Annotated in this window: 414 protein-coding genes, 1 tRNA gene, 2 rRNA genes, 4 pseudogenes and 3 riboswitches (1 of these 424 only partly in view); of the genes and pseudogenes, 252 read left to right on the top strand and 169 right to left on the bottom strand. The window is 72.5% G+C overall.

Translation table 11 applies throughout. The features are described from left to right. Positions 1-80: 80 nt before the first annotated feature. Genes pelF through JAO84_RS09490 form a run of 4 tightly spaced genes read left to right on the top strand, consistent with a single transcriptional unit; the run spans position 81 to position 4,570 of the window. Positions 81-1,598 carry a GT4 family glycosyltransferase PelF gene (gene pelF / locus JAO84_RS09505; protein ID WP_370412167.1) on the top strand — a complete coding sequence of 506 codons (1,518 nt, stop codon included), beginning with the start codon at positions 81-83 and terminating at the stop codon, positions 1,596-1,598. Continuing rightward, complete coding sequence (locus tag JAO84_RS09500) at positions 1,595-3,133, top strand: hypothetical protein (protein WP_370412165.1); 1,539 nt, start codon at positions 1,595-1,597, stop codon at positions 3,131-3,133. Before pelF ends, JAO84_RS09500 begins: the two co-directional genes overlap by 4 nt. Before the next feature lie 10 nt (positions 3,134-3,143). Beyond that, positions 3,144-3,773 carry a spherulation-specific family 4 protein gene (locus JAO84_RS09495; protein WP_370412163.1) on the top strand — a complete coding sequence of 210 codons (630 nt, stop codon included), beginning with the start codon at positions 3,144-3,146 and terminating at the stop codon, positions 3,771-3,773. Further along, a complete protein-coding gene (locus JAO84_RS09490; protein ID WP_370412161.1) occupies positions 3,770-4,570 on the top strand; it encodes an endo alpha-1,4 polygalactosaminidase in 801 nt (266 codons plus the stop codon). Before JAO84_RS09495 ends, JAO84_RS09490 begins: the two co-directional genes overlap by 4 nt. Here JAO84_RS09490 and JAO84_RS09485 read toward each other — a convergent pair. Next, positions 4,567-5,457 (bottom strand): hypothetical protein, encoded by an 891-nt coding sequence (locus JAO84_RS09485; protein WP_370412159.1) that lies wholly within the window; start codon positions 5,455-5,457, stop codon positions 4,567-4,569. The genes JAO84_RS09490 and JAO84_RS09485 overlap by 4 nt on opposite strands. Here JAO84_RS09485 and JAO84_RS09480 point away from each other — a divergent pair. Beyond that, complete coding sequence (locus JAO84_RS09480) at positions 5,429-5,809, top strand: hypothetical protein (RefSeq protein ID WP_370412157.1); 381 nt, start codon at positions 5,429-5,431, stop codon at positions 5,807-5,809. The genes JAO84_RS09485 and JAO84_RS09480 overlap by 29 nt on opposite strands. A gap of 11 nt (positions 5,810-5,820) precedes the next feature. Here the strand turns inward: JAO84_RS09480 and JAO84_RS09475 are convergent, their stop codons facing one another. Further along, positions 5,821-6,585, bottom strand: coding sequence for an adenosylcobinamide-GDP ribazoletransferase (locus JAO84_RS09475; RefSeq protein WP_370412155.1), 765 nt, complete (start codon positions 6,583-6,585; stop codon positions 5,821-5,823). Positions 6,586-6,663: 78 nt separating this feature from the next. On the opposite strand from JAO84_RS09475, the gene JAO84_RS09470 reads away from it, so the two are divergent. Then, positions 6,664-7,434, top strand: coding sequence for a hypothetical protein (locus JAO84_RS09470; RefSeq protein ID WP_370412153.1), 771 nt, complete (start codon positions 6,664-6,666; stop codon positions 7,432-7,434). On the opposite strand, the gene JAO84_RS09465 is transcribed toward JAO84_RS09470, so the two are convergent. From JAO84_RS09465 to JAO84_RS09450, 4 genes are all read right to left on the bottom strand, one after another. Further along, on the bottom strand, positions 7,371-8,099 hold the full coding sequence (locus JAO84_RS09465) for a hypothetical protein (RefSeq protein WP_370412151.1): 729 nt from the start codon (positions 8,097-8,099) through the stop codon (positions 7,371-7,373). The two genes, JAO84_RS09470 and JAO84_RS09465, sit on opposite strands and share 64 nt — an antisense overlap. Further along, positions 8,096-9,856 (bottom strand): phosphatidylglycerol lysyltransferase domain-containing protein, encoded by a 1,761-nt coding sequence (locus JAO84_RS09460; RefSeq protein ID WP_370412149.1) that lies wholly within the window; start codon positions 9,854-9,856, stop codon positions 8,096-8,098. The genes JAO84_RS09465 and JAO84_RS09460 overlap by 4 nt, the downstream gene beginning before the upstream one ends. A gap of 112 nt (positions 9,857-9,968) precedes the next feature. Next, positions 9,969-11,045 (bottom strand): nicotinate-nucleotide--dimethylbenzimidazole phosphoribosyltransferase, encoded by a 1,077-nt coding sequence (locus tag JAO84_RS09455; RefSeq protein ID WP_370416698.1) that lies wholly within the window; start codon positions 11,043-11,045, stop codon positions 9,969-9,971. Positions 11,046-11,216: 171 nt separating this feature from the next. Beyond that, positions 11,217-12,419, bottom strand: coding sequence for a bifunctional adenosylcobinamide kinase/adenosylcobinamide-phosphate guanylyltransferase (locus JAO84_RS09450; protein ID WP_370412147.1), 1,203 nt, complete (start codon positions 12,417-12,419; stop codon positions 11,217-11,219). A gap of 92 nt (positions 12,420-12,511) precedes the next feature. On the opposite strand from JAO84_RS09450, the gene JAO84_RS09445 reads away from it, so the two are divergent. Continuing rightward, positions 12,512-12,718 carry a hypothetical protein gene (locus JAO84_RS09445; RefSeq protein ID WP_265861758.1) on the top strand — a complete coding sequence of 69 codons (207 nt, stop codon included), beginning with the start codon at positions 12,512-12,514 and terminating at the stop codon, positions 12,716-12,718. A gap of 196 nt (positions 12,719-12,914) precedes the next feature. Here JAO84_RS09445 and JAO84_RS09440 read toward each other — a convergent pair whose 3' ends face one another. From JAO84_RS09440 to JAO84_RS09430, 3 genes are all read right to left on the bottom strand, one after another. Then, complete coding sequence (locus JAO84_RS09440) at positions 12,915-13,985, bottom strand: S1C family serine protease (RefSeq protein WP_370412145.1); 1,071 nt, start codon at positions 13,983-13,985, stop codon at positions 12,915-12,917. 71 nt (positions 13,986-14,056) lie between these two features. Next, positions 14,057-14,833 carry a class I SAM-dependent methyltransferase gene (locus JAO84_RS09435; protein WP_370416697.1) on the bottom strand — a complete coding sequence of 259 codons (777 nt, stop codon included), beginning with the start codon at positions 14,831-14,833 and terminating at the stop codon, positions 14,057-14,059. Positions 14,834-14,895: 62 nt separating this feature from the next. Beyond that, a complete protein-coding gene (locus tag JAO84_RS09430) occupies positions 14,896-15,498 on the bottom strand; it encodes a DUF3043 domain-containing protein (protein ID WP_370412143.1) in 603 nt (200 codons plus the stop codon). Positions 15,499-15,774: 276 nt separating this feature from the next. On the opposite strand from JAO84_RS09430, the gene JAO84_RS09425 reads away from it, so the two are divergent. The 5 genes from JAO84_RS09425 to JAO84_RS09405 all read left to right on the top strand — a co-directional run bounded on the left by JAO84_RS09425 (position 15,775) and on the right by JAO84_RS09405 (position 22,256). Beyond that, on the top strand, positions 15,775-16,578 hold the full coding sequence (locus JAO84_RS09425) for a PspA/IM30 family protein (RefSeq protein ID WP_370412141.1): 804 nt from the start codon (positions 15,775-15,777) through the stop codon (positions 16,576-16,578). Between the two features lie 41 nt (positions 16,579-16,619). After that, a complete protein-coding gene (locus tag JAO84_RS09420) occupies positions 16,620-16,898 on the top strand; it encodes a hypothetical protein (protein ID WP_370412139.1) in 279 nt (92 codons plus the stop codon). Positions 16,899-16,995: 97 nt separating this feature from the next. Next, positions 16,996-18,237, top strand: a complete 1,242-nt coding sequence (locus JAO84_RS09415; protein ID WP_370412137.1) for a sensor histidine kinase — start codon at positions 16,996-16,998, stop codon at positions 18,235-18,237. Continuing rightward, entirely contained in the window at positions 18,234-18,923 is a 690-nt protein-coding gene (locus JAO84_RS09410) for a response regulator (RefSeq protein WP_370412135.1), read from the top strand. The genes JAO84_RS09415 and JAO84_RS09410 overlap by 4 nt, the downstream gene beginning before the upstream one ends. Positions 18,924-19,130: 207 nt before the next feature. Further along, entirely contained in the window at positions 19,131-22,256 is a 3,126-nt protein-coding gene (locus JAO84_RS09405; RefSeq protein WP_370412133.1) for an efflux RND transporter permease subunit, read from the top strand. Between the two features lie 69 nt (positions 22,257-22,325). Here the strand turns inward: JAO84_RS09405 and nadA are convergent, their stop codons facing one another. After that, a complete protein-coding gene (gene nadA / locus JAO84_RS09400; RefSeq protein ID WP_265861746.1) occupies positions 22,326-23,504 on the bottom strand; it encodes a quinolinate synthase NadA in 1,179 nt (392 codons plus the stop codon). Positions 23,505-23,757: 253 nt separating this feature from the next. Here nadA and JAO84_RS09395 point away from each other — a divergent pair, with 253 nt between their 5' ends. Further along, positions 23,758-24,114 carry an iron-sulfur cluster assembly accessory protein gene (locus JAO84_RS09395; RefSeq protein ID WP_019885637.1) on the top strand — a complete coding sequence of 119 codons (357 nt, stop codon included), beginning with the start codon at positions 23,758-23,760 and terminating at the stop codon, positions 24,112-24,114. A gap of 80 nt (positions 24,115-24,194) precedes the next feature. Here the strand turns inward: JAO84_RS09395 and JAO84_RS09390 are convergent, their stop codons facing one another. Further along, positions 24,195-25,727: a hypothetical protein gene (locus JAO84_RS09390; protein ID WP_370412130.1), complete on the bottom strand. Its 1,533-nt coding sequence runs from the start codon at positions 25,725-25,727 to the stop codon at positions 24,195-24,197. An 85-nt stretch (positions 25,728-25,812) separates the two neighbouring features. Continuing rightward, the gene (locus tag JAO84_RS09385; protein ID WP_265861744.1) at positions 25,813-26,019 is read right to left on the bottom strand and encodes a hypothetical protein; all 207 of its coding nucleotides are present in this window, start codon (positions 26,017-26,019) and stop codon (positions 25,813-25,815) included. 133 nt (positions 26,020-26,152) lie between these two features. Between JAO84_RS09385 and JAO84_RS09380 the strand changes: the two genes are divergently transcribed. Then, positions 26,153-27,127 (top strand): carbohydrate kinase family protein, encoded by a 975-nt coding sequence (locus tag JAO84_RS09380; protein WP_370412128.1) that lies wholly within the window; start codon positions 26,153-26,155, stop codon positions 27,125-27,127. Positions 27,128-27,196: 69 nt separating this feature from the next. Here the strand turns inward: JAO84_RS09380 and JAO84_RS09375 are convergent, their stop codons facing one another. Next, positions 27,197-28,585: a cysteine desulfurase/sulfurtransferase TusA family protein gene (locus tag JAO84_RS09375; protein WP_370412126.1), complete on the bottom strand. Its 1,389-nt coding sequence runs from the start codon at positions 28,583-28,585 to the stop codon at positions 27,197-27,199. Between the two features lie 327 nt (positions 28,586-28,912). On the opposite strand from JAO84_RS09375, the gene coxB reads away from it, so the two are divergent. From coxB to JAO84_RS09355, 4 genes are all read left to right on the top strand, one after another. Further along, positions 28,913-29,908 (top strand): cytochrome c oxidase subunit II, encoded by a 996-nt coding sequence (coxB, locus tag JAO84_RS09370; protein ID WP_370412124.1) that lies wholly within the window; start codon positions 28,913-28,915, stop codon positions 29,906-29,908. Next, positions 29,905-31,641, top strand: a complete 1,737-nt coding sequence (ctaD, locus tag JAO84_RS09365) for a cytochrome c oxidase subunit I (protein WP_370412122.1) — start codon at positions 29,905-29,907, stop codon at positions 31,639-31,641. The genes coxB and ctaD overlap by 4 nt, the downstream gene beginning before the upstream one ends. Next, positions 31,638-32,036, top strand: coding sequence for a cytochrome c oxidase subunit 4 (locus JAO84_RS09360; protein WP_370412120.1), 399 nt, complete (start codon positions 31,638-31,640; stop codon positions 32,034-32,036). The genes ctaD and JAO84_RS09360 overlap by 4 nt, the downstream gene beginning before the upstream one ends. Positions 32,037-32,147: 111 nt before the next feature. After that, the gene (locus JAO84_RS09355; protein ID WP_370412118.1) at positions 32,148-33,404 is read left to right on the top strand and encodes an Ig-like domain-containing protein; all 1,257 of its coding nucleotides are present in this window, start codon (positions 32,148-32,150) and stop codon (positions 33,402-33,404) included. Between the two features lie 12 nt (positions 33,405-33,416). Here JAO84_RS09355 and JAO84_RS09350 read toward each other — a convergent pair whose 3' ends face one another. Next, the gene (locus JAO84_RS09350; protein ID WP_370412116.1) at positions 33,417-33,818 is read right to left on the bottom strand and encodes a hypothetical protein; all 402 of its coding nucleotides are present in this window, start codon (positions 33,816-33,818) and stop codon (positions 33,417-33,419) included. A 188-nt stretch (positions 33,819-34,006) separates the two neighbouring features. On the opposite strand from JAO84_RS09350, the gene JAO84_RS09345 reads away from it, so the two are divergent. The 6 genes from JAO84_RS09345 to JAO84_RS09320 all read left to right on the top strand — a co-directional run bounded on the left by JAO84_RS09345 (position 34,007) and on the right by JAO84_RS09320 (position 41,191). Further along, complete coding sequence (locus JAO84_RS09345) at positions 34,007-34,627, top strand: heme-copper oxidase subunit III (protein ID WP_370412114.1); 621 nt, start codon at positions 34,007-34,009, stop codon at positions 34,625-34,627. Between the two features lie 74 nt (positions 34,628-34,701). Continuing rightward, positions 34,702-35,511, top strand: coding sequence for a c-type cytochrome (locus tag JAO84_RS09340; RefSeq protein ID WP_265861734.1), 810 nt, complete (start codon positions 34,702-34,704; stop codon positions 35,509-35,511). Continuing rightward, positions 35,508-36,560, top strand: coding sequence for a Rieske 2Fe-2S domain-containing protein (locus JAO84_RS09335; protein ID WP_370412111.1), 1,053 nt, complete (start codon positions 35,508-35,510; stop codon positions 36,558-36,560). Before JAO84_RS09340 ends, JAO84_RS09335 begins: the two co-directional genes overlap by 4 nt. Continuing rightward, a complete protein-coding gene (locus JAO84_RS09330; RefSeq protein ID WP_370412109.1) occupies positions 36,557-38,179 on the top strand; it encodes a cytochrome bc complex cytochrome b subunit in 1,623 nt (540 codons plus the stop codon). The genes JAO84_RS09335 and JAO84_RS09330 overlap by 4 nt, the downstream gene beginning before the upstream one ends. 141 nt (positions 38,180-38,320) lie before the next feature. After that, positions 38,321-39,385 (top strand): anthranilate phosphoribosyltransferase, encoded by a 1,065-nt coding sequence (gene trpD, locus JAO84_RS09325; protein WP_370412107.1) that lies wholly within the window; start codon positions 38,321-38,323, stop codon positions 39,383-39,385. 98 nt (positions 39,386-39,483) lie between these two features. Continuing rightward, positions 39,484-39,600, top strand: a riboswitch (SAM riboswitch). A gap of 184 nt (positions 39,601-39,784) precedes the next feature. Continuing rightward, entirely contained in the window at positions 39,785-41,191 is a 1,407-nt protein-coding gene (locus JAO84_RS09320; protein ID WP_370412105.1) for an aminotransferase class V-fold PLP-dependent enzyme, read from the top strand. Positions 41,192-41,271: 80 nt separating this feature from the next. On the opposite strand, the gene JAO84_RS09315 is transcribed toward JAO84_RS09320, so the two are convergent. After that, positions 41,272-41,553 carry an Lrp/AsnC family transcriptional regulator gene (locus tag JAO84_RS09315; RefSeq protein ID WP_128976777.1) on the bottom strand — a complete coding sequence of 94 codons (282 nt, stop codon included), beginning with the start codon at positions 41,551-41,553 and terminating at the stop codon, positions 41,272-41,274. Next, the gene (locus JAO84_RS09310) at positions 41,550-42,284 is read right to left on the bottom strand and encodes a rhomboid family intramembrane serine protease (RefSeq protein ID WP_370412102.1); all 735 of its coding nucleotides are present in this window, start codon (positions 42,282-42,284) and stop codon (positions 41,550-41,552) included. Before JAO84_RS09310 ends, JAO84_RS09315 begins: the two co-directional genes overlap by 4 nt. Before the next feature lie 188 nt (positions 42,285-42,472). On the opposite strand from JAO84_RS09310, the gene JAO84_RS09305 reads away from it, so the two are divergent. The 5 genes from JAO84_RS09305 to JAO84_RS09285 all read left to right on the top strand — a co-directional run bounded on the left by JAO84_RS09305 (position 42,473) and on the right by JAO84_RS09285 (position 47,896). Further along, positions 42,473-42,715 (top strand): hypothetical protein, encoded by a 243-nt coding sequence (locus JAO84_RS09305; RefSeq protein ID WP_128976779.1) that lies wholly within the window; start codon positions 42,473-42,475, stop codon positions 42,713-42,715. 44 nt (positions 42,716-42,759) lie between these two features. Continuing rightward, positions 42,760-44,124 carry an NYN domain-containing protein gene (locus tag JAO84_RS09300; RefSeq protein WP_370412100.1) on the top strand — a complete coding sequence of 455 codons (1,365 nt, stop codon included), beginning with the start codon at positions 42,760-42,762 and terminating at the stop codon, positions 44,122-44,124. Between the two features lie 256 nt (positions 44,125-44,380). Beyond that, positions 44,381-45,409, top strand: coding sequence for an NlpC/P60 family protein (locus tag JAO84_RS09295; protein ID WP_265861724.1), 1,029 nt, complete (start codon positions 44,381-44,383; stop codon positions 45,407-45,409). Positions 45,410-45,612: 203 nt separating this feature from the next. Then, a complete protein-coding gene (locus JAO84_RS09290; RefSeq protein WP_370412098.1) occupies positions 45,613-46,635 on the top strand; it encodes an NlpC/P60 family protein in 1,023 nt (340 codons plus the stop codon). 43 nt (positions 46,636-46,678) lie between these two features. Then, complete coding sequence (locus JAO84_RS09285) at positions 46,679-47,896, top strand: hypothetical protein (RefSeq protein WP_370412096.1); 1,218 nt, start codon at positions 46,679-46,681, stop codon at positions 47,894-47,896. Here JAO84_RS09285 and JAO84_RS09280 read toward each other — a convergent pair. Next, positions 47,893-48,444, bottom strand: coding sequence for a PadR family transcriptional regulator (locus tag JAO84_RS09280; protein WP_370412094.1), 552 nt, complete (start codon positions 48,442-48,444; stop codon positions 47,893-47,895). The two genes, JAO84_RS09285 and JAO84_RS09280, sit on opposite strands and share 4 nt — an antisense overlap. Positions 48,445-48,541: 97 nt before the next feature. On the opposite strand from JAO84_RS09280, the gene JAO84_RS09275 reads away from it, so the two are divergent. Further along, on the top strand, positions 48,542-49,912 hold the full coding sequence (locus JAO84_RS09275) for an MATE family efflux transporter (RefSeq protein ID WP_370412092.1): 1,371 nt from the start codon (positions 48,542-48,544) through the stop codon (positions 49,910-49,912). Here the strand turns inward: JAO84_RS09275 and JAO84_RS09270 are convergent. Further along, positions 49,870-51,183, bottom strand: coding sequence for a glycosyltransferase 87 family protein (locus JAO84_RS09270; protein WP_370412090.1), 1,314 nt, complete (start codon positions 51,181-51,183; stop codon positions 49,870-49,872). The genes JAO84_RS09275 and JAO84_RS09270 overlap by 43 nt on opposite strands. An 88-nt stretch (positions 51,184-51,271) precedes the next feature. On the opposite strand from JAO84_RS09270, the gene JAO84_RS09265 reads away from it, so the two are divergent. Then, complete coding sequence (locus JAO84_RS09265) at positions 51,272-52,414, top strand: glycosyltransferase family 4 protein (protein ID WP_370412088.1); 1,143 nt, start codon at positions 51,272-51,274, stop codon at positions 52,412-52,414. Positions 52,415-52,425: 11 nt separating this feature from the next. Here JAO84_RS09265 and JAO84_RS09260 read toward each other — a convergent pair whose 3' ends face one another. Further along, positions 52,426-52,947 (bottom strand): hypothetical protein, encoded by a 522-nt coding sequence (locus JAO84_RS09260; RefSeq protein WP_370412086.1) that lies wholly within the window; start codon positions 52,945-52,947, stop codon positions 52,426-52,428. A 125-nt stretch (positions 52,948-53,072) separates the two neighbouring features. Then, positions 53,073-54,869, bottom strand: a complete 1,797-nt coding sequence (locus JAO84_RS09255) for a long-chain fatty acid--CoA ligase (protein ID WP_370412084.1) — start codon at positions 54,867-54,869, stop codon at positions 53,073-53,075. Between the two features lie 258 nt (positions 54,870-55,127). On the opposite strand from JAO84_RS09255, the gene JAO84_RS09250 reads away from it, so the two are divergent. The 6 genes from JAO84_RS09250 (at position 55,128) to JAO84_RS09225 (ending at position 59,998) form a co-directional block, all read left to right on the top strand. Beyond that, the gene (locus JAO84_RS09250; protein WP_370412082.1) at positions 55,128-55,895 is read left to right on the top strand and encodes a metallophosphoesterase; all 768 of its coding nucleotides are present in this window, start codon (positions 55,128-55,130) and stop codon (positions 55,893-55,895) included. 69 nt (positions 55,896-55,964) lie between these two features. Further along, positions 55,965-56,408: an SRPBCC family protein gene (locus tag JAO84_RS09245; protein WP_370412080.1), complete on the top strand. Its 444-nt coding sequence runs from the start codon at positions 55,965-55,967 to the stop codon at positions 56,406-56,408. Between the two features lie 57 nt (positions 56,409-56,465). Next, entirely contained in the window at positions 56,466-57,599 is a 1,134-nt protein-coding gene (locus JAO84_RS09240; protein ID WP_370412078.1) for an ArsA family ATPase, read from the top strand. 62 nt (positions 57,600-57,661) lie between these two features. Further along, the gene (locus JAO84_RS09235; RefSeq protein WP_370412076.1) at positions 57,662-58,174 is read left to right on the top strand and encodes a DUF5304 domain-containing protein; all 513 of its coding nucleotides are present in this window, start codon (positions 57,662-57,664) and stop codon (positions 58,172-58,174) included. Between the two features lie 66 nt (positions 58,175-58,240). Then, positions 58,241-59,182, top strand: a complete 942-nt coding sequence (locus tag JAO84_RS09230) for an ROK family glucokinase (protein ID WP_370412074.1) — start codon at positions 58,241-58,243, stop codon at positions 59,180-59,182. Positions 59,183-59,254: 72 nt separating this feature from the next. Next, positions 59,255-59,998 carry an endonuclease/exonuclease/phosphatase family protein gene (locus JAO84_RS09225; protein ID WP_370412072.1) on the top strand — a complete coding sequence of 248 codons (744 nt, stop codon included), beginning with the start codon at positions 59,255-59,257 and terminating at the stop codon, positions 59,996-59,998. Positions 59,999-60,228: 230 nt separating this feature from the next. Here JAO84_RS09225 and JAO84_RS09220 read toward each other — a convergent pair whose 3' ends face one another. Next, positions 60,229-61,005, bottom strand: a complete 777-nt coding sequence (locus JAO84_RS09220; protein WP_370412070.1) for a hypothetical protein — start codon at positions 61,003-61,005, stop codon at positions 60,229-60,231. Beyond that, positions 60,905-61,696, bottom strand: a complete 792-nt coding sequence (locus JAO84_RS09215) for an alpha/beta hydrolase (RefSeq protein ID WP_370412068.1) — start codon at positions 61,694-61,696, stop codon at positions 60,905-60,907. The genes JAO84_RS09220 and JAO84_RS09215 overlap by 101 nt, the downstream gene beginning before the upstream one ends. Positions 61,697-61,893: 197 nt before the next feature. Here JAO84_RS09215 and JAO84_RS09210 point away from each other — a divergent pair, with 197 nt between their 5' ends. The 5 genes from JAO84_RS09210 (at position 61,894) to JAO84_RS09190 (ending at position 66,756) form a co-directional block, all read left to right on the top strand. Then, positions 61,894-62,625, top strand: coding sequence for a lysophospholipid acyltransferase family protein (locus tag JAO84_RS09210; protein WP_370412066.1), 732 nt, complete (start codon positions 61,894-61,896; stop codon positions 62,623-62,625). 35 nt (positions 62,626-62,660) lie between these two features. Continuing rightward, complete coding sequence (gene macS, locus JAO84_RS09205; RefSeq protein ID WP_370412064.1) at positions 62,661-63,890, top strand: MacS family sensor histidine kinase; 1,230 nt, start codon at positions 62,661-62,663, stop codon at positions 63,888-63,890. 38 nt (positions 63,891-63,928) lie between these two features. Continuing rightward, the gene (locus JAO84_RS09200; protein WP_265861909.1) at positions 63,929-64,576 is read left to right on the top strand and encodes a response regulator transcription factor; all 648 of its coding nucleotides are present in this window, start codon (positions 63,929-63,931) and stop codon (positions 64,574-64,576) included. 113 nt (positions 64,577-64,689) lie between these two features. Continuing rightward, the gene (locus JAO84_RS09195; RefSeq protein ID WP_370412062.1) at positions 64,690-65,679 is read left to right on the top strand and encodes an ATP-dependent 6-phosphofructokinase; all 990 of its coding nucleotides are present in this window, start codon (positions 64,690-64,692) and stop codon (positions 65,677-65,679) included. Between the two features lie 78 nt (positions 65,680-65,757). After that, on the top strand, positions 65,758-66,756 hold the full coding sequence (locus JAO84_RS09190) for a 2-hydroxyacid dehydrogenase (protein ID WP_370412060.1): 999 nt from the start codon (positions 65,758-65,760) through the stop codon (positions 66,754-66,756). 5 nt (positions 66,757-66,761) lie between these two features. On the opposite strand, the gene JAO84_RS09185 is transcribed toward JAO84_RS09190, so the two are convergent. The 3 genes from JAO84_RS09185 to JAO84_RS09175 form a co-directional block, all read right to left on the bottom strand. Further along, complete coding sequence (locus JAO84_RS09185; protein ID WP_370412058.1) at positions 66,762-68,645, bottom strand: anthranilate synthase family protein; 1,884 nt, start codon at positions 68,643-68,645, stop codon at positions 66,762-66,764. 103 nt (positions 68,646-68,748) lie between these two features. Then, positions 68,749-68,805, bottom strand: coding sequence for a trp operon leader peptide (locus tag JAO84_RS09180; protein ID WP_101392327.1), 57 nt, complete (start codon positions 68,803-68,805; stop codon positions 68,749-68,751). Positions 68,806-68,888: 83 nt separating this feature from the next. Continuing rightward, positions 68,889-70,913 carry an N-acetylmuramoyl-L-alanine amidase gene (locus JAO84_RS09175; protein ID WP_370412056.1) on the bottom strand — a complete coding sequence of 675 codons (2,025 nt, stop codon included), beginning with the start codon at positions 70,911-70,913 and terminating at the stop codon, positions 68,889-68,891. Positions 70,914-71,094: 181 nt separating this feature from the next. Here JAO84_RS09175 and JAO84_RS09170 point away from each other — a divergent pair, with 181 nt between their 5' ends. After that, positions 71,095-72,441: a class II 3-deoxy-7-phosphoheptulonate synthase gene (locus JAO84_RS09170; protein ID WP_265861691.1), complete on the top strand. Its 1,347-nt coding sequence runs from the start codon at positions 71,095-71,097 to the stop codon at positions 72,439-72,441. A 132-nt stretch (positions 72,442-72,573) separates the two neighbouring features. Then, entirely contained in the window at positions 72,574-72,888 is a 315-nt protein-coding gene (locus JAO84_RS09165; RefSeq protein ID WP_370412054.1) for a bacterioferritin-associated ferredoxin, read from the top strand. Between the two features lie 20 nt (positions 72,889-72,908). Here the strand turns inward: JAO84_RS09165 and bfr are convergent, their stop codons facing one another. Continuing rightward, the gene (bfr, locus tag JAO84_RS09160; RefSeq protein WP_370412052.1) at positions 72,909-73,385 is read right to left on the bottom strand and encodes a bacterioferritin; all 477 of its coding nucleotides are present in this window, start codon (positions 73,383-73,385) and stop codon (positions 72,909-72,911) included. Positions 73,386-73,572: 187 nt separating this feature from the next. Between bfr and JAO84_RS09155 the strand changes: the two genes are divergently transcribed. Next, entirely contained in the window at positions 73,573-74,214 is a 642-nt protein-coding gene (locus JAO84_RS09155; RefSeq protein ID WP_370412050.1) for a sulfite oxidase-like oxidoreductase, read from the top strand. A gap of 17 nt (positions 74,215-74,231) precedes the next feature. Here the strand turns inward: JAO84_RS09155 and JAO84_RS09150 are convergent, their stop codons facing one another. The 6 genes from JAO84_RS09150 to thiO form a co-directional block, all read right to left on the bottom strand. Beyond that, entirely contained in the window at positions 74,232-74,759 is a 528-nt protein-coding gene (locus tag JAO84_RS09150) for a DUF4396 domain-containing protein (RefSeq protein WP_370412048.1), read from the bottom strand. Between the two features lie 82 nt (positions 74,760-74,841). Then, a complete protein-coding gene (locus tag JAO84_RS09145; RefSeq protein WP_370412046.1) occupies positions 74,842-75,729 on the bottom strand; it encodes a deoxyribonuclease IV in 888 nt (295 codons plus the stop codon). A 6-nt stretch (positions 75,730-75,735) separates the two neighbouring features. Then, on the bottom strand, positions 75,736-77,682 hold the full coding sequence (gene pknB / locus JAO84_RS09140; RefSeq protein WP_370412044.1) for a Stk1 family PASTA domain-containing Ser/Thr kinase: 1,947 nt from the start codon (positions 77,680-77,682) through the stop codon (positions 75,736-75,738). An 83-nt stretch (positions 77,683-77,765) separates the two neighbouring features. After that, complete coding sequence (locus JAO84_RS09135; RefSeq protein WP_370412042.1) at positions 77,766-78,560, bottom strand: thiazole synthase; 795 nt, start codon at positions 78,558-78,560, stop codon at positions 77,766-77,768. A gap of 5 nt (positions 78,561-78,565) precedes the next feature. Further along, positions 78,566-78,766 (bottom strand): sulfur carrier protein ThiS, encoded by a 201-nt coding sequence (gene thiS, locus JAO84_RS09130; protein ID WP_370412040.1) that lies wholly within the window; start codon positions 78,764-78,766, stop codon positions 78,566-78,568. Continuing rightward, positions 78,763-79,953, bottom strand: a complete 1,191-nt coding sequence (thiO, locus tag JAO84_RS09125; protein WP_370412038.1) for a glycine oxidase ThiO — start codon at positions 79,951-79,953, stop codon at positions 78,763-78,765. The genes thiS and thiO overlap by 4 nt, the downstream gene beginning before the upstream one ends. Further along, positions 79,951-80,063, bottom strand: a riboswitch (TPP riboswitch). It overlaps the preceding gene by 3 nt. 105 nt (positions 80,064-80,168) lie before the next feature. Here thiO and JAO84_RS09120 point away from each other — a divergent pair. From JAO84_RS09120 to JAO84_RS09100, 5 genes are all read left to right on the top strand, one after another. Continuing rightward, on the top strand, positions 80,169-81,407 hold the full coding sequence (locus JAO84_RS09120) for an NAD(P)/FAD-dependent oxidoreductase (RefSeq protein WP_370412036.1): 1,239 nt from the start codon (positions 80,169-80,171) through the stop codon (positions 81,405-81,407). A gap of 43 nt (positions 81,408-81,450) precedes the next feature. Next, positions 81,451-81,825 (top strand): Rv2175c family DNA-binding protein, encoded by a 375-nt coding sequence (locus JAO84_RS09115; protein WP_370412034.1) that lies wholly within the window; start codon positions 81,451-81,453, stop codon positions 81,823-81,825. 100 nt (positions 81,826-81,925) lie between these two features. Next, a complete protein-coding gene (thiE, locus tag JAO84_RS09110) occupies positions 81,926-82,579 on the top strand; it encodes a thiamine phosphate synthase (RefSeq protein ID WP_370412032.1) in 654 nt (217 codons plus the stop codon). 122 nt (positions 82,580-82,701) lie between these two features. Beyond that, positions 82,702-83,619, top strand: a complete 918-nt coding sequence (gene metF / locus JAO84_RS09105) for a methylenetetrahydrofolate reductase [NAD(P)H] (protein WP_265861675.1) — start codon at positions 82,702-82,704, stop codon at positions 83,617-83,619. A 51-nt stretch (positions 83,620-83,670) separates the two neighbouring features. Beyond that, positions 83,671-84,492, top strand: a complete 822-nt coding sequence (locus JAO84_RS09100) for a hypothetical protein (protein WP_370412030.1) — start codon at positions 83,671-83,673, stop codon at positions 84,490-84,492. Between the two features lie 22 nt (positions 84,493-84,514). Here JAO84_RS09100 and JAO84_RS09095 read toward each other — a convergent pair whose 3' ends face one another. The 5 genes from JAO84_RS09095 to JAO84_RS09075 all read right to left on the bottom strand — a co-directional run bounded on the left by JAO84_RS09095 (position 84,515) and on the right by JAO84_RS09075 (position 90,395). Continuing rightward, on the bottom strand, positions 84,515-85,918 hold the full coding sequence (locus JAO84_RS09095; RefSeq protein ID WP_370412028.1) for a phytoene desaturase family protein: 1,404 nt from the start codon (positions 85,916-85,918) through the stop codon (positions 84,515-84,517). A gap of 31 nt (positions 85,919-85,949) precedes the next feature. Then, positions 85,950-86,570, bottom strand: a complete 621-nt coding sequence (locus JAO84_RS09090) for a DUF4126 domain-containing protein (RefSeq protein ID WP_370412026.1) — start codon at positions 86,568-86,570, stop codon at positions 85,950-85,952. A 297-nt stretch (positions 86,571-86,867) separates the two neighbouring features. Further along, entirely contained in the window at positions 86,868-87,476 is a 609-nt protein-coding gene (locus tag JAO84_RS09085) for a TetR/AcrR family transcriptional regulator (RefSeq protein WP_370412024.1), read from the bottom strand. 11 nt (positions 87,477-87,487) lie between these two features. Then, positions 87,488-89,575, bottom strand: a complete 2,088-nt coding sequence (locus tag JAO84_RS09080) for a YhgE/Pip family protein (RefSeq protein WP_370412022.1) — start codon at positions 89,573-89,575, stop codon at positions 87,488-87,490. Beyond that, complete coding sequence (locus JAO84_RS09075; RefSeq protein ID WP_370416696.1) at positions 89,562-90,395, bottom strand: ATP-binding cassette domain-containing protein; 834 nt, start codon at positions 90,393-90,395, stop codon at positions 89,562-89,564. Before JAO84_RS09075 ends, JAO84_RS09080 begins: the two co-directional genes overlap by 14 nt. Positions 90,396-90,548: 153 nt before the next feature. On the opposite strand from JAO84_RS09075, the gene JAO84_RS09070 reads away from it, so the two are divergent. The 3 genes from JAO84_RS09070 (at position 90,549) to JAO84_RS09060 (ending at position 92,647) form a co-directional block, all read left to right on the top strand. Then, positions 90,549-91,079 (top strand): SAV_6107 family HEPN domain-containing protein, encoded by a 531-nt coding sequence (locus JAO84_RS09070; RefSeq protein ID WP_265861668.1) that lies wholly within the window; start codon positions 90,549-90,551, stop codon positions 91,077-91,079. Between the two features lie 67 nt (positions 91,080-91,146). Next, complete coding sequence (locus JAO84_RS09065) at positions 91,147-91,935, top strand: methyltransferase (protein ID WP_370412019.1); 789 nt, start codon at positions 91,147-91,149, stop codon at positions 91,933-91,935. Positions 91,936-92,248: 313 nt separating this feature from the next. Beyond that, positions 92,249-92,647, top strand: a complete 399-nt coding sequence (locus JAO84_RS09060; protein WP_265861666.1) for a DUF3040 domain-containing protein — start codon at positions 92,249-92,251, stop codon at positions 92,645-92,647. A 90-nt stretch (positions 92,648-92,737) separates the two neighbouring features. Here JAO84_RS09060 and JAO84_RS09055 read toward each other — a convergent pair whose 3' ends face one another. The 4 genes from JAO84_RS09055 to JAO84_RS09040 form a co-directional block, all read right to left on the bottom strand. Then, positions 92,738-95,125, bottom strand: a complete 2,388-nt coding sequence (locus tag JAO84_RS09055; protein ID WP_370412017.1) for a DUF3488 and DUF4129 domain-containing transglutaminase family protein — start codon at positions 95,123-95,125, stop codon at positions 92,738-92,740. Beyond that, the gene (locus JAO84_RS09050; protein WP_370412015.1) at positions 95,122-96,483 is read right to left on the bottom strand and encodes a DUF58 domain-containing protein; all 1,362 of its coding nucleotides are present in this window, start codon (positions 96,481-96,483) and stop codon (positions 95,122-95,124) included. Before JAO84_RS09050 ends, JAO84_RS09055 begins: the two co-directional genes overlap by 4 nt. Further along, complete coding sequence (locus JAO84_RS09045; RefSeq protein ID WP_370412013.1) at positions 96,483-97,508, bottom strand: AAA family ATPase; 1,026 nt, start codon at positions 97,506-97,508, stop codon at positions 96,483-96,485. Before JAO84_RS09045 ends, JAO84_RS09050 begins: the two co-directional genes overlap by 1 nt. 202 nt (positions 97,509-97,710) lie before the next feature. Beyond that, entirely contained in the window at positions 97,711-98,250 is a 540-nt protein-coding gene (locus tag JAO84_RS09040; RefSeq protein ID WP_370412011.1) for a beta-class carbonic anhydrase, read from the bottom strand. Positions 98,251-98,576: 326 nt separating this feature from the next. Between JAO84_RS09040 and rsmH the strand changes: the two genes are divergently transcribed. From rsmH to JAO84_RS08960, 16 genes are all read left to right on the top strand, one after another. Further along, the gene (gene rsmH, locus JAO84_RS09035) at positions 98,577-99,536 is read left to right on the top strand and encodes a 16S rRNA (cytosine(1402)-N(4))-methyltransferase RsmH (RefSeq protein WP_370412009.1); all 960 of its coding nucleotides are present in this window, start codon (positions 98,577-98,579) and stop codon (positions 99,534-99,536) included. 47 nt (positions 99,537-99,583) lie between these two features. Then, complete coding sequence (locus JAO84_RS09030; protein ID WP_370416695.1) at positions 99,584-100,087, top strand: septum formation initiator family protein; 504 nt, start codon at positions 99,584-99,586, stop codon at positions 100,085-100,087. 3 nt (positions 100,088-100,090) lie between these two features. Further along, positions 100,091-102,067: a peptidoglycan D,D-transpeptidase FtsI family protein gene (locus tag JAO84_RS09025; protein ID WP_370412007.1), complete on the top strand. Its 1,977-nt coding sequence runs from the start codon at positions 100,091-100,093 to the stop codon at positions 102,065-102,067. 94 nt (positions 102,068-102,161) lie between these two features. Continuing rightward, positions 102,162-103,844 carry a UDP-N-acetylmuramoyl-L-alanyl-D-glutamate--2,6-diaminopimelate ligase gene (locus tag JAO84_RS09020; protein WP_370412005.1) on the top strand — a complete coding sequence of 561 codons (1,683 nt, stop codon included), beginning with the start codon at positions 102,162-102,164 and terminating at the stop codon, positions 103,842-103,844. A gap of 4 nt (positions 103,845-103,848) precedes the next feature. Next, positions 103,849-105,279, top strand: a complete 1,431-nt coding sequence (gene murF, locus JAO84_RS09015) for a UDP-N-acetylmuramoyl-tripeptide--D-alanyl-D-alanine ligase (RefSeq protein WP_370412003.1) — start codon at positions 103,849-103,851, stop codon at positions 105,277-105,279. Then, entirely contained in the window at positions 105,276-106,346 is a 1,071-nt protein-coding gene (mraY, locus tag JAO84_RS09010) for a phospho-N-acetylmuramoyl-pentapeptide-transferase (protein ID WP_370412001.1), read from the top strand. The genes murF and mraY overlap by 4 nt, the downstream gene beginning before the upstream one ends. Then, on the top strand, positions 106,328-107,767 hold the full coding sequence (gene murD, locus JAO84_RS09005; protein ID WP_370412000.1) for a UDP-N-acetylmuramoyl-L-alanine--D-glutamate ligase: 1,440 nt from the start codon (positions 106,328-106,330) through the stop codon (positions 107,765-107,767). The genes mraY and murD overlap by 19 nt, the downstream gene beginning before the upstream one ends. Before the next feature lie 55 nt (positions 107,768-107,822). Continuing rightward, the gene (ftsW, locus tag JAO84_RS09000; protein WP_265861648.1) at positions 107,823-109,163 is read left to right on the top strand and encodes a putative lipid II flippase FtsW; all 1,341 of its coding nucleotides are present in this window, start codon (positions 107,823-107,825) and stop codon (positions 109,161-109,163) included. Positions 109,164-109,169: 6 nt separating this feature from the next. Next, positions 109,170-110,264, top strand: a complete 1,095-nt coding sequence (murG, locus tag JAO84_RS08995) for an undecaprenyldiphospho-muramoylpentapeptide beta-N-acetylglucosaminyltransferase (protein WP_370411998.1) — start codon at positions 109,170-109,172, stop codon at positions 110,262-110,264. 23 nt (positions 110,265-110,287) lie between these two features. After that, positions 110,288-111,058, top strand: a complete 771-nt coding sequence (locus tag JAO84_RS08990) for a cell division protein FtsQ/DivIB (RefSeq protein ID WP_370411996.1) — start codon at positions 110,288-110,290, stop codon at positions 111,056-111,058. A 280-nt stretch (positions 111,059-111,338) separates the two neighbouring features. After that, a complete protein-coding gene (ftsZ, locus tag JAO84_RS08985; protein WP_370411994.1) occupies positions 111,339-112,553 on the top strand; it encodes a cell division protein FtsZ in 1,215 nt (404 codons plus the stop codon). Positions 112,554-112,557: 4 nt separating this feature from the next. After that, positions 112,558-113,295, top strand: a complete 738-nt coding sequence (pgeF, locus tag JAO84_RS08980; protein WP_370411992.1) for a peptidoglycan editing factor PgeF — start codon at positions 112,558-112,560, stop codon at positions 113,293-113,295. Between the two features lie 26 nt (positions 113,296-113,321). Further along, positions 113,322-114,041: a YggS family pyridoxal phosphate-dependent enzyme gene (locus JAO84_RS08975; RefSeq protein WP_265861905.1), complete on the top strand. Its 720-nt coding sequence runs from the start codon at positions 113,322-113,324 to the stop codon at positions 114,039-114,041. 137 nt (positions 114,042-114,178) lie between these two features. Further along, entirely contained in the window at positions 114,179-114,799 is a 621-nt protein-coding gene (locus JAO84_RS08970; protein WP_265861641.1) for a cell division protein SepF, read from the top strand. An 81-nt stretch (positions 114,800-114,880) separates the two neighbouring features. Next, positions 114,881-115,171 (top strand): YggT family protein, encoded by a 291-nt coding sequence (locus tag JAO84_RS08965; RefSeq protein WP_132915584.1) that lies wholly within the window; start codon positions 114,881-114,883, stop codon positions 115,169-115,171. A 67-nt stretch (positions 115,172-115,238) separates the two neighbouring features. After that, positions 115,239-116,303 (top strand): DivIVA domain-containing protein, encoded by a 1,065-nt coding sequence (locus JAO84_RS08960; RefSeq protein WP_265861639.1) that lies wholly within the window; start codon positions 115,239-115,241, stop codon positions 116,301-116,303. Positions 116,304-116,473: 170 nt separating this feature from the next. On the opposite strand, the gene ileS is transcribed toward JAO84_RS08960, so the two are convergent. Next, complete coding sequence (gene ileS, locus JAO84_RS08955) at positions 116,474-119,614, bottom strand: isoleucine--tRNA ligase (RefSeq protein ID WP_370411989.1); 3,141 nt, start codon at positions 119,612-119,614, stop codon at positions 116,474-116,476. A gap of 573 nt (positions 119,615-120,187) precedes the next feature. Here ileS and JAO84_RS08950 point away from each other — a divergent pair. The 7 genes and pseudogenes from JAO84_RS08950 to JAO84_RS08920 all read left to right on the top strand — a co-directional run. Further along, positions 120,188-120,532 (top strand): annotated as a pseudogene (locus JAO84_RS08950) (histone H1-like repetitive region-containing protein); the annotation flags it as partial. 9 nt (positions 120,533-120,541) lie between these two features. Further along, entirely contained in the window at positions 120,542-121,012 is a 471-nt protein-coding gene (locus JAO84_RS08945; protein ID WP_370416694.1) for a TraR/DksA family transcriptional regulator, read from the top strand. A 62-nt stretch (positions 121,013-121,074) separates the two neighbouring features. Further along, a complete protein-coding gene (gene lspA, locus JAO84_RS08940) occupies positions 121,075-121,665 on the top strand; it encodes a signal peptidase II (protein ID WP_370411987.1) in 591 nt (196 codons plus the stop codon). A 17-nt stretch (positions 121,666-121,682) separates the two neighbouring features. Next, entirely contained in the window at positions 121,683-122,624 is a 942-nt protein-coding gene (locus JAO84_RS08935; RefSeq protein ID WP_265861632.1) for an RluA family pseudouridine synthase, read from the top strand. After that, complete coding sequence (locus tag JAO84_RS08930; protein ID WP_370411985.1) at positions 122,621-123,100, top strand: GNAT family N-acetyltransferase; 480 nt, start codon at positions 122,621-122,623, stop codon at positions 123,098-123,100. The genes JAO84_RS08935 and JAO84_RS08930 overlap by 4 nt, the downstream gene beginning before the upstream one ends. 73 nt (positions 123,101-123,173) lie before the next feature. Next, positions 123,174-124,760 (top strand): Na+/H+ antiporter, encoded by a 1,587-nt coding sequence (locus JAO84_RS08925; protein WP_265861630.1) that lies wholly within the window; start codon positions 123,174-123,176, stop codon positions 124,758-124,760. Positions 124,761-124,827: 67 nt separating this feature from the next. Continuing rightward, positions 124,828-125,397 (top strand): dienelactone hydrolase family protein, encoded by a 570-nt coding sequence (locus JAO84_RS08920; protein WP_265861629.1) that lies wholly within the window; start codon positions 124,828-124,830, stop codon positions 125,395-125,397. A gap of 78 nt (positions 125,398-125,475) precedes the next feature. Here the strand turns inward: JAO84_RS08920 and JAO84_RS08915 are convergent, their stop codons facing one another. The 5 genes from JAO84_RS08915 to JAO84_RS08895 all read right to left on the bottom strand — a co-directional run bounded on the left by JAO84_RS08915 (position 125,476) and on the right by JAO84_RS08895 (position 131,474). Then, on the bottom strand, positions 125,476-126,444 hold the full coding sequence (locus tag JAO84_RS08915; protein ID WP_370411983.1) for a zinc metalloprotease: 969 nt from the start codon (positions 126,442-126,444) through the stop codon (positions 125,476-125,478). A 315-nt stretch (positions 126,445-126,759) separates the two neighbouring features. Next, complete coding sequence (locus JAO84_RS08910) at positions 126,760-128,409, bottom strand: alkaline phosphatase (protein WP_370411981.1); 1,650 nt, start codon at positions 128,407-128,409, stop codon at positions 126,760-126,762. 119 nt (positions 128,410-128,528) lie between these two features. Continuing rightward, a complete protein-coding gene (locus JAO84_RS08905; RefSeq protein ID WP_370411979.1) occupies positions 128,529-129,344 on the bottom strand; it encodes a thioredoxin domain-containing protein in 816 nt (271 codons plus the stop codon). Positions 129,345-129,398: 54 nt separating this feature from the next. After that, entirely contained in the window at positions 129,399-130,085 is a 687-nt protein-coding gene (locus JAO84_RS08900) for a hypothetical protein (RefSeq protein WP_370411977.1), read from the bottom strand. Between the two features lie 63 nt (positions 130,086-130,148). Further along, a complete protein-coding gene (locus JAO84_RS08895; protein WP_370411975.1) occupies positions 130,149-131,474 on the bottom strand; it encodes a DUF2252 domain-containing protein in 1,326 nt (441 codons plus the stop codon). A gap of 195 nt (positions 131,475-131,669) precedes the next feature. Between JAO84_RS08895 and dnaE the strand changes: the two genes are divergently transcribed. Further along, positions 131,670-135,209, top strand: coding sequence for a DNA polymerase III subunit alpha (gene dnaE / locus JAO84_RS08890; protein WP_370411973.1), 3,540 nt, complete (start codon positions 131,670-131,672; stop codon positions 135,207-135,209). Between the two features lie 115 nt (positions 135,210-135,324). On the opposite strand, the gene JAO84_RS08885 is transcribed toward dnaE, so the two are convergent. Then, positions 135,325-135,501, bottom strand: coding sequence for a hypothetical protein (locus JAO84_RS08885; RefSeq protein ID WP_265861619.1), 177 nt, complete (start codon positions 135,499-135,501; stop codon positions 135,325-135,327). Positions 135,502-135,740: 239 nt separating this feature from the next. Here JAO84_RS08885 and JAO84_RS08880 point away from each other — a divergent pair, with 239 nt between their 5' ends. From JAO84_RS08880 to JAO84_RS08865, 4 genes are all read left to right on the top strand, one after another. After that, positions 135,741-137,033 carry an NYN domain-containing protein gene (locus JAO84_RS08880; protein WP_370411971.1) on the top strand — a complete coding sequence of 431 codons (1,293 nt, stop codon included), beginning with the start codon at positions 135,741-135,743 and terminating at the stop codon, positions 137,031-137,033. A 20-nt stretch (positions 137,034-137,053) separates the two neighbouring features. Further along, a complete protein-coding gene (locus JAO84_RS08875; protein WP_265861904.1) occupies positions 137,054-138,025 on the top strand; it encodes an ABC transporter ATP-binding protein in 972 nt (323 codons plus the stop codon). Between the two features lie 121 nt (positions 138,026-138,146). After that, positions 138,147-138,962: an ABC transporter permease gene (locus JAO84_RS08870; RefSeq protein WP_370416693.1), complete on the top strand. Its 816-nt coding sequence runs from the start codon at positions 138,147-138,149 to the stop codon at positions 138,960-138,962. A 57-nt stretch (positions 138,963-139,019) separates the two neighbouring features. Beyond that, positions 139,020-139,655, top strand: coding sequence for a DUF2567 domain-containing protein (locus tag JAO84_RS08865; protein ID WP_370411969.1), 636 nt, complete (start codon positions 139,020-139,022; stop codon positions 139,653-139,655). A 69-nt stretch (positions 139,656-139,724) separates the two neighbouring features. Here JAO84_RS08865 and ybaK read toward each other — a convergent pair whose 3' ends face one another. The 4 genes from ybaK to JAO84_RS08845 all read right to left on the bottom strand — a co-directional run bounded on the left by ybaK (position 139,725) and on the right by JAO84_RS08845 (position 143,883). Then, positions 139,725-140,222: a Cys-tRNA(Pro) deacylase gene (gene ybaK / locus JAO84_RS08860; RefSeq protein ID WP_370411967.1), complete on the bottom strand. Its 498-nt coding sequence runs from the start codon at positions 140,220-140,222 to the stop codon at positions 139,725-139,727. 22 nt (positions 140,223-140,244) lie between these two features. After that, positions 140,245-140,982: an LON peptidase substrate-binding domain-containing protein gene (locus tag JAO84_RS08855; RefSeq protein ID WP_265861613.1), complete on the bottom strand. Its 738-nt coding sequence runs from the start codon at positions 140,980-140,982 to the stop codon at positions 140,245-140,247. A 5-nt stretch (positions 140,983-140,987) separates the two neighbouring features. Further along, entirely contained in the window at positions 140,988-142,064 is a 1,077-nt protein-coding gene (locus JAO84_RS08850) for a hypothetical protein (RefSeq protein WP_370411965.1), read from the bottom strand. Positions 142,065-142,281: 217 nt separating this feature from the next. Further along, positions 142,282-143,883: an oxidoreductase gene (locus JAO84_RS08845; RefSeq protein WP_370411963.1), complete on the bottom strand. Its 1,602-nt coding sequence runs from the start codon at positions 143,881-143,883 to the stop codon at positions 142,282-142,284. A gap of 193 nt (positions 143,884-144,076) precedes the next feature. Between JAO84_RS08845 and hisD the strand changes: the two genes are divergently transcribed. From hisD to JAO84_RS08795, 10 genes are read left to right on the top strand one after another with little or no spacing between them, the layout of a single operon-like run. After that, a complete protein-coding gene (hisD, locus tag JAO84_RS08840; protein ID WP_370411961.1) occupies positions 144,077-145,420 on the top strand; it encodes a histidinol dehydrogenase in 1,344 nt (447 codons plus the stop codon). Further along, positions 145,417-146,559: a histidinol-phosphate transaminase gene (locus JAO84_RS08835; protein WP_370411959.1), complete on the top strand. Its 1,143-nt coding sequence runs from the start codon at positions 145,417-145,419 to the stop codon at positions 146,557-146,559. The genes hisD and JAO84_RS08835 overlap by 4 nt, the downstream gene beginning before the upstream one ends. Further along, positions 146,556-147,149: an imidazoleglycerol-phosphate dehydratase HisB gene (gene hisB, locus JAO84_RS08830; protein ID WP_030492957.1), complete on the top strand. Its 594-nt coding sequence runs from the start codon at positions 146,556-146,558 to the stop codon at positions 147,147-147,149. Before JAO84_RS08835 ends, hisB begins: the two co-directional genes overlap by 4 nt. 2 nt (positions 147,150-147,151) lie before the next feature. After that, positions 147,152-147,316 (top strand): hypothetical protein, encoded by a 165-nt coding sequence (locus JAO84_RS08825; protein ID WP_370411956.1) that lies wholly within the window; start codon positions 147,152-147,154, stop codon positions 147,314-147,316. Further along, positions 147,313-147,987, top strand: coding sequence for an imidazole glycerol phosphate synthase subunit HisH (gene hisH / locus JAO84_RS08820; RefSeq protein ID WP_370411954.1), 675 nt, complete (start codon positions 147,313-147,315; stop codon positions 147,985-147,987). The genes JAO84_RS08825 and hisH overlap by 4 nt, the downstream gene beginning before the upstream one ends. Before the next feature lie 2 nt (positions 147,988-147,989). Next, positions 147,990-148,727, top strand: a complete 738-nt coding sequence (gene priA, locus JAO84_RS08815) for a bifunctional 1-(5-phosphoribosyl)-5-((5-phosphoribosylamino)methylideneamino)imidazole-4-carboxamide isomerase/phosphoribosylanthranilate isomerase PriA (RefSeq protein ID WP_370411952.1) — start codon at positions 147,990-147,992, stop codon at positions 148,725-148,727. After that, complete coding sequence (locus JAO84_RS08810; protein ID WP_265861603.1) at positions 148,724-149,122, top strand: RidA family protein; 399 nt, start codon at positions 148,724-148,726, stop codon at positions 149,120-149,122. Before priA ends, JAO84_RS08810 begins: the two co-directional genes overlap by 4 nt. After that, complete coding sequence (gene hisF, locus JAO84_RS08805) at positions 149,119-149,874, top strand: imidazole glycerol phosphate synthase subunit HisF (RefSeq protein WP_265861602.1); 756 nt, start codon at positions 149,119-149,121, stop codon at positions 149,872-149,874. The genes JAO84_RS08810 and hisF overlap by 4 nt, the downstream gene beginning before the upstream one ends. Before the next feature lie 21 nt (positions 149,875-149,895). After that, positions 149,896-150,480: a helix-turn-helix domain-containing protein gene (locus tag JAO84_RS08800; protein ID WP_370411950.1), complete on the top strand. Its 585-nt coding sequence runs from the start codon at positions 149,896-149,898 to the stop codon at positions 150,478-150,480. A gap of 5 nt (positions 150,481-150,485) precedes the next feature. Beyond that, positions 150,486-151,727, top strand: a complete 1,242-nt coding sequence (locus JAO84_RS08795; protein ID WP_370411948.1) for an MFS transporter — start codon at positions 150,486-150,488, stop codon at positions 151,725-151,727. A gap of 12 nt (positions 151,728-151,739) precedes the next feature. Here the strand turns inward: JAO84_RS08795 and JAO84_RS08790 are convergent, their stop codons facing one another. Further along, positions 151,740-152,375, bottom strand: coding sequence for a TIGR03085 family metal-binding protein (locus JAO84_RS08790; protein WP_265861599.1), 636 nt, complete (start codon positions 152,373-152,375; stop codon positions 151,740-151,742). A gap of 142 nt (positions 152,376-152,517) precedes the next feature. Here JAO84_RS08790 and hisI point away from each other — a divergent pair, with 142 nt between their 5' ends. From hisI to lgt, 11 genes are all read left to right on the top strand, one after another. Continuing rightward, a complete protein-coding gene (gene hisI, locus JAO84_RS08785; RefSeq protein WP_370411945.1) occupies positions 152,518-152,886 on the top strand; it encodes a phosphoribosyl-AMP cyclohydrolase in 369 nt (122 codons plus the stop codon). Between the two features lie 11 nt (positions 152,887-152,897). Continuing rightward, positions 152,898-154,388 (top strand): anthranilate synthase component I, encoded by a 1,491-nt coding sequence (locus JAO84_RS08780; protein ID WP_265861596.1) that lies wholly within the window; start codon positions 152,898-152,900, stop codon positions 154,386-154,388. Between the two features lie 128 nt (positions 154,389-154,516). Next, on the top strand, positions 154,517-155,173 hold the full coding sequence (locus JAO84_RS08775; RefSeq protein WP_370411942.1) for a TIGR02234 family membrane protein: 657 nt from the start codon (positions 154,517-154,519) through the stop codon (positions 155,171-155,173). Positions 155,174-155,297: 124 nt separating this feature from the next. After that, positions 155,298-155,552 (top strand): HGxxPAAW family protein, encoded by a 255-nt coding sequence (locus JAO84_RS08770; protein ID WP_370411940.1) that lies wholly within the window; start codon positions 155,298-155,300, stop codon positions 155,550-155,552. Positions 155,553-155,701: 149 nt separating this feature from the next. Next, positions 155,702-156,193, top strand: a complete 492-nt coding sequence (locus tag JAO84_RS08765) for a DUF2752 domain-containing protein (RefSeq protein WP_370411938.1) — start codon at positions 155,702-155,704, stop codon at positions 156,191-156,193. Positions 156,194-156,337: 144 nt separating this feature from the next. Continuing rightward, the gene (gene trpC, locus JAO84_RS08760) at positions 156,338-157,147 is read left to right on the top strand and encodes an indole-3-glycerol phosphate synthase TrpC (protein ID WP_265861589.1); all 810 of its coding nucleotides are present in this window, start codon (positions 156,338-156,340) and stop codon (positions 157,145-157,147) included. 6 nt (positions 157,148-157,153) lie between these two features. After that, entirely contained in the window at positions 157,154-157,396 is a 243-nt protein-coding gene (gene trpM / locus JAO84_RS08755) for a tryptophan biosynthesis modulator TrpM (RefSeq protein ID WP_370411936.1), read from the top strand. 731 nt (positions 157,397-158,127) lie between these two features. Further along, positions 158,128-159,411: a tryptophan synthase subunit beta gene (gene trpB / locus JAO84_RS08750; RefSeq protein WP_370411934.1), complete on the top strand. Its 1,284-nt coding sequence runs from the start codon at positions 158,128-158,130 to the stop codon at positions 159,409-159,411. After that, on the top strand, positions 159,408-160,226 hold the full coding sequence (gene trpA / locus JAO84_RS08745; protein WP_370411932.1) for a tryptophan synthase subunit alpha: 819 nt from the start codon (positions 159,408-159,410) through the stop codon (positions 160,224-160,226). The genes trpB and trpA overlap by 4 nt, the downstream gene beginning before the upstream one ends. A 64-nt stretch (positions 160,227-160,290) precedes the next feature. Next, entirely contained in the window at positions 160,291-161,121 is an 831-nt protein-coding gene (locus JAO84_RS08740; RefSeq protein WP_370411930.1) for a DsbA family protein, read from the top strand. 69 nt (positions 161,122-161,190) lie between these two features. Next, positions 161,191-162,189, top strand: a complete 999-nt coding sequence (gene lgt, locus JAO84_RS08735; protein ID WP_370411928.1) for a prolipoprotein diacylglyceryl transferase — start codon at positions 161,191-161,193, stop codon at positions 162,187-162,189. Positions 162,190-162,286: 97 nt separating this feature from the next. Here lgt and JAO84_RS08730 read toward each other — a convergent pair whose 3' ends face one another. The 7 genes from JAO84_RS08730 to JAO84_RS08700 form a co-directional block, all read right to left on the bottom strand. Further along, positions 162,287-163,132 (bottom strand): CoA ester lyase, encoded by an 846-nt coding sequence (locus JAO84_RS08730; protein WP_370411926.1) that lies wholly within the window; start codon positions 163,130-163,132, stop codon positions 162,287-162,289. Beyond that, positions 163,129-164,352 carry a CaiB/BaiF CoA transferase family protein gene (locus tag JAO84_RS08725; RefSeq protein WP_370411924.1) on the bottom strand — a complete coding sequence of 408 codons (1,224 nt, stop codon included), beginning with the start codon at positions 164,350-164,352 and terminating at the stop codon, positions 163,129-163,131. The genes JAO84_RS08730 and JAO84_RS08725 overlap by 4 nt, the downstream gene beginning before the upstream one ends. Further along, positions 164,349-165,242 carry a ribokinase gene (rbsK, locus tag JAO84_RS08720; RefSeq protein ID WP_370411922.1) on the bottom strand — a complete coding sequence of 298 codons (894 nt, stop codon included), beginning with the start codon at positions 165,240-165,242 and terminating at the stop codon, positions 164,349-164,351. Before rbsK ends, JAO84_RS08725 begins: the two co-directional genes overlap by 4 nt. Beyond that, the gene (locus tag JAO84_RS08715) at positions 165,239-166,786 is read right to left on the bottom strand and encodes an ADP-ribosylglycohydrolase family protein (RefSeq protein WP_370411920.1); all 1,548 of its coding nucleotides are present in this window, start codon (positions 166,784-166,786) and stop codon (positions 165,239-165,241) included. Before JAO84_RS08715 ends, rbsK begins: the two co-directional genes overlap by 4 nt. Further along, positions 166,783-167,946, bottom strand: a complete 1,164-nt coding sequence (locus tag JAO84_RS08710; RefSeq protein WP_370411918.1) for an ADP-ribosylglycohydrolase family protein — start codon at positions 167,944-167,946, stop codon at positions 166,783-166,785. Before JAO84_RS08710 ends, JAO84_RS08715 begins: the two co-directional genes overlap by 4 nt. Continuing rightward, on the bottom strand, positions 167,915-169,366 hold the full coding sequence (locus tag JAO84_RS08705; protein WP_370411916.1) for an ADP-ribosylglycohydrolase family protein: 1,452 nt from the start codon (positions 169,364-169,366) through the stop codon (positions 167,915-167,917). Before JAO84_RS08705 ends, JAO84_RS08710 begins: the two co-directional genes overlap by 32 nt. Positions 169,367-169,953: 587 nt before the next feature. Further along, the gene (locus tag JAO84_RS08700) at positions 169,954-170,958 is read right to left on the bottom strand and encodes an ADP-ribosylglycohydrolase family protein (RefSeq protein ID WP_370411914.1); all 1,005 of its coding nucleotides are present in this window, start codon (positions 170,956-170,958) and stop codon (positions 169,954-169,956) included. Positions 170,959-171,207: 249 nt separating this feature from the next. On the opposite strand from JAO84_RS08700, the gene JAO84_RS08695 reads away from it, so the two are divergent. From JAO84_RS08695 to JAO84_RS08685, 3 genes are all read left to right on the top strand, one after another. Then, positions 171,208-171,936 (top strand): VIT1/CCC1 transporter family protein, encoded by a 729-nt coding sequence (locus JAO84_RS08695; protein ID WP_370411912.1) that lies wholly within the window; start codon positions 171,208-171,210, stop codon positions 171,934-171,936. Positions 171,937-172,481: 545 nt separating this feature from the next. Beyond that, positions 172,482-177,062 (top strand): glutamate synthase large subunit, encoded by a 4,581-nt coding sequence (gene gltB, locus JAO84_RS08690; RefSeq protein ID WP_370411910.1) that lies wholly within the window; start codon positions 172,482-172,484, stop codon positions 177,060-177,062. Beyond that, the gene (locus tag JAO84_RS08685) at positions 177,055-178,515 is read left to right on the top strand and encodes a glutamate synthase subunit beta (protein ID WP_370411908.1); all 1,461 of its coding nucleotides are present in this window, start codon (positions 177,055-177,057) and stop codon (positions 178,513-178,515) included. Before gltB ends, JAO84_RS08685 begins: the two co-directional genes overlap by 8 nt. Before the next feature lie 128 nt (positions 178,516-178,643). On the opposite strand, the gene JAO84_RS08680 is transcribed toward JAO84_RS08685, so the two are convergent. From JAO84_RS08680 to JAO84_RS08670, 3 genes are read right to left on the bottom strand one after another with little or no spacing between them, the layout of a single operon-like run. After that, the gene (locus JAO84_RS08680) at positions 178,644-179,528 is read right to left on the bottom strand and encodes an alpha/beta hydrolase (protein ID WP_370411906.1); all 885 of its coding nucleotides are present in this window, start codon (positions 179,526-179,528) and stop codon (positions 178,644-178,646) included. Beyond that, a complete protein-coding gene (locus JAO84_RS08675) occupies positions 179,525-180,259 on the bottom strand; it encodes a glucose 1-dehydrogenase (protein ID WP_265866235.1) in 735 nt (244 codons plus the stop codon). Before JAO84_RS08675 ends, JAO84_RS08680 begins: the two co-directional genes overlap by 4 nt. Continuing rightward, on the bottom strand, positions 180,256-181,383 hold the full coding sequence (locus JAO84_RS08670; RefSeq protein ID WP_370411904.1) for an LLM class flavin-dependent oxidoreductase: 1,128 nt from the start codon (positions 181,381-181,383) through the stop codon (positions 180,256-180,258). The genes JAO84_RS08675 and JAO84_RS08670 overlap by 4 nt, the downstream gene beginning before the upstream one ends. Before the next feature lie 86 nt (positions 181,384-181,469). Between JAO84_RS08670 and JAO84_RS08665 the strand changes: the two genes are divergently transcribed. The 4 genes and pseudogenes from JAO84_RS08665 (at position 181,470) to JAO84_RS08650 (ending at position 183,808) form a co-directional block, all read left to right on the top strand. Further along, complete coding sequence (locus tag JAO84_RS08665) at positions 181,470-182,045, top strand: PadR family transcriptional regulator (protein WP_370411902.1); 576 nt, start codon at positions 181,470-181,472, stop codon at positions 182,043-182,045. A 2-nt stretch (positions 182,046-182,047) separates the two neighbouring features. Beyond that, complete coding sequence (locus JAO84_RS08660) at positions 182,048-182,767, top strand: VWA domain-containing protein (RefSeq protein WP_370411900.1); 720 nt, start codon at positions 182,048-182,050, stop codon at positions 182,765-182,767. 74 nt (positions 182,768-182,841) lie between these two features. After that, positions 182,842-183,213: pseudogene (locus JAO84_RS08655) on the top strand (VOC family protein); the annotation flags it as partial. Between the two features lie 67 nt (positions 183,214-183,280). Beyond that, the gene (locus JAO84_RS08650; RefSeq protein WP_370411898.1) at positions 183,281-183,808 is read left to right on the top strand and encodes a pyridoxamine 5'-phosphate oxidase family protein; all 528 of its coding nucleotides are present in this window, start codon (positions 183,281-183,283) and stop codon (positions 183,806-183,808) included. On the opposite strand, the gene JAO84_RS08645 is transcribed toward JAO84_RS08650, so the two are convergent. Together JAO84_RS08645 and JAO84_RS08640 are read right to left on the bottom strand one after the other, a co-directional pair. Continuing rightward, positions 183,805-184,791, bottom strand: coding sequence for an acyl-CoA dehydrogenase family protein (locus JAO84_RS08645; protein WP_370411896.1), 987 nt, complete (start codon positions 184,789-184,791; stop codon positions 183,805-183,807). The two genes, JAO84_RS08650 and JAO84_RS08645, sit on opposite strands and share 4 nt — an antisense overlap. Next, positions 184,791-185,945 carry an acyl-CoA dehydrogenase family protein gene (locus JAO84_RS08640; protein ID WP_370411894.1) on the bottom strand — a complete coding sequence of 385 codons (1,155 nt, stop codon included), beginning with the start codon at positions 185,943-185,945 and terminating at the stop codon, positions 184,791-184,793. The genes JAO84_RS08645 and JAO84_RS08640 overlap by 1 nt, the downstream gene beginning before the upstream one ends. A gap of 56 nt (positions 185,946-186,001) precedes the next feature. Here JAO84_RS08640 and JAO84_RS08635 point away from each other — a divergent pair, with 56 nt between their 5' ends. From JAO84_RS08635 to JAO84_RS08620, 4 genes are read left to right on the top strand one after another with little or no spacing between them, the layout of a single operon-like run. Next, on the top strand, positions 186,002-187,195 hold the full coding sequence (locus JAO84_RS08635) for an acyl-CoA dehydrogenase family protein (protein WP_370416692.1): 1,194 nt from the start codon (positions 186,002-186,004) through the stop codon (positions 187,193-187,195). Next, the gene (locus JAO84_RS08630) at positions 187,192-187,986 is read left to right on the top strand and encodes an SDR family oxidoreductase (protein ID WP_370411892.1); all 795 of its coding nucleotides are present in this window, start codon (positions 187,192-187,194) and stop codon (positions 187,984-187,986) included. The genes JAO84_RS08635 and JAO84_RS08630 overlap by 4 nt, the downstream gene beginning before the upstream one ends. A 15-nt stretch (positions 187,987-188,001) precedes the next feature. Next, complete coding sequence (locus JAO84_RS08625) at positions 188,002-188,631, top strand: TetR/AcrR family transcriptional regulator (protein WP_370411890.1); 630 nt, start codon at positions 188,002-188,004, stop codon at positions 188,629-188,631. 28 nt (positions 188,632-188,659) lie between these two features. Continuing rightward, positions 188,660-189,817: an acetyl-CoA C-acetyltransferase gene (locus JAO84_RS08620; protein WP_370411888.1), complete on the top strand. Its 1,158-nt coding sequence runs from the start codon at positions 188,660-188,662 to the stop codon at positions 189,815-189,817. A gap of 44 nt (positions 189,818-189,861) precedes the next feature. Here JAO84_RS08620 and JAO84_RS08615 read toward each other — a convergent pair whose 3' ends face one another. Genes JAO84_RS08615 through JAO84_RS08595 form a run of 5 tightly spaced genes read right to left on the bottom strand, consistent with a single transcriptional unit; the run spans position 189,862 to position 194,185 of the window. Beyond that, on the bottom strand, positions 189,862-190,788 hold the full coding sequence (locus tag JAO84_RS08615; RefSeq protein WP_370411886.1) for a tyrosine-protein phosphatase: 927 nt from the start codon (positions 190,786-190,788) through the stop codon (positions 189,862-189,864). A 10-nt stretch (positions 190,789-190,798) separates the two neighbouring features. Continuing rightward, positions 190,799-191,845, bottom strand: coding sequence for an NAD(P)H-dependent flavin oxidoreductase (locus tag JAO84_RS08610; RefSeq protein ID WP_370416691.1), 1,047 nt, complete (start codon positions 191,843-191,845; stop codon positions 190,799-190,801). A gap of 20 nt (positions 191,846-191,865) precedes the next feature. Continuing rightward, positions 191,866-192,591, bottom strand: a complete 726-nt coding sequence (locus JAO84_RS08605; RefSeq protein WP_370411884.1) for a CoA-transferase subunit beta — start codon at positions 192,589-192,591, stop codon at positions 191,866-191,868. Continuing rightward, on the bottom strand, positions 192,588-193,436 hold the full coding sequence (locus tag JAO84_RS08600; RefSeq protein WP_370411882.1) for a CoA transferase subunit A: 849 nt from the start codon (positions 193,434-193,436) through the stop codon (positions 192,588-192,590). The genes JAO84_RS08605 and JAO84_RS08600 overlap by 4 nt, the downstream gene beginning before the upstream one ends. Continuing rightward, positions 193,433-194,185 (bottom strand): enoyl-CoA hydratase family protein, encoded by a 753-nt coding sequence (locus tag JAO84_RS08595; RefSeq protein WP_370411880.1) that lies wholly within the window; start codon positions 194,183-194,185, stop codon positions 193,433-193,435. The genes JAO84_RS08600 and JAO84_RS08595 overlap by 4 nt, the downstream gene beginning before the upstream one ends. Before the next feature lie 64 nt (positions 194,186-194,249). On the opposite strand from JAO84_RS08595, the gene JAO84_RS08590 reads away from it, so the two are divergent. Both JAO84_RS08590 and JAO84_RS08585 read left to right on the top strand, forming a co-directional pair. Further along, entirely contained in the window at positions 194,250-195,014 is a 765-nt protein-coding gene (locus tag JAO84_RS08590; protein ID WP_370411878.1) for an SDR family oxidoreductase, read from the top strand. 1 nt (position 195,015) lies between these two features. Further along, positions 195,016-195,891, top strand: coding sequence for an SDR family oxidoreductase (locus tag JAO84_RS08585; protein ID WP_370411876.1), 876 nt, complete (start codon positions 195,016-195,018; stop codon positions 195,889-195,891). A gap of 258 nt (positions 195,892-196,149) precedes the next feature. On the opposite strand, the gene JAO84_RS08580 is transcribed toward JAO84_RS08585, so the two are convergent. After that, on the bottom strand, positions 196,150-197,907 hold the full coding sequence (locus JAO84_RS08580) for an ankyrin repeat domain-containing protein (RefSeq protein WP_370411874.1): 1,758 nt from the start codon (positions 197,905-197,907) through the stop codon (positions 196,150-196,152). A gap of 71 nt (positions 197,908-197,978) precedes the next feature. Further along, positions 197,979-198,812, bottom strand: coding sequence for a hypothetical protein (locus JAO84_RS08575; protein ID WP_370411872.1), 834 nt, complete (start codon positions 198,810-198,812; stop codon positions 197,979-197,981). 187 nt (positions 198,813-198,999) lie between these two features. Here JAO84_RS08575 and JAO84_RS08570 point away from each other — a divergent pair, with 187 nt between their 5' ends. Beyond that, on the top strand, positions 199,000-199,788 hold the full coding sequence (locus tag JAO84_RS08570) for a trypsin-like serine protease (protein ID WP_370411870.1): 789 nt from the start codon (positions 199,000-199,002) through the stop codon (positions 199,786-199,788). Between the two features lie 59 nt (positions 199,789-199,847). Here JAO84_RS08570 and JAO84_RS08565 read toward each other — a convergent pair whose 3' ends face one another. Further along, positions 199,848-201,602 (bottom strand): beta-galactosidase family protein, encoded by a 1,755-nt coding sequence (locus tag JAO84_RS08565; RefSeq protein WP_370411868.1) that lies wholly within the window; start codon positions 201,600-201,602, stop codon positions 199,848-199,850. A 155-nt stretch (positions 201,603-201,757) separates the two neighbouring features. On the opposite strand from JAO84_RS08565, the gene JAO84_RS08560 reads away from it, so the two are divergent. From JAO84_RS08560 to pepN, 4 genes are all read left to right on the top strand, one after another. Further along, on the top strand, positions 201,758-202,645 hold the full coding sequence (locus tag JAO84_RS08560) for a helix-turn-helix domain-containing protein (RefSeq protein ID WP_370411866.1): 888 nt from the start codon (positions 201,758-201,760) through the stop codon (positions 202,643-202,645). An 11-nt stretch (positions 202,646-202,656) separates the two neighbouring features. Then, positions 202,657-202,962, top strand: a complete 306-nt coding sequence (locus JAO84_RS08555) for a chorismate mutase (RefSeq protein WP_265866214.1) — start codon at positions 202,657-202,659, stop codon at positions 202,960-202,962. Positions 202,963-203,012: 50 nt separating this feature from the next. Then, on the top strand, positions 203,013-204,011 hold the full coding sequence (locus tag JAO84_RS08550; protein WP_370411864.1) for an asparaginase: 999 nt from the start codon (positions 203,013-203,015) through the stop codon (positions 204,009-204,011). A gap of 110 nt (positions 204,012-204,121) precedes the next feature. Further along, entirely contained in the window at positions 204,122-206,605 is a 2,484-nt protein-coding gene (gene pepN, locus JAO84_RS08545) for an aminopeptidase N (protein WP_370411862.1), read from the top strand. A 190-nt stretch (positions 206,606-206,795) separates the two neighbouring features. On the opposite strand, the gene JAO84_RS08540 is transcribed toward pepN, so the two are convergent. Further along, positions 206,796-207,686 carry a LysR substrate-binding domain-containing protein gene (locus JAO84_RS08540; protein WP_370411860.1) on the bottom strand — a complete coding sequence of 297 codons (891 nt, stop codon included), beginning with the start codon at positions 207,684-207,686 and terminating at the stop codon, positions 206,796-206,798. 107 nt (positions 207,687-207,793) lie between these two features. On the opposite strand from JAO84_RS08540, the gene JAO84_RS08535 reads away from it, so the two are divergent. The 4 genes from JAO84_RS08535 (at position 207,794) to JAO84_RS08520 (ending at position 212,735) form a co-directional block, all read left to right on the top strand. Next, entirely contained in the window at positions 207,794-208,192 is a 399-nt protein-coding gene (locus tag JAO84_RS08535) for a hypothetical protein (protein ID WP_370411858.1), read from the top strand. Between the two features lie 37 nt (positions 208,193-208,229). Further along, positions 208,230-209,831, top strand: coding sequence for a multicopper oxidase family protein (locus JAO84_RS08530; RefSeq protein WP_370411856.1), 1,602 nt, complete (start codon positions 208,230-208,232; stop codon positions 209,829-209,831). 118 nt (positions 209,832-209,949) lie between these two features. Next, positions 209,950-211,326 carry an aspartate aminotransferase family protein gene (locus JAO84_RS08525; protein ID WP_370411854.1) on the top strand — a complete coding sequence of 459 codons (1,377 nt, stop codon included), beginning with the start codon at positions 209,950-209,952 and terminating at the stop codon, positions 211,324-211,326. Then, a complete protein-coding gene (locus tag JAO84_RS08520) occupies positions 211,323-212,735 on the top strand; it encodes a lysine N(6)-hydroxylase/L-ornithine N(5)-oxygenase family protein (protein WP_370411852.1) in 1,413 nt (470 codons plus the stop codon). Before JAO84_RS08525 ends, JAO84_RS08520 begins: the two co-directional genes overlap by 4 nt. 14 nt (positions 212,736-212,749) lie before the next feature. On the opposite strand, the gene JAO84_RS08515 is transcribed toward JAO84_RS08520, so the two are convergent. Then, on the bottom strand, positions 212,750-214,549 hold the full coding sequence (locus JAO84_RS08515) for a bifunctional UDP-sugar hydrolase/5'-nucleotidase (RefSeq protein ID WP_370411850.1): 1,800 nt from the start codon (positions 214,547-214,549) through the stop codon (positions 212,750-212,752). 116 nt (positions 214,550-214,665) lie between these two features. Here JAO84_RS08515 and JAO84_RS08510 point away from each other — a divergent pair, with 116 nt between their 5' ends. Together JAO84_RS08510 and pyk are read left to right on the top strand one after the other, a co-directional pair. Further along, positions 214,666-215,349 carry an SIMPL domain-containing protein gene (locus JAO84_RS08510; RefSeq protein ID WP_370411848.1) on the top strand — a complete coding sequence of 228 codons (684 nt, stop codon included), beginning with the start codon at positions 214,666-214,668 and terminating at the stop codon, positions 215,347-215,349. A 136-nt stretch (positions 215,350-215,485) separates the two neighbouring features. Beyond that, complete coding sequence (gene pyk / locus JAO84_RS08505; RefSeq protein WP_370411846.1) at positions 215,486-216,916, top strand: pyruvate kinase; 1,431 nt, start codon at positions 215,486-215,488, stop codon at positions 216,914-216,916. Between the two features lie 48 nt (positions 216,917-216,964). On the opposite strand, the gene JAO84_RS08500 is transcribed toward pyk, so the two are convergent. Further along, positions 216,965-217,037, bottom strand: a tRNA-Leu gene (locus JAO84_RS08500). Between the two features lie 124 nt (positions 217,038-217,161). On the opposite strand from JAO84_RS08500, the gene JAO84_RS08495 reads away from it, so the two are divergent. After that, positions 217,162-217,830, top strand: coding sequence for an ANTAR domain-containing response regulator (locus JAO84_RS08495; protein WP_265866199.1), 669 nt, complete (start codon positions 217,162-217,164; stop codon positions 217,828-217,830). 74 nt (positions 217,831-217,904) lie between these two features. Here the strand turns inward: JAO84_RS08495 and JAO84_RS08490 are convergent, their stop codons facing one another. The 9 genes from JAO84_RS08490 to JAO84_RS08450 form a co-directional block, all read right to left on the bottom strand. Continuing rightward, positions 217,905-218,621: an ABC transporter ATP-binding protein gene (locus tag JAO84_RS08490; protein ID WP_265866197.1), complete on the bottom strand. Its 717-nt coding sequence runs from the start codon at positions 218,619-218,621 to the stop codon at positions 217,905-217,907. Further along, positions 218,618-219,634: an ABC transporter ATP-binding protein gene (locus JAO84_RS08485; protein ID WP_370411843.1), complete on the bottom strand. Its 1,017-nt coding sequence runs from the start codon at positions 219,632-219,634 to the stop codon at positions 218,618-218,620. Before JAO84_RS08485 ends, JAO84_RS08490 begins: the two co-directional genes overlap by 4 nt. Before the next feature lie 5 nt (positions 219,635-219,639). After that, positions 219,640-221,400: a branched-chain amino acid ABC transporter permease gene (locus JAO84_RS08480; RefSeq protein WP_370416690.1), complete on the bottom strand. Its 1,761-nt coding sequence runs from the start codon at positions 221,398-221,400 to the stop codon at positions 219,640-219,642. A 5-nt stretch (positions 221,401-221,405) separates the two neighbouring features. Further along, positions 221,406-222,338, bottom strand: coding sequence for a branched-chain amino acid ABC transporter permease (locus tag JAO84_RS08475; protein ID WP_370411841.1), 933 nt, complete (start codon positions 222,336-222,338; stop codon positions 221,406-221,408). A gap of 140 nt (positions 222,339-222,478) precedes the next feature. Next, entirely contained in the window at positions 222,479-223,714 is a 1,236-nt protein-coding gene (locus JAO84_RS08470; RefSeq protein WP_370411839.1) for a branched-chain amino acid ABC transporter substrate-binding protein, read from the bottom strand. A gap of 470 nt (positions 223,715-224,184) precedes the next feature. Continuing rightward, positions 224,185-224,625, bottom strand: a complete 441-nt coding sequence (locus JAO84_RS08465; RefSeq protein ID WP_370411837.1) for a hypothetical protein — start codon at positions 224,623-224,625, stop codon at positions 224,185-224,187. Further along, complete coding sequence (locus tag JAO84_RS08460; protein WP_370411835.1) at positions 224,622-225,506, bottom strand: trypsin-like serine protease; 885 nt, start codon at positions 225,504-225,506, stop codon at positions 224,622-224,624. Before JAO84_RS08460 ends, JAO84_RS08465 begins: the two co-directional genes overlap by 4 nt. Positions 225,507-225,727: 221 nt before the next feature. Beyond that, positions 225,728-226,237, bottom strand: a complete 510-nt coding sequence (locus JAO84_RS08455; protein ID WP_370411833.1) for a PaaI family thioesterase — start codon at positions 226,235-226,237, stop codon at positions 225,728-225,730. A 57-nt stretch (positions 226,238-226,294) separates the two neighbouring features. Beyond that, entirely contained in the window at positions 226,295-228,577 is a 2,283-nt protein-coding gene (locus tag JAO84_RS08450; RefSeq protein ID WP_370411831.1) for an FdhF/YdeP family oxidoreductase, read from the bottom strand. A gap of 154 nt (positions 228,578-228,731) precedes the next feature. On the opposite strand from JAO84_RS08450, the gene polA reads away from it, so the two are divergent. Further along, the gene (gene polA / locus JAO84_RS08445; RefSeq protein ID WP_370411829.1) at positions 228,732-231,452 is read left to right on the top strand and encodes a DNA polymerase I; all 2,721 of its coding nucleotides are present in this window, start codon (positions 228,732-228,734) and stop codon (positions 231,450-231,452) included. Positions 231,453-231,510: 58 nt separating this feature from the next. Here polA and JAO84_RS08440 read toward each other — a convergent pair whose 3' ends face one another. Further along, the gene (locus JAO84_RS08440; RefSeq protein WP_370411827.1) at positions 231,511-232,383 is read right to left on the bottom strand and encodes a DUF4184 family protein; all 873 of its coding nucleotides are present in this window, start codon (positions 232,381-232,383) and stop codon (positions 231,511-231,513) included. Positions 232,384-232,574: 191 nt separating this feature from the next. On the opposite strand from JAO84_RS08440, the gene JAO84_RS08435 reads away from it, so the two are divergent. The 3 genes from JAO84_RS08435 to JAO84_RS08425 all read left to right on the top strand — a co-directional run bounded on the left by JAO84_RS08435 (position 232,575) and on the right by JAO84_RS08425 (position 235,662). Continuing rightward, on the top strand, positions 232,575-234,326 hold the full coding sequence (locus JAO84_RS08435; protein ID WP_370411825.1) for a lytic transglycosylase: 1,752 nt from the start codon (positions 232,575-232,577) through the stop codon (positions 234,324-234,326). A 164-nt stretch (positions 234,327-234,490) separates the two neighbouring features. Beyond that, positions 234,491-234,631 carry an SPW_0924 family protein gene (locus tag JAO84_RS08430; RefSeq protein WP_265866181.1) on the top strand — a complete coding sequence of 47 codons (141 nt, stop codon included), beginning with the start codon at positions 234,491-234,493 and terminating at the stop codon, positions 234,629-234,631. 11 nt (positions 234,632-234,642) lie between these two features. Further along, the gene (locus JAO84_RS08425; RefSeq protein WP_370411823.1) at positions 234,643-235,662 is read left to right on the top strand and encodes a DUF3068 domain-containing protein; all 1,020 of its coding nucleotides are present in this window, start codon (positions 234,643-234,645) and stop codon (positions 235,660-235,662) included. Here the strand turns inward: JAO84_RS08425 and hrpB are convergent. Both hrpB and JAO84_RS08415 read right to left on the bottom strand, forming a co-directional pair. Then, entirely contained in the window at positions 235,646-238,204 is a 2,559-nt protein-coding gene (gene hrpB, locus JAO84_RS08420) for an ATP-dependent helicase HrpB (RefSeq protein ID WP_370411821.1), read from the bottom strand. The two genes, JAO84_RS08425 and hrpB, sit on opposite strands and share 17 nt — an antisense overlap. 115 nt (positions 238,205-238,319) lie before the next feature. Further along, entirely contained in the window at positions 238,320-239,162 is an 843-nt protein-coding gene (locus JAO84_RS08415) for a class I SAM-dependent methyltransferase (protein ID WP_370411819.1), read from the bottom strand. A 359-nt stretch (positions 239,163-239,521) separates the two neighbouring features. Here JAO84_RS08415 and rpsA point away from each other — a divergent pair, with 359 nt between their 5' ends. The 4 genes from rpsA (at position 239,522) to JAO84_RS08395 (ending at position 243,293) form a co-directional block, all read left to right on the top strand. Next, entirely contained in the window at positions 239,522-241,024 is a 1,503-nt protein-coding gene (gene rpsA, locus JAO84_RS08410) for a 30S ribosomal protein S1 (RefSeq protein WP_019885395.1), read from the top strand. Positions 241,025-241,197: 173 nt separating this feature from the next. Continuing rightward, a complete protein-coding gene (locus JAO84_RS08405; protein WP_370411816.1) occupies positions 241,198-242,136 on the top strand; it encodes a PAC2 family protein in 939 nt (312 codons plus the stop codon). 31 nt (positions 242,137-242,167) lie between these two features. Next, a complete protein-coding gene (coaE, locus tag JAO84_RS08400; protein WP_370411814.1) occupies positions 242,168-242,773 on the top strand; it encodes a dephospho-CoA kinase in 606 nt (201 codons plus the stop codon). 148 nt (positions 242,774-242,921) lie between these two features. After that, complete coding sequence (locus JAO84_RS08395) at positions 242,922-243,293, top strand: tetratricopeptide repeat protein (protein WP_265866174.1); 372 nt, start codon at positions 242,922-242,924, stop codon at positions 243,291-243,293. A 28-nt stretch (positions 243,294-243,321) separates the two neighbouring features. On the opposite strand, the gene JAO84_RS08390 is transcribed toward JAO84_RS08395, so the two are convergent. Next, positions 243,322-243,597, bottom strand: a complete 276-nt coding sequence (locus tag JAO84_RS08390) for a DUF6343 family protein (protein ID WP_370411812.1) — start codon at positions 243,595-243,597, stop codon at positions 243,322-243,324. Between the two features lie 89 nt (positions 243,598-243,686). Between JAO84_RS08390 and JAO84_RS08385 the strand changes: the two genes are divergently transcribed. Further along, complete coding sequence (locus tag JAO84_RS08385; protein ID WP_370411810.1) at positions 243,687-244,418, top strand: class I SAM-dependent methyltransferase; 732 nt, start codon at positions 243,687-243,689, stop codon at positions 244,416-244,418. Here JAO84_RS08385 and JAO84_RS08380 read toward each other — a convergent pair. After that, entirely contained in the window at positions 244,408-244,743 is a 336-nt protein-coding gene (locus tag JAO84_RS08380; RefSeq protein ID WP_265866171.1) for a hypothetical protein, read from the bottom strand. The genes JAO84_RS08385 and JAO84_RS08380 overlap by 11 nt on opposite strands. 210 nt (positions 244,744-244,953) lie before the next feature. Between JAO84_RS08380 and JAO84_RS08375 the strand changes: the two genes are divergently transcribed. From JAO84_RS08375 to JAO84_RS08360, 4 genes are read left to right on the top strand one after another with little or no spacing between them, the layout of a single operon-like run. After that, the gene (locus tag JAO84_RS08375; protein ID WP_370411807.1) at positions 244,954-247,899 is read left to right on the top strand and encodes a DEAD/DEAH box helicase; all 2,946 of its coding nucleotides are present in this window, start codon (positions 244,954-244,956) and stop codon (positions 247,897-247,899) included. Continuing rightward, positions 247,896-249,260: an SWIM zinc finger family protein gene (locus JAO84_RS08370; RefSeq protein ID WP_370411805.1), complete on the top strand. Its 1,365-nt coding sequence runs from the start codon at positions 247,896-247,898 to the stop codon at positions 249,258-249,260. Before JAO84_RS08375 ends, JAO84_RS08370 begins: the two co-directional genes overlap by 4 nt. A gap of 43 nt (positions 249,261-249,303) precedes the next feature. After that, a complete protein-coding gene (locus tag JAO84_RS08365; protein ID WP_370411803.1) occupies positions 249,304-249,798 on the top strand; it encodes a hypothetical protein in 495 nt (164 codons plus the stop codon). Between the two features lie 26 nt (positions 249,799-249,824). Next, positions 249,825-251,981, top strand: coding sequence for an NB-ARC domain-containing protein (locus tag JAO84_RS08360; RefSeq protein WP_370411801.1), 2,157 nt, complete (start codon positions 249,825-249,827; stop codon positions 251,979-251,981). On the opposite strand, the gene JAO84_RS08355 is transcribed toward JAO84_RS08360, so the two are convergent. Next, on the bottom strand, positions 251,978-253,801 hold the full coding sequence (locus JAO84_RS08355) for a hypothetical protein (protein WP_370411800.1): 1,824 nt from the start codon (positions 253,799-253,801) through the stop codon (positions 251,978-251,980). The two genes, JAO84_RS08360 and JAO84_RS08355, sit on opposite strands and share 4 nt — an antisense overlap. Positions 253,802-253,987: 186 nt before the next feature. Here JAO84_RS08355 and JAO84_RS08350 point away from each other — a divergent pair, with 186 nt between their 5' ends. Next, positions 253,988-254,773, top strand: a complete 786-nt coding sequence (locus tag JAO84_RS08350) for a chaplin (RefSeq protein WP_370411798.1) — start codon at positions 253,988-253,990, stop codon at positions 254,771-254,773. 295 nt (positions 254,774-255,068) lie between these two features. Here JAO84_RS08350 and JAO84_RS08345 read toward each other — a convergent pair whose 3' ends face one another. From JAO84_RS08345 to JAO84_RS08335, 3 genes are all read right to left on the bottom strand, one after another. Then, positions 255,069-255,728 carry a DUF2293 domain-containing protein gene (locus tag JAO84_RS08345; RefSeq protein WP_370411796.1) on the bottom strand — a complete coding sequence of 220 codons (660 nt, stop codon included), beginning with the start codon at positions 255,726-255,728 and terminating at the stop codon, positions 255,069-255,071. A 61-nt stretch (positions 255,729-255,789) separates the two neighbouring features. After that, positions 255,790-256,248: a hypothetical protein gene (locus JAO84_RS08340; RefSeq protein ID WP_370411794.1), complete on the bottom strand. Its 459-nt coding sequence runs from the start codon at positions 256,246-256,248 to the stop codon at positions 255,790-255,792. Between the two features lie 126 nt (positions 256,249-256,374). Next, positions 256,375-257,586: a pyridoxal phosphate-dependent aminotransferase gene (locus JAO84_RS08335; RefSeq protein ID WP_370411792.1), complete on the bottom strand. Its 1,212-nt coding sequence runs from the start codon at positions 257,584-257,586 to the stop codon at positions 256,375-256,377. Positions 257,587-257,670: 84 nt separating this feature from the next. On the opposite strand from JAO84_RS08335, the gene JAO84_RS08330 reads away from it, so the two are divergent. Beyond that, positions 257,671-258,327 carry a winged helix-turn-helix transcriptional regulator gene (locus tag JAO84_RS08330; RefSeq protein WP_370411790.1) on the top strand — a complete coding sequence of 219 codons (657 nt, stop codon included), beginning with the start codon at positions 257,671-257,673 and terminating at the stop codon, positions 258,325-258,327. Position 258,328: 1 nt separating this feature from the next. Here the strand turns inward: JAO84_RS08330 and JAO84_RS08325 are convergent, their stop codons facing one another. Beyond that, on the bottom strand, positions 258,329-258,700 hold the full coding sequence (locus JAO84_RS08325) for a MerR family transcriptional regulator (protein ID WP_370411788.1): 372 nt from the start codon (positions 258,698-258,700) through the stop codon (positions 258,329-258,331). A 68-nt stretch (positions 258,701-258,768) separates the two neighbouring features. Then, positions 258,769-259,551, bottom strand: coding sequence for an SDR family NAD(P)-dependent oxidoreductase (locus JAO84_RS08320; protein WP_370411786.1), 783 nt, complete (start codon positions 259,549-259,551; stop codon positions 258,769-258,771). A gap of 90 nt (positions 259,552-259,641) precedes the next feature. On the opposite strand from JAO84_RS08320, the gene JAO84_RS08315 reads away from it, so the two are divergent. Continuing rightward, entirely contained in the window at positions 259,642-260,286 is a 645-nt protein-coding gene (locus tag JAO84_RS08315; protein ID WP_370411784.1) for a uridine kinase, read from the top strand. Here JAO84_RS08315 and JAO84_RS08310 read toward each other — a convergent pair. From JAO84_RS08310 to JAO84_RS08290, 5 genes are all read right to left on the bottom strand, one after another. Continuing rightward, positions 260,225-260,770, bottom strand: coding sequence for a hypothetical protein (locus tag JAO84_RS08310; RefSeq protein ID WP_370411782.1), 546 nt, complete (start codon positions 260,768-260,770; stop codon positions 260,225-260,227). The two genes, JAO84_RS08315 and JAO84_RS08310, sit on opposite strands and share 62 nt — an antisense overlap. Further along, positions 260,767-261,690 (bottom strand): carbohydrate kinase family protein, encoded by a 924-nt coding sequence (locus JAO84_RS08305; RefSeq protein ID WP_370411780.1) that lies wholly within the window; start codon positions 261,688-261,690, stop codon positions 260,767-260,769. Before JAO84_RS08305 ends, JAO84_RS08310 begins: the two co-directional genes overlap by 4 nt. Further along, the gene (locus JAO84_RS08300; RefSeq protein WP_370411778.1) at positions 261,687-262,598 is read right to left on the bottom strand and encodes a pseudouridine-5'-phosphate glycosidase; all 912 of its coding nucleotides are present in this window, start codon (positions 262,596-262,598) and stop codon (positions 261,687-261,689) included. Before JAO84_RS08300 ends, JAO84_RS08305 begins: the two co-directional genes overlap by 4 nt. Before the next feature lie 99 nt (positions 262,599-262,697). Then, entirely contained in the window at positions 262,698-263,903 is a 1,206-nt protein-coding gene (locus JAO84_RS08295) for a hypothetical protein (RefSeq protein WP_370411776.1), read from the bottom strand. Then, entirely contained in the window at positions 263,887-264,783 is an 897-nt protein-coding gene (locus JAO84_RS08290; RefSeq protein ID WP_370411775.1) for a hypothetical protein, read from the bottom strand. Before JAO84_RS08290 ends, JAO84_RS08295 begins: the two co-directional genes overlap by 17 nt. 471 nt (positions 264,784-265,254) lie before the next feature. Between JAO84_RS08290 and JAO84_RS08285 the strand changes: the two genes are divergently transcribed. The 4 genes from JAO84_RS08285 (at position 265,255) to JAO84_RS08270 (ending at position 269,587) form a co-directional block, all read left to right on the top strand. Beyond that, positions 265,255-265,611, top strand: coding sequence for a cupin domain-containing protein (locus tag JAO84_RS08285; protein WP_370411773.1), 357 nt, complete (start codon positions 265,255-265,257; stop codon positions 265,609-265,611). 326 nt (positions 265,612-265,937) lie between these two features. Then, positions 265,938-267,329, top strand: coding sequence for a discoidin domain-containing protein (locus JAO84_RS08280; protein ID WP_370411771.1), 1,392 nt, complete (start codon positions 265,938-265,940; stop codon positions 267,327-267,329). A gap of 12 nt (positions 267,330-267,341) precedes the next feature. After that, positions 267,342-268,619, top strand: coding sequence for an MFS transporter (locus tag JAO84_RS08275; protein ID WP_370411769.1), 1,278 nt, complete (start codon positions 267,342-267,344; stop codon positions 268,617-268,619). After that, complete coding sequence (locus tag JAO84_RS08270) at positions 268,616-269,587, top strand: hypothetical protein (RefSeq protein WP_370411767.1); 972 nt, start codon at positions 268,616-268,618, stop codon at positions 269,585-269,587. Before JAO84_RS08275 ends, JAO84_RS08270 begins: the two co-directional genes overlap by 4 nt. A gap of 126 nt (positions 269,588-269,713) precedes the next feature. On the opposite strand, the gene JAO84_RS08265 is transcribed toward JAO84_RS08270, so the two are convergent. Both JAO84_RS08265 and JAO84_RS08260 read right to left on the bottom strand, forming a co-directional pair. Further along, positions 269,714-271,009 carry an MFS transporter gene (locus JAO84_RS08265; protein WP_370411765.1) on the bottom strand — a complete coding sequence of 432 codons (1,296 nt, stop codon included), beginning with the start codon at positions 271,007-271,009 and terminating at the stop codon, positions 269,714-269,716. Between the two features lie 281 nt (positions 271,010-271,290). After that, on the bottom strand, positions 271,291-271,860 hold the full coding sequence (locus JAO84_RS08260) for a methylated-DNA--[protein]-cysteine S-methyltransferase (protein WP_370411763.1): 570 nt from the start codon (positions 271,858-271,860) through the stop codon (positions 271,291-271,293). Between the two features lie 161 nt (positions 271,861-272,021). Here JAO84_RS08260 and JAO84_RS08255 point away from each other — a divergent pair, with 161 nt between their 5' ends. The 5 genes from JAO84_RS08255 (at position 272,022) to JAO84_RS08235 (ending at position 279,104) form a co-directional block, all read left to right on the top strand. Further along, positions 272,022-272,930: an MHYT domain-containing protein gene (locus JAO84_RS08255; protein ID WP_370411761.1), complete on the top strand. Its 909-nt coding sequence runs from the start codon at positions 272,022-272,024 to the stop codon at positions 272,928-272,930. A gap of 60 nt (positions 272,931-272,990) precedes the next feature. After that, entirely contained in the window at positions 272,991-275,144 is a 2,154-nt protein-coding gene (gene uvrB / locus JAO84_RS08250) for an excinuclease ABC subunit UvrB (RefSeq protein WP_370411759.1), read from the top strand. Between the two features lie 142 nt (positions 275,145-275,286). Further along, a complete protein-coding gene (locus JAO84_RS08245) occupies positions 275,287-275,865 on the top strand; it encodes a TerD family protein (RefSeq protein ID WP_265866145.1) in 579 nt (192 codons plus the stop codon). A 43-nt stretch (positions 275,866-275,908) separates the two neighbouring features. Further along, complete coding sequence (locus JAO84_RS08240) at positions 275,909-277,876, top strand: TerD family protein (RefSeq protein WP_370411756.1); 1,968 nt, start codon at positions 275,909-275,911, stop codon at positions 277,874-277,876. A 226-nt stretch (positions 277,877-278,102) separates the two neighbouring features. Continuing rightward, positions 278,103-279,104, top strand: coding sequence for a TerC/Alx family metal homeostasis membrane protein (locus JAO84_RS08235; protein ID WP_370411754.1), 1,002 nt, complete (start codon positions 278,103-278,105; stop codon positions 279,102-279,104). Positions 279,105-279,115: 11 nt separating this feature from the next. Here the strand turns inward: JAO84_RS08235 and JAO84_RS08230 are convergent, their stop codons facing one another. From JAO84_RS08230 to JAO84_RS08215, 4 genes are all read right to left on the bottom strand, one after another. Continuing rightward, positions 279,116-280,204 carry a hypothetical protein gene (locus JAO84_RS08230; RefSeq protein WP_370411752.1) on the bottom strand — a complete coding sequence of 363 codons (1,089 nt, stop codon included), beginning with the start codon at positions 280,202-280,204 and terminating at the stop codon, positions 279,116-279,118. Between the two features lie 88 nt (positions 280,205-280,292). After that, the gene (locus JAO84_RS08225) at positions 280,293-281,591 is read right to left on the bottom strand and encodes an MFS transporter (RefSeq protein ID WP_370416689.1); all 1,299 of its coding nucleotides are present in this window, start codon (positions 281,589-281,591) and stop codon (positions 280,293-280,295) included. Between the two features lie 142 nt (positions 281,592-281,733). Then, a complete protein-coding gene (locus tag JAO84_RS08220; protein ID WP_370411750.1) occupies positions 281,734-282,390 on the bottom strand; it encodes an MBL fold metallo-hydrolase in 657 nt (218 codons plus the stop codon). A 44-nt stretch (positions 282,391-282,434) separates the two neighbouring features. Beyond that, positions 282,435-283,136: a maleylpyruvate isomerase family mycothiol-dependent enzyme gene (locus JAO84_RS08215; RefSeq protein WP_370411748.1), complete on the bottom strand. Its 702-nt coding sequence runs from the start codon at positions 283,134-283,136 to the stop codon at positions 282,435-282,437. Between the two features lie 222 nt (positions 283,137-283,358). On the opposite strand from JAO84_RS08215, the gene uvrA reads away from it, so the two are divergent. Beyond that, positions 283,359-286,382 carry an excinuclease ABC subunit UvrA gene (gene uvrA, locus JAO84_RS08210; protein ID WP_370411746.1) on the top strand — a complete coding sequence of 1,008 codons (3,024 nt, stop codon included), beginning with the start codon at positions 283,359-283,361 and terminating at the stop codon, positions 286,380-286,382. A gap of 63 nt (positions 286,383-286,445) precedes the next feature. On the opposite strand, the gene JAO84_RS08205 is transcribed toward uvrA, so the two are convergent. Beyond that, positions 286,446-287,339, bottom strand: coding sequence for a carbohydrate kinase (locus tag JAO84_RS08205; RefSeq protein ID WP_370411744.1), 894 nt, complete (start codon positions 287,337-287,339; stop codon positions 286,446-286,448). Between the two features lie 185 nt (positions 287,340-287,524). On the opposite strand from JAO84_RS08205, the gene JAO84_RS08200 reads away from it, so the two are divergent. Further along, complete coding sequence (locus JAO84_RS08200) at positions 287,525-287,950, top strand: Rieske (2Fe-2S) protein (protein WP_370411742.1); 426 nt, start codon at positions 287,525-287,527, stop codon at positions 287,948-287,950. Between the two features lie 17 nt (positions 287,951-287,967). On the opposite strand, the gene JAO84_RS08195 is transcribed toward JAO84_RS08200, so the two are convergent. After that, positions 287,968-288,897: a hypothetical protein gene (locus JAO84_RS08195; RefSeq protein ID WP_370411740.1), complete on the bottom strand. Its 930-nt coding sequence runs from the start codon at positions 288,895-288,897 to the stop codon at positions 287,968-287,970. A gap of 239 nt (positions 288,898-289,136) precedes the next feature. Between JAO84_RS08195 and JAO84_RS08190 the strand changes: the two genes are divergently transcribed. From JAO84_RS08190 to JAO84_RS08135, 12 genes are all read left to right on the top strand, one after another. Further along, on the top strand, positions 289,137-289,769 hold the full coding sequence (locus tag JAO84_RS08190; RefSeq protein WP_370411739.1) for a papain-like cysteine protease family protein: 633 nt from the start codon (positions 289,137-289,139) through the stop codon (positions 289,767-289,769). A 5-nt stretch (positions 289,770-289,774) separates the two neighbouring features. Next, complete coding sequence (locus tag JAO84_RS08185) at positions 289,775-290,581, top strand: hypothetical protein (protein WP_370416688.1); 807 nt, start codon at positions 289,775-289,777, stop codon at positions 290,579-290,581. 108 nt (positions 290,582-290,689) lie between these two features. Beyond that, positions 290,690-292,684 carry an excinuclease ABC subunit UvrC gene (gene uvrC, locus JAO84_RS08180; RefSeq protein ID WP_370411737.1) on the top strand — a complete coding sequence of 665 codons (1,995 nt, stop codon included), beginning with the start codon at positions 290,690-290,692 and terminating at the stop codon, positions 292,682-292,684. A gap of 101 nt (positions 292,685-292,785) precedes the next feature. Then, positions 292,786-293,694 (top strand): RNase adapter RapZ, encoded by a 909-nt coding sequence (gene rapZ / locus JAO84_RS08175; RefSeq protein ID WP_370416687.1) that lies wholly within the window; start codon positions 292,786-292,788, stop codon positions 293,692-293,694. Beyond that, positions 293,691-294,725 (top strand): uridine diphosphate-N-acetylglucosamine-binding protein YvcK, encoded by a 1,035-nt coding sequence (yvcK, locus tag JAO84_RS08170; protein ID WP_370411735.1) that lies wholly within the window; start codon positions 293,691-293,693, stop codon positions 294,723-294,725. Before rapZ ends, yvcK begins: the two co-directional genes overlap by 4 nt. After that, positions 294,716-295,705, top strand: coding sequence for a DNA-binding protein WhiA (gene whiA / locus JAO84_RS08165; protein ID WP_030205188.1), 990 nt, complete (start codon positions 294,716-294,718; stop codon positions 295,703-295,705). The genes yvcK and whiA overlap by 10 nt, the downstream gene beginning before the upstream one ends. Positions 295,706-295,880: 175 nt before the next feature. Next, entirely contained in the window at positions 295,881-298,838 is a 2,958-nt protein-coding gene (locus JAO84_RS08160) for a M14 family zinc carboxypeptidase (protein WP_370411732.1), read from the top strand. A gap of 247 nt (positions 298,839-299,085) precedes the next feature. Beyond that, positions 299,086-300,093 carry a type I glyceraldehyde-3-phosphate dehydrogenase gene (gene gap / locus JAO84_RS08155; protein ID WP_265866127.1) on the top strand — a complete coding sequence of 336 codons (1,008 nt, stop codon included), beginning with the start codon at positions 299,086-299,088 and terminating at the stop codon, positions 300,091-300,093. A 120-nt stretch (positions 300,094-300,213) separates the two neighbouring features. After that, the gene (pgk, locus tag JAO84_RS08150; RefSeq protein WP_370411730.1) at positions 300,214-301,425 is read left to right on the top strand and encodes a phosphoglycerate kinase; all 1,212 of its coding nucleotides are present in this window, start codon (positions 300,214-300,216) and stop codon (positions 301,423-301,425) included. Between the two features lie 7 nt (positions 301,426-301,432). After that, entirely contained in the window at positions 301,433-302,209 is a 777-nt protein-coding gene (gene tpiA, locus JAO84_RS08145; RefSeq protein ID WP_265866125.1) for a triose-phosphate isomerase, read from the top strand. 106 nt (positions 302,210-302,315) lie between these two features. Next, positions 302,316-302,546: a preprotein translocase subunit SecG gene (gene secG, locus JAO84_RS08140; RefSeq protein ID WP_265866124.1), complete on the top strand. Its 231-nt coding sequence runs from the start codon at positions 302,316-302,318 to the stop codon at positions 302,544-302,546. A 77-nt stretch (positions 302,547-302,623) separates the two neighbouring features. Then, positions 302,624-302,959: an RNA polymerase-binding protein RbpA gene (locus tag JAO84_RS08135; protein ID WP_003957010.1), complete on the top strand. Its 336-nt coding sequence runs from the start codon at positions 302,624-302,626 to the stop codon at positions 302,957-302,959. A gap of 71 nt (positions 302,960-303,030) precedes the next feature. On the opposite strand, the gene JAO84_RS08130 is transcribed toward JAO84_RS08135, so the two are convergent. Beyond that, on the bottom strand, positions 303,031-303,867 hold the full coding sequence (locus tag JAO84_RS08130; RefSeq protein ID WP_370411727.1) for a MurR/RpiR family transcriptional regulator: 837 nt from the start codon (positions 303,865-303,867) through the stop codon (positions 303,031-303,033). Between the two features lie 105 nt (positions 303,868-303,972). Here JAO84_RS08130 and JAO84_RS08125 point away from each other — a divergent pair, with 105 nt between their 5' ends. From JAO84_RS08125 to JAO84_RS08105, 5 genes are all read left to right on the top strand, one after another. Then, the gene (locus tag JAO84_RS08125) at positions 303,973-304,935 is read left to right on the top strand and encodes an N-acetylglucosamine kinase (protein ID WP_370411725.1); all 963 of its coding nucleotides are present in this window, start codon (positions 303,973-303,975) and stop codon (positions 304,933-304,935) included. 72 nt (positions 304,936-305,007) lie between these two features. Next, the gene (locus tag JAO84_RS08120; RefSeq protein ID WP_370411723.1) at positions 305,008-305,778 is read left to right on the top strand and encodes a sugar isomerase domain-containing protein; all 771 of its coding nucleotides are present in this window, start codon (positions 305,008-305,010) and stop codon (positions 305,776-305,778) included. An 81-nt stretch (positions 305,779-305,859) separates the two neighbouring features. Then, complete coding sequence (gene pgi / locus JAO84_RS08115) at positions 305,860-307,515, top strand: glucose-6-phosphate isomerase (protein ID WP_370416686.1); 1,656 nt, start codon at positions 305,860-305,862, stop codon at positions 307,513-307,515. Positions 307,516-307,519: 4 nt separating this feature from the next. Beyond that, the gene (locus JAO84_RS08110) at positions 307,520-308,032 is read left to right on the top strand and encodes a PH domain-containing protein (RefSeq protein WP_370411721.1); all 513 of its coding nucleotides are present in this window, start codon (positions 307,520-307,522) and stop codon (positions 308,030-308,032) included. After that, positions 308,029-309,561, top strand: a complete 1,533-nt coding sequence (locus JAO84_RS08105) for a PH domain-containing protein (RefSeq protein ID WP_370411718.1) — start codon at positions 308,029-308,031, stop codon at positions 309,559-309,561. The genes JAO84_RS08110 and JAO84_RS08105 overlap by 4 nt, the downstream gene beginning before the upstream one ends. Before the next feature lie 22 nt (positions 309,562-309,583). Here JAO84_RS08105 and pgl read toward each other — a convergent pair whose 3' ends face one another. The 5 genes from pgl to tkt are packed head-to-tail and all read right to left on the bottom strand — an operon-like array spanning position 309,584 to position 316,213. Further along, entirely contained in the window at positions 309,584-310,366 is a 783-nt protein-coding gene (pgl, locus tag JAO84_RS08100) for a 6-phosphogluconolactonase (protein WP_370411716.1), read from the bottom strand. Then, positions 310,363-311,436, bottom strand: a complete 1,074-nt coding sequence (gene opcA, locus JAO84_RS08095) for a glucose-6-phosphate dehydrogenase assembly protein OpcA (RefSeq protein ID WP_370411714.1) — start codon at positions 311,434-311,436, stop codon at positions 310,363-310,365. Before opcA ends, pgl begins: the two co-directional genes overlap by 4 nt. Continuing rightward, on the bottom strand, positions 311,433-312,965 hold the full coding sequence (gene zwf, locus JAO84_RS08090) for a glucose-6-phosphate dehydrogenase (protein ID WP_370411712.1): 1,533 nt from the start codon (positions 312,963-312,965) through the stop codon (positions 311,433-311,435). The genes opcA and zwf overlap by 4 nt, the downstream gene beginning before the upstream one ends. Before the next feature lie 5 nt (positions 312,966-312,970). Beyond that, positions 312,971-314,089 carry a transaldolase gene (tal, locus tag JAO84_RS08085; RefSeq protein WP_370411710.1) on the bottom strand — a complete coding sequence of 373 codons (1,119 nt, stop codon included), beginning with the start codon at positions 314,087-314,089 and terminating at the stop codon, positions 312,971-312,973. Between the two features lie 36 nt (positions 314,090-314,125). After that, complete coding sequence (gene tkt / locus JAO84_RS08080; RefSeq protein ID WP_370411708.1) at positions 314,126-316,213, bottom strand: transketolase; 2,088 nt, start codon at positions 316,211-316,213, stop codon at positions 314,126-314,128. 350 nt (positions 316,214-316,563) lie between these two features. On the opposite strand from tkt, the gene JAO84_RS08075 reads away from it, so the two are divergent. From JAO84_RS08075 to JAO84_RS08065, 3 genes are all read left to right on the top strand, one after another. After that, positions 316,564-317,511, top strand: a complete 948-nt coding sequence (locus JAO84_RS08075; RefSeq protein WP_265866100.1) for a heme o synthase — start codon at positions 316,564-316,566, stop codon at positions 317,509-317,511. Positions 317,512-317,614: 103 nt separating this feature from the next. Next, positions 317,615-317,950, top strand: a complete 336-nt coding sequence (locus JAO84_RS08070; protein ID WP_370411706.1) for a hypothetical protein — start codon at positions 317,615-317,617, stop codon at positions 317,948-317,950. An 86-nt stretch (positions 317,951-318,036) separates the two neighbouring features. Beyond that, positions 318,037-319,119 carry an amidohydrolase family protein gene (locus JAO84_RS08065; protein ID WP_370411704.1) on the top strand — a complete coding sequence of 361 codons (1,083 nt, stop codon included), beginning with the start codon at positions 318,037-318,039 and terminating at the stop codon, positions 319,117-319,119. Positions 319,120-319,128: 9 nt separating this feature from the next. On the opposite strand, the gene JAO84_RS08060 is transcribed toward JAO84_RS08065, so the two are convergent. The 3 genes from JAO84_RS08060 to JAO84_RS08050 all read right to left on the bottom strand — a co-directional run bounded on the left by JAO84_RS08060 (position 319,129) and on the right by JAO84_RS08050 (position 321,975). Further along, a complete protein-coding gene (locus tag JAO84_RS08060; RefSeq protein WP_370411703.1) occupies positions 319,129-320,097 on the bottom strand; it encodes a heme A synthase in 969 nt (322 codons plus the stop codon). 157 nt (positions 320,098-320,254) lie between these two features. Then, positions 320,255-321,043 (bottom strand): ABC transporter permease, encoded by a 789-nt coding sequence (locus JAO84_RS08055; RefSeq protein WP_370411701.1) that lies wholly within the window; start codon positions 321,041-321,043, stop codon positions 320,255-320,257. Next, a complete protein-coding gene (locus JAO84_RS08050) occupies positions 321,040-321,975 on the bottom strand; it encodes an ABC transporter ATP-binding protein (protein ID WP_370411699.1) in 936 nt (311 codons plus the stop codon). The genes JAO84_RS08055 and JAO84_RS08050 overlap by 4 nt, the downstream gene beginning before the upstream one ends. 57 nt (positions 321,976-322,032) lie before the next feature. Between JAO84_RS08050 and JAO84_RS08045 the strand changes: the two genes are divergently transcribed. From JAO84_RS08045 to JAO84_RS08005, 9 genes are all read left to right on the top strand, one after another. Continuing rightward, positions 322,033-322,809 carry a DUF72 domain-containing protein gene (locus JAO84_RS08045; protein ID WP_370416685.1) on the top strand — a complete coding sequence of 259 codons (777 nt, stop codon included), beginning with the start codon at positions 322,033-322,035 and terminating at the stop codon, positions 322,807-322,809. Positions 322,810-322,912: 103 nt separating this feature from the next. Then, on the top strand, positions 322,913-323,653 hold the full coding sequence (locus JAO84_RS08040; RefSeq protein ID WP_370411697.1) for a helix-turn-helix transcriptional regulator: 741 nt from the start codon (positions 322,913-322,915) through the stop codon (positions 323,651-323,653). Further along, positions 323,650-325,065 carry a Fe-S cluster assembly protein SufB gene (gene sufB, locus JAO84_RS08035; protein WP_265866090.1) on the top strand — a complete coding sequence of 472 codons (1,416 nt, stop codon included), beginning with the start codon at positions 323,650-323,652 and terminating at the stop codon, positions 325,063-325,065. The genes JAO84_RS08040 and sufB overlap by 4 nt, the downstream gene beginning before the upstream one ends. 70 nt (positions 325,066-325,135) lie before the next feature. Next, entirely contained in the window at positions 325,136-326,314 is a 1,179-nt protein-coding gene (sufD, locus tag JAO84_RS08030) for a Fe-S cluster assembly protein SufD (RefSeq protein ID WP_370411695.1), read from the top strand. Continuing rightward, a complete protein-coding gene (locus JAO84_RS08025) occupies positions 326,314-326,631 on the top strand; it encodes a non-heme iron oxygenase ferredoxin subunit (protein ID WP_370411693.1) in 318 nt (105 codons plus the stop codon). Before sufD ends, JAO84_RS08025 begins: the two co-directional genes overlap by 1 nt. Before the next feature lie 7 nt (positions 326,632-326,638). After that, positions 326,639-327,403, top strand: coding sequence for a Fe-S cluster assembly ATPase SufC (gene sufC, locus JAO84_RS08020; protein ID WP_370411691.1), 765 nt, complete (start codon positions 326,639-326,641; stop codon positions 327,401-327,403). Then, complete coding sequence (locus JAO84_RS08015) at positions 327,400-328,668, top strand: cysteine desulfurase (RefSeq protein ID WP_265866086.1); 1,269 nt, start codon at positions 327,400-327,402, stop codon at positions 328,666-328,668. The genes sufC and JAO84_RS08015 overlap by 4 nt, the downstream gene beginning before the upstream one ends. A gap of 9 nt (positions 328,669-328,677) precedes the next feature. Further along, positions 328,678-329,142: a Fe-S cluster assembly sulfur transfer protein SufU gene (gene sufU, locus JAO84_RS08010; protein ID WP_265866085.1), complete on the top strand. Its 465-nt coding sequence runs from the start codon at positions 328,678-328,680 to the stop codon at positions 329,140-329,142. Next, entirely contained in the window at positions 329,139-329,495 is a 357-nt protein-coding gene (locus JAO84_RS08005; protein ID WP_265866084.1) for a metal-sulfur cluster assembly factor, read from the top strand. The genes sufU and JAO84_RS08005 overlap by 4 nt, the downstream gene beginning before the upstream one ends. Before the next feature lie 94 nt (positions 329,496-329,589). On the opposite strand, the gene JAO84_RS08000 is transcribed toward JAO84_RS08005, so the two are convergent. After that, a complete protein-coding gene (locus JAO84_RS08000; RefSeq protein WP_370411688.1) occupies positions 329,590-330,657 on the bottom strand; it encodes an oxidoreductase in 1,068 nt (355 codons plus the stop codon). A 71-nt stretch (positions 330,658-330,728) separates the two neighbouring features. Here JAO84_RS08000 and JAO84_RS07995 point away from each other — a divergent pair, with 71 nt between their 5' ends. The 3 genes from JAO84_RS07995 to dapD all read left to right on the top strand — a co-directional run bounded on the left by JAO84_RS07995 (position 330,729) and on the right by dapD (position 332,687). Beyond that, on the top strand, positions 330,729-331,049 hold the full coding sequence (locus JAO84_RS07995) for a multidrug efflux SMR transporter (RefSeq protein WP_265866082.1): 321 nt from the start codon (positions 330,729-330,731) through the stop codon (positions 331,047-331,049). Continuing rightward, on the top strand, positions 331,049-331,594 hold the full coding sequence (locus tag JAO84_RS07990) for a TetR/AcrR family transcriptional regulator (RefSeq protein ID WP_370411686.1): 546 nt from the start codon (positions 331,049-331,051) through the stop codon (positions 331,592-331,594). Before JAO84_RS07995 ends, JAO84_RS07990 begins: the two co-directional genes overlap by 1 nt. Positions 331,595-331,703: 109 nt before the next feature. Beyond that, positions 331,704-332,687: a 2,3,4,5-tetrahydropyridine-2,6-dicarboxylate N-succinyltransferase gene (dapD, locus tag JAO84_RS07985; protein WP_370411684.1), complete on the top strand. Its 984-nt coding sequence runs from the start codon at positions 331,704-331,706 to the stop codon at positions 332,685-332,687. A gap of 63 nt (positions 332,688-332,750) precedes the next feature. Here dapD and JAO84_RS07980 read toward each other — a convergent pair whose 3' ends face one another. Next, complete coding sequence (locus JAO84_RS07980; RefSeq protein ID WP_370416684.1) at positions 332,751-333,197, bottom strand: N-acetyltransferase family protein; 447 nt, start codon at positions 333,195-333,197, stop codon at positions 332,751-332,753. 37 nt (positions 333,198-333,234) lie between these two features. Then, complete coding sequence (locus JAO84_RS07975) at positions 333,235-335,076, bottom strand: endonuclease/exonuclease/phosphatase family protein (protein ID WP_370411682.1); 1,842 nt, start codon at positions 335,074-335,076, stop codon at positions 333,235-333,237. A gap of 235 nt (positions 335,077-335,311) precedes the next feature. On the opposite strand from JAO84_RS07975, the gene JAO84_RS07970 reads away from it, so the two are divergent. Next, positions 335,312-336,793, top strand: coding sequence for a hypothetical protein (locus tag JAO84_RS07970; protein WP_370411680.1), 1,482 nt, complete (start codon positions 335,312-335,314; stop codon positions 336,791-336,793). A gap of 324 nt (positions 336,794-337,117) precedes the next feature. Here the strand turns inward: JAO84_RS07970 and JAO84_RS07965 are convergent, their stop codons facing one another. Then, positions 337,118-337,888, bottom strand: a complete 771-nt coding sequence (locus JAO84_RS07965) for an SDR family NAD(P)-dependent oxidoreductase (protein ID WP_370411678.1) — start codon at positions 337,886-337,888, stop codon at positions 337,118-337,120. Between the two features lie 88 nt (positions 337,889-337,976). Between JAO84_RS07965 and JAO84_RS07960 the strand changes: the two genes are divergently transcribed. Genes JAO84_RS07960 through JAO84_RS07950 form a run of 3 tightly spaced genes read left to right on the top strand, consistent with a single transcriptional unit; the run spans position 337,977 to position 341,247 of the window. Continuing rightward, positions 337,977-339,413: an alkaline phosphatase PhoX gene (locus JAO84_RS07960; protein ID WP_370411676.1), complete on the top strand. Its 1,437-nt coding sequence runs from the start codon at positions 337,977-337,979 to the stop codon at positions 339,411-339,413. Positions 339,414-339,469: 56 nt separating this feature from the next. Further along, positions 339,470-340,201, top strand: a complete 732-nt coding sequence (locus tag JAO84_RS07955; RefSeq protein ID WP_370411674.1) for a GntR family transcriptional regulator — start codon at positions 339,470-339,472, stop codon at positions 340,199-340,201. Between the two features lie 26 nt (positions 340,202-340,227). After that, positions 340,228-341,247, top strand: a complete 1,020-nt coding sequence (locus tag JAO84_RS07950; protein ID WP_370411672.1) for a 1-aminocyclopropane-1-carboxylate deaminase — start codon at positions 340,228-340,230, stop codon at positions 341,245-341,247. A 29-nt stretch (positions 341,248-341,276) separates the two neighbouring features. Here the strand turns inward: JAO84_RS07950 and JAO84_RS07945 are convergent, their stop codons facing one another. Together JAO84_RS07945 and JAO84_RS07940 are read right to left on the bottom strand one after the other, a co-directional pair. Next, complete coding sequence (locus JAO84_RS07945; protein WP_370411670.1) at positions 341,277-342,488, bottom strand: TerD family protein; 1,212 nt, start codon at positions 342,486-342,488, stop codon at positions 341,277-341,279. 36 nt (positions 342,489-342,524) lie between these two features. After that, complete coding sequence (locus JAO84_RS07940; RefSeq protein ID WP_370411668.1) at positions 342,525-342,764, bottom strand: hypothetical protein; 240 nt, start codon at positions 342,762-342,764, stop codon at positions 342,525-342,527. Between the two features lie 54 nt (positions 342,765-342,818). Here JAO84_RS07940 and JAO84_RS07935 point away from each other — a divergent pair, with 54 nt between their 5' ends. Next, positions 342,819-343,784, top strand: coding sequence for an AraC family transcriptional regulator (locus JAO84_RS07935; RefSeq protein ID WP_370411666.1), 966 nt, complete (start codon positions 342,819-342,821; stop codon positions 343,782-343,784). 243 nt (positions 343,785-344,027) lie between these two features. Here JAO84_RS07935 and JAO84_RS07930 read toward each other — a convergent pair whose 3' ends face one another. Then, entirely contained in the window at positions 344,028-344,876 is an 849-nt protein-coding gene (locus JAO84_RS07930) for an NAD-dependent epimerase/dehydratase family protein (protein ID WP_370411664.1), read from the bottom strand. Positions 344,877-345,033: 157 nt separating this feature from the next. Here JAO84_RS07930 and JAO84_RS07925 point away from each other — a divergent pair, with 157 nt between their 5' ends. Next, a complete protein-coding gene (locus JAO84_RS07925; protein ID WP_370411662.1) occupies positions 345,034-345,966 on the top strand; it encodes a 5-dehydro-4-deoxyglucarate dehydratase in 933 nt (310 codons plus the stop codon). Continuing rightward, positions 345,963-347,096 (top strand): hypothetical protein, encoded by a 1,134-nt coding sequence (locus JAO84_RS07920; protein WP_370411660.1) that lies wholly within the window; start codon positions 345,963-345,965, stop codon positions 347,094-347,096. Before JAO84_RS07925 ends, JAO84_RS07920 begins: the two co-directional genes overlap by 4 nt. Here the strand turns inward: JAO84_RS07920 and JAO84_RS07915 are convergent. Next, positions 347,030-348,007: a DUF2867 domain-containing protein gene (locus JAO84_RS07915; protein ID WP_370411658.1), complete on the bottom strand. Its 978-nt coding sequence runs from the start codon at positions 348,005-348,007 to the stop codon at positions 347,030-347,032. The two genes, JAO84_RS07920 and JAO84_RS07915, sit on opposite strands and share 67 nt — an antisense overlap. A gap of 55 nt (positions 348,008-348,062) precedes the next feature. Between JAO84_RS07915 and JAO84_RS07910 the strand changes: the two genes are divergently transcribed. Then, on the top strand, positions 348,063-348,650 hold the full coding sequence (locus JAO84_RS07910; protein WP_370411656.1) for a TetR/AcrR family transcriptional regulator: 588 nt from the start codon (positions 348,063-348,065) through the stop codon (positions 348,648-348,650). On the opposite strand, the gene JAO84_RS07905 is transcribed toward JAO84_RS07910, so the two are convergent. The 5 genes from JAO84_RS07905 to JAO84_RS07885 form a co-directional block, all read right to left on the bottom strand. Then, on the bottom strand, positions 348,640-349,074 hold the full coding sequence (locus JAO84_RS07905; RefSeq protein WP_370411654.1) for a hypothetical protein: 435 nt from the start codon (positions 349,072-349,074) through the stop codon (positions 348,640-348,642). The genes JAO84_RS07910 and JAO84_RS07905 overlap by 11 nt on opposite strands. 80 nt (positions 349,075-349,154) lie before the next feature. Beyond that, positions 349,155-350,606, bottom strand: coding sequence for a peptidoglycan D,D-transpeptidase FtsI family protein (locus tag JAO84_RS07900; RefSeq protein ID WP_370411652.1), 1,452 nt, complete (start codon positions 350,604-350,606; stop codon positions 349,155-349,157). A gap of 91 nt (positions 350,607-350,697) precedes the next feature. Next, entirely contained in the window at positions 350,698-351,363 is a 666-nt protein-coding gene (locus tag JAO84_RS07895) for a response regulator (protein ID WP_370411650.1), read from the bottom strand. Continuing rightward, on the bottom strand, positions 351,360-352,628 hold the full coding sequence (locus JAO84_RS07890) for a sensor histidine kinase (protein WP_370411648.1): 1,269 nt from the start codon (positions 352,626-352,628) through the stop codon (positions 351,360-351,362). The genes JAO84_RS07895 and JAO84_RS07890 overlap by 4 nt, the downstream gene beginning before the upstream one ends. Further along, complete coding sequence (locus tag JAO84_RS07885; protein ID WP_370411646.1) at positions 352,625-353,617, bottom strand: hypothetical protein; 993 nt, start codon at positions 353,615-353,617, stop codon at positions 352,625-352,627. Before JAO84_RS07885 ends, JAO84_RS07890 begins: the two co-directional genes overlap by 4 nt. A gap of 106 nt (positions 353,618-353,723) precedes the next feature. Between JAO84_RS07885 and JAO84_RS07880 the strand changes: the two genes are divergently transcribed. Continuing rightward, positions 353,724-354,320 carry a hypothetical protein gene (locus JAO84_RS07880; RefSeq protein ID WP_370411644.1) on the top strand — a complete coding sequence of 199 codons (597 nt, stop codon included), beginning with the start codon at positions 353,724-353,726 and terminating at the stop codon, positions 354,318-354,320. Between the two features lie 18 nt (positions 354,321-354,338). On the opposite strand, the gene JAO84_RS07875 is transcribed toward JAO84_RS07880, so the two are convergent. Beyond that, entirely contained in the window at positions 354,339-355,109 is a 771-nt protein-coding gene (locus JAO84_RS07875; protein WP_265866058.1) for an IclR family transcriptional regulator, read from the bottom strand. A gap of 123 nt (positions 355,110-355,232) precedes the next feature. Here JAO84_RS07875 and JAO84_RS07870 point away from each other — a divergent pair, with 123 nt between their 5' ends. Next, a complete protein-coding gene (locus tag JAO84_RS07870; protein WP_370411642.1) occupies positions 355,233-356,780 on the top strand; it encodes an aldehyde dehydrogenase (NADP(+)) in 1,548 nt (515 codons plus the stop codon). A gap of 76 nt (positions 356,781-356,856) precedes the next feature. Here the strand turns inward: JAO84_RS07870 and JAO84_RS07865 are convergent, their stop codons facing one another. After that, entirely contained in the window at positions 356,857-358,233 is a 1,377-nt protein-coding gene (locus tag JAO84_RS07865; RefSeq protein ID WP_370411640.1) for an MFS transporter, read from the bottom strand. A 70-nt stretch (positions 358,234-358,303) separates the two neighbouring features. Between JAO84_RS07865 and JAO84_RS07860 the strand changes: the two genes are divergently transcribed. From JAO84_RS07860 to JAO84_RS07850, 3 genes are all read left to right on the top strand, one after another. Beyond that, positions 358,304-359,335 carry a GlxA family transcriptional regulator gene (locus tag JAO84_RS07860; RefSeq protein WP_370411638.1) on the top strand — a complete coding sequence of 344 codons (1,032 nt, stop codon included), beginning with the start codon at positions 358,304-358,306 and terminating at the stop codon, positions 359,333-359,335. A gap of 90 nt (positions 359,336-359,425) precedes the next feature. Next, on the top strand, positions 359,426-360,130 hold the full coding sequence (locus tag JAO84_RS07855; protein ID WP_370411636.1) for a DsbA family oxidoreductase: 705 nt from the start codon (positions 359,426-359,428) through the stop codon (positions 360,128-360,130). Positions 360,131-360,258: 128 nt separating this feature from the next. Beyond that, positions 360,259-361,347 (top strand): aminotransferase class V-fold PLP-dependent enzyme, encoded by a 1,089-nt coding sequence (locus tag JAO84_RS07850; RefSeq protein WP_370411634.1) that lies wholly within the window; start codon positions 360,259-360,261, stop codon positions 361,345-361,347. A 27-nt stretch (positions 361,348-361,374) separates the two neighbouring features. On the opposite strand, the gene JAO84_RS07845 is transcribed toward JAO84_RS07850, so the two are convergent. Further along, entirely contained in the window at positions 361,375-361,881 is a 507-nt protein-coding gene (locus tag JAO84_RS07845; RefSeq protein ID WP_265866054.1) for a MarR family winged helix-turn-helix transcriptional regulator, read from the bottom strand. A gap of 156 nt (positions 361,882-362,037) precedes the next feature. Here JAO84_RS07845 and JAO84_RS07840 point away from each other — a divergent pair, with 156 nt between their 5' ends. Next, a complete protein-coding gene (locus JAO84_RS07840) occupies positions 362,038-363,105 on the top strand; it encodes an alkene reductase (RefSeq protein ID WP_370411632.1) in 1,068 nt (355 codons plus the stop codon). 18 nt (positions 363,106-363,123) lie between these two features. On the opposite strand, the pseudogene JAO84_RS07835 reads toward JAO84_RS07840, so the two are convergent. Continuing rightward, positions 363,124-363,618: pseudogene (locus JAO84_RS07835) on the bottom strand (alanine--glyoxylate aminotransferase family protein); the annotation flags it as partial. A 56-nt stretch (positions 363,619-363,674) separates the two neighbouring features. On the opposite strand from JAO84_RS07835, the gene JAO84_RS07830 reads away from it, so the two are divergent. The 8 genes from JAO84_RS07830 to JAO84_RS07795 all read left to right on the top strand — a co-directional run bounded on the left by JAO84_RS07830 (position 363,675) and on the right by JAO84_RS07795 (position 371,991). Then, positions 363,675-365,261, top strand: a complete 1,587-nt coding sequence (locus tag JAO84_RS07830) for a recombinase family protein (RefSeq protein WP_370411630.1) — start codon at positions 363,675-363,677, stop codon at positions 365,259-365,261. Positions 365,262-366,166: 905 nt separating this feature from the next. Next, positions 366,167-366,583 carry a hypothetical protein gene (locus tag JAO84_RS07825; RefSeq protein ID WP_370411628.1) on the top strand — a complete coding sequence of 139 codons (417 nt, stop codon included), beginning with the start codon at positions 366,167-366,169 and terminating at the stop codon, positions 366,581-366,583. A gap of 114 nt (positions 366,584-366,697) precedes the next feature. After that, positions 366,698-367,195, top strand: a complete 498-nt coding sequence (locus JAO84_RS07820) for a hypothetical protein (protein WP_370411626.1) — start codon at positions 366,698-366,700, stop codon at positions 367,193-367,195. A gap of 871 nt (positions 367,196-368,066) precedes the next feature. Further along, positions 368,067-368,564, top strand: coding sequence for a phage terminase small subunit P27 family (locus tag JAO84_RS07815; protein WP_370411624.1), 498 nt, complete (start codon positions 368,067-368,069; stop codon positions 368,562-368,564). Between the two features lie 29 nt (positions 368,565-368,593). Then, entirely contained in the window at positions 368,594-369,520 is a 927-nt protein-coding gene (locus JAO84_RS07810) for a major capsid protein (RefSeq protein WP_370411622.1), read from the top strand. Between the two features lie 141 nt (positions 369,521-369,661). Next, a complete protein-coding gene (locus tag JAO84_RS07805; RefSeq protein ID WP_370411620.1) occupies positions 369,662-370,906 on the top strand; it encodes a helix-turn-helix domain-containing protein in 1,245 nt (414 codons plus the stop codon). A 122-nt stretch (positions 370,907-371,028) separates the two neighbouring features. Next, positions 371,029-371,418 carry a hypothetical protein gene (locus tag JAO84_RS07800; RefSeq protein WP_370411618.1) on the top strand — a complete coding sequence of 130 codons (390 nt, stop codon included), beginning with the start codon at positions 371,029-371,031 and terminating at the stop codon, positions 371,416-371,418. Positions 371,419-371,778: 360 nt separating this feature from the next. Then, positions 371,779-371,991 (top strand): DUF397 domain-containing protein, encoded by a 213-nt coding sequence (locus JAO84_RS07795; RefSeq protein ID WP_370411616.1) that lies wholly within the window; start codon positions 371,779-371,781, stop codon positions 371,989-371,991. Positions 371,992-372,282: 291 nt separating this feature from the next. On the opposite strand, the pseudogene JAO84_RS07790 reads toward JAO84_RS07795, so the two are convergent. Then, a pseudogene (locus JAO84_RS07790) lies at positions 372,283-372,897 on the bottom strand (aminotransferase class V-fold PLP-dependent enzyme); the annotation flags it as partial. Between the two features lie 149 nt (positions 372,898-373,046). Here JAO84_RS07790 and JAO84_RS07785 point away from each other — a divergent pair. After that, positions 373,047-374,138: an amidohydrolase family protein gene (locus JAO84_RS07785; protein WP_370411614.1), complete on the top strand. Its 1,092-nt coding sequence runs from the start codon at positions 373,047-373,049 to the stop codon at positions 374,136-374,138. Between the two features lie 31 nt (positions 374,139-374,169). Here the strand turns inward: JAO84_RS07785 and JAO84_RS07780 are convergent, their stop codons facing one another. Both JAO84_RS07780 and JAO84_RS07775 read right to left on the bottom strand, forming a co-directional pair. Next, the gene (locus JAO84_RS07780) at positions 374,170-374,736 is read right to left on the bottom strand and encodes a GNAT family N-acetyltransferase (protein WP_370411612.1); all 567 of its coding nucleotides are present in this window, start codon (positions 374,734-374,736) and stop codon (positions 374,170-374,172) included. Further along, the gene (locus JAO84_RS07775; RefSeq protein ID WP_370411609.1) at positions 374,723-377,317 is read right to left on the bottom strand and encodes a penicillin acylase family protein; all 2,595 of its coding nucleotides are present in this window, start codon (positions 377,315-377,317) and stop codon (positions 374,723-374,725) included. The genes JAO84_RS07780 and JAO84_RS07775 overlap by 14 nt, the downstream gene beginning before the upstream one ends. Positions 377,318-377,729: 412 nt before the next feature. On the opposite strand from JAO84_RS07775, the gene JAO84_RS07770 reads away from it, so the two are divergent. Continuing rightward, the gene (locus JAO84_RS07770; RefSeq protein WP_370411607.1) at positions 377,730-378,731 is read left to right on the top strand and encodes an SCO1860 family LAETG-anchored protein; all 1,002 of its coding nucleotides are present in this window, start codon (positions 377,730-377,732) and stop codon (positions 378,729-378,731) included. Positions 378,732-378,800: 69 nt separating this feature from the next. Here JAO84_RS07770 and cobC read toward each other — a convergent pair whose 3' ends face one another. Then, a complete protein-coding gene (gene cobC, locus JAO84_RS07765; RefSeq protein ID WP_370411605.1) occupies positions 378,801-380,468 on the bottom strand; it encodes an Rv2231c family pyridoxal phosphate-dependent protein CobC in 1,668 nt (555 codons plus the stop codon). A gap of 6 nt (positions 380,469-380,474) precedes the next feature. On the opposite strand from cobC, the gene JAO84_RS07760 reads away from it, so the two are divergent. Next, positions 380,475-381,230, top strand: coding sequence for a ZIP family metal transporter (locus JAO84_RS07760; RefSeq protein WP_370411603.1), 756 nt, complete (start codon positions 380,475-380,477; stop codon positions 381,228-381,230). A gap of 2 nt (positions 381,231-381,232) precedes the next feature. Here JAO84_RS07760 and JAO84_RS07755 read toward each other — a convergent pair whose 3' ends face one another. The 7 genes from JAO84_RS07755 to JAO84_RS07725 all read right to left on the bottom strand — a co-directional run bounded on the left by JAO84_RS07755 (position 381,233) and on the right by JAO84_RS07725 (position 389,742). Beyond that, positions 381,233-382,606 (bottom strand): cobyrinate a,c-diamide synthase, encoded by a 1,374-nt coding sequence (locus tag JAO84_RS07755; RefSeq protein ID WP_370411601.1) that lies wholly within the window; start codon positions 382,604-382,606, stop codon positions 381,233-381,235. Then, complete coding sequence (gene cobO, locus JAO84_RS07750; RefSeq protein ID WP_265866045.1) at positions 382,600-383,208, bottom strand: cob(I)yrinic acid a,c-diamide adenosyltransferase; 609 nt, start codon at positions 383,206-383,208, stop codon at positions 382,600-382,602. The genes JAO84_RS07755 and cobO overlap by 7 nt, the downstream gene beginning before the upstream one ends. Beyond that, the gene (locus tag JAO84_RS07745; RefSeq protein ID WP_370411599.1) at positions 383,209-385,257 is read right to left on the bottom strand and encodes a putative cobaltochelatase; all 2,049 of its coding nucleotides are present in this window, start codon (positions 385,255-385,257) and stop codon (positions 383,209-383,211) included. It lies immediately after the preceding gene. Between the two features lie 172 nt (positions 385,258-385,429). Further along, positions 385,430-386,938: a cobyric acid synthase gene (locus JAO84_RS07740; RefSeq protein ID WP_370411597.1), complete on the bottom strand. Its 1,509-nt coding sequence runs from the start codon at positions 386,936-386,938 to the stop codon at positions 385,430-385,432. After that, complete coding sequence (locus tag JAO84_RS07735; RefSeq protein ID WP_370411595.1) at positions 386,935-387,909, bottom strand: cobalamin biosynthesis protein; 975 nt, start codon at positions 387,907-387,909, stop codon at positions 386,935-386,937. The genes JAO84_RS07740 and JAO84_RS07735 overlap by 4 nt, the downstream gene beginning before the upstream one ends. Before the next feature lie 33 nt (positions 387,910-387,942). Next, positions 387,943-388,078: riboswitch (cobalamin riboswitch) on the bottom strand. Positions 388,079-388,213: 135 nt separating this feature from the next. Further along, entirely contained in the window at positions 388,214-388,435 is a 222-nt protein-coding gene (locus JAO84_RS07730) for a hypothetical protein (protein ID WP_370411593.1), read from the bottom strand. A 20-nt stretch (positions 388,436-388,455) separates the two neighbouring features. Further along, positions 388,456-389,742: an anion permease gene (locus JAO84_RS07725; protein ID WP_370411591.1), complete on the bottom strand. Its 1,287-nt coding sequence runs from the start codon at positions 389,740-389,742 to the stop codon at positions 388,456-388,458. Positions 389,743-390,113: 371 nt separating this feature from the next. Between JAO84_RS07725 and JAO84_RS07720 the strand changes: the two genes are divergently transcribed. The 3 genes from JAO84_RS07720 (at position 390,114) to JAO84_RS07710 (ending at position 396,957) form a co-directional block, all read left to right on the top strand. Beyond that, positions 390,114-391,241 (top strand): alpha/beta hydrolase, encoded by a 1,128-nt coding sequence (locus tag JAO84_RS07720; protein WP_370411589.1) that lies wholly within the window; start codon positions 390,114-390,116, stop codon positions 391,239-391,241. 151 nt (positions 391,242-391,392) lie between these two features. Then, entirely contained in the window at positions 391,393-392,772 is a 1,380-nt protein-coding gene (locus tag JAO84_RS07715) for a hypothetical protein (RefSeq protein WP_370411587.1), read from the top strand. A gap of 177 nt (positions 392,773-392,949) precedes the next feature. Continuing rightward, entirely contained in the window at positions 392,950-396,957 is a 4,008-nt protein-coding gene (locus JAO84_RS07710; RefSeq protein WP_370411585.1) for a hypothetical protein, read from the top strand. Here the strand turns inward: JAO84_RS07710 and JAO84_RS07705 are convergent, their stop codons facing one another. Continuing rightward, on the bottom strand, positions 396,958-397,362 hold the full coding sequence (locus JAO84_RS07705; RefSeq protein ID WP_370411583.1) for a VOC family protein: 405 nt from the start codon (positions 397,360-397,362) through the stop codon (positions 396,958-396,960). A 51-nt stretch (positions 397,363-397,413) separates the two neighbouring features. Beyond that, the gene (locus tag JAO84_RS07700) at positions 397,414-398,304 is read right to left on the bottom strand and encodes a neutral zinc metallopeptidase (RefSeq protein ID WP_370411581.1); all 891 of its coding nucleotides are present in this window, start codon (positions 398,302-398,304) and stop codon (positions 397,414-397,416) included. Positions 398,305-398,515: 211 nt separating this feature from the next. On the opposite strand from JAO84_RS07700, the gene JAO84_RS07695 reads away from it, so the two are divergent. The 3 genes from JAO84_RS07695 (at position 398,516) to JAO84_RS07685 (ending at position 401,608) form a co-directional block, all read left to right on the top strand. Beyond that, positions 398,516-400,114 carry an ABC-F family ATP-binding cassette domain-containing protein gene (locus JAO84_RS07695; RefSeq protein ID WP_265866035.1) on the top strand — a complete coding sequence of 533 codons (1,599 nt, stop codon included), beginning with the start codon at positions 398,516-398,518 and terminating at the stop codon, positions 400,112-400,114. A gap of 321 nt (positions 400,115-400,435) precedes the next feature. Beyond that, positions 400,436-400,657, top strand: a complete 222-nt coding sequence (locus tag JAO84_RS07690) for a helix-turn-helix domain-containing protein (RefSeq protein WP_006123601.1) — start codon at positions 400,436-400,438, stop codon at positions 400,655-400,657. 141 nt (positions 400,658-400,798) lie between these two features. After that, positions 400,799-401,608 carry an enoyl-CoA hydratase/isomerase family protein gene (locus JAO84_RS07685; RefSeq protein ID WP_370411570.1) on the top strand — a complete coding sequence of 270 codons (810 nt, stop codon included), beginning with the start codon at positions 400,799-400,801 and terminating at the stop codon, positions 401,606-401,608. A gap of 53 nt (positions 401,609-401,661) precedes the next feature. On the opposite strand, the gene JAO84_RS07680 is transcribed toward JAO84_RS07685, so the two are convergent. Next, entirely contained in the window at positions 401,662-402,300 is a 639-nt protein-coding gene (locus JAO84_RS07680) for a hypothetical protein (RefSeq protein WP_370411568.1), read from the bottom strand. Positions 402,301-402,392: 92 nt separating this feature from the next. On the opposite strand from JAO84_RS07680, the gene JAO84_RS07675 reads away from it, so the two are divergent. From JAO84_RS07675 to amaP, 5 genes are read left to right on the top strand one after another with little or no spacing between them, the layout of a single operon-like run. Beyond that, on the top strand, positions 402,393-402,848 hold the full coding sequence (locus JAO84_RS07675; protein ID WP_370411566.1) for an Asp23/Gls24 family envelope stress response protein: 456 nt from the start codon (positions 402,393-402,395) through the stop codon (positions 402,846-402,848). A gap of 30 nt (positions 402,849-402,878) precedes the next feature. After that, positions 402,879-403,070: a hypothetical protein gene (locus JAO84_RS07670; RefSeq protein ID WP_265866021.1), complete on the top strand. Its 192-nt coding sequence runs from the start codon at positions 402,879-402,881 to the stop codon at positions 403,068-403,070. Positions 403,071-403,075: 5 nt separating this feature from the next. After that, positions 403,076-403,450: a hypothetical protein gene (locus tag JAO84_RS07665; RefSeq protein WP_370411564.1), complete on the top strand. Its 375-nt coding sequence runs from the start codon at positions 403,076-403,078 to the stop codon at positions 403,448-403,450. Beyond that, entirely contained in the window at positions 403,447-404,094 is a 648-nt protein-coding gene (locus JAO84_RS07660; protein ID WP_370411562.1) for a DUF6286 domain-containing protein, read from the top strand. Before JAO84_RS07665 ends, JAO84_RS07660 begins: the two co-directional genes overlap by 4 nt. Positions 404,095-404,098: 4 nt before the next feature. Further along, a complete protein-coding gene (gene amaP, locus JAO84_RS07655; RefSeq protein ID WP_370411560.1) occupies positions 404,099-404,686 on the top strand; it encodes an alkaline shock response membrane anchor protein AmaP in 588 nt (195 codons plus the stop codon). A 22-nt stretch (positions 404,687-404,708) separates the two neighbouring features. Here the strand turns inward: amaP and JAO84_RS07650 are convergent, their stop codons facing one another. The 6 genes from JAO84_RS07650 to JAO84_RS07625 form a co-directional block, all read right to left on the bottom strand. Then, positions 404,709-405,464 carry an SDR family oxidoreductase gene (locus tag JAO84_RS07650; RefSeq protein WP_370411558.1) on the bottom strand — a complete coding sequence of 252 codons (756 nt, stop codon included), beginning with the start codon at positions 405,462-405,464 and terminating at the stop codon, positions 404,709-404,711. 46 nt (positions 405,465-405,510) lie between these two features. Beyond that, a complete protein-coding gene (locus tag JAO84_RS07645; protein WP_370411556.1) occupies positions 405,511-407,289 on the bottom strand; it encodes a glycoside hydrolase family 15 protein in 1,779 nt (592 codons plus the stop codon). An 83-nt stretch (positions 407,290-407,372) separates the two neighbouring features. After that, positions 407,373-408,185: an SURF1 family protein gene (locus JAO84_RS07640; protein ID WP_370411554.1), complete on the bottom strand. Its 813-nt coding sequence runs from the start codon at positions 408,183-408,185 to the stop codon at positions 407,373-407,375. A gap of 80 nt (positions 408,186-408,265) precedes the next feature. Further along, positions 408,266-408,499 (bottom strand): hypothetical protein, encoded by a 234-nt coding sequence (locus JAO84_RS07635; RefSeq protein WP_265866015.1) that lies wholly within the window; start codon positions 408,497-408,499, stop codon positions 408,266-408,268. Between the two features lie 81 nt (positions 408,500-408,580). Continuing rightward, the gene (locus tag JAO84_RS07630; RefSeq protein WP_370411552.1) at positions 408,581-409,564 is read right to left on the bottom strand and encodes a DEDDh family exonuclease; all 984 of its coding nucleotides are present in this window, start codon (positions 409,562-409,564) and stop codon (positions 408,581-408,583) included. A gap of 143 nt (positions 409,565-409,707) precedes the next feature. Beyond that, positions 409,708-410,343 carry a TetR/AcrR family transcriptional regulator gene (locus JAO84_RS07625; RefSeq protein WP_370411550.1) on the bottom strand — a complete coding sequence of 212 codons (636 nt, stop codon included), beginning with the start codon at positions 410,341-410,343 and terminating at the stop codon, positions 409,708-409,710. A 112-nt stretch (positions 410,344-410,455) separates the two neighbouring features. Here JAO84_RS07625 and JAO84_RS07620 point away from each other — a divergent pair, with 112 nt between their 5' ends. The 8 genes from JAO84_RS07620 (at position 410,456) to JAO84_RS07585 (ending at position 418,146) form a co-directional block, all read left to right on the top strand. Then, on the top strand, positions 410,456-411,256 hold the full coding sequence (locus JAO84_RS07620) for an acetoacetate decarboxylase family protein (protein ID WP_370411548.1): 801 nt from the start codon (positions 410,456-410,458) through the stop codon (positions 411,254-411,256). Further along, on the top strand, positions 411,256-412,140 hold the full coding sequence (locus JAO84_RS07615; protein WP_370411546.1) for an SDR family NAD(P)-dependent oxidoreductase: 885 nt from the start codon (positions 411,256-411,258) through the stop codon (positions 412,138-412,140). Before JAO84_RS07620 ends, JAO84_RS07615 begins: the two co-directional genes overlap by 1 nt. 17 nt (positions 412,141-412,157) lie before the next feature. Then, a complete protein-coding gene (locus JAO84_RS07610) occupies positions 412,158-413,453 on the top strand; it encodes an amidohydrolase family protein (RefSeq protein ID WP_370411544.1) in 1,296 nt (431 codons plus the stop codon). Beyond that, positions 413,450-414,691 carry an amidohydrolase family protein gene (locus JAO84_RS07605; protein WP_370411542.1) on the top strand — a complete coding sequence of 414 codons (1,242 nt, stop codon included), beginning with the start codon at positions 413,450-413,452 and terminating at the stop codon, positions 414,689-414,691. The genes JAO84_RS07610 and JAO84_RS07605 overlap by 4 nt, the downstream gene beginning before the upstream one ends. A 39-nt stretch (positions 414,692-414,730) precedes the next feature. Next, complete coding sequence (locus tag JAO84_RS07600) at positions 414,731-415,441, top strand: VIT family protein (protein ID WP_265866252.1); 711 nt, start codon at positions 414,731-414,733, stop codon at positions 415,439-415,441. Positions 415,442-415,573: 132 nt separating this feature from the next. Further along, on the top strand, positions 415,574-416,458 hold the full coding sequence (locus JAO84_RS07595) for a sterol desaturase family protein (protein ID WP_370411540.1): 885 nt from the start codon (positions 415,574-415,576) through the stop codon (positions 416,456-416,458). Beyond that, entirely contained in the window at positions 416,455-417,087 is a 633-nt protein-coding gene (locus JAO84_RS07590) for a lysoplasmalogenase (protein ID WP_370411538.1), read from the top strand. Before JAO84_RS07595 ends, JAO84_RS07590 begins: the two co-directional genes overlap by 4 nt. 15 nt (positions 417,088-417,102) lie before the next feature. Next, positions 417,103-418,146: a zinc-dependent alcohol dehydrogenase family protein gene (locus JAO84_RS07585; protein WP_370411536.1), complete on the top strand. Its 1,044-nt coding sequence runs from the start codon at positions 417,103-417,105 to the stop codon at positions 418,144-418,146. A 1-nt stretch (position 418,147) separates the two neighbouring features. Here the strand turns inward: JAO84_RS07585 and JAO84_RS07580 are convergent, their stop codons facing one another. Next, positions 418,148-419,452, bottom strand: a complete 1,305-nt coding sequence (locus tag JAO84_RS07580) for a CoA transferase (RefSeq protein WP_370411534.1) — start codon at positions 419,450-419,452, stop codon at positions 418,148-418,150. 64 nt (positions 419,453-419,516) lie between these two features. Next, entirely contained in the window at positions 419,517-421,055 is a 1,539-nt protein-coding gene (locus tag JAO84_RS07575) for a S8 family serine peptidase (RefSeq protein ID WP_370411532.1), read from the bottom strand. 265 nt (positions 421,056-421,320) lie between these two features. Between JAO84_RS07575 and JAO84_RS07570 the strand changes: the two genes are divergently transcribed. The 3 genes from JAO84_RS07570 to moaA all read left to right on the top strand — a co-directional run bounded on the left by JAO84_RS07570 (position 421,321) and on the right by moaA (position 424,523). After that, positions 421,321-421,704 carry a DUF485 domain-containing protein gene (locus JAO84_RS07570; RefSeq protein ID WP_265866003.1) on the top strand — a complete coding sequence of 128 codons (384 nt, stop codon included), beginning with the start codon at positions 421,321-421,323 and terminating at the stop codon, positions 421,702-421,704. Then, the gene (locus JAO84_RS07565; RefSeq protein ID WP_370411530.1) at positions 421,701-423,368 is read left to right on the top strand and encodes a cation acetate symporter; all 1,668 of its coding nucleotides are present in this window, start codon (positions 421,701-421,703) and stop codon (positions 423,366-423,368) included. Before JAO84_RS07570 ends, JAO84_RS07565 begins: the two co-directional genes overlap by 4 nt. Positions 423,369-423,533: 165 nt before the next feature. After that, positions 423,534-424,523, top strand: coding sequence for a GTP 3',8-cyclase MoaA (gene moaA, locus JAO84_RS07560; protein WP_370411528.1), 990 nt, complete (start codon positions 423,534-423,536; stop codon positions 424,521-424,523). Positions 424,524-424,527: 4 nt separating this feature from the next. Here the strand turns inward: moaA and JAO84_RS07555 are convergent, their stop codons facing one another. Both JAO84_RS07555 and JAO84_RS07550 read right to left on the bottom strand, forming a co-directional pair. Beyond that, positions 424,528-424,761, bottom strand: coding sequence for a hypothetical protein (locus JAO84_RS07555; protein ID WP_370411526.1), 234 nt, complete (start codon positions 424,759-424,761; stop codon positions 424,528-424,530). Between the two features lie 169 nt (positions 424,762-424,930). Next, positions 424,931-425,287, bottom strand: coding sequence for a DUF3099 domain-containing protein (locus tag JAO84_RS07550; protein WP_370416683.1), 357 nt, complete (start codon positions 425,285-425,287; stop codon positions 424,931-424,933). A 183-nt stretch (positions 425,288-425,470) separates the two neighbouring features. Here JAO84_RS07550 and JAO84_RS07545 point away from each other — a divergent pair, with 183 nt between their 5' ends. Beyond that, positions 425,471-425,746, top strand: a complete 276-nt coding sequence (locus JAO84_RS07545) for a GlsB/YeaQ/YmgE family stress response membrane protein (protein ID WP_265865999.1) — start codon at positions 425,471-425,473, stop codon at positions 425,744-425,746. 103 nt (positions 425,747-425,849) lie between these two features. Here JAO84_RS07545 and tyrS read toward each other — a convergent pair whose 3' ends face one another. The 3 genes from tyrS to JAO84_RS07530 all read right to left on the bottom strand — a co-directional run bounded on the left by tyrS (position 425,850) and on the right by JAO84_RS07530 (position 430,126). Then, the gene (gene tyrS, locus JAO84_RS07540; RefSeq protein WP_370416682.1) at positions 425,850-427,115 is read right to left on the bottom strand and encodes a tyrosine--tRNA ligase; all 1,266 of its coding nucleotides are present in this window, start codon (positions 427,113-427,115) and stop codon (positions 425,850-425,852) included. A gap of 90 nt (positions 427,116-427,205) precedes the next feature. Continuing rightward, positions 427,206-428,597, bottom strand: a complete 1,392-nt coding sequence (locus JAO84_RS07535; RefSeq protein ID WP_370411524.1) for a metallopeptidase TldD-related protein — start codon at positions 428,595-428,597, stop codon at positions 427,206-427,208. Continuing rightward, positions 428,594-430,126 carry a TldD/PmbA family protein gene (locus JAO84_RS07530; protein ID WP_370411522.1) on the bottom strand — a complete coding sequence of 511 codons (1,533 nt, stop codon included), beginning with the start codon at positions 430,124-430,126 and terminating at the stop codon, positions 428,594-428,596. The genes JAO84_RS07535 and JAO84_RS07530 overlap by 4 nt, the downstream gene beginning before the upstream one ends. A gap of 186 nt (positions 430,127-430,312) precedes the next feature. Here JAO84_RS07530 and fabG point away from each other — a divergent pair, with 186 nt between their 5' ends. From fabG to JAO84_RS07515, 3 genes are all read left to right on the top strand, one after another. After that, the gene (gene fabG / locus JAO84_RS07525) at positions 430,313-431,029 is read left to right on the top strand and encodes a 3-oxoacyl-[acyl-carrier-protein] reductase (protein ID WP_265865995.1); all 717 of its coding nucleotides are present in this window, start codon (positions 430,313-430,315) and stop codon (positions 431,027-431,029) included. Between the two features lie 5 nt (positions 431,030-431,034). Beyond that, positions 431,035-431,811 carry an enoyl-ACP reductase FabI gene (fabI, locus tag JAO84_RS07520; RefSeq protein WP_265865993.1) on the top strand — a complete coding sequence of 259 codons (777 nt, stop codon included), beginning with the start codon at positions 431,035-431,037 and terminating at the stop codon, positions 431,809-431,811. A 181-nt stretch (positions 431,812-431,992) separates the two neighbouring features. Continuing rightward, a complete protein-coding gene (locus JAO84_RS07515; RefSeq protein WP_370411520.1) occupies positions 431,993-432,391 on the top strand; it encodes a hypothetical protein in 399 nt (132 codons plus the stop codon). Here the strand turns inward: JAO84_RS07515 and JAO84_RS07510 are convergent. Next, complete coding sequence (locus JAO84_RS07510) at positions 432,360-433,049, bottom strand: FadR/GntR family transcriptional regulator (protein ID WP_370411518.1); 690 nt, start codon at positions 433,047-433,049, stop codon at positions 432,360-432,362. The genes JAO84_RS07515 and JAO84_RS07510 overlap by 32 nt on opposite strands. A 94-nt stretch (positions 433,050-433,143) precedes the next feature. On the opposite strand from JAO84_RS07510, the gene JAO84_RS07505 reads away from it, so the two are divergent. From JAO84_RS07505 to JAO84_RS07490, 4 genes are all read left to right on the top strand, one after another. After that, positions 433,144-434,490 carry a CynX/NimT family MFS transporter gene (locus tag JAO84_RS07505; RefSeq protein ID WP_370411516.1) on the top strand — a complete coding sequence of 449 codons (1,347 nt, stop codon included), beginning with the start codon at positions 433,144-433,146 and terminating at the stop codon, positions 434,488-434,490. A gap of 17 nt (positions 434,491-434,507) precedes the next feature. Next, entirely contained in the window at positions 434,508-434,624 is a 117-nt protein-coding gene (locus JAO84_RS07500) for an SGM_5486 family transporter-associated protein (RefSeq protein ID WP_265865989.1), read from the top strand. A 147-nt stretch (positions 434,625-434,771) separates the two neighbouring features. Next, positions 434,772-434,975, top strand: coding sequence for a hypothetical protein (locus JAO84_RS07495; protein WP_265865988.1), 204 nt, complete (start codon positions 434,772-434,774; stop codon positions 434,973-434,975). Positions 434,976-435,010: 35 nt separating this feature from the next. Then, positions 435,011-435,532, top strand: a complete 522-nt coding sequence (locus tag JAO84_RS07490; protein WP_265865987.1) for a histidine phosphatase family protein — start codon at positions 435,011-435,013, stop codon at positions 435,530-435,532. A gap of 77 nt (positions 435,533-435,609) precedes the next feature. Here the strand turns inward: JAO84_RS07490 and serB are convergent, their stop codons facing one another. Beyond that, positions 435,610-436,872, bottom strand: a complete 1,263-nt coding sequence (serB, locus tag JAO84_RS07485; protein ID WP_370411513.1) for a phosphoserine phosphatase SerB — start codon at positions 436,870-436,872, stop codon at positions 435,610-435,612. Positions 436,873-437,128: 256 nt separating this feature from the next. Here serB and JAO84_RS07480 point away from each other — a divergent pair, with 256 nt between their 5' ends. Continuing rightward, positions 437,129-439,687 carry an FHA domain-containing protein gene (locus tag JAO84_RS07480; RefSeq protein WP_370411511.1) on the top strand — a complete coding sequence of 853 codons (2,559 nt, stop codon included), beginning with the start codon at positions 437,129-437,131 and terminating at the stop codon, positions 439,685-439,687. A 93-nt stretch (positions 439,688-439,780) separates the two neighbouring features. On the opposite strand, the gene JAO84_RS07475 is transcribed toward JAO84_RS07480, so the two are convergent. Next, a complete protein-coding gene (locus JAO84_RS07475) occupies positions 439,781-440,530 on the bottom strand; it encodes a transglycosylase SLT domain-containing protein (protein WP_370411509.1) in 750 nt (249 codons plus the stop codon). Positions 440,531-441,121: 591 nt separating this feature from the next. Here JAO84_RS07475 and JAO84_RS07470 point away from each other — a divergent pair. The 3 genes from JAO84_RS07470 (at position 441,122) to JAO84_RS07460 (ending at position 443,313) form a co-directional block, all read left to right on the top strand. Continuing rightward, on the top strand, positions 441,122-442,270 hold the full coding sequence (locus JAO84_RS07470) for a GAF domain-containing sensor histidine kinase (protein WP_265865983.1): 1,149 nt from the start codon (positions 441,122-441,124) through the stop codon (positions 442,268-442,270). After that, positions 442,263-442,919: a response regulator gene (locus JAO84_RS07465; RefSeq protein WP_370411507.1), complete on the top strand. Its 657-nt coding sequence runs from the start codon at positions 442,263-442,265 to the stop codon at positions 442,917-442,919. The genes JAO84_RS07470 and JAO84_RS07465 overlap by 8 nt, the downstream gene beginning before the upstream one ends. A gap of 154 nt (positions 442,920-443,073) precedes the next feature. Next, on the top strand, positions 443,074-443,313 hold the full coding sequence (locus JAO84_RS07460) for a chaplin (protein ID WP_265866250.1): 240 nt from the start codon (positions 443,074-443,076) through the stop codon (positions 443,311-443,313). Positions 443,314-443,681: 368 nt separating this feature from the next. Here the strand turns inward: JAO84_RS07460 and JAO84_RS07455 are convergent, their stop codons facing one another. Further along, positions 443,682-444,470, bottom strand: a complete 789-nt coding sequence (locus JAO84_RS07455) for a hypothetical protein (RefSeq protein WP_370411505.1) — start codon at positions 444,468-444,470, stop codon at positions 443,682-443,684. A gap of 164 nt (positions 444,471-444,634) precedes the next feature. Between JAO84_RS07455 and JAO84_RS07450 the strand changes: the two genes are divergently transcribed. The 4 genes from JAO84_RS07450 to JAO84_RS07435 all read left to right on the top strand — a co-directional run bounded on the left by JAO84_RS07450 (position 444,635) and on the right by JAO84_RS07435 (position 447,898). After that, positions 444,635-445,432, top strand: a complete 798-nt coding sequence (locus JAO84_RS07450; RefSeq protein WP_265865980.1) for an ABC transporter ATP-binding protein — start codon at positions 444,635-444,637, stop codon at positions 445,430-445,432. Positions 445,433-445,523: 91 nt separating this feature from the next. Next, positions 445,524-445,952 (top strand): NfeD family protein, encoded by a 429-nt coding sequence (locus JAO84_RS07445; RefSeq protein WP_265865979.1) that lies wholly within the window; start codon positions 445,524-445,526, stop codon positions 445,950-445,952. Between the two features lie 108 nt (positions 445,953-446,060). Continuing rightward, complete coding sequence (locus JAO84_RS07440; RefSeq protein WP_265865978.1) at positions 446,061-447,011, top strand: SPFH domain-containing protein; 951 nt, start codon at positions 446,061-446,063, stop codon at positions 447,009-447,011. 113 nt (positions 447,012-447,124) lie between these two features. Continuing rightward, on the top strand, positions 447,125-447,898 hold the full coding sequence (locus JAO84_RS07435) for a sulfite exporter TauE/SafE family protein (RefSeq protein WP_370411503.1): 774 nt from the start codon (positions 447,125-447,127) through the stop codon (positions 447,896-447,898). A 67-nt stretch (positions 447,899-447,965) separates the two neighbouring features. Here JAO84_RS07435 and JAO84_RS07430 read toward each other — a convergent pair whose 3' ends face one another. The 3 genes from JAO84_RS07430 to JAO84_RS07420 all read right to left on the bottom strand — a co-directional run bounded on the left by JAO84_RS07430 (position 447,966) and on the right by JAO84_RS07420 (position 450,032). Then, positions 447,966-448,475, bottom strand: coding sequence for an HNH endonuclease (locus tag JAO84_RS07430; protein ID WP_370411501.1), 510 nt, complete (start codon positions 448,473-448,475; stop codon positions 447,966-447,968). 160 nt (positions 448,476-448,635) lie between these two features. Then, positions 448,636-449,169, bottom strand: a complete 534-nt coding sequence (locus JAO84_RS07425) for a YbhB/YbcL family Raf kinase inhibitor-like protein (protein ID WP_370411499.1) — start codon at positions 449,167-449,169, stop codon at positions 448,636-448,638. 80 nt (positions 449,170-449,249) lie between these two features. Further along, positions 449,250-450,032: a sporulation protein gene (locus JAO84_RS07420; RefSeq protein ID WP_370411497.1), complete on the bottom strand. Its 783-nt coding sequence runs from the start codon at positions 450,030-450,032 to the stop codon at positions 449,250-449,252. 80 nt (positions 450,033-450,112) lie between these two features. Between JAO84_RS07420 and JAO84_RS07415 the strand changes: the two genes are divergently transcribed. The 3 genes from JAO84_RS07415 to JAO84_RS07405 form a co-directional block, all read left to right on the top strand. Next, positions 450,113-450,763, top strand: a complete 651-nt coding sequence (locus JAO84_RS07415; RefSeq protein ID WP_370411495.1) for a DNA-3-methyladenine glycosylase — start codon at positions 450,113-450,115, stop codon at positions 450,761-450,763. A 521-nt stretch (positions 450,764-451,284) separates the two neighbouring features. Then, positions 451,285-452,810 (top strand): 16S ribosomal RNA (locus JAO84_RS07410). Positions 452,811-453,095: 285 nt separating this feature from the next. Next, a 23S ribosomal RNA gene (locus tag JAO84_RS07405) occupies positions 453,096-455,597 on the top strand; it runs 619 nt beyond the window's last position. The 16S and 23S rRNA genes sit together here, the layout of an rRNA operon.

Here is a 455,597-nt window from a genome sequence, read left to right as displayed (position 1 = left end):
CACGTGACCACTCGACCGTCTGACCGCCCGACCCACCTGACCAGCCGTCCGAGAACCGCGCGCTCCGGGGGGAACCGCACATGCCGAGCAGTGGCCGCCACGTCACCATGCTCACCGAAGGCACCTACCCACATGTCCACGGCGGCGTCAGCACCTGGTGCGACCAGTTGATCCGGGGCATGCCCGAGGTCGACTTCCACGTCCTCGCGCTCACCGGCAGCGGCCGGGAGCCCGTCACCTGGGAACTGCCGCCGAACCTCACCGCCCACACCGCCTTCCCGCTCTGGGGCCCCGCCCCGGAGCGGGCCAGGGCCGCCCCGCGCGGCCGGGCCCGGGGCCGCTTCCTCGACACCTGCGAACGGTTCCTGCTCGCGATCCTCGACCCCGCCGCCGGCCACGACTTCGGCGAGGCGCTGTACGAACTCGCCGCCCTCGCCCGGGCCGGCGGCCTCACCGCCGCCCTGCGCACCGAGCGGGTGCTCCGCTCCCTGATGTGGATCTGGTCCATGCCGCACCTGCCGACGGCCGCGGCCCGGCCCACCGTCCACGACGCCCTCACCGCCGTCGACCTGCTCGAACACGCCCTGCGCCCGCTCGCCGCCCGGATATCCGGCGACCGGGTCGCGCACGCCGTGTCCAGCGGGCTCGCCACGCTGCCGGCGCTCGCCGCGCAGCACTTCGAAGGGGTGCCCTTCCTGCTCACCGAACACGGCATCTATCTGCGCGAGCGCTACCTCGGCTACCGCACCGAGGCCCAGCGCTTCCCCGTCAAGGCCCTGCTCCTCGGCTTCTACCGGGAGCTCAACACCCTCGGCTACCGCAAGGCCGACCTCATCACCCCCTGCAACCAGTACAACCGGCGCTGGGAGGAACGCGGCGGCGCCTCCGCCGACCGCATCCGCACCGTCTACAACGGCGTCGACCCCGCCGCCTTCCCCTGGGCCGGACCCGAGCCCGAGACCCCCACCCTCAGCTGGGTCGGCCGGGTCGACCCCATCAAGGACCTGGAGACCCTGCTCCGGGCCTACGCGATCTGCCGCGCCGAACTCCCCGAACTGCGGCTGCGGTTGTTCGGCCCGGTCCCGGCCGGCAACGAGGACTACCGCACCCGCCTGGAGAAGCTCGCCGCCGAACTCGGCGTCACCGACGGCGTCGTCTTCGAGGGCCGTACGACGGACGTGGCCGGCGCCTACGCGGCGGGCAACGTCGTGATGCTCTCCTCCATCAGCGAGGGCTTCCCCTTCTCCCTCATCGAGGCCATGTCCTGCGGCCGGGCCACCGTATCCACCGACGTCGGCGGCGTCCGCGAGGCCGTCGGCGACACCGGCCTCGTCGTCCCGCCCCGCGAGCCCGCGGTGATGGCGGCCGCGGTCTCCGAGCTCCTGAGGGACCACGAGCGGCGCGCCGACCTGGCCCGCCGGGCCCGCCAGCGCGTCGTCGACCGCTTCACCCTCCACCGCTCCGTCGACGGCTTCCGCCGCATCTACCTCGAACTCGCCGGCCGCCCCGCCACCGCCCCGAAGGACCCCCTGGACTGGACCGTCCGCCTCACCGACCCTTGGCGCGCCGAACTCCTCCGCGGAGGTGCCCTCGCATGAGCGGCTCGCTCTGGCTGAAACCGGGCGCGACGAGAGACTCCCTTCCCCAGATTCCGCGCCAGCGGGACACGGAGGCGGGGGCGGACCCGGCGCCCCCGGGCCTGCCCGCGCGGAACCCGTACGGCTCGGGGCCGCGCCCCGAGGCGGCGGCGCTCGCGCCTTCCGGGACCGCGCCCGCGGTCGCCGCACTCGTGTGCCCCGTCCCGCCGCCCGCAGGGCACCTCGCGCCCGATCCGCTCGACGAACTCGCCGACCGGCTCGACGCGCTCGCCGCCACCGCCGTCCACCCGGACGAGATCGCCGCGATCCTGGAGTCGGACGGCATGACGGACGACCACATCAGGCTGGTGTACGGGCGCGCCGACTCGTTCGCGCTCGCCGAGGACCTCTACGCCCGCACCGAGCGCCGTCACCCCGCGCCGGAGCCGACGGCCGCCGGACCCTGGCACACCGGGCTCGCCGCGTGCCTGCTGCGCGGGGTGGTGTTCGCGCTGCCGGGGCTCGCGTACGTGCTCGGGGCGCCGCTGCTGGCCGGACCCGGGCGGTACGGGCTGCCGCCCGGGACCGTGCCGTTGTTCGCGGGGGCCGTCACCGGGTGGGTGTGGAACCAGGCGCTCGCCCACCGCGCGTACACCTGGCTCGGGCTCGGCGACCGGGCCGCCGCCGTCCGGGCGCTGGTCACCGGCGCTCCGGCCGGCGCGCTCGCCGGGGCGGCCGTCGCGGTGGCCGCCGCAGGACCGGGGGAGCGGCCCGCCGCGGTCTTCGGCGCAGGGCAGGCGCTCTACCTGGCCGCCGCGACGGTGCTGCTCGTCCTCGGCCGCGAGCGCGCCCTGCTCGTCGCCCTCTCGCCCCTCGCCGGCGCGGTGCCCGCCTTCCGCTACGACCTGCCGGAGCCGCTCCGGGTGGCCCTGCTGCTGCTCTCGCTCGCCGCCACCACCGGGTTCGCCGCGCTGGTGCTGCGCCCGCACCGCCCCGGCGGGCTCGCCCGGGGCCGGGGCGGGCCGCCGCTCGCGCGCTCACTCCCGTACGGCCTGTTCGGCCTCGGCAGCGGACTGCTCGTGCTGTACGCGGGAGCCGACGCGGTCATCGCGCTCACCCTCTCCATGGGCCCGGCCGAATGGCTGCTGCACCGCTTCCGCGCCGCCGGGCTGGCCCGGTTGCGGCTGCTGACCACGGCCGACGAGTTCCGGCGCGCCGTCACCGGCGCGCTCGCCGGCTGCCTCGGCGGCTATCTCGCCGTGCTGCTCGTCCTCACCGTCGCCGCCGCGCTGCTGTGGCCCGGCGCCGCCGCCGTCTCCGCGCCCCGGATCGCCTCGCTGCTCCTGGTCGGCGCGGTGCTGTGGCTGGGGCTGCTGCTCCAGGCCTACGGCGCGGTGGCGAGCGCATCCGTGGTGTGCCTGCTCGCGGCCGCCGCGCAGGGCCTCGCGCAGGCCTTCGCGCCGGCCGCAGGCCCGCTCGCGGCGGGTGCCGCGGCCGCCGCGCTGTGCGTGCTCACCCGTGTTCTGCTGGTACGACCGACCGCCCACCGCGTCTAGGGGCCGGACTGTGAATCCCTCCCTCGATCCTTTCCTCCTGGTGCCGTTCTACGAGCACCCCGCCGACCGGCCCGAGGACTGGGCCGCCCTCCTCGCGGCCGCGCCCTCCCTCTACGGCGTCGTCCTCAACCCGGCCAGCGGCGCGGGCCGCGTGCCCGACCCCGCCTTCGCCGGCGTCGCCGGGCGGCTGCGGGCCGCCGGAGTCCGGGTGCTCGGCTACGCGGACACCGACTACGGGCGCCGCCCGCACCCCGAGGTGGTCGCCGATCTGGTGCGGCACCGCGACTGGTACGGAGCCGACGGGGCCTTCCTCGACCAGGTGCCGACCGCGCCGGACGCGCTGCCGCACTACCGGCGCCTCGCCGTGTCCGCCCGGGCGGCCGGGGCGCACACCCTGGTGCTCAACCACGGCGCCCACCCCGCCCCCGGGTACGAGGCGTTGGCCGACCTCCTGGTCACCTTCGAGGGGCCGTGGGACGCCTACCGGAACCTGGACCTGCCGGTCGCCGACCACTACTGCCACCTGGTCTACGCGGCCCCTCCCGACGCCCGCCCCGCCACCCCGGTGCACTGCGCGGTGCCCGGCACCGGCGCCCACCCGTGGGGAACCCTCCCGCACACACTGGAGCCGGTCCTATGAGACGTCTACTGGTGCTGTTCGTCCCGCTGCTGCTGCTCGCCGCGGCCTGCACCACACCCGCCCCCGACCGGCCGGACCGGCCCGATCCGAAGGAGGCGGAGCTCTGGCGGCCGGCGCCCGGCCTCGCCTGGCAGTGGCAGCTCAGCGGCCGCCTCGACCCGACGGTCGACGTCCCCGTCTACGACATCGACGGCTTCGACCACCCCGCCTCGGCCGTCGCCGACCTGCACCGCCGGGGCCGCAAGGTGATCTGCTACCTCTCCACCGGCGCCTGGGAGGAGTTCCGCCCGGACGCCGCGCAGTTCCCCAAGGAGCTGCTCGGCAGGAGCAACGGCTGGCCCGGCGAGCGCTGGCTCGACATCCGCCGCACCGACCTGCTCGCCCCGCTGATGGCGGCCCGGCTCGACATGTGCCGCGCCAAGGGCTTCGACGCGGTTGAGCCCGACAACATGGACGGCTACACCAACCGCACCGGCTTCCCCCTCACCGCCGCCGACCAGCTGACGTACAACCGCCTGATCGCCCGCCTCGCCCGTGAACGAGGCCTGTCCGTGGGCCTGAAGAACGACCTGGACCAGATCCCGCAGCTGCTCCCCGACTTCGACTTCGCGGTCGACGAGCAGTGCGCCGAGTACGAGGAGTGCGAGCTGCTCGTGCCCTTCGTGCAGGCCGGCAAGGCGGTCTTCCACGTCGAGTACGGGCTGCCGCTCACGGAGTTCTGCCCGCGGTCGAAGGAGCTCGGCCTCAGCTCGATGCTGAAGAAGGAGGACCTGGGGGCGTGGCGCAGGCCCTGCTAGGCGGCGCCCCTGGCGGTGACGACGTAGCAGGAGATGCCGTCCACGCCCCACATGCGCCAGAAGCCTCCGTCTTCGGCCGCCTCCGAGACCCAGTCGTCCGAGGCCCGGACGTAGGCACGGTCACAGGCCCGGTTCGCCTCCTTCTCGGCGGCGGGCTCACCCGGGTAGGCGCCCCCGCTGTACGAGGCGTGGGAGAAGAGGCGGCCGTCGTGCGGCTTGGCGCAGGGGACCTCGGCGACCAGGGTGATGTCGCGCTGACCGGTGCTGAAGTCGATACAGCGCCCGGGCTTGACCTTGTGGATCGACCGCACCGACTTCGCCGCCTCCACGACCGGGCCCTCCGGCCGGGTCGCGGGCTTCGCCCCGCCGTACCCGTCGAGGCTCAGTTCCACCGTCAGGGCCGTGGCGTCCGGGAAGACGCTGCCCTTCTTGCCGAGCATGCCGGAGAGGTCGGCGCTGACCCGGCTCAGCCGGCCCTGGGCGTCCAGGGAGACGGTCAGCGGCACCGTCTTGGTCCGTGCGATGCCCGGGGTGTACCTCTCGGAGGTCAGCTGCTCGGAGACCTCGACCGGGAGCATGTTCGAGACCGGGTCGAGCGGTGCGGTGGCCCGGTAGTTGAGTCCCTGGCGGCCGGTGGCCTCGGCGCCGCCGAGCACCTCCAGGAGCGTGCCGCCGACCGGCGCCTCGGTGCCGCGCAGCCGGTCGAGGGTGCGCAGGCTCCGGTCGTAGTCACCGGCGCCGTAGTGCAGCCAGTAGTCGGCGGAGGCGGCCCGGTAGGTGATGTTCTGGCCGTCGACCAGGACGCGGCCCCAGGAGTCGGCGTTGCTCCTGCCGGGAACGCGGCCGAGGATCGTGTCCTTGGCGTCGTCCGAGTACCCCTTGGGCACCGTCCAGCGGACGGTCGCGTCGCCGACGTTCTTCGCGAAGTCCAGCCGCCTCGACGCTCTGGACCGCCTTCCCCTTCTTCGTCGTCAGCGTCAGGCGCTGGGTGAAGCCCACGGTGCCGGCCTTCTGCGACTGACGCAGGGCCAGGAAGACCTGCCGGTCGAGCTTCTGGTCGAACACGGGGTGCTTCGTCGGCGCGGCCTTCGGCTCGGCGTCGTCCGCGCCACCGGAGCACGCGGTCAGGAGGAGGGCGGCGGCGCTGAGCACCGCGCCCGTGCGGGCAAGGCGTCTGATCATGCCCACATGACCGCGCGCGCCCCCGGAAGGTTGCCCTCCGCGCAGGTCACGGCTTGATCACCCCCTGATCACCCCAGTGTCAGTGCTACCAGCGCCACCGTCAGCGCCGTCTCCTCCACCGCCCCGAACACATCCCCCGTCACCCCGCCGAACCGCCGCACGCACCGCCGCAGCAGCAGCTCCGCCACCCCGAGCGCGGCGAGGACCGCAAGCACCTGGCGTACCGCGTCCCACGCGGAGAACAGTGCGCCGCTCGCCGCCGCGAGGGCGAGGACCGCCAGCGCCGTCAGGGCGGCGGCGCGTACGGGGACGGTCGCGGCCACGATCGCGCCCAGGCCTTCGGGGCGGGCGGCGGGCACGCCCTCGCGGGAGGCGCCGGTGATGGCGAGGCGGGCGACGGTCGCGGCGAGGGCGGCGGCCACCGTGCCGTGCGCCCAGCCCTCGCCGTACAGCTCGTACAACGCGGCGACCTGGGCGAGCAGGGCCAGGACCAGGGCGATGACGCCGAACGGGCCGATGTCCGACTGCTTCATGATGCGCAGCGCGTCCTCGGCCGGCTTGGCGCTGCCGAGGCCGTCGGCGGTGTCGGCGAGGCCGTCGAGGTGGAGGCCGCGGGTCAGCAGGGCGGGGACCGCGACGGTGAGGACGGCGGCGAGCAGCGGGCCGGCGCCGAGCAGCAGGAACACCCCGCCGACCGCGGCCGCGAACAGGCCGACGACCAGGCCCGCGAGCGGGGCGCAGAGCATCCCGGCGCGGGCCGCGTCGCGGTCCCAGCGGGTGATGCGGGCGGGGAGCACGGTGAGGGTGCCGAAGGCGAAACGCAGGCCGTCCATCCGCGGAAGGGTAGTGCCCCGGGCGAAGGGTTAAATGGGCGAGAACGGAAGAAAGCTGATCAATCGGCAGAGGGTGGCATGGGTCACTGGTTCTCCCGCAACATCGTGGAACCCGGGAAGCTCCCGCTGTTCCTCGCCCTGAGCTCGTTCGTCCTCACCTTCCTGGTCACCCGGACCATCACCCGCCTGATCCGGGCCGGCAAGGGCCCCTTCCGTAACGTGTCCTCGGCGAGCGGGCTGCACATCCACCACGTGGTGCCGGGCGTCGTGCTCGCGATCGTCGGCGGCTTCGGCGCGGTGGCCAGCGGCCGCCAGGGCGTCGGGGCGGGCGTGTTCGCCGTGGTCTTCGGGGTCGGCGCGGGCCTGGTCCTCGACGAGTTCGCGCTGATCCTGCATCTCGACGACGTGTACTGGTCGGAGGCCGGCCGGCAGAGCGTCGAGGTCGTGGTGCTCACCGCCGCGCTGGTGCTGCTCGCGCTCGCGGGCTTCTCCCCGCTCGGCGTGAACGACATGACGTCGGAGGAGCGGCAGGACCGGGTGACCTTCATCCTGACCCTCGCGATCAACTTCCTCTTCGTCCTGGTCACCCTGGTGAAGGGGAAGTTCCGGATGGCCGTGATCGGCACCCTGATCCCGTTCGTCGCCATCGTCGGCGCCGTCCGCCTCGCCCGCCCCGGCTCCTGGTGGTCCCGCCGGCTCTATCCGCGCCGCCACCGGGCCAGGGCCCGCTCCCGGATCCGCACCTACCGGCACGACAAGCGCTGGGTGAAGGTCCGCCGCCGGCTTCAGGACCTGATCGGCGGCTTCCAGGAACGGGTGCCCGGCCGCGGCTCCACGCCCTCGCGCTGACCCCGCTTCCGGCGCTTCCGGCGCCACTCCTGGACGCCGATCACCAGGAGCACGGCCGCGATGGCCGCCAGGTGCTCCTTGCCCGCCAGGTTGTTCTTGATCAGCACCTCGACCACCATGGCGACGACCACCAGGGTCCCGGTCCAGCGGGCCCCGTAGCGCCAGCACACGTACACCGCGAGCCCCACCACCGCGGCCGAAGGGCCGGTGTCCACCACCTGCGCGTCGGTGGCGGGCAGCCCCAGCGGGCTGTCCGGGCCGAGCGCGATGCCGACCCGGGCGTAGAGGGTGCCGGCGAGCGTCGCCACGTACGCCAGGAGCAGGGTCCGCGCCTTCCCCAGGCAGATCTCCGCGATCCCGAAGACAAGCAGGATCTGCGCGAGCGCGCCCCACACCGGCAGGTCGAGGGCCGGCACGAACAGCGACAGCGGGGTCCGAAGGAGGGCGAGCACCAGCGGGTCCTCGGCCCGCACCGAGCCGATGTCCTGGACCGGCTGATAGCCCCAGTCCTGGTTCTGCACGATCTGGAAGACCGAGGTGAGACAGACGGCGGCCAGCGTCATCGGGATCGCCCGCCACTTACGCGTGACCAGCGCCGTCCGTACGGTGCCGAACAGCGGGCCCCACTCGCGGCGCGCGAACGCCCGGACCGGCGCAGGGATCAACGTCTGCCTTCCAGGTGCTTGCGGTGCAGCCACTTCGGCAGGCCCGGGGCCTCCAGGAAGCCCTCGGCGCGGCCGGCGGCGAGGCCGATCCGCAGCAGGTCGGCGCTCTTCTCGAAGAGCATGAATCGGGGCTCCCAGATCGGTCGGTACTTGGCGTTGGCGCGGTACAGCGACTCGATCTGCCACCAGCGGGAGAAGAAGCTGAGCAGCGAACGCCACATCCGCAGCACGGGTCCCGCCCCGAGCTTCGAGCCGCGTTCGAAGACGGACCGGAACATCGCGAAGTTCAGCGAGACCTGAGTGATCCCGATCTCCTTCGCGCGCTGCAGCAGTTCGATGACCATGAACTCCATCAGGCCGTTCTCGGAGTCCCGGTCACGGCGCATCAGGTCGAGCGAGAGCCCCTTCGGACCCCACGGCACGAAGGAGAGCAGCGCCCGCAGCTCGCCCTTCTCGTCGGTGCACTCCAGCATCACGCAGCGCCCGTCCCGCGGGTCGCCGAGCCGCCCCAGCGCCATCGAGAAGCCCCGCTCGGTCTCCCCGTCGCGCCAGTCGTCCGCCTTGGCGAGCAGGACGGCCATCTCGTCGGCCGGGATGTCCTCGTGGCGCCGGATCCGGACCTCGTACCCGGCCCGCTTGACCCGGTTGAAGGCCTGCCGCACGGTCCGCATGGCCCGCCCGTCGAGCGTGAACTCGTCGGTCTCCACGATCGCCTCGTCGCCCAGCTCCAGGGCGTCCAGGCCGTGCCGGGCGTAGATCGTGCCGGCCTCCTCGCTGGCGCCCATCACGGCCGGGATCCAGCCGTGCTCGCGGGCCTCGGCCAGCCAGGGCTCGATCGCGCCCGGCCAGGCCTCCGGGTCGCCGATCGGATCGCCGGAGGCCAGCGACACCCCGCCGACCACCCGGTAGGCGATCGCCGCCTTCTCGCTCGGCGACCAGATCACGCTCTTCTCGCGGCGCAGCGCGAAGTAGCCGAGGGAGTCCCGGTCGCCCTGCTTGTCGAGCAGCATCCGCAGCCGGTCCTCGTCCTCCTCGGTGAGCGGATCGACCGCCCGCCGGGCGCGGAACGCGGCGAACAGCACCGCGAAGAGCAGCAGCGTGGACATCACGTTGATCACCACGTCCACCCAGCCCGGGGTGGCGATGCCGGCGAACCGCGAGTCGTCGGCGGCCAGCGTGACCAGGCGCATCACGCCGTACCGCCAGCGCTCCAGGAAGGTGGAGTGCCCGGTGGACTCGTTGGTGACCGTGACCAGACCGGCGGCGAGCAGCGAGGTGACGAGCAGGCCGCCGATCGCCACGGCGGTGGCGAGCAGCGGGTTGGAGCGGTCGCCCTTCGCGTAGAACTCCTTGCGGCCGAGCAGCAGCGCCGTGAAGAAGGCCGCCGTCAGCACAAGCGACACCCAGTTCTGGGCGTGCTGCCGGATCTCCGGGAAGATCATCACCAGCGCGAAGAGCAGCAGGAAGAGACCGCTCAGCACGAAGTTCAGGATCCACGCGGCCCGCTTGCGGCGGCGCATGGTGATCGCCAGGAACAGGGTGAACACGCCGGACGCGAAACCGGCCGTGAGCATGTACGGGGTGAAGTAGTTGTCCTCGTTGTGCCGGCGCAGGTCATTGCCGAACGACACCCAGACGGCGCTCAGGAAATTGATGAACGTGACGACCCTCAGGTACCAGACGGCGAACGCGGCGCTGCGCCGCGAACGCGCCGAACCGTGGGGCGCTCCCTCGCTGGACAAACGGACCTCTCCCATGAAAAGCGATCATATGGGGCGCCGCTTCTCCCGGCCGGGCGCAGCGGGCGACCGGCCGCGCGTGGCGGCCCGGACGCACCCCCGAACGCGCCCGGTGCCGTGACCCGCCGGCTCAGCCGACCTCGTCCGCCACCGGAGCGGCCGCCCCGGGAGCAACGGCCTCCGGCAGCTCCGCCGCCAGCGCGGCAGCGGCCCGGACGAGGGGCAGCGCGAGCAGGGCCCCGGTTCCCTCGCCCACAGTGACGCCGTGGTCGAGCAGCGGGTTGAGCGCCATCCGGTCCAGCGCCTTCGCCTGCGCCGGCTCCCCGCTCACCTGACCCGCCAGCCACCAGTCCGGCGCCCGGAACGCCGCCCGCTGCGCCACCAGCGCGCAGGCCGCGCCCACCACACCGTCCAGGATCACCGGCAGCCGGCGCGCCGACGCCTGCAGCAGGAAACCCGTCATCGCCGTCAGATCCGCGCCGCCCACCGTCGCGAGCAGCTCCAGCTGGTCCCCGAGGACCGGCCGCGCCCGGCGCAGCGCGTCCCGGATCGCCGCGCACTTGCGCATCCACGCCAGATCGTCGATCCCGGCACCGCCGCGCCCGGTCACCACGGACGCGTCGGTCCCGCACAGCGCGGCGATCAGCGTCGACGCGGGGGTCGTACCGCCCACGCTCAGATCCCCGAGCACCACCAGATCGGTGCCCGAGTCGGCCTCCTCGTCCGCCACCGCGATGCCGAGGGCCAGCGCCGCCCGCGCCTCCTCGGCCGTCAGCGCGTCCTCGACGTCGATCCGGCCCGCCCCGCGCCGCACCCGGTGCCGGGTCACCTCGGCCGGCAGCAGCTCCGGGTCGCAGTCGAGCCCCGCGTCCACCACCCGCACCGGCACCTCCTGGGCCCGCGCGAGCACCGCCACCGGGCTCACCCCGTCGAGCACCGCGCGCACCAGCTCGTACGCCGTGCCCGCGGCCCGCCCCGACACGTCCAGGGACGCCACCCCGTGGTCGCCCGCGAACAGCACCACCTTCGGCTGCTCCACCGGCCGCACCGGCACCGCGCCCTGCGCCGCCGACAACCACTCGCCCAGCTCGTCGAGCCGCCCGAGCGCCCCCGGCCGGACGGCCAGACGCGCCCGGCGCTCCTCGGCCTCGTGCCGGATCCCCCCGTCGGGGCGCTCGATCAGATCGGAGAAGTCGTCGAGGTTCAAGGTCGGTTCCACCTAGGACGTCCATGCGTTCGTGGGTCTGTCACGCGGTCGATCGCACCCTACCCGCGCGCCCCGCCCGGTGACCCGTGGACTACCCGCGCGGTACGGGCGCCGGTCCGGCGCCGGTGGGCTGTCCGCGCAGTGACGAGTGCGCACCCGGTGACCCGTGGACTACCCGCGCAGTACGAGCGCCTGGCCGGCGGCCACGAGCAGCACCTGCTCGCACTCGTCGCCGAAGGCCGCGTTCAGCCGCCCCAGCTCGTCGCGGAACCGGCGGCCCGAGGCCGTCGCAGGGACCACGCCCGAGCCCACCTCGTTGGTCACCGCCACCACCGTCCGCGAGGTCTCCCGGACCGCCGCCACCAGCTCCGCGACCCGCGCCGCCAGCGCCTCCCGGCCGCCGTCCGCCCACCGCTCGTCGTCCCAGGCGCCGACCGCGTCCATGGCGTCCGTCAGCCACAGCGACAGACAGTCGATCAGCAGCGGCGGACCCTCCTCCCCGAGCAGCGGTACGAGGTCGGTGGTCTCCGCGGTACGCCAGGAGCCCGGCCGCCGCTCCCGGTGCAGGCTCACCCGGTGGGCCCACTCCGGGTCGCCCTCGCGGGTTCCGCCGGTCGCCACGTACAGCACCTCCGGGAAGGTCTCCAGACGCCGCTCCGCCTCCACCGACTTGCCCGACCTGGCCCCGCCCGTCACCAGCGTGCGGCGCGGCACGTCCGGCACCGCGTGGTACTCGCCCACGTACAGCGTCGTCCCGTCCGGCACCGCCCGTGCGCCCGCCGCCGCGAGCCGCCGGTCCAGCTCGGCGCCGGCCGGGGCGTCGTGGTCCAGGTGCGCCGCGATCACGTCCGTGGCCGGTCCCACCGCGCCCGTCGCCCGCAGCCGGGCCAGCGCGTCCGGGCGTCCGGTCACATCCGCCACGACCAGGTCGTACGGCCTGCGGTGGTCGTCCACCAGCCCGGCCGGGGAGCCGCCCGGCGGCAGATACAGCAACCGCTCGCCGTCCGCCGACGTCACCTCGTACCCGGTGCCCGGCGCGTCCATCGCCACCGCCCGCACCCGGTGCCCGCTGATCAGCGTCAGCTCCCGCCCGTCCGGCACCCGGCCCGCCGTCGGCAGCCCCGCCGGCACCTCCACGGCCGGCCCGTCGTGCGGATGCGTCAGCAGCACCTGCCGCACCCCCACCAGCGAGTGCCCCGAGCGGGCGGCGGCCAGCGCGGCGCCAGGCGTCAGGTCGAGCAGCAGCGCCCCGTCCACGAGCAGCGAGGTCGCGGCCCGCGCCCGCTCGCCGCGGGACACCGCGCACACGGCGCACGGGCAGTCGGGGCGGGGCAGTCCGAGGGGGGCGCCGGTGCCGAGCAGAGTCAGTTCCACGCCTAGATCCTCCCGCGTCACCGCGAGGGGTGCGCGCCCGGCTACGCTGCGGGCAGGAAACCGATCAACCGGAAGATCAACCGGAGGCGGACATGGCATGGACGTGGCGGTTCGAGAAGTCCGACGGCACCGAGGTCACTCCGGTGGTGACCCCCGAGGAGTTCACCACCCAGGGCGACGCCGAGTCCTGGATCGGTGAACACTGGCGCGACCTCCTCGACGGCGGCGCGGACCAGGTGACCCTGTCGGAGGACGGCGCGAAGATCTACGGCCCGATGCCGCTGGACGCGGAGGGCTAGAGCGCCCGGCGGCGGACGGGAGCGGGGGGCGTGCAGGGGGTCGGGTCCGGGACGTGAAGCGTGATTTGTGGCGCGGGGCGCAGGGCGTTCACGGCTCGTCGGAGCCGGCCGCGCCGTAAATCATGCAGTCCCGGACCCGGCCACCGGAACGGCCCCCGCGCACCCACCCACCGGCCGGCATCACGGGCGCGCCGCGCTAGATCTCGCCCAGCGTGACCTGGACCTCGCCCTCCTGCGTGCCCCGGGTGAAGGCGACCGTCACCTTGTCGCCCGGCTTGCGGTCCGCCAAGGACTCCGCGAGGGAGGTGATCGTGGTGATCGGGTCGTCGGCGACGCGGGTGATCACGTCGCCCGCCCGGATCCCCGCCTTCGCGGCCGCGCCGTTCGGCGGGGCCTCGACGACCGCGACGCCGGCCGGCTCGTTGTTCTCGTCGACGATCGTGCGGCCCGTGATGTTGAGCGCGGCCCGCCCCGAGTCCGTCACCTTGCCGGTCGCGATGATCTGGTCGGCCACCGTCTTCACCATCGACGCGGGGATCGCGAAGCCGATGCCCGGCGCCGAACCGCCGCCCAGCTCCGGGTTGGTCGCCGCGAGCGTGGGGATGCCGATGACCTCGCTGTCCAGGTTCACCAGGGCGCCCCCGCTGTTGCCCGGGTTGATCGCGGCGGAGGTCTGCACCAGGTTGCCGATCGTCGCGCCGGTCCCGCCGCCCTCGCGGCCCTCGCTGACCGTCCGGCCGGTCGCCGACACGATGCCCTGGGTGACGCTGCCGGACAGGCCGAGCGGCGAGCCCATGGCGAGGACGATCTGCCCCATGTCGACCTTGCTCGAATCACCGAGCTTCGCGGGCTTCAGCCCCTGCGGCACGGTGTCCAGCTTGATCACCGCGAGGTCCTGCTCGGGATACGCCGCCACCAGCTTCGCCGTCACCGGCTGCCCGCCGGTCGCCGCCGAGACCCGGAAGGCCCGCTCCTGGCCGACCACATGCGCATTGGTGACGATGTGGCCCTTGCCGTCGTAGACGACCCCGGACCCCAGGCTCTGCGAGGCGTCGATCTGCACCACCGACGGCAGCACGTCCTTGATCACGGCCCGGTAGTCGTCCTGGAGCTGGTTGGAGACGAGCGGAGCCGCCGCGGCCTGGGTGGAGGGTCCCGCCGTCGACCGCTCGGCCCGTGGCGCGGAACCGGCCGAGCAGCCGCCGACCAGGCCGGTGAGCGTGACGGCACAGGCCCCGGCGGCGAGGGGAAGCAGGAGACGTCTCATGACCGCAGTCTCCGGGCCGCCGGGGCCGTACGCCTCGGTGAAGACACCCGATCAGGGGGCGGGAAACCGGATCAGCCCCGCACACCGCACAGGTGCAGCAGTCCCGCGATCCGCCGGTACGGCTCGGTGCGCCCGGCCCGGTCCTCGGCGGCGAGCAGGCGGTCCAGCTCGTCGGCGGCCGGCAGGCCCGTCTCCGCGGGGATGCCGTCGGTGAAGACCCGCACGCCGTACCAGGCGTGCAGCGGCGCCGCGATCCCGGCCAGCGTCGTGACGAGGGCGTCGAGCCGGTCGGCCCGGCCCTTCACCCCGTTGCGGTCGGTGTAGACGTCCGACTCGAACCCGGTGAGCGCGCCCGCCCAGTCCCCGGCGAGGCCCGGCCGCATGGCCAGCGCCCCCGCGTTCCGTACCACCAGGGACAGCAGGCCCCCGGGGGCCAGCATCCGGGCCAGACCCGCGAGCAGCGCGTCGGGCTCGTCGGCGTACATCAGCACGCCGTGACAGAGGACGACGTCGAAGCTGCCGGGCAGGAAGTGCACCCCGGTCTCGCGGCCGTCGCCGTGGATCAGCCGGACCCGCTCGCGGATGCCGGCCGGTTCGGTCGCGAGCGAGTCGCGGGCGGCCTGGAGCAGCTCGGGGTCGGCCTCCAGGCCGGTCACCGTGTGCCCGGCCCGGGCGAGCCGCAGGGCCTGGGTGCCCTGACCCATCCCCGCGTCGAGGATGCGCAGCCGCTGCCCCACGGGGTAGCGGGCGGCTATCTGCTCGTCGAGCTGGCGCGCGATGAGCTCCTGGCGGACGGTCTCGCGCAGCCCGCCGGGCTCGGCGGGCCAGGTGCTCACGACCGGCAGCACCTCACCCGCGGCACCACTCACAGGGCCACCCGCGACACCACCCGCGGCCGGAAGGTCCGCGCTCAGGGCCGCTCTCCGCGCTTGACCTGCGGCTTGGGCAGCCGCAGCCGGCGCATCTGGAGCGTGCGCATCAGGCCGTACGCGATCGCGCCGCGCTTCGACTCGTTCGGGAATCGCTCGTTCAGCTGCTTCTTCAGACGCAGCCAGATGCCGATCGAGTCGATCACGATCATCACGATCACACCGGCCCACAGCAGCAGCGAGATGTTCTGCAGCTGGCGGTTGGTGTTGCCGAAGAGCGACAGGACCAGGATGACCACGGCCATCGGCAGGAAGAACTCGGCGACCGCGAAGCGCGAGTCGACGAAGTCGCGGACGAAGCGCCGCACCGGCCCCTTGTCGCGGGCGGGCAGATAGCGCTCGTCACCGCTGTTCAGCGCCTCGCGCTGGCGGGTCAGGTCCGCGCGGCGGGCCTCGCGCTGACGCTTGGCGGCCTCCTTGCGGTCCATTGGCGCCGACTGCGCGCGGCGGCGCTGCGACTGCGCATCGCTCCGCTTCGGGGTCGGGCGGCCCTTGGGGGCCTCGGGGTCGCGGGGCTGCTTGGAGAGGTCCGCCGTCACCTTGTCGGTGGGGGCCTTCTCATCCTTCGAACGGCTACGGAACACAAGGCCAAGGGTACGTGGTGCGGGGTGTGGGACCCAGCGTGGGCGGGAACGATCCGCTAACGGCCCGCGTCTTCGCTGCCGAGACCCCGTGCCCGGGGCGGGGGAGGGACCCGGAGTGTCTCTCTACTCCCTGGGCCGGAGGCCCGGTGATCTCCACTCGTCCTTGGGGAGGAGCACATCGGGCCCCGAACAGTGCGGTAATGGAGTGAGGAACCGTACTGTGGTTCTTGTTGGAGTGCTGGAGCCGAGTCCGTCAGAAGGGGGCGCGCGAAGCCCATGAGCGGTGTGATGAAGCGTATGGGGATGATCTTCCGCGCGAAGGCAAACAAGGCCCTCGACCGGGCCGAGGATCCGCGCGAGACCCTCGATTACTCCTACCAGAAGCAGCTGGAGCTGCTGCAGAAGGTGCGCCGCGGCGTCGCCGACGTGGCGACCTCCCGCAAGCGCCTCGAACTGCAGCTGAACCAGCTGCAGGGCCAGTCGTCCAAGCTGGAGGACCAGGGCCGCAAGGCGCTCGCGCTCGGCCGTGAGGACCTGGCGCGCGAGGCGCTGTCCCGCCGCGCCGCGCTGCAGCAGCAGGTCAGCGACCTGGAGGTGCAGCACCAGACCCTGCAGGGCGAGGAGGAGAAGCTCACCCTCGCGGCGCAGCGGCTGCAGGCCAAGGTCGACGCCTTCCGCACCAAGAAGGAGACGATCAAGGCCACGTACACGGCCGCCCAGGCGCAGACCCGGATCGCCGAGTCCTTCTCCGGCATCTCGGAGGAGATGAGCGACGTCGGCCTGGCCATCCAGCGGGCCGAGGACAAGACCGCCCAGCTGCAGGCGCGGGCCGGCGCGATCGACGAGCTACTCGCCTCGGGCGCGCTCGACGACCAGTCGGGCCTGGCCAAGGACGACATCCAGGCCGAGCTGGACCGCCTCTCGGGCGGTACGGACGTGGAGCTGGAGCTCCAGCGGATGAAGGCCGAGCTGGCCGGCCCGTCGGCGCAGCAGCAGGCCATCGAGGGCGGCAACGGCTCCGCGCAGAACCAGAACCAGGGCCAGAACCAGCAGCAGTCCCAGCCCCGCTTCGAGAAGTAACCCCTTCGAGAGGTAACCCTTCGGCAGGAGGACGGCACGTCATGATCGTACGGATCATGGGGGAGGGCCAGCTCAAGCTGGCCGACAGTCACTTCATCGAGCTGAACAAGCTCGACGACGAGCTGCTCGAAGAGATGGAATCGGGGGACGAGTCCGGTTTCCGCCGCACGCTCCACGCCCTGCTCGACAAGGTCAGGGAGCTCGGGGACCCACTCCCCGACGACGCTCTCGAACCCTCCGAGCTGATCCTGCCGGCCCCTGACGCGACCCTCGACGAGGTCCGCCAGATGCTCTCCGACGACGGCCTGATCCCCGGCTGATGCCGGGCTGATCCCCGGCCGGCGCACCCCGCCCGTGCCCCGTCCCCCGCACAGGGACGGGGCACCGGCGCGTCCGGACCCCGTACCGTCTTCTGCTGTGACGACCAACGGCACCCTGACCCACGGCACCCCGCTCACGCGGACCCGGGACCGGCTGCGCGCCCATCCCCTCGCCTTCGACGCGGGGCTGGCGCTCGTCGTGCTCGCGGCCATGGTCTGCAGCTCCTTCACCGACCCGCACGGCAGCCCGGCCGGGCCCACCTTCGGCGACCGGACGCCCACCGCGACCGGCGTCGTGCTGATGCTGCTCAGCGCCGCCGTCCTGGTGTTCCGGCGCCGCCGGCCCATCCCGGTGCTCGCCGCCACCACCGCCTTCGCGCTGGTCGAGTTGATCGCCGACCAGCGCCCGGCGCCCGTCACCATGAGCGCCGTCATCTCGCTCTTCACCGTCGCCGCGCACACCGACCGGCCCACCACCTGGCGGCTCGGCCTCGTCACCATGGCCGTGCTGACCTTCGCCGCCATGGTCTTCGGACCCACCCCCTGGTACGCGCAGGAGAACCTGGGCGTCTTCGCCTGGACCGGGATGGCCGCGGCCGCCGGGGACGCGGTGCGCAGCCGGCGGGCCTTCGTGGACGCCATACGGGAGCGGGCCGAGCGCGCGGAACGCAGCCGCGAGGAGGAGGCGCGGCGGCGGGTCGCCGAGGAGCGGCTGCGGATCGCCCGCGATCTGCACGATGTCGTCGCCCACCACATCGCCCTGGTGAACGTGCAGGCCGGGGTCGCCGCGCACGTCATGGACAAGCGCCCCGACCAGGCCAAGGAGGCCCTGGCGCACGTCCGTACCGCCTCCCGCTCCGCGCTCGACGAGCTGCGCGCCACCGTCGGGCTGCTCCGTCAGTCGGGCGACCCGGAGGCACCGACCGAACCGGTGTCGGGCCTCGCCGTCCTGGACGACCTGCTCGCCACCTTCCGCAACGCGGGCCTGCCGGTCGAGCTGGCCCGCACCGACCGGGCCGCCGCCCTGCCGGCCGCCGTCGACCTCGCCGCGTACCGGATCATCCAGGAGGCGCTGACCAATGTGCGCAAGCACGCCGGGTCCGAGGCGCGGGCCGAGGTGAGCGTGCTCCGGGTCGGCCGCACCGTGGAGATCACCGTCCTCGACGACGGGCCCGCGGTCGTCCCGGCGCCCGAGCCGGGCGGCGGCCACGGCCTGGTCGGCATGCGCGAACGGGTCACCGCGCTCGGCGGCACCCTCACCGCGGCACCCCGCTACGGGGGCGGCTTCCGGGTGCAGGCGATACTGCCGGTGCCGGCCGACTGCGAGGGGGACGCGTGACCATCCGGGTACTGCTTGCCGACGACCAGGCGCTGCTGCGCAGCGCGTTCCGGGTCCTGGTCGACTCCGAGCCCGACATGGAGGTGGTCGCCGAGGCCGCCGACGGGGCCGAGGCGGTGGACCGGGCCCGCGGCACCAGGCCGGACGTGGTCCTGATGGACATCCGGATGCCCGGCACCGACGGGCTCGCCGCCACCCGCATGATCACCGCCGATCCCGAGCTCGCGGACGTCCGGATCGTCATGCTGACCACCTTCGAGGTCGACGAGTACGTGGTGCAGTCGCTGCGCGCCGGCGCCTCCGGCTTCCTCGGCAAGGGCGCCGAACCGGAGGAGCTGCTCGGCGCCATCCGGATCGCGCACGCCGGCGAGGCGCTGCTCTCCCCGGCCGCCACCAAGGGCCTGATCGCCTCCTTCCTCGCGCAGGGCGGCGGCGCCGACCCGGACGGCGCGGACGCCCCCGCGTACTCCGAGCGCCTGTCCGCGCTCACCGCCCGCGAGCGCGAGGTGCTCGTCCTGGTGGGCGGCGGCCACTCCAACGACGAGATCGCCGAGCGGCTCGACGTCAGCCCGCTCACCGTCAAGACCCATGTGAACCGGACCATGGCCAAGCTGGGCGCCCGGGACCGGGCGCAGCTGGTGGTCACCGCCTACGAGTCGGGGCTTGTCCGTCCAAGGGTGGAGTGACACCGCGGCGGGGCGTACTCCAGACGCGGTATGCGCGGGATAAGGAATTGGGACCGGGGGCCGAGGAATCGGCCCCTTCTCATGGCGGAGGGTATAGCCGGGCACCCCTCGCGGGCGCCCGGTGCCTGCCGAACACGGCGCCTGCCGAACACGGTGCTTGCCGAGCACGGCGCAGACCTGCCGAGTACGCCACAGAAACGAGTCCCCATGTCCTGGCTGTCCAGATTCAGCCTCGCGCAACGGGCCCTGATCGGGCTGATGTCCCTCGTCGCGCTCCTCTTCGGAGCGATCGCGATCCCGCAGTTGAAGCAGCAGTTGCTGCCCTCGATCGAGTTCCCGATGGTCTCGGTCATCGCCCCGTACCAGGGCGCCTCGCCCGACGTGGTGGAGAAGCAGGTCGTCGAACCGCTGGAGAACGCCCTGAAGGCGGTCGACGGCGTCAAGGGCGTCACGTCCACCGCCTCCGAGGGCAGCGCCGTCATCATGGCGAGCTTCGACTACGGGGACGAGGGCACCAAGCAGCTCGTCGCCGACGTCCAGCAGGCCGTGAACCGGGCCCGCACCCAGCTGCCGGACTCGGTCGACCCGCAGGTCGTGGCCGGCTCCACCGACGACATCCCGACCGTCGTCCTCGCGGTCTCCTCGGACAAGGACCCGCAGGCCCTCGCCGACCAGCTGGAGCGGACCCTCGTCCCCGTCCTCAAGGACATCGACGGCGTCGGCCAGGTCACCATCGACGGCGTCCAGGAGCTCCAGGTCTCCGTCACCCCGGACGAGAAGAAGCTCGCCGCGGCCGGACTGACCACCATGAAGCTCGCGGAGGCGATCAAGAACGGCGGCGGCACCATGCCCGCCGGCGCCTTCACCGAGGACGGCATGACCCGCACCGTCCAGGTCGGCGGCGGCTACTCCTCGCTCAAGGAGATCCAGGACCTGCGGATCAAGCCCGTGAAGGGCAAGGCGGTCCGCCTCGGCGACGTCGCCACCGTCCAGCAGGACGAGGCCCGCCGGGTCTCCGTGACCCGCACCGACGGCAAGCCCAGCCTCGCGGTCGTGGTCACCATGGACAAGGACGGCAGCGCCGTCACCATCTCCGACGCCGTCGAGGACAAGCTGCCTAAGCTCCGTCAGGACCTGGGCGCGGGCGCGCAGCTGACCGTGGTCTCCGACCAGGGCCCGGCCGTCGCCAAGTCCATCTCCGGCCTCACCACGGAGGGCGCGCTCGGCCTGGTCATGGCCGTCCTCGTCATCCTGGTCTTCCTGGCCTCGCTGCGCTCCACCCTGGTCACCGCGGTCTCCATCCCGCTCTCCGTGGTCCTCGCCCTGATCGTGCTGTGGACCCGCGACCTCTCGCTCAACATGCTGACCCTGGGCGCCCTCACCATCGCCATCGGCCGGGTCGTCGACGACTCGATCGTGGTCCTGGAGAACATCAAGCGGCACCTCGGCTACGGCGAGGAGCGGCAGACCGCGATCGTCACCGCGGTCAAGGAGGTGGCCGGCGCGGTCACCTCGTCGACCCTCACCACCGTCGCCGTCTTCCTGCCGATCGGCCTGGTCGGCGGCATCGTCGGCGAGCTGTTCGGCTCCTTCTCGCTGACCGTCACGGCCGCGCTGCTCGCCTCGCTGCTCGTCTCGCTGACCGTGGTCCCGGTCCTGTCGTTCTGGTTCCTGCGCGCCCCCAAGGGCACCTCCGAGGACCCGGACGAGGCCCGCCGGCAGGCCGAGGAGAAGGAGGCCCGCAGCAAGCTGCAGCGCGCCTACGTCCCGGTGCTGCGCTTCGCCACCCGGCGCCGGATCACCAGCGTCGTCATCGCCCTGGTGGTCCTCGTGGTCACCTTCGGCATGGGCGGTCTGCTGAAGACCAACTTCTTCGACCAGGGCGAGCAGAAGCTCCTCAGCATCAAGCAGGAGCTGCCGCCGGGCACCAGCCTGGCCGCCTCCGACGAGGCCGCGAAGAAGGTCGAGAAGGTCCTCGCCGACACCGAGGGCATCAAGGACTACCAGGTCACCGTCGGCTCCTCCGGCTTCATGGCGGCCTTCGGCGGCGGCACCGGCACCAACCAGGCCTCCTACCAGGTGACCCTGGAGGACTCCGCCTCGTACGAGAAGACCCGCGACGCGGTCGACAGCGCCCTCGCCAAGCTCGACGGCATCGGCGACACCACCATCGCGGCCGGCGACGCCTTCAGCAACCAGGACCTCAAGGTGGTCGTCAAGGCCGCCGACGCCGACGTCCTGAAGAAGGCCGCCGACGCGGTCAAGAAGGGCGTCGAGGGGCTGAAGGACGTCACCGACGTCCAGAGCGACCTGTCCCAGTCGATCCCGCGGGTCTCCGTCCGCGCCAACGACAAGGCCGCCGACGCCGGCTTCGACGACACCACCCTCGGTCTGATCGTCGGCCAGGCGGTGCACGGCATGCCAGCCGGCACGGCCGTCCTCGACGACACCGAGCGGGACATCGTCCTCACCTCGGCGAAGCCGGCCACCACCCTGGCCGAGCTCAAGGCGCTGCCGATCGGCCCGGTCAAGCTGGGTGACATCGCCACCGTCGAGCTGGTGCCCGGCCCGGTCTCCAAGACCCGGATCGACGGCGCCCGGGCGGCCACCATCACCGCCACCCCGACCGGCGACAACACCGGCGCGGTCAGCGCGGCGCTGCAGACCAAGCTCAAGGAGATCGACCTCCCGGCGGGCGCGACCGCGACCATCGGCGGCGTCTCCGAGGACCAGTCCGACGCGTTCGTCAACCTGGGCCTGGCCATGCTCGCGGCCGTGGCGATCGTGTTCATGCTGCTCGTGGCGACCTTCCGGTCGCTGATCCAGCCGCTGATCCTGCTGGTCTCCATCCCGTTCGCGGCCACCGGCGCGATCGGCCTGCTGGTCGCCACCGGCACGCCCATGGGCGTCCCGGCCATGATCGGCATGCTGATGCTGATCGGCATCGTGGTCACCAACGCGATCGTCCTGATCGACCTGATCAACCAGTACCGGGCCCAGGGCCTGGGCGTCGTCGAAGCGGTGATCGAGGGCGGCCGGCACCGGCTGCGCCCGATCCTCATGACCGCCCTGGCGACGATCTTCGCCCTGCTCCCGATGGCGCTCGGCGTCACCGGCGAGGGCGGCTTCATCGCCCAGCCGCTCGCCGTGGTGGTGATCGGCGGTCTGATCACCTCGACGCTGCTGACCCTGCTGCTCGTCCCGACCCTCTACGCGATGGTGGAGCTCCGCAAGGAGCGCCGCGCCGCGAAGAAGGCGGCCAAGCGCGCGGCGAAGACCCCCGGGGGCGACGCCCCGGTCCCGCCGCAGCCGAAGGAGCCGGCGGGCGTCTGACCCGTACACCTGCACATGCAGAAGGGGCGCCCCGCATCGCGCGGGGCGCCCCTTCCGTACGAGGAATCGTTACGGCAGCGCCAGCATCCGCTCAAGCGCGAGCTTCGCGAACGCCTCCGTCTCCTTGTCGACCTCGATCCGGTTGACCAGGTTGCCCTCGGCGAGGGACTCCAGGGCCCACACCAGGTGGGGCAGGTCGATGCGGTTCATGGTCGAGCAGAAGCAGACCGTGCGGTCGAGGAAGACGACCTCCTTGCCCTCCGGGGCGAAGCGGTCGGCGAGGCGCTTGACCAGGTTGAGCTCGGTGCCGATCGCCCACTTCGAGCCGGCCGGGGCCGCCTCCAGGGTCTTGATGATGTACTCCGTCGAGCCCACGTAGTCCGCCGCGGCCACGACCTCGTGCTTGCACTCGGGGTGCACGAGCACGTTGACGCCCGGGATGCGCTCGCGCACATCGGCGACCGAGTCCAGCGAGAAGCGGCCGTGCACCGAGCAGTGGCCCCGCCACAGGATCATCTTCGCGTCGCGCAGCTGCTCGGCGGTCAGGCCGCCGTTCGGCTTGTGCGGGTTGTAGATCACGCAGTCGTCCAAGGACATGCCCATGTCGCGGACGGCGGTGTTGCGGCCCAGGTGCTGGTCCGGCAGGAACAGCACCTTCTCGCCCTGCTCGAAGGCCCACTCCAGGGCCTTCTTCGCGTTGGACGAGGTGCAGATGGTGCCGCCGTGCTTGCCGGTGAAGGCCTTGATGTCGGCGGAGGAGTTCATGTACGAGACGGGCACGACCCGCTCGGCGACGCCGGCCTCGGTCAGCACGTCCCAGCACTCGGCGACCTGCTCCGCGGTGGCCATGTCGGCCATCGAACAGCCGGCGGCGAGGTCAGGCAGGACGACCTTCTGGTCGTCGCCGGTCAGGATGTCCGCCGACTCGGCCATGAAGTGCACACCGCAGAAGACGATGTACTCGGCCTCCGGCTTGGCGGCGGCGTCACGGGCGAGCTTGAAGGAGTCGCCGGTGACGTCGGCGAACTGGATGACCTCGTCGCGCTGGTAGTGGTGCCCGAGGACGAAGACCTTGTCCCCGAGCTTCTCCTTGGCGGCGCGGGCGCGCTCCACCAGGTCCGGGTCGGAGGGCGACGGGAGGTCGCCGGGGCACTCCACGCCGCGCTCGCTCTTCGGGTCGGCCTCGCGGCCGAGCAGGAGGAGGGCGAGCGGCGTCGGCTGGACGTCCAAGGGCTGGGCGGTGGTCACGTCACGCACCCTTTCTACTTCTACGGTGAGCCTCGAAAAGCCTTTTCGTCTAAATGACGCTATCTATCATAACCGGTTCACGTCACTTTGACGATGTCCATAGTGTCGATGTGACGAATTCGCCGTCCCCTTCTCTGGACGCGGTGTGCGAGCATGAAGGGGAAAGAGACGCCTCGGGCCCGGAATGAATCCGCGGCCTCGCCGGTTGCAACCGTCGGCAAGCAGTCTCCGTACCAACCCGGGAGAGAAGCAGATGTCCGTATCGGACGAGAAGACCACTGTCAGCGACGGCATCCTCCTGTCCGACGCCGCCGCGGCCAAGGTCAAGGCCCTGCTCGACCAGGAAGGCCGTGACGACCTGGCGCTGCGCGTCGCCGTTCAGCCCGGTGGCTGCTCCGGCCTGCGGTACCAGCTGTTCTTCGACGAGCGCTCGCTCGACGGCGACGTCGTCAAGGACTTCGGCGGCGTCAAGGTCGTCACCGACCGCATGAGCGCGCCCTACCTGGGCGGCGCCTCGATCGACTTCGTCGACACCATCGAGAAGCAGGGCTTCACGATCGACAACCCGAACGCGACGGGTTCCTGCGCCTGCGGCGACAGCTTCAGCTAAGCCACACCGCACGCGAAGAGGGTGGCACCCGGACCCCGGGTGCCACCCTCTTCGCGCGTTCCGCCGTCGTCACGGGCGGCCTACGGCCGCGGCACCGCCTCGTTGCTCGCCCCGTCCACCACCGGGCGGTCGCCCAGCGGCGCCTGGAGCGTCACCGTACGGGTGATCTCGACGGCCACCATGATGCAGGCCCGCCCCGGCTCCTTGGCCCGCTCCGCGATCCGCACCACGACCTGCCGCGGGCTCTCCTCGGCCGTCACCGTGTAGTCGCTGCACACCCCGCCCCAGAAGGTCACCGACAGCTTCCGGCCGCCGGGGTCCACCGTGAACGAGGTGATCTGCCGGACCGGCGCCGTGCCCTGGTCCGGCGGCGTCGTGGGCGCGGGGGAGGGCTTGGCCGGCGGGGCCAGGTAGCGGGCGTCCACTGCCGTCCGCGCCACCGTGTACGGCTTCGCGTCCGCCTTCGCCCGCGCCTCGAACAGCCAGGCCGGTACGAGCACCTGCTCGCCGTCCACGTACTGCGCGGCCAGACCGAACCGCGCCCCGGTCACCTCCACCACGGTCGGGGGCGCCGTGTCGACCGTGGTCTGGCAGGGCGCGTCCGGCGCGACGCCCGGCTTCCCGCCCGGCAGCCCCGGCTTTCCGCCCGGCTGCCCGTCCGTGCTCGCCGGCGGGTCCGTGGCGCAGCCGCCGATGCCGACCGGGCCGGTGCTCTTCGAGGCCTCGTTCAGCTCGGCGAGCGCCTTCTCCGCGCCGACCACCGGATACGTGTCGCCCTTCGCCGGCTCCTTGAGCCGTCCGCTGCCGGCCACGACCGAGCCGTCCGGGCCGATGTGGAGGCCGGTCGACCAGCCGTAGGTGGGCAGCCCGCCCACCACCGGGTCGGCGTTCACCACCCGCTCCGAGCCGTTCATCACCTGGCTCGCGTCCACCTTGGCGTCGTCCTGGCCGATCGCCTTCAGGACCGGGGCCGCGGCCGCCCGGGCCGCCGCCTCGCTCACCGGAGAACCGCCGCCCGTCGGAGGCTTGGCCTCGCCCGGCGGCGGACACGCCTTGCCCTTGAGGCAGGAGTCGCCGACCGGCCCGCCGTCGTACCGGCTCAGCGTCCAGCTGCCCGGTGCCTTCGCGGACACGTCGAGACGCAGCCCCGTGGTGTCCTTCTCCGGGTCGAGCCGCCACACCTCGCCGATCAGCCGCGGCTCGCCCCGCAGGCCGAGCGCCGCGGCCAGCCGGGTCACCTCCGCCGAGGTGACCCGGCCCTCGGGCCGGTGGACCGCGGCCGAGGAGGGCCCGTGGGGGAGGGGGCCCTTGGCTTCGTAGACGGTGCCGTCCGGACCGCCGCCCGGGTCGGGCTCGCCCGGGGCGATCCCGGGGCCGCCGGTGTCCGCACCGCCCAGCTTCAGCGGCGGGGGAGCGGCGGCCGCGTCCTTCGCGGCGCCCGCGCCCGCCGTACCGCTGCCGTCGCCCGACGCGGTCGCGGCGTAGTACACGCCCCCGCCGCCCACGAGAAGCACTCCCGCCGCCACCGAGGCGACGAGAAGCGGACCGCGCCTCCCCGGCCGGTTCTCCGTCTCCGTACTGCTGCTCACCGCGCGCTCCTCCAGATGTGGCATCCCTGCGGAAGACACCTCTGGGACGGGGGCGGCGCCCGGACGGTTCCGCGCGCTCCAGAGCCGGCCCCGTTCGGGCTGCGCCCGGCTACGCCCCGTACTCCGCGGTGGCCGCGATCAGCCGGGCGGAATCCTCCGGGACCCGGACGCCGTGGATCAGTGCGGGGGAGACCGGCGCGGCCGACGAGGTGGCCGGCGTCACCCAGTGCGGGGCCATCCGCGCGCCGTCACCGCACAGCTCCGCGAGGCTGAACTCGGACTCCTGGCGCTCACGAGGAGCGGGGTACGTGGTCATGGCGGCACCGTACGCACGGTCCGGCTTCGGGGAAAAGCCCTACTCTGGGGTAGTTTCCCCTGTTCGGCTTCCACCCTCCGCACCGGGTAGCGTGAACCGTCATCGCCGTCCCTTTCCACAGGAGCGTTCAGCCGTGCGTATCGCAGTCACCGGCTCCATCGCCACCGACCACCTCATGACCTTCCCGGGCCGGTTCGCCGACCAGCTCGTGGCGGACCAGCTCCACACGGTCTCGTTGTCGTTCCTCGTCGACAACCTCGACGTCCGCCGGGGTGGCGTCGCGGCGAACATCTCCTTCGGCATGGGCCAGCTCGGCGGCCGGCCGGTGCTCGTCGGCGCCGCCGGCTTCGACTTCGACGAGTACCGCGCCTGGCTCGACCGGCACGGCGTCGACACCGGCTCGGTCCGCATCTCCGAGGTCCTGCACACCGCCCGCTTCGTGTGCACCACGGACTCGGACCACAACCAGATCGGCTCCTTCTACACCGGCGCCATGAGCGAGGCCCGGCTGATCGAGCTCAAGGCCGTCGCCGACCGCGTGGGCGGCCTCGACCTGGTCCTCATCGGCGCCGACGACCCCGAGGCGATGCTGCGCCACACCGAGGAGTGCCGGACCCGCGCGATCCCCTTCGCCGCCGACTTCTCGCAGCAGATCGCGCGCATGGACGGCGAGGAGATCCGCACCCTCCTGGACGGGGCGACCTACCTCTTCTCCAACGAGTACGAGAAGGGCCTCATCGAGTCGAAGACCGGCTGGACCGAGGAGGAGATCCTCGGCCGCGTCGGGCACCGCGTCACCACCCTCGGCTCGCGCGGCGTGCGCATCGAGCGGGTCGGCGAGGACCCGATCGAGGTCGGCTGCCCGGAGGAGGAGGCCAAGGTCGACCCGACCGGTGTCGGCGACGCCTTCCGCGCCGGCTTCCTGACCGGTCTGTCCTGGGGCGTCGGCCTGGAGCGCGCCGCCCAGGTCGGCTGCATGCTCGCCACCCTGGTGATCGAGACCCTGGGCACCCAGGAGTACACCCTGCGCCGCGCCAACTTCATGGACCGCTTCACCAAGGCCTACGGCGACGAGGCCGCCGCCGAGGTCCAGGCGCACCTGGCCTGACACCCGGCCTGATCGGTACGGACAGCACACCGGAGCCCCGGGGCCGCGCGCCCCGGGGCTCCGGCGTCGTCAGGACACCCGCCGCACCACGTACGCCGTGCCGCCCTTCGGCGAGGGCTCCTCGCCCACGTACTCCTGACCCCGCATCTCGCACCAGGCCGGGATGTCCAGGCGCGCCGCCCCGTCGTCCGAGAGGACCGTGACCGTGCCGCCCACCGGGACGTCGCCGATGACCTTGGCCAGCTCGATCACCGGGATCGGGCAGCGCCGTCCGAGGGCGTCGACAAGGAGGGTGTCCGCCGTCTCCACGGGCGCGGCGAACATCGACGCCGGGGCGCCGAGCCGCTCGCGCACCCCGGCCACCACCCCGGGCAGCACCGCGAGGAAGCGGTCCACGTCCTCCTCCGTCGTCCCGGCCGGCAGCGACACCCGGACGTTCCCCTCGCTCAGCACCCCCATCGCGCGCAGCACATGGCTGGGCGTCAGGGTCGAACTCGTGCACGACGAACCGGACGAAACGGAGAAACCCTCCCGGTCGAGACCCGAGAGCAGGGTCTCCCCGTCGACATAGAGACAGGAGAAGGTGACGAGATGGGGGAGCCGGCGCACCGGGTCGCCCACCACCTCCACGTCCGGCACCAGCTCCGGCACCCGTGCCCGGATCCGGTCCACGAGCGCCCGCAGCCGCGCCGACTCGGCCGCCGCCTCCGCCCGTACCGCCCGCAGCGAGGCCGCCGCCGCCACGATCCCCGGCAGGTTCTCGAAGCCCGGCGCCCGCCCCGACTCCCGCTCGTCCGACGGACCTTGCGGGGCGAACCGGACACCCTTGCGCACCGCGAGCAGCCCCACCCCCGACGGCCCGCCCCACTTGTGCGCGCTCGCCGCGAGCAGCGACCAGCCCGCCGGCACCGGTCCCCAGCCGAGCGACTGCGCCGCGTCCACGAGCAGCGGCACCCCGGCCGCCGTACAGGCCGCGGCCACCTCGGCCACCGGCTGCTCGGTGCCCACCTCGTGATTGGCGGACTGCAGACAGGCCAGTGCGGTACGGGAGTCGAGCGCGGCCGCGAAGACCGCCGGGTCCACCGCCCCGGAGCGGTCCACCGGCACCTCGGTCACCGTGCCGCCCGCCGCCGCGTGCGTCTCGCCGGCGTGCAGGACGGAGGAGTGTTCGACCGCCGACACCACGAGCCGGTCCCCGACACGCCGACGCCCGGCGAGCGCGCCGGAGATCCCCGCGTGAACCGCGCGCGTCCCCGAAGGAGTGAACACGAGCTCGTCGGGCCGACAGCCCACCGCCTCCGCCGCGGCCTCCCGGGCGGCGTCGAGCAGCAGCCGGGCCCGCCGCCCCTCCCGGTACAGCCGGGCCGGGTCGGCCCAGCCCTCGTCAAGGGAGGCGAGCAGCGCCTGACGGGCCACGGGGTGCAGCGGAGCAGCGGAAGCGGCGTCGAAGTACGGCATCCGCCCACGCTATCCCCGCCGCCCCGGCGCGGGCCTGTCCCGACCCTGATCCGCCGGACAGACCCGACCGCGACGCCCCGTCAGAAGCCCGGCCCGCACCGCCGGTCGGCCCTGCCCGGCACCCGCCCGGAAGCCGGGACTCCACCCCTTCGGGGACTCGGACGGCGCGTTGGGCACCCTCCCCGCGCGACCCCAAATAGCGTCCAGTAGGGTTTGGTCCGCATAAACATCCAAACCCCTGCCCGCGGCCGGGGCGGCGACCGACCAGCGAGACGGACGGCCGTGGCAGCCGACCTACGCGGGCCGAGACTCTCGGGAAGGCGCTACGTGAGTCCCAACGGCTCCGACCTCCCCCGCAGCCGAGGCGCGGGCGGTACCCCCACGTCTCGGCGCCCGATGCGGCGGAAGCTGCCGCAGGTGCTGACTGCGGGCCTGATCCTGGCGACAGCCACCGGTTGCTCGTACAACTGGGAAGACTTCCCCCGCCTTGGCATGCCCACCCCCGTCACGGAAGAGGCTCCGCGGATCCTCTCCCTGTGGCAGGGCTCCTGGGCCGCCGCCCTCCTCACCGGCATCCTGGTGTGGGGCCTCATCCTGTGGGCCACCATCTTCCACCGGCGCAGCCGTACCAAGGTCGAGGTACCTCCGCAGACCCGGTACAACATGCCGATCGAGGCGCTGTACACGGTCACCCCGCTCATCATCGTCTCGGTGCTCTTCTACTTCACCGCGCGCGACGAGTCGAAGCTCCTCGAGCTCACCCCGAAGCCGGCGCACACGGTCAACGTGGTCGGCTACCAGTGGAGCTGGGGCTTCAACTACATCGAGAACGTGCCGGGCGTGACCGGTGACGCCAAGAAGGCCCCGAACCTCGCGGCGATCCCGGACAAGTACAAGGACCAGTTCCCGGCGAACGCGGGCGGCGTCTACGACGCCGGCATCCCCGGCACCCGGAACCCGCAGACCGGCAACCCGGGCCCGACCCTGTGGCTGCCGAAGGGCGAGAAGGTCCGCTTCGTCCTGACCTCGCGTGACGTCATCCACTCCTTCTGGGTGGTCCCGTTCCTCATGAAGCAGGACGTCATCCCGGGTCACACCAACGCCTTCGAGGTCACCCCGACGCAGGAAGGCACCTTCCTCGGCAAGTGCGCCGAGCTCTGTGGTGTCGACCACTCCCGGATGCTCTTCAACGTCAAGGTGGTCTCTCCGGAGCGCTACCAGCAGCACCTGAAGGAGCTGGCGGAGAAGGGGCAGACCGGCTACATCCCGTCCGGCATTGAGCAGACGGACCCGGCTCGGAATGCGGAGAAGAACCAACTGTGAGCATCCTCAACGAACCCCAGGGTGCGGCCGCGGCTGAGGACTCGTACGAGAACGAGCTCCCGGTACGCCGCAAGCAGCCCGGCAACGTCGTGGTGAAGTGGCTGACCACCACCGACCACAAGACCATCGGCACGATGTACCTGGTCACCTCGTTCGTGTTCTTCATCATCGGCGGCCTCATGGCGCTCTTCATGCGCGCCGAGCTGGCCCGTCCGGGTACGCAGATCATGTCGAACGAGCAGTTCAACCAGGCGTTCACGATGCACGGCACGATCATGCTGCTGATGTTCGCGACGCCGCTGTTCGCCGGCTTCGCGAACTGGATCATGCCGCTGCAGATCGGCGCGCCCGACGTGGCGTTCCCGCGGCTGAACATGTTCGCCTACTGGCTCTACCTGTTCGGCTCGATCATCGCCGTGGCCGGCTTCCTCACCCCGCAGGGTGCCGCCGACTTCGGCTGGTTCGCCTACTCCCCGCTGTCGGACGCGGTCCGCTCGCCGGGTGTCGGCGCCGACATGTGGATCATGGGTCTGGCCTTCTCCGGCTTCGGCACGATCCTCGGCTCGGTCAACTTCATCACCACGATCATCTGCATGCGCGCTCCGGGCATGACGATGTTCCGCATGCCGATCTTCACCTGGAACGTGCTGCTGACCGGTGTCCTGGTCCTGCTGGCCTTCCCGGTCCTGGCGGCCGCGCTGTTCGCCCTGGAGGCGGACCGCAAGTTCGGTGCCCATGTCTTCGACGCGGCCAACGGCGGCGCCCTGCTGTGGCAACACCTCTTCTGGTTCTTCGGACACCCAGAGGTGTACATCATCGCCTTGCCCTTCTTCGGCATCATCTCCGAGGTCATCCCGGTCTTCAGCCGCAAGCCGATGTTCGGTTACATCGGTCTGGTGGCCGCGACCATCGCGATCGCCGGTCTGTCCGTGACCGTGTGGGCCCACCACATGTACGTCACCGGCGGTGTGCTCCTGCCGTTCTTCTCCTTCATGACGTTCCTCATCGCCGTACCGACCGGTGTGAAGTTCTTCAACTGGATCGGAACGATGTGGAAGGGCTCGCTGTCCTTCGAGACCCCGATGCTGTGGGCCGTCGGCTTCCTGATCACCTTCACCTTCGGTGGTCTGACCGGCGTCATCCTGGCCTCGCCCCCGATGGACTTCCACGTCTCCGACTCGTACTTCGTCGTGGCGCACTTCCACTACGTCATCTTCGGCACCGTGGTCTTCGCGATGTTCTCCGGCTTCCACTTCTGGTGGCCGAAGTTCACCGGCAAGATGCTGGACGAGCGCCTCGGCAAGATGACCTTCTGGACGCTGTTCGTGGGCTTCCACGGCACGTTCCTGGTGCAGCACTGGCTCGGTGCCGAGGGCATGCCGCGTCGTTACGCGGACTACCTCGAGGCCGACGGCTTCACCACGCTGAACACGATCTCGACGATCAGCTCCTTCCTGCTCGGCCTGTCGATGCTTCCGTTCATGTACAACGTGTGGAAGACCGCCAAGTACGGCAAGAAGATCGAGGTCGACGACCCGTGGGGCTACGGCCGTTCGCTCGAGTGGGCGACGTCCTGCCCGCCGCCGCGGCACAACTTCCTCACCCTGCCGCGGATCCGTTCCGAATCCCCGGCGTTCGACCTGCACCACCCTGAGATCGCGGCTCTCGACCAGCTCGAGAACAAGCCTCACGAGGTGGCGGCCCTCAGCGGCGGCAAGGAGGCCGGCAAGTGAAGATCCAGGGCAAGATGTTCATCTGGCTGAGCGTCTTCGTCCTCGCCATGGCGATCGTCTATGGCGTGTGGTCGAAGGAGCCGGTCGGCACGACGGCGCTGTTCCTGGCGTTCGGTCTCTGCATCATGATCGGCTACTACCTGGCCTTCACGGCCCGGCGGGTCGACGCCATGGCGCAGGACAACAAGGAGGCCGACGTCGCGGACGAGGCCGGCGAGGTGGGCTTCTTCGCCCCCCACAGCTGGCAGCCGCTCTCGCTGGCCGTCGGCGGTGCGCTCGCCTTCCTCGCCATCGCGATGGGCTGGTGGATCCTGTACTTCTCGGCGCCGCTCATCCTGGTCGGCATCTGGGGCTGGGTCTTCGAGTTCTACCGTGGTGAGAACCAGAACCAGTAGCACCCCGTAACACCCCGAGGGGCCCGGTCACTTCGTTCCGACGAAGCGGCCGGGCCCCTCTTTTGGCACGCTCGGCGCGCCGCGCGCGAGGATTGTTCTTAGCGTGAGGTCATGAACGACACGCCGCGCATTCGGACTGTTCTGAGCTGCACCCTTCTGGCCCTCACCGTCACGGCGGGCGTCACGGCGTGCGCGGGCGGCGGGGACCATCCGCTGTCGGCGAGGCCCTACGACGCGGCCGACGAGATCGCCTTCAACGCGCCCGGCGACGGGAAGAAGGCCGACCCCGAGAAGCCCCTGGAGATCACCGTCAAGGACGACGACGGGCGGATCACCGACGTCACCGCCACCGACGCGTCCGGGCACCACCTGGCGGGCGAGCTCACCGCCGACGGCCAGAAGTGGCGCTCCACGGCCGCTCTGGCGGCCGGCGCCCGCTACACCGTCCAGGTGGCCACCGAGGACGAGGACGGCGCCCCGGGAGCCCGTACGTTCACGTTCGAGACGGCACCGGCCAAACGGGCCCTCACCGTCGCGTTCGGCCCCGAGGCGGGCACGTACGGCGTCGGGCAGCCCATCACCGCCGAGCTGAGCCTCCCGGTGAAGGACAAGGCGGCCCGCGCGGTGGTCGAACGGGCCCTCAAGGTCCGCTCCACCCCGGCCGTGGAGGGCGCCTGGTACTGGGTGGACGACAAGAAGCTGCACTTCCGTCCGAAGGAGTACTGGCCCACCGGCGCGACCGTCTCGGTCAGCGGCAACCTGGACGGCCTCAAGGTCGGCGACAAGCTCTACGGCGGCGCCTCCAAGCCGCTCAAGCTGACCATCGGCGACCGGATCGAGGCCGTCGCGGACGCCGGTTCCCACTACATGACGGTGCGGCGCAACGGAGAAGTGATCAACACCATTCCGGTGACCACCGGAAAACCGGGCTTCTCCACCCGAAACGGGATCAAAGTGGTGCTCGGCAAGGAGTACTACGTCCGGATGCGGGGCACCAGCATCGGCATCGCGGAGGGCAGCTCTGACTCGTACGACCTGCCCGTCTACTACGCCACCCGGGTCACCTGGAGCGGCGAGTACGTGCACGCCGCCCCCTGGTCGGTGGGCTCCCAGGGCGTCGCCAACGTCAGCCACGGCTGTGTCGGCATGTCGACCGGCAACGCGGCCTGGTTCTACGAGAACGTGCGCCCGGGCGACATCGTCCGCGTCGTCAACAGCGAGGGCGAGATGATGGACACCTTCGGCAACGGCTTCGGCGACTGGAACCTGCCGTGGCAGAAGTGGCGGGCCGGCAGCGCCCTGGTGACCGACGCCGCCAACCCCACGGCCACCGAGGACGCCAAGGCCCGCCTGCGGCCGTCCCTCTAGCCCGTACGGGTGCTACGCGTCGATCGAGAGCCGTGCGCGCAGCAGGCCCGCCAGGGACGCCGCGAACTCGACCGGTTCCACCGGAAGGGTGACCGCGGCGTCCGCGCGGCTCCAGGTGGCCAGCCAGGCGTCCTGGGGGCGGCCGATGAGCAGCAGCACCGGCGGGCAGCGGAAGATCTCGTCCTTGATCTGCCGGCACACGCCCATGCCGCCGGCCGGGACGGCCTCGCCGTCGAGCACGCACACGTCGATGCCGCCCGCGTCCAGGGCGTCGAGCACCGCCGGCAACGTCGCGCACTCCACGAACTCGACCGGGGGAACGTCGGCGGCGGGCCGGCGCCCGGCCGCGAGGCGGACCTGGGCGCGGGTGTTCGCGTCGTCGCTGTAGACCAGGACCGTGGCGCTCGACTGCATCGTTCCTCCGTGAAGGTGGTCGGTCGTTGGCGCGGATGCTACTCCGGTCCACACCCCGTCAACACCCGTTCAACACCTGTTCGAAGGGTGTCGGAGGGGCCTTCCGATGGGCCGTTCGGGCAGGACACGGGCCCCGGACACTCCGAACGGCACCCCCCGGAGTGAGGGCGGGATAAGCGACCGACATAATGTCGGTCGTGGCGACAGTAACGACAGTAGAAACCGGGCACGCGCACCCGTCGGTCAATCGACCGAACCTCACCAGCGTCGGAACCATCATCTGGTTGAGCTCCGAGCTGATGTTCTTCGCGGCCCTCTTCGCGATGTACTTCACCCTGCGATCCGTGATGGGCGCGGAGTTCTGGACGGAAAAGGCCGACGCCTTGAACCTTCCGTTCTCCGCGACGAACACCACGATCCTGGTGCTCTCCTCGCTCACCTGCCAGCTCGGCGTCTTCGCCGCGGAGCGGGGCGACGTGAAGAAGCTCCGGACGTGGTTCATCATCACCTTCGTGATGGGCGCGATCTTCATCGGCGGCCAGGTCTTCGAGTACACCGAGCTGGTGAAGGTGGACGGCCTCTCGCTGTCCTCCGACCCCTACGGCACGGTGTTCTACCTGACCACCGGCTTCCACGGCCTGCACGTGACAGGCGGTCTCATCGCCTTCCTGCTGGTCCTCGGCCGGACGTACGCCGCCAAGAGGTTCACTCACGAGCAGGCAACCGCCGCCATCGTCGTGTCCTACTACTGGCACTTCGTCGATGTCGTCTGGATCGGCCTCTTCGCCACGATCTACTTGATCAAGTAATCGGGCTCCGCCTCCGGGCGGACGCACACATCCAGCAAGCATCGACGCAGAAGATCCTGACACCGGGGTAATCCGTGAAAAAGCTCTCCGCACGACGACGCCATCCGCTGGCGGCGGTCGTCGTCCTACTCCTCGCGCTGGCGGCAACTGGGGGGCTGTACGCCGCGTTCGCACCCGCGGGCACGGCGAAGGCCGATGAAACCGCCCAGTCCCTGGCCATCGAGGAGGGCAAGAAGCTCTACTCCGTCGGCTGCGCCAGCTGCCACGGAACCGGCGGTCAGGGCACCTCTGACGGCCCGTCCCTGGTCGGCGTGGGCTCGGCGGCGGTGGACTTCCAGGTCGGCACCGGCCGTATGCCGGCTCAGCAGCCGGGCGCCCAGGTCCCGAAGAAGAAGGTCATCTACTCGCAGGCTGAGATCGATCAGCTCGCGGCGTACGTCGCCTCCCTCGGTGCCGGTCCGGTCACGCCGAAGGAAGGCCAGTACAGCCCCGAGGGCGCTGACATCGCCAAGGGTGGCGAACTGTTCCGCTCCAACTGTGCCCAGTGCCACAACTTCACCGGCGAGGGCGGCGCGCTGACCTACGGCAAGTACGCGCCGAACCTCGAGGGCGTGGACCCGAAGCACCTCTACGAGGCCATGCAGACCGGCCCGCAGAACATGCCCTCCTTCCCCGACACGACGATGCCGGAGAAGCAGAAGAAGGACATCATCGCCTACGTCCAGGCCGTGAACAGCGACAAGGCCGACAACCCGGGCGGTCTCAAGCTCGGTGGCCTCGGCCCCGTCAGCGAGGGCCTGTTCGCGTGGGTCTTCGGACTGGGCGCACTGATCGCAGTTGCCATCTGGGTCGCGGCCCACACCGCTAAGGCCAAGAAGTCATGAGTACCCAAGAGAATCCAGAAGAGATCCTGCCGACCGAGCAGGCCACCGCGCACGGCGCGGTGAAGGTCGCCGAAGACCCGTTCGCCGACCCGGGCCTCCCGCCCCACAAGCCGCGCATCCAGGACATCGACGAGCGGGCCGCCAAGCGGTCCGAGCGCGCGATCGCCTTCATGTTCACGCTGTCGATGCTGGCCACGATCGGCTTCATCGCCTCGTACGTGATCTTCCCGGTCGACAAGATCGTGTACATCTGGCCCTTCGGCCGGGTGTCCGCGCTCAACTTCGCCCTGGGTCTGACCCTCGGTGCGGCGCTGTTCTTCATCGGCGCCGGCGCGGTCCACTGGGCCCGCACCCTGATGTCCGACGTCGAGGTGGCCGACGACCGCCACCCGATGCAGGCCACGCCCGAGGTCAAGGCGAAGGTCATGGCGGACTTCGCGGCCGGTGCCGCCGAGTCCGGCTTCGGCCGCCGCAAGCTGATCCGCAACACGCTCTTCGGCGCGCTGGCCCTGGTGCCGCTCTCCGGCGTCGTGCTGCTGCGTGACATGGGCCCGCTGCCCGAGAAGAAGCTCCGCTCCACCCTGTGGGCCAAGGGCAAGCTCCTCATCAACATGAACACCAACGAGCCGCTGCGTCCCGAGGACGTCGCCGTCGGTTCGCTGACGTTCGCGAAGCCCGAGGGCCTCGAGGAGCACGACCACGACTTCCAGACCGAGATCGCCAAGGCCGCCCTGATGATCGTCCGGATCCAGCCGGAGGACATCAAGGACAAGCGCGAGCTCGAGTGGTCGCACGACGGCATCGTCGCCTTCTCGAAGATCTGCACCCACGTCGGTTGCCCGATCTCCCTGTACGAGCAGCAGACGCACCACGTGCTGTGCCCGTGCCACCAGTCCACCTTCGACCTGTCCGACGGCGCCCGCGTCATCTTCGGCCCGGCCGGCCACGCCCTCCCGCAGCTGCGGATCGGCGTGAACGACAAGGGCTTCCTCGAAGCGCACAGCGACTTCGAAGAGCCCGTCGGTCCTGCCTTCTGGGAGCGCGGATGAGCACTGTGACGAATACGAAGAAGGCGCCCGCCGGAGAGCGGATCGCCGACTGGGCCGACGGCCGCCTGGGGATCTACACGCTGGCCAAGGCCAACATGCGGAAGATCTTCCCGGACCACTGGTCCTTCATGCTGGGCGAGGTCTGCCTCTACAGCTTCCTCATCATCATCCTGACGGGCGTCTATCTGACGATGTTCTTCCACCCGTCGATGAACGAGGTGGAGTACGCCGGCAGCTACGTCCCGCTCCAGGGACAGCTGATGTCCGAGGCGTTCAACTCGACCATGCACATCTCGTTCGAGGTGCGCGGTGGTCTGCTCATCCGGCAGATCCACCACTGGGCGGCGCTGATCTTCCTCGCCGGCATGTTCGTGCACATGATGCGCGTGTTCTTCACCGGCGCGTTCCGCAAGCCGCGTGAGATCAACTGGCTGTTCGGCTTCCTGCTGTTCTTCCTGGGCATGTTCACCGGCTTCACCGGTTACTCGCTCCCGGACGACCTGCTCTCCGGCACCGGTGTGCGCTTCATGCAGGGCGCGATCCTGTCCGTGCCGATCGTCGGCACGTACCTGTCGATGTTCCTGTTCGGCGGCGAGTTCCCCGGCGGCGACTTCGTCGCCCGGTTCTACTCGGCGCACGTGCTGCTGCTCCCGGGCATCATGCTCGGCCTGGTGGTCGCGCACCTCATCCTGGTGTTCGTCCACAAGCACACGCACTTCGAGGGCCCCGGCCGGACGAACAAGAACGTCGTCGGCATGCCGCTGCTGCCCGTGTACATGGCGAAGGCCGGAGGCTTCTTCTTCCTGGTCTTCGGTGTCATCGCGGTCATCGCGGCGATCGCCTCGATCAACCCGATCTGGGCCATCGGCCCGTACCGCCCGGACCAGGTGTCCACCGGCGCCCAGCCCGACTGGTACATGGGCTTCGCCGAGGGTCTGATCCGTGTCATGCCGGGCTGGGAGATCAACCTGTGGGGCCACACGCTGGTCCTCGGCGTGATGATCCCGCTGGCGATCTTCCCGGCGGTGCTCGCCGCGATCGCGGTCTACCCGTTCATCGAGTCCTGGATCACCGGCGACAAGCGCGAGCACCACATCGCGCAGCGCCCGCGCAACGCTCCGACGCGCACCGCCTTCGGTGTCGCCTGGATCACCGCGTACATGGTCATGCTCGTCGGTGGTGGAAACGACCTCTGGGCGACCCACTTCCACCTGTCGCTCAACTCGATCACCTGGTTCGTGCGGATCTTCTTCTTCGTCGGCCCGGTCATCGCGTTCGTCGCCACCAAGCGGATCTGCCTCGGCCTCCAGCGCCGGGACAAGGACAAGGTGCTGCACGGTCGAGAGTCCGGCATCATCAAGCGCCTGCCGCACGGTGAGTTCGTCGAGGTCCACACCCCGCTCAGCCAGGGCGAGCGCTACAAGCTCACCGCGCACGAGCAGTACGAGCCGGCCGAGCTGCCGGCGACCGTCGACGAGAACGGTGTGGAGCGGAAGATCGGCCGCATGGAGAAGCTCCGGGTCAAGCTCAACCGGGGTTACTACGGCGGTGACAACCAGGTCGCCAAGCCCACCTCGGAGGAGTTCCAGGAGATCGAGAGCGGCCACGGCCACCACTGATCAACTGACCTCCTGACCGACCAGGTCGCCACGGCGAGAGCCCCGTCCATTCGATGGACGGGGCTCTTTGCCGTCCCCGCGGGTGGATAGGGTGGGATCACACCGATCCCGTACGAAGCCACGAACACCTCAGGAGCTGTCATGAGCGCTGTGAACCCCGCTGGAGGCAATAATGCGGCGGGTCGCTCCTGGCCCGCCCTCCTGAACGGACTGCTCGACGGCCGGGACCTGTCCGCCGACGACACCGCCTGGGCGATGGACCTGATCATGCGCGGCGAGGCCACCGACGCGCAGATCGCCGGGTTCATGGTGGCGCTGCGCGCCAAGGGCGAGACCGTCGCCGAGATCTCCGGTCTGGTCCGCACGATGTACGAGCACGCCAACGTCATCGAGGTGCCGGGACCGGCCGTCGACATCGTCGGCACCGGCGGCGACGGGGCCAAGACGGTGAACATCTCCACGATGTCCGCCATCGTCGTGGCCGGCACCGGCGTGAAGGTCGTCAAGCACGGCAACCGCGCCGCGTCCTCCGCCTCCGGCTCCTCCGACGTCCTGGAGAAGCTCGGCATCAACCTCAACCTCACCCCGCAGCGGGTCGCCGAGGTCGCCGACGAGGCCGGCATCACCATCTGCTTCGCGGTGAAGTTCCACCCCTCGCTGCGGCACGTCGCCGCCGCCCGCGGACAGCTCGGCATCCGCACCACCTTCAATGTGCTCGGCCCGCTGACCAACCCGGCGAAGGTACGGGCCCAGGCCGTCGGCGTCGCCGACCCGCGGATGGCCCCGATCGTGGCCGGGGTGCTCGCCGAGCGCGGCAACTCCGCCCTGGTCTTCCGCGGCGACGACGGCCTCGACGAGCTGACCACCACCGGCACCTCCCGGGTGTGGGTGGTCAAGGACGGCACCGTGCGCGAGGAGCGCTTCGACCCGCGCGAGGTCGGCATCACCCCGGTGCCGCTCGACGCCCTGCGCGGCGGCGACCCCTCGTACAACGCCGATGTGGCCCGGCGACTCCTTGCCGGCGAGACCGGTCCGGTACGGGACGCGGTGCTGCTCAACTCGGCGGCGGCGCTCGTCGCCCTGGAGCCGGGCGAGGGCACCCTCGCGGAGCAGCTGCGGGCCGGTATCGACCGGGCGGCCGAGTCCGTCGACTCGGGTGCCGCGCGCCGGACCCTGGAGCGCTGGGTCACCGCCAGCAACGCCTGACGGTGTCCTGAAGGCACCTGAACATCGGATGGCGACCCCGTCCCGGATGCCGGGACGGGGTTGCGGTGTCGTGATCGTCTGACATAGGTTCTGGAACAGGTCATGAGTGACAGCTGCAAGGCCCCGGCCGGCTGTCCGGCAACCCTCCGTCCGTGGCGGGGTGCCCCGGGTGAAGACCAGGCCGTACGAGCAGAAGCCTGCGGCAAGCGCGGACCCCTGCGCCACACCCTGGGGTCCTTGGTCCTCTAGGGAGCGTTGTCTCGTGAGCAAGCGAATGCGTTAGGGCCCCTCGGCCCCTCTTTCCCCTTCACCACCCGTGTGCGGCACCCCTCTGTGCGCTGCTGCCCCGCGGGCCCTTTCACGCCTTTTCGCGCCCCTTTTATGCCGGGAGATACCGCCATGTCCGCACGCCCGAACGCCGCCGTCACCGCCACCGTCGAGACCGCCGCTGCCGCCGAGTCCGCCGACCCGTGCTGCGCCGCCCCGCTGCCGGTCCTCGGCCGCGACGTCACCGTCCCGCTCGTCACCGGCGGCGAGGTCACCTACGCGGCGCTCGACTACGCCGCCAGCGCCCCGGCCCTGCAGCGCGTCTGGGACGACGTGGCCGCCTACGCCCCGTACTACGGCAGCGTGCACCGCGGCGCCGGCTACCTCTCCCAGCTCTCCACCGACCTCTTCGAGAACAGCCGCGCCACCGTCGCCGAGTTCCTCGACTGCCGCCCCGGCGACCAGGTCGTCTTCACCCGCTCCACCACCGACTCGCTCAACCTGCTCGCCGCCGTCATCCCCGCCGACTGCCAGGTCTTCGTCTTCGAGACCGAGCACCACGCCTCGCTGCTGCCCTGGCGCGACGCCCGGGTCACCTACCTCAACGCGCCGCGCACCGTGGAGCAGGCCGTCGCCACCCTGGAGCGGGCCCTCGCCGACCGCGACCCCTACGGCCCGGCCCTGGTCTGCGTGACCGGCGCCTCCAATGTCACCGGCGAGCTGTGGCCGGTGCGCGAACTCGCCGCCGCCGCGCACGCGCACGGCGCCCGGATCGTCCTCGACGCCGCCCAGCTCGCCCCCCACCACCCGGTCTCCGTACGGGAGTTGGACGTCGACTGGGTCGCCTTCTCCGGGCACAAGCTGTACGCCCCGTTCGGCTCCGGCGTCCTCGCCGGCCGCGCCGACTGGCTGCAGGACGCCGAGCCCTACCTCGCGGGCGGCGGCGCCTCCCGCACGGTGGCCCGCCGGGCCGACGGCGGTGTGGACGTGGAGTGGCACACCACCGCCGCCCGGCACGAGGCCGGCTCACCCAACGTCATCGGCGTCTACTCCATCGCCTCCGCCTGCAAGGCGCTCACCGAGGCCGGCTTCGACTCCCTCGTCGCCCGCGAGAAGCACCTCATCGACACCGTCCGCGCGGGCCTCGCCGAGGTCCCCGAGGTGCGGGTGCTCTCCCTCTTCGGCGACGACGCGCCCCGGGTCGGCGTCATCTCCTTCGTCGTCGAGGGCTGGAACAGCTCCCACTTCGCCGCCGCGCTCTCCGCCGAGTACGGCATCGGCGTCCGCGACGGCCTCTTCTGCGCCCACCCGCTGGTGCGCACCCTGCTCGGCTCCGACCCGCAGGACCCGGGCGAGTGCGGCGCCCCCGAGGCGGCGCCCGGCGAGCGCTCGCTCAACGCGATCCGGGTCAGCTTCGGCGCCGGCACCCCCGACGAGCACGTCGAGCGCTTCGTCGGCGCGGTCAAGGAGCTGGTGCGCGACGGCGCCCGCTGGAACTACCGCACCGAGGACGGCCGCTGCGTGCCCGACCGCGGCTGATCACCGCTGACCGTCCACTCGAACGGGTGAAGCCGGCCTCCCGCGGGGGAGAGGCCGGCTTCACCGCTGTGCGGAGCTGTCTACGACTCCAGGCCGATGGCGAAGGCCGCGTCCAGCTCGTGCTGGGAGTAGGCGCGGAAGGCGACATGCGTGTCGGTGGCCTCGACGCCCGGGATCTTCGAGATCTGACCGGGGATGATGTCGGCCAGGTCGTCGTGGCGGCCCACCCGGACCATGGCGATCAGGTCGTAGGTGCCGGTGACGGAGAAGACCTCGCTCACGGAGTCGATCGCGGCGATCGCCTCGGCGATCTCGGGGATGCGGTCCACGCTGGTCTTGATGAGCACGATCGCGGTGATCACGGCTGGCTTTCTCCCTCGATGGCCGCGGCTGGTGGCTTCACTGTATCCCCACCCCTGTACCGCGCCCACGCGTAGAGGAAGCCCAGCGCGAAGCCGATCACATGCGCCAGGTACGCGACCCCGGGCCCCGCCCCCGCCGAGCGGGCCGCCAGCCACTGCAGCACGAACCAGAAGATCAGCACGATCCAGGCCGGGAAGCGCAGCGGCAGGAAGAAGAGGAAGGGGAACAGGCTCGTCACCCGCGAGCGCGGGAAGAGATAGAGGAAGGCGCCGAGCACCCCCGAGATCGCCCCCGACGCCCCGACCAGGGTCTGCGCGCTGTCGGCGTGCGCCACCGCGTAGCCGGTCAGCGCGAGCGCACCCACCCCCAGATAGAACAGGCCGTACGCGGCCGGGCCCATCCGCTCCTCGGCCATCGCCCCGAACACGTACAGGAACAGCATGTTCCCCAGCAGATGCAGCCAGCTGCCGTGCACGAAGAGCGCGGTCAGCGGGGTGAACAGGGCGTGCGGCTCGCCCCGGGTCAGATCGGCCGGGATCACTCCCCAGCGCTGGAAGTACGCGCTCTGCGCCGCGAGCAGCGTGTCGCCCGCGCCGTACCCCGGATTGAGCCCCGACACCGGGCTCACGGCGAACAGCAGCACGCAGCAGGCGATGATGCCGTACGTCACCGTCGGCCCGTTCCGCGCGCCGCGCCAGGCGTCGAGGGCCGCGCCCCGCCAGTCGATCATGGACAGATCATGGCGTACCGGGGCCCACCTGGACAGAGTGCCTCGCCGTGACACGGGGTACCCGGGAGGCCGTAGGGTGAGGGCCTGCCTTGTGGCTGACATTCCCGCTGTTCGACGGCGCACCGCGGGCCCGTGACCCCTCGCACAGAGCCTCACACTGAGCCTCGTACGGAAAGAGGACGGCAACGATGACGACGGTTCCCCTGCCGACCGCCGAGACCCGCTGGCGCTGCACGCTCTGCGGCAATCTGACCCGCTTCGACGTGACCCGCTCGTCCAAGGTCGTCGAGTACGTCCATCTGGACCTCGCCGGAGAGCCGAAGGTCGAGGAGCGCGAGGTGGTCAGTGAGACCATCGAGTCGGTCCGCTGCCGCTGGTGCAACGCGGTGGACCAGATCGAGTTGGTGGACAGGCCGGGCGCCGCTTCCTGAGGAGCGGCCCGGCGAGGGCGAGACGAGGGAGTGGGTGACGGATCGTGGAGCAGCCCGCGCACGGTGACCGGCCGGCGGGCTCGGCGGACGGCGCGGCCGAGGCGCTCGACCGGCCGCTGCCCGAGGCCGTACGCCGCAAGGTCGTCGCGCTCGTCGCCGACGCCTTCGGCGGGCTGACCGTCGCCGAGCTGCCCGCCCCGCTGCGCCAGTACGCCCGCTTCACCGCCTCCCGGCGCGCCAAGTTCGCCGGGAACGCGATGGCCGCCGCCCTGGAGAGCGACCCGCTGTTCCGGCAGCGGATCGGCGAGCGCTTCAAGGAGGCGCAGCCCGAGCTGGCCGGGGCCGTGGAGTCGGGCGCCCCGCCCGGCGCCGCCGACCCGGTCGACGTGGCCGCGGTCGCCTATGTGCTGCGCCCGGCCGGCTGGGGCAAGCTGGTCGCCGCCGCCGGCGAGGAGGCCGAGCGGGTCGACGCCGAGCGCGCCGACGAGGCCGGCCGGCGCGAGCTGGAGCGGCTGCGCGAGGAGGTCACGGTCGCCAGGGAGCGCGCCAGGGCCGAGACCGAGCAGCTGCGCCGCGACCTGGAGGCCGCCCGCAAGGACGGCGAATCGCTTCACCGGAAGCTGCGCAGCGCGCAGAGCGACGTCAAGCGCGGCGAGGCCGCGCTGCGCCGGGTGCAGGCCGAGATGGACACCGCGCGTGCCGAGGCCGCCGCCCAGGTGTCCGCCGCCGAGAGCGAGAGCCGGCGGCTCAAGGCCCGGCTCGGCGAGGTCGAGGCCGCCCTGGAGGCGAGCCGCCGGGCCGCCCGCGAGGGGCGCTCGGTGGAGGACATGCGGCTGCGGCTGCTCCTGGACACCGTGCTTGACGCCGCCCAGGGGCTGCGCCGCGAACTCGCCCTGCCGCCGGTGTCGATGCACCCGGCGGACACCGTGGACGCGGTGGAGCCCGGCCGGATGTCGCCGAAGGACATCGCGGCCCGCGCCCTTTCCGAGACCGACCCGGCGCTCCTGGACCAGCTGCTCGAACTGCCGCAGGCGCACCTGGTGGTGGACGGCTACAACGTCACCAAGACCGGCTATCCGACGATGCCGTTGGAGAAGCAGCGGCTGCGGCTGCTCGGCGGGCTCTCCGCGCTCGCGGCCCGTTCGGGCGCCGAGGTCACCTGTGTCTTCGACGGGGCCGAGCTGGCGGCGCCGGTGCTGCTCGCGCCGCCGCGCGGGGTGCGGGTGCTGTTCTCCAAGCCCGGTGTCACGGCGGACGAGTTGATCCGTCAGCTGGTGCGCGCGGAGCCGCCGGGCCGTCCGGTGGTCGTGGTGTCCACCGACCGCGAGGTGGCCGACGGGGTCGCCAAGTCCGGTGCGCGGCCGGTCGCGTCCGCCTTGTTGCTGAAGCGGCTTTCGCGTCTGTCGTGACCTCTCGTCGCACAGATCCGGCATGTCCCATTTGTGTTCCACGCAGGGTCAAGTGACTGTTGCTGCCCGTGTGATGTCGGTAAATAACTTGTCGCGGCGGCGAGATTTTGGCCGTTGGGATTTGAACTGATCACAAGATGGTCACTAGGGTCGGGGCTCGAACCTTCGCACGGTTGATCATCCATCCGGGGTGTCAGCGATGGTCCCGCCTGCCGCCGAACGGCCGGGCGGCTCGAGGAAGAAGGAGATCGCCCCCGTGGCGTCCCACCGTCGTCCCAAGCAGCCGAGCCGCACCCGTGTGACCGTGCTCACCGCGACCGCCGCCGCGGCCGTCGCCCTCTCCGCCCAGGCCGGAGCCCAGGCGGCTCCCAAGCCGAAGATCGACGAGGTCAAGACCAAGGTCGACCAGCTCAACCACGAGGCCGAGGAGGCCACGGAGCAGGCCAACCTCGCCGACGAGCGCCGCGGGAAGCTGCAGAAGGAGATCAGCGCCCTCCAGGACAAGGTGGCCCGCGGCCAGCAGGAGCTCAACACCCTGCGCGGGCAGATAGGTTCGGTCGCCACCGCGCAGTACCGCTCCGGCGGCATCGACCCGGCGCTCCAGCTCTTCCTCTCCTCCGACCCGGACACCTACCTCGACAAGGCGTCCGCGATCGACCAGCTCGGCGCCAAGCAGGCCGATGTGCTGCAGTCGATCCAGGCCAAGCAGCGCACCCTCGCCCAGCAGCGCGCCGAGGCGACGACGAAGCTCGCCGACCTCGAGGACGTCCGCAAGACCCTCGGCGAGAAGAAGAAGAAGTCCCAGGAGAAGCTGGCCGAGGCCCGCAAGCTCCTCAACACCCTGACCGCCGCCGAGCGCGCCAAGATCCAGCAGGACGAGCAGCGCGCCAGCCGCGCCGCCGGCGACCGCGTCAACCTCGGCAACGAGGTGCCGGCCTCGCAGCGCGGTGCCGCCGCGCTCAACGCCGCCGCCACCCAGCTCGGCAAGCCGTACGTCTCTGGTGCCGAGGGCCCCAACTCGTACGACTGCTCCGGCCTCACCCAGTGGGCCTACCGCCAGGCCGGCGTCACCCTCACCCGCACCACGTACACCCAGCAGAACGACGGCGTGAAGATCGGCCGCAGCCAGCTCAAGCCGGGCGACCTGGTCTTCTTCAACAGCCTTTCGCACGTGGGTCTGTACGCGGGCAACAACACCATCCTGCACGCCCCGAAGCCGGGCGCCGTGGTCCGCTACGAGTCGATGGACTACATGGGCACCTTCCAGTTCGGTGTCCGCGTCTGACCCTGTCGCGACGCGGCGCGACGCGACATACCCGCCCTCCGAACGGGTGGTTTGTCGGATCCTGGACTGACGTGACGCCCCGCCGGTGACCTTGCGGTCTCCGGCGGGGCGTCACTTTGCGTACCCGGCACCTTCGTTGGACGCGGATCGATCTGCGGCTACTGTCGGCCCGCCAGTCCGACCAGCCGAACGGAGCGCGATCCGTGGCGTCCCACCGACGACCCGCCAGGGTCACCGTCCTCACCGCAGCCGCGGCCACCGCGGCCACGGCACTCGGCGCCGTCCCCGCGCACGCCGACCCGGGCGGCGCCACCCCCGACACCGCCCGGGCCACCCGCGCCACCGTCGACCGGCTCTTCGAGGAGGCCGAGCGGGCCACCGAGGGGTACAACCGGGCCGACGAGCGGGCCGACGGGCTGCGCAGGACGGTCTCCCAGGCCCAGGACGGCCTGGCCCGCGCCCAGGACCGGATCAACCGGATGCGCGGCGCGCTCGGTTCGGTGGCCGGCGCGCAGTACCGCTCCGGCGGCATCGACCCCGCCCTCGCGCTGCTGCTCTCCTCCGACCCGGACAGTTACCTGGAGCGGGCCTCCGCCCTCGACCGGGTCACCGCCCGGCAGAGCGCCGCCCTCGGCGAACTCCGGCGCGAACTGCGCCGGCTCGGCCAGCAGCGCACCGAGGCGAGCCGGGCGCTCACCGAACTCGACCGCAGCCGCCGCGAGGTGGCCCGCCACAAGCGCACCGTCGAGCACAAGCTCGCCGAGGCCCGCCGGGTGCTCGCCTCCCTCACCGCCGACGAGCGGGCGGGCTTCGAGCGGGCCTCCCGCTCCGGCCGCGACGCCTTCGACGAGGAGCTGCCGCCGCTCGCCGACCTCGGCCCCTCGCGGGCCGCCGCCGCGGTGCTCGCTGCGCGCAGCGCCATCGGCCGCCCCTACGTGTGGGGCGCGACCGGCCCGACCGCCTTCGACTGCTCGGGCCTGATGGTCTGGTCGTACCGCAAGGCCGGCATCGCCCTGCCCCGCACCTCCCAGGCCCAGCGCAACGCCGGCCGCCGCATCCCGCTCTCCCAGGCGCAGCCCGGCGACCTCGTCACGTACCGCAGCGACGCCAGCCATGTCGCCATCTACGCCGGCAACGGCCAGGTCATCCACGCGCCGTATCCGGGCGCCCGGGTCCGCTACGACCCGGTGAACATGATGTCGAACGTGACGGTCACCCGGGTCTGAGCGGTTTCCGGCCGGTTTTCGGCGCGCCCCGTACGATCGAGGGATGGCAGGTCAGGGCGGGCGCGGGCGGTGCGGGGCGGTGGCGGGACTGCTCGCCGGGCTGCTCGTCCTCTGCGGGTGCGCCGATCCCGGGGCGGGGGCGCCGGGGCGGGCCGAGGTGCAGGGGCTGCTCGACCGGCACGCCGCCGCGCTGCTCGGCCGGGACGAGGCCGGCTATCTCGCGGACCTGGACCCCGCCCTCGTACCCGCCGCGCGCACCGAGTTCGAACGGCTCGCGGGGATCCCGCTCGGCGGCCTCGCCTACCGGGTCACCGACGTCGACCCGGCCGGCACCGGGCGGGCCACCGCCAGGGCCGAGTTCGGCTACCGCATCAAGGGGTACGACTCCGGGCCCGCCACCACCGAACGCGTCCTCGACCTCGCCGAGAAGGACGGACGCTGGTACGTCACCGGTGACCGCCCCGCCGACGGCGCCCCGCAGCAGCTGTGGCAGCAGGGCGAGGTCGCGACCGTGACCGGGCACCGCAGCCTGGTCCTCGGCGTCGGCCAGAGCCGCGAGCGGCTGCGCGAGATCGCCGACGCCGCCGACCGCGCGGTGCCCGCCGTCGGGGACGCCTGGCCCTCGCCGTGGGCCGGGCGCGTCGTGGTCCTGGTCCCGGCCTCGGTGGACGCGATGGGCCGGCTGCTCGGCGCGCCCGCCGCCTCGTACCGGGGGATCGCCGCCGTCACCACCGGCCAGATCGGCGGCGGCCCGAAGGCGCCGGCGGACCGAGTGATCGTCAACCCGGAGGCGTACGGCGTGCTCGGCGACTTCGGGCGCGGCTTCGTGCTCACCCACGAGACCACCCATGTCGCCACCCGCGCCCACACCACCGCGGCCACCCCGGTCTGGCTCTCCGAGGGCTTCGCCGACTGGGTCGCCTACCGCGGCACCGGCCGCACCCCCGCCCAGGCCGCCCCCGAACTCGCCCGCGCGGTACGCGCCGGAGACACCCCGGCCGCGCTGCCGGACGACAAGGAGTTCGCCTTCGGCGGCGACGGCGAGGCCATGGCCCGCGCCTACGAGAGCGGCTGGCTCGCCTGCGCGATGATCGCCGACCGCTGGGGCGAGCCGAAGCTGACCGACTTCTACCGGGCCGTCGGCGCCCACCCGCAGCGCGAGGGCGCGGTGGAGAAGGCCCTGAAGGACGTCCTGGCCACCACGCCGGAGCAGTTCACCGCGGACTGGCGGGCGTATCTGGCGGACCGGCTGCTCGGCTAGGCCGTGCCCGAGGCGCCCGCTGCCTTGAGGTCCAGCTCCGCCAAGGTCTCGGCGAGCCAGGCCTTCTCCTCCGTGCCGGTGGCCCGGGCGATGCGGAGCATGCCGCGGCGGAAGGGGTCCGGCTCCTGTTCCGCGCGGACCGGGGTGCCCTCGTCGTAGAAGAAGCTGGCCGGGGCGAGGAGGAAGGCCTGGCGGCGGCGCAGGACGGCGGCCTGGTCGGCCGGGTCGGGGAGCAGGCCCAGGAAGGCGAGGAGGGTGAACCAGCGCTGGCCGTCGGTGATCTCGACGTCCTTCGGTGAGCGCAGCCGGGAGAGCAGCTCGGCGCGGCCGGCCGCGGTCAGCGAGAGGGTGCGGCGCGGGGCGGCGGCCGAGCCCGGCTCCGTGCGGCTGTCGACGAGGCCGTTCTTCACCAGGCGGGTGATCGCCGGGTAGAGCGCGCCGTCGCTGACCGGCCGGACGTGGCCGCTCAGGCCCTGGATGCGTTCCTTGAGCTCGTAGCCGTGCAGCGGCCGCTCGTACAGGAAGCCCAGGATCGTCAGCTCCAGCACCGGCGGACTCCTTCGCGCTTGTCGGGTACCCGGCGCCATGCTATCTCTTTTCGAGATACCTCGATCCGAGGTATCTCGAAAAGAGGGGGATCTGTTCATGGCCACTGCGAAGGAATCCGCGAGGGAACACCGCCGCACGCTCGTCCGGCTCGCCGGGCCCGTCTACCTCGAACTCCTCGCCGGAGTCGCCGCCGGGATCATCAACATGGTCTGGGTCGCCCGGCTCGGCGGGGACGCCGTCGCCGCCGTCGCCGTGGCCACCAACGTCGAGAACCTGCTCCTCGGCGTCGTCCTCATGGCCGCCTCCGGCACCACCGTGCTCGTCGCCCGCGCCAGGGGTGCCGACGACCCCGCCGCCCTGCGCTCCGCCGTCCGCGGCGGCGCGGCCCTCGGTGCCCTGCTCGTCCCGCCCGTCGCCCTCGGCGGCTACCTGCTGCGCGACCCGATCGCCGCGCTGCTGCTCGGCGGCTCCGGCCACCCCGCGCACGGCCTCGCGACCGCCTACTTCGCGATCTCGCTCCCGGGCACCGCCGTCTTCTTCGCCACCACGGTCCTGGACGGCGTCCTCAAGGGCACCGGCGACACCCGCACCCCCATGCGGCTCGCCTTCCTCGCCAACGGGCTGATCCTGGTCCTCGACCCGTTCCTGGTCCACGCGTACGGGGTGCGGGGCGCCGCCGTCTCCACCGTCATCGGCCGTACGGTCGCCCTCGCCGCCGGACTGCTCGCGCTGCGCCGCAACGCGCATCTGAGGGCCGCCCGCGCGGCCCGTCCGGCCATGGGCACCGCCACGGCCGTGCGCCGCACCGCCGCCCTCGGCCTGCCGATGTCCGTCGACTTCGTCGTCCGGATGGGCGGCGCGCTCGCCCTCGTCTCCGTCGTCGCCCGCCTCGGCGTCACCCAGATCGCCGCCTACGGCATCGCCACCAAGGCCATGTACGTCGCCACCATGGCCTTCTACGCCGTCAAGCAGGCCGCCTCCATCCACACCGCGCACCTGCTCGGCGGCGGCAGCGACGAGCGCGGGGCCGTCGGCCGGCAGGCCCTCGTCCTCGGCGGGCTGACCGGGGCGGGCGCGGCCGTCCTGCTGCTGCTCGCCGCGGGCCCGGTGATGCGCGGCTTCGGCGCCGAGCCCGCCGTCGCGGCGGCCGGCGCGCTGTTCCTGCGCGGCATCGGCCCGTATCTGCTGCTCATGGCCGGGTTCATCGCCCTCGCCGGGGTCTTCGAGGGCAGCGGCGACTCACCGAAGCTGGCCAGGATCACCGTCGCCGGCGTGCTGCTCCAGCTCCCGCTGGCGTACGCGCTCTCGGCCGCCCTCGGCCTCGCCGGGATCTGCCTGGCCATGGCCCTCGCGATGGCGGCCCAGTGCGCCGCTCTCGGTCTGCTGCGCCGCCGGGCCGCCCGGGCCGCGGCCCGGGCTCGGGCTCAGGAGGAGACCGAGACCCGGTCCCTCTCCCTGTCGCCCTGAGCGCCCGCCTGCGCCGGCAGCCGGACCGGGGCCGCGGCCGCCTCCAGGCGCGGCTCCGTGACCGTCTGCCGCCACAGGATCCGGCAGGCCGAGACCGTGGCCGCGACCAGCAGGGCGTTGCGGATCAGGAGCAGCCCGACGCCCAGCGGATCGCTGTCGCCGACGTGCGAGAACCACACCGGGAACTCGAACTGCGTCACCGCCGTCGCCCACAGCACCAGATGGGCCGGCCTGCGCATCCGGGTCGACCGGTAGGCCAGACAGACCGCCGCCAGGCCCACCAGCCAGATCATGTACTGGGGGCTGATCACCCGGCTCGTCGTGGTGAACAGCAGCAGCGCCACGAAGGCCGCGTCCGCCGTCGTGGAGGTGGTGCGCCGGCGGGCCCTGAACCACCACACGAGCAGCCAGCCGAAGGACGCCACCGTCAGCAGCATCGCCAGGGTGGACACCGTCTTCACACCCGGGCCGAGGAACTCGATCGAGCCGTAGTTCATCCGCGCCTCGCCCGGCCAGCCGAAGTGCCGGGCCACATGGAAGGGCAGCGCGCCCAGCGACTCGATCTCCGTGCCCCGGTCCCGCTGGAAGCCCAGGAAGGCCAGCGCGCCCGGCGCCGCGAGCCCGCAGGCGAGCAGCACCCCGGCCCCGGTGCCCGCCGCCGAGGCGACCGAGCGGAACGCCGCCCGGCCGCGCGCGGCGCCCGCGAGCAGGAGTATCGGCCACACCTTCAGCGTCGCGCCGAACCCGGCGAGCGCGCCGAGCACCGCCGGGCTGCGCACGGCCGCGAGCAGCCCGGCCACCGCGACCGCGGTCACCATCAGGTCGTAACGCGAGTACGCGGTCGGGCCGAGCAGCGGCACCCCGGCCAGCCACAGCCACGCGCCCCGCGTCGACCGGCCGGGCCGCCGCCCCGCGTACGTGAGCAGCCCGAAGACCAGCGCGTCGCAGCACAGCGCGAGCACGAAGAAGGCGGCGGAGTAGCCGAGGAAGGGCAGCAGGGCGGGGGAGAGGATCGCGAGCGCGGCGGCCGGCGGGTACTGCCAGGTGACGTCGTCCAGCGGGTACGTGCCGGTGCGCAGCACCTCGTACCAGCCCTGGTAGATCTCCTCGACGTCGCTCGTGACGTCGGGACCGGGGATCACCACGACCTTGAAGACGGTCAGCAGGATCAGCACCCGGGTGAAGGCCCACAGTCCGAGCGCCTGGGTGAGCCGTCCGGCGCGGGCGCCCGCGAGGCCGTCGCGTATCACCGTGCCCACTGCGCCCGTCATACCTGTCCTGTTCCTGTCCTGTCGGTCCGCCGCGGGCGGAGGGTGGTGGTGCCGGGCTCGGTGGGCGATCGCGGTACTGTCGGCCACGATGCACAAGACCCTGATCGTAACGAACGACTTTCCGCCCCGTCCGGGCGGAATCCAGGCCTTCCTGCACAACATGGCGCTGCGGCTGGATCCCGACCGGCTCGTGGTCTACGCCTCCACGTGGAAGCGCAGCCGCGAAGGGATCGAGGCGACCGCCGCGTTCGACGCGGAACAGCCTTTCACGGTCGTCCGCGATCGCACCACCATGCTGCTGCCGACTCCTCGGGTGACCGCGCGGGCGACGGCCCTGCTGAAGGAACACGGCTGCGAGTCCGTGTGGTTCGGCGCCGCCGCCCCGCTCGGCCTGATGGGCCCGGCGCTGCGGCGGGCGGGCGCGAAGCGGCTGGTCGCCACGACACACGGGCACGAGGCCGGCTGGGCGCAGCTGCCCGCGGCCCGGCAGCTGTTGCGGCGGATCGGCGAGGGCACGGACACGCTCACCTACCTCGGCGAGTACACCCGCTCGCGGATCGCCTCGGCGCTCACGCCGGCCGCCGCGGCGCGGATGACGCAGCTGCCGCCGGGCGTCGACGAGAAGACCTTCCACCCCGACTCGGGCGGCGCCGAGGTCCGCGAACGGCTCGGTCTGAGCGACCGCCCGGTCGTCGTGTGCGTCTCGCGCCTCGTCCCGCGCAAGGGCCAGGACACCCTGATCCTCGCGATGCCGGAGATCCTGCGCCGGGTGCCGGACGCGGTCCTGCTGATCGTCGGCGGCGGTCCGTACGAGCAGGAGCTGCGGAAACTCGCCGCCCGTACCGGTGTCTCCGCCTCCGTGCGCTTCACCGGGGCCGTCCCGTGGTCGGAGCTCCCCTCCCACTACGGCGCGGGCGACGTCTTCGCCATGCCCTGCCGCACCCGCCGCGGCGGCCTCGACGTCGAGGGCCTCGGCATCGTCTACCTGGAGGCCTCCGCGACCGGCCTCCCGGTCGTCGCCGGCGACTCGGGCGGCGCCCCCGACGCCGTCCTCGACGGCGAGACCGGCTGGGTGGTCCGCGGCGGCGTCCCCGAGGAGACCGCCGACCGCGTCGCCACCCTGCTCCTCGACCCGGAGCTGCGCGCCCGCATGGGCGAGCGCGGCCGGCGGTGGGTCGAGGAGAAGTGGCGCTGGGACCTGCTGGCGGAGCGGCTCAAGGAGCTGCTGTAGCCCGTCCCCCCCTAGGCCGGCAGGTAGTCCGTCAGGGCGCAGCCGTCGACGAGGAGTTTCTCGTTGCGGTAGCCGTCCGGGACCTTGAAGTCCTTGTCGCAGGTGAAGAGCAGGACGTCGGACTTCAGCAGGGCGCGGGCGGTCGCTTCGTCGGCCGCCGCCAGGGCGAAGTTCTGGCCGAGCAGGACCTGGACGCCCTTGCCGCTCGCCGCCGCGGCCTTGTTGGCCTCCTGGAACTTCTCCATGTCGGAGACGGACAGCAGGGTGACGGTGTCCTTGCTGTCGTTGCCGCACACCGCGCGCTCCCTGACCGCCCAGGCCGGGTCCGCGGCCTGTTCGGAGAGCGGGCCGTCGGCGGTGCGGCGCAGGTCGCTGCACATGGTGTGGGCGGCGACCAGTTTCTCGATGGCCGCCAAGTCGCCGGCCGCGGGCAGCCCGGCGTCCTCGCCCCAGCTGTCACCGGCACATCCGGTGACGGCGACGAGGGACGCGAGGGCCGCGCCCAGGACGGCGGCGGTGCGCTTGAGCCGCATGGCTTCCCTTTCACTTCGGTGTGTACGGAATTGGGCGTTCCGCCCCTGACGCGCGCGAACGCCCCCGGCCGACCCGTGAACCGGGCCCGCCAGGGGCGTTCCGAACGACCGTCAGGCGCGAACCGTCAGGCGCTGTAGATCGCCTCGATCTCGTCGGCGAAGTCCTTCGCCACGACATTGCGCTTCAGCTTCAGCGACGGGGTGATGTGCCCCGCCTCCTCCGTGAACTGCGCGGACAGGATACGGAACTTCCGCACCGACTCCGCCTTCGAGACCGCCGCGTTGCCGTCGTCGATCGCGCGCTGGATCTCCGCGTTCAGCTCCGGGTCCTCGCGCAGCGAGGCCGCGGTCGAGCCGGCCGGCTTGCCGTGCTCGGCCGCCCAGCGGCCCAGGAACTCCTCGTCGACCGTCACGAGCGCGCCCACGAACGGGCGTCCGTCGCCGACCACCATGCACTCCGCGACCAGCGCGTGCGCCCGGATCCGGTCCTCGATGACCGCCGGGGCGACGTTCTTGCCGCCCGCCGTCACCAGGATCTCCTTCTTCCGGCCGGTGATCGCGAGGTAGCCGTCCTCGTCGAGCGTGCCGATGTCACCGGTGTGGAACCAGCCGTCCGCCAGCGCCTCGGCGGTCGCCGCCTCGTTGTTCCAGTAGCCGGAGAAGATGTGCTCGCCGTGCAGCAGCACCTCGCCGTCGTCGGCGATCCGCACCACCGAGCCCGGCAGCGGCTGGCCGACCGTGCCGATCTTCTGCCGGTCCCACGGGTTGAACGCGGTCGCCGCGCAGGACTCCGTCAGGCCGTAGCCCTCCAGGACCGAGAAGCCGATGCCGCGGAAGAAGTGCCCGAGCCGCTCGCCCAGCGGCGCGCCGCCGGAGATCGCGTACTCGCCGCGCCCGCCGAGGACGGCGCGCAGCTTCCCGTACACCAGCTTGTCGAAGATCTTGTGCTTCAGCCTCAGACCGAAGGACGGGCCCTGCGGGGTGCCGAGCGCCCGGCTGTAGGCGATCGCCGTGTGCGCGGCCTTGTCGAAGATCTTGCCCTTGCCGTCGGCCTGCGCCTTGGCCCGGGCCGAGTTGTAGACCTTCTCGAAGACCCGCGGGACGCCGAGGACCATCGTGGGCTGGAAGGAGGCCAGCTCGTCGGTGAGGGTCTTGATGTCGGGCAGACAGCCCAGCTTGATCGGCGCCATCACACAGCCGACCTCGATCAGCCGGCCGAAGACGTGCGCGGCCGGCAGGAACAGCAGCGCCGAGGACTCGCCCGTACGGAAGAGCGGCTTCAGCCGCTCGACCACGTTGCCGCACTCGGCGAAGAACGCCCGGTGGGTCAGCACGCAGCCCTTGGGGCGGCCGGTGGTGCCCGAGGTGTAGACGATCGTCGCCGGATCGTCCGCGTTCGCCGACGACATCCGCTGGTCGAGCAGCTCGTCCGAGACGTCCGCGCCGTCCGCGGTCAGCCGCGCCACCGCGTCGTCCTCGATCTGCAGCACGGTCTTCAGGGCCGGCAGGCCCGCCCGCACCGACTCCACCGAGGCCTGGTGCGCCGCGCTCTCCACCAGCGCCAGGGAGGCGCCCGAGTCGCCGAGGATCCACTGGATCTGCTCGGGCGAGCTGGTCTCGTACACCGGCACGGTGATCGCGCCCGCGCTCCAGATCGCGAAGTCGAGCAGCACCCACTCGTAGCGGGTGCGGGACAGTAGGGCCACCCGGTCGCCCGGTTCGACGCCGGCCGCGATCAGACCCTTCGCCGCCCCCTGTACCTCGGCGAGGAACTGCTTGGCGGTGACGTCCGTCCAGACGCCCCCGACCTTGCGCGCCATCACGGCGACGTCTGGGTGCTGGGAGGCGTTGCGGCGGATGAGATCCGTCAGGTTGCCGTCCGTGGGGACCTCGTACAGGGCCGGAAGGCTGAACTCGCGCAAGACTGCTGCTCCTCATCGGGCTCCGGCGCCACGGCTCTGTGTGATGCACCGGTGCGGTCCATGATCGGGCAGGTGCTCGGTGGGGGGCGAGCACGACTGTGGACTGCCCGGACGTTACCCATCAGTACACAGTTCCCGATAGGGGGTCCGGGGCAGATGTTCCATGCGTCACACGAGCACGGCCGTTCTGGGCGCACAGTAGTCGACCGCTTTCCCGACTCCCAAGTAACCGCAGGTCCGACGCCCTAGGGTGAGTCCATGAGGATCAATGTGGTGAGCGACGTGCACGGCAACACGGGAGCCCTCGCCAGAGCGGGGGAGGGTGCCGACGCCCTGATATGCCTCGGGGACCTGGTCCTCTTCCTCGACTACGCCGACCACTCCCGGGGCATCTTCCCCGACCTCTTCGGCGTCGAGAACGCCGACCGGCTCGTCGAGCTGCGCACCGCCCGCCGCTTCGACGAGGCCCGTGACCTGGGCCGCCGGCTCTGGGGCGAGCTCGGCATCGACCGCGCCACCGCGATCGAGTCCGCCGTCCGCCGCCAGTACGCCGAGATGTTCGCCGCCCTGCCCGCGCCCACCTACGCCACCTACGGCAACGTCGACATCCCCGGCCTCTGGTCCGAGTACGCCGGCCCCGGCACCACCGTCCTCGACGGCGACCGGGTCGAGCTCGGCGGCCTCGTCTTCGGCTTCGTCGGCGGCGGGCTGCGCACGCCCATGCGCACGCCGTACGAGATCTCCGACGAGGAGTACGCGGCCAAGGTCGAGGCGCTCGGCGAGGTCGACGTGCTCTGCTCGCACATCCCGCCGGACCTGCCCGAGCTCACGTACGACACCGTGGCCCGCCGCTTCGAGCGCGGCAGCCGCGCCCTCCTCGACGCGATCCGCCGCACCCGCCCCCGCTACGCCCTCTTCGGCCACGTCCACCAGCCGCTGGTCCGCCGCATGCGGGTCGGCGCGACCGAGTGCGTGAACGTCGGCCACTTCGCGGCGACCGGACGCCCGTGGACCCTGGAGTGGTGACGGCCCCGTGATGACGGCGCGATAGCCTTCGGGCAGATACGGATCGCGTCCATACGAGGAGCCCCCGCGATGGCGGAACACACCAGCTCGAGCATCACCATCGAGGCGGCCCCGGCCGAGGTCATGAGCGTCATCGCCGACTTCGCCCGCTACCCCGAGTGGACGGGCGAGGTGAAGGAGGCCGAGGTCCTGTCGACGGACCCGGCCGGCCGCGCGGAGAAGGTCCGCCTGCTCCTCGACGCGGGCGCGATCAAGGACGACCACACCCTCGCGTACACCTGGACCGGCGACAACGAGGTCTCCTGGACCCTCGTCAAGTCCCAGATGCTCCGCTCCCTCGACGGCTCCTACCGCCTGGCCCCGACGGCCGGCGGCGCCTCCACCGAGGTCACCTACCAGCTGACCGTCGACGTCAAGATCCCCATGCTCGGCATGATCAAGCGCAAGGCGGAGAAGGTCATCATCGACCGCGCCCTGGCGGGCCTGAAGAAGCGGGTCGAGTCCGGGAAGTAGCGGGCACCGCCCCGGCCCGCGACGAAGCGCGGAGCGCACCGCCGGTACCGTCGGCGCATGCGGATCATTCTTGTGACCGGTACCGGCGGCGCCGGGCGGACTTCCGTCGCGGTGGGGACCGCGCTCGCCGAGGCGCGGGCCGGGCGGCGGGTGCTGCTGGTGTCGGGGGAGGCGGGGGGCCCGGGCGACCTGGGGCCCGGCGGGCCGGAGGTGCTCGTGCCCGACCCCGCCACCGACTTCCGCCGCGAGTTCCTCGCCTTCCAGGCCCGCTCCACCACCGCCCTCGACCTCCTCGGCGCCACGCCCTTCGAGGACGCGGAGCTCACCGAGCTGCCCGGCAGCGGCCAGGTCGCGATGCTGCGGGCGATCCGGGACGCGGCCGCCGGGGACTGGGACCTCGTCCTGGTCGAGCTGCCGCCGGTCCGCGAGGCGCTCGCGCTGCTCGCCCTGCCCGTCCAGCTGCGCCGCTATCTGCGCCGGCTGCTGCCGCCCGAGCGCCAGGCCGCCCGGGCGCTGCGCCCGATGCTCGCCCAGCTCGCCGGCGTACCGCTGCCCGCGCAGTGGCTGTACGAGACCACCGCCCGCTGGGAGGCCGAGCTCGCCGCCGTCCAGGACGTCGTCGACTCCCCGGACACCGCCGTACGCCTTGTCGTCGAACCCGGCCCCGCCGCCGAGGACGCCCTGCGCACCGCCCGGCTCGGCCTCGCCCTCCAGGGCCTCGCCCTCGACGGCGTCGTCGCCAACCGGGTGCTGCCCGCCGACTCGCCCGACCCCTGGTTCGCCGCCCTCGCCGCCGAGCAGCACCGGCACCTCGCCGCGCTCCGCGAGGCCCGCCCGGAGCTGCACGAGCTGCCGCACCTCGGGCGCGACCCGCGCGGCGCCGAGGACCTGGCCCTGCTCGCGGTGCCGGTCGGCGAACCGGCCGCCCCCGCCGAGTGGACCGTCGAGGACCGCCGCGCGGCGGACGGCATCCTGGTCTGGCACGTCCCGCTGCCCGGCGCCGTCAAGGGCGCGCTCTCGCTCGTCCGCCGCGGGGACGAACTCCTCCTCGCCGTCGGCCCGTTCCGCCGCGCCGTACCGATGCCGCCGGTGCTGCGCCGCTGCACCGTCACCGGCGCCGGACTCGTCGACGGCGACTTGCGGATCCGGTTCGCCCCGGACCCCGGACTGTGGCCGAGGACCGCTCCCTGACCCGTACCGGGGCGTCTCCGGGGCGTGTACCGTCGACCGTAGAAGCCCCTAAGGAGTACGCCATGAGCGATTCGGACGCCTGGGCCCGGGCCTGCGCCGAAGACCTGGAGGCCGAGAAGGCCCGCCGCCGCGCCACCCGCGGGGAGGAGCCCGGCAGCCCGGCCGAGGAGTTCCGCAAGCTCTTCGATGCCGTCGCCGACAAGCTCTCCGGCCTCGGCGGCCCGCTCGCCGGTCCCGCCGCGGGGCAGGCGGCCGCGACCGTCAAGGAGGTCGTCAACCAGGCGAAGGCGCTCGTCGAGCCCGTCATCGAGCGCAACCCGCAGGTCTTCGACCACCTCGCCGCCGCCGGCAACGAACTGCTCGCCGCCTACCGCTCCGCCGTCCAGGGCCAGGAGGCCCGCTGGACCCGCGGCGACACCCAGCAGGCCACCGGGCAGGCCACCGGCGCGGCACCGGCCGCCGAACCGAAGGGTGAGCCGAAGGCCGAACCGAAGGCCGACGACAAGCGGGACGGCAAGCCCGGCGACGGGCCCGACGAGGCCCCCGGCGGCGGCCAGCACATCGACCTGGACTGATCAGGAGGGGCGCCCTCCTCGGGTACGGTGGGCCTTAGCGGGGCTCGACCGAAAACTGAGGGACACATGGGACTCACCATCGGCGTCGACATCGGCGGCACGAAGATCGCGGCCGGCGTGGTCGACGAGGAGGGCAACATCCTCGACACCCACACCGTGCCCACCCCGCCGACCCCCGAGGGCATCGTCGACGCCATCTGCGCAGCGGTCTCCGAGGCCGGCAAGGGGTACCAGATCGAGGCCGTCGGCATCGGAGCCGCGGGCTACGTCGACGACAAGCGCGCCACCGTCCTCTTCGCGCCGAACATCGACTGGCGGCACGAGCCGCTGAAGGACAAGGTCGAGCAGCGGGTCGGCCTCCCCGTCGTGGTCGAGAACGACGCCAACGCGGCCGCCTGGGGCGAGTACCGCTTCGGCGCCGGCCAGGGCCACGAGGACGTCATCTGCATCACGCTCGGCACCGGCCTCGGCGGCGGCATCATCATCGGCAACAAGCTGCGCCGCGGGCGCTTCGGCGTGGCCGCCGAGTTCGGCCACATCCGGGTCGTCCCGGACGGTCTGCTGTGCGGCTGCGGCAGCCAGGGCTGCTGGGAGCAGTACGCCTCCGGGCGCGCCCTCGTCCGCTACGCCAAGCAGCGCGCCGCCGCCACCCCCGAGAACGCCGCGGTGCTCCTCGCGCTCGGCGACGGCACCCCGGACGGCATCCAGGGCAAGCACGTCAGCGAGGCCGCCCGCGCGGGCGACAAGGTCGCGATCGACTCCTTCCGCGAGCTCGCCCGCTGGGCCGGCGCCGGCCTCGCGGACCTGGCCTCGCTGTTCGACCCCTCGGCCTTCATCGTCGGCGGCGGTGTCTCCGACGAGGGCGAGCTGGTCCTCGACCCGATCCGCAAGTCCTTCCGGCGCTGGCTGATCGGCGGCCAGTGGCGGCCGCACGCGCAGGTGCTCGCGGCGCAGCTCGGCAACAAGGCCGGTCTGGTCGGCGCGGCGGACCTGGCCCGCCAGGGCTGAGCGTCCACTCGTTCGTGCGCGTGCCCGCCGTGCCCTCTGGGGCGCGGCGGGCGCGGCGTTTATGTTGACCGCATGGCGATCAGTGAGCTGCCCAACTCCCGTACCGAGCCCGATGGTTCGGCCGTCGTCCGGATCCTCTCCTACAACGTGCGCTCGCTGCGGGACGACGAGGACGCGCTCGCCCGGGTGATCCGGGCCTGCGCCCCCGACCTCGTGTGCGTCCAGGAGGCGCCGCGCTTCTTCCGCTGGCGCAAGCACGCGGCCCGGCTGGCCGCGAAGAGCGACCTGGTCGTGCTCGGCGGCGGCGCCACCGCCGCCGGTCCGCTGCTGCTGTGCTCGCTGCGGGCCACCGTGGAGCACACCGAGGACGTGCTGCTCCCGCTCACCCCCGGCCTGCACCGCCGAGGCCTCGCCACCGCCGTGGTCCGGCTCGGCGGTGCCCGGCTCGGCGTGATCAGCTGTCACCTCAGCCTGTCCGAGCGGGAGCGGTACGCGCAGGCGGGCCTGGTCCTCGACCGGGTGGCCGGGCTCGGCACGCCGTACGCGATCGTCGCCGGCGACCTCAACGAGCGCCCCGGCGGCCCGGCCTGGACCCGGCTGACCAAGGAGCTCCAGGAAGGCCACGCGACCGCCCCCTGGGGCACCACCCCCACCTTCCCGGCCTCCGCCCCCGACCGCCGCATCGACGCGATCCTCGCCACCCCGGGCGTCGAGTTCCTCGCCTGCGGCGTCCCGACGGGCCTGGACCGCGCCGACCTCCACACGGCGACGGACCACCTGCCGGTGCTGGCGGTGGTCCGTGTGCCGGCGGCCTGAGCCATGACGCCCGGCGGTCGGAGGCCGCCGCAGCCGCCCGAAGCCCGTGAGGCGCCCCGGGCGCCGAGCGGTGCGAGGGGGGCGTTGAGAGGCTCAGCCCACCTGCCGGTGCTGGCGGTGGCCCGTGTGCCGGCGGCCTGAGCCACGACGCTCGGCGGTCGGAGGCCGCCGCAGCCGCCCGAAGCCCGTGAGGCGCCCCGGCGCCGAGCGGTGCGAGGGCGGCAAGAAAATCAGACCACCGCGCCCCGGCCCGGGTCGTCGAAGCCGTCGTCGTCCTCGTCGTCGCCCTTCATCCGGGCCACCAGCGTCACGAAGCCGCCCAGGAAGCCGCCCACGCACAGCGTGGTGAGCCACCAGGTCATGTCCCACTGGAGGAGGACGGCGAGCAGCATCAGGACCGGGCCGCCGACCACCGCGAGCCAGGCGAACTTGGTGGTGGTGTCGGCCTCCGGGAGCGGCGGGGGCTCCGGCGGGATGAAGTGGCCCTCGTCGGCGCCGGACGCGCCGTCGCCGTCCGCCGGCTCGTCGGGGTCGGCCAGCGAGTAGTCGCGCGGGCCGCCGCCGAGGCGCACACCGGGGGCGAAGACGATCGACGAGCCGAGGGCCGGCGCGTCACCCGGCTCCTCCGGCCCCGCCTTCTCGTCCTCCGGCGGCTGCGGCCTGCGGAACTTGTCCGGCTTCTCCGCCGGAGCCGTCGCCGTCCCGGCCGGCGCCGCGGGCTCCTCGTCCTCCGGCAGGTCCGGCAGCGCCAGGTCCTCCACCGGACGGACCTGGCGCGAACCGGGGGTCCCCCCGGCGAAGCCAGGGGGCGGGTCCGCCGGCTCCTCCCCGTACCCCGCGACGATCGCGGCCCACGCCGCCTCCTCGTCGATGGGCTGCGGCTCCCGCTCGTTGCCGTCCTGCTGCTCAGCCACCGCTTGCGACTCCCCTCTCCCCGATCTCCCCGCGCAGCTCCGGGGCGAGCCGGGTGACGAACGCCCAGCTCTCCTCGAAGATCCGCTCCGCATCGTGGTCCAACGTCGCCACGTGGTAGCTCTGTTCCAGCACGATCTCCTTCACGTCCGTGGACGAGATCCGGCTGAGGATCCGGGCCGAGTCGGCCGGCGGCACGACATGGTCCTGCGGGCTGTGCAGCAGCACCACCGGCTGCGTGACCTGCGGCAGCTCGCCGTCGACCGCCTGGAAGAAGCGCCGCAGCGAGTGCGCCGCGTGCAGCGGCACCCGGTCGTACCCCACCTCGGCCACGCCGGCCTTGGCGATGTCGCTGGCGATGCCCTTGGTGGAGGGCACGAAGTGCCGGGCGACCGGCAGCGCGTACGCCGCGAGCCCGTGCACCTTGTTGCCCGGGTTGACGAGCACGATGCCGCTGATCGCGTCGCCGTGCCGCGCCGCGAGCCGCAGCGTGAGCGCGCCGCCCATCGAAAGGCCCATGACGAAGACCCGCTCGCAGCGCGCGGTCAGCTCGCGCAGCTCGCGGTCCACCTCCGCGTACCAGTCGTGCCAGGTGGTGAGCTGCATGTCCTGCCAGCGGGTGCCGTGCCCGGGCAGCAGCGGCAGCGCCACCGTCAGTCCGCGCCCGGCCAGGTACTCGGCCCAGGGGCGCAGCGACTGCGGGGACCCGGTGAATCCGTGACAGAGGAGGACGCCGACCTCTCCGCCCTCGTGGCGGTAGGGCTCGGCTCCAGGAAGGACCGGCACGGGGTCTCCTGTTCGGGGTTCGACGACGAAAAGGGGAAGGCTTTCACCGTACGCGACCGGACCGACACCGACCAGGTCCGTCGGCAGAAGGTCCGTCCGCACGAAGGGGGCCACGAGGAGCGCGGGATCAGGAGGAGAACGGGATAAGGTCGCCTTGACGGGCACACGGAAGGCATGGCGAGTTGATCTACGGCGCAATGAAGTTCTCCCTCGGGGGGTCCCTGAAGCTCGCCTTCAGGCCCTGGGTCGAGGGCATCGAGAACATTCCCGCCGAGGGGCCGGCGATCCTCGCGAGCAACCACCTGTCGTTCTCCGACTCCTTCTTCCTGCCCGCCGTGCTCGACCGCAAGGTGACCTTCATCGCCAAGGCCGAGTACTTCACCACCCCGGGCGTCAAGGGCCGGCTGACGGCCGCCTTCTTCAAGGGCGTCGGACAGCTCCCGGTCGACCGCTCCGGCGCCCGCGGCGCCGGCGAGGCCGCGATCAAGGCCGGCATCGAGGTCATCGAGGGTGGCGGCCTGTTCGGCATCTACCCCGAGGGCACCCGCTCGCCCGACGGGCGGCTCTACCGCGGCAAGCCCGGCGGTCTCGCCCGGGTCGCCCTTGCCACCGGCGCGCCGGTCATCCCGGTCGCCATGATCGACACCGAGAAGATCCAGCCGCCCGGCAAGGTGCTGCCCAAGCTGATGCGCCCGGGCATCCGGATCGGCAAGCCGCTCGACTTCAGCCGCTACCGCGGCATGGAGGGCGACCGCTTCATCCTGCGCTCGGTGACCGACGAGGTCATGTACGAGATCATGAAGCTCTCCGGCCAGGAGTACGTGGACATCTACGCGACCGCCGCCAAGCGGCAGATCGCGGAGGCCGAGAAGGCCGCCAAGGAGGCCGTCAAGGCCGAGATCGCGGCACGGGAAGAGTCCGGCGCCTGACCCTGCGAGGGGGGCGCCCGGGGGTGGTGGGGGAGATGGCCAGGCGCGAACGGGTCGTGCGGATGTCGGTCGAGCAGCCGCTGTGGCGCGCGCTCACCGGCTACCGCGTGCTCACCATGGTGTACGCGGTGCTGCTCGGCGGCTTCGGCCGGGACCGCTTCGAGCGGCCCTGGGTCGCCGTCGCCTTCCTCGCCGTGATGTGCGTATGGACCCTGGCCACCCTGCCGCAGGTGTCCGGCGCGATCCGCTGCACCAAGCGCTTCCTGGCCGTCGACCTCGCCCTCGCGCTCACCGGCATCCTGCTCACCCCGGTCGCCGACGTGCAGGCGCAGACCGTGGACGGGCCCACCCTGCCGTCCATCTGGGCGGCCGGCGTGGCCCTCGCGTACGCCATCAAGGGCGGCTGGCGCTGGGCGGCCTTCGCCTCCTCGCTGATAGCCGCCGCCAACCTGGTCGCGCGCGGCGAACCCAGCCTCGACACCCTGCACAACGTGCTCCTGGTGTGGGTGGCCTCGGTCGCCGTCGGCTACATCGTCGAGGTCGCCCGCGCCTCCGAGCGCACCCTCGCCCGGGCCCTGGAGATCGAGGCCGCCACCCGCGAACGCGAGCGGCTCGCCCGCGACATCCACGACAGCGTGCTCCAGGTCCTCGCCATGGTGCAGCGCCGCGGCACCGCCCTCGGCGGCGAGGCGGCCGAGCTGGGCCGGATGGCCGGCGAGCAGGAGGTCGCGCTGCGCACCCTGGTGGCCGGCGGCCTCACCCGCCGCTCGCACCTCTCCGAGGACGAGTCGGAGGGCGCCGTCGTCCGGCTCGTGGAGGAGCCGGAGGACCTGGCGGACGACGTGGACGTCGATCTGCGCACCCTGCTCGCCCCGCGGGCCGGCGCCAAGGTCACCCTCTCCGACCCCGGCACCCCCGTCCCGCTGCCCGCCCCGGCCGCCCGCGAGCTGGCCGCCGCCGTCGGCGCCGCCCTCGACAACGTACGGGTGCACGCGGGCGACGGGGCCCGGGCCTGGATCCTGGTCGAGGACTGGGGCGACGAGGTCATCGTGACCGTACGGGACGACGGCCCCGGCATCCCCGAGGGCCGGCTCGTCCAGGCCGAGGGCGAGGGCCGGATGGGCGTCGCCCTGTCCATCCGGGGCAGACTGCGGGATCTCGGCGGCACCGCCGAACTGATCTCCGTGCCCGGACAGGGCACCGAAGTGGAACTGAAGGTCCCGCGCGCACCGCGCGAGCGACGGGGGAAGGCAGGAGCGAAGTGAGCGAGCAGCAGGTGGACGGGCAGCGGCCGGTCAGGGTGATGGTCGTCGACGACCACCCGATGTGGCGGGACGCGGTCGCCCGCGACCTCGCCGAGGCCGGCCTCGACGTGGTGGCCACCGCCGGGGACGGCGAGCAGGCGGTACGCCGGGCCGCCGCGGTCGACCCGGACGTGCTGGTCCTCGACCTGAACCTGCCCCTCAAGCCGGGCGTCCAGGTCTGCAAGGAGCTGGTCGGCGCCAACCCGCGGCTTCGGGTCCTGGTCCTCTCGGCGAGCGGCGAGCACGCCGACGTCCTGGAGGCCGTGAAGTCCGGCGCCACCGGCTATCTGCTGAAGTCGGCCAGCACCGAGGAGTTGATCGACGCGGTGCGCCGCACCGCCGTCGGCGACCCGGTCTTCACCCCGGGCCTGGCCGGTCTGGTCCTCGGCGAGTACCGCCGGCTCGCCTCCGAGCCCGCCCCCGCGCCCGGCGCCGACGAGCCCAAGGCCCCGCAGCTCACCGAGCGGGAGACCGAGGTGCTGCGGCTGGTCGCCAAGGGCCTCAGCTACAAGCAGATCGCCGAGCGCCTGGTCATCTCGCACCGCACGGTGCAGAACCACGTCCAGAACACCCTCGGCAAGCTCCAGCTGCACAACCGGGTCGAGCTGGTCCGTTACGCCATCGAGCGCGGCCTCGACGACGCCTGACCGGCGGATCGCCGGACCGGGCCGGGCGATTCACCCGCGTCGCCGTGCCGGTGTGACCCGGGTCACCACTAGCGTGAGCCGCACCCCCCACGTACGGCGAAGGAGTGCGGCCCATGCGCGTCGGTGTGCTGACCGGCGGAGGCGACTGCCCCGGCCTCAACGCGGTGATCCGCGCGGTCGTCCGCAAGGGCGAGCAGGAGTACGGCTGGCGCTTCACCGGCTTCCGGGACGGCTGGCGCGGAGTCGTCGAGGGCGACACCGAACCCCTGGACGTACGGGCCGTGCGCGGCATCCTGCCGCGCGGCGGCACCGTCCTCGGCTCGTCGCGCACCGACCCCTTCGCCGCCCCCGACGGGGTGCGCCGGATCCGCGAGAACCTGGCCAAGCACCGGATCGACGCCCTGGTCGCGATCGGCGGCCGGGGCACCCTCGGGCACGCCGCCCGGCTGCACGCCGAACACGGACTGCCGGTCGTCGGCGTCCCGAAGACCATCGACAACGACCTCTCGGCCACCGACTGGACCTTCGGCTTCGACACCGCCGTCGGCATCGCCACCGAGGCAATCGACCGCCTCCACACCACCGCCGACTCGCACCGCCGGGTCCTCGTCGTCGAGGTCATGGGCCGGCACACCGGTTGGATCGCGCTGCACGCCGGGCTCGCCGGCGGCGCCAACGTGATCCTCGTGCCCGAGCAGCGCTTCGACCTCGACCAGGTGCTCGCCTGGGTCGCGGCCCGGTTCCGCGCCACCTACGCCCCGATCCTGGTCGTCGCCGAGGGCGCCCGGCCGCGCTCAGGGGGCCCGGAGCAGGGCTCCGTGGGGGAGTGGCTGGCCGCCGAGATCGAGCGGCGCACCGGCAAGGAGGCCCGCACCACCGTGCTCGGGCATGTGCAGCGCGGCGGCAGCCCGAGCGCCTTCGACCGCTGGCTGGCCACCCGTTTCGGACTCCACGCCGTCGACGCCGTACGGGACGGGGCGTACGGGACGATGGTCGCCCTGCGCGGTACGGAGGTGGTGCGGGTGCCGCTGGCCGCCGCGACCGCGCGCATGAAGACGGTGGACCCGGCGCTGTACGCCGAGGCGGGGGTGTTCTTCGGCTGAGCGGCCGGGCGGGCGAGCGTATATTCGCCCTTATTCGCCCTTGATTCGGACGAAACCGGTACATCCCTGGAGGGGCCCGTGGAGATCCTGGCATTCGGCGTGCAGGCGGACGAGAAGCCGCTGATCGAGAAGGCCTTCGCAGGACACCACGAGGTCCGCTGCCTGGACGTCTTCCTCACCGAGGACACCGCGCCCATCGCCGCCGGCTACGAGATCGTCTCCACCAGCGTCAACGCCGTCCTCGACCACCGGGTGCTGCAGACCCTCGCGGCCGGCGGCACCCAGCTGATCGCCCAGCGCTCCACCGGCTTCAACAACATCGACCTCGACGTGGCCGAACGGCTCGGCCTCACCGTCGCCCGCGTCTCGTACTACTCGCCCTACTCCGTCGCCGAGTTCGCCTGGACCCTCGCGACGGCCGTCAACCGGCGCATCGTCCGGGCCTCCAACCGCACCCGCGACTTCGACTTCCGGCTCGACGGGCTGATGGGCCGCGACCTGCGCGGCCGCACCGTCGGCGTCCTCGGCACCGGCAAGATCGGCGAGGCCTTCACCCGGATCGCCCACGGCTTCGGCATGAGGCTGCTCGGCTGGGACATCGCCGAGAACCCGGCCTGCGCCGAACTCGGCATGACGTACACCGACAAGGAACGCCTCTTCGCCGAGGCCGACCTGATCAGCCTGCACGTGCCGCTGCTGCCGGACACCCACCACATCGTGGATGCCGCCGCGCTGCGCTCGATGAAGGACGACGCGATCCTGGTGAACTCCAGCCGCGGCGGCCTGATCGACACCGAGGCCCTGGTCGGCGAACTGCGCGCCGGCCGCTTCGCCGGGGTGGGCCTCGACGTGTACGAGGCGGAGGCCGGGCTCTTCTTCCTCGACAAGTCCCTGGCGGGCATCGAGGACGACACCCTGGCCCGCCTGGTGACCTTTCCGAACGTGGTGGTCACCTCGCACCAGGCGTACTACACGGTCGACGCGGTGGGCCAGATCATCGACACCACGGTCCAGAACGTTCTCGACCACCTCGCCGGGAGGCGCAGCGAGAACGTCCTGGTCCCGCGGATCCCGTAGCACCGTCAGACGAGCACCCCGGCGAGCAGCGAGGCCGTCACCGCCGCCCCGTCCATGGTCAGGACCGACTCCGGGTGGAACTGCACCCCCGCGAACCCCGGGCCGCGCAGCGCGTGCACCTCGTCCGACGCGGCGTCCCGGCTCACCTCGATCCGGTGGAGGGCCAGTTCGGTCGCCGTCCGGTCGTCGCAGCGCGCCGTGAAGCTGTTGTAGAAGCCGACCGTCTGCTCCTGCCCGAACAGGTCGATCCGCACCTGCGCGCCCTGGAACGGGGTCCGCTTCCGCACGATCTCCAGGCCCAGTTCGGCGGCGATCAGCTCGTGCCCCAGGCACACTCCGAGCAGACCGTGCCGGTGCTCCCGCAGCAGCTCCGCCGTGAGCCCGCGCAGGAAGCGCATCTTCGGGTCGGCCGCGTCCTGCGGGTCGCCGGGGCCCGGGCCCAGGACGACCGGGCCCTCGTGGGCGAGGGCGAGCTCGCGCAGGCCCGGCTCGTCGTAGCGGAGCACCGAGACCTCCAGGCCCGAGGAGCGCAGCAGATGCGCGAGCATCGCGGTGAAGGTGTCCTCGGCGTCGATGACGAGCGCGTGGCCCGACAGCTCCGCCGACCGGACCTGCATCTTCAGCCAGAACGGCGCCAGGTCGGCCCGCCGCGCGTCGAGCGCCGCCCGCACCCGCGGGTCCTCGGCGAGCCGGGCCGGCGCCGTGTCCTCCGCCCGCGGCCGCCCCTCCCGTACCCCCAACGCCGCCAGCACGCCCGCCGCCTTGGCGTGGGTCTCGGCGACCTCGCCCGCCGGGTCGGAGTGGCGCACCAACGTGGCGCCGACCGGGACCCGCAGGGTGCCGTCCGCGTCGATGTCGGCGGTACGGATGAGGATGGGGGAGTCCAGGGTCTGCGCGCCGTTCTCGTCGGTGCCGAGCAGCGCGAGCGCGCCCGCGTAGTAGCCGCGCCCGCCGACCTCGTGGCGCTCGATCACCCGGCAGGCGTTCTGCAGCGGGGACCCGGTGACGGTCGCCGCGAACATCGTCTCGCGCAGCACCTCGCGCACATCGAGCGAGGACCGGCCGCGCAGCTCGTACTCGGTGTGGGCGAGGTGCGCCATCTCCTTCAGGCGCGGTCCGATCACCACCCCGCCCCGGTCGCCGACCGTGCACATCATCTTGAGCTCCTCGTCGACCACCATCGACAGCTCCTCGGTCTCCTTGCGGTCGGCCAGGAACGCGAGCAGGTCCTCGGGGGTCGGCGCGGTGCCCGCCGGGTAGCGGTAGGTGCCGCTGATCGGGTTCATCACGACCGTGCCGCCGGACATCCGGACGTGCACCTCGGGGCTGGCCCCGACCAGGGTGCGCTCCCCTGTGTGCACGACGAAGGTCCAGTACGCGCCCCGCTCGCCCGCGAGCAGCCGCCGGAACAGGGCGAGCGCGTCGGCCCGTCCGAAGCCGGGGATCGCGCCGGTGAAGGTGCGGCGGATGACGAAGTTGGCGCCCTCGCCGGACCCGATCTCCTCGTCGATGACCCGGCGCACGATCCGTCCGTACTCCTCGTCGGAGACGTCGAAGCCGCCGCCCTCGACCTTCACGTCATGGGCCGGGAGCCGGTCGAGGGCCTCGGTGAGCGGCAGCTCGTACGCCTCGTCGGCGACGAGCACGGAGAGCGGGGTGCCGTCGTCGCGCACGTCGAAGCCGCGCTCGCGGATCTGCCGGAAGGGCACGAGCGCGAGTGCCGGCCGCTCGCCCACCGGCAGCTCGGCGAGCCGCTCGGCCTCGTGCACCCGTCCGATCAGCACCTCGACGGTGTCGTGGTCGCGGCCCGGGGTGCGCCGGCGCAGCAGCGCGAAGGGCGGGCAGGAGTCGTCGAGGAGACGGGAGAGGACCGTGGGATCGGTGTCCATGAGCGGGTGGTTCCTTCCGTGGGAGTCGGAGAGGAACGGCCTCGCGGGTACGAGAAAGGCCGCCCCTCGGGCGGCCTTCGCGTCGGTCTGGATGTACGCGCAGTCAGTGGGCCGCCGGATGAGCGGTCCACCACCAGTTCTGGTTCGAGTGCGCGAACATGCGAGCACTGTAGCCCAGCCCGGCCCCCGGAGGGGCCGGTTGTCCGGGTGTCGGACGATCGGGTCGGTGTCGGACGGTAGGTGTCAGACGACCGTGACCTGGTCGGCCTTCACCCACGCCAGCCGGTGGCCGTAGCGGATCGGGATGTACGTGTCGGTGCCGACGACGTTCTGCTGCGCGGAGCCGAAGAAGTCGTCGCCCCGCACCGCCGGGCCGGCCTTCGCGTACGCCTGGCCCGCGGGCAGCGCGTACCTGGTCAGATGGTCGGGGCTGTCCGTCGGGGCCTCCAGACCGGCGGCCTGGTAGGCGGCGGTCTCGGGGTAGGCGCGCCCGTACAGCCGCACGGTGACGCCGGCCTTCGCCCTGACCACCGTGGGGGAGCCGGGCACCGGCGCGGTGTACCGGCCGCCGGGGTTCTGGAACCAGGCCTTCTTCCCGCCGTACCAGATCGCCGTCCAGTCGGTACGGGACTCGGCGACCACATAGGTGCCGCCCGCGCGGACCTTGTTCGCCCAGTTCGAGCCCTCGGACCACAGCGAGCTGAAGTACGGGTCGGTCAGGGTCGGCGAGGCCGTCGACGGCTCGGTGTAGAGGTAGCCGAAGTTGGCCGGGCGCGGGGTGGCTGCGGTGCCGCCGTTGTACGTGAGCCTGGGCTGGTTGGCCGTGGTGAACGGCGGCACCACCCGGACCACCTGCCCGGCCCGGAGCGCCCCGCCGGCGCCGGGGTCGCCGGTCGGCGCGCCCATCAGGGCCATGAAGTGGTTCCAGTCCCAGTACGGGCCCGGGTCCCAGTGGGTCCTGCCCGCATAGCCGTCGAGCTGCATCGGCACCTCGTCGTGGCCGATGACGTGCTCGCGGTCGAGCGGCACGCCGTACGTTCCGGCGAGGTACTTCACCAGGGCGGCCGTCGACTCGTACTGCGGCTCGGTGTACCAGCTGCTCTCGCCGATCGCGTAGCCCTCGTGCTCCACGCCGATCGAGTGCATGTTGAGCGTCCAGTTCCCGGCGTGCCAGGCGAGGTCCTTGTTCTCGACCAGCTGGGTGACCAGACCGTCCGAGGCGCGCACCAGATAGTGGGCGCTGGCCTTGACCGCCGGGTCGGTGAGCGCGGCGAGCGAGCCGTCGTAGCCGCCCTCGGTGTCGTGGATGACGATCTGCCGGATGTCGACGCCCTGGCCGGGGCGGGCGGCGGGCGTGTAGTTGCGGGTGCCGTCGGCGGCGGTCCGTGAAGGGACGAAGGTGCAGTTCAACGACGCCGGGCAGGCGGGCGTCGGGACGGTCCTCGTGCTCGCGAAGGCGGCCGCGAGCGGCAGCCGCGCCGGCTTCCGCGGCCGTACGGACGGGTCGGCCGGCAGCACGACCTGCTCGCCGTCCGCGGTGAGCTCCCGCTCGCCGGTGCGGATCGACTCGTAGACCCGGCGGGCGAACAGCTCGGCGCCCTCGGGGTCGGTGGCCTGGCTGTAGCGCGCGACCGCCGGGTACCAGGCGCCGGGGGCGTCCGGCAGCTCTTCGCCGTCGGCGGCCTCGCGCTGGTAGGCGGCGAGCAGCGCCGCACCGGCCCGGATGCTTGCTGCCGGGTCGTGCTTCAGCTCCTCGGTGGACGCGCCGGTCAGCCCGGCGGCCCTGTCGAGGGTGTGCAGCCGCGGGTCGGTGGTGTCGACCGGCTCCTTCGGCAGCACCTTCAGCACCCGGGAGGCCACGAAGGTCCGCTCGATCTCCGGCCGCCCGCTCTCGTTGAGATGCGCGAGCCGCTCCCGGTCGTCGGGCCGCTCGACGTCACCCGGCTCGACCTTGGTAAGACCCATGACGTTGTAGGCGCCGGTGGTGCTGGGCTCGCCGCCGTGGGACTCCCAGCGGGTCTGCCGGTACGCGACCGCCATGAGCACGCTGCGCGGTACGCCGTACGCGCGCGCCGCGTCGTCGAACGCGGCCTGCAGCGAGCGGGCCTGCGGCGAGGGGGCGCCGCCGCTCTTGCCGTCCGGGCCGCCGCCGAGGACGCCGGGGGCGGCGACCGCCAGGGTGCCGAGCGTGGCGCCCGCGACGACACCCGCGAGTGCGCCGTAGAGCAGTCGTCTCTTCCTGCGGTCGTTGCGGTGTCGGTGGATCACACCCAGCCCTCGGTTTCGGTTGTCCGGTTCGGGCGTCGGAAGGCCCGGAACGTCACAGCGGTGTTCAACGCGCGGACCTGCGGAAGGTGTCGGTCGCGGGGCCGCGCGGCACGCCCGTGTCTCAGTCATTGGTCAGCGGGACGAGACGGGGCGAAGACCCCGTACTGTGGTCCATGTGACCGTGAACGCTGATACCCACGCCGTCGCCCAGGCGACCTGGCGAGACCTGCCCGCGGCGCAGCAGCCCGAGTACCCCGATGCCGAGGCTCTGCGCGATGTGATCGCGGACCTCGAGTCGTATCCTCCGCTCGTCTTCGCCGGCGAGTGCGACCAGCTGCGCGCCCGGATGGGAGCCGTCGCCCGTGGCGAGGCGTTCCTGCTCCAGGGCGGCGACTGCGCCGAGGCCTTCGACGCCGTGTCCGCCGACCACATCCGGGCCAAGCTCAAGACCCTGCTCCAGATGAGCGCCGTCCTCACCTACGCGGCCTCCGTGCCCGTCGTGAAGGTCGGCCGCATCGCCGGGCAGTACTCCAAGCCCCGCTCGAAGGGGACCGAGACCCGCGACGGCGTGACCCTGCCGACCTACCGCGGCGACTCCGTCAACGGCTTCGACTTCAACGAGAAGGCCCGCGTCCCGGACCCCGAGCGCCTGAAGCGGATGTACCACGCCTCCGCCTCGACGCTGAACCTGGTCCGCGCCTTCACCACCGGCGGCTACGCCGACCTGCGCCAGGTGCACGCCTGGAACCAGGACTTCGTGAAGTCGTCCCCGTCCGGCCAGCGTTACGAGCAGCTGGCGCGCGAGATCGACAACGCGCTGAACTTCATGAAGGCCTGCGGCACCGACCCGGCCGAGTTCAAGGCGGTCGAGTTCTACTCCTCGCACGAGGCGCTGCTGCTCGACTACGAGGGCGCGCTGACCCGCACCGACTCGCGCACCGGCAAGCTGTACGACACCTCCGGCCACATGGTCTGGATCGGTGAGCGCACCCGCCAGCTGGACCACGCGCACATCGAGTTCGCCTCGCGGATCGCCAACCCGATCGGCATCAAGCTGGGCCCGACGACCACTCCGGAGGAGGCGCTCACCTACATCGAGCGCCTGGACCCGGACCGCGAGCCGGGCCGGCTGACCTTCATCGTCCGGATGGGCGCCGACAAGGTCCGGGACAAGCTCCCCGAGCTGGTCGAGAAGGTCACCGCCTCGGGCGCGACGGTCGCCTGGGTGACCGACCCGATGCATGGCAACACCTTCGAGGCGGCCTCCGGCCACAAGACGCGCCGTTTCGACGACGTGCTCGACGAGGTCAAGGGCTTCTTCGAGGTCCACAAGGAGCTGGGCACCCACCCGGGCGGCATCCACGTCGAGCTCACCGGTGACGACGTCACCGAGTGCGTGGGCGGCGGCGACGAGATCTTCGTCGACGACCTGCACCAGCGCTACGAGACGGCCTGCGACCCGCGGCTCAACCGCAGCCAGTCGCTGGACCTGGCCTTCCTCGTGGCCGAGATGTACCGCGATCAGTAAGTAGCTTCCTACGACAGTGGGGCGCGGATCCTTGTGATCCGCGCCCCATCGTCGTAGGAAGCCCTTTTGCGCCACCCGCCCGCCGGGTAAGGTTAGGTTAGCCTTATCGATCACCGGCGGGAGGTGAACCGCGTGTACGTCTGCTCATGCTTCGCAGTCACGGAGAAGCAGGTCAAGGAGCACGCGGAGAGCGGCGCCTGCACGCCCCGCCAGATCGCCTCGGCCTGCAAGGCGGGCACCGACTGCGGTTCGTGTGTACGACGCATTCAGGCCATTCTCGGGCGCGGCAGCTGCCCCCGCCGGGAGCTCCTGGACCAGGGCATGCCGGCCCTGACGGCGGAGGTCACGGAGCTCGCCGAGACCACCGGGACCGCCGGGATGACGGAGGTCGCCGCCGGGATCACCGAGGTCGCCGCCGAGGCGCCCCGGCTGTCGGAAGCCGCCTAGCTCCGTCCGGGCCCGTCCCGCTAGCTCGGCTGCTCGATCAGCGTCGAGCAGTACAGCGCCTCGCCCAGCTGCTCGATCAGCTCCAGCTGCGTGTCCAGGTAGTCGATGTGGTGCTCCTCGTCCGCCAGGATCTCCTCGAAGAGGTTGGCCGAGGTGACGTCGCCCTTGGACCGCATCACCTCGATCCCGCGCCGCAGCCGGTCGATCGCCTCCACCTCGACCTGGCGGTCGGCCTCGAACATCTCCTTGACGGTCTGGCCCACCCGTACGTGGAACAGGCGCTGGTAGTTGGGCAGGCCGTCGAGCATCAGGATGCGCTCGGTCAGCTTGTCCGCGTGCTTCATCTCGTCGATGGACTCTTCGCGGGTGTACTTGGCGAGCTTGGTCCAGCCCTTGTTGTCCTGGATGCGGTAGTGCAGCCAGTACTGGTTGATCGCGGTCAGCTCGCCGGTCAGCTGCTCGTTGAGGAACTCGAGGACCTCGGGGTCGCCCTGCATCGCTTCAGGATCCTTCCAACGCATTCGGTGCCGCCACTGGGCAGGATGGCCGCATCCTTCCAGCGCGCCCGGGTGCAGTCCAGTAAGTGCAGGCTTACCGACAGTTGTCCGCAAGGTCCGAATGTCCCCGTGATGTCGGCGCATGGCTGGTCATGACCACCCCTCGCGGTCTGTCACCATGGATGACATGGGTCAGCCGGAGGGCGGAGCACGCCGGGAATCAGGAGTGGCGGTGCCGTCGGAGCTTCCGCCGGGGCAGCGGCTCCAGCGCGGCTGGCCGGTGACCCACTACGGACCCGTGCCGCGCTTCAAGCCGGAGCGCTGGGAGTTCCGGGTGTTCGGGGCGACCGCCGACGGCGACAAGCGCTGCTGGAACCACGAGGAGTTCTCGGCGCTGCCCTTCGCCACCGTCGTGGCCGATCTGCACTGCGTGACCAAGTTCAGCATGCTGGGCGCCGAGTGGGGCGGGGTGCTCGCCCAGACGCTGCTGGAGCTCGCCCCGCCCGCGCCGAACGTCACGCATGTGATGGTCTGGGCGGAGTACGGCTACAGCGCCAACATGCGGCTCGCCGACTTCGCCTCGGACCGCACGATCTTCGCCACCCACAAGGACGGTGAACTGCTCACCGCCGAGCACGGCTTCCCGCTGCGGCTCGTGGTGCCCCACCTCTACGCGTGGAAGGGCCCCAAGTGGGTCCGGGGCGTGGAGTACATGGCCGCCGACCGGCGTGGCTTCTGGGAGGAGCGCGGGTACCACAACATCGGTGACCCGTGGACGGAGCAGCGCTACTCGTACCAGGAGGAGCCGGGCGACGGCCCTGAGCTCTAGTTCTTCCCTGTCGGTCCTCAGTGGTACTGGTGGACGACGGCGTGGCCCTTGCCGCGGCCGATCATCCACTTGTTGACCGGGGTCGTGAGGACGAAGGCGACCCCGAGCGAGATCGCCAGGACGATCCAGAAGAGCGCGTCGGACAGGTGCGCGTCCATGGCGCCCGGCCAGAGCGCGATGACGCCGTTGTCGATGATCTCCATGACCGCGATGGACAGCGTGTCGGCGGCGAGCGCGACCTTGAACGCGGTCTTGAAGTCGACGCCGGCCTTCAGGATGCCGCGCAGGGTGAGCGCGTAGCCGAAGAAGAACGCCAGGGCGATCGCCAGGACCATCGTCGGTACGTTGCCCCAGCCGAGGGCGGTGCCGATGATCATGCCGAGCACCTCGCCGATGGCGCAGCCGGTGAGGCAGTGGAAGGTCGCCTGGGCGGCCGTCGACCAGGTCACCGGGCCGTGACCGTGGTGCTCGTGGTGGCCCTCGTGGTGCTGGTGGGTTTCGTGACCCTCGTGGTGCTCGTGGTGGGCGTGCGCTTCGTGCTGCATGGGTGCCCCCAAGCTCGGGTAGCGGTTCCTCCGTACTCAGGGAACCGTATACCCCCCTAGGGTATTCCTCAATGGAGTTTTCTCAGCGCAGCTTCTTCAGCAGCTCCACATCCGCCTTGTGCCCCGGCGTCCCGCCCGGCGTCTCGATGACCAGCGGAACCCCCGCCGTGGCCGGATGCCGCAGCAGGGCGCGGAAGCCCTCCTGCCCGATGTGGCCCGCGCCGATGTTCGCGTGCCGGTCCTTGTGCGCGCCGACGACGTCCTTGGAGTCGTTGGCGTGGATCAGTTTCAGCCGTCCCTCGCCGACCGTCTCCACCAGCTGGTCGAGGGTCTGGGCGGCCCCGTGCGGGCCGGCCAGGTCGTGCCCCGCGGCGAAGACATGGCAGGTGTCCAGGCACACACCCAGCTTGGGGTGCCGGTCGAGCGCCTCGAAGTACGGGCCGAAGTCCCAGGTCCGCGAGCACAGCGAGAAGCCCTGCCCGGCCGTCGACTCCAGGAGCAGGTCCGGGTCGTCCGGGTGGGTCAGCTCGTCGAGCAGCGGCAGCATCCGCTCCCGCACCTGCGCGAGCGCCTCGGCGCGCGGCCGGCCCCCGGTCGCCGAGCCGGTGTGTACCACCACGCCGCGGGCGCCGATCGCCCGGGCCCGGCGCAGCGAGTGCCGCAGCGAGTCCACCGACTTCTCCACGGTGGCCTCGGTGTGCGAGCCGAAGTTGATCAGGTACGGGGCGTGCACCCAGGCCGACAGGCCCTCCTCGGCGCACCCCGCGCGGAACAGCTCGTCCTGCTCCGGGTTGCCGACCGGAGTGGCCCAGCCGCGCGGGTTCGCCACGAAGACCTGCACGGTCTCGGCGCCGAGCTCCCGCGCGTAACCGAGCCCCACCTTCGCGAGGCCGCCGGCCACGGGCACATGGCCGCCGACGGGATTGCGGCCGCGGCCGCGAGGCAGGTCGCCTGGTCCGGCTTCGGTCATGACGGTCTACAGCCCCTTGAGCGTGATGGTGACGGTGGAGCCCTCGGCCGCCGTGCCGCCGCCCTCGACCGACTGGCGCACCACGGTGTCGCCGAGGAAGGGGAAGTCCTTCTCGACCTTCACCTCGAAGCCCGCGTCCTCCAGCTCCGCCCTGGCCTCGTCCACCTTCGAGCCGACGACGTCCGGGACCTCGACCATCCGCGGGCCCTTGGAGACGGTCAGGGTGATCGTGTCGCCCTTCGCGGCCCGGCTGCCCTCGGCGAGGGACTGCGCGGCGACCGAGCCGGCGCTCTCCGGGGAGTTCACCTGCTCCGGGGCGACGACCACCTTCAGGCCGGCCTCCTGGAGCTCCGCGGTGGCGTCCGCGACCGCTTCGCCGCGCACGTCCGGCACGTCGATCGGGCGGCCCTTGCTGACCTCGAGGGCGATCGCCGAGTCGGGGCTGCGCTCGGTGCCCGGCTCCGGGTCGGAGCCGATCACCGCGCCCTGCGCGACGTCGTCGCTGAAGGAGTACGTGATGACGCCCGGCGCCAGCCCCTCCTCGGCCAGCACCTTCCTGGCGTCGGCGAGCGGGGTGCCCTTCAGGTTCGGGACCTTCACCACGCGCGGGCCGCGGGAGAGGGTGAGGGTCACCGCGCCGTTGCCGCGGATCCGCTCGCCGGGGCCCGGGTCGACGGCCATGACCGTGCCGCGCTCGTACACGTCGCTGAAGTCACGCTTCGTCGTGCCCACGTCGAGCCCCGCGTCCGCGAGGCGCTTCGTGGCCTGCTCCTCGGTCTGGCCGAGGACCGCCGGGACCCGGGTGAACTGGCCCGAGTTGATGTACCAGACGCCGGTCCCGATGCCGAGGGCGAGCAGGACGGCGGCGACGATCAGGAGCGGGCCGCGCGGCCGGCGGCGGGCCGGACGGCCCGTCCCGCCGACCCGGCCGGGTGTGGCCGTCGGCTCGGGCGTCGGCAGCAGACTGGTGTGCTCGACCGGCATCTGCTCCGCCGGCATGTGCTCCACCGGCAGCGGCCGGATCCGCGGGATCACGCTGGTGCGGTCCTCCGCCCCGTCGGCCTCGGCGGCCGGCCGGGCCTGCGGCGGCACCGCGTCGAGCTGCTCCTCGGTGAGCCCGGCGCGCGCCTCACGGACCTGCGCGAGCAGCGCGACCGCGTCGTACGGACGGACGTCGGGGTTGCGGGCGGTGGCGCTCGCCACCAGCTCGTCCAGCTCGACCGCGAGGCCGGGCACGGCGCCGGAGGGCGCGGGCACATCGGTGTTGAGGTGCTGGTAGAGCACCTGCGCCGGGGTGTCCCCGGAGTGCGGCTTGGCGCCGGTCAGCATCTCGTACAGGACGACCCCGCACGCGTACACGTCGGCGCGGGTGTCGGCGGTGCCGTGCTCGATCTGCTCCGGGGCCAGATAGGACACGGTGCCGAGGACGGCGCCGGTGCTGTCGGTGGCCGAGCCCACGGCGCGGACCAGGCCGAAGTCGGCGACCTTCACCCGGCCGTCGTCCCCTATCAGGACGTTCTCCGGCTTCATGTCGCGGTGCACGAACCCGGCCCGGTGCGCGGCGCCGAGCGCGGCGAGCACCGGTTCGAGCACGTCCAGGGCGGCGCGCGGCCGCAGCGCCCCGCGCTCGCGCAGCACGTCGCGCAGGGTGCAGCCGGCCACGTACTCCATCGCGAGATAGACGTACGCGCCGTCCGCGCCCTGGTCGAAGACCGCGACGACATTGGGGTGGGCGAGCCGCGCCACCGACTTGGCCTCGCGCATGAAGCGCTCCACGAAGGCGGCGTCGGTGGCGAGGTCGGGGTGCATCACCTTGAGCGCGAGCTCCCGGTCGAGCCGGGTGTCGACGGCCCGGTAGACCGTGGCCATCCCGCCGACGGCGATGCGCGCGTCGACGCGGTAGCGGCCGTCGAGCAGCCGCCCGACGAGGGGGTCCTGAAGGGTCGTGTCCACGGCCACGAGTCTACGAGCCGCGACCTGGTCCCCTTTCCGTACGGCCCCGACTGCAGCGCACCTGTGACGTCGGACGTCCGACGTCAGAAGGCCGGGCGCTCCGGATCGAGCCGGGCGCGGCCGTCCTGCGGCGAGGAGGCCTCCGCGAAGTGGCGGCGCGGGATGCGGCCCGCCCGGTGCGCCAGCCGGCCCGCCTCCACGGCGCTCTTCATGGCGGCGGCCATCAGGACCGGCTCCTGGGCCCGGGTGACCGCCGAGGCCAGCATCACCGCCGAGCAGCCCAGCTCCATCGCGAGCGCCGCGTCCGAGGCGGTGCCGGCGCCCGCGTCCAGGATCACCGGTACCCCGGCCCGCTCGGTGATCAGCTGGAAGTTGTGCGGGTTGCGGATGCCGAGCCCGGAGCCGATGGGCGAGCCCAGCGGCATGATCGCGGCGCAGCCCACGTCCTCCAGCTTGCGGGCCAGGACCGGGTCGTCGTTGGTGTACGGCAGGACGGTGAAGCCGTCGTCGACCAGGGTCTCCGCCGCGTCGAGCAGCTCCACGGCGTCCGGCAGCAGGGTCCGCTCGTCGGCGATGACCTCCAGCTTGATCCAGTCCGTGCCGAGCGCCTCGCGGGCGAGCCGCGCGGTGAGCACGGCCTCGCCGGCCGTGAAGCAGCCGGCCGTGTTGGGCAGCACCCGGATGCCCAGCTTGTCCAGGACGGAGAGCACCGAGCCCTGCACCTGCGGGTCAAGGCGGCGCATGGCCACGGTGGTCAGCTCGGTGCCGCTGGCGACCAGGGAGCGTTCGAGCACGTCGAGGCTGGGCGCCCCGCCGGTGCCCATGATCAGACGGGAGGTGAAGGCGGTGCCGCCGAGGGTGAAGACGTCGTCGGACATCGCGCTCAGCCCCCCTGGACCGCGGTCAGGACCTCGATCCGGTCGCCGTCGGCGAGCGGCGTCGCGGCCCACTGGCTGCGCGGGACCACGGTCTCGTTGACGGCGGCGGCCACCCCGGAGTGCGCGGTGGTGAGGGTGGCGACGAGGGCGTCGAGCGCCAGACCGGGGGAGAGCTCTCGCGGCTCTCCGTTCACGGACACGTTCATGCGTGCTCCAGGTGTACGGGGGAGAAGCGGCGGGCGGTGAAGGCGCGGGCCTCGTCCGGCAGCGCGCCGGTGGTCAGGGCCTCGGCCATCACGTCGCCGGTGACGGGGGTGAGCAGCACCCCGTTGCGGTAGTGGCCGGTGGCCAGCTGGAGCCCGGGCAGGGCGCTGGGGCCGAGCAGCGGCGCGTTGTCGGGGGAGCCGGGGCGAAGGCCGGCGCGGGTCTCGGTGAGCGGCAGCTCGGTGATGCCGGGCACCAGCTCGTGCGCGTCGCGCAGCAGCTCGTACACCCCGCCGGCGGTGACGGTGGTGTCCCAGCCGAGCTCCTCGCTGGTGGCGCCGACCACCAGCTCGCCGTTGGCGCGCGGCACCAGATAGACGTGGCTGCCGCGGACCATGGCGCGGACGGTGCGGGACAGGAACGGCGCGTACGCGGGCGGCACCCGCAGCCGCAGGACCTGGCCCTTCACGGGCCGCACGGGCGGCAGGACGTCCGCCGGTACGCCGTCGAGCCGGCCGCTCAGGCTGCCGGCGGCGAGCACCACCTGGTCGGCGGCGACCTCGGTGCCGTCCGCGAGGACCGCGCCGGCGGCCCGGTCCCGTACCACCGTCAGGCGCTCCGCGCGGGTCCGGTGGAGGACCACCCCGGCCCGCTCGCAGGCCACGACCAGCGCGTCGGCGAGCCGGCGCGGGTCGACCTGGTGGTCGCCGTCCACCCGGAGCCCGCCGCGCACGCCCGGGGCGAGCATGGGCTCAAGGCGCCGGCAGTCGCGGCCGCTGAGCCACTCGGAGGCGAGCCCGCAGCGGGTCTGCAGGGTGTGCAGCTCGCGCAGATGGGCCCGGTCGTCGGCGTCGAGCGCGACCGCGAGGGTGCCGCAGGCGCGGTAGCCCACGTCGTGCCCGGTGGCCTCGGCGAGCTCGGCGACGAACGCGGGATAGCGGCGGGCGGAGGCGAGGTTGAGCCCGAGCAGGGTCTCCTCGCCGTAGTGGAGCTCGGTGACGGCGGCGAGCATCCCCGCCGCCACCCGGGCGGCCCCGCCGCCCGGATCGGGGTCGGCCACGGCGACCCGCAGCCCGCGCTGCGCGGCCCGCCAGGCGGTGACCAGGCCGATGATGCCGCCCCCGATGACGAGGACGTCGGCCGTGCTGTGTGCATTGCCGGTAATGCCTGTACTGCTCGTACGCGACATGGGCGTCCAGCCCCTCCCTTCGCCGGCATGACCCGGATCAGGTTCGTACGGTCGGAGGCCGGCCAGCCTCCCTCTCAGCCCGGTCCGTCCGGGCTCCCGCGAGTGCTTTACGGCCGCCAGACTAGCCCGTGCCCGCGTCCGGTCCACAGGGCCCCGCCCCGGGCCCGTCCCGGGGGTCATTTCCTGACGGACCGTCAGATGCGTATGGTGGTCGGGTGAGCGAGCAGAAGCAGCAACCGCAGTCGAACGGGCGGCGCGTCGTGATCGTGGGCGCCGGAATGGCGGGCGTCCAGACCGCCGTCGCCCTGCGCGAACAGGGCTTCACCGGCCCCGTCGTCCTCATCGGCGCCGAACCCCACCAGCCCTACGACCGGCCCCCGCTGTCCAAGGCCGTCCTGCTCGGCAAGGCCGAGGGCTCCGCCTTCGACATCGACTTCACCGCCCTCGGTATCGACCTCCGGCTCGGCGTCGAGGTCACCGGACTGCGCCCCGCCGACCACGAGGTCGACACCGAGACCGGCCCCGTGCCGTACGACGTCCTCGTCGTCGCCACCGGCGCGTACCCGCTCACCCTGCCCGGCTCCGAGGGCGTCCCCGGCGTCCATCTGCTGCGCACCCTCGACGACGCCGTCCGCCTCGGCCCCGTCCTGGAACGCCGCCACGCCGTCGTGGTCGTCGGCGCCGGCTGGATCGGCGCCGAGTTCGCCACCGCCGCCCGCGAGGCCGGCTGCGACGTCACCGTGGTCGAGGCCGCCGACCGCCCCCTCGCCGGCGCCCTGCCCGCCGAGGTCACCGCCCCCATGGGCGCCTGGTACACCGCCAGCGGCGCCGACCTCCGGCTGCACGCGCGCGTGCGACGGGTCGAGGAGGGCAGGGTCGTCCTCGACGGACCCGACGGCACCACCGCCGAGCTGCCCGCCGACGCCGTCGTCGTCGGCATCGGCGCCCGCCCCGCCACCGACTGGCTGGCCGGCTCCGGCGCCGCCCTCGACCCCAGCGGCGCGCTCACCGCCGACGACCGGCTGCGCACCTCCCTGCCCGACGTGTACGCGGTCGGCGACTGCGCCTCCTTCCCCTCCGCCCGCTACGGCGAGCGGCTCCTCGTGCACCACTGGGACAACGCCCTCCAGGGCCCCCGCACCGTCGCCGCCGACATCCTCGGCGGCGCGCCCGAGCCCTACGACCCGGTCCCGTACTTCTGGTCCGAGCAGTTCGGCCGCTTCGTCCAGTACGCCGGGCACCACGGCGCCGCCGACACCCTGCTGTGGCGCGGCGACCCCGCCGACGCGACCTGGTCGGTGCTGTGGCTGCGCGGGGAGACGCCGGTCGCCCTGCTCGCCGTCGGCCGGCCCCGCGACCTCGCCCAGGGCCGCCGGCTGATCGAGCGGCGCACTCCGGTCGACCCGGCGCGGGCCGCCGACCCCTCCGTCCCCCTGAAGGCGGCAGTCCGGTAGGGCCCGACTACCGACTGTCAGTCCGGGATGGCAGGCTTGTCCTGTGACCGAGATTGACGCAAAGACCGATGCTCTCGTCCCCGGCTGGCTCTTCCTCCCCGACATCGCGGAGATGCTCGACGTCGAGGTGACGCGCGTGCGGCAGCTGGTGAAGGAAGGCCAGCTCATCGCCGTGCGCCGCGAAGTGCGCCCCGGCGAGAAGATCCTCCAGGTGCCGGCCGCCTTCATCCAGGGCGACAAGGTCGTCAAGGGCCTGGTCGGCACGCTGACGCTGCTGCGGGACGACGGCTTCACCGACGAAGAGATGCTGGAGTGGCTCTTCACCCCGGACCCGTCCCTGCCCGGCACCCCGGCGCAGGCCCTCAACGAGAATCGCGGCACGGAGGTGAAGCGCCGCGCCCAGGCGCTCGCCGTCTGATCGCCGTCTGATCCGTTCGACACCACCAGCGGTGCCGGGCCGGCCGTCCCCCGAGCGGACGGCCGGCCCGGCACCGGCACCACCCGACGGGGGGAACCCAATGTCCACGCCTCGCGCGCAGCTCGCCGACGCCCGCCTCTACCTGTGCACGGACGCCCGGAAGCGCCAGGGCGACCTGCCCGCCTTCCTCGACGCCGTGCTCTCCTCCGGCGTCGACATCGTGCAGCTCCGCGACAAGGGCATGGAGGCCGGCGAGGAGCTCGAGCACCTCGCCGTGTTCGCCGAGGCCTGCCGCCGGCACGGCAAGCTCCTCGCCGTCAACGACCGGGCCGACGTCGCCCACGCGATCGCTTCCGATGTGCTGCATCTCGGCCAGGGCGACCTGCCCGTGCCCGCCGCCCGCGCGATCCTCGGCGAGCAGGTCCTGATCGGCCGCTCCTGCCACGCCGAGGACGAGGTCGACGCGGCCGCCGCCGAGCCGGGCGTGGACTACTTCTGCACCGGCCCCTGCTGGCCCACCCCCACCAAGCCGGGGCGGTACGCGCCGGGCCTCGGCCTGGTCCGGCACGCCGCCGACCTCGCCCAGGACCGGCCCTGGTTCGCCATCGGCGGCATCGACGAGACCAATCTGGACGAGGTCCTGGACGCCGGCGCCCGCCGGATCGTCGTGGTCCGCGCGATCACCGAGGCCGCCGACCCGGCCGCCGCCGCGGCCGCCCTCGCCAAGCGGGTCCGCGAGCGCCTCGACCGGTGACTTCCCGGGTGGGCCGGACTTCCGGAACATTCCCGGAAACCTGCCCGGAAACCTGTCCGGAATCGTGTCCACAACGCGGACGCGGCTTCACCACACTTCTGGACTCCGTCTAACCTGCCCGTATGGCCCTTGGTACCGCTTCCGTCCGCTCGGACCGCGCACGCACGGTCCGCGACATCCTCGCGTCCGGCGACACGACGTACTCGTTCGAGTTCTTCGCGCCCCGGACCGAGAAGAGCGAGCAGAGCCTCTGGAACGCCATGCGCCGGATCGAGGCGGTCGCCCCCAGCTTCGTGTCCGTGACCTACGGCGCCGGCGGCACCACCCGCGGCGGCACCGTCAAGGCCACCCAGAAGATCGCCTCCGACACCACCCTCACCCCGGTCGCCCACCTCACCGCCGTCGACCACTCGATCGCCGAACTGCGCAACATCCTCGGCCAGTACGCCGACGCCGGCATCAGGAACATGCTCGCCGTGCGCGGCGACCCGCCGGGCGACCCGCTCGGCGAGTGGGTGGCCCACCCCCAGGGCGTGCGCTACGCCGCCGACCTCGTCCGGCTGATCAAGGAGTCGGGCGACTTCTGCGTGGGTGTCGCCGCCTTCCCCGAGATGCACCCGCGTTCCGAGGACTGGGACACCGACGTCCGCCACTTCGTCGACAAGTGCCGGGCCGGCGCCGACTACGCGATCACCCAGATGTTCTTCGACCCGGAGGCCTATCTGCGGCTGCGCGACAGCGTGCAGAAGGCCGGCTGCGAGACCCCGATCATCCCCGAGGTCATGCCCGTGGTCAGCGTGAAGACGCTGGAACGGCTGCCCACCCTGAGCAACGCCGCCTTCCCGGCAGATGTGAAAGAGCGGATCCTCGCCGTCAAGGACGATCCGGCCGCTGTACGCTCCTTGGGCATCGAGTTCGCGACGGAGTTCTGCGCGCGGCTGCTGTCCGAGGGTGTCCCCGGGCTGCACTTCATCACGCTGAACAACTCCAGGGCTACGCTCGAGATCTACGAGAATCTCGGACTGCACCAGCAGTCGTGACCGGCCACAGCCGCCCCGACCCGCGGCGGAGGCCGTAGGAGAGGGGCGGGCATGGGGTGGACGGTCCTCTACATCGCGTTCGGCGTGGTCGCGCTGTGGCTGCTCGGTGAGGTGCTGCTGCAGTACAAGGCGCGACTGCGCTGGCGGCTGCTCGCCTTCGCCGGCTTCCTCGGCGTGGTCGTCGGCGTCCTGGTCCCCTCGACGGTCGTGATCGTCGTCGGCGCGGTCGTCTTCGCCGTCGGCCAGACCTACGTGACCCTCTCCTTCCGGCGCGGCTTCTCCACCGGCTGGGCCATCGGCGGCAGCCCCGGCGCGAGCCGCCGCCGCAGGTCCGGCAAGAGCGCCGACGAGAAGGCGGGCCCGACCCTGGAGGTCACCGACCTCAGCTACGACGAGGGGTACGAGGACGGCCACGGAGACGGCGGCCACGGAGACGGCGGCCACGGGGACGGCTACGGGGACGGTTACGACGCCGACCCGGCCACCTCCGTGTACGAGCCCCAGCCGATGCCCGAGGACACCGGCCAGTACGCCGTCTACGGCACCTCCTACGAGCAGCAGCAGCCGTACGCCGACCCGTACGCCACCGGCTACGACCAGCAGCAGCCCGCCTACGACTACGGCGGCCAGCAGCAGTACGCCGCCTACTCCGACCCGTACATCGGCCAGCAGTACGGCGACGCCGGGCAGCAGTACGACGCCGGCGCCTACCAGCAGCAGCCGTACGCCGACCCGTACGCGCCCTCGTACACCTACGACACCCCGCCCGGCGGCGTCTGGGTCCCGCAGCAGCGGGACACCGAGCAGGGCCAGCAGTACCAGGAGCAGCAGGGCTACTACGGCAACAACGGGGACTACCAGCAGTACCGCTGAGCCCGGCGCGGCGGGCAGCCGCTCACTGCGAGCCGCGGAAGCCCGCGCCCTCCACGATCAGACCGGCCACCAGGGCCCCGGACATTCCGGCGTGGGCGAGCCCGCCGCCGGGGTGGGACCAGCCGCCCACATACGAGAGACCGGGGGTGGCCGAGGCGTTCGGGGCCGGGAGCAACCGGCCCCGCGCCCCGGCGAGCGCCGGCCCCGGTACCTCGGCGGCGCCGGTCTCCCGCACGGTGTCCTCGGGGGTGCGGAGCTCGTGCCAGAGCAGCCGCTCCCGCAGCTCGGGCACGACCCGCGCGGTGGCCGCGAGCAGCTCTTCGACGAGCTTCGTCCGGTCGGTCTCCGCGTTGGTCCAGACCGTCCGCGTCACCGTCACCGACTCGTGGGCGTCGTCCGGCCGCAGCGCCGGGTCCTCGGGGCGCAGCACCGTCACGCTGTCCCCGGGGCCGGTGTGCACGACCGTGCGGTGCACGGCGTCCATCTCCCGGGCGCCGCGCAGGGCCAGACAGAGCGTCACCCGGCCGGTGGCGACCTCCTGGGGGCGTGGCCCCTCCGGCGGGAACGGCTCTCGCGGGGGCGCGCCCGACACGACGTGATCGGCGTCCACGGTCTCCCCGCCCGTCAGCCGGACACCGCACGCCCGCCCGTCCTTCTCCAGGACCTCCACGACGTGCGCGCCGAAGACGAACTCCACCCGCCGCTGCCGGCACCGCTCGTACACCGCGTCCGCGAGCGCCCGCATGCCGCCGGCCACGTACCAACTGCCGAAGGTCTGCTCCATGTACGGCAGCACGGCCGCGGCGGCGGGCGCGGTCGCCGGGTCGAAGCCGTAGCTCCACGCGTACGAGTCGAGCAGCGCCGCGAGCCGCGGGTCGCGCAGCTCACGGGCGCCGATCTGGGCGAGCGTGGTCGTGGGGCGGCGCAGCAGGCCCGCCTTGAGGGCCGGGTAGGGGTCGCGGTCGAGGAGGCGGGGATCGGTCGGCTGCGGCTCCTCCAGGAGCGGCCGGCGGGTGCGGTCCCAGGCCTCGCGGGCCCGCACCAGGAAGTCCCCCCAGCGCTCGCCGGCGCCCGCGCCGAGCGCCGTGTCCAGGGCGGCGACGGTGCCGGCCCGGGAGGCGTTCGGCAGGTCCACCCGGGTGCCGTCGGCGAAGACGTGCCGGCTCGCCGGGTCGACCTGGGTGAGCGTGACGCACTCCTCCAGGGGCTGCTTGCCGGTCTTCACGAACAGATCGCGGTACACGGCGGGCAGGTGAAGCAGACCGGGTCCGGTGTCGAAGCCGAAGCCGTCCTTCGCGAACCGGCGGACCCCGCCGCCGTACGTCTCGCCGCTCTCGTACACCGTCACCCGGTGCCCCGCGACGGCCAGCCGGGCGGCCGCCGCCATGGCGCCCAGACCCGCGCCGATCACCACAATCCTTGCCATGTCAGGGACCCTATCGGCCCCCGCCGGCGGCTCAGCCGGAAGGTGGCCGGGCCCCGGCCGCCGCCGCCAGCCGCTTCTCCTCGCGGCGCTGCGCCCTGCGCCGCCAGAAGCGGCGGATCCGCCGTGCGAGGAAGACCAGTATCAGCAGCCCGAGCACGAGCAGCGTCGCCGCGATCACCGACGCCGCGACCGGGTGGAAGATGGCGAAGGTGACGATCGCGGCGACGCCCAGGTCCTCCGCCGTGGACACCACGATGTTGGAGGCGGGCTCGGGCGAGGTGTTGATCGCCATCCGGGTGCCGGCCTTCACGAAGTGGCTCAGCAGCGCCGTCGTACCGCCGACCGCGCCCGCCGCCAGCTCCGGCAGCGAACCGGACTGGCCGGCGAGCAGCGCGGCCACCACCGCCCCGCTGATCGGCCGGATCACCGTGTGGACGGAGTCCCACACGGAGTCGACGTACGGGATCTTGTCCGCCACCGCCTCGCACAGGAAGAGCACGCCGGCGGCGATCAGGACGTCGGGCCGTTGCAGCGCCTCGGGCACCTCGTCGGTGAGCCCGGTGGCGCCGAAGACGCCGAGCAGCAGGACCACCGCGTACGCGTTGATCCCGCTCGCCCAGCCGCTCGTGAAGACCAGGGGGAGTACGGACACGCCCGCGATCGTAACCAGCTCTGAGTACCCGTACCTAGACGTCGAGATGAGTAGGGATGCGGATGGGCCGTGACCTGCGCGGAAGGGAGAGTGGAGCGCACGGAAGGGGCGCGGCTCCGGAACCGCCGGCACGGGGCGGCGGAACGGGGTCGCGCGCCTGCCGCGACAGGGGAACGGGGACTCCCGGGGAGACCCGGGAGACACGGGGGAACGGAAAGACGCGCCGGTCCGGCGAGGCTCGGGGGGATCGAGCCTCGCCGGACCGGCGCTTTTCCGCGTTCTGCCTTCGGTGTTCCGTCAGCAGCCGCTGACGCGGCCGTGCAGCAGCCGCGAGAGCGCGGAGTGCACGTCGTCCAGGGACCGCTCGCTCTGGAAGGCCTGCCAGTCGAGCGCGGCCACCAGGACCATCCCGACCAGCGCCGAGGCCGTCAGCGGCACATCGATCCCACCGTCGATCTCACCGGCCGCCACGCCGTCGCGCAGCACGTTCTCGACCACCGCGACGGCCTCCTGACGCACCACCAGGAGGGTGGAGTTCCAGGCCCGTCCGGTGCGCCACAGCTCGGCCACGTACAGCTGGGTGAAGGCCGGGTAGCGGTCGATGAAGACCAGACCCGCCCGGATCATCGCGTCCAGCGCCTCGATCCGGTTGCCGCCCCGCTCGGCGGTCTCCTCGGCCGCCGCCCGCAGCGAGCCGGCGAGGAGCGAGACGCCGTGCCGCAGCAGCTCCTCGAAGAGCTCGGTCTTGCTCTTGAAGTTGTAGTAGACCGTGCCCTTGGCGACCCCGGCCCGCTCGGCGATCTCGTCGACCGTCGTCGCCGAGAAGCCCTGCTCGGCGATGAGGGTGACGGCCGCCTCGTAGAGCTTGGCGCGGGTCGCCTGCCGTCTGGTGCTGCTGCTGTCCATGGGCTCGATTCTCACAGAGACAGTTCGGGGTGGAGGCGGTCCAGGGTCCACACCTGCTTCTTGCGGGCGGAGACGGCGGTCAGGGCGAGCGCGCCGGCCGTGAAGGCGGTCAGGACGGCGACGGCCTGCCAGACCGGGCCGATGCCGCCGCCGGTGATGAGCCGGCGCAGCGCCTCGACGACGTACGTCATCGGCAGGTACGGGTGGATCGCGTTGAAGAAGCCCGGGCTGGTCTGCACGGGGTAGGTGCCGCCCGCCGAGGTCAGCTGGAGCATCAGGACGGCGAGCACCAGGATCCGGCCGGCCGCGCCGAAGCGGGCGTTGAGCCACTGGATGATGGCGGCGAAGCAGCAGGTCACCAGGGCGAGGAAGCCCACGGTGCCGGCGGCCCTGGCCATCTGCAGACCCAGGCCCCAGTGCAGGACGGACATCAGCGCGGCCACCTGGAGGACGCCGATGGCGGCGACCGGGAGCCAGCCCGCGAGCGCGATCCGCCAGGCGGAGGCGCCGGCGGCGAGCGCGCGCCGGTTGAGCGGCTGGATGATCATGTACGCGACCATCGCGCCGACCCAGAGGGAGAGCGGGATGAAGTACGGGGCGAAGCCGGTGCCGTAGTTGGGCGCCTTGTGCATCGACTGGGCGGCCAGCTTGACCGGGTCGGCCATCACCTCGGTGCGGCGGTCGCGGTCCTGCTTGTCGTAGTCGGGGATCTGCTTCACGCCGTCGCTGAGCCCGGTGGCCAGCTCGCCCGAGCCGTCGGCCAGCTTGAACAGGCCGCCGTCCAGCTCGCCGGCGCCCTTCTTGAGCTTGCCGACGCCGGTGTCCAGGCTGGTGGAGCCGGACCGGGCCTGGGTCAGACCGGTGTGCATCCGCTTGGCGCCCGCGGCGACCTGGTGGGCGCCCTTGTTGAGCTCGTTGATCTTCCTGATGGCGTCGTCGACCTCGTTGTCGAGGTGCGGCGAGCGCCGGGCCAGCTCGTCGGCGTCCTTCTTCAGCTTGGTCAGCCGGGCGTCGAGGGTCTTGATGTCGCCCTTGCTGTCCTTGGTCAGCTCGTGCAGGTCGTCGGCGATCTTCGCGACGTCGTCGGCGGAGACCGAGGCCTTCTTCAGGAGTTCGCAGGCCTTGGGGTCGTGCAGCGGGTTGGTGACACAGCTCTTCTGGTAGTACGCGGAGAGCTCGTCGTCGGCCGTATGGGCGGCGGCGCGGGCGGCCGGGGCCCGGCGCACCAGCACGTCCAGGTTGTGCTGGACGGCGGAGGCCGAGTCGGAGACCAGGCGGGCGGTGTCGCGGATCGACTTGCCGTTGTTCGCGAGGTACGGGCGGACCTTGGCGGCCTCGCCGTTGACCCGGTCGGCGAGCTGCTGGGTGCCGTCGGCGACCTTGCGGGAACCGGTCTCCAGGTCCTTGGCGCCCTTGTCCAGCCTGGTGATGCCGGAGGCCAGGTCGCCGCTGCCCTTCTTGGCGGTCTTCAGGCCGTCGGCCAGGTTCTTGGAACCGGCCTTCGCCTTGTCGACGCCGTCCTTGAGGTCGCCGGCGCCCTTGGCCGCCTCCTCGGTGGCGTCGTGGAGGTCGGAGAAGGAGATGAAGATCTTGTCGAGGAAGGTCCGGGAGGAGTTGGTGGAGGCGGCGGTGCGCACCTCGGAGAAGACCGTGCGGGAGATCTGGCCGACGATGTAGTTGTTGGCGTCGTTGGTCCGCACCCGCAGCGCACCGGTCTCGGGGGAGTCGCCGGAGCTGGACGCGATCCGCTCGCTGAAGTCGGACGGCATGGTGAGCGACAGGTAGTACGTCCCGTCCTCGACGCCCTTGCGGGCCTCGTCGTCGCTGACCTCGTGCCACTCGAAGACGGCGCTCTCGCGCAGCTTCTCGGTGATGTCGGCGCCCGCGGTGATCTTCTCGCCGCCGGCGGTGGCGCCCTTGTCCTCGTTGACCAGGGCGACGGGGATCTTGTCGAGCCTGCTGTACGGGTCCCAGAACGACCACAGGTACAGTGCGCCGTACAGCAGCGGCAGCAGCAGGATCGCGACCATCGCGGCCCGCGGGAGCTTCCCCCTGCCGAACCGCTTCAGTTCGAGCGCGGCGAGCTTATGCGAGCGCATCGGCGTCTCCCTTCTCGGACTTGGACTCGGACTCGGACTTGGTGGCGGTGTCTGCGGGCTCGGGCTCGGGCTCGGTCTTGGGCTCAGGCTCGGCCTCGGGCTCGGGCGCGGCGGGCCTCGTCGCGGCCGGGGCCGTGGAGACCTTCAGGGCGTCCTCGGGGGCCTCGCTGCACACGGCGAGGACGGTGGTGCCGGCGGCGGCGACGGAGCGCAGCAGGGCCCAGGCCTCGGCGCGGTCGGCGTCGGACAGCTTGAGGTCGGCGTCGTCCAGGGCGAGCACCCGGGGCTTGCCGATGAGGGCGAGCGCGACGGACAGGCGCAGCGCCTCCAGGCGCTCCAGGTCCCGCACCGAGGTCCGCTCGCCCTTGGGCAGGGCCTCGACGTCGAGTCCGGCGGCGGCCAGGGCCTCGTCGATCCGGTCCCGGGCGGCGGCGCGGCCCTCGGCCGGCGGGCGCAGCAGGGCCTTGAGGCTGCCGTCGAAGCGGCGCTGGAGCAGCGCGCGCTCGCGCAGGTGCTCGACGACGGTGAAGGCCGGGTCGAGCTCGCTGACGCCGGGGACGGGGCCGAGCGCGCTGATCCGGCGCACGGCCGCCATCTTGCGGGGCAGCCGCAGTCCGGCCACCTCGGCATGGCCCTCGTGGGTCTTCATCCGGCCGGTGAGCGCGAGCAGCAGGCAGGTGCGGCCGGAGCCGGAGGGTCCCTCGACGGCGACCAGGCTGCCGGGGGCCGCCTCGAAGCCGATTCCCCGGAACGCCCAGCCCCGCGGGCCCTTGAGTCCGAATCCGTCCGCGACGACGGCGGCGCCGTGGTTCGCTTCCACCATCCCCCCTCTTTTGAACTGACCAGTCAGTGCAAAAAGTTACCGCCGAGTTGGCGAACTGGCAAAAGCCCAGGTCAGCGGCGATGTCAGTGGTGCCGTGCACGATGAACACATACGGCCACAGCGCCGTCACCCGACGACAGGAGGCTCGTCATGGCCGGCCACAACGCCGCCGCCGCATCCCGGCGCCAGACCGCGCGCCGCTCCGCCCCCGCCCAGCTCGGACCCGCGTCCGACATCCACCCGGTCCTGCGCCGCACCTCGGCACCGCCCGCCGCCCTCGACCTGCTCGCCAAGGCCAGGGCCGGACTCGACGAGGCCGCCGCGCTCGACATGCCCCACGAGCGGTACGCCACCGCCCACCTCGCCGCCCTGCGCACGGCCGCCGCCGTGCTCGCCGCCCGCGGCCGACCCGAGCGCGACCCCCGCAAGCGGGCGCGCATCCGCAGCACCTGGGACGTGCTGCCCGAGATAGCCCCCGAGCTCACCGAGTGGAGCGCGCTGTTCGCCGCCGGGGCCGAGCGCCGGGCCCGCGCCGAGGCCGGCATCACCGCGGCCGCCACCCGCCGCGACGCCGACGACCTGATCAGGGACGCCGCCGTGTTCCTGCGCCTGGTCGAGCGGCTGCTCGTGCTCCAGCCCGTGCTGCCGCGCCAGCCGGGGGCGGAGGAGGCCGCCGGATGATCCGCGCAGACCGTCCCAGGCCATAGGGTGGGGGACGTTCGTCCCCGTCACCGAGGAGTCAGCAACCGTGTCGGACCCTTCCCCCGTCTCCGGTCGAGAGGCGACTTCGCGCCCGTCGCGCGCCTCCCTGCGCACCGCCGTCGTCTGGGACGTCCTCAAAGACGCCCTGGAGCGCCGGGTCAAGGCCACCGGGAAGGACAGCCTCGATGTGCTCGACACGGGCGGCGGCTCCGGCAACTTCGCGGTGCCGGCGGCCCGGCTCGGCCACCGGGTCACCGTCGTCGACCCCAGCCCCAACGCGCTCTTCGCCCTGGAGCGGCGCGCCGCCGAGGCCGGCGTCGCCGACCGGGTGAGCGGGGTGCAGGGCGACATCCGCGGTCTCTTCGACGTGGTGGGGCGCGAGGGCTTCGACATCGTGCTCTGCCACGGCGTCCTGGAGTACGTGGACGACCCCGCCGAGGGCGTCCGCAACGCCACCGCCGCGCTCCGCCCCGGCGGCAGCCTCAGCCTGCTCGCCGCCGGGCTCGGCGGCGCCGTCCTGGCCCGCGCCCTCGCCGGCCACTTCACCGAGGCCCGGCACGCGCTCGGCGACCCGGACGGGCGCTGGGGCGAGGGCGACCCGGTGCCGCGGCGGTTCACCGCCGAGCAGCTCACCGGGCTCGCCGCCGACGCCGGTCTGGAGGTCGGCGCCGTGCACGGCGTGCGGGTCTTCGCCGACCTGGTGCCCGGCGTCCTGGTCGACACCGAGCCGGGCGCGGCCGAGGCTCTGCTCCGCCTGGAGGCGGCGGCCGCGGAGCTGTCCTCCTTCCACGCCATCGCGACCCAGCTGCACGTTCTCGGCGAGAAGCGCGGCTGACCGGCCGGTCCACCCGCACGGCCGCGCCCCGGGGGCCGCACCCCGGGGCGCCGCCGTACGCGCTGAGCAGCGGCGCAGTCGCGGATGGAGTACGCCACAGGCCGCCCTCACCGGGACTTGTCCCCGTATGATCGAGGGACACCATCCGGCATGACGGACAGGGGGCTGGGGAATCAACGCCTCAGCATCCGATCCGCATGGCGGCCCGGTTGGCGATTTGGCATTGAGGGCGGGTTTCACGGGGGCGATTCCCTGCCTATCCTGAAAGGGCCGCAAACCGGTCGCCCCCGCGACCGACGACGAGGAGGACTCCGTGCCGCTCTCGGAGCACGAGCAGCGAATGCTCGAGCAGATGGAGCGAGCGCTGTACGCCGAAGATCCCAAGTTCGCGACAGCGCTCGAGGGAAGCGGGCTGCGTACGTACACCCGGCGACGGGTCTACCAGGCGGTCGCTGGCTTCCTGGTGGGTATCGCGCTCCTCATGGCCGGAATGGTCGCTCAGCAGATCTGGATCAGCGTGGTGGGGTTCCTCGTCATGCTGGGCTGCGCGGTCCTGGCGGTCACCGGATGGCGCAAGGCGCCCAAGCCGGGCGAACACGGCCGAGCCGCCGCGGGCGGTGGCCGGCAGGCACGACAGCGCCGCTCGATGATGACCCGCATCGAAGAGCGGTGGCAGCGCCGCCGCGACGAACAGCAGGGCGGCCACCACTAGCGCCCGAGCCTTCCACACCCCGAGCCTTTCGTGGGCCCGCACCGAACCAGTGCGGGCCCACGGGCGTGTCCGGACCCCGGGCCGGGCCTCCTACGAGGGCTTCCGGCGCAGGGAGCGGGTGAGGGCCGCGGCGCGGGTGGACCAGGCCGTACGGAGGGCTTCCGTGCGGGCCTGGGCGGCCCAGCGCAGGCGGGCGGCCGAGCGCGGGGCGAGGCGGGCGCGGAGACGGGCCGGGCGGGAGACCGAGGCGTCGAGGCCGTGGCGGATCAGCTCGGCCTGCTCCGTCAGGCCCGTGGCCGGGCGGGGACGCGGCGCGTACAGCGCCTCCTCCACCGCGCGGGCCACCCGGTGCACGGCGTCCGCCGCGTTCGTGGACAGCTCGCCCTCCCGGACAAGGCGCGCCGCCGTGCGCCGGGGCGTACGGGACTCGTCCGGGGTGATCCCGTAGTCCCAGGCGGTGTCGTTGATCTCCTGCCACACCGCGAGGACCCGGGCCACCGGGTCGGGCGCCGGACCGAGCCTGCGGGCCCGCAGCCGGCTGCGCCACAGCCACGGCAGCAGCGGCAGCCCGAGGACCACGACCACCACCAGGGCCACCAGCGCGATCTGCCGCCAGTCGAAACCGCCGCCGTCGCCGTCCGTGGCACCGGCCGCGGCCTGGTCCTGGCCGCAGCCACCGAGCTTCTGCTCCTGCGGGGTGCAGCTCACCGAGGCGCTCGGCACCGCCGAGGGCTGCGCCGACACACCGGTCGAGGGCTGCGCCGACGGGGTCGCACCGCCGCCCGCGGCGGTCGCCCGGGTGTAGTCCGGCACCGTGCCGCGCGAGGGCGTCGGCTCGAAGCGGACCCAGCCCGCCCCCTCGAAGTACAGCTCGGGCCACGCGTGGGCGTCCCGGATGCCGACCGACACGGAGCCGTCGGGCTGCGGGGTGCCGGGCATGAAGCCGACCGCGACCCGGGCCGGGATGCCGAGCGAGCGGGCCATCGCCGCCATCGAGAAGGAGAAGTGGATGCAGAAGCCCCGCTTGTCCTTCAGGAAGCGGGAGACCGCCCCGACACCCGTACCGGAGTCGACCGACACGTCGTAGCGGAAGCCGCCGTCCTCGGCGAACCAGTCCTGCAGCCGCACCGCCTGCTCGTAGGCGTTGTGCGTGCCCCGGGTGACCTCCAGGGCCGTCGACTTCACATCGGCCGGCAGCGAGGCCGGCACCCGGGTGTACTCCCGGACCAGCTTCTCCGGGGCGTCCGGGGCCGCCGCCAGCTGCTCGCCGGTCGGCCGCACGTCCAGGCTGGTCACCGAGTAGCGGGAGCCGCGCGTGGTCTGCCCGTTGTCGCCGACCAGCATCCGGCCGGCCGGCTCGTACCGCCAGCTGCCGCTGATGGAGACCTTCGACGCCGGATACGGCATCGGCAGCCACTTCTGCTCGTACTCGCCGGAGGCCACGAAGTTGGTGTTCACCTCCGAGACGCGCACGTCCTGGGCCAGGCCGTCCGGCCACGGCAGCTGCTCGGGCACGTCCTCGATCGGGCGGACCGAGGACTTCCACGAGGTGCCGTCGAACTGGTCCAGCGCGACGAGCCGCAGGTAGAGGCTGTTCTTGTCGGTGGCGTTGGTGCGGTAGCGCAGGACCTCCCGGTCCTCCGGCTGGCGCAGGTCGTTCTGCAGCGACACCAGCGGGTTCACCGCTGAGATCGTGCCGCCCTTGCCGCCCCGGCCCTCGCCGTCGCCGCCGCCGAACACACCGCCGCCCAGACCGGGCAGCGCGAACGGCACCAGGAGCGCCACGCCCAGGGTGACCGCGCCGATCCGCACCCCGGTGCGGGCCGGCGCGGACGCGGACCCGCCCTCGGCGACCGGGGAACCGCTCCGGCCCGCGCGCTGCGCCCCGCCGAACACCCGGCCCCAGGCCGACAGCCGGTCCCGGCCCTCGGCGAGCAGCAGCACCAGATAGCCGGCCGCCGCGAGCAGGAAGGCCAGCAGTCCCGCGCCGCCGCCGGAAAGCCCGGCGGCCACCGAGTACAGCGCGAGCAGCGGCAGTCCGGCCGGTGCCGCGTTGCGGAAGGTCACCGCGAGGGTGTCCACAAGGAGTCCGATCACGGCCACGCCGGTGACCAGGAGCAGCCGGATGCCGGGGGTGTTCGGCGCGGGCGGCGCATAGGTGCCCACATCGTTCACCCCGGCCTCGAAGAGGCTTCCGAAGGAGGTGAGCGCCTCCGGGCCCGGCAGCACGCCGAGGATCGCCTGGTCGCGGACGAAGACCACCGTCAGGACGAGCAGGGTCAGCACCGCCTGGGCGGCGATGGTCAGCGGCCGGGCCAGCGGCACCCGCCGGGTGACCGCGCCGACCGCGCTCTGCAGGGCGAGCACGAGCGCCGCAGTGAAGATCCAGGTGGCCGGTTTGACCAGCGGCATCAGCGCGAGGGATGCCGCCAGCGTCGCGGCGTAGGCCGCGAGCGTCAGCCGCGTGCGCCCGCTCATGACCAACCTCCGTAGGTGTCGGCGCCGGGGGCCTGCGCGGCCGCGCCGCCCGCGTGCTGCCACAGATCGGCGAGGCGTGCGCCCGGCTGCACGGCGAAGGCCTGCCAGCCGGCCTCCCGCAGCCGGCGCAGCCGGTCCTCGACCGCGCCCGTGACGGCGCCGCCGGTCAGCCAGGTCCCGGAGTCGAGCACGAAGGCGACCGCCGCCCCGCCGCGGTGCCGCATCCGGGCCACCAGCGCCGCCTGCTCCTCGTCGAGGTCGCCGACGAACGCGACGAGGAGTCCCTCGTGCCCGCCGCGCAGCACGTCGTAGGCCCGGGAGAGCCCGGCGCCCTCGGAGTGGTCCACGACCGCGAGGGTGTCCAGCATCAGTCCGGCGGCCTCGCCCGACTCCTGGCCCGCGCCGGCGAAGCCCTCCGCGCCCTCGCCGGGCACGGTGCTTCCGGTGTCGGTGAGCAGCCGGACCGCGTAGCCCCGCTCCAGCATGTGGGTGAGCACCGAGGCGGCGCCGGAGACGGCCCATTCGAAGGCCGAGTCGGGGCCGCCGCCCTCGTAGGCCAGGTCCCGGGTGTCGAGCAGCACCGTGCAACGGGCCCGCTGCGGCTGCTCCTCGCGGCGCACCATCAGCTCCCCGTACCGCGCGCTGGAGCGCCAGTGGACCCGGCGCAGGTCGTCGCCGTGCCGATAGGCACGCGGAATGATGTCGTCGTCCCCGGCGAGCGCGAGGGCCCGCTGCTGCCCCTCCCCGTATCCGGCGGACTCGCCGCCCAGCCTGACCGGCGGGAGGGCCTCGGTGCGGGGGATGACGGTGAGCGTGTCGTGGGCGCTGAAGGAGCGGGTCAGCTCGCACATCCCGAAGGGGTCGGTGAGCCGCAGCTGCAGCGGGCCGAGCGGGAAGCGCCCGCGCAGGTCGGAGCGGACCCGGTAGGACACCTCGCGGCGGCCGCCGGCCTCGACCCGGTCGAGCACGAAGCGGGGCCGCGGCCCCAGCATGTAGGGCACGTGGTCCTGGAGCATCAGCAGGCCGGTGGGCAGCCGGGACACGTTGTCCATGCGGAGGTGGACCCGGGCCTCGGTGCCGGTCTCGACCCGCCGCGGGGCGAGCCGGCGGCTCGCCGCGACCCGGTGGCGGGTGCGGTGCAGCACGAGGACGCAGACCAGCGGCAGCACGGCGAGCAGCAGCCCGACGCGCAGCAGGTCGGCCTGGCCCAATACATAGGCGCAGCCGGCGGCGGCGACCCCGGCGGCGAGGAAGGACCGGCCGCGGGTGGTGAGCCCGGCCAGGGCGGCCCGCAGGCTGCCCCGGTCGCCGTCCTGCCACTGCCCCGGGGCCTGTCCCTGCGGAGCGGCGGCGCTCATCACGGCCGCCGGACGCCGGGCTGCTGGCCGTAGTACGGACCGGAGGGCTGCGCGGGCGGTGCGGCGGCCGGCACCGGGGTGCGCTGCAGGATGTCCTGCACGACCTGCTCCGCGGTGCGGCGGCCCAGCTGGGCCTGCGCGGTGGGCAGCAGCCGGTGGGCGAGCACCGGGGCGGCGAGCGCCTGGACGTCGTCGGGCAGCACGTACTCCCGGCCGCTGAGCGCGGCGGAGGCCTTCGCGGCCCGCAGCAGGTGCAGCGTGGCGCGCGGGGAGGCGCCGAGCCGCAGCTCGGGGTGGGTGCGGGTGGCGGCGACCAGGTCCACCGCGTACCGCTTGACGGCCTCCGCGACGTGCACCGCGCGGACCGCCTCGATCAGCTTGAGCACCTCATGGGCGTGGGCCACCGGCTGGAGGTCGTCCAGCGGGGACACCGAGCCGTGCACGCCGAGCATCTTCAGCTCGGCCTCCGCGTTCGGATAGCCGATGGAGACCCGGGCCATGAAGCGGTCGCGCTGGGCCTCGGGCAGCGGGTAGGTGCCCTCCATCTCGACCGGGTTCTGTGTGGCGACCACCATGAACGGGCTGGGCAGCTCGTAGGTCTGGCCGTCGACCGTGACCTGGCGCTCCTCCATGGACTCCAGGAGCGCGGACTGGGTCTTGGGGGAGGCCCGGTTGATCTCGTCGCCGATCACGATCTGCGCGAAGATCGCACCCGGCTTGAACTCGAACTCGCGCCGCTGCTGGTCGAAGATCGACACGCCCGTGATGTCCGAGGGCAGCAGGTCGGGCGTGAACTGGATCCGGCGGACCGAGCAGTCGATGGACCGCGCCAGCGTCTTCGCCAGCATGGTCTTGCCCACGCCGGGGACGTCCTCGATGAGGAGATGTCCCTCGGCGAGGAGCACGGTCAGCGCAAGACGCACGACCTCGGGCTTGCCCTCGATCACACTCTCCACCGACCCGCGGACCCGCTCCGCGGTCGTGGTCAGATCTGTGAGGCTCGCTCGGTCGTCATAGGTCGTCACCCGGCCCTCCTCGGCCCTTTCGCAGCACCGACACCTGCCCCCGGCACGAGGGCCGGGGGGTGTCACCCGTGCATTCTTGTTGGCGTGACCGGGTCGTGTCACTTGCCCGCGGCAGGCCTGTGGATAACTCGGGGCGAATTGCCGGGGTTTGTAGGCTTGCGCCGTGCGGGACGCAGCTGAAATCCCTGGAAAACGCGAAGGGTCAGGCCGGGTCGATCTCGCGCAGCAGACCCGTCGTCACGTCGAAGACGAAGCCCCGCACGTCGTCGGCGTGCGGCAGGAACGGGGAGGTGCGGACCCGCTGCATCGACTGCCGGACGTCCTGGTCGACGTCCCGGAAGGCCTCCACGGCCCAGGCCGGACGCTGTCCGACCTCGTCCTCCAGCTCGTGCCGGAAGTCCTCGGTGAGGGACTCCAGACCGCAGTTGGTGTGGTGCACCAGCATCACGCTGCGGGTGCCGAGCGCCCGCTGGCTGATCGTGAGGGAACGGATCACGTCGTCGGTGACCACGCCGCCCGCGTTGCGGATGGTGTGGCAGTCGCCGAGCTCCAGGCCCAGCGCGGCGTGCAGGTCGAGACGGGCGTCCATGCAGGCGACCACGGCGACGCGCCGCACGGGGCGCGCGTCCATTCCGGGGTCGGTGAAGTCGGCGGCGTAACGCTCGTTGGCCTCGACGAGGCGGTCGATGACCGGGCTCTCGGTGCCTATCGGGTCGGCTGAGGGGTGCGCAGAGGTCGACATGTCTCCGACGGTAATGGGCACCGCTCGCGTGAGCCTGCTGTGAGAGCGGACAAAGAGCGCCAATGAACCTTGTTGTGAGCGACTCCACAGGGCGCCGCAACCGGGGCCGACCGGGTGAACCGTACGAATCGTCCGGCCGCCCCGCCGGCGGCGCGCGACGCGCCAGCCGGTTGGTTGACCGGCGGGTCGGGTGGACTAGAGTGACGCGAAGTTCACGGAGACATCGAGCGATTTCCGCCGATTCTCCCCATGTGTGCGGCGGTACCCGCGGCTCGGCCCCATCCGCTCGCCGGCGGTGCCTGTCCCGCCGGATCTGAGAGGGTGCATTGAGCAACGACCGACACGTCCCGGTGATGCTCCAGCGGTGCCTGGACATGTTGGCCCCCGCCCTGCAGCAGCCCGATGCCGTGGTCGTCGACTGCACCCTGGGCCTCGGCGGACACAGTGAGGCCCTGCTCAAGCGCTTCCCCGAGGCCCGGCTCGTCGCCCTCGACCGCGACAAGGAGGCCCTGCGCCTCTCCGGCGAGCGGCTCGCCCCCTACGGAGACCGCGCCACCCTGGTGCACGCCGTGTACGACGAGCTGCCCGAGGTCCTCGACCGGCTCGGCATCGACAAGGTCGCCGGCGTCCTCTTCGACCTGGGCGTCTCCTCCATGCAGCTCGACGAGGCCGACCGCGGCTTCGCCTACGCGCAGGACGCCCCGCTCGACATGCGCATGGACCAGACGACCGGCATCAGCGCCGCCGAGGTCCTCAACACCTACCCGCCCGGCGAACTGGTCCGCATCCTGCGCGCCTACGGCGAGGAGAAGCAGGCCAAGCGGATCGTCTCCGCGATCGTGCGCGAGCGCGAGAAGGAGCCCTTCACCAACAGCGCCCGGCTCGTCGAGCTGATCCGCGACTCCCTCCCGCAGGCCGCCAAGCGCACCGGCGGCAACCCCGCCAAGCGCACCTTCCAGGCCCTGCGCATCGAGGTCAACGGCGAGCTGTCGGTCCTGGAGCGGGCGATCCCGGCGGCCGTGAAGGCCCTCGCCGTCGGCGGCCGGATCGCCGTCCTCTCGTACCACTCCCTGGAGGACCGGCTGGTCAAGCAGGTCTTCGCGGAGGGCGCCGCGACCACCGCGCCGCCCGGCCTGCCCGTCGTGCCCGAGCAGTACCAGCCCCGCCTGAAGCTCCTCACCCGCGGCGCCGAGCTCCCCACCGAGGAGGAGATCGCCGAGAACCGCCGCGCGGCCCCCGCGCGTCTGAGGGGTGCGGAGCGGATCAGGGAGGACGTGCAGCCGTGAGCCGGAAGGGGCCGCTCAAAGGACGGGCCGCCCGGCTCGGCCGGCTCATGCCGTCCGGGCCGAGCACCGCGGCCCGTACCCCCTTCGTCCTGCTCGTCGTCCTGCTGCTCGGCGGCGGCCTGATCACCCTGCTGCTGCTCAACTCCGCCCTCAACCAGGGCTCCTTCAAGCTCAGCGAGCTGAAGAAGAAGACCACCGAGCTCACCGACGAGGAGCAGGCGCTCCAGCACGACGTGGACGACAGCGCCGCCCCCGACGCCCTGGAGCGCCGGGCCCGCGAGCTCGGCATGGTGCCCGGCGGCACCCCCGCCTTCCTCGACCCCGACGGCAAGGTCCGCGGCGTGCCCACCGTGGCGGTCTCCCCGAAGCCCTCGCCCAAGCCCACCCCGCCGGCCGCGAGCACCCCGCCGCCCGCCGCCCCGCCGGCCACCGGGGCCCCCGCGAACCGGGCCCCCGCCTCGGCACAGGCGCAGCCGACCGGCACCGCAAGCCCGACGGCGGCACCACCGGCCGCCCCGCCCGCGACCGCCCCCACGACCTCCGGCAGGTGACCCGTGCCCTCCAAGGAGCCCCCGCGCCGCCGCGTCCCCGGCCCCGCCCGGCCCGCACGCCCCCGTCCCGCCGCCTCCGGCCGGCCCGCCCAGCGGCCCGCCCCGCGGTCCGCGCCGCCCCGGCGCCCGGCGCCCCGCCCGGCCCCGAAGGCCCGCACCATCCGGCTCGGCAGCCCCAAACCCCGGCTCCGCCTGGTCTCGCTCGGCCTGACCCTGGTGCTGCTCGTCTTCGTGGTGCGGCTGCTGCAGGTCCAGGCCGTCGACGCCAGCGCGTACGCCGCCAAGGCCGAGAAGCACCGCTACCAGGAGTACACGCTCTCCGCCGACCGCGGTGAGATCACCGACCGCAACGGGGTCGCGCTGGCCGCCAGCGTCGACGCGTACGACGTCACCGCCGACCCCAAGCTGTTCACGCCCGAGGAGTCCAAGCTCAAGGACGCCCCGGAACAGGCCGCCGCGCTGCTCGCCCCGCTCCTCGGCAAGGAACCCGCCGAGCTCGCCAAGAAGCTGCGCACCCCCAAGTCCCGCTACACGATGCTCGCCCGCAAGCAGACCCCGCAGGTCTGGAACCAGATCAAGGACCTCAAGAAGGTCTACGAGCAGAAGGCCAAGCCCGCCAACGGCGGCAACGGCGTCAACCTGCTCGGCGGCATCCTCGGCGAGCCCAGCACCAAGCGCGTCTACCCGAACGGCGAACTCGCCGCCGGGATACTGGGCTACGTCAACGCCGAGGGCCGCGGCGCCGGCGGCATGGAGTCCATGCTCGACAAGGAACTCGCCGGCAAGGACGGCAAGATCCGCTACGCCCAGTCCGGCGGCCGCCGGGTGCCCACCGCCGGCTCCCAGGGCACCCCCGCCGTCCCCGGCTCCGACATCGAGCTCACCATCGACCGGGACATCCAGTGGGCCGCCCAGCAGGCCATCACCGAGCAGGTGAAGAAGTCCAAGGCGGACCGCGGCTACGTCGTCGTCCAGGACGTGCGCACCGGCGAGGTGCTCGCCATGGCCAACGCCCCCGGCTTCGACCCCAACGACCTCTCCCAGGCCAACGCCACCGCCATGGGCAACGCCGCCCTCCAGGACGCCTACGAGCCCGGCTCGACCGCCAAGGTGATGTCCATGGCCGCCGTACTGGAGGAGGGCGCCGCCGCCCCCGACACCCGGGTCACCGTGCCCAACCGGCTGCACCGCGGCGACCGCCTCTTCAAGGACGACATCGACCACCCGACCTGGTACCTGACGCTCAACGGCGTCCTCGCCAAGTCCAGCAACATCGGCACCATCCTGGCCACCGGCCAGCTCGGCAAGACCCAGCCCGAGGCCAACAAGGTGCTGTACGACTACCTGCGCAAGTTCGGCGTCGGCAGCCCCACCGGCCTCCACTACCCGGGCGAGACCCCCGGCATCCTCGCCAAGCCCCAGGACTGGTCGACCTCCCAGCAGTACACGATCCCCTTCGGCCAGGGCCTCTCCGTCAGCGCCATGCAGGCCGCCTCGGTCTACTCGACCATCGCCAACGGCGGCGTCCGCGTCGAACCGAGCCTGGTCCGCGGCACCAAGGGCCCCGACGGGCGCTTCACCGCCGCGCCCGAGCCCGGGGAGAACCGGGTGGTCAGCGAGAAGACCGCCAAGACCCTCGCCCAGATGCTGGAGTCCGTCGTCGACGACGAGGAGGGCACCGGCAACAAGGCCGCCATCCCCGGCTACCGCGTCGCCGGCAAGACCGGCACCGCGAACCGGGTCGACCCCGAACTCGGCCGCTACAAGGGCTACACCGCCTCCTTCGCCGGCTTCGCCCCGGCCGACCAGCCCCGCATCACCGTCTACTGCGCCATCCAGAACCCCACCAAGGGCAGCTACTTCGGCGGCCAGATCTGCGGACCCATCTACAAGAAGGTCATGGAGTTCGCCCTCAAGACCCTGCACGTCCCGCCGACCGGCAGCGGCCCCGCCCGGCTGCCGGTGACCTTCACGCCATAAGCCGAACCGGGCCGGCCGGTACTCGCATCCGTACACCCGTGCCCGCGCCCGTACCCGTACGACCGTGACACCGTGTGACACTCCGGGAGCTCCAGTGACAACGATCACCCCCCGTTCCGGGAACCGGAAATCGAACTCCGGCGACGCCGTGGCCCGATTTAGCCCTGCGGAGGGTGCGCCCGGTACGCTCACCGCCGTGCCACACGCTGATCAGTCCCGAACCGCCCCGCCCCGCCCCGAGCGGCTCCGCCCGACACCCCTGGGCGAGCTCGCCGACCGGCTCGGCACCGAGCTCTCCGCCGCCGGCCGCGGCGTCGAGGTCTCGGGCATCACCCACGACTCGCGGGCGGTCCGCCCCGGCGACGTGTACGCGGCGCTGCCCGGCGCCCGCGCGCACGGCGCCGACTTCGTCGCCCAGGCCGCCGGCCTCGGCGCCGCCGCCGTCCTGACCGACCCGGCCGGCGCCGACCGCGCCGCCGCGACCGGCCTGCCGGTCCTCGCGGTCGACAACCCGCGCGGCCGGATGGGCGAGCTCGCCGCCGAGATCTACGGGCGCCCCGGCGAGGGCCTGCTGCAGATCGGCATCACCGGCACCTCCGGCAAGACCACCACCGCCTACCTCGTCGAGGGCGGACTGCGCGGTGCCGGCAGACACACCGGCCTGGTCGGCACCGTCGAGATGCGGATCGGCGACGAGCGCATCAAGTCCGAGCGCACCACCCCCGAAGCCACCGACCTCCAGGCCCTGTTCGCGGTCATGCGCGAACGCGGCGTCGAGGCGGTCGCCATGGAGGTCTCCAGCCACGCCCTGGTGCTCGGCCGGGTCGACGGCTGCGTCTTCGACGTCGCCGTCTTCAACAACCTGAGCCCGGAGCACATGGAGTTCCACTCCGACATGGAGGACTACTTCCAGGCCAAGGCCCGGCTGTTCACGCCGGAGCGCAGCCGGCGCGGCGTGGTCAACCTCGACGACGCCTACGGCCGCCGGCTCGCGAAGGAGGCGACCGTCCCGGTCGTCACCTTCTCCGCCACCGGCGACCCGGACGCCGACTGGCGCGCCGAGGACGTGATCAGCGGCGCCGCCGACTCCGCCTTCACGGTGGTCGGCCCGGACGGTACGCGGATCTCCGCCACCGCCCCGCTGCCCGGCCCGTTCAACGTGGCCAACACCCTCGCCGCGATCGTCACCCTCGCCGCCGCCGGGATCGACCCGAAGACCGCCGCCGACGGCGTCGCCGCCGTCCCCGGCGTGCCCGGGCGCCTGGAGAAGGTCGACGCGGGCCAGCCGTACCTCGCGGTCGTCGACTACGCGCACAAGACCGACGCCGTCGAATCGGTCCTGCGCTCGCTGCGCGAGGTGACCCGCGGGAAGCTGCACGTCGTCATCGGCTGCGGCGGCGACCGCGACACCACCAAGCGCGGCCCGATGGGCGCCGCCGCGGCCCGGCTCGCCGACACCGCGGTGCTCACCTCCGACAACCCGCGCTCCGAGGACCCGCTCGCGATCCTCACCGCCATGCTGGCCGGCGCCGCCGAGGTGCCGGCGGCCGAGCGCGGCACCGTCCTCGTGGACGCCGACCGCGCCGCCGCCATCGCCGCGGCCGTGGCCCGCGCCGAACCCGGCGACACCGTCCTGGTCGCGGGCAAGGGCCACGAGCAGGGCCAGGAGGCCGGCGGCGTGGTCCGCCCCTTCGACGACCGCCTGGTCCTGCGCGAGGCGATCGTCAGCCGGCAGGACCAGCAGGACGCACACCGTCACCAGAACAGTCAGGGATGAAGCAGTGATCGCCCTCTCCCTCGCCGAGGTCGCCGAAATCGTCGGCGGGCAGGCGCACGACATACCGGATCCGGCCACCCGGATCACCGGGCCCGTCGTCATCGACTCCCGTGAGGTGAAGCCAGGCAGCCTCTTCGCCGCCTTCGCCGGTGAGCACGTCGACGGCCACGACTACGCGACCCGGGCCGTGGAGGCCGGCGCCGTGGCCGTCCTGGCCGCGCGCCCGGTCGGCGTGCCCGCCATCGTCGTCGACGACGTCCAGACGGCGCTCGGGGCCCTCGCCCGCGCGGTCGTCGGTCGCCTCGGCACCGATGTCGTCGCCCTCACCGGCTCGGCCGGCAAGACCTCCACCAAGGACCTGATCGCCCAGGTCCTGCAGCGGCACGCGCCGACCGTGTGGACGCCCGGCTCCCTCAACAACGAGATCGGCCTGCCGCTCACCGCGCTCACCGCCGGACCCGAGACCCGCCATCTCGTCCTGGAGATGGGAGCGCGCGGAATCGGCCACATCCGCTACCTCACCGGTCTCACCCCGCCGCGCATCGGACTCGTCATCAACGTCGGCACCGCCCACATCGGCGAGTTCGGCGGCCGCGAGCAGATCGCCGAGGCCAAGGGCGAGCTCGTCGAGTCCCTGCCGGCCGCCGAGGACGGCGGCGTCGCCGTCCTCAACGCCGACGACCCCCTCGTCCGCGCGATGGCCTCCCGCACCAAGGCCAAGGTGACGTTGTTCGGAGAGGCGGACGAAGCGGCCGTACGGGCCGAGAACGTCCGCCTCACGGAAAGCGGACAGCCTTCTTTCAGGCTTCACACACCCACCGGGTGCAGCGACGTGACCTTGCGCCTGTACGGTGAGCACCACGTGTCGAACGCGCTCGCCGCGGCCGCCGTCGCCCATGAGCTGGGCATGCCCGTCGAGGAGATCGCCACCGCGCTCTCCGAGGCAGGCACCCTGTCGCGCTGGCGCATGGAGGTCACCGAGCGTCCGGACGGCGTGACGATCGTCAACGACGCCTACAACGCGAACCCCGAGTCAATGCGAGCCGCCCTGCGCGCGCTCGCGGCCATGGGCAGGTCTGCACAGGCCAAGGGGTGTCGTACGTGGGCGGTGCTCGGCAAGATGGCCGAGCTCGGAGACGAGTCGCTCGCCGAGCACGACGCGGTCGGACGGCTCGCCGTCCGGCTCAACGTCAGCAAGCTCGTCGCGGTCGGGGACAGGGAAGCGTCCTGGCTGCAACTGGGCGCCTATAACGAGGGTTCGTGGGGTGAGGAGTCGGTGCACGTGTCCGACGCGCAGGCGGCGGTCGACCTGTTGCGCAGTGAGCTGCGCCCGGGGGACATCGTCCTGGTGAAGGCTTCCAGGTCGGTGGGTCTGGAGCGGGTCGCCCTGGCACTGCTCGAGAACAGCGCCGAGGGTGAGGTCGCCGGCCGATGAGGCAGATCCTCTTCGCGGGGGCGATCGGGCTCTTCCTGACCCTGATCGGCACCCCGCTGTTCATCAAGCTGCTGGCCCGCAAGGGATACGGGCAGTTCATCCGGGACGACGGCCCGCGCACCCACGGCGCCAAGAAGGGCACGCCCACCATGGGCGGCATCTCCTTCATCCTGGCCACGCTCGTCGCGTACGCGCTCACCAAGGTCATCACCGGCGAGGACCCGACGTACTCGGGCGTCCTGGTGCTGTTCCTGATGGCCGGAATGGGTCTGGTCGGCTTCCTCGACGACTACATCAAGATCGTCAAGCAGCGTTCGCTGGGTCTGCGGGCCAAGGCGAAGATGGCCGGCCAGCTGATCGTCGGCATCACCTTCGCCGTGCTCTCGCTGCAGTTCGCGGATCTGCGCGGCAACACCCCGGCCTCCGAGAAGCTCTCCTTCATCACGGACTTCGGCTGGTCCATCGGCCCGGTGCTGTTCGTGGTCTGGGCGCTCTTCATGATCCTGGCCATGTCCAACGGCGTGAACCTGACGGACGGTCTGGACGGTCTGGCCACCGGCGCGTCGGTGATGGTCTTCGGCGCGTACACCTTCATCGGGCTCTGGCAGTTCCAGGAGTCGTGCGCTAACGCCATGACCCTGACCAACCCCAACGCCTGCTTCGAGGTGCGCGACCCGCTCGACCTCGCGGTCGTCGCCTCCGCCCTGATGGGCGCCTGCTTCGGCTTCCTGTGGTGGAACACCGCGCCGGCCAAGATCTTCATGGGCGACACCGGCTCGCTGGCCCTCGGCGGCGCGCTCGTCGGCCTCGCCATCTGCTCGCGCACCGAGCTGCTGCTCGCGCTGCTCGGCGGTCTGTTCGTGCTGATCACGATGTCCGTGGTCATCCAGGTCGGCGCCTTCAAGATGACCGGCAAGCGGGTCTTCCGGATGGCGCCCCTTCATCACCACTTCGAGATGAAGGGCTGGTCCGAAGTACTCGTGGTGGTCCGGTTCTGGATCATTCAGGGCATGTGCGTCATCGTGGGCCTGGGGATCTTCTACGCGGGATGGGCAGCCGAAAAGTGAGCGATCAGCCGGACTGGCAGGGCAAGCACGTCACCGTCGCCGGGCTCGGCGTCAGCGGGATCCCCGCCGCCCGGGCCCTGCACGGCCTCGGCGCGGTCGTGACCGTCGTCAACGACGGCGACGACGAGCGCTCCCGGGCGCAGGCGGCCGAGCTGGAGGCGGCGGGCATCACCGTCCGCCTCGGCGACGGGGCCACCCTGCCGGCCGGCACCGAACTGATCGTCACCGCGCCGGGCTGGCAGCCCGACAAGCCGCTCTTCGCGGCCGCCGCCGAGGCGGGCGTCGAGGTCTGGGGCGACGTCGAGCTGGCCTGGCGCCTGCGGGGCCCGGAAGCGGCCCCCTGGCTCGCGGTCACCGGCACCAACGGCAAGACCACGACCGTGCGGATGCTCGCCTCCATCCTGGAGGCGGCCGGCCTGAAGACCGCCGCCGTCGGCAACATCGGCGTCTCGCTGCTCGACGCCGTCCTCGGCGAGGAGAAGTACGACGTCCTCGCCGTCGAGCTCTCCAGCTACCAGCTGCACTGGGCGCCCTCGCTGCGCGCCCACTCGGCCGCCGTGCTCAACCTGGCGCCCGACCACCTCGACTGGCACGGCTCCATGGAGGCGTACGCCGCCGACAAGGGCCGCATCTACGAGGGCAACCGGGTCGCCTGCGTCTACAACGTGGCCGACCCGGTCACCGAGGACCTGGTCCGCGAGGCCGACGTCGAGGAGGGCTGCCGGGCCATCGGCTTCACCCTCGGCACCCCCGGCCCCTCCCAGCTCGGCGTCGTCGAGGGCATCCTCGTCGACCGGGCCTTCGTCGAGAACCGGCAGAAGAACGCCCAGGAGCTCGCCGAGGTCGCTGACGTCCAGCCGCCGGCCCCGCACAACATCGCCAACGCGCTCGCCGCCGCCGCCCTCGCCCGCGCCTTCGGCGTCGAGCCGAAGGCCGTACGGGACGGGCTGCGCGCCTTCCGGCCCGACCCGCACCGGATCGAACTGGTCGAGGAGATCCAGGGCGTCGTCTACGTCGACGACTCCAAGGCCACCAACACCCACGCCGCCGAGGCGTCGTTGGCGGCCTACGACCCGATCGTCTGGATCGCCGGCGGCCTCGCCAAGGGCGCCTCCTTCGACGAGCTCGTGAGCAGGTCGGCGAAGCGGCTGCGCGGTGTCGTCCTGATCGGCCGGGACCGCGCGCTGATCCGCGAAGCCCTGACGCGACACGCCCCCGAGGTCCCGGTGGTGGACCTCGACCGGACCGACACTGGGGCGATGTCCGCGGCGGTCCAGGAGGCGGCGGCGCTCGCCGAGCCGGGGGACACGGTCCTCCTGGCCCCGGCCTGTGCGTCGATGGACATGTTCGCCAACTACAACAAGCGGGGCGAGGCCTTCGCGGACGCCGTCCGCGCCCTCGCCGCCACCGGCGACGCCTGACCTGACCAGCAAGGGGGTCCGGCCCGGCCGGACACGACTGGAGGGGACAGGGAGCATGCCGAGCAGAACCGCCGGGCCGCGCCGGCCGCCCGCCGCACGCGGCGCCGGCCGCGCCCCCGCGGCACCGAGGAAACCCCGCGCGGGCGGTCTGCGCGGGCTCCACGAGCGGGCCCGCCGGGCCTGGGACCGGCCGCTCACGGCGTACTACGTGATCGTCGGCGCCGGACTGCTCATCACCGCGCTCGGCCTGGTGATGGTCTACTCCGCGTCGATGATCACGGCGCTCCGCTACGACCTGGTGCCCTCCTACTTCTTCCGCAAGCAGTTCTTCGCGGCCCTGCTCGGCGCGGGCCTGCTGTTCCTGGCCTCCCGGATGCCGGTGAAGCTGCACCGGGCGCTCGCCTACCCGATCCTGGTCGGCGCCATCTTCCTGATGGTGCTCGTGCAGGTGCCCGGGATAGGAGTCGCGGTCGGCGGCAACCAGAACTGGATCTCGCTGGGCGGGCCCTTCATGCTCCAGCCCAGCGAGTTCGGCAAGCTGGCGCTGATCCTGTGGGGCGCCGACCTGCTGGCCCGCAAACAGGACATGAAACTGCTCACGCAGTGGAAGCACATGCTGGTGCCGCTGGTCCCCGGGGCCTTCCTGCTGCTCGGGCTGATCATGCTCGGCGGTGACATGGGCACGGCGATCATCCTCACTGCGATCCTGTTCGGCCTGCTGTGGACCGCGGGCGCCCCCACCCGGCTCTTCGTCGGCGTGCTCGCCGTCGCCGCCGTCATCGGCGGGGTGCTCATCAAGACCAGCCCGCACCGCCTGGAGCGCTTCGGCTGCCTCGGTGCCAGCGACCCGGGCGGCGCGGGGGACCCGTGCTGGCAGGCGGCGCACGGCATCTATGCTCTCGCCTCGGGCGGATGGTTCGGTTCCGGACTCGGTGCGAGTGTGGAAAAATGGGGCCAACTCCCCGAAGCGCACACCGACTTCATCTTCGCCGTCACCGGGGAGGAACTGGGTCTCGCGGGGACGCTGTCGGTGCTCGCCCTGTTCGCGGCTCTAGGCTATGCGGGTATCCGCGTGGCCGGAGGCACGGAGGACCCCTTCGTCAGGTATGCCGCGGGAGGCGTGACCACCTGGATCACGGCGCAGGCCGTGATCAACATCGGTGCGGTGCTCGGTCTGCTGCCGATCGCCGGAGTCCCGCTCCCGCTGTTCTCCTACGGGGGTTCGGCCCTGCTGCCGACCATGTTCGCCGTCGGGCTCCTGATCGCCTTCGCACGACAGGAACCCGCCGCGAGAGCGGCCCTGGCCCTGCGCCGCCCCGGCTGGGGCAAGCGGGCCGGGGGGAGATGGAAGTCGATGCGACGGCGCGTCAAGAAGCGTCCGTCCGGAGAGCGGTGAATTTCGGTGCATGTCGTACTCGCCGGCGGAGGTACCGCCGGTCACATCGAGCCCGCGCTCGCCCTCGCGGACGCCCTGCGCAGGCAGGACCCCTCCGTGGGGATCACGGCGCTGGGCACGGAGAAGGGCCTGGAGACCCGGCTGGTCCCCGAGCGGGGCTACGAGCTGGCGCTCATCCCGGCCGTGCCGCTGCCCCGCAAGCCCACCCCTGAGCTGATCACCGTCCCCGGACGGCTGCGCGGCACCATCAAGGCCGCCGAGCAGGTCCTGGAGCGCACCAAGGCGGACTGCGTGGTCGGCTTCGGCGGTTACGTGGCCCTGCCCGGCTACCTCGCCGCCAAGCGGCTCGGCGTGCCGATCGTGGTCCACGAGGCCAACGCCCGGCCCGGCCTGGCCAACAAGATCGGCTCGCGCTACGCGGCCGGGGTCGCCGTCGCCACCCCGGACTCCAAGCTCCGCAACGCCCGTTACATCGGCATCCCGCTGCGGCACACCATCGCGACCCTCGACCGCGCCCGCGTGCGCCCCGAGGCGCGCGCCGCGTTCGGCCTGGACCCGAACCTGCCGACCCTGCTGGTCTCCGGCGGCTCGCAGGGCGCGCGCCGGCTCAACGAGGTGGTCCAGCAGATCGCCCCGGTGCTCCAGCGCTCCGGCATCCAGATCCTCCACGCGGTCGGCCCGAAGAACGAACTGCCGCGTGTCGACAACATGCCCGGAATGCCGCCGTACGTGCCGGTACCGTACGTGGACCGGATGGATCTCGCGTACGCCGCCGCCGACATGATGCTCTGCCGCGCGGGCGCGATGACCGTCGCCGAGCTCTCCGCCGTCGGACTGCCGGCCGCCTACGTCCCGCTGCCCATCGGCAACGGCGAACAGCGGCTCAACGCCCAGCCGGTGGTCAAGGCCGGCGGTGGACTCCTCGTCGACGACGCGGAACTGTCGCCGCAGTGGGTGCAGGCCAACGTCCTGCCCGTACTGGCCGATCCGCACCGTCTGTACGAGATGTCCCGCGCCGCCGCCGAGTTCGGCCGCCGGGACGCCGACGAGCTGCTCGTCGGCATGGTGTACGAGGCGATCGCCGCCCGCCGTCAGGGCTGAGCGGCACCCCCAGGAGGAGCGCGGTGGCAGCGAAGAGCAGGTCCGAGGGCTCCGCGCCGCGGCCGTCCCGGCCGGGTGTCCGGAGGTTCCGGGTGCCCGGTCCGCGGGTGCTGCTCATCGCCCTCGGCGCCGTCCTCCTGGTCGCCGGCGGCGTCTGGGCGCTCTACGGCTCCAGCTGGTTCCGGGTCGAGAAGGTGAGCACCTCCGGTACGGCGGTGCTCACCCCGGAGCAGGTCGAGCGGGTCGCGGCGGTTCCGGTCGGCGCGCCGCTCGTCTCCGTCGACACCGACGCCATCGCGGCCCGGCTGCGCGCCGAACTGCCCCGGATCGACTCCGTGGACGTGGTCCGGTCCTGGCCGCACGGAATCGGTCTGAAAGTGACGGAACGTCGCCCCGTACTCCTGCTCGAAAACGGCGGAAAGTTCGACGAAGTGGACGCCGGGGCGGTCCGGTTCGCCACCGTGACCACCCCGCCCCGCGGCGTACCCCGGCTCGTCATCGACGCCGCCGCCTCCCCGAGCCTGCGCCGCTTCGACACCGAGCGGCTGCTGACCGCCGCGGTAGGCGTGACGGGCGAACTCCCGGAGAAAATCGCCCAGGACGTCCGTGTCGTCCGGATCACGTCGTTCGACTCCATCACTCTGGAACTCGGCAAGGGCCGCAGCGTCTTCTGGGGCAGCGGTGAGGACGGGCCCGTGAAGGCCCGTGTTCTCACCGCTCTCATGAAAGCGACTCCCAAAGCGGGGCACTTCGATGTAAGTGCCCCCACCGCACCCGCCTCGTCGGGAAGTTGACGCTCATCACCGCTGGCCAGCACCCTGGTTGGCCAGCGCTACGGGTGATCACATAGGGTGAAAAGAAAAACGGGAGGTTCGGCGTGTTCGTTGAACGTGCGCCACTTGTCGACTTAGTGTCCTGTTCGGAAGAGTCCAGCGAACAGAGACACTGGTAACCCTAAACTTCAACGTTAGGGTTTGGGTCGGCGTCATGGACCGTCCCAATCGGCATCCGTCGTCGCGACGCGTCAACCACCGCGAAGCGGCGACACGTAACTCGAGGCGAGAGGCCTTCGACGTGGCAGCACCGCAGAACTACCTCGCAGTCATCAAGGTCATCGGTGTCGGCGGCGGTGGTGTCAATGCCATCAACCGAATGATCGAGGTCGGTCTCAAGGGCGTCGAGTTCATCGCCATCAACACCGACGCGCAGGCGCTGTTGATGAGCGACGCCGACGTCAAGCTCGACGTCGGCCGTGAACTGACCCGCGGCCTGGGGGCCGGGGCCAACCCGGCCGTCGGCCGCAAGGCGGCAGAGGACCACCGCGAGGAGATCGAGGAGGTCCTCAAGGGGGCCGACATGGTCTTCGTCACCGCCGGCGAGGGCGGCGGCACCGGCACCGGCGGCGCGCCCGTCGTCGCCAACATCGCGCGCTCGCTCGGCGCCCTCACGATCGGCGTGGTCACCCGCCCGTTCACCTTCGAGGGCCGCCGTCGCGCCAACCAGGCGGAGGACGGCATCGCCGAGCTCCGCGAAGAGGTCGACACCCTCATCGTCATCCCCAACGACCGGCTGCTCTCGATCTCGGACCGCCAGGTCTCCGTGCTCGACGCCTTCAAGTCGGCCGACCAGGTGCTCCTCAGCGGTGTCCAGGGCATCACCGACCTCATCACCACCCCGGGTCTGATCAACCTCGACTTCGCCGACGTCAAGTCGGTCATGTCCGAGGCCGGTTCCGCCCTCATGGGCATCGGCTCCGCCCGCGGCGACGACCGCGCCGTGGCCGCCGCTGAGATGGCGATCTCCTCGCCGCTCCTGGAGGCGTCCATCGACGGCGCCCGCGGCGTGCTGCTGTCCATCTCCGGCGGCAGCGATCTCGGTCTCTTCGAGATCAACGAGGCCGCCCAGCTGGTGAGCGAGGCCGCCCACCCCGAGGCGAACATCATCTTCGGCGCCGTCATCGACGACGCCCTCGGCGACGAGGTCCGGGTCACCGTGATCGCGGCCGGCTTCGACGGCGGTCAGCCGCCGGCCCGCCGCGACAACATCATCGGCTCGGCCTCCGCCAAGCGCGAGGAGCCGGCCCCGGCCCCCCGCATCACCGAGACCGCCCGCCCGCTCGGCGGCCTGGGCACGGTGACCCCGCGCGAGGAGCCGGCCGCCCCGGTCGAGCCCGCGCCGGCCGTCGGCGAGAGCTCGCTGCCGCCCGTCGCGCCGCCGGTGGTTCCCCCGGCCCGCCCGTACGCGGACACCCAGGCCGAAGAGCTGGATGTCCCGGACTTCCTGAAGTGACACGTTGATAGGGCAGCGTTTCGAGACGAGCGGCGCGCACTTCGCCTTCACCGACCGGTGGGGCGGGGTGAGCGCCGTTCCGTACGAGGAGCTCAACCTCGGCGGCGCCGTGGGCGACGAGCCCGCGGCGGTCCTGGCCAACCGGACCCTGACGGCGAAGGAGCTCGGGCTCGACCCGGCGCGGGTGGTCTGGATGAACCAGGTGCACGGCGCCGGGGTGGCCGTGGTCGACGGACCGTGGGACCGGGCGTCGCAGGGGGAGATCCCCTCGGTCGACGCTGTGGTCACCGCCACCCGCGGGCTCGCCCTCGCGGTGCTGACCGCGGACTGCGTCCCGGTCCTGCTCGCCGACCCGGTCGCCGGGGTCGCGGCCGCCGCCCACGCGGGCCGGCCCGGCATGGTGGCGGGCGTCGTGCCCGCCGCCGTCGCGGCGATGACCGAGCTCGGCGCCGACCCGGCCCGGATCACCGCCCGCACCGGACCCTCGGTCTGCGGCCGCTGTTACGAGGTGCCCGAGGCGATGCGCGCCGAGGTGGCCGCGGTCGAACCGGCCGCCTACGCCGAGACCTCCTGGGGGACTCCGGCCGTCGACGTGGCCGCCGGCGTGCACGCCCAGCTCGCCCGGCTCGGAGTCGCGGACGTCTCGGACGCCGGGGTCTGCACCCTGGAGTCCGGTGACCACTACTCGTACCGCCGCGACCGCACCACGGGGCGACTCGCGGGATATGTCTGGTTGAGCTGAGAAGAGACATGACCGACCTGACCGACCTGGCCGACCGCAAGGCCGAACTCGCCGCCAACCTCGCCCGGGTGGAGGAGCGCATCGCCGCCGCGTGCGCCGCCGCCGGACGGGCGCGGGACGAGGTGACCCTGATCGTGGTCACCAAGACCTACCCCGCGAGCGACGTTCGGCTCCTGCACGAACTCGGGGTGCGGCACGTGGCGGAGAACCGCGACCAGGACGCCGCCCCCAAGGCCGCGGCCTGCGCGGACCTGGACCTCAGCTGGCACTTCGTGGGCCAGCTGCAGACCAACAAGGTCCGTTCCGTGGTGGGTTATGCCGATGTGGTGCAGTCCGTCGACCGGTTGAAGCTCGTTTCCTCTCTCTCCGCGGCCGCGGAGAAGGCGGAACGTGAACTCGGCTGTCTGATCCAGGTCGCCCTCGACGCCGAGGCCGGCGAGCGGGGCGACCGCGGCGGGATCGCCCCGGACGGGATCGAGGAGTTGGCCGCCGCGGTGGACGCCGCTCCCGGACTGCGGCTCGACGGACTGATGACGGTCGCGCCGCTGGCAGGCCCGTTCGCGGGCCGGCAACGCGCGGCGTTCGACCGGCTGATGGATTTGTCGACTGTCCTGCGCGCGACCCGTCCAACTGCGAACATGGTGTCAGCAGGGATGAGTGCGGACCTCGAAGAGGCCGTGGCGGCCGGGGCGACACACGTACGCATCGGTACGGCGGTACTCGGAGTCCGCCCGAAGCTCGGGTAACGTCGCGAAGCAAGTCGGACCACAGCAGAAAATATGGTCATTCCGCCGAGCAGGCGGGGGGACCCGTGGATCGCGGGCACTTGGTGACACTGCGACATTCGGTTAGGCGATCCACCACTGAGCGGAGGATGCAGAGAATGGCCGGCGCGATGCGCAAGATGGCGGTCTACCTCGGCCTCGTGGAGGACGATGGCTACGACGGCCGGGGATTCGATCCCGACGACGACTTCGAACCCGAGCTGGAGCCGGAGCCCGAGCGCGACCGGCGCCACCAGCCCCCTCGGCAGATCGAGCGGGAGGAGCCGGTGCGGGTCGTGCAGCCGCCCGCTCCGCGCGAGCCCGTCGCTCAGTCTGTACCGGTACACGCGGAAAGCGGACGTCCTGCCCGAATTGCCCCCGTGGCATCCATCACACCCGAACGTCCGAGCCTGGAGAAGAACGCACCGGTGATCATGCCCAAGGTCGTGTCCGAGCGGGAGCCCTACCGCATCACCACGCTGCACCCGCGGACCTACAACGAGGCCCGTACCATCGGGGAACACTTCCGTGAAGGCACCCCGGTGATCATGAATCTCACGGAGATGGACGACACCGACGCGAAGCGACTTGTCGACTTTGCCGCCGGACTCGTGTTCGGGCTCCATGGCAGCATTGAGCGAGTGACGCAGAAGGTGTTCCTGTTGTCGCCTGCTAACGTCGATGTCACGGCGGAGGACAAGGCCCGCATCGCAGAGGGCGGATTCTTCAACCAGAGCTGAGAACACGAGACCGAGAACGGCCGGCCGCGGGAGCGGCCGGACAAGTGAGAGCACGAGAACCAGGGGAGAGGGAACCGCGGGATGGGCGTCGCACTGCAGGTGGTCTACATCGCGCTGATGTGCTTCCTCGTCCTTCTGATCTTCCGGCTGGTCATGGACTACGTCTTCCAGTTCGCCCGGTCATGGCAACCCGGCAAGGCGATGGTGGTGGTCCTCGAGGCCACCTACACTGTGACCGATCCACCGCTCAAGCTTCTGCGGCGGCTCATCCCGCCGCTGCGCCTCGGGGGCGTGGCACTCGACCTGTCCTTCTTCGTTCTGATGATCATCGTCTACATCCTGATCTCCGTCGTCAGCGGCTTCGCGAGGTGATGGTGGAGGGAACTGTGGACGATACGGTCTTGCCGACTGCCGACGACTACGTAGAGGTGAAGAAGAGATGCCGCTGACCCCCGAGGACGTGCGGAACAAGCAGTTCACGACCGTCCGCCTTCGAGAAGGCTATGACGAGGACGAGGTCGATGCCTTCCTCGACGAGGTCGAAGCCGAACTGACCCGACTGCTCCGCGAGAACGAGGACCTGCGCGCCAAGCTGGCCGCCGCGACCCGTGCCGCCGCGCAGAACCAGCAGCAGGGCATGCGCAAGCCCCCGGAGCCGCAGGATCGTCCCGTCGGTCCCGGCGCTCCCGTGCCCGCCGCCATATCCGGACCGCCGGCGCAGCAGCAGGGCCCCATGCAGGGCCCGCCGCAGCTGCCCTCCGGTGCCCCCGCGCTGCCCGCCGGCCCGATGCAGGGCGGCCCCATGCAGGGCGGCCCCATGGGCCCCGGCCCGATGCAGGGCGGCCCGATGGGTCCCGGTCCGATGCAGGGCGGCCCCATGGGTCACCCGCAGCAGCAGCAGATGGCGCCCGCGCCGCAGGGCCCCGGCGGCGACAGCGCCGCGCGCGTCCTGTCGCTCGCGCAGCAGACCGCCGACCAGGCGATCGCGGAGGCCCGTTCCGAGGCCAACAAGATCGTCGGCGAGGCGCGCTCGCGCGCCGAGGGCCTGGAGCGGGACGCCCGCGCCAAGGCCGACGCCCTGGAGCGGGACGCGCAGGAGAAGCACCGCGTCGCGATGGGCTCCCTGGAGTCCGCCCGCGCCACCCTCGAGCGCAAGGTCGAGGACCTGCGGGGCTTCGAGCGTGAGTACCGGACCCGCCTGAAGTCGTACCTCGAGTCCCAGCTGCGTCAGCTGGAGACCCAGGCCGACGACTCGCTGGCCCCGCCGCGCACCCCGGCCGCCGCGTCCCTGCCGCCGTCCCCGTCGATGGCTCCGGCCGGCGCCGGTGCCCCGTCCTACGGTGGCAACGGCCCGATGGGCGGCGCCCCGTCGTACGGCGGTCAGCAGCAGATGACCCCGGCGATGACCCAGCCGATGGCCCCGGTCCGTCCGCAGGCCCCGCAGCCGATGCAGCAGGCCCCGGCGCCGATGCGCGGCTTCCTCATCGACGAGGACGACAACTGAGGCCGGCGGATCAACGCGTGTTGAACGCGTAGCCGTCGTCGGCAGTCCTGAAGGGCCGGCTCCCGTTTCCGGGGGCCGGCCCTTCGGCGTTCCCCGCGGTCGTACGAAGGCGAGTCCGGTACGACGAAGGGCCCGGCCCCCGTGCGGGAGCCGGGCCCTTCAGCGCGGTGCTACGCCTTGCGGAGGCGGAAGGCGAGGGCCAGGCCCTCGTCCTCGAAGGCGGCGCCGAAGGAGTCGTCGGCCTCGCCCTGGGCGTAGTCCGTGGACAGCACCTCGTCGGCGATCAGGGCCGCGTGGGCCGTCAGGGCCTCCACCGTCTCCGCCGAGGCGGAGGTCCAGCGCAGCGCGATCCGGTCGGCGACGTCGAGGCCGCTGTTCTTGCGGGCCTCCTGGATCAGGCGGATCGCGTCGCGGGCGAGGCCCGCCTTCCGCAGCTCCGGGGTGATCTCCAGGTCGAGGGCGACCGTGGCGCCGGAGTCGGAGGCGACGGACCAGCCCTCGCGGGGGGTCTCGGTGATGACGACCTCCTCGGGGGTGAGGGTGATCGTCTCGCCGTTCACCTCCAGGCTCGCCTCGCCGTCGCGCAGCGCCAGGGAGAGCGCCGCCGCGTCGGCCGCGGCGACCGCCTTGGCGACGTCCTGGACGCCCTTGCCGAAACGCCTGCCGAGGGCGCGGAAGTTCGCCTTCGCCGTCGTGTCGACCAGCGAGCCGCCCACCTCGGACAGGGACGCCAGCGAGGAGACGTTGAGCTCCTCGGTGATCTGCGCCTGCAGCTCCTCGGACAGCGCGGCGAAGCCGGTCGCCGCGACCAGTGCGCGGGACAGCGGCTGACGGGTCTTCACACCCGACTCGGCGCGCGTCGCGCGGCCCAGCTCGACCAGGCGGCGGACGAGCAGCATCTGCTCCGACAGCGTCGGGTCGACGAGCGCCGCGTCCGGCTCCGGCCAGGTCGCCAGGTGGACCGACTCCGGGGCGCCGGGGGTGACCGGGACCACCAGGTCCTGCCAGACCCGCTCGGTGATGAACGGGGTCAGCGGGGCCATCAGGCGGGTCACCGTCTCCACGACCTCGTGGAGCGTGCGCAGCGCCGCCTTGTCGCCCTGCCAGAACCGGCGCCGCGAGCGGCGCACGTACCAGTTCGACAGGTCGTCGACGAACGCCGAGAGCAGCTTGCCGGTGCGCTGGGTGTCGTACGCCTCCATCGCCTCGGTCGCCTCGGCCACCAGCGTGTTCAGCTCGCCGAGCAGCCAGCGGTCGAGGACCGGGCGGTCGGCCGGCGCCGGGTCGGCGGCGGACGGCGCCCAGCCGGAGGTCCGGGCGTACAGCGCCTGGAAGGCGACCGTGTTCCAGTAGGTCAGGAGGGTCTTGCGGACGACCTCCTGGATGGTGCCGTGACCGACCCGGCGGGCCGCCCACGGCGAGCCGCCGGCCGCCATGAACCAGCGCACCGCGTCGGCGCCGTGCTGGTCCATCAGCGGGATCGGCTGCAGGATGTTGCCCAGGTGCTTGGACATCTTGCGGCCGTCCTCGGCGAGGATGTGGCCCAGGCAGACCACGTTCTCGTAACTGGACTTGTCGAAGACCAGGGTGCCGACGGCCATCAGCGTGTAGAACCAGCCGCGGGTCTGGTCGATCGCCTCGGAGATGAACTGCGCCGGGTAGCGGCTCTCGAACAGCTCCTTGTTCTGGTACGGGTAGCCGTACTGCGCGAACGGCATCGAACCCGAGTCGTACCAGGCGTCGATGACCTCGGGCACGCGCGTCGCGGTCTTCCCGCAGCCCTCCGCCGTGCAGCCGAAGGTGACGTCGTCGATGTACGGGCGGTGCGGGTCCAGGCCCGACTGGTCGGCGCCGGTCAGCTCGCTCAGCTCGGCGCGCGAGCCGACGCAGGTGAGGTGGTCGTCCTCGCAGCGCCAGATCGGCAGCGGGGTGCCCCAGTAGCGGTTGCGAGAGAGCGCCCAGTCGATGTTGTTGTTCAGCCAGTCGCCGAAGCGGCCGTGCTTGACGGAGTCCGGGAACCAGTTGGTGTTCTCGTTCTCCTCGAGGAGCCGGTCCTTGACCGCGGTGGTGCGGATGTACCAGGACGGCTGCGCGTAGTAGAGCAGGGCCGTGTGGCAGCGCCAGCAGTGCGGGTAGCTGTGCTCGTACGCGATGTGCTTGAAGAGCAGGCCGCGCGCGTCCAGGTCGGCGGTCAGCGCCTCGTCGGCCTTCTTGAAGAAGACGCCGCCGACCAGCGGCAGCTCCTCCTCGAAGGTGCCGTCCTGGCGGACCGGGTTGACCATCGGCAGGCCGTAGGCCTTGCAGACCTTGAGGTCGTCCTCACCGAAGGCGGGGGACTGGTGGACCAGACCCGTACCGTCCTCGGTCGTCACGTACTCGGCGTTGACCACGTAGTGCGCGGGCTCGGGGAACTCGACCAGCTCGAACGGGCGGTCGTAGGTCCAGCGCTCCATGTCCTTGCCGGTGAAGGACTCGCCGGTGGTCACCCAGCCCTCGCCGAGCGCCTTGTCGAGCAGCGGCTCGGCGACGACAAGACGCTCGTCGCCGTCCGTGGCGACCACATAGGTCACCTCGGGGTGGGCGGCGACGGCCGTGTTGGACACCAGGGTCCACGGGGTGGTCGTCCACACCAGGAGCGCCGCCTTGCCGGCCAGCGGGCCGGAGGTCAGCGGGAAGCGCACGTACACCGACGGGTCGACGACCGTCTCGTAGCCCTGCGCGAGCTCGTGGTCCGACAGGCCGGTGCCGCAGCGCGGGCACCAGGGGGCGACCCGGTGGTCCTGGACCAGCAGGCCCTTGTCGAAGATCTGCTTGAGCGACCACCAGACCGACTCGATGTACGAGGGGTCCATGGTGCGGTAGGCGTCGTCGAGGTCCACCCAGTAGCCCATGCGGGTGGTCAGCTCGGCGAAGGCGTCGGTGTGGCGGGTCACGGACTCGCGGCACTTGGCGTTGAACTCGGCGATGCCGTACGCCTCGATGTCCTTCTTGCCGGAGAAGCCGAGCTCCTTCTCGACGGCGAGCTCGACCGGGAGGCCGTGGCAGTCCCAGCCGGCCTTGCGGGCCACGTGGTAGCCGCGCATGGTGCGGAACCGGGGGAAGACGTCCTTGAAGACGCGGGCCTCGATGTGGTGGGCGCCGGGCATGCCGTTGGCCGTCGGCGGGCCCTCGTAGAACACCCACTCCGGGCGTCCCTCGGACTGCTCAAGCGTCTTGGCGAAGACCTTGTTGTCGCGCCAGAAGTCGAGCACGGCGTGCTCGAGCGCGGACAGGTCTACCTGGGCGGGTACCTGGCGGTACTGCGAAGACATCGATCTTCCTCCGGCGGATGTGCCTCGTTCCGTCCGGAGGGACGAGAGCACTGCTCCCGCGGTACCACCCTCCTTGGCCCCGGGCGCGGACGCCCTGAGCCCCCTCATTGGGGTCGCGACGCCGGGTCTAGTCGCCGCGCGGTCCTCACGGTCCCGCGGCTTTCTTCCGGCAGCTCCGGGGTGATGCTTCACATCGGGCTCGCCCCCGGGCTCGCACCGTCCCCGGGTCGCTCATGGCTGCTTACGACGCTACTCGTCCCCATCCAAGCCTTTCGCTCCGCCCAGTGTACGGGGCGCGGGCCGGGTCGGCCGACCGGTTTTCCCCCGATTCCCGGTGACGTCCCGGTGACCCGAATGGCCATACGGCCCGGCGCGGACTTCCGCTGCGGCCAAGTGGGGGAGGGGCGGCGCGGATAACCCGCCGGAGAGCTGGGCACAACCGAGGCAGGTTCGCCCCGCGGGCCGCCGGGGCGGGCGGAATGGGCGGCGTGCCCCGTTGCCGCGGACCTTGGGCCGATTTATCGTCCCAGCACGATTCGCGAGCAAGATCACAAAATGTGAAGGGGCCGCGACATGGTGGCGAAGAAGACCGCCGCGGAGAAGACGACGGCCACGAAGACCACGGCCGCGAAGGCGCCGGCCGCGAAGAGGACGACTGCGAAGAAGACGACTGCGAAGAAAGCGGCCACGGACAAGGCGGCCACGGAGAAGGCGGGCACGACGAAGACCGCCGAGAGGAAGCCGGCCGCCAAGAAGACGGCCCCGAAGAAGCCGGCCGCCAAGAAGACCGTCGAGAAGACCGTCGAGAAGAAGGCGGCTGCCGGGACGGCGCCCGCGAAGAAGGCGCCCGCCAGGAAGACGTCCGCCAAGAAGGCGCCGGCCGGGAAGACGGCCGCCCCGACCAACCGGAAGACAGGAGCCAGCACGGTGGCAGCGAAGAAGACCGCGGGCGGCGTCACGACGGCCGGCGAGGCCGGGGCCGCGGTGCCCCAGGCCCGGGCCGGCGAGCTCGCCGTACGCCCCGGTGAGGAGCCGTGGACGCCCGAGGAGGTCGCCGAGGCCCGCAGCGAGCTGCAGGCCGAGGTGCTGCGGCTGCGCAGCGAGCTGGTCCACTCCGAGGAGGAGCTGACCGGTCTGATGCGCGACTCCGGCGACGGCGCGGGCGACGACCAGGCCGACACCGGCACCAAGAACATCACGCGGGAGCACGAGCTCGCCCTGGCGGCGAACGCCCGCGAGATGCTGGAGCAGTCCGAGCACGCCCTGGAGCGGCTTGACGCGGGCACCTACGGCCTCTGCGAGGTCTGCGGCAAGCCCATCGGCAAGGCCAGGATGCAGGCCTTCCCGCGCGCCACCCTCTGTGTGGAGGACAAGCAGAAGCAGGAGCGGCGGGGCTGACGGCGCCGGAGGTGCGTGCCGTACTCTCGGTGCACATCAGGCACCTAGGTTGAGGGACTCACGTGGCAGAGGCGGAGAGCGTCATCGGTACGCCGGATTCACCGGATTCACCGGATGCAGCAGGGGCCGACGAGACGGCCGCTCCGGAGGAGCGGCCGCAGCCGAAGGGGAAGCGCAGGATCGTCGCGCTGTTCGCGGTGGCCGTGCTCGCCTACCTCCTCGACCTCGGCAGCAAGATGCTCGTGGTGGCGAAGCTCGAGGGGCACGAGCCGATCGAGGTGATCGGAGACCTGCTGCGCTTCGAGGCCATCCGCAACCCCGGTGCCGCCTTCGGCATGGGCGAGGCCTTCACGATCATCTTCACCGTGATCGCGGCCGTGGTCATCGCGGTGATCATCCGGCTCGCGCGCAAGCTCTACAGCCTGCCCTGGGCGATCGCGCTCGGTCTGCTGCTCGGCGGCGCGCTCGGCAATCTGACCGACCGGATCTTCCGCTCGCCGGGCGTCTTCGAGGGCGCGGTCGTCGACTTCATCGCCCCCAAGGGCTTCGCCGTCTTCAACCTCGCCGACTCGGCGATCGTGTGCGGCGGCATCCTGATCGTGCTGCTCTCGTTCCGGGGCCTGGACCCCGACGGCACCGTCCACAAGGACTGACAAGGCATACTCGACGGGTGAGCACGAGTCCCGAGATCCGCACGCTGCCCGTTCCCGACGGCCTGGAGGGCGAGCGCGTCGACGCCGCCATCGCCCGTATGTTCGGGTTCTCCCGTACGAAGGCGGCCGAGCTGGCCGCCGCAGGCAAGGTCCAGGTCGACGGCTCCGTCGTCGGCAAGTCCGAGCGGGTCAGCGGTGGCGCGTGGCTCGAGGTCGAGATGCCCGGCGCGCCCGCGCCGGTGCGGATCGTCGCCGAGCCCGTCGAGGGCATGGAGATCGTCCACGACGACGACGACATCGTCGTGATCATGAAGCCGATCGGTGTCGCCGCGCACCCCAGCCCCGGCTGGACCGGCACCACCGTGATCGGCGGCCTGGCCGCCGCCGGCTACCGGATCTCCACCTCCGGCGCCGCCGAGCGCCAGGGCATCGTGCACCGGCTCGACGTCGGCACCTCCGGCCTGATGGTGGTGGCGAAGTCGGAGTACGCGTACACCTCGCTGAAGCGCCAGTTCAAGGAGCGCGTGGTCGACAAGCGCTACCACGCCCTGGTGCAGGGCCACCCGGACCCGCTGAGCGGCACCATCGACGCGCCGATCGGCCGGCACCCGAACCACGACTACAAGTGGGCCGTGACCGCCGAGGGCAAGCCGTCGGTGACGCATTACGACCTCATCGAGGCGTACCGGGCGGCCTCGCTGCTCGACATCAAGCTGGAGACCGGCCGCACCCACCAGATCCGGGTGCACATGTCGGCCCACCGCCACCCCTGCGTCGGCGACCTCACCTACGGCGCCGACCCGACCATGGCCAAGCGCCTCGGCCTGACCAGGCAGTGGCTGCACGCCGTCCGGCTCGGCTTCGAGCACCCCGGCGACGGCAAGTGGGTCGAGTTCGCCAGCGACTACCCGGCCGACCTGCAGACCGCCCTCGACCGCATCGAGGCGGAGAGCCGGTGAGCGCCGGCGGAGGGTCCGCCTACACGGTCCGGGAGGCCGTGGCCGAGGGCGACCGCGAGGCGTGCTTCGCGGTGCGCCGCGAGGTCTTCGTCGTGGAGCAGGGCGTTCTGCAGGAGGTCGAGTACGACACGTACGACGCGACCGCCGTGCACGTCCTCGCGGTCCGCGAGGACGGTGTGCCGCTCGGCACCGGGCGGCTGCTCTTCGGGGCCGACGCGACCGGCAGGACCGGCGCCGACGCCACCGTGGGCTCGCTCGGGCGGCTCGCCGTGAACAAGGCGGCGCGCGGCCTCGGGGTCGGTGCGGCGCTGGTGCGGGCCATCGAGGACGCGGCCCGCGAGCGCGGACTCGCCGCCGTCGACCTGCACGCCCAGACCCACGCCCTCGGCTTCTACGAGCGGCTCGGCTACGAGGCGTACGGCCCCGAGTTCCCGGACGCGGACATGCCGCACCGGGCCATGCGGCGCGCGCTGTAAGGCCTGAGGGGCAATCCCCGGTCTTCGGGCGGGCAATCCCGGGCGAAACGGGCGTACGTGACAGGGTAGGGCCGTGGATCAACTGGCCCTGCTCTTCCTGCTGCTCCTCGGCGCCGTCCTGACCGTGCCCCTCGGGGACCGGCTCGGGCTGCCGGCGCCGGTCCTGATGACCCTCGTCGGGATCGTGCTCGCGTTCCTGCCCTTCGTGCCGAACGTCGACGTCCCGCCCGAGTTCATCCTGCCGCTGGTGCTGCCGCCGCTGCTCTACGCCTCGGCGCAGCGCACCTCCTGGCGCCAGTTCGCGGCCAACCGGCGGCCGATCTTCCTGCTCGCGGTGGCGCTGGTCTTCGTCACCACGGCCGCCGTCGGCGCCGTGGCGGACGCCCTGGTGCCGGGCATCCCGCTGGCCGCGGCCCTGGCCCTCGGCGCGCTGGTGGCGCCGCCCGACCCGGTCGCGGCGACCGCCGTGGCGGGCTCCCTCGGGCTGCCGCGCCGGCTGGTGTCGATCCTGGAGGGCGAGGGGCTTTTCAACGACGTCACCGCGATCGTGCTCTACCACGTGGCGATCACGGCGGTGGTCACCGGCCACTTCTCCTGGCCCGAGGCGCTGGGCGAGCTGTTCCTGTCCGCGGTCGTCGCCGTCGTCATCGGTCTCGCCCTCGGCTGGGCCGCCAACAAGCTGATGGGCTTCCTCGCCGACGCCACCCTGCAGACCGGCCTCACCCTGCTCGTCCCCTTCGTCGCGTACGTGATCGCCGAGGAACTGCACGGCTCCGGCGTGCTCGCGGTCCTGGTCACCGCGCTCTATCTGGCCGAGTACGCGCTCGACGCCGACGACGTGATGGGGCGGCTCGCCGGGCAGACCTTCTGGGAGATCGTCGAGACCCTGGTCACCGGCATCGCCTTCGGTCTGATCGGCCTGGAACTGGTCCATGTCTTCGGGGTCGCCGAGGGACGCGGCGGCCAGATGCTCGGCTGGGGGCTCGCGGTGGTCGGCGTGGTGGTCGTGGTGCGGCTGCTCTGGCTGCTGCCCGCCGCCTGGGTGGCGAAGAAGCTGCACGACCGGCGGGAGTACGCCGAGGAGATCCCGATGAACTGGCGGGAGTCCGTCATCATGTGGTGGGCCGGGATGCGCGGGGTGGCCTCGGTCGCGCTGGCGCTCGCCATCCCGCTCCGTACGAACGCCGGCGCGCCCTTCCCCGGCCGCGACGAGCTGGTCTTCATTGCCTTCTGCGTGATCCTGGCGACCCTGGTGGTGCAGGGCCTCACCCTGCCGTGGCTGGTGAAGCGGCTCGGCGTGAAGGCCGACACGGACGCGGAGCGGGCCTTCGAGCGGGACCTGGCGATCCGGGCGGCGAAGGCCGCCAAGCAGCGTCTGAAGGAGATCACGGAGCTGGAGGAGCTGCCGGAGGAGGTGGCCGAGCGGCTGCAGCGCGGCGCCTTCGACATCGGGGCGCGGATCAGCCCGGACATGGTGGACGAGGAGCGGCGGGCCGCGTTCACCCAGCGCGTGGAGCGGCTGAAGTCGGTGCACCGGATCCAGAAGGAGCTGATGTCGGCGGCCCGGCACGCGGTGCTCTCGGCGCGCAGTGAGCCCGGGGCGGATCCGGAGGTGGTGGACCGGGTGCTGCGCGACCTCGACGTGCGCAGTCTGCGCTGAGCCGCGGGGCGGGCGGGCGTCGGGCGGGTGCCCTGGGTCTCGGGCGCCGGATGGGAAGATGGAGCCCATGGACATCATGCTCTTCCACTCGGTCCACGGGCTCACCCCGTCCGTGACGGCCGCGGCCGAGCGGCTGCGGGCCGCCGGCCATCAGGTCTGGACGCCCGACCTCTTCGACGGACGGACCGTGGAGACCACCGAGGAGGGCGTGGCGCTGCGGGACGAGATCGGCAAGGACGAGCTCCTGAAGCGGGCCGTGCTCGCCGCCGCCCCGTACTCGGAGCGCGGCCTGGTCTACATGGGCCTGGACTTCGGCGCCTCGGTGGCGCAGACCCTGGCGCTCGGCGACGAGAAGGCGCGCGGGCTGCTGCTCCTGCACGGCACGTCGGACATCGCCGAGTCGGCCGCGGTGGACGAGCTGCCGGTGCAGCTGCACGTGGCCGAGCCCGACCCGTACGAGACGGACGACTGGCTGTCGGCCTGGTATCTGCGGATGCAGCGGGCGGGCGCGGACGTGGAGGTCTACCGCTACCGGGGCGCCGGGCACCTGTACACCGACCCGGAGCTGCCGGACCACGACGCGGAGGCGGCGGAACGGACCTGGGCGGTGGCCCTGGACTTCCTCGACAGTCTTTAGAGGCCTTGCGCGCGCGTACGGGTGTGGCCCCCGGGAACTCGGTTCCCGGGGGCCACACCCGCATGTTCGGACGGACCGTCAGGCGCGGTACGCGGTCCAGGCGTCGTTCATCCGGGTCACCTGGCCCGAGGTGAACTGGTACATGCAGGAGTCGTACGTGTAGTCCATGAAGTTGTGGATCGGGTCCACACCCGTCTTGGAGGCGCAGGAGTCACGGCCGGTCGGGCACTCGTAGGCCGGGCTCTTCTCGGCCGGGGTGTCGGAGACGTAGTCGCCGTTGCCGTTACAGCCGCCCTGGAAGGTGTGGTACAGGCCCATCCAGTGGCCGACCTCGTGGGTCGCGGTGTCGCCCTCGTCGTAGTTGGTCGCCGAGCCGCCCGGCAGGGAGGCGTCGAGGATGACGACACCGTCCATGGAGGGGCTGGAGTTGTAGGAGGACGGGAAGGTCGCCCAGCCGAGCAGGCCGCCGCCGAGGTTGGCGGTGTAGATGTTCAGCGCGCCCGCGCCGCCCTTGCGGAGGGTCTGCTTCATCTGCTTCTCGGCGGTGGAGCCGGAGGTCAGGTTGTACCAGGTGGCGTTGTCCGTGTAGTCGGTGGCGGCAAGGGTGAACTGGAAGCCCGTGTTCACGTTGCCGGTGCCCTGGCCCGCGTAGGCGGCGTTGAGGACGGCCAGCTGGTTGTTGATGTCCGTGGCGCTGAGCTTGCCCGTCGTGCCGCTGTGGATCACGTGGAAGTAGACGGGGATCGAGACCGCGGTGGCGCCGAGGGTCGCGGAGGGGCTGAGCCGGCTGTCGGTCCAGCCGGCGGCGACCTTCTTCTTCAGGTCGGCGTCCATGGCCTTGGCCTGTTCGGCGGTGACCTCGTTCGGCTCGGCCTTGGTGGCCCCGCCCTTCACCTTGCGGGCGGCGGAGACGCCGGCGTCGTCGGCGCACTTCTCGGCCGAGGCCAGGGTGGCGCCGGAGGCGGACGGAAGGGCCGCGGTGGCGGACAGGGGGGCCAGGGCCAGGGTTCCGGCCATCACGGCCGTGCCGAGAATGCGACGGGACATACGCGGCGATATACGAGCAAGAGCGCGCACGGGGGACTCCTCGTGGGGGTCGTGGAGAGGCACTTCCTCGCCACGCCGGGGAGATTACGCGTCCATGTCAGACGTCGTTGAGGAGTGATCAAGCCCAATCATTCGAGGGGCAAATCGGGTCAACGAGAAGAAAAACTTGCGCCGATTCCGGGGTTTGAGACGCCGACGTAACAGAAGAAACGACGAAGGCGGGCAGTGTGTCCGGATTCGAAGCTCCGAACTCACCACCCGCCGTAGCCGTGTGATCTCCCGTTAACAAACGGGATCATGGCTGAAAATCGTCGGTCAGAGCACCGGCTGGTACACCCGCTCGACACGCTGCGTTCCGTTCAGCGTGCGATACGAACGCGCCCAGGACGCCGTCGCGTCCCGGTCCGCCCGGTTCGACACCGTGTAGTAGTCCATCTGCGAGCGCGCGGCGGTCACGTCGAGGACGCCGTACCCGTGGTGGTCCATGTCCACCCACTTCACATGGCGGTTGGCCGCCTTCACCGCCGTCTGGGCCACCAGCGACAGGGTGCCCGGCGCCACGTGCAGCAGGTCGTCCAGGTTGTCCGAGGTCACCGAGGTCACCACGAACTCGGTCGCCGCCGAGGCCGACAGCGGGTACGTCGCCGCCTTCACCGGCACGTCGTTCGCCCAGGCCATGTGGATGTCGCCGGTCAGGAAGACCGTGTTCCGGATGCCCCGGTCCGTCAGGTGCTTCAGCAGCTCCTTGCGGTCGTCCGTGTAGCCGTCCCACTGGTCGACGTTGACCGCAAGGCCCTCCTGGGGCAGCCCGAGCAGCTCCGCCAGCGGGGCGAGCAGCTCGGCCGGGAGCGCGCCGAAGGCCACCGGCGAGATCATCACCGAGGTGCCCACCAGCTGCCAGGCCGCGTCCGAGGCCGAGAGCCCCGACTTCAGCCAGTCAAGCTGCGCCCGCCCGGTGATCGAACGCTCCGGGTCGTCCACCGCGCCGCTGCCCACGCCCGCCTGCTGCGAGCGGAACGAGCGCAGGTCGAGCAGATGCAGATCGGCCAGCCTGCCGAAGCGCAGCCGCCGGTAGACCGTGCCCTCCGTGGAGGCGCGCACCGGCATCCACTCGAAGTAGGCCCGCTTGGCCGCCGCGACCCGGTCCGCCCACACGCCCTCGGTGCCCGGCGTGTGGTTCTCGGCCCCGCCCGACCAGGCGTCGTTGGCGAACTCGTGGTCGTCCCAGATCGCCACGACCGGGTGTGCCGCGTGCAGCGCCTGCAGGTCGGAGTCCGTCTTGTAGGTGGCGTGCCGCAGCCGGTAGTCGGCGAGCGTCGTGATCTCGTGTGCCGGCTGGTGCTGCCGGACCCCGTACTTCGCCTCGGGGTAGGCGCCGGTGGCGTACTCGTAGATGTAGTCGCCGAGATGGAGGACCGCGTCCAGGTCGGTACGGGCGGCCAGATGCCGGTACGCCGAGAACCAGCCCGCCTCCCAGTTGGCACAGGAGACCACGCCGAAGCGCACCCCGGGGCCGCTCGCGTCGGCGGCGGGCGCGGTCCGGGTGCGGCCGGCGGGGGAGACGGTGCCGTCCACGGTGAACCGGTACCAGTACGGGGTGGCCGGCCGCAGCCCCCGTACGTCCACCTTCACCGTGTGGTCGGCGCCCGCGGAGGCGACGGTGCTGCCGCTCGCGACCGTACGGGCGAAGCCGCGGTCCTCGGCCAGCTCCCAGCCGACCGTCACATCGGGGCCCCGGCCGGAACCGGGCAGGGCGTCGGGGGTGGGGGTGACGCGCGTCCAGAGCAGGACGCCGTCGGGCAGCGGGTCGCCGGAGGCGACACCGTGCAGGAAGACGGGTGCCCCGGCGGCCGCGAGCGCGGGAGAGGCGGCGGCCGCCAGCGCCGGCGCGGCGACGGCGGTCACGGCGGCGGCCTTCACCACGGAACGGCGGGTGGGGGCGGATATGTGGTTACGACTGGTCACGGCCCGTCAGATTACCGACTGGTAGGACGAACGGGCAGGCCTCTGCACAATGTTCGCCGGCTCTTCTCCCGCCGTTCCGCCGGGCCCGCGCCCCGCCCCCGCCGCCGCTCCCGCGGGGGTCAGCCCTTCAGGACCTTGCCCAGAGCCGCGTTGAACTGCTCCACCGTCAGCGGCGGGTTCTCGCTGCCCTCGGCGGTCAGCGTCTTGCCGTCCATCTTCAGGGTCGGGGTGCCGCGCACCCCGCTGTCGTCGAAGGTCTTCGACATCTTCATCGCCCAGGCGTCGAAGGTGCCGCCCTCGACGTTCTTCTTGAACTCGGCGTTGCCCTTCAGGGCCGGGACCGAGTCCGCCACCTTCAGCAGGTAGGAGTCCTTGGCGAACTTGTCGTCGCGCTCGTCCGGGTGGAACTCGGTGGAGTACAGCGCCGCCTTGTACTTCAGGAAGGCCTCCGGGCTCACGTCCAGGGCCGCGCCGAGCGCGGAGAGGGCGTTCTTGGAGCCCTCGCCCTGGTCGGAGTTGTCGATGAAGGTCGCGCCCACGTACTTCAGCTTGTACTTGCCGTCGGCGACGTCCTTCTCGACCGTGGAGCCCACGCCCTGCTCGAAGGTCGCGCACACCGGGCAGCGCGAGTCCTCGTAGATCTCCAGGGTCTGCTTGGCCTCGGGCTTGCCGACGATCACGGTGGTGCCGTCCGTGCCCTCGGTGTTCTTCGGCGCCGAGATGCTCTTGGCGTCCGCCGCGGCCTCCCAGGCGGACGGCTTGCCGGCCTGGACGACGGCGAAGCCGATGCCGCCGGCGACGGCGAGGATGCCGAGCGCCGAGGCCGCGACGATCACCTGGCGGCGGGCCTTCTCCTTCTTGGCCTGCTTCTCGCGCTCGATCCGCAGCCGCTCGCGGGCCGCTGCCTTGTTGGACTGGCTGTTGCGCTTGCTCATGCCGATGTACTCCGTGACTGGGGAGGAGGAAAAAAGGGGGGATGCGCGTGGTGCTCAGACGAGCGCGAGCACGGGCGGTCCCCGCCGTCCCACGGAGTGCGCGAACAGCCGGGTGCGGGACCGGCGCGGCCGGTCCTCGGGGCGCCCGGCGCGCCGCGGCGGAACCACGGCGGCGCGGAAGAAGGCGGCCGCCACGAGCAGCGGCCGGAAGGCGAGGGCCACGGCCGCCCGCAGCAGCCGGGCGAGCGCCCGCTCGCCGCCGCGCAGCCAGCAGGCCGCGGCGAGCCCGACCACCACATGGGCGGCGAGCAGCAGCCAGGGCACGGCCGGGTCGGGGGAGTTCAGGAGGGCCGCGGCGGTGCCGCTGCCGGGGGCGGCCACACCGGGCAGCGGAGTGCCCACGGCGCCGCCGCACAGCGCGTCCACGTCGAAGCCGATGGCCCGCAGCGACCCGGCGACCGGGCCGCCGGCGGGGCCGTAACAGGCGACCTGGCCGCTGGTGAAGAGGGTGTCGGCGGCCAGCTCCAGCGGGACCAGGAGTGCCGCGATGGGGCCGAAGCCGCGCTCGCGGCCGGCGAGCGCGAAGGCCACGCCGAACACGGCGACGGCGACCGGGGCGACCGTGCCGAGCGGCAGCGGCACCCCGGACAGCAGGACGTGCGAGGCCACGGACAGCGCCACGACCAGAGTCGTGAAGAACGCCGCCCTCAGGGCACGCAACTGGATTCCTGCCATGTTCATCGCCATCGAAGTGTGCCATGGAGGGACATAAGGCGTCCCTAAGCACAGGCTGTGAGGCGCCCGCTACAGACCGGGGATCCGGCCGTTGCGGAACAGGTCCACGAAGATCTGGTGGTCGGCACGCGCGCGTGCGCCGTACGCGTGCGCGAAGTCGACCAGGAGCTCCGCGAAGCCCTCCTCGTCGCCGGCGATGGCCGCGTCGATGGCCCGCTCGGTGGAGAACGGCACCAGGGAGTGCCCGCTGGAGTCGTCCGCCGCCGCGTGCATGGTCGCGGTCGCCCGGCCCAGGTCGGCGACGGTCGCCGCGATGTCCTGCGGGTCGTCGATGTCCGACCAGTCCAGGTCCACCGCGTACGGCGAGACCTCGGCGACCAGCTGGCCGGTGCCGTCCAGCTCGGTCCAGCCCAGCCACGGGTCGGCGTGCGCCTGCAGCGCCCGCTGCGAGATCACGGTGCGGTGGCCCTCGTGGTGGAAGTAGCCCCGTACCGCCGCGTCCGTCACGTGCCGGGAGACCGCCGGGGTCTGCGCCTGCTTCATGTAGATCACGACGTCGTTCTCCAGGGCGTCGCTGTTGCCCTCCAGGAGGATGTTGTACGAGGGCAGGCCGGCCGAGCCGATGCCGATCCCGCGGCGGCCGACGACGTCCTTCACGCGGTACGAGTCGGGGCGGGCCAGGCTCGACTCCGGCAGCGTCTCCAGATAGCCGTCGAAGGCGGCGAGCACCTTGTAGCGGGTGGCCGCGTCCAGCTCGATCGCACCGCCGCCGGCCGCGAAGCGGCGCTCGTACTCGCGGATCTCGGTCATCGAGTCGAGCAGCCCGAAGCGGGTCAGCGAGCGGGCCTCGCGCAGCGCGCCGAGCAGGGCGCCGTCGGCGGTCTCCAGGGTGAAGCCGGGCACCTCGTCGCTCTTGGCGCCGGTCGCCAGGTCGTGGATCCGCTCCCGGTAGCCCGCCGCGAAGACCCGCACCAGGTGGGTGATCTGGTCGTCGGACAGCGCCTTCGCGTACCCGATCAGGGCCAGGGAGGCGGCGAGCCGCTTGAGGTCCCAGGTGAACGGGCCGACATAGGCCTCGTCGAAGTCGTTGACGTTGAAGATCAGCCGCCCGTTGGCGTCCATGTAGGTGCCGAAGTTCTCCGCGTGCAGGTCGCCGTGGATCCACACCCGGCCGGTGCGCTCGTCCAGGTACGGCCCGCCGTGCGCCTCCCGCTCCAGATCCTTGTAGAACAGGCAGGCGGTGCCCCGGTAGAAGGCGAAGGCGGATCCGGCCATCTTCCGGAACTTGACCTTGAAGGCGGCGGGGTCGGCGGCGAGGAGCTCGCCGAAGGCGGTGTCGAAGACGGCGAGGATCTGCTCACCGCGCTCGGCGGCGGTGGGCTGGGGGACCGACATCGAAGGTGCCTCCTGGCTGAAAACTGTGCATGACAAATGGGACGGGTGTTCCCTGTCTCCCAACGCGCGACCGTACCCCCGAGTGCCCGGCCGCTGTCAGTCGGGCGACGTAGACTTCGTCGCTGTCCCCCCGGATGTTCATCGGGGGGTCTGGGGGTCGCTCCCCAGAAAATCGCAGCATCGGAGGCATCCCCCGTGACCAAGCCGCCCTTCACGCACCTCCACGTCCACACCCAGTACTCCCTGCTGGACGGTGCCGCGCGGCTGAAGGACATGTTCAACGCGTGCAACGAGATGGGCATGACCCATATCGCCATGTCCGACCACGGAAACCTCCACGGCGCGTACGACTTCTTCCACAGTGCCAAGAAGGCGGGCGTGACGCCGATCATCGGCATCGAGGCGTACGTGGCGCCCGAGTCCCGCCGCAACAAGCGGAAGATCCAGTGGGGCCAGCCGCACCAGAAGCGGGACGACGTCTCCGGTTCCGGCGGTTACACCCACAAGACCATCTGGGCGGCCAACGCGACGGGCCTGCACAACCTCTTCAAGCTGTCCTCCGACGCGTACGCCGAGGGCTGGCTCCAGAAGTGGCCCCGGATGGACAAGGAGACCATCTCCCAGTGGTCGGAGGGCCTGATCGCCTCCACCGGCTGCCCCTCCGGCGAGCTGCAGACCCGGCTGCGCCTCGGCCAGTTCGACGAGGCCCTGAAGTCCGCCTCCGAGTACCAGGACATCTTCGGCAAGGACCGCTACTTCCTGGAGCTGATGGACCACGGCATCGAGATCGAGCGCCGGGTCCGCGACGGACTCCTGGAGATCGGCAAGAAGCTCGGCATCCCGCCGCTGGTCACCAACGACTCGCACTACACCTACGCGCACGAGGCCACCGCCCACGACGCCCTGCTGTGCATCCAGACCGGCAAGAACCTCTCGGACCCGGACCGCTTCAAGTTCGACGGCACCGGCTACTACCTGAAGTCCACGGACGAGATGTACGCCGTCGACTCCTCCGACGCCTGGCAGGAGGGCTGCCGCAACACCCTCCTCGTCGCGGAGCAGGTCAACACCGACGGCATGTTCGAGGCCAAGAACCTCATGCCGAAGTTCGACATCCCCGAGGGCTACACCGAGGTCACCTGGTTCCGCGCGGAGACCATGCGGGGCATGGAGCGGCGCTTCCCCGGCGGCATCCCCGAGGACCGCATGAAGCAGGTCGAGTACGAGATGGACACCATCATCTCGATGGGCTTCCCGGGCTACTTCCTCGTCGTCGCCGACTTCATCATGTGGGCCAAGAGCCAGGGCATCGCCGTGGGCCCCGGCCGAGGCTCCGCGGCCGGCTCGATCGTCGCGTACGCCATGGGCATCACCGACCTCGACCCCATCCCGCACGGTCTGATCTTCGAGCGCTTCCTCAACCCCGAGCGCATCTCGATGCCCGATGTCGACATCGACTTCGACGAGCGCAGGCGCGTCGAGGTGATCCGGTACGTGACCGAGAAGTACGGCGCCGACAAGGTCGCCATGATCGGCACCTACGGCAAGATCAAGGCCAAGAACGCGATCAAGGACTCCGCCCGCGTCCTCGGCTACCCCTACGCGATGGGCGACCGGCTCACCAAGGCCATGCCCGCCGACGTCCTCGGCAAGGGCATCGACCTCGACGGCATCACCAACCCCAGCCACCCGCGCTACAGCGAGGCCGGCGAGATCCGGGGGATGTACGAGAACGAGCCGGACGTCAAGAAGGTCATCGACACCGCCAAGGGCGTCGAGGGCCTGGTCCGGCAGATGGGCGTGCACGCCGCCGGCGTCATCATGTCCAGCGAGCCGATCGTCGACCACGCCCCGATCTGGGTGCGGCACACCGACGGCGTCACCATCACGCAGTGGGACTACCCGCAGTGCGAGTCGCTCGGCCTGCTGAAGATGGACTTCCTCGGCCTGCGCAACCTGACCATCATGGACGACGCCGTCAAGATGGTGAAGGCCAACAAGGGCATCGACCTCGACCTGCTCGCCCTGCCGCTGGACGACCCGAAGACCTTCGAGCTGCTCCAGCGCGGTGACACCCTCGGCGTCTTCCAGTTCGACGGCGGCCCCATGCGGTCCCTGCTGCGCCTGATGAAGCCCGACAACTTCGAAGACATCTCCGCCGTGTCCGCGCTCTACCGCCCGGGCCCGATGGGCATGAACTCGCACACGAACTACGCGCTGCGCAAGAACGGGCAGCAGGAGATCACCCCGATCCACAAGGAGCTGGAGGAGCCCCTCCAGGAGGTCCTGGCGGTCACCTACGGCCTGATCGTCTACCAGGAGCAGGTGCAGAAGGCCGCGCAGATCATCGCCGGCTACTCGCTCGGCGAGGCCGACATCCTCCGCCGCGTCATGGGCAAGAAGAAGCCCGACGAGCTGGCGAAGAACTTCACCATCTTCCAGGCCGGCGCCCAGAAGAACGGCTACAGCGACGAGGCCATCCAGGCCCTCTGGGACGTCCTGGTCCCCTTCGCCGGCTACGCCTTCAACAAGGCGCACTCCGCCGCGTACGGCCTGGTCTCCTACTGGACCGCCTACCTCAAGGCGAACTACCCCGCCGAGTACATGGCGGGCCTGCTCACCTCGGTCAAGGACGACAAGGACAAGTCCGCCGTCTATCTGAACGAGTGCCGCCGCATGGGCATCAAGGTGCTCCCGCCGAACGTCAACGAGTCCGAGGCGAACTTCGCCGCCCAGGGCGACGACGTGATCCTCTTCGGCCTCACCGCCGTCCGCAACGTCGGCTCCAACGTCGTCGAGTCGATCATCAAGACCCGCAAGAGCAAGGGGAAGTACAGCTCCTTCCCCGACTTCCTCGACAAGGTCGAGGCAGTGGTCTGCAACAAGCGCACCATCGAGTCGCTGATCAAGGCCGGCGCCTTCGACACCATGGGCCACACCCGCAAGGGCCTGGTCGCGCAGCACGAACCCATGATCGACACCGTGGTGGCGGTCAAGCGCAAGGAGGCCGAGGGTCAGTTCGACCTCTTCGGCGGCATGGGCGAGGAGGACAGCAGCGAGCCCGGCTTCGGCCTGGACGTCGAGTTCTCCGACGTCGAGTGGGAGAAGGCCTATCTGCTCGCGCAGGAGCGCGAGATGCTCGGCCTCTACGTCTCCGACCACCCGCTCTTCGGTCTGGAGCACGTGCTGTCCGACAAGACCGACGCGGGCATCTCGCAGCTCACCGGCGGCGAGCACGCGGACGGCGCGGTCGTCACCATCGGCGGCATCATCTCCGGCCTCCAGCGGAAGATGACCAAGCAGGGCAACGCATGGGCCATCGCCACCGTCGAGGACCTGGCCGGGTCCATCGAGTGCATGTTCTTCCCGGCCACCTACCAGCTGGTCTCCACCCAGCTCGTCGAGGACGCGGTCGTCTTCGTCAAGGGCCGGCTCGACAAGCGCGAGGACGTGCCGCGCCTGGTCGCCATGGAGCTGATGGTCCCCGACCTGTCGAACGCGGGCAGCAACGCCCCGGTGATCCTCACCATCCCGACGGTCAAGGTGACCCCGCCGATGATCAGCCGGCTCGGCGAGATCCTCGGGCACCACAAGGGCAACACCGAGGTGCGGATCAAGCTCCAGGGCCCCCGCTCGACCACCGTGCTCCGGCTCGACCGGCACCGGGTCCAGCCCGACCCGGCGCTCTTCGGCGACCTGAAGGTGCTGCTCGGCCCGTCCTGCCTGGCCGGCTGACCTTCCTCGTACGCCACTCGCGTACGCCACCCGTAAGCGCTCGCACACGCCAAGGGGCGCGCCCGTCGTCACGGGCGCGCCCCTTCGCCGTACTGCCTACGGCTCGTCAGTGGCCTCAGTTGTGGCCGAAACGCTTCTGCCGGCCCTTGCGGGCCATGTCACCGGGGGTGACCTGGCTCATCCGCTGCTCCGTCTGCGCCTCCATCGACGAGCGCTCGGCCTGCTGCTGGCCGCGCTCTGCCTGGGAGCCGCGCTGCTGCTGACTGCGATCCTGCTTGCGATTCTTGGCCATGGTGATGATGCCTCCTCAAGGGGGTCTGGGGGCCAGGGCCGCTGTCAGCCTCACACGGGGGAGGAAAGCCCGCATTTTGGATCATTACCGACAGTGAGTGACGGTCGGGAGCGGTCTGGAGTGATATCCGCCACGCCGATGATCCAGTTCCGGACGTCAAGTCCACCCTGGTCGGGCAGACTCGAAGAAACCCGGAGCGCTTCCGATCCCGAGGTTTCCGGCAGGTTCGGCGAAAGAGGGTGGAACACGTGGACCGATGCGTCGTCCTGGTCGACGCCGGCTATCTGCTGGGCGCCGCCGCCAGCCTCCTCGCCGGCGAACCGGCCCGCTCCCGGATCACCGTCGACCACGCCGCGCTCATCCAGCAGCTGCGCGACCGCGCCGAGGCCGAGACCCAGCTGCCGCTGCTGCGGATCTACTGGTTCGACGGCGCGCCCGACCGGGTGCCCCAGCCCGAACACCGCAGGCTGCGCGTGATGCCCCGGGTCACCGTCCGGCTCGGCGCCCTGACCCGCAGCGACGGCCGCTGGGCCCAGAAGGGCGTCGACGCGGCCATGCACACCGAGCTCACCGAGCTCTCCCGCAACCGCGCCTGCTCCGACATCGTGCTCGTCACCGGCGACGGCGACCTGCTGCCCGGCCTCATGTCCGCCAAGGAACACGGCGTCGCCGTCCACCTCTGGGCCGTCCAGGCCGCCGACGGCGACTACAACCAGTCCGAGGACCTGGTCGCCGAGGCCGACGAACGGCGCGTCCTCGACCGCGCCTGGATCACCCGCGCCGTCCGCGCCAAGGACCTCAGCGGACTCTGCGCCCCGCCGCCCGCGCCGCGCCCCGAGATCGCCGCGATCCTCGCCGCGCCGCTGCCCGAGTCCGGCCTCGCCGCCTCCGCCGAACGGGCCGCCGCGGCCGCGCACCACGCCGCCGCCGCACCCGTCGCGCCCGCCGACGCCCCGGACCGCGGGCCGGCGCCCGGCGACGGCCAACCCGTCAACGGCGGCGTCCCGCAGCCCGCCGCCCGCGCCGTCCCCACCCCCAAGGACCTCGCCGCGCTCCGCGGCCCCAGCCTGCCGCCCCCGCCGCCGGCCTCCGCCACCCTGCGCTGGTCCTCCGACCGCGGCTGGATCGACCGCCCGGCCGCCCCCCTCGGCGAGCCCGCCGAGACCGCCTCCCTGCCCACCCTCGCCCAGCTCACCAGCGCCGAGCAGCGCTGGGCCGACCGCGAGGAGGACATCACCACCGTCGGCGGCGACCCCTACGAGGTCGGCCAGGTGTTCGCCCGCCGCTGGCTCGACCGGCTCCCCGAGTCCGGTCACGTCCCCAAGCTCGCCACCATGTACCCGCGCATCCCGCACCGCATCGACGGCGAACTCCTCCGCTACGCCGCCCGCTTCGGTCTGCTCGCCCACAAGGACGACCAGATCGACGAGCACGACCGCTATGCGATCCGGGCGGGATTCTGGCGCGAGATCGACGTCCACGCCGCCGCGCAACACGCCCCCGCGCCCGAGGAGAGCCGGGGGACCCCGTAGGCTCATCCCTCGTGAGTACGGTGTGCGTGGTGCGGGACCTGGTCAAGACGTACCCCGCCACACGCGGCAGACGCGGAGCGCCCGCGACCCCCGAGGTACGGGCCACCGACGGGATCAGCCTCGATGTGCGCGGCGGCGAGATCTTCGGTCTGCTCGGCCCCAACGGCGCCGGCAAGTCCACCCTGGTCCGCCAGCTCACCGGCCTCATGCGCCCCGACTCCGGCACCGTACGGATGCTCGGCCACGACCTGGTCCGCCACCCCGAACGGGCCGCCCGGCTGCTCGCCTACCTCGGCCAGGAGTCCACCGCCCTCGACGAGCTGACCGTCGCCCTCGCCGCCGAGACCACCGGCCGGCTCCGCGGCCTCGGCGCCGCCGGGGCCCGCGCCGAGCGGGACGCCGTCCTCGCCGAACTCGGCCTCGACGAGATCGCCGGCCGCCCCCTGAAGAAGCTGTCCGGCGGACAGCGCCGGCTCGCCTGCGTCGCCGCCGCCCTCGTCGGCGAGCGGCCCGTGCTCGTCCTCGACGAGCCCACCACCGGCATGGACCCGGTCGCCCGCCGCGCCGTCTGGGCCGCCGTCGACCGGCGGCGCGCCGAGCGCGGCACCACCGTGCTGCTCGTCACCCACAACGTCATCGAGGCCGAGACCGTCCTCGACCGGGTCGCCGTGATCGACCGCGGCCGGGTCATCGCCTGCGACACCCCCGCCGGGCTCAAGGAACGCGTCGCCGGCGAGGTCCGGGTCGACCTGGTCTGGCGCGAGCGCGCGCCCCTCGACGTCCCCGAGGTCGCCGCCCTGCGCACCTCGGCGCAGGAGTCCGGGCGCCGCTGGGTGCTCCGGCTCGCCCCGGACGAGGCCCGCGCGGCGGTCGCCGCCGTCACCGGCGGCGCGGCCTTCGCGGCCCTGGACGACTTCACCCTGGCGACGCCGAGCCTGGAGGACGTGTACCTGGCGCTCGGCGGCGAGACGCGGGGACTGGTGAAGGCGTGAGTCACCGAAGCGCGAGCCACCGAAGCGCGAGTCACCGGGACGCGAGTCACCTGTCGGACGCCAGGAGCGGGACACGCAACGTCAGGAGCTGGACGAGTTGAGCACCCTGCCCGCCGAGGCCCTGACGGCCACGGCCCCGTCCCCGTCCGCGGCCGCCCCGGCGCACGACGAGGAGCCCGCCGCGGCCCCGCTCGCGCCGCGCGCCCGGCTGCTGCCCGCGCTCGCCGCGGTCTACAGGGCGCAGCTCAGCCGGGCCCGGGTGGCCCGGATCCCGCTGCTTTTCGTGGCGACCTTCCAGTCGGTCGGGATCATGGTCCTGATGCGCGGAGTGGTGGACGGCGGCTCGGAGGCCCGGGCCGTGGTGGCCGGCTCCGCCGTGCTCGTCGTGGCCTTCGTGGCGCTCAACCTGCTCGCCCAGTACTTCGGACAGCTCCGGGCCGGCGGCGGGCTCGACCACTACGCCACGCTGCCCGTGCCGCCCGCCGCCGTCGTGCTCGGCGCGGCCGGCGCGTACGCCTCCTTCACCGTGCCCGGCACCGTGGTCACCGCGGTGACCGGCTCGGTGCTGTTCGGGCTTCCGCTCGGCCACCTGTGGATCCTGGCGGCGGTGGTGCCGCTCTCCGGGGCCGCGCTGTCCGGGCTCGGCGCCGCCCTCGGCCTGCTCGCGCCCCGGCAGGAGCTCGCCACCCTGCTCGGGCAGCTCGGCATGTCGGCCGCGCTGCTGCTCGGCGTGCTGCCCGCCGACCGGCTGCCCGGCCCGATCGGCTGGGCCCGCGACCTGCTCCCCTCCACGTACGGCGTGGAGGCCCTGGCCCGTACCTTCGACCCCCACCCGGACTGGACCGCGGTCGCCCTGGACCTCGCGGTGTGCGGCGCGGTCGGCGTCGTCTCCCTCGCGGTGGCGACCTGGGCCTACCGCCGGGCCGCCGTGCGTTGATCTTCCGTGGACCGGTCCGCTGAGGCGGCGCACAGGGACACCTGGCACGATGGCGGGGTGACCGCACCTCTGACTCCGCCGCACCAGCCGCCGCCGCACGACCACCACCGGCCCGAGCCGCTGCCGGCGCTGCCCGCGCCCGACGGCGCCCCCGGCACGGCCACCGAGCTGCGGCAGTCCGCCGTGGTGGCCGGCGTGTCCGTGGTGGCCGGAGCCGTGCTCGGGCTGCTGTGGCTGTGGCTCGCGCCCCGGATCACGCTGTTCTCCGACGGCAAGGCGGTCTTCCTCAAGGACAGCGAGGGGGAGGCGGCGATCGGCACGGACGGAACGTTTGTCCTGATCGCCCTGGGCTTCGGCGCGCTCGCCGCGCTGCTCGTCTTCCTGATCCACCGGCACGGCGGGGTCGCCCTCGTCCTCGGTCTCGCCTTCGGCGGCGTGCTCGGCTCGCTGCTCGGCTGGGGCGTCGGCGTCTGGCTCGGGCCCGAGCGCGATGTGGTCGCACACGCCAAGGCGGTCGGCCCGGACGTCCCCTTCGACGCGCCGCTCGAACTCAACATGTGGGCCGCGGCGATGCTGGCCTGGCCGATCGCCGCGATGATCGTCCACCTCGCGCTGACCGCCCTGTTCGGCCCGCGCGACCCGGAGCCGGAGGACGGCCCGTGGCCGCCGGCCCCGAAGACCACCGCCTCGTAGGTACGCGCAGGTGTGCGAGAAGGGCCCGATCCGCGCGGATCGGGCCCTTTCGTGTTCCTGCGGTACGGCTCAGCCGCGGCCGATCGGGGCGAGCACCGCCGCGGTCAGCGCGGCCAGGTCCCGCGGGGACAGCTCGACCTCCAGACCGCGCCGCCCGGCCGAGATGCAGATCGTCTCGTGCGCCGAGGCCGAGTCGTCCAGGACCGTGCGCAGCCGCTTGCGCTGGCCGAGCGGCGAGATGCCGCCCCGGACGTAGCCGGTGGTGCGCTCGGCCGCCGCCGGGTCCGCCATCGCCGCGCGCTTGCCGCCGACGGCTGCCGCGAGGGCCTTCAGGTCGAGCTGCCCGGCGACCGGTACCACCGCGACCGTCAGCTCCCCGTCCACGTCCGCGACCAGCGTCTTGAACACCCGGTCGGGGGAGACGCCGAGGGCCTCCGCGGCCTCCTCGCCGTAGCTGGCCGCGGCCGGGTCGTGGTCGTAGGCGTGCAGCGTGTACGCCGTGCCGGCCGCCGCGAGCGCCACTGTCGCCGGGGTCCCGCCGCTGTTCTTCTTCTGCTTCTTCGCCACGGAGGGCTCTCCTCGCGAGAATCTAATTGGGGCTGGTCGGCGCGCGGGTCAGCTCCACCGCGGGCAGCGAGGGCAGATGGCGCAGCACCGCCGTCTCGGCGCGCAGCAGCGCCAGTTCCTCGCGCAGCCGGGTCGCGGTGTCCGGCGCCTGGAGCAGCCGCTGCTTGGCCGGGATGTCGAGCACGGCCGCCGCGGCGACCAGGTACGACACGACCGACGGGTCGTCGGGCAGCTCACTGGTGGTCAGCGAGCGCTCCCGGGCCCCGGCGAGCCGCTTCTGGTAGCTGCGGAAGGCACGGAGGACGCCCTCGGCGAGCGCGTCCGCCTCCTCGCCCCGCTCCTCCGGGATCTCCTCGGTCTCGGCGGTCAGGAAGGGACCGCTCGCGTCGACCGAGAGCAGCTTCACCCGGGTGGTGCCGGTGCACATCACCTCGAAGCCGCCGTCCGCGCGCTCCCGGATCGACGCCGCGTCGGCCACACAGCCGACCCGGTGGAAGGCCTGGATGGGGTCCGGGCCGAAACCGGCGGCGGGACCCTTCTCCGGGAGCGCCGTCTGGTCCGGCAGACCGGGCGCGGTCGGCGCGACCTCACGGCCGTCGCGGATCGCCACGACGGCGAAGCGCCGCGGTTCGGACTCGTCCGTGGTGAGCAGCTCGCGCATCAGGGCGCGGTAGCGCTCCTCGAAGACGTTCAGCGGCAGCACGAGACCCGGGAACAGCACCGTGTTCAGCGGGAAGAGGGGCAGGCGGGCGGTGGTCACAGCGGTCAAGCGTAATGGCCGCCGGGACCGCTCCGGCCGCCCCGGTCCGCATCGCCCGGCCCGGCCCCGTACGGCTCCGGCGGAGCGGCCCGCAGCGGGGTGCGCCGGGCCACCTCGCGGACGGTGCGGGAGCGTGCCTCCAGGAAGCCGCGCAGCGGGTCCTCGGCCACCAGCGACCAGGGGAAGGTGCTGGCGTGCGGCCCGATCCGGCCGAACTCGGCCAGCGCCTCGGTCCAGCGGCGGCGTTCCGCCAGGACGTGCACGAGCAGATTGCGCACCTCGCCCGGCCACAGGTCGCCCGCCGGGTACTCGGCGGACAGCGCGAGGGCCCGGTCGGCCGCCGCGTCGATCCGGTCGCCGTGCACCAGGTGCCCGGGGCCGGGCCCGGCGATCAGCTGCGCGAAGGCCGCCCGCACCGGCAGTGCCTGCACCAGCGAGCCGGGCAGCGCGTCCTCGGCGGCCTGCTCGGCGAAGTCGAAGCACTCGCGGTGCGAGCCGTACCACTGCGCCGACAGGTACTTCAGCGCGGCGACATGGCTGCCGTAGTGGTGCGGGGCGCGACGCACCGCCTGCTCCCACAGCGACTCGAAGACGGTGTGGGAGGCGTGCGTGCCGCGGGCGTGGTCCAGGGCGAGCCGCCACGGCACGGGGTCGTTCGGCGCGGCCTCTGCCGCCGCCTCGATCAGCGGGCCGAGCTCGCGCAGCCGTTCGGCCCTGGCCGGCGACTCCCAGGCCCGGCGGACCGCCAGCTGGGCCTTCACGAGCAGGGCGTCGGGGTCGTGCGGCGCGACCGCGAGCCAGTGCTCCAGCCAGCCGTCCCTGCGGTACGCGAAGGTGCTCAGCCGGGTCGTGTAGCGGTCCCGGTCCTCCCACTCGGCGGCGTCGCGGGTGGTGGCGAGCAGTTTGGCGGCCGGTTCCGGGTCGTCGAGGGCGGCGGCCACGAGGGCCGGCGCCAGGCGTCCGTCCGGCGGGTCGAGCAGCACGTCGTCGTCCGGCGGGAGCGCGGCTTGGAGCCGCGGGGTGTGCCGGACCAGACGGGAGGTGCCGATCAGGGCGCGGAGCAGTGACATCGTGCGAAACATTGAAAACCGCAGGTGAGAGACGCGCCAGTAGCGGACTGTGAAGCTTTGGTAGCGGCGGGAAGGTTGTATGGGCCTGGGTCAAGACAGCGTAAAGAAAGGGGTGGAAGGGTGCTCGCGCGACCCCTCCCGCAACCCCTCCCGCGACCTCTTTCCGGCGCCGCCCGACCGGCTGCCCCGGCCCCGCGCCGCGCCGCCTCAGCCCCGCCTCAGCCCCGCCTCAGCCCCGGCGCAACAGCCGGGAGGCCCCCGCCGCGACCGTCGTCGCAAGCACCCAGCCGAGCAGGATCAGCGCGGTCGACGCCCACTGCCAGAAGCCCGCCAGGCGCCAGTACCCCACCTGACCCAGGTCGATCACCGGAAGCAGCAGATCCAGGGCGTACAGCGAGGCGTTCCAGTGCGGCGCCTCGCCCGGCTTCAGCGGTACGGGCTCGTGCCGCGAGAACACGAAAGCGCCCGCCGCCCACAGCACCGCCATCCACAGCGCCGCCCGCCCCGGCCGGTATCCGTAGGCCACGGTCAGGTCCTGCACCCAGCCCCACAGCTTCCCGGCCACCGGCAGCGTCTCCCGGCGCCGCCGCTGCTTGGCGAGCAGCACCTCGCGCGCGTCCGCGTCCTCCCCGCTGTTGCGCAGCACGGTCGCCAGGCGCTCGTACGGCTCCGGCGCGTACTCCGGGGTGGCCGCCGCGACCCACTCCAGGCGCCGGGCCAGCGGGAAGTGCCCGTACGGCACCAGGTTCTCGTAGACGAAACCGCCCATCGCGAGGCCGCCCGGGCCCGGCCAGCTGCTGGACAGATCGATCAGCGTCACCACCTTCGCCCCGTTGAGCACCACCCGGCCCTCCTCGGGCCGCTCCCCGTTGAACCGCAGCTCCGGGGTGACGATCCGGCGCAGCGACAGCTCCTCGCGGCGCGAGCCGTCGAGCACGAAGCGGGCGTAGTGCAGATCGAGCGAGTCGCCGAAGCGCCCGTCGTCGAGCCGCACCCCGCCGTGGCACTCGAGCGGTTTGCGCCGGGCGCCCTGAGCCGGCGTCACCCCGTAGGGCGGGGTCGCCGTCGCGTTCCCCGAGGATTCGTAGACCCACGCCGCGTTCAGATAGAGCGTGCGCTCCACCGTCAGCTGCGGCGCGTTCAGCGCGCGGCGCTGCTGCGCCCCGCGCAGCACACTGCCCCGCAGGCTCAGCGACACGCCGACCTTCGCGCCGCGCAGACTCACCTCCCCGTGCGTCTCGATCAGCTCGGCCTGGAGGTCCTGGGCCACCACCATGCCGTCCGCCGTGATCGCCCGGCCGCGCCGGTCCGGCCACACCCGGATCTGGTTGATCAGCAGATCCGTGCCGATCTGGGCGTCCGTCAGCCGGATGCCCCGCTCCACCCGGCAGCGCGGCAGATGCAGATCGCCCGCCGTGTGCAGCCGCGCCGCCTCCAGACGGGGTATCGCGCACTCCACCATCCGCAGCGTCCCGACGTGCGCCTCCGGCAGCACCACCTCGCCGTCGAACCGGCAGCCGGTCAGCTCCACGTACGGCCCTATCGTGCCGCCGGCCAGATTGAGCACCCCGGTGATCCGCGCCCCGCGCAGCTTCAGCGCCGCGACCCGCCCGGACACCGCCGGCGGCCCGTCGAGCAGCAGCAACTGCACGATCTCCGCCCGCACACTGCGCTGCGCGCCCCACACCGTCCGCGCCGCGAACGGATCGTCCCGCCCGGCGACCCCCTCCCTCAGATCGCACATCGCGCCCACCCGGAACGCCCTCCACATGACCCGCTCGGGCCGGGTCAGGCCCTCCGGCATCCCGTCGTCCTCGCGCGGCTCGGTCACTGCCGCCCCCTCGCTTCCCACGATTCCGCTTTCCCGGATTCGTACAGCCGTTCTTCCCGCTGAGTGACGGACTGAACGCTAACGGTCAGGAGTGGCGACAAGACGCCAGTGGTGCGTATCAGACGGCAGAGGGGTTCGTATCAGCCAGTGATACGGAAGACCGGCCCTGTGGGCCGTCTGAGAGAATTGACCCGTGATCTCTCGAATCGATCTGCGCGGTGAGACCCTCCCCGAGGGTTCCGCCCTGCGCGACCTGCTGCCCCGTGCCGAGTTCGACGTGGAAGCCGCCCTGGAGAAGGTGCGGCCGATCTGCGAGGACGTCCGGCATCATGGCGCCGCAGCGGTGATCGACTATGGGGAGAAATTCGACGGCGTCCGCGTCCCGAGCCTCCGCGTGCCCGCCGAGGCCATCGCCCGCGCCCTCGACGAGCTCGACCCGGCCGTCCGCGCGGCCCTGGAGGAGTCCATCCGGCGCGCCCGCATGGTCCACCGCGAGCAGCGCCGCACCACCCACACCACCCAGGTCGTGCCCGGCGGCACGGTGACCGAGAAGTGGATCCCGGTCGAACGCGTCGGTCTGTACGTGCCGGGCGGCCGCTCCGTCTACCCGTCCTCCGTCGTGATGAACGTCGTCCCGGCCCAGGAGGCCGGCGTCGAAGGCGTCGCCGTCTCCTCGCCGCCGCAGAAGGAGCACGGCGGCCTGCCGCACCCGACGATCCTCGCCGCCTGCGCCCTGCTCGGCGTCGACGAGGTCTACGCGGCGGGCGGCGCCCAGGCGATCGCCATGTTCGCGTACGGCACGGAGGGCACCGCCGACGAGCCCGGCTGCGCCCCCGTCAACCTGGTCACCGGCCCCGGCAACATCTACGTGGCCGCCGCCAAGCGCCTCCTCAAGGGGCGCATCGGCATCGACGCCGAGGCCGGCCCCACCGAGATCGCGATCCTCGCGGACTCCACGGCCGACCCGGTGCACGTCGCCGCCGACCTGATCAGCCAGGCCGAGCACGACCCGATGGCCGCCTCCGTCCTCGTCACCGACTCCGCTGAGCTCGCCGAGGCCACCGAGGCCGAGCTGAAGACCCAGGTCGCCGCCTCCAAGCACGTCGACGACCGGATCGTGCCCGCCCTGGCCGGCCGGCAGTCCGCGATCGTCCTGGTCAGCGGCTTGGAGGACGGCCTCAAGGTCGTCGACGCGTACGGCGCCGAGCACCTGGAGATCCAGACCGCCGACGCCTCCGCCGTCGCCGACCGGGTCCGCAACGCGGGCGCGATCTTCGTCGGCCCCTGGGCGCCGGTCTCCCTCGGCGACTACTGCGCCGGCTCCAACCATGTGCTGCCCACCGGCGGCTGCGCCTGCCACTCCTCCGGCCTGTCCGTGCAGTCCTTCCTCCGCGGCGTCCACATCGTGGACTACAGCCGCGACGCCCTCGCCGAGGTCGCCCACCACGTGGTGACCCTCGCCGAGGCGGAGGACCTGCCCGCGCACGGCGCCGCGATCAAGGCCCGGTTCGGTTGGAAGGTGCCCGAGAGCAAGTGACCGAAAAGAACCACACCATCGGGATCGACGATCTTCCGATCCGCGACGAGCTGAAGGGCAAGTCGCCCTACGGCGCGCCCCAGCTCGACGTGCCCGTCCAGCTGAACACCAACGAGAACCCCTACCCGCTGCCCGAGCCCCTGGTGGCCCGGATCGCGGAGCGGGTCGCCGAGGCCGCCCGCGGCCTCAACCGCTACCCCGACCGCGACGCCGTCGAGCTGCGCACCGAGCTGGCCCGCTACCTCACCCGTACCGGCGGCCACGAGGTCGCCCTCGCCAACGTGTGGGCCGCCAACGGCTCCAACGAGGTGCTTCAGCAGCTGCTCCAGACCTTCGGCGGCCCCGGCCGTACCGCGATCGGCTTCGAGCCCTCGTACTCGATGCACGCCCTGATCGCCCGCGGCACCGGCACCGGCTGGATCTCCGGCCCGCGCGACGAGGACTTCCGCGTAGACGTGGCGGCGGCCGTCAGCGCCATCGCCGAGAACGCGCCGGACGTCGTCTTCGTCACCTCGCCCAACAACCCCACCGGCACGGCGGTCGAGGCCGAGACCGTCCTCGCCCTCCACGACGCGGCCCAGGCCGCCAGGCCCGGCGCTGGCGCCCTGGTGGTCGTGGACGAGGCGTACGTGGAGTTCAGCCACCGGGCCTCGCTGCTGCCCCTCATCGAGGGCCGCCCGAACCTGGTGATCTCCCGGACCATGTCCAAGGCCTTCGGCGCCGCCGGACTGCGCCTGGGCTATCTCGCCGCCCACCCCGCCGTGGTCGACGCCGTCCAGCTGGTGAGACTGCCGTACCACCTCTCGGCCGTCACCCAGGCCACCGCCCTCGCGGCCCTGGAGCACACCGACACCCTCCTCGGGTACGTCGAACAGCTCAAGACCGAGCGCGACCGCCTGGTCGCCGAGCTGCGCGCCATCGGCTACGAGGTCACCGAGTCCGACGCCAACTTCGTCCAGTTCGGGCACTTCGACGGAGCCGCCGGCTCCCACGAGGCCTGGCAGAAGATCCTCGACCGGGGCGTCCTGGTCCGGGACAACGGCGTACCGGGCTGGCTGCGGGTCACCGCCGGCACCCCCGAAGAGAACGACGCGTTCCTCGACGCGGTTCGTGAGTTGAAGAAGGAGCAGGACGCATGAGCCGCGTAGGCCGCGTTGAGCGCACCACCAAGGAGACCTCCGTCGTCGTCGAGATCGACCTCGACGGAACCGGAAAGGTCGATGTGTCGACCGGGGTCGGCTTCTACGACCACATGCTCGACCAGCTCGGCCGGCACGGTCTGTTCGACCTGACCGTGAAGACCGACGGCGACCTCCACATCGACTCGCACCACACCATCGAGGACACCGCCCTCGCCCTCGGCGCCGCCTTCAAGCAGGCCCTCGGCGACAAGGTCGGCATCTACCGCTTCGGCAACTGCACCGTCCCGCTCGACGAGTCGCTCGCCCAGGTCACCGTCGACCTCTCCGGCCGCCCCTACCTGGTGCACACCGAGCCGGAGAACATGGCGCCGATGATCGGCTCCTACGACACCACGATGACCCGGCACATCCTGGAGTCCTTCGTCGCCCAGGCCCAGATCGCGCTGCACGTGCACGTGCCGTACGGGCGCAACGCGCACCACATCGTCGAGTGCCAGTTCAAGGCCCTCGCCCGCGCCCTGCGCTACGCCTCCGAGCGCGACCCGCGCGCCGCCGGCATTCTCCCGTCGACGAAGGGCGCCCTGTAACCGTGAACGGCCTCTCCACCGTCCTCATCGTCGTCGGGCTCTTCCTGCTCGGCGGCATCTACTCCTTCGTCAAGCAGCAGATGCCCAAGGGCCTGATCGTGCTGCTCTCCATCGGTGCCGTCATGTGCCTCTCGGCCGGCGTCCTGCGGCTGGACGTGTGGTCATGAGCGTGAACAGCCCCGAGACCCCCAAGGCCGCCAGGGCCGCCAAGAAGGTCGTCGTCTTCGACTACGGCTTCGGCAACGTGCGCTCCGCCGAGCGCGCGCTCGCCCGGGTCGGAGCCGACGTCGAGATCACCCGCGACTACGACAGGGCGATGAACGCCGACGGACTCCTCGTCCCCGGCGTCGGCGCCTTCTCCGCCTGCATGCAGGGCCTCAAGGAGGCCCGCGGCGACTGGATCGTCGGCCGCCGGCTCGCCGGCGGACGCCCCGTCATGGGCATCTGTGTCGGCATGCAGATCCTCTTCGCCCGCGGCATCGAGCACGGCGTCGAGACCGAGGGCCTCGACGAGTGGCCCGGCACGGTCGAGCCGCTGAACGCCCCCGTCGTGCCCCACATGGGCTGGAACACCGTGGACGCGCCCGCCGGCACCGAGCTGTTCGCCGGCCTGGACGCCGACGCCCGGTTCTACTTCGTGCACTCCTACGCGGTGCGCGACTGGACCCTGGAGGTCGGCAACCCCAACATGCGCGCCCCCAAGGTCACCTGGGCCACCCACGGCGAGCCGTTCGTCGCCGCCGTCGAGAACGGGGCACTGTGGGCCACCCAGTTCCACCCCGAGAAGTCCGGCGACGCCGGCGCCCAGCTCCTCACCAACTGGATCGGAACCCTGTGACCGTGTCGTCCGCAAGCGTGCTCGAACTCCTCCCCGCCGTCGACGTCCGCGACGGCCAGGCGGTCCGCCTCGTCCACGGCGAGTCCGGCACCGAGACCTCCTACGGCTCCCCGCTGGAGGCCGCCCTCGCCTGGCAGCGCTCCGGCGCCGAGTGGCTCCACCTGGTCGACCTGGACGCCGCCTTCGGCACCGGCGACAACCGGGACCTGGTCCGCCAGGTGACCGAGGCCATGGACATCAAGGTCGAGCTCTCCGGCGGCATCCGCGACGACGCCTCGCTCGCCGCCGCCCTCGCCACCGGCTGCACCCGGGTCAACCTCGGCACCGCGGCCCTGGAGACCCCCGAGTGGGTCGCCAAGGTCATCGCCGAGCACGGCGACAAGATCGCCGTCGGCCTCGACGTGCGCGGCACCACCCTCAAGGGCCGCGGCTGGACCCGCGACGGCGGCGACCTCTACGAGACGCTCGCCCGTCTCGACGCCGAGGGCTGCGCCCGCTACGTCGTCACCGACATCGCCAAGGACGGCACTCTGCAGGGCCCCAACCTGGAGCTCCTGAAGAACGTCTGCGCCGCCACCGACAAGCCCGTCGTCGCCTCCGGCGGCGTCTCCTCCCTGGACGACCTGCGGGCCCTGGCCGGCCTCGTCCCGCTGGGCGTCGAGGGCGCGATCGTCGGCAAGGCGCTGTACGCCAAGGCGTTCACCCTCGAAGAGGCCCTGGAGGCGGTGGCCGCCGTATGAGCGACGCGGTGAGGAAGGTCGTGACCGGCGCTCCCTGGGAGGAGCAGTTCGGTTACTCGCGCGCGGTCGAGCTGCCCAACGGCACCGTCCTGGTGGCCGGCTGCACCTCGGTCGTCGACGGCGCCATCGCCGACGGCGGCCCGTACGAGCAGACCGTCAACTCCTTCAACGTGGCCTTCGCGGCCCTGAAGCAGCTGGGCCTGGGCGCCGAGCACGTGGTGCGCACCCGGATGTACATCACCCACGCCCGGGACGTGGAGGAGGTCGGCCGCGCCCACAAGGAGCTGTTCGACACCGTCCGCCCCGCCGCGTCGATGATCATCGTCTCCGGCTTCGTCGACCCGCGCCTGGTCGTCGAGGTCGAGGTCGAGGCCTACAGGAGTGATGCGGCATGAGCCTCGCCGTACGTGTGATCCCCTGCCTGGACGTGGACAACGGCCGGGTCGTCAAGGGCGTCAACTTCCAGAACCTGCGGGATGCGGGCGACCCCGTCGAGATGGCCAAGCTGTACGACGCCGAGGGCGCCGACGAGCTGACCTTCCTCGACATCACCGCCTCCTCCGGCAACCGCGAGACCACCTACGACGTGGTGCGCCGCACCGCCGAGCAGGTTTTCATCCCGCTCACCGTGGGCGGCGGCGTGCGCTCGGCGGAGGACGTCGACAAGCTGCTGCGCGCCGGGGCCGACAAGGTGGGCGTCAACACCGCCGCCATCGCCCGCCCCGAGCTGATCCAGGAGATCGCCGAGCGCTTCGGCCGCCAGGTCCTCGTCCTGTCGGTCGACGCCCGCCGTACCCCCACCGGCTCCTTCGAGGTGACGACGCACGGCGGCCGCAAGGGCACCGGCATCGACGCCGTCGAGTGGGCGCACCGGGCCGCCGAGCTCGGCGCGGGGGAGATCCTGCTCAACTCGATGGACGCCGACGGCACCAAGGACGGCTACGACACCGAGATGATCGCGGCCGTGCGCAAGCACGTCACGGTCCCGGTGATCGCCTCCGGCGGCGCCGGCAAGCTGTCCCACTTCCCGCCGGCGATCGACGCGGGCGCGGACGCGGTGCTGGCCGCGTCGGTGTTCCACTTCGGTGACCTGCGGATCTCGGAGGTCAAGCAGACGCTGAGGGAAGCGGGCCACGAGGTTCGCTGACCAAGGGCGGGCCCCGGCCCGTTGTACGGCGGTGGGGGTGGGACCCGGGACGGGCCCCACCCCCACCGCCGTGCGTTCCTGGCCCGTCAGGGCCGAGGGGGAGGGGGAGTGGTGGCCCGCACCGCCACCGCGTCCCAGCTCGCCGAGCAGGTCGACGAGGCCGTCTCGCTCGTCAGCTACCACCTGCGCAAGCTCGCCGACGGCGGCCTCATCGAGGAGGCCGAGAACCAGTCCTCCGACGGGCGCGAGCGCTGGTGGCAGCCCAGTTCGTACGGCTTCAGCATCCACGAGGAGGACCTGAAGGACGCGCCCGAACTCGCCGCCGCCAGCGCTGCCTTCGGCCGTACCGTTACCGAGCAGCGCAGCGAGATGTACGCCCGGTACCTCGGCGAGAAGGACACCTGGTCCGCGGAGTGGCGCTCCGCCTCGATCGCCTCCGAGTGGCTGCCCCGGCTCACCGCCGCCGAACTCGCCGCGCTGGGAAAGGAACTGGACGCCGTCCTGCGGAAGTACGACCAGGCCGCCCGCGCCGCCGAGGCCGCCGGTGACACCGAGGGCCGCGAGAACGTCGCCGTCCACCTCCACGGCTTCCCCTACCGGGGCTGAGCCCGATGACGACCGCCACCCTCGTCGCCCCCTCGCGCCCCGCCCACCGCAACCCCCAGGTGCTGCGCTGGCTCGGCGCGTACACCGCCTCCACGCTCGGCGACAGCGTCTACTACCTGGCCCTCTCCTGGGCCGCCGTCAGCAGCGGCACCCCCGCCCAGGCCGGGCTCGTCATGACGGTCTCCGCCGTCCCCCGCGCCCTGCTCATGCTCGTCGGGGGAGTGGTCGCCGACCGGCTCGGCCCGCGCCGGGTCGTCATCGCGTCCGACGCCGTCCGCTGCCTGTCCACCCTGCTCCTCGCCGCGAGCCTCTTCGTCGCCGCGCCCGGCCTGTGGGCGCTCGCCGCGATCGCCCTCGTCTTCGGCACCGTCGACGCGCTTTTCCTGCCCGCCGTGGGCGCCCTGCCGCCCCGGATCGCCGAGCGCGACCAGCTCGCCCGGGTCCAGGGGATGCGCGGCATCGGCTACCGTGCGGGCGCCGTGCTCGGCGCCCCGCTCGGCGGCCTGGCCGTCGCCCTCGGCGGCTCCGCGACCGCCTTCACCGTCGCCGGCGTGCTCTTCGCGCTCTCGCTGCCGCTGCTGTGCACCCTGAAGCTGCGGTCCCTCCCCGAAGAGGGGAGCGGCGAGGGCGGCGGCACCGCCCTGCGCGACCTCGCCGACGGGCTCCGCTACCTGCGCGGCCACCGCGTCCTCGGGCCCATGATGATCGTCGTACTCCTCAGCGACCTCGGCTTCGTCGGCCCGCTCAACGTCGGCCTCGCGCTCCTCGCCGAACAGCGCGGCTGGGGCGCCTCCGGCATCGGCTGGGTGCTCTTCGGCTTCGGTACGGGCGCGGGCGCCGCCTCGCTGCTCCTGACCGTGTGGGGGCGCGTCCCGCGCGCCGGCGCCGTCAGCGGCTTCACCATGGTGCTCGGCGCGGTCGCGATCGGCGCCCTCGCCTCCGTACCCCTGCTGCCCGTGGCCGTCGGCGTCGCCCTCGCCATCGGCCTGCTCGCCGGACTCTCCGGGGCGCTGTGCAACGCCCTCGTCCAGACCGAGTGCGACCCCGCGTACCTCGGCCGGGTCTCCGCCGTGTCCAGCCTCTGCTCGCTCGGTCTCGCCCCGCTGAGCTTCCCGCTTACCGGCGCCGCGATCGGCCTCTGGGGCCCCGGCCCGGTCTTCGCCGTCAGCGCGGCCGTCTGCGCCCTGAGCGGTGCGTACGCCCTGCTGGTGCCCGCCCTGCGCCGCGCCGAACTGCCCAGGTCCTAGCTCCCCGGAGAGCTAGATCCCCAGCTGCTTCGTCTCGTGCAGCCGCTCCACCGCCGCCTGCTCGCCGTCCAGCTCCACCTTCGCCGCGTCCTGCCGCCCGAACAGGTACATGGTCAGCTCGCCCGGCTCCCCGGACACCGTCACCACCGGGGTGCCGCGGTGCGCCACCACCGTCTGCCCGTTCGGGCGGCGGAGCACCAGACCCACCGGCGCCTTCCGGCCGAGCAGCCGGGCCGACTTCTCCAGGCGCGACCACAGCGCGTCCGCGAACACCGGGTCGAGCTCGCGCGGCGACCAGTCCGGCTGCGCCCGGCGCACGTCCTCGGCGTGCACGTAGAACTCCACGACGTTCGCGCCCTCGTCCACCTGCTTGATCGTGAACGGCGACATCCGCGGCGGACCCGTACGGATGAGCTGGATCAGCTCCTCGTACGGCTTCTCGGCGAACTCCGCCTGCACCCGCTCCAGCCGGTCCTTGAGCAGCGGTACGAGCGTGCCCGCCGCGGCGTCCGGCCGGCGCTCGCGCACCACCACGTGCGCCGCCAGGTCCCGGGTCCGCCAGCCCTCGCAGAGCGTCGCGGCGTCGGGGCCGGCCGCCTCCAACAGGTCGGCGAGCAGAAGACGTTCACGCTTGGCATGGGTCGACATGGGCGCCAGCGTACGGCCGCGGCCACGGCTCCGCCCAATGGATGCCCGCCGACCGGCCCACCACCCGACCACCGACCGGACCCGTCGTTCCGCCCAGTGGACGTATCCCGGTCATCACCCCCGGTCACGGCACAATGGCGGCATGACCAGCACGCCCCGGACCCCCAGCGACCTCGACCCCGCCATCGCCGCCCGCCTCAAGCGCAGCGCCGACGGGCTCGTGCCCGCCATCGCCCAGCAGCACGACACCGGCGAGGTGCTGATGCTCGGCTGGATGGACGACGAGGCGCTGCACCGTACCCTCACCACCGGCCGCGCCACCTACTGGTCCCGCAGCCGCCAGGAGTACTGGGTCAAGGGCGATACCTCCGGGCACGTCCAGCACGTCAAGGGCGTCGCCCTCGACTGCGACGCCGACACCATCCTCGTGAAGGTCGACCAGGTCGGCGCCGCCTGCCACACCGGCACCCGCACCTGCTTCGACACCGACGTGCTCCTCGCGGCCGAGTAGGGTCTGGCGCCATGGATCTCGAGACCTTCCGCAAGCTGGCGGCCGACCGCCGCGTCATCCCCGTCAGCCGCCGGCTCCTCGCGGACGGGGACACTCCGGTCGGGCTCTACCGCAAGCTCGCCGCCGAACGCCCCGGCACCTTCCTCCTCGAATCCGCCGAGAACGGCCGGTCCTGGTCCCGCTACTCCTTCATCGGCGTCCGCAGCGACGCCACCCTGACGGTGAAGGACGGGCAGGCGCACTGGCTCGGCACCCCGCCGGTCGGCGTCCCCGTCGACGGCGACCCGCTCGCCGCCCTGCGCGCCACCGTCGAGACCCTCCACACGCCCCGCGATCTGGCGAGCGGCATGCCACCGTTCACCGGCGGCATGGTCGGCTACCTCGGTTACGACATCGTGCGCCGCCTGGAGCGGATCGGCGAGCACGGCCGCGACGACCTCAAGCTGCCCGAGCTCACCATGCTGCTCACCAGCGACCTCGCCGTCCTCGACCACTGGGACGGCAGCGTGCTCCTGATCGCCAACGCGATCAACCACAACGACCTGGAGACCGGCGTCGACGAGGCGTACGCGGGGGCCGTCGCCCGGCTCGACGCGATGGAGGCCGACCTGGCCCGCCCCGTCGCGTCCACCCCGGCCGCGCTGCCGGAGTCCGCGCTTCCCGAGTACACGGCCCTGTGGGGCGGCCCCGCCTACCAGGACGCCGTCGAGGACATCAAGGAGCGCATCCGGGCCGGCGAGGCCTTCCAGGTCGTCCCCTCGCAGCGCTTCGAGACCCCCTGCACCGCCTCCGCGCTCGACGTCTACCGGGTGCTTCGGGCCACCAACCCGTCCCCGTACATGTACCTCTTCCGCTTCGAGAACGGCTTCGACGTCGTCGGCTCCTCGCCCGAGGCCCTGGTCAAGGTCGAGGACGGGCGCGCGATGGTCCACCCCATCGCCGGCACCCGGCACCGCGGCGCCACCCCGCAGGAGGACCACGACCTCGCCGAGGAGCTGCTCGCCGACCCCAAGGAGCGCGCCGAGCACCTGATGCTCGTCGACCTCGGGCGCAACGACCTCGGCCGGGTCTGCCGGCCGGGCTCCGTCGAGGTCGTCGACTTCATGTCGGTCGAGCGCTACTCGCACGTCATGCACATCGTCTCCACCGTCACCGGCGAGGTCGCCGAGGGGAAGACGGCCTTCGACGTCCTCACCGCATGCTTCCCGGCCGGCACCCTCTCCGGGGCGCCCAAGCCGCGCGCCATGCAGATCATCGAGGAGCTGGAGCCGTCCCGGCGCGGCCTGTACGGCGGCTGCGTCGGCTACCTCGACTTCGCCGGCGACTCCGACACCGCCATCGCCATCCGCACCGCGCTGCTGCGGGACGGCACGGCGTACGTGCAGGCCGGAGCCGGTGTCGTCGCCGACTCCGACCCGGCCGCCGAGGACAACGAGTGCCGCAACAAGGCGGCCGCCGTCCTGCGCGCGGTCCACACGGCCAACCGGATGACGGCGGGCTGACGGCCCGTGACCTTCTTCCGGCGTCCTTCCGGCGTCCTTCCGGTGACCTTCCGGGGGCTTCCTCCGGTGATCGCCAGGTGGGCAGGTTCACACGACCGGATGAACGAACGGCGGGCCGGTAGGGGATAGTGGGGTATGTGAGTGCTGTACCCGTACCCCAGCCCCGAGCCGCCCGAACGGGCGGCGCCGCCTCCTCCGGCGCCCGCCGCAGCCTGGCCGCGGCCCTGCTGCTCGGCGCCCTCGGAGCCACCGTCGTACTGCTCTCCGCCGGCCAGATCTGGGCCGAGGGCACCGCGGCCGTCGGCGGCGGAACCGTCCCCGTCGAGGCCGACGGCGGCACCGTCACCGGCGTCCCGACCGCGCTCGCGATCGTCGGCCTCGCCGCCCTCGTCGCCGTCTTCGCGGTCCGCCGCACCGGCCGCACCATGGTCGCCGCGCTGCTCGCCCTGAGCGGCGCCGGCGCGGCCCTCGCCGCCGTCCTCGGCGCCTCCGACAGCGCCGCCCTGGACGCCGAGGCCGCCCGGATCACCGGCAACACCGCCGCCGCGGTCGGCGGCCTCAGCCACACGGTCTGGCCGTACGTCACCGCCGCCGGCGCCGTCCTCATCCTGGCCGCCGGGCTCTTCGCGCTGCGCTTCGGCAAGGCCTGGCCCGCCATGGGCGGCCGCTACGAGCGCTCCGGCGCGCCCCGCGCCGCCCGCCGCCCGGCCACCGTCGACCCGGACCGCCCCGAGGACCTCTGGAAGGCCCTCGACCGCGGCGAGGACCCGACCCACGGCGCCTGATCCGGCGCCGATCCGGCACGCCGGGCGCGACGCGTGATCGTTCGGGCACCCCGATTCATCGTCGCGCGCCCATGTGCGGAAGAATGAGGCGTCACCACCGAGCAACATCGACGAGGAGCAACTCATGGCGGGCAGCGCCCACGGACACACCCCGGCCGCCTGGACCGGTGTCATCATCTCCTTCATCGGCTTCTGCATCGCCGGAGTCTTCATGGTGGCCGCCAACGTGGCCGGTTTCTGGGCCGGTATCGGTGTCATCCTCCTCGGCGGCGTCGTCGGCGGCGCGATGAAGATCGCCGGCATGGGCATGCCGAAGGAGTCGGCGGACGTCGTGGCCGCCCGCGAGGCCGCCACCCGGACCGCCCTCGGCAAGGCCTGACCGGCCGCCGCACCCCGGTTCACCCCGAAGGCGCAGTCCCGCGACGCGGTGCTGCGCCTTCGCGCCGTACGGGTGAGAATCACCGGGTGGATCCGAACCCGAGCCCGGCCCCGATTCCGGCACCGATTCCGGCCTCGACGGCGGCAGCCGTGAGCGAGCCGTACTCCGACGCCTCCGGCCATGCGTACGGGCCCTGGGGGCCGTACGGCGCGTACGGGCCGCCCGTACCGCCTCCGCCGCCCCGGCCGCTCGCCCGGCGTCTCCTTGCCCCGCTGGGCGCCCTCGCCGGGGTCGCCGCGGCCTTCGCGTACGTCGGGAGCGTCGACCCCAACGAACCCGGGCACTACCCCGTCTGCCCCCTGCTCCGCTTCGCCGGCCTCTACTGCCCCGGCTGCGGCGGACTGCGCAGCGCCCACGCCTTCATCCACGGCGACCTCGGCACCGCCCTCGGCGCCAACGCGCTCGCCGTCGTCGGCTACGGGATCTTCGCCGTGGTGATGGTCCTGTGGCTGGTTCGCGCCGTCCGCGGCCTCCCCATGCGGCTCGCGATCTCCCCGGCCTGGTGGTGGGGGATCGGAGCCGTGCTCACCCTGTTCACGGTGGTCCGGAACCTGCCGTTCGGGGCCGCGCTCGCGCCCTGAGGACCTGGTCGGAACCCCTGCGAAGTCCCAGCAGATGGGACGCGTCGTCAACCGATGCGGGTCAGCGGCCCACCTGCGGATACCATCGACGTGGCTGAACGTTGTTCATCGAAGTTCATCGAGTCCCGGAAGGGGGCCTCTCGCGTGAGTGTGCTCGACGAGATCATCGACGGCGTCCGCGCCGACCTCGCAGAGCGGCAGGCGCGGGTCTCCCTCGACGAGCTCAAGGAGCGCGCCGCCAAGGCGCCGCAGGCCAAGGACGGCGTCGCCGCACTGCGCGGTGACGGCGTCAAGGTGATCTGCGAGGTCAAGCGCTCCAGCCCGTCCAAGGGCGCGCTCGCCGCCATCGCCGACCCGGCCGGCCTCGCCGCCGACTACGAGGCGGGCGGCGCCGCCGTCATCTCCGTCCTCACCGAACAGCGCCGCTTCGGCGGCTCGCTGGCCGACCTGGAGGCCGTGCGCGCCCGCGTCGACATCCCGGTCCTGCGCAAGGACTTCATCGTCACCGCGTACCAGCTCTGGGAGGCCCGGGCCTACGGCGCGGACCTCGCGCTGCTCATCGTCGCCGCCCTCGAGCAGGAGGCCCTGGTCTCCCTCATCGAGCGCGCCGAGTCCATCGGCCTCACGCCGCTGGTCGAGGTCCACGACGAGGAGGAGGTCGAGCGGGCCGTCGACGCCGGCGCCCGCATCATCGGCGTCAACGCGCGCAACCTCAAGACCCTCAAGGTCGACCGGTCCACCTTCGAGCGCGTCGCGCCCGAGATCCCGGCCGGCATCGTCAAGGTCGCCGAGTCCGGCGTCCGCGGCCCGCACGACCTGATCGCGTACGCCAACGCCGGCGCCGACGCGGTCCTGGTCGGCGAGTCCCTGGTCACCGGCCGCGACCCGAAGTCCGCCGTCGCCGACCTGGTCGCCGCCGGCGCCCACCCGGCGCTGCGCCACGGGCGGGGCTGACCCGGCATGACCGTCCGCTTCCGCCACGACACGCCGCACGTCCCGGGCCGCATCGCCCGGGGCGCCGTCGACGTGCACGCGGACGGAAGCGACCGCCGCCACGCCCCGCTCGCCCGCGGCTGCCGCCCCCGCGGCTGCCGCGCCCCCGCCCGCCGCGTCCACGGCCGCCGGGTCCGCTACGTCATCGGCGACGAGCCGGGCCAGGTCAACGGCATGCGATGGCGCCCGCGCCCAGCGCGCGTCTCCTGACGCCGTCGTAGCCCCTTTGCCGCGGGCTGCGCCCGCGCCGCTGTCCCGCGCCCGCCGCGGGCTTCGCTCGCCCGAGCGATGCCCCCGCGTACGGGCTGTGCCGTGCCGTTCCCGTCATGGGCCTGCGCCCGCGAGGTCGGTGCCTCGCCGTTCCCGGCGTGGTCATCCGCCCCCGCTGGGACGGGCGCGCCCACCCCGTGTGGGTGAGGCGGGCCTCCGCCGCGCTGCTGGGCGGGTACCCACCCGCACTGGCGGGTGTGGGCCTTCGCCGTTCCCCGTTGTGGGTGTCCGTCCCGCTGGGCGGGTTCCCAGCGGCACGGGTGTGGCGGGCCTCCGCCATCCCGTTGTGGGCATTCGTCCCGCAGGGCGGGTCCCACCCGCACGGGCGGCGCCTCGCCGCTTCCCGTTGTGGGCATTCGTCCCGCTGGGGCGGGACGGGTGGGCACACGGGACGGCGCCCATGCGGGCGCGTTCCGCACCTGCGCCTGGACCCGCACCACGAGTGCGGTGCCCTGCGGGTGACCGTTCAGGCGCGGAAGCCTAGGCCCGGCAAGGGGCGCCGTCCGTTGTGCCCACCCTCCCCCTAGGGCTTCGCCCTGGGGGGACCCCCAGCCCCTGCGGAACGTATGCCCACAACGGGTGCGGCGAGGCACACCGCGACACGACACGCGCATACCGTGACCACCAACCACACGTGATCCCGGGGCACCCGCCCCGCGAGGAGCAACCGCATGTCCAGCGAGTTCTTCATTCCCGACCCGGAGGGTCAGGTCCCGTCCCCCGAGGGCTACTTCGGTGCCTACGGCGGCAAGTTCATCCCCGAGGCCCTCGTCGCCGCCGTCGACGAGGTCGCCGTCGAGTACGAGAAGGCCAAGCACGACCCCGAGTTCGCCCGCGAGCTCAACGAGCTGATGGTCCACTACACGGGCCGCCCCAGCTCCCTCACGGAGGTCCCGCGGTTCGCCGAGCACGCCGGCGGCGCCCGCGTGTTCCTGAAGCGCGAGGACCTCAACCACACCGGCTCGCACAAGATCAACAACGTGCTGGGCCAGGCGCTGCTCACCAAGCGCATGGGCAAGACCCGCGTCATCGCGGAGACCGGCGCCGGCCAGCACGGCGTCGCCACCGCCACCGCGTGCGCGCTGTTCGGGCTCGACTGCACCATCTACATGGGCGAGGTCGACACCCAGCGCCAGGCCCTCAACGTGGCCCGGATGCGCATGCTCGGCGCCGAGGTCGTGGCCGTGAAGTCCGGCAGCCGCACCCTCAAGGACGCCATCAACGAGGCGTTCCGCGACTGGGTCGCCAACGTCGACCGCACCCACTACCTCTTCGGCACGGTCGCCGGCCCGCACCCCTTCCCCGCCATGGTCCGCGACTTCCACCGGGTCATCGGCGTCGAGGCCCGCCGCCAGATCCTGGAGCGCGCCGGACGCCTCCCCGACGCGGCCGTCGCCTGCGTCGGCGGCGGCTCGAACGCCATCGGCCTCTTCCACGCGTTCATCCCCGACGCCTCCGTCCGCCTCGTCGGCTGCGAGCCGGCCGGCCACGGCGTCGAGACCGGCGAGCACGCCGCGACCCTCACCGCCGGCGAGCCCGGCATCCTCCACGGGTCCAGGAGTTACGTCCTCCAGGACGAGGAGGGCCAGATCACCGAGCCGTACTCGATCTCGGCCGGCCTCGACTACCCCGGCATCGGCCCCGAGCACGCCTTCCTCAAGGACAGCGGCCGCGGCGAGTACCGGGCCGTCACCGACGACGCCGCCATGCAGGCACTGCGTCTGCTGTCCCGTACGGAGGGCATCATTCCGGCCATCGAGTCGGCGCACGCCCTCGCCGGCGCCCTGGAGGTCGGCAAGGAGCTCGGACCCGAGGGGCTGATCGTCGTCAACCTCTCCGGCCGCGGCGACAAGGACATGGATACCGCCGCTCGCTATTTCGGGCTGTACGACACCGACGCCGAGGTGGCCGCGAACGCCGCCGACACCGCCGAGATCGAGGGGGACGCGAAGTGACCGGCAACATCCAGCTCCTGAGCGACACCCTCGCCAAGGCGAAGGCCGAGAACCGGGCCGCGCTCATCGCGTACCTCCCGGCCGGCTTCCCGACCGTCGACGGCGGCATCGCCGCCATCAAGGCGGCCTTCGACGGCGGCGCCGACGTCGTCGAGGTCGGCCTGCCGCACAGCGACCCGGTGCTCGACGGCCCGGTCATCCAGACCGCCGACGACATCGCACTGCGCGGCGGCCTGAAGATCGCCGACGTGATGCGCACGGTCAAGGAGACCTACGAGGCCACCGGCAAGCCGGTCCTCGTGATGACCTACTGGAACCCGATCGACCGCTACGGCGTCGAGCGCTTCACCGCGGAGCTCGCCGCCGCCGGCGGCGCGGGCTGCATCCTGCCCGACCTGCCGGTCCAGGAGTCCGCCCTCTGGAGGGAGCACGCCGGCAAGCACGGTCTCGCCACCGTCTTCGTCGTCGCCCCCAGCAGCAAGGACGAGCGCCTCGCCACCATCACCGCGGCCGGCTCCGGCTTCGTCTACGCCGCCTCGCTCATGGGCGTCACCGGCACCCGCGAGTCGGTCGGCGAGCAGGCCGCCGAGCTGGTCCGCCGTACCCGGGCCACGTCCGACCTGCCGGTCTGCGTCGGCCTCGGCGTCTCCAACGCCAAGCAGGCCGAGGAGGTCGCCGGCTTCGCCGACGGCGTCATCGTCGGCTCCGCCTTCGTCAAGCGGATCCTCGACGCGGACGGCGACGAGGCCGCCGCGCTCGGCGCCGTAAGGGAACTGGCGGCCGAACTCGCCCAGGGCGTGCGCCGCACCTCGTAACCCATACGGGTGGATTTGCGACCGGGGAGGCGCGCCCGCGCCTCCCCGGTTCGTTCTCGTGGGCGTGAGCGAGAAGAACCGTGACGGTAATCGGAGCGCGCGGGAGCGCCTTCAGCAGCAGCGCGAGCGCGAAAAGGCCCGGGAGAAGCAGCGGCGCGTCCTCATCGTGTCGGCGGCGGTGGTCGGCGTCCTCGGCCTGGCCGCGGTCGTCGGCGTGATCGCCGCCAACAGCGGGGGCGAGGACAGCTCCGACAAGGCCGGCCCGGTCGTCGACCCGGCCGGGGCGATCGCCGGCGACCGGCCCGCCATCCCGACGGGCCGGCCGGACGCCCCCTCCACCCTGCAGATCTGGGAGGACTTTCGCTGCCCCGCCTGCCAGCAGTTCGAGGGCGCCTTCCGGGACACGATCCACGCGCTGGAGGCGGCGGGCGCGCTCAAGGCCGAGTACCACCTCGCCACCCTCATCGACGGCAACCTCGGCGGCAGCGGCTCGCTGCGCGCCGCGAACGCGGCGGCCTGCGCCCAGGACGCCGGGAAGTTCACGGCGTACCACGACGTGCTGTACACCAACCAGCCGCCGGAGACCGACGACGCCTACGCGAAGAACGACAAGCTGATCGAGCTCGCCGGGAAGGTCCCCGGGCTCGACACGCCCGCCTTCCGCAGCTGCGTCGAGGACGGCACGCACGACGGCTGGGTGAAGAAGTCGAACGACGCCTTCAAGAAGAGCGAATTCAACGGCACCCCGTCCGTGCTGCTCAACGGAGAATCGATCTTCCCGCAGAAGGGCAGCGAGCAGATCTCCCCGGACAACCTCAAGAAGTGGGTCGCCGAGGCCAACAAGGGCAAGAAGCCGGGCACCGCGTCCCCCGCCGCCGGCTCACCCACCCGCTGACGGCGTTACGGAGAAGTTGCCGGGCTGGCTGCCGCACGGCCCGCCCGGCAGGGTAGCGTCGGACCTGCCATGGACCTTGCCTACATTCCCAGCCCGTCGACCGGCGTGATCCACCTCGGACCGATCCCGCTGCGCGGCTATGCCTTCTGCATCATCATCGGTGTCTTCGTCGCCGTCTGGCTCGGCAACAAGCGCTGGATCGCCCGGGGCGGCACCGCCGGTACGGTGGCCGACATCGCCGTCTGGGCGGTGCCCTTCGGCCTCGTCGGCGGCCGCCTCTATCACGTGATCACCGACTACCAGCTGTACTTCAGCGAGGGTGAGAACTGGGTCGACGCCTTCAAGATCTGGGAGGGCGGCCTCGGCATCTGGGGCGCCATCGCGCTCGGTGCCGTCGGCGCCTGGATCGGCTGCCGCCGCCGCGGCATCCCGCTCCCGGCGTACGCGGACGCCATCGCGCCCGGCATCGCCCTCGCCCAGGCCGTCGGCCGCTGGGGCAACTGGTTCAACCAGGAGCTCTACGGCAAGCCGACCGACCTGCCCTGGGCGCTGAAGATCACCGCCGGCCCCAACCGCGAGGCCGGCCTCTACCACCCGACCTTCCTCTACGAGTCGCTGTGGTGCATCGGCGTCGCGCTCCTGGTCATCTGGGCCGACCGCCGCTTCAAGCTGGGCCACGGCCGGGCCTTCGCGCTGTACGTCGCCGCCTACTGCGCCGGCCGCGGCTGGATCGAGTACATGCGCGTCGACGAGGCGCACCACATCCTCGGCCTGCGGCTGAACGTGTGGACCGCGATCCTCGTCTTCCTGCTCGCCGTCCTCTACATCGTGATCTCGGCGAAGGTGCGCCCGGGCCGCGAGGAGATCGTGGAGCAGAAGAAGGACGACACGGCGGAGAAGCCCGCCGCGGACGGCGACGCCGAGGAGAAGGCCGTCGAGGACGCCGAGGCCAAGGATGCCGAGCCCTCGGACAAGGCCGAGACCGAGACCGAGGTCGACGTCGAGGCCGACGTCGAGGAGAAGCACAAGGACGGCGCCGGGAACGGGGCAGGGACCGGCGGGCGCTGACCCGCACGGCACAGGCCGCTCGCGGCACAGGACATGGCGGAGGGCCGCCGGGACCGAAGGGTTCCGGCGGCCCTCCGCCGTTGTGCACGCCGGGTCGTCAGGCCCTGCGGGCGGCGAGGGTCAGGACACGGCGGGCCCGGGCGACCACGGCCGCGTCGACGAACCGGCCGTCCGGCAGCGCGAGGGCGCCCTCCTGGGCCTCGGCCGCCTTGACCACCTCCTCGGCCGCGGCGATCTCGTCGGGGGCGGGGAGGTAGGCCCGCTCGATCACCGGGAGCTGGCGGGGGTGGATCGCGGTGCGCCCCAGGAAGCCGAGCGCGCGGCCCCGGGCGCAGCTCGCGGCGAGGGCGTCGAGGTCGCGGACGTCGGGGTGGACGGACTGGACCGGCGGCGGCAGGGCGGCGGCGCGGGCGGCGACCACGACCCGGCTGCGCGGCCAGTCGAGCCCGCGGTCCTCCCGTACGCCCAGGTCGGCGGCGAGATCGGCCTCGCCGAGTGCGATGCCGTGGACCGAGGGGTGGGCGGCGGCGATGGCGTGGGCGTGCTCGACGGCGAGCGCGTTCTCCAGGAGCGGGTAGAGCGGGAGGCCCGCGGCGATCTCGGCGATCCGGGCGATGTCAGTGGGGTGTGTCACCTTGGGAACACGGAGAGCGACGAGTCCGGGGAGGGAGACCAGGGATGGAATGTCGCGGGGTGCGTGCACGCGGACATGGACCGGTACGGGCTGGGGGTCGGCGAGCAGTTCGCGGGTGGCCGCGAGGGCGTAGGCCCGGCGGTCCGGGGCCACCGCGTCCTCCAGGTCGACGATGACGACGTCGGCGCCGGAGGCCAGGGCCTTGCCGACCACGTCGGGGCGGTCGCCGGGGGCGTAGAGCCAGGTGAGGGGGACGGGCCGGGTGACGGGTCGGGTGACAGGGCGGGTGACGGGCCGGGTGGGGGTCATACGGCTCCTTCGGCGCGCAGGGTGGCGATCTCGCCTGGGGTGAGACCGAGCTCGGAGAGGAGGGTGTGGGTGTCGGCGCCGTGCGGGCGGCCGGTCCAGCGGATCGCGCCGGGGGTGTCGGAGAGCCGGAAGAGCACGTTCTGCATCCGGATCGGGCCGAGCTCGGGGTCCGGGACCTCGGTGACGGTGCCGAGGGCCTGGAACTGGGGGTCGTCGAGGACGTCGCGGACGTCGTAGACGGGGGCGATGGCGGCCTCCGCCTTCTCGAAGGCGGCCATGGCCTCGTCGCGGGTGTGGCGCGAGATCCAGGAGCCGACCGCCTCGTCGAGGACGTCCGCGTGCGCGGCCCGTCCGGTGCCGGTGGCGAACCAGGGTTCGTCGATCAGCTCCGGCCGGCCGACCAGGCGCAGCACGCGTTCGGCGATCGACTGGGCGGAGGTGGAGACGGCGACCCAGGAACCGTCGGAGGTCTTGTAGGTGTTGCGCGGGGCGTTGTTGCGGGAGCGGTTGCCGGTGCGCGGCTGGACGTAGCCGAGCTGGTCGTACCAGAGGGGGTGGGGTCCGATGACGGAGAGCATCGGTTCGATGATGGCCATGTCGACGACCTGGCCGTGGCCGGTGGTGTGCCTGGCGGTGAGCGCGGTCATCACGGCGTACGCGGTGGCGAGGGCGGCGATCGAGTCGGCGAGGCCGAAGGGCGGCAGGGTCGGCGGTCCGTCCGGCTCGCCGGTGATGGCGGCGAAGCCGCTCATGGCCTCGGCGAGGGTGCCGAAGCCGGGCCGGTGGGCGTACGGGCCGAACTGGCCGAAGCCGGTGACCCGGGCGAGCACCAGGCGCGGGTTGACCGTGGACAGTTCCTCCCAGCCGAGGCCCCAGCGTTCCAGGGTGCCGGGGCGGAAGTTCTCCACGATCACGTCGGCCTCGGCGGCGAGCCGCAGCAGGGTGTCGCGGCCGCCGGGCGTGGACAGGTCGAGGGTCATGGTCCGCTTGTTGCGGCCGAGGACCTTCCACCACAGGCCGACGCCGTCCTTGGCGGGGCCGTGGCCGCGGGACGGGTCGGGCTTGCGGGGGTGCTCGATCTTGATCACGTCGGCCCCGAAGTCGCCGAGCATCATCGCGGCGAGCGGGCCCGCGAAGAGGGTGGCGAGGTCGAGGACGCGCAGTCCGTGCAGCGGCGGCTGCGGGGCGGTGCCGGCGGCGGGGCTCATGGCGGCGGTCATGCGAGGGCCGCCTCGATCGCGGCGCGGTACGGCATCGAGGTGGACGCGCCCTCGTGCTGCACCGAGAGCGCGGCGGCCGCCGACGCCCAGGCGAGGGCCTCCGGCATGGGGCGGCCCTCGGTGAGGGCCACGGCCAGGACCCCGGCGAAGGTGTCGCCGGCGGCGGTGGTGTCCACGGCCCGGACGCGGGGCGCGGGCACGGTCCGTGGTTCGGCGCCGCGTACGGCGTGCAGGCAGCCGGCCGCGCCGAGGGTGACGACCACCTCGGGCACCTGCTGCAGGAGCGCCTTGGCGGCGGCGGCCGGGTCGGTCTCGCCGGTGAGGGCGGTTGCCTCGTGCTCGTTCGGCACCAACAGGTCGGTGGCGGCGAGGAGTTCCGGCGGCAGGGGCTGGACGGGGGAGGGGGTGAGGATGGTGCGGACGCCGCGCTCGCGGGCGGCCCGCGCGCCCTCGACGACCACGGAGAGGGGGAGTTCGAGCTGGAGGAGCAGGGCGTCGGCGGTGCCGATCAGGGCCTCGTCGCCGTGGTCGAGGGAGGTGACGGTGCCGTTGGCGCCGGGGACGACGACGATCGCGTTGCCGCCCTCGTCGTCGACGACGATATGGGCGGTGCCGGAGGCGCCCTCGACGGTGCGGAGCAGATCGGTGTCGACGCCGCTGTGCTCGAGCGCGGCCCGCATCCGTACGCCGAAGTCGTCGGCGCCGACCGCGCCGATCATCGACACCTCGGCGCCGGCCCGGGCGGCGGCGACGGCCTGGTTGGCGCCCTTGCCGCCTGGCACGGTGCGGAACTCGCGGCCGGTGACGGTCTCGCCGCGGGCGGGCGCCTTGGCCACGTAGGCCACGAGGTCCATGTTCGTGCTGCCGAGCACGACGATGCTGCTGGTCATGGGCGTACTGCCTCCGAGTGCGTCAGTGCGGCCAGGGCGTCGAAGCCGATGCCGTCGAAGGACGGCACCGAGGTCGAGAGCCGGTTCTTGAGAGGGGAGGTCCAGGATTCGGGCAGCCGGTCCGGGTGCCCGGCGAGCAGTCCGGCGACCGAGCCGGCGGTGGCTCCGTTGGAGTCGGTGTCCCAGCCGCCGGACACGGCCGCGCCGATGGAGCGGGTGAAGTCGCCGTCGGCGTGGGTGAGCGCGGCGGCGAGCAGGGCGGCGTTGGGCACGGCATGGACCCAGTGATACCCGCCGAGTTCGGCGTGGAGCCGGTCCACCACGGTGTCGAAGTCCGGGTGCGTACGGGCGGCCCCGATGCCGAACCGTACGGCGCGGGCCAGCCGTGACCCGGGCGGCACGACGGCGAGCCCGGCGGCGAGGCAGGCGTGCACGTCGGCGGTCCCGCTCGCGGCGGCGGCGATCGTCGCGGCGACGAACATCGCGCCGTACACGCCGTTGCCGGTGTGGCTGAGCACGGCGTCCCGGTGGGCCTGGCGGGCGGCGCCGGCCGGGTCGCCGGGGTGGGTCCAGCCGTGCACGTCGGCGCGGATCTGCGCGCCGATCCACTCGCGGAAGGGGTTGCGGCGGGAGGCGGTGTGCGGGGGTTCGACACCGTCGAGGAGGTTGCGGTAGGCGATCCGCTCGGCGGTGAAGGTGCGTCCGGCGGGCAGTTCGTCCAGCCAGAGCCGGGCGACGTCGGCGGTGCCGAAGCCGCGGCCGTGGCGACGGAGGAGGAGCAGATTGAGGAGGGGGTAGTTGAGGTCGTCGTCCTCGGGCATCCCGTCGATGTTCTCGGCGAGCGAGGTGGTGGCGGAGCGGCGGTTCCACGGGTGCGCGGCGAGGAGCTCCGCGGGGACGCCGCGGGCCGTGAACCAGTCGCTGAGCGGCCAGTTGCCGGTGGCGCGGGCGAGGGCGCGGATGGCGGGGAGGGGCAGCTTCTCCACGGGCTTGCCGAGGAGACAGCCGGCGGCGCGGCCGAGCCAGGCGGCGTGCAGCCGGTTGTACAGGGCGTCGACTTCCCCCACCCCGCCCTCCCCCAGAGCTTCGCCCGGGTGGTGCCCCCACCCCGAAACTCTGACGAGACCGGGGGCTCCGCCCCCGTCCCCCTGGTCCCGCGGCGCCTCGCGCGTCGCGCTCGGCGGCCAGTTGGGGCAGGCGGCGATGATCGCGGTGAGGGGGGTGGGTTCCAGGGGGGTGAGGGGGGAGGGGAGTTCGGACAGGGCGTCGAGGAGGGTCTCGGCCAGGGGGCGGAGGTCCGGGCGGGGGGTGGGGGAGGCGCCGGCGGATGGGGGTGCGGGTGGGCCGCCGGCGGCGGACCAGCGGGCGGCGAGGGCGCGGGCGTCGCGGCCGTCCTCCGCCGCTTGGCGCAGTTCGTGACCCACCAGGTCCTCGGGCTGCACCCAGGTGAGGCGGACGGGGGTCGTGAGGGGCCGGGCGGCGCGGTGGTCCTCCGGGGCCTCCTCGGGGGCATGGCCCTGGGCGCCGGCCGGAGGGCTCGTCATCGGGCCGCGCCCGTCAGGGTCGCGTACGCCGACTCGTGGGACCGGCGGCGGGCCCTGTCGCGGGCGAAGACCTCGTGGGTCACGGCGGTCAGGGCGGCGGCCGGGGCGTGCAGGTCGAGGCGGCTGGCCTCGGCGATCTGTTTGGCCCACTCGGCGGGGACGGCGGACTCGCCGTGCAGGGCGCCGGCGAGCGCGCCGGCCATGGTGGCGATGGAGTCGCAGTCGCGGCCGTAGTTGACGGCGCCGAGGACCGTACGGCGGTAGTCGCCGTCGCCGACGAGGAGCATGCCGAGGGCGACGGGCAGTTCCTCGATGGCGTGGGTCCGGGAGGGGCGGCGGGCGTCCAGGGAGGGGGCGCGGTAGTCGGGGCCGACGGAGTCGAAGGGGGCGACGGCCCGGCGCAGCGGGGCGAGCGCGGTCTCGAAGTCCTGGTGCGCGTCGCCGACTTCGGCGATCGCCTCGATCGCCGCGCGGGTGCCGTCCTTGGCGAGGGCGAGCGCCGTGTCGACGACCGAGCGCGGGGTCGCCCCGGGCGTGCAGGCCGCGGCGACGGCGGCGGCGAAGACGCCGGCGGCCTCGCGTCCGTACGAGGACTGGTGGGCGCCCGCGATGTCGACGGCCTCGGCGTACGCGGCGGCCGGGTGCGCGGCGTTGACCAGGCCGACCGGGGCCATGTACATCGCGGCGCCGCAGTTGACGATGTTTCCGGTGCCGGCCTCGCGCGGGTCGGCGTGCCCGTAGTGGAGCCGGGCGACGATCCACTTCTCGGCCAGGAAGACCCGCTGGAGGGGCAGCGCCTCCGCCTCCAGTTCCGGGATCCAGACCGGGCGGCCGATGAGTTCGGGGACCAGGTGCTCGGCGACCGCGTACGCGTCGAGGTGGTCGCGGACCTTCTCGTACACCCTGATCAGGGCGTGGGTCATCAGGGTGTCGTCGGTGACGTGCCCGTCGCCCTTGTGGTACGGCGCGATGGGGCGGGCGGTGCGCCAGTCCGCGCCGTTCCAGGGGCCGACGATGCCGGTGACGCGGCCGCCGTGGCGTTCCACGATCTGCTCGGGGGTGTAGCCCTCGACGGGGCCGCCGAGGGCGTCGCCCACGGCGGCCCCGAGGAGGCTGCCGGTGATGCGGTCATCCAGCGTGGGGTGAGTTTGAGGGGTCATGCCGGAATTGTCCACCCGGGGTGGTCGGTTCCGTGGCTGCGAGGAGACCGGCGAGTTCGACCAGGTCGGTGCCCGCGAGGCGGGGGAGGGCGCAGCCCGCGAGGGTGCGGCAGGCGGCCCGCCAGGTCGCCGGCACCGAACCGCCGCCGCCCAGCGCGCCGGTGAGCGCGCCCGCGAGCGCCGGGGCGGAGTCGGCGACCCGGGACAGACAGACGGCGGCCGGCACGGCGGCGGTCATGTCGCCGCGCGCGGCGAGCGCGAGGGCGAGGGCGACCGGGACGGTCTCGGCCGCGGCGATGCCGTAGCTGTAGACGTGGTCGACGATCTGGTGCTCCAGGAGCGGGACCAGCTCGAAGGCGGTGGTGGCGGTGCGGGCCAGCTGGACGGCGTGGCGGGCGTTGCGGCCGATCTCCGTCGCGGGCGGCAGCTGGGCGAGCGCCGCCTCCACCGCGTCCTCGGCCGACGCGCCGCCGAGCGCCGCCGCGACCGCCGCGGCCATGGCCCGGGCGCCGTGCACGCCGTCGCCGTCCTGCGTGTAGCGCGCGTCGAACTCGGCGAGCGCGGCAGCCGCCTGGGGGTCCCCGGGATGGACGAGGGCGAGCACGGCGGCGCGGACGCAGGCGGCGTCGTCGAAGTAGTGCGGGTTGTCGTGGCCGGTCGCGGGCGGCCGCAGCCCGGTCGCCAGGTTCCCGAGCCCGGCCCGCACCGAGATCCGCGCCCGCAGCGGGAGCACGGCGGACTCGACCTCGGGCGCGCGGGCGGCCGCGGCGGCGACCTGGCTCGCGAGCGCGTTCCACGCCTGGTCGACGGCGGCCCGCAGCCGCCGCTCGGGCGCGAGCGTCCGGAACAGCGGCCCCGCCGCCGCGAGCAGCGCCTCAGCCGTGAACACCGCCCACTCGGCGTCGTCCGAGGGACCGAGGCGGAGGGGCTCGGGCGGCTGGTTCAGCGCGATCGGTACGGGCAGCGTCGTCGTCGCGTTCTCCTCGGCGAACGTGTCAAGCTCCCGGGTGAGCCGCCGCGTCCACTCCGGCATCCGCGCCGCCCGATGCCGCGCCGCCGGCCACCCGGCCGCGTCCCCGGCCGCCATCCCGAGCAACACCCCCTCGATCCCTTCCCGCCGCCCCTCCCGCCGCCCCCGCCTGCGCACCCCGAGCACCGGCGCCCGGCGCCCGGTGAGCCTGGCCCTGTTGGCGGTGGCGGCTTCGCCGGTTCGGCGGGCGGCGCGACCCTGCGGCCCGGCTTCGCCAGGCTTCGCGCCTGCCGCCGCCGGGGCGGTCGGCGCGCCGAGGTGTGCCTGCGCACCCTGCCCACCGGCTCCGCCGTGGGCCCAGCCCCCGTTGGTGGCGGCTTCGCCGGCCACCTGGTTCCGCCTCCCAGGTTCACCGACAGCGTCGCCCACAGGGCTGAACCCGCGGGCCATCGGTCCGGCTCCCCTGTTTTGCGGCCCGGCTTCGCCGACCGCTCCGTTCCAGCCCCTGGCTTCGCCGGGGTTCGCGCCTCCCCGGGGCAAGTCGGTCGGAGGGCTGAGGCTTGCCTGCGCACCCTGCCCACCGGCTCCGCCGTGGGCCCAGCTCCCGTTGGTGGCGGCTTCGCCGCCGCCCTCGCTCCAGCCGCAGGCTCGGCCGGGGCGCCCGGTGTCCGGGGCTTGCCGCCCGGCGTCGCCCGCGGGGCGGAGCCCGCGGGCCACCGGTCCGGCCGCCCGGTCCCACCGCCCGGCTTCGCCGGGGCGCCCGGCACGCGCCTCCCGCTCCGCGGCTTCGCCGACGGTGCCGACCCCGGGGCCGGAAGCCCGCGCGTCGGAACGCCGGCCGCGCACCTGCCCGTCCGTTCGCCCGTCGGGCCGGCCGTCCGCCTGCCCGTCCGGCCGGGCGCCCGGTTCCTCCGGCGCCCCGCCGTCCCGCTCGGGGCCCGGGCGGGCGGACCCCTCCGCGCCGTCCTCCGAACTCGTCGAAGACCATTCCTCGCCGCCTCGGTTCGGCGTCGCAGTGGTCGTCAGGTCTGCGCTCATCAGGACTCTCCCTCCGGGGTGAGCAGGTCGGCGATGTCGAGGACGTGGTAGCCGCGCATGGAGGGGAGGCAGGAGCCGGCGACCGGGGGGATGGCGGAGGCCCACTCGGGCGGGATCACGGTGGCGCCGCCCAGGGCGCCGGCGAGGGCGCCGGCGACGGCGGCGGTGGTGTCGGCGTCGCGGCCCATGTTGACGGCGGTGAGGACCGAGGTGCGGAAGTCGCCGCGGGCCGCGGCGAAGGCGCCGAAGGCGAGGGCGACGGCCTCGGGGGCGAGGTCGGTCCAGGGGTAGCCGCCGATGACGACGGCGGAGCGGACCGCGCGCTCCCGGGTCAGCGGGTCCGGCTCGACGCGCTGGGCCGCCACCACCGCCCGGCGCATCGAGCGGGCGGTCCAGGAGTCCATCGGGACCACGGAGAGGGCGGCCGCGATGACGGAGGTGACGCTCGCACCGTCCATCGCCGCCGCGACGCCCGCCGCCACCGCCTGGCCGCCGTAGATGCCCTCGCCCTCGTGGCTGACGCTGCCGTCGATGGAGACGAGCCGCGCCGCCTCCGCCGGGCGGCCCGCCGCGAACACCCCGAAGGGCGCCGCCCGCATCGCGAGACCGTCGCTCCAGGCGTGCCGGTGCTGGGCCGAGATGGGCGCGGCGAGGCCCCGGCGCAGGTTCTCCAGGGTGCCGCGCTCCGAGAAGCCAGCGCCCCGGAACGGGCCCTCGTCGAGGTCGGCGATCCAGTGGTGCCAGGCCCGTTCGACATGGGCCACGGTCAGGGCGGAGCCGTGCCGGGCGAGCAACAGGCCCGAGAAGATGGCGTACTCGGTGTCGTCGGTGCCGGCCGGGCGGTCCGCCACGAAGCCCTCGATCCGGCCCCAGCGACGGCGGATCTCCGAGGGCCGCAGGTTCTCCGCGGGCGCGCCGAGCGCGTCGCCCACCGCGAGGCCGAGCAACGCCCCCCGCGCCCGTTCCCGCACCTCGCCCGCCGTGACCGTCGCCTCGCCCGTCATGCCGTACCCCTTCCGTGCTCTCCCCCATCTCTGCCACGCGGGGGCCCACACCCTTCACGGAAACGTTTCTGTCACCCGGGTGACGGTGTGTCAGTTCCCTCCGACCCCCGTCCGACCCCCGCGCGAACGGCAAGGTCAGCCTTAGTAAGTACGGCCTGCCTTGCTGGCGAGCCCCTTACATCGGGCGTATTTTCGAGGATGTCGAAGGGGGCGGGGCTGCCGAACCCGCAGCGAACACAGGGGAGAAGCATGTCCATCATCGAAGCCGTCGCGCCGCTCCACGAAGCCCACCGCGACAACCACACCCACCGTGACGTCAACGGCGGCTGGCTGCGCCCCGCGGTCTTCGGCGCGATGGACGGACTCGTCTCCAACCTGGCGCTCATGACCGGTGTCGCCGGCGGCGCGGTCTCCTCGCAGACCGTCGTCATCACCGGTCTCGCCGGACTCGCCGCCGGCGCCTTCTCGATGGCCGCCGGCGAATACACCTCGGTCGCCTCCCAGCGCGAGCTGGTCCAGGCCGAACTGGACGTCGAGCGGCTTCAGTTGCGCAAGCACCCGGTCGACGAGATGGAGGAGCTGGCCGCGCTCTACGTCTCCCGCGGCGTCGAGCCCGCGCTCGCCCGCGAGGTCGCGATGCAGCTGTCCCGGGACCCGGAGCAGGCGCTGGAGATCCACGCCCGCGAGGAGCTGGGCATCGACCCCGACGACCTGCCGTCGCCGATGGTCGCCGCGGTGTCGTCCTTCGGCTCCTTCGCGCTCGGCGCCCTGCTGCCCGTCCTGCCGTATCTGCTCGGCGCGACCGCGCTCTGGCCGGCCGTGCTGCTCGCGCTCCTCGGGCTCTTCGCCTGCGGCGCCCTGGTCGCCCGGGTGACCGCCCGCAGCTGGTGGTTCAGCGGACTGCGCCAGCTCGTCCTCGGCGGTGCCGCCGCGGCCGTGACGTACGGGCTCGGCATGCTCTTCGGGGCCGCGCTCTAGCCGTACGGGCTGCCTGCTCGTACGGGCTGCGCTCCAGCCGTACGAAAGGGCCGTGCGCCCCGCCCACGCCCCGGGCCCCCGTCCGCGCCGCGCCCCCAGGCCCCCGCACCCGCGGGGGCCTTCCGCTTGCCCGTAAGGCCAACCGGCGCATGCTGTCTCTGTGACGTATCTCCCTGGGCGGATCCGCCGTTCCGGTGAGACACTATGCACAGCGCCACATATCTAGCCGGTTACCGGGCGGTTTCGAAGTTCCGTTCGGCGGGCATGAGGCACAAGCGCCGCGGGCAATGACGCCCGCTCTGTGACGGTCCACCCGCACCCAAGGGCCCGGGTCCGTCCCCCACGGGAAACGCCTTCGTCGCACCGCGATTCCCGTACCCCACAGCTGAACCACCCGCCACCGCCCGTATCGGCGGTGTCCGCATGCTGGAATGAGCTATCCACTTTCCGAGAAGCCAGCCATCATGTAACCTGCACGAAATTTCGCGGAGGGCCAACGTCGTCCCTCGGCTGCTGCATATGCCACGACGACGACGGGAGAGCCGATGCGTTCCGACGCCTGGTCGCCCATGGACGGTCGCCCCGCCCCGCAGGGGATGTACGACCCCCGTAACGAACACGACGCCTGTGGTGTCGGGTTCGTGGCCACCCTCACCGGTGTTGCCAGCCACGAGCTGGTCGAGCAGGCGCTGACCGTACTGCGCAACCTCGAGCACCGCGGCGCCACCGGCTCCGAGCCCGACTCCGGTGACGGCGCCGGCATCCTGCTCCAGGTCCCGGACGCCTTCCTCCGCGAGGTCGCCGGATTCGAGCTTCCCGAGGCCGGCGCGTACGCCGTCGGCATCGCCTTCCTCCCCGCCGACGGCTCCGCACAGGCCGTCTCGCGGATCGAGACGATCGCGTCCGAGGAGGGTCTGAACGTCCTCGGCTGGCGCGAGGTCCCCGTCGCCCCCGACCTGCTCGGCGCCTCCGCCCGCTCGACCATGCCGGTCTTCCGCCAGCTGTTCGTCGCGGACACCGCCGGCCAGGCCAACGGCATCGCGCTCGACCGCAAGGCCTTCGTCCTGCGCAAGCGCGCCGAGCGCGAGGCCGGGACCTACTTCCCGTCGCTCTCCGCCCGCACCATCGTCTACAAGGGCATGCTGACCACCGGCCAGCTGGAGCCCTTCTTCCCGGACCTGTCGGACCGCCGCTGCGCCACCGCCGTGGCCCTGGTCCACTCCCGGTTCTCCACCAACACCTTCCCGAGCTGGCCGCTCGCCCACCCGTACCGCTTCGTCGCGCACAACGGCGAGATCAACACGGTCAAGGGCAACCGCAACTGGATGACCGCCCGCGAGGCCCAGCTCGTCGGCGACGTCTTCGGCCAGGGCCAGGACGGCCGCGGCATCGAGCGGATCTTCCCGGTCTGCACCCCGGACGCCTCCGACTCCGCCTCCTTCGACGAGGTCCTGGAGCTGCTCCACCTCGGCGGCCGTTCGCTGCCGCACGCGGTCCTGATGATGGTCCCCGAGGCGTGGGAGAACCACGACTCCATGGACCCGGCCCGCCGCGCCTTCTACCAGTACCACTCCACGATGATGGAGCCCTGGGACGGCCCCGCCTGCGTCACCTTCACCGACGGCACCCAGGTCGGCGCGGTCCTCGACCGCAACGGTCTGCGCCCCGGCCGCTACTGGGTCACCGACGAGGGTCTCGTCGTGCTCTCCTCCGAGGTCGGCGTCCTCGACATCGACCCCGCCAAGGTCGTCCGCAAGGGCCGCCTCCAGCCCGGCAAGATGTTCCTCGTCGACACCGCCGAGCACCGCATCATCGAGGACGACGAGATCAAGGCCGCCCTCGCCGCCGAGCAGCCCTACGCGGAGTGGCTGGAGACCGGCGAGATCGAGCTCTCCGACCTCCCCGAGCGCGAGCACATCGTGCACACCCACGCCTCGGTCACCCGCCGCCAGCAGACCTTCGGCTACACCGAGGAAGAGCTCCGCGTCATCCTCGCCCCGATGGCCCGCACCGGCGCCGAGCCGATCGGCTCCATGGGCACGGACTCGCCGATCGCGGCCCTGTCCGAGCGCCCGCGGCTGCTCTTCGACTACTTCACCCAGCTGTTCGCGCAGGTCACCAACCCGCCGCTGGACGCCATCCGCGAGGAGCTCGTGACGAGCCTCCGCTCCTCGCTCGGCCCGGGCAGCAACCTGCTCGACCCGACCGCCGCGTCGTGCCGAAGCGTCACCCTGCCCTTCCCGGTGATCGACAACGACGAGCTGGCCAAGCTCATCCACATCAACGCCGACGGCGACATGCCCGGCATGAAGGCCGTGACCCTCTCCGGTCTCTACCGGGTCTCCGGCGGCGGCGACGCGCTCGCCGCCCGGATCGACGAGATCTGCGCCGAGGCCGACGCGGCGATCGAGGACGGCGCCCGGCTGATCGTCCTGTCCGACCGGCACTCCGACGCCGAGCACGCGCCGATCCCGTCGCTGCTGCTCACCGCCGCCGTGCACCACCACCTCATCCGCACCAAGCAGCGCACCAAGGTGGGCCTGCTCGTCGAGGCCGGTGACGTCCGCGAGGTCCACCACGTCGCCCTGCTCATCGGCTACGGCGCCGCCGCGGTCAACCCGTACCTGGCCATGGAGTCCGTCGAGGACCTGGTCCGGGCCGGCACCTTCATCACGGACACCGAGGCCGAGCAGGCCATCCGTAACCTGATCTACGCCCTCGGCAAGGGCGTCCTCAAGGTCATGTCCAAGATGGGCATCTCCACCGTCGCCTCCTACCGCGGCGCCCAGGTCTTCGAGGCCGTCGGCCTCGACACCGCCTTCGTCGAGAAGTACTTCAACGGCACCGCCACCAAGATCGGCGGCGCCGGCCTCGACGTCGTCGCCAAGGAGGTCGCCGCCCGCCACGCCAAGGCGTACCCGGCCACCGGCATCCCCTCGGCGCACCGCGCCCTGGAGATCGGCGGCGAGTACCAGTGGCGCCGCGAGGGCGAGCCGCACCTCTTCGACCCGGAGACCGTCTTCCGCCTGCAGCACGCCACGCGCTCCAAGCGGTACGACATCTTCAAGAAGTACACCGACCGGGTGAACGAGCAGTCCGAGCGCCTGATGACGCTCCGCGGCCTGTTCGGCTTCGCCGACGGCGGCCGGGCGCCGATCTCGATCGACGAGGTCGAGCCGGTCTCCGAGATCGTCAAGCGCTTCTCCACCGGCGCCATGTCCTACGGCTCCATCTCGCGCGAGGCCCACGAGACCCTCGCCATCGCCATGAACCAGCTGGGCGGCAAGTCCAACACCGGTGAGGGTGGCGAGGACCCGGACCGCCTGTACGACCCGGCGCGCCGCTCCGCGATCAAGCAGGTCGCCTCCGGCCGCTTCGGCGTGACGAGCGAGTACCTGGTCAACGCGGACGACATCCAGATCAAGATGGCCCAGGGCGCCAAGCCCGGCGAGGGCGGCCAGCTGCCCGGCCACAAGGTCTACCCGTGGGTCGCCAAGACGCGTCACTCGACGCCCGGCGTCGGGCTGATCTCCCCGCCGCCGCACCACGACATCTACTCCATCGAGGACCTGGCTCAGCTGATCCACGACCTCAAGAACGCCAACCCGGTCGCCCGCATCCACGTGAAGCTGGTCTCCGAGGTCGGCGTCGGCACGGTCGCGGCCGGTGTCTCCAAGGCCCACGCGGACGTCGTGCTCATCTCCGGCCACGACGGCGGTACGGGTGCCTCCCCGCTGACCTCGCTGAAGCACGCGGGCGGCCCCTGGGAGCTCGGCCTCGCCGAGACCCAGCAGACCCTGCTGCTCAACGGCCTGCGCGACCGCATCGTCGTGCAGACCGACGGCCAGCTGAAGACCGGCCGCGACGTCGTCATCGCCGCGCTGCTCGGCGCCGAGGAGTTCGGTTTCGCGACCGCGCCGCTCGTCGTCTCCGGCTGCGTCATGATGCGCGTCTGCCACCTCGACACCTGCCCGGTCGGCATCGCCACCCAGAACCCGGTGCTGCGCGACCGCTTCTCCGGCAAGGCCGAGTACGTCGTCAACTTCTTCGAGTTCATCGCGCAGGAGGTCCGCGAGCTCCTCGCCGAGCTGGGCTTCCGCTCGATCGAGGAGGCCGTCGGCCACGCCGAGCTGCTCGACACCAGCCGCGCCGTCTCCCACTGGAAGGCGCAGGGCCTGGACCTGGAGCCGCTCTTCCACGTGCCGGCGCTGACCGACGGCGCGGTCCGCCACGCCCTGATCGAGCAGGACCACGGCCTGGAGAAGGCCCTCGACAACGAGCTGATCGAGCTCGCCGCCGAGGCCCTGAACGCCGCCTCCGCCGAGGCCGCCCAGCCGGTCCGCGCCCAGGTCGCCATCCGGAACATCAACCGGACCGTCGGCACCATGCTCGGCCACCACGTGACCAAGCGCTTCGGCGGTGCCGGTCTGCCGGCCGACACCATCGACATCACCTTCACCGGCTCCGCGGGCCAGTCCTTCGGCGCCTTCCTGCCGGCCGGTGTCACGCTCCGCCTGGAGGGCGACGCCAACGACTACGTCGGCAAGGGCCTCTCCGGCGGCCGCGTGATCGTCCGCCCGGACCGCGGCGCCGACCACCTGGCCGAGTACTCGACCATCGCGGGCAACACCATCGGCTACGGCGCCACCGGCGGCGAGCTGTTCCTGCGCGGCCGCACCGGCGAGCGCTTCTGCGTCCGCAACTCCGGCGCGCTGGTCGTCTCCGAGGGCGTGGGCGACCACGGCTGCGAGTACATGACCGGCGGCCAGGCGGTCGTCCTCGGCGAGACCGGCCGCAACTTCGCGGCGGGCATGTCCGGCGGCGTCGCCTATGTGATCGACCTGAACCGGGACAACGTCAACTCCGGCAACCTCGGCGCCGTCGAGGCCCTGTCCGACACGGACCGGGAGTGGCTGCACGAGGTCGTGCGCCGCCACCAGGAGGAGACCGGCTCCACGGTCGCCGAGAAGCTGCTCGCCGACTGGGACGCCGCCGCGGCCCGCTTCAGCAAGATCATCCCCACCACGTACAAGGCAGTGCTCGCCGCCAAGGACGCCGCTGAGCTCGCCGGCCTCTCCGAGGCCGAGACCACCGAGAAGATGATGGAGGCGGCGACCCATGGCTGACCCGAAGGGCTTTCTCACCACCGGCCGCGAGGTCGCCAGGACCCGGCCCGTCGCCGAGCGCGTCAAGGACTGGAACGAGGTCTACGTCCCCGGCTCCCTGCTGCCGATCATCAGCAAGCAGGCCGGCCGCTGCATGGACTGCGGCATCCCGTTCTGCCACAACGGCTGCCCGCTCGGGAACCTGATCCCCGAGTGGAACGACTACGCCTACCGCGAGGACTGGTCGGCGGCGTCGGAGCGGCTGCACGCCACCAACAACTTCCCGGAGTTCACCGGCCGCCTGTGCCCGGCTCCGTGCGAGTCGGCGTGCGTGCTCGGCATCAACCAGCCGGCCGTCACCATCAAGAACGTCGAAGTCTCGATCATCGACAAGGCGTGGGACGCGAACGACGTGAAGCCGCAGGCGCCCGAGCGCCTCTCCGGCAAGACCGTCGCCGTGATCGGCTCGGGCCCGGCGGGTCTCGCCGCCGCCCAGCAGCTGACCCGGGCCGGCCACACCGTGGTGGTGTACGAGCGGGCCGACCGCATCGGCGGTCTGCTGCGCTACGGCATCCCCGAGTTCAAGATGGAGAAGCGGCACATCAACCGCCGCATCGAGCAGATGCGCGCGGAGGGCACCAAGTTCCGCACCGGCGTCGAGGTGGGCCGCGACATCACCGCGACCGACCTGCGTAAGCGCTTCGACGCGGTCGTCGTCGCGGCCGGCGCCACCACCGCCCGCGACCTGCCCGTCCCGGGCCGGGAGCTCAAGGGCGTGTACCAGGCGATGGAGTACCTGCCGCTCGCCAACAAGGTGCAGGAGGGCGACTTCGTCGCCCCGCCGATCACCGCCGAGGGCAAGCACGTGGTCGTCATCGGCGGCGGCGACACCGGCGCGGACTGCGTCGGCACGGCGCACCGCCAGGGCGCGGCCTCGGTCACCCAGCTGGAGATCATGCCCAAGCCGGGCGAGGAGCGGAACGCCGGCCAGCCCTGGCCGACCTTCCCCATGCTCTACAAGGTCACCTCGGCCCACGAGGAGGGCGGCGAGCGGGTCTACTCCGTCTCCACCACCCACTTCGAGGGCGACGAGGACGGCAACGTCCAGTTCCTGCACCTCGTCGAGGTCGAGTTCGTCGACGGCAAGCTGACCCAGAAGCCGGGCACGGAGCGCAGGATCCCCGCCCAGCTGGTCACGCTCGCGATGGGCTTCACCGGCACCGACGTCGAGAACGGCCTGGTCGCGCAGTTTGGTCTGGACCTCGACGAGCGGGGTAACATCGCCCGTGACGCGGACTTCGCCACCAATGTCGATGGCGTCTTCGTCGCCGGTGACGCCGGCCGCGGTCAGTCCCTGATCGTGTGGGCCATCGCGGAGGGCCGCTCGGCCGCCCGCGGCGTCGACCGCCACCTGACGGGTGCCAGCTCCCTGCCGGCCCCGATCCGCCCGACGGACCGTTCCCTGATGGTCTGATCCGCCGGATCACCCCTCTGACGTCCCGTACAACGACGTACGGAACTGAGCGCGGCGCCCCCCGAATGTCCCCGACCGGACGACTGGGTAGGGCGCCGCGGCGCGTTCGAATCCACGCGGACGCGTTCCTACGGGCAGACGAGGGACCTGAGCCAGGCCGCCGCTGCGTCCAGAGCCCGGTCCGCCTCCGGGAGCACTCCCAGGCCGCCCAGGAAGCCGTGGAACATGCCCGTGTGGAGCTGGACGTGGGTCGGGACGCCGGATGACGAGAGACGGCGGGCGTAGGCGAGGCCCTCGTCGCGGAGGGGGTCGCAGTCGGCGAGGACGATCAGGGTCGGCGGGAGGCCGGAGACGTCGGTCGCCAGGCCGGGGGAGGCGGCGCCGGGGTCTCCGTCGGGGCCCAGATACTGCTGCCAGTACCAGCGCATATGGGCGGTGGTGTGGAAGAAGCCCTCCGCGTAGGTGGCCGCCGACCCGCCGTCCAGCCGGTGGTCCAGGACCGGGTAGAGCAGCAGCTGACCGGCGAGCGCGGGGCCGCCGCGGTCACGGGCGCGCGGGGCGCAGGCCGCTGCGAGGTTGCCGCCGCTGGAGTCGCCGGCCAGGACGAGGGGGCGGCCGGGGTGCCGGGCGGCGGCCCATTCCAGGGCCGCGTACACGTCGTCCTCGGCGGCCGGGAAGCGGTGCTCGGGGGCGCGGCGGTAGTCGACGGAGACGACCGTCGCGCCGCTGCGGGCGGCGAGGGCGCGGCACAGCCGGTCGTGGGTGTCCAGGTCGCACAGCACCCAGCCGCCGCCGTGCGCGAAGACGACGACCAGGTCGGCCTCGCCCTCGTACACGCGGACGGGGACGTCCTTCGCGTACGTGTCGACGGCGCCGGCGCCCGGCGGGAGCTCGCCCAGGTGGGCCCGCGCCGCCGCCCGCAGTGCCGCCGCGCCGTCCTCGGGGCGCGGGAAGCCCGCCGACATCGCGTCGCACAGGGCGCGGGCGGCCGGGGTCAAGGGGTCCGGCGTCATGCGGTGAGCCCTCCGTCCACGGTGAACTCGGCGCCCGTCACGTACGAGGCCGCGTCCGACAACAAGAACGCGACCAGCTCCCCGACCTCGCGCGGCCGGCCCATCCGCCCGAGCGGCACGTGCGACCAGTCGCGGTCGGCGACCGCCGCCGTCATCGGGGTGTCGACGGCGCCGGGATGGACCGTGTTGACCCGGATGCCGTACGGGGCGAGATCACGCGCCGCCGAGCGGCTGAGGCCGCGCAGCCCGAACTTGCCCGCGCCGTACGCCGCGTGGCCCGGGACGCCGACCAGGCCGGCCGTCGACGACACGTTCACGATCGAGCCGCCGCCCGCCTCGCGCAGCGCCGGAAGCACCGCCCGCATGCCGAGGAACGGGCCCAGCAGATCGACCCGCAGGAGCAGCTCGAAGTTGTCGTACGTCTCGTCCTCCAGCGGCGCGGTGCGCCACAGAGCCGCGTTGTTGACCAGGCCGTCGAGCCGGCCGTACGAGCCGAGCGCCGTGGCCGCGACCGCCGCCCAGTCCTCCGCCGACGTCACGTCGTGCCGTACGAACACGCCCCGGTCCGGCCCGAGTTCGGCCGCGACCGCCCGGCCCTCCTCCTCCCGTACGTCGGTGAGGACCACCCGCGCGCCGGCCTCCGCGAGCAGCCGGGCCTCGGCGGCGCCCTGGCCCCGGGCCGCGCCGGTGACGATCACGGCTCTGTCCCGCAGACCCTTGGGCCCGGTCACGCGGCCGTCTCCAGCGCGCGGAAGTGCGGGATGACCTTCTCGCCCCACTGGCGGACGGTCTCCAGACAGACCTCCTGCGGCACCGTGCCCATCTGGATCAGGCACATCACCTCGTCGACACCGATCCGCCGCAGCCGCTCGACATGGGCGATGGCCGTGTCGGCGTCCCCGTAGGCGTGGTCGGTGTTGTACGTGCCGGTGTCGACCGGCCGGGCCGGGATGTGCGCCTCGTGGAGCCGGGCCACCAACTCGTCCCTCTCGCGGGCGAGGGCGGCGGTGTGGTCCTCGTCCTCGGCGTGGCCGGTGGGCGCGGGGCCGCCGCCGTACCAGTGGGCGATGGACTCGGCGAAGAAGCGCTGGCCACGGGTGCCGAGCCGCAGGGCGCGCGCCGCGTCGTCGAGCACGATCGTCGGGCAGAGCGCCGAGAAGTAGTCGTTGACCTCGGTGGAGACGAACTTCGAGCCGTCCCGTACGGCGACGGCCTCGTCGTACACCGTGCGCATCGCGCGCACGTCGTCGGCGCCCGCGAAGCCCATCACCAGGGCACCGATGCCGAGTTCGGCGGCCAGCCTGAGGGTCTCGTGCTTGGAGCAGGCCATGAAGAGCGGCGGATGGGGGTGCTGCACGGGGCGGGGGAGGACCGCGCCGGGGCCGATGTCGAGCGAGCCGTGCCACTCGAACTCCGGCTTCCGCCAGGCGGCGGCGAAGATCCGCAGCGCCTCCTCCACCTGCGGCTGGGTGTGCTCGGGCCGGACCCCGAACATCCGCATCTCCTGCCGGGTCGCGCCGCGCCCGGCGCCGACGTCGACCCGCCCGCCGGACAGCACGTCCAGCATGGCGGCGCGCTCGGCGACCCGGACCGGGTGCTGGTAGCCGAAGGGCATGGTGACCACGCCGTGACCGATGCGGATCCGCTCGGTCCGGGCGGCCACCCAGGTCAGGAAGATCTCGGACGCGCTCATGTGGGCGTACTGGGTGAGGGAGTGGTGCTCCACCGCCCAGATCCGGTCGAAGCCCATCTCCTCGGCGAGGACGGCCTGTTCGACGCAGTCGTGGATGAGCTGGTGTTCGCGGTCGGGGGTCGGGTCGACGAGCTGTGCTTCGAAGATCATGGAGAACTTCACGGGAGCTCCTCCCCAGGCGGTTATGCCTAATTGAAATACTTCTAGCAGGCATAGGGAGAGGAAGGAAGGGCCGTAGACTGCCGTCCGTGGTGGACCAAGAGACCGTGCCAGGGCTTCCCGCGACCGGCTGGGCAGTGCTCGGACTGCTGTCCCACGGACGGGAGTTGTCCGGCTACGACGTCAAGAAGTGGGCCGACCGCTCGCTCGGGCTGTTCTACTGGAGCCCCTCCTTCAGCCAGGTCTACAGCGAGCTCAAACGCCTGGAGAGCAGCGGCTACGCCACCTCGCGGCTCGTCGCCCCCGAGACCGGCAGCCGCGACAAGCGCGTCTACCGCATCACCGGCGAGGGCCTCGCCGCCGTCCGCACCTGGGCCCGTACCGCCCCGCTCGACCCGCCGGTCCTCAAGCACGGGCCGATGCTGCGGCTCTGGCTCGGGCACCTCCTCGAACCCGAGCGGATGCGGGAGATCCTGGCCGCGCACCGGGAGTACGCCGAGGGCATGCGACGGCGGGCCGAGGCGGACGTGGCCGACGCGGGGGCGGACGAGGCGTGGGCGTACCCCCGGCTCACCCTGGCGTGGGCCGAGCGCTACTACGCGGCCGAACGCGACCTGGCCGACGCCATGCTCGCGGACATCGAGAAGCTGGAGGGGGACAAGTAGGCATGGCAATGAGTCTGCGCAAGGTCGAGGAGAGCGCTCCCGCGCTGGTCAGCCTCTACAAGAAGGCGGGGGACTCGCTCCGGCGGCACGGTATGGAGGGGCAGCGGGCCGCCGTCTACCTGGTCGTCGACTACTCCGGCTCCATGAAGCCGTATTACGCCGACGGCACCGTGCAGGCCCTCGCCGACCGGGTGCTCGGGCTCTCCGCGCAGCTCGACGACGACGGACGGGTGCCGGTGGTCTTCTTCTCCACCGACATCGACGCCGAGACCGAGATCGAGCTCGCCGACCACGAGGGGCGGATCGACCGGATCGTCGCCGGTCTCGGGCACATGGGAAAGACCAGCTACCACCTGGCCATGGACGCGGTCATCGACCACTACCTCGACAGCGGCACGGACGCGCCCGCGCTCGTCGTCTTCCAGACCGACGGCGGGCCGATCAACCGGCCCGCCGCCGAGCGGTACGTCTGCAAGGCGGCCCGGCTGCCGCTGTTCTGGCAGTTCGTCGGCTTCGGCGATCCCGGCAGCCGGCAGTTCGACTTCCTCCGCAAGCTCGACGAGCTCGCGGTGCCGGCGAAGCGGGCCGTCGACAACGCCGGCTTCTTCCACGCCGGGAAGGACCCGCGCAAGGTCCCGGACGCCGAGCTGTACGACCGGCTCGTCGCCGAGTTCCCCGGCTGGCTCGCCGCCGCCCGCGCCCAGGGCATCGTCCGGTCCTGAGGTGCTGGGAAGCCCGGTTGTACGAACCGGTAAACCGGTGGTCGGCCGGTTCCGGGCCGGGCGATAGTGACCGCATGAGTTCTCTTGTGCGCCACGTCACGATCGACTGTTCCGACGCCTACGCCCTGGGGTCCTTCTGGGCCCGGGTCCTCGACGCCAAGCTCTCCGACGAGGACAACCCCGGCGACCCCGAGGCCCTCCTGGAGACGCCGGGTGCCGCCCTGCTCTTCATCCGGGTACCCGAGAAGAAGTCCGTGAAGAACCGGATCCACCTGGACCTCCAGCCGCAGGACCGGACCCGCGACGAGGAGGTCGAGCGGGTGGTCGAGCTCGGCGCGAGCGTCGTCGACGACCAGCGGCGCCCGGACGGCACCGGCTGGGTCGTCATGGCCGACCCCGAGGGCAACGAATTCTGCGTCGAACGCAGCAAGTCCGAGCGCGCGGCGCAGTAGAGAAACGGTATCCGGAGTAATCCGGACGGAAGATGTCGGGATTCCGGTGTCTCCTGGAGGAATGGGAGACACCGGAACCAGCACCGCCCCGACCACCTGGGCGGCCTTCGAGGCCGCCGAGCCCGAGCTCGCCACCATCGTCCGCGAGCGCTTCGGCCAGTACACCCATCACGCCCTCGCCACCCTCCGCAAGGACGGCTCGCCGCGGCTCAGCGGCATCGAGGCCGACTTCCGGGCCGGTGAGCTGTACCTCGGCATGATGCCGAACTCGCGCAAGGCCCTCGACCTGCGCCGCGACCCCCGCTTCGCGCTGCTCGCCAACCCCGGGGAGGGGACGAGCATGGGCGGCGGCGACGTCCGGCTCTCCGGACGGGCGGTCGAGATCAGCGACCCGGCGAAGCTGGACTGGTACGCGACCGAGGTCGGCATGCCGATGCCGTTCCATGTCTTCCGGGTCGAGCTCACGGAGGTCGTCCGGACGTACGTCGACGGCGAGGAGATCGTCCTGCGCACCTGGTCCCCGGGGCACGGCGTGCGGACGCTCCGGCGCGGCAACGACGAGAGCCCGCCCCGCGAGGACCCGCGCTAGCGGCGCGTCGCCAGCACCTGGGAACGGCACCACGACGGCGTGCCCCAGGCGTCCCGCAGCGGCCGGGCCTTGCGCAGCCAGAGGGAGAGGTCGAGCTCCTCCGTGTAGCCGATGGCGCCGTGGACCTGGAGGGCGGTGGCGGCGGCCGTACGGGCGGCCTCGCCGGCCGTGACCTTCGCCGCCGCGAGATCACCGCTCGCGAAGGTGAGCGCCGCTCCGAAGAGCAGCGGCCGGGCGAACTCCAGGGCGAGCAGGGTGTCCGCGAGCCGGTGCTTGACCGCCTGGAAGGAGCCGATCGGGGCGCCGAACTGGGTGCGCTGCTTCGCGTACGCCACGGTGCGGTCCAGGAGCCCCCGGCCCACGCCCAGCGCCTGCGCGGCCGTCGCGAGCAGCGCCCACTCGCGGGCCTGGCGGGCCGCGGCGGTGACGGCGGGACCGGCCGCGAGGAGTTCGCCGCCCGCCACCGGCCGGGCGAGCCGGCGCACCGGGTCGGCCGAGATCCGCAGCTCCTCGTGACCGGGCGCGAGCCGCAGCTCCGCGCCCCGTACGACGAACACCAGGTCGGCGGCGTCCGGGTCGAGCGCGTACGGCGACACCTCGTCCACCGCCAGGGTCGCCACCGTCGTGCCCTCCGCGATCCCCGGCAGGAAGCGCTTGGCCGGGCCGGTCTCGCCCCGCCCGGCGAGCGCGGCGAGCAGCGCGCCCGCCGCGACCGTCTCCACCAGCGGCCCGGGCACGGCATGCCGGCCCACCTCCACGAAGGCGTGGGCGAGTTCCACCGGCAGCGGTCCCATCCCCTCGTACGCCTCGGGCACGGCGAGCGCGAACACCCCCGCCCCGCCGAGCCGCCCCCACAGGGCGCGCCCGGGCCCGGGATCGCCCGCGGCCCACGCCCGGAGCACCGCCGGAGTGCCGGCGGCGGTCAGCATCGCGTCGAGCGAAGCGGCGAAGTCGCGCTGTTCGTCGGTCGGCAGAAAGCGCATCAGCGACGGCCCTTCGGGAGGCCGAGCAGCCGCTCGGCGATGATGTCGCGCTGGATCTCGTTGGTGCCCGCGTAGATCGGCCCGGCGAGCGAGAAGACATGCCCCTCGGCCCACTCGGTGTCCGCCAGCTCCCCGTCCGCGCCCAGCAGATCGAGCGCGGTCTCGTGCAGGGCGAGGTCGTACGTCGACCAGAACACCTTGTTGAGGCTCGACTCGGCCCCGATCTCCCCGCCCGCCGCGAAACGGGACGCCCCGGCGGCCGTGAACAGCTGATAGGCCCGCGCCCCGATCACCGCGTCCGCGACCCGGTCGCGCAGCGCGGTGTCCGCCGGGTCCGCCGTCTCCCGCCACAGCCGTACGAGCCGGTCGGCCGCGGCCAGGAAGCGGCCGGGGGAGCGGAGGGTGAGGCCGCGCTCGTTGCCGGTGGTGGACATGGCGATCCGCCAGCCCTGCCCGGGCTCGCCGATGACGTCCTCGTCCGGCACGAACACCTCGTCCAGGAACAGCTCGGCGAAGGCCGGCCTGCCGTCGAGCCGCCCGATCGGCCGCACGGTCACGCCCGGCGCGCGGAGGTCGAACATCAGATAGGTGAGGCCCCGGTGCGGCCGGCCCTCGGCCGCCGGCGCCGGGTCGGTGCGGAAGATCCCGAAGGCCCGGTCGGCGAACGCGGCCCGCGAGGACCAGGTCTTCTGCCCGGAGAGCAGCCAGCCGCCGTCCGTCCGCACCGCCCGCGAGGTCAGCGACGCCAGGTCGGAGCCGGCCTCTGGCTCGGACCAGGCCTGCGCCCAGATCGTCCCGCCCCTCGCCATGGACGGCAGGACCCGGGCCCGCTGCTCCTCGGTGGCGTGCTCGAAGAGGGTGGGGGCGAGCAGGCTGATGCCGTTCTGCGAGACCCGGCCGGGCGCGCCCGCCGCGTAGTACTCCTCCTCGAAGGCCAGCCAGCGGAAGATGTCGGCGTCGCGGCCGCCGTACCGCTCCGGCCAGGAGACCACCGACCAGCGGCCGGCGGCGAGTTCGGCCTCCCAGGCGCGGTGGGCCGCGAAGCCCTCCGCGGTCTCCAGGGACGGCAGCGGCCTGGCCGGGACGTGGGCGCGCAGCCAGGCGCGGGCCTCCGCCCGGAAGGCGTCGTCCCCGGGTGAGCTGGTCAGGTCCATCGGCATCCTTCCCTAACAAGTGTTTGGTAGGTTAGCGTGCCTCCATGAGCAGCGCCATGAGTAGCGCCATGAGCAGCGTCGAGGAGTTCCGCACCGCGATACGCGACTGGCTCCGGTCTCAACTCACCGGCGAATTCGCCGCGTTGAAGGGACTCGGCGGACCGGGTCGGGAGCACGAGGCGTTCGCCGAACGGCTCGCCTGGGAACGGCACATGGCCGCCCACGGCTGGACCTGCGTCGGCTGGCCGAAGGAGTACGGCGGGCGCGGCGCGAGCATCGAGGAGCAGCTCGCCTTCCACGAGGAGTACGCCCTCGCCGACGCCCCCGCCCGGGTCAACCACATCGGCGAACAGCTCCTCGGCCCCGCCCTCATCGACCACGGCACCGAGGAGCAGAAGGCCCGCTTCCTGCCCCCGATCCGGGCCGTCGAGGAGCTGTGGTGCCAGGGCTACAGCGAGCCCGACGCCGGCTCCGACCTCGCCGCCGTCCGCACCCGCGCGGTCCGCGACGGCGACGAGTGGGTCGTGCACGGCCAGAAGATCTGGACCTCGCTCGCCCACGAGTCCCAGTGGTGCTTCGTCCTCGCCCGGACGGAGCCGCGCGCCGAGCCACGCACCGAACCCCGCGCGGAGTCCCGTACCCCCGGCTCCCGCCCGCACGCCGGGCTCTCCTACCTCCTCGTCCCGCTCGACCAGCCCGGCGTCGACATCCGGCCGATCGTGCAGCTCACCGGCACCAGCGAGTTCAACGAGGTCTTCTTCGACGGCGCCCGCACAGCGGCCACGCACGTGGTCGGCGCGCCCGGCGACGGCTGGCGGATCGCCATGGCCACCCTCGGCTACGAGCGCGGCGTCTCCACCCTCGGCCAGCAGGTCGGCTTCCGCCGCGAACTCGAAGCCCTGATAGTCCTCGCCCGCGCCAACGGCGCCGCCGCCGACCCGCTGATCCGCGACCGGCTCGTCCGCGCCTGGACCGGACTGCGCACCCTGCGCGCCCACGCCCGCACCGGCACCGAACCCTCCCTGGCCAAGCTCTCCTGGTCCCACTGGCACCGGGACCTCGGCGAGCTCGCCATGGACGTGCGCGGCGCCGCCGCCACCCTCGCCGCCGGCGAACCGTACGAACTCGACGCCTGGCAGCGCCTGTTCCTGTTCTCCCGCGCCGACACCATCTACGCCGGGTCGAGCGAGATCCAGCGGAACATCATCGCCGAGCGGGTGCTCGGCCTCCCGAAGGAGCCGCGCGCATGAGCCCTCGCACACCTCCGCCGCCCTATGTCGAGGGCCACGGCCTGCTCGCCGGCCGCACCGCCGTCGTCACCGCCGCCGCCGGCGCCGGCATCGGCGGCGCCACCGCCCGCCGCCTCCTGGAGGAGGGCGCCCGCGTACTGATCAGCGACGCCCACGCCCGCCGCCTCAAGGAGACCGAGACCGCCCTCGCCGCCGAGTTCGGCGCCGACCAGGTCGCCGCCCAGACCTGTGACGTCACCGACGAGACCCAGGTCCAGGCGCTGTACGACACCGCGATACGGCTCCACGGCGGCCTCGACGTCCTGGTCAACAACGCCGGCCTCGGCGGCACCGCCCCGCTCGTCGACATGACCGACGAGCAGTGGAACCGGGTCCTCGACGTCACCCTCACCGGCACCATGCGCTGCACCCGCGCCGCCCTCCGTCACTTCCGGGAGACCGGCCGGGCAGGCGTCATCGTCAACAACGCCTCCGTCGTCGGCTGGCGCGCCCAGGCCGGCCAGGCCCACTACGCCGCAGCCAAGGCCGGCGTCATGGCCCTCACCCGCTGCGCCGCCGTCGAGGCCGCCGCGTACGGCGTCCGCGTCAACGCCGTCGCCCCCTCCCTCGCCATGCACCCCCACCTGGTCAAGGTCACCTCGGCCGAGCTGCTCGACGAGCTGACCGCCCGCGAGGCCTTCGGGCGGTACGCCGAGCCCTGGGAGGTCGCCAACGTCATCGTCTTCCTGGCCGGCGACTACTCCTCGTACATGACCGGCGAGACGGTCTCGGTCAGCAGCCGGCACCCGTAGGACAACAATGGACGTGTGCCAACGACCAAGCCTTCCCCGAAGAAGAAGACCCAGGTGACCGCCTCGCCCGAGCGGCGCCGCGAGCTGCTCGACACCGCCGCCGAGGTCTTCGCCGCCCAGGGCTACAACGCCACCACCGTCCGCAAGATCGCCGACGAGGCGGGCATGCTCGCCGGCAGCCTCTACTACCACTTCGATTCCAAGGAATCGATGCTCGACGAGATCCTCTCCACCTTCCTGAACGAGCTCTGGGACGGCTACGACACCGTGCTCGCCGCCGGGCACGGCCCCAGGGAGACCATCGAGGCCCTGGTCACCGAGTCCTTCCGGGAGATCGACCGGCACCGCGCCGCCGTCGCCATCTACCAGAAGGAGGCCCGACACCTCTCCGACCAGCCCCGCTTCCGCTACCTCGCCGACTCCCAGGTCAAGTTCGAGAAGGCCTGGCTCGGCACCCTGGAGCGCGGCGTCGGGTCCGGCGTCTTCCGCGCCGACCTCGACATCCGGCTCACCTACCGCTTCGTGCGCGACACCGTGTGGGTCGCCGCGAGCTGGTACCGCCCGGGCGGGCAGCACAGCCCGGACGAGATCGCCCGCCAGTACCTGTCGATGGTGCTCGACGGAATCGCCGTACGCACCCCCTAGACATACGGACACACCAGGAGGAACAGCCATGGCCGAGGCCTACATCGTCGACGCGGTCCGCACCCCGGTGGGCCGCCGCAAGGGCGGACTCGGCGCCGTCCATCCGGCGGACCTCGGCGCCCACGTCCTGAAGGCGCTCGTCGCGCGCACCGGCATCGACCCGGCCGCCGTCGAGGACGTGGTCTTCGGCTGCCTCGACACCGTCGGCCCGCAGGCCGGCGACATCGCCCGCACCTGCTGGCTCGCCGCCGGGCTCCCCGAGGAGGTCCCCGGCGTCACCATCGACCGCCAGTGCGGCTCCTCGCAGCAGGCCGTCCACTTCGCCGCCCAGGGTGTGCTCTCCGGCACCCAGGACCTGGTCGTCGCCGGTGGCACCCAGAACATGACGATGATCCCGATCGCCTTTGCCTCCCGGCAGGCCGCCGAACCCCTCGGCCTCACCGAGGGCCCGTACGCCGGCTCCGAGGGCTGGCGGGCCCGCTACGGCGACGCGCCGGTCAACCAGTTCCACGGCGCCGAGCTCATCGCCGCCAAGTGGGGCATCGCCCGCCGCGACCAGGAGGAGTTCGCCCTCCGCTCGCACCGGCGGGCGCTGCGCGCCATCGACGAGGGCCGCTTCGAGCGGGAGACCGTGCCGTACGGGGCCGTGACCGTCGACGAGGGCCCGCGCCGCGACACCAGCCTGGAGAAGATGGCCGGACTGAAGCCGGTCGTCGAGGGCGGCACCATCACCGCCGCCTGCTCCTCCCAGGTCTCGGACGGCGCGGCCGCGATGCTGCTCGCGAGCGAGCGCGCGGTGCGCGAGCACGGACTCACGCCGCGGGCCCGGATCCACCACCTGTCGGTGCGCGGCGAGGACCCGATCCGGATGCTGTCCGCGCCGATACCGGCCACCGCGTACGCCCTGAAGAAGACCGGCATGACCATCGACGACATCGACCTCGTCGAGATCAACGAGGCCTTCGCCCCGGTCGTCCTCGCCTGGCTCAAGGAGACCGGCGCCGACCCGGAGCGGGTCAACGTCAACGGCGGCGCCATCGCCCTCGGCCACCCGCTCGGCGCCACCGGCGTGAAGCTGATGACGACCCTGCTGCACGAACTGGAGCGCACGGGCGGGCGCTACGGACTGCTGACGATGTGCGAGGGCGGCGGGCAGGCGAACGTGACGATCATCGAGCGACTGTAGTACGTACGTGAGCGCGGCCCGCACGGACCGCGCTCACGCTGTCGTCAGCCGACCAGGCGTTCCCGCAGCCCCACCAGGGTGCGCAGGTCCAGGCCCAGGCCCTCCGTCACGTACCGGAACAGGGTGCCGTAGCCGGCCTGGACCTCGGCGAGGGCCGCGTCCAGGTACTCCTGGCGGACCTCCTGGAGCGGGATGATCAGGTCGGGGTTCTGCATGAGGCCGCCCTGCTTCAGGCCCTCCCGGACCCGGGCGTCGTAGGCCGCGCGGAAGGTGTTGGAGGCCAGATAGTCCTCGGTGGCCGCCCGCTCCGGCACGCCGACGAGCATGAGCAGCAGCCAACTCGCCCAGCCCGTACGGTCCTTGCCCGAGGTGCAGTGGTAGAGCTGGGGCGCGGCGCCCGGGGCGGCGAGCTCGCGCAGGGTCGCCCCGAACCGCGCGCGGTTGTCGGCGTCGGTGACGAAGGTGCGGTACACCTCCGTCATGAAGGCCGCGGCCCGGCCGCCGCCGAGCATCTCCTCCTGCCGGACCGGGTCGCGCGAGCCGATCGCGGCGAGCAGCCGCCCGTACAGACCGTTGTCGGTGACGGACCGGGAGACGGCGGTGACCCCGGCCGGCAGCCGGTCGGCCCCGTCGTACTGCACCTCCAGCGGGATCCGGAAGTCGACCACCCGGCCGAGCCCGAGCCCGCCGAGGGTCGCCACGTCGGCGTCGGTCAGCTTGCCGAGGTGGTCGCCGCGGTAGACGAGCCCGTACCGGACCCGCTCGCCGTCGTAGGTGCCGTAACCGCCCAGGTCACGGACGTTGACCGCGCCCTGGAGCGGGATCTGGCGGATGGTGCTTGTTGCGATACGGGGCCGTGGTCGGGGCCGGGGCGAGGCCAGGACGGGTGGGGCGGCGACCGCGAGGAGAGCGGTGGCGCCGGCGGTGCTCAGCAGTGCGCGTCTCGACAGTGCGCGTCTCGGCAGAGACATGGCTGACTCCCTACGTGGATGGAAGGGTACGGAGCACGTGCGCGGCCTCGGACATGATCCGGGCGACGAGTTCCGCGCAGCTCGGCAGGTCCTCGATCACCCCCGCGACCTGTCCGGAGGCCATGACGCCGAGGTCGGTGCGGCCCTCGACCATGGAGGCCTTCAGGAGCATCGGGGTGTTCGCGGCGAGCAGGACCTGGCTCCAGGACAGGTCCTTGCCGTGGCGCATCGCGAGCCCGTCCCGGACCATCGCCGCCCAGGACAGGCCGCTGAGCCGCCGGAACCCGGCGGCCCGGCGCACCGCCTGCGCCAACCCCCTTACCCGGCCCGCCCGTTCGAGCTCCGCCACCATCTCGGTGCGCAGCATCCGGTGCGGCAGCCCGTCGACGGCGGTCGTGACGGTGACGTCCTTGACGGTCGCCGCCAGGTACTTCGCCTTGACCGCGTCCGGCACGGTCGAGTCGGAGGTGAGCAGGAAACGGGTGCCCATCGCGACGCCCGCCGCGCCGTAGGCGAGCGCGGCGACCAGGCCCCGCCCGTCGTGGAAGCCGCCCGCCGCGATCACCGGGATGTCGACGGCGTCCACCACCTGCGGAAGCAGCACGCTGGTCGCCACCTCGCCGGTGTGTCCGCCGCCCTCGCCGCCCTGCACGACCACCGCGTCCGCGCCCCACGCGGCGACCTTCTCGGCGTGCCGGCGCGCCCCGACGGAGGGGATGACGACCACCCCGGCGTCCTTGAGCTCGGCGATCAGCTCGCGGGAGGGCGCGAGGGCGAACGAGGCGACCTTCACGCCCTCCTCCACGACGATCCGCACCCGTTCGCGCGCGTCGCCGGCGTCCGCCCGCAGGTTCACCCCGAAGGGGCGGTCGGTCCGGGACTTCACCTCCCGTACGGCGGACCGGAGTTCGGGCACGGTCATGGTCGCGGAGGCGAGGATGCCGAGCGCGCCCGCGTCGGCGGTGGCGGAGACGAGCCGGGGCCCGGCGACCCAGCCCATGCCGGTCTGCACGATCGGGTGCTCGACGCCGACGAGCTCGGTGAGCGCGGTCTTGATGCGGGGTGCGGGTGCGTCCATCAGGACCTGACCTCGCGGTTCCGCGACCCCTGCGGGTCGATGACCTCGCGGATCAGGCGCAGCTCGTCGGAGGTGGGCTCCCGGGTGGCCGGCACCTCGGCGTCGACGGCGAGCTCGAAGCCGGTGGCGGCCAGGACCTCGTCCACGCTCACCCCCGGGTGCACGGAGGCGAGCCGCATCCGGTGGTCGGGGGTCGCGAAGTCGAGCACCGCGAGGTCGGTCACGACGCGGGGGAGGCGGTGGTAGGGGCCGACGGCGTGGTCGTAACCGACTCCGCTGATCATGTCGACGCGCTCGACGAAGACCCGTGGCGAGTGCCGAGGGATCCAGTAACTCACCGGATTGTTCAGGGTGTTGACGGGTGCGCCGCGCACCCCGAGCAGCTGCCGGGCGGGCCGGTCCCAGTCGCCGATGCAGGAGATGTTCTGGTTGCCGTAGCGGTCGATCTGACTGGCGCCCATCATCACGTGCCGCTTTCCGCCGGTGACCATCGTGAGGTGGCGGCGGTACGGCAGCCAGCCCTCGGGTCGCCCGTCGAGGCCGATCAGCATCGCCTCGCCGTCGGTGAGCAGCAGGTCGGGGGAGAAGGTGCGCTTGGCGAGCCGGGCGCCGAGGGCGGGGATCAGGCCCATGGGGCTGGCGAGCACCTCGCCGTTGTCGCGCCAGGCCTCGGCGCAGGCGATCACGCAGTACTCGGCCCGGGTGATCGTGCCCGTGGGCGTCATCGCGTCTCCTCCTCGCGCCAGGCGCGGACGGCGGCCTGGTAGTCGTCCTCGCTCTTGCCGCTCAGGAAGCGTTCGGCGAACTCGGGCCAGGGGGTGGTCGCGTAGAGCTTCTGGAAGGGCTCGTCGCGGTCGTGGTCGGGGACGCAGGAGGTGAAGTGCGCCCCGTTCGGGGTCTCGACGACGCCGGTGACGCTGTGCCGGCCGACCAGCAGGGTCTGGGGGAGGACGTCCGCGCCGAATCCTTCGACGATCCGCTCGCAGGAGACGTACGCGGTGTCGGCGGCCTCGCAGAACAGGTCGTCGAAGTACGGGTCGGGGCCCAGGTACTGCCCGTTGCCGAGCCGGTCGGCGCGGTTGAGGTGGACCAGGGCCGCGTCCATCCGCAGCGCGGGCACGGCGACGAACTCCTCGCCGTCCGCGTACGGCGAGGTCACCGTGCGCAGCTCCGGGTTGACCCGCATGACGTCGGAGCCGAGACCGGCCCGGACGGGCAGGAACGGCAGCCGGTTGGCGGCGGCGTGCAGGCCCCACATGAACATCGCCTCGTCGAGCTCGGTGAGCGCGAACGCGCCGCGCTCGCGGGCGGCCCGGAAGTGCGGTTCGAGGGGGATGGAGTCGAGGGTCGCGAAGGGCGCGACGAGCCGGCGGATCCGGCCGGCGGCGGCGAGCAGGCCGACGTCGGGGCCGCCGTACGAGATGACGGTGAGATCGCCGATCTCGGACCGGAGCAGCGCTCTGACAAGGGCCATCGGCTTGCGCCGCGAGCCCCAGCCGCCGATCCCGATCGTCATCCCGGAGCGCAGCCGCCCGACGACCTCGTCCACGGTCATGGTCTTGTCGGTCACCGGTCCTCACCGCCCCTTCCGAAGCCGTCGCGGACCCGGTCGGCGACCCCGCTCAGGGCGGCCTCGAAGGTGAAGCCCTGCTCGAAGCGGTAGCTGCGGCGCACGTCGACCGGGTCGATGCCGTTGATGGCGGCCTTCGCGAGGCGGATGAGGGTCCCGTCCTTCGCCGCGATCTCGCCCGCCAACTCCAGGGCGGCGGACAGAAGTTCCTCGCGCGGGACCACCTTCCACACCGAGCCGTGGGCGTGCAGCTCGGCGGCCGTGGCGGTGCGCGAGGTGTAGTAGAGGGCGCGCATCAGATGCGGGGGCACGAGCCGGGCGAGGTGGGTGGCGGCGCCGAGCGCGCCCCGGTCGAGCTCCGGGAGCCCGAAGCTCGCGTCCTCGGCGGCGACGATCGCGTCCGCGTTGCCGACCAGGCCGATGCCGCCGCCGAGGCAGAAGCCGCCGACCGCCGCCACCACCGGCACCTCGCAGTCGTAGACCGCGGCGAAGGCCTCCGCGCAGCCCCGGTTGACGGCGATGAGCGAGCCGTGGCCGGGGTCGCGCTGGAGCTCCTTGATGTCGACGCCCGCGTTGAAGCCGCGGCCCTCGGCGGCGAGCACGACGCAGCGGATCTCCGGGTCGCGCCCGGCGGCGCGGACGGCGTCGGCCAGCTCGTACCAGCCTTGCACGGGAAGGGCGTTGACGGGTGGGAAGTCGACGGTGATCAGTGCGACGCCCTTGTCCGGGCGTGAGGTGGAGACACCCATGAACGGATCAGCTACCTTTCCACCAAACGTTTGTTAGGTGACGCTGGGAGGAAGGTAGCAGCCGATGGAGCTGGACGGGAGGGTCGCCGTCGTCACCGGCGGAACCCGCGGGGTCGGCGCGGGCATCGCCCGGGCCTTCCTGCGGGCCGGCGCCGAGGTCGTCGTCTGCGCCCGCAGACCACCGGACGCGCCGGTCGTCGAGGCGGGCCGCGCGGCCGTGTTCGAGGCGGTCGACCTGCGCAGACCTGCCGAGGTCGGTGACTTCCTCGCTCGGGTCGGCGAGCGGTACGGGCGGATCGACACCCTCGTGAACAACGCGGGCGGCACGCCGTACCGCCTCCTGGGCGAAGGGCGTGGCGAACAGCACGCGCGGGTCGTCGAGTTGAACCTCACCGTGCCGCTGCTTGTGTCCCTCGCCGCGTACGAGCGGCTGCGCGCCGCCCGCGGCTCGATCGTCATGATCGGCAGCGTCAGCGGCACCCGGCCCTCGCCGGGCACCGCCGCGTACGGCGCCGCCAAGGCCGGCCTGGAGAACCTGGCCCGGTCCATGGCCGTCGAATGGGCCCCCGAGGTGCGGGTCAACACCCTCGTCCTCGGCATGGTCCGCACCGAACTGTCCCACCTGCACTACGGCGACGCCGACGGCATCGCGGCCGTCGGCCGCACCGTGCCGCTCGGCCGGCTCGCCGAACCGTCCGACATCGGCGAGGCCGCGGTCTTCCTCGCCTCCGAGCGGGCGGCGTACGTGTCGGGAGCCTCGCTGCTCGTGCACGGCGGCGGGGAACGCCCCGCCTTCCTGGACGCCGCAACCGTCAACAAGGAGGACTGACATGGGTCTGTGCGACGCACGCGTGGTCATCGTGACGGGCGCCGGCCGTGGCCTCGGCCGCGCCCACGCGCTCGCCTTCGCGGCCGAGGGCGCCAGGGTCGTCGTCAACGACCTCGGCGTCGGCCTCGACGGCCGGCCCGACGCGGACAGCCCGGCGGCGCTGGTCGTCGAGGAGATCCGCGCGGCGGGCGGCGAGGCCGTCGCGCACGGCGGCGACATCGCCACCGAGGAGGGCGCCGGCTCGCTCGTGCGCACCGCGCTCGACACGTACGGGCGGCTCGACACCCTCGTCAACAACGCCGGGTTCCTGCGCGACCGGATGCTCGTCAACCTCGGCGAGGACGACTTCGACGCGGTGCTGCGGGTGCACGTGAAGGGCCACTTCCTGCCGCTGCGGCACGCGGCGGCGTACTGGCGCGCCGAGTCCAAGGCGGGGCGCGCCGTGGCGGCCCGGGTCGTCAACACCACCTCCGGCGCGGGCCTCCTCGGCAGCGTCGGCCAGGGCAACTACGCCGCCGCCAAGGCCGGCATCGTCGGCCTCACCCTCGTCGCCGCGGCCGAGATGGGCCGCTACGGCGTCCAGGTCAACGCCATCGCACCCGCCGCCCGGACCCGGATGACCGAGCACACCTTCGGCGACCTCCAGGCCCTCCCCGAGGACGTCTCCCCGCTCGTCGTCTGGCTCGGCTCCGCCGCCTCCGCCGGGGTCACCGGCCGGGTCTTCGAGTCCGAGGCCGGCCGCCTCACCGTCATGGAGGGCTGGCGCCCCGGCCCCACCACCGACAAGGGCACCCGCTGGACCCCGGCGGAGGCGGGCGAGGCGGCCCTGAAGCTCCTGTCGGCGGCGGAACCGCCCCAGCCGGTGTACGGCGCGTAGCGCGGCGGCGCCGGGGGCTCGGGCTCGCCTGGACCGGGTCCGGAGCCTGGCCCCCGGCATCGCCCCCGGCTCCGGGGGAGGCGGTCCTCAGCCGCGCTGACCCTGGCCCGCAGGGCCTGGGCGCCTGCCTGGACCGCGTCCGGAGCCCAGCCCGCCCGGCTCCCCCCCCCGCGTTCCGCCCGGCGGGAGATGGGCTCCGGGGCGGCCCGCAGGGCCCGGGTGCGCCTGGGACCGCGTCCGGAGGTGCCCGGGCGGCCCCTAACGGCACCTCGGCGTCGTCCACTCCAGGCGCCTCCGGACCCGTGGGTCCGTCACGTGCGGCAGGGCCGCGAGGGCCGTCTCGCGGGCCGGGCCCTCCGGGTCGGAGTCGGCGAGGAGGCTGGCCAGCGGGTCGACGGCGCGCGGGTCCTGGCGGAGGGCCAGGCCGCGGGCGGCCTCGGCGATGGTCTCCGGGTCCGGGTCGGCGAGGCGGGCGGCGAGGGCCTCGCGGGTCGCGGGGGTGTCGTCCGGGAGTTCGGCCAGGGCGAGGGTGGCCCAGTCGCGGACCCGGGGGTCGGGGTCACGGCTCAGAGCGGTGATCCGTTCGAGCGCCGCCGCGTCGCCGGGCGGGACGATGCCGGCGAGGGCGGCCGCGACCTCGCGCCGTACCTCGGCGTCGGGGTGCGCGGCGAGCGCGAGGAGTTCGGGCACGGCGGCGCCGTCACCGCACCGCCCGAGCGCCACGGCCACCGAGACCGCGGGCTCCCGGTCCCCGGCGGCCATCACCTCCGCCGTCTCCGCCGCAAGCCCGCGCAGCACCGGCACGGCGCCCGCCTCGTACCCCGGAAGCGCCGCCAGGACCCGCGCGCCCAGCGCGCGGCGCAGCGGGTCCGGGCTCGCGCACCACGCCGTCGCGGTGACGAAGACGGTCTCGGGGGCCGCGGCCCCGGACCCGGCGGACTGGGACCCCGACCCGGGCTCGGACCCGGACCTGTGCCCGGATGCGCCCCCGGTCCCGGCCCAGGCGGACCCGGACCCCGGCCCGGATCCCGGCCCGGACCCGGCCCAGGCGGACCCGGACCCCGGCCCGGACTCGGACTCGGACCCGGACCTGGCCTGGGACCTGTGCCCGGACCCGGGCTCGGACCTGTGCCCGGATGCGCCGCCGGCCCCGGACCCGGCACCGGACCCGCCCGCCCCCGCGGCCAGCGCCTCCACCGCCGTCGTCCAGTCGTCCCGGCCGGGGTCGCCGCAGCGCAGCGCGCGCTCGGCCAGGACCTCCGGTGGGGCCGGTTCGCCCAGGGCGCCCTCCAGGAGGGTGGCGATCGCCGCGTGGCCGGTCTGGCGTTCGTCGCCGCGGCTCGGCGCGCCGTCCTCCCGCAGCAGCTCGACGACGACGGTGATCCCGCCGTCCTCCGGCACCCGCCGCACCACCGCCTCGTACGTGTCGGCGGCGCCGCCGCTCTCCACCAGGCCGCGCCGCAGGACCGCCGCCATGTCGACGCCGATCCACCGCCGGGCCTCGTCCAGGGCCTCGTCGAGGGCCTCCCGCCGGTGCCCCGCGCCGTGTTCGAGCAGGGCCCGGACAAGGGAGGGCGAGCCGCGCCGGGCGGCGGCGGTCAGCGGGGCGAGTCCGTCGGGCCCGGGCCGGTCCGGGTCGGCGCCGGCCGCGAGCAGGACGCGGGCCGTCCCGGTGTGCCCGAGCCGTACCGCCCAGGCGAGCGCGGTGAAGCCGTACCCCTCCTCCTGGTCCGGCTCCGCGCCCGCCGCGAGCAGCGCCCGAACGACCTCGGTGTGCCCGCCGCAGGCCGCCCCGCACAGCGGCAGGTCCCCGTCGTCCGCGCCGCTCGCCCGCCCCGGGTCGGCCCCGGCGGCGAGCAGCAGCCGCACCGCGCCCGGCTGGTTCTCGACGGCCGCCCGGTACAGCGGGGTCTCCCCGTCGGCGTCCCGCCCCTCGGGGTCGGCGCCCCCGCGCAGCGCCACGACCACCGCGTCGTCCCCGGCCTCACTCCACAGCGTGTCGAACAACGTGCTCATGCGCCCGACCCTCACCCGGAACACCCGAACGGCGCAAATGGATACGACTTACCGCCCGGCTACAGCCACGGCTACGGCGCGCAGTCGAGGACCGTCCCGCACACCCCGCACCGTGCCTTCACCCGCCGCGTCCCCGCCACCCGCAGCCGCTGCCCGCACACCGGGCACGGGAACACGCCGTCCCCGCCATGGGCCCGGGCCCGCCGCCGCGCCGCCCAGCCCGCACCCGCCAGCGGCGGGCGGCGCCAGTCCCGCGCGGCCTCCGCCCGGCCCCGTATCCACGCCTCGTACGCCACCGCGCTGGTGAACCACGGCGAGGGGTCCTCGCCGAAGACCTCGGCCCGCTTGGCGAGCACATAGCCGAACTCCTCCGGCGTCAGATAGCCGAGCTTCTGGCTGGACATCCCGTCCTGCCGGAACGCGTCGAGGAGCAGCCAGCCCGCGCCGAGGTAGGTGGCCACGACGTCCGTCAGGATCTCGTTCTCGGCGACCGTGGGCCGCTCCAGACCGAGCCGGTGCAGCAGCACATGGGTGATCTCGTGGGCGAGCGCGGCGCCGATGTCCCGCTGGTGCGCGGGGCGCGCGAAGCGCTCGTTGAGCTCGACGAAGTATTCCGGGCCCGCGCCCAGCTCCACGCTCGCCGCGTGCTCCATCGCCCGGAAGCTCACCACCATCCGCGCCTCGGGCAGCCCCAGATGCCGCACCAGGGCGCGGGCCACCCGCTGGGCGCCCAGATGGAGCCCGTCGGTGGGGTCGAGCAGCACGTCGGAGGCCGGGATGCTCAGCTCGTAACGCCGCACGCCGTCGGGGGAGAGCCGCCGGTAGAGCGCCGTGATGGCGGAGCGAACCGTGTCGAGGTGCGGGAACCCGTGCACGACGGGGGAGGATTCGTCGCTGTGCGGCATCCAGGATCACCCCCTGCGTCCAGGGTACGGGCGGCGCGCCGCGCCGCCCCACGTGTTGCCCGGCCCGCTCGCCCGGCTGGCCGAAAAGGCCTTCTTGTGACGCCTGTTGGCCGCTGTCCATAATCCGGACCAGGTCTTGACGGGCTCATGCCATCAAGATCAACCCCCCACGAGAGAAGGCAGTCGCATGCAGAAGAAGAACAGACTGGTGCGCGCTTTGCAGAAGCTCGCCGCCACCGGCGCCGTCGCCCTCGCCGCCGTCAGCCTCCAGCCCACCAGCACCGCCTCCGCCGCGCCCGCCCCGGTCGTCGGCGGCACCCGCGCCGCCCAGGGCGAGTTCCCCTGGATGGTCAGGCTCTCCATGGGCTGCGGCGGCTCCCTGATCAGCCCTCAGATCGTCCTCACCGCCGCGCACTGCGTCTCCGGCTCCGGCAACAACACCAGCATCACCGCCACCGCCGGAGTCGTGGACCTCCAGTCCAGGGACGCCATCAAGGTCCGCTCGACCAAGGTCCTCCAGGCCCCCGGCTACAACGGCCAGGGCAAGGACTGGGCCCTCATCAAGCTCGCCTCGCCCATCAACGGCATCGCGAACCTGAAGATCGCCGACACCACCGCCTACAACAGCGGCACCTTCACCGTGGCCGGCTGGGGCGCCACCCGCGAGGGCGGCGCGCAGCAGCGCTACCTGCGCAAGGCGACCGTCCCCTTCGTCTCCGACGCCGACTGCCAGTCCGCGTACGGCAGCTCCCTCGTCCCCGGTGAGGAGATCTGCGCCGGCTACAACGAGGGCGGCGTCGACACCTGCCAGGGCGACTCCGGCGGCCCGATGTTCCGCAAGGACAACAACAACGCCTGGGTCCAGGTCGGCATCGTGAGCTGGGGCGAGGGCTGCGCCCGACCCGGCTACCCCGGCGTCTACACCGAGGTGTCCACCTTCGCCTCCGCCATCAAGTCGGCGGCCGCGACTCTGTAGCAACACTTCTTGTATGTGTACGGGTGCCCGGGGCCGACCGGCTCCGGGCACCCCCCCGTTCAGGCGAGCTCGATCGCGTCCCCCGAGCCGCCCTCCAGCTCCAGGACCCACACCTCGTTCGCGCCCTCGCGGAGCACCGGGCCCGGCACGAACAGGGCGTCCTGCGGGCCCGCGTTCCAGAAGCGGCCCAGGCAGAAGCCGTTCACCCAGACGAAGCCGCGGGTCCAGCCGGGGAGGCGGAGGTACGCGTCACCGGGGGACGGGACGGTCACCTCGGCCGTGTAGAGGCCGGGCCCCGACCCCTCCGGCACCTCCCCGAACGGGACCTTCGCCACCGCCGCCGCCTCGAAGGAGGCGAGCCGCAGCCCCCGCGCCCGCACCCCGTGCAGGAACTGCCGCTCGTGCCGCACCCCGCCCGTGATCCCCTTCGGCTCGGCGAGCCGCGGCCCGTAGTTGACCCGGCCCAGGGACTCCACCCACAGATCGACCACGGCGGGCCCCGCCACCGGCTCCGGCAGCTCCGCGTCCTCGCTGTCCAGGACCCCGGCCGGCACCCCGTCCACGTACACCGTCGCCCGGTCCCGCAGCCCCGTCACGCCCAGCGGGTACGGCTGCCGCGGCCCGGGCACATGCACCCGGTAGCGCACCAGGCCCCGGTCCACCCCCAGCTCCTCGAAGGCCGGCGGCACCGGGCGCTCCGTCTCCTCGTCGCCGAGCACCTCCAGGACCTCCGCCAGGGGCGCCCACGCGCCCACCGCGCCCGCCGCCGGCGCCCCGATCCGTACCGGCGGCTCCGGCACCTCCGGCAGCGGACCGTCCGCGTACTCCGCGAGCACCTCCCTGAAGCGCCAGAACTTCTCCGTCGGCAGCCCCGCCTCGTCGACCGGCGCGTCGTAGTCGTACGAGGTGACCGTCGGCCGCAGCGCGCCGCCGTGCAGCGCCCCCGAGCGGTTCGCCCCGGCCCAGCCGGCGAAGCTCGTACCGCCGTGCGCCATGTAGACGTTGACCGAGGCCCCGCACTCCAGGATCTCCCGCAGCACCGCCGCCGCGTCCACCGCGTCCCGGCCCACATGATCCGTGCCCCAGTGGTCGAACCAGCCGCACCAGAACTCCATGCACATCAGCGGGCCCTGCGCCTGATGCCGGCGCAGCGTCGCGAACGCCTCCCGCGCCCCCGAGCCGAAGTTCGCCGTCGCGAGCACCCCCGGCACCGAACCGCCGGTCAGCATGTGGTCCTCCGGGCCGTCCGAGGTGAACAGCGGCACCTCCACCCCGCAGTCGAGGAGCAGGTCGGCCACCCACCGCAGATACCCGGCGTCCGTGCCGTAACTGCCGTACTCGTTCTCCACCTGCACCATGAGGACCGGACCGCCCCGTCCGATCTGCCGCTCCACCACCTGGGGGAGCAGCCGCCGGAACCAGCGCTCCACCGGCGCCAGGTACTCCGGGTCGGCCGTGCGCACCCGCCGCCCCAGCGGGCCGGTCAGCCAGTGCGGCAGCCCGCCGTTCTCCCACTCGGCGCAGATGTACGGGCCGGGGCGCACGATCGCCCAAAGCCCGGCCCGCCCCACCGCGTCCAGGAAGCGGCCCAGCGCCGCCACGTCCCCGTACCGGCCGGGCTCCGGCTCGTACAGATTCCACGGCACATACGTCTCGACGCAGTTGAGGCCCATCGCGCGCAGCATCCCGAGCCGGTGGTCCCACTGCTCCTCGTGCACCCGGAAGTAGTGCAGCGCGCCCGAGAGCAGCCGCACGGGCCGCCCGTCGAGCAGGAAGTCCTCGTCCCCCACGACGAACCGGCGGAACTCGTTCATGTGCCTCGCGTCCGTGCGCCCTGCGTTCCTGCGCCTCGCGTCCATGTGCCTTGCGTTCATGTGGCTCACCCTCGCCCTCTGGCGGCGGACCGGTCCATGGACAAAGATCGTCGCAGTTTGGACGTTCGAACCGGCGTCACGGAGGCGGTCGCGCGATGTACCACACCTGGATGCGCTACTTCACGCCCAGCCCCGTCCACCACCGGCTCGGCCTGGTCTGCCTCGGCGTCGGGCTCCAGCACGGCGCTCTGCCCACCGTCGGCCCGCGCACCCTCGACCACCACGTCGCCGTCGTCGTCGGCTCCGGCAGCGGCTGGTACCGCGGCCCCGACGGCCGCCGCACCACCGTCACCGCGCCCGCCCTGATCTGGCTCACCCCCGGCGTACCGCACCACTACTCCGCCGACCCCGGCACCGGCTGGGACGAGTCCTTCGTCGACTTCACCGGACCCGCCACCGCCACCTACACCGAACTCGGCTACATCGAACCCGAGCGGCCCGTCGTCCCGCTCGCCGACGCCGCCCCCGCCCGCGCCGCCATCGGCCGCATCGCCCGCGCCGCCCGCCCCGGCAACCCGCTCCTCGAAGTCGAGACCGCCGCCGCCGTCCACGAACTCCTGGTCGCGCTGCGCCGCGCCCGCGCCGACACCAACGCCGACGGCGCCCCCGTCCTCGCCGCCCTCGCCCGCGACGCCTTCACCCGGCTCTCCGTCGCCGAACACGCCGCCCGGCACGGCATGACCCCCGCCGAGCTGCGTACCGCCGTCCGCCGCGCCGCCGGCTGCAGCCCCAAGGACTATCTGCTCACCGTCCGCCTCGGCCGCGCCAAGGAGCTCCTCGCCGCCACCGACCTGCCGGTCGCCGCCGTCGCCCGCCGGGTCGGCTACGACGACCCCGCCTACTTCTCCCGCCTCTTCACCCGCCGCGTCGGCACCGCCCCCGTCCGCTTCCGCGAGCAGCAGGGACGCACGGTGCCGGGCGGCTGGAGCCGTACCGTTCCGGATCCCGAACACCCGCCCACCATCCTCACCGGATCCGGATAGGGTCCCAGGTCATGAGCGAGATCGACGAGTCCGTACGGACCGAGCTGACCCGGCTGCGCGAGAGCATCGACAACATCGACGCGGCGGTGGTCCACATGCTCGCCGAGCGCTTCAAGTGCACCCAGCAGGTGGGCGTCCTCAAGGCCGAGCACAACCTGCCGCCCGCCGACCCGGCCCGCGAGGCCCGGCAGATCGCCCGGCTGCGGGAACTCGCCGAGAGCGCCAGACTGGACCCGGCGTTCGCGGAGAAGCTCCTCAACTTCATCATCGCGGAGGTCATCCGCCACCACGAGACGATCGCGGACGAGGCACGCTGACGAACGCCGATCGCGGACGAACACGCTGAGGAAGGAACGGGGAACCCGGAATGGCACGCGTCACCGTATTCACCCTGGGCGGCACCATCTCCGCACGGGGCGGTGACGCGGCCCGGATGACCGGCACCGAGGTGCTCGCCGGGCTCGGCGTCACACCGGAGGGCGTCGACGTCGAGCTGCGCGACTTCCGCCGGGTCCCCAGCTCCTCCCTCTCCTTCGAGGACCTCGCCGCCCTCGCCGACGAGATCGCCGCGGCCGTCGCCGCCGGCTCCGGCGCGGTCGTCGTCCAGGGCACCGACACCCTGGAGGAGACCGCCTTCCTGCTCGACCTGCTCTGCACCACCACCGAACAGCCGATCGCCGTCACCGGCGCCATGCGCCGCCCCGACCTGCCCGGCGCCGACGGCCCCGCCAACCTGGCCGCCGCCCTCGCCGTCGCCGCCGACCCCGGCTGCCGCGGGCTCGGCGTGCTCGTGGTCCTCGCCGACGAGATCCACGCCGCCCGCTTCGCGCACAAGGCCCACACCACCTCGATCGCCACCTTCGCCTCGCCCGGCGCCGGCCCCCTCGGCCAGGTCGTCGAGGGCGAGCCGCGGATCCTGCTCCGCCCCGCCGTGCCCGCCCGGGCCTGCCCGCTGCGCCTCGACCCCGCCGTACGGGTGGCCCTGCTCACCCTCACCCTCGGCGACCGCGGCGAACTCCTGGACGGACTCGCGGACCGGTACGACGGACTCGTCGTCGCCGCCTTCGGCGCCGGACACGTCCCCGGCGCGCTCGTCGAACCCCTCGCCGCGCTCGCCGAGCGCATCCCGGTCGTCCTCGCCTCCCGTACCGGCGCCGGCGCCACCCTCTCCCGCACCTACCGCGGCCCCGGCTCCGAGTACGAGCTGCTGCACCACGGCCTCATCCCGGCCGGACCGCTCACCCCGGTCAAGGCCCGGCTGCTCCTGCACACCCTGCTCTCCAGCGGCGCCAAGGGCCCGGCCGGCTACGACCGGCCCCGGATCTCCGCCGCCTTCGCGCACCTGGACGGCGCGGGCCTGGCCTGAGCGCCCGCCCGAGGTGTTCCCGGTCCCGCCCGGGACTCCCCGTACGAACTCCTGAGCTCTCGGTGAACGCCCCTCCCCGGGGCGGGAGGGCATCGGGCAGCATGGCCCCCATGTCCGTACTGACGCGCGACGAAGCGCAGACCCGTGCCCAGCTCCTCGACGTCCACCACTACGCCGTGGACCTCGACCTCACCACCGGCGACGAGACCTTCGGGTCCACCACCCACATCAGGTTCACCGCCCGCGCCGCCGGGGACACCTTCGTCGAGCTCAAGCCGGACGCCCTGCACACCGCCGCCCTCGACGGCACCCCGCTCGACGTCAAGGCCCTCGACGGCAACCGGCTCCCGCTCACCCTCACCGAGGGCGAGCACACCCTGAGCATCACCGCCACCATGCGCTACTCGCACACCGGCGAGGGCATGCACCGCTTCACCGACCCCACCGACGGCGAGGCGTACGTCTACACCCAGCTGTTCATGGAGGACGTCCAGCGCGTCTTCGCCGCCTTCGACCAGCCGGACCTCAAGTCCGTCTTCGACGTCTCCGTCACCGCCCCCGAGGGCTGGACCGTGCTGTCCAACGGCATCACCGAGCAGCAGACCGACGGCCGCTGGACGGCCGCCACCACCCCGCTGATCTCCACCTACCTGGTCTGCGTCGCCGCCGGCCCCTGGCACTCGGTGCGCACCGAGCACGCCGGCCTGCCGTTCGGCATCCACTGCCGCCGCTCGCTCGCGCCCCACCTGGACGCCGACGCCGACGAGATCCTCGACATCACCAAGGCCTGCTTCGACCGCTACCACGAGAAGTTCGCCGAGCCGTACCCCTTCGACTCGTACGACCAGGCCTTCGTGCCCGAGTTCAACGCGGGCGCCATGGAGAACCCCGGACTCGTCACCTTCCGCGACGAGTTCGTCTTCCGCTCCGCCGTCACCGACACCGAGCGGATGCACCGCGCCATGGTCATCGCCCACGAGATGGCCCACATGTGGTTCGGCGACCTCGTCACCCTGCGCTGGTGGGACGACATCTGGCTGAACGAGTCCTTCGCCGAGTACATGGGCTTCCAGACCGTCAACGAGGCCTGCTCCGAGCTCTTCGCCGACACCTGGATCGACTTCGGCGTCACCCGCAAGGCCTGGGGTTACGAGGCCGACCAGCGGCCCTCCACCCACCCCGTCGCCCCGGCCGCGGACGCCGTCCCCGACACCGCCTCCGCGCTGCTCAACTTCGACGGCATCTCCTACGCCAAGGGCGCCTCCGCGCTGCGCCAGCTCGTCGCGTGGATGGGCGAGGACGACTTCCTCGCCGGTATCAACATCCACTTCAAGCGGCACCGCTTCGGCAACGCCACCCTCGCCGACTTCGTCGACAACCTCGCCGCCGCCACCGACCGCGACGTGCACGGCTGGGCCGAGCAGTGGCTGCGCACCACCGGCGTCGACACCCTCACCCCGCGCCTGGCGGGCGAGGGCAGCACGTGGCGGCTCACCGTCGACCGCGCCGGCGGCCGCCCGCACCGCCTTTCCGTCGGCATCCACGACCGCGACGCCGCCGGCGACCTCGTCCTGCGCGAGCGGGTCTGGGCCGACGTGCCGCAGGAGGCCCCGCTCGCCCTCGACGGCCCGCGCCCGGCGCTCGTCGTCCTCAACGACGGCGACCTCACCTACACCAAGATGCGCTTCGACGAGGCGTCGGCGGAGAGCGTGCTGCGCGGCCTCTCCCGCATCCCCGACCCGCTGACCCGAGCGGTGGTCTGGAACGCGCTGCGGGACATGGTCCGCGACGGCGAGCTCAGCGGCGCCGAGTACCTGGCGGTGGCCCTCGCCCACCTCCCCGAGGAGACCGAACTCGCCGTCGTGCAGGGCGTGCTCGGCTTCGCCCGTATGCAGATCGCCGACCGTTACGTCTCCGAGGCCGACCGACCGGCCGCCCTCGCCACGCTCACCGAGATCACCCGCGCGCTGCTGCGCCGCACCGAGGACGGCGAGGCGCCCGGACTGCGCCTCACCGCCGTCCGCGCCTGCATCGACAGCGCCACCACCCCGGACAAGATCGCCTCCTGGCTGGAGGAGGGCACCGTCCACGGCGGCCCCGAGCTCGACCCGGAGCTGCGCTGGCGGATCCTGGCCCGGCTCGCCGTCCTCGGCGCGACCGACGAGGCCGCGATCGCCGCCGAGCTGGAGCGCGACCCCAGCGCCACCGGCCAGGAGGGCGCGGCCCGCTGCCGGGCGGCGCTGCCGACGGCGGAGGCGAAGGCGGCCGCCTGGTCGGCCATGTTCGACTCCGACGAGCTGTCCAACTACCTGTTCACGGCGACCGCCGACGGCTTCTGGAAGCCCGAGCAGGCCGAACTGACCCGGGACTACGTGGCCCGCTTCTACCCCGCCGCGATCGCCATGGCCGAACGCCGCGGCCCCGCCCTCGCGGAGGCCGCCGGCCGCCGCGCCTTCCCGGCCTTCGCGATCGACGCCGACTCCCTCGCCCTCGGCGAGCGCCACCTCGCCGACGACACGATGATCCCGGCCCTGCGCCGCCAGCTGGTCGACCAGCTCGACGACCTCCGCCGGGCCCTGCGGGCGCGCGGCTAGGGCGTGTGCCGAAAGTCCCGTCTGCCGGGAGGCGCCCTGCACGCGCGCTCGCTGCGTTGTCAGTCGTCGGCGCAGCACGCTGCGCTCTCCTCCCTCCGCCTTGCGATCGCACGCACCGGACACCTCCCGGCCCGCCCTGCGGGCGGACGACGCTACTTTCGACACACGCCCTAGCCCTCCGGGCCCGGTCCTAGACCGGGCCCGCCGACCAGTCCCACCCCGTCAGCGCCGCGTGCATCAGGCGCGCGGCGCCGCCGGGGTGGGCGTTCGCGGGGCGCAGCAGGGTCAGGGTGCGGCGGCAGGCGGAGCCGTCGACGGCGATCCAGGCGACCGGGGCGCGGGTGGCGCTGCGGCGGGCCATGTCCGGGATGAGGCCGATGCCGAGGCCCGCGGCGACCAGGATCGCGGTGGCGCTCGGCTCGTCGCCCTCGCACACGATGCGCGGCGCCGCCAGGCCCTCCGCCGCGAACAGCCGGTCGAGCAGCCGGCGCTGCCAGTGCCCGGTGCGGGTGGTGACGAAGGGCTGCTCGGCGAGTTCGGCGACGCTCACCGACTCCCGGTCCGCGAGCGGATGCCCGAGCGGGGTGACCACCCAGACCGGCTCGTCGAGCAGCCCGACCGCCTCAAGGCCCTCGGCCGGCACCGGCTGCGAGGCCACGCACAGATCGACCTCCTGCGCCCGCAGCGCGCGCCCCATCTGCTCGGCCGGCATCTGGTGCAGGGCGACCTCGACCGCCGGGTGGGCCCGCTTGAAGGCGGCGAGCGGACCGGTGAGCGTCAGGAAGGTCTCCGACGCGATCCGTACGGTGCCGACGCCGTGCTCCGCGATGTCCGCGACGGCCCGCCGCCCGGCCTCCAGCTCGCCGAGCGTGCGCTCGACATGCCGCAGGAAGGCCCGGCCCGCGTCGTTCAGGCGCAGCCGCCCCGCCCGGTCGAAGAGCGGGGCGCCGAGCTCGCCCTCAAGCCGGGCGATGGTGCGGCTCAACGAGGGCTGGGCCACGTGGAGTTCCTCGGCGGCCCGGCTGAGGTGCTCGAGCCGGGCCACGACCTGGAACTGCCGGAGCGCGTGCAGATCCATCATGTCTCCCCGGGCATGACGCCATAGCAATATCGATCTTGGACACCCTAACCGTCCCGCACATAGCGTTGAAGGCGTTCAGAAACCGGAGCGGGGGAGGGGGACGCGGCATGCGCACGCGACCCGTCGAATGGGTGTTGCGGGCCGTCGTCACGGTCCACATCGTGGCGGTCTTCGCACAACCGGTCTTCGCCGGCGTGTACTTGAGCGGGGACTTCGACGGCCTGGGGATGCACGCGACCGGCGCGGACGTCGTCACCTCGCTCTGTCTGCTCCAGCTGATCGTCGCGATCGTGGTCTGGGTCCGGCTGCGCCGAGCCTGGCCCTGCCTGGCGACCCTGGCGCTTGCGGTCGCGGAGACCGTGCAGTACTTCGCGGGGGCGGCGGGCGCGCTGTGGCTGCACATTCCGCTCGGGGTGTTCACGATCGCGGCCGCGGCCGTGCTGTTCGTGGCGATCTGGGCGCGCCCGGTGGGCCGGCCCCTGGAGGAGGCGGCTACCGGTGCGTGAATCATCACCGTACGGGCGCGGGCTGAGCAGGCGTCAGGTGCTTGCCATCGGGGGCGCGCTCGGCGCGACGGCGGTCACCGGCCTGGGCGCCGCGGCCGCGCTGTCCCGCCACCCGGCGGCGACCGGCGCCGAACTGCGCAGCGCCGTACCGCTGCCGCCGCCGTTCCGGGTCCCGCTGCCGCTGCCCGCCGTCCTCGCGCCGGTCAGCCGCGCGGGCGGGACGGACCGCTACGCGATCACCCAGCGCGAGGTCACTGCGGAGATCCTGCCGGGCGTACGGACGCCGCTGTGGACGTACGGCGGGACCTTCCCGGGCCCGACGATCGAGTCGCGGCGCGGCCGCCCGGTCACCGTGACCCACCGCAACGAACTGCCCGTGCCGACCGTCGTGCACCTGCACGGCGGGCGCACGCCGGCGGCGTCGGACGGCTATCCGACGGACCTGGTGACGCCGGCGGGCTGGACGCAGCACGCGGGCCACGGTATGTCCGGGCACGGCATGTCCGGGCACGGCATGTCCGGGCACGGCATGAGCATGCATGATCCGCGCGCGGTGACGAGCGAACTGACCCGGGACTACACCTTCCCGCTGGACCAGCGCCCGGCGCTGCTCTGGTACCACGACCACCGCATGGACTTCACCGCCCCCGCGATCTGGCGGGGCCTGGCCGGCCTCCACATCGTCCGCGACGCCGCCGAGGAGGCCCTCGGCCTGCCCGCGGGGCCGCGCGAACTGCCCCTGATGATCGCGGACCGCGCTTTCGCGGAGGACGGCAGCCTGGCCTACCCCTCCCTCGACCCGACGCTGCGCGAGCGGCCGGGCGTGCGGGAGCCGTACGTCGCGGGCGTGCTCGGCGACGTCATCCTGGTCAACGGCGCGCCGTGGCCGGTGCACGAGGTCGACGCGGCGCGGTACCGGCTGCGGCTGCTCAACGCTTCGAACGCGCGGCACTACGAGCTGGCGTTCGTCGACGAGGGCGATGGCCGACTCTGGGAGTTCCACCAGATCGGCTCCGACCAGGGTCTGCTCGCCGCGCCTGTCACGCACCACACCCTGCCGATGGCCCCGGCGGAACGCTACGACGTCGTCGTGGACTTCTCCCGCTTCCCGGTCGGCAGCCGCGTCCGCCTGGTCAACCGGCTCGGCTCCGGGCGCACCCGGGACGTCATGGCCTTCCACGTCGTCCGTAAGGCGTCCGACGACAGCCGGGTCCCGCGGGTCCTCTCCACCGACCTGCCCGCGTGGCGCCGCGAGGACGCGGTCCGCGTCCGCGACTTCTCCTTCCGCGCGGGCCGCATGGGCGAGGACGACACCCACGGCTGGCTGATCGGCGGCCTCCCCTTCGCCCCCTCCCGCACCGACGTCACCGTCCGCCACGGCGACACCGAACTCTGGCGCCTCGTCGCGGACGTCCACCACCCCGTCCACCTCCACCTCACCGGCTTCCGCATCCTCTCCCGCGGCGGCCACCCCCCGCTCCCGCACGACGCGGGCCTCAAGGACACGATCTCCCTCCGCCCCGGCGAATCCGCCGAACTCCTCACCCGCTTCGACGCCTACCGCGGCCGCTACCTCTTCCACTGCCACAACGCGGAACACGAGGACATGGGCATGATGGCCAACCTGGAGGTCGTCTAGCCCCGCCCCCGCCCCCGCCCCCTGCACCCTCCCCACCCCGCAACCCCCCGTCCCTCGTTCGGGTCACAGCGCCCGACTCTCCGGACAATCCCCGACAACCCCCGGCACTCTGTCGTCCATGCGTGCCGCACCCCTCGCCGGTGGCCCCCAGGGGGCCGATGCTCTGCGTCCACTGATCGATGTCGTGCTGCGGGCGCTGCGGGACGGCACTGTCGAGCGGGGCGGGCCGCTGCCGCGGGGCGGGCCCGAGAAGGCGGGGCGGGAGCTGCGGGAGGCGGTAGGGGTGGTGCTGCCGGAACAGGGTGCCGGGGCCGAGGAGGCGCTGCGGACCGTCGTGCGGGCGGTGGCCGCCGGGGCGGCGGATCCCGCCGAGCCGTTGTGCGCGGCGCATCTGCACACGCCGCCGCTCGCGATCGCCGCGGCCGCCGATCTCGCCGCCTCCGCGCTGAATCCGTCCATGGACTCGTGGGACCAGGCGCCCGCCGCGTCCGAGCTGGAGGCCCTCGTGACGGCCGCGCTCGCGGCCGAGGTGTTCCCGGGCGAGGCCCACCCCGACGCGCTCGTCACGACCGGCGGCACCGAGTCCAACCAGCTCGCCCTCCTCCTGGCCAGGGAGCGGCACGGCGCCGTCCGGACACTCGTCGGGGCCAACGCGCACCACTCCTTCCACCGCGCCGCCTGGCTGCTCGGGCTGCCCGAGCCCGTCGTCGTACCCGCGCCGAACGGCACGATCGACCCCGTCGCACTGGACGAGGCCCTCCGCGCCACCCCCGGCCCGCTCCTCGTCGCCGCCACCGCCGGCACCACCGACGCCGGACTGATCGACCCGCTCCCCGAGCTCGCCGACCTGTGCGCGGCGCACGGAAGCGCCGACCTCCACGTCGACGCCGCCTACGGCGGCCCCGCACTCTTCAGCGCCGCCCACCGCCCGCTGCTCGCCGGGCTCGACCGGGCCCGCACGGTCACCGTCGACCTGCACAAGCTGGGCTGGCAGCCCGCCGCCGCCGGGCTGCTCGCCGTACGGGACGCCGCCGACCTCGCCGTACTCACGCACACCGCGGACTATCTGAACGCCGACGACGACACCGACGCCGGCCTGCCCGACCTCCTCGGGCGCTCGCTGCGCACCACCCGCCGCCCGGACGTCCTGAAGACCGCCGTGACCCTGCGCGCCCTCGGCCGCGACGGCCTCGGCGGGCTCGTCGACGCGTGCATGGAGCTCGCCGCGCACCTCGCCGACCTGGTGGAGAAGGCCCCGGGCCTGGAGCTGTACGCCCGGCCCACCCTCACCACCGTCCTGTTCCGGCCGTACGACGCGCCCGACGAGGCCGTGGCCGAGATCCGCCGCACCCTCCTCACCGAGGGCCGCGCCGTCCTCGGGCGTGCCGCCGCCGACGGGCGGCTCTGGCTCAAGGCCACCCTGCTCAACCCCCACGCCACCCCCGGCGACCTGCGAAACATCCTCACCCTCGTGGAAGGCGGCTCCGACCGATGACCGGCAGCACCCCCCAGCAGGCCCTCGACCGCCCGTACGACCTGGTCGGCGTCGGCATCGGACCGTTCAACCTCTCTCTCGCCGCCCTCGCCGACGGCGTGCCCGGCGGGCTCGCCACCGCCTTCTACGAGCAACGGCCCGGCTTCCACTGGCACCCCGGACTGCTCATCGAGGGCGCCACGCTCCAAGTGCCGTTCCTGGCCGACCTGGTGACCCTCGCCGACCCGGCCAGCCCGTGGACCTTCCTCAACTACCTGAAGAGCCGCGACCGGCTCTTCCCCTTCTACTTCGCCGAGACCTTCCACATCCAGCGCGCCGAGTACGACGCCTACTGCCGCTGGGCCGCCGGCCTGGTGCCCGGACTGCACTTCGGCCACCAGGTCGACTCGGTCCGCTGGAACCCCGAACGGTGCCTGTTCGAGGTCGACTTCACCCAGCTCGACGCCGACGGCGAGGCCGAGGCGCTGGGCCGCTCGTACACCCGCAACGTCGTCCTCGGCGTCGGCACCGAGCCGTACGTCCCCGAGCCGCTGCGCCCGCTCGCCGACGCGCCCGGCGTGCCGGTGATCCACTCCGCGGACTACCTCGCCCACCGTGACGCGCTCCTCTCGGCGGCACACGTCACCGTCATCGGCTCCGGTCAGTCCGGCGCGGAGATCTTCCTCGACCTGCTGCGGGCCCGGCCCGCCGGGGCGGAGAAGCTGCACTGGCTGGCCCGCACCGAGGCCTTCGCGCCGATGGAGTACTCCAAGCTGGGCCTGGAGCACTTCACGCCCGACTACACCCGCTACTTCCACGCGCTGCCCGAGCAGACCAGAGGCGAACTCCTGCCCCGCCAGTGGCAGTTGCACAAGGGCATCGACACCGACACGATCAGCGCGATCCACGGCGAGCTGTACCGCCGCACCCTGCACGGCGGCTGGCCGGACGCGGTGCTCACGCCCGGCGTGCGGGTCCGCACCGCGGGCCGGGTCGCCACCACCAAGGTGGAGCTGCACCTGGAACACGTACAGCAGGGCAGCCGCTCCCGCCTGATCACCGACGCCGTGGTGCTGGCCACCGGCTATCAGGAGCGCCCGGTGGAGCGGATGCTCGCCGGCCTCGACCCGTATCTGCGGCACGACGCCGCCGGCCGGCCCCGGATCGACACCGAGTACCGGCTGGTCCTCGACGAGTCCGTCACCGGCTCGGTCTACGTCCAGAACGCCGAGCGGCACACCCACGGCGTCGGCGCCCCCGACCTGGGCCTGGCCGCCTGGCGCAGCGCGGTCATCCTCAACTCGGTGACCGGCAAGGAGCCGTACCCGCTGCCGCACCGCACCGCGTTCACCAGCTTCGGCCTGGACGCGCGAGAGGCGCCGGGCATTCCGGCCCAGGACCGGAAGCTGACGCCTCTCGTACAGCAGTAGCAGCCAGGAGGTGACTAGAAGACCGGGACGCCGTCCCGCGTCAGCTTCCAGTCCACCGACGCGAACTGCGCCGGGTCGATCGTCCCCTTCGCCTGCACCCACTGGATGATCGTGTTGCGGATCTCGTCCGAGTTGGCCCACAGCTGCTCGGCCTTGGCGACGTGCGGGAAGGCGCCGCCGCCGTTGGCGCGGTAGTTGTTCACCGCGAGGACGAACTTCGCCGCCGGGTCGAGCGGCTTGCCCTCGAAGGACAGGCCGGTGATCCGCTGGCCGACCGGCTTGGCGATGTCGATGTCGTACGTCAGACCCGACACGGCGTCGTAGTTGTAGTCCGGGATGTTCTCCGCGTTGGTGAGCTTCGCGGTGTCGACGGGCGCGCCCGCCGGGGTCTGGACGTAGTACTTCGCCGAGTACTCCAGGTAGTCCTTGAGCTGGGCGCCCGTCATGAGCCGGGCCTCCAGGGTGTTCTCGAAGGGGTAGAGCCCGGCGGCGTCCTTGATGGTGATCTGGCCGGCCGGGAACCGCGCGGTCCGGGAGAAGCAGGAGGCCTGGGAGAGGACCGGCAGGGCGGCGTAGGCGCCGCCCGCGAGGGCCGCCTTCACGGTGTCCGCCTGGACGATGTTGATCAGGTCGATGATCGGCTCGTCCTGCCACGGCGCGTTCTCCGTGGTCATGACGGCGGTGGAGGTGCCGATGGCCTGGTTGACGTAGGCCACGACCTTCTTGTGCTCGTCGGCGAGCATCCCGGTGATCGCCGGGTCCTCCTCGACGGTGTTGGAGTTGAGGACCTGCGCGCCCACCTTCTCGACGGTCCAGCGGCCCTTCTCCCACACCAGGTCGAAGTCGAAGAGGGTGAGGCGCTGGCCCCACTTGAGCGGCTCGGAGAGGACGACCTGCTTGCCGGTCTCCTTGTTGGCGACCCGGTACTCGGGGATCTCGGTGTGCGCGTGGCCGACCAGGATCGCGTCGATGCCGGGCACCTGCTCGGCGACCAGCGAGGCCGCGTTCTCGATGTACGGGAGCTGGTCGCCCCACGAGGACGTGCCGCTGGAGCCGGAGTGGGCGGAGACGATCACCACGTCGGCGCCCATGGAGCGCAGCTTCGGCACCCACTTCGCGGCCTGCTCCTCCAGACCCGGGAAGACCATCTTGCCGGTGACGTTGGCCTTGTCCCAGATCGCGATGCCGGGGTTGGTGAGGCCGAGCACGGCCACCTTCACGTCCCGGCCGTGCGGGGTGCGCAGACAGTGCATGCTGTACGGCGCGAAGGCCGGGCGCAGCGTCTTCGCGTCGAGCGCGTTGGCGCCGAGCAGCGGGAAGTCGCACTGGTCCTGGAACTTGCGGAGGACCGGGATGCCGTAGTTGAACTCGTGGTTGCCGAGCGCGGCGGCGTCGTAGCCGATCGTGTTCATGGCCTGGGCCATCGGGTGGACCGGGCCGCCGGCCTTCGTGATCGGGTCGACCTTGGCGTAGTAGTAGGACAGCTGGGTGCCCTGGATGGTGTCACCCGCGTCGATGAGCAGGGTGTTGCGGCGGCCCTTGGCCTTGCGCACCTGGTTCACCAGGGTGGAGATCTTGGCGAGGCCGACGTCGTTGTGCGCCTTGTCGTCGAACTCCTTGTCGGTGAAGTAGTCCCAGTTGAAGACGTTCCCGTGCAGGTCGGTGGTGCCCATCACGGTGAAGGAGTACCGCTTGGCCGGCCGGGGGCGGCCGCCCCCGTGGGCCTCGGCCGGGGCGGCGGCCCCGGCGGTGAGGGCGATTCCGGCTCCGACGGCGGCGGAGCTCTCCAAGAAGGCCCGGCGGTTCAGCGGCATGTGTGTTCTCCCCATTGATCCAGCGCCCCCCAAGGGCGCACAACGCGCGTAGATTCTGGCTCAGACGGCACCGTCGCAACAGACCTTTCGGGTTACGGAGTGGGAAAGTGTTCGGTATGACACAGCACCACCACCCGACTCCCGAGGCGCCGCAGGTGACCGTCCGTGGCGAGGGCCGCCTGGAGGTGGAGCCGGAGCTCGCCCGGATCGAGGTGTCGGTACGTTCCGGGGGCACCGACCGGGCCTCGGTGCTCGCCGCCCTGACGGACCGCAACGCCCAGGCGCTCGCCCTGCTGAAGTCGTACGGCGAGGCCGTCACCGCCCTGGAGACCGGCGCCTTGGCCGTCACCCCCGAACCGTCCCGGCACGGCCGCGGCGAGAAGGTGCGCGGCTACCGCGGCTGGGTGCGGCTCTCGGCCGAGCTCTCCGACTTCACCGCGCTCGGCGAGCTGACCACCCGCCTCGCCGACCTGGAGTGGACCCGGGTCGACGGCCCCTGGTGGGCGCTGCGCCCGGACTCCCCGGCGTACGCGGAGGCGCGCACCCAGGCCGTACGGGAGGCGGTGCGCCGCGGTCGGGAGTACGCGGAGGCGCTCGGCGGCTCGCTCGTGGCGCTGCTCGAACTCTCCGACACCGGCCTGGCCGGCGCCGTGCCGCCGGGGCGGCCGCTGGGCGCGCCGCGGATGGCCTTCGCGGCCGAGTCGGTGGATGAACCGGCGCCGCTGGACCTGGAGCCGCAGCGACAGACGGTGGTGGCGGAGGTCGCCGCGCGCTTTGTGATGAGCCCGCCGGCCCTCTGAAAAACGGCCGGAATTCCGCTCATCGGAGCAGCCCCGCGCACAAATTCAAGACTTGTCAACAACCTTTCACGGAAAGGTTGTTGGGTCGTCATGCGGAGCCGCTTCGCTACCCGCTGGTAAGGCCTACCCTCGCCTTATGCGCCGAGCAAAAATCGTTTGTACCCTTGGGCCCGCCACCGAAACATACGACCAGATCAAGGCGTTGATCGAGGCCGGAATGGACGTGGCCCGCCTCAACCTCAGCCACGGCGGCCACGCCGAGCACGAGGAGCGCTACCGGCACGTCCGCAAGGCCGCGGGCGAGGCCGGCCGTAGCGTCGGCGTCCTCGCCGACCTTCAAGGCCCGAAGATCCGCCTCGGCCGATTCCGCGAGGGTCCCGTACTCCTTGAACGCGGCGACGAGTTCACCATCACCGTCGAGCCCATGGAGGGCGACCAGCACGGCTGCGGCACCACCTACGCAGGGCTCGCCGAGGACGTCACCGCCGGTGAACGCATCCTCGTCGACGACGGCCGGGTCACCCTGGAGGTCACCTCCGTCGACGGCCCCCGGGTGCGCACCCGGGTCGTCGAGGGCGGCATGGTCTCCGACAACAAGGGCCTCAACCTGCCGGGCGTCGCCGTCTCCGTGCCCGCCCTGTCCGAGAAGGACGTCGAGGACCTGCGCTGGGCCCTGCGCACCGGGGCCGACGTCATCGCCCTCTCCTTCGTCCGCAGCGGCCGGGACGTCGAGGACGTGCACCGGATCATGGACGAGGAGGGCCGCCGGGTCCCCGTCATCGCCAAGATCGAGAAGCCGCAGGCCGTCGAGAACATCGACGGCATCGTCGCCGCCTTCGACGGCATCATGGTCGCCCGCGGCGACCTGGGCGTCGAAATGCCCCTGGAGCAGGTGCCGATCGTGCAGAAGCGGGCGATCAAGCTCGCCAAGCGCAACGCCAAGCCGGTCATCGTGGCCACCCAGATGCTCGACTCGATGATCGAGAACTCCCGCCCCACCCGCGCCGAGGCCTCCGACGTCGCCAACGCCGTCATCGACGGCACCGACGCCGTGATGCTCTCCGGCGAGACCAGCGTCGGCAAGTACCCGATCGAGACCGTGCGCACCATGAGCCGGATCGTCGAGGCCGCCGAGGAGGACATCCTCGCCAAGGGGCTGCCGCCGCTGACCGAGCGCAGCAAGCCGCGCACCCAGGGCGGCGCGGTGGCCCGGGCCGCCGCCGAGATCGGCGACTTCCTCGGGGCGCGGTTCCTGGTCGCCTTCACCCAGTCCGGCGACACCGTCAAGCGCCTGTCGCGCTACCGCTCGCCGATCCCGCTGCTCGCCTTCACCCCCGACCCGGCGACCCGCGCCCAGCTCAACCTGACCTGGGGCGTCGAGACCTTCCTCGGCCCGCACGTCGAGTCGACCGACGCGATGGTGGCCCAGGTCGACGAGGAGCTGCTGCGGATCGGGCGCTGTCAGAAGGGCGACATCGTGGTCATCACGGCCGGCTCGCCGCCCGGCGTCCCCGGCTCGACCAACCTGGTCCGGGTGCACCACATCGGAGACCCGGTCGCGAACTGACCGGCCGACCTGATCGGCGAACGGGTGACCTTGGAAATCTCGTTAATGTACCCCGGGTGGGATTCGAACCCACGCTGGATGGTGTTTGAGACCATTGCCTCTACCGCTGGGCTACCGGGGCATCCTTCGAAACGAAGGGAGGCGGTCACCCGCCGTGCCCCTACCTTACAGGAGGTGGGTAGGCTCATGGGGAGCTGTATCCGCCTCGCTTCCACAGGGAACGAGGCCTTGAACGAGGAGCCCGCGTGACCGCCCCCGAGTCGCCCCAGCCCGCCGCCGACGACGACGCCGCGCCGGCGTCGCACGTCCCGCCGCTGACGACCCGCGTCGTCATCGCCGAGGACGAGGCCCTCATCCGTCTCGACCTCAAAGAGATGCTGGAGGAGGAGGGCTACACCGTCGTCGGCGAGGCCGGCGACGGCGCCCGCGCCGTCGAACTGGCCCGCGAGCACCGCCCCGACCTGGTCATCCTCGATGTGAAGATGCCGGTCCTCGACGGCATCTCGGCGGCCGAGAAGATCGCCGGCGAGTCCATCGCCCCGGTCCTCATGCTCACCGCCTTCTCGCAGCGCGAGCTCGTCGAGCGGGCCCGGGACGCCGGCGCCATGGCGTACCTGGTGAAGCCGTTCAGCAAGAGCGACGTGGTCCCGGCCATCGAGATGGCCGTCTCCCGCTTCGCCGAGCTGCGCGCCCTGGAGAAGGAGGTCGCCGACCTCTCCCAGCGCCTGGAGACCCGCAAGCTGGTCGACCGCGCCAAGTCGATCCTGCAGACCCAGTACGGGCTGACCGAGCCCGCCGCGTTCCGCTGGATCCAGAAGACCTCCATGGACCGCCGCATGTCGATGCAGCAGGTCGCCGAGGCGGTCATCGAGGACGCCGAGGAGAAGAAGGCCGCGAAGGCCAAGGAGCAGTAGGCGGTGCCGTAACGCCGTACGAAAGAAGGCCCGCCCCACATCGTCGTGGGGCGGGCCTTCTGTCTGGGGCGGTGCTACTCCTCGCCGAGGTACGTCTTGCGCACGTCGTCGTTCACGAGCAGCTCCTGGCCGGTGCCGGACAGCTTGATGGTGCCGACCTCGAGCACGTACGCCTGGTCCGCGAGCGAGAGCGCGGCCTGCGCGTTCTGCTCGATGAGCAGGATCGTCATGCCCTCGGACTTCAGCGTCGCGATGGTCTCCATGATCTTCTGCATCATGATCGGGGAGAGACCCATCGAGGGCTCGTCCAGCATCAGCAGCTTGGGCTGGGACATCAGCGCCCTGCCCATCGCCAGCATCTGCTGCTCACCGCCGGAGAGGGTGCCCGCGGCCTGCTTGCGACGCTCGCCCAGGATCGGGAAGAGGTCGTAGGCCTTCTGGATGTCCTTCTCGATGCCGTCCTTGTCCTTGCGGAGGAAGGCACCGAGCTGGAGGTTCTCGGCGATGCTGAGCCGGGGGAAGATGTGCCGGCCCTCGGGGGAGTGGGCCAGGCCCAGCGAGACCACCTTGTGGGCGGGGACGCCGTTGAGCGGCTGCCCGTCGAAGGTGATCTTTCCCGCGGTGGGCTTGAGGAGGCCCGAGAGGGTGCGCAGGGTCGTGGTCTTGCCGGCGCCGTTGGTGCCGATCAGGGCGACGACCTGGCCCTCCTCGACGGAGAAGGAGATGCCCTTGACGGCCTCGATCTTGCCGTAGGCGACCCTGAGGTCCTCGACCTCGAGCAGAGCGGTCACTTGGAGTCTCCTTCGGTGGTGCTGTCCGCGTCGGCGGCCGGAGCCGCGTCCTCGGGGGTGTCGCCCGCGTCCTCGGCCGCGTCGTCGCCCGTGTCCTCGTCCGCGTCTTCAGCGGCCTCGGCCTCGGCTTCGGCCTCGCTCGCCGCCTCGTCGGCCGCGTGGGCCTCGGCCGCCTCGACCTCGGCGAGCTCCGCCGCGCCCGGGGCGTCCTCGTACGGCGTACCGAGGTACGCGGCCACGACCCGCTCGTCGCCCTGGACGACCTCGGCCGTGCCCTCGACGAGCTTCTCGCCCTGGACGAGGACGGCCACCCGGTCGCACAGCTTGAAGATGAACTTCATGTCGTGCTCGATGACCAGGACCGCGATGCCGCGGTCGCGGATCGCGAAGACCAGCTCCTCGGTGGTGCGGGTCTCGGCCTGGTTCATGCCGGCCGTCGGCTCGTCGAGCAGCAGCAGACCCGGGTCGCTGGCGAGCGCGCGGGCGATCTCCAGCTTGCGCTGCTCGCCGTACGGCAGGTTGCGCGCCAGGTGCTCCGCCTTGTTCGCCAGGCCCACGAACTCCAGGAGTTCCATGGCCCGATCGCGGGAGGCGGCCTCCGCCCGCTTGAAGCCGGGACCGCGCAGCAGCGCGGACCACAGGCCCTCCTTGGTCCGGGTGTGGCGTCCGACGAGGACGTTCTCCAGGACCGTCATGTTGGAGAAGAGGCGGATGTTCTGGAAGGTACGGGCGATGCCGGCCTGGGTGACCAGGTGCGGCTTCGGCGGGAGCACCGTCCCCTTGTAGCTGACCTGGCCCTCGGTGGGCACGTACAGACCGGTCAGGCAGTTGAAGAAGGTGGTCTTGCCGGCGCCGTTGGGGCCGATCAGGCCGACGATCTCGCCCTCGCGGACGGTCAGGTTCACGTCGCGGACGGCCGTCAGACCGCCGAAGCGCATGGTCACGCCGCTGGCGTCGAGGACGGTGGCGCCGGTGGCGGTCGCCGTGGTGCCGGTCTCGGTGGTGGTCGTCATGGCGTTCACGCCCCTGCCTTCGCCGCACCGGCGCCGGAGGTCGCGTCCGCGTCCGCTTCCGCGGACTGACGCTGTTCCGGTACGCCGGCCTCGTCGTCGTTCTCGTGGAATTCCAGCTGCGCCCGCTTGTTGGCGATGAGGCCCTCGGGGCGGAAGCGCATCAGCAGGATCAGCGCGATGCCGAAGCCGAGCAGCTGGTAGTCCTGGAGGAAGGACAGCTTGGCCGGGATCAGGAACAGCAGCGCGGAGCCGACGATCGGGCCGGAGATGGTGCCCATGCCGCCCAGGATGACCGCCGCCAGGAGGAAGGCGGAGTTCGGCGGGACGGGGCCGGCGAACACGTAGTTCTCCGGGACCACCGTGGTGTTGACGTGCGCCTGCACCGTGCCCGCGAGGCCGGCCAGGGCCGCGCCGAGGGCGAAGGCGACGAGCTTCACGCGGAAGCCGTTGATGCCCATCGCGGTGGCGGCGGTCTCGTCCTCGCGGATCGCGACCCAGGCGCGGCCGATCCGGCTGTTGCCGGCGCGGGAGAAGACGACCACGACCAGCGCCATGATGAGGATCATGAGCAGGTAGTAGTTGGCGTACGCGCCGAGCGTGATGCCCAGGACCGTGTGCGGCTCGCCGAAGTTGTAGCCGAAGAACTCCAGCTGCGGGATGTTCGGGATGCCGTTCGGGCCGTTGGTGATCTGCGGGCCCGAGGTGCCGTCGAGGTTGCCCATGGCGATGCGGAAGATCTCACCGAAGCCGAGGGTCACGATGGCCAGGTAGTCGCCGCGCAGCCGCAGGGTCGGGGCGCCGATGACGACGCCGAAGACCAGTGAGGCCGCCATGCCGGTGAGCGCCGCGGCCCAGAAGGGGAACTGGACGCCGAAGGCGGAGGAGGTGGCTCCGGAGACCAGGGCCGCGGTGTACGCGCCGACGCCGAGGAAGGCCACGTAACCGAGGTCGAGCAGACCGGCGAGGCCGACGACGATGTTCAGGCCGAGGGCGACGGTCGCGAAGATCAGGATGTTGACCGCGATCAGCGTGTACGTGTCGCCGCTCTGCTGGATGAACGGGAAGGCGATCGCCATGACCAGGCTGGCGGTGATCGTCACCTGCCGGTTGCGCGCGGTGATCTGCGAAAGGCGGGCGGTGATCCCGGACTTGACCAGCGCGGTGACCGAGAAGGCGACCAGGATCAGGTACGCGATGAAGAGCTGCGGCTCCGAGTCGTCGGTGTCGATGCCGAAGGTGACCACGAAGAGGCCCAGGGCGAAGACGGCGACGATGATCAGGACCTCGGCCCAGGACGGCAGCTGCTTGGCCGGGGCGGCCTTGCGGGTGTCGTCGGGCAGCTTGTACGCGGCGATCGCCGGGACGGCGGCGGCGATGACGGCGAAGCCGGCACCGGGCTCCAGGTCCACCAGGGCGCCCAGCTCCACGATGATCGATATCGCGGTGAAGAGGGTGGTGGCGAAGGTGCCGAGGGCCACGATCCACAGCGGCTTGCGGGCGCCGGTCGGGGTGAGCCAGCCGAGGCCCTTGATGCCGAGCGCGGAGAGCGCGTACAGGCCGGTGAGGACGGCTCCGACCAGCGTGAGCAGCTGGAGCGGGGCGGGGTTGCCGTAGATCGTGAGGTTGCCCGGGAACGCGGTGGTCCAGGTCCAGGCGAGGAAGGCGCTGGCGACGGTCGCGACGGAGCCGGCGACGATCGTCCAGAGCAGGGCCGCGGGCGTGGCCGGGGCCTTGGCGACGGGCTGGTCGATGGTGGTGTCGGTCATGGTGCTCACGCCCTGTCCGCGACGCGCTCGCCCAGCAGACCCTGTGGCCTGACGAGGAGCACGAGGATGAGGAGGACGAAGGCCCACACGTTGGACCAGGCACCGCCGCCGAGCTGCTGCATGCCGGGGATGTCCTCGATGTAGGCGATCGAGAGGGACTCGGCGATGCCGAGGACCACGCCGCCGACCATGGCGCCGTAGATGTTGCCGATGCCGCCGAGGACGGCCGCGGTGAAGGCCTTCAGACCGAGGATGAAGCCCATCTCGAAGTTGATCTGGCCCTTGTCGAGGCCGTAGGCGACCGCGGCGACGGCGGCGAACGCGGCACCGATGGCGAAGGCCATGACGATGATGCGGTCGGTGTTGATGCCCATCAGCTTCGCGGTGTCCGGGTCCTGCGCGGTGGCCTGCATGGCGCGGCCGCTGCGGCTCTTCGAGACGAAGAAGCCGAGGGCGAGCATGCACAGCGGGGCGAGGACGAGCACGAAGGCGTCGGCGCGCTGGATCTGGAGGCTCTCGGTGATCTGGAAGGCGTCACCCTTGAACTCGGGGAAGCTGACGGCCTTCTTGGCGTCCGGGTAGAACTGCCAGACGAGCTGCTGGAGTGCGATCGACAGACCGATCGCGGTGATGAGCGGGGCGAGCCGGGGCGCGTTGCGCAGCGGTCGGTAGGCGAACCGCTCGGCGGCGGTGGCGACGGCCACGGAGGCGATCGCGCCACCGAGGATCATGAGCGGGATCGCCACCAGCAGGGTCGTTCCGCTCGGCAGAGCGGTGTAGGTGGTGAGGGCGCCGAAGCCCCCGATCATGAAGATCTCGCCGTGGGCGAAGTTGATGAGCTGGACGATGCCGTAGACCATGGTGTACCCGATGGCGATGAGGCCGTAGAGGGCACCGAGGGCCAGACCGTTGGCCAGCTGTTGCGGCAGTTCGTTCACCGCAGGCCTCCGATGAGCTTGTCGGATAAGACTCCGCGCGAGGGCGCTGTTTGCGCCCTCGCGCGGCGTGGTTCAGGTCGTGCGGGGCTCCCGGAGCGAGGCCGGGACGGTGTCCCGGAGCGAGGCCGGGACGGTGGTGCTTACTGGTTGAAGGTGTCGCTCTTGACGTCGATCCACTTGCCGCCCTCGACCTTGTAGACCGTGAGCTGCTTGTTGGTGGTGTCGCCGTACTCGTCGAAGGAGACCTTGCCGGTCACACCGTCGAAGGAGACCTTGCCCAGGGCCTCGGTGACCTTGGCGCGGGCGTCGGTCGGGACCTTGCCGCCGTTGGCGTCGACGACGGCCTTGACCGCCTGGATGATCGCCCAGCCGGCGTCGTAGGAGTAGCCGCCGTAGGCCGCGTACGGGTCCTTGTAGCCGGCCGCCTTGTAGTCCTCGATGAACTTCTTGGCGGTGTCGAGCTTCTCGACCGGGTAGCCGATCGAGGTGGCCAGGTCGCCCTCGTTGGCCTCGCCGGAGGCGCTGATGAAGGCCGGGTCGTAGATGCCGTCGCCGCCCATGACCGGGACCTTGGCGCCGGTCTTCTTGATCTGGTCGGAGAGCAGGCCGCCCTCGGGGTACTGGCCGCCGAAGTAGACGGAGTCGGCGCCGGAGGACTTGACCTTGTCGGCGGTGGAGGAGAAGTCGGTCTCCTTCACGGTGACGTGGTCGGTGCCGACGACCTGGCCGCCGAGGCGCTTGAACTCGTCGGTGAAGATCGCCGCGAGGCCGGCGCCGTAGGTCTGCTTGTCGTCGACGACGTAGACCTTCTTCTTGCCCGCGTCCTTGAAGAGGTACTGGGCGGCGAACTTGCCCTGGACCACGTCGGTGGCGGCGGTACGGAAGTAGGTCTTGAAGGGACGCTTGAACTCGCCCTTGCCCCAGTTGTCGCCCTGGGAGAGGGACGGGTTGGTGTTGGCCGGGGAGACCTGCGCCAGGTTGGCGGCGGCGAAGACACCCTGCATCTGCTGGGAGACGCCCGAGTTCAGCGGGCCGACGACGCCGACGACGTCCTTGTTGCCGACCAGCTTGGTGGCGTTGGCCTGGCCGGAGGCCGGGACCGCCTGGTCGTCGAGGGCCTCGATCTTGAAGGTGACGCCGGGGACGAGCTTCTGCTTGTTGGCGGTCTGCACCGCCAGGTCCACGGAGTTCTTGATGCCCTGGCCCAGCGCGGAGAGCGAACCGGTGAGCGGCGCGTCGACGCCGATGACCACGGTGGTGCCGCCGCCGGCGCTGTCGCCGCCGCCCTTGTTCTCGTCGCGCGAACCGCAGGCGGTGAGGGTGAGCGCACCCGTGGTGAGAACGCTGGTCAGGATGAGCAAAGAACGGTGTCGCACGAAGGTTTCCTTTCCCTGGCGCGGCCCCCTCGAGCTGAGGCGGTGCCGTGAAGCCGTGAAGCTGGGAGCTGAGAGGTGCCGTTTTCGATGCCGGGCCGTACGGGGGTGAAGCGGGCCGTGCAGAGCAAGCGCCCGGCGGCGCGGTGACTGGCCGTGACTCTAAGCGCAGCCGGGGAAGGACCGGGAGCGCCGACGACATGATGTGACTGTCTTGTTATGCCGACAGGGGGAACCGGTGTGCAGGCCATGGGCAAACTCGGACATAACGGTCGGCAATGTGGTGTTCACATGCTGAGAACGCCCAGAGAACGCCCAGTTCCGCTAAGGCGCTTGAGTGGTTCATGGTCCTGACAAGATCATCCGGCGACTCTCCGGATATCGGACACCCGCTCTGAGCTCAGCGGACGAAGCGGCTGACCGGAGCGCTCCGCTCCGTCGCCGGTGCCATCTCGTGGGAAGATTACGCAGAGTCACGACGGGGATGGCCGGGAACCGCTGGTGGGTACGCGCTGTTCGCTGGGCGGTCGCCAGTTCTCCGAACTGCCCGTCGCGCCCTTCGCCGCCTCGCACCTCCGCCGGGTCTCGCGGTCGGTCAGCGCGAACGCCGCCGCGCGCCCGGTCCGCCGCTCCTCGGCGCGCGCGTCGGCGAGGACCTCGTCGTGGATCTCGTACTGCTCGTTGGACATCCCCTTCTGCTCCCAGTCGAGCCCCGCCCACTTGCTCCCCTTCAGGGCCTCTTTCACCCAGTACGACACCAGACTTGTGCATACGTCCGCCGGCGAACTCGCCGTCGGCTCCGGGTCCGCGGTCCGCTCGGGCGCCCGCCCGCAGCCCGTCGACAGGGCGAGCGCGCAGCCGGCCAGGACCGCGGCGAGCGCGGTCCCGGCCGGGTGTGGGCGGCGACGGGTCACGGCAGTTGGACGAAGGTCCGCAGGAAGTCGCGGGCGCCCGGGGTGTCGAGCCGGTACACCACGTTCGTGGCGTAGCAGGGGGTGTCGCCGGTGATCGTGGTCGCCACGAGCGTCCGCCGGCCGCCGAGCTCGGCGAAGTTCGGTCCGCCCGAATCGCCGTAACAGGCACCGCCGTTGCCCTGTGGCGCGGTCATGCTGAGCCGGATCCACGCGTCGTTCAGGGCGTTGAACGAGACCGGCGCCTTCATGCGGACGCCGCCGCCCGGATGGGTGTGGCCGCCCGGTCCGCGCTCGGCCTCCTGGGTGCCGTATCCGGCGACGACGAAGGGGGTGGCGTTCAGTCCCTGCGGGCCGAGCGCGTCCAGCGCGCCCGCCTTCGGCAGCGCCGCGGGCTTGAAGCTCCAGCGCTCCGCGATCTTCGCCGCGGGCAGTTCGATCACCGAGATGTCATGGGTATCGGCCGCCGGGCCCGGGTACGCCGGGTGACTGTGCGCGACGCCCTCGACGGCCACGGCGCGCGCCACGGCGGCCGGGTCGCCCGGATGCGCGGCGGCGGCCGCGTCCAGGGCGGCCTGCACGTCCTGGTCGAGCGAGACGTGGAAACGCACGTTCTCCGGCCAGTCGGTCGTGCAGTGCGCCGCGGTGAGGAAGGTGTCGGCGTCGATCATGGTCCCGGAGCAGACCCAGTCGACCCGGTCGGGCGTGCCCGGGTCGGCGTCGTCGTCCCAGGTCGCGACGAGGGCGCCGACCTCGGTGCGCTCGGGCGCGGGCGTCGCGTTGTACGAGTTGATCGCCGCGGACGGGATCGCGGTGGCGAGAACGGCGGCGCAGGCCGCGGCGGACACGGCGGTCGCCACGGTCGTGGTGCGTACGGCGGTCAAGACAACCCCTTGGTCGAGGAACGCGGGTGTGAGCGGACCCGTCAGTGAAGCGGCTGTCGCGGGCGAGGGCAAGAGGGCGCGGGAATACGGGAGTTGGGCGCGCGGTCGCCGGCGCGGCGGGGGCCGGAACGCACCGCGGCCCGGTACGGGAGGTTCCGTACCGGGCCGCGAAGGGGGAGAGGGGCGGGGGCGCCGCTCGGGCGCAGGGCTCAGGCCCCGGCTCAGGCGCCGGTGCCGTCCAGCCGGCCGGCCGCCGGGAGGTGCTGCGCGTCCTGGCCGCCGACCTCCTTGAGCATGCAGGTCAGGCGCGCCGTGCAGACCCGCCTGTCCTGCTCGTCCGTGATCACGATCTCGTACGTCGCGGTCGAGCGGCCCCGGTGCACCGGCGTCGCCACACCCGTCACCAGACCGCTGCGCACCCCGCGGTGATGCGTGCAGTTCAGGTCCACGCCCACGGCGATCCGGGACACCCCGCCGTGCAGCATCGAACCGACCGAGCCCAGGGTCTCGGCGAGCACCGCGGAGGCGCCGCCGTGCAGCAGCCCGTACGGCTGGGTGTTGCCCTCCACGGGCATGCGGCCGACCACCCGGTCCGCCGAGGCCTCCAGGATCTGCACGCCCATCCGGTTGCCCAGGTGCCCGGCCGAGAACAGCGCCGGCAGGTCCACGCCCAGCGAGGCGTACTCGTCGATGACCTCCTGCGGGAACTTCACGTGCTGCTGCTCACCCATGGACGGGCTCCGTTCGTCGTCGTGCGGCCGGTCTTTCGCTACTGCCTGAGCAAACGCTTAGGCGGTTGCGGATTCTTCCAGACGCACGATCACGGACTTGCTCGCGGGGGTGTTGCTGACGTCGGCCGTCGACTCCAGCGGCACCAGCACGTTCGTCTCCGGGTAGTACGCCGCGGCGCAGCCCCGGGCCGTCGGATAGTGCACCACCCGGAAGCCGGGCGCCCGCCGCTCGCTGCCGTCCGTCCACTCGCTCACCAGATCCGCGTACGCCCCGTCCGCGAAGCCGAGCGCCGCCGCGTCCTCCGGGTGCACGAGGACCACCCGGCGGCCGCCCGTGATGCCCCGGTAGCGGTCGTCCAGACCGTAGATCGTGGTGTTGTACTGGTCGTGCGAGCGCAGCGTCTGCAGCAGCAGCCGGCCCTCCGGCACCGCCGGGTACTCCACCGGCGCCGCCGTGAAGTTCGCCTTGCCGGTCGCCGTCGGGAAACGGCGCTCGTCGCGCGGCGCGTGCGGCAGCGCGAAGCCGCCCGGGTTCGCCGCGAGCCGCGCGTTGAAGTCCTCGAAGCCCGGGATCACCCGGGCGATCCGGTCGCGGATCGTCGCGTAGTCCGCCTCGAACTCCTCCCACGGCGTCGCCGAGCCCTTGCCGAGCACCGCCCGCGCCATCCGCGCCACGATCGCCGGCTCGGACAGCAGGTGCGGGCTCGCCTGCGGCAGATTGCCGCGCGAGGCGTGCACCAGACCCATCGAGTCCTCGACCGTCACGAACTGCCGGCCGCCCTTCTGCACGTCCTTGTCCGTGCGGCCGAGCGTCGGCAGGATCAGCGCGCGGGTGCCGGTCACCGCGTGCGAACGGTTCAGCTTCGTCGACACGTGCACCGTGAGGCGGGCCTTGCGCATCGCCGCCTCGGTGACCTCGGTGTCCGGGGTCGCCCCGACGAAGTTGCCGCCCATCGCGAAGAACACCTTCGCGTCGCCGTCGCGCAGCGCCTCGATGGCCCGCACCACGTCATAGCCGTGATGGCGCGGCGAGACGATCCCGAACTCCTTGTCCAGGGCGTCCAGGAAGGCCGCGGCCGGCCGCTCGAAGATGCCCATGGTGCGGTCGCCCTGCACATTGGAGTGACCGCGCACCGGGCACACCCCCGCGCCCGGCCGCCCGATGGCGCCCCGCAGCAGCAGGAGGTTCACGACCTCGCGGATCGTCGGCACCGAGTGCTTGTGCTGGGTCAGGCCCATCGCCCAGCAGACGATCGTCCGCTCCGAGGCGAGCACCATCTCCAGGGCCCGCTCGATCTCCGCCCGGGAGAGCCCGGTCGCCGCGAGCGTCTCGTCCCAGTCGGCCTCCTTCGCGGCCGCCGCGAACTCCTCGTACCCATGCGTGTGCGCGGCGACGAACTCCTCGTCCACCGCCCCCGGAGTCTCCAGGACGAGCTTGTTGAGCAGCCGGAACAGCGCCTGGTCGCCGCCGATCCGGATCTGCAGGAAGAGATCGGTGAGCGCGGCGCCGCGGAGCATGCCCTGCGCGGTCTGCGGGTTCTTGAACCGCTCCAGACCGGCCTCCGGCAGCGGATTCACCGAGATGATCTTCGCGCCGGCCGCCTTGGCCTTCTCCAGGGCCGACAGCATCCGCGGATGGTTCGTCCCCGGGTTCTGCCCGGCGACGACGATCAGGTCGGCCCGGTGCAGGTCCTCCAGGGAGACGCTGCCCTTGCCGATGCCGATCGTCTCGCTCAGCGCCGAGCCCGAGGACTCGTGGCACATGTTGGAGCAGTCCGGCAGATTGTTCGTACCGAACTCGCGGGCGAAGAGCTGCAGCAGGAACGCCGCCTCGTTGCTGGTCCGGCCCGAGGTGTAGAAGAGCGCCTCGTCCGGCGAGGACAGCGCCGTCAGCTCCTCCGCGATGATCGCGAACGCCCGCTCCCAGCTCACCGCCTCGTACCGGTCGGCACCCTCCGGCAGATACATGGGGTGCGTGATCCGGCCCTGCTGACCCAGCCAGTAACCACTGCGCTCCGCCAGGTCCGCCACCGGGTGCGCCGCGAAGAACGCGGGCGTCACCCGGCGCAGCGTCGCCTCCTCGGCGACCGCCTTCGCCCCGTTCTCGCAGAACTCCGCCACATGGCGCTTGTCGCCCTCCGGCCAGGCGCAGCCCGGACAGTCGAAGCCGTCCTTCTGGTTGACCTTGAGCAGCGTGCGCGCGGTGCGCCGCACACCCATCTGCGCCTGGGCGATCCGCAGCGTGTGCGCGACGGCGGGCAGCCCCGCGGCCGCGTGCTGCGGCGCCGCGACCTGCGGCGCGTCCTGGACCGGGTCACCGGCGGGCGGCTTGCTGACCATCGCGCTCTCCCTTGAGCGAAACAAAGCTGTCGTACGACCCGATCCTGTCACGCACCCCTGACATCGGACCACGCGTGGTCCGGTCACGAGGGGGCCGAGTCGCGGGGGAGCCGGAGTGGACGGGAATGTCAGTCGCGCGTGGCAGGATCGTCCCGTGGCCGAGACAGCAGCGAAGAAGACCGATATGACCGAAGAGAACCGCCCGCGCCTGCTCCTCATGGACGGGCACTCCCTGGCGTACCGGGCGTTCTTCGCACTGCCCGCGGAGAACTTCACCACCGCGACCGGGCAGCCGACGAACGCGATCTACGGATTCGCGTCCATGCTGGCGAACACGCTCCGCGACGAGGCGCCCACGCACTTCGCCGTCGCGTTCGACGTGTCCCGCAAGACCTGGCGGTCCGACGAGTTCCCCGAGTACAAGGCGAACCGCTCCAAGACCCCCGACGAGTTCAAGGGACAGGTCGAGCTGATCGGCGAGCTGCTCGACGCCATGCACGCGCCGCGCTTCGCCGTCGAGGGCTTCGAGGCGGACGACGTCATCGCCACCCTCGCCACCCAGGCCGAGGCCGAGGGCTTCGAGGTCCTCATCGTCACCGGCGACCGGGACTCCTTCCAGCTCGTCACCGACCACACCACCGTGCTCTACCCCACCAAGGGCGTCTCCGAGCTGACCCGCTTCACCCCGGACAAGGTCCAGGAGAAGTACGGGCTCACGCCCTCGCAGTACCCCGACTTCGCGGCCCTGCGCGGCGACCCGTCCGACAACCTGCCCGGCATCCCCGGCGTCGGCGAGAAGACCGCCGCCAAGTGGATCAACCAGTTCGGCTCCTTCGCCGAACTCGTGGACCGCGCCGAGGAGGTCAAGGGCAAGGCGGGCCAGAACTTCCGTGACCATCTGGAGTCGGTGAAGCTCAACCGGCGCCTCACCGAGATGGTCCGCGACGTCGAGCTGCCGAAGACCGTGACGGACCTCGCCCGCGAGCCGTACGACCGGACGGCCGTCGCCCTCGTCCTCGACACCCTGGAGATCCGCAACCCCTCGCTGCGCGAGCGGCTCCTCGCCGTCGACCCCGGCGCCGCCGAGGAGACCGCCCCCGCGCCCGCCCCCGGCGTCGAGCTCGACTTCACCGTCCTCGGCTCCGGCGAGCTCGCCGGCTGGCTCGCCGAGCACGGCGGACAGCCGCTCGGCATCGCCACCGTCGACAGCTGGGCCCTCGGCACCGGCAGCGTCACCGAGGTGGCCCTCGCCGCGGAAGGAGGCGCCGCCGCCTGGTTCGACCCGACCGAGCTCGACGAGGCCGACGAGAAGGCCTGGTCGGCCTGGATCGCCGACGCCGACCGCCCGAAGATCATGCACAACGCCAAGGGCGCCATGCGGGTCTTCCCCGAGCACGGCTGGAGCGTCGCCGGCGTCACCATGGACACCGCGCTCGCCGCGTACCTGGTGAAGCCCGGCCGCCGCTCCTTCGCCCTGGACGCCCTCTCCGTCGAGTACCTCGGGCGCGAGCTCGCCCCCGCCGCGGCCGCCGACGGCCAGCTCGCCTTCGGCGCCGACGACACCGCCGAGGCCGAGGCCCTGATGAGCCAGGCCCGCGCCGTCCTCGACCTCGGCACCGCCTTCGAGGAGAAGCTCGCCGAGGTCGGCGCCAAGGACCTCCTCCACCAGGTCGAGCTCCCCACCTCCGTGCTCCTCGCCCGCCTGGAGCGGCACGGCATCGCCGCCGACCGGGACCACCTTGAGGCCTTGGAGCAGCAGTTCGCCGGCGCCGTGCAGCAGGCCGTGAAGGAGGCGCACGCCTCGGTCGGCCACGAGTTCAACCTCGGCTCGCCCAAGCAGCTCCAGGAGGTCTTCTTCGGCGAGCTCAACCTGCCGAAGACCAAGAAGACCAAGACCGGCTACACCACGGACGCCGACGCGCTCGCCTGGCTCGCCGGCCAGACCGAGCACGAGCTGCCGGTCATCATGCTCCGCCACCGCGAGCAGGCCCGGCTGCGCTCCACCGTCGAGGGCCTCATCAAGACCGTCGCCGCCGACGGACGCATCCACACCACCTTCAGCCAGACCGTCGCCGCGACCGGCCGTCTCTCCTCCACCGACCCCAACCTGCAGAACGTGCCGGTACGGACCGACGAGGGCCGAGCCATCCGCCACGGCTTCGTCGTCGGCGAGGGCTTCGAGGCCCTGATGACCGCCGACTACAGCCAGATCGAACTGCGCGTCATGGCCCACCTCTCCGAGGACGAGGGCCTGATCGAGGCCTTCACCTCCGGCGAGGACCTGCACACCACCGTCGCCTCCCAGGTCTTCGGCGTCGAGCGGTCGGCCGTCGACGCCGAGATGCGCCGCAAGATCAAGGCCATGTCGTACGGCCTGGCGTACGGGCTCTCCGCCTTCGGCCTCTCCCAGCAGCTGGGCATCGAGCCGGCCGAGGCGCGCGGCCTGATGGACACCTACTTCGAGCGCTTCGGCGGCGTCCGCGACTATCTGCGCCGCGTCGTCGACGAGGCCCGCGCCACCGGCTACACCGAGACCATGCTCGGCCGCCGCCGCTACCTCCCGGACCTCAACAGCGACAACCGCCAGCGCCGCGAGGCCGCCGAACGCATGGCCCTCAACGCCCCGATCCAGGGCACCGCCGCCGACATCGTCAAGGTCGCCATGCTCGACGTCGACCGCGCCCTCACCGAGTCCGGCCTCGCCTCCCGCATGCTCCTCCAGGTCCACGACGAAATCGTCCTCGAACTCGCCCCCGGCGAACGCGCCCAGGTCGAATCCCTCGTCCGCGCCCAAATGTCCAACGCGGTCTCCCTCCGCGCCCCGCTGGACGTCTCGGTGGGCGTCGGCCAGAACTGGGACGAGGCGGCGCACTGACGCGACGTCCCGACCCGAAAGGCCCGGCCCTGCGAGGGTCGGGCCTTTCGGCTGACGGTCAGCGGGGGCCCTGACCGGAACGCTCCGGAGTACGTTCCGCCACGGGGGCAACGGGCGGCAGCCCCGGACCCGCACCCGCACGGACCCGCACCCCCACTCCGTACACCAGCACCCCCACGAACAACCCCGACCCCGCCCCGAAGCACAGCGTCGGGATGATGTCGACCGGCGTCCCGATCCGCCCCCAGTACGCGTAGAAGCGCAGCACCCGCTGCACCGCCCCGGCCACCACGCACCCCCCGATCACCGTCGCCGCGAGCAGCAGCCCGCGCCGGTCGAGGACCGGCACCCGCGCGGGCAGCGGCGCGTCAAGGGGCGTCGCGCGCAGGGCCCGTACGGTGAACCAGCAGAGCAGCACCAGGGCCAGCGCCGAACCCCCGTACTGCGCGTAGAGGTAGACGGGGAAGCCGGCCACGACCTCGCCGAGGACCGGGATCACCCGGGTGCCCCAGCGGTCGAGATGGGTGAACGCGTCCCACACCACGTGCGTGGTCGCGCCGATCATCGCCGACAGCACGAACCACCCGGCCAGCGCCGCCGGATGCCGCTCCCGCCACGGCCGCCCGCGCACGAAGCCGTACACCCGGCCCCGCCACCCCCGCGGCAGCAGCGCCACCAGCGGCTCGCGCACCAGCAGCCACAGCCCCACCATCGCCGCCGTGATGAGCACGTCGACGGTGACGACGCCGAGGAAGGAGTGCGTGACGTTCCCGAACAGCATCGCGCCGGGAATCGCCGAGGCCGCGAAGTACGTCATGTCGGGGGAGAAGGAGCCGGCGACGAGCGCCGACGCCACCAGCGGGCCCCGGCCCGTTCCGCCGCGGCGGATGCCCGGCAGGACCGCTGCGGCATGACTGAGTGTGAACGGCACGGGACTCCCCCTCGATCCGAAGTGCCCCCTCAGTATTCAGGACCGTCCGACGGAGAAAGCTCCGGCGGCCAAGTAGTGACGAAACAGTGAAAGACGGTCAGCACGCGGTGTCCCGGTGACCGGAGTTGGCATAGGGTCGGCGATCGGAGCCGCGCGGGGAGCGCGGAGGGGACACGGGGAGGACCACACGTATGGCAGCGCACTTGGGCCGCCGGCTGCGCAGGGGAGCCACCAGCGGTGCGGTCGTGGCCGCCGCGGTCGCGGCGCTCGCCGCCTCTCAGGCCCCCGGCACGACTCCGCCGCCCACCGACGGCACGAGCGGCGACCTGCCCATCGGTGCCGGTGACGCGACCACGCCCCCGGACGGCTCGGCCTCCGGCAACTCGCCGTACTACACCGAGCTGCCCCCGCTGAACACCCCCAACAAGCCCGGCGCGCCCACCAGCCCGCCGCTGTTCACCGGCCCAGGCGAGGCCGGCATACCCGCGACCGTCTACGCGGCCTACAAGCGGGCCGAGGAGTCGATACGCTCCACCGACCCCGACTGCAACCTGCCCTGGCAGCTGCTCGCCGGCATCGGCAAGGTCGAGTCCGGTCAGGCCGGCGGCGGCAACGTCGACGCCAACGGCACCACCAAGTCCCCGATCCTCGGCCCGGTCCTCAACGGCGTCGGCTTCGCCAACATCTCCGACACCGACGGCGGCCTGTACGACGGCGACACCACGCACGACCGGGCGATCGGCCCGATGCAGTTCATCCCGTCCACCTGGAAGACCTGGGGCCAGGACGCCAACAGCGACGGGAAGAAGGACCCCAGCAACATCTACGACGCGGCCCAGGCCGCCGGCCTCTACCTCTGCGCCAACGGCCGCAACCTCGCCCTCCAGGCCGACCTGGACAAGGCGATCCTGAGCTACAACCACTCCAACGAGTACCTGCGCACGGTGCTCTCCTGGTTCGAGTACTACAAGCGCAACTCCCACCAGGTGCCCGACGGCACCGGCCAGCTCCCCGGCCACCGCAGCGACGACCCGGTCACCACCCCGGCCGGCACCCGTCCGCTCCCGACGACCCCCGCGTCGCCGAAGCCGAGCCCGACGCCGACCACGCCGAAGCCCACTCCCTCCAAGCCGACGCCGTCGAAGCCCACCACTCCGCCGGTCACCGACCCCGCGAGCCGGGTGACCCGGATCTCCCGGGACGGCGCCACCGCCCTCACCGCCCGTGCGGGCAGCGGCTTCGTCACCCGGCCCACGGTGCTCGCCGTCGACGCGGCCGGCAAGCCGGTCCCCGGCGTCCAGGTGCGGTTCCGGATCGTCGGCGACACCGACACCCGGTTCGCCATCGGAGTGCGCGAGGTCACCGTCGTCACCGGCAGCAACGGCAAGGCCGTCGCCCCCACCCTCAAGGCCGGTGAGGCCACCGGCGCCTTCACCGTCAGCGCCGCCGTGGCCGGCCGGACCCTGAACGCGGTCGAGTTCACCGCGACCGTCACCGAGCGCTCCGCCGACACCCTCACCCGCCTCGACGCCAAGGAGCTCGCGGCCGTCACCGGCGGCAGCTTCGCCGACCGGGTCGCGGTCAAGGCCACCGACGACGGCACCGTCGCCGCCGGGGTCGCGCTCACCGCCACCTTCGTCACCTCGGCCGAGGACCCGAAGCCCGCCACCGACGGACCCTTCTTCAAGGACGCCGACGGCAACCCGGTCCGCACCCTCACCGGCCTGCAGACGGCGGCCGACGGCACGTTCACGCTGCCGGAGGTCTTCGCGGGCGACACGGCCGGGACCTTCACCCTGCGGATCACCGCGCCTGGCGGCGGCACGCTCACCGTCACGTTCACGGTGACCGCCCCGGAGCCCGAGCCCACCCCGACTCCCACGCCGACCCCGTCGCCCTCGGAGTCCGGGACCGGCACCCCGTCGCCCACGCCGGGATCCTGACCGCCCGGGCGTTGCCCGCCCGGCCCCTCGTGCCGCCCCCGTGTCCGCCGCGCCGGACCCGGGGGCGCACGCGTTCTGAGTGCAACGTGTTCTCATCTCGCGGTCGCGTTGCTACGGTGCCCCCGCCCTGACGACGTATCAGATCGAGCACCGGGAGGCCGACCTTGCGCGCTCTTGCCGCAGCCGTCATCGGACTCGTGCCCGTCCTCCTGTTCATCCTGCTCGTCTCCTTCACCGATCTGCCGCCGGACGGGCCGACCTCGCCGCTGCCCCTGCTCACCGCCGATCCCGGCCCCAAGAAGTGAGGGGCCGCCCCATGCGCCGCCGAGCGAGCCTCGTCCTGCTCTCGTTCGCCGTCTTCCTCGCCGCCATGGCCCCGACCATGCGCTGGTACGCCTTCCCCCGGCTCGCCAAGATCCCGCCGAACCAGTACCAGGAGACCGTCCTGGAGGCGAAGCCCGCGACCCTCCTGAACTACTCCACCCTCAAGTCCGAGCAGGTCGACAAGATCACGATCGTCCAGACCCTCAAGGGCAATGTGGAGGAGTCGAAGAAGATCGAGCGCGACGCCGGCCGTGACGTCGTGGTCTGGGACTCCCTTTCTTATGTTCTCGGCCCCGACGGCAAGATGGTCTCCAAGATCCCCGAGCGCTACATCTTCGACGCCCACACCCAGGACCCCGTCCACGCCACCGGCGAGACGGTCGACGGCGACCCGGTCCGCCGCGACGGCATCGAGTTCAAGTGGCCCTTCCTCACCGAGAAGCGGGACTACCAGTACTTCGACGCCCAGACCCGCACCTCCGCCCCCATCCACTACCAGGGCACCCGCACCTTCCGCGGCCTGGAGGTCTACTACTTCGAGCAGACCGTCCCCTGGACCGAGGTCCCCATGCCCAAGACCATGCCGGTCCAGGGCATCACCCCCGACGTCCTCGCCAAGACCGGCCTCACCCGCTGGTACACCACCAAGCGCATGTTCTGGATCGACCCCGTCACCGGCGCCCCCGTCAACGGCGAGGAGATCCACCGGGAGGAACTCCGAAACGCCCGCGCCCTCATGGGCCAGGACACCGTCACCGTCTTCGCCGGCCACGTGAAGATGCGCGAGGACTACATCGCCTACGTCGTGGACCTGGTCAAGAGCAACCGCCTGATGGTGCTCCTGCTCGTCTCCTATCTCCCGTGGAGCTTCACCGTCCTCGCCCTCCTCCTGCTCGCCCTCTCCCTCTGGCTGGAAGCCCGCTCCCGCCGCCCCGCGACCGCGACCGGCACCGACCCCGGTCCCGACCCGGGTCCGGACCCCGGGCCCGGGCCCGTCACCGCTCCCGCCTGAGCCGGGCACTGGTGTGCCGGGTCGGCTCCGCCACCGAGGGGTCCTCCGGCCACGGGTGCTTCGGATACCGCCCCCGCAGCTCCGCCCGCACCGCCCGGTAGCCCTCCCGCCAGAACGAGGCCAGGTCCGAGGTCACCGCCGCCGGCCGCCCGGCGGGGGAGAGCAGATGCACCAGCACCGGCACCCCCGCCACCCGGGGCGTCTCGGCGAGACCGAACATCTCCTGCAGCTTCACCGCGAGCACCGGCCGCTCCCCGCCGTACTCCACCCGTATCCGCGAACCGCTCGGCAGCTCGATCCGCTCCGGCGCCAGCTCGTCCAGCCGCCCCGCCTCGCCCGTCGCCCACGGCAGCAGCCGGCGCAGCCCCTCACCCGCGTCGATCCGCCCCAGATCGGCCCGCCGGCGGGCCCGCGACAGCTCCGGCTCCAGCCACTCCGCGGCCCGGCCGAGCAGTGCCTCCTCCGACACCTCGGGCCACGGCTCGCCCACCACCCGGTGCAGGAAGGCCAGCCGGCTCCGCAGCTCCACCGCGTCCCGCGACCACCGCAGCAGCCCCGTGCCCTCCCGGCGCAGCCCGTCGAGCAGCGCCGCCCGCACCAGCGCCGGATCGGCCGCGTCCCGCAGCGGCCGCACCGTCAGCTCCACCGCCCCCAGCCGCTCCACCGACCGGGCCACCACGTCCCCGTCCTCCCAGTGGACCTCCTCGCCCGAGCTCAGCAGATGCCCCGCCGCACGCCGCGCCACCGCCTCGTCCACCACCGCCGCGAGCCGCACCCGGGCCACGGCGCTCTGCACCGTCCGGTCCGCCACCGCGACCGCCAGCCACGGCGCCGACCGCAGCCCCGAACCCTCGGAGAGCCGCGCCCCGGTGCCCGACACCATCAGACAGCCGCCCTGCTCCCGAGCCCGCGCCACCCGCTCCGGAAACGCCAGCGCCGTCAGCAGGCCCGCCACCGCGTCCTCCCCGGCGGCCCCCGGTCCTGCGGCCCGCCCGTCCGCACCGGGCCCGGCCGCCTCGCCGGCCGACCGCTCCAGCCGCCGCACCTCCGCCTTCCAGCGCGCCCCGTACCCGTCGCCGCCCCGGCGGGCCTCGCGCCAGGCCGCCGCCAGATCGTCCCCGTACTCCCGGGGCGGCTCCTCGCTCAGCAGCGCCACCACTTCCGCCGCCCGCCGCGCCCCGACCTCGGGCGCCCCGTCGAGCAGCGCCCGCCCGAGGCGCGGATGCAGACCGAGCCGGGACATCCGCACCCCGCGGTCGGTGGCCCTGCCCTCCCCGTCCACCGCGCCGATCGCCGTCAGGACCTGCCGGGCCGCCGCCATCGCCCCGGCCGGCGGCGCGTCGAGCAGCGCGAGACCGGCCGCCGAGGGATCCCCCCAGCACGCCGCCCGCAGCGCGAAATCGGTCAGATCGGCGACCCTGATCTCGGGGGCGGGGAACCGCGCGAGCCGCGCGTCCTCCGCCGCCGACCAGCAGCGGTACACCGTGCCGAAGGCCTCGCGCCCGGCCCGCCCGGCGCGCTGCGTCGCGACCGCCGCCGACACCGGCACCGTGGCCAGTGAACCCAGGCCCCGCGCATGGTCCGTCCGAGGCTCCCGGGAAAGCCCGGAATCGACCACGATCCGCACGCCCGGCACCGTCAGGCTCGACTCCGCCACCGAGGTCGTCAGGACCACCCGGCGCCGCCCGCCCGGCCCGCCGCCCCGCAGCACCGCGTCCTGCACCGCCGCCGGCGCCCGCCCGTGCAACTGCAGCACCTCGGCGTCCACGCCCGCGAGCAGCCCGGCCGTCCGGGCGATCTCCCCGGTGCCCGGCAGGAAGCAGAGCAGATCGCCCTCGTGCCGCTCCAGCGCCTCCCGCACCGTCGCGGCCACATGCCGCAGCAGCGCCGGGTCCACCCAGGTGCCGTGCGCCGGCCGCACCACGGCCGGCGGTGGTGCGAAGTGGATCGCGGAGCCATGGACCTTGCCCTCCGCCCGCACCACCGGCGCCGGACCGCCGCCGTCGAGGACGGTCAGCAGCTCCGCCCAGGCCGCCGCGTCGCTCGTCGCCGACGCGGCGATCAGCCCCAGCTCCGGCCGCAGCGCCGCCCGCACGTCCACCAGGAACGCGAGCGCCGTGTCCGCGTCCAGATGCCGCTCGTGGCACTCGTCGAGCAGCACCACGTCCACGCCGGCCAGCTCGGGATCGCGCTGCAGCCGCTGGAGCAGCACGCCCGTGGTCACGACCTCGACCCGGGTGTCCGGACCGGCCCGCCGCTCCCCGCGCACGGAGAATCCGACGGACCCGCCGACCTCCTCGCCGAGCAGCCAGGCCATCCGCCGCGCCGCCGCCCGCACCGCCATCCGGCGCGGCTCGGCGACCAGCACCCGCCGCTCCGCCCCGTCCCCTATAAGACCCGCGAGGGCCAGCGGGACCAGCGTGGTCTTGCCGGTCCCCGGCGGGGCGTGCAGCACCGCCGTGCCGCGCTCCTCGAGCGCGGTCAGCAGCTCGGGGACGGCATGGCGGACGGGAAGCAGGTCGAGTGCGTCGTTTCGGATCACGCGGCCAGTCTCGTACGACCCGCCGACCCGGTGCGCGCGACTGTCCACAGGCCCGCCGATTCATATGACTAATCGGCGGGGTGGCTCGCCGGCAGTGGTCCGTGCGGCGCGGCGGCTAGTCCATGCGCTCGCACACGAAGATCGCCGTGCCCGGGATCAGGTTGCCCCGCAGCGGGGACCAGCCGCCCCACTCCTGGTTGTTCCAGGACGGCCACTCCGGCTCGACCAGGTCCACCAGCCGGAAGCCGCCGGCCACCACGTCCCGCACCCGGTCCCCGATCGTCCGGTGGTGCTCGACGTAGACCGCGTTCCCCCGCTCGTCCTGCTCGACGTACGGCGTCCGGTCGAAGTAGGAGGCTGCGATCGACAGGCCTTCCGGACCAGGCTCGTCCGGGAACGCCCAGCGGATCGGGTGCGTCACCGAGAACACCCAGCGCCCGCCCGGCCGCAGCACCCGGCGCACCTCGCGGAACACCCGTACCGGATCGGCCACGAACGGCACCGCGCCGTACGCCGAGACCGCCAGGTCGAAACTGCCGTCGCGGAACGGCAGCACTCCCGCGTCCGCCTCCACCAGCCCGACCCCCGGCACGTCACCGCCGCCGATCCGCAGCGCGTGCTGGAGCTGCCGGTGCGAGAGGTCCAGGGCCACCGGCCTGGCCCCCTGTGCGGCGAGCCAGCGCGAGCACTGCGCCGCGCCCGCGCCGATCTCCAGGACGTCCAGTCCCTTCAGCGCCGAGGCCGGCCCGAGCAGCTCCGCCTCGGCCTCGTCGAGACCCTCCGGCCCCCACACGAACCGGTCGTCCCCGAGGAACGCTCCGTGCTCGCTCTGGTACTCGTCGGCGTTGCGGTCCCACCAGCCGCGGCTGGCCCGGCTGCTCTCCGCTTCCCCGGCGTCACGCCGGGTGGCCTCCGCCTCGTCCTCGGGCCCGTCTTCGTGTCCGTACTCTTGGTTCATCTCGCCCGTCGATGTAGTTTGCGCTCAGAGCCGCGCGCGTAGATGCGGGCGGCCTCCCGCGGCCAGGATGGCCTGGGCCGACATGAGTTGTGCCGGATATGCGGCGATCCGCCCCGGGTGTGCGCTTCGCGCATTGACCCTGTCCGGCCGCCCCCGTATGCTAAAGGTTGCGCTGCGGGCCTGCGCGCCTCAGACGGAGCAGGCCGCGCTCGCACCTGTTGCAGTCCCCTCGGTTTTCGAGGCGCCCCCCGTTCGGCGGGATCGGCGCTTCATTGGCTGTCCGGCTTCTTCAGTGCGATACGGGCTCTCGGCGTAGCAGTACCTACGACTTTCTGTCCGTAACCGGAGCCCTTTCCCACATGACGAGCAGCACCGAGACCACCGCCACCACCCCGCAGGTTGCGGTCAACGACATCGGTAACGAGGAAGCCTTCCTCGCCGCGATCGACGAGACGATCAAGTACTTCAACGACGGCGACATCGTCGACGGCGTCATCGTGAAGGTCGACCGGGACGAGGTCCTGCTCGACATCGGTTACAAGACCGAAGGTGTCATCCCGAGCCGCGAGCTCTCGATCAAGCACGACGTCGACCCCAACGAGGTCGTCAAGGTCGGCGACGAGATCGAGGCCCTGGTTCTCCAGAAGGAGGACAAGGAAGGCCGCCTGATCCTCTCGAAGAAGCGCGCCCAGTACGAGCGTGCCTGGGGCACCATCGAGAAGATCAAGGAAGAGGACGGCATCGTCACCGGTACCGTCATCGAGGTCGTCAAGGGTGGTCTCATCCTCGACATCGGCCTCCGCGGCTTCCTCCCGGCCTCCCTGGTCGAGATGCGTCGCGTCCGCGACCTCCAGCCCTACGTGGGCAAGGAGCTCGAGGCGAAGATCATCGAGCTGGACAAGAACCGCAACAACGTGGTCCTGTCCCGCCGCGCCTGGCTCGAGCAGACCCAGTCCGAGGTCCGCCAGACCTTCCTCACGACCCTCCAGAAGGGTCAGGTCCGCTCCGGCGTCGTGTCCTCCATCGTCAACTTCGGTGCCTTCGTGGACCTGGGTGGCGTCGACGGCCTGGTGCACGTCTCCGAGCTGTCCTGGAAGCACATCGACCACCCGTCCGAGGTTGTCGAGGTCGGCCAGGAGGTCACCGTCGAGGTTCTCGACGTGGACATGGACCGCGAGCGCGTCTCCCTGTCGCTGAAGGCGACCCAGGAGGACCCGTGGCAGCAGTTCGCCCGTACCCACCAGATCGGCCAGGTCGTTCCGGGTAAGGTCACCAAGCTGGTTCCGTTCGGTGCGTTCGTCCGCGTGGACGAGGGCATCGAGGGTCTGGTCCACATCTCCGAGCTGGCCGAGCGCCACGTGGAGATCCCGGAGCAGGTCGTCCAGGTCAACGACGAGATCTTCGTCAAGGTCATCGACATCGACCTCGAGCGCCGTCGCATCAGCCTCTCGCTGAAGCAGGCCAACGAGTCCTTCGGTGCCGACCCGGCCTCGGTCGAGTTCGACCCGACCCTGTACGGCATGGCCGCGTCCTACGACGACCAGGGCAACTACATCTACCCCGAGGGCTTCGACCCCGAGACCAACGACTGGCTCGAGGGCTACGAGACCCAGCGCGAGGCCTGGGAGACCCAGTACGCCGAGGCGCAGCAGCGCTTCGAGCAGCACCAGGCTCAGGTCATCAAGTCCCGCGAGGCCGACGAGGCCGCCGCTGCCGAGGGTGGCGCCGCCGCTCCGGCCGGTGCCCCGGCGGGCGTCTCCGGTGGTTCGTACTCCTCGGAGTCGGACGACAACTCCGGCGCCCTGGCGTCGGACGAGGCCCTGGCTGCGCTCCGCGAGAAGCTGGCCGGCGGCCAGAGCTGAATCGGCTCACCGCTGAGCTCCAGTAGCTAGCGTCGAGGCCCGTCTCCCTCCGGGGAGGCGGGCCTCGTTCGTTTCTCCTCGGCGCGAAAACACCCACCGACCCCGGCGTGATCGCGGGAATGGGCGCGGAGCGGAGGGTGTTGACCCAGGAGAATCGAGGAGGAGCGGAAATCGTGCTTGATCCCCAGGATTTGTACGAATGGGACCAGAAGGGCCTGGCCGTCGTCGACCTGGCCCTGGCCCAGGAGTCGGCCGGACTGGTCATGCTCTACCACTTCGACGGCTACATCGACGCCGGCGAGACCGGCGAGCAGATCGTCACGCGCCTGCTCGACACGCTGCCCCACCAGCCCGTGGCCCGCTTCGACCACGACCGTCTGGTGGACTACCGCGCCCGCCGCCCGCTGCTGACCTTCCGCCGTGACCGCTGGACCTCCTACGAGACCCCGGCGATCGAGGTGCACCTCGTCCAGGACGCCACCGGCGCGCCCTTCCTGCTGCTCTCCGGCCCCGAGCCGGACGTCGAGTGGGAGCGCTTCGCCGCCGCCGTGGGCCAGGTCGTCGAGCGCCTCGGCGTGCGCCTCGCCGTGAACTTCCACGGCATCCCCATGGGCGTCCCGCACACCCGCCCGGTCGGCCTCACCCCGCACGGCAACCGCGTCGACCTCATGCCCGGCCACCGCAGCCCCTTCGACGAGGCCCAGGTGCCCGGCAGCGCCGAGTCCCTCATCGAGTTCCGCCTCGGCGAGGCCGGCTTCGACACCCTCGGCGTCGCCGCCCACGTCCCGCACTACGTGGCCCGCTCCCCGTATCCGGACGCCGCCCTCACCGCCCTGGAGGCGGTCACCGCCGCCACCGGCCTGGTCCTGCCCGGCGTCGCGCACGCCCTGCGCACCGAGGCCCGCCGCACCCAGACCGAGATCGACCGCCAGATCGGCGACGGCGACGAGGAGCTGGTCGCCCTGGTCCAGGGCCTGGAGCACCAGTACGACGCGGTGGTCGGCGCCGAGACCCGCGGCAGCCTGGTCGCCGAGCCCGTCGACCTGCCCTCCGCCGACGAGCTGGGCCGCGAGTTCGAGCGCTTCCTCGCCGAACGGGAGGGCGACGCATAGCGCGCGGACCGCGGGATCTAAGCTGCCGCTCATGCTGAAGGTGGGCCTGACCGGCGGTATCGGCGCCGGCAAGAGCGAAGTGTCCCGGCTGCTCGTCTCGTACGGCGCCGTCCTGATCGACGCCGACCGGATCGCGCGCGAGGTCGTCGAGCCCGGCACCCCCGGGCTCGCCGCCGTCGTCGCCGAGTTCGGCGAGGGCGTCCTCACCCCCGAGGGCACCCTCGACCGGCCCGGCCTCGGCGCCATCGTGTTCAACGACCCCGAGCGGCTCGCCGCCCTCAACGCGATCGTGCACCCGCTCGTCGGCGCCCGCTCCGCCGAACTGGAGGGGCGGGCCGGCCCCGACGACGTCGTGATCCACGACGTGCCGCTGCTCACCGAGAACGGCCTCGCCCCGCTCTACGACCTCGTCGTGGTCGTGGACGCCGCCCCCGAGACCCAGCTCGACCGCCTGGTCCGGCTGCGCGGCATGACCGAGGACGAGGCCCGCGCCCGCATGGCCGCCCAGGCCACCCGCGCCCAGCGCCGGGCCGTCGCCGACCTGCTCATCGACAACGACGGCCCCCTGGAGGCGCTGGAACCTCAGGTGCGCAAGGTCTGGGAGGAGCTCCGGCAGCGCGCCGCGGACACCCGCTGACGGGAATCCGCCACGGCGCCGCAGGTCGCAAGTGCCCCCGGACTGGGTAGGAATGCCCACCAGGGGAGGCCCCGGCGCCACGGCCCCCCGACGGAATACGGTCACCGTGCCCGCTGTTGAACCGCCGGAACGAGGGGAAGGAAACGCCGTGGCCGAGAGCACCCCGGAGACCCACGTCATCGACTACCGGGCCGCCGAGCAGCTGCTCGCCGCCCGGGACCCGAGAGGCGCGGTCAAACTCCTCGACTCGGTGATCGCCGCCCACCCCGAGAACACCGCGGCCCGCCTGCTGCGCGCCCGCGCCTTCTTCGCCGCCGCCCAACTCCGCTCGGCCGAGCTCGAGTTCGGACTGGTCCTGGAGCGGGAACCGGACAACGCGTTCGCCCACTTCGCCCTCGCCCGCACCTTCGAGCGCTCCGGCCGCTCCGCCCAGGCCCTGCGCCACTTCCGGCTCGCCGCCGCGCTCGACCCCAAGCCGGAGTACCTGGAGGCGGCCCGGTTCGGCCCCGCCGAAGCCTGAATCGCCGGTGCACCGGCAGCGACGTGGCTCAGCGGCCGCGGCGGCGGCCGCCGTGATCGGGCTCGTACGGCGGGATGTCACGCCCCGGCTGCCAGTGCGGGCCCTGCCGGATGTGGTGGGCGACGATGACCAGATCGACGGCCGCCACCACGAACAGCACCCCGCATGCCGCCGCCCAGCCGGGCCGTTCGACCAGCGAGAACACCGTCGTACCGAAGCCGGCCCACAGGACACCCCACAGGCTCAGCCAGAACCGCAGCCGCAGCGCACTGCGCGCGGTCGCCGGTTCACTCCCCGTACGCATGACTCACATCTCCCGGGTGAGGTGAACCCCTCGGGCACTTTCCAGGATCCCACCCAAGGACCGACGGGCGTCGAGAGGACGTGACAGGCATGAGCGAACCACGGAACACGGACCGGAAGCGCACCGGACACGGCGGGACCGGCCCCGGGCCGATCACCCCGGACGGCTGCGCCGTCGACCTCTACCGGCGCCTTGCCGTCGGCACCGAACCCGAGGTGATCGGGGCCGCGCTGCCGCCCGGCGCCACCCTCCTCGAGTTGGGCAGCGGCGCGGGCCGGGTGACCGTCCCGCTCGCCGAGCGCGGCTTCACCGTGACCGCCGTGGACGAGTCGGCCGAGATGCTCGCCGTCGTCGGCGAGCGCGCCCCAAACGTCGAGACCGTCCTCAGCCCCATCGAGGAGCTGCGGCTGCCGAGGCGGTTCGACGCCGTCGTGCTCGGCTCGTTCCTCGTCCACACCGCCGACCACCGCACCCGGCAGGGCCTCCTGGAGACCTGCCGGCGGCACGTGAAGGACGACGGGCACGTGCTCGTCCAGCGCGAGGGCCCCGGCTACCACGACGACGTGCCGCGCGAGCGGCACGACCCCGCCGGCTACACCGTGCGGATCGCGGCCACCGACCCCGTCGGCGACGGCGTCGACCGGGTGCTGTGCGAATACGTCTTCCCGGACGCGCGCTGGACCCAGACCTTCCTGTCCCGCCGGCTCAGCCCCGAGGCCTTCGAGGGACACCTCGCGGAGGCCGGACTCGCCGTCGAGCGCTACCTCACCGACGACGGCACCTGGGTGCTCGCCCGGCCCGTCCCGGGCGTCAGTGGATGACGCTGTAGCTGCGCCAGGGCAGCGTGCCCGGCACGATCTCGTCCGCCGTCCGGGTCGCCAGATAGATGGGGTCCTTGCCCTTGCAGTCCAGCGTCCGGTAGAGCTGGATGTCCACCAGCGTCGCGTTCTCCACCCTGGTCGCGCCCGACGGCGCGAGCCGGTGACAGCCGTTCACCGAAGGGCTGGTCACCCTTACCACGACCTCGCGCCCCGTCTCGTAGTTGAGCGTGCCCACCATGGTGCGGCCGAGGCCGGAGCAGCCCGCGAGGGCGAACGTGAGCAGGGCGGCCCCGCTGGCGATGGAGAGACGCCGGTGAAGGGACATGGCGGGATTCCTCGTCTGTCGGGCGTGGGCGGCCGAGGCCTGTTCTCCGTCACCCTGCCGCCTCCCGGGCCGGGTGTCATGTCCGGTTGAGCCGGTCGGGGGAGCCCGTCGCGGACCGTGGCGCGAGGCCGTTGTCAGACCCCACCCGTAAGGTCGGAGGTCCAGTCGGAATCCGTCACGGAAGACGGAGCACGGAGCACAAAACGGGAGGTGAGCAGCACCGTGACCACACTCCTCGCCGCCGGCGCCGCCGTCTTCCTGCCCGCCGCCCTGCCCCGGGACGGCCGCATCGCCCTGTGGGCTCCCGACGGCGGGCCGCTGCCCGGCGAGCGCCCCGGACCCGGACCCGGGCCCGGATCCGGACCCGACGGAGCCCCGGTCCTGCCCGCCTCCGCCGAGCGGGCCGAGCTCACCGTCGTACGGCGGCACGGCACCGGGGTCCGCACCCGGACCGTACCCGCGGTGCTGCTGCCCGTCGCCGACGCCCTGCCCCACCTGGTCGCCGCCCGCCACCACCCGGCCGCGCACCCCGCGACCGCCTGCTGGGGCGCCGCCGCCCTGCACGCCCTGCACCTCGTCGCCCGCGGCCGGCTGCTGCCCGGACTCACCGCCGACGACCACGACGCCTGGCGGGCCGGACCGCTCGATGCCGACGACATCGCCCATCTGCGGGCCATCGCCGCCGCCATGCCCTACGAGGCCCACGCCACGCCCGTCCCCGGCCCCGGGCCGCTCCGGCTGCCCGAGCCCGAGGCCCTGGTCCGCGCCTTCCTCGACGCTGTCGCCGACACCATGCCCCGCACCCCTGCCGCGCCCCACGCCGCCGGCGCCCCGTTCGCCGCCCGCGAGCCCAGTCGGCTGCCCGGCGCGCGGGCCTGGGCCGCCGAGGCCGCCGCCGGCATGGACGCCGGCGTGCGGATCTCGCTCCGCCTCGACCTGTCGCCCTTCGAACTCTTCGACGTCTCCGGCCCGGCGGACGTCGTCGATACCGCCGGTACCACTGAAACCGAGGTGCGGCAGGCCGCCGCCGCGCTCCTCCAGGTGCACAGCCTCGCCGACCCCACCCTCGTCATCGACGCCGGCCCCCTGTGGGCCGGTGAGGGCGACGAGCGCTTCGGGCCGCGGGCCCGTATCGACGCCGTGCTCGCGCTGCGCCGCGCCGCCCGCGTCTGGCCGCCGCTCGGCCGCCTCCTCGAACGGCAGGTGCCCGACGTGATGCCGGTGACCGAGGACGAGCTGTACGAGCTCCTCGGCCCGGCCGCGGCCCGGCTCGCCGACGCCGGGGTCGCCGTCCACTGGCCCCGCGACCTGGCTCGCTCCCTCACCGCCTCCGCCGTCGTCCGTCCCGACCGCGCCGCGCCCGGCTCCGCGACCGACGGCACCGGCTTCCTCGACAGCACCGAGCTGCTGCGGTTCAACTGGCAGCTCGCCCTCGACGGCGACCCGCTCACCGCCCGCGAGATGGACGCCCTCGCCGAGGCCCACCGGCCCGTCGTGCGGCTGCGCGACCAGTGGGTGGTCGTCGACCCCCATCTCGTCCGCAAGGCCCGCAAGCGCGAACTCGGCCTGCTGCAGCCTGTCGACGCGCTCGCCGTCGCCCTCACCGGCACCGCCGAGGTCGACGGCGAGACCGTCCCCGCCGTCCCCGTCGGCGCCCTCGCGGCCCTGCGCGACCGGCTGCACGCCGGCCCCGAGGACGTGCCCCCGCCGCCCGGACTCGACGCCACCCTGCGCGACTACCAGCTGCGCGGCCTCGCCTGGCTCGACCTCATGACCTCGCTCGGCCTCGGCGGCTGCCTCGCCGACGACATGGGCCTCGGCAAGACCGTCACCCTCATCGCCCTGCACCTGCGGCGCGCCCGCACCGCGCCCACCCTCGTGGTCTGCCCCGCCTCGCTCCTCGGCAACTGGCAGCGCGAGATCCAGCGCTTCGCCCCCGGCGTCCCGGTCCGCCGCTTCCACGGCACCGACCGCAGCCTCGACGGAGTCGACGGCGGCTTCGTCCTCACCACCTACGGCACCCTGCGCACCAGCGCCGACCGGCTCGCCGGGCGGGACTGGGGCATGGTCGTCGCCGACGAGGCCCAGCACGTCAAGAACCCGTTCTCCGCCACCGCCAGGGCACTGCGCACCGTGCCCGCCCCCGCTCGGGTCGCGCTCACCGGCACCCCCGTCGAGAACAACCTCTCCGAGCTGTGGGCCCTGCTCGACTGGACCACCCCCGGCCTCCTCGGCCCCCTGAAGGCCTTCCGCTCCCGGCACGCCCGCGCTGTGGAGAACACCGACGAGATCGAGAACGAGGAGGCGGTCGCGCGCCTGGCCCGGCTGGTCCGCCCGTTCCTGCTGCGCCGCCGCAAGTCCGACCCCGGCATCGTTCCCGAGCTGCCGCCCAAGACCGAGTCGGACCACCCGGTGGCCCTCACCCGCGAACAGGCCTCGCTCTACGAGGCGGTGGTGCGCGAGACCATGGCGCAGATCGAGGGCGCCGAGGGCATGGCCCGGCGCGGCCTGATCATGAAGCTGCTGACCTCGCTCAAGCAGATCTGCGACCACCCCGCCCTCTACCTCAAGGAACGCGCCCCCGGCTCCGGCGCGCGCGCCGCGACCGGCCGGCTCCGGCTCGCCGGCCGCTCCGGCAAACTCGCCCTGCTCGACGAGCTCGTCGACACGATCCTCACCGAGGACGGCGCCGTGCTCGTCTTCACCCAGTACGTGTCGATGGCCCGGCTCCTGGAGGACCACCTGGCCGCCCGGGGCATCCCCACCCAGCTGCTGCACGGCGGCACGCCGGTCGCCGAACGCGAGCGGATGGTCGACCGCTTCCAGGCCGGCGAGGTCCCCGTCTTCCTGCTCTCCCTCAAGGCCGCCGGCACCGGCCTCAACCTCACCCGGGCCGGCCATGTCGTGCACTACGACCGCTGGTGGAACCCGGCCGTCGAGGAACAGGCCACCGACCGCGCCTACCGGATCGGCCAGACCCAGCCGGTCCAGGTCCACCGGCTGGTCGCCGAGGGCACCGTCGAGGACAGCATCGCCGAGATGCTCCGCGCCAAGCGGGCCCTCGCCGACGCCGTCCTCGGCAGCGGAGAGGCCGCCCTCACCGAACTCACCGACCGCGAGCTCGCCGACCTGGTGTCCCTGAGGAGGCCCGCATGAGCCCCCACGGCACCCTCCCCGGCGACCGTCCGGACCGCCCCGACCGCCCCGACCGCCCCGACCGCGCCCGGTTCGCCGGCGCCGGAGCCCGCGCCCGTACCCGCTCCGCGGCCGCCCGTACGGCCGGGGCGCCCCGCCACGACGCCCGGCGCCGCACCTTCCCCCCGCTCGCCCCGCGCGAGGCCCCCGACGGGCGGTTCGCCGCCACCTGGTGGGGCAACGCCTGGGTGGACGCCCTGGAGGACACCGCGCTCGACCCGGCCCGGCTCGCCCGCGGCAAGGCCTACGCCCAGCGCGGCCACGTCGACGCCATCACCGTCACGCCCGGCCGCGTCGTCGCCTATGTGCACGGCAGCCGCCCCCGGCCGTACCGCGCGGAGATCCGGCTGCGGACCCTCGGCGACGACGACTGGGAACGCTTCCTCGACAAGGCCGCCGCCCGGCCCGAGCACATCGCCGCCCTCCTCGACAAGGACGTGCCGCACGCCCTGGAGGCCGTCACCGGACTCCTGCCGGCTCCCGGCGACCTCGTCCCCGACTGCACCTGCCCCGACGACGGCTACCCCTGCAAGCACGCCGCCGCCCTCTGCTACCAGGCCGCCCGCCTCCTCGACGAGGACCCCTTCGTCCTCTTCCTCATGCGCGGCCGCGACGAGCAGGAACTGCTCGCCGACCTCACCCGGCGCAACGCCGTCCACGCCGCCGCCGAGAGCGCCCCCGCCCTGCCCACCGTCCTCGCCCGCGCCGTGCTCGCCCCCACCACCGGGCACGCGCCGATGCCGCTGCCCCCGCCGTTCCCCGCACCCGACCGGCCCGGCCGGCCCGCCGTCTTCCCCGCCGACCCCGAGGCACCGGACCCGCTCGCCCTCGACCTCCTCGCCGGAGAGGCCGCCGCCCGCGCCCACACCTTCCTCACCACCGGACACGACCCCGTCGCCGCCCTCAACCCCTGGCAGGACGCGGTCCGGCTGGCCGCCGCCCACCCCGGCTCCGGCCTCACCGCCTCCACCCGCGCCCTCTACCGCGACCTGGCCTACGCCCTCGACCGCACCCCCACCGACCTGGCCCGGGCCGTCGCCGCCTGGCGCCAGGGCGGCGTCGCCGGACTCGCCGCCCTGGAAGAGCCCTGGGACCCGCCCGCCGGCCCCTTCGACCGGGCCCGCCCCGCCCTGCTCGCCGCCGACCTCCCGGCCTTCCGCCCCTGGCGCAACCGGCTGTCCACCGCATCGCTCCAGCTGCGCCTCGGCCGCGACGGCCTCTGGTACGGCTACGAGTCGGACACCGACCGCGAGGACTGGTGGCCGCGCGGCACCCCCGACGCCGACCCGGTCGGCGTGATCACCGACCTCCTGGGGAGGTGACCGATAGGCTGGGAAGGACGCAGCAGGCGGTGAAGGGGGCCCGGTGGAAGCCGAGTTGGTGGCGCTGGCGACGGCGGGGGCGACGGCCCTCGTCCAGCAGATGGTCGGCGACGGCTGGGAGCGGGCCCGTACCCGGGTGGCCGCGTTCTTCGCCGCCCGCTCCGGCGGCGACGAGCAGGCCGTCGGCGCCGAACTCGAGGCCGCCCGCGACGAACTGGTCCGCGCCGCGCAGGGCGGCGACCAGGACGCGGCCGACGAGGCGCGCACCGAGGCCCGCGTCGAATGGCGCGCCCGGATGCGCCGCAGCCTGCTCGCCGACCCCGAGGCGGCGGCCGAACTGCGCCGGATCCTCGCCGAGTTGGCGGGCCCCGAGACCGCCGTGCCGCAGAACGTCACCACCGTGAACAACACCCTCACCGGCGGAAGCCACGGCATCGTCCTCCAGGTCGGCACGGTCAACCGGATGCACACCGTCCACGAGACCGGCGGCCCGGGCGGCACCGGCGCGGGCGCCGCCCCGGACGGCCCTCGCGCATGAGCCCGGACCCCGTACCGTACGGCCCGGTGTCCCCCGGCCCCGTGGTGCGCAACGAGATCGGCGGCACCGCCACCGTCCACGGGCCCGTCGTCCAGGCCGGGCGGATCGACACGCTGACCGTGGCCGCCGCCGTCCCGGCGATCCTCCCCGGCAGCCCCGCACCCCGGTTACTCCCGGCCCCCGCACCCCACTTCACCGACCGACATGACGAACTCGCCCGTCTGACGGCTCTGCTGGACGGGGCCGACGGGACGCTCGAAGAGGACCCCGCGCCCCGGGTGGTCGTCCTCACCGGCACCGGCGGCATCGGGAAGTCCGCCACCGCGCTGCACTTCGCCGCCCGGCTGCGGGACCGTTACGGCGGCGGGCAACTCCACGCCGACCTGCGCGGCGACGCCACCGCCACCGCGGCCACGCCGTCCACCGTCCTGGTGCGCTTCCTGCGCGCCCTCGGCGTCGCCCCGCCCTACCTGCCGGCGGACGAGCAGGAGCAGATCGACTGGTACCGCACCCTCACCGCGGACCGCCGGATGCTCACCGTCCTCGACAACGCCCACTCCGCCGCCCAGGTGCTGCCGCTGCTGCCCACCGGCCCCGGCTCGCTCACCCTGGTCACCAGCCGCCGCCGGCTCGACGGCCTGACCCGCGAGGCCGGCGCCCGGGTGATCCAGCTCCCGCCGCTCGGCCCCGCCGACGCCGCCCTCCTCCTCACCCGGCTGTCCGGCCGCGAGGCGCCGCACCCCGCCGCGGCGGAAGCCGTCGCCCGCCGCTGCGGCGGACTCCCGCTCGCCCTCTGCATGGCCGGCGAACGGCTCGCCGTCCGCACCCACCTCACCTGGCAGCAGCTGGAGCAGGACATGGCCACCGCGGCGGCACCGTCCGACGAGCCCGGGAACGACGGCACCGACTCGCTCACCACCGACCCGGTCACCGCCGCAGCCGACACCTCCTACGACGACCTCACCCCCGGCGCCGCCCGTCTCTACCGGCTCGGCGGGCTGCGCCCCTGGCCCGCGCTCACCGCCCCCGCCGCCGCAGCGCTCACCGAGGTGACCGAACCGGAGGCGGCGGACCTGCTCGACGAACTCGCCGCCATCCACCTCCTGGAGGAGCACGCCGCCGGCCGCTACCGCCACCACGACCTGCTGCGCGTCCACGCCGAACGCCGGGCGCTGCGCGTCGACGGCCACCCCCGCGCCGCCGCGGCCGTCGGCCGGCTGCTGCGCCACCACCTGGCCGCGGCCGCCGCCGCGGACGCCCGCGTCATGCCGGGCCGCTGGCACCTCGGCCCCGCCTACGACCGGCTGCCCCCGGACCCGCGCACCGCCGAACAGGCCACCGACTGGCTCCTCGCCGAGCGCGAGAACCTTGTCGAGGCGGTGCGGACCGCCGACGAGTACGGACTCGACGACCTCACCTGGCAGTTGTGCGAGGCGCTGTGGAGCCTCTTCCTCCGGCACGGCTTCCACCAGGACTGGCTGGCCACCCACCGGCTCGGCGTCCGCGCCGCCGCCCGCTGCCCCGCCGTCCCCGAGGCCGAGGGCCGGATGCACGCCCAGCTCGGCTTCGCCCTCAAGGGCCTCGGCCGCCTCGACGAGGCCGAGCAGGCGTTCACCGCGGCCGCCGAGGCCGACCGCCGCTGCGGCCACCGCCGGGGCGAGGCGACCGCCGTCGAGTCCCTGGGCCTGGTACGCCTGGAGCAGCGCCGGTACGAGGAGGCCGAGGCCTGCTTCCTCGCCGCCGAGACCCTCACCGACGACCCGCGCGCCCGCGCCCTGCTCGCCCACCACCGGGGCCGCGCCCTCTCCGGCCGCGGCGAGCACGCCCGGGCCGCCGCCACCCTGGAGCAGGCCGGGCGGCTCATGACCGAACTGCCCGTCCCCGACACGTACAACCAGGCCCGGGTCCTCACCAGCCTCGGCCAGGCGGCCCTCGCCGCCGGCGACCGGGAGCGCGCCGCCCACGTCCTCGCCGAGGCCGCCGAGCGGATGCGCCAGGAGAAGGCCCCGGTCCAGGACGCGGCCCTCGCGGAACTCCGCGCCCGCGCCGCGGCCACTCCCGACGAACGCCGCGCCTTTCTCACCGAGGCGGCCGGCCTCCACGAACGCCTCGGCTCACCCCGCGCCGCCGCCCTGCGCGCCGAACTCGCCGCGACCGACCCGACCGACGCTTCGGACGCCTAGGCCGGAACGGCCCGTACCGCCACCCGGTGGCACACCCGGCCCGTCGTCACCACGAGGACGCCCGCCTCCGTGAGCGCGGTGAGCGGGCGGCCGGTCGCCTGCCAGCCGAGGACGGCCGAGGCGTACGCGAAGGGGTCGCAGGGGTCCGGGAAGCCGTCCTGGCGGGGGAGGGCGGTGAGGTCGAGCAGGGTGCCGGTGCGGTCCCGGACCAGACAGCGGCCGGGCCCGGTGCGGACGGCGGCGAGGGCTGCGTACGGGTGGGTGGCGAGGAGTTCCGCGGCGCGCGGGCCCGGCGGGGCGCCGGTGAGGCCGCGGTCGGTGACCAGGTCCGCGAGCGCGAGCCGCCCCGCGTCGGGGGTGTCCTCGTCCACGACCGTGTGGGCGCCCTCGGTGCCCTCCGCGTCCTCCGCGTCCTCGGCGTCCGGGCCGGCCGGTTCGGTGGACGGGTCGGCGTAGCGGGTCACGGCCACCTCCGGCGGCCCGCCCGCGAGGACGCGCGTGAGGACCCTGAGCGGAACGGTGAGGTCCGGGGTTCCGAGGGCGTCCTCGCCCGGGATGGTGCCCGGGACCGGCAGCTGGGGGAGTGTGGCGGGCCGGACGGGCTCGGGGGTGCCGAGCAGGGAGTGGAACAAGGTCCGCAGGAGCCCGGCCGAGCCGCCCGGGTCCGAGCTCGCGAGCGCCGCGAACCCGTCGTACCGCCCCGGCACATGGCCGTCGATCACCGCGTCGAGCCGCGTCCGCAGCGGGATCCCGGGCCGCAGCCGCGGCGCGGCCCGGCCGAGCGCGGCGACCGGCGAAGCCGGGTCGAGATCGCGATCCGCGAAGGCGCCGAGCAGCACCGGCAGGCCGAGGGCGGCGGCGTAGTACGTGACCGATCCGTGGTCGCCGATGACGCAGTCGGCCGCCGCGACGGTCTGCCGCCAGGGGCCCAGCGGGTCGATCAGGGTGAGCCCGGAGGCGGCGGCCCGGCGCAGCCAGGCGCGCACCTGGCCGGGGCCGTGCCCGTACCCGATGTTGGGGTGGAGCACGGCGCACAGCCGGTACTCGTCCACCGGCAGCGTCTCCGTCAACTCCCGCAGCAGGGCGGGGAAGGCGTCGGAGCCGAAGAGGGAGGCACGGCCCCAGGTGGAGTTCAGGACGACGAGCCGGCGCCCGTCGCCCGCACCGAGCGCGCGCCGCAGCGCCGGCCGCCGGCGGCGGAGCGCGAGCATCCGGTCGAAGCAGGGATCACCGGCGAGGACGGCGGTCTCCGCGGCCTCGGGGCAGGCCAGGCGCAGCCGGTCGAGCTGCTCGGGGTGGGACAGGACGGTCGCCGTGGCGAGCGGCTTGCCCTCGTGCAGCAGCCAGTCGGGCGCCATCCCGAACACCGGCGCGGCGCCGCCGCCCGCACCCTCGCCCCCGAGCCCGGTGTCCGGTGTCCGGTGTCCGGTGTCCGGTGTCGCCAGCCTCTTATTGTATCCAGTGCCGTGTGAGAGGATGGTCAACTTCCCCTGAAACGCCTGGAGTTCGCCGCCATAGCTCGCGCTGACGGCCAGGTCCACACCGCCCGCCGCGGCCAGCTCCTTCGCCTGTTCCCAGGGCACCACCGGCAGTCCCGCGCCGTCGAGCAGCGCGTCGACCCCGGCCAGGAACGGCGAGGACCCGGTACAGGTCGCGAGAGTCTGCACGTCCGGGGCGTCGTCGAAGAGGGGGAGTACGTCGAGCAGTCGGGTCGCCGAGGTGACGTTGTGGACGACGAAGAGCACCGTGCGCGTGGTCCCGCGCGTTCGCCAGCGCGCCGCGTCGCGTCCCACCGGCACCCGCAGTCGATCCTGCCCCACGGTCAGCTCACCCCCCTTCCGCGCCACCGTAGCCCACCGGCAACGCCGCACGTCGGGGCATGATCGCCCGCCGCACACTCCCTCGTTGGAGTGAAAGACGTCGGGCGCCGGATCCGGCCACCTCACGGATGGCGTTATTTCGGGTACGGGCGAGTGCCCGTGAAGACATCCGGAAGGCAGGAAACCATGAGGCACATTCGCCGAAGTGGTCTGGCCACACTGTTGGTCACCGGCGGCGCGCTCGCGCTGTCGGCGGGCGCCGCCCACGCCGACTCCGCGGCCCAGGGCGCGGCGGTCGGTTCGCCGGGCGTCGGCTCCGGCAACACGGTTCAGCTGCCGGTGCACGTGCCCGTGAACGTCTGCGGGAACACCGTCAACGTCGTCGGACTGCTCAACCCGGCGGCCGGCAACAGCTGTGCCAACACCTCCGGCGGCTCCCGGGCCGACGACTCCGGCGCCCACGCCGGCAGCCCCGCCCACAAGGACCTGCCCGGCACCCCGCGCGCCGGCTCGTCCGACTCCGGCACCCGCGCCGGCGGCGGCTCCTCGCACGGCGGCGCCCAGAACGGCGGCGGCGCGACCGCCGAGGGCCACACCGCGGGCTCCCCGGGCGTCCTGTCCGGCAACGGATTGCAGCTGCCGGTCGACCTCCCGGTCAACGTCAGCGGCAACTCGGTGAACGTGGTCGGCATCGGAAACCCCGCCATCGGCAACACCTCGGTCAACGAGTCGGCGCCGGAGGAGAAGTGCGACGAGCCGGAGACCCCGACCCCGCACCCGCCGACCCCGGTGCGCAACCTGCCGCCGGCCCCGAGCCACGAGCAGGGCCCCGTCCCGCAGTCGACCAAGGTCCAGCTCGCCAGCACCGGTTCGGACTCCCTGGGCTTCGCCGCCCCGGCCAGCGCCGCGCTGCTCCTCGGCGGCGCGCTGCTCTACCGCAGGGCCCGCCGCGCGTCGGCCGACCAGGCCTGACGACGCACGGCCGCGGGTGCCGCGGGTCCGACGGTGCTTCGGTGCGCGATGGCGCCTCGGAGTCCGAACGGTGCCGACCAGGTCTGACTCACGCACAGCCGACTGCGGCCGACCGCAGCCGGCCGGGCCTGACCGACTTGCAGGCCAGGCCTGACCGACGTACCAGCCGTGCCTGACCGACGCACCAGCCGACCGTGGCCGACCACGGCCGGCCAGGTCCGGTGCGCGGCCCGCTCTCAGCGGGCCACTTCGTGGGCCGGAGGGCCGAGTTCAGGGCGCCGCGTCGCCGCGCCCCTCAGCCCGCCCGCCAGGACCGGAGCACCGTCTCGATGGCCGGCGCGATCCGCGCCCGGGCCTGGTGCCGGGGCACCCCGGCCATCAGCAGCGCGTCGTAGTCGGTGTCGACATGACGTACGGCGGCCCGCACCGCGGCCGTGACCGCGCCCGGGTCGAGCGCTCGCCCGGCCGCCGTACGCCCCACCCGGCCGCTGCCCTTCGCCGCGGCGTGCGCGGCGATCCGCTCCGCGCGCTCGCCCGGGCAGCCCGGGAACAGCCGCAGGATCTCCGCCTCCAGGGCCGCCGTGACCTCCGCGTCCCGCGCGGCCCGGCGCGCCGCGTCCCGGGCCCGGCGGCGCGCCCGGGCCTCGGCGTCCGCGAGGCAGGCGGCCTCGGCCCGGACCAGCGCCGCCTCCTCGACGAGCAGGCCCTGGCGCTCGTACCGCGTGCGGCGCCGGTTGTGCCGTACGACCACAGCCCACAGGCCACTGCCCTCGCGGGCCCGTCGGGTGAGGGCGGTGTCCCCGCGGCGCAGGAAGACGAGATGCCCGAGGTCGGCGCAGTCCAGACACACGGGCGCGTTGAACTCGACGATCATGCGCTCCAGGGGGCCCTGGCGGCATTCCGAGCAGCGGCGCCGCCGGAGCGGTTCGACCACGACGGGGGCGACGAGATCCACGCCGGTGTTCTACCCGCGCGTACCCCGGCGCATCCCCCGCGCCCGCCGGTGGGGACCGTGGTCAGCGCACCCCGGGCGCCGCGGCCTCGATGAACCGGGCCAGGGCCTCCTTGGCCTCGTCCGAGCGGAGCGTGCGCTCGGCGTCGTCCGTGGCCTCGTGCATGCAGTGGGTGGTCTCGAAGGCGGCCTCGGCGAGCCGGCGGGTCCGCGGGTCGTCGCACATCAACTGGACCCGGAAGAGCGCCTGTCGGGCGGCCGTGCGCTGCTGGTACGAGGCGTGGCGGGACCTCTCGGCCTCCTCGGAGCCGGGCTCCAGGTGGGCCTTGAACCAGCGGTCGTTCTGGCTCTGCCGGTAGTCGACGACGGCGCCGGCGAAGGCGCTGTAGGTCGCGATCCGTTCCTGCCGCAGCTGCTCGGTCCGGGCGAGCGAGGCCGTGCGCTCGGCGGCCCGGCCCTGGAACCAGTGGGTGGCCACGACCCCCAGCAGCGTTCCGACGACGGCTATCAGCGCGGCATCCATGACGGACTCGCCCCTTCCCCTCACTCCTGCTCGCTCCTGCGACGACCCGTCAGATCATCGCAGGAATCGCAGGAATCGCAGGAATCGCAGGAATCGCAGGAACGGGCTGGTTGCGAGCTCCGCCCCCTACTGCCGGTAGCCGGCGAGGAAGCGCCCGATGCGGCTGATGGCGGCGTCCAGATCGTCGGCGTACGGCAGGGTGAGGATCCGGAAGTGGTCCGGGCGCGGCCAGTTGAAGCCCGTGCCCTGCACCACCTGGATCTTCTCCCGCAGCAGCAGGTCCAGGACGAACTTCTCGTCGTCGTGGATCGGGTACACCGCCGGGTCGAGGCGCGGGAAGGCGTAGAGCGCGCCCTTCGGCTTGACGCAGCTGACGCCGGGGATCTCGTTGAGCTTGCGCCAGGCCAGGTCGCGCTGTTCGCGCAGCCTGCCCCCGGGGGCGGTGAGCTCGTGGATGGACTGCCGGCCGCCGAGCGCGGCCTGGATGGCGTACTGCGCGGGGGCGTTCGGGCACAGCCGCATGGAGGCCAGCATGGTCAGCCCCTCCAGATAGCTCGCGGCATGCTGCTTCGGACCGGTGACGATCATCCAGCCGGAGCGGAAACCGGCCACCCGGTAGGTCTTGGACAGGCCGCCGAAGGTGAGGACGACCAGGTCGGGGGCGAGTGAGGCGGTCGGGTAGTGCACGGCCTCGTCGTAGACGATCTGGTCGTAGATCTCGTCGGAGAAGACCATCAGGCCGTGCCGGCGGGCGAGGTCGAGGATGCCCTCGACGATCTCCTTCGGATAGACCGCGCCGGTCGGGTTGTTGGGGTTGATGATCACCACGGCCCGGGTGCGGTCGGTGATCTTCGATGCCATGTCGTCGAGATCGGGGTACCAGTCGGCCGACTCGTCGCACACGTAGTGCACGGGCTTGCCGCCGGCGAGGGTGGTGACGGCGGTCCACAGCGGGTAGTCGGGGGCCGGGATCAGGACCTCGTCGCCGTCCTCCAGGAGCGCCTGGGTGGCCATCGAGATGAGCTCGGAGACGCCGTTGCCGAGGAAGACGTCGTCGACGTCGACGTCCGTCAGACCCATCGACTGGTAGCGCTGGGCGACCGCGCGGCGGGCGGACAGGATGCCGCGGGAGTCGGTGTAGCCGTGCGCCCGGGGGAGCATCCGGATCATGTCCTGGACGATCTCCTCGGGCGCCTCGAAGCCGAAGAGCGCGGGGTTGCCGGTGTTGAGGCGCAGCACGCTGTGGCCCGCCTCCTCCAGGGCGTTGGCCTGCTCGATGACCGGTCCGCGGATCTCGTAGCAGACCTCGCTCAGCTTGCTCGACTGCCGGAACTCCATGCGCCGACCTCCCCAGAAGTGTTGATGCTTGGTTTTACCAAGTTCGAGCTTGGAAAGTCCAACAACATGTCTAGACTGCGTCGCATGCCAGCTCAGTCGCGCCCGCCGCGCCCCTCGACCCGCCGCCGGAGCTACGACCAGTACTGCGCCGCAGCGCGCGCCCTCGACGCGGTCGGCGACCGGTGGACCCTGCTGATCGTCCGTGAACTCCTCGCCGGGCCGCGCCGCTACACCGATCTGCACGCCGATCTCCCCGGCGTCAGCACCGACATGCTCGCCGGCCGGCTGAAGGACATGGAGAGCAGCGACCTCGTCACCCGCCGCAAGCTGCCGCCGCCCGTCTCCGCGTACGTCTACGAGCTCACCGACCGCGGCCGCGCACTGCTGCCCGTGCTGCGCGCCCTCGCCGCCTGGGGCGCGCCCGCCCTCGGCGACCTGCGCCCCACCGACGCCGTCCGCGCGCACTGGTTCGCCGTCCCGCTCCTCGACGCGCTCGCGGGCCTCGGCGCGAAGGTCGTCCATGTGACCCTGGACGAGGGCGAGTTCCACGTACGCAGCGGGGCCGACGGGCAGTTCGCGTACGGGGACGGGCCGGCGGCCGACGCCGAGGTGCGGCTGCGCACCGATGCGGCGACCTGCCGGGCGCTGGCGGAGGGCGCGCTGACGCTCGCGGAGGCGGTGGAGTCGGGGCGGGCGGAGCTGACGGAGGCGGTGGAGTCGGGACGGGTGTCCGTCGGGTGAGCTAGCTACCGGACCTTGAGGCCTGCGCCGCATGTGCGGCGAGGGCGGCGGCGAGCCGGTCCCTGGCCGCCGTCTGCGCCGCGATGCGCGCGTCGAGCACCGCGAGCCGCTCCCGGGCGATCGCGAGGCCGCGCGGGGACGGCGGGGCCGCGGGCACGTCCCCGTCGAGGCAGGTGGCGAACGCGGCCACGTCCTCCAGGGTCAGCCCCGCGCCGAGGAGATGGCGGATGTTGGCCACCCGTACCGCCGCGCCCTCGTCGTACACCCGGTAGCCGTTGGCGGCGCGTGCCGAGGAGAGCAGCCCGGCCGCCTCGTAGTGCCGCAGCGCGCGGGCGGTCGTGCCGGTCCGGCGAGCCAGTTCACCGATACGCAAGGTCCCCACCTCCTCGCGCCTTCGTATCACGTGTGACGGGAGGGGGCGGGGGCGAGTGGAGCCAGGCGTTACGTGACGAGGGCGCCGCCGTCCACGGGGAGCACCGTGCCGGTCAGGAACCCGGCGTCCGGCGAGGCCAGCGCCGTGATCGCCCAGGCCACCTCCTCCGGCCGGCCGATCCGCCCCAGCGGGGTGTGCGCGGCCTGCCACTCCCGTACGGCGCGGCGCTGCTCCGGCGTCAGGCCGGCGTGCTCGCCGATCGGCGTCTCGATCGCGCCGGGTGCGACCGCCACCACCCGTATCCCGCGCGGCGCGAGCTCCACCGCCCAGCAGCGGGTCAGGGTCTCCAGGGCGCTCTTGGTCGCCGGATAGACGGAGTTGTTCGGCCAGCCGCGCTGCCCGATCGTGGTCGTCACATTGACGACCACTCCGCCGCCGGCGGCCTCGGCCAGCGCGTCGAGCGCGGCCTGGGTGAGCAGCACCGGGGCGACCAGATTGGTCGCCAGGAGCGGGCCGAGCACGTCGCGGTCCAGCGTGGCGAGCGGGCCGCCGGTGGCGATGCCCGCGTTGTTGACGAGCACGTCGAGCCGCCCGTACGTGTCGAGGGCGGTGCGCACGATCGCCTCGGGCGCGTCGGGTGCGGTGACGTCGGCGACGAGCGGGCGGATGGCGGGGTGGCCGGAGGCCGTCCCGTCGAGCGGTTCCGGGCGCCGCCCGACGGCGAGGACGGTTGCGCCCTGCCGGGCGAAGGCGCGGGCGGTGGCCCGCCCGATGCCGGTGCCGGCTCCGGTCACGACGACGACCCGGGGCGTGGTGGCGGGCTGTGCGGTGGTGGTGTTCGTGTGGTTCATGCGGAGATCGTCGAACCCTGCCGCCGGCGGCAAGGTCAAGCCCGGGCGGCGAGCGTTGTTGGGCGAGCCCCGTACGGCAGGATGGGACGGATGCGATTCGAAGCGATCAGCTGGGAGCGGCTGGCCGACACCGTGGCCGACCGTGTCGACCGGACCGAACCCGGGGACGGCGGCGACTGGCTCAAGGTGGGTGTCGACGGGGCCCCGGCCGCGCCGGGCGGGGAGTTCGCCGAGCGCGTGGCGGCGGTGCTGCGGCTGCGCGGCCGGTCGGTGCTCGTCGTCGCGACCGACGGGTTCCTGCGCCCGAAGTCCCTGCGCTTCGAGTACGGCAAGCAGGACCCCGACGCGTACTACTCCGACTGGTACGACACGGGCGCGCTGTGGCGCGAGGTGTTCGGCCCGCTGGAGCCGGGCGGCAGCGGGCGGGTGCTGCCCGACTTCTGGAACCCGGTCACCGACCGCGCCACCCGCAGCCCCGCCGTCCCCCTCCCGCCGGGCGGCGTCCTGCTGCTCCACGGCCCCTTCCTGCTCGGCCACTGGTACCCCTTCGACCTGAAGCTCCACCTCCGCCTCTCCCCGGGAGCCCTGGCCCGCCGCACCGAACAGCCCTGGACGCTGCCCGCCTTCGCCCGCTACGAGTCGGAGGTCGGCCCGGCGGACACCGCCGACGCGGTCATCCGCGCGGACGACGCGCGGAGGCCGGCATGGACGGGGTGGCGGGACGCGCGCGACTAGCGGTGTCTTGTCGATCGGGCCGGTCCGGCGGAAGCCCGGTCAGGGCGAGGTCCCCGGACCGGGTCGCGCACCGCACCCGGCCGGCCGGGAAGGACAGCTCCAGACCGGTGCGCCCGGTCCGCGGGTCGTGCTCCTCCCGGACCGCCAGGACGCGTCGCCCGACGTGGGGCGCGAACGGGGTGTCCGCGCTTGCCGAGTGCACGACGATCCGGCCCGACGGGCCCATGTCGTAGCCCGCGTGCGGCGCCGACTCCTCGACCGTCAGGCACCAGTCGGAGCCGGTCGTGACACGGACCGTCCCGCCCCGGTCGTCGCGCAGCCACACCTCGACCGGGCCGTCGGGTGCCTCCGTCCCGTACACGCGCCAGGAGGCGACGACCTCCGTGATCCGGCGGCCCACCAGGCTCCGTGGGTCCGCGCCGCGGCCGTGCAGCGGGCAGGCGGCGGGCGGCCGGCCTGGGTCCATTCGGCTTCCCGGGGTCATCCGGTGACCGTATCTCCGTCGGGGCGGGCGCCGACCGCCGCTACCGCGAGGGCGCCGGCCGTGCAGCCCGCCGTGGCCGCTTCCGTGGGGGAGGCGCCGGTGTGGAGGGCGGTGAGGAAGGCGCCGGTGAAGGCGTCGCCGGCGCCGGTGGTGTCGACGGGGGTGGCGGGTGGGGCCGGGACGTGGGCGGTGATGTGGCCGTCGGCGGCGAGGACGGCGCCGTGGGGGCCGAGGGTGACGGCGACCAGGGGGTAGTGGCGGCTGAGGGCCGCCGCAGCCTCGGCCGGGTCCGGGCGGCCGGTCAGGAAGCGGGCCTCGTCGGCGTTGGGCAGCAGGCAGGCGGCGCCCGCCGTCGCGGCGAGGAAGGCCTCGGCGCCGAGGGCGGCGAGGAAACCGGCCGAGGCGGGGTCCACACTCACCGGGAGGCCCGCCGCCCGCGCGTCCCGGAGCACCCGGACCGCCGTCGCGCGGCTGGGTTCGGCGAAGAAGAGGTAGCCCGACAGATGCACCCGGCCGACCCCGTCGAGCAGCGCCGGCGCCCAGTCGCCGGGCGCCAGCCGCAGCGCCGCCCCGCTGTCCGTCAGGAAAGTGCGCTCCGCGTCCGCGCCGACCAGCGCGATCACGGTCGCCGTCGGCGCCTCCGGGTCCGTCACAAGGAGCGGTTGGACGCCCGCGCGGCGCAGCGCCCGGTCGTGCCAGGAGGCGGAGTCGGTGCCGACCCGGGCCAGGAGGCGCACGTCGGCGCAGCCCGAACGCGCCGCCCAGCACGCCACATTCGCCCCCGCGCCGCCGGGCAGCGTGCGGATCCGGGCCGCCGTGTCGGTCGCCGCCGCGAGCGGGGCGTCGTGCCGGGCGACCACGTCCGTGACGACGTCCCCGACCACCAGGAGCCCGCCAGAGCCGCCCCCGGCCCCGGTCACAGCTGGTCGCGGTACGCGGCGGCGATCCGGGCGGCGAGCGCCACATTGCCCCGTACCGCTGCCAGGTTCGCCTCCAGGGACGCGCCCTCCGTGTGCACCGTCAGATACTCCAGCAGGAACGGCGTCACCGCCTGCCCCGTGATCCCCTTCTCCCGCGCCGCCGCGAGCCCGGCCGCGAGCACCCGGTCGTGCAGGGCCGGGTCCAACTGCTCCGCGGCCGGTACGGGGTTGCCGACGACAAGCGCCCCGCGCGGCCCGCCCAGCTCGTCCCGCGCGCGCATCACGCGCGCCGTCGCCGCCGGGGTCCGCACGGTCCAGTCGACCCGCTCGCCGGAGGAGGCGAGGTAGAAGCCGGGGAACATCTCCGTGCCGTAACCGAGCACGGTCACGCCAAGCGTCTCCAGGCGCTGCAGGGTCGCCGGCACGTCGAGGATCGACTTCACGCCCGCGCACACCACCGTGACGCCGACCTCGGCGAGCAGCCGCAGGTCCGCCGACTCGTCCTGGGTCTCGGTCCACTCCCGGTGCACGCCGCCGAGGCCGCCGGTCGCGAACACCCGTATACCCGCGGACTCGGCGAGCCAGGCCGTCGCCGACACGGTCGTCGCGCCCGAGGCCCCGCTCGCGAGCGCGGGTGCCAGGTCGCGATGGCCGAGCTTGCGCACCGACGGGTCCTCGGCGATCCGGGTGAGCGCGGGGGCGTCGAGGCCGATCCGGGCCACCCCGTCGAGCACCGCGATCGTCGCGGGCACCGCCCCGCCCTCCCGGACCAGTGCCTCCAGTTCCTCGGCCACGGCCAGGTTGCGCGGGCGCGGCAGGCCGTGGGCGATGATCGTCGATTCGAGCGCGACGACCGGGCGCCCCGCGTGGAGCGCCTCCCGTACTTCTTCGGACACCTGTGTGGACATGGTGGACATGCTGGATCTCTGGCGCGGCCACCCGCCCCGCAAACCTCACCGCAGAACATGGCGAACATCAGCCACAAGGCTCCTCGGCCACAAGGCTCCTCAGCCACAGCCCGGCAGGCCGGGCAGCCGGGCCGCGTCCACCACCCGGATCACCGGGCGGGCGCCGGCGGTCTTGGCGTTGCCGACGCTGTACGCGAGGGCCAGCGCGTTCCCGGAGGCCGCGGCGTAGCCGTACGGGGGCGTGATCCGCGCGTACGAGCCGGAGCCGGAGGCAGGGCGGCCCGGGCGTCCGAGGTCGAGGGCGTACGAGGTCTCCGGCGTGCGCCAGGTGACGAGGCGCCCGGCGATCCGCAGCTGGTCCATGCCGTCCGCGGCCGGGGAGGCGGTCACGGCGGCGAAGGGCCGGGCCTCGCCGGGGCGCCAGACCATCAGCCGGGGAGCCGTCTCGCCCTCGACCCACGCCCAGGTGGTGCCGTCCGAGGCGAGGGCGCGGATGTCGCGGAGGGCGGCGATCGGCGCGGGCAGCGCGGCCGGACGCCCGTCCTTCAGGGCGACCGCCACCGGCCGGGTGTGCCCTCCCGCCGACTCCCGCCACACCAGCAGGCCGCCCGCCGCGAACGGCGTGTCCAGGACGGCCGTGCGCCACGCGCGCGCGTGCCCGCCGCCACCGCCACCGTCGGCGGCCGGGGCGGCGAACACCGTGGCCCGGCCCGTGCCCGTGCCCTGCGCCCACACGACGGTGCCGTCGCGGACCACCGGGCGGGGGAGCGGGCCCGGCCGGTCGGCGCGGGCCAGGCGCCGGGCCGTGCCGGTGACCGCGTCCCACACGTACAGGCTCCACGGGCTGTCGAGGGTCCGGCCCTCCAGGACGGCGAACGCGGCCCACCGCCGTCCGTCGAAGTCGGCGGCGAGCAGCTGGTGCTCGACGGGGTCGGCGAACCGCAGCAGGGTCCGGGGCCCGGTCCCGTCGCCCCGTACGAGCACGGCCCGCCGCCCGCCGCTGTCGCCGCCTCCGCTGCCGTTCCCGGTGAGCTGGAGCGCCGTCCAGCCGGGGCCGGTGTCCGTGAGGACCGCGCGCTGCCCGGCGGGCGGCCGGTACTCGCCGGCCGCGAAGGCCCGCTCCCAGGCGTCCGGCAGCGGCACCTCGCAGGCCGGGACCGTCCGCACGGCGGCGGCCCGTGTCGGCGCGGAGCTCGCCGGGCCCGGCGGGGCCCCGCCGCCCGGCGAGCACCCCGCGAGGAGGGCGCCCGCCAGGAGCAGGGCCGGGGGCAGGGCCGGGAGCCGGGCGCTACCAGACGTAGCCACGGCCGCCCATGATCGTGGTCAGGGTGTCGGAGGAGATGTGCGCGGACTTGGGCACCGGCCCCGCCCAGGAGATGACGCTCGTGCTCACCCCGCCGACCGGATCGAGGTAGTTGACCTGGCCGGCGGCGGTGTCCGTGTTGTAGCCGTCGATCGCGACCCAGTGGAAGATCTCGATGTTGGGGTGCCCCACCAGGTGCGGCCCGCCGGGCACCTCCCAGGCGTTGCCCGCGATGGCGTAGTCGTTGTCGGTGTTGTGGGTGATGTGCTGCTTGAAGGCGGTCTTGTCCGCCGCGGTGGGGGTGTAGGGCAGGGCGTTGGGCACGTAACCGGCGCCGGGCAGCCGGTAGTTCAGCGCGTCGACCATCGGGTAGCCGGTGGGATCGGGCACGTTGATGTCGATCCCGTACCAGGCGGTGCCGGCCGTGGTGGTCTTCAGCAGGGTCGCCGCGTCCCGCTGCGAGCGTCCGCCGACCTCGTCGTGCGCGGACTGGGTGATGACCAGGGCGGCCGGGCCGCACCAGTAGGAGGTCTGCTGCGACTGGTGGATTCCGCCGGACAGCTTGTACCCGGCGAGCGCGCTCGTGGCGCCCGTCGTGTCCGCGGTGCCGGTGGTGCTCAGGGGGCCCATGGCGCCCGTGGTGCCGAGGGCGTGCGCCTCCTCGTACGATCTCGCCGCCGCGGCCTGCTTGACCACGGCGAGCCGGTACTGGGCCGGCGTCAGGTGCTGCGGCCCCAGGGTGTCGTGGGCGGCCTTGTAGTCGGCGCCGGGATCGGGCGCGGCGGCCGTGGCAGCCGTGGCGGTGGGGGCGGTGGTGGCGGCGGTCAGCAGGGCCGCCGCGCCGAGGACGGCGGCGCGGAGAAGGGTGGGGGTGGCCGACATCGCACTCTCCTGTCCGGAGTGGGGGGAGTTGTGGGGTTGTGGGGGAGTGGCTCTCGGGGAGTGTGCCGTCCTCGCCACCGCACTGCCAGGGGGCGCGGCGTGATCCCCCGGACCAACATTGGCCCCACCAAAGGCGCCGTCCCGGACCAGCGGTGATGCCCGTGGGCGCCGCCCGTCCGGCGGCCGGTTTTCGGCGCCCTTCACCCGCACGCCCGTTCGTACGTTCCTTCGCGCAGCACTCCACGCGCGCGTGTGTACGGCTTGCGTACGACTACGGAATCGGTGCCCGCCGGCCCCGTCGCCCACCCCCGGGACGCCCCTTGGCGCACGGGAGCCGCGCAAGCCCCCCGTACGGATTCCGTCGTGTCGAACGGGTTGGCGAAGTGCCTGGTCGGAGCGGGAAACGGAGGGTCGAATTCCAGGAACTCCCGGGGGTGGAACGGCGTTCGGGCCCCGCTACAGTCACCGCCCATGACCACTCATGCGCAGCCTTCCTTCGCCGTCCACATCCCCGACGCCGAGCTCGAGCCCGAGCCGCTCGACCCCGGTCAGATCGTCTCCGGCACCCCCGAGGTGACCGGCAAGGTCCTGTGGGAGTCCGCCGACGGCAAGCAGCTCCGCGGCATCTGGCAGATCACCCCCGGCGTGGTCACCGACACCGAGGCGAACGAGCTCTTCGTCGTCGTCAGCGGCCGCGCCACGGTCGCGGTCGAGGGCGGCGCGACGCTGGAGATCGGCCCCGGCGACGCGTGCGTGCTGCGCGAGGGCGACCGCACCACCTGGACCGTGCACGAGACCCTGCGCAAGGCGTACCACATCACCCTCTGAGGCCCCTCCGCCCGCCGCCAGCCGCCGCCCGCCCACGCGTGGTTCGTCCCGCGGCCCGTGAACTCCCCTCCCTCCGAAGGTGATTCACAGGTCTGGTAGGAAACCTTCCTATCCGCTAACCTCGCGGGCGGCGGCTTGGCGCGGCGCCCGTCTTCCCCGGATCCCTGACTCCTCGGGAAGCGGGCGTGACGCGCTCAGCGAGAGCTCTGACCCGGCCGCCGTGCACCGCGGCACGCCCCGTGGCGCCCCATCGCCACGCGGCCGGACCGCGCTGTCCGCACCGCAGTCCAGCTCTCGCCCTCCCCCCAGGCAAGGGAGCTCCAGGTATGCGCCTGTACGCCTCCGCCCCACCACGCCGCACCACTCCGTCCCCCGCCTTCCTCCTCACCGTCGTCACCGCGGCGCTGTGTCTGATCGGCGGGCTGCTGCTCGCCGCCACCGGCCGCGCGGACGCCGCCGATCCGCTGCTGTCCCGCGGCAAGCCCGCGACCGCGTCCTCCATAGAGGACACCGGATACGAACCCGCCAAGGCCTTCGACGGCGACGGGACCACCCGGTGGGCCAGCGCCGAGGGCTCCGACCCGCAGTGGCTCAAGGTCGACCTCGGCGCCCCGTCCGCCGTCTCGCGCGTCAGGCTCGTCTGGGAGGCCGCCTACGCCAAGGCCTACCGCGTCGAGATCTCCGCCGACAACGCCACCTGGACCCGGCTCGCCACCGAGACCGCCGGCAACGGCGGCACCGACGACTGGACCGGACTGATTGGAAAGGGCCGCTATCTACGGATCTACGGCACCGCCCGCGGCACCTCGTACGGCTACTCGCTCTACGAGGCGGAGGTGTACGGCACCCCGGACGGCACCACCCCGACGAGCACCCCGCCCACGACCCCGCCGCCCACGAGCCAGCCGCCCGGCACCGGCGCCTTCACCGTCGTCGCGGCCGGCGACATCGCCGCCCAGTGCACCGCCTCCAGCAGCTCCTGCGCCCACCCGAAGACCGCCGCGCAGGCCCAGCGGATCGACCCGGCCTTCTATCTGACGATGGGTGACAACCAGTACGACGACGCGCGCCTGTCCGACTACCGGAACTACTACGACAAGACCTGGGGCGCCTTCAAGGCCAAGACCCGCCCCGTGCCCGGCAACCACGAGACCTACGACCCGGCCGGCCCGCTCGCCGGCTACAAGTCGTACTTCGGCGCCATCGCCTACCCGCAGGGCGAGCCGTACTACAGCTACGACCAGGGCAACTGGCACTTCGTCGCCCTCGACTCCAACTCCTTCGACGACCCCGACCAGATCCAGTGGCTGAAGGACGACCTCGCCCGCACCACCAAGGGCTGTGTCGCCGCCTACTTCCACCACCCGCTCTACTCCTCCGGCGGCCACGGCAATGACCCCGTCTCCAAGCCGGTCTGGCAGATCCTCTACGACGCCAAGGCCGACCTCGTCCTCAACGGCCACGACCACCACTACGAGCGCTTCGCGCCGCAGGACCCGAACGGCCGGGCCACCGCCGACGGCATCGTCGAGATCGTCGGCGGCATGGGCGGCGCCGAGCCGTACCCCATCGAGACCGTCCAGCCCAACAGCCAGAAGCGGATCAGTGGTCCGTACGGCGTCCTGAAGCTCGACTTCACCGACACCACCTACACCTGGCAGTACGTCGGCACCGACGGCCAGGTCAAGGACACCGGCCCGACCTACCGCTGCCACTGATCGCCGCCGCCCATGTATCTCGCGACCACCGGTCGCCGGGACGTGCCGCCCGCCCCCACCGGGGCGCGGCGGCGCGTCTCCGCCACCGTCCTCGCCCTCGGCACGGTCAGTCTGGTCACCGACGTCTCGTCCGAGATGGTCACCGCGGTCCTGCCGCTCTACCTGGTGCTCGGCCTCGGTCTCACCCCGCTCCAGTTCGGCTTCCTGGACGGGCTGTTCAACGGCGCCACCGCCCTCGTCCGGATGGTCGGCGGGCACCTCGCCGACCGCGGCGGCCGGCACAAACGGGTCGCCGGCCTCGGCTACGCGCTCTCCGCCTGCTCCCGGCTCGGCCTGCTCCTCGCGGGCGGCGCGGCCGGTCTGATCGGCGCCGCGCTCGCCGCCGACCGGCTCGGCAAGGGCATCCGCACCGCACCCCGGGACGCGCTCATCACCCTCGACAGCCCGCCCGACGCCCTCGGCCGCGCCTTCGGCGTGCACCGCGCCATGGACACCACCGGCGCGCTGCTCGGCCCGCTCGCCGCGTTCGCGATCCTGTGGGTCACGGCCGACGCGTACGACGCCGTCTTCGTCGTCAGCTTCTGCGTCGGGCTGCTCGGGGTGCTGCTGCTCGTGGTCCTGGTGCCCGGCGGCCCCCGCGGGTCCGGGGCCGACGCACGCACCGCGTGGCGGGTGCGGGTGTGGGTGTGGGTGCGGGTGCGGCCCGACGGTCCGGCCCTGCTGCGGGTGCCCGCCGTGCGCCGGGTCGCGCTCGCCGCCGCGCTGCTCGGCGCGGCCACCGTCGGCGACGCGTTCTTCTACCTCCTGCTCCAGCAGCGCACCGCACTCGACGCGACCTGGTTCCCGTTCCTGCCGCTCGGCGCCTCCGCCGCGTATCTGCTGCTCGCCGTGCCGGCCGGCCGCCTCGCCGACCGGCACGGCCGCCGGCGCCCCTTCCTGTACGGGCACGGGGCCCTGCTCCTCGCCCTCGGCCTGCTCCTGGCCCCGGTGCCGGGCGTGCTGCTCCTCGTGGCCGTCCCGGTGCTCCTCGGGGTCTTCTACGCGGCCACCGACGGCGTCCTGATGGCGCTCACCGGCCCGCTGCTCCCGCCCGAGCGGCGGGCGAGCGGTCTCGCGCTCGTCCAGACCGCGCAGGCGCTCGCCAAGGTGGCCGCGGCCACCGGCTTCGGCGCCGCCTGGACCCTCTGGGGCCCGCGGCCCGCGCTGCTCCTGGCGCTCGCCGCGCTCACCGCCGCGCTGCTCGGCGCGAGCCGCCTGCTGCCCCGACCCCCTCGAAGGGACCCCTCATGAACCGGCGCCGTCTGTGGGCCCTCGTGCTCGGCTTCCTGATCCTGGCCGGCGGGGCGACCGCGTACACCGTGCGGGCCGCCGCCGGCCGCCCCGACAACGCCGCCGTGGCGGCCGACGCCGGGTTCGGGCTCGACGGGGCGCCGCCGGGCGCGCTCTGGTTCCGGGACACCGCGACCGGGCGGGTGGCCCGGCAGGACCCGGCCGCGCCCGGCGGCCGGCTGGCCCTCGGGCCGCGCTGCGACCGCTTCCACGCCGCCGGGCCCACCGCGCTGTGCCTTCAGCGCCGCCCGGGGGTGCCGGCCCGCTCGTACGTCCTGGTGCTCGACCGGCGCCTGCGGGAGCAGAAGCGGATGAGCCTGCCCGGCATCCCCAACCGGGCCCGGGTCTCCGCCTCGGGCCAGGTGCTCGCCTGGACCACGTTCGCGACCGGTGACTCCTACAACACCTCCGCCTTCTCCACCCGCACCTCGATCCTCGATCTGCGCACCGGCTATCTGATCAAGAGCATCGAGCAGATCCCGCTCACCCTCGACGGGCGCCGCTACCACGCGCCCGACGTCAACTACTGGGGCGTCAGCTTCGCCGCCGACGACAACCGCTTCTACGCGACCGTCGGCACCCGGGGCCGTACCTACCTCGTCGAGGGCGACCTCGCGAAGTGGTCGGCCCGGGCGATCGAGGAGAACGTCGAGTGCCCCTCGCTCTCCCCGGACGGCACCCGCGTCGCCTACAAGAAGAAGGTCTCCACCGACCCGCGAGCCCCCTGGCGGCTCTACGTGCTCGACCTGGCCACCCGCCGCGCGCACCCCCTCGCCGAGCCCCACTCCATCGACGACCAGGCCGCCTGGACCGCTCCCGACACGCTCTCCTACGCCTACGACGGCGCCGTCTGGACCGTGCCCGCCGACGGCACGGGCGCGCCACGGGAGGTGGCGGCGGGCGCCACGTCTCCGGTGGTGCCGCGGTGAACGGACCGCTTCCCGCAGGCCCCCAGGCCCCCAGGCCCCCGTCCCCTCGGCCTGGCGGCCGGGGGCGGCCACCAGCACCAGGCGCCGCAGCCTGTCCGGGCCCCGATCCGCCGGGCGCGCGCGGCGTCAGGCGCGGCGGAGTGCGCCGCGTGCCGCGAGGACGGTCATCGGGAGCAGCAGGCAGGCGCCGACGAGGTTGAGCCAGCCGTAGCCCGCCTGGGAGACGATCAGGCCGGCGGCGAGGCCGCCGAGGCCGGCTGAGGTGTTCATGATGAAGTCGGAGAGGCCCTGGACGGCGGCGCGGGCGGCCTGCGGCACGGAGTCGGTGAGCAGCGCCGAGCCGGAGACCAGGCCGGCCGACCAGCCGAGCCCGAGGACGAACAGGCCGAGCGCGGTCTGTCCGTGGCTGGGCCCGGCGGTGCCCGCGAGCAGTGCGGCGGTGACGAGCAGCGCCACGGCGAGGCCGATCACGGCGAGCCGGCCGAGCCGGTCGGACAGCCAGCCCATGACCGGCGAGAAGGCGTACATGCCGGCGATGTGGCCGCTGATCACCAGTCCGATCAGCCGGATCCCGGCGCCGTGGTGGCTCAGCGCCACCGGGGTCATCGACATGATCGACACCATGGCGGTGTGCGAACCGGCGACCGTCACCAGGGCGAGCCGGGCCCGCGACGAGGCCCGCACCGCACGCAGTCCGGCCTTCAGGGAGCGCCCGTCGGCGGCCGCGGCCTCCTCGGGGCCGGCCAGCGCCCGCGCGGTGAGCAGCGGGTCGGGTCGCAGCAGCACCGCCACCATGGCGGCGGCGACCACGAACACGCCGGACGCCCACACGAAGGGCCCGGCGGCGGCCGGGATGCCGAGGCCGGAGACGCTCTCGCCGGCCGGGGCGGCGATGTTGGGGCCGAGGACGGCGCCGATGGTGGTGGCCCACACCACGGTGGAGATGGCCCGGGCCCGCCGGTCCGGCTCGGCCAGGTCCGCGGCGGCGAACCGGGCGGCCAGGTTGGCCGAGGAGCCCGCGCCGAAGCCGACCAGGCCGGCCAGGAGCAGCGGGAAGCTCCCGGCGGTGGCGCCGAGCACGGCGACCGCCGATCCGAGCGCGCCGACCAGATAGGCCAGAACCAGTCCCGCCCGCCGCCCGCGCCGGGCCATCAGCGAGGCCAGCGGCATCGCGAGCAGGGCGGGCCCGGCGACCGTGGCCGTCGACGCGAGCCCCGACAGCGCCTCCGTACCGCTGACCTCCTTGGCCAGCACGGCGGCGAGCGCCACCCCGATGGCGATGCCGAGCCCGCCCAGGATCTGCGTGGCGATCAGCACGGCCTGTATCCGGCGCCGCAGCGCGGGCAGCCGCTCGGGAGAGACGGACTTCGATATCCCCCCGGCCGGCAGGGCGGCGTCAGGGGCGTCTGGGGCTGTGGTCACTTACGCAGTGTGCCAGCCACCCCGCGGCCTGGGAACGCCCAGGTGCCGCCCACCGCAGCAGCCATGGGCACCGGGCCGGGCCCGATGCCTGCCGGGCGTGTGCCGACGTCCCCCATCCGACGCGCGCCGCACCCCCGGCCCGGGCCGTACGCCTGTCCGTGCCGCGCCTCCGGGCGCCTGCCGCACCACTGGCCCGGACCTCACCCCGAACCTGCCGCCCGCCCCGACTGCCGTCCCCCGGCCCGCCGCCGATGGCCGAACAGCCCTCCAGCCACCGCCCCTCAGAACAGCGGCTCCGGCAGCACCCCCTCCAGCGCGAGCAGCTGCCGCTTGGTCTCCAGGCCGCCGCCGAAGCCGCCGATGCCGCCGTCGCTCTCCACCACCCGGTGGCACGGCACGACCACCGGCAGCGGATTGGCGCCCATCGCCGCGCCGACCGCCTGGGCGGCCGCCGGCCGGCCCACCCGGCGGGCCAGGTCGCCATATCCCACCACCGTTCCGAACGGGACGGTGGTGGCCAGTTCGCGCAGCACCTGACGGTTGAATCCGGTCACCAGGGACCAGTCGAGCTTGACGTCGAAGCTCCGGAGACTCCCGTCGAAGTAGGCCGCGAGCTGCCGTATCGGCTCGGCGAGGCGGCCGGAGGGGAGCTCCACGAGGTCCGCGCCCAGCGCGCCTGCGAGCCGGTCGAGGGCCCGCTCCCGCACGCGCGGGTCCGCGTGGAAGACCACGCTCACGAGTCCCCGCTCCGTCGCGGCGAGCAGCAGGGGCCCGATGGCGCTGGGCACCACCGCCCACTCCACCCGTCCCCGCTCCGGCCCGGCCGGTGTCCCCGGCATCTCCTGCTCCATGCCGCCCACCGTACGACCCGCCACCGACAACCGGTCCGGACTTTTCCCGGACCCCATGGCCGGACGGCCTCGGCGGACGCCATAATCCGATAGCACTACTCAGCGGTACCGACTGTTTTCGGACGAACGAACGTGGCACTCGGGGTGGAGGACAGACGCTGATGCAGGGCACGGTCGACGGATTCAGCTACGGACTGGTCACGCCGGTGGCGGCCTTCCTCATGGCCTGCCTCGGCGGCGCCCTGGGCCTGCGCTGCACCACCAGGTCGCTGCGCCACCGCGACACCTTCAAGGCCGGCTGGCTCGCGCTCGGCGCCACCTCCATCGGCACCGGCATCTGGACGATGCACTTCATCGCCATGATGGGCTTCTCGGTCCGGCAGGCCCCGATCAGCTACGACCGGCCCATCACCTTCGCCAGCCTCGGCGTCGCCATCCTCATGGTCGGCATCGGCATCTTCATCGTCGGCTACCGCGGCGCCACCCCGCTGACCCTGGTCACCGGCGGCACCATCACCGGCCTCGGCGTCGCCACCATGCACTACCTGGGCATGGCCGGGATGCGACTGCACGGAGAGGTCCGGTACGACACCCTCACCGTCGCCCTCTCCGTGGTCATCGCCGTCGTGGCCGCCACCGCCGCCCTGTGGGCCGCCGTCTCCGTGCACGGCTTCCTCGCCAGCCTCGGCGCCAGCGTCGTCATGGGACTCGCGGTCAGCGGCATGCATTACACCGCCATGGCCGCCGTCGACGTGCGGCTGCACGGCACCGCCGCCGCCGGCAGCGGCGACAGCGCCACCTCGCTCCTGCTGCCCATGCTGATCGGCCCCGGCGTCTTCCTGCTGCTCGCCGCCGTCGTCGTGATGTTCGACCCGCTGCTCGTCATGGGCGAGCCCGACTGGCAGCGCCCCGGCGGCCGCGGCGGCCACCCGCACCACCTCCCCGGAGTCCCCTCCCCGCGCCGCGCCGCGGCCTACGGCGAGCCCGCCAACTGGTCCGCCGCCCGCCCCGCCGCGCGCTCCGGCCGCCGGGCCGCCCACCGCGGCACGTACCGCTCCCAGGACTGGTAGCGCGACCCCGCCGGGGCCGATCGTCGCCCGGCTGTCAGTGCCGGGTCGTACGGTGGTCACATGCGGCCCGTTTCCAAGATCGAACGTACGGTGGCGCCCTTCGAGGTCGTCAGCCCCTACCAGCCCAGCGGCGACCAGCCGGCGGCCATCGCCGACCTCGACCGGCGCATCCGCGCCGGCGAGAAGGACGTCGTGCTGCTCGGCGCCACCGGCACCGGCAAGTCGGCGACCACCGCCTGGATGATCGAGAAGCTTCAGCGCCCCACCCTGGTGATGGCGCCGAACAAGACGCTGGCCGCCCAGCTGGCGAACGAGTTCCGCGAGCTCCTGCCGAACAACGCGGTGGAGTACTTCGTCTCGTACTACGACTACTACCAGCCCGAGGCGTACGTCCCGCAGTCCGACACCTACATCGAGAAGGACTCCTCGATCAACGAGGAGGTCGAGCGGCTGCGCCACTCCGCCACCAACTCGCTGCTCACCCGGCGCGACGTGGTCGTGGTCGCCTCCGTCTCCTGCATCTACGGCCTCGGCACCCCGCAGGAGTACGTGGACCGGATGGTCTCCCTCAAGGTGGGCGACGAGATCGACCGCGACCAGCTCCTGCGCCGCTTCGTCGACATCCAGTACAACCGCAACGACATGGCCTTCGCCCGCGGCACCTTCCGGGTGCGCGGCGACACCATCGAGATCTTCCCGGTGTACGAGGAGCTCGCCGTCCGCATCGAGATGTTCGGCGACGAGATCGAGGCCCTGTCGACCCTGCACCCGCTCACCGGCGAGGTCATCAGCGACGACGAGCAGCTGTACGTCTTCCCCGCCAGCCACTACGTCGCCGGCCCCGAGCGCATGGAGCGCGCGGTCAACGACATCGAGACCGAGCTGGAGCAGCGCCTCAAGGAGCTGGAGAAGCAGGGCAAGCTCCTGGAGGCGCAGCGGCTGCGCATGCGCACCACCTACGACATCGAGATGATGCGCCAGATCGGCTCCTGCTCCGGCATCGAGAACTACTCGATGCACTTCGACGGCCGCGAGCCCGGCTCCCCGCCCAACACCCTCCTCGACTACTTCCCCGAGGACTTCCTGCTCGTCATCGACGAGTCGCACGTCACGGTCCCGCAGATCGGCGCCATGTACGAGGGCGACGCCTCCCGCAAGCGCACCCTCGTCGACCACGGCTTCCGGCTTCCCTCGGCGCTCGACAACCGGCCGCTGAAGTGGGAGGAGTTCCAGGAGCGGATCGGCCAGACCGTCTATCTGTCGGCCACCCCCGGCACCTACGAGCTGTCCCGCTCCGACGGCTTCGTCGAGCAGATCATCCGCCCCACCGGCCTCGTCGACCCCGAGGTCGTCGTCAAGCCCACCGAGGGCCAGATCGACGACCTGGTGCACGAGATCCGGCTGCGCACCGAGCGCGACGAGCGGGTCCTCGTCACCACCCTCACCAAGAAGATGGCCGAGGACCTCACGGACTACTTCCTGGAGCTCGGCATCCAGGTGCGCTATCTGCACAGCGACGTCGACACCCTGCGCCGCATCGAGCTGCTGCGTGAACTGCGCTCCGGCGAGTACGACGTGCTCGTCGGCATCAACCTGCTCCGCGAGGGCCTCGACCTGCCCGAGGTGTCCCTCGTCGCCATCCTCGACGCCGACAAGCAGGGCTTCCTGCGCTCCGGCACCTCGCTCATCCAGACCATCGGCCGCGCCGCCCGAAACGTCTCCGGCCAGGTCCACATGTACGCCGACACCATCACCCCGGCGATGGCGCAGGCCATCGACGAGACCAACCGGCGCCGCGAGAAGCAGGTCGCCTACAACAAGGCCAACGGGATCGACCCGCAGCCGCTCCGCAAGAAGATCAACGACATCGTGGCCACCATCGCCCGCGAGGAGATCGACACCGAGGAGCTGCTCGGCACCGGCTACCGCAAGGGAGGCAAGGACGGCAAGGGCGCCACGTCCCCCGTCCCGTCGCTCGCCGCCCACGCGCCGAAGGCCAAGGCGGGCAAGGCGGGCAAGGCCGCGAAGTCCGGCGCGACCCTGGAACTCGGCGACCGGCCGGCGGCCGAACTCGCCGGAATCATCGAGGAGATGACCGACCGCATGCGGGCCGCCGCCGCCGAGCTGCAGTTCGAGGTCGCCGCCCGGCTCCGCGACGAGGTGTCCGAACTCAAGAAGGAGCTGCGGCAGATGAAGGAGGCCGGACTCGCCTGACGGCCGCCCGGGCCGCGGCGCCCGGGAACGGCCCGCCGCACGGCCCGGTGTGTTGCAAGACCGACACAAAACCGGGCCTCTCCGGGCACGCTGTCAGTGCCCCTGCGTAGGGTGCTGCTCACACCGATGAGAGGGGCAGCGCGTGACGGTCAACATGACCAAGGGGCAGGCCATCAGCCTGGAGAAGAAGGACGGCGGCAGCCTGACGTCCGTACGGATGGGGCTCGGCTGGCAGGCGGCACCCCGCCGCGGCCTGTTCGGCTCGCGCACCCGCGAGATCGACCTCGACGCCTCCGCGGTCCTCTTCGCCGACAAGCAGCCGGTCGACGTGGTCTTCTTCCGCCACCTGGTGAGCGACGACGGCTCGGTCCGCCACACCGGCGACAACCTGGTCGGCGGCGTGGGCCAGGGCGGCGACGACGAGGCGATCCTGGTGGACCTCCAGCGGGTCCCCGTCCACATCGACCAGATCGTCTTCACGGTGAACTCCTTCACCGGCCAGACCTTCCAGGAGGTGCAGAACGCGTTCTGCCGCCTCGTGGACGAGACCAACGGCCAGGAGCTCGCCCGCTACACGCTCAACGGCGGTGGCCAGTACACCGCCCAGATCATGGCCAAGGTGCACCGGGCCGGCTCCGGCTGGCAGATGACCGCCCTGGGCAACCCGGCCAACGGCCGGACCTTCCAGGACCTGATGCCGAGCATCTTCCCGGTCCTGTAACCCGGCGCCGCAGCGCCCACGTTCGCAACGAGAGACGGAGCAGATGACCGCCGAGCTGGTCCGGGGGCAGAACCACCCCCTGCCCCACACCCGCCTGGAGATCCGGGTCTCGGCCGGTCATCCGGTCCTCGCCGCGGCCACCCTGGGCGACGAGCAGGGCCGGGTCGCCGGCCCCGAGGCCCTCGCCCACCCGGGGGCCGCCGAACTGCCCGGCGTGGAGGTGCCCCGGCAGGCCGCCGCCCGGCACCGGCTCGCGGTCGACCTGGAGGCGGTGCGCGACACCGTCCACCGGGTCTCCGTCCTGCTCGCCCTGCCGCTCGGCACCGGCGGGCCCACCCGCTTCGGCGCCTCGGCCGCGCCCGTCGTCACCGTCACCGCACCCGACGGCACCGGCATCGCCGACTACACGATCACCGGACTCGACCGCGAGTCCGCGGTGGTCGCCCTGGAGCTCTACCGCCGCCAGGGCAGCTGGAAGGTCCGCGCGGTCGGCCAGGGGTACGAGGGCGGGCTCGCCGCCCTCCTCGCCGACCAGGGCCTCGACCGCGCCCCCGAACTCGCCGGCTCCGTCCTGGACGCCGTCGCCCAGGGGCCGGCCCGCGCCGTCCCCGCCCCCGCTGCGCGCGCCGAGGACGCCGCCGGCCGGGTTCCCGAGGGCGAGCGCGCCCACCAGGCCGCCCAGACCCAGCCCGCCGTCCCGGTCCAGCCCCCGGTCACGCCGCCGCCCCCGGCCCCGGCCCAGCCCCCGGCCGCGCCGAGCGCCGACGGGCCCATCGACTACACCCACCCGCGCCGCCGCCCGGCCGCCGCCGCGGCCCCCGGCCCCGCGCCGCAGCAGGACGCCGCCCCCGGCGCTGCCGCAGCCCCCGCCGATTTCCCGGCCCCCGTCGCCGGCGACGCCAGCGGCTGGACCATGGACGAGCGGCTCTACAACCAGGTGTGGGGCATGTTCGAGGACCTGGCCCGCGCCACCGCCGCCTACCGCAGCGCCTGCAACTTCGCCGAGTCCCGGCTCGACCAGGAGCTCGACCGGGTCCTCTCCGACCCGCGCAGCCGCATCGGCGGCGCCGGCGACGCCGCCCGCGCCGCGGCCAAGGCCAAGCACGACGAACTCACCGACCGGGCCCAGGAGGCCCTGGACCGCGACCTCGCCCAGCTCACCGCCGAGTCCGAGGTGGTCGAGCCCGCCCTGCCCGCCGCGTACGCCCGCTGGGACAGCCCCGTCTGGCAGGCCTACCGGGTGCCCATGGAGGCCCCGATTGCCGTCCGCCTCGGCGACCTCCACCTCCCTGAGCGCACCGGCCTGCGCGTTCCCTTCCTGGCCCGCCTCCCGCTCGCCCGCGGACTCTGGGTGGACTCCGGGCGCGGCCACTCCGAGGCGGCGATGCTGCTCGACGAGGCCGAGCTGCGCCGGCTCGCCCTGGAGAGCGCCGTCGCGCACGCCGTGCGGCTGCTCGCCGTGCATCCCGCGGGCCGCTTCCGGGTCCGGGTGATCGACGCCGCCGGCGCGGGTGCGCACGCCTTCGCCCCGCTCGTCGAGGCGGGCGTCCTCGCCGGCCCGCCGGCCGCCGGTGCGGCCGGGGTCTCCGCCGTACTGAAGCAGCTCACCGAGCGGGTCGATCTGCTGCAGATGGCGTCCCGCGCCGGGGCCGCCGAGGACCTGCCGCCCGGTCTGGACACGGCCGAGGAACTGCTGATCGTGCACGACTTCCCGCACGGCTTCGACGACCGTGCGGTCAACCAGTTGCGCTACCTCGCCGACGAGGGCCCGTCGGTCGGCACCCATCTGCTGCTCGTCGCGGACCGGGCCGACGCGGCGGCGTACGGGCCGGTGCTCGACCCGCTGTGGCGCTGCCTGACCCGGCTGACCCCGGTGCCCGACGACCACCTGGCCGACCCCTGGGTCGGGCACTCCTGGACGTACGAGCCGCCGGCCTTCCCGGCGGGCAGCTCAATACTGCGCCAGGTGCTCGCCCAGCTCTCCGACTCCCGAGGGCAGTGGGGTCCCTGAACCTCTGACCTGCGCTTTTGGTTCGCCTTTACCCATCCCTTTACCAATCCTTGGGTATTCGGGTAGTCTCCTCTCAGCGGAGGGGAGTACTCCCCATGCGCGGCGTACCCGTCAATACGGACAGGTCGGACACCTGGTCCCGGGGCGTCGGCCCGGGTGACCCGGGTGGAAGAGACCTCCGGCAACGACGAGGCCGATCCGTCGGCCGTACGACGCCGGAGGCGCAGTGGACGTTTCTGTGACCCTGTGGGTGCTGACCATTCTCGGTCTGGGCGCCCTGATCGCGATCGACTTCTTCATCGGGCGCAAGCCCCATGAGGTGTCGACCAAGGAGGCGGGCATCTGGACGGGCGTCTGGATCGCCCTCGCCGCCCTGTTCGGCCTCGGCCTGCTGGTCTTCGGTGACAGCAAGGCATCGGGCGAGTTCTTCGCCGGCTTCATCACCGAGAAGTCGCTGAGCGTCGACAACCTCTTCGTCTTCGTCCTGATCATGGCGAAGTTCTCGGTGCCGTCCCACCTCCAGCAGCGCGTGCTGCTCGTGGGCGTGCTGATCGCCCTGGTGCTCCGTGCGATCTTCATCGCCGCAGGCGCGGCGATCATCGCGAGCTTCTCCTGGGTGTTCTATCTCTTCGGGGCCTTCCTCATCTACACCGCCTGGAAGCTCATCCAGGAGGCCCGCTCCGACGAGGAGGAGGACGACTTCGAGGAGAACCGCCTCCTCAAGTCGATCGAGAAGAAGTTCGGCGTCGCCGACCGCTACCACGGCACCAAGCTCTTCATCCGCGACAACGGCAAGCGGGTGCTGACCCCGCTGATGATCGTCATGCTGGCGATCGGCACCACCGACGTGCTGTTCGCCCTCGACTCCATCCCGGCGATCTTCGGCCTCACCCAGGACCCGTACATCGTCTTCACCGCCAACGCCTTCGCCCTGATGGGCCTGCGCCAGCTGTACTTCCTCATCGGCGGCCTGCTGAAGAAGCTGGTCCACCTCAGCTACGGCCTGTCGGTGATCCTCGGCTTCATCGGAGTGAAGCTGGTGCTGCACGCGCTGCACGAGTCGGGCGTCCACGTCCCGGAGATCTCCATCCCGTTCTCCCTCGCCGTCATCTGCGGCGTGCTGATCGTCACGACGATCACGAGCCTGATCGCGACGAAGAGGGAGACGGGGCGGGAGGCGGAGCGGGCGGCGGTCGCCGAGGCCGGCCGCGAGGGCGTCGAGGCCTGAGGCGCGCTGCGTCAGCCCGTACAGCCGGCGACGGCGGGGCTGCTGGGGGTGCAGTTGGAGGCCAGGTTGTCCGTCACCGGAGTCGCGGTGAGGGACACCGTGCCTCCGGTGTTCAGGATGCCGCCGGCGCTGGTGAGGCTGCCGCGGGCGAGGTTGTGCGTCACCGAGCTGTTCCGGATGGTGGCGACGGCGGCGTCGCCGAAGTTGGCGATGCCGCCGCCCTGGTCGGCGGTGCCGAGGGCCCTGTTCGCGAAGACCGTGGTCCGTTCGAGGGTCAGCGAGCCGCTGTTGTTGATACCGCCCGCGGCACCACCGCCGCCGCTCTGCCGGGCGGTGGTGTTGCCGCGGATCAGCGTGTCGGTGAGGGTGGCCGTCGCACCGGAGCGGACCCGGATGCCGCCCGTGGCCTCTCCGTCGGCGTTGTCGGTCACCCGGCTGTTCGTGGCGGTCAGCGTGCCGTGCACCACGATGCCACCGACCTCGGCCCGTGCGCTGTTGCCCGTGATCGTCGTGTTCGACAGGGTCAGTGGGCCGTGCGCGGACACGCCGCCGCCCTCGTCCTGGGCGATGTTGTAGCTCACCGTGCTGTTGCGCAGGGTCAGCGAGCCGCCGGCGACGATGCCGCCGCCGGGGCCGGTGACCAGCGCCTGGTTCCGGGTGACCTCGACGGTGTCCAGGGTGGCCCGGCTGCCGAAGCCGACGGCGATGCCGCCGCCGCCCGCGCCGCCGGACGTCGACCGGCCGTCGCGCACGGTCAGGTTCCGCAGGGTGAGGTTGCCGCCCGGGCCCCGGACCTCCAGGATCCGAAAGTTCGGCGCCGTGGACGCGCGCCGGAGCGTGCTCTTGTTGCCGATGATGTCGATCTCGCTCGTGACGAGGGGCAGCCCGTTGCCCGGGTTGTCCTCCACGGTGAGCTGATAGGTGCAGCCGAACGACAGATACAGCGTGCTCGGCCCGGGCGTCGTGTTCGCCCGGGTGATGGCGTTGCGCAGGGCCGTCGCGCTGCACGGGACGAACTCCTGGGCGTGGGCGGTGGTCGGAACGGCGGCGACCGCCGCGACCGCTGTGGTCGCGACGGCGAGGACTCTGAACCTGGGCACGGGGCCTCCGGGGGGCGGACGTGGTTCACATGGGAGAATCACTCTCCGCAACATAAAAACCACACAGAGTGCCCGCAATGCGGGTGGGCTAGGCGGGCGTACCCTCCGGTTCGCGTTCCCGTTCCCGTACCTCCGCCCGGCCCGGCAGCGTCTCCGGCAGCAGCGCGAAACAGCCCAGGCTCACCAGGGCCACCACCGTCAGATAGGCCGCCACGCCCCAGGGCGGGCCCTCGCCGCCGTCGGAGACGGCCGTCGCCACGATCGGAGTCAGCGCGCCGCCGAGGACGCCCGCCAGGTTGTAGCCGACGGCCGCGCCGGTGCAGCGGACCCGGGGCTCGTACAGCTCCGGGAGGTACGCGGCGACCACGGCGAACATCGTGATGAAGGCGAGCAGCGAGCCGAGGAAGCCGAGGAACATCAGCAGCGGGCGGGCGGTGTGCAGCAGCGCGATCATCGGGAACATCCACAGCGCCGAGGCCGCGCAGCCCGCCAGGCACAGCCTCCGCCGCCCGTAGCGGTCGCCGAGCAGCGCGAAGAACGGGGTCGTCGCCCCCTTGATCGCCACCGCCGCCATCACACAGGTCAGCATCACCGTGCTCGGCACCCCGAGCCGCTCGGTGCCGTACGCCAGGGCCCAGGTGGACACCGTGTAGAAGACGGCGTAGCCGACCGCGAGCGCGCCCGCCGTGAGCAGCACAAGGCGCCAGTGGCTCCGGGCGACCTCCCGCAGCGGCGCGCTCGCCTGCTGGCCCTCGGCGGCCAGCGCCTCGAACTGCGGGGTCTCCGCGAGCGAGGAGCGCAGCGCGAGACCGGCGGCGGCCAGCAGCCCCGCCGCCCAGAACGGCACCCGCCAGCCCCAGGAGCGGAAGTCCGCGTCCCCGAGCCCGGCGGTCAGTGCGAGCATCACCCCGTTGGCGAGCAGGAAGCCCACGGCGGGCCCGATCTGCGGGAAGCTCGCCCACAGCGCGCGCCGTCCCGCCGGGGCGTGCTCGGCGGTCAGGAGCACCGCCCCGCCCCACTCGCCGCCCAGGCCGAGGCCCTGGAGGAAGCGCAGGACGAGCAGCAGGATCGGAGCGGCGACGCCGATGCTCTCGTACGTGGGGACGCAGCCGACCGCGACCGTGGCGCAGCCGGTCAGGAGCAGCGAGGCGAACAGGACCGGGCGGCGCCCGTAGCGGTCGCCGACATGGCCGAAGACGACCGAGCCGAGCGGCCGGGAGAGGAAGCCGATCGCGAAGGTGCCGAAGGCGGCGAGGGTGCCGGCGACGGGGGAGAAGGTCGGGAAGAAGAGCGGTCCGAGGACGAGGGCGGCGGCCGTCCCGTAGACGAAGAAGTCGAAGAACTCGATGGCGGTGCCGACGAGCGAGGCGGCGGCGAGCCGCCCCATCGAGGGCGCGGGGCGGGCCGTGGGCGGCGACGGAGCGTGACCGGTGTGCATGTCGCGCCAACTACCCGCCCGCCGTCCGGGTTACGGGGGCGCGCGGGAGCGCCCCCGGTGTCACCAGGGGCGCCTTGGCCGTGCCCGGGGGCTACCAGCCGCGCTCGCGCCACTCCGCGAGGTGCGGGCGCTCGTCACCGAGGGTGGTGTCCTTGCCGTGGCCCGGGTAGACCCAGGTCTCGTCGGGGAGCCGGTCGAAGAGCTTGGTCTCCACGTCGTGGAGCAGGCTCGCGAAGGCCTCGGGGTCCTTCCAGGTGTTGCCGACGCCGCCGGGGAAGAGGCAGTCGCCGGTGAAGACGTGCGGGTGCCCGTGCGGGTCGTCGTAGACCAGCGCGATCGAGCCGGGGGTGTGGCCGATGAGCCGGCGGGCGGTCAGCTCGACCCGGCCGACCCGGATCGTGTCGCCGTCCTCCACGAGCTCGTCGGTCCCGACGGGGATGCCCTCCGCGTCGTACGTCCCCGCGTACGTACGGGCGCCGGTCGCCGCGACGACCTCGGCGAGGGCCTGCCAGTGGTCGCCGTGCCGGTGGGTGGTGACGACGGCGGTGATGCCGTCGTCGCCGATCAGCGTGAGCAGGGTGCCGGCCTCGTTGGCCGCGTCGATCAACAGCTGCTCGCCGGTGGTCCGGCAGCGCAGCAGATACGCGTTGTTGTCCATCGGACCGACCGCGACCTTCGAGATCATCAGATCGGTCAGCTCGTGCACATCGGCGGGCCCGCCGACCTTCACCGCTCCGCTGTACGTCATGTGATCAGCCTAGCCCCGGCCACTGACGGCCGGGGCTAGGGCGGCTAGAGCGCCGGGAGCTCCGGGAGCGCGGGGCCCGAGAGGACGGCGAGGTGGGCGCCCTTGTCGCCGCGGCCGGCCAGCCAGCCGAGGAGCTCGGCGGCGGTGCCGGCGAGGACGACGGGCTTGCCCTCGGTGCCGCCGGTGCGCCAGGAGGGGGCGTCCTCGTCGTGGCCGAGGCGCAGCGTGACCGGCGGGACGTCCGCGCGGCCGCTCCAGCGGTCGGCGAGGAAGTCGATCTCCCGCAGGACGAATTCCTCCGGCAGGTCCTCGAGCTCGTAGCCGTCGCCCAGGTCGACGTGGTGCAGGGCCACCTCCACCCAGCGGCGGAAGGGGATCCGGGAGGCGCTGTCGGTGACGCCGTTGCGCAGCTCGACGGTGCGGTCCCAGTCTGCGGGCTCCTCGCCGAGCGCCATGAAGCGGTCGGCGGTGGCGCGCAGGTCGGCGAGCTGGACGTCCAGCGGGCGGCCGGCGCCGGCCTCGATGTCGGCTTCGCGGGTCTCCGCGTCCTTGTACATCGGCAGGCCCTGGAGCACGTTCACGAGGGCGTCGGCGTTACGGGAGAGGTGGGCCAGGACGTGGCCGCGGGTCCAGCCCGGAAGCCGTGACGGCTGGGCGAGCGCCGCGTTGTCCCAGGAGGAGACCGCGTCGATGAGCCGGTCGGTCGCCTCGCGCACGGAGGCGAGGTCACGCACATGGTCGATCATGGCGTCGACCCTAGGCGGTTCGGGGCGGGTCCGGCCAGGCCCTCAGGGCCGCGACCTGGGACAACGCCCCGGCGCCGCCACTCGTTCGGGTGAAGTGGTCGGCGAAGGTCCGGAAATCGAATGTGCGTGCTATAAGCTCGGCGGAAGCATCCGGCATCCTTGGTTGTTGGGTGTTCAGGCACATCAGGCACATCCGCTCTCTCAAGAAAGGTGCGGACCGGCGTGGCCGACCGTCTCATCGTCCGTGGCGCTCGCGAGCACAACCTCAAGAACGTCTCGCTCGACCTCCCGCGTGACTCCCTCATCGTCTTCACCGGGCTCTCCGGGTCGGGCAAGTCCTCCCTCGCGTTCGACACGATCTTCGCCGAGGGGCAGCGCCGGTACGTCGAGTCGCTCTCCTCCTACGCCCGGCAGTTCCTCGGCCAGATGGACAAGCCGGACGTCGACTTCATCGAGGGCCTGTCGCCGGCCGTCTCCATCGACCAGAAGTCGACCTCGCGCAACCCGCGCTCCACGGTCGGCACGATCACCGAGGTCTACGACTACCTCCGGCTGCTCTTCGCCCGCATCGGCAAGCCGCACTGTCCCGAGTGCCGCCGCCCGATCTCCCGCCAGTCCCCGCAGGCCATCGTCGACAAGGTCCTGGAGCTGCCCGAGGGCAGCCGCTTCCAGGTGCTTTCGCCGCTGGTGCGCGAGCGCAAGGGCGAGTTCGTCGACCTCTTCGCCGACCTCCAGACCAAGGGCTACAGCCGCGCCCGGGTCGACGGGCAGACGATCCAGCTCAGCGAGCCGCCGGCGCTCAAGAAGCAGGAGAAGCACACCATCGAGGTGGTCGTCGACCGCCTCACCGTGAAGGACAGCGCCAAGCGCCGCCTCACCGACTCCGTCGAGACCGCCCTCGGGCTCTCCGGCGGCATGGTCGTGCTCGACTTCGTCGACCTCGCCGAGGACGACCCCGAGCGCGAGCGGATGTACTCGGAGCACCTCTACTGCCCGTACGACGACCTGTCCTTCGAGGAGCTGGAGCCGCGCTCCTTCTCCTTCAACTCGCCCTTCGGCGCCTGCCCGGACTGCACCGGCATCGGCACCCGCATGGAGGTCGACGCCGAGCTGGTCGTCCCCGACGAGGAGAAGTCGCTCGACGAGGGCGCCATCCACCCCTGGTCGCACGGCCACACCAAGGAGTACTTCGGCCGGCTGATCGGCGGCCTCTCCCAGGCCCTCGGCTTCCGCACCGACATCCCGTATGCGGGCCTGCCGCAGCGCGCCAAGAAGGCGCTGATGTACGGCCACAAGACCCAGGTCGAGGTCCGCTACCGCAACCGGTACGGTCGCGAGCGCTCCTACACCACGCCCGCCTTCGAGGGCGCCGTCTCCTTCGTGAAGCGGCGGCACAGCGAGGCCGAGAGCGACGCGAGCCGCGAGCGCTTCGAGGGCTACATGCGCGAGGTGCCCTGCCCCACCTGCGAGGGCACCCGCCTGAAGCCGATCGTGCTCGCGGTCACCGTGATGGAGAGGTCCATCGCCGAGGTCTCCGCGATGTCGATCAGCGACTGCGCCGAGTTCCTCGGCCGGCTCACGCTCAACGCGCGGGACAAGAAGATCGCCGAGCGGGTCCTCAAGGAGGTCAACGAGCGGCTGCGCTTCCTCGTCGACGTCGGCCTCGACTACCTCTCGCTCAACCGCGCAGCCGGCACCCTGTCCGGCGGCGAGGCCCAGCGCATCCGGCTCGCCACCCAGATCGGCTCCGGCCTGGTCGGTGTGCTGTACGTGCTCGACGAGCCGTCCATCGGCCTGCACCAGCGCGACAACCACCGGCTCATCGAGACCCTGGTCCGGCTGCGCGACATGGGCAACACGCTCATCGTCGTCGAGCACGACGAGGACACCATCAAGGTGGCCGACTGGGTCGTCGACATCGGCCCCGGCGCCGGTGAGCACGGCGGCAAGGTGGTCCACTCCGGATCCCTGAAGGAACTGCTCGCCAACGAGGAGTCGATGACCGGGCAGTACCTGTCCGGCCGCCGGGCGATCGTCACGCCGGAGATCCGCCGCCCCGTGGACCCCTCGCGCCGCCTCACCGTGCACGGCGCCCGCGAGAACAACCTGCGGGACATCGACGTCTCCTTCCCGCTGGGCGTCCTCACCGCCGTCACCGGTGTCTCCGGCTCCGGCAAGTCGACCCTGGTCAACGACATCCTCTACACCCACCTGGCGCGCGAGCTGAACGGCGCGAAGTCGGTGCCCGGCCGGCACACGCGCGTGGACGGCGACGACCTCGTCGACAAGGTCGTGCACGTCGACCAGTCGCCCATCGGCCGCACCCCGCGGTCCAACCCGGCGACGTACACCGGCGTCTTCGACCACATCCGCAAACTCTTCGCGGAGACGATGGAGGCGAAGGTCCGCGGCTATCTGCCCGGCCGCTTCTCCTTCAACGTCAAGGGCGGCCGCTGCGAGAACTGCTCCGGCGACGGCACCATCAAGATCGAGATGAACTTCCTCCCGGACGTCTACGTCCCGTGCGAGGTCTGCCACGGCGCCCGCTACAACCGGGAGACCCTGGAGGTCCACTACAAGGGCAAGTCCATCTCCGAGGTCCTCGACCTGCCCATCGAGGAGGCCCTGGACTTCTTCGAGGCCGTCCCGACCATCTCCCGCCATCTGCGCACCCTCACCGAGGTCGGCCTCGGCTATGTGCGCCTCGGCCAGTCCGCGCCGACCCTCTCCGGCGGCGAGGCCCAGCGCGTCAAGCTCGCCTCCGAGCTCCAGAAGCGCTCCACGGGCCGCACGGTCTACGTCCTGGACGAGCCGACCACCGGCCTCCACTTCGAGGACATCTCGAAGCTGATCAAGGTGCTCTCCGGCCTGGTCGACAAGGGCAACTCGGTGATCGTCATCGAGCACAACCTGGACGTCATCAAGACCGCGGACTGGATCATCGACATGGGCCCCGAGGGCGGCAGCGGCGGCGGCATCGTCGTCGCCGAGGGCACCCCGGAGGAGGTCGCCTCGGTCCCGGCCAGCCACACCGGCAAGTTCCTGCGGGAGATCCTCGCCGCCGACCGGATCAGCGACGCCACGGCCTCCGTCCCGGCCGCGCGCGGCGCCAAGAAGGCCGCGGCCAAGAAGGCCCCGGCGAAGAAGACGGCGGCAGTCGCCACCAAGACCGCCGCGGCGAAGAAGGCCGCGCCGGCGAAGGCCGCCGCCAAGAAGACGGCCACCACCCGGGCCCGCAAGGCCTGACGGGCGCCGACACCGGCCCGAGGGGGCGCCCGCCGAGAGGAGGGCGCCCCCTCAGCCGTCGCGTCAGCCGTCGCCGAGCTCCCGGGCGTACGGCGGCTCCGCGCCCGCCCGGGTGCAGGTGATCGCCGCCGCCCGCGCGGCGAAGGTCAGCAGCTCGTGCCAGTCCGTCCGGCCGAGCGCCTCCGGGGCACGGCCCGCCAGGCCGTGAAGCAGGGCCGCGTTCACCGTGTCGCCCGCACCGATCGTGTCCACCACCGCCACCCGCACACCCGGGACGGACACCTCGTACTCCCGGGTGAACACCGTCAGACCGTCGCCGCCCCGGGTCATCACCACGGCCGCCGGACCGGCGGACAGCCAGTCGGCGGGGGAGCCGCCCAGCCAGGCCGCGTCCTCCTCCGAGAGCTTCAGCAGACGGACGTCCGGCAGCCAGCCCGCGAACCGCTTCCGGTAGGCGTCCGCGTCCGGGATGAGGACCGGCCGGATGTTCGGGTCGAGCAGGGTCAGCACGCCCTCCCGCGCCGAGCGGCGCAGCAGCGCCTCGTAGGCGCTCGCGCCCGGCTCCAGGGCCAGGGAGCAGGTCCCGAAGGCCACCGCCCGCACCCCGGCCGGCAGCCGCTCGGGGAGTGCGAAGAGCCGGTCGGCCGTGCCCTCCACGTAGAAGCCGTAGCGCGCCGAGCCGTCCGGCCCCACCGCGGCCACCGCCAGGGTGGTCGGCTCGGGACCGCGCTGGACGAGCCCCGTCGCGACGCCCGCCGCGCCGAGCCGTTCAAGCAGCGCCTCGCCGAAGGCGTCCGTCGACACCCGCGAGCAGAAGGCCACGTCCGCGCCGAGCCGCCCCAGGGCCACGGCGGTGTTGTACGGGCCGCCGCCCGGCCGGGGCAGCAGCGGGGCCAGCGGGCCCGGCGCCCCGTCGGGAACCAGGTCGATCAGGGACTCACCGGCGACGACGATCACGCACCGGAACGTAACCCATCACCGGCACCGGCCGACAGCCACGGCCCGGCGGTCAGGACCCCGCCGACCTGCCCGCCACCCGCCCGCCGACCCGGCCGTCGGCCGCTTCGTACGCGCCGGTATCGTCGGTTCGGTCCCTTCTGGGATCGCCTGTCCCGTCCCCGAGCCGACACCGTGGAGCGCTCATGTCCGGCCAGTCCACCCGCCGCACCGTCCTCAAAGGCGCCGCCCTCGCCGGGGTCGCCGGGCTGGGTGTCGCCGCCTGCTCCACCGACTCCAAGCTCGGCCACGCCGAGAACCCCACGCCCACCGCCCCGGTCGCCCTCGGCGCGCCCGACGAGATCCCCGTCGGCGGCGCCAAGCTCTACCGCGAGCAGCGGCTCCTGGTGCACTGCCCGGCCAAGGGCGAGTACAAGGCGTTCAGTGCCCAGTGCACCCACGCCGGCTGCGTCCTGGACAAGATCGAGGACAACGAGGGCAACTGCCCCTGCCACGGCAGCCGCTTCGACGTCACCACCGGCAAGGCCCTCCAGGGCCCGGCGACCGTGCCGCTCCCCGCGGTCCCGGTCCGGGTCGAGAACGGCAAGCTGATCGCCGGCCCGAAGGCCTAGACCGACCTCACGCCCGGTCAGGACCAGTCCCACTCGATCCCCAGGATCCCCGGGCGCACCCCCTGCTCCACCACGTGCACCGCGCGGTGCCGGCCGCTCAGCGTCAGCTCGGCCCGGCCGCCGCGCGGCGCGCCCGTCGAGGCCTGCGCGAACCGCCGGCAGCGCACCGGCAGGGCCGCCTCGTCGAAGCGCACCTGGAGCACGTACTGCCCGCCGGCGAAGCCGAAGCCGCGCACGTACTCCCGGCTCGGTCCGCCGGTGCCGTCCTCGAAGGCGTACGAGAAGAGATACGTGTCCCCGGCCCGCAGCCGGGCGTCGAAGAGCAGCTCGGCCACGCACACCCCGGTCTCCGCGTGCCGCCGCACCCGGCCCGTGCGGCAGTTCTCCGTCGCCCGCACCTCCACCCGGGACGGGTCGCAGCCCGGATCGCCGCGGTGGATCGCGAGGTAGCGGTCGACGCCGTCCCGGTGCGCCCGCACCACCTGCTGCGAGTCCCGGCCGAGCAGCTCGCGCCCGGCGCCGATCCGTACCCGCTCCTGGTGGCCCACCGTGTGCAGCCCGCCGTCCGCCGGGCACTCCAGCTCCGCGAGCAGCTGCTCCACCACCCCGGAGGCCTCGACCAGCGAGCGGTACGAGCGGGCCGCCGGGCGCTCGACCTCGGCGCGGGCGGCGGCGTCCTCGCGGAGCAGCCGGATCAGCGAGTTGTCGGGCAGCTGGAGCACCTCCTCCAGGGCCCGTACCGCCTTCATCGACTCCGGCCGCTGCGGCCGCCGGGCCCCCTGCTGCCAGTAACTCAGCGAGGTCACACCGACCTTGACCCCCCGGTGCGCCAGATGGTGCTGCACCCGCTGGAGCGGCAGCCCGCGCACCGCGAGCGCCGTGCGCAGCGCCAGGTGGAACGGACCGGTGTGCAGCAGTTGCGCCAGATCGGCCTCGGTGTGGCCCACGAGGACTCCTCAGTGAACGTTCACGGCTGGGGGCGGCGGCGCGCGCCCGCCGGGGCGGGCGGGCAGGTGGGCAGGGGACGGCTGTTCACATCCGGGTCGCACCGTTCACAGCCCGCCGTCACCCCGCATTGAAGCGTGTTGACCCGATCCGGACAACGTTCGATGCTCCAGGCAGCGTCCGGACGCGCTCCTCTCCCCCCCCCACTCACTCCCCACATCCCCACCTCGGGAGGAACGCGATGCGCAGCAGAAAGGCCCTGGCGGTGCTTGCCGCAGCCGCCGCCCTGTTCCTCGTCCCCGCCGCGCCGGCGTCCGCCGCGCCGACCGGCGAGGACGTCTCCACCCAGCACGTCTCGGCCAAGGACGTCTCCACCCAGGACGTCTCCACCTCCGCGTACAAGCGCCTGGACATCACCATGCAGGCCCAGCAGAAGAACAACTGGTGCTGGGCGGCCGGCGGCAACACCATCGCCACCTGGTACGGCCGCAGCTACTCGCAGAACCAGTTCTGCAACGCCGCCTTCGGGCGGCAGCAGGGCTACGACTGCCCCAACTGGCAGGCCACGCTGGGCAACGTCCAGGACGGACTGAGCTGGGCGGGCATCAACCCCGGTTCGTACGTGGACGGCTGGCTGCGCTACTCGACGGTGCAGACCGAGATCAACGCGAACCGTCCGGTCGAGACCCGCATCCAGTGGGCGAGCGGCGGCGGCCACATGCACGTCCTCTACGGCTACGACGACGCCAACGGCTGGGTGTACTGGGGCGATCCGTGGCCGACGAGCGACCGCTACAACTGGGCCTCGCACGCCTGGTACGTCAACAACGGGTCCTTCTCCTGGACCCACTCGCTCTACCGGATCGGGGCGTGACGGCGATGGCGAAGGCGATGGCGAACGTACGGATGGGGGCGGTGCTCGGTGCCGCGCTCCTGACGATCGGGCTCGGCGCGATCCCGGCACAGGCGGCGGAGGCGGCGGATGCCGCGGAGGCCGCGACGACTCCGGAGCGGGCGGCGGCCGCGCCGCAGACGCTCGACACGGTGGCGCGCTTCTTCGCCCGAGACGATGCCTCTCTTGCGCGGTCCGCCGCCAAACCCCGGATCGAGGGCGGGTCCGTCCCCGTCCGGATCCTGTCGCCCGAGTTCGTCGCCGGGAAGCCGGGAGCGGCGGTCGCCCGCGTCGAGTTCCACGCGAGCACGGCGGTCGCCGCCGACGGACGCACCGCCTCGCTGTGGACCGTGCGCACGCCCGGCGGCGACTGGCAGGTGGTGAACATCGCCACCGGCGACGACGAACGCCGCTACGACGCGGCGGGCCGGCGCGCGCTGCCGGGCGGCACGGTGTTCCGCGAGCCGCAGATCGACGCGTGGTACGTCCAGAAGGGCACGAAGGTGCTGCCGCTCGACGAGGACGCGGTGCGGGCGGTGGGCAGGAACGGCACCACCCTCGCCGCGTACCGGGACCGGGTGACCCGGGCGTACGGCGACAAGCTCCCGGGCTCGGCCTACGCGAGGAAGGGCGCGGCCGGCGGTTACGACGCGGGCGCGGGCACCGGCGCGTCGCACGACGACCCCGCCGCACCCGTCACCGTCGCCTCGACGGCGGCGGGCGCCGGCGCCGTCCTCGCCCTGGTGCTGACGGGTGCGGCGACGCTCCGCCGCCGCGCCTCCCGCCGGGCCTGAACCCTGGACCACCGCCCCGCCCGCGCGGGGCGGTGCGCTCCTCCTTCATGGGCCGGACCCCGTTCGCGCGCGGTCTGAGTGTCGGTCCCCGCCAGTAGGGTGGGAACCATGGCCGACCCCTCCAGCTACCGCCCCAAGCCGGGACAGATCCCCGACTCGCCCGGGGTCTACAAATTCCGCGACGAGCACCGCCGGGTGATCTACGTCGGCAAGGCGAAGTCCCTGCGCCAGCGGCTGGCGAACTACTTCCAGCCGCTGGCGAGCCTGCACCCGCGCACGGCGACGATGGTGACCACGGCCGCGTCCGTGGAGTGGACGGTGGTGTCCACCGAGGTCGAGGCGCTGCAGCTGGAGTACTCCTGGATCAAGGAGTTCGACCCCCGGTTCAACGTGAAGTACCGGGACGACAAGAGCTACCCGTATCTCGCGGTGACGCTGAACGAGGAGTTCCCGCGCGTCCAGGTCATGCGCGGCCACAAGAAGAAGGGCGTGCGCTATTTCGGGCCGTACGCGCACGCGTGGGCCATCCGCGAGACCGTCGACCTGATGCTGCGGGTGTTTCCCGTACGGACCTGCTCCGCGGGCGTCTTCCGCAACGCCGCCTCCGCCGGGCGGCCCTGTCTGCTCGGCTACATCGGCAAGTGCTCGGCGCCCTGCGTCGGCCGGGTCACCCCGGTCGAGCACCGCGAACTGGCCGAGGAGTTCTGCGACTTCATGGCCGGCCGCACCGGCACGTATCTGCGCCGCCTGGAGAAGCAGATGATGCTGGCGGCCGAGGACATGGAGTACGAGAAGGCCGCCCGGCTGCGCGACGACATAGGGGCGCTGCGCAAGGCCATGGAGAAGAGCGCGGTGGTGCTCGCCGACGCCACCGACGCCGACCTGATCGCCCTCGCCGAGGACGAGCTGGAGGCGGCCGTGCAGATCTTCCACGTGCGCGGCGGCCGGGTGCGCGGCCAGCGCGGCTGGGTCACCGACAAGGTCGAGGCCGTCGACACCGCCGGACTCGTCGAGCACGCCCTGCAGCAGCTGTACGGCGAGGAGAGCGGCGACGCCGTCCCCAAGGAGGTCCTGGTCCCGGCGCTGCCGGAGGACGCCGGGGCGGTCACGGCCTGGCTCTCCGGGCGCCGCGGGTCCAACGTCTCGCTGCGCGTGCCGCAGCGCGGCGACAAGAAGGACCTGATGGAGACGGTCGCGCGGAACGCGCAGCAGGCCCTCGTCCTGCACAAGACCAAGCGCGCCAGCGACCTCACCACCCGCTCCCGGGCCCTGGAGGAGATCGCCGAGGCCCTGGACCTGGACTCGGCGCCGCTGCGCATCGAGTGCTTCGACATCTCGCACCTCCAGGGCGAGGACGTGGTGGCCTCCATGGTCGTCTTCGAGGACGGGCTGCCCCGCAAGAGCGAGTACCGGCGCTTCCAGATCAAGGGCTTCGAAGGGCAGGATGACGTCCGGTCCATGCACGAGGTGATCAGCCGCCGCTTCAAGCGCTATCTCGCAGAGAAGGAGAAGACCGGCGAGTGGGTGGACGGCGAGGTGCCCGAGGAGGCCGCCGCGGCCGACGGCCGGGACGAGGACGGGCGGCCCAAGCGCTTCGCGTACCCCCCGCAGCTCGTCGTCGTCGACGGCGGGCAGCCGCAGGTCGCCGCCGCCCGCCGGGCCCTGGACGAGCTCGGCATCGACGACATCGCCGTCTGCGGCCTCGCCAAGCGCCTGGAGGAGGTCTGGCTGCCGGACGACGACGACCCGGTGGTGCTGCCCCGCACCAGCGAGGGCCTGTACCTCCTTCAGCGGGTACGTGACACGGCTCACGACTTCGCCATCCGCTACCAGCGGTCCAAGCGGAACAAGCGCATCCGTACCAGCCCCCTGGACGCGATCCCCGGCCTCGGCGAAACCCGGAAACAAGCCCTCATCAAGCATTTCGGCTCGGTCAAACGGCTTCGGCAGGCGACAATCGAGCAGATCTGCGAGGTCCCCGGCATGGGCCGCAAGACGGCCGAGGCCGTGGCGGTGGCCCTCGCGCAGGCGGCCCCGGCCGCGCCCGCCGTGAACACGGCCACAGGAGAGATCATGGAAGACGACGGGGGCACCACCGCATGACCGAGCACGAGCAGCGACAGCAGCAGCAAGATCAGCAGCACCAGCACCAGCACCAGCAGCACGAACACGAACAGCCCGAGTACGAAGACGGAGCACCAGACATGAGTACGGGCACGACGGAGCCCGTCGGCGAGAACAACGCCGACGCGGCCATCCCCGAGCTGGTGATCATCTCCGGCATGTCCGGCGCCGGCCGGTCCACCGCGGCGAAGTGCCTGGAGGACCTCGGCTGGTTCGTCGTCGACAACCTGCCGCCCGCGCTGATCCCCACCATGGTGGAGCTCGGCGCCCGTTCCCAGGGGAACGTGGCCCGGATCGCGGTCGTCGTCGACGTCCGCGGCCGTCAGTTCTTCGACAACCTCCGCGACTCCCTCGCCGACCTCGACGCCAAGCAGGTCACCCGCCGGATCGTCTTCCTGGAGTCCTCCGACGAGGCCCTGGTCCGGCGCTTCGAGTCGGTCCGCCGGCCGCACCCCCTCCAGGGCGACGGCCGCATCACCGACGGCATCGCCGCCGAGCGCGACCTGCTGCGCGAGCTGCGCGGCGACGCCGACCTGGTGATCGACACCTCCAGCCTCAACGTGCACGAGCTGCGCGCCAAGATGGACGCCCAGTTCGCCGGCGACGAGGAGCCCGAGCTGCGGGCCACCGTGATGTCCTTCGGCTTCAAGTACGGACTGCCGGTCGACGCCGACCTGGTCGTCGACATGCGCTTCCTGCCGAACCCGCACTGGGTGCCCGAGCTGCGCCCCTTCACCGGCCTCAACGAGGAGGTCGCGAACTACGTCTACAACCAGCCCGGTGCCAAGGAGTTCCTGGACCGCTACACCGAGCTGCTGCAGCTGATCGCGGCCGGCTACCGGCGCGAGGGCAAGCGTTACGTGACCATCGCGGTCGGCTGCACGGGCGGCAAGCACCGCTCCGTCGCCACCGCCGAGAAGCTGGCCGCCCGTCTCGCCGCCGAGGGCGTCGAGACCGTCGTCGTCCACCGGGACATGGGGCGCGAGTGAAGCAGTACCGCCGGCGCACGCCCACCCTCTCGGTGCGGCGCGCGCTCCGCAGGCGCGGCGCCCAGCCCAAGGTCGTCGCGCTGGGCGGCGGCATGGGCCTGTCCGCCTCCCTCGCCGCCCTGCGCCGGATCACCGGCGACCTGACCGCCGTGGTCACCGTCGCCGACGACGGGGGCTCCAGCGGCCGGCTCCGTGAGGAGCTGGGCGTGCTGCCCCCGGGCGACCTCCGCAAGGCGCTGGCCGCGCTGTGCGGCGACGACGACTGGGGCCAGACCTGGGCCCGGGTCATCCAGCACCGCTTCCAGTCCAAGGGCGAGATGGGCGGCCACGCCGTCGGCAATCTGCTGATCGTCGCCCTCTGGGAGCAGCTCGGCGACCCCGTGCAGGCCCTGGACCTGGTCGGCCGGCTGCTCGGCGCGCAGGGCCGGGTGCTGCCCATGTCGGCCGTGCCGCTGGAGCTCCAGGCCCTGGTCAAGGGCCACGACCCGGAGCGCCCGCACGACGTGGACACCGTGTGCGGGCAGGCCACCGTGGCGCTCACCCCGGGCGAGGTGCAGTCCGTGCACCTGGTGCCGCACGACCCGCCGGCGGTGCCGGAGGCGGTGGCCGCGGTGCTCGACGCCGACTGGGTGGTGCTCGGTCCGGGCTCCTGGTTCTCCTCGGTGATCCCGCACCTGCTCGTGCCCGAGCTGCTCGACGCGCTGATGGAGACGAAGGCCCGCCGGGTGCTCTCGCTGAACCTCGCGCCGCAGCCGGGAGAAACCGAGGGCTTCTCCCCGCAGCGTCATTTGGAGGTTTTGGCACGACACGCCCCTAAACTCGCCCTGGACGTGGTGCTGGCCGACGAGGCCGCCGTGCCCGACGCGTCGGCAAGAGAGCCCCTCGCCGAAGCCGCCAAGCGGCTCGGCGCCGCGGTCGAGCTGGCGCCGGTGGCCCGGCCCGACGGCGCTCCGAAGCACGACCCGGAGCTGTTGGCCGCCGCGTACGACCGTATTTTTCGGATGCATGGAAGGATCGGCCCATGGCGATGACGGCAGCGGTGAAGGACGAGATCTCCCGGCTCCCCGTCACCCGGACCTGCTGCAGGAAGGCCGAGGTCTCGTCGATCCTGCGGTTCGCGGGCGGGCTGCACCTGGTGAGCGGCCGGATCGTGATCGAGGCGGAGCTGGACACCGCGATGGCGGCGCGCCGGCTGAAGCGGGACATCCTGGAGATCTTCGGGCACAGCTCGGAGCTGATCGTGATGGCTCCCGGCGGACTGCGCCGCGGTTCGCGCTTCGTGGTCCGGGTGGTCGCCGGCGGCGACCAGCTGGCCCGGCAGACCGGTCTGGTGGACGGCCGCGGCCGCCCCATCCGTGGTCTGCCCCCGCAGGTGGTCTCCGGGGCCACCTGTGACGCCGAGGCGGCCTGGCGCGGCGCCTTCCTGGCGCACGGCTCGCTGACCGAGCCGGGCCGCTCCTCCTCCCTGGAGGTCACCTGCCCCGGCCCGGAGGCCGCGCTCGCCCTGGTCGGCGCCGCCCGCCGGCTCTCCATCGCCGCCAAGGCACGTGAGGTACGGGGCGTGGACCGGGTCGTGGTCCGCGACGGCGACGCCATCGGCGCGCTGCTCACCCGGCTCGGCGCGCACGAGTCGGTGCTCGCCTGGGAGGAGCGCCGGATGCGGCGCGAGGTCCGGGCCACCGCCAACCGGCTCGCCAACTTCGACGACGCCAACCTGCGCCGCTCGGCGCGCGCCGCGGTCGCCGCGGGCGCCCGGGTGCAGCGGGCCCTGGAGATCCTCGGCGAGGAGGTGCCCGAGCACCTCGCGGCGGCCGGCCGGCTGCGCATGGAGCACAAGCAGGCCTCCCTGGAGGAGCTGGGCGCACTCGCCGACCCGCCGCTCACCAAGGACGCGGTGGCCGGCCGGATCCGCCGGCTGCTCGCCATGGCCGACAAGCGGGCCCAGGACCTCGGCATCCCCGGGACCGAGTCCAATCTGACGGAGGAGCTGGACGACAGCCTGGTCGGCTGAGCCCCACCGCCCCCCCGATGCGGCGAACTCTCCACTGTCGGTGCCTTTCTGAGGCACCGGCAGTTCCGTTCGGCGGGCTTCGGCCGACGCGCCGGAGGCACCCTTGACAGGGGTATGAGCCCCCACGAGCCTGGCGTCTGTTCACCTTCGTGGCAGACGACAGCAAGGGGGGCAGATGAGACGCAGAGCGGGAGCGATCCTCGCCACTGCATCACTGGTCATCGCGGGCCTGGCGGCGGCACCCGTCGCGGGCGCGCAACCCACCCGTCAGGACGGGGACTTCGAACACGTCTCCGTCTGGCGGGCCAAGGTGACGAAGGAGCAGCTGCCGCTGCTCCTCGACGCCGGCACCGACGCCCACGAGCTCACCGAGCAGGTGCCCGCCAAGGGCTCCGCCACCGTCGAGCTCTATCTCACCGACGCACAGGCCGGACAGCTGCGCCGGCAGGGCGTCGAGATCGCCGAGCACACCCTCGGGGCCCGCGCCGAACAGCGGGTCGCGGCCGCCGGGGACGGCGTCTTCCGCCCGTACGGCGGCAAGGGCGGCCTCAAGCAGGAGATCGTGGACACCGCCCGGGCCAATCCCGGGCTCACCAAGGTGGTCTCCATCGGCAAGACCGTGAGGGGCCAGGACATCCTCGCCCTCAAGGTCAGCAAGGGCGCGGCGAAGACCAAGGACGGCAGCAGGCCGGCCACGCTGTACCTGTCCAACCAGCACGCCCGCGAGTGGATCACGCCGGAGATGACCAGGCGGCTGATGCACCACTACCTGGACGGCTACGGCAAGGACCCGCGGATCACGAAGCTGGTGGACACCACCGAGCTGTGGTTCGTGCTCTCCGCCAACCCGGACGGCTACGACTACACCCACGCCGACCCGGCCAACCGCCAGTGGCGCAAGAACCTGCGGGACAACGACGGCGACGGCCGGATCGGCACCGGCGACGGCGTCGACCTCAACCGCAACTTCGGCCACAAGTGGGGCTACGACGACGAGGGCTCCTCGCCCGACCCGGCCGACGAGACCTACCGCGGCCCGAGCGCCATGTCCGAGCCGGAGACCCGGGCGCTCGACGCCTTCGAGAAGCGCATCGGCTTCCGCTACGCCGTCAACTACCACTCCGCCGCCCAGCTGCTGCTCTACGGCGTGGGTTGGCAGGTCGCCACCGACACCCCCGACGACGTGGCCCTCAAGGCGCTCGCCGGCACCCCGCAGCAGCCCGCGATCCCCGGCTACCGCTCGCAGCTCTCCTCCGAGCTCTACACCACCAACGGCGAGGCGGACGGACACGCCGCCAACGTCAACGGGACGCAGATGTTCACCCCGGAGATGTCGACCTGCGCCACCGCCTCCCGGGTCGACCCGAACGACGCCTGGGACCCGGCCGACTGCGCCTCCGTCTTCACCTTCCCGGACGACGAGAAGCTGATCCAGGGCGAGTTCGAGAAGAACATCCCGTTCGCCCTCGCCGTCGCCGAGTCCAGCGCCCACCCGGACACCCCGGTCTCCCCGGTCGGCATCGAGGCCCCCGACTTCACCCCGGACGCCTTCGCCACCTCGTACGCGGGCGGCGGCGCCCAGGAGGTCGCGGTCACCGCCCGCAAGTCCCTGCGCGGCAAGACCCTGAACTACCGGATCAACGGCGGCCGCACCCACCGCACGGGCCTGGAGCCCTGGAAGGGCGGCGAGACCTGGGGCGGCGAGGACAACCTCTACTTCGACCAGTACCGCGCCGAGGTCGAGGGCGCCCGTACCGGCGACAAGGTCGAGGTCTGGTTCACCGCCCGCACCCGCGCCGGGAAGGCGACCGCGTCCGCCCCGTTCACGTACACCGTGGCCGAGCGGCCCCGCGGCGACGTCCTCGTCCTCGCCGAGGAAGGCGGCACCACAGCCGCGCGGCACGCCGACACCTATGTGAAGGCGCTCGCCGCGAACGGGCGCCGGGCCGCCGTGTGGGACGTCGCCACCCAGGGCACCCCGCACGCCCTCGGCGTGCTGAGCCACTTCCGTACCGTCGTCTGGTACACGGGCGCCGAGCAGCCCTCCGGGGCCTCCCTGCTCGCTGTCCGCGCCTACCTCAACGAGGGCGGCAAGCTGATCAACGCGGGCGAGAGGTCCGGCGGGCAGGTCCGGCTCGGCCGTGCCGACTCCAACGACTTCGCCCAGTACTACCTCGGCGCCTACCGCCGGGCCGCGCTGAACGGCCCCGCCTCCTTCGCCGGCTCCGGCCGGCTCGGCGGCGGCGGGGCGGCACTCGGTGCCGCCGCCGGCAACCCGCTCGACAACGCCGGCGCCTTCACCGTCACCTCCGACACCCTCGCCCCCGACCGCTTCCCGCAGTTCGCGAGCAGCGCCGCCGGCGGCGACTACCCGGGCCTGAAGACCCCCTTCGAGCCGTACGCGGGCAGCCGCTTCGCCGCGCTGCGCCACACCGACGGCACCTGGGGCCGGCTGAGCCGGACCGTGGACCTCACCGGGGTGACCGCGGCCGACCAGCCGAACCTTTCCTTCCAGGTCAGCTACGACACGGAGCCGGGCTACGACAACCTGGTCGTGGAGGCCCACACCGCCGGCCAGGACGACTGGACCACCCTGCCCGACGCCAACGGCGGCACCTCCGCCGAGCCGCCCGCCGACTGCGGGGAGGGCTACTACGTCCGGGAGCACCCCTTCCTGGCGCACTACCTCACCGTGGGCCAGGACGGCACCTGCGCCGCCACCGGCACCACGGGCGCCTGGCACGCCTTCACCGGCCCCTCCAACGGCTGGCGGCAGGCCCGCGTCGACCTGAGCGCCTACGCGGGCAAGCGGGTCGAGCTGGCGATCTCGTACGTGTCCGACCCGGGCACCGGCGAGATGGGCGCGTTCGTCGACGAGCTGACCCTGTCGGCGGGCGCGGCGACCGACACCGAGGGCTTCGAGACCGGAATGGGCGCTTGGTCCGTACCGGGCCCGCCGGCCGGAAGTCCCGGAAACGGAAGTGACTGGACCCGTTCCGAAGCGCTCTTCCACTCCCAGGCTGCGGTCACCACCCGTGACACCGTCCTGTTCGGCTTCGGCCTGGAGCATGTCCCGAATGCGACGGAACGGGCGACTCTGCTCAGAAGGGCGCTTACTTCGCTCCGACGCTGATTCGGGCGCTCAGGCGAGCACCGATTTTCGTCACTCTGCGTAGTGGGGACCAAGGTCCCTCGACAGCCCTTACCCGTTGGTAGGCAAGGGCTGTCGGCCTTTTTCCGGCACTTTCCGGGCGTGTACCGCTGCACTCGATGTCACGCGGAGCCATCTGGAGAGGTAGGGTCGTAAGCGGTCGGGGACATCCCAAAAGAGAAGCTCGCCGGGCGTCGAAACCCGGCGTACCTAACGAGGAGATCGGTTCGTGACGATCCGCGTAGGCATCAACGGCTTTGGCCGTATCGGTCGCAACTACTTCCGCGCGCTCCTTGAGCAGGGTGCCGACATCGAGGTCGTGGCCGTCAACGATCTGGGCGACACCGCGACCACGGCTCACCTGCTGAAGTACGACACCATTCTGGGCCGCCTCAAGGCCGAGGTGACCCACACCGCCGACACCATCACCGTCGACGGCCACACCATCAAGGTGCTGTCCGAGCGCAATCCGGCCGACATCCCGTGGGGTGAGCTGGGCGTCGACATCGTCATCGAGTCCACCGGCATCTTCACCAAGCGGGACGACGCCGCCAAGCACCTCGCGGGCGGCGCGAAGAAGGTCCTCATCTCGGCTCCGGCCAAGGACGAGGACATCACCATCGTCATGGGCGTCAACCAGGACAAGTACGACCCGGCGAGCCACGACGTCATCTCCAACGCCTCCTGCACGACCAACTGTGTCGCGCCGATGGCCAAGGTCCTCGACGAGAACTTCGGCATCGTCCGCGGTCTGATGACCACGGTCCACGCGTACACCAACGACCAGCGCATCCTGGACTTCCCGCACAAGGACCTGCGCCGCGCCCGCGCCGCCGCGGAGAACATCATCCCGACCACGACGGGTGCCGCCAAGGCCACCGCCCTGGTCCTCCCGCAGCTCAAGGGCAAGCTCGACGGCATGGCCATGCGCGTGCCGGTCCCGACCGGTTCGGTCACCGACCTGGTCGTCGAGCTCTCCCGCGAGGTCACCAAGGACGAGGTCAACGCCGCGTTCAAGAAGGCCGCGGACGGCGAGCTCAAGGGCATCCTGTTCTACACCGAGGACGAGATCGTCTCCTCGGACATCGTGAGCGACCCGGCCTCCTGCACCTTCGACTCGTCGCTGACGATGGTCCAGGAGGGCAACTCGGTCAAGGTTCTCGGCTGGTACGACAACGAGTGGGGCTACTCCAACCGTCTCGTCGACCTCACCGTCTTCGTCGGCGGTCAGCTCTAAGCTCTCTAAGCTTCTGAGCGGGCTTTCGATGTGAAGCAGGGCTCGGGCAGTGCGATGGCGCACTGTGCGGGCCCTGCTGTCGTGTGCTCCACCGCGTGTACCAAGGAGTCAGAGAAACAGATGAAGACGATCGACGAGCTGCTCGCCGAGGGCGTCACCGGCAAGCGGGTGTTCGTCCGCGCCGACCTCAACGTGCCCCTCGACGGCACCACCATCACCGATGACGGGCGCATCCGCGCCGTCGTCCCGACCGTCAAGGCGCTCGCCGAGGCCGGCGCCCGGGTCGTGGTCGCCTCCCACCTCGGCCGCCCCAAGGGCGCGCCGGACCCGGCCTTCTCCCTCGCCCCGGCCGCCGCGCGGCTCGGCGAACTGCTCGGCGCCGAGGTCGCCTTCGCGACCGACACGGTCGGCGAGTCCGCCAAGGCGACCGTCGCCGGCCTGACCGACGGCCGGGTGGCCGTCATCGAGAACCTGCGCTTCAACGCCGGCGAGACGTCCAAGGACGACGCCGAGCGCGCGGCCTTCGCCGCGCAGCTGGCCGAGCTCGCCGACCTGTACGTCGGCGACGGCTTCGGCGCCGTGCACCGCAAGCACGCCTCGGTCTTCGACCTCCCCGGCAAGCTGCCGCACGCGGCCGGCTACCTCATCGCCACCGAGGTCGGCGTCCTGAAGAAGCTCACCGAGGACGTCCGGCGGCCCTACGTCGTCGCCCTCGGCGGCGCCAAGGTCTCCGACAAGCTCGGGGTCATCGACAACCTCCTGCAGAAGGCCGACCGCATCCTCATCGGCGGCGGCATGGCGTACACCTTCCTCAAGGCCAAGGGCCACGAGGTCGGCATCTCGCTGCTCCAGGAGGACCAGATCGACACGTGCCTCGGCTACCTGGCTGAGGCGGAGAAGCGCGGCGTCGAGTTCGTGCTGCCGATCGACGTGCTGGTCTCCGCCGACTTCCCGGACCTGAAGACCAAGGCCCCGGCCAACCCCGAGCTCGTCTCCGCGGACGCCATCCCGGCGGACAAGGAGGGCCTGGACATCGGCCCGAAGACCCGCGAGCTCTACGCGGCGAAGCTCGCCGACGCCGGCACCGTCTTCTGGAACGGCCCGATGGGCGTCTTCGAGCACCCCGACTACGCGAACGGCACCAAGGCCGTCGCGCAGGCCCTGCTCGACTCCGACGGCTTCACCGTCGTCGGCGGCGGCGACTCGGCCGCCGCCGTCCGCACGCTCGGCTTCGACGAGAATGCTTTCGGCCACATCTCGACCGGCGGCGGCGCCTCCCTCGAATACCTCGAGGGCAAGAAGCTCCCCGGCCTCGTCGCACTGGAGGACTGACCCCTTTATGAGCACCCGTACCCCGCTGATGGCGGGCAACTGGAAGATGAACCTCAACCACCTCGAGGCCATCGCCCACGTCCAGAAGCTCGCCTTCGCCCTCACCGACAAGGACTACGACGCCGTCGAGGTCGCCGTCCTGGTCCCCTTCACCGACCTGCGCTCCGTGCAGACCCTGGTCGACGGCGACAAGCTGAAGATCAAGTACGGCGCCCAGGACCTCTCGGCGCACGAGTCCGGCGCGTACACCGGTGAGATCTCCGGCGCGATGCTGTCCAAGCTGAAGTGCGCCTTCGTGGCCGTCGGCCACTCCGAGCGCCGCCAGTACCACGCCGAGAGCGACGAGCTCTGCAACGCCAAGGTGAAGGCCGCCTACCAGCACGGCCTGACCCCGATCCTGTGCGTCGGCGAGGAGCTGGACGTCCGCGAGGCCGGCAACGCCGTCGCGCACACCCTGGCCCAGGTCGAGGGCGGCCTGAAGGACATCCCGGCCGAGCAGGCCGAGACGATCGTGATCGCCTACGAGCCCGTGTGGGCCATCGGCACCGGCAAGGTCTGCGGCGCCGACGACGCCCAGGAGGTCTGCGGGGCGATCCGCGGCAAGCTCGCCGAGCTGTACTCGCAGGAGCTGGCCGACAAGGTCCGCATCCAGTACGGCGGCTCCGTCAAGAGCGGCAACGTGGCCGAGATCATGGCCCAGGCCGACATCGACGGCGCCCTGGTCGGCGGTGCCTCGCTCGACGCCGACGAGTTCGTCAAGATCGTGCGGTTCCGCGACCAGTGATGATGTAGGCGGCGGACGGGATCCGTCGTACCCTTGCGGGGGTCGGGCAGGTACGATGCCCGGCCCCCGTCCGTATAAGTCCGAGGAAGTTGGTCCAGCCGTGGTTATGGGGTTCTCGATCGCCCTGATCGTCTTCAGTGCGCTGCTGATGCTGCTCGTGCTGATGCACAAGGGGAAGGGCGGCGGCCTCTCCGACATGTTCGGTGGCGGCATGCAGTCGTCCGTCGGTGGCTCCTCGGTCGCCGAGCGCAACCTGGACCGGATCACCGTCGTGGTCGGTCTGCTGTGGTTCGCGTGCATTGTCGTACTTGGTCTGCTGATGAAGATGGACGGGTAACTCCAATCACTGGACGCGCGTTGGGCCTTACGTAGACTGGGGCATCTTCGAGCACCATCACGCAGGGAGTTACGACCGTGGCAAGTGGCAACGCGATCCGGGGAAGCCGGGTCGGCGCGGGGCCGATGGGCGAGGCCGAGCGGGGCGAGTCGGCACCGCGTCTCCGGATCTCCTTCTGGTGCTCGAACGGGCACGAGACCCAGCCGAGCTTCGCCAGCGACGCACAGGTCCCGGACACCTGGGACTGCCCCCGCTGTGGCTTCCCGGCCGGCCAGGACCGGGACAACCCGCCGGACCCGCCGCGCACCGAGCCGTACAAGACGCACCTCGCGTACGTACGGGAGCGGCGCAGCGACGCGGACGGCGAGGCGATCCTCGCGGAGGCGCTCGCCAAGCTCCGGGGCGAGATCTGACAACCGGCTGAACGGGCTCTGCGCGCAGAGCCCGTTCAGCCGGTTGTGCGGCTGGTGCGGCGGACTTCCGGCTATCTCCGGTGGTCGCCGGCGATGTGCGCGGTGAGCGCGAGGGCGGCCGCGGCGCGCGAGTAGGTCAGCTGGGTCACGCGCGCGTAGAGGCAGTCCAGGATCAGCAGCACCGAGTGCCGGGCGCCGAAACCGCCGTGCCGGAAACCGGTCTCGGCGGACGTCGAGGTGAGGTGCGTTCCGGCCGCCCGGGCCACCGGGGAGCGCGGGTCGCCCGTGACGGCCACCGTCGCCGCGCCCCGCTCGGCGGCCAGCTCCAGCGGGGCCAGGACCTCGCGGGTCGCCCCCGAGTGGGAGAGCGCGACCACCGTGTCGGCCGGGGTGAGCAGCGCCGCCGAGGTCTTCGCCGCGTGCACCTCGGTCCACGCCCGGGCCTCGCAGCCGATGCCGAACAGCCGGGCCCGCAGCTCCACGGCGAGGAACCCGGAGGCCCCCACCCCGTACACGTCGATCCGGCGGGCCTGCGCCAGGGCCCGGGCCGCCCGCTCCAGGGCGTCCGGGTCGAGCCGCTCGGCGGTGGCGCGCAGGGCGGCCAGATCGGCCTGGGCGACGGCGGCCACGACCCGGTCGAGCGGGTCGTCGGGGCCGATGTCGGGGCCCAGCGGCCCGGCCTCCTGGCCCTGCTCCCGGGCCAGTTCGAGCAGCAGCCGCTGGTACGAGTCGAGGCCGAGGGCCCGGCAGAAGCGGGTCACGGTGGCCTGCGAGGTGCCGGTGCTGCGGCCGAGTTCGGCCGCGGACACCCCGGCGACCCGGGTCGGATCGGCGAGCACCCAGTCGCCGACCTTGCGCAAGGAGCCGGACATCCGGGGGAGTTCGGAGCGGATCAGCGCGGTGATCATGCGGGGCCTTCTTCGACGGACGGCGGCGGGGGAGGTGCGTATCGGGGGAGTCGCGGGTGTCGGGGTCTTGTGCTCGCGTGAATGTATCAACCAGCATGCGGCCTGATGAACGGATCCAGCATTCAGCGGGTGGTCGTAGGCATCGACGCCGGCGGTACGCGGACCAGGGCGCGGTGCGCCGACGCGGCGACCGGCACGGCACTGGGCGAGGGCACGGGCGGTCCGGGCAACGCGCTGAGCGTGCCCGCGGAGGAGCTCGTACGGCATCTGGCCGAGGCCCTGCGCGGGGCCCTGCCGCCGGGCGCCGGAGGAGCGGTCGGCGCCGTGGTGGCGGGCTTCGCCGGCGGCGGTCCCGGCGGCGGCGCGGAGCGGGCCGGGGCGGCGCTGCGGGCGGCCCTCGCCGAGGTGGGCGCGGCCCCGGCGCGGATCGTGGTGCACGGCGATGCGGAGGTGGCCTTCGCGGCCGGTCCCGGCACTCCGGCCGACGGCCTCGTCCTGATCGCCGGCACCGGCGCCGCCGGCGCCCGGGTGGTGGGGCGCCGTCTGGCGAGCGCGGTGGACGGCGACGGCTGGCTGCTCGGGGACGCGGGCAGCGGCTTCTGGCTCGGCCGGGAGGCACTGCGCGCGGTGCTGCGGGCCCTGGACGGCCGCGGCCCGGCGACCGCGCTCTCCGGCCCGGTCGCGGCGCTGTGCGGTGGCCTGGCCAAGGAGCGGCTGGTCGGCTGGGCCTACGCGGCGCACCCGGTGCGGCTCGCCGGGCTCAGCCCGCTGGTGGTCGACGCGGCGGCGGCCGGGGACCCGGTGGCGACCGGACTGCTCGACCGCGCGGCGGACGAACTGACCGTGACCGTACGGGCGTTGCTGCCCCGGCCCGGTGAACCCCTGGTGGTGACGGGCGGCCTCCTCGGTCCGGGCGGCCCGCTGCTCGACCGGCTGTCCGTACGGGTGGCCGCGCTCGGCCTCGTACCGTCGCCGGTTCCGGACGGTCTGGCGGGCGCGGTGGCGCTCGCCCGGCGGGGCGTGCGGCGCCGCCCTCTTGACGGGCCATCGGGCTCGCTGGTTGATTGAGCCGAGAGATCAGACCCAGCTCGGTTCACTCAACCAGAGGTCAACCAGAGGTCGACCGGAGGAGCTTCCGTCATGGACCAACCCGCCCTCGGTGCCGCGCAGTTCGCCGACATCGCCCGCACCGCCGTCGACCGGGTCGCCGCCGCCAACAAGGAGTCCGTGGCCGCCGCCGCCCGGCTCTTCGCGGACTGCGTGGCCGCCGACGGGGTGATCCACGCCTTCGGCACCGGACACTCCCAGGCCGCCGCCCTCGAAGTCGCCGGACGGGCCGGCGGACTCGTGCCCACCAGCCGGATCGCCCTCGCCGACCTCGTCCTGCGCGGCGGCGAGGACCCGGCGATCCTCAAGGACCCGCTGCTCGAACGCTCCCCGGGCCTCGCCGACCGGCTCTACGCCCTGGCCACGCCCCGCCCCCAGGACCTCTTCGTGATCATCTCCAACTCGGGGGTGAACAACTCGATCGTCGACCTCGCGCTCAAGGTCACCGGCGCCGGCCACCCGCTGGTCGCCCTCACCTCCCTGGAACACACCCGTGCCGTCCCCGCCCTGCACGCGAGCGGCAAGCGGCTCGCCGACCTCGCCGACGCCGTCCTCGACAACGGCGCCCCGGCGGGCGACGCCGTCCTTCCGCTGCCCGGCTCGGACGCGGGCGGACTGTGCGGGATCTCCACCCTCACCTCCTCGCTGCTCGTCCAGATGACCGTCGCCGAGGCCGTCGCCCTGCTGCTCGCCGAGGGCGTCGAACCGCCCCTCTACGTCTCCGCCAACCTCCCCGGCGGGCACGAGCGCAACGCCGTCCTGGAGGCGCGGTACACGGGGCGCCTCCACCGCGGCGGTCACTGAACGGGAATCCGGTGCTCGATCAATTAGGTTGGAGACAGCGGGGCACGAAGCAGCAAGACGAAGAAATGGGCGATGTCCGAGATGAACAACGCAGGCCGTAACAGGCTCAACCAGCTGCCCGAGTGGGCGGCCCTCGGAAAGCACCGTGAGCAGCTGGGCGAACCCCGGCTGCGTGAGCTGTTCGCCGCCGACCCCGAGCGCGGCAGCGCGTACACGCTGCGGGTCGGCGACCTCTATCTGGACTACTCCAAGCACCTGGTCACCGACGAGACCCTGAGCCTCCTGCGCGAACTGGCCGCCGCCACCGGCGTGGCCGAGCTGCGCGACGCCATGTTCCGCGGCGAGAAGATCAACAACACCGAGGACCGTGCCGTCCTGCACACCGCGCTGCGCGCCCCGCGCGGCGCGGTCGTCGAGGTCGACGGCGAGAACGTGGTGCCCGAGGTGCACGCCGTCCTCGACAAGATGGCCGCCTTCGCGGACAAGGTGCGCGCCGGGGAGTGGACCGGCCACACCGGCAAGCCGATCAAGAACATCGTCAACATCGGCATCGGCGGCTCCGACCTCGGCCCCGCCATGGCCTACGAGGTGCTGCGCGCCTACACGCGGCGCGATCTGACGTTCCGTTTCGTCTCCAACGTCGACGGCGCCGACCTCCACGAGGCGGTCCGCGACCTCGACGCCGCCGAGACCCTGTTCATCGTCGCCTCGAAGACCTTCACCACCATCGAGACGATCACCAACGCCACCTCCGCCCGCGACTGGCTGCTCACCGAGCTGCGGGCCGGTCAGGAGGCCGTCGCCAAGCACTTCGTGGCCCTGTCGACCAATGCCGAGAAGGTCGAGGACTTTGGCATCGACACGGCCAACATGTTCGAGTTCTGGGACTGGGTCGGCGGCCGCTACTCCTACGACTCCGCCATCGGCCTCTCCCTGATGATCGCCATCGGCCCGGAGGCCTTCCGCGAGATGCTCGACGGCTTCCACCTCGTCGACGAGCACTTCCGCACCGCCCCGCCGGAGGAGAACGCGCCGCTGCTGCTCGGCCTCCTCGGCATCTGGTACGGCGGCTTCTTCGACGCCCAGTCGCACGCCGTCCTGCCGTACTCGCACTACCTGTCGAAGTTCACCGCGTACCTGCAGCAGCTCGACATGGAGTCCAACGGCAAGTCCGTCACCCGCGACGGACAGCCGGTCGACTGGCAGACCGGCCCGGTCGTCTGGGGCACCCCCGGCACCAACGGCCAGCACGCCTACTACCAGCTGATCCACCAGGGCACCAAGGTCATCCCGGCCGACTTCATCGGCTTCGCCAAGCCGGTCGCCGACCTGCTGCCCGGCCTGGTCGCCCAGCACGACCTGCTGATGGCGAACTTCTTCGCCCAGACCCAGGCCCTCGCCTTCGGCAAGACGCCCGAGGAGGTGCGCGCCGAGGGCGTGCCCGAGGAGCTCGTCCCGCACAAGACCTTCAAGGGCGACCACCCCACGACCACCATCCTGGCCGACGCCCTCACCCCGTCCGTGCTCGGCCAGCTCGTCGCCCTGTACGAGCACAAGGTCTTCGTCCAGGGCGCCGTCTGGAACATCGACTCCTTCGACCAGTGGGGCGTCGAACTCGGCAAGGTCCTCGCCAAGAAGATCGAGCCGGTGCTGACGCAGGGGACGGGCGGAGAGGGGCTCGACTCGTCCACCGCCGGACTCGTCGCCGCCTACCGCGCGCTGCGCGACCGAGGCTGATCCGGTGACCGGGGGGAGGAACGCGGAGAACGAGGTACGGCTGCGCCCGCCGAGGAACACCCTCGACGGGCGGGCCGTCGGCTGGTGGCGCACCCGACTGCTGCTCACCACCGCCGCACCGGCCGGCGTCCTGGCCGTGCTCGGCGCCCTCATCGGACCGGCGAGCAGCTGGCTGTTCGCCGCGGCCGGCGCCGTGGCGCTGCTCGGCCTCGGCTGCACCGCGTTCCTCCCCGCCTGGTGGTACCGGGTGCACCGCTGGGAGGTCACCGAGGACGCCGTGTACGTGCGCACCGGCGCCCTCTGGCAGGAGTGGCGGATCGCGCCCATGTCCCGGATCCAGACCGTCGACACCGTGCGCGGCCCGCTCGAACAGGCCTTCCGGCTCGCCACCGTCACCGTCACCACCGCCTCCTCCAAGGGCGCCCTCCGGATCGAGGGCCTGGACCACGAGCTCGCCGCCGAGCTCGCCGAACGGCTCACCGCGATCACCCGGGCCACCCCCGGGGACGCCACATGAGCGAGGACTGGCGGCAGCTCGCCCCGCGTACGGTGCTCGCCGGGGCCGCCGTCCTGTGCGGCGTCGCCGGCGGCGCCGCGCTGCCCGCCTTCCTCAGCCTCTCCTCCGGCTCCCGGCCGCTCTGGCAGGCCGCCGCCTGGGTGCTCGCCGGGGCCGCGCTGATCGTCGGCGGCGGCACCGTCGCCGACTGGGTCCGGCTGCGCCGCACCCGCTACCGCGTCGGCGCCGAACGCGTCGACCTCCACTCCGGCCTGCTCGTCGTCAAACGGCGCTCCCTGGCCCGCGAACGCATCCGCAGCGTCGACCTCACCGCCAACCCCCTCCAACGCGTCCTCGGCCTGGTCAAGGTCCGCATCGGCACCGGCGAGCACACCGACGGCGAGTCCACCCTCGAACTCGACCTGGTCACCCGCGCCGAGGGCGAACAGCTGCGCCGCACCCTGCTCGCCCGCCCGGCCGGCACCCCCGAGGACGCCGCCCACGACGGCCTGCTCGCCGCGCTCGACCCGCGCTGGATCCGCTACGCCCCGGTCTCCTTCGTCGCCCCGCTGCTCGGCGGCGCGGCCGCCGGGGCCGTGATGCAGGTCAGCGACTGGTTCGGCGCCCAGGACAAGGTCATCCACTGGATAGGGGACCGCTTCGAGGACGTCTCGCTGCCCTGGATGATCGTCGACCTCGTGCTGCTCGCCACCCTCGCCGGGGTGATCGGCGCGCTCGGCCTGTGGATCGAGATGTGGTCCCACTACCGCCTGGAGCGTGAGCCCGGCGGCACCCTCCGGGTCCGCCGCGGCCTGTTCACCGCCCGCTCCATCACCCTGGAGGAGCGCCGGCTGCGCGGCGTCGAACTCGTCGAACCCCTCGGCGTACGCCTGTTTCGCGCCGCCCGGGTCGACGCCGTCGCCACCGGACTCGCCCAGGACGACGACGACCAGCACGGCGACCTCAAGAACCTGCTGCCGCCCGCGCCGCGCGCCGTCGCCGACCGGGTCGCCGCGAGCGTGCTCCGCGAGTCCGAACCGCCCACGAGCGCGCCGCTCGCCGCCCACCCCCGGGCCGCCCGGAGGCGACGCCTCGGGTGGGCGCTGTGGGCCGCGCTCGGCCCGGCCGCGATCCTCGCCGTCCTCGGCGCCTGGCTCACCCCCGTGCTGCTCTGTCTCGCGGGCGGCGTCGCCGTCGTCCTCACCCCGCTCGCCGTAGTGCTCGCCCTCGACGCGTACCGCAACCTCGGACACGGCGTCAGCGGCGCCTTCCTGGTGACCCGTTCCGGCACCGTACGGCGCTCCACCGTCGCCCTCCAGCGCGCCGGGGTGATCGGCTGGACCGTCAAGCAGTCCTGGTTCCAGCGCCGCGCGGGCGTGCTCACGCTGAGCGCCACGACGGCCGCCGGCGAGGGCGCGTACGACGTGTACGACGCGGGCGAGAGCCAGGGCCTGGCCTTCGCCGCCGAGGCCGTACCCGACCTGCTGACACCCTTCCTGGAACCCGTGACCGGTCCGGAAACGCCGGAGGCCCGGCCCACCGAGAGGTGAACCGGGCCTCCCCGCAAGGGAGTCAGGCCGAGGCCGGCGGATACAGGCTCCGCGGCAGCTCGGCCGCCGCGGCCGCGTCGAGCAGCCACAGCGTGCGCGCCCGGCCGCGGGCACCGGCCGCCGGGGCCTGCACCTCGCCCGCGCCGGACAGCGCGATGGCCGCGGCCTTCGCCTTGTCCGCGCCGGCCGCGAGCAGCCAGACCTCCTTCGCGGCCCGGATCGCCGGAAGGGTCAGCGAGATCCGGGTCGGCGGCGGCTTCGGCGCGCCGTGCACGCCCACCACCGTCCGCTCGGTCTCGCGGACCGCCGGCAGCTCCGGGAACAGCGAGGCGACATGGGTGTCCGGGCCGACGCCCAGCATCAGCACGTCGAAGGTCGGCACCCCGCCGTGGTCGCCGGGAGCGACGGCCGCCGCGAGCTCCGCCGCGTACGCCTCGGCCGCCGCCTCCACGTCGGAGCCGTACGGACCGTCCGAGGCCGGCATCGCGTGCACCCGGGCCGGGTCCAGCGGGACGCTGTCGAGCAGCGCCTCGCGGGCCTGGGTGACATTGCGCTCCGGGTCGCCCTCGGGGAGATAGCGCTCGTCGCCCCACCACAGGTCGAGCCGCGACCAGTCGATCGCGTCCCGGGCCGGCGCCGCACGCAGCGCCGCCAGCAGGCCGTTGCCGTTGCGGCCGCCGGTGAGCACCACCGAGGCGGAGCCGCGGGCGGCCTGGGCGTCCACGATCCTGGTGATCAGCCGGGCCGCGGCGGCCTCGGCCATCAGCTCCTTGTCGCGGTGCACGACCAGCTGCGGAGCGCTCACCTGCCCGCCGCCTTCTTGGCCGTGGCCTTCGCCGGGGACTTCTTCGCGGCGGGCTTGGGAGCCTCCGCGACCTCGGCGACCTCCTCCACCACGACCACTTCCTCGGCCTCCACCCGGTCCACCTGCGGCGCGGTCGTCGCCGCCTCCTCGTCGAGCCGCTCCAGACCGAAGCGCAGCGCCGAGGCGTAGGTGTCGTCCGGGTCGAGCCGGCGCAGCTCCTCCGCGATCAGCTCGGCGGTCTCGCGGCGCTTGAGCGCCACGGCCCGGTCGGGCTGGCCCTGGATGGAGAGCGTCGCGAGCGAGCCGTCCGGCCGGTCGAGCACGATCGGCCCGGTGTTGGTCTCCAGGCGTACCGAAGTGAGGCCCGGGCCGCCCGACTTGGCGCGCCGCACCGGGATCTGCAGCCGGTCCGCCAGCCACATGGCGAGCAGTTCGACGCTCGGGTTGAACTCCTCGCCCTCGACCTCGGCCGAGGTCACCTCGCAGGCGACCTGGTCGAGCGCGGCGGCCAGCATCGAGCGCCACGGGGTGATCCGGGTCCACGACAGATCGGTGTCGCCGGGGGTGTACGCGTCCGCGCGCGCGGTCAGCTCCTGGATGGGCTGCTCGGCGGCGTACGTGTCGGTGACCCGGCGCTGGGCGAGGGCGCCCAGCGGGTCGTTCGCCGGGTCGGCCGGCGAGTTCACCGGCCACCAGACGACGACCGGCGCGTCCGGCAGCAGCAGCGGCAGCACCACCGACTGGGCGTGGTCGACGACCTCGCCGTACAGCCGGAGCACCACCGTCTCGCCGGTGCTGGCGTCGGCGCCGAGGCGGACCTCGGCGTCGAGCCGCGCCTTGCTGCGGTCCCGCGGTCCCCGCGAGACCCGCTTGATGACGACGAGGGTCCGCGAGGGGTGCTCGCGGGACGCCTCGTTGGCCGCCTTGAGCGCGTCGTAGGCGTTCTCCTCGTCGGTGACGATGACGAGGGTGAGCACCATGCCGACGGCCGGGGTGCCGATGGCCCGCCGCCCGAGCACCAGCGCCTTGTTGATCTTGGAGGACGTGGTGTCCGTCAGGTCGGTCTTCATGGCCGGCGCCAGCTCCTGCCGTCTCGTGCGAGCATCTCGTCCGCCTCGACCGGACCCCAGGTCCCGGACTGGTACTGCGCGGGCTTGCCGTGCCCGTCCCAGAACCGCTCGATCGGGTCGAGGATCTTCCAGGACAGCTCGACCTCCTCGACCCGCGGGAAGAGGTTGGAGTCGCCGAGCAGGACGTCGAGGATGAGCCGCTCGTAGGCCTCGGGGCTGGACTCGGTGAAGGACTCGCCGTAGGCGAAGTCCATCGACACGTCCCGGACCTCCATCTGGGTGCCAGGCACCTTGGAGCCGAAGCGCATCGTCACGCCCTCGTCCGGCTGGACCCGGATGACCAGGGCGTTCTGCCCGAGCTCCTCCGTGGCCGTCTGGTCGAAGGGGGAGTGCGGGGCGCGCTGGAAGACCACCGCGATCTCGGTGACCCGGCGGCCCAGCCGCTTGCCGGTGCGCAGATAGAAGGGGACGCCCGCCCAGCGGCGGTTGTCGATCTCCAGCTTGATCGCCGCGTAGGTGTCGGTCTTCGACTGCGGGTCGATCCCGTCCTCCTCCAGGTAGCCGACGGCCTTCTCGCCGCCCTGCCACCCGGCCGCGTACTGACCGCGGACCGTGGACTTCGCCAGGTCCTTCGGCAGCTTCACCGCGCCGAGCACCTTGGTCTTCTCCGCCGCGAGCGCGTCGGCGTCGAAGGAGGCGGGCTCCTCCATCGCGGTCAGCGCGAGCAGCTGGAGGAGGTGGTTCTGGATGACGTCACGGGCCGCGCCGATGCCGTCGTAGTAGCCGGCCCGGCCGCCGATGCCGATGTCCTCGGCCATGGTGATCTGCACGTGGTCGACGTACGACCGGTTCCAGATCGGCTCGAAGAGGGTGTTGGCGAAGCGGAGCGCCAGGATGTTCTGGACGGTCTCCTTGCCGAGGTAGTGGTCGATCCGGAAGACCGCCTCGGGCGGGAAGACCTCGTGTACGACCTCGTTGAGTTCCTTGGCGGACTCCAGGTCGTGGCCGAACGGCTTCTCGATGACGGCGCGCCGCCACGCGCCGTTCTTCTGGTCGGCCAGGCCGTGCTTCTTGAGCTGCTGGACGACCAGGGGGAAGAACTTCGGCGGCACGGAGAGGTAGAAGGCGAAGTTGCCGCCCGTGCCCTGCGCCTTGTCCAGCTCCTCGATGGTGGACTTCAGCTGCTCGAAGGCGTCGTCGCTGTCGAAGTCGCCCTGGACGAAGCGCATCCCCTGGATCAGCTGCTGCCACACCTCCTCGCGGAACGGGGTGCGGGCGTGCTGCTTGACCGCCTCGTGGACCTCCTGTGCGAAGTCCTCGTTCTCCCACTCGCGGCGGGCGAATCCGATGAGGGAGAAGCCCGGCGGCAGCAGACCACGGTTCGCGAGGTCGTAGACGGCAGGCATCAGCTTCTTACGGGACAAATCGCCCGTGACACCGAAGATCACCAGACCCGACGGCCCCGCGATGCGCGGGAGCCGTCGGTCTGCGGCGTCACGGAGCGGGTTGGCTCCGGTGACTGCGCTCAAGGTGCTTACGCCTCCGAGGGAGTACGGCGGGAGAGCTCCGCCTCGGTCGACTTCAGCAGGTCGTTCCACGAGGCCTCGAACTTGTCGACGCCCTCGTCCTCCAGGAGCTGGACGACCTCGTCGTACGAGATGCCGAGCGCGGCCACCGCGTCGAGGACCTTGCGGGACTCCTCGTACGTGCCGCGGATGGTGTCGCCGGTGACCTCGCCGTGGTCGGCGGTGGCCTCCAGGGTCGCCTCCGGCATGGTGTTGACGGTGCCCGGGGCGACCAGGTCCACCACGTACAGGGTGTCCTTGTACGCCGGGTCCTTCACGCCGGTCGAGGCCCACAGCGGACGCTGCTTGTTGGCCTGCGCCTTGTCCAGGGCCGCCCAGCGCTCCGAGCCGAAGACCTCCTCGTACGCCTCGTACGCGAGCCGCGCGTTGGCGACGGCCGCCTTGCCCTTGAGGCCCTTGGCCTCGTCGGTGCCGATGACGTCCAGGCGCTTGTCGATCTCGGTGTCCACCCGGGACACGAAGAAGGACGCCACGGAGTGGATCTTCGACAGGTCCAGGCCGCGCTCGCGGGCCTTCTCCAGACCGGCCAGGTAGGCGTCCATGACCGCGCGGTAGCGCTCGAGCGAGAAGATCAGCGTCACGTTCACGCTGATGCCGAGGCCGATGACCTCGGTGATCGCCGGCAGACCCGCCTTGGTGGCCGGGATCTTGATGAGGGTGTTGGGCCGGTCCACCAGCCAGGCCAGCTGCTTGGCCTCGGCGATCGTGGCCGCCGTCTCGTGGGCCAGGCGCGGGTCGACCTCGATCGAGACCCGGCCGTCCTGGCCCTGGGTCGCGTCGAAGACCGGGCGCAGGATGTCGGCGGCGTCCCTCACGTCCGCCGTCGTGATCATGCGGATGGCCTCGTCCACCGTCACCTTGCGGGCGGCGAGGTCCACGAGCTGCTGCTCGTAGCCGTCACCCGAGGAGATCGCCTTCTGGAAGATGGACGGGTTGGTGGTCACACCCACCACATGGCTCTGGTCGATGAGCTCGGCGAGGTTGCCGGACGTGATCCGCTTCCGCGAGAGGTCGTCGAGCCAGATCGCGACGCCTTCGTCGGAGAGGCGCTTGAGAGCGTCTGTCATGAGAATTGCATCTCCAATAAGTCGTACGTATGCGCGTCAGCGCGCGGCGGCGTCGAGAGATTCCCGCGCGGCGGCGACGACCGCCTCCGGCGTGAACCCGAACTCGCGGAACAGCACCTTCGCGTCCGCCGAGGCACCGAAGTGCTCCAGCGAGACGATCCGGCCGGCGTCGCCGACGAACCGGTGCCAGGTCAGACCGATACCGGCCTCGACCGCGACGCGCGCCTTCACCGACGGCGGCAGGACGGCGTCCTTGTACTCCTGGTCCTGCTCCTCGAACCACTCGACCGACGGCATCGAGACCACCCGGGTCGGGACGCCCGCGGCCTGCAGCTGCTCCCGGGCCTCGACGGCCAGGTGCACCTCGGAACCGGTCGCGATCAGCAGCGCCTGGGGCTCGCCGCCTTCCGCCTCGAACAGCACGTAGCCGCCCTTGGCCGCGTCCTCGTTCGGCGCGTAGGTCGGCACGCCCTGGCGGGTCAGCGCCAGACCGTGCGGGGCGCCCTTGCCGTACACCTTGGTGTGGCGGCGCATGATCTCGCGCCAGGCGATCGCCGTCTCGTTGGCGTCGGCCGGGCGGACCAGGTTCAGGCCCGGGATGGCGCGCAGCGAGGCCAGGTGCTCCACCGGCTGGTGGGTCGGGCCGTCCTCGCCGAGACCGATCGAGTCGTGCGTCCACACGTACGTCACCGGCAGGTGCATCAGCGCGGACAGGCGCACCGCGTTGCGCATGTAGTCGGAGAACACCAGGAAGGTGCCGCCGTAGATGCGGGTGTTGCCGTGCAGCGCGATGCCGTTCATCTCCGCGGCCATCGCGTGCTCGCGGATGCCGAAGTGGATGGTCCGGCCGTACGGGTCCGCCTCGGGCAGCGGGTTGCCCTCCGGGAGGAAGGAGGACGACTTGTCGATCGTGGTGTTGTTGGAGCCGGCCAGGTCGGCCGAGCCGCCCCACAGCTCCGGGATCACCGCGCCGAGCGCCTGCAGCACCTTGCCGGACGCCGCACGCGTCGCGACGCCCTTGCCGGGCTCGAAGACCGGGATGGCCTTCTCCCAGCCGGCGGGCAGCTCGTTGGCCTCGATGCGGTCGAACTCGGCCGCGCGCTCCGGGTTGGCGGTGCGCCACTCGGAGAGCTGCTTCTCCCACGCGGCGCGGGCCTCGCGGCCGCGGTCGCCGAGCGCGCGGGTGTGCGCGAGGACCTCGTCGGAGACCTCGAAGGTCTGCTCCGGGTCGAAGCCCAGGACGCGCTTGGTGGCCGCGACCTCCTCGTCGCCGAGCGCCGAGCCGTGCGCGGCCTCGGTGTTCTGCGCCGACGGGGCCGGCCAGGCGATGATCGAGCGCATCGCGATGAACGACGGACGCTCGGTCTCGGCCTCGGCGGCCTTGATCGCCGCGTAGAGCGCGGCCGGGTCCAGGTCGCCGTCGGCCTTCGGCTCGACGCGCTGCACGTGCCAGCCGTACGCCTCGTACCGCTTCATCGTGTCCTCGGACACGGCGGTCTCGGTGTCGCCCTCGATCGAGATGTGGTTGTCGTCCCACAGCATGATCAGGTTGCCGAGCTTCTGGTGACCCGCGAGCGAGGACGCCTCGGCGGAGATGCCCTCCTGCAGGCAGCCGTCGCCGGCGATCACGTACACCCGGTGGTCGAAGGGGGAGGTGCCCTGCGGGGCCTCCGGGTCGAACAGACCGCGCTCGTAGCGGGCGGCCATCGCCATGCCCACCGCGTTCGCGACACCCTGGCCGAGCGGACCGGTGGTGGTCTCCACACCGGCCGTGTGCCCGTACTCGGGGTGGCCCGGGGTCTTCGAGCCCCAGGTGCGGAACGACTTCAGGTCGTCCAGTTCGAGGCCGAAGCCGCCCAGGTACAGCTGCGTGTACAGGGTCAGGGACGAGTGCCCGGCGGAGAGGACGAAGCGGTCACGGCCCACCCACTCCGGATCGGCGGGGTCGTGGCGCATCACCTTCTGGAAGAGGGTGTACGCGGCGGGCGCCAGGCTCATGGCCGTGCCGGGATGGCCGTTGCCGACCTTCTGTACGGCGTCGGCGGCCAGGATGCGGGCGGTGTCCACGGCCCGCTGGTCCCGTTCGGTCCATTCGAGGTCTGTGGTGGTCGGCTTAGTGCTCACCCTGAGTCAGGGCTCCTCTCCACATGTCTGTAGCCGGTGACTGAGGGTGTCCCCGGCGTTGTCGAGCCTACCCCCGAAAAACGCCCCTCTTTTCGGGCTCACGCCCCTCAAATGAGCGCTTACGGCAAGACTGCCGCCGCCCGTGGCACTTCGCCTCCCGAGCCGCCCCGGCGGCCGCTCCGCACGGCGTGTCCACCCACTGGGACGCACCCTCGGGTGACCCCCGCCAACACGACCCCACCCCCGCGAAGATCGGCCCATGAGCAACGTCTACAGTGGCGTGGTACGCGCAAGTCTTCACCCCGTCTTCATCCGGGGAGCTTGCTGGGAATTCTCTGTCAGGGGTGTGCGTGACGGCCGTCGAGTCCCGACCCGCAGGGGTCGTCTTGACTCCCAGCCCGGGGGGCCATCGGCCGTTCGGGGCCCGCGTCAAGGCATACGTGGCGCTGACCAAGCCGCGGATCATCGAACTGCTGCTCATCACCACCGTGCCGGTGATGTTCCTCGCCGAACAGGGCGTGCCCGACCTGTGGCTGGTGCTCGCCACCTGCTTCGGCGGCTACCTCTCCGCGGGCGGCGCCAACGCGCTGAACATGTACATCGACCGCGACATCGACGCCCTGATGGACCGCACCTCCCAGCGCCCGCTGGTCACCGGGGTGCTCACCCCGCGCGAGGGCCTGGTCTTCGGCCTCAGCCTCGCGGTGATCTCCACGCTGTGGTTCGGCCTGCTCGTCAACTGGCTGTCCGCCGCCCTCTCGCTCGGCGCGCTCCTCTTCTACGTCGTCGTCTACACGATGATCCTCAAGCGGCGCACCGCGCAGAACATCGTCTGGGGCGGCATCGCCGGCTGTCTGCCGGTGCTCATCGGCTGGTCGGCCGTCACGAACTCGATGTCGTGGGCCGCGATCATCCTCTTCCTCGTCATCTTCTTCTGGACGCCGCCGCACTACTGGCCGCTGTCGATGAAGGTGAAGGACGACTACGCGCGCGCCGGCGTCCCGATGCTCCCGGTGCTCGCCTCCAACAAGGTCGTCGCCAAGCAGATCGTGATCTACAGCTGGGTCATGGTGGCGGTCTCCCTGCTGCTCACCCCGCTGGGCTACACCGGCTGGTTCTACACGGCCGTCGCGCTTGCCACCGGCGGCTGGTGGCTGTGGGAGGCGCACGCCCTCCTGAACCGCGCCAAGGCGGAGGTGACGGGCGCGAAGCTCAAGGAGATGCGCCTGTTCCACTGGTCCATCACCTATGTCTCGCTGCTCTTCGTGGCGGTCGCGGTGGACCCCTTCCTGCGCTAGTCCTTCCTGACTCGTGCCAGCCCGGTCGACGGCCGGGGCGCGTGGCCCACGCCACGTGCCCCGGCCGTCGCCACGTGATCTACCCCCGAGTAGCATCTTTGGCATGGCAGACACGAAGCAGGCGGAGCCCAGGGGCGCGGAGCGCAAGGCGGCCAAGCTGGCCAAGGAGATCAAGGCGTTCGCCGGTCAGCACGGCGGGGCCGAGGGCAAGCTCGCCCACATCGGACAGGCGGGCACCCGCATCGTCCTCGTCGGCGAGGACGGCGGCTGGGGCGACCTGGTCGCGCCCAGCTACGCGATCGCGGAGCAGGCCGCCGAGCTGGCCGGCCTGACCCTCCACGAGGAGTTCGACGGCGAGTTCGCCGCCAAGGTCGTCACCGGCCCGTACGAGTGGACCCGCATGGCCGGCATCCAGGTCGGCGGTCCGTCCAACAGCTGAGGCGACAACCGGCTGAAGCGACAACCTCGCGCGGGGCTCACCCGTTAGGAGGGGTGCAAGCCCGTCCACACGTGGGAGCCCCCCGAATGATCGACACACCGCGCCTGGTCGACCAGTACTGCCACGGGGTGCTCCGTACGGAGCTCGGCCTCGGCACCTTCGAGAGCCATCTCGCGCCGGCCGGCGCCCCTGCCGCCGCCGCGGGCACCACCTTCTTCGACACCCAGACCGGCTTCGCCGTACGCCGCTGGTGCCCGCCGCTGCTCGGCCTCGAACCGCACTGCCCGCCGGCCCGCTATCTCGCCCGGCGCCGCGAACTCGGCGTCCTGGAGACCGGCCGGCGCCTGCTCCGGGCCTCCGGGATCACCACCTACCTCGTCGACACCGGGCCGCCCGGCGACCTCACCGGACCCGCCGAACTGGCCGCCACGGGCGAGGCCGCCGCCCACGAGATCGTCCGGCTCGAACCGCTCGCCCAGCAGGTCGCCGACACCTCCGGCACCGTCGACGCCTTCCTGGCCAACCTCGCCGACGCCGTCCACGGGGCCGCCGCGGGCGCCGTCGCCTTCTCCTCGGCGGCAGGGGTACGGGGCGGGCTCGCCGCCGTCCCCGAGCCGCCCGGACCGGGCGAGGTGCGCGGCGCGGCCGGCCGCTGGCTGGCCCGGCGCCCGGCCGGCGGACCGGTGGACGACCCGGTGCTGCTGCGCCATCTGCTGTGGGTGGCCGTGGGCGCGGGACGCCCGCTGCAACTGCACGTGGGGGACCGGGACCCGGGCAGCCTGGCCGGGTTCGCCGCCGCCACCGGCGGCCTCGGCACCGACCTGGTGCTGCTGCACTCCTACCCGCACCACCGCCAGGCGGCCCGCCTCGCCGCCCACTTCCCGCACGTGCACGCCGACCTCGGCCCGGTCGTCGCCCGCACCGGCGCGCGGGCCGCGGCCGTGCTCGCCGAGTTCCTGGAGCTGGCCCCGTTCGGCAAGCTCCTCTTCTCCAGCGGCGCCCGCGCCCTGCCCGAGCTCCACGTGGTGGCCGCCGGGGTGTTCCGCGGGGCGCTCAGCCGGGTGCTCGGCGAGTGGGTCGGCGACGGCGCCTGGTCCCGTACCGACGCGCAGCGGGTCGCGCGGATGATCGCCGAGGGCAACGCCAAGCGGGTGTACCGGTTGGCGTGACGGCCCGGCTCAGGCGTTGGCGGGTACGGCGTCGGCCTGGGCCGGGATCTCCGCCGGCGTCACCGGGCGCTCGCGCAGGCTCAGGGCGAGCCGCAGCACCGCGATCCACATCAGGGACGAGCCGAGCATGTGCAGGGCCACCAGGACCTCGGGGACGCCCGTGAAGTACTGGACGTAGCCCACCGCACCCTGACCCAAGAGCACGACCAGCAGGTCGCGGGCGCGGGCCCGGGTGTCGTCCGGGGCGTCGACCACGCGGAGCACCAGCCACATCGCCACGGCGAGCGCGCACAGCGCCCAGGCGCCGATCGCGTGGACGTGGGCGGCGTTGGTCCAGTCCCACGGCATGCGCGGCACGTCGCTGCTGTCGCCGGCGTGCTTGCCGGCGCCGGTGACCGTCGTACCGAGCGCGATGAGCACCGCGGAGACCGCGACGATCGCCCAGGACAGCTTGCGCACCGGGCGCGGCACCCGCGGCTTCGGCGTGGTGTCGCCCTCGCCGGCCCGGTGCCAGGTGATCACGGCGACGGTCAGGAGCGAGTTCGCGGCCAGGAAGTGACCGGCCACCGTCCACGGGTTGAGGCCCATCCAGACGGTGATGCCGCCGATGACGGCGTTGCTCATCACGATCCAGAACTGGGCCCAGCCGAGCCGGGTCAGCGGGCGGCGGCGGGGCTTGGCGGACCGGGCGGCGATGATCGCCCAGCCGACGGCCGCCGACAGGACGTAGGTCAGCATGCGGTTGCCGAACTCCACGAAGCCGTGGAAGCCCTGCTCGGCGGTGACGATCAGGCTGTCGTCGGTGCACTTCGGCCAGGTGTCGCAGCCGAGGCCGGAGCCGGTCAGCCGGACCGCGCCGCCGGTGACGATGATGATCACGCTCATCACGACGGCGGAGAGCGCGGCGCGCCGGAGCGTCCGGGGGGACGGGGTCCAGCGCTGGGCGATGAAGGCGAGGGGGGTCTGCACGGGCCCCATCGTAGGACGGGGCTTGTGCGTGTTTTCACGAGGGGGTCCGGGGGAGTCGTCTCCCCCGGGAAAACAAGAGGGGCACGAGGGGGTGCTTACGGGGCGAGTCGCCTCGAAACGTCACCGAACCGCTACGGAGGGCGCCCCTCGGGCAGCCCCCGTGGCGTCACTCCCAGCGGAAGAACTTCGCCGCCGCGCCGAGCCCGAGGACCGCCCACACGGCCAGGATCAGCGCGTCGCCCCAGGGCATTCCGGCGCCGTGCTGCAGGACGTCGCGCAGCCCGTCGGAGAGCGCCGAGATCGGCAGGAACGCGAGCACGTCGCCGGCCGCGCCGAACTTCTCGAGCGGCACCATCACGCCGCCACCGACGAGCAGCAGCAGGAACACCAGGTTCGCGGCGGCAAGCGTGGCCTCCGCCTTCAGGGTGCCGGCCATGAGCAGCCCGAGCCCGGAGAAGGCGGCGGTGCCCAGGACGAGCAGCACGAACACCGACAAGGGGTCGCCCTGGGGCGACCAGCCGAGCGCGAGCGCGATCACGGTCAGGAGCGCCACCTGGAGCACCTCGGTGACGAGCACCGCCAGCGTCTTGGCGGTCATCAGCGCCCAGCGGGGCAGCGGCGAGGCGGCGAGCCGCTTGAGCACCCCGTAACGCCGCTCGAAGCCGGTCGCGATGGCCTGCCCGGTGAAGGCGGTGGACATCACGGCGAGCGCGAGGACGCCGGGGGCGAGGAAGTCGACGGCCTTGCCGGCGCCGGTCTCGACGATGTCCACCGTCGAGAACAGCACCAGGAGGAGGGACGGGATGATCACGGTCAGGAGCAGCTGTTCGCCGTTGCGCAGCAGCATCCTGGTCTCCAGGGCGGTCTGCGCGGCGATCATCCGCGCGACGGGCGCGGCCCCGGGCTTCGGCGCGTACGTCCCCGTACCCGTGTCCGTACCTGTGACGGCGCTCATCCGCGCAGCTCCTTGCCGGTCAGTTCCAAGAAGACGTCCTCAAGGGTGTGGCGCTCGACCGAGATGCGGTCGGGCATCACGCCGTGCTGGGCGCACCAGGTGGTGACGGTGGCGAGCAGCTGCGGGTCGACGGTGCCGGTGATCCGGTACGTGCCGGGGAGGGGTTCCGCGGCGGCCGAGCCGTCGGGGAGCGCCTTGAGGAGCGAGCCGAGGTCGAGGCCGGGGCGGCCGGCGAAGCGGAGGGTGTTCTCGGCGCCGCCGCGGCACAGCTCCTCGGGGCTGCCCTGGGCGACGACGCGGCCGGCGTCGACGATGGCGACGTCGTCGGCGAGTTCCTCGGCCTCGTTCATGAAGTGGGTGGTGAGCACGACGCTCACGCCGTCGGCGCGCAGCTCGCGGACCAGGTCCCAGGTGGCGCGGCGGGCCTGCGGGTCGAGGCCGGCGGTGGGCTCGTCGAGGAAGACGAGTTCGGGGCGCCCGACGACGGCCATGGCGAGGGAGAGCCGCTGCTGCTGCCCGCCGGAGAGCCGCCGGTACGTGGTGCGGCCGCAGGAGCCGAGGCCGAGGCGCTCGATGAGGGCGTCGACGTCGAGCGGGTGGGCGTGCAGCTTCGCCATGTGGCGGAGCATCTCGTCGGCGCGGGCGCCGGAGTAGACGCCGCCGGACTGGAGCATGACGCCGATCCGGGGGCGCAGGGCGGCGGCGTCGGCGACCGGGTCGAGGCCGAGGACGCGCACGGTGCCGGCGTCCGGCCGGCGGTAGCCCTCGCAGCTCTCGATGGTGGTGGTCTTGCCGGCGCCGTTGGGGCCGAGGACGGCGGTGACGGTGCCGGCCCGGACGTCCAGGTCGAGGCCGTCGACGGCGGTCTTCGTCCCGTACCGCTTGACCAGGCCCCGGACCCGGACGGCGGACTCGACGGACTCGTTTCGCATGCCCGGAAGTCTAAGGACTCGCCGGTGGGTCCGGACCGGGCGGGGTACGGGCCGGGTGTGACGGTCTTCGTCGGCACCTCGGGGTGGCAGTACCGCGACTGGCGGGGCGTGCTCTATCCGGAGGGCGTGCCGCAGCGGCGCTGGCTGGAGGAGTACGCCCGCAGCTTCGCGGCCGTGGAGAACAACGCCGCCTTCTACCGGCTGCCCGAGCGGGCGACCTTCGCCGACTGGCGGGAGCGGACGCCCGAGGGCTTCGTGATGGCGGTCAAGGCCAGCCGCTATCTGACGCACATCAAGCGGCTGAAGGCGCCGGCGGAGCCGGTGGCGCGGCTGATGGACCGCGCGGCGGCGCTGGGCCGCCGGCTCGGGCCCGTACTGCTCCAGCTGCCGCCGAATCTGCGGGCCGATCCGGGGCTGCTCGACGCGGCGCTCGCCCGTTTCCCGACGGGGACGCGGGTGGCGGTGGAGCCGCGGCATCCGTCGTGGTGGACGGACGAGGTGGCGGACGTGCTCGCCGGGCGGGGTGCCGCGCTGTGCTGGGCGGACCGGGGCTCGCGGCCGGTGGCGCCGCTGTGGCGGACGGCGGACTGGGGCTATCTGCGGCTGCACGAGGGGCGGGCGCGGCCCTTCCCCTCGTACGGCAGGAAGGCGCTGGTGAGCTGGGTCGAGCGGATCGCGGAGGGCTGGCCGGGCGCCCGGGCCGATGTCTTCGTCTTCTTCAACAACGACGTGGGCGGCGCGGCCGTCCGCAACGCGGAGCTGTTCGTCCGCCTCGCGGTGTCGGCGGGGCTGGAAACCGCTGGTCAGGGCGGTCGTGATTCGTCCCATGAATGATCGTTTCCGCAGGTCAGGTAAGCCTTACCTGCGTGACGCACGGCACCGCCGCCCGCCCGGACCTCGCTTGTCAGTCCCCGATTAATTACGCAACAATGGCGTTGTGAAAAACGTCGGTGAGGCTCCTGCGGAGGAACTCGCGACCGGTGAGCGCTCCACGCGCAACCGGGTCGCGCGCTCCATCCTGGACCACGGTCCCTCGACCGTCGCCGACCTCGCCGAGCGGCTCGGCCTCACCCAGGCCGCCGTCCGCCGCCACCTCGACTCGCTGGTCGGCGACAACGTCGTGGAGGCGCGCGAGAAGCGGGTCTACGGGGCCCGCACCCGCGGCCGGCCCGCGAAGGTCTTCGCGCTCACCGACTGCGGCCGGGACGCCTTCGACCAGTCGTACGACAAGCTCGCCGTCGAGGCGCTGCGCTGGATCGAGCGGAACGCCGGCGGGGAGGCGGCCGTCGCCGCCTTCGCCCGCGACCGGATCGAGGCCCAGGCCGAGCCGTACCGCGCGGCCGTGGAGTCCGCCGACCCCCGGGAGCGCACCGAGGCCCTGGCCAAGGCGCTGACGGCCGACGGGTACGCTGCCACCGCGCGCAATGCACCGGTCGGCGAGCAGCTCTGCCAGCACCACTGCCCGGTCGCCCACGTCGCCGAGCAGTACCCCCAGCTGTGCGAGGCGGAGACGGAGATCTTCTCCCGCCTCCTCGGGACCCACGTCCAGCGCCTGGCCACCATCGCGCATGGTGACGGCGTCTGCACGACGTTCATCCCGCACATCGCGCACGGCACCCCAGAGACCACCGAATCCACCGCATCATCCGCAAGCACGGCCGGGAGGAACCCCGCATGACCACCGAGATCAGCCACCCCGAGCTCGAGGGCCTGGGTCGGTACGAGTACGGCTGGGCCGACTCGGACGCGGCCGGCTCCTCCGCCAAGCGCGGTCTCTCCGAGGACGTCGTCCGCGACATCTCGGCGAAGAAGAACGAGCCCGAGTGGATGCTGAAGCTGCGGCTGAAGGGTCTGCGGCTGTTCGACAAGAAGCCCATGCCGACCTGGGGCTCCGACCTGTCGGGCATCGACTTCGACAACATCAAGTACTTCGTGCGGTCCACCGAGAAGCAGGCCGAGTCCTGGGAGGACCTGCCGGAGGACATCAAGAACACGTACGACAAGCTCGGCATCCCGGAGGCGGAGAAGCAGCGCCTCGTCGCCGGTGTCGCCGCCCAGTACGAGTCCGAGGTCGTCTACCACCAGATCCGCGAGGACCTGGAGGAGCAGGGCGTCATCTTCGTCGACACCGACACGGCCCTGAAGGAGCACGAGGAGCTCTTCAAGGAGTACTTCGGCACCGTCATCCCGGTCGGCGACAACAAGTTCGCTTCCCTGAACACCGCCGTGTGGTCCGGCGGCTCGTTCATCTACGTGCCGAAGGGCGTGCACGTCGAGATCCCGCTCCAGGCCTACTTCCGGATCAACACGGAGAACATGGGCCAGTTCGAGCGGACGCTGATCATCGTCGACGAGGACGCCTACGTCCACTACGTCGAGGGCTGCACCGCCCCGATCTACTCCTCGGACTCGCTGCACAGCGCCGTGGTCGAGATCATCGTCAAGAAGGGCGGCCGCTGCCGCTACACGACCATCCAGAACTGGTCGAACAACGTCTACAACCTGGTGACCAAGCGCGCCGTCGCCTACGAGGGCGCCACCATGGAGTGGGTCGACGGCAACATCGGCTCCAAGGTCACCATGAAGTACCCGGCCGTCTACCTGATGGGCGAGCACGCCAAGGGCGAGACCCTGTCCATCGCCTTCGCGGGCGAGGGCCAGCACCAGGACGCCGGCGCCAAGATGGTCCACATGGCCCCGAACACCTCGTCGAGCATCGTCTCGAAGTCGGTGGCCCGCGGCGGCGGCCGCACCTCCTACCGCGGTCTGATCGAGATCGGCGAGGGCGCCCCCGGCGCCAAGTCCAACGTGCTGTGCGACGCGCTGCTCGTCGACACGATCTCCCGCTCGGACACGTACCCGTACGTGGACGTCCGCGAGGACGACGTCACCATGGGCCACGAGGCGACCGTCTCCAAGGTCTCCGAGGACCAGCTCTTCTACCTGATGCAGCGCGGCCTGACCGAGCAGGAGGCCATGGCGATGATCGTGCGCGGCTTCGTCGAGCCGATCGCCAAGGAGCTGCCCATGGAGTACGCGCTGGAGCTGAACCGGCTGATCGAGCTGCAGATGGAAGGCGCGGTCGGCTAAGCCCTGCACCGCCCCACCCGTACGCAGCACTGATTTCTTTTTGACGCAGGAAGAGAGCAACACGACAGCCATGGCTGAGGCTCAGAACATCCCCGCGGGCTCCACCACCGCGGGCTCGATCGCGGTGGCCGCCGAGTCCACCGTCGCCACGCGCATGAGCGCCCCGCCGTCCTTCGACGTCGCGGACTTCCCGATCCCGCACGGCCGCGAGGAGGAGTGGCGCTTCACCCCGCTGGAGCGCCTGCGCGGACTGCACGACGGCACCGCCGTCGCGACCGGCGAGGGCGTCCGCGTCGAGATCGAGGCCCCCGAGGGCGTCACCGTGGAGACCGTCGGCCGCGACGACGCCCGCCTCGGCAAGGCCAAGCCGGTCGACCGGGTCGCCGCCCAGGCGTACAGCTCCTTCGAGAAGGCCGGCGTGGTCAGCGTGCCCAAGGAGGCCGTGCTCACCGAGCCGATCCGGATCTCCGTGCACGGCCAGGGCGGCGTCGCCTTCGGCCACCAGGTGATCGAGCTCGGCGCCTTCGCCGAGGCCCTGGTCGTCCTCGACCACACCGGCGACGCCGTGCTCGCCGCCAACGTCGACTACGTGCTCGGCGACGGCGCCAAGCTCACCGTGGTCTCCGTCCAGGACTGGGACGAGAAGGCCGTCCACGTCGCCCAGCACAACGCGCTGCTCGGCCGCGACGCCTCCTTCAAGTCCGTCGTCGTCACCTTCGGCGGCGACCTGGTGCGCATCCACCCGCGCGTCGAGTACGCCGGCCCCGGCGGCGAGGCCGAGCTGCTCGGCCTCTACTTCACCGACGCCGGCCAGCACCAGGAGCACCGCCTCCTGGTCGACCACAACACCCCGCACTGCACCTCCAACGTGGCCTACAAGGGCGCGCTGCAGGGCCAGGACGCGCACGCGGTGTGGATCGGCGACGTGCTGATCCAGGCCGCCGCCGAGGGCACCGACACCTACGAGCTCAACCGGAACCTCGTCCTCACCGACGGCGCCCGGGTCGACTCCGTGCCGAACCTGGAGATCGAGACCGGCGAGATCGCCGGCGCCGGCCACGCCTCCGCCACCGGCCGCTTCGACGACGAGCAGCTCTTCTACCTGATGGCCCGCGGCATCCCGGAGAAGGAGGCCCGCCGCCTGGTCGTGCGCGGCTTCTTCGCCGAGCTGGTCCAGCAGATCGGTCTGCCGGACGTCGAGGAGCGCCTGATCGCCAAGATCGAGGCCGAGCTGGAGGCTTCCGTCTGATGGCCTTCGTCCGCGCCTGTGCGCTGAGCGAGCTGGAGGAGGACACCCCGAAGCGGGTGGAACTCGACGGCACGCCGGTGTCCCTCGTCCGCACCGAGGGCGAGGTGTTCGCGATCTACGACATCTGCTCGCACGCGAACGTCTCCCTCTCCGAGGGCGAGGTCGAGGACTGCCAGATCGAGTGCTGGCTGCACGGCTCCGCGTTCGACCTGCGCACCGGCAAGCCGTCCGGCCTTCCCGCGACGCGCCCCGTCCCCGTATACCCCGTAAAGATCGAAGGGGACGATGTGCTCGTCTCCGTCACCCAGGAGTCCTGAGTCACCCATGGCAACGCTTGAAATCCGCGACCTGCACGTCTCCGTCGAGGCCGAGAACGGCCCCCGGGAGATCCTCAAGGGCGTCGACCTGACCGTGAAGCAGGGCGAGACCCACGCCATCATGGGCCCGAACGGCTCCGGCAAGTCGACCCTGGCGTACTCGCTGGCCGGCCACCCGAAGTACACGATCACCGGCGGCACCGTCACCCTCGACGGCGAGGACGTCCTGGAGATGTCGGTCGACGAGCGCGCCCGCGCCGGCGTCTTCCTGGCCATGCAGTACCCGGTCGAGGTCCCCGGCGTCTCGGTCTCCAACTTCCTGCGCACCTCCGCCACCGCCGTCCGCGGCGAGGCGCCCAAGCTGCGCCTGTGGGTGAAGGAGGTCAAGGAGGCCATGGAGAAGCTCCAGATGGACCCGGCCTTCGCCGAGCGCAACGTCAACGAGGGCTTCTCCGGCGGTGAGAAGAAGCGCCACGAGATCCTCCAGCTGGAGCTGCTCAAGCCCAAGATCGCCATCCTCGACGAGACCGACTCCGGCCTCGACGTCGACGCCCTGCGCATCGTCTCCGAGGGTGTCAACCGCGTCCGCGAGACCGGCGAGGTCGGCACCCTGCTGATCACGCACTACACGCGGATCCTCCGCTACATCAAGCCCGATTTCGTGCACGTCTTCGCGAACGGCCGCATCGTCGAGTCCGGCGGTGCCGAGCTCGCCGACCAGCTGGAGAACGAGGGCTACGACAAGTACGTGAAGGGTGGCGCATCCGCGTGACTTCCGCCCATCAGGGGCTGACCGGCCTCCTCGACACCGAGGCGATCCGCAAGGACTTCCCGCTCCTGGACCGCACGGTCCACGACGGCAAGAAGATCGTCTACCTGGACTCCGCGGCGACCTCGCAGAAGCCGCGCCAGGTGCTCGACGCGCTCAACGCCTACTACGAGCGGCACAACGCCAACGTGCACCGCGGCGTCTACACGGTTGCCGAGGAGGCCACCGCGCTGTACGAGGGCGCCCGCGACAAGGTCGCCGCCTTCATCAACGCGCCGAGCCGCGACGAGGTGATCTTCACCAAGAACGCCTCCGAGTCGCTCAACCTCGTGGCCAACATGCTGGGCTGGGCCGACGAGCCCTACCGCGTGGACCACGAGACCGAGATCGCCATCACGGAGATGGAGCACCACTCCAACATCGTGCCGTGGCAGCTGCTCGCGCAGCGCACCGGCGCGAAGCTGAAGTGGTTCGGCCTCACCGACGACGGCCGTCTCGACCTCTCGAACATCGAAGAGGTCATCACCGAGAAGACCAAGATCGTCTCCTTCACCCTGGTGTCGAACCTGCTCGGCACGTTCAACCCGGTCGAGACGATCATCCGCCGGGCCCAGGAGGTCGGTGCGCTGGTCTGCATCGACGCCTCCCAGGCCGCCCCGCACATGGTGCTCGACGTGCAGGCGCTGCAGGCCGACTTCGTGGCCTTCACCGGCCACAAGATGTGCGGCCCGACCGGCATCGGCGTGCTGTGGGGACGCCAGGAGCTCCTGGAGGACCTGCCGCCGTTCCTCGGTGGCGGCGAGATGATCGAGACCGTCTCGATGCACTCCTCCACCTACGCGCCGGCCCCGCACAAGTTCGAGGCGGGCACGCCCCCGATCGCCCAGGCCGTCGGCCTCGGCGCGGCCGTGGACTACCTGTCGGCGATCGGCATGGAGAACATCGCGCGCCACGAGCACGCGATCACCGAGTACGCCGTCCGCCGCCTCCAGGAGGTGCCGGACCTGCGGATCATCGGCCCGACCACGGCCGAGGACCGCGGCGCGGCGATCTCCTTCACGCTCGGCGACATCCACCCGCACGACGTGGGTCAGGTCCTCGACGAGGAGGGCATCGCGGTCCGGGTCGGCCACCACTGCGCGCGGCCGGTCTGCCTGCGGTACGGAATTCCCGCGACCACGCGAGCGTCGTTCTATCTGTACTCCACTCCGGCCGAGGTCGACGCCCTGGTCGCGGGCCTGGAGCACGTCCGTAACTTCTTCGGATAGGGCTGACCTGTGAAGCTGGATTCGATGTACCAGGACGTCATCCTGGACCACTACAAGCACCCGCACGGCCGGGGCTTGCGGGACGGCGACGCCGAGGTGCACCACGTCAACCCGACGTGCGGCGACGAGATCACGCTCCGCGTGAAGTACGCCGGTGAGCGCATCGAGGACGTCTCGTACGAGGGCCAGGGCTGCTCCATCAGCCAGGCCTCCGCCTCCGTCCTCAACGAGCTGCTCGTCGGCAAGGAGCTGGCCGAGGCGCAGAAGATCCAGGGCACCTTCCTGGAGCTGATGCAGTCCAAGGGCCAGATCGAGCCGGACGACGCGATGGAGGAGATCCTGGAGGACGCGGTCGCGTTCGCCGGTGTCTCCAAGTACCCGGCCCGGGTGAAGTGCGCGCTGCTCAGCTGGATGGCGTGGAAGGACGCGACGGCCCAGGCGCTGGGCTCCGACGCGGAGAGGAAGTCGGCATGACCGAGAACGCGACCGAGACCGAGACCGCCGAGGCCACGATCAAGCCGGCCTCCGAAGAGGAGATCCGCGAGGCGCTGTACGACGTCGTCGACCCCGAGCTGGGCATCGACGTCGTCAACCTCGGCCTGATCTACGGCATCCACATCGACGACTCCAATGTCGCGACGCTGGACATGACCCTGACGTCGGCGGCCTGTCCGCTGACCGACGTGATCGAGGACCAGGCGAAGGCCGCCACCGACGGCATCGTCAACGAGCTGAAGATCAACTGGGTCTGGATGCCGCCGTGGGGCCCGGACAAGATCACCGACGACGGCCGCGAGCAGCTGCGGGCGCTCGGCTTCAACGTCTGATCTCCGACGCCGCAGGCGTACGCGAAGGGCCGCACCCCCGTGCCGGGGTGCGGCCCTTCGCGCTGCTCGGACGCCCGCTGCTCAGCCGGCCTGCTCAGCCGGTCTGCTGGGCCAGGAGCGGGGCCAGGTTCTCCCTGCGGATCCGCTGGTCGACGTAGACCAGGCCCATGACCAGCGGCTGGAAGGGGGCGATGAGCGCCTGGGTGATCACTCCCGCGACCGAGAGGATCAGCAGCACGCCGCCGAAGGCGGACAGCGCCTCGCCCGGGGTGATGTCGTCGCCCGGCGCGAGGGCCAGCATCGGGACACCGGCCACGGCCTGGATCACCTGCTGGACGGCGAAGCTGACCATGCCGGCGATCATCCCGGCGGCCAGCAGAAAGCCGAAGGTGCGCCACCAGGAGCCCTTGACCAGGGCGGAGGAGCGGCGCAGCGAGGCCATGGCGCCCTGCTGCTCGATGACGGCGACCGCCGGGGCCAGGCTGAACTTGATCTGCAGCCACAGGGCGAGCGGCACGGTCGCCAGCATGCCCAGGAGGACGAGCCCGCCGACGATGGCGAGCCCCTGCCCGTTGTCGAGGGTGCTGTTCTCGCTGGCCGCGATGGCCGAGAAGATCGCCGCCATCAGGAGGCCGAAGCCGACCAGGGCGAGCAGCATCGGGACCATGACGGCCAGGAAGGTGAGGAAGACCGAGCCGATCACGGCGCCGAGCCGCGAGCAGGCGCGCCGCCAGACCTCGGCGAAGCCGATCGGGCGGCCGAGGACGGCCTCCTGGAGCACGGCAGGGGCGGCGGCGGAGACCAGCCCGTTGGCGACCACCGCCACGATCACCGCGGCCAGCCAGACGATGCCGAAGGCGACGAAGAGCGGCGCCGGGTCCGAGACGTCGGGCGTCTGACCGGAGGGTGTGTCGAAGATCCGGGTCAGCGTGTCACCGGCGACGGCCCAGGCGGCCAGGAGCGCGCCGCCCACCACCGCGGCGAAGCCCGTGTAGGCGATCAGGGCCACGCCGATCAGCGGCTTCCAGTAGCGGCCGTAGGTGCTGAAGGCGCCGGTGAGGATCTCGCTGAAGCCGAGCGGCGCCAGGGGTATGACGCCCGGCTTCGGCGGCGGAGGCGGGGGTGGGTAGCCGTATCCGTACGGCCCCGAGGGGTATGTCATGCGCACACCGTATCGGCAGCAGCTGTGTACGGGCGTACACAGCGACGCGAATGATGCGTACACTCGTACACATGGGATACGGACTGCTCGCGGGGGCCATAGCGGCCGAGATCGCCGCCACCACCTCCATGAAGTACAGCGAGGGCTTCACCAGGCTCGGCCCGTCCCTGATCACCGGCGCCGGCTACCTCCTCGCCTTCGCGCTGCTCGCCCGCGCCCTCAAGACCCTGGAGATCGGCACCGCCTACGCCATCTGGTCCGGCATCGGCACCGCCGCCGTCGCCGCCATCGGCGCCCTCTTCCTCGGCGAGTCCATGAACCTCGCCAAGATCACCGGCCTCGTCCTCATCATCGCCGGGGTCGCCGTGCTCAACCTCGGCGGAGCCCACTGATGGCACGCCCCCGGCGCCACGACCCCGAACGGCGGGACCGGATCGTCGACGCCGCCCTGCGGGTCGTCGGGCGCGCCGGGATCGCCGGGCTGAGCCATCGCACGGTGGCCGCCGAGGCCGACGTGCCGCTCGGCTCCACCACGTACCACTTCGGCTCCCTCGACGAACTCCTCGTCGCCGCCCTGCGCCGGGTCAACGGCACCTTCGGGGCGCGACTTCGGCAGGGCCCCGAGATCGCCGCGCCCGACCTGGCCGCCGGCCTCGCCGCGCTCATGGGGGAATGGCTGGCCGCCGAACGCACCGGCGTGGAGCTGGAGTACGAGCTCTACCTCGCCGCCCTGCGCCGCCCCGTCCTGCGCCCCGTCGCCGCCGAATGGACCGACGAGGTCGTCACCGCCCTCGCCCCGCGCACCGGACCCGTCACCGCGCGGGCGCTCGTCGCGCTCATGGACGGCATCTCCCTTCAGGTGCTGCTGACCGGTGTCCCGTACGACGAGGGGTACGCGCGCGAGATGCTGGCCCGGATCCTGAACGCCGGAACCTGAACGAAGGCCCGAAGAGCCGCGCCCCGGGCTCGTCGGAAGGCACGGACGGCCCGACCGGCACCTGAGACCGGTTGGCCCGCGCGGGGGCCCGACCGTTAGGTTTTCCGTCATGACCACTGCTCCCCGCTCCACCGGCGCCGTCGCCGCCGGCCTCGCCACCATCGCCGGCGACGGCACCGTTCTCGACACCTGGTTCCCCGCCCCCGAGCTGATCGACGCCCCCGGCCCGGCCGGCACCGAGCGCCTGGACGCCGACGCGGCCGTCAGCGCCCTCGGCGAGGGCGCCGCCAAGGCCCTCGGCGTGGACGCCCGCCGCGGTGTCGAGGTGGTCGCCGTGCGCACGGTCATCGCCTCGCTCGACGACAAGCCGCTCGACGCCCACGACGCCTACCTGCGGCTGCACCTGCTGAGCAGCCGCCTCGTGCAGCCGCACGGCCAGAGCCTCGACGGCATCTTCGGCCTGCTCGCCAACGTCGCCTGGACCTCGCTCGGCCCGGTCGCCGTCGACGACATCGAGAAGGTGCGGCTCAACGCCCGCGCCGAGGGTCTGCACCTCCAGGTGACCTCGATCGACAAGTTCCCCCGCATGACCGACTACGTCGTGCCCGCCGGCGTCCGCATCGCCGACGCCGACCGGGTCCGCCTCGGCGCCCACCTCGCCGCCGGCACCACCGTCATGCACGAGGGCTTCGTCAACTTCAACGCCGGCACGCTCGGCACCTCCATGGTCGAGGGCCGGATCTCCGCCGGCGTCGTCGTCGGCGACGGCTCCGACATCGGCGGCGGTGCCTCCACCATGGGCACCCTGTCCGGCGGCGGCAACGTGATCATCTCCATCGGCGAGCGCTGCCTGATCGGCGCCGAGGCGGGCGTCGGCATCGCGCTCGGCGACGAGTGCGTCGTCGAGGCCGGTCTGTACGTCACCGCCGGCACCCGGGTCACCATGCCCGACGGCGAGATCGTCAAGGCCCGGGACCTCTCCGGCGCCAACAACATCCTCTTCCGCCGCAACTCGGTCACCGGCGCCGTCGAGGCCCGCCCGAACAACGCGGTCTGGGGCGGTCTGAACGAGATCCTGCACAGCCACAACTGATCCCGGCTGCTGCTCTGAGACGGCCCGTCGCCCCGGGAAGAGGCGGCGGGCCGCTCCGCGTGCTCAGAGCGCGAGCTTGAAGCCGTCGTGGCTGCGGGCGAAGCCCAGCGAGGCGTAGAAGCGGTGGGCGTCGGTCCGGGACTTGTTGCTGGTCAGCTGGACGAGCGCGCAGCCGCGGGCCCTCGCCCGGTCGATGGCTGCGTCCATCAGCGTCCGGCCGAGTCCGCCGCCGCGCCGGTCGGCCCGGATCCGGACCGCCTCGATCAGGGCGCGCTCGGCGCCGCCCTTGCCGAGGCCGGGGATGTAGGTGGCCTGGAGACAGCCGAGGACGAGACCCTGCTCGTCCACAAGGACCAGCAGCTCGTTGCGCGCGTCGGCCTCGATGTCCGCGAACGCCCGCTCGTGGGCGGCGGTCACGGTCACCGAGGCCGGGTCGGTCACCCGCTCCTCGTCGGCGAGGAGCGCGAGGACGGCGGGCAGCTCGGCACGGGTGGCGGGACGCAGCACGATCACGGCCGCAGTCTCGCACACCCGTGCGCATGCGAGATCAGGGACGGAAGCGCAGCACCTGCGGGTCGTGGTCGCTGTTCTGGTCGGCGAACTCGGCGTTGATGTGCACGCTGTCGTACTCGAAGTGGTGCACCCCGGGGCTGGTCAGGATCTGGTCGAGGACCTGGCTGTTGCCCTGGTAGACGTACGAGTAGCGCTCGCTCACCGGCAGGGACTTGACGGCCGGGTACAGCGCGCCGCCCGCGGTCAGCGCCTGCGTGGCGCCGGAGAACTCGAAGTCGTTGATGTCGCCGACGACGAGCACGTCCGCCTGCTTGTCGACCGCCAGGACGTCCTTGACGAAGGCGTTGACGGCCTGGCCCTGGAGCAGCCGCTTGACCTCGGAGGAACGGGTCGGCGGCTGGTGGTGCGAGACGATCGACTCGTCGCCGCCCTTGGAGCCGAAGTGGTTGGCGACCACGATGACCGTCCGGCCGCGGAAGCGGAACTCGCCCGCGAGCGGCTTGCGGCTGTCCTCCCACGCGGCGTTCGACGGGTCGATCCGGCCAGGGGAGACGGTCAGGTGCGCGTCGCCCTTGGTGCCGGTCACCGCGGTGGCGGTGGTCGCGTCGCCGCCCGGGCGGTCCACGAAGGAGACCCGCGCGGGGTTGAAGAGGAAGACCTGACGGATGTTGCCGCCGGGCTCGCCGCCGTCCTTGAGGTTCTCCGGGTCGATCGAGCGCCACTCGTACGCCGGACCGCCGGCCGCCGCGATCGCCGCGGTGAACTTCTTCAGCGTCTCGCCGGCCGTCACCGTGCCGTCGTTCTTGGCGCCGTTGTCGTCCTGGATCTCCTCCAGGGCGACGATGTCGGGGGAGGCCAGGTTCTCCACGACCGCCTTCGCGAGCGCGTCGAACTTCGTCTGCGGGTCGGACGGGTCGAGGTTCTCCACGTTGTACGTGGCGACGGCCAGCTCGTTCTTGTGCTGGCGTTCGGTCACCTCCCGCTCCAGGCCCAGGTCCACGCTCCGGCCGAGCGTGTTGGCGACCAGGGTGTAGCCGCCGTACTGGTTGAAGTCCAGCGGACCCTCGGTGCTGCCGGCCAGCCAGTCGCCGACGTTCAGCTTGGGGAAGGGCTGCTGGGCGACCGGGGCGAGCTGCTGGATCTGCAGTCGGCCGGTGTTCTGGGAGTCGTACGAGCCGTAGACCGTGCCGCCGCGGCGGTTGTCGTTCTCGAACGGCTTCACCGTCACCCACAGCTCGTTGTACGGGTCGGTCGCGCCGACCACGCGCGAGGAGCCGATCCGGACGTTGGTGCCCTCCAGGGACTCGTAGTAGTCCAGGGCGTACTTCTCCGGGTCCAGGGTGAGCCCGTTGATCGAGCCGCCGGCCGCCGGGTCGCCCTCGGGGGCGTACGCGCCGGGGACGGAGCCGGACCAGACGGTGACCGGGGCCGGGACCTGGTTGCCCCGGGACAGGACGGTGATCACCGGCTTGGAGATCTGGGTCATCGACTGGTTGCCCGAGTTCAGACCGCCCGGGACGTACTCGGTGACCGAGCCGTTGACGCTCACGGCGTCGCCGACGGCCACGGTCGGCACCGAACTGGTGAAGACGAAGATGCCCTCGCTCGTGGCCGGGTTGTCGTCCGCCTGCGGGTCCTGCATCCAGAAGCCGCGCGAGCCGTAGGTGCGCACGCCGGTGACGACGCCGGTCACGCCGGTGACCGGCTTGCCGGCCAGCGGCGAGACGCGGGTGGTGCCCTGGATGTCGTGGATCCGGACGGGGGTCGCGGTGGCCGCCCCGTCGGCCGCGGCGGCCGAGCCGCCGAGCAGACCGGCGGCGAGAGCGGCGGAGACGACGGCGGCGACGGCGGCCGATCTCGGTATGGAGGAAGACATCAAGGTGCTCCGTGAGGGTTTGGACGAACGGTCGAACGATCTACGCGCGTCAATTTCCTTGGAGAGCCGTTGTCTTGTCAAGGGTCGACGGGTGTACGAAGGCTGACGCCCGCATGAACCGACGGACCGCCCCCGGAATGCGTCTACGCTGAAGGCCGCCCGAAGCAGCACCGGAACGCTGCCCGAAACACCGCCCGCACACCGCCCGTACACCCCGCCGAGGAGAACACCCGAGATGGCACCGGACCGCCCGACCCTTCCCCCCGTTCGGCTGCGCGCGGACGCGGAACTCGCGCGGGACGCCCTGGCGGCCCCTCTCCTCACCCGCGCCGTCCGGCTCGCCCGCTGGGCCGGCCCGGACACCCGGGTGGGCGCGGGCGGCGAGCTCGTCGACGAGCAGCTGCCCGCCGCGGCGGAGTTGCTCGGCCTGGCCGACGACGAGGACGGCGAGGCGTACGCGAGCGAGGCGTGGCGGGTCGCGGTCGACACCGGTCTGGTGGAGGTCGAGGACCCGGCGGATGACACGGGCTCGGAGGGCTCGGACGACTCGGCGGACGGTGACGCCGGGACGGCCCGGCCCGGCGCGAACCTGGCGCTGCTCACCGGCGGCTCGCCGCACGACGTCCTGTCCATCTGGCTCGACGCCCTGGAGACCGTCTTCGCCGACGCCACCGCGCCGTACGTGGACGACCTGGAGGCGCTGGTCGGCGAGGACGGCACCATCGACTTCGAGACGCTGGACTGGGACCCGGAGGGCGAGGCGGACTTCCTGGAGGGCGTCCTCGGCAACCTCTATCTGCTGACCGTCAGCGAGGGCGGCCCGGGCGAGGGTCCGGTGCCGCTGCCCGCGCTCGCCGCGTCGATGGTCGTCCCCGACGACATGGGGGAGCCGACCGACGACGTCCTGGAGCAGGTCTCCGACGCGATGATGCGGCTCGACGAGCAGTTCCGGATCCTGGAGCCGATCGGCCTCGTCGCGTACGCGCCGGTCGACGAGGCGCTGATGGTGGAGGCGGGGGCCGAGGGGGCCGCGTCGGAGGTGCCGTTCGACGAGGAGGACGTCAGCCGGTACGGCATGGTCCGGCTCACGCCGCTCGGGCTGTACGGGGTGCGCGCCCGCATGCTGGAGGCCGGGCTCGTGGTGCCCGCGGTCGGCGAACTCGCTGACAAGGGCGCCGAGGTGCTCCTCGACGGCATCGCCCACTACCCGCAGGAGGCCGCCCGGGCCGAGACCACCGGCTGGCTCGCCGGGCGCGAGGCGCCGGCCGCCGCGCGCGAACTCCTCGACGCCGCCCGCGGCTCCGACCCGGGTGCCCCGCTGCGCCGGCTCCACGCCCAGCAGGCCCTCTCCCTCGTCGGCCCCGACGCGGAGCCGGCCGTCCGCGAGGTCCTCGACGACCGCGAACTCGGCGGCCTCGCCCGTGTCTGGCTCGCCGAGCGCGGCGCCGCCGACATCCCGGCGCCGCCCGAGTCCATGATCTTCTGGCTCGCCGTCGACACGATCGCCGCCCACCTCGACGCGGAGGGCGACCCCGAGGAACTCCAGGACCTCATCCAGGGCCTCACCGCCGGCCACGGCGGCTTCTTCGAAGCGGCCTGGCGCGTCGACCACCCGGCCACCGCCGACGTCCTGGACGCGATGGGCCGCCTCCACCCCGACAAGCCCTCGGCGAAGGAGGCCCGCAAGGCGGCCTTCAAGGCGAGGTCCCGCGCCTGAGCCCCGGCGGCCGCAGGCCGTTGCGGGCTGCGCCCGGCAGCCCCGTTGCGGGCCGGCCCCCGTTCGTTGCGGGCATACGTTCCGCGGGGGCGGGTTCCACCCGCACGGGCGGTGCCGGGTTCGCCACCTCCGTGTGGGCATTCGTCCCGCTGGGGCGTGGGGGTCCCCCCCCGGCGAAGCCAGGGGGAGGGTGGGCACACGGGACGGCGCCCATGCGGGCGCGTTCCGCACCTGCGCCTGGACCCGCACCACGAGCGCGGCGCCCTCGTGCTGAACGTACAGGTGCAGGAGCCTAGGCCCGGCAAGGGGCGCCGACCCGCCCCCTCACGTCCGCAGGTGCGACGCCCCGTTCATGTCCAGGACCGTGCCCGACGCCCACTCCGCCGCCGGTGACGCCAGCCACAGCACCGCCGCGGCGATCTCCTCCGGGGTGGCCACGCGGCCGAAGGGGCTCTGGGCGAGGATGGCGGGGCCCTCCGGGCCGGTGAGGCGGGGGGCCACGCGTTCCGTGGTGAAGAAGCCGGGGGCGACGGAGGCGACGGCGATGCCGTGCGGGGCCAGGGCCACGGCGAGGGACTGGCCGAGGGCGTGGACGGCGGCCTTGGTGGCGCCGTAGGCGGGGTGGTCCGGTTCGCCGCGGAAGGCGCCGCGGGAGCCGATGTTGACGATGCGGCCCTGGGTGCCCGCGGCGATCATGCGACGGGCGGCGAGCTGGCTCACGTACGCCGTGCCGAGCAGGTTCACGGAGACGTGGCGCTGCCAGAGCGCCACCCACTCCTCGTACGGCGTCGTCGCCGGCGGGTGCGGCAGGTTGACGGCCGCGTTGTTGACCAGGACGTCGAGCCGGCCGCCCAGGCCCTCCGCCGCGCCGGAGACGACGGACTCCGCGGCGGCCGGGTCGGAGAGGTCGCCGGAGACCAGGACGTGGCCGGGGCCGTCGAGGGATTCCAGGGTCGCGCGGGCCTCGTCGGCGCGGGAGCCGTAGTGGACGGCCACCCGGTCGCCGTTCGCGGCGAAGGCGCGCGCCACCGCGCGGCCCAGACCGCGCGAGGCACCGGTGACGAGGACGCTGCGTCCGGAGGCAGGCAGGTTCATAAGAGGTCGCCTTTCTGTTCAACCGCCGTTTATACGGGGGCGCGAGCGTGTGCCGCGACACCGGGTGACGACAGGAAGAAGAACCGTCATGTCCCTCAACCGCAGAGAGTTCACCAAGCAGTCCGCCGCCGCGGGCGCCGCACTCGCGCTCACCGGCGCCGTCGGCGCGCTCGCCACCGCCCCGCAGGCGCTGGCCTCCGAGGACCACGGCAACGAGCACGGCGGCAACGGCCACGGCCACGGCAACGGCCACCGTCTCGGCTACGGCGAGCTGATCGCCGACCCGCAGGGCATCCTCGCCCTGCCCGAGGGCTTCACCTACCGCGTCATCACCCACAGCGGTGTCACCCGCCTGGAGTCCGGCGAGTTCACGCCCTCCAACCACGACGGCACCGCCACCTTCGCCGGCCCGCGCGGCACCACGTACCTCGTGAACAACCACGAGCTCAAGGGACCCCGCTCCAAGTGGGCTCACCCGGTCCCGCTCGCCGAGGGCCTGGTCTACGACCCGGCGGCCTCCGGCGGCTGCACCGTCGTCGAGGTGCACCGCGACGGGACCGTCGCCGAGTGGGTCGGCATCGCCGGCACCTCCACCAACTGCGCGGGCGGCAGCACCCCCTGGGGCACCTGGCTCACCTGCGAGGAGAACTCCGACCTGGCCGGGGTCAACGGCATGACGAAGGACCACGGCTACGTCTTCGAGGTCGACCCGCACGACCGCCGCGCCAACCGCGCCCCGAAGCCGATCAAGGCCTTCGGCCGCTATGACCACGAGGCCGTCGTCATCGACCCCAGGCGCGGCCACGCCTACCTCACCGAGGACGCCGCCGGCCCCAACGGCCTGTTCTTCCGCTGGGTTCCGCCGCAGGGCTTCGAGTACGGCCGCGGCCGCCTCGCGACCCTCGCCGACGACGCCGGCCGCCTCCAGGCCCCCAAGTGCTACGACTCCGCCGGCACGTTCGTCGACGACCTGTCCCGTGCCACGAAGATCGGCACCGTGTACGGCGTCGACTGGGTCGACGTCCCGGACCGCGACGGCCGCACCACCCCGGTCCGCAAGCAGTTCGCCGAGGGCGAGGTCACCCGCGCCCGCAAGCTGGAGGGCATGTGGTGGGCCGACGGCGGCGCCTACATCGTCTCCTCGTACGCCCGTGAGGAGAGCCCCGGCGCCCCGCACGACGGCCAGGTCTGGTTCTACGACCCCAAGCGCCGCACCCTCACCCTCAAGGTGCTGCTCGGCGTCAACGCCAACCCGGACGTGGACGGCGCCTACGACGGCCCGGACAACATCACCGTCTCCCCGTACGGCGGCCTCGTCATCGCCGAGGACGGCGAGGGCGTGCAGCACCTGTTCGGCGCGACCGACAGCGGCCGCACCTACCCGATCGCCCGCAACGACCTGAACGACAGCGAGTTCACGGGCGTGACCTTCTCGCCCGACGGCGACACCCTCTTCGCCAACATCCAGACCCCGGGCATCATGCTCGCGATCACCGGCCCGTGGTGCCGCCAGCCGCGCCGCTGAACCCCCCCGGACCGGAACTGGTCGCGTCCATCAGCTGACATCTAACATGTCAGTTCATGGACGCCTTGCGGCCCGTGGGCCGGACCCTGCTGCGTGACCGGGCGTACGAGACGCTGCGCGACGCCATCGTGCGCGGCGACCTCGCGCCCGGTTCCGTGGTCAAGGACACCGAACTGGCCGAACGGCTCGGGCTCTCGCGCGCACCCGTGCGCGAGGCCCTGGCCCGGCTCGGCGACGAAGGCCTCGTCGAGACCAAGCCGCAGAGCTACACCCGGGTCACCCGGCTCGTCAGCCGGGTCGTCCGGGACGCCGCCTCCGTGGTGCGGGTGATGCACGAACTCGCCGCGCGCACCGCCGTACCGCTGCTCGGCCCCGAGGGCATCCGGGCCATGCGCGAGGCCAACGAGCGGTTCGCCGCGGCCGTGCGCGCCGCCGACGTCGACGCCGCCCTGCGCGCCGACGACGAGCTCCACCAGGTCCTGGTCGGCGCGAGCGGCAACCACGCCGTCGCCGCCACCGTCGAGCGGTACACCCCGCTGATCCGCCGCGTCGAGCGGCATCTCTTCGGCGACGCGGACATCTGCGTCTCCGCCGCGCTGCACACGCTCCTCATCGACGCGTGCGAGGCGGGCGACACGGAGGAGGCGGTGCGGGTGACGACGGAGATATGGCGGGCCCTGGAGGAACTCGCGGACGAGGCGACCGAGCCTCGGGCCGCGGCGACCGGCCCCACAGGCCCCACAGGCCTCGCGACCGGGCCCAGGACCCCGGCGTCCACGACGACCTGACCCGTCACCTCACCCCGGGAGCCCGTATGCCGACGATCGCCGACCACGACCGCTACCCGCTGCTCTTCGGACCCTCGCCCGTGCACCCGCTGCGCCGGCTCACCGACCACCTCGGCGGCGCCACCCTGTGGGCCAAGCGGGAGGACTGCAACTCCGGCATCGCGTACGGCGGGAACAAGACCCGCAAGCTGGAGTACCTGGTCGCCGACGCCCTCGCCCAGGGCTGCGACACCCTGGTGTCGATCGGCGGCGTCCAGTCCAACCACACCCGCCAGGTCGCCGCCGTCGCCGCCCACGCCGGCCTCAAGTGCGTGCTGGTCCAGGAGAGTTGGGTGGAGTGGCCGGACTCCGTCTACGACAAGGTCGGCAACATCCTGATCAGCCGGCTCGCGGGAGCCGACGTACGCCTGGTGAAGGCCGGGTTCGGGATCGGGTTCAAGGAGAGCTGGGAGCTGGCGCTGCGCGAGGTCGAGCTGACCGGCGGGAAGCCGTACGCCATCCCGGCCGGCGCCTCCGACCACCGGCTCGGCGGGCTCGGCTTCGCCAACTGGGCCTACGAGGTGGCCGAGCAGGAGCGCGAGCTCGGGGTCTTCTTCGACACGGTCGTGGTCTGCTCGGTGACCGGCTCCACCCAGGCCGGGATGGTCGCGGGCTTCGCCGCGCTCGCCGAGGACGGCGGCCCGGCCCGCCGGGTGATCGGGATCGACGCCTCCGCCGAGCCGGTCCGGACCCATGAGCAGATCACCCGGATCGCCCGGGACACCGCCGCCCTGATCGGCGTCGAACGCCCGCTCACCGCCGCCGACGTGGAGCTCGACGAGCGCTACCACGCGGGCGTGTACGGCGTCCCGGACGAGGCGACCCTGGCGGCGATGCGGCTCGCCGCCCGGACCGAGGGCATGGTCACCGACCCGGTCTACGAGGGGAAGTCGATGGCCGGACTGGTCGACCTGGTGGAGCGGGGCGAGATCGGCCGCGACGCGACCGTCCTCTACGCCCACCTGGGCGGCCAGCCGGCCCTCAACGCGTACAGCGCGCTGTTCTAGCGCCGTACGCACACGGGGAGCGCCGCGGCTCAGAGCGCCTGGGCCGCGGGCTTCACCATGCCCCGCACGGTGCGGGACTTCACGAACTCGCCCATCGCCGTCATCTCCCACTCGCCGGAGAACTGCTTGATGAGCTTGGCCATCATCACGCCGGTCTGCGGCTCGGCGGTGGTCAGGTCGAAGCGGACCAGCTCCTCGCCGCTGGCGGCGTCGATGAGCCGGCAGTACGCCTTGGCGACCTCGGTGAACTTCTGGCCGGAGAAGGAGTTGACGGTGAAGACCAGACCGGTGGTGTCGGCGGGCAGCCGGCCCAGGTCGACCACGATCACCTCGTCGTCGCCCGCGCCCTCGCCGGTCAGGTTGTCGCCGGAGTGCTTGATCGCGCCGTTGAGGATCGACAGCTTGCCGAAGTAGCAGCTGTCGATGTGGTTGCGCTGGGGGCCGTAGGCGATGACGGAGGCGTCGAGGTCGATGTCCTTGCCGCGGTAGGCCGGCTCCCAGCCCAGGCCCATCTTCACCTGGGAGAGCAGCGGGCGGCCGCCCTTGACCAGGGAGACCGTCTGGTTCTTCTGGAGGCTGACCCGGCCCTTGTCCAGGTTGATCTTCCCGCTGCCGGCGGGCGGCGCGGGCGGGGCCGGGGGAGCCGCCGGCGGGGCGGCGGGCATCGGGGGAGCGGCGACCGGTGCGGCGGGCGCGGCCGGTGCGGCGGCGGGCGTGGGCGTGGCCGCCGGGGTCGGCTCCTCGTCCACGCTCACGCCGAAGTCGGTGGCGATCCCGGCCAGCCCGTTCGCGTACCCCTGGCCGACCGCGCGGGCCTTCCACTGCCCGTTGCGCAGATAGATCTCCATGACCACGAGCGCCGTCTCGGTGGCGAGCCGCGGCGGCGTGAAGGTGGCGAGCACGCTGCCGTCGTCGGCGTTGCGCAGGGTCGCGGTGGGCTCGATGCCCTGGAAGGTCTGGCCCGCCGCGTCCGGGCTCGCGGTCACCACGATCTTCTCGATGCCGGCCGGCACGGCGGCGGTGTCCACCAGGATGGCGTCCGGCGCGGCGCCGCCGCCCGAGCGGTAGGTGACACCGGGACCGGCGGGCTGGTTGTAGAAGATGAAGTCGTCGTCCGAGCGCACCTTGCCGTCGGCGCCGAGCAGCAGGCCCGAGACGTCGAGCCGCACCGGGGCGGCGACGTCCACCGCCACGCGCGCGACGGTGAGAGGGATGTTCGAGCCAGGGGTCATAGCGGTCATGACCGGGGTAACGAACGAGACGCCTTTGCCGTTCCCTTACCTTCCCCGGGTTCGGCCACCTTGATTACGCGGGTGGTTCCGGGCCGTCCGCTCGTTGCCGATCTTGTACGCGCCGGTCCAGCGCGCCATCACCAGCTGCTGGTCCCCGGACCCGACCTCGACCAGGAACTTCTGCGCGCGGGCGCCGCGCAGGGTGGCGGCGGTCCGCCCGTGATGGACGACGACGACCGTGCCGTCGGTGTGCTGCTCGTACGTGAATCCCCGTGGTGGTGGCATGACCGGCATCCTGCCGTTCCTGGTCACGTCCGTCATATGAATATTCTTTCGAACGTGGGTGGGAGCTCTTTCCGGACGCGGGACGTGGACGAGGCGCGCGAGGAGATCGACGCGCGCTATTACGCCAACTTCATGGATGTGATCGACACGCGCGGCCGGCCCTTCGCGGCCCGCTTCGACACCGTCGGCCTCGGTCCGCTGATGATCGGCGACCTCGGCTGCGGGGCCGACGTCCGGATGCGCTTCGGCGAGCTCGGCGCCTTCCATCTCAACGCCCCGCAGAGCGGCACCATGGAGCTGCGCCAGGGTCGGAGCGGGCGCCGATTGCTCGCCACCCCGGAGGAGGCGGTGCTGCTCGACCCGTCGGGCGACACCTGTCTCGACCGCTGGAGCGGGGACTGCCGCACCCTTTCGGTCAAGATCGACGCGGCGGCGCTGCGGGACCGTCTGGAGGGGCTGCTCGGGCGCTCCCCGGACCGCAGGCTGGCCCTCGAGCCGCGCCTCGACATCACCCGGGGGCCCGGACTGAGCTGGGTGACCTTCGCCCGGCAGGTGGCCGCCGGGGCGCTCGCCGGGGACGGTCTCGCCACCCACGAGCTGGTGTCACGCCCGCTCCAGGAGGCGCTGCTCAACGGGCTGCTGCTCGCCGCCGAGCACCCCTGGCGGGACGAGCTCGCGGACCCCGCGGGGCCGGTCAGGCCCGCGCCGGTGAAGCGGGCCACGGACGCGGTCCGGGCCCGCCCCGAGCACCCCTTCACCACCTCCGAGCTCGCGGCCCTCGCCCGGGTGAGCGTGCGCCGGCTCCAGGAGTCCTTCCGGCAGTACGTGGGGATGTCGCCGATGGCGTACGTGCGCGAGGTGCGCCTGGAGCGGGTCCACGAGGAGCTCCGGGCGGGCGACCCGGACGGGCTGAGCGTCGGCGAGGTGGCCTGGCGCTGGGGCTTCACCCACCCGGGCCGCTTCGCGGCCCAGTACCGGGCCCGGTTCGGCGAGACGCCCTCGCGCACCCTGCGCGGCTGAGCCGGGGCGGCCGCGGTCCGGGTCCATCTCGGGCCCAAGCCCGGGCCCCGGGTGTCCGGCATGCGAACACGTCGCGTTTTGCGGACAGTTGCCGCGTTCCGCGGATCGCGGTGATCTTGACCGAAACGTATCGTCGGTTCCGTCCGCGGGCGTCATGCGTCGCCCGCGTCGATCCGGGTCCCGGCCGGCTCCCCCGCATAGTCCGGCCGGGCCTGTGTTCCCCCGCGTTCTCCCCGCTCGGCCTCAGTACGGCCAGCGCGGCGGGTTCTCGCAGAAGTGGCCGCCCAGATAGCGGTCGTCGGCGCTGCCGGGGGCCGGCAGGCCGTGCTCCGAGACGATCTTCTCGGCCCAGGCCTCGGAGTCGTCCTTCGGCTCGTAGCCGAGTGCGCGGGCAGAGGAGAGGTCCCACCACTCGCGGGTGTTGGCGGAGGCGCCGTAGACCACGGTGTGGCCGACCCCCGGCGCGCTCAGCGCCGCGTGGAACAGCCGGGCGCAGTCGCCGGGGCTGAGCCACAGGGACAGCATCCGCACCGAGGTGGGCTCGGGGAAGCAGGAGCCGATCCGCACCGAGACGGTCTCGACGCCGTGCTTGTCCCAGTAGAACTGCGCCAGGTCCTCGCCGAAGGCCTTGGACAGGCCGTAGTGGGTGTCGGGCCGGTGCGGGATGTCGGTCGGGAGCGGCGGCTCGCCGGGGCGCGGCCGGGGCGTGAAGCCGACGGCGTGGTTGCTGGACGCGAAGAGGACCCGGGGGACGCCCTCCTCCCGTACCGCCTCGTAGAGGTGCTGGAGCCCCACGATGTTGGCCGCGACGATCTTGTCGAAGTCGGCCTCCAGGGAGATTCCGGCGAGGTGGATCACGGCGTCGACGCCGCGCACGGCCTCCCGCAGCGCCGCGCGGTCGGCGAGGTCGGCGAGGATCGCGTCCGGCGCGCCGGGGACCGGGACCATGTCGAGCGACCGGATCGTGTAGCCGTGGGCGGGCAGCAGTTCGCGCATGAGGGTGCCGACGCCGCCGGCGGCCCCGGTGAGCAGGACGGTGCGGGGTGCGGGGTTCAAGGGAGGGATCTCCGTCCGTAGACCGTATTCACGCATGTGGAAGGCCCGTCACGCTAGATACTGCCGGTCGCAGCGTCAAGAACGCCGCCAGTAAAGGGATTTCGCTTCTTGACCGCTCCATTGGGGCTGCCCTAGCGTGCTGCTGTTCAAGAATATGGACGCCAGTCAGAATCTTGTACGACAGGGAGTGCCCGTGACCACACCCCCGCTCGCCGACCGGCTCGACGGACTGCTCTTCTTCCCCGTCACCGCCTTCGGTCCGGACGGCGCCGTCGACCTCGACGTCTTCCGCGCCCACGTGCGCGCCGGGATCGACGCCGGCGCGGGCGCCGTCTTCGCCTGCTGCGGCACCGGCGAGTTCCACGCCCTGACCCCCGAGGAGTTCCGCGACTGCGTGGCCGCCGCCGTCGACGAGGCCGCCGGCCGGGTCCCCGTGCTCGCCGGCGCGGGCTACGGCACCGCCCTCGCGATCCGCTACGCCCGGCTCGCCGAGGAGGCCGGCGCCGACGGACTGCTCGCCATGCCCCCGTACCTCGTCGTCGCCGACCAGGCCGGGCTGCTCCGCCACTACACCGAACTCGCCGCCGCCACCCGGCTCGACGTCATCGTCTACCAGCGCGACAACGCGATCCTCACCCCCGACACGGCCGTCGCGCTCGCCCGCACCCCCGGCGTCATCGGCCTCAAGGACGGCTACGGCGACCTCGACCTGATGCAGCGGATCGTCAGCGCCGTCCGCTCCGCCGGCCTCGGCCTGCGCTACTTCAACGGCCTGCCCACCGCCGAACTCACCGGCCTCGCCTACCGGGGCATCGGCGTCACCCTCTACTCCTCCGCCGTCTTCTGCTTCGCCCCCGACATCGCCCTCGCCTTCCACCGCGCGCTGACCACCGGCGACGACGCCACCGCCGAGCGCCTCATCGACGCCTTCTACCGCCCGCTCGTCGAACTGCGCTCGCGCGGCCGCGGCTACGCCGTCTCCCTGGTCAAGGCGGCGGTCCGGATGAACGGTCTGGACGTCGGCGAGGTCCGCCCGCCGCTGAGCGAGCCGCACCCCGAGCATCTGAAGGAGCTCGCCGTGATCCTCGACCGCGGCCGGGCCGCGCTCGCGGAGGGGACGCGGTGAGAGCGGGCGCCTTCCTCTACCCCTGGGACGTCACCGGCGACCCGGCCGCCCCCGGCCGGCTCGCCGCGCTCGGCCTCGACCGGATCACCCTGGCCGCCGCCTACCACTCCACCCGCGCCCTGACCCCGCGCCACCCCCGCCACCGGATCGTCACCGCGGGGCACGCCGCCGTGCTCTACCCGCCGGACCCGGCGCGCTGGCGGGGCCGCGCCCTCGCTCCGTACCCGGCGGGGGACTGGGCCCCCGGCGACGCCTTCGGCGCGGCCGCCGACGCCCTGGCCGGCACGGGTCTCGCCCTGCACAGCTGGGTGGTCCTCGCGCACAACTCCCGGCTCGGCGCCGAGCATCCGGAGAGCTCCGTGGTCAACGCGTACGGCGACGCCTACCCCTGGGCACCCTGCATCGGCCAGGACGCCGTGCGCGCCTTCCTGACGGACCTCGCGGCCGAGGCGGCGGTACGGCCCGGGGCAGCCGGCACCGAGCTGGAGTCCTGCGGCTGGTACGGGCTCGCGCATCTGCACGCCCACGACAAGACCGCCGGCGTCGCGCTCGACTCCGGCGCCCAGTACCTGATGTCGCTGTGCTTCTGCCCCTCCTGCCGGGAGGGGTACGGCAAGGAGGGCGCCGACCCGGACGAGCTCGCCGCGGCGGTCCGCTCCGCCCTGGAGCCGGTCTGGCGCGGCGGCCCCGCCGCCCCGCTCCCGGCCCCGCTCGCGGACGCGGCCCTCGCCTGGCGCCTCGCCGCCGCCCGCACCCTCCAGGAGGACGCCGTCGCCGCCGTCCGGGCCGCCGCCCCGCCCGGCTTCCGGGTCCTGCTGCACGCCGACCCCGTCCCGTACCACTGCGGCGCCAACGCCGGCACCGACCCGGCCCAGGTCCTCGCCGTCGCCGACGGCGTGGTGACCCCGGCGCCGCACGTGGCCGCTTTCGCGGCCCACGCGCGCGTGGGGACGGTCGTCGCCGCGAACCTCACCGTGGTGGGCGGGATGGGCGGCTCACCGGGCACCCTGGCCGCGGACGCCCGCCGGGCGGCGGACCAGGGGGCCACGGAACTGAGCCTGTATCACGCGGGCCTGGCGTCCGACGCCGATCTGGCGGAGGTCCGGGAGGCGCTGGCCGCGCTGCGCTGATCCCCGGTCGCCGGGACCCGGTTGCGCTCGCCGGCCGGGCGGGCCCCGAAGGCGATACGGCGGTGCGCCCGGCGCAGGATCAGCCGGGTCAGCAGCGGGTGGACGCGGCGGACGACCGCGAAGTAGAGCCGGCCGCGCGTGTTGTGCAGCCGTACGGCGGTGGCCAGGGTCACCGCGTCCTCGCCGATCACCACCGAGGCGCGGAAGTCCAGGTGCGAGGCGTCCTTGCCGAGCATCAGCTCGGTGTCCGACACACCGCGGACCGGGAACGGCAGCACCTGCCGCCAGGCCAGCGGGCCGCGGGGCATGCCGGGCGGGAGCGGCATCCGGTAGGCGTCGGCGTAGTCGGGGGCCGGGACGGCGGCGTGCAGCAGCGCGGCCTCCGGCGGTACGGGCACGGTGGCCGGCCGCGCCCAGAGCAGGCGGTTGACCAGGAGGGCGCGGACCGGGCGGCGGGCCGGCGGGTGGGGCAGGTCGCCGCCGAGCACGGCCCGCTCGGCGTTGTCGAAGGCCTCCTCGACCATCGTGTCGTGCACGGGCTCGATCGCCAGCTTGAAGAGGGCGAACGCCCGGGCCCCCATGGTCACTTCGAGGACGTGGGAGATCCGGCAGCGGCCGGGACCGAGCGGCTCGACGTCGAAGCGGTGATAGCCGGTGCCGAGGCCGTCGCCGGTGGTGTCGAAGCGGACCGAGCGGCCGGGCTCGTGGGCGCCGACCCGGTAGCGGACCCGGCCGTGGCCGCCGTCGGCGCCGACGCCGAGCGGACGGTCGAGCACCATCGCGGGCCAGACGGGCGTCGGGAAGAGCGGGTCGTCCGGCGCGGAGAGCCGGTCGAGGAGGGCGCCGACGGTCTCGGCGGAGGCCTCGACGACCCTCTGGTGGACGTTGCGTACCGTGCGCGTTCCGGACATGACCGGACCTCCATACGGGAGCGTATGTTCCAACCGTACGGTACCGTACGGAAACATGCACGACTCCCCGGCCCCCACCGCGCGACGCGGCGCCCGCAAGCGGCTCACCGCCGACGACTGGGCGGACGCGGCCCTCGCCGCGCTCGCCGAACGCGGACTCGCCGGAGTCGCGGTGGAACCCCTCGCCGCCCGCCTGGGCACCACCAAGGGCAGCTTCTACTGGCACTTCGCCAACCGCGACGCGCTCGTCGCCGCGGCCCTCGCACGCTGGGAGGAGCGGTCCACCGAGCGCGTCATCCGCGCCATGGAGGCCGCCGAACCCGACCCGGCCGCCCGCCTCGGCGCGCTGCTGCGCGGCGCGACCGCGATGGCCGCCGAGGACCCCCTGGAGGTACGGCTCTTCGCCGCCGGCGACCACCCCGCGCTCGCGGCGGCCCTCACCCGCGTCACCGAGCGCCGCGTGAGCTACCTCGCCCACCTCTTCGAACTGCTCGGCTTCCCCGCCGAGCAGGCCCGCCACCGCGGTCTGCTCGCCTACACCAGCTACCTGGGCCACGCCCAGCTCGCCCACGCGACCCCGTCCGCCGTCCCGGCGGACCCCGCCTACCTGGACGCGGTCATGGAGACCCTGCTCAGGCCGTGACCCGCGCCGCCCGCCGGGTCTCGCACCACAGGGCCGCGCCCGTCACCAGGGCCCCCAGGCCCTCCCACAGGCCGACCCCGAGGAAGCCGGCCGGGGCGCGGCCGGTGACGACGGCGAGGGTGAAGACCGAGAAGGTGAGCAGCCGGAACGGGACCGTCCAGCGGAAGAAGGCCTTCCAGTCGGCCAGGGCCGCAAGCACGTAGTAGACGCCCATGTTCAGGGCCGCCATGGACGACGCCGTCAGAAAGAGCAGGGTGTGGTCGTCCGCAGCCCGGTCCGCACCGGGGATCGGGGTCAGACCCATGAGGCGGATCGTCGTGTCGGGGGAGACCAGGCCCACCACGCCGAGCGCCGCGGCGAGGACGCCGAAGACGGCCATGGTCCAGCCGGACGGGGAGCGGGGCAGACGCACGTTCGAGAGCATGCGTCCTGCATACCGTGCGGCGGGGACCGGACACCAACCGGCCCCCGCCGTCCGTCACTTCGGAGCGCCCATCCGGTGCGTCACCTCAGCGCGGCCTTCATCATCTTCTGCGCCACCGGCGCCGCGAGCCCGTTGCCGCTGACCTCCGAGCGCGCCGCGCCCGAGTCCTCGATCAGCACCGCGACCGCGACCTCCTTGCCGGACGCCGGATCCTTCGCGTACGAGGTGAACCAGGCGTACGGCGTCTTGCTGTTGTTCTCGCCGTGCTGTGCCGTGCCCGTCTTGCCGCCGACCTCCACACCGCCGCCGAGCGCCGCGTTGGTGCCGGTGCCCTCCTCGACCACCGTCCGCATCGCGCTGCGCAGCTGCTTCGCGGTCTCCGCCGACACCACCCGCTCGGTCGCCCCGTCCTCGTACGACTGGAGCGCGTCGCCGTCGGAGTCGACCACCTGCGACACCATGTGCGGGCTCGCCAGCAGACCGTCGTTCGCGATGGCCGCCGACACCATCGCCATCTGCAGCGGCGTCGCCGTCACGTCGAACTGCCCGATGCCGCTCAGCGCCGTCTGCGCCTTGTCCATCCCCGACGGGTACACGCTCGGGTACGCGCGGACCGGCACGTCCAGCTCCTTGTCGTCGAAGCCGAACTTCTCCGCCATCGCCCGCACCTTGTCCTGGCCGAGATCGACCGCCATCTTCCCGAAGACGTTGTTGCAGGAGTAGCGCAGCGCGGTGCGGATCGTCGCGTTCTCGCACGGCGCCGACGCGTTCTCGTTCTTCAGGACGGTCCGGGTGCCCGGCAGCGTGTACGGCATCGGGCTGTCCGTCGCCGTGTCGACGGAGCCGTAAAGCCCGTCCTCGAGCGCGGCCGCCGCGACCACCAGCTTGAACGTCGAGCCCGGCGGCAGCGGCTGCCGCAGCGCCCGGTTCACCAGCGGCTTGTCCTCGTCCTCCGTCAGCCGCTGCCACTCCTTGCCGTCGGTCAGCCCGGCGATCTTCGACGGGTCGTACGACGGGGTCGACACCATGCCGAGGATCCGGCCGGTCTTCGGGTCGATGGCGACGGCCGCGCCCTTCTTGTTCCCGAGCGCCTCGTAGCCGGCCTTCTGCACCGCCGGGTCGATCGTCGTCAGGACGGTGCCCGGATCCGCCCGCTTGCCGGTGAGCGCGTCCAACGGGTTCTTCAGGCGGGTGTCGGTGCCGTCCAGGACGCCCGAGTAGATGCCCTCCAGCTGGGTCGCCCCGTAGGCCTGCGAGCTGTAGCCGGTGACGGCCGCGTACAGCTCGCCGTCCGTGTAGCTCCGCTTGTAGGCGAGGTCGCCGCCCTTGGTCTCCTTCGATCCGGTGACCGGCGAGCCGGCCACGACGATGTTCCCGAGCGGCGCCGCGTACTGCGCGATGATCTTCCGCCGGTTGTTCTTCTCGTTCGCGAGGGCCTTGCCTTCGTACGCCTGCACCCAGGTGGCCCGCCCGAGGAGGGCGAGCACCAGGAGGAGCACGAAGACCGCGCCGCGCCTGATCGTCTTGTTCATCCCACTCAGCGGGACGACCGGGACGGCGGCGATCGTTCCTGATGTGTCCGGTTTCTCAGCGAACCTTCATGTGAGGACCGGTCAGGCCGGGTCAGGTGTTCGGTGTGATGAAGCCCGACTCGTACGCCGCGATCACCGCCTGGGTACGGTCCCGGGCGCCCGTCTTCGCGAGCACCGCCGCCACGTGCGACTTCACCGTCGCCGCGCCCACGCCCATCCCGGCCGCGATCTCCGCGTTCGTCAGGCCCTTCGCCATCCGGCGCAGCACCTCCGCCTCCCGGTCGGTGAGCCGGGCCGCCCAGGGCGGCGCCGCCGGATGCCGGCGGGCGTGGTCGGCGGCCAGCGCCCGGACCGCCGCCGGGTAGAGCAGCGAGTCGCTGCGCGCCACCAGGCGGACCGCGCTCACCAGCTCCTCCGGCGCCGCCCGCTTCAGCAGGAAGCCCGCCGCGCCCGCGCGCAGCGCGTCGTACACATAGGCGTCGTTCTCGAAGGTGGTCACGACCAGGATCCGGGGCGCTTCCGGCGAGATCGTCCCTGCCAGGATCTGCCGGGTCGCCTGGATCCCGTCGATCTCCGGCATCCGCACGTCCATCAGGACCACGTCCGGCCGCAGCTCCCGCACCGCCGACACCGCCTCGGCGCCGGTCGCCGCCTCCCCGACGACCTCGAGGCCGTCCTCCGCGTCCAGGATCACGCGCAGCGCGGTCCGCACCATCCGCTCGTCGTCCGCCAGGACGACCCTGATCGGGCCGCTCATCGCGCACCCCCGACCGGCAGCCGGGCGGCCAGCCGCCAGCACCCGTCGACCGGGCCCGCCTCGGCGGCGCCGCCGAGCAGCCGGGCCCGCTCCGCCACGCCGCGCAGGCCGCGCCCGCCGTCCGGGCGGGCCACCGGCGCAGGGCCGGTGGCCGGCAGCGGATTCTCCATGATGATCTCCAGTTCGTCCCCCGACAGCGCGATCCGCGCCGTCACCGTCTCGTCCCGCGCGTACCGCACCGCGTTCGTCAGCCCCTCCTGCACGATCCGGTACGCCTCCCGGGACACCGCCTCCGGCAGCCCCGCAAGATCCCCGCGCACCGTCAGCGCCACCCGCGGCCCTGCGCCCCGCACCAGCGCGTCCAGGGCCTCCAGACCGGGCGCCGCGAGCTCCCCGTCGTCCTCGCCGCTGCGCAGCAGACCGAGCACGGCGTCGAGTTCGCCGACCGTGCGCCGGGTCGTCTCCTCGATCGCGGTCAGCGCCTCCCGTACGAAGCCCAGATCGCCCGCCCCGGTGTCGAGCACGCCGTCGACGACCCGGCGGGCCGCCCCCGCCTGAAGGGTGACGGCGCTCAGCGCGTGCCCCACCGAGTCGTGCAGCTCCCGGGCGAGCCGGTTGCGCACCGCGAGCTCGGCGGCCCGCCGCTCGGCGGCCACGAGCCGGTCCGCCGGGCTCGGCCCGAGCAGCCGGGGCGCCGCCGCGGCCAGCAGCGCGCCCGCCGCCGCGGCCGCCGCCGCGAGGCCGAGGAGCATCAGCAGGCCGAGCGGCAGCCCCGCCCAGGCGAGCCACGGCCGGTCCAGATGCCAGAACGCGCCCAACTCCGACTCCCGCAGGGCGGCCGAGAACGGCAGCGCCGCCACCGAGAGCGCGAACGGCGGCAGCGCCAGACTGGCCCCGCTGACCAGGGCGCCCGCGCCCAGGTGAAGCACGAACCAGCCGGCCGTGCGCGCCTTGGCCTCCGCCCCGCGCGCCGGGCCCTCCGCGAACCGGCCGGGCGCCACCCCGCACAGCGCCCGCGCCACCGCCACCGACATCGGCCGGGTCAGCGGGAACAGCGCGGTGAGCGCGGCGAGCGGCAGCCCCACCCCGTACGCGCCGAACTGCACGAGCAGACTGCCGCCGAACGGCCCCCCGCCGTCCGTCAGCGGTCCGAGCACCACGGTGCCGACCAGCCAGTACGGCATGAACAGCGCGCCGCCCACGATCAGATGGAGCCAGCGCCGCCGGGCCCGCTGCCCGAACAGCGCCTGCCAGGCGCGCCTCATCCGGTCGCGGCCCGGCGGCGCAGCACCACGGCCAGGCAGCCGGCCAGCAGGAATCCGGTGATCATCTCGCCAGCGTAGGCGGCGGTCATCAGACCCGTCGGCTCTTTCCCGGGATCGGCGAGCGGCAGCAGCGACACCAGCGACATGTACGCGCCCCAGCACCCGACCGCACCCGAGGACACCCAGGCCAGGGCCATCACGGTGCGGGTCCACAGCCCGGCCGGCCGGCGCCCGACCAGGAGCAGGGTGGCGAGCGGGGCGAGGACCAGGAACAGCACCCGGACCGCGTCCACGGTCGCCTTGTCGGCGTCGTACTGCGCGGCGAGATCGGGCGAGAGGCCGTCGGTCATGCCGCCGACCCACAGCACGGCCAGGGTGGCGGGCAGCAGGGCGAGGACGGCCCCGGCGACGGCGACGGCCCGCACCCCGGGCCCGGCGAGCCCGGCCGGCAGGTCACCGAGCCGCCCGGCCCAGACATGGCCCCAGCGCTCGCGGGCGTACAGCGCGAAGAGGGTGCCGAGGGCGAGGCCCTGGGCGATGAAACCGCCGTAGACGACGGGGAAGACCCAGGCGTCGAGGAACGGCTCGTCGGCCGGTCCCGAGGAGCCGCCGTTCTGCCCGGTGACGAGCGCGACGAGCAGCTGGGCAGGATAGCCCGCCATGATCGGGGCGAGCAGACCGGTCGCCGCCCACATCGGCAGCACGAGCAGCCAGGCCCGCACCCGCAGTCCCCACGGCTGGGTGAGGAGCAGGGCGAGCAGCACGACGACGGCGTCGGCGAGCACGGTGAGGGAGTTGCCGACGGCCATCGCCGTCGGATGGTCCAGGAGCACGCTCCCGTCGGGGATGCCGACCCGTCCGCCGCCGATCCAGGCCACCTTGAGCGTGATGTACGGCAGGCAGGCCACGATCGCGAGCACGCGCAACGCGCGCCGGGCGGGGGTGGAGGTGGGGGCGGGTGTGGGGACGGGGAGTGTCGGTGTCGTCATGCCCTCACGCTCCCGCGCGCCCCGGCCCCGGCGCGTCCTGCCGGACGGCGAACCGCCTCCGCCGCGCGGGGGAGACGGAGGTGGACCCGACGTAGCATCGGCGCCCATGGGAATCTTTGTCGACGGGGTGATCGAGGTCCGAACGCCCGGTGGCGAATGGGACATGGCGGTCGATCTGCTCGACTTCGACCTCGGCAAGCAGAGTTACGCGCGCGAGGTCCTGTTCGGGTGTCCCGGCGGCCTAGGGACCCTCCGGGCGCTGTTCGACCAGCGTGGACTGCCGGCGGACGCCACCGCCGAGTACATCCTGGACGACGAGGTCAACCACAGCCACTCGTACGCCACCTGGGCCGAGGTCGTGGCCGCCGACTGGGACGCGCCGCTCTGCGACGGCCCCGTCGGCCCCTGGGTCGGCGAGTGGCGGCCCGGTCCGGACGGCGAGCCGGTCTTTCACGACATCGTCTGGATCCCGGACGAGGTGGACCGCGCGGCCGACGAGGTCTTCGGCGAGGAGCTGTGCCCGTGGGAGTGGCCGGAGGGCGGTGAGGTGCCGCTGAACGGGTCTGTGTACCGCCCGGTCGTCATCACGGCCCGGATGTTCGCCCCGCCGGAAGGCGACTGGGCGCCCGTGTGGGACGCCATGCGCACGCACGCCGCCCAGCACGGGGACGACAACGTGCGCCTGATCGTCTGGTTCGGCTGAGGCCGCCCCGACGCGTGTTCAGAGCCTGCGCGTCGCCAGCGTCAGCCGGTCGCGGGCGTCGAACAGCGCGTCCTTGATGAGCTGTTCGTGCCCCGGGGTGAGCCGGGCCACCGGCACCGAGCAGCTGATCGCGTCGCGGGCCGGGGTGCGGTAGGGGATGGCGATGCCGAAGCAGCGCAGGCCGAGGGTGTTCTCCTCGCGGTCCACCGCGTAGCCCTGCTCCCGGATCACCTGCAGCTCCTGGATCAGCTGCTCGCGGTCGGTGATCGTGTGCTCGGTCAGCGCGGGCAGCGTCTCCGGCAGCAGCTTGCGGACCTGCTCGTCGCTGTGGGTCGCGAGCAGCGCCTTGCCCAGGGAGGTCGAGTGGGCCGGCAGCCGGCGTCCCACCCGGGTGAACGGGCGCAGATAGTGCTGGGACTGACGGGTCGCCAGATAGACCACGTTGGTGCCGTCGAGGCGCGCCAGGTGGATGGTCTCGGTGGTGTCGTCGGAGAGCCGGTCCAGGGTGGGCCGGGCGGCGGCCACCACCTCGTCGCCGTCGATGTAGGACGTGCCGACGAGCAGCGCGCGCACCCCGATGCCGTACCGCGTGCCGGTCGCGTCGGTCTCCACCCAACCAAGCTCGACCAGCGTGCGCAGCAGCATGTACAGGCTGGACTTCGGGTAGCCGACGGCCTCCTGGACGGCGGCGAGCGAGTGCATGCCGGGCCGCCCGGCGAAGTACTCCAGCAACTCCACCGTCCGCACCGCGGACTTGACCTGCGCCCCACCGGCGTCGCTCGTCGCCATCGCCCCTGGCCCCCTCGTCGTCCCTCGCCCTTGGTTCCGGCGCTCGGTCCCGCGCGGTCTCCTGCTCCGCGCGGCCTTGCGGAACCCCCTTGTGGAGACGGCTCGGCCGTCCCTAGAGTCCCGATGTCGGATTCACCTACAGGGACCGCGTTCAGAATAGCGAACAACGTGGGCGAGGGGCGTGTCGTGGCAGCACCAGTGTGGAGTGTGGACCCCCGGACGGGGAAGGCGCGGGAACAGGTCGCCGTGGAGGCCGACGCGGCCGAGGTCGACGCGGCCGTACGGGCCGCGTACGCCACCCGCGGCGCCCTCGCCGACCGCGGGGCGCGGGCCCGGCTGCTGCGCGCCGCCGCCGAGCTCCTCGACGCGGCCCGCGACCGGGTCGTCGAGGCCGCCGACGCCGAGACCGCCCTCGGCCCGGTCCGGCTCACCGGCGAACTCGCCCGGACCACCGCCCAGTTGCGGTACTTCGCCGGCATCGTCGAGGACGGCGCCTTCCTGGACGTACGGATCTCCCGGCCCGACCCGGCGACCACCCCGCCCACGCCCGACCTGCGGCGCATGAAGGTCCCGCTCGGCGTCGTCGCCGTCTACGCGGCCAGCAACTTCCCGCTCGCCTTCTCCGTCCCCGGCGGCGACACCGCGAGCGCGCTCGCCGCCGGCTGCCCCGTGGTCGTCAAGGCCCACCCCGACCACCCGGCCACCTCCGAACTGTGCGCCGCGCTGCTGCGCAAGGCCGCAGCCGAGAGCGGACTGCCCGAGGACGTCGTCCGGCTCGTGCACGGCTTCGACGCCGGCACCGAACTGGTCCGGCACCCGCTGGTCGCCGCCGCCGGCTTCACCGGCTCGGTACGGGGCGGCCGGGCGCTCTTCGACGCGGCCGCCGCCCGTCCCGTACCCATCCCCTTCCACGGCGAACTCGGCTCGCTCAACCCCGTGGTGATCACCGAGGCGGCGGCCGCGGAACGGGCCGAGGAGCTCGGCGCGGGCCTCGCGGCCTCCATGACCCTGGGACAGGGGCAGTTCTGCACCAAGCCCGGCTTCGTCCTGGCGCCGGCCGGCGAGGCCGGCGACCGGTTCCTGTCCGCCCTCACGGACGCCGTGAGCGAGACCGAGCCCGGCGTGATGCTCGACCACCGGATGCGGGACGCCTTCCTCGACGGCGTACGCGAGCGGGCCGCGCTCCCCGGCGTCACCGTGACCGTCACCCCGGGCGCCGGCGGCGAGCACACCGTCAGCGGCGGGGTCCTCGTCACCGACGCGGGACCGCTCGCCGAGGGCGGCCACGCGGCCCTCCTGGAGGAGTGCTTCGGCCCGGTGACCGTCGTCGCCCGCTACGCCTCGCGCGAGGAGGCCGGCACGGTCCTCGGCCTGCTGCCCGGCAACCTCACCGCCACCCTCCACACCGCCGACGAGGACCCCGAGGCCCCCGGCCTGCTCGCCGACCTCACCCCGCTGGCCGGCCGGATCCTCGTCAACGGCTGGCCGACCGGCGTCGCCGTCGCCGACGCCCAGCACCACGGCGGCCCCTACCCGGCCACCACCTCCCTCTCGACCTCGGTCGGCGGGACGGCGATCGAGCGCTGGCTGCGCCCGGTCACGTACCAGTCGACCCCGCAGCACCTGCTGCCGCCGGAGCTGCGGGACGCGACGGAGGCCGGGGAGGGCTGATCACACCCGGCATCGACGCGAACCGTCGCGCAGCCCGGACCGGATGTACGCGGACGCCAGGCGGCTCCGCCCGCGCCTAGGCCCGGCCACGGCCCCTCGGCAGCCGCAGCGAGGCGAGGGCCGTCGTCGACAGCAGCACCGCGCTGATCACGAGCGAGGGGCGGAGGGCCGAGGCGACGTCCGTGGCGGCGAAGGAGCCGAAGACCGCGACGGCCAGCGCTCCCGCCGTCTGGCGGATCGCGTTGAGGAGGCCGGCCGCCGTGCCCGCGCGCTCCGGCGGGACGGTCTCCAGCATCGCGGCGATCAGCGGGGGAAGCGCGAAGCCGCAGCCCAGGGCGAGCGGGACGAGGAGCAGGGCCTGGACCGCGCGGGGGGTGTGGGCGTCCACGGGCAGCAGGGCGAGGAGGCCGGCCACCGCGACGACCTGGCCGACGACGATCGGGAGCCGCGCCCCGTACCGCGCCGCGACCTTCGCGGAGAGGACGTTCACCCCGGCGAGCAGGCCGGTCATCGGCAGGAACATCAGGCCCGCGCCCAGCGCCGACAGCCCGAGCACCTGCTGGAAGAAGAGGCTGAAGACGAAGACCATGCCGTAGAAGGCCACCGTGTTCGCCGCGCCCGCCGACACCGCCACCAGCACGGTCGGGTCGCGGAACAGGCCCAGCGGCACCATCGGGTGCCTCCGCCGCGCCTCGATCAGCACGAAGGCCGCGAAGGACACCACCGCCAGCCCCAGCGCCCACCAGGCCGCCCGGCTGCCCTCGATCGCCGCGAAGGTGAGGGCCGCGAGCGCCACCACCGCCGTCAGCTGGCCCGGCAGGTCCAGCGGGGCGGGCCGGCGGGCCGAGCGCGGCACCCGGGCAAGCAGGGCGAGGGCCAGCAGCCCGAGCGGCAGGTTGATGAAGAAGATGCCGCGCCAGCTCCACGCCGTGGTCAGCGCACCGCCCGCGACCGGCCCCAGGGCCACCGCCACCGTGCCGCCCGCCGCCCACAGCGACACCGCGCGGGCCCGCCGCAGCGGATCGGCGTACGCCTCGCGGACCAGCGCCAGCGAGGCCGGCAGCATCACGGCCGCCGCCGCGCCCTGCACCGTGCGCGCCGCGAGCAGCGCCGGCAGACCGGGCGCCAGACCGCAGGCGGCCGAGGCCAGCGTGAAGACGACGACCCCCGCCCCGTACGCCCGGCTCGCGCCGATCCGGTCGGCGAGCGCGCCACTGGACAGCAGCAGAGCGGCGAAGACGAGCGTGTACGCGTCGACCACCCACTGCAGTCCGGTCATCCCGGCCCGCAGTTCGCCGCCGATGGCCGGCAGCGCCACGTTCACCACCGAGGTGTCCAGGGTGATGAGCGCGAAGCCGAGCAGGGCGGCGGCGAGCGCGGGACCGGGAACGGGGCCCCGAGCAGGGGCGGAAGGGGTGTCAACAGGGGGCGGGGCGAGGCGGGTTGTGGTCATGGGCCCAGCCTGCGCGGCCGCCGGCCCGTACAGTAGTGGCCCGAATGCCATATGACCGGAGGTTCTGGCCATGACCGCTGTCCGGCGCGTCGCGGTGATCGCCGCCCCGCCCGTCTCGATGTTCAACCTGGCCATCCCGGAGATGCTGTTCGCCAAGGTCGAGACGGACGGCGGACCCGCCTACGAGACGCTCATCTGCGCCCCCGACCCCGGACCGGTCGCCACCACCGGCGGCCTCGACCTGCACGTGCCGCACGGCCTGGACGCCGTGACGGGCGCCGACACGGTGATCCTGGCCGGCAGCGGGCAGTACGACGACCCCGACCCGCGCATCCTCGACGTGCTGCGCCGGGCCGCCGCCGACGGCCGGCGGATCGCCTCCATCTGCACCGGCTCCTTCGCGCTCGCCGCCGCCGGCCTCCTCGACGGCCGCAGCGCCACCACCTACTGGGCCTACCGCGAACTCCTCGCCGAACGGCACCCCGCCGTCGACCTCCAGGACGACGTGCTCTTCGTCCAGGACGGCCCGCTGCTCACCTCCTCCGGCTACGCCGCCGGCATCGACCTGTGCCTGCACATCATCCGCACCGACCACGGCGCCGCCGTCGCCAACACCGTGGCCCGGCTCGCCCTCGTCGCCCCCGTCCGGCCCGGCGGCCAGACCCAGTTCACGCTCACCCCGCTGCCGCCCGAGCGCGGTGCCTCCTTCGCCGCCACGCGCGCGTGGGCCATGGAACACCTCGACCGCCCGCTCACCCTCACCGACCTGGCCCGGCACGCCGGCGTCTCCGTCCGCACCCTCTCCCGCCGCTTCCACGCCGAGACCGGGGTCAGCCCGCTGCAGTGGCTGTTGCACCAGCGGGTCGAACGGGCCAAGGAGCTCCTGGAGACCACCGCGCTGCCCATGGACGTGCTCGCCCGCGCCGCCGGCCTCGGCACCGCCGACTCCCTGCGCCAGCACCTGCTCCGCCGCACCGGCCTCACCCCGAGCGCCTACCGCGCCTCCTTCAACCGGCTCCCCGGCGCCGGTGCCGGGGCCGGAGGGCGGGCGGAGGTGCGCCAGGAGGTGCGCCCGCTCACACCGGCGGCCGCGGCGGAATGAAACCGGCGCGCCGGGGCGTTCCCGCCACGGAACACCCTGAGCAACCGGAACACCCGCACCACCGAGCCCCCCCCGTAGGAGAAGCCACCCATGCGCGTCGAGATCTGGAGCGACATCGCCTGCCCCTGGTGCTACATCGGCAAGGCCCGCTTCGAGCAGGGCCTCGCGGCCTTCGCCCACCGGGACGAGGTCGAGGTCGTGCACCGCTCCTTCGAGCTCGACCCGCACCGCGCCAAGGGCGACACCGGCCCGGTCCTTCAGATGCTGGCGCAGAAGTACGGGCGCAGCCTCGACGAGGCCCGCGCCATGGAGGCGCACGTCGCCGACAACGCCCGCTCCGAGGGCCTCGGCTACCGCACGGAGGGCCGCGACCACGGCAACACCTTCGACATCCACCGCCTGCTGCACCTGGCCAAGGAGCGCGGCCGGCAGAACGAGCTGCTGGACCTGGCCTACCGGGCCAACTTCGCCGAGGAGCGCTCCGTCTTCGACGACGAGACCCTGGTGACCCTCGCGGTCGAGGCCGGTCTCGACGAGGCCGAGGCGCGTGAGGTGCTCGCCGACCCCACCGCGTACGCCGACGCCGTACGGGCCGACGAGCGCGAGGCGGCCGAACTCGGGGCGAACGGCGTGCCGTTCTTCGTCCTCGACCGGCGCTACGGGGTGTCCGGCGGCCAGCCCGCCGAGGTCTTCACCCAGGCCCTGGAGCAGGCCTGGCAGGGCCGCGTCCTGCAGCCGGTCGGGGGCGGCGACGCCGCTGCTGCTGCCTGCGACGTCGACGGCGGAAACTGCTGATCCGTCCTTCCCCTGCCGGTTTCCACGCCGGTGTCCACGTCGCTGTCCAGGTCTTATAAGTCAGGCTTGCAGATTCCCCATGATCTCTCTCAATTGACGTGAGATCGTGGGGAATCCAGTCTTGTCCCATGGAATCCGTGGAACACCACCTGGACCGTCCGGACCGCCTGGAGCCGCTGGGCGGCGCCGAGTTCGCCCCCAAGCAGACCTATCTCAACACCTCCGCCTGCGCGCTGCTGCCCCGCCGCACGATCGACGCGGTCGTCGCACTCGCCGAGGAGACCGCCGACGGGCGCCCCGGCGGCGCCGGCGACTTCGAGGTGGCCGACGAGGCCCGGGCCGCCTTCGCCCGGCTCGCGCACACCACCCCCGACCGCGTCGCGCTCGGCAGCTCCGTCTCCGTCCACGTCGGCATGGTGGCGCAGTCCATGCCGGCCGGGGCCGAGATCCTCTTCCCCGAGGGTGACTTCTCCTCCGTCAGCACGCCCTTCACGGTGCGCGGCGACCTGAAGACCCGGTTCGTGCCGCTGGACCGGCTCGCCGAGTCCGTACGGCCGGAGACCGCGCTCGTCGCCTTCTCCGCCGTGCAGTCGGCGGACGGCCGCACCGCCGACTTCGCGGCCGTCCGTGCCGCGGCGGCGGCGCACGGCGCCGGTACCCTGCTCGACGCCACCCAGTCCGCGGGCTGGCTGCCGCTGCACGCGGAGGAGTGGGACTTCACCGTCTCCGGCGGCTACAAGTACCTGCTCTGCCCGCGCGGGGCGTCCTTCCTCACCGTCACGGCCGAGGCGCAGGACGCGCTGCTGCCCATCCACGCGGGCTGGGTCACCGGCGAGGAGCTGTGGTCCAACAGCTACGGCCCGGTGCGTGAACTCGCCCGCTCCGCCCGCCGGTTCGACGAGCCGCCGGCCTTCCTCTCGTACCACGGCGCGGCCCGCTCGCTCGCCCTCCTGGAGGAGATCGGCATCGAGCGGATCGAGGCCCACAACAAGGCCCTCGCGGCCCGCTTCCGGGCCGGACTCGCCGCGCTCGGGCACCCGGCGGTCGCGGACGACTCGACGGTCGTCGGCGTGCCCGGCATGGGCGAGCGCGCGCAGGCGCTGCGCGCGGCGGGCGTCCTGCTCTCGGCCCGCGCCGGGAACCTGCGGGCCTCCTTCCACCTCTACAACTCCTCGGCCGACGTCGACCGGGCCCTGGAGGTCCTCGCCGCCGGCTGAGCCGGGCGTGATCCGGAAAGCGACGCCTCAGCGGTTCTCCGGCCCGCACTCGCCCGCCTCGCCGCACAGGTTCTCCTCCAGGCGGGCGAGCAGCCGGGTCAGCTGTGCGCGGTCGTCGGCGTCGAGCCCGGCCAGGGTGCGCTCCTCCAGGGTCGCCCAGGCGGCCTCGACCCGGGACCGCAGGGCCTCGCCCTCCTCCGTCGGCTCGACCAGCACGGCCCGCCGGTCGTCCGGGTCCGGCCGGCGGCGCACATGGCCGCACTGCTCCAGGCGCTGGAGCATCTTCGTGACCGTCGACGGGTCGAGCCCCAGCGACTGGATCAGCGCCGACTGGCGCACCGGCCCGCAGTCCCACAGGGCCATCATCAAGAACTCCTGGCCCGGATAGAGGTCCGCCTCCTTGAGCAGGCGCGCCGCCGCGATCCGGTGCAGCCGGGCCACCCGGGACAGCGCGTGGCTGGCCGGCCCGCCGCGGGCCGCCGACGGCAGGCCGGCGGTGGCGGGGTAGGTACAGAAGGGTTCGGTTCCGGACACGGGGCTCTCCTCCAGGGTGCAGGTCTCCAGATTAGCTTGGTCGGCCAAGGAATGCGTTACAGTGGGCTCGCAGCAAATCATTGGCCGACCACATGTTTATGGTTGGTCGGCCACATAAATGCTTGGTCGACCATATATGCCCCCGGGAGGGCCGTCATGACCACCGCCTTCGACCCCATCGACCTCGCCGGCGCACGCCTCGCCAACCGCATCGCCATGGCGCCCATGACCCGCAGCCGGGCCGAGGCCGAGCGCCGCATCCCCACCCGGCTCACCGCCGAGTACTACGCCCAGCGCGCCTCCGCCGGCCTGATCATCACCGAGGGCGTGCAGCCCACCGCCGTCGGCCAGGGCTACCCCAACACCCCCGGACTGCACAGTGCCGAGCAGATCACCGCCTGGCGCGAGGTCACCGACGCCGTCCACGCCCGCGGCGGCACGATCTTCGCCCAGCTCATGCACGCCGGCCGGATCAGCCACCCCGAGGTCCTCGGCGACGGCCTCCACCCGGTCGGCCCGTCCGCCGTCACCCCGGCCGGACAGCTCTTCGCCGGCCCCGGCATGAAGGACTTCATCGCCCCGCGCGAACTGACCGGCGACGAGGTGCGCGAGACGATCGAGGGCTTCGCGGCCGCCGCCCGCAACGCCGTCGAGGCCGGCTTCGACGGAGTCGAGATCCACGGCGCCAACGGCTATCTGGTGCACCAGTTCCTGGCCACCAACACCAACCACCGCACCGACGAGTGGGGCGGCCCCGTCGAGAACCGCATCCGCTTCGCCGTCGAGGTGGTCCGCGCCGTCGCCGACGCCATCGGCCCCGAGCGCACCGGACTGCGGATCTCCCCGGCCAACCGGTACAACGACATCGCCGAGACCGACACCGACGAGGTCTACCCGGCCCTCGTCGCCGCGATCGACCCGATCGGCATCGCCTACCTGCACGTCACCGAGCCGGTGGCCGAGGTACGGGACCTCACCCTCGCGCTGCGCAAGCGCTTCTCCGGCACCTTCGTGCTCAACCCGGCCACCGAGGGCCCGACCGGCCCCGAGGCGCTCGGCCTGATCGAGGACGGCACCGCCGACATCCTGGCGTACGGTGCCCTGTTCCTCGCCAACCCCGACCTGCCGGCCCGTCTCCGGGCCGACGGGCCGTACAACACCCCCGACACCGCCACCTTCTTCGGCGGCGACCACCGCGGCTACACCGACTACCCGGCGCTGTAGCGGCACGAGGGGGAGAGGTCAGGCGGTCCAGGCCGCCGTGACCGCCCGGCCTGCGCCCTCCAGGTCCACGGTGCGGCCCGTCTCCGCGAGGGCCGCACCGAGCGCCGCGAGCGAGGACCGCACCGCGCCGGGCGTCGCGTCCACCCCGTAGTGGTTGACCCGGATCATCTCCTTCGCCAGCGCCCCGCCGCCCGCGATCAGCGGCAGCGACGGGTCGGCGGCCAGCGCCTTCGCGACGAGCTCGGAGGCGTCCACCCCGGCCGGGGAGCGCAGCGTCGTCGCGACCGGCGCCGCGTCCTTCGCCTCGTGCACATACGGCTCCAGGCCGCCGCCGAGCGCCAGCGCACCCGCCCGGGTCGCCGCCGCGGCCGCCGCGTGGCGGGCCATCAGCGCGGCCGGGCCCTCGGTCTCGATCCGGTCCAGGCAGGCCTCCAGGGCCAGCATCTCCAGCTGCGCCGGGGCGTGCAGCAGCGCCTTGCGGCCGCCGTCGATCCAGCGCTCCTTCCAGTCCAGGTACCCCCCTAAAACACACGTGCGAGTGTGAGATAGGTCGGGTAGAGATGGACCCCATGATTACGACTGAGTACGACGGATGCGGAAAGTGCCTGGTGGGGGTACGTCGCCTCAGTCGGAAGACCGACGCGACGAACAGCCCTGAGCGTCAGTTGGACCACGTGCTGAGCGCCGTTGACGCCGTCGGAGGACACGTCATCGCGTGGGCCGACGACTGGGAAGTCTCGGGCGCTACAGACCCGCTGACCCGTGCTGGACTCGGGCCCTGGCTCCGGGGCGAAGCGGGGCCGTACTGCGGCATTGCGGGGGCGGCAGTCGACCGGATTGGCCGCAACCAGCGAGACGTACTGAACACCGCTTACATGATTCACGAGTCCGGCCGACTGCTGGTCACCTATGGACACGCCGGGCCCTGGAACCTTGACGACCCGAACGACGAGATGCGGTTGTCCATGGAGGCGTTCGGGGCTCAGATGGAGCTGCGGGCGATTCAGAAGCGCAACCGGGAAGAGACGCTGCGGGCCCGTGGCGCAGGGCAGCCACATCAGAAGAATTCCTACGGGTACCAGTTCGTTCGGCTCGTTCCCACGGGCAAGGTGGATCACGTGGCCATCGATCCCGTGGCGGCGCTGATCATCCGTGACGTGGCAGAACGGATCCTTGCCGACGAAACAGGAACCGTCACGTGTTCCACCGAGGCGGCCCGACTGACGCGCGCCGGAGTGCTGTCCCCGGCGGACCATCGGGCAGTCATGTACGGACGTAGCCCCAAGGGCTCCCCGTGGCGCGCCAAGACGCTGAAAGGCATTCTCACCAGCGAGGCGGCATTGGGTCTCCTCATGCACGGCGAGCGGCCCGTACTGGGCTCGGACGGGCACGCGGTGCGCATCGCGGACCCTCTCTGGGACCGTGCGACGCGTGACTCTCTGATAGCCAAGACAGCGCCGAAGCGGAACCACAACGTGTCCCGCGCGCCGAAGAGCGTCAACCTGCTCTCCGGGCTGGCATTCTGCGGCAACTGCGGGCAGCGTCTGTACGTCACCGGACGTACCGGTGGCCACATGGCCTATGCCTGCACAGGACGGGTTCGTGGCATACCGGCGTCGTCGAGCTGCAAGCCGGCTCCGACGAGTTCGATTCCCAAGGCGAACGCACACGTCGAGGGTTGGTTCCTCGCGGAGTACGGGTCTCAGCAAGTCATGCGCCGCGAGTACGACCCCGGTACGGGGTACGCGGCCCGCATCCTGGAGTTCGAAGCGGACCGGAAGCGACTCCGGGACGACCGCGCGGCGGGGCTGTACGACTCGGACGATGACGCCGAGTGGTTCCGGACCAGGTACGCCCAGATTGGCCGCGAGATAGATGAACTTCGCAAGCTTCCGGAACGTCCGGCCGGTATGCGCTCTGTGCCGACAGGGAAGACCGTCGAGGACTTGTGGAACGCTGCACCCGACGACGCTGCCCGGCGGGAGATCCTGACTGAGTTCGAAGTCCGGGCCACGGTGTTCCCCCGTGCTGCCAAGCACCGAATCAGGGTGGCAGGGCTCAACACGAAACAGCGCGCGGCGGAAACTAGGGCGGCAGTGGAGCACGTGGAGGAAGCCGCGTTGGCCGCGCTGGAAGATGTCCACGCTGACGACTGACCCCTACGCCTGACCCCGAACGCCCCGGCTGGACCCGATGTGGACCACCGGGGCGTTCCCGTGTCCACAAGCGCACGCCGGGAGCACTTCCATTCGGCATCAGGTGAAGAGAGACGCACATCACACGTCTTGAATGTCTGGAAGATGGCGATTCCCTGGAACCTGTCGGTCCCTATTACTAGTGAGAGGGTTTTTCGGTCGAGCGCTGGATGTGACGCAAGTCTCATGACTGTAATGCCCTGAGTGTTGCGATTTGCGGAACACCTTCCGTCCCTACTGTTCGCGGAACCCGGGCGCTGCGGGAATCCCTCCCGCCCTACGGAGGCGCGTAGCCACTCAGGTGAACGGCGCCCGCGCCCGACCGCTCGGTCAGAAGTGAGGCAGGTCACGAGTCCGGCTTGCCTGGTTTACGGGGATATGTGGGCAACCTCTGGTCTCCACGGATGCCGAGGGGGCAACCGATCGTCCGCCGACAGCGGACACCTGAAGGGGGATGGCGTGAACTCAGAACACCGCTCACTCGTGAGCCTGTTGAAGCGAGTGCAGACCAGGGCGGGCGCCCTGGCGGGCAAGGGCGACGACCAGGCAGCGGAAGTGCACCGGCTTGCGGGTCTGGCCCTACGGGTCGCTCAGGGCCCGGCCGTGCCTTCCGCTTGTGCGCGGGCCGGCTGCCCGAACACCGTGCTCTACGAGGGGCGTGGACGCCCGCGCCGGTTCTGCTCGGACGGTTGCCGTGGATGGCACACCCGCAGCGTCAAGCGTCAGCGCGGGGAAGGCGGAGAGTGACGAGTTACGTATTTTTTTGACGCGTAACAAAAAACCGAAAGAACTAAGAAAACTAAGGAAGAGACAGAGACCGTGACATGTCTTCCCGATACGTCCCGAGCCCTAGGGGGTGGCCACTCGTGGGGTACTACTCCCATCAGGAACAGCTAGACCGCTGTGAACGCTGCGGCGAGTACCTGACCGGCCGCCAAGAGCGCTACTGCTCTCCCGCCTGCCGACAGGCGGCCCACCGTGCCAGGAAGCCCCGGGAGCGCCCGCCCATGAAGCCGTGCCCGCTGTGCGGCGAGCTGTTCGAGGTGTGGCACCCGCGCAAGCGGTTCTGCGACTACAACGACGAAGCAGGTTACGACTGCATCAACATGCAGGAAGACCTTCTAGAAGCCGCTCAGTTCGCGCGAGAAGACCGCAAAGCCGCGCGGTGCGCCCACTGCGGCGAGAGCGCCGGATGGACCGGCAGGGGCCGTCCTAGACAGTTCTGCTCGGCCAAGTGCAAACAGGCCGACTATCGCAAGCGCAAGACCCGACAAGCCGCATAGCAACACCAGTTCTCCCCCTTGACGAGTCACGGGGGCTTTTTCATGCCCGAAACCAGAAGGAAGGAGCGCCACTCCGACTCGGCCCCGTGAGCCGGCGGGGTGGCAACTCACATCATGGCGAACATTGAGACCCTGGCCGCAAAGGTGGCCAAGCTGCGTGCTGCTGCCGAAAAGAGCACGTCCCCGCTTGCCGCTGCGGAAGCCGAGTTGGCCGCAGCGCAGGAAGCCGAGAACGCGCGCCAGGAAGAGCGCAGCAAGGCGTATGACGCCCGTGTGTACGACGAGCGGCACCAGGCCGCCGAGGATGCCCGCAAGAGCGCTGACGAGCCGCGAGAGCGTTTCGCCCGCCTGATGGCTGAACAGCCGTGGTTTCAGGCGTGGGCGGAGATGCGGGCCGCTCGCTACCGCGCGTGGGACGTCTCGGTTGAAGCGCAGAACGCTGCGGTGAATGCAGGCGAGGACTACAACGCTGTTCCCAACGTGACCGTTGGCGAAGCCGACTTGATCGGCGACCTTGCGAGTCTCGCAGACGAGTGGGCGCGGGAGATTGCCACGGCGGAAGCACAGGAGCGCCGTGCCGCACGGGACGCGTTCATTACCGGGACGGACTGATGTCGTGCGGTCTGTCAATGCGTGCGGACAGGGGGGTTGCAGCTAAGCGGGCTCGTCTGGTGGCAGTTCATCAGGTTCGTCTTCAATTAGCTCACCATCGGTTCCGTGACGATATCGCAGCGAATAGTCGAGGCGACTATGCACGGAATGTACCGAACCCGGAAGGAGCGCCTTTCTGATGGCTTCCTCTGCTGCCTTAGCGGCATTCACGTACGCATCCCTAATCCGGTTCTGGTACGCCTTTCGACCCTCTATCTGCACTTCGATCGTAACGGTCAGCACCCGGTCGCCCATCGCCAGACCTCCCGTCAGCCACTTCAAGCATCGCCCGGCCCGGAGACCCCTGCCACTGGAGGTGATCCCTCATTCCCCGTAGACCCCGTCCCCCGTGCTCGGTGCCCGGGTGCCCCGAACTGACTGCTCGTGGTGGCCGCTGTGCCGCTCACGAGCGTGAGGCGAACGCACTGCGAGAGACACCAGGGACGAGCGCGTACGGGCGACGGTGGCCGAACATCCGGCGCCGCTACCTCTACGCCCACCCGTGGTGCGTGCTGTGCAGTAAGCCGGCGACGGTGGCTGACCACTTCCCGGAGTCGCGCCGCTCGCTGGTGGCGCGTGGCGTGTCCGATCCGGATGCGTGGTCTCGGCTGCGTCCGCTGTGCACGTCGTGTCACAACCGCGAGACCGCGAAGCACCAGCCGGGCGGATGGGCTGCCGAGCGCGTCCGTCCTCGCCGCTGGTGACCCTGCCCCAGGCACCGACCCCCTGCCCCCTCCGGGAAAGCACGACAGGGAGGCAAAAAACTCGCGCCGGGGCAGGGGCCGTTTTTGGGAGGCCCGGAATTTGGCCACCGCAACAGAATCGAGAGCTCATGGCCGATAGATATCGACCCAAGCCCGCCATTCAGCGGGCGCGTGAGGGAAACCCGTCAAAGTCCAGGATCAAAGAGGGTGTTGTAGTACCCCGCGCGATCCTTGCAGAGCCGAACTGGGCTGAGGTGTTCAAGTCCTCGCCCGATCCTGCTGTCAATGACGCAAACGTTCGTTGCCGGGAAGTGGCAGCGGCCGAATGGCGGCGAGTGGTCCCCGTCTTGGAAGTCGCCGCAGGGATCGGCGAAGTAGACCACGCCACGGTGAAGGACCTCTGTGTCTGCGTGGCCCGTATCGACCAGGCCGAGCGGGACCTGTCGGAACGCGGGCTCATGGTCACGGCGGAGCGCGGCACCGTGAAGAACGGAGCGGCCACGATTGCCGCCCAGTACCGCACACAACTGGCCCGGTACATCCGGGAACTCGGGCTCTCCCCAAGCGCCCGCACGGCAATCACGGCACCAGATAGCGAGGATGAAGACTCGGAAATCTGGGACTGACCACCACAGCCAATCAGGAGCACAAAGAAATGACACTTACTCTCACCGAATCCGCCAAGTTCTCCATCACCCAGCTTCAGCGCGCAGTAATCGAGACCTTCGCGGAGAACTCCAGCGTTCTTGACCGCATCCCTTTCATGCCCATCGACGGGAACGCATACGCCTACAACGAGGAATCCGCACTTCCCGGAGTGGAGTTCCGTTCCGTGGGCAGCGGGTACAGCGAGTCCACGGGCGTTGTGAACCAGCTTTTCGAGACGCTGGTGATCCTCGGCGGTGACGCGGACGTGGACGCGTTCGTTGCCCGCACCAGGAACATTGCAGACGTGCGGGCACAGCAGACGCGGGCAAAGGTCAAGGCCGCCGCCCGCACGTTCGATGACACGTTCTTCAATGGCGACGTGACCAAGGACCCGAAGTCTTTCGATGGTCTGCGAAAGCGGCTCGCCGGCTCACAGGTTCTCGCTGCTGACATTCCGGTTGTCGGAAACGGCACGACTGACACTCATGCATTCTTCGACAAGCTGGAAGCGCTGGTGGACTCTGTGCCCGGTCTGGACGGCAGCAATGGAGCCATCTATACGAATTCTCTCGTGATCGGGAAGATTCGCGCGGCTGCCCGCAGGGTCGGCGGCGTCGAACAGATTCGGGAAGACCTGACCCGTAAGGAAATCACCCGATGGAACGGGATTCCCATTTTGGACGCCGGACAGGACCGCGCTGGTGCGGACATTCTTGCCCCGACAGTGAACGGGTCTGAGATGTACGCGGTGCGCTTCGGCAAGACCGAGGAAGACCGGGCGGTGACCGGACTCACCAATGGCGGAGTTCAGGCCGACGACCTTGGCCAGATGAAGTCAAAGCCCGCATACCGCACCCGTGTCGAGTTCTATTGCGGCATCGGCGTGTTCGGCGGCAAGGCTGCCGCCCGCATGACCGGAGTCAAGAACGGCTGACGCACACACAACATGAGCCCCGCACTCGCCATCCCTCTTGGGGTAGCGGGTGCGGGGCTTCCGTGCGTCCGGGCTCGGGCTTGACTGATCAGCGTTGCCGGGCTAGCGCGCGGGCATACGCTTGTCGTGAGGTGAGCGCTGATGTCCACAGGGTTGGCAGACAACATCCGGAAGTACCGGCGCACGGCCGGACTGAGCCAGGAAGGGTTGGCCGAAGCAGCCGGCCTTTCGCTGAGTACCGTTCGCAAGGTCGAACAGGGTGGGGACGTACGGGTTGAGACCCTGCACGCTCTTGCCCGCGCGTTGGGGGTCAGCACATCCGCGCTGTTCGCCACCGAGGCCCCGCGATCCGTGGTCGGCCCCCAGGACGACGCCAATCGGCGTCACCTCGTTGAGTTGCGGCGGGCGCTCATGCCGCCCATCGGGCTTGCCGCTCCTCTCACAGCGGACCCGGTGGAACCCGGGGGGCTGAACGCAACCCGTCAGAAGGTTCGGGACGCTCGGGCACTGTATGACCAGGACCGCTATTCGTCCGTCGCGAAGATGCTGCCCCCGCTGTTGCGTAGCTCTGAGGCGGCTGTGAACCTCCTGGAGGGTGAGGAGCAGCGACACGCGATGGCGGCTCGCTCCCAAGTCCTGCTGATGACAGGCCAGTTCCTCACGCAAGTGCGGCAGTACGACATGGCCTATTACGCGCTGGCGGAGGCGATCCGTCTTGGCAAGGAGAACGGGCAAACCCTTGCGGCGGCAACCGGCGTCGTCGGCATGTGCTGGTTGCTGCTGCGGCAAGACCGCTTTGACGAGTGCGAGCAACTTGCCACGCAGACGGCCGCCGAAATCGAACCGCGGCTTTCATCGGCGTCCACGGATCATCTGGCCGTGTGGGGTGAGCTGTGGCTCAGGGTGGCTGCGTCCAGCGTGCGCAACAACCGCCCGGACGTCGCCGCTGAGGCCCGACGGATGGCAGCGACGGCAGCAAGCGCCATGGGGCGTGAGGACAACGGGTTCCCCGACCACTGGGGCGGGTTCGGTCCGGCAACGGCCGAGATGAAGGCGATCGAAGACCTGTCGCTGATGGGTGACGCGCGCGGGGTGTTGCGGCGCGCTGATGAGGGACCAGTGAGCGCTCGCGGTTTGCGCAATCTTGGCGAAGTCACGTCGAACAACTGGAACCGTCACCGCTTGGACGTGGCCAAGGCGTACGCCTCATCCGGTGAACACCAGGATGCCATGGGTGAGTTGATGCAGATCAAGCAACGCGCAGAGGGATGGATCACTCATCAGCCCATGGCCCGTTACGTCATGGCCGACATCCTCAAGACGCGTAAGCGCACGCTGACCGAAGAGATGCGGAGCATGGCAGCACACCTCGGGGTCGCCGGCTGAGCTACTGCGGAACGCGGTACTTCGGGGCACTGGTCTGCCGAACTACCCCTTGCCGCACATGGATTGGGCCCCTCGCCGCTCGTACCGTCCCCATATCAACCGAGCGGACCGAGGGGGCCGACGTGACACGCAGAACCGAGGGTGACAGGGGGCGACGGCGCGACCTCGCCGACGCGTCGGCGGGCTTACCGCCCCGGTTGCTCCCATGGGCCAGGGACGGCAAGTCGTGCTTTCTGAGCACGGACGGCGGACCGAACAGCGTCCTGTCCCGTCTCGCTGACGAGATGGAAGCCGTTCAGCTCGGGATGGGTGCAGCCCTCCTGGAAGCGGCGGACGCGATCCTGACTGACCCCAAGTCGCCTCACTCCGAGCTGAGGTTCACGGGGCTGCGCCTGTCCGAGTGCCTGAGAGACGCGCTCAGGGTCGCGGAGAGCCGAGGAGCCCGCATCCCGGAACCGGACGATGAGGAGAGCGCGGACGGCCCCACGCTGCCCGCTGAGGCGTTCGGATGATCACCAGGCATGACGTCGGGCTGAGGGTGCAGGACAGCGCGGGACGGGTCGGCATCCTGCGCTATGTGGACCCCGAATGGGAGGACCCGGCGAAGCTCCCCAGTGAGCGCCGGAAAACCCCCATGGCGTTCGTATGGCCCGAGGGTGGGGGCCGTGAGTGGCTGGTCCCGCCCGACGCTGTGACACGCGTCTGAGACTCCCGGCCCCCGGTGAGGCCCTGTCATCAGTGGTCCCGTCCGGCCGGGGGCCGGGCATGGTTCCCCGTCCCTTCGGTATTGCCGCCGATGCAGTACGCACGGGGCGGGGCGTACGACGGCGCGGGGACCGATTCCCCGCCAGTCCTCCGAGAGGAGTCGTTCCATGTCCGCTGCCATGCCTGAGTTCGAGTTCGTCAAGACGGCCGCGTGCCGTGACCCGAAGGTGAACAACTGCCCCGAGGTCGCGACCAACGTTCCCGGCATCGTCGCGTTGCGCGACAGCAAGCGGCCGGACACCATCGTCACCATGACCGCCGCCGATTGGGTCACGCTCACCGACGCCGTGAAGGCCGGAGAGTACGACCTGAGCGCCTGAGAGAGGTCCCGTGCCAAAGTGCCCCCGCTGTGACGCCGAGTGCCCCACCGACCCCGAGAACGGGTTGCCGTGGTGTGCCCGTTGCGGGGCGTTCTTCGGGCTCTCGCTGCCTGTCTGCCGGGGGCTGTGGTCGTGGCGGAGCGCTGCCACCCGTCAGCCGGCCCGGCCCCGCAAGCACTGAGCGGGACTGCTCCACAACCGCCCCGTCCGTGTGCCCCGTGGCGCATGGGCGGGGTTCATCTGTGCTGGGGCGCATCCCTTGGCTAAGGTGTGTGCTTAGAGCGGGTACCTGTCGAGGAGCGAGAGGTACGAGCGGCGCGGCGCCGCCGGGTTGGCCGCGAAACGCTCCCAGGCCCGCTCGCTCACCGACACCGCCGACACCCCGGCCGGGCCGCCCATCGCCTTCTGTGCGCCGATGATGCACATGTCGACGCCCCAGGCGTCCGGCAGCACCGGCTCCGCGCCGATCGAGGCCACCGCGTCCAGGTAGAACAGCGCGCCGTGCGCCCGCACGACCTCGCCGATCTCCGCGACCGGGTTGGTGTTCCCGGTCGCCGCCTCCGCGTGCACCAGCGACACGAACTCGATCTCCGGGTGCTCCGCGAACGCCCGCGCCACCTGCTCGGCGGTCACCGCCGCGTGGAACGGCACCTCCAGGTCGACCACGGTCGTCCCGCAGTCGCGCAGCCAGTTGCCGAAGGTCTGCCCGTACGGGCCGGTGACGATGTTCAGCGCCGTCGAACCCGCCCGCGCGCCGCTGCGGATGCAGCCCTCCAGCGGCAGCAGCGCCTCGCCCTGGGTGATCACCACGTCCTGCTCGGTGGAGAGCAGCGCGGCGACCCGCCGCTCGATCGACGCGAAGTGGGCGGCGGTCAGCGGAGCCAGGTCGAGGAGCGGGTGCGTCACGGTCACGGTGGTGCCTTCTTCGGTTCGGATCGTGTTCGGATACGTGTGTTCGGATACGTGTGGGGGACACGTAGATCGGGATGCGTACGGGCAGGTCCTGGGTCAGGGTACCCAGGGACCCCGCCCCGGGAGGCTCGTAGAGTGCGGGTATGAGCGATGACGTGGTGCTGCATGTGAAGGGGCGGGTGCTCGTCGGCCCGGAGGACGTACGCGACGAACTGTGGTGCGTCGACGGGAAGGTCACCTTCGAGCGGCCCGCCGGGCGGACGGAGACCCTGACCGTCGAGGGCTGGGCGCTGCCCGGCCTGGTCGACGCCCACTGCCACGTCGGGCTCGACAAGCACGGTCCGGTCGACGAGGCCACCGCCGAGAAGCAGGCGCTCACCGACCGGGACGCCGGCACGCTGCTCATCCGCGACGCGGGCTCGCCGTCCGACACCCGCTGGATCGACGACCGCGAGGACCTGCCGAAGATCATCAGGGCCGGCCGGCACATCGCCCGCACCCGCCGCTACATCCGCAACTACGCCCACGAGATCGAGCCCGACGAGCTCGTCGCGTACGTCGGGCGGGAGGCCCGGCGCGGCGACGGCTGGGTCAAGCTGGTCGGCGACTGGATCGACCGCGACCTCGGCGACCTCTCCCCGTCCTGGCCGCGCGCCGAGGTCGAGGCCGCCATCGCCGAGGCGCACCGGCTCGGCGCCCGGGTCACCGCACACTGCTTCGCCGAGGACTCGCTGCGCGACCTGGTCGAGGCGGGCATCGACTGCGTCGAGCACGCCACCGGCCTCACCGAGGACACCATCCCGCTCTTCGCCGAGCGCGGCGTCGCCATCGTCCCCACCCTGGTCAACATCGCGACCTTCCCGCATCTCGCGGACGGCGGCGAGGCGAAGTTCCCGCGCTGGTCGGCGCACATGCGGCGGCTGTACGAGCGCCGGTACGACACGGTGCGCGCCGCCTGGGACGCGGGCATCCCGGTCTTCGTCGGCACCGACGCGGGCGGCTCGCTCCCGCACGGCCTGGTCGCCGCCGAGGTCGAGGAGCTGACCCGGGCCGGCATCCCCGCCCTGGACGCGCTGTCCGCGACCGCCTGGCGGGCCCGCGACTGGCTGGGCCGCCCCGGCCTGACCGAGGGCGCCCCGGCCGACCTCGTCGTCTACGGCGAGGACCCGCGCGCGGACGTCCGGGTCCTCGCGGCCCCGCGGCGGGTGATCGTCGACGGCCGGGTGATCGGCTGAGGCCCGGCACCGGGACGGGGACCGGGGCCGGTCAGCCCTTGGTGTAGAAGGCGAGCCGCGCCCGCTTCTCCGGGATGAACACCTCCGGCAGGTCCACCTCGGGCAGCACGACCTCCGGGCCCAGCTCGAAACCGGCCCGCACCAGCCGGGCGACCGCCTTCTCGTTGGCGGCGTCCGGCTCGCCCACGATCCGGCTGCGGCCGGTGAGCGCGAAGTCGAGCAGGGCGACGAGCAGCGCATCGGTGAAGCCCCGCTCGGGCGCGGCGGCCGAGGGGGCGAGGAAGAGATGCACGCCGATGTCGCCCGGCCGGACCTCGTAGCACTCGGAGACCCGGTCGGCCTCGGGGTCGTACGTCTGGAAGATCCCGACCGGCACGTCGTCGCGGCGCACCAGGAAGCCGTGGTGGGTGGTGAGCGAGTCGAGGTGCGCGTAGATCTCCCGGACCTGCTCGACGGTGGTGCCGTTCATGCCCCAGAAGCGGGCCCGCTCCTCGTTCACCCAGGCGTGGATCAGCGGGGCGTCGGCGTCGGGGTCGATCCGGTCGACGCGGACGGTGCCGAAGCCCTCGACGTCCCGTGTGTACTCAGTCCTGCTCATCGTCTGTGTCTTCCTTCACGAGGTGGGTCCAGTCGGTGGTGACGGGGGCGAGTTCGCCGCGTAGCCACAGGGGGAGCTGGTCGCGGTGGTGCGGGTCGCCGGGCACGCCGGAGGCGCCGAACGGCACGATCCACCGGCTGCGTTCGCGGTCCGCCAGGTCCCAGACGTAGCGGGCGGCGGAGGCCCGGGCGCTGCGGTCGGTGTACCCGGGCACGCTGGAGGTGGAGAGCACGCAGTCGTGGTCGCCGGCGAGGCCCGGCCAGGACGCGTCGTCCTCGTCCGGCAGCGCCTGCCAGGGCGCCAGCCGGTGCGTCACGCCCCACGCGGGCGGCGGGTCCCCGGCGCCGACCTCCTCCAGGGCCTCGCGCACGATGCGTTTCAGGTCGGCGTCCGGCACCGGCCCGGCGCCGGTCAGGAGGGTCTCCAGGGCGAGCCCGACCCGCGGGCCGAGCGCCAGCCAGGGTTGGAACAGTTCGGGGTACGGGGCGGGTTCGCGCAGCTCCGCGAAGGCGTCGTGGGCCGTGACGCGCCGCACGACCGCGCCGCGCACCGCCGCGTAGAGGCCGGCGTCCGTGCTTTCGGCTTCCATCCGCCGGTCCCAGCCGAGCAGCGTCGCCCGCACCCGGCGGGCGGCGGAGGAGAGCGCCGCCTCGTCGGTGGCGCCGATCCGCTCCAGGAGCCGCCGCGCGGACGGGTTGTCGGTGTCGGCGTGCACGGCGGCGGTCGCGGCCGGGGTCCACGTGTCGGAGGCCGCCAGCAGCGCGCCTATCCGCTCGGCGCGGTGCGGCGGCGCGAACTCGACGCCCAGCGGCGCGGCCAGCCCGCGCGCGTTGGCCATCACGGCGTACCCCTCGGCACCGACCTCGGCGCGCGGCAGCGGCGCGGGCGCCTCCGCCCAGCCATGCCGCGCCTCCCACGCGGGCACCACCCGCAGCGCGTTCGCCCGTTCCCGCACCGGGACATGCCCGGCGACCCGGTGCAGCAGCCCCCCGTCCACATCGGCGGCCTGCACGACATTGACCGGCTCCACCCACCCCCCGAGCGCCCGATCCACCTCCCCGACACTCCGCGCCCGCAACAGCGCCGGCAGCGCGGCAAACCCCAACTCCCCGGTGACCCGGGGCGGGTGTCGCAGACTGATGGCCTCCCACTCGACAGGGCCGACGCCGTCCGGCTCGGCGTCGCCGTCCACCGGGGCCGTGCCGGCCCGGCCGGCCTGGGCCCCGACCTCGGTGGCCCCGCCCGCCTGCTTCCCGCGCCTGGCGCCGAAGGCGCCGGCCGTGTGCTCGGCCTGGGTGCCGTCCGGCTCGGCGCCGTCCGCTCGGGCCAGGCCCGCCTCGCGGCGCGCACCCCCGCCCGCGCCCTGGTGGGCCCCGGCCCCGTCAGCCGCCCCCGCCCCGCGCCTGGCGCCGAAGGCGCTTCCCGTGGCGTCCGTCCCGGTACCGTCCGGCTCGGCGGCACCGCTGGCGCCGTCCTCCGCCCGGGTTCGTGCGGCTTCGCGGGGCGCATCGTGGCCCTCGGCGCCGAAGGCGCCTGCCGGGCCATCCGGCTCGGTGGCTTCGCCCGCGCCGTCGCCCGTGCCCGCCTTGCGGCGCGCACCCCCGCCCGCGGCCTCGGCCCCGTCGGCCGCGCCCGCCCCGCCCCCGGCGCCGAAGGCGCCCTGCGCGCCACCCGCGCCGATGATCACCGGCCCGCGGGCCGTCTCCACGACCTCGACGTGGACCGGGGCGTCGGCGCCCCGTACCCGTACCGTCTCGGTGTGCGCGGTGGCCGGTTCCCAGCCGGTCGGGCCGAGGGCCTCGATGCGGCCGTCGGGGAGGCGGCGGAGACGTTCGCGGTAGAGGTCCTGGTAGTCGGCCATGGCGTTGGTGATGGCCCAGGCGACGCGGCCGGCGTGGCCGAAGTGGGGGAGGCCGGGGACGCCGGGGACGGCGAGGCCGAGGACGTCGTAGTCGGGGCAGGAGAGGCGGATCTGCTGGTAGACGCCGGGCGCCTCGATGAAGCGGTGCGGGTCGCCGGCGACGAGCGGGGCGCCGCTCGCCGTCCGCGCGCCGGAGAGCAGCCAGCCGTTGGAGCCGGCCGTGCCCGGGCCGTCGGCGGCGAAGAGCTCGGTCCACTCCTCGCCGAGCCGGGCCGCGACCCGGTCGCGCCACAGCTTGGTGGGGAAGCCGGCGAAGAGGATGTGGGTGGAGAGCCAGACGGCCAGCGGCGTCCAGGGCTCCCAGCGCCCCGGCCGCAGCCCGGTCGCCGCGAACTCGGGGGCTCGCCGGGCGCCCTCCGCGAGGCCCTCGTTGACCCCGTCCACGTACGCCCGCACCCAGGCCGCGGTCTCCGCGTCCAGCCGGTCGTGGCAGCGGCGCGCGGTGTCGGCGAGCCGGGCCTGCCGTACGAAGACGTCCCAGCCGGTCTCCGCCGCGCCCAGGAACGCCGCGCTGGAGCCCTGTGCCCGGTGCCGCTCGACCTCCAGCTGCCAGGCCCGGTCCCGGGCGGTCACCAGGCCCTGGGCGCGGGCCAGTTCCCGGGGGTCGGCGGCCCGCAGATGCGGCACGCCCCAGGCGTCCCGGAAGACCTCGATGCTCACGCGTGCGACCCCGATCAGATCAACGACTCTTGGGTTAGTTCTTAGGTTAGGCTGGCCTAAATTAACCTACGAAGCCCCCCGGGGTCGATCGCGGGGGTGGGTGCGGCGACAGGTTGACGAACCGTTACGCCAGCCCGGCGCACATCGTTCTCACCTTTCCCGAACGCCCCCGAGCGCGCCCCCGCGCGCTCGCACACCCCGCAACGGACGGGACTGTCGAGAACGCCTGTGCCGAAAGATTCGAATATGGGCACGGAAACCACCCTTTGGAGTGAACTCACGCCAGGTGTCTGTCAGTTCACCCACAGTGCGTAAAGATTCCGGTGTCTCGAGTCGCCGGCGCCGCAGTGACCCACAGTCCCCGTGGCGAGCGGCCTGGCGACGCCATGTCTCCCGTGGGGGTTCCACCGTCTTGAACAGCAACACCTTCCGCCTGCCCGCACGCCGCACCGCCGCCGCGACCGCCGTCGCCGCCCTCGCCGTCGGACCCCTGGTTCTCGCGGCCCCCGCCGCCCACGCCACCGGCGGCAACGGCGGAAACGGCGCGCACGGCGGCGAAGGCCACGCCACCGCCGTCGTCCTGCGCACGAGCCTCGACGTCAACCTGCTCAACAAGGCGGTGAGCGTCCCCGTGCGCGCCTCCCTCAACGAGGTCGAGGCCCCGGCCAGCGCCGAGAAGACCGCGCTCAGCGTCAAGGTGGAGGGCGCGGAGAACGGCAAGCCGGTCAGCGTGCTCAAGGCGGACGTCGCCACCTCCGAGGCGACCGTCGAAGGAAAGACCGCCAGGGGCTACGTCAACCTCGCCAAGGCCCGGCTGCACGTCCCCGGCCTGCCGCTGCTCTCCCTGGTCGAGGTCGAGAAGGTCACCTCCAAGGCCGTCTGCGAGGCCGGCAAGCGCCCGGTCGCCGAGTCCAACCTGCTCGGCCACGTCACCGTGCTCGGCAAGAAGACCACCCTGTCCACCGGCGGCCAGACCAAGGTCACGGTGCCGGGCGTCGGCGAGGTCGTCCTCGACCTCTCCCGTACCTCCACCACCTCGAACACCGCCGCCGCCACCGCCCTCGAACTGTCGGTGGAGGTCAACCCGCTCAACCTCAACGTCGCCGAGGTCAAGGGCAAGGTCACCCTCGCCGAGGCCACCTGCGCCACCCCGCACGGCGACGAGCCGACGAAGGAGCCGACGCGGCAGCCGAGCGAGCAGCCCTCGCAGCAGCCCACGGACCAGCCCTCCACCGAGCCCAGCCGCGACACCGGCGTGACCACCCAGAACGGCGGCAGCACCCCGACCCAGAACCTCGCCGAGACCGGCGGCAGCTCCATGACCCCGTACCTCGCGGGCGGCGCGGTCGTGCTGCTCGGCGTGGGCGGCGGCGCCCTGGTCCTGGCCCGCGGCCGCGCCCGCGCGCGCGGCTGACCGGCCCGAGGGGGAACGACCAGGGGGCGACGGAAGGGGGTGCCGCACCGGCACCCCCTTCTCCGATGTCTACCCCAGCAGCAACAGCGCCTGGTCGAGCGCCTGCAGGAACCGGTTCGTCGTCACCCGGTCCCGCACCGCGATCCGCAGCCAGTGCCGGTCGAGCCCCGGGAAGGTGTCCCCGCGCCGCACGGCGAAGCCGAGCAGCCGCAGCCGGTCGCGCACCGCGTCCGCGCCCTCGATCCGTACGAGCACGAACGGGCCCTCCGCCGCCGCGACCACCCGTACCTCGTCGAACTCCGCGAGCCCGGCCAGCAGGTGCGCCCGCTCCACCCCGATCCGCAGCGCCGCGTCCTCGGCCTCCATCAGCGCCACCGGCGCCATGCACGCCTCGGCCGCCACCAGCGCCGGCGTCGACACCGGCCACAGCGGCTGTACGCGTTCGAGCGCGGCGATCGTCTCCGGCTCCGCCAGTACGTAGCCGATCCGCAGCCCCGCGAGACCCCAGGTCTTCGTCAGGCTCCGCAGCACCACCAGACCCGGCACGTCCGTCCGCGCGGCGAGCGACTCCCGCTCGCCCGGCACCGCGTCCATGAACGCCTCGTCGACCACCAGCCACCGCCCCGGCCGGGCGAGCGACGCGATCGTCGCCGCCGGGTGCAGGACGGAGGTCGGATTGGTCGGATTGCCGATGACGACCAGATCCGCGTCCTCCGGCACCTGCGCCGGATCGAACCGGAACCCGTCCTCCTCGCGCAGCAGTACCCGCTCCACCGCGTGCCCGGCGTCCCGCAGGGCCGCCTCCGGCTCGGTGAACTGCGGATGCACCACCACCGCCCGCCGCGCCGGCAGCGCCCGCGCGAGCAGCACGAAGGCCTCCGCCGCGCCCGCCGTGAGCAGCACCCGCCGGGCCGGCAGATCGTGCCGGTCGGCGACCGCGGCCCGCGCCGCCCGCCCGTCCGGATAGGCCGCCAGGCCGGTCAGGGACTCGGCGATCCGCTCCCGCAGCCAGTCCGGCGGAGTGTTCGTCCGCACATTGACCGCGAGGTCGGTCAGCTTCTCGTCCCGGACCTCGGCGTCGCCGTGGTGTCTGAGGTCGTGCGCGTCAGCGTCAGCGGAGGTGCCCGCAGGAGTGTCGATGTCCATGGCCGCCGTCGTGTGGGGGGTGGGGATGGGAGTGGTGCCGGTGGGGTGAGTGTGGGGCTCGCCACCGATGTACCCGTGAGTATCGGGCAACAACCGTGCGCCTGGGGAGACTTCGTTCGGACGAAGTGGTACGGAACGGGCAATGGCGCAGGTCACACGCCTGGTTTTCCGCTTCGGCACCAGAAGCACCGCCCCCGGCCCCGCCGCCCGCAGCGCCGCCGCCTCCGCCACCGACGCCGTGCCCGTTGCGGCCAGCGGCCGCTCGGAGGGATGCGGTACGGCCACCCCGGCCAGCTCCGCGCTCCCGAACACCCGCACCGGCACCCCGACCCCGACCCCGGACCCGGTCCCGGGTTCCATCCTGGTCCCGGCCCCGAGCCGCGCCGCCGCCCCGACGATCCCCGGCTCGCCCGCCCGTACGTCGAGCGTCGCCAGCGCCGTCACCGCCGCGCCCGTAAGCCCCGCCTCCCGCAGCGCCGCACCGATGAGACCGAGCACCTCGTCCACCGTGACCCCGGACCGCGCCCCCACCCCCACGATCACGTCGACGACCACGTCGAGGTGCGCGGGAGAGGCCGCATCGGATAGCAAAGGCCCATGGCTGTAGTCGTCGCGCTCGGCGCGTTCCTGATGACGCTCTTCGGCGGCTGGGTCGCCGGACGCGTCACCGACCGCCGCCATCTCGTCCTCGGTCTCGCCGGCGGCCTGATGCTCGGCGTCGTCGGACTCGACCTGCTGCCCGAGGCCATGGACGCCGCAGGGGAGGCCGTCTTCGGCGTCCCGCAGGCCCTGCTGCTCTTCGTCGGCGGCTTCCTCTTCGCCCACGTGGTGGAACGTCTCCTCGCCACCCGCCGCGCCTCCTCCCACGGCGCCGAGAACGGGGGCGGGGACGGCGGGAAGCCGGGGGAGCGGACCCCGCAGGTCGGACTCGTCGCGGCCGCCGCCATGGTCCTGCACAGCCTCATGGACGGCATCGCGCTCGGCGCCGCCTTCCAGGTCAGCGGCGGCATGGGCGCCACCGTGGCGCTCGCCGTCATCACCCACGACTTCGCCGACGGCTTCAACACGTACACGCTCACCAGCCTGTACGGGAACGACCGGCGCAAGGCCGTCGCCATGCTCGTCGCCGACGCGGTCGCCCCGATCGCCGGCGCCGGCCTCGCCACCCTCCTCACCCTTCCGGAGGAACTGCTGGGCAGCTATCTCGGCTTCTTCGGCGGTGCCCTGCTCTACCTCGCCGCCGCCGAGATCCTGCCCGAGGCCCACCACGAACACCCCGCCCGCACCACCCTGCTGTGCACGGTCGCGGGCGTGGCCTTCATCTGGCTCGTGGTGGGCCTCTCCGGCGGCTGAACTCACGCCGTCTGACCGCCGGTGCCCGCGCAGTGCGCCACGAACCGGGCGGCGGCCTGCGGGGCCCCGGCCCAGTGCGTGTGCACATAGCTGGCGTGCACCCCGCCCCGTACGAAGCCCTCCACCCGCATCTCCGGCTGGCGCAGCCCCCAGGCCGGCTGCTCACCGGCCCCCGGCTCGATCACCGTGCGGTGGAACTCGTGCCCCCGCATCCGCGTTCCGGCCGCCGCGAGCACGCTGTCGCCGACGGCCACCGCGTCCCGGTAGCCGAGCGTGAGCCGCGGCGACATCCGCGCGTCCGCGTCGAGCACCCCGCACATCGGGCGCCCGTCGAGCGAGCGCGCCAGATACAGCAGCCCGGCGCACTCGGCCGCGATCGGCGCGCCCGAGGCGGCGAGCTCCGCCACCGCCGCCCGCAGCTTCGCGTTGGCGGACAGCTCCTCCCCGTACACCTCGGGGAACCCGCCGCCTATGACCAGCCCCCGGGTCCCCTCGGGCAGGGCCTCGTCCCGGAGCGGATCGAAGGTGACGACCTCGGCGCCGGCTGCGGTGAGCAGCTCGGTGTGCTCGGCGTACGAGAAGGTGAACGCAGCCCCGCCGGCGACGGCGACGACCGGCCGGCCGGCCCGCGCAGGCCCCGCCATCTCGGTGGACCCCTCCGCCGACCACGGCTCGTCGCGCAGCTCCGGCGCCGACCGCGCCAGAGCCAGCAAGCCCTCCAGGTCGCAGCCCTGCCGCACCTGCTCCGCCTGCGCCGCCACCGCCTCGACCGCCGCGGCCTGCCGCTCCGCCACCGGCACCAGACCCAGGTGCCGCGACGGCGTCTCCACGGCGGGCGCCCGTCGCAGCACGCCGAGCACCGGCACCCCGGACTCCTCCAGGGCCTCCCGGAGCAGCGCCTCGTGCCGGTCGGTGGCGACCTTGTTCAGGATCACCCCGCCAAGCCGCACCTCCGGGTCCCAGGACGCGAAGCCGTGCACCAGCGCGGCCACCGACCGCGACTGCGACGAGGCGTCCACGACGAGCACCACCGGAGCCTTGAGCAGCTTCGCCACCTGCGCGGTGGAGGCCAGTTCGCCCTGGCCCGCGGCCCCGTCGTACAGGCCCATCACGCCCTCGACGACCGCCAGGTCGCAGCCCCGCGCCCCGTGCAGGAACAGCGGCGCGATCCGGTCCGTGCCGCACATGAACGCGTCGAGGTTGCGGCCCGGGCGGCCGGTGGCGAGCGCGTGGTAGCCCGGGTCGATGTAGTCCGGGCCCACCTTGTGCGGCGAGACCGCGAGCCCACGGCCGGCGAACGCGGCCATCAGACCGGTCGCGACCGTGGTCTTGCCCGCGCCCGAGGACGGCGCGGCGATGACGAGACGTGCTACCACTCGATGCCCCGCTGGCCCTTCTGACCCGCGTCCATCGGGTGCTTCACCTTCGACATGTCCGTCACCAGGTCGGCGAAGTCGACCAGCTCCTGCGGCGCGTTGCGGCCGGTGATGACGACGTGCTGCTGCCCGGGACGGTTCGCGAGCACCTCCACCACCTCGGCCGTGTCGATCCAGCCCCAGTGCAGCAGATAGGCGAACTCGTCGAGGACGTAGAACTTGTACCTCTCCTCGGCCAGGTCCCGCTTGACCTGCTCCCAGCCCTCGCGCGCCTTGTCCTCGTGCGACTGCTCGCCCTCGGCGACCTCGCGCTGGATCCAGGACCAGCCCTCGCCCATCTTGTTCCAGACGACCGTGCCGCCCTTGCCGGTCTCGCCGAGCGCCTTCAGGGCGTTCTCCTCGCCGACCCGCCACTTGGCGGACTTCACGAACTGGAACACCCCGATCGGCCAGCCCTGGTTCCAGGCGCGCAGCGCCATGCCGAAGGCGGCCGTCGACTTCCCCTTGCCGACGCCCGTGTGCACCATCACCAGGGCGCGGTTGCGGCGCTGACGGGTGGTGAGACCGTCGTCCGGAACGACGGTCGGCTGTCCCTTGGGCATTTACGCGGCCCTCCTGGTCGCAGAGTGGTTGTTCTGTCCCTGTACGTCCCTGACGAGGCCGGCGATCGAGTCGGCGCGCAGTTCGTCCAGGGTGACGGCGGTGCCGCCGAGTTCACGCGCGAGGTTCCCGGCGAGGCCGAGCCGCACCGGTCCCGTCTCGCAGTCCACGACCACCGCGGCCGTGCCGTCGGCGGCGTGCAGCCGCGCCGCCCGCGCGGCGAGCGCCACCGGGTCCGCGCCGCCGCCGGTCGCCCGGCCGTCGGTCACCACGACGAGCAGCGGGCGCCGCGAGGGATCGCGAAGCCGCTCCACGCGCAGCACGTCGTGCGCCTTGAGCAGCCCGGCCGACAGCGGGGTGCGGCCGCCCGTCGGGAGCTGTTCGAGCCGCGCGGCGGCGGCGTCCACGGACGAGGTCGGCGGCAGGGCGAGATCCGCGGTCCGGCCCCGGAAGGTGACCAGACCGACCTTGTCACGCCGCTGGTACGCGTCGAGCAGCAGCGAAAGCACCGCGCCCTTCACGGCGCCCATCCGCTGCCGCGCCGCCATCGACCCGGACGCGTCCACGACGAACAGGACCAGATTGCCCTCCCGCCCCTCGCGGGTCGCCTGCCGCAGATCGTCCCGCCGCACCACCAGACCCCGGCCGCTGCGCCCGCGCGCCTGCTGGTGCGGGGCGGCGGCCTGCACGGTCGCCGCCAGATGCAGCTTGGTCAGCGCGCCCCGGGGGCGGGTCGCGCCGGTCGTCCGCCCGTGCTCCGTACGGGCCCGGGAGCGGCGCCCGGCGGCGCCCTCGCCGAGCCCGGGCACGCTCAGCATCTTCGTACGGAAGGGCTCACCGGCCTTGACGGCGGCCCGCTCGCCGGCGCCGCCGCCGCTCTGCGGTGCGGGGGCGCTCTCGGGCGCCTCGGCGGACTCCGGCGCGGGACTGTCGGGTCCCTCGCTCTGTGGCGGAATCCCACCGCCGTCATCCGGACCGCCCCCGCCGGGCCCGCCGTCGCCCGGGCCGTCCGGCTCCGGGTCGTCGTCGGGCTCGTCCTCGCCCTTGAACTGCTCCAGGGTCTCGTCGAGCTTGTCCTCGTCCAGACCCGGAGCGTCGAAGGGATTGCGCCGGCGCCGGTGGGGGAGCGCGAGCAGGGCCGCCTGCCGTACGTCCTCGGAGGTGACCTCCGTCCGCCCCGCCCAGGCGGCGAGCGCGGTCGCCGTCCGTGCCATCACGATGTCGGCGCGCATGCCGTCCACCTCGAACGCGGCGCAGGTCGCCGCGATCTGCAGCAGCACCGCGTCCCCGAGCGCCACCTTCGGCAGCAACTCCCGGGCGGCGACGATCCGTTCGCGCAGCGCCCGCTCCTCACCCGCCCAGCGCGCGGCGAACGCCGCCGGATCGTCCTCGAACGCCAGCCGGCGCCGCACCACCTCGACCCGCTGCTCCGGCTCCCGGGAGGCGGCCACCTCCACGGTAAGACCGAACCGGTCGAGCAGCTGCGGCCGCAGCTCGCCCTCCTCGGGGTTCATCGTCCCGACGAGCAGGAAGCGGGCGGCATGCCGTACGGAGACGCCTTCACGCTCGACGTACGAGGAGCCCATGGCGGCCGCGTCGAGCAGATGGTCCACCAGGTGGTCGCTGAGCAGATTGACCTCGTCGACATAGAGGATGCCCCGGTGCGCATCGGCGAGAAGCCCCGGCTCGAAGGCTTTCACGCCCTCGGCGAGCGCCCTCTCGATGTCGAGCGAGCCGACGAGCCGGTCCTCGGAGGCGCCGACGGGCAGCTCGACCATCCGCGCCGGCCGCGCCTCGTACGCCCCCTCGGCGTGCGGCCCGTCCGGGCACCCCGGATCGGGCGCCGCCGGATCACAGCTGAACCGGCAGCCCGCGACCACCGGCACCGTCGGCAGCAGTTCAGCGAGCGCGCGGACGGCGGTCGACTTCGCGGTCCCCTTCTCGCCCCGGACCAGCACACCGCCCACGGACGGAGACACCGCGTTCAGCAGCAGCGCGAGCCGCAGGTCGTCCATGCCGACGACGGCGGTGAACGGATAGCGGGTGTTCATCGGGTGGTCACTCCTTCGAGTGGCATTCGTACGGCTCGGACGTTTCCGTGGTGGGTCTGCGACAACATGAGGCCCTCCTTGCCACCGCGGGGATGGCCCGCTGCTTCACGAGCACTTGATCGGGCTGCTCCGCTGCTCCCCGCACACGCGGGGATAATCCCGCCCGGCATACTCACGGCGCACCCGGCGGTACGAACGGCAGCCCCACCGGCGCGCCCTTCTCGATCAGCCGCAGCAGCGCGTCCGTGTCGGCGTGTTCCTCGATCAGGTCGCCGAGGCGGTCGAGCTGTTCCTCGCGCAGGGCGCCGAAGCTGGTGTCGGGCGCGGGTACGAAGGCCCGCCCGGCCGCGGCGGCCACCTCGCGCAGGAAGGCGCGGCGGAAGCCGTCGCTCTCCAGGGAGCCGTGCCAGTGGGTGCCCCAGACGGCGCCGACCCGGCAGCCGTCCAGGAACGCCTCCCCGCCGAGCACCTCGGCCACGCCGTGGTGGATCTCGTACCCCTCGACCCGCTCGCCGAGCGCCTCGCCGACCGGCCGGGCCAGCGTCTTCTCGGGCGCGAACCGGACCCGTACGGGAAGCAGCCCCAGGCCCGCCACCGCGCCCGCGCGGGACTCGACCTCGTCGTCGATGTGCTCGCCGAGCGCCTGGAAGCCGCCGCAGATGCCGAGGATCGGGCGGCCCTCGGCGGCCCGCCGGACGAGCGCGTCGGCGAGGCCGCGCTCGCGCAGCCAGGCGAGCGCCTTGACGGTGCCGCGCGTGCCCGGCACCACGACCAGGTCCGCGTCGGCGAGCTCCTCCGGGCGGTCCACGAAGCGGACCACGACACCCGGTTCGGCGGCCAGTGCGTCCACGTCCGTGAAGTTGGACATCAGCGGTACGGCGCAGACGGCGACCCGCAGCACGTCCGCGCCGACCGGCGGCGCCACGACCGACTCGCGCACCGCGCCGCGCAGCGAGACCCGCAGGCCGTCCTCCTCGTCGATGCCGAGGCCGTGCGCGTACGGCAGGACACCGAGCGTCGGGCGCCCGGTGAGGCCCAGCAGCATGTCGAGCCCCGGTTCGAGCAGCGTCACGTCGCCGCGGAACTTGTTCACCAGATAGCCGGCGATCAGCTCCTGGTCCTCGGGCGCGAGCAGCGCCGTCGTGCCGAAGAACTGGGCGAAGACCCCGCCCCGGTCGATGTCGCCGACCACGACCACCGGCAGCCGCGCGGCCCGCGCGATGCCCATGTTGACGATGTCGGTGCGCCGCAGATTGATCTCGGCGGGGCTGCCCGCGCCCTCGCAGATCACCGCGTCGTGCGTGGCGCGCAGCTCCTCCAGGCAGGCGAGGACCGGCTCGAACAGCTCCTTCTGCCGCCCCCCGTGGTAGCCGCGGGCGCTCAGCTCCCCGACCGGCCTGCCCATCAGGACGACCTGGCTGGACCGGTCGCTGCCGGGCTTGAGCAGCACCGGGTTCATCAGCGCGGTCGGCTCCACGCGCGCGGCCTGCGCCTGCATGGCCTGCGCGCGGCCGATCTCCGCCCCCTCCCGCGTCACGAAGGAGTTGAGGGACATGTTCTGCCCCTTGAACGGCGCCACCTTGACGCCCTGCCGGACCAGCCACCGGCAGATGCCGGCCGTCACGACGCTCTTGCCCGCGTCGGACGTGGTCCCGGCGACGAGCAGCCCCCCACCCCTCATGCGTTCCTCCGCTTCAGCGCGCTCGCGATCATGCGGCCGCCCACACAGACGGCCAGGGTCAGCCAGGTCACCCGGCGGGAGAGCCGGACGGCCCGCTCGATGTCGGCGACCTCGACGGGCCGCCCCTCGCCGTTGAGGACGGGCCGGTGCTCGACCCGTCCGCCGTACGAGAGGGTGCCCCCGAGTCGTACCCCGAGCGCCCCCGCGAACGCCGCCTCCACCGGCCCCGCGTTGGGGCTCGGGTGCTTGCCCGCGTCCGCCCGCCAGGCGCGCACGGCGCCCCGCGGGTCGCCACCGGCGACGGTCGCGAGGACGGCGGTGAGCCGGGCGCCGGGCGCGCCGGCCAGGTCGTCGAGGCGGGCCGAGGCCCAGCCGTAGCGCCGGTAGCGCGGCGACTTGTGGCCGACCATGGCGTCCAGGGTGTTCACGGCGCGGAAGCCGAGCAGCCCGGGTACTCCGGCGACCGCGCCCCACACCAGCGCGCCGACGACGGCGTCGGAGGTGTTCTCGGCGACGGACTCGACGACCGCGCGGGCCATCGCGGGCCCGTCGAGCGCCTGCGGGTCGCGGCCGACCAGGTGCGGCATGCGTTCCCGGGCGACCTCCAGGTCCCCGGCGGCGAGCGCCCCGCCGATCGCGCGGGCCTCCCGGCCCAGGGTCGTACCGCCGACGACGGCCCACACGGAGGCGGCGGTCAGGGCGGCGGTGGCGGCGCGGCTGCCCCGTACCGTACGGGCGGCGAGGGCGCCGAGCGCGACGGCGCCGCCCGCGCAGACGGCCGTGTGCAGGGCGCCCCGGCCACGGTCGTCGCGGTACAGGCGCCGTTCGACGGCGCTCGCGGCCCGGCCGAAAGCGGCGACGGGATGGGCGCGGCGCGGATCGCCGAGGAGCAGGTCGACGGCGAGGCCGGCGGCCGCTCCGTACGCGAAGAGGGACGTGCGGGCGGACGGTCTGGAGCCGCGGCCGGGCATGACGCTGTGTCCTCACTCAGGGTCCGCGCCCTGGATCGACGTGACCGGCGGCGAGAGTTCCTGACTCCCGGCCCCTCGGGGGCCGGTCACAGTGGCGGGACCGCGCCGGAATCGCACCGGACTTCCTCTTCTTGCCGCCGTAATGGCCCCGGCAGTCCACCACGCCCCGCGAACACCCGTCAACTCACCCCTGACCAGGGACTGACCTGCGACGGGTCACTGTGCGAAGCACCACAAACACGGCAGTGGGGTCCCCACCCGAAGGTGCGGACCCCACTGCCGTGAACGTTCCGTCAGGCGACGATCAGGCGACGATCAGATAGATGCCGTACGCCACGGCCGCCGCGCAGAGCGCGAAGCAGGCGTAGGCGCCGGTACGGGCCAGGGTGGCGGAGCCTCCCTGGGCCGCGGCCTGCTCCTGCTTGCCGAGGCCGACGATGCCGAGGGTGAAGAGGCCCACGAGGGCCACGGTGGCCACGAGGCTGACTCCGAAGACGGAGCCGAGGGCTGCCCAGTCGATCTTCATGCTGTTCCGGTTCCTCTTCCTCAGACCGCGGCGGCGGGGGCCGCGGGAGCGGCGGGGTCCGCGGGGTTGGGGGCGGGGATGGTGGTCTTCAGGTCCGGGTCCGCGACGGCGGCGACGGAGCCGGCGGCCGGCGGCGGGGTGACGGCGGCGATGGCGGTGGTGACGACGCCCGCGGGCTCGGCCGCGGTGTCGGTGCCGGCACCGGACTCGACGTCGTTGACGTTGGTGTGGTCGACCACCTGGCGGCGCGAGACCAGCCAGATGCCGACGCAGGAGGCGACCAGGAAGGCCGCGACCACGTACACGCCCCACTGGCCCTGGCTGGCGACGAACTCGGCACCGGCGCCGACCAGGCCGGCGGCCGGGAGGGTCAGGCCCCAGGCGACGAACATCCGGGTGGCGGTCGACCAGCGGACGACACCGCCCTTGCGGCCCAGGCCGGCGCCCATCACGCCGCCGGAGACGACGTGGGTGGTGGAGAGCGAGAAGCCGAGGTGGGCGGAGGCCAGGATGGTGGTGGCCGCGCTGGTCTGGGCGGCGAAGCCCTGCTGCGGCTGGAGGTCCGTGAGGCCCTTGCCCATGGTGCGGATGATGCGCCAGCCGCCGAGGTAGGTGCCGAGCGCGATGGCCGTACCGGCGGAGACGATGACCCAGACCGGCGGGTTGGAGCCGGGGGCGAGGACGCCGCCGGCGACCAGGGCCAGGGTGATGATGCCCATCGTCTTCTGGGCGTCGTTGGTGCCGTGGGCGAGGGAGACGAGACCGGCGGAGGCGATCTGGCCGGCCCGGTAGCCCTTCTCGGTCGTCCTGGCGTCGGTCTTCTTGTCCAGGCGGTACGTCAGGCGGGTGGCGAGCATCGCGGCCAGGCCGGCGACGATCGGCGCGGCGACCGCCGGGATGAGCACCTTGGTCACGACGCTCTCGCCGTTGACCCCGCTGAAGCCGATCGAGGCGACGGTCGCGCCGATGAGGCCGCCCATCAGGGCGTGGGAGGAGCTGGACGGCAGTCCGACCAGCCAGGTCACCAGATTCCAGAGGATCGCGCCGACGAGCGCGGCGAGGATGACTTCGGGCTGGATGCCCTCCTCGTTGACGAGCCCCTTGGAGATCGTCTTGGCGACCTCCACCGACAGGAACGCGCCGACCAGGTTCAGCACGGCGGACATGGCCACCGCCGTCTTGGGCTTGAGTGCACCGGTCGAGATGGTCGTCGCCATCGCGTTGGCGGTGTCGTGGAAACCGTTCGTGAAATCGAACACGAGAGCTGTCACGACCACAATGGCGAGCAGCAGCGTGATGTGTTCCATTTACCCAGGCAATCGTTTGACGTCAGTGGCTGCTTGAACGTACGCAACCTGGGTGAACGGAAGGTGAACTGGGTCGGGCGCAGTGGTGTCCCTATCCGGAGGGCGGAGGTTCCGCTTCCGTTTGTGTTCGTACGGATGTCCACGATGCGGTCAGGGTGCGACCCCGGGTAATCCGGGCGTTTCCGGGCCTCGCGCAACGCGCGTAGCGTCCGCCCCTCCCGCTCCGTATCGCCCCGTGGACCACGTCAGCCGCACGGAGGACCCGGCGGACGAGACCCACGTCACTCGGAGGAGGGCCGTCACGGCTTCGCCGCACCCACCGAGGGGCCCGCCCGGTGGCAGGGCGCGGGCAGGCTGCCGACACTGGGAGCGTGCGCCCGGCTACAGCGACGGCAGCGGCCGTCACCACAGTGACAGTCCTCGGCGCGGCCGCGGTGGCGGCCGGCCGCTACGCCAGCGACGCCGCCCTCGGGGTGCCCTCGGGCCGCCCCTTCCCCGGCGATCCACGGCTCACCGTGCATGCCACCGGCCCCGGCCGGATCACCCTCACCCGCGCCCTGGCCTCCCTGCGGCCCGGCACCTACGGGATCGAGGCGGACGGCCTGCACGCGGTGATCGGCCCGGTCCTCGACCGGGTCCCGCACACCGCCGACACCGTCGTCCGGCGGCTCGAACGGGTCGAGCTCGGCACCCTCGGCCCCGGCGCCAAGGTCCGGCTCACCCCGCAGCTGCACTGCGGCACCCCCGAGACCGCGCTCGGCCTGCGGTACGAGGAGGTCGAGATCCCCGGCGAGCTCGGCAACCTGCCCGGCTGGCTCGTGCCCGGCGCGCGCGGCACCTGGGTGATCGCCCTGCACGGCCTCGGCACCACCCGCGAGCACCCGCTCAACCTGGTGCCCTTCCTGCAGCGGCGCCAGGTGCCCGTGCTGATCCCCGCCTACCGCGGCGACGCCGGCGCGCCGCCCGCCCCCGACGGGCTCGCCCACCTCGGCGACTCCGAGTGGCGCGACGTCGACGCCGCCATCCGCTACGCCGTCCGGCGCGGCGCCACCGGCGTCGTCCTGCACGGCTGGGGCACCGGTGCCTCGATGGCCCTGCACGCCGCCGCCGGCTCCGGGGTGCGCGACCGGATCCGCGGCCTGGTCCTCGACTCCCCGGTCCTCGACTGGGAGACCACCCTGCGCAACCTCGCCGCCGCCCGCCGGATCCCCGCCGTCCTGCTCCCGCTCGCCGTCCGCGCCGCCCAGGGCCGCACCGGACTGCACGGCGACCGCATCCAGGAGGCCGCCGACCCGGCCGCGCTGCGCGTCCCGGTCCTCCTCTTCCACGGCCCCGACGACACCATCGCCCCCTGGGAGCACTCCCGCCGCCTCGCCGAGCTCCGCCCCGACCTGGTCACCCTCACCCCGGTCACGCGCGCCCCGCACGCGGCCATGTGGAACGCCGACCCGGTCCGCTACGAGGAGGCGGTACGGCGGTTCGTGACCCCGCTCGTCTAGACACCCCTCCGGACGCCCCTCTGGACACCCGTCCTGGACACCCCTCGTCCGGACGCGCGCCCAGGGCCCGTCAGGAGCCCCGGAGGGCCCCGGCGGCGGGGTCGCCGATTCCGATTGGGCTTTCGGGCCGTCAGCGGGAAGACTGCCCTCCGTGACGTCTCGAAAGCCCGATGAACCCTTCGCGCGCAACTCCAGACTCCGACTCGTCCGTCCGGGGGCCCTCGCCACCGCACGAAAGGCCGTGACGGCCCGGCGGACCCGGCCGGCGCCGCGGCCGCCCGAGGGGACTCCGCCCCGCGCGGAACTCGCCCTGCAGGCACGCGCGGTGCTCGCCGACGCGGTACGCATCGCCCGCTGGGCCGCCGTCGGCCGGCGGCCCGAGACGGCACCCCCGGACGGCGAACGGGCCGCCGCCGCACTGGACCTGACCCCCGGACAGGTCCGGGCCGGCTGGGACCGCGCGCGGCTCGCCGGGCTCGTCGAACTGCACGGCGAGACCGCCCGCCCCGGCTGGCGGCTGCAGGCCTGGGACCGGGACGACTCCGCCGTCCTGCGCGGCTGGGTCGCGCTGTTCGACGCCTGGTCGCTGGTGCACCCGGCGCCCGAAGGCGTCGCCGCCGGCGCCGTCGCCGAAGTCGTCGAGGCCGTCCCGCAGGTGCTCTCGCTGCTCCAGCTGTCCGCCGGGCCGGTGGCCGTCAGCGGACTGCTCGACCTCCTGGAGCAGCGCGTGGACGAGCTCCGCGAGGAGCGCTGCGAGGTGCCGGACCCCGGCGAGGCCGTCGAACAGGCCCCCGCCGAGGGGCTGCCGCCGCTGCTCGACTGGGCCCTGGAGGGCCTGGCCGCCGTCGGCGCGCTCACCCTCGCCGCCGCCCCCGGCGACCGGCACGCCACCCTCACCCCGCTCGGCAACTGGGCGGTCTGGGTCAAGCTGGAGCAGATCTGCGTCGCCGCGCAGAGCCCGGCCGGCAACATCGAGCAGTCCGCCGAGGACATGCTCCGCGGCTGCGCCCGGCTCACCCCCGGCCCGGCCCGCGACGAGTACCGCGCCTGGCTCGCCGCCCGCACCCTCACCAGCGCGGTCGCCGAACTCCTCGCCGTCGCCCGCGGCGAGGACGCCCTGCTGCGCGGCCTCGCCTTCGAGGCCCTGCGGGTCGTCGGCGCCCCGGCCGAGCCCGAGGTCCGCGCCGCCCTCGCGGACGCCTCGCTCCGCCCGTACGCCCTGCTCTGGCTCGCCGAGTGCGAGGGCGCGGACCCGGACGAGGCCCCCGAGGTGCTGACCCGCGAGGAGGCCACCTGGCTGTGGGTGGACACCGCGGCCGCCGTAGCCGACCACGGCGAGGGCATGCTGCTCGTTCGGCACCTGGACTCCGCCGTGCAGGGCACCGTGCCCGCCCTGCTCGACGAGGTCCGCGCCGTCGGCCACCCCCGCACCGTCCAGGTCCTGGTGGCCCTCGCCGCCGCCCACCCCGACCCGGCCCTCGCGAAGGCGGTCCGCCGCGCCGCCTTCCAGGTCCACACCGGCGGGGCCTGAGCCCCGGCCCGGCACGCCCGGACCCCGCGGCCCGGACCCCGCGCCGCGGGGTCCGGGCGGGCCGCCGCCGGGAATTTCAGGGGAACGGTTGATCGACTCCGCCTAGAATCGCTTCGCCCTGAGCTCCCCTGTGCCGGTCACAGGGGCAGGGCACGCGCATTCCTTGGGGGGAACCGCATGCCACCTCTGTCCATAAGGAGACGGCAGCGGACCAGGAGCGGCTCGAGCCGCGGCCGTACGCCGCTCGCGCTCGCCGCACTGGTCCTCACCGTCCTCACCACCACGCTCGGCGGGGCCGCCACGGCCGGCGCCGCCACCGCACCCACGCCCGCTCCGGCCAAGACGTCCGCTCCGGCCAGGACATCCGCCGCGCCCGCGCCCCGGACCACGTCCGCCCCCGCCGGACCGCAGGGCCCCGCGGCCCGGTCCGCCGAGGCCGCGAAGGAGATCCGGGCGCTCACCACGGCCGCCGACGCCGACACCTGCTCCGGCCCCGTCGAGCCGAACGCCGTGCACGCCTGCGCCGCGCTCCCGGCCGGCGGAGCGGAGTACACGCTCGACCTCACCCACGCCCCCGACCTGCTGTTCGTCCAGGTCGTGTACACCGCGTCGGGGCCCCTGACCACCACCCTCACCGCGCCCGACGGCAGCACCGTCGCCTGTGAGCGGCTCGCCGACGGTTACGGCGTCACCCGCTGTCCCATCACCGCGAAGGGCGCCCACACCCTGCGCGTGCGGGACGACTGGAACTACGGCGGCGGACTCACCGTGTCCTACACGGCCCTGCTCTCCGACCCGGCCTGCACCACCGTCACCGAGCCGGACACCGCGCTCGGCGCGCCCAAGACCTTCGACGGCTCCCTCGCCGCCGGCGCGGCGGGCCACTGCTACGCGCTGCCCCTGGTCACCGGCGAGGTCCTGCGCACCCACGTCTCCCCGTACTGGGCCCTCGCCTCCGTCCACGACGCGACCGGCGCCGAGGTGTGCTCCACCCGCTCCCGCAGCTCCGGGGAGCTCGACTGCACGCTCACCGGCCCCGCGCCCTTCCGCGTCCTGGTGAACGAGGACGCCGGACGGAGCGTCGACCACACGGTCGCGTTCGCCCGGCTCTCCCGGCCCGACGGCTGCCCCACCGTGCAGCCGCAGGCGTACGGCACGGTGCCCGAGGCCGGCTCCGCCGCGCGCTGCCGCGTCCTGCACGTCCCGGCCGCCGGACCCCACCTCTACGCCCCCGTGGGCGAAGGCGTCACCGGCCGCCTCTTCACCACCGACGGCACCCCGGTGTGCGCCGCGGCCGGCGACAAGCCCTGCGAGCTCGCCGCGGGCGACTACACCTGGGCCCGGGACGGCGCGAGCGCCGGAACCGAGCCGTACGGCATCCGCTTCCACCGGACGGACCAGACCGAGGGCTGTGTCGCCGTGCGCGACGACGGGCTCGCCTCCGGCCCCGCGACCGGCACCTTCACCGGCGCCGGCCAGTCCCTGTGCCTGACCCTGCCCACCGCCTCCGGCCGCGGCGTGTACCTCCTCGACCGGGCCACCGCCGAGGACGCCGCCCGCCCCGCGCCGCGGGTCTTCGACGCCAAGGGCCAGGCCCAGTGCGGCGACGGCGGGCCGACCGTCTGCAAGCTGACCGGGACCGCCCCGTTCCACGTCGTCCTGACCGGCCCCGCCACCGGCACCTACCGGCTCGCGGCGCAGCGCACCGGCGACGGCCCGGGCTGCACCCCCTGGGCCCAGTCGCCCTTCGGCGGCAGCTGGGGCGCCGAGGTCCGGATCGAGCCGCCGGTGCGCACCGCCTGCCTGTCCCTCGCGGCGAACGCGCACTCCACGGCCGAGTTCTTCGACTACGCCAACGACAGCAACCGGGCGAACGCCTGGGTCGCCGTCCACGACACCGCCGGCAACAAGATCTGCGAGACCAGCGCCACCTCCACGGCGGCCTGCAAGCTCACGGCCGGTGCGCCGTACACGGTCCTGCTCTCGGCCAACACGTACGCGCCCGACACCTACCGCCTCGTCCGGCGGGACATCTCCGCCACGGCGAAGTGCGCGGCCCCCGCGTCGCTCGCCGTCGGCGGCCCGTCCACCGGCACCACCTTCGACTCGGCTCTTGCCAGCACCTGTCTGCGGGTCACCGCGGCGGCCGGCGACAAGATGCTGTTCTCGGCCCGGACCCCCGGCGCCGCCTGGCGGACCGGTGCGATGCTGAACGTCGCCGACGGCAGCGGCACCATGCGCTGCTGGAACGCCGGCGCCACCTGCAAGGTCACCGGCGCCACCTCGTACCTGGTCTTCGCCCTCGCGTCCGGCTACAACGGCACCCCGATCCCGGTCCGCCTGGACACCTGGAAGATCGCCACTGCGGCGGGCTGGGCCCCCGAGTGCACCGCCAACACGGTGTCCCCGGCCGGCTTCTCGCTGCGCAGCGGGACACTCACCGAGACCAGGACCGCCTACTGCGCCGTCCTCGACATGAAGCCGAACCAGGCCTTCAAGGTGGTCGGCACCGACAGCGCCCCCGGCACCGAGACCGCCTGGACGACCCTGCTCACGGACACCTCGTTCAACGGCGTGAACGAGGACGCGTACCAGTGCGGCGGCAGCTACGGGGAGTTCCGCTTCCGCTGCCTGACCACCTGGAACGCCCGCGCCGGCCGGTATGTCTTCCTGCTGCGCCCGGGCGACGCACCGGCCCCGTTCGAGTACTCGATGCAGGGCCTGTGCGACCAGGGGTGCACCGAGCCGCGGAAGTACGGCGACGTGTCCGCGCTGAGCAGCACCAACGGGCCCGCCGGAACGGCGAACCAGGTCGTGCTGACCGGCACGAACCTGACGCTCGGCACCGAGCTCGTGCTGCGCGGTGACACCGCGTCGAGCGAGTACCGCATGAACCCGGCGGTGTCCGTCCGCTCCGACGGCACCGCGCTCACCGCCCTGCTCAACACGGCCGGGCTGCCGCCGGGCAGCTACGACCTCGTGGTCGACGGCGCGGGCTACTCCTCGGGCACCCGCTCGCATGGCTACCTGCCGAAGGCGTACACCGTGACCGCGCCGGCCGAGGCGACCCCGGGCCGGTTCGTCCCGATCGCGCCGACGCGGTTCCTGGACACCCGTAACGGCACCGGTGCGCCCAAGGCACGGGTCGCTGCGGGTGGCACGGTGAAGCTGAAGGTGGCGGGCGTCCAGGGCGTTCCGGCCACGGATGTCACCGCCGTGGTCATGAACGTGACGGCGGTCGCGCCCACCGGCAACGGCTTCGTCACCGCGTATCCCGACGGCGGGTCGCTGCCCACGACGTCCAGCCTCAACTACACCGGCGGCCGCACCCTCTCCAATCTCGTGACGGTCTCCGTCCGCAACGGCGTCGTGGACCTGCGCAACAGCGTGAGCACCGTCGACCTCGTCGCGGACGTGGCCGGCTACTACACGGCCGAGGCGGGCCAGGGCTCCGCGCTGACACCGATCGCGCCGACGCGCTTCCTGGACACTCGTAACGGCACCGGTGCGGCGAAGGCGCGGGTCGGTGCGGGCGGCACGGTGAAGCTCAAGGTGGCGGGCGTGCACGGCGTTCCGGCCACGGGTGTCACCGCGGTGGTCATGAACGTGACGGCGGTCGCGCCCACCAACAGCGGCTTCGTCACCGTCTTCCCCGACGGCAGCCCGCTGCCCGCCGTGTCGAACATCAACTACACGGCCGGCCGCACCCTGCCCAACCTGGTGGTCGTGCCGGTGCTGAACGGCACGGTGGACCTGCGCAACAGCGCCGGCACCGTCGACCTGCTCGCGGACGTGACGGGCTACTTCTCCGCCACGGGCGCGCCGTTCGTCTCCACCGAGCCCACCCGGCTGCTCGACACCCGTGCGGGTCTCGGCGCCCGGGCCGGCGCGGTCGGCCCCGGCGAGGTCGTGAGCATCCGGGTCGGCGGCGTGCACGGGGTGCCGGCGGAGGGCGTCAAGGCGGTCGTCCTGAACGTCACCGTCACCGGCGCCACCAGCGACAGCTATCTGCGGGCCCACCCGCACGGGCAGCCGCTGCCGGTCGTCTCCAACCTCAACTTCACCAAGGGGGAGACGATCTCGAACCTGGTCGTGGTACCCGTGGTCGACGGACGGGTCAGCTTCGTCAACCACTCCGGTTCGACCCAGGTCATCGCCGACCTGAACGGCTACTACGCCGGCTGATCACCCCGCCGCGGCGCCGGGGGCGTACGTCCCGAAGCTCCAGACGTTGCCCTCGGCGTCCCGCGCCATGTAGTCGCGGGAGCCGTAGTCCTGGTCGGTGGGCGGCATGACGATCTGCACGCCGTGGGCGACGGCCCGGGCGTGGTGGTCGTCGACGTCGGCCACCCGCACGTAGATGCCGGTCGGGCCGCCGCCGGCCATGATCTTGTCGAAGGTGCTGCCGGTGCCCGTGCTGCCGAGCATCACCATGCCGTTGCCGTAGGACAGCTCGGCGTGCATCACCCGGCCGTCCTCGCCCTCGTACACGGCGTGCACGGTGAAGCCGAAGGCCTCCGTGAGCTGCTTGATCGCGGCCTTCGCGTCCTCGTACCGCAGGGCGGGGCAGATGTCGGGCGCGTCCGTCATCGCGATCGCCTCCTTTTCTGTGACCTGGATCTCAGTCTGGCAGCGGGCCGCTCACCGGAAGGTGTTGCACTGCGCCATGTCGCCGGTGCGGTAGCCCTGGTAGAACCACTGCTGGCGCTGGGCGGCCGAGCCGTGGGTCCAGTTCTCCGGGGTGACCCGGCCCTGGAAGCGCTCCTGGATCCGGTCGTCGCCGACCGCCGCCGCCGCGTCCAGGCCGTCGCGGATGTCCTCGTCCGTGAGCCGGGTGAGCAGCGGGCGGCCCGTCCTGTCGTCAGGGGTGGTCGTCGCGTGCCGCGCCCACACCCCCGCGTAGCAGTCGGCCTGCAGCTCGACCTTCACCGCGTTGGAGTTCGCGCCGGTCCGGCCGTCCTGGGCGCGGGACAGGGTGCCCATCAGGTTCTGCACGTGGTGGCCGTACTCGTGCGCCACCACATAGGCCTGCGCGAAGGGCCCGCCGGTCGAGCCGAACTTGGTGCGCAGCTCGTCGAAGAAGCCCAGATCCAGATAGACCTGCCGGTCGCCGGGGCAGTAGAAGGGGCCGACGGCCGAGCTGGCCTGCCCGCAGGCGGTGGGGACCTGCCGGCTGAACATCACGGTCGAGGCGGCGCCGTAGCGGCCGCCGCGCCGCGCGTACTCGGCGCGCCAGTAGTCCTGCAGGCTGTTGACGACCGCCACGATCCGGCAGTCCTCGCGGGTGTTGGCGTCCGCGCCGGTCCGGCAGCTCTGCTGCACCTGGGCGACGGAGGAGGCGCTCGCGGCCGGCTCGTCGCCGCCCGAGGAGAGTCCGAGCTGCTCGGGGCCCACTCCGAAGAGCAGGCCGAGGATCAGCGCGATGACACCCGCGATGCCGCCGCCGACCGTGGCCCGGCCGCCGGGAATGCGGCTGCCCCGGACGTCCTTGACCTCTGATGTGTCCAGGTTGGCGTCGTCGTCGAACTGCATGGCCACCGCCCTCCGCGTCTCTGCCGAGTATCAGCAGACAAGGAACGCTTCACCCGTTTTACCTGGCATGTGAGGTATGTCGCATGGCCCAAAAGCAGTTGCAGGTGCCCGTTAGACTGGCCGCATGGCCATTCTCCCCGCGCATTAGCGGCGTCGAAGCTCCGCGCCAGCCGTCCTTCCGCCGTCTTCCCCACCGCCCTGGAGTCTGTCCGTGATCACCGCTTCCGGCATCGAGCTGCGCGCCGGCGCCCGAGTCCTCATCGAGAACGCCTCCTTCCGCGTGGCCAAGGGCGACCGCATCGGCCTCGTCGGCCGCAACGGAGCGGGCAAGACCACGCTCACCAAGTGCCTGGCCGGCGAGGGCCAGCCCGCCGGCGGCACCATCACCCGCTCCGGCGAGGTCGGCTACCTCCCGCAGGACCCGCGCACCGGCGACCTCGACGTGCTCGCCCGCGACCGCGTCCTGTCCGCCCGCGGCCTCGACGTCCTGCTCCGCAAGATGCGGCAGAACGAGGAGCGCATCGCCAACGGCTCCGGCGCCACCCGCGACAAGGCCCTCAAGCAGTACGAGCGCCAGGAGACCGAGTTCCTCACCAAGGGCGGGTACGCCGCCGAGGCCGAGGCCGCGACCATCGCCGCCGCCCTCGGACTGCCCGACCGGGTCCTCGGCCAGCCGCTGCACACCCTCTCCGGCGGTCAGCGCCGCCGCATCGAGCTCGCCCGCATCCTCTTCTCCGACGCGGACACCCTGCTCCTCGACGAGCCGACCAACCACCTCGACGCCGACTCGATCGTCTGGCTGCGCGACTACCTCAAGACCTACCGGGGCGGCTTCATCGTCATCTCCCACGATGTCGACCTGGTCGAGACCGTCGTCAACAAGGTCTTCTACCTGGACGCCAACCGCTCGGTGATCGACGTCTACAACATGGGCTGGAAGCTCTACCAGCAGCAGCGCGAGGCCGACGAGAAGCGCCGCCGCCGCGAGCGCCAGAACGCGGAGAAGAAGGCCGCCGCGCTCAACTCGCAGGCCGACAAGATGCGCGCCAAGGCCACCAAGACCGTCGCCGCGCAGAACATGGCCAAGCGCGCCGAGCGCCTGCTCTCCGGCCTTGAGGCGGTCCGCGCCTCCGACAAGGTCGCCAAGCTGCGCTTCCCGGAGCCCGCGCCCTGCGGCAAGACCCCGCTCACCGCGGAGGGCCTGTCCAAGTCGTACGGTTCACTCGAAATCTTCACCGACGTGAACCTGGCCATCGACAAGGGCTCCCGGGTCGTCATCCTCGGCCTCAACGGCGCCGGCAAGACCACCCTGCTCCGCCTCCTCGGCGGCGTCGAGCAGCCCGACACCGGTGAGGTCACCCCGGGCCACGGCCTCAAGCTCGGCTACTACGCGCAGGAGCACGAGACCCTCGACCCCGCGCGCACCGTCCTGGAGAACATGCGCTCCGCCGCGCCCGACCTCGACCTGGTCGAGGTGCGCAAGGTGCTCGGCTCCTTCCTCTTCTCCGGCGACGACGTGGACAAGCCGGCCGGCGTGCTCTCCGGCGGCGAGAAGACCCGGCTCGCGCTCGCGACCCTGGTCGTCTCCTCGGCGAACGTGCTGCTCCTCGACGAGCCGACCAACAACCTGGACCCGGCCAGCCGCGAGGAGATCCTCGGCGCGCTGCGCACGTACAAGGGCGCGGTCGTCCTGGTCACCCACGACGAGGGCGCCGTCGAGGCGCTCGACCCGGAGCGGATCATCCTGCTCCCGGACGGCGTCGAGGACCTGTGGGGCGCCGACTACGCGGATCTGGTCGCCCTGGCCTGACCCGCCGTACTGGATCATTCGGCTCATGGGTGATCCATCATCTGAGTGAGAGCATCTCGTACCTCCGGCGCGGGCCCTGCGGAATCCTTCCGCCTGGGCCCGCGCCGCACTCGTTCCGGCCTCACCGCGCTGACCTGGCACTTCCCGTCCGAGCGTGCCGCCGGGCCGGTTCCGGAGCGATCGGAACGATCAATTCCGGTCGTGGCGATCGGCGCCGCTCGGCGCAAGCTCGTGGCACAGACCTTGTCGAATGGGTGGCCAGGACGTCCGAGAGGGGTGATCATGAGAAGTCCAGAGCGCACTTCCCATGAGGAGGCACGGGTGGCCGAGACTCTGAAGAAGGGCAGCCGGGTGACCGGCGCCGCGCGCGACAAGCTCGCGGCAGACCTGAAGAAGAAGTACGACTCCGGTGCGAGCATCCGGGCGCTGGCCGAGGAAACCGGCCGCTCCTACGGATTCGTCCACCGGATGCTCAGCGAGTCCGGAGTCACGCTGCGCGGACGCGGCGGAGCGACACGGGGCAAGAAGGCGGCCTCGGCCTGACACCGGGCTGACACAGGGGCGGCTCGACCGGTCCACCGGGTCTCTCGGTGGCCACCCGGTCGGCCGTGCGGTCGACCGGGTGGTTACTGTGCAGTCACTTAGCATCGGATGCAGTGCTGCACCGTAACCGGGAGACGCCCCATGACTACGTTCGACGATTCCGAGCACGCAGAGCTCGTTTTCGACAAGGACGGTGTACGGCTCACCGTCGAGGACGCCGTTGCCACGGTGACCCTGACCAATCCGGCGAAGCGCAACGCCCAGTCTCCCGCTCTGTGGCGGGCGTTGACGGAGGCCGGCCGGTCGCTTCCGGGCAATGTGCGGATCGTCGTCCTGCGGGGTGAGGGCAAGTCCTTCTCCGCCGGACTCGACCGCCAGGCGTTCACGCCCGAGGGCTTCGACGGAGAGCCGTCCTTCCTGGAGATGGCGCGCGGGTCCGAGGCGGACCTCGACGCGCTCATCGCCGAGTACCAGGAGGCGTTCACCTGGTGGCGCCGCAGCGACATCGTGTCGATCGCGGCCGTCCAGGGCCACGCCATCGGCGCCGGATTCCAGCTCGCCCTCGCGTGCGACCTGCGGATCGTCGCCGACGACGTGCAGTTCGCCATGCGCGAGACCAGCCTCGGTCTGGTCCCCGACCTCACCGGCACGCACCCCCTGGTCTCCCTCGTGGGCTACGCCCGCGCCTTGGAGATCTGCGCGACCGGCCGTTTCGTGCACGCCGAGGAGGCCGAGCGCATCGGCCTCGCCAACATCGCCGTGCCCGCCGCCGAACTCGGCGCAGCCGTACGGGACCTCAGCGCCGCCCTGCTCGCCGCACCGCGCTCCGCCGTCATCGAGACCAAGGCGCTCCTCCAGGGCGCCTCGGGCCGCTCGTACGAGGACCAGCGCACCGCCGAGCGCGCCGCCCAGGCCCGCCGCCTGCGCGACCTCGCGGGCCTCGGCGAGTAACGCCGCCGGGCCGGGCGCTCCGGTGCCGCGCCGGCCCCGAGCCGCCCGCGGTCTCACCGCAGTTCCGACACCACCACCGTGACCGTCGTCGCCTCCGGGGCGGCGGCGGTCACGGCCGTGCGCAGGGCGCGGGCCGTGTCGACGGCGCGGTGGTCCTCCGTCACCGCGGCCGCCACCTCGACCCGTAGCCGGCCGTCCGGCAGGCGAAGCACCGGCGGGCCGAAGGCGTCGGTCAGGGCCGCCACCCCCGGAACCGCGAGGGCCGCGAGGGCGGCGGGGTCGTCGGGGGCGGGCGGGGAGGTTCGCCCGGGCGGCCCAGTGGGCGGCGGGGAATCCGGGAGCGCGTCGAGCAGCTCCGTCACCCGGAGGTCCACCTCCGCCACCACCAGGCCCAGCGAGCCCTCCGCCGTACGGAGCAGCGCGGTCCGCAGCCGGTCCGCGAGCTCCGGCAGCGGGCGCCCCGCCACCGCCGCGAAATCGAGGGTCACCCGCAGCGGCCCGGGCGGCAGCCCGCCCGGCGGTACGGGGAAGGGGGCGTCGCCCGTGTCGTCCGCGAGCCGGAACCGCAAGGCGTCCGGGGCCAGGCCCCGTACCCCGCGGGCAGCCTCAAGGAGCGCGCCCCGTACCGCCCGCTCCGCGATCCACGCGCCGTCCGCCGCCTCACCGAGCGGCAACAACCGGTCCGTCGTCATTGCTCCAGCCTGCCGCATCCCCGGCGCGATACCGGGCAAGCCGCCTTAGTGTGGGCGAACAAGGCAAAAGCCTCAGGGAAGGACGGGTGGCGATGGCTGACAACGCACACTCCGACCAGCAGAACCCCGTGACCAGGCGCGGCGGCGGCGATCCCGCCGCCCGGGGCCGCACCACCATCGCGGACGGTGTCGTCGAGAAGATCGCCGGGCTCGCCGCCCGCGAGGTCGTCGGCGTCCACGCCATGGGCAGCGGCCTGTCCCGCACCCTCGGCGCCGTGCGCGAGCGGGTGCCCGGCGGGGGCGGCAAGTCCGGCGGTGTGACCCGCGGCGTCAAGGCCGAGGTCGGCGAGGTGCAGACCGCGCTCGACCTGGAGATCGTCGTCGACTACGGCGTCTCCATCACCGAGGTCGCCGGCGCGGTGCGCGAGAACGTCATCGCCGCCGTCGAGCGCATGACCGGCCTGGAGGTCGTCGAGGTCAACATCGCCGTCAGCGACGTGAAGCTGCCGGACGAAGAGGAAGAAGAGCCGGAGTCGCGGCTCCAGTAGCCGCGGGCGGCACGGCGGAAAGGGCACAGCATGAGCATGGCGGTGGTCGGCCTGGTGGCCGGCATGGCGCTCGGCTTCGCCGGGTACTTCGGCGGCTTCGGCGCGTTCGTCCTGGTCGCCGCCCTCGGCGCGGTCGGCTTCGTGGTCGGACGGTTCCTCGACGGGGACCTGGAGCCGGGCGACTTCTTCCGGGGCCGCGAGCGCGGCGACCGGCGGCGGTGACCCGGGTGCCGGACCTGCTCGACCCGCGGCCCGACCGGGCGGACCCGGTCGGCGCCGCCGCCCGCGGCGCGACCACGATCGCCGACCGGGTGGTCGCCAAGATCGCCGCGCAGGCGGCCCGCGAGGCGATCACCGTCCCCAGGGAGGGCAAGCCGCCGCACGCCTCGGTCGTCGTCCACCGGGACGTCGCCCGGGTCTCGGTGAGCCTCGAACTCGACTACCCCGCCGACCTCGGGCACCAGTGCGGCGCCGTGCGCGTCCGGGTCCGCGGGCGGGTGGAGGACCTCACCGGCATCGAGGTCCACGAGGTCGCCGTACACGTCGAACGGCTCCACTCGGCGCACACGGCCCACGACCGGAAACGGGGGCGACTGGCATGACCACCGGACCGGAGGAGAGACCGGATCCCGAGGCCCCCGGGACCGTGCCCGTCCTGGAGAAGGACCCGTCCCGGAACCCGCCCCCCGAGGACCACGGACCGCCCGTACGCCGCTTCTGGGCCGTGCGGCGGATCCCCGCCGCCGTCGTCGCGGCCGTCCTCCTCGGCGCCGCCGGACTGCTGCTCTACGACGTCGCCGCCGTCCGCGCCGAGCACACCGCCATGGCCTGGCGCCGCTCCCTCGCCGACGACCTCGCCACCCGCCCGCTCGACGACATCGTCGTGGTCGCCGGCGCGTGCGTCGCCGTGGTGCTCGGACTCTGGCTCCTGGTCCTCGCGCTCACCCCCGGCCTGCGCGCCGTGCTGCCGATGCGCCGCGAACACGCCGACGTGCGCGCCGGGCTCGACCGCGAGGCCGCCGCGCTCGCCCTGCGCGACCGCGCCATGGAGGTCTCCGGCATCCAGTCCGTACGGGTCAGGATGCGCCGGTCCAAGGTCGGCGTCCGGGCCGTCTCCCACTTCCGCGAACTCGACGAGGTCCACGCCGACCTGGAGACCGTCCTCCACGGCGGCATCGACGAACTGGGCCTCGCGCACCCGCCGGCCCTGACGGTACGGGTGGCCCGCCCGCCCAGGAAGGGGTGACCCGGTGACCGTGGTGCTCCGGCGCGTCAACCGGACCGTGCTCGCCCTCGTCGGACTCGTGCTCGTGGTCGGCGGCGGCGCCGTGCTCGCGGCCGCCCTCGACCTGTCCGTACCGTCCTGGTGGCCCTGGTCGGGCCCCGACGACGTGCTGCTCAGCCGCTCCGAGCGGCAGCACTGGCGCGCCGAGAGCTGGTGGTGGCCGGTCGTCATCGCCCTGCTCGGGCTGATCGTGCTGCTCACCCTGTGGTGGCTGGTCGTGCAGTTCCGCCGCGCCCGGCTCCGCGAGGTCCTGGTCGACAGCGGCGACGGTGAGGAGGCCGTGCTGCGCGGCCGGGCCCTGGAGACCGTCCTGGAGGCCGACGCGACCGCCCAGGAGGGCGTCGCCCGGGCCAGGGTCGCGCTCACCGGCCGCCGCACCGCCCCGCGTACCCGGGTGGCCCTGCTCCTGGAGGCGTACGCGTCCCCGGCCGACGCCCTGACCACCCTCTCCGACCAGGCCCTCGCCCACGCCCGGAGTTCCACCGGCCTGCCCGCGCTGCCCACCGAGGCCCGGCTGCGCGCGGTCAAGCACCGCGCGCGCCGGGTGGCCTGACGAGCTCCCAGAAGTTCGGAAGCTAGAAACCGCTGCGCGCGCCGCCGTCCACCGGCAGCATCACACCCGTCAGATACGAGGCGGCGGGGGAGAGCAGGAACGCGGCCGTGCGGCCGAACTCCTCCGGGGTGCCGTAGCGGCGCAGCGGGATCGTCGCCTCGTTCGCCGTGCGCGAGGCCTCCGCGTCCCCGGACAGCGCGTCCAGCTGGCGCACCCGGTCGGTGTCGATCCGGCTCGGCAGCAGCCCGACCACCCGGATGCCGCGCGGGCCCAGGTCGTTGGCGAGGGACTTCGCGAAACCGGCCAGGCCGGGCCGCAGCCCGTTGGAGATGGTCAGACCGGGGATCGGCTCGTGCACCGAACCCGAGAGCACGAAGCCGATGACCCCGCCCTCCGGCAGCGTCTCCGCCGCCGCCCGGGCCAGCCGCACCGCGCCCAGGAACACCGTCTCGAAGGCGGCCGCCCACTGCTCGTCGGTGTTGTCGGCGGCGAAGCCCGGCGCCGGACCGCCCACGCTGATCAGCACGCCGTCGAAGCCGCCGAACCGGGCCCGCGCCTCGGCGATCAGCCGCTCCGGGGTGCCCGGGTCGGAATTGTCCGCCGCCACGCCCGCCGCGTTCGGCCCGAGGCCGGCCACCGCCTCGGCGACGCTCTTCTCCTCACGCCCGGTCAGCAGCACCTGCGCGCCCTCGGCGAGCAGCGCCTCCGCCGACGCCCGCCCGAGCCCGCGGGTCGCGCCGGTCACCACGTACACACGGTCCTTCAGTCCAAGATCCATGGACCCATCCTGCCGCACGGGCTCAGGACACGGCCCACGTCTCCTCCTACGTCTCCTCGGCGGCCAGCGCGAGCGCGGTGCCCACCAGGCCGATGTGGCTGAAGGCCTGCGGGAAGTTCCCCAGCTGACGGCCCGACGCCGGGTCGTACTCCTCGGCCAGCAGCCCCACGTCGCTGCACAGCCCCACCAGCCGGTCGAACAGCTCCCGGGCCTCCTTCAGCCGGCCGGTCAGCCGCAGCGCGTCCGCCAGCCAGAACGAGCACACCAGGAAGGTGCCCTCCTCGCCCGGCAGCCCGTCGACCGACGGGCCCGAGGTCGAGTAGCGGCGCACGAAGCCGTCGTGCGTCAGCTCCGCCCGTACCGCGTCGACCGTGCCCACCACCCGCGGGTCGTCCGGCGGCAGGAAGCCCACCCGGGGGATCAGCAGCGTCGCCGCGTCCAGCTCGGACGAGCCGTAGGACTGGGTGAAGGTGTTGCGCTCCGGGTCGAAGCCCTTCGCGCACACCTCCGCGTGGATCTCGTCCCGCATCGCCCGCCAGCGCGCCGCGTCCCCCGGCAGCGACGGATCGTCCTCCAGGGTGCGCACCGCACGGTCCGCCGCCACCCAGGCCATCACCTTGGAGTGCACGAAGTGCCGGCGCCCGCCGCGCACCTCCCACAGGCCCTCGTCCGGCTCCCGCCAGGTCGACTCCAGGAAGCCGAGCAGGCTCAGCTGCAGGTTCCAGGCGTGCCGCTGGGCCGGGATGCCCGCCTCCCGGGCCCGGCACAGCGAGTCGAGGACCTCGCCGTACACGTCGAGCTGGAGCTGGTCCACCGCCGCGTTCCCGGTGCGTACGGGGGTGGAGTCGGCGTAGCCGGTGAGCCAGGGCAGCGTCGTCTCGGGCAGCCGCCGCTCGCCCGCCGGGCCGTACATGATCTGCAGGTCGGCCGGGTCGCCGGCCACCGCGCGCAGCAGCCAGTCGCGCCAGGCCGCCGCCTCGTCCTCGTATCCGGCGGACAGCAGCGCGCCGAGGGTGAGCGAGGAGTCGCGCAGCCAGCAGGCCCGGTAGTCCCAGTTGCGCACCCCGCCGAGCTCCTCGGGCAGCGAGGTGGTGGGGGCGGCGACGATCCCGCCGGTCGGCGCGTAGGTGAGCGCCTTCAGGGTGATCAGGGAGCGGACGACGGCGTCCCGGTACGGGCCCTCGTAGGTGCATTGCTCGGCCCAGGCGCGCCAGTCGGTGAGCGACTGCTCCAGTGCCTCGAAGGGGTCGACCAGGGCGGGGCGCGGCTCGTGGGAGGGGTGCCAGGTGAGTACGAAGGCCACCTTCTCGCCCTCGCCGACGGTGAAGGAGGAGCAGGTCGCGAACTGCTGGCCCCAGGTCTTCACCGGCGGTTCGCTGCGCAGCCACACCGAGTCGGGCCCGGCGATCGCCACCCGGTGGCCCTCGGCCCGGCGCACCCACGGCACGATCGAGCCGTAGTCGAAGCGCAGCCGCAGCACGCCGCTCATCTCGACGCTCCCGCTGACGCCCTCGATGATCCGGACGAGATCGGGGGCCTTGTCGCGCTGCGGCATGAAGTCGGTGACCCTGACCGTGCCCGTACGGGTTTCCCAGAGGGTCTCCAGGACCAGACTGTCCTCCGCGTACCGGCGGCTCGTGCAGGTCGTGGCGCCCTTGGGGGCGATCCGCCAGTGCCCGTTGTCCTCGTCGCCGAGCAGGGCGGCGAAGCAGGCGGCGGAGTCGAAGCGGGGCAGACACAGCCAGTCGACCGACCCGTCGCGGCCGACGAGCGCGGCGGTCTGCAGATCGCCGATCAGGGCGTAGTCGTCGATACGTTGCGTCACGCTTTGGGCTGTTCCCGGAAGCGGGGACGGTCAATCAGGACGGGCGGACGGCCGGACGTCCGCTCAGGGGGCCGCCCGTCGGCTCAGGCGGTCGCCCCGGCGGGCGCGGGCGTCCCCTCCGTCCCCTCCGGCGCGTCGGCCGCACCGGCCGCCGCCTCCCGGTCGCGCTTCTCGCGCCGCGCCAGGACGAACCAGCCGACCGGCACACCGGCCGAGAACAGCCACCACTGGACCGCGTACGCCATGTGCGCGCCGATCGAGTCGTGGTCCGGGTCCGGGATCAGCTCGGGGGTGTCGCCGGCCGGCTCGGGGCCGGTCTGCTCCAGATAGCCGCCGAGCACGGTGCGGCCCTGCAGGGCGGCCTGCTGCTTGCTGTTGATCAGCATGACCTGACGGTCCGGCAGGCCCTTGAGGTCCTTGATGCCGCTGGCGCCGGTGGTCTCGTCGGCCATCAGCCGGCCGGTGACCGTCACCTCGCCCTTCGGCGCGGGCGGCACGTCCGGGTAGGACCGCTGGTCGCCGGCGGCCTCGATCCAGCCCCGGTTCACCATGACGACCCTGCCGTCCTTCAGGACCAGCGGGGACAGCACGTGCACGCCGACCCGGTCGTCCGAGGAGGTGCGCCGGCGCACCACGACCTCGTGCGCCGTGTCGAAGGTGCCGGTGGCGGTCACGTGCCGCCAGTAGTCCGCGCGGGGCACGGTGTGCCCGGGGGAGGTCAGCTGCTCGACCGGGACGGGCCTGGCCGCGAGGTTGTCCGCGATCAGGGCGTTCTGGGCGACCCGGCGCTCGTGCCGGTGGAACTGCCAGAAGCCCAGCTCGATCATCACGGGGATGAGGACGAGGGCCACGAGGGTGAGGATCACCCACTGCCGGGACAACAGGAAGCGGTACACCCCAAGACCGTACAACTTGGCCAGGGGCGCACCGCAGGGGGGTTCCGGCCGCCGGGGCGTGCGACCAGTGGATTGTTTCGTCACACCTTGTCGACGATGCCCACCCTCCCCTCCGCGCGGGCGCAGTGACCCCCGCAGTACCAGCTGCCCTCGACCTCGACGCCCTGGCCGATGATCTGGACCCGGCAGTGCTCGCAGATGGGTGCCATGCGGTGGATGGCGCAGGCGAAGCAGTCGAAGACGTGCACCGCGCCCTGCGCGTGCACCTCGAAGGACATGCCGTAATCGTTTCCGCAGACCTCACAACGTGCCATGCGCCACAGGGTGGTGCGACGGACGGACGAAGACCGGGCGGCGCGCCCGGCCCGCGCCCGGCCGTCACCCGTCTGCCGCCGTCACTCGTCGTCGGCCGGGGCGACGTCCCGAAGCAGCTGGGTGTAGGCGGCCTCGTCGACGATCGGCGTGCCGAAGGACTTGGCCTTCAGGGTCTTGCCGGTGGCGGAGTCCGGGTCGTTGGTGACGAGCAGGCTGGTGAGCCGCGACACACTGCTCGCCACGTGCAGCCCGGCGTCGACCGTGCGGTCCTCCAGGAGCTCGCGGTCGACGGAGGTGTCGCCGGAGAACGCCACCCGCATGCCCTGCTTGAGCGGTTTGTCCGACTCGTACCGCCCGGGGTTGGGATACGGGCAGGCCGGCCGCTTCCGCGACGGGCGCCAGGTGTTCGTCCGGTACGAGGCCGAGGCCTGGTAGCCGATCCGGGGACGCTCCGGGCTCTGCGCCCACTCGGTCAGCGGGCGGCACTCCAGGAGCGGCAGCCGTACGTTCCGCTCGGCCGCCGCGTGCAGGCTGGGCCGGAACGCCTCCGCCAGCACCCGTGCGTCGTCCAGGGCGTTGTGCGCGCGCTGCTGGACCACGCCGAAGTGCGCGGCAAGGGACTCCAGCTTGTGGTTGGGCAGCGGCAGCGCCAGCTCCTTCGACAGTGCGATGGTGCACAGCCGCTGCCGCACCGGCGCGGTCGCCTCGGCGCGCGCGTACTCCCGGGCGATCATCTGCCAGTCGAACATCGCGTTGTGCGCGACGAGCACCCGCCCCTCCAGACGCGCCGAGAACTCCTCGACGATCTCAGGGAACAGCGGCGCGCCCTCGAGCAGGTCGCTGGTGAGCCCGTGGATCCACACCGGCCCGGGGTCCCGCTCGGGGTTGACCAGGGTGTACCAGTGGTCCTCGACATTGCCCTGCGCGTCCAGGCGGTAGACACCGGCCGACACTATCCGGTCGTCGCGGGCGAGGCCGGTGGTCTCCACGTCGACGACCGCGTACCCCTGCGGGTACGCGGTCGGCCACGTCGCTGCTGTCGTACGGTCGTCAAGCACGGTCACTGAGAATACGGGCCGCGACTGACAGCCCCGCGCGCGGTGTCCGCTTCGGTGGCCGGATCCGTGCGTACGGGAGCGGGCGCGAAGCCCACCGGCGCCCACCGGCGCGCGCTGGTACGCCGGTTGACGTCCCCTCCCCGGAGTCCTCAGGCGAGGAGTCCCGCCACCAGCGCCCGTACCCCCGCCGTGAAGACCGCCTCCGTGTCGATCGGGGCGGCGAGCGCGGCGGCCAGCTCCGGGTCCGCGTCCGTCCCGGCGGCGGTGTCCGGGGCGGTGTCCGCGCCCCACAGGTCCGGCTCGGCGGGGGACTGGGTGGGGGAGCGCTCGCGGTTGCGCTCGACCAGGACGTGGCCGACGACCTGGAACTGGACCGCGCGGACCAGCGCGGCGGCGCGGGCGCCGCGCAGACCGGCCGCGTGGGCCTCGTGGATCAGGGCGCGCTGGGCGGGCAGGAACATGCGCTCCGTCAGACCGCGCTCGTGGACCATGGCGACGAGATGGGGGCGGTCGCGCAGGGCGCGGCGCAGCAGGGCGGCCACCGAGACGATCCGTTCGGCCGGGTCGCCGCCGCGCGGGCGCAGGGTGCCGAGGTCGGCGACGGTGCGCTCGACGAGGGCGTCGAGCAGCGACTCGCGGTTGCCGACGTGCCAGTAGATCGAGGTGACGGCGGTGCCGAGCTCGGCGGCGAGCCGGCGCATGGTGAGGGCGTCCGGGCCGTGCTCCTTGACCAGGGCGGCGGCCGTGTCCAGGACCCCGTCGCGGGTCAGCGCGCTGCGTGCCATCCGATCAGCTCCCCCAACTCCCGTGCCGTGCACGGGTCTTTACCCTTCCGGGTCACCGGTGTAACTGTGTTACAGGCGTACAGGCCGATACCTTCCCGAAGGGTGGTACGTCATGGCACGAGTACGGTACGGGGCGCGCACCGAGGCGGAGATCGCCGCGACGCGGGCGAAGAGCGCGAAGCTCCCCGACATCTGGTCCACCGGGGTCGTCGCCGTCTGGGAGACCGACCCGGACGTCGTGGCGGCCGTCCTGCCGCCGCCGCTCAAACCCACCGGACGCCCGCTGGTCCGGGTCAACATCAGCAAGGTCGACCTCCCCGGCTACCCCCTCGGCGCGGGCTCCGTCGCCGTCGCCGCCGCCCACGGCGACCGGGAGGGCTGGTACCCGCTTGTCATGCCGATGACCCACGAGCGCGCCCTCACCGGCGGCCGTGAGGTCTTCGGCGAGCCGAAGAAGCTCGGCGAGGTGCTCGTCGAGCGCGACGGGCTGACGGTCCGCGCCTCCCTCGCCCGGCACGGCATCGCGTTCGTCGAGGTGCGCGGCGCCGTGTCCGGCGCGCTGCCGCTGCCGGAGCCCACCGAGAAGACCGACTTCTACTTCAAGTTCCTTCCGGCGGTGGACGGTTCGGGCTTCGACACCGAGCCCGTCCTGGTCCACTGCCTGCGCAACGAGAAGGTGCGCAGGCTTGAGCGGGTCACCGGGGACGTGGTGCTCCGCGAGTCGATGTACGACCCGGTGGCCGATCTGCCGGTGCGCCGGCTCGTCGGGATCACCATCGGCGAGAAGACCACCGACCAGCGCGGCCGGGTCGTCGAGCGGGTCGACCCCGCCGCCCTGCTGCCCTATCTCCACCAGCGCTACGACGACCCGCAGCAGACCCTGGACGCGCCGCCGGAAGGGAGCGCCGTCTGATGGAACTGCGCGAGGGACAGGTCGCCGTCGTCACCGGCGCCGCCAGCGGCATCGGCCTCGCCATGGCCCGCCGCTTCGCCGCCGAGGGACTCGCCGTCGTCCTCGGCGACGTCGAGGAGGAGCCGCTAGCCAGGGCCGCCGAGGAGCTGATGGAGGGCGGGGCGCAGATCCTCGCCCGTACCGTCGACGTCAGCGAGCCCGACTCCGTACGGGCCTTCGCCGACGCCGCGTACGACACCTTCGGCGCCGTGCACGTGCTGTGCAACAACGCGGGCGTCGGCTCCGGCGCCGAGGGCCGCATGTGGGAGCACGAACCCAACGACTGGAAGTGGGCCTTCGCCGTCAACGTGTGGGGCGTCTTCCACGGCATCCAGGCCTTCGTGCCCCGGATGCTCGCGGGCGGCGAGCCCGGCCATGTCGTCAACACCTCCTCCGGCGACGGCGGCATCGCCCCGCTGCCCACCGCCTCCGTCTACGCCGTCACCAAGTCCGCCGTCGTCACCATGACCGAGTCGCTCTACGCGCACCTGAAGGCGGAACGGGCCCTTGTCGGTGCCTCCGTGCTCTTCCCCGGGCCGCACATGCTGCGCACCGGCCTGTGGGAGTCGCACCGCAACCGGCCCGAGCGCTTCGCCAAGGAGCGCCCCCGGAAGACCCCGTACCGCAGCCTCGACCAGTGGGAGGCGGCGATGAAGGAGGCCGGGCACGAGGTCGCCTTCACCCCGGTCGAGGAGGTCGCCGGGCACGTCGTCGACGGCATCAGGGCCGACCGGTTCTGGATGCTCCCGGCGAGCGAGCACAGCGACCGGCAGATCAGGGCGCGCTCGCAGTCGATGCTCGACCGCGCCAACCCGTCCTACCTGGAGAGCTTCATCCTCGACTGACCGGCCAAGGAGCCGACATGAGCGTCGACGACCCGTACCTGGACCCGTATCTCATCATCTCCTCCGACTGTCACGCCGGTCTGCCCACCGAGGAGTACCGGCCCTATCTCGACCCCCGCTTCCACCGCGCCTTCGACGAGTTCCTCGCCGGCCGGGACGCCCGCCGCGAGGCCATGACCCGGCTCGGGGTGCGCAACGAGGCCTTCGCCGACAAGTGGTTCAGCGACCACGAGGAGGGGCTGCGCGGCGGCTGGGACGCCGCACAGCGTATCAAGGAGCTCGACGGCGACGGGGTGGCCGCCGAGGTCGTCTTCCCCGACGCGGACGCCGTCGACAGCCGGACCGCCGCGCCCTTCGGCGTCGGCCTCGGGCTCTCCGGCGACCAGGACCCGGAGCTCGGCATGGCGGGCGCCAAGGCCCACAACCGCTGGCTCGCCGACTTCGTGTCCCAGCACCCCGAGCGGCACTGCGGGGTCGCGCTGCTGCCCGTCACCGCCGACCCGGCCGAGGTCGTCGCCGAGATCCACCGGGCCAAGGAGTCCGGGCTCGGCGCGCTGATGATCCCCTCGATGTGGGTGGACAAGGCGCCCTACCACGACCGGCGTTACGACCCGGTGTGGGCGGCCGCCGCCGAGACCGGGATGCCGGTGGTCACCCACTCCGGCGCCGCGCCCCGCCACGAGTACGGCGACCACCTCGGGATCTACGTCTCCGAGGTCACCTGGTGGCCGGCCCGGCCGCTGTGGTTCCTGCTCTGGTCCGGCGCCTTCGAGCGGCATCCGGGGCTGCGGTTCGGCGTCGCCGAGTCCGGCTGCTGGTGGCTGCCGAACCTGCTGTGGTTCATGGACCGGCTCTACCTCGGCGCGCACGGCGGCAAGAAGCTCTCGCCGTTCGCCGAGCTGAAGCGCCCGCCCAGCGAGTACCTGGACCGGCAGGTGTTCGTCTGCGCCACCAACACCAAGCGGCGCGAGCTGGCCCAGCGCTACGAGATCGGCGTCGACAACATCCTGTGGGGCTCCGACTTCCCGCACCCCGAGGGCACCTGGCCGCGCACGCGCGCGTGGCTGCGGGACACCTTCCACGACATCCCGGTCGCCGAGACCCGCCGGATGCTCGGCCTGGCCGCCGCCGAGGTCTTCGGCTTCGACCCCGGGAAGCTGGCGCCGATCGCCCGGCGGATCGGCCCCACCCCGGCCGAGCTCGGCCAGGACCCCGACCAGGCCGCCGTCGAGGCCTCCTGGGCCCGCTCCCGCGAGGTCGGCCGGCACTGGCTCACCGAGCACGACTTCCCGGTCCTGGGGGTGAACCCGTGACCCCGGCCGCGCCCACCGACCGCTACACGGTCATCTCCGCCGACTGCCACGCCGGCGCCGACCTCCTCGACTACAAGCCGTACCTGGCCAGGAAGCACCACGACGACTTCGACGCCTGGGCGGCGACCTACGTCAATCCGTACGAGGACCTGCTCGCCGACACCGCCGACCGCAACTGGAACTCGCGGCGCCGGCTGCGCGAGCTCGAGGCGGACGGCATCGTCGCCGAGGTCGTCTTCCCCAACACCATCCCGCCGTTCTTCCCCAAGGCCTCGCTGATGGCCCAGCCGCCGGACCGGACCGAGTACGAGCAGCGCTGGGCCGGGCTGCAGGCGCACAACCGCTGGCTCGCCGACTTCTGCGCCGACGCGCCGGGGCGGAGGGCGGGCGTCGCGCAGATCCTGCTCAACGACGTGGACGCGGCGGTCGCCGAGATCCGCCGGGCCCGCGCGGCCGGGCTCACCGGCGGCATCCTGCTGCCCGGCGTGCCGCCCGGCTCGCCCGTACCGGAGCTGTACTCGGCGGCGTACGACCCGATCTGGGCGGTCTGCGCGGAGCTCGACGTCCCGGTCAACCACCACGGCGGCTCGGCCTCGCCGCCGCTCGGCGACGAACCGGCCGCGCGGGCGGTGTTCATGGTGGAGACGACCTGGTTCTCGCACCGGGCGCTGTGGCACCTGGTGTTCGGCGGCGCGTTCCGGCGCCACCCGGGACTCAAACTGGTCCTCACCGAGCAGGGGTCGGGCTGGATCCCGGGCGTGCTCGACATGCTGGACTACTACCACGGGCGCCTGGTCGCGGCCTCGGCGAAGGCGGCCACGGCCGAGTCCAAGTTCGGCGCCGGGCTCGCCGAGTCCATGGGCAAGGGACCGCGCGAGGTGTGGCGGGACAACTGCTTCGTCGGCGCGAGCTTCATGCGCCCGCACGAGGTGCCGCTGCGCGACCGGATCGGCCTCGACAAGATCATGTGGGGCAGCGACTACCCGCACGACGAGGGCACCACCCCGTACTCCCGGGAGGGCCTGCGGATCGCCTACGCGGGGCTGCCGCCGGACGAGGTCGCCGCCATGGCCGGCGGCAACGCGGCCCGCGTCTACGGCTTCGACCTCGACCTGCTCGACGCCCTGGCCGCGGTGCACGGCCCGACCGTCGCGGAGATCGCCGAACCGCTCACCGAGGTCCCGGCCGGCGCCACCAGCCCGGCCTTCGCGAAGGGCGGGTCGGTCCGCGTCTGGTGAGGCGGCGGGTGCGACCCTCCAGGGGTGACCGACGCACCCGTGCCCGCCCCCGCACACGACGAGGCCCACGGCGGCGGCCTCGGCTCCCGGCTCAACTGGCTCCGGGCCGCCGTGCTCGGGGCCAACGACGGAGTCGTCTCCACCGCGGGCCTCGTCGTCGGCGTCGCCGGCGCCACCGGATCCCGGGACACCCTGCTCACCGCGGGCCTCGCCGGACTGCTCGCCGGCTCCATGTCGATGGCCGCGGGGGAGTACGTCTCCGTCTCCACCCAGCGCGACTCCGAGAAGGCCGCCCTCGCCCAGGAGCGCCGGGAGCTGCGCGAGCAGCCCGAGGCCGAACTCGCCGAGCTCACCGGGCTGCTCGCCCGCCGCGGCCTCAGCCCGGACGTGGCCCGCGAGGCCGCCCTCCAGCTCACCGAGCGCGACGCGCTGCGCGCCCACGCGCGCGTGGAGCTGGGCATCGACCCCGACGAGCTCACCAACCCGTGGCACGCGGCCGGCGCCAGCTTCCTCGCCTTCACGGCCGGCGCGCTGCTGCCGCTGCTCGCGATCGTGCTCCCGCCGGCCGACCACCGCCTGTGGATCACGGTCGTCTGCGTGCTCGCCGCCCTCGCCCTCACCGGCTGGTCCTCGGCCCGGCTCGGCGCCGCCCCCGTCCCCCGCGCCGTCCTGCGCAACGTCGCCGGCGGCGCGCTGGCGATGGCGGTGACGTACGCGGCGGGTTCGCTGCTGGGAGCGGCGGGCGTCTGAGCAGCGGCCCCATCCTGCTCTTGTCGTGATCCGTGTTGTCGGAAGGCGCCAAAGCTTGCTGACATCCGGTCTTACTTACTTGTTGGTAAATACGTCTAGTCGCCACCGCGCCGCGCCTCTACCGTCATCGGCATGCCGAACCTGCCCGATGTCGTGCTCTGGTCCATACCGGCGTTCGTCCTGCTCACCGTCGTCGAGATGGTCAGCTACCGCATCCACCCCGACGAGGACGCCGCGGGATACGAGACGAAGGACGCCGCCACCAGCATCGGGATGGGGCTCGGCAGTCTCGTCTTCGACGCCCTGTGGAAGATCCCGGTCGTCGCGATCTACACGGCGGTGTACGAGCTGACGCCGCTGCGCGTGCCCGTGCTGTGGTGGACGATCCCGTTGATCCTGCTCGGCCAGGACTTCCTCTACTACTGGTCGCACCGCGGCCACCACGTCATCCGCATCCTGTGGGCCTGCCACGTCGTGCACCACAGCAGCCGCAGGTTCAACCTCTCCACCGCGCTGCGCCAGCCCTGGACCGGCCTCACCGGCTGGCCGTTCTACCTGCCGCTGATCGCGCTCGGCGTGCACCCGGCGGCGCTGGCCTTCTGCTACTCGGTCAACCTGGTCTACCAGTTCTGGATCCACACCGAGCGGATCGGCAAGCTCTGGGCGCCCTTCGAGTACGTGCTCAACACGCCCTCGCACCACCGCGTCCACCACGCCTCCCAGGGCGGCTACCTGGACCGCAACTTCGGCGGCATCCTCATCGTCTGGGACCGGATGTTCGGCTCCTTCGTCGCCGAGACCGAGCGGCCCGTCTACGGGCTCACCAAGAACATCGCCACCTACAACCCGCTGCGGGTGGCCACCCACGAGTACGCCGCGATCGCCCGCGACCTCAGGGCCGCGAGCGGTTGGCGCGAACGGGCCGGCCGGGTGTTCCGCGGACCGGGCTGGCAACCGGGGCCCGGGCCCGAGGCGCAGGGCACGCCGGTCGGCGCCGCGCCGGAGGGAGCAGCGTGAGCCGGCTCGGCCGCGCCCTCCTCGGCGCCTTCCTGCTCGCGGCCCTCGTCGACCTCGGCTCGCTGCTCGCCGGGGCCGACGCCGGCCACCTGGCCGCCAAGCCGCTCCTGATGCCGCTGCTCGCCGCGTACGCCGGCACCCGGGGCGCGCCGAAGCCGCTGATCGCCGCTCTGCTGTGCGGCTGGGGCGGCGACGTGTTCCTGATGTCCGACGCCGACGGGGCCTTCCTCGTCGGCATGGGCTGCTTCGCCGCCGGACACCTCTGCTACCTCGTGCTCTTCGGCCGCCGCCGGACCTCCCCGCTGCTCGGCCTCGTGTACGCGCTCGCCCTCGGCGGCACCGTCGTCGCGCTCTGGCCCGGCCTCCCCGCCGACCTGCGTGTCCCCGTCGCCGGCTACTCGCTGCTGCTCACCGCGATGGCCTACCGGTCGAGCGCGCTCGGCGTCATGACCGGCACCGGCGGCGCCCTGTTCCTGCTGTCCGACACCCTGATCGCCACCGGCATCGCCGAATGGCCCCAGCTGCCCGCGCCCGACTTCTGGGTCATGCTGACCTACATCGCGGCGCAGTACCTGCTGACCGAGGGAACCCTGCGCACGATGTACGGTGAACGTCGTACAACCAGCTGACCCGGACGAGGAACCATGCGCGCCACCACCATCCACGCCCCCTTCGACATGCGCGTGGAGGACGTGCCCGACCCCGTGATCAAGGAGTCCACGGACGTCGTCGTCCGGGTGCTCCGCGCCTGCATCTGCGGCAGCGACCTGTGGGCCTACCGCGGCGAGTCCGCCCGGCAGCCCGGCCAGCGGATCGGCCACGAGTTCCTCGGCCTGGTCGAGGAGGCCGGCACCGACGTCCGCGGCTTCGCCAAGGGCGACCTCGTCGTCGCCCCCTTCGTCTGGTCCGACGGCACCTGCGAGTACTGCGCCGAGGGCCTCCAGACCTCCTGCCCCAGCGGCGGCTTCTGGGGCTCCGTCGGCTCCGACGGCGGCCAGGGCGAGGCCGTCCGCGTCCCGTACGCCGACGGCACCCTCGTCAAGCTGCCCGCCGCGGCCGCCGCCGACGACCACCTGCTCACCGCGCTCCTCGCGCTCTCCGACGTCATGGGCACCGGCCACCACGCCGCCCTCGGCGCGGGCGTCACCGCCGGCTCCACCGTGGCCGTGGTCGGCGACGGCGCCGTCGGCCTGTGCGGCGTCCTCGCCGCCAAGCGGCTCGGCGCCGAGCGGATCATCGCCCTCGGCCGGCACACCGCCCGCACCGACATCGCCCGCACCTTCGGCGCCACCGACGTCGTCGCCGAGCGCGGCGAGGCCGCCGAGGCCGCCGTCCGCGAACTCACCGGCGGCCAGGGCGCCCACGCCGTCATCGAGGCCGTCGGCACCGAACAGTCCATGCGCACCGCCGTGAGCATCACCCGCGACGGCGGCGCCATCGGCTACGTCGGCGTCCCGCACGGCTCCGGCACCGGCCTCGACCTCTCCGTCATGTTCGACCGCAACATCGCCCTCCGCGGCGGCGTCGCCCCCGTCCGCGCCTACATCCCCGAGCTGCTCCCCGACGTCCTGGCCGGCACGATCGACCCGTCCCCGGTCTTCGACCTCACCGTGGACCTGGCCGGCGTCCCCGGCGGCTACAAGGCGATGGACGAGCGCACGGCGCTGAAGGTCCTGGTCAAGCCGTAGCTCAGGCCCCGAGCCACTCCGGTGCGTCCGCCCCCGCGATGCCCGGCGGGCGCTGCCAGCCCGTCGGGCCGCCCTCGTACGAGACCGGCGAGAGCGCGTGCCGCAGCCGGCCCAGCGGGCCGGCCGACTCGGTGAGCCAGCGCTCCGGTTCGTACCGGGGGAGCGTGTGGGTCAGCCAGTGGCCGGTCTGGGCGAGGGCCAGGCGGACGAGACGGGTGCCGCCGTCCCGGTCCTGTTCGGTCAGGGAGCGCAGGACGGCCGCCGCGAGGAGGTAGCCGGTGCCGTGGTCGAGGGCCTGGGCGGGAAGCGCGCCGGGTTCGTCCGGCGAGCCCTCAGCGACCGCGATGCCGGTGGCCACCTGCACCAGGCTGTCGAAGCCGCGCCGGCCACCCCAGGGCCCGTAGTCGCCCCAGGCCGAGAGGCGGGCGGTCACCAGGCCGGGCCGGTGCAGGTCGAAGCGGTCGAGGGCGCCGGGCCGGTAGCCGGTGACCAGCACGTCGGCCGCGTCCAGGAGTTCGTCGAAGGCGCGCCGGTCCGACGGGCTGTCCAGGTCCAGGGCGGCCGTCCGCTTCCCGACGTTCGTGTCGGCGTGCTGGTCCGGCAGTTCCGGGTTGCCCGGCGGGTCGATCCGGAGCACGTCCGCGCCGAGCAGCGCGAGGGTCCGGGTGGCGACCGGGCCCGCGATCACCCGGGTCAGGTCGAGCACCCGCAGCGGCCGGTCCGAGCGGCGCCGCGGCGCGGCCTCGTCCAGGCGGTCCCGGGTCAGCAGCGGGCGGGCGGCCACCTCCCGGCCCTGCTCGTGGGCGGCCCACTCCTCGGGCGTGCGCAGTGCGACGGCCAGGCCCCCGGCCGCGTACACCGCCGTCTCCACTTCGACGGCCTTCCGCTCGCCGATCGCCCCCGCCACGCCGTCCACGGAATCGTCCGAGCGGCCCAGCGCGCCGAGCAACGCCGCCTTGTGGTGCGGGTAGTTGGCGTGGGTGCGGACCCAGCCGTCGGCCGCCCGCCAGAACCGGGACAGCGGCGCGAAGTTCACCGGCGCCCGCCCGTCCACCCGCAGATGCCGCTCGCTGACGAAGGCCGTCGCCACCGCCCCGTCGTCCACCCGCACCGGCCCCGGCAGCCCGGCCCGCTCCACCGCCGCGAGCCCCGCCACCGCGACCGTCGCCCGGGCCAGGTCCATGACGGGCAGCCGGGCCGGCAGGAGACCCGAGGGCCCGCCGTACGCCACCCGGTCGAGCAGCGCGGGATCGCCGCCCAGCTCGGCCCACAGCAACTCCGTACCCGTACGCACTGTGTTGTCCATGAGCACACCATAGAACCGCCCGTGGCACTCAGTGCCACGGGCGGTTCTGCGGAACAGCGGGAGACTACTTGCGGACCGCGTCCAGCGCGTCCACCAGACCGGCCCCGTAGAAGCCGTTGTCGCCCTTCTCGCCCTCGCACACCGCGTCGACGGTGCCGTCGCCCTCGATGTCGTACGGGTTGGTGCAGGCGCGTTCGTCGGCCTGCGCGTAAAGGAGCGCCTTCAGCGCGGCCGGGCTCGCCTTCGGGTGCGTCGACTTCAGCAGCGCGAGGACGCCCGCCACGTGCGGCGAGGCCATCGAGGTGCCGGCCTTGTAGTTGTAGCCGCCGTTGACCGTGGTCGACAGGATGCGGCCGTTGACCGCCGGGGCGTCCGGGGTCTGCCACTCGGTCTTGTCGCCGCCCGGCGCCGCCACGTCGATGACGCCCAGACCGTAGTTGGAGTAGGACGCCTTCAGGTCCTTGGCGCCGGTCGCGGAGACGGTCACCATGCCCGGCAGCATCCCCGGGTAGATGAAGCACTCCTTCGGGTCGATGACCCGGTCGCCCGAAGTGGTGTCGTTCGGGCTGCTTGTGTCCAGGATCGAGTCCGCCGCCAGGTCGAACTTGGAGTTGCCGGCCGCCGCCACGTTGACGGTGCCCTTCTTCTCCGCGTACCGGGTCGCACGTGTGACCGCCTCGATGAGGGCCTTCTGGTCCTCGTCGTTCTTGCAGGCGAACATCCACGGGTCGGTGTAGTAGCTGTTGTTGGTGACGTCGACACCGTGCTCGGCCGCCCACACGAAGCCGCAGACCACGGCCTCCGTGTAGAAGAAGCCGTCCGGGGTGGACACCTTGATGCCGGCCAGCTTCACGCCGGGCGCGACACCCGTCACGCCGATGCCGTTCTTCGCGGCGCCGATGGTGCCCGCCACGTGCGTGCCGTGGTCGCTCTCGCCCGGCTTCGGACGCCACGAGCCGGGCGTCGTGTCGGCCTTGCCGCTCACGCAGTTCGCGGAGGCGGCGGCGTCGAAGTTCGGCGCCAGGTCCGGGTGGGTGTCGTCCACACCGGTGTCGATGATGCCGACCGTGACGTTCCGGCTGCCGAGGGTCTTCTCGTGCGCCTTGTCGGCCTTGATGGCCGGCAGGTCCCACTGCAGCGGCTCCAGCGGGTCCTGATCGCCGGAGGCGGCGGCCGTCGCGGCCTTGATCTCCGCCGGGGTCAACTCCTGCGCGCCCTCGCCCACCGAGTCGTCCGTCGCGGCCTGCAGCGGCGCCGTACGGGTCGCGCCCGCCGACACCACACCGGGCGCCTTGCGGATCGTCTGCGCGAACGCGGGGTTCTGGGAGTGGACGACGATCACGCCTATCCGGTCGTAGGACACGACCACCTCACCGCCCGCTGCGGCTATCGCCTTGCGCACCATCGCCGGCGTCTTGCTGCCGCCCGCGACGTTCACCACGTAGCTGAGCTTCGGCCCGTCCGTGGCCACGGCGGCCGCCGGGGCGTCGGACAGCTCCGCGGCCGAGGCGGCGCCGGCGGGAAGGAAGCCGAGCGAGGCCGTGAGCGCGAGACCGGCCGGCAGAGCGAGTACTCGACCGCGCCGCGATCCCAGATGAGCCATGGGTTCTCCACATCATCCGTCCGTGCTGCCCGGGCGCCGATGTGCGGCCGGGCAGGTGCATGACGAGTGAAGCTATCGCCGATCTTCCCCGCTCATCAATGAGTTGAGAAGACTTCATGAAGATCCCGGCTGAGAAAACCACTCCGGTGAACCACTTCGCCGCGCGCTCCGTGCCGTTGATCAGGGGAGGGGTTCCGGCCGGAACCCCGTCCTCCCCACCCCCAGCGAGGCCCCCATGTCCCTGCCCACCGCCCGAGGAGATTCCGTGGCCACCGACGCCCCGCCGCCACCCCGAACCAGCACGGACGCCGCAACCCCGGCCGGTCCCACCACCGAGGAGTTCACCGAGGTGCAGCAGAGCGCCGAGTTCGGCGAACTGCGCCGCACCTACCGCTCCTTCGCCTTCCCCCTGACGATCGCCTTCATCGCCTGGTACCTGCTCTATGTGCTGCTCTCCAACTACGCGGGCGGCTTCATGGGCACCAAGGTCTTCGGCAACGTCAACGTGGCCCTGGTCCTCGGCCTCGCCCAGTTCGCCACCACCTTCCTCATCGCCTGGCTCTACTCGCGGCACGCCGCCAACCGCCTGGACCCGCAGGCCGAGGCCATCAAGCAGCACATGGAATCCCGTACGGAGGCCGACGCATGAGCACCGCCCTCGGCAGCCCCCTCGCCGACCCCGTCCACCTGCTCGCCGCCGGCAACGCGACCAGCGAGCACCGGACGCTGATCATCTCCCTGTTCGCGGCCTTCGTCCTCGCCACCCTCGTCATCACCGTCTGGGCCGGCCGGCAGACCCGCTCCGCCGCCGACTTCTACGCCGGCGGCGGCCAGTTCACCGGCTTCCAGAACGGCCTCGCGATCTCCGGCGACTACATGTCCGCCGCGTCCTTCCTCGGCATCAGCGGCGCCATCGCCCTCTACGGCTACGACGGCTTCCTCTACTCCATCGGCTTCCTCGTCGCCTGGCTCGTCGCGCTGCTCCTGGTCGCCGAACCGCTGCGCAACTCCGGCCGCTTCACCATGGGCGACGTCCTCGCCTACCGGATGCGCCAGCGCCCCGTCCGCACCGCCGCCGGCACCTCCACCATCGTCGTCTCGATCTTCTACCTGCTCGCCCAGATGGCCGGCGCCGGCGTCCTCGTCTCACTGCTCCTCGGCATCACCAGCGACGGCGGCAAGATCGCGATCGTCGCCCTGGTCGGCGTCCTGATGATCGTCTACGTGACGATCGGCGGCATGAAGGGCACCACCTGGGTCCAGATGGTGAAGGCCGTGCTCCTCATCGCGGGCACCGTGCTCATCACCTTCCTCATCCTGTGGAAGTTCCACTTCAACCTCTCCGAGCTGCTCGGCGCCGCCGCCACCCACAGCGGCAAGGGCGACGCCTTCCTGGAGCCCGGCCTCAAGTACGGCGTCACCGCCACCTCCAAGCTGGACTTCCTGTCGCTCGGCATCGCGCTCGTCCTCGGCACCGCCGGCCTGCCGCACATCCTCATCCGCTTCTACACGGTGCCGACCGCCAAGGCCGCCCGGAAGTCGGTCAACTGGGCCATCGGCATCATCGGCGCCTTCTACCTGATGACGATCGTCCTCGGCTTCGGCGCCGCCGCCCTGCTCGGCAGCGACACCATCATGGCGTCCAACAAGGCGGGCAACACGGCGGCCCCGCTCGCCGCCATGGAGGTCGGCGGCGGCGCCGACTCCACCTCCGGCGCGATCCTCCTCGCCGTCATCTCCGCCGTCGCCTTCGCCACCATCCTCGCCGTGGTCGCCGGACTGACGCTTGCCTCCTCCTCGTCCTTCGCGCACGACATCTACGCCAACGTGATCAAGCGCGGGAAGGCCACCGAGAAGGAGGAGATGCGGGCCGCCCGCTGGTCCACCGTCATCATCGGCATCGTGTCGATCGCGCTCGGCGCCCTCGCCCGCGACCTCAACGTCGCCGGCCTGGTCGCCCTCGCCTTCGCCGTCGCCGCCTCGGCCAACCTGCCGACGATCCTCTACTCGCTCTTCTGGAAGCGGTTCACCACCCAGGGCGCGCTCTGGTCGATCTACGGCGGCCTGATCTCCTCCGTCCTCCTCGTCATCTTCTCCCCGGTCGTCTCCGGCGGCCCGGCCTCCATGATCAAGGGCGTCGACTTCCACTGGTTCCCGCTGGAGAACCCGGGCCTGATCTCCATCCCGCTCGGCTTCCTCCTCGGCTGGCTCGGTTCCCTCCTCTCCAAGGAGGAGCCGGACAAGGGCAAGTACGCCGAACTGGAGGTCAAGTCCCTCACCGGCGTCGGCGTCGCCTCCGCGATCAAGCACTGACCGGAGCGCAGCGGGTCGTATACGTTCCGCGATGAACCACCGGCCGCGTCGTAGAGTTCTACGACGCGGCCGGCCCCGTCCTCGTGACAATCGGCCCGTGCCCAGTGTCCGAGGCGTCACGTAGGCTCGAACACGAAGCGAACCGTCAGAGAGGGAGGGGGCCCAGTGCTCATCGACACCTACGGCCGCGTGGCCACCGACCTGCGGGTCTCCCTCACGGACCGGTGCAATCTGCGCTGCACCTACTGCATGCCGGAAGAGGGCCTGCAGTGGCTGGCCAAGCCCGATCTGCTCACCGACGACGAGATCGTCCGGCTGGTCCGGATCGCCGTCACCGAGCTCGGCGTCACCGAGGTCCGCTTCACCGGCGGCGAGCCGCTGCTCCGCCCCGGCCTCGTCGGCATCGTCGAGCGCTGCGCCGCCCTCGCCCCCCGCCCCAAGCTGTCGCTGACCACCAACGGCATCGGACTCAAGCGCACCGCCGCCGCCCTCAAGGCGGCCGGCCTCGACCGGGTCAACGTCTCGCTCGACACCCTGCGCCCCGAGGTCTTCAAGACCCTCACCCGCCGCGACCGGCACCACGACGTCCTCGACGGCATGGCCGCCGCCCGCGACGCCGGCCTCACCCCGGTCAAGATCAACGCCGTCCTGATGCCCGGGCTCAACGACGACGAGGCCCCCGACCTGCTCGCCTGGGCCATGGAGCAGAGTTACGAGCTCCGCTTCATCGAGCAGATGCCGCTCGATGCCCAGCACGGCTGGAAGCGCGACGGCATGATCACCGCCGGGGACATCCTGGAGTCGCTCCGCACCCGCTTCACCCTCGACGCCGAGGGCGCCGGCGAGCGCGGCTCCGCCCCCGCCGAGCGCTGGGTCGTCGACGGCGGCCCGCACACCGTCGGCGTCATCGCCTCCGTGACCCGCCCCTTCTGCCGCGCCTGCGACCGCACCCGCCTCACCGCCGACGGCCAGGTCCGCACCTGTCTGTTCGCCACCGAGGAGACGGACCTGCGGGCGGCACTGCGCTCGGACGCGCCCGACGCGGTGATCGCCGAGATCTGGAAGAAGGCCATGTGGGGCAAGAAGGCCGGCTCCGGCCTCGACGACCCGGACTTCCTCCAGCCGGATCGCCCGATGTCGGCGATCGGCGGCTGAGCGGTCAGCCCTCGGCGGTCGAGTCCCACTCGCTCAGCGCGACGACATCCTTCAGGAAGCCCCGTACGCCCAGGAACTGCGACAGATGTTCGCGGTGCTCGTCGCACGCCAGCCACGTCTTGCGCCGCTCCGGCGTGTGCAGCTTGGGGTTGTTCCAGGCGAGGACCCAGACCGCGTCGGCCCGGCACCCCTTCGCGGAACAGATCGGCTTGTCTTCGCTCACTGGACCCAGGATCACCCGATCATTGTCCAGCAAGGGCGATGCCGAGCAGCCACGGGGGGAGCTGCCCGGCATCGGTCCGTCGCTCCGACGGGGGATGCGGAGCGCGTAGGCAGTATGTCACGGGGGATGGGGTGCGGTGCACCGGAACTTCATGATTGATCTGAGCTTTTCCTGAGCTTTCCGCTCACGCTGTGTGATCGCTCGGCGTCGCCGTTCCGGTGTCCGATTCGGCATCCTTCGAGGGCTTCGCCGTCAGCGCCGGCCGCAGCGGAGTCGGGACGAACGTGGACGGGAGGGACGGGGCGTTCTCCCGGCCGGCGTTGGCGATCACCACCGCGATGTACGGGAGCACGGCGCCGATCACCAGCGCCACGATCGCCACGTACCGCTCCACGTTCCACAGCGAGGCCGCGGCGATCACCGAGAGGGTGCGGATCGACATCGAGATCACGTACCGGCGCTGCCGCCCGCGCACGTCCTCGGCAAGGCCCTGCCGGGCCCCGGTGATCCGGAAGACCTCGCCACCGCCATGCTTCAGCATCACGTTCCACCACCCGCACACCGTGCCGGACCCTCCCCGGTCCGGTCCTCCTTCCACCGTACGCCCGGCGTCCCCCACCGAGGAGGCCGGGGCACGTCTGACCTCGTCCGTATGGCCTCGTCCGACATGCGCCGTATGGCGGACGGGCCGAGACTGGGCACACCTGTGCACGAGGAGGCGACGATGAGTTGGTTGTGGGCGATCATTGTGGGCTTCGTCCTGGGACTGATCGCCAAGGCGATCCTGCCGGGCAAGCAGCAGATCCCGCTGTGGCTGACGACCGTGTTCGGCATTCTGGGCAGTGTGCTCGGCAACGCGGTCGCGACCTGGATCGGGGTCAACGACACCAGGGGCATCGACTGGACCCGTCACCTCCTGCAGCTCATCGGTGCCGTCGCCGTGGTCGGCGTGGGCGACATGCTGTGGGCCTCGATCAAGGGCGGCAGACAGCGGGCCTGATCACGCGGCCCTGATCGCACGGGCGGACAACGACCGGAGGCCCGGTACGGCGCGGGAACGCGCGTACCGGGCCTCCGGCGTAAGCCCTTGCGGGTACGAGGGGCTAGGCGCCGACCTCGATCGCCGCCAGGTTCTTCTTGCCCCGGCGCAGCACCAGCCAGCGGCCGTGCAGCAGCTCGTCCGCCGTCACGACGGCGTCCTCGGCGGTCACCTTCACGTTGTTCACGTAGGCGCCGCCCTCCTTCACCGTGCGGCGGGCGGCCGACTTGCTGGCCACCAGACCGACCTCGGCGAACAGGTCGACGACCTGGCCGAGCTCCGCCACGCGCGCGTGCGGCAGCTCGGAGAGGGCCGCGGCCAGCGTGGCCTCGTCGAGCTCACCGAGCTCGCCCTGGCCGAACAGCGCCTTCGACGCGTCGATCACGGCCCGGCACTGGTCGGCGCCGTGCACCAGGGTGGTGAGCTCCTCGGCGAGCGCGCGCTGCGCGGCGCGCGCCTGCGGCCGCTCCGCCGTCTGCTTCTCCATCTCCTCAAGCTCCTCGCGGGACTTGAAGGACAGGATCCGCATGTACGTGGAGATGTCACGGTCGTCGACGTTCAGCCAGAACTGGTAGAACGCGTACGGCGTGGTCATCTCCGGGTCCAGCCAGACGGCGCCGCCCTCGGTCTTGCCGAACTTGGTGCCGTCGGCCTTCACCATCAGCGGCGTCGCCAGGGCGTGGACCTGCGCCTCCGGCTCCAGCTTGTGGATCAGGTCGAGGCCGGCCACCAGGTTGCCCCACTGGTCGGAGCCGCCCTGCTGCAGCGTGCAGCCGTGCCGCCGGTACAGCTCCAGGAAGTCCATGCCCTGGAGCAGCTGGTAGCTGAACTCGGTGTAGCTGATGCCCTGCTCGGACTCCAGGCGCCGGGCCACGGAGTCCTTGGTCAGCATCTTGTTGACCCGGAAGTGCTTGCCGATGTCCCGCAGGAACTCGATCGCCGACATGCCGGCGGTCCAGTCCAGGTTGTTCACCATGACCGCGGCGTTCTCGCCCTCGAAGGACAGGAACGGCTCGATCTGCGAACGCAGCCGGTTCACCCAGTTCGCGACCGTCTCCGGGTCGTTCAGGGTGCGCTCTGCGGTCGGCCGCGGGTCGCCGATCTGGCCGGTGGCCCCGCCGACGAGCGCCAGCGGCCGGTGCCCGGCCTGCTGGAGCCGGCGGACGGTGAGGACCTGGACCAGGTGGCCGACGTGGAGACTGGCCGCGGTCGGGTCGAAACCGCAATAGAACGTGACGGGACCGTCCGCGAGGGCCTTGCGCAAGGCCTCCTCGTCGGTGGACTGGGCGAAGAGCCCACGCCACTTCAGCTCGTCGACGATGTCCGTCACGTCGTCCGTCTCCTCGTGATGCATACGGGAAAGAATTGTCCCGGCCAGTCTAGGCCGTGTCCGAGCGGGTCAGGCCCGGGTCCGACCGGGTCAGACGCCCTTGCTGACCGAGCTCATGTTGAAGTCCGGCACCCGCAGGGCGGGCATCGCGGCCCGGGTGAACCAGTCGCTCCACTCGCGCGGCAGCGTCTGCTCGGTGCGGCCCGCCTCGGTGGCCCGGGACAGCAGGTCGACCGGCGACTCGTTGAACCGGAAGTTGTTCACCTCGCCGACCACCTCGCCGTTCTCGACCAGGTAGACGCCGTCCCGGGTGAGACCGGTGAGCAGCAGCGTGGCCGGGTCGACCTCGCGGATGTACCAGAGGCAGGTGAGAAGGAGACCGCGCTCGGTCGCCGCGACCATCTCCTCCAGGGACTTCTCGCCGCCGCCGTCCAGGATCAGGTTCCCGGCGGCCGGCGCCATCGGCAGCCCGGTGAGCCCCGCGGTGTGCCGGGTGGTGACCAGATGGGCCAGCTTCCCGTCCCGTACCCAGTCGACCGGACCGACCGGCAGACCGTTGTCGAAGACGGAGGAGTCGTCGCCCGAGCTGTGCGCGATCACGAACGGCGCGGACTCCAGGCCCGGCGCGTGCGGGTCGCTGCGCAGGGACAGCGGGAGCGGCGACAGGGTCTCGCCGATCCGGGTGCCGCCGCCGGGCTTGGAGAAGACCGTGCGGCCCTCGGCCGCGTCCCGGGCCGCCGCCGACCACAGCTGGTAGATCATCAGGTCGGCCACGGCGGTCGGTGGCAGCAGCGTCTCGTACCGCCCGGCCGGCAGGTCGATCCTCCGCTCCGCCCAGCCGAGCCGGGTGGCCAGCTCGGCGTCGAGCGCGGCCGGGTCGACGTCCTTGAAGTCCCGGGTCGAGCGCCCGGCCCACGCGGAGCGGGTCCGGTCCGGGGACTTGGCGTTGAGCTCCAGGGTGCCGTTCGGCTGGTCGTGCCGCAGCCGGAGCCCGGTCGACGTGCCGAGGTAGCTGGAGGTCAGCTCGTGGTTGGCGAAGCCGTACAGCTCGCGGCCGCCCGCACGCGCGCGTGCGAAGGCCTCGCCGAGCGCCGGCGCGAAGGCGTCGAAGACCGCCGAGGAGGTCTCGGCCGGGGCGTCGGTGAAGTCCGGCGACACCGGCACGCCCTCGATCAGCGGCTGCGCGTCCTCGGCCGGCCCGGCCGCCCGCGCCGCCTCCTCGGCCGCGCGCACCAGCGGCTCCAGGTCGTCCGCGGTCACCGCCGAACGCGACACCACACCGGAGGCCGCGCCCTGGGCGCCGTCCACGGTCGCGATCACGGTGAGGGTGCGGCCCCGGGTCACCCCGTTGGTGGTGAGCGCGTTGCCGGCCCAGCGCAGATTGGCCGAGGACTCCTCGTCGGCGATGACGACACACCCGTCGGCACGGGACAGCTCAAGGGCCCGCTCGACGATCTCGTACGGCTTGCTGACGCGGCTCATCGACCGGCCTCCTGCGTCGTGTTAAGGATGTTCACACCCCGGAACAGGGCGGACGGGCAGCCGTGCGAGACCGCGGCGACCTGGCCCGGCTGGGCCTTGCCGCAGTTGAACGCGCCGCCGAGGACGTACGTCTGCGGGCCGCCGACCTGCTCCATGGAGCCCCAGAAGTCGGTGGTCGTCGCCTGGTACGCGACGTCCCGCAGCTGGCCCGCGAGCCGCCCGTTCTCGATGCGGAAGAAGCGCTGCCCGGTGAACTGGAAGTTGTAGCGCTGCATGTCGATCGACCAGGACCGGTCGCCGACCACATAGATGCCGCGCTCCACGCCGCCGATCAGGTCCTCCGTGGACAGCCCGCCCGGATCCGGCTGCAGCGACACGTTCGCCATCCGCTGCACCGGCACATGGCCGGGGGAGTCGGCGAAGGCGCAGCCGTTGGAGCGCCCGAGGCCGGTCAGCTTCGCGATCCGGCGGTCCAACTGGTAGCCGACGAGCGTGCCGTCCTTCACCAGGTCCCAGCTCTGCCCCTCGACGCCCTCGTCGTCGTACCCGACGGTCGCCAGGCCGTGCTCGGCGGTCCGGTCACCCGTCACGTTCATGATCGAGGAGCCGTACTCCAGCTTGCCCAGCTGGTCGAAGGTGGCGAAGGAGGTGCCCGCGTACGCCGCCTCGTAACCGAGCGCCCGGTCCAGCTCGGTGGCGTGGCCGATCGACTCGTGGATGGTCAGCCACAGGTTGGACGGGTCCACGACCAGGTCGTAACGCCCGGCCTCGACGCTCGGCGCGCGCATCTTCTCGGCGAGCAGCCCGGGGATCTCGTCGAGCTCCTTGTCCCAGTCCCAGCCGGTGCCCGTCAGATACTCCCAGCCCCGCCCGACCGGCGGCGCGAGCGTCCGCATCGAGTCGAACTCGCCGGTCGACGCGTCCACCGCGACCGCCGTGAGCTGCGGGTGCAGCCGGACCCGCTGCTGGGTGGTGACGGTGCCCGCCGTGTCCGCGTAGAACTTGTTCTCGAAGACCGTGAGCAGCGAGGCGTCCACGTGCGCCACGCCCTCGGCCCGCAGCAGCCGCTCGCTCCACTCGGCGAGCAGCCCGCTCTTCTCCTCGGCGGAGATGGCGAAGGGGTCGATCTCGTACGAGGAGATCCACACCTTGTCGGCGTGCACCGGCTCCTCGGCCAGCTCCACGCGCTCGTCCGACCCCGCCGCCGCGATCACCTTCGCGGACAGCTTGGCCATGGCCACCGCCTGCGAGGCGACCCGCGCGGCCCCGTCCATGGTCAGGTCCACGCCGGACGCGAACCCCCACGCGCCGCCGTGCACCACCCGCACCGCGTAGCCGAGGTCCGTGGTGTCCGACGACCCCGAGGGCTTGGCATCGCGCAGCCGCCACGCGGCGCTGCGCACCCGCTCCAGGCGGAAGTCGGCGTGCTCGGCGCCGAGCGCCCGGGCCCGGGCGAGCGCCGCGTCGGCCAGTGCCCGCAACGGAAGCCGGGTGAAGCCCTCGTCGAGGGAATGGGTCCCAGATTGCACAGCTGTCTCCTGTCGTGTGAGACCGGTCGCCCCCGATCATGTCGTGCTTTCGGCCGTGATGCCCAGAGCTTTCTGTAGGGACCCGACAGCGACACCAGGACGCCACTGTCAGGGCCCGATTCTCCGTATCAAGGAAGGGACCGATAGGTTTTCGACATACCAGACCGCTATCGAAAGGGTGATCCGTTGAGCCGCTCGGTTCTCGTCACCGGAGGCAACCGGGGCATCGGCCTCGCGATTGCCCGCGCGTTCGCCGAGGCCGGCGACAAGGTCGCGATCACGTTCCGCTCGGGCGACCCCGCGGAGCTGGAGAAGCAGGGCTTCCTCGCCGTCAAGTGCGACATCACCGACTCCGAGCAGGTGGAGCAGGCCTACAAGGAGATCGAGGAGAAGCACGGCCCGGTCGAGGTCCTCGTCGCCAACGCCGGCGTGACCAAGGACCAGCTCCTCATGCGCATGTCCGAGGAGGACTTCACGTCCGTCCTCGACACCAACCTCACCGGCACCTTCCGGGTCGTGAAGCGCGCCAACCGCGGCATGCTGCGCGCCAAGAAGGGCCGCGTCGTGCTGATCTCCTCCGTCGTCGGCCTGCTCGGCTCGGCGGGCCAGGCGAACTACGCCGCCTCGAAGGCCGGCCTGGTCGGTTTCGCGCGGTCCCTCGCCCGGGAGCTCGGCTCGCGCAACATCACCTTCAACGTCGTCGCGCCCGGTTTCGTCGACACCGACATGACCGCGGTGCTCACCGACGAGCAGCGCGCCGGCATCGTCTCCCAGGTCCCGCTGGGCCGCTACGCCCAGCCCGAGGAGATCGCCGCCGCGGTGAAGTTCCTCGCCTCGGACGACGCCTCGTACATCACTGGAGCCGTCATCCCGGTTGACGGCGGACTGGGAATGGGTCACTGAACACCATGGCTGGAATCCTCGAGGGCAAGAAGATCCTCATCACCGGTGTGCTGATGGAGTCCTCCATCGCCTTCCACGCCGCGAAGCTGGCCCAGGAGCAGGGCGCGGAGATCATCCTCACCGCCTGGCCCCGGCCGACGCTGACCGAGCGCATCGCCAAGAAGCTGCCCCACCCGGACAAGGTCAAGGTCCTGGAGCTCGACGTCTCCAACGACGAGCACCTCGCCCGTCTGGAGGGCCAGGTCCGCGAGCAGCTGGGCGACCGCCTCGACGGCATCGTGCACTCCATCGGCTTCGCCCCGCAGGACGCCCTCGGCGGCAACTTCCTCAACACGCCGTTCGAGTCCGTCGCCACCGCCATGCACGTCTCGGCCTTCTCCCTGAAGTCCCTGACCATGGCGCTGCTGCCGCTGATGACCGAGGGCGGTTCCGTCGTCGGCCTCACCTTCGACGCGCAGTTCGCCTGGCCTCAGTACGACTGGATGGGCCCGGCCAAGGCCGCCCTGGAGGCCACCAACCGCTACATGGCGCGTGACCTGGGCGAGCGGAACATCCGCTGCAACCTGATCTCCGCCGGCCCGATCGGCTCCATGGCCGCGAAGTCCATCCCGGGCTTCAGCGAGCTCGCCGCCGTCTGGGACTCCCGCTCCCCGCTGGAGTGGAAGCTGGAGGACCCGGAGCCGGCCGGCCGCGGCATCGTCGCGCTGCTCTCCGACTGGTTCCCGAAGACCACCGGCGAGATCATCCACGTGGACGGCGGTCTGCACGCGATCGGCGCCTGATCCCAAGTGACACCTGGGGCCGGGGGCCCGCCTGACCGGCGGGCCCGCGGCCCCTCGTCGTTTCCGGGCCGTCTCCCCGGTCCTCTCCCCGGTCCTCTCCTCGAGTCGAAAAGTCGGCCGACTCACCCCAGACTGGTCGGAGCGTGACATTCCGGCTACTGCATGGGGAGGAGGTACGGACATGCGCACGCCGCTCTTCCGGGCGCCCGCGCTCGTTCCGGCCGCCGCACTCCTCGCGGGTCTGGCCGGCCTCGCCGTCGCCGCCGAGGTCCGCGCCGCTCCCGCCCCCGCCGAGGACGGCACCGCGCACTCCGCCCCCGTGACCGGGGATCCCGAGAACTTCGGGGCCTCCTGCCGGACCCTCGTCCAGGGCTCGGCCGTCACCGTCCACTGCCAGAACCCCTATCCCCGCACCGACCGCGTCCGCCTCCACGTGGAGTGCGCGCACTGGTGGGACGTGGACACCGACAGCGCCCCCGTCGAGGTCGGCCCCGCCGACTACGCCCAGGTGACCGGCCGCTGCTGGAAGGAGGTCCGGGCCGCCTGGATCACCCACGAGCCGGCGGCTCTGGGCTCCTGAGGCACATGAAGGGATAGCCGGCCGCCTCGGTCGCCGCCCGCTCGGCGTCGCCCTCGTGGATCGCCGCCACCAGGCGCGCGTGGTCCATGTGGTTCTCCGGGCGCAGCTCCGGGCCCACGTCCTCGCGCAGCCAGGAGCGCAGCACGTGCCCCAGGTCCGAGTAGAGCTCGGTCAGCACCTCGTTGTGCGAGGCCACCACGACCGCGTGGTGGAAGGCCGCGTCCGCGGTCACGAACTCCTCCGCGTCGCGCGCCGCCCAGGCCTCCTCGCGGCGGGCGAGCAGCGCGTCCAGCTGCCCCAGGTCCCGGTCGGTGCGGCGCTGTGCGGCAAGCCGGGCCGCCGAGGACTCCAGGGTGGCGCGCAGTTCGGCCACGTCACGCGGGTCGGAGCCGGCGAACCTGCGGTGCATCACCCCGGCCAGCTCACTGGTCGCCACCACATAGGTGCCGGAGCCCTGCCGGATGTCGAGCAGCCCGTTGTGGGCGAGCGCGCGGACCGCCTCGCGCACGGTGTTACGGGCCACCCCGAGCTGTTCGACGAGCTCGGGCTCGGTCGGGATGCGGGTGCCGACCGGCCACTCGCCCGAGGTGATCTGGTTCCGCAGCTGGGTGATCACCTGGTCGGAGAGTCCGCTGCGCCGCGGATGCCCGAGGGCCATGCCACACCTTCCGTCCGTTGGTCCCGCTGGTTGTTCAGAACCGGGTTGTTGAAAACTGGACAACCAATCATCCCATGATTCTATGATGGGTCTCATGCCAGAGGAGCCGCAGACACTCGCCCCCACCAGGAAGCAGCCGCACCGCAGCGCCGTCCCTGATTCTCCCGCACCCGCCGGTCCCGCCCGCTGGGTCGGCGCGCTCGTCGCCGTCGGACTCGTCCTCGCCGCGTTCAACCTGCGCCCCGCGATCACCAGCCTCGGCGCCCTCCTCGAAGAGGTCAGCGTGAGCCTCCACATGAGCGGCAGTGTGGCCGGCGTCCTCACTTCCGTGCCGCCGCTCTGTTTCGCCGTCTTCGGCATCGCCGCCCCGCGGCTCGCCCGCCGCTTCGGCCCCGCGGCCGTGGTCTGCGCCGGCATGGCGGCGATCGCCGCCGGCCTGCTGCTGCGCTCCTTCGCCGACAGCACCCCGGCCTTCCTCGCCGCCAGCGCGCTCGCCCTCATGGGCATCGCGCTCAGCAACATCCTCATGCCGGTCCTGGTCAAGCGGTACTTCCCGGACCGCGTCGGCAGCATGACCGGCCTCTACTCGATGGCCCTCGCCCTCGGCACCTCCGTGGCCGCCGCCGCGACCGTGCCGCTGACCGGCGCCCTCGGCGGCGGCTGGCGGCTCGGCCTCGGCATCTGGGCGGTCCTCGCCGCCCTCGCCGTCCTGCCCTGGATCCCGCTGATCCGCGGCCGCGCGGCCGGTACGGGCGGGGCCGGTCAGGGAGCCGGCGGCCTCGGCGGCTACAGCGGAGTCGGAACCGGAAGCGGTAGCGGTAGCAGTACGGGCCGGGCGGCCGCCGTCGGGATCCCGGCCACCCCGCGGGTCGCCCGCAGCCGCACCGCCTGGGCCCTCGCCGCCTTCTTCGGCCTCCAGGCCACCGGCGCGTACATCACCATGGGCTGGATGCCGCAGATCTTCCGCGACGCCGGCGTCCCCGCCTCCACCGCGGGCGTGCTCCTCGCCGTCACCATGGTCATGGGCGTGCCGCTCGCCTTCGTCATCCCCCGCCTCGCCTCCCGGCTGCGCCACCAGGGCCCCATCGTCGTCGGCCTCGGCCTGTGCGGCCTCGCCGGCTACACCGGTCTCTATCTCGCGCCGGCCGGCGGCGCCTGGCTCTGGGCGGTCCTCCTCGGCGTCTCCAACTGCTCCTTCCCGCTCGCCCTCACCATGATCGGCATGCGCTCGCGCACCGGCGCCGGCGTCGTGAAGCTGTCCGCCTTCGCACAGAGCGTCGGCTACCTCATCTCCATCCCCGGCCCGCTCGTCGTCGGCGTCCTCTACCAGCACAGCGGCGGCTGGGGCCTGCCCGTCGCCCTCATGGGCGGCCTGATGGTCCCCCAGATGATCGTGGGCGTCCTCGCCGGCCGGGACCGCATCGTCGAGGACGAATGCTGAGATGCGAGACTGAGGGCATGCCCGTACTCGAACCGAATCCCCCCAACGGCCAGAAGGCGCTCCTCGTCATCCTCGGCGCCATGCTCGGCATCACGGCGATCATCGCCGTCATCGCGACCTTCGCCTCGCCCTGACACCCAGGGGTGGGGACAACCCCCGCATCCCCTAGGGGGCAGGTGTCAGGGTCAAGTGGGTGGATCACCTGATGGGCCGGAGGCCGTCCGCTCCGTACGTTGGTGTCATCGCGGAAAACGCGAGGAGCCCATCCCACGGAGGCGGCCATGACGGCGCGAACCCCCACCGGTGTCCGGACCCGGCAGGCCGGCGTCGACACCCGGCTGCCCTGGTGGGCACTCGCCCTCCCGGTGGCCGCGTTCGTCGCCCTCTTCCTGCTGATAGCGGGCCCGGGGGAGGCCCAGGCGGTCGGCCGCGACCCCGGCATCGCGCACATCCTGGAGCAGCTGCAGCAAACGCTCTCTCTCTGAGTCAACCCGGGCGGTTTCGTGCGAAGCTGTCCAGCATGAGCGTCGACACACCCCGCAGGATCGTGCTGCTCCGACACGCCAAGGCGGACTGGCCCCAGACCTCCGACCACGAGCGCCCGCTCGCCGAGCGCGGCCGCACCGACGCCCCCGTCGCGGGCCGCAGGCTCGCCGACACCGGCATCGGCTTCGACCTCGCCCTCTGCTCGACCGCCGTGCGCACCCGGGAGACCTGGAAGCTCGCCGTGCACGAGCTCCCCGAGCGCCCGAAGACGGTGTACGAGGACCGGCTGTACGAGGCCTCCCTCGGCGAGCTCCTCGCCGTGGTCAACGAGACCCCCGAAACCGTCGACAACCTGCTGCTCATCGGCCACAACCCGGGGATGCACGCACTCGCCGACGCCCTCTCCGGAGCGTCGGAGGGCGACGCGCTGGCCCGGATGAACCGCACCGGCTTCCCGACCTCCGCGTTCGCCGTCGTCAGCTTCAACGGCTCCTGGAAGTCGGTCGAGCACGGCATGGCGGGCACCCTGGTCGAGTTCTGGACCCCGCACGACTGAGTCGTACGCGAAGGGGCCCGGCCGTCCTGCGACGCCCGGGCCCCTTCACGTACGGACAGAAGTTCCGCGTACGGAGATCAGTGCGGCAGGTCCTCGGTGCCGTCGTCCGCCGCCTCGACCTCCTCGCGCGTGATGCCGAGGAGATAGAGCACGGTGTCCAGGAAGGGCACGTTCACCGCGGTGTGCGCGGCCCGCCGCACCACCGGCTTCGCGTTGAACGCCACGCCCAGACCAGCCGCGTTCAGCATGTCCAGGTCGTTCGCGCCGTCGCCGATCGCCACCGTCTGCGCCAGCGGCACCCCAGCCTCCGCGGCGAAGCGGCGCAGCAGCCGCGCCTTGCCCGCCCGGTCGACGATCTCCCCGGTGACCCGGCCGGTCAGCTTCCCGTCGACGATCTCCAGGGTGTTCGCCTGGGCGAAGTCCAGACCGAGCCGCTCCTTCAGGTCGTCCGTGACCTGCGTGAAGCCGCCGGACACCACACCCACCTGGTAGCCGAGCCGCTTGAGCGTACGGATCAGGGTGCGGGCGCCGGGCGTCATCCGCACCTCGGACCGCACCTTGTCCACCACGGACGCGTCCAGACCCGCGAGCAGCTTCACCCTCGCGTGCAGCGACTGCTCGAAGTCCAGCTCGCCGCGCATCGCGGCCGCCGTCACCTCGGCGACCTCGTCCTCGCAGCCGGCGTGCGCCGCGAACAGCTCGATGACCTCGTCCTGGATCAGCGTCGAGTCGACGTCCATCACGACGAGCCGCTGCGCCCGGCGGTGCAGCCCGGCGGACACCACGGCCACGTCCACGCCGATCGAGTGCGCCTCGGTCGCGAGCGCGGTCCGCAGCTCCTCGGTGCCGCAGCCGGAGACGGCGAACTCGACCGCCGTCACCGGGTACTTGGCGAGGCGGAAGATCCGGTCGATGTTGCCGCCGGTCTCCGCGATCCTGGCCGCTATGGCCGCCGTCTGCTCGGCGGTCAGCGGGTGCCCGAGCACGGTGACGTGCGAGCGGCCCTCGCCGCGCGGACGGTTGTCACCGGTGCCCGAGATGATCTCGGCCTGCAGCTTCAGGGACTCGGCCCAGCTGTGCACGGTCGCCCGCAGCTCGCCCTGCGTGGCGACGGTCGGCTCGGTGACCAGCGCGCACAGCACGAGCCGGCCGCGGGACACCACCTGCTCGATGTCCACGACGTCGACGGAGTAGGCGGCGAGGGTGTCGAAGAGTCCGGCGGTGATCCCGGGACGGTCCTTCCCGAAGATCTTGACGAGGAGAGTCGGCACGTCCGAGGCGGGAACGCCCGGGGCGGGAACGGCCGAGGCGGAAGCGTCTGGGGTCTGCGATGCGCTCATGGTACGTCCACCGTATCGGGCACCCGGTGCCACCAGACCCCCCGTCCCGCCTGCCGGACACCCGGGTGGCCGCGGGCTTGCGTCCGGCTGCGCCGGGTGATCCGCGTCGGACGACCCCGCGACCGGTGATCTCGGGCTCATGCGCAAGCTCTTCACGCGGCCCGACTTTCGGATACGGGCCGGGGCCTGAAATAGTTCCCCCGGATGTTCACCATCCCTGGGCTCCCGAAGACGGGGGTGCATCGGGGGACAAGTAGTGGGGCATGGAGTGCCAGAACTCGTACTGGAATTGAATGGAAGGACCTGGACCCTCGATCCGTCCAGGTCGTACACCCTGGGCCGCGATCCCCAGGGCGACCTGGTGATCGACGACGCCAGGGTCTCGTGGCGACACGCCACCATCAGCTGGGGCGGCCGGAGTTGGGTCATCGAGGACCACGGCTCCACCAACGGCACCTTCGTGCAGGGGCAGCGGATCCACCAGGTGGAGATCGGCCCCGGCTCGGCCGTCCACCTCGGCAACGCCACCGACGGCCCGCGGCTGAACCTGGCCGCCACCGGCGCGCCGGCCCAGCAGCAAATGCAGCAGCAGGTGCCGTACCAGCAGGCGCCGCAGGTGCAGCAGCCCGCCCACCAGGGCGTGCATCAGGAGGTCACCCACCAGGCTCCGCCACAGCACCAGCAGCCGGCGCAGCAGCACCAGGGCCAGGCCGCGCCGCATAAGGTCCCGCACCAGCAGCCGCCGGCCCAGCAGGGCGGGTACCCGCAGGGCGGCGCGCCGGCGCACGGCGGCGACCACCGCAACCCCACGACCTTCTACCAGCTGAACCTCGGCAGGGAGATGAGCATCGGTCGTGCGCTGGAGAACGACCTGGTCGTCTCCGACCTCCAGGTGTCCCGCCAGCACGCCACGTTCCACGCGCTGCCGGACGGCCGCTTCGAGATCCGCGACCTCGGCTCGCACAACGGCACGTACGTCAACGGTCAGCCGATCGCCAAGGGCGGCTCCGTCCTCATCGGCCCCAACGACGTCGTCGGCGTCGGTCACTCGACCTTCCGGATCGTCGGCAACCAGCTCGAGGAGTTCGTCGACACCGGCGACGTCTCCTTCTCGGCCCGTCACCTCACGGTGACCGTCGACGGCGGCAAGCAGATCCTCAAGGACGTCACCTTCGGCGTCCCGGAGAAGTCGCTCATCGGCGTCATCGGCCCCTCCGGCTCCGGCAAGTCGACCCTCCTCAAGGCGCTCACCGGCTACCGGCCCGCTGACCAGGGTGACGTCCTCTACGACAACCGCAGCCTGTACAAGCAGTTCGCCGAGCTGCGCCAGCGCATCGGTCTGGTCCCGCAGGACGACATCCTGCACAAGGAGCTGACCGTCCAGAAGGCGCTCAAGTACGCGGCCAAGCTCCGCTTCCCCGGCGACACCGCCGAGGCCGAGCGCGAGGCCCGGATCGACGAGGTGCTGCGCGAGCTCAAGCTCGACATCCACCGCGAGAAGAAGGTCACCTCCCTCTCCGGTGGCCAGCGCAAGCGCGTGTCCGTCGCCCTGGAGCTCCTCACCAAGCCGTCGCTGATCTTCCTGGACGAGCCGACCTCCGGCCTCGACCCGGGCATGGACCGCGACGTCATGCAGCTGCTTCGCGGCCTCGCCGACGACGGCCGCACGGTGCTCGTGGTCACCCACTCGGTGGCCGAGCTCGCCCTGTGCGACAAGCTGCTCGTGATGGCGCCCGGCGGCTCGGTGGCCTACTTCGGTCCGCCGGACGAGGCGCTGAACTTCTTCGGTTACTCCACCTGGGCCGATGTCTTCTCCGCGTTCGAGAACTACCGAGACTACGACTGGGCGGGCCGCTGGAAGGGCTCGCAGCACTACCAGATGTACGCGGCCGAGATCGACGCCGTCGCCGCCCAGCCGGTGCAGATGCCGCAGCAGGCGCAGCAGGCGATGACCAAGCCGCCCAAGCCGCAGGGCTGGGGCTCACAGCTGTGGACGCTGATCCGCCGCTATGTCTCGGTGATCGTCTCCGACAAGGGCTTCCTCGCCCTCATGGTGATCCTGCCGGCCGTCATCGGCTCGGTCTCCGTGGTCATCCCCGCCGACTTCGGCCTGGCCCCGCCCAAGCCGCCGTCCCGGTTCAACGGCGACGCCGGCATCATCATGCTGATCCTCGCGGTCGGCATGTGCTTCTCCGGCGCCGCGAACTCGGTCCGCGAGCTGATCAAGGAACGGGTCATCTACGAGCGGGAGCGCGCCACCGGCCTGTCCCGTTCGGCGTACCTGATGTCCAAGGTGATCGTCCTCGGCGTCATCACGGCCTTCCAGGGCGTCATCCTCTGCGCCATCGGCTTCGCGATCCGCGACCTGCCCGCCGAGGGCCTGATCATGCCGCCGGCCGTCGAGCTCTGCCTCGTGGTCATCGCGCTCGGCCTCACCTCGATGATGGTCGGCCTGGTCATCTCCGCGCTGGTGAAGACCGCCGAGAAGACCATGCCGCTGCTCGTCATGTTCGCCATCGTCCAGGTGGTCTTCACCGGCATCCTGTTCAAGGTCTACGGCTCGCCCGGCCTGGAGCAGTTCGCCTGGCTGATGCCGTCCCGCTGGGCCATCGCCGGCTCCGGCACCACCCTGGACCTCGCGCACCTGATGGCGCCGTGGGACCCGAAGAACCCGACCGACCTGGACCCGCTGTGGGAGCACAGCGCCGGGCAGTGGTTCTTCAACGTCGGCGTGCTGCTGTTCATGACCACGGTGCTCGGCATCCTGGTCGCGCGGCTGCTGCGCCGCCACGAGCCGGAGGTCATGCGGAAGTAGCCGCACCCCGGTTCGTACCCGGTTCGTACGACGAACGCGCCGAAGGGCGGCACCCCGCACGGGGGTGCCGCCCTTCGCCGTATCCGTACCGGCTCAGTACGCGCTGTTGACGTTGTCGATGGTGCCGTAGCGGTCGGCCGCGTAGTTGCAGGCGGCGACGATGTTGGCGACCGGGTCGTACTGGTCGAACTTGGTACCGGGGATGTGGTACGTCTTGAAGGTCGGGTAGATCACCTGGAGCAGGCCCTTGGACGGCACGCCGTTGATGGCGTTGATGTCCCAGTTGTTGATCGCGTACGGGTTGCCGCTGGACTCGCGCATCACGTTCTTGTAGATGCCGTTGTAGGTGCCCGGAATGTTGTGCTTGTCCATGATGAACAGCGCCTCGCGGATCCAGCCGTCGAGGTTGTTCGCGAAGACGGGCGTGCGGGCGGCGGAGCGGCTCGCGGCGGCCTTCGCGGCGGCGCGCTTCTTCGCCTCGGCCTTCGCCTTGGCGGCGGCAGCGGCCTTGGCCTTCGCTGCGGCGTCGGCCTTCGCCTTGGCGGCGGCCTGAGCGGCGGCCTTGGCCTTGAGGTCGGCCTCCTGCTTCGCCTTGAGGGTGAAGGCGGAGGACTGCTGGTCCAGGCTGGCGGCCAGCGCCTTGGCCTGCGGGCTGGAGGCGTCGTACGACCAGGCGACCTGCTGGGTGTTCGCGAGGGCCTGGGGCTCGGTCTCGGTCGAGCCGCCGCCGCCCTGGAGGAGGGAGAGGCCGAGCGCCGCGGCGCTGAGGGTGGCGACGCCGGCGATCGCGGCCTTGTGGGTCTTCTTCAGACCACGACTGTGGCCAAGGTTGTTCGCAGACATGCAGGACTACCTCTTCGAATCGCTGGGGGTCGCTCAGGCCGGGGCGGCGCTGCGCCATGCTCGGCGGCGACGGACGCAATTCTTAGCGGCAGCAAAATCCGCTGGCAAAGGTGTGACCTACGATCCGGGGTAGTGGATCAGGGCCCCGGCCGGACGCCCTCCGGACCGGTTTGCGACCAGTTCTGACGGCCCTGATCCCGCCTTTATCCGTCCACTAGGGACATTCGTAAGTGACCTGGGTCCTATGCGCGGGCTCACATCGACCACGTAACAACCTCACCGTGCGTTGCATGAGCAATGCACACAGTGACCCCCCCTCCACCCTCAGCAGGAGAAGCCCCCCACCACCCCCTCCCAGAGTCGGACCCGGTCCGCCCCCAGGGACCCACGGAGCCCACGCGCCCCGCGCGGCGGCCCCCGCACACCGCGCCCGCGGGTACGCCCGCACGCGCGCGTGGTCCCCTTTCAGTCCGGCGCCCCCGCCCGTACCCCGGCCACGCCACCGGTCGCCCGACCTAGGTCCCGGGTCCCGGGCCGTCGCCGTCCACGGGCGGATACGGACTGTCACATCCCGCCGGTACGGTGGAACACATGAGCCACCGTCCGAGCTCCGGCCTCGCCGCCGTGAGCAGCGCCCTCCTGGCGATGAACCGCCAGATGGAGGTCCGCGACGTCCTCAAGACGATCGTCGTCTCCGCGCGCGAGCTCCTCGACGCCGAGTACGCGGCGCTCGGCGTCCCCGACGACCACGGCGGCTTCGCCCAGTTCGTCGTGGACGGCGTCAGCGACGCCCAGTGGCGCGCCATCGGCCCGCTGCCCCGGCAGCACGGCATCCTCGCGGCCATGCTCCACAAGGCCGAGCCCGAGCGGCTGGCCGACGTCCGCAGGGACCCCCGCTTCGAGGGCTGGCCCGACGCCCACCCCGAGATGTCCGACTTCATCGGCCTCCCGGTCCGCGACGGCGACGAGACCCTCGCCGCCCTCTTCCTCGCCAACAAGCGCTGCCCCAAGCCCGACGGCTCCTGCGGCTTCACCGCCCAGGACGAGGAGCTCCTCACCCTCCTCGCCCAGCACGCCGCCATCGCCCTCACCAACGCCCGGCTGTACGAGCGCAGCCGCGAGCTCACCATCGCCGAGGAGCGCTCCCGGCTCGCCCACGAGCTGCACGACGCCGTCAGCCAGAAGCTCTTCTCCCTCCGGCTCACCGCCCAGGCCGCCGCCGCCCTCGTCGACCGCGACCCCGCCCGCGCCAAGGGCGAGCTCCAGCAGGTCGCCGCGCTCGCCGCCGAGGCCGCCGACGAGCTGCGCGCCGCCGTCGTGGAGCTGCGCCCCGCCGCCCTCGACGAGGACGGCCTCGCGCACACCCTGCGCACCCAGATCCAGGTCCTCGACCGCGCCCACACCGCCCGCGTCACCTTCGACGGCACCGGCGTCCGCGCCCTGCCCGCCGCCCAGGAGGAGGCGCTGCTCCGGGTCGCCCAGGAAGCCCTGCACAACGCGCTGCGCCACTCCGGCGCCGACCGCGTCACCGTCGCCCTCACCCGCAGCGGCCCCGGCGGCGCCCGGCTCACCGTCACCGACGACGGCAAGGGCTTCGAGCCGTCGACCGTGCGCAGCGCCGGCCGCCATCTCGGCCTGGTCTCCATGCGCGACCGCGCCGCGGGCGTCGGCGGCGCCCTCACCGTGACATCGGCCCCCGGACGGGGCACCGTGATCGAGATGGAGGTCCCCGGTGGCTGACAAGGTCATCCGCGTGCTCCTGGTCGACGACCACCAGGTCGTCCGCCGCGGCCTGCGCACCTTCCTGGAGGTCCAGGAGGACATAGAGGTCGTGGGGGAGGCCTCCGACGGCGCCGAGGGCGTCGCGCGCGCCGAGGAACTGCGCCCGGACGTCGTCCTCATGGACGTGAAGATGCCGGGCACCGACGGCATCGAGGCGTTGCGCAAACTGCGCGAGCTGGCGAACCCGGCCCGGGTCCTGGTCGTCACCAGCTTCACCGAGCAGCGCACGGTGGTGCCCGCGCTGCGCGCCGGCGCGAGTGGATACGTCTACAAGGACATCGACCCCGACGCCCTCGCCGGCGCCATCCGCTCCGTCCACGCCGGGCACGTGCTGCTCCAGCACGAGGTCGCCGACGCGCTCCTCAGCCAGGAAGAGCAGGGCGGCGGTCCGGGCGGCGGCTCGGGCCGCGGCTCCACGCTGACCGAGCGGGAGCGGGAGGTCCTCGGCCTGATCGCCGACGGCCGCTCCAACCGGGAGATCGCCCGCGCGCTGGTCCTCTCCGAGAAGACGGTGAAGACCCACGTCTCGAACATCCTGATGAAGCTGGACCTCGCCGACCGGACGCAGGCCGCGCTCTGGGCCGTACGGCACGGGCTGACGTCGTAGCGGGGGCGGGGCCCCGGGCCGGGGGCACGGCCGTTCCCCTCTTCATACAGTCGGGTGTATGTCCCCCACATGGCGCAACCCGGCGGGGCCGGCGGCGTTCTTCATGGCGTGCCGCGGCGGACCGGTCGCGGCGATGACCAGGAGGAAACCTCTCGTGAACAAGCTCAAGAAGGCCGCTGCCCTCACCATGGTCGCCGGTGGCATCGTCGCCGCGGGTGCCGGTGTCGCCTCCGCGAACGCGGGCGCCCAGGGCGAGGCCGTCCACTCCCCGGGCGTCGCCTCCGGCAACCTGGTGCAGGTCCCGGTCCACGTCCCGGTGAACGTCTCCGGCAACACGGTCAACGTGATCGGCCTGCTCAACCCGGCCTTCGGCAACGGCGCCGTCAACCACTGACCCCCCGCCCTGCCTCCGTCCCCCGGACGATCCCCCGGGGGCCGGAGGCGCCCCTCCCACTCGACGCGAGGCTCGCCCCGCTGCGCCGGCCTCCGGCCGTCGGTCGTGGCCCTGGGCGGCCCGGCCCCCCGGGGGTCTAGAACCCCCGCTCCCGTTCCCTCTCCTCTACGTACGCGTTGTACGCGGCGACCTGCGCCCTCCGCGCCACGCGCTCCACCGGCCGCAGCGCCGCCCCCCGCGCCGCCAGCCCCTCCTTCTCGATGGGCGGCTCGCGCCGCTCGGCGCCGGGGGCGCCTCCCGGGCTTCGCCCCGCTGCGCCGGCCTCCGGCCGTCGGTCGTGGCCCTGGGCGGCCCGGCCCCCCGGGGGTCTAGAACCCCCGCTCCCGTTCCCTCTCCTCCACGTACGCGTTGTACGCGGCGACCTGCGCCCTCCGCGCCACCCGCTCCACCGGCCGCAGCGCCGCCCCCCGCGCCGCCATTTCGCCCGCGGTCACCGCGCCGCCGTGGCCGTCGTACGCCAGGTCGACCAGGAGGCCGATGCGCTGGGCCAGCTCCAGGACCCGTACCGCGCGAGGCGGGTAGCCGGGGGCCAGGACCTCGCGGCCGGCCTCCGCGCGGGCGCGGTAGGCGTCGCGGGCGGCGTCCGCCGCCGGGCCCGCGGCCGCCACGTCCAGCCGGGTGAGCACCGTCGTCGCCTCCCGGAGGGCCTCCGCGAGCTCCCGCTCCGCCTCGCCGAGCGACGGCACGTCCGCGGGCGGCGCCTCCCGCACCGGAAGGCAGTGCCAGACCACCTCCACGTGCACGTCACCCGCCGGGCCCGCCTCCGACACCTCCGGCACCAGACCGTACGGCGCGCCGAAACCGACCACCGCCTCCTCCGCGTCCAGCGCCCGCGTGTTGAACTCCGGCGGACCGCTCAGCCCCAGCGGATGCCCCGGCGCCGGCAGCGCCACCCGCCACCCGGTCACCCCGAGCCGCCGCAGCCGCCCGAGCGCGAGCGTCAGACCGACCGGCCCCGCCTCACCCGGCAGCCCCTCCACGCGGTGCATCGCGTCCTCACCGATAATGGCCTGCGCCGCATCGTCCGGCGACACCGCACCGGCCAGCAGGGCATTGCCCCAAGCGGCCAGCCGTCCTGAGCGTGGTTCCGAAAGCATGCCCCCAGCCTAGGGACTCGAACGCGCCCCCAAGACGCAAAGCCGCCCCTTAGCAAGCCCTAGAGACCGGCCCGGCCACCCGGTGGCGTAGGTTTTCCCTGGACGCCGCGCCCACACCCGCACGGCGGTGACACGACTCGACCGCAAGGGGAGACAACGCGCTCATGAGCGATGTACTGGAGCTGGTGGACGTATCGGTGGTCCGCGACGGACGCGCTCTGGTGGACGAGGTCTCCTGGTCGGTCAAGGAGGGCGAGCGCTGGGTCATCCTCGGCCCCAACGGCGCGGGCAAGACCACCCTCCTCAACGTCGCCTCCAGCTACCTCTTCCCCACCAAGGGCAGCGCCACCGTCCTCGGCGAGCGCCTCGGCGGCGTCGGCACCGACGTGTTCGAGCTCCGCCCCCGCATCGGAGTGGCCGGCATCGCCATGGCCGAGAAGCTCCCCAAGCGCCAGACCGTCCTCCAGACCGTCCTCACCGCCGCCTACGGCATGACCGCCACCTGGCACGAGGACTACGACCCGGTCGACGAGGAGCGCGCCAAGGCCTTCCTCGACCGCCTCGGCATGAGCGACTACCTCGACCGCCGCTTCGGCACCCTCTCCGAGGGCGAGCGCAAGCGCACCCTCATCGCCCGCGCGATGATGACCGACCCCGAGCTGCTGCTCCTCGACGAGCCCGCCGCCGGCCTCGACCTCGGCGGCCGCGAGGATCTCGTCCGCCGCCTCGGCCGCCTCGCCCGCGACCCGTACGCGCCCTCCATGATCATGGTGACCCACCACGTCGAGGAGATCGCCCCCGGCTTCACCCACGTCCTGATGATCCGCCAGGGCAAGGTCCTCGCCGCCGGACCCATGGAGACCGAGCTCACCTCCCGCAACCTCTCCCGCTGCTTCGGCCTCCCGCTCGTCGTCGAGCACGTCGGCGACCGCTACACCGCGCAGGGCCTCCCCCTCAAGTAGGCCGTACGGCCCCAACCAGGCCGCACAGGCGCCGAGTCCGCACAGCTGCGGCGCCCTGTCACACCGGACCCCACCGCCCTACCATGACCATGTGGACATCGACGCATGGATCTGGTGGCTGATCGGCGCGGTGGGGCTCGGCATTCCCCTCGTCCTCACCGCGATGCCCGAGTTCGGCATGCTCGCCGTCGGCGCGGTCGCCGGCGCCGTCACCGCCGCCCTCGGCTTCGGCATCGTCGCCCAAGTGGTCGTCTTCGCCGTGGTCTCCGTCGCCCTCATCGCCGTGGTGCGCCCCGTCGCCGCCCGGCACCGCGACGGCCGCCCCGGACTCGCCACCGGAGTCGACGCCCTGAAAGGCCGTCAGGCCGTCGTCCTGGAACGGGTGGACGGCCAGGGCGGCCGCATCAAGCTGGCCGGCGAGGTCTGGTCCGCCCGCACCCTCGACACCGGGCAGAGCTTCGAACCCGGCGAACAGGTCGACGTCGTCGACATCGACGGGGCGACCGCCGTCGTGATGTGACCGAACCTCGCCCATGACCCCCCACGGTCTGGGAAACTCGATCATCGAGATCAACATCGAGATCAGCATCTGGTCATCAACCCGGCAGCGAAGGGCACAGGGAGCGCGATGTCAGCAGTCATCATCGTCCTGATCATTCTGGTGGTGCTTGTCTTCATCGCCCTGATCAAAACGATCCAGGTCATCCCCCAGGCGAGCGCCGCCATCGTCGAGCGTTTCGGCCGCTACACCCGCACGCTCAACGCCGGCCTCAACATCGTGGTCCCGTTCATCGACCGCATCCGCAACCGCATCGACCTCCGCGAGCAGGTCGTGCCGTTCCCGCCGCAGCCGGTGATCACCCAGGACAACCTGGTCGTCAACATCGACACCGTCATCTACTACCAGGTGACCGACGCCCGGGCCGCCACCTACGAGGTCGCCAGTTACATCCAGGCCATCGAGCAGCTCACCGTCACCACCCTCCGCAACATCATCGGCGGCATGGACCTGGAGCGGACCCTCACCTCCCGCGAGGAGATCAACGCCGCGCTCCGCGGAGTCCTCGACGAGGCCACCGGCAAGTGGGGCATTCGCGTCAACCGCGTCGAGCTCAAGGCCATCGAACCGCCCACCTCCATCCAGGACTCGATGGAGAAGCAGATGCGCGCCGACCGCGACAAGCGGGCCGCGATCCTCACCGCCGAGGGCATCCGCCAGTCCCAGATCCTCACCGCCGAGGGCGAGAAGCAGTCCGCCATCCTCCGCGCCGAGGGCGAGGCCAAGGCCGCCGCACTCAAGGCCGAGGGCGAGGCCCAGGCCGTCCGCACGGTCTTCGAGGCCATCCACGCCGGCGACCCCGACCAGAAGCTGCTCTCCTACCAGTACCTCCAGATGCTCCCGAAGATCGCCGAGGGCGACGCCAACAAGCTCTGGATCGTGCCCAGCGAGATCGGCGACGCCCTCAAGGGCCTCTCCGGCGCCTTCGGCAACGTCGCCCCCGGCGTCCCCGGCTTCAACACCAAGAACGCCCCGACCGCAGACATCCCCGCCCGCCGCGAGGAACCCCCGGTCGACTGAGCCCGGTTGACTGACACGTACACGTAATCTCGTAAACTCGGGCATGATCGGCGCGAGCCCCTCGATCCCGCCGCACGCGGGACGGGGAGGCGACTCACCGAACCCGTTAGGAGATGGCGTTGTCCATCTGGGAAATGCTCGCGGTCTTCGCGGCCGGCACCGCCGCCGGAGCCATCAACACCGTCGTCGGATCGGGAACGCTGATCACGTTCCCGGTCCTGCTCGCCACCGGCCTACCGCCGATCACCGCGAACGTGTCCAACACCCTCGGCCTGGTCTCCGGATCCATCAGCGGCGCCATCGGCTACCGCAGCGAACTCAAGGGCCAGAAAGCCCGCGTCCTGCGCCTCGGCACCACCGCCCTGCTCGGCGGACTCGTCGGCGCGATCCTGCTTCTCGCCCTGCCCTCCGAGGCCTTCGACGCGATCGTCCCCGTCCTCATCGGCATCGCCCTGCTCCTCGTCCTCTTCCAGCCCCGCATCGCCGCCGCCGTCCGGCGCCGCCGCGAGGCCAAGGGCACCGAGGCCCACCCCCACGGCGGCGCCGCACTCATCGTCGGACTCTTCCTCGCCAGCATCTACGGCGGCTACTTCGGCGCCGCCCAGGGCGTCCTCTACATCTCCCTCATGGGCCTGCTGCTCACCGACAGCCTGCAGCGCATCAACGCCGTCAAGAACATCCTCGGCGCCGTCGTCAACGGAGTCGCCGCCGTCTTCTTCCTCTTCGTCGCCGACTTCGACTGGACCGCCGTCCTCCTCATCGCCGTCGGCTCCACCATCGGCGGCCAGATCGGCGCCAAGGTCGGCCGCCGCCTCTCGCCCAATGTCCTGCGCGGCGTCATCATCGCCGTCGGCATCGTCGCGATCCTCCAACTCACCCTGAAGTAGCCCGGGAACGCGGCGGGGCCCGCCCCTGACCGGGGCGGGCCCACACCATGACGAGAAGGAAGAAGGGTTACGCGGCGGCCTGCGCGGCCAGCCAGTCCGGCAGCGCCGAACGCTCCGCCGCCCTCAGCGCAAGCAGCATCGCGTCCGCCGGCGTCGGCTCGAACGGCTGGTGCAGCAGCGGCATCCCCGCCTGCTCCGGAGTCCGGTCCGCCTTGCGGTGGTTGTCCTCCGCGCAGGACGCCACCGTGTTCAGCCAGCTGTCCCCACCACCCTGCGCCCGCGGCACCACGTGGTCCACCGTCGTGGCCCGCCGCCCGCAGTACGCGCACCGGTGCTGGTCCCGCACCAGCACACCCCGCCTCGACCACGGAGCCTGTCTTCGGAAGGGCACCCGGACATACCTGCACAGCCTGATCACCCGCGGCACCGGCATGTCCACGGCGGCCGCACGGACCCGAAGACCGGGGTGTTCCTGCTCCACGACGGCCTTGTCCTGCAGGACAAGCACCACCGCACGGTTGAGTGTGACCGTCGAAAGCGGCTCGAAGCTCGCGTTCAGTACCAGCGTGTCCCGCATGTTGCCCACCTCCCGTGTGCCGGCCCACCCCCGTGGCGGGCTTGGATCAACTCTGGCCGGGCGCGCCGGGTAGGACAACGCAATATCCGCGTAAAGAAAGGTGCCCGCTTCTGATCTCTCCAAGACCAGAAGCGGGCAAACAACAGACGAACGGTGAGCCTTACGCGGGGTTCTCGTACTCCGCCACCAGCTGGGCACGCCCCAGCGTGTGGAACCGCAGATTGAAACCGACCGCCGCCGGCGAGGTGTCCGCGTCCGGACCCAGCTTCTCCTGGTCCACCGCGTACACCGTGAAGACATAGCGGTGCGGCCCGTCGCCCTTCGGCGGAGCGGACCCGCCGAAGTCCTTCGACCCGTAGTCGTTACGGGCGTGCACGGCACCCGCCGGCAGCCCCGCGAACGATCCCGAGCCCGCACCCACCGGCAGCTCCGTCACCGACGCCGGGATGTCGAACAGCACCCAGTGCCAGAACCCGCTGCCGGTCGGCGCGTCCGGATCGAAGCACGTCACGGCGAAGCTCTTCGTCTCCGCCGGGAAACCCTCCCACCGCAGATGCGGCGAGGTGTTCCCCTTCGCGTACACCTGCGCGTCCGGCACCACACCACCGTCCTGCATGCCGTCGCTCACCACGGTGAACTCCGCCACCGGCGGGTGGAAGTCATGGGGGAGCGGTGCCCGCTTGCCCTCGGCCACGTCTGAACCTCCGTCTCGCTGACCGGTCGGACCGGTCATACGGGGACCGGCCCTACGGGGACCGAGCCTAGATCCCGTTCCTAGAACCAGTTGCGACGCCCGCCGACCTCGGCGAGCCACTGGTTCAGGTACGCCGCCCAGTCGGTCGTGTGGAAGTCGTGCAGCCCCACCGTGAACGAGCGGTACGAGTCGCTGCCCTCCACGAACAGACCCGGCTTCTTGTCCATCTCCAGGACGACGTCCATCTCGCGATCGTCCGCGACGAAGCTGACCTCGACCTGGTTCAGACCCCGGTACTGCTGCGGCGCGAAGAACTCGATCTCCTGGTAGAACGGCAGCCGCTGCCGCGTCCCCCGGATGTGCCCGCGCTCCATGTCCGCGTTCTTGAAGCGGAAGCCCAACTGGATGAAGGCGTCCAGGATCGCCTGCTGCGCCGGCAGCGGGTGCACGTTGATCGGGTCCAGGTCACCGGAGTCCACCGCACGGGCGATCTCCAGCTCCGTCGTCACCCCGATGTGCATACCGCGCAGCTGCTGCCCGGCGATCGCGGTGACCGGCGTCTCCCACGGGATCTCCAGACCGAACGGCACCACGTGCACCGCCCCGGCCTGCACCTCGAAGGCCCCGCCCAGGCGCACCTTCACGAACTCGATGTCCTGCTTGTACTCCTGGTCGTTGCCCTCGACCTCGACCCGAGCCTGCAGGCCGACCGAGAGCCCCTCGATCTGCTGGGCGACCGAACCGCCCTGGATCCGCACCTCACCCTGCACGACACCGCCGGGGACCACGTTCTCCTCGGTGAGCACGGTCTCCACGGACGCCCCACCGGCACCCAGGCTCGCGAGCAGCTTCTTGAACCCCATGTCCTGCGTCCTCTCCTTAGAAGGTCTGACCCCTACATACGCGCAACGAAGGTAGCCGGTTCCCCGTACCCTCGGACGCCATGAGCGAGAGCCCCGACCGTACGCCGCTCCCGCGGAGCTTCTTCGACCGCCCCGTCCTGGAGGTCGCCCCCGATCTTCTGGGCCGCACGCTGGTACGCAACTCCCCGGACGGCCGCATCGAGCTCCGCCTCACCGAGGTGGAGGCGTACGCCGGCGCGATCGACCCCGGCTCCCACGCTTTCCGCGGCCGCACGGCGCGGAACGCCGTCATGTTCGGCCCGCCCGGACACGCGTACGTCTACTTCACCTACGGCATGTGGCACTGCCTCAACCTGGTGTGCGGCCCCGAGGGCGAGGCGAGCGGAGTACTGCTCCGAGCGGGTGAAATCCTGACCGGCGCCGAACAGGCCCGGAAGCGACGCCTTTCGGCCCGTTACGACTCCGAGCTCGCGAAGGGCCCGGCCCGCCTGGCCACCGCCCTCGACATCGCCCGCACCCTCAACGGCACCGACGCCTGTGCCGGCCCCGACTCCCCGCTCACCGTCCTCACCGGCACCCCACCCACCCCCGACCTGGTCCGCAACGGCCCCCGCACCGGAGTGGGCGGCGACGGCGCCCCGCACCCCTGGCGCTTCTGGATCGACGGCGACCACACGGTCAGCCCGTACCGGGCCCACGCGCCGCGCAAGCGCCGTCCCGAGTCGCCTTGACTCGGGCGCCACAGATGCGTAATGTGGCCCGAGCCGCTTGAGACGGGAAGTGCTAACTGAAGCCTCTCGGGAGCGGCCATCCACTCCTTACAACGATCTCCCACCGGGGCTCATTTCGGCGTGCCGAAATTTGTTTCGAAAGGCTCGATTATGAGTCGCCAGGGAAATCCGCTAACGTAGTGGACACGCCGGAAGGCCTCGAAAACGAAAGTAATCGGGACCGGAAAGCGCCGAGGAAATCGGATCGGAAAGATCTGATAGAGTCGGAAACGAAGGAAGCGCCCGGAGGAAAGCCCGCGAGGGTGAGTACAAAGGAAGCGTCCGCACCTTGAGAACTCAACAGCGTGCCAAAAATCAACGCCAGATTAGTTGATACCCCGTCCATCTTCGGATGGTCGAGGTTCCTTTGAAAAAGTCCTTCCGCGAGGAAGGCGCACAGCGAGGACGCTGTGAACAGTCGGCCACATTCCGGCATGACTGTTCCGCTCAACGCGAGTGTAGCGCCGGATTACCGGTAAACATTCACGGAGAGTTTGATCCTGGCTCAGGACGAACGCTGGCGGCGTGCTTAACACATGCAAGTCGAACGATGAAGCCCTTCGGGGTGGATTAGTGGCGAACGGGTGAGTAACACGTGGGCAATCTGCCCTTCACTCTGGGACAAGCCCTGGAAACGGGGTCTAATACCGGATACGAGTCTCGAGGGCATCTTCGAGACTGGAAAGCTCCGGCGGTGAAGGATGAGCCCGCGGCCTATCAGCTTGTTGGTGAGGTAACGGCTCACCAAGGCGACGACGGGTAGCCGGCCTGAGAGGGCGACCGGCCACACTGGGACTGAGACACGGCCCAGACTCCTACGGGAGGCAGCAGTGGGGAATATTGCACAATGGGCGAAAGCCTGATGCAGCGACGCCGCGTGAGGGATGACGGCCTTCGGGTTGTAAACCTCTTTCAGCAGGGAAGAAGCGAAAGTGACGGTACCTGCAGAAGAAGCGCCGGCTAACTACGTGCCAGCAGCCGCGGTAATACGTAGGGCGCAAGCGTTGTCCGGAATTATTGGGCGTAAAGAGCTCGTAGGCGGCTTGTCACGTCGGGTGTGAAAGCCCGGGGCTTAACCCCGGGTCTGCATCCGATACGGGCAGGCTAGAGTGTGGTAGGGGAGATCGGAATTCCTGGTGTAGCGGTGAAATGCGCAGATATCAGGAGGAACACCGGTGGCGAAGGCGGATCTCTGGGCCATTACTGACGCTGAGGAGCGAAAGCGTGGGGAGCGAACAGGATTAGATACCCTGGTAGTCCACGCCGTAAACGTTGGGAACTAGGTGTTGGCGACATTCCACGTCGTCGGTGCCGCAGCTAACGCATTAAGTTCCCCGCCTGGGGAGTACGGCCGCAAGGCTAAAACTCAAAGGAATTGACGGGGGCCCGCACAAGCAGCGGAGCATGTGGCTTAATTCGACGCAACGCGAAGAACCTTACCAAGGCTTGACATATACCGGAAACATCCAGAGATGGGTGCCCCCTTGTGGTCGGTATACAGGTGGTGCATGGCTGTCGTCAGCTCGTGTCGTGAGATGTTGGGTTAAGTCCCGCAACGAGCGCAACCCTTGTCCTGTGTTGCCAGCATGCCCTTCGGGGTGATGGGGACTCACAGGAGACCGCCGGGGTCAACTCGGAGGAAGGTGGGGACGACGTCAAGTCATCATGCCCCTTATGTCTTGGGCTGCACACGTGCTACAATGGCCGGTACAAAGAGCTGCGATGCCGTGAGGCGGAGCGAATCTCAAAAAGCCGGTCTCAGTTCGGATTGGGGTCTGCAACTCGACCCCATGAAGTCGGAGTTGCTAGTAATCGCAGATCAGCATTGCTGCGGTGAATACGTTCCCGGGCCTTGTACACACCGCCCGTCACGTCACGAAAGTCGGTAACACCCGAAGCCGGTGGCCCAACCCCTTGTGGGAGGGAGCTGTCGAAGGTGGGACTGGCGATTGGGACGAAGTCGTAACAAGGTAGCCGTACCGGAAGGTGCGGCTGGATCACCTCCTTTCTAAGGAGCACAGTACCGATTGCGAGCAAACGTCTCGCACGGTCAGCTCATGGGTGGAACGTTGATTAGTTGGCGTGAGTGGCCTGATGGTCTTCCTAGTACTGCTTCGGCGTGGAACGGAACGGCACGGACGGTGCTCACGCTTGGCACGTTGTTGGGTATCTGAGGGTACGGCCGAAAGGTCTTGCCTTCGCGATGCCGGCCCCAGTGAACTCGCCACGTAGTGGTGGGGTGATGGGTGGCTGGTCGTTGCTTGAGAACTACACAGTGGACGCGAGCATCTGTGGCCAAGTTTTTAAGGGCGCACGGTGGATGCCTTGGCACCAGGAACCGATGAAGGACGTGGGAGGCCACGATAGTCCCCGGGGAGCCGTCAACCAGGCTTTGATCCGGGGGTTTCCGAATGGGGAAACCCGGCAGTCGTCATGGGCTGTCACCCATGCCTGAACACATAGGGCATGTGGAGGGAACGAGGGGAAGTGAAACATCTCAGTACCCTCAGGAAGAGAAAACAACCGTGATTCCGGGAGTAGTGGCGAGCGAAACCGGATGAGGCCAAACCGTATGCGTGTGAGACCCGGCAGGGGTTGCGCATGCGGGGTTGTGGGATCTCTCTTCTGTCGTCTGCCGGCGACAGGACGAGTCAGAAACCGTTGATGTAGTCGAAGGACATGCGAAAGGTCCGGCGTAGAGGGTAAGACCCCCGTAGACGAAACATTAGCGGCTCGTTTGAGAGACACCCAAGTAGCACGGGGCCCGAGAAATCCCGTGTGAATCTGGCGGGACCACCCGCTAAGCCTAAATATTCCCTGGTGACCGATAGCGGATAGTACCGTGAGGGAATGGTGAAAAGTACCGCGGGAGCGGAGTGAAATAGTACCTGAAACCGTGTGCCTACAAGCCGTGGGAGCGTCGGATACAAGCTTGCTTGTATCTCGTGACTGCGTGCCTTTTGAAGAATGAGCCTGCGAGTTTGCGGTGTGTTGCGAGGTTAACCCGTGTGGGGAAGCCGTAGCGAAAGCGAGTCCGAACAGGGCGATTCAGTAGCACGCTCAAGACCCGAAGCGGAGTGATCTAGCCATGGGCAGGTTGAAGCGGAGGTAAGACTTCGTGGAGGACCGAACCCACCAGGGTTGAAAACCTGGGGGATGACCTGTGGTTAGGGGTGAAAGGCCAATCAAACTCCGTGATAGCTGGTTCTCCCCGAAATGCATTTAGGTGCAGCGTCGTGTGTTTCTTGCCGGAGGTAGAGCACTGGATAGGCGATGGGCCCTACCGGGTTACTGACCTTAGCCAAACTCCGAATGCCGGTAAGTGAGAGCACGGCAGTGAGACTGTGGGGGATAAGCTCCATGGTCGAGAGGGAAACAGCCCAGAGCATCGACTAAGGCCCCTAAGCGTACGCTAAGTGGGAAAGGATGTGGAGTCGCAGAGACAACCAGGAGGTTGGCTTAGAAGCAGCCACCCTTGAAAGAGTGCGTAATAGCTCACTGGTCAAGTGATTCCGCGCCGACAATGTAGCGGGGCTCAAGCGTACCGCCGAAGTCGTGTCATTGCAGCATGAGGGCCAACGCCCGCTGTGATGGGTAGGGGAGCGTCGTGTGCCGGGTGAAGCAGCCGCGGAAGCGAGTTGTGGACGGTTCACGAGTGAGAATGCAGGCATGAGTAGCGATACACACGTGAGAAACGTGTGCGCCGATTGACTAAGGGTTCCTGGGTCAAGCTGATCTGCCCAGGGTAAGTCGGGACCTAAGGCGAGGCCGACAGGCGTAGTCGATGGACAACCGGTTGATATTCCGGTACCCGCTTTGAAACGCCCAATATCGAGCCCATTAATGCTAAGCCCGTGAAGCCGTTCCGGACCCTTCGGGGAATGGAAAGTGGTGGAGCCGGCGAACCAAGGTGGTAGTAGGTAAGCGATGGGGTGACGCAGGAAGGTAGTCCAGCCCGGGCGGTGGTTGTCCCGGGGTAAGGGTGTAGGCCGTGTGGTAGGCAAATCCGTCACACGTTAAGGCTGAGACCTGATGCCGAGCCGATTGTGGTGAAGTGGATGATCCTATGCTGTCGAGAAAAGCCTCTAGCGAGTTTCATGGCGGCCCGTACCCTAAACCGACTCAGGTGGTCAGGTAGAGAATACCGAGGCGTTCGGGTGAACTATGGTTAAGGAACTCGGCAAAATGCCCCCGTAACTTCGGGAGAAGGGGGGCCACACCTGGTGATCGGATTTACTCCGTGAGCTGGGGGTGGCCGCAGAGACCAGCGAGAAGCGACTGTTTACTAAAAACACAGGTCCGTGCGAAGCCGTAAGGCGATGTATACGGACTGACGCCTGCCCGGTGCTGGAACGTTAAGGGGACCGGTTAGTGACCTTTCGGGGTTGCGAAGCTGAGAACTTAAGCGCCAGTAAACGGCGGTGGTAACTATAACCATCCTAAGGTAGCGAAATTCCTTGTCGGGTAAGTTCCGACCTGCACGAATGGCGTAACGACTTCTCGACTGTCTCAACCATAGGCCCGGTGAAATTGCACTACGAGTAAAGATGCTCGTTTCGCGCAGAAGGACGGAAAGACCCCGGGACCTTTACTACAGTTTGATATTGGTGTTCGGTTCGGCTTGTGTAGGATAGGTGGGAGACTGTGAAGCGGCCACGCCAGTGGTTGTGGAGTCGTCGTTGAAATACCACTCTGGTCGTGCTGGATGTCTAACCTCGGTCCGTGATCCGGATCAGGGACAGTGTCTGATGGGTAGTTTAACTGGGGCGGTTGCCTCCCAAAGGGTAACGGAGGC

This window comes from Streptomyces fradiae (assembly GCF_041270065.1).
In the GTDB taxonomy this organism is placed as follows: domain Bacteria; phylum Actinomycetota; class Actinomycetes; order Streptomycetales; family Streptomycetaceae; genus Streptomyces.
This window is presented reverse-complemented; position numbering and strand designations above follow the sequence as displayed.

Excerpts from the sequence above, each read along its gene's own strand:
- pelF (WP_370412167.1), top strand. The coding sequence starts at position 81 with ATGCCGAGCAGTGGCCGCCACGTCACCATGCTCACCGAAGGCACCTAC.
- JAO84_RS09500 (WP_370412165.1), top strand. The coding sequence starts at position 1,595 with ATGAGCGGCTCGCTCTGGCTGAAACCGGGCGCGACGAGAGACTCCCTT.
- JAO84_RS09490 (WP_370412161.1), top strand. The coding sequence starts at position 3,770 with ATGAGACGTCTACTGGTGCTGTTCGTCCCGCTGCTGCTGCTCGCCGCG.
- JAO84_RS09475 (WP_370412155.1), bottom strand. The coding sequence starts at position 6,585 with ATGGACGGCCTGCGTTTCGCCTTCGGCACCCTCACCGTGCTCCCCGCC.
- JAO84_RS09470 (WP_370412153.1), top strand. The coding sequence starts at position 6,664 with ATGGGTCACTGGTTCTCCCGCAACATCGTGGAACCCGGGAAGCTCCCG.
- JAO84_RS09460 (WP_370412149.1), bottom strand. The coding sequence starts at position 9,856 with ATGGGAGAGGTCCGTTTGTCCAGCGAGGGAGCGCCCCACGGTTCGGCG.
- JAO84_RS09445 (WP_265861758.1), top strand. The coding sequence starts at position 12,512 with ATGGCATGGACGTGGCGGTTCGAGAAGTCCGACGGCACCGAGGTCACT.
- JAO84_RS09440 (WP_370412145.1), bottom strand. The coding sequence starts at position 13,985 with ATGAGACGTCTCCTGCTTCCCCTCGCCGCCGGGGCCTGTGCCGTCACG.
- JAO84_RS09425 (WP_370412141.1), top strand. The coding sequence starts at position 15,775 with ATGAGCGGTGTGATGAAGCGTATGGGGATGATCTTCCGCGCGAAGGCA.
- JAO84_RS09420 (WP_370412139.1), top strand. The coding sequence starts at position 16,620 with ATGATCGTACGGATCATGGGGGAGGGCCAGCTCAAGCTGGCCGACAGT.
- JAO84_RS09405 (WP_370412133.1), top strand. The coding sequence starts at position 19,131 with ATGTCCTGGCTGTCCAGATTCAGCCTCGCGCAACGGGCCCTGATCGGG.
- JAO84_RS09395 (WP_019885637.1), top strand. The coding sequence starts at position 23,758 with ATGTCCGTATCGGACGAGAAGACCACTGTCAGCGACGGCATCCTCCTG.
- JAO84_RS09390 (WP_370412130.1), bottom strand. The coding sequence starts at position 25,727 with ATGCCACATCTGGAGGAGCGCGCGGTGAGCAGCAGTACGGAGACGGAG.
- JAO84_RS09385 (WP_265861744.1), bottom strand. The coding sequence starts at position 26,019 with ATGACCACGTACCCCGCTCCTCGTGAGCGCCAGGAGTCCGAGTTCAGC.
- JAO84_RS09375 (WP_370412126.1), bottom strand. The coding sequence starts at position 28,585 with ATGCCGTACTTCGACGCCGCTTCCGCTGCTCCGCTGCACCCCGTGGCC.
- JAO84_RS09355 (WP_370412118.1), top strand. The coding sequence starts at position 32,148 with ATGAACGACACGCCGCGCATTCGGACTGTTCTGAGCTGCACCCTTCTG.
- JAO84_RS09350 (WP_370412116.1), bottom strand. The coding sequence starts at position 33,818 with ATGCAGTCGAGCGCCACGGTCCTGGTCTACAGCGACGACGCGAACACC.
- JAO84_RS09345 (WP_370412114.1), top strand. The coding sequence starts at position 34,007 with ATGTCGGTCGTGGCGACAGTAACGACAGTAGAAACCGGGCACGCGCAC.
- JAO84_RS09335 (WP_370412111.1), top strand. The coding sequence starts at position 35,508 with ATGAGTACCCAAGAGAATCCAGAAGAGATCCTGCCGACCGAGCAGGCC.
- JAO84_RS09330 (WP_370412109.1), top strand. The coding sequence starts at position 36,557 with ATGAGCACTGTGACGAATACGAAGAAGGCGCCCGCCGGAGAGCGGATC.
- trpD (WP_370412107.1), top strand. The coding sequence starts at position 38,321 with ATGAGCGCTGTGAACCCCGCTGGAGGCAATAATGCGGCGGGTCGCTCC.
- JAO84_RS09320 (WP_370412105.1), top strand. The coding sequence starts at position 39,785 with ATGTCCGCACGCCCGAACGCCGCCGTCACCGCCACCGTCGAGACCGCC.
- JAO84_RS09310 (WP_370412102.1), bottom strand. The coding sequence starts at position 42,284 with ATGATCGACTGGCGGGGCGCGGCCCTCGACGCCTGGCGCGGCGCGCGG.
- JAO84_RS09305 (WP_128976779.1), top strand. The coding sequence starts at position 42,473 with ATGACGACGGTTCCCCTGCCGACCGCCGAGACCCGCTGGCGCTGCACG.
- JAO84_RS09285 (WP_370412096.1), top strand. The coding sequence starts at position 46,679 with ATGGCAGGTCAGGGCGGGCGCGGGCGGTGCGGGGCGGTGGCGGGACTG.
- JAO84_RS09275 (WP_370412092.1), top strand. The coding sequence starts at position 48,542 with ATGGCCACTGCGAAGGAATCCGCGAGGGAACACCGCCGCACGCTCGTC.
- JAO84_RS09270 (WP_370412090.1), bottom strand. The coding sequence starts at position 51,183 with ATGACGGGCGCAGTGGGCACGGTGATACGCGACGGCCTCGCGGGCGCC.
- JAO84_RS09265 (WP_370412088.1), top strand. The coding sequence starts at position 51,272 with ATGCACAAGACCCTGATCGTAACGAACGACTTTCCGCCCCGTCCGGGC.
- JAO84_RS09260 (WP_370412086.1), bottom strand. The coding sequence starts at position 52,947 with ATGCGGCTCAAGCGCACCGCCGCCGTCCTGGGCGCGGCCCTCGCGTCC.
- JAO84_RS09250 (WP_370412082.1), top strand. The coding sequence starts at position 55,128 with ATGAGGATCAATGTGGTGAGCGACGTGCACGGCAACACGGGAGCCCTC.
- JAO84_RS09245 (WP_370412080.1), top strand. The coding sequence starts at position 55,965 with ATGGCGGAACACACCAGCTCGAGCATCACCATCGAGGCGGCCCCGGCC.
- JAO84_RS09240 (WP_370412078.1), top strand. The coding sequence starts at position 56,466 with ATGCGGATCATTCTTGTGACCGGTACCGGCGGCGCCGGGCGGACTTCC.
- JAO84_RS09235 (WP_370412076.1), top strand. The coding sequence starts at position 57,662 with ATGAGCGATTCGGACGCCTGGGCCCGGGCCTGCGCCGAAGACCTGGAG.
- JAO84_RS09230 (WP_370412074.1), top strand. The coding sequence starts at position 58,241 with ATGGGACTCACCATCGGCGTCGACATCGGCGGCACGAAGATCGCGGCC.
- JAO84_RS09225 (WP_370412072.1), top strand. The coding sequence starts at position 59,255 with ATGGCGATCAGTGAGCTGCCCAACTCCCGTACCGAGCCCGATGGTTCG.
- JAO84_RS09220 (WP_370412070.1), bottom strand. The coding sequence starts at position 61,005 with ATGCGGAGCGGATCTTCGAGGAGAGCTGGGCGTTCGTCACCCGGCTCG.
- JAO84_RS09210 (WP_370412066.1), top strand. The coding sequence starts at position 61,894 with ATGAAGTTCTCCCTCGGGGGGTCCCTGAAGCTCGCCTTCAGGCCCTGG.
- macS (WP_370412064.1), top strand. The coding sequence starts at position 62,661 with ATGGCCAGGCGCGAACGGGTCGTGCGGATGTCGGTCGAGCAGCCGCTG.
- JAO84_RS09200 (WP_265861909.1), top strand. The coding sequence starts at position 63,929 with ATGGTCGTCGACGACCACCCGATGTGGCGGGACGCGGTCGCCCGCGAC.
- JAO84_RS09195 (WP_370412062.1), top strand. The coding sequence starts at position 64,690 with ATGCGCGTCGGTGTGCTGACCGGCGGAGGCGACTGCCCCGGCCTCAAC.
- JAO84_RS09185 (WP_370412058.1), bottom strand. The coding sequence starts at position 68,645 with ATGGACACCGATCCCACGGTCCTCTCCCGTCTCCTCGACGACTCCTGC.
- bfr (WP_370412052.1), bottom strand. The coding sequence starts at position 73,385 with ATGCAGGGCGACCCCGAGGTCCTCGAGTTCCTCAACGAGCAGCTGACC.
- JAO84_RS09155 (WP_370412050.1), top strand. The coding sequence starts at position 73,573 with ATGGGTCAGCCGGAGGGCGGAGCACGCCGGGAATCAGGAGTGGCGGTG.
- JAO84_RS09150 (WP_370412048.1), bottom strand. The coding sequence starts at position 74,759 with ATGCAGCACGAAGCGCACGCCCACCACGAGCACCACGAGGGTCACGAA.
- JAO84_RS09145 (WP_370412046.1), bottom strand. The coding sequence starts at position 75,729 with ATGACCGAAGCCGGACCAGGCGACCTGCCTCGCGGCCGCGGCCGCAAT.
- JAO84_RS09135 (WP_370412042.1), bottom strand. The coding sequence starts at position 78,560 with ATGTCCGACGACGTCTTCACCCTCGGCGGCACCGCCTTCACCTCCCGT.
- thiS (WP_370412040.1), bottom strand. The coding sequence starts at position 78,766 with ATGAACGTGTCCGTGAACGGAGAGCCGCGAGAGCTCTCCCCCGGTCTG.
- thiO (WP_370412038.1), bottom strand. The coding sequence starts at position 79,953 with ATGTCGCGTACGAGCAGTACAGGCATTACCGGCAATGCACACAGCACG.
- thiE (WP_370412032.1), top strand. The coding sequence starts at position 81,926 with ATGTCCACGCCTCGCGCGCAGCTCGCCGACGCCCGCCTCTACCTGTGC.
- metF (WP_265861675.1), top strand. The coding sequence starts at position 82,702 with ATGGCCCTTGGTACCGCTTCCGTCCGCTCGGACCGCGCACGCACGGTC.
- JAO84_RS09100 (WP_370412030.1), top strand. The coding sequence starts at position 83,671 with ATGGGGTGGACGGTCCTCTACATCGCGTTCGGCGTGGTCGCGCTGTGG.
- JAO84_RS09095 (WP_370412028.1), bottom strand. The coding sequence starts at position 85,918 with ATGGCAAGGATTGTGGTGATCGGCGCGGGTCTGGGCGCCATGGCGGCG.
- JAO84_RS09085 (WP_370412024.1), bottom strand. The coding sequence starts at position 87,476 with ATGGACAGCAGCAGCACCAGACGGCAGGCGACCCGCGCCAAGCTCTAC.
- JAO84_RS09080 (WP_370412022.1), bottom strand. The coding sequence starts at position 89,575 with ATGCGCTCGCATAAGCTCGCCGCGCTCGAACTGAAGCGGTTCGGCAGG.
- JAO84_RS09070 (WP_265861668.1), top strand. The coding sequence starts at position 90,549 with ATGGCCGGCCACAACGCCGCCGCCGCATCCCGGCGCCAGACCGCGCGC.
- JAO84_RS09055 (WP_370412017.1), bottom strand. The coding sequence starts at position 95,125 with ATGAGCGGGCGCACGCGGCTGACGCTCGCGGCCTACGCCGCGACGCTG.
- JAO84_RS09050 (WP_370412015.1), bottom strand. The coding sequence starts at position 96,483 with ATGAGCGCCGCCGCTCCGCAGGGACAGGCCCCGGGGCAGTGGCAGGAC.
- JAO84_RS09040 (WP_370412011.1), bottom strand. The coding sequence starts at position 98,250 with ATGTCGACCTCTGCGCACCCCTCAGCCGACCCGATAGGCACCGAGAGC.
- JAO84_RS09030 (WP_370416695.1), top strand. The coding sequence starts at position 99,584 with ATGCCGTCCGGGCCGAGCACCGCGGCCCGTACCCCCTTCGTCCTGCTC.
- mraY (WP_370412001.1), top strand. The coding sequence starts at position 105,276 with ATGAGGCAGATCCTCTTCGCGGGGGCGATCGGGCTCTTCCTGACCCTG.
- murD (WP_370412000.1), top strand. The coding sequence starts at position 106,328 with ATGGGCAGCCGAAAAGTGAGCGATCAGCCGGACTGGCAGGGCAAGCAC.
- ftsW (WP_265861648.1), top strand. The coding sequence starts at position 107,823 with ATGCCGAGCAGAACCGCCGGGCCGCGCCGGCCGCCCGCCGCACGCGGC.
- JAO84_RS08970 (WP_265861641.1), top strand. The coding sequence starts at position 114,179 with ATGGCCGGCGCGATGCGCAAGATGGCGGTCTACCTCGGCCTCGTGGAG.
- JAO84_RS08965 (WP_132915584.1), top strand. The coding sequence starts at position 114,881 with ATGGGCGTCGCACTGCAGGTGGTCTACATCGCGCTGATGTGCTTCCTC.
- JAO84_RS08960 (WP_265861639.1), top strand. The coding sequence starts at position 115,239 with ATGCCGCTGACCCCCGAGGACGTGCGGAACAAGCAGTTCACGACCGTC.
- ileS (WP_370411989.1), bottom strand. The coding sequence starts at position 119,614 with ATGTCTTCGCAGTACCGCCAGGTACCCGCCCAGGTAGACCTGTCCGCG.
- JAO84_RS08920 (WP_265861629.1), top strand. The coding sequence starts at position 124,828 with ATGGACATCATGCTCTTCCACTCGGTCCACGGGCTCACCCCGTCCGTG.
- JAO84_RS08915 (WP_370411983.1), bottom strand. The coding sequence starts at position 126,444 with ATGTCCCGTCGCATTCTCGGCACGGCCGTGATGGCCGGAACCCTGGCC.
- JAO84_RS08905 (WP_370411979.1), bottom strand. The coding sequence starts at position 129,344 with ATGAGCAAGCGCAACAGCCAGTCCAACAAGGCAGCGGCCCGCGAGCGG.
- JAO84_RS08900 (WP_370411977.1), bottom strand. The coding sequence starts at position 130,085 with ATGAACATGGCAGGAATCCAGTTGCGTGCCCTGAGGGCGGCGTTCTTC.
- JAO84_RS08895 (WP_370411975.1), bottom strand. The coding sequence starts at position 131,474 with ATGTCGGTCCCCCAGCCCACCGCCGCCGAGCGCGGTGAGCAGATCCTC.
- JAO84_RS08885 (WP_265861619.1), bottom strand. The coding sequence starts at position 135,501 with ATGGCCAAGAATCGCAAGCAGGATCGCAGTCAGCAGCAGCGCGGCTCC.
- JAO84_RS08850 (WP_370411965.1), bottom strand. The coding sequence starts at position 142,064 with ATGTTTCGCACGATGTCACTGCTCCGCGCCCTGATCGGCACCTCCCGT.
- hisB (WP_030492957.1), top strand. The coding sequence starts at position 146,556 with ATGAGCCGCGTAGGCCGCGTTGAGCGCACCACCAAGGAGACCTCCGTC.
- hisH (WP_370411954.1), top strand. The coding sequence starts at position 147,313 with ATGAGCGTGAACAGCCCCGAGACCCCCAAGGCCGCCAGGGCCGCCAAG.
- JAO84_RS08810 (WP_265861603.1), top strand. The coding sequence starts at position 148,724 with ATGAGCGACGCGGTGAGGAAGGTCGTGACCGGCGCTCCCTGGGAGGAG.
- hisF (WP_265861602.1), top strand. The coding sequence starts at position 149,119 with ATGAGCCTCGCCGTACGTGTGATCCCCTGCCTGGACGTGGACAACGGC.
- JAO84_RS08795 (WP_370411948.1), top strand. The coding sequence starts at position 150,486 with ATGACGACCGCCACCCTCGTCGCCCCCTCGCGCCCCGCCCACCGCAAC.
- JAO84_RS08790 (WP_265861599.1), bottom strand. The coding sequence starts at position 152,375 with ATGTCGACCCATGCCAAGCGTGAACGTCTTCTGCTCGCCGACCTGTTG.
- hisI (WP_370411945.1), top strand. The coding sequence starts at position 152,518 with ATGACCAGCACGCCCCGGACCCCCAGCGACCTCGACCCCGCCATCGCC.
- JAO84_RS08780 (WP_265861596.1), top strand. The coding sequence starts at position 152,898 with ATGGATCTCGAGACCTTCCGCAAGCTGGCGGCCGACCGCCGCGTCATC.
- JAO84_RS08770 (WP_370411940.1), top strand. The coding sequence starts at position 155,298 with ATGGCGGGCAGCGCCCACGGACACACCCCGGCCGCCTGGACCGGTGTC.
- trpM (WP_370411936.1), top strand. The coding sequence starts at position 157,154 with ATGACCGTCCGCTTCCGCCACGACACGCCGCACGTCCCGGGCCGCATC.
- trpB (WP_370411934.1), top strand. The coding sequence starts at position 158,128 with ATGTCCAGCGAGTTCTTCATTCCCGACCCGGAGGGTCAGGTCCCGTCC.
- lgt (WP_370411928.1), top strand. The coding sequence starts at position 161,191 with ATGGACCTTGCCTACATTCCCAGCCCGTCGACCGGCGTGATCCACCTC.
- JAO84_RS08730 (WP_370411926.1), bottom strand. The coding sequence starts at position 163,132 with ATGACCCCCACCCGGCCCGTCACCCGCCCTGTCACCCGACCCGTCACC.
- JAO84_RS08725 (WP_370411924.1), bottom strand. The coding sequence starts at position 164,352 with ATGACCGCCGCCATGAGCCCCGCCGCCGGCACCGCCCCGCAGCCGCCG.
- rbsK (WP_370411922.1), bottom strand. The coding sequence starts at position 165,242 with ATGACCAGCAGCATCGTCGTGCTCGGCAGCACGAACATGGACCTCGTG.
- JAO84_RS08715 (WP_370411920.1), bottom strand. The coding sequence starts at position 166,786 with ATGACGAGCCCTCCGGCCGGCGCCCAGGGCCATGCCCCCGAGGAGGCC.
- JAO84_RS08710 (WP_370411918.1), bottom strand. The coding sequence starts at position 167,946 with ATGACCCCTCAAACTCACCCCACGCTGGATGACCGCATCACCGGCAGC.
- JAO84_RS08705 (WP_370411916.1), bottom strand. The coding sequence starts at position 169,366 with ATGGCCCGCGGGTTCAGCCCTGTGGGCGACGCTGTCGGTGAACCTGGG.
- JAO84_RS08700 (WP_370411914.1), bottom strand. The coding sequence starts at position 170,958 with ATGACGGGCGAGGCGACGGTCACGGCGGGCGAGGTGCGGGAACGGGCG.
- JAO84_RS08695 (WP_370411912.1), top strand. The coding sequence starts at position 171,208 with ATGTCCATCATCGAAGCCGTCGCGCCGCTCCACGAAGCCCACCGCGAC.
- gltB (WP_370411910.1), top strand. The coding sequence starts at position 172,482 with ATGCGTTCCGACGCCTGGTCGCCCATGGACGGTCGCCCCGCCCCGCAG.
- JAO84_RS08685 (WP_370411908.1), top strand. The coding sequence starts at position 177,055 with ATGGCTGACCCGAAGGGCTTTCTCACCACCGGCCGCGAGGTCGCCAGG.
- JAO84_RS08680 (WP_370411906.1), bottom strand. The coding sequence starts at position 179,528 with ATGACGCCGGACCCCTTGACCCCGGCCGCCCGCGCCCTGTGCGACGCG.
- JAO84_RS08660 (WP_370411900.1), top strand. The coding sequence starts at position 182,048 with ATGGCAATGAGTCTGCGCAAGGTCGAGGAGAGCGCTCCCGCGCTGGTC.
- JAO84_RS08650 (WP_370411898.1), top strand. The coding sequence starts at position 183,281 with ATGGGAGACACCGGAACCAGCACCGCCCCGACCACCTGGGCGGCCTTC.
- JAO84_RS08645 (WP_370411896.1), bottom strand. The coding sequence starts at position 184,791 with ATGCGCTTTCTGCCGACCGACGAACAGCGCGACTTCGCCGCTTCGCTC.
- JAO84_RS08640 (WP_370411894.1), bottom strand. The coding sequence starts at position 185,945 with ATGGACCTGACCAGCTCACCCGGGGACGACGCCTTCCGGGCGGAGGCC.
- JAO84_RS08635 (WP_370416692.1), top strand. The coding sequence starts at position 186,002 with ATGAGTAGCGCCATGAGCAGCGTCGAGGAGTTCCGCACCGCGATACGC.
- JAO84_RS08630 (WP_370411892.1), top strand. The coding sequence starts at position 187,192 with ATGAGCCCTCGCACACCTCCGCCGCCCTATGTCGAGGGCCACGGCCTG.
- JAO84_RS08620 (WP_370411888.1), top strand. The coding sequence starts at position 188,660 with ATGGCCGAGGCCTACATCGTCGACGCGGTCCGCACCCCGGTGGGCCGC.
- JAO84_RS08615 (WP_370411886.1), bottom strand. The coding sequence starts at position 190,788 with ATGTCTCTGCCGAGACGCGCACTGTCGAGACGCGCACTGCTGAGCACC.
- JAO84_RS08605 (WP_370411884.1), bottom strand. The coding sequence starts at position 192,591 with ATGACGCCCACGGGCACGATCACCCGGGCCGAGTACTGCGTGATCGCC.
- JAO84_RS08595 (WP_370411880.1), bottom strand. The coding sequence starts at position 194,185 with ATGGGTGTCTCCACCTCACGCCCGGACAAGGGCGTCGCACTGATCACC.
- JAO84_RS08590 (WP_370411878.1), top strand. The coding sequence starts at position 194,250 with ATGGAGCTGGACGGGAGGGTCGCCGTCGTCACCGGCGGAACCCGCGGG.
- JAO84_RS08585 (WP_370411876.1), top strand. The coding sequence starts at position 195,016 with ATGGGTCTGTGCGACGCACGCGTGGTCATCGTGACGGGCGCCGGCCGT.
- JAO84_RS08580 (WP_370411874.1), bottom strand. The coding sequence starts at position 197,907 with ATGAGCACGTTGTTCGACACGCTGTGGAGTGAGGCCGGGGACGACGCG.
- JAO84_RS08575 (WP_370411872.1), bottom strand. The coding sequence starts at position 198,812 with ATGCCGCACAGCGACGAATCCTCCCCCGTCGTGCACGGGTTCCCGCAC.
- JAO84_RS08570 (WP_370411870.1), top strand. The coding sequence starts at position 199,000 with ATGCAGAAGAAGAACAGACTGGTGCGCGCTTTGCAGAAGCTCGCCGCC.
- JAO84_RS08565 (WP_370411868.1), bottom strand. The coding sequence starts at position 201,602 with ATGAACGAGTTCCGCCGGTTCGTCGTGGGGGACGAGGACTTCCTGCTC.
- JAO84_RS08560 (WP_370411866.1), top strand. The coding sequence starts at position 201,758 with ATGTACCACACCTGGATGCGCTACTTCACGCCCAGCCCCGTCCACCAC.
- JAO84_RS08555 (WP_265866214.1), top strand. The coding sequence starts at position 202,657 with ATGAGCGAGATCGACGAGTCCGTACGGACCGAGCTGACCCGGCTGCGC.
- JAO84_RS08550 (WP_370411864.1), top strand. The coding sequence starts at position 203,013 with ATGGCACGCGTCACCGTATTCACCCTGGGCGGCACCATCTCCGCACGG.
- pepN (WP_370411862.1), top strand. The coding sequence starts at position 204,122 with ATGTCCGTACTGACGCGCGACGAAGCGCAGACCCGTGCCCAGCTCCTC.
- JAO84_RS08540 (WP_370411860.1), bottom strand. The coding sequence starts at position 207,686 with ATGATGGATCTGCACGCGCTCCGGCAGTTCCAGGTCGTGGCCCGGCTC.
- JAO84_RS08535 (WP_370411858.1), top strand. The coding sequence starts at position 207,794 with ATGCGCACGCGACCCGTCGAATGGGTGTTGCGGGCCGTCGTCACGGTC.
- JAO84_RS08525 (WP_370411854.1), top strand. The coding sequence starts at position 209,950 with ATGCGTGCCGCACCCCTCGCCGGTGGCCCCCAGGGGGCCGATGCTCTG.
- JAO84_RS08520 (WP_370411852.1), top strand. The coding sequence starts at position 211,323 with ATGACCGGCAGCACCCCCCAGCAGGCCCTCGACCGCCCGTACGACCTG.
- JAO84_RS08515 (WP_370411850.1), bottom strand. The coding sequence starts at position 214,549 with ATGCCGCTGAACCGCCGGGCCTTCTTGGAGAGCTCCGCCGCCGTCGGA.
- JAO84_RS08510 (WP_370411848.1), top strand. The coding sequence starts at position 214,666 with ATGACACAGCACCACCACCCGACTCCCGAGGCGCCGCAGGTGACCGTC.
- pyk (WP_370411846.1), top strand. The coding sequence starts at position 215,486 with ATGCGCCGAGCAAAAATCGTTTGTACCCTTGGGCCCGCCACCGAAACA.
- JAO84_RS08485 (WP_370411843.1), bottom strand. The coding sequence starts at position 219,634 with ATGACGACCACCACCGAGACCGGCACCACGGCGACCGCCACCGGCGCC.
- JAO84_RS08480 (WP_370416690.1), bottom strand. The coding sequence starts at position 221,400 with ATGACCGACACCACCATCGACCAGCCCGTCGCCAAGGCCCCGGCCACG.
- JAO84_RS08455 (WP_370411833.1), bottom strand. The coding sequence starts at position 226,237 with ATGGGTGAGCAGCAGCACGTGAAGTTCCCGCAGGAGGTCATCGACGAG.
- JAO84_RS08450 (WP_370411831.1), bottom strand. The coding sequence starts at position 228,577 with ATGGTCAGCAAGCCGCCCGCCGGTGACCCGGTCCAGGACGCGCCGCAG.
- JAO84_RS08435 (WP_370411825.1), top strand. The coding sequence starts at position 232,575 with ATGGCAGCGCACTTGGGCCGCCGGCTGCGCAGGGGAGCCACCAGCGGT.
- JAO84_RS08425 (WP_370411823.1), top strand. The coding sequence starts at position 234,643 with ATGCGCCGCCGAGCGAGCCTCGTCCTGCTCTCGTTCGCCGTCTTCCTC.
- JAO84_RS08415 (WP_370411819.1), bottom strand. The coding sequence starts at position 239,162 with ATGAACCAAGAGTACGGACACGAAGACGGGCCCGAGGACGAGGCGGAG.
- rpsA (WP_019885395.1), top strand. The coding sequence starts at position 239,522 with ATGACGAGCAGCACCGAGACCACCGCCACCACCCCGCAGGTTGCGGTC.
- coaE (WP_370411814.1), top strand. The coding sequence starts at position 242,168 with ATGCTGAAGGTGGGCCTGACCGGCGGTATCGGCGCCGGCAAGAGCGAA.
- JAO84_RS08390 (WP_370411812.1), bottom strand. The coding sequence starts at position 243,597 with ATGCGTACGGGGAGTGAACCGGCGACCGCGCGCAGTGCGCTGCGGCTG.
- JAO84_RS08385 (WP_370411810.1), top strand. The coding sequence starts at position 243,687 with ATGAGCGAACCACGGAACACGGACCGGAAGCGCACCGGACACGGCGGG.
- JAO84_RS08380 (WP_265866171.1), bottom strand. The coding sequence starts at position 244,743 with ATGTCCCTTCACCGGCGTCTCTCCATCGCCAGCGGGGCCGCCCTGCTC.
- JAO84_RS08370 (WP_370411805.1), top strand. The coding sequence starts at position 247,896 with ATGAGCCCCCACGGCACCCTCCCCGGCGACCGTCCGGACCGCCCCGAC.
- JAO84_RS08350 (WP_370411798.1), top strand. The coding sequence starts at position 253,988 with ATGAGGCACATTCGCCGAAGTGGTCTGGCCACACTGTTGGTCACCGGC.
- JAO84_RS08340 (WP_370411794.1), bottom strand. The coding sequence starts at position 256,248 with ATGGATGCCGCGCTGATAGCCGTCGTCGGAACGCTGCTGGGGGTCGTG.
- JAO84_RS08335 (WP_370411792.1), bottom strand. The coding sequence starts at position 257,586 with ATGGAGTTCCGGCAGTCGAGCAAGCTGAGCGAGGTCTGCTACGAGATC.
- JAO84_RS08330 (WP_370411790.1), top strand. The coding sequence starts at position 257,671 with ATGCCAGCTCAGTCGCGCCCGCCGCGCCCCTCGACCCGCCGCCGGAGC.
- JAO84_RS08320 (WP_370411786.1), bottom strand. The coding sequence starts at position 259,551 with ATGAACCACACGAACACCACCACCGCACAGCCCGCCACCACGCCCCGG.
- JAO84_RS08315 (WP_370411784.1), top strand. The coding sequence starts at position 259,642 with ATGCGATTCGAAGCGATCAGCTGGGAGCGGCTGGCCGACACCGTGGCC.
- JAO84_RS08310 (WP_370411782.1), bottom strand. The coding sequence starts at position 260,770 with ATGACCCCGGGAAGCCGAATGGACCCAGGCCGGCCGCCCGCCGCCTGC.
- JAO84_RS08300 (WP_370411778.1), bottom strand. The coding sequence starts at position 262,598 with ATGTCCACACAGGTGTCCGAAGAAGTACGGGAGGCGCTCCACGCGGGG.
- JAO84_RS08290 (WP_370411775.1), bottom strand. The coding sequence starts at position 264,783 with ATGTCGGCCACCCCCACCCTTCTCCGCGCCGCCGTCCTCGGCGCGGCG.
- JAO84_RS08285 (WP_370411773.1), top strand. The coding sequence starts at position 265,255 with ATGACCACTCATGCGCAGCCTTCCTTCGCCGTCCACATCCCCGACGCC.
- JAO84_RS08280 (WP_370411771.1), top strand. The coding sequence starts at position 265,938 with ATGCGCCTGTACGCCTCCGCCCCACCACGCCGCACCACTCCGTCCCCC.
- JAO84_RS08275 (WP_370411769.1), top strand. The coding sequence starts at position 267,342 with ATGTATCTCGCGACCACCGGTCGCCGGGACGTGCCGCCCGCCCCCACC.
- JAO84_RS08270 (WP_370411767.1), top strand. The coding sequence starts at position 268,616 with ATGAACCGGCGCCGTCTGTGGGCCCTCGTGCTCGGCTTCCTGATCCTG.
- JAO84_RS08260 (WP_370411763.1), bottom strand. The coding sequence starts at position 271,860 with ATGGAGCAGGAGATGCCGGGGACACCGGCCGGGCCGGAGCGGGGACGG.
- JAO84_RS08255 (WP_370411761.1), top strand. The coding sequence starts at position 272,022 with ATGCAGGGCACGGTCGACGGATTCAGCTACGGACTGGTCACGCCGGTG.
- uvrB (WP_370411759.1), top strand. The coding sequence starts at position 272,991 with ATGCGGCCCGTTTCCAAGATCGAACGTACGGTGGCGCCCTTCGAGGTC.
- JAO84_RS08240 (WP_370411756.1), top strand. The coding sequence starts at position 275,909 with ATGACCGCCGAGCTGGTCCGGGGGCAGAACCACCCCCTGCCCCACACC.
- JAO84_RS08225 (WP_370416689.1), bottom strand. The coding sequence starts at position 281,591 with ATGGGGCGGCTCGCCGCCGCCTCGCTCGTCGGCACCGCCATCGAGTTC.
- JAO84_RS08220 (WP_370411750.1), bottom strand. The coding sequence starts at position 282,390 with ATGACGTACAGCGGAGCGGTGAAGGTCGGCGGGCCCGCCGATGTGCAC.
- JAO84_RS08215 (WP_370411748.1), bottom strand. The coding sequence starts at position 283,136 with ATGATCGACCATGTGCGTGACCTCGCCTCCGTGCGCGAGGCGACCGAC.
- JAO84_RS08200 (WP_370411742.1), top strand. The coding sequence starts at position 287,525 with ATGTCCGGCCAGTCCACCCGCCGCACCGTCCTCAAAGGCGCCGCCCTC.
- JAO84_RS08190 (WP_370411739.1), top strand. The coding sequence starts at position 289,137 with ATGCGCAGCAGAAAGGCCCTGGCGGTGCTTGCCGCAGCCGCCGCCCTG.
- JAO84_RS08185 (WP_370416688.1), top strand. The coding sequence starts at position 289,775 with ATGGCGAAGGCGATGGCGAACGTACGGATGGGGGCGGTGCTCGGTGCC.
- uvrC (WP_370411737.1), top strand. The coding sequence starts at position 290,690 with ATGGCCGACCCCTCCAGCTACCGCCCCAAGCCGGGACAGATCCCCGAC.
- rapZ (WP_370416687.1), top strand. The coding sequence starts at position 292,786 with ATGAGTACGGGCACGACGGAGCCCGTCGGCGAGAACAACGCCGACGCG.
- whiA (WP_030205188.1), top strand. The coding sequence starts at position 294,716 with ATGGCGATGACGGCAGCGGTGAAGGACGAGATCTCCCGGCTCCCCGTC.
- JAO84_RS08160 (WP_370411732.1), top strand. The coding sequence starts at position 295,881 with ATGAGACGCAGAGCGGGAGCGATCCTCGCCACTGCATCACTGGTCATC.
- pgk (WP_370411730.1), top strand. The coding sequence starts at position 300,214 with ATGAAGACGATCGACGAGCTGCTCGCCGAGGGCGTCACCGGCAAGCGG.
- tpiA (WP_265866125.1), top strand. The coding sequence starts at position 301,433 with ATGAGCACCCGTACCCCGCTGATGGCGGGCAACTGGAAGATGAACCTC.
- secG (WP_265866124.1), top strand. The coding sequence starts at position 302,316 with ATGGGGTTCTCGATCGCCCTGATCGTCTTCAGTGCGCTGCTGATGCTG.
- JAO84_RS08130 (WP_370411727.1), bottom strand. The coding sequence starts at position 303,867 with ATGATCACCGCGCTGATCCGCTCCGAACTCCCCCGGATGTCCGGCTCC.
- JAO84_RS08125 (WP_370411725.1), top strand. The coding sequence starts at position 303,973 with ATGAACGGATCCAGCATTCAGCGGGTGGTCGTAGGCATCGACGCCGGC.
- JAO84_RS08120 (WP_370411723.1), top strand. The coding sequence starts at position 305,008 with ATGGACCAACCCGCCCTCGGTGCCGCGCAGTTCGCCGACATCGCCCGC.
- pgi (WP_370416686.1), top strand. The coding sequence starts at position 305,860 with ATGAACAACGCAGGCCGTAACAGGCTCAACCAGCTGCCCGAGTGGGCG.
- JAO84_RS08105 (WP_370411718.1), top strand. The coding sequence starts at position 308,029 with ATGAGCGAGGACTGGCGGCAGCTCGCCCCGCGTACGGTGCTCGCCGGG.
- opcA (WP_370411714.1), bottom strand. The coding sequence starts at position 311,436 with ATGAAGACCGACCTGACGGACACCACGTCCTCCAAGATCAACAAGGCG.
- tal (WP_370411710.1), bottom strand. The coding sequence starts at position 314,089 with ATGACAGACGCTCTCAAGCGCCTCTCCGACGAAGGCGTCGCGATCTGG.
- JAO84_RS08070 (WP_370411706.1), top strand. The coding sequence starts at position 317,615 with ATGGCAGACACGAAGCAGGCGGAGCCCAGGGGCGCGGAGCGCAAGGCG.
- JAO84_RS08065 (WP_370411704.1), top strand. The coding sequence starts at position 318,037 with ATGATCGACACACCGCGCCTGGTCGACCAGTACTGCCACGGGGTGCTC.
- JAO84_RS08060 (WP_370411703.1), bottom strand. The coding sequence starts at position 320,097 with ATGGGGCCCGTGCAGACCCCCCTCGCCTTCATCGCCCAGCGCTGGACC.
- JAO84_RS08055 (WP_370411701.1), bottom strand. The coding sequence starts at position 321,043 with ATGAGCGCCGTCACAGGTACGGACACGGGTACGGGGACGTACGCGCCG.
- JAO84_RS08050 (WP_370411699.1), bottom strand. The coding sequence starts at position 321,975 with ATGCGAAACGAGTCCGTCGAGTCCGCCGTCCGGGTCCGGGGCCTGGTC.
- sufB (WP_265866090.1), top strand. The coding sequence starts at position 323,650 with ATGACCACCGAGATCAGCCACCCCGAGCTCGAGGGCCTGGGTCGGTAC.
- sufD (WP_370411695.1), top strand. The coding sequence starts at position 325,136 with ATGGCTGAGGCTCAGAACATCCCCGCGGGCTCCACCACCGCGGGCTCG.
- JAO84_RS08025 (WP_370411693.1), top strand. The coding sequence starts at position 326,314 with ATGGCCTTCGTCCGCGCCTGTGCGCTGAGCGAGCTGGAGGAGGACACC.
- sufC (WP_370411691.1), top strand. The coding sequence starts at position 326,639 with ATGGCAACGCTTGAAATCCGCGACCTGCACGTCTCCGTCGAGGCCGAG.
- JAO84_RS08005 (WP_265866084.1), top strand. The coding sequence starts at position 329,139 with ATGACCGAGAACGCGACCGAGACCGAGACCGCCGAGGCCACGATCAAG.
- JAO84_RS08000 (WP_370411688.1), bottom strand. The coding sequence starts at position 330,657 with ATGACATACCCCTCGGGGCCGTACGGATACGGCTACCCACCCCCGCCT.
- JAO84_RS07995 (WP_265866082.1), top strand. The coding sequence starts at position 330,729 with ATGGGATACGGACTGCTCGCGGGGGCCATAGCGGCCGAGATCGCCGCC.
- JAO84_RS07990 (WP_370411686.1), top strand. The coding sequence starts at position 331,049 with ATGGCACGCCCCCGGCGCCACGACCCCGAACGGCGGGACCGGATCGTC.
- dapD (WP_370411684.1), top strand. The coding sequence starts at position 331,704 with ATGACCACTGCTCCCCGCTCCACCGGCGCCGTCGCCGCCGGCCTCGCC.
- JAO84_RS07975 (WP_370411682.1), bottom strand. The coding sequence starts at position 335,076 with ATGTCTTCCTCCATACCGAGATCGGCCGCCGTCGCCGCCGTCGTCTCC.
- JAO84_RS07970 (WP_370411680.1), top strand. The coding sequence starts at position 335,312 with ATGGCACCGGACCGCCCGACCCTTCCCCCCGTTCGGCTGCGCGCGGAC.
- JAO84_RS07965 (WP_370411678.1), bottom strand. The coding sequence starts at position 337,888 with ATGAACCTGCCTGCCTCCGGACGCAGCGTCCTCGTCACCGGTGCCTCG.
- JAO84_RS07960 (WP_370411676.1), top strand. The coding sequence starts at position 337,977 with ATGTCCCTCAACCGCAGAGAGTTCACCAAGCAGTCCGCCGCCGCGGGC.
- JAO84_RS07955 (WP_370411674.1), top strand. The coding sequence starts at position 339,470 with ATGGACGCCTTGCGGCCCGTGGGCCGGACCCTGCTGCGTGACCGGGCG.
- JAO84_RS07950 (WP_370411672.1), top strand. The coding sequence starts at position 340,228 with ATGCCGACGATCGCCGACCACGACCGCTACCCGCTGCTCTTCGGACCC.
- JAO84_RS07945 (WP_370411670.1), bottom strand. The coding sequence starts at position 342,488 with ATGACCGCTATGACCCCTGGCTCGAACATCCCTCTCACCGTCGCGCGC.
- JAO84_RS07940 (WP_370411668.1), bottom strand. The coding sequence starts at position 342,764 with ATGCCACCACCACGGGGATTCACGTACGAGCAGCACACCGACGGCACG.
- JAO84_RS07930 (WP_370411664.1), bottom strand. The coding sequence starts at position 344,876 with ATGCGTGAATACGGTCTACGGACGGAGATCCCTCCCTTGAACCCCGCA.
- JAO84_RS07915 (WP_370411658.1), bottom strand. The coding sequence starts at position 348,007 with ATGTCCGGAACGCGCACGGTACGCAACGTCCACCAGAGGGTCGTCGAG.
- JAO84_RS07910 (WP_370411656.1), top strand. The coding sequence starts at position 348,063 with ATGCACGACTCCCCGGCCCCCACCGCGCGACGCGGCGCCCGCAAGCGG.
- JAO84_RS07905 (WP_370411654.1), bottom strand. The coding sequence starts at position 349,074 with ATGCTCTCGAACGTGCGTCTGCCCCGCTCCCCGTCCGGCTGGACCATG.
- JAO84_RS07900 (WP_370411652.1), bottom strand. The coding sequence starts at position 350,606 with ATGAACAAGACGATCAGGCGCGGCGCGGTCTTCGTGCTCCTCCTGGTG.
- JAO84_RS07895 (WP_370411650.1), bottom strand. The coding sequence starts at position 351,363 with ATGAGCGGCCCGATCAGGGTCGTCCTGGCGGACGACGAGCGGATGGTG.
- JAO84_RS07890 (WP_370411648.1), bottom strand. The coding sequence starts at position 352,628 with ATGAGGCGCGCCTGGCAGGCGCTGTTCGGGCAGCGGGCCCGGCGGCGC.
- JAO84_RS07885 (WP_370411646.1), bottom strand. The coding sequence starts at position 353,617 with ATGACGACACCGACACTCCCCGTCCCCACACCCGCCCCCACCTCCACC.
- JAO84_RS07880 (WP_370411644.1), top strand. The coding sequence starts at position 353,724 with ATGGGAATCTTTGTCGACGGGGTGATCGAGGTCCGAACGCCCGGTGGC.
- JAO84_RS07875 (WP_265866058.1), bottom strand. The coding sequence starts at position 355,109 with ATGGCGACGAGCGACGCCGGTGGGGCGCAGGTCAAGTCCGCGGTGCGG.
- JAO84_RS07870 (WP_370411642.1), top strand. The coding sequence starts at position 355,233 with ATGTCGGATTCACCTACAGGGACCGCGTTCAGAATAGCGAACAACGTG.
- JAO84_RS07865 (WP_370411640.1), bottom strand. The coding sequence starts at position 358,233 with ATGACCACAACCCGCCTCGCCCCGCCCCCTGTTGACACCCCTTCCGCC.
- JAO84_RS07860 (WP_370411638.1), top strand. The coding sequence starts at position 358,304 with ATGACCGCTGTCCGGCGCGTCGCGGTGATCGCCGCCCCGCCCGTCTCG.
- JAO84_RS07855 (WP_370411636.1), top strand. The coding sequence starts at position 359,426 with ATGCGCGTCGAGATCTGGAGCGACATCGCCTGCCCCTGGTGCTACATC.
- JAO84_RS07850 (WP_370411634.1), top strand. The coding sequence starts at position 360,259 with ATGGAATCCGTGGAACACCACCTGGACCGTCCGGACCGCCTGGAGCCG.
- JAO84_RS07840 (WP_370411632.1), top strand. The coding sequence starts at position 362,038 with ATGACCACCGCCTTCGACCCCATCGACCTCGCCGGCGCACGCCTCGCC.
- JAO84_RS07830 (WP_370411630.1), top strand. The coding sequence starts at position 363,675 with ATGATTACGACTGAGTACGACGGATGCGGAAAGTGCCTGGTGGGGGTA.
- JAO84_RS07820 (WP_370411626.1), top strand. The coding sequence starts at position 366,698 with ATGGCGAACATTGAGACCCTGGCCGCAAAGGTGGCCAAGCTGCGTGCT.
- JAO84_RS07815 (WP_370411624.1), top strand. The coding sequence starts at position 368,067 with ATGGCCGATAGATATCGACCCAAGCCCGCCATTCAGCGGGCGCGTGAG.
- JAO84_RS07810 (WP_370411622.1), top strand. The coding sequence starts at position 368,594 with ATGACACTTACTCTCACCGAATCCGCCAAGTTCTCCATCACCCAGCTT.
- JAO84_RS07805 (WP_370411620.1), top strand. The coding sequence starts at position 369,662 with ATGTCCACAGGGTTGGCAGACAACATCCGGAAGTACCGGCGCACGGCC.
- JAO84_RS07795 (WP_370411616.1), top strand. The coding sequence starts at position 371,779 with ATGTCCGCTGCCATGCCTGAGTTCGAGTTCGTCAAGACGGCCGCGTGC.
- JAO84_RS07785 (WP_370411614.1), top strand. The coding sequence starts at position 373,047 with ATGAGCGATGACGTGGTGCTGCATGTGAAGGGGCGGGTGCTCGTCGGC.
- JAO84_RS07780 (WP_370411612.1), bottom strand. The coding sequence starts at position 374,736 with ATGAGCAGGACTGAGTACACACGGGACGTCGAGGGCTTCGGCACCGTC.
- JAO84_RS07760 (WP_370411603.1), top strand. The coding sequence starts at position 380,475 with ATGGCTGTAGTCGTCGCGCTCGGCGCGTTCCTGATGACGCTCTTCGGC.
- cobO (WP_265866045.1), bottom strand. The coding sequence starts at position 383,208 with ATGCCCAAGGGACAGCCGACCGTCGTTCCGGACGACGGTCTCACCACC.
- JAO84_RS07745 (WP_370411599.1), bottom strand. The coding sequence starts at position 385,257 with ATGAACACCCGCTATCCGTTCACCGCCGTCGTCGGCATGGACGACCTG.
- JAO84_RS07740 (WP_370411597.1), bottom strand. The coding sequence starts at position 386,938 with ATGAGGGGTGGGGGGCTGCTCGTCGCCGGGACCACGTCCGACGCGGGC.
- JAO84_RS07735 (WP_370411595.1), bottom strand. The coding sequence starts at position 387,909 with ATGCCCGGCCGCGGCTCCAGACCGTCCGCCCGCACGTCCCTCTTCGCG.
- JAO84_RS07730 (WP_370411593.1), bottom strand. The coding sequence starts at position 388,435 with ATGAAGATCGACTGGGCAGCCCTCGGCTCCGTCTTCGGAGTCAGCCTC.
- JAO84_RS07725 (WP_370411591.1), bottom strand. The coding sequence starts at position 389,742 with ATGGAACACATCACGCTGCTGCTCGCCATTGTGGTCGTGACAGCTCTC.
- JAO84_RS07710 (WP_370411585.1), top strand. The coding sequence starts at position 392,950 with ATGCCACCTCTGTCCATAAGGAGACGGCAGCGGACCAGGAGCGGCTCG.
- JAO84_RS07705 (WP_370411583.1), bottom strand. The coding sequence starts at position 397,362 with ATGACGGACGCGCCCGACATCTGCCCCGCCCTGCGGTACGAGGACGCG.
- JAO84_RS07700 (WP_370411581.1), bottom strand. The coding sequence starts at position 398,304 with ATGCAGTTCGACGACGACGCCAACCTGGACACATCAGAGGTCAAGGAC.
- JAO84_RS07685 (WP_370411570.1), top strand. The coding sequence starts at position 400,799 with ATGACTACGTTCGACGATTCCGAGCACGCAGAGCTCGTTTTCGACAAG.
- JAO84_RS07680 (WP_370411568.1), bottom strand. The coding sequence starts at position 402,300 with ATGACGACGGACCGGTTGTTGCCGCTCGGTGAGGCGGCGGACGGCGCG.
- JAO84_RS07675 (WP_370411566.1), top strand. The coding sequence starts at position 402,393 with ATGGCTGACAACGCACACTCCGACCAGCAGAACCCCGTGACCAGGCGC.
- JAO84_RS07670 (WP_265866021.1), top strand. The coding sequence starts at position 402,879 with ATGAGCATGGCGGTGGTCGGCCTGGTGGCCGGCATGGCGCTCGGCTTC.
- JAO84_RS07660 (WP_370411562.1), top strand. The coding sequence starts at position 403,447 with ATGACCACCGGACCGGAGGAGAGACCGGATCCCGAGGCCCCCGGGACC.
- JAO84_RS07650 (WP_370411558.1), bottom strand. The coding sequence starts at position 405,464 with ATGGATCTTGGACTGAAGGACCGTGTGTACGTGGTGACCGGCGCGACC.
- JAO84_RS07635 (WP_265866015.1), bottom strand. The coding sequence starts at position 408,499 with ATGGCACGTTGTGAGGTCTGCGGAAACGATTACGGCATGTCCTTCGAG.
- JAO84_RS07625 (WP_370411550.1), bottom strand. The coding sequence starts at position 410,343 with ATGGCACGCAGCGCGCTGACCCGCGACGGGGTCCTGGACACGGCCGCC.
- JAO84_RS07620 (WP_370411548.1), top strand. The coding sequence starts at position 410,456 with ATGGCACGAGTACGGTACGGGGCGCGCACCGAGGCGGAGATCGCCGCG.
- JAO84_RS07615 (WP_370411546.1), top strand. The coding sequence starts at position 411,256 with ATGGAACTGCGCGAGGGACAGGTCGCCGTCGTCACCGGCGCCGCCAGC.
- JAO84_RS07610 (WP_370411544.1), top strand. The coding sequence starts at position 412,158 with ATGAGCGTCGACGACCCGTACCTGGACCCGTATCTCATCATCTCCTCC.
- JAO84_RS07595 (WP_370411540.1), top strand. The coding sequence starts at position 415,574 with ATGCCGAACCTGCCCGATGTCGTGCTCTGGTCCATACCGGCGTTCGTC.
- JAO84_RS07585 (WP_370411536.1), top strand. The coding sequence starts at position 417,103 with ATGCGCGCCACCACCATCCACGCCCCCTTCGACATGCGCGTGGAGGAC.
- JAO84_RS07580 (WP_370411534.1), bottom strand. The coding sequence starts at position 419,452 with ATGGACAACACAGTGCGTACGGGTACGGAGTTGCTGTGGGCCGAGCTG.
- JAO84_RS07575 (WP_370411532.1), bottom strand. The coding sequence starts at position 421,055 with ATGGCTCATCTGGGATCGCGGCGCGGTCGAGTACTCGCTCTGCCGGCC.
- JAO84_RS07565 (WP_370411530.1), top strand. The coding sequence starts at position 421,701 with ATGAGCACCGCCCTCGGCAGCCCCCTCGCCGACCCCGTCCACCTGCTC.
- JAO84_RS07550 (WP_370416683.1), bottom strand. The coding sequence starts at position 425,287 with ATGCTGAAGCATGGCGGTGGCGAGGTCTTCCGGATCACCGGGGCCCGG.
- JAO84_RS07545 (WP_265865999.1), top strand. The coding sequence starts at position 425,471 with ATGAGTTGGTTGTGGGCGATCATTGTGGGCTTCGTCCTGGGACTGATC.
- JAO84_RS07535 (WP_370411524.1), bottom strand. The coding sequence starts at position 428,597 with ATGAGCCGCGTCAGCAAGCCGTACGAGATCGTCGAGCGGGCCCTTGAG.
- fabI (WP_265865993.1), top strand. The coding sequence starts at position 431,035 with ATGGCTGGAATCCTCGAGGGCAAGAAGATCCTCATCACCGGTGTGCTG.
- JAO84_RS07515 (WP_370411520.1), top strand. The coding sequence starts at position 431,993 with ATGCGCACGCCGCTCTTCCGGGCGCCCGCGCTCGTTCCGGCCGCCGCA.
- JAO84_RS07510 (WP_370411518.1), bottom strand. The coding sequence starts at position 433,049 with ATGGCCCTCGGGCATCCGCGGCGCAGCGGACTCTCCGACCAGGTGATC.
- JAO84_RS07505 (WP_370411516.1), top strand. The coding sequence starts at position 433,144 with ATGCCAGAGGAGCCGCAGACACTCGCCCCCACCAGGAAGCAGCCGCAC.
- JAO84_RS07500 (WP_265865989.1), top strand. The coding sequence starts at position 434,508 with ATGCCCGTACTCGAACCGAATCCCCCCAACGGCCAGAAGGCGCTCCTC.
- JAO84_RS07495 (WP_265865988.1), top strand. The coding sequence starts at position 434,772 with ATGACGGCGCGAACCCCCACCGGTGTCCGGACCCGGCAGGCCGGCGTC.
- JAO84_RS07490 (WP_265865987.1), top strand. The coding sequence starts at position 435,011 with ATGAGCGTCGACACACCCCGCAGGATCGTGCTGCTCCGACACGCCAAG.
- serB (WP_370411513.1), bottom strand. The coding sequence starts at position 436,872 with ATGAGCGCATCGCAGACCCCAGACGCTTCCGCCTCGGCCGTTCCCGCC.
- JAO84_RS07475 (WP_370411509.1), bottom strand. The coding sequence starts at position 440,530 with ATGTCTGCGAACAACCTTGGCCACAGTCGTGGTCTGAAGAAGACCCAC.
- JAO84_RS07470 (WP_265865983.1), top strand. The coding sequence starts at position 441,122 with ATGAGCCACCGTCCGAGCTCCGGCCTCGCCGCCGTGAGCAGCGCCCTC.
- JAO84_RS07455 (WP_370411505.1), bottom strand. The coding sequence starts at position 444,470 with ATGCTTTCGGAACCACGCTCAGGACGGCTGGCCGCTTGGGGCAATGCC.
- JAO84_RS07450 (WP_265865980.1), top strand. The coding sequence starts at position 444,635 with ATGAGCGATGTACTGGAGCTGGTGGACGTATCGGTGGTCCGCGACGGA.
- JAO84_RS07440 (WP_265865978.1), top strand. The coding sequence starts at position 446,061 with ATGTCAGCAGTCATCATCGTCCTGATCATTCTGGTGGTGCTTGTCTTC.
- JAO84_RS07435 (WP_370411503.1), top strand. The coding sequence starts at position 447,125 with ATGGCGTTGTCCATCTGGGAAATGCTCGCGGTCTTCGCGGCCGGCACC.
- JAO84_RS07430 (WP_370411501.1), bottom strand. The coding sequence starts at position 448,475 with ATGCGGGACACGCTGGTACTGAACGCGAGCTTCGAGCCGCTTTCGACG.
- JAO84_RS07420 (WP_370411497.1), bottom strand. The coding sequence starts at position 450,032 with ATGGGGTTCAAGAAGCTGCTCGCGAGCCTGGGTGCCGGTGGGGCGTCC.
- JAO84_RS07415 (WP_370411495.1), top strand. The coding sequence starts at position 450,113 with ATGAGCGAGAGCCCCGACCGTACGCCGCTCCCGCGGAGCTTCTTCGAC.